This window comes from Gleimia sp. 6138-11-ORH1 (assembly GCF_024814355.1).
Lineage (GTDB): Bacteria > Actinomycetota > Actinomycetes > Actinomycetales > Actinomycetaceae > Gleimia.
On the sequence record NZ_JANUXV010000001.1, the window covers coordinates 115343 to 576715 of the forward strand.

Annotated in this window: 393 protein-coding genes, 8 tRNA genes, 1 other RNA gene and 3 pseudogenes (2 of these 405 only partly in view); 277 read left to right on the plus strand and 128 right to left on the minus strand. The window is 48.2% G+C overall.

The window, feature by feature from the left end; all coding sequences use genetic code 11:
• The 3 genes from NXS08_RS00440 to NXS08_RS00450 form a co-directional block, all read left to right on the plus strand.
• Positions 1 to 644 carry the 3' portion of a thymidine phosphorylase gene (locus NXS08_RS00440; RefSeq protein WP_259137320.1) on the plus strand. The gene continues 655 nt to the left of window position 1, outside the view, so only the last 644 of its 1299 coding nucleotides appear in the window; the start codon falls outside the window, past its left edge; its stop codon occupies positions 642 to 644.
• A gap of 33 nt (positions 645 to 677) precedes the next feature.
• Complete coding sequence (gene deoC, locus NXS08_RS00445; RefSeq protein WP_396232228.1) at positions 678 to 1325, plus strand: deoxyribose-phosphate aldolase; 648 nt, start codon at positions 678 to 680, stop codon at positions 1323 to 1325.
• Positions 1326 to 1400: 75 nt separating this feature from the next.
• Entirely contained in the window at positions 1401 to 2045 is a 645-nt protein-coding gene (locus tag NXS08_RS00450; RefSeq protein WP_259136096.1) for a deoxynucleoside kinase, read from the plus strand.
• A gap of 89 nt (positions 2046 to 2134) precedes the next feature.
• On the opposite strand, the gene NXS08_RS00455 is transcribed toward NXS08_RS00450, so the two are convergent.
• From NXS08_RS00455 to NXS08_RS00465, 3 genes are all read right to left on the minus strand, one after another.
• Complete coding sequence (locus NXS08_RS00455; protein ID WP_259136099.1) at positions 2135 to 3820, minus strand: phospho-sugar mutase; 1686 nt, start codon at positions 3818 to 3820, stop codon at positions 2135 to 2137.
• Positions 3821 to 3879: 59 nt separating this feature from the next.
• Positions 3880 to 4698, minus strand: a complete 819-nt coding sequence (locus NXS08_RS00460) for a purine-nucleoside phosphorylase (protein WP_259136101.1) — start codon at positions 4696 to 4698, stop codon at positions 3880 to 3882.
• A gap of 72 nt (positions 4699 to 4770) precedes the next feature.
• Positions 4771 to 5403 (minus strand): O-methyltransferase, encoded by a 633-nt coding sequence (locus NXS08_RS00465; protein ID WP_259136103.1) that lies wholly within the window; start codon positions 5401 to 5403, stop codon positions 4771 to 4773.
• A gap of 92 nt (positions 5404 to 5495) precedes the next feature.
• On the opposite strand from NXS08_RS00465, the gene NXS08_RS00470 reads away from it, so the two are divergent.
• The 3 genes from NXS08_RS00470 to NXS08_RS00480 are packed head-to-tail and all read left to right on the plus strand — an operon-like array spanning position 5496 to position 7140.
• On the plus strand, positions 5496 to 6131 hold the full coding sequence (locus NXS08_RS00470) for a twin-arginine translocase TatA/TatE family subunit (RefSeq protein WP_259136105.1): 636 nt from the start codon (positions 5496 to 5498) through the stop codon (positions 6129 to 6131).
• 3 nt (positions 6132 to 6134) lie between these two features.
• Positions 6135 to 6566 (plus strand): YbjN domain-containing protein, encoded by a 432-nt coding sequence (locus tag NXS08_RS00475; RefSeq protein ID WP_259136107.1) that lies wholly within the window; start codon positions 6135 to 6137, stop codon positions 6564 to 6566.
• A 13-nt stretch (positions 6567 to 6579) separates the two neighbouring features.
• Entirely contained in the window at positions 6580 to 7140 is a 561-nt protein-coding gene (locus NXS08_RS00480; protein ID WP_259136108.1) for a YbjN domain-containing protein, read from the plus strand.
• Positions 7141 to 7253: 113 nt separating this feature from the next.
• Here the strand turns inward: NXS08_RS00480 and NXS08_RS00485 are convergent, their stop codons facing one another.
• On the minus strand, positions 7254 to 8372 hold the full coding sequence (locus NXS08_RS00485) for an Mrp/NBP35 family ATP-binding protein (RefSeq protein ID WP_259136110.1): 1119 nt from the start codon (positions 8370 to 8372) through the stop codon (positions 7254 to 7256).
• 99 nt (positions 8373 to 8471) lie between these two features.
• On the opposite strand from NXS08_RS00485, the gene NXS08_RS00490 reads away from it, so the two are divergent.
• A complete protein-coding gene (locus NXS08_RS00490) occupies positions 8472 to 10460 on the plus strand; it encodes an acyltransferase family protein (protein WP_259136112.1) in 1989 nt (662 codons plus the stop codon).
• Between the two features lie 12 nt (positions 10461 to 10472).
• Here the strand turns inward: NXS08_RS00490 and NXS08_RS00495 are convergent, their stop codons facing one another.
• Together NXS08_RS00495 and NXS08_RS00500 are read right to left on the minus strand one after the other, a co-directional pair.
• Positions 10473 to 11024 carry a DUF1003 domain-containing protein gene (locus NXS08_RS00495; RefSeq protein ID WP_259136114.1) on the minus strand — a complete coding sequence of 184 codons (552 nt, stop codon included), beginning with the start codon at positions 11022 to 11024 and terminating at the stop codon, positions 10473 to 10475.
• Positions 11017 to 12318 carry a magnesium transporter MgtE N-terminal domain-containing protein gene (locus tag NXS08_RS00500; protein ID WP_259136123.1) on the minus strand — a complete coding sequence of 434 codons (1302 nt, stop codon included), beginning with the start codon at positions 12316 to 12318 and terminating at the stop codon, positions 11017 to 11019. The genes NXS08_RS00495 and NXS08_RS00500 overlap by 8 nt, the downstream gene beginning before the upstream one ends.
• Positions 12319 to 12441: 123 nt before the next feature.
• Here NXS08_RS00500 and NXS08_RS00505 point away from each other — a divergent pair, with 123 nt between their 5' ends.
• Complete coding sequence (locus tag NXS08_RS00505) at positions 12442 to 13179, plus strand: general stress protein (RefSeq protein ID WP_259136126.1); 738 nt, start codon at positions 12442 to 12444, stop codon at positions 13177 to 13179.
• A gap of 145 nt (positions 13180 to 13324) precedes the next feature.
• Here NXS08_RS00505 and NXS08_RS00510 read toward each other — a convergent pair whose 3' ends face one another.
• Positions 13325 to 14824 (minus strand): aminopeptidase P family protein, encoded by a 1500-nt coding sequence (locus NXS08_RS00510; RefSeq protein WP_259136128.1) that lies wholly within the window; start codon positions 14822 to 14824, stop codon positions 13325 to 13327.
• A 60-nt stretch (positions 14825 to 14884) separates the two neighbouring features.
• On the opposite strand from NXS08_RS00510, the gene NXS08_RS00515 reads away from it, so the two are divergent.
• Both NXS08_RS00515 and NXS08_RS00520 read left to right on the plus strand, forming a co-directional pair.
• Positions 14885 to 15739, plus strand: a complete 855-nt coding sequence (locus tag NXS08_RS00515; RefSeq protein WP_259136130.1) for a PHP domain-containing protein — start codon at positions 14885 to 14887, stop codon at positions 15737 to 15739.
• A complete protein-coding gene (locus tag NXS08_RS00520; RefSeq protein WP_259136132.1) occupies positions 15736 to 16380 on the plus strand; it encodes a MarC family protein in 645 nt (214 codons plus the stop codon). The genes NXS08_RS00515 and NXS08_RS00520 overlap by 4 nt, the downstream gene beginning before the upstream one ends.
• 205 nt (positions 16381 to 16585) lie before the next feature.
• Here the strand turns inward: NXS08_RS00520 and NXS08_RS00525 are convergent, their stop codons facing one another.
• Both NXS08_RS00525 and NXS08_RS00530 read right to left on the minus strand, forming a co-directional pair.
• Positions 16586 to 18199, minus strand: a complete 1614-nt coding sequence (locus NXS08_RS00525) for a DEAD/DEAH box helicase (protein WP_259136133.1) — start codon at positions 18197 to 18199, stop codon at positions 16586 to 16588.
• Positions 18200 to 18331: 132 nt separating this feature from the next.
• Positions 18332 to 18556: a DUF3107 domain-containing protein gene (locus NXS08_RS00530; RefSeq protein WP_259136135.1), complete on the minus strand. Its 225-nt coding sequence runs from the start codon at positions 18554 to 18556 to the stop codon at positions 18332 to 18334.
• A gap of 219 nt (positions 18557 to 18775) precedes the next feature.
• Here NXS08_RS00530 and NXS08_RS00535 point away from each other — a divergent pair, with 219 nt between their 5' ends.
• Positions 18776 to 22123, plus strand: coding sequence for a PD-(D/E)XK nuclease family protein (locus NXS08_RS00535; RefSeq protein ID WP_259136137.1), 3348 nt, complete (start codon positions 18776 to 18778; stop codon positions 22121 to 22123).
• Entirely contained in the window at positions 22120 to 25647 is a 3528-nt protein-coding gene (locus NXS08_RS00540) for an ATP-dependent DNA helicase (protein ID WP_259136139.1), read from the plus strand. Before NXS08_RS00535 ends, NXS08_RS00540 begins: the two co-directional genes overlap by 4 nt.
• Before the next feature lie 80 nt (positions 25648 to 25727).
• On the opposite strand, the gene NXS08_RS00545 is transcribed toward NXS08_RS00540, so the two are convergent.
• Positions 25728 to 26849, minus strand: coding sequence for a phosphotransferase (locus NXS08_RS00545; protein ID WP_259136141.1), 1122 nt, complete (start codon positions 26847 to 26849; stop codon positions 25728 to 25730).
• 212 nt (positions 26850 to 27061) lie between these two features.
• On the opposite strand from NXS08_RS00545, the gene NXS08_RS00550 reads away from it, so the two are divergent.
• The 12 genes from NXS08_RS00550 (at position 27062) to smpB (ending at position 36314) form a co-directional block, all read left to right on the plus strand.
• Entirely contained in the window at positions 27062 to 28225 is a 1164-nt protein-coding gene (locus NXS08_RS00550; RefSeq protein ID WP_259136150.1) for a CpaF family protein, read from the plus strand.
• A gap of 5 nt (positions 28226 to 28230) precedes the next feature.
• Positions 28231 to 29088 carry a type II secretion system F family protein gene (locus NXS08_RS00555; RefSeq protein WP_259136151.1) on the plus strand — a complete coding sequence of 286 codons (858 nt, stop codon included), beginning with the start codon at positions 28231 to 28233 and terminating at the stop codon, positions 29086 to 29088.
• A gap of 2 nt (positions 29089 to 29090) precedes the next feature.
• A complete protein-coding gene (locus tag NXS08_RS00560) occupies positions 29091 to 29981 on the plus strand; it encodes a type II secretion system F family protein (RefSeq protein WP_259136152.1) in 891 nt (296 codons plus the stop codon).
• Between the two features lie 43 nt (positions 29982 to 30024).
• Positions 30025 to 30231, plus strand: a complete 207-nt coding sequence (locus tag NXS08_RS00565; RefSeq protein ID WP_259136153.1) for a hypothetical protein — start codon at positions 30025 to 30027, stop codon at positions 30229 to 30231.
• 29 nt (positions 30232 to 30260) lie between these two features.
• Positions 30261 to 30647, plus strand: a complete 387-nt coding sequence (locus NXS08_RS00570; protein WP_259136154.1) for a TadE/TadG family type IV pilus assembly protein — start codon at positions 30261 to 30263, stop codon at positions 30645 to 30647.
• A 71-nt stretch (positions 30648 to 30718) separates the two neighbouring features.
• The gene (locus tag NXS08_RS00575) at positions 30719 to 31117 is read left to right on the plus strand and encodes a hypothetical protein (RefSeq protein WP_259136155.1); all 399 of its coding nucleotides are present in this window, start codon (positions 30719 to 30721) and stop codon (positions 31115 to 31117) included.
• Positions 31110 to 31571 carry a Tad domain-containing protein gene (locus NXS08_RS00580; protein ID WP_259136157.1) on the plus strand — a complete coding sequence of 154 codons (462 nt, stop codon included), beginning with the start codon at positions 31110 to 31112 and terminating at the stop codon, positions 31569 to 31571. Before NXS08_RS00575 ends, NXS08_RS00580 begins: the two co-directional genes overlap by 8 nt.
• On the plus strand, positions 31568 to 32689 hold the full coding sequence (prfB, locus tag NXS08_RS00585; RefSeq protein ID WP_259136159.1) for a peptide chain release factor 2: 1122 nt from the start codon (positions 31568 to 31570) through the stop codon (positions 32687 to 32689). Before NXS08_RS00580 ends, prfB begins: the two co-directional genes overlap by 4 nt.
• A gap of 34 nt (positions 32690 to 32723) precedes the next feature.
• Complete coding sequence (gene ftsE / locus NXS08_RS00590) at positions 32724 to 33413, plus strand: cell division ATP-binding protein FtsE (protein WP_259136161.1); 690 nt, start codon at positions 32724 to 32726, stop codon at positions 33411 to 33413.
• Positions 33414 to 33417: 4 nt separating this feature from the next.
• Positions 33418 to 34332, plus strand: a complete 915-nt coding sequence (gene ftsX, locus NXS08_RS00595; RefSeq protein WP_259136163.1) for a permease-like cell division protein FtsX — start codon at positions 33418 to 33420, stop codon at positions 34330 to 34332.
• Positions 34333 to 34353: 21 nt separating this feature from the next.
• On the plus strand, positions 34354 to 35772 hold the full coding sequence (locus NXS08_RS00600; protein WP_259136165.1) for a M23 family metallopeptidase: 1419 nt from the start codon (positions 34354 to 34356) through the stop codon (positions 35770 to 35772).
• 17 nt (positions 35773 to 35789) lie between these two features.
• Positions 35790 to 36314 (plus strand): SsrA-binding protein SmpB, encoded by a 525-nt coding sequence (smpB, locus tag NXS08_RS00605; protein ID WP_259136167.1) that lies wholly within the window; start codon positions 35790 to 35792, stop codon positions 36312 to 36314.
• Positions 36315 to 36422: 108 nt separating this feature from the next.
• On the opposite strand, the gene NXS08_RS00610 is transcribed toward smpB, so the two are convergent.
• From NXS08_RS00610 to NXS08_RS00620, 3 genes are all read right to left on the minus strand, one after another.
• The gene (locus NXS08_RS00610; protein ID WP_259136170.1) at positions 36423 to 37748 is read right to left on the minus strand and encodes a HAMP domain-containing sensor histidine kinase; all 1326 of its coding nucleotides are present in this window, start codon (positions 37746 to 37748) and stop codon (positions 36423 to 36425) included.
• A 3-nt stretch (positions 37749 to 37751) separates the two neighbouring features.
• Entirely contained in the window at positions 37752 to 38432 is a 681-nt protein-coding gene (locus NXS08_RS00615; protein WP_259136172.1) for a response regulator transcription factor, read from the minus strand.
• Positions 38433 to 38543: 111 nt separating this feature from the next.
• Positions 38544 to 39569: an adenylate/guanylate cyclase domain-containing protein gene (locus tag NXS08_RS00620; protein ID WP_259136174.1), complete on the minus strand. Its 1026-nt coding sequence runs from the start codon at positions 39567 to 39569 to the stop codon at positions 38544 to 38546.
• A gap of 149 nt (positions 39570 to 39718) precedes the next feature.
• Here NXS08_RS00620 and ssrA point away from each other — a divergent pair.
• Positions 39719 to 40087: a transfer-messenger RNA gene (ssrA, locus tag NXS08_RS00625) on the plus strand.
• A gap of 7 nt (positions 40088 to 40094) precedes the next feature.
• On the opposite strand, the gene NXS08_RS00630 is transcribed toward ssrA, so the two are convergent.
• From NXS08_RS00630 to NXS08_RS00675, 13 genes and pseudogenes are all read right to left on the minus strand, one after another.
• On the minus strand, positions 40095 to 40508 hold the full coding sequence (locus tag NXS08_RS00630; protein WP_259136176.1) for a hypothetical protein: 414 nt from the start codon (positions 40506 to 40508) through the stop codon (positions 40095 to 40097).
• Between the two features lie 150 nt (positions 40509 to 40658).
• Positions 40659 to 40733, minus strand: a pseudogene (locus NXS08_RS07360) (hypothetical protein); the annotation flags it as partial.
• A gap of 198 nt (positions 40734 to 40931) precedes the next feature.
• Complete coding sequence (locus NXS08_RS07365; protein WP_396232238.1) at positions 40932 to 41087, minus strand: recombinase family protein; 156 nt, start codon at positions 41085 to 41087, stop codon at positions 40932 to 40934.
• Positions 41088 to 41272: 185 nt separating this feature from the next.
• Positions 41273 to 41509, minus strand: coding sequence for a recombinase family protein (locus tag NXS08_RS07370; RefSeq protein ID WP_396232229.1), 237 nt, complete (start codon positions 41507 to 41509; stop codon positions 41273 to 41275).
• Between the two features lie 327 nt (positions 41510 to 41836).
• Positions 41837 to 42535, minus strand: coding sequence for a hypothetical protein (locus NXS08_RS00640; protein WP_259136178.1), 699 nt, complete (start codon positions 42533 to 42535; stop codon positions 41837 to 41839).
• 4 nt (positions 42536 to 42539) lie between these two features.
• Positions 42540 to 43091, minus strand: a pseudogene (locus NXS08_RS07375) (recombinase family protein).
• Between the two features lie 868 nt (positions 43092 to 43959).
• Positions 43960 to 44232, minus strand: a complete 273-nt coding sequence (locus NXS08_RS00645) for a hypothetical protein (RefSeq protein WP_259136179.1) — start codon at positions 44230 to 44232, stop codon at positions 43960 to 43962.
• 76 nt (positions 44233 to 44308) lie between these two features.
• Positions 44309 to 44656, minus strand: coding sequence for a hypothetical protein (locus tag NXS08_RS00650; protein WP_259136180.1), 348 nt, complete (start codon positions 44654 to 44656; stop codon positions 44309 to 44311).
• A 128-nt stretch (positions 44657 to 44784) separates the two neighbouring features.
• On the minus strand, positions 44785 to 45009 hold the full coding sequence (locus tag NXS08_RS00655; protein ID WP_259136181.1) for a helix-turn-helix domain-containing protein: 225 nt from the start codon (positions 45007 to 45009) through the stop codon (positions 44785 to 44787).
• Between the two features lie 105 nt (positions 45010 to 45114).
• A complete protein-coding gene (locus tag NXS08_RS00660; RefSeq protein ID WP_259136182.1) occupies positions 45115 to 48102 on the minus strand; it encodes a type I restriction endonuclease subunit R in 2988 nt (995 codons plus the stop codon).
• The gene (locus NXS08_RS00665; RefSeq protein WP_259136183.1) at positions 48102 to 49418 is read right to left on the minus strand and encodes a restriction endonuclease subunit S; all 1317 of its coding nucleotides are present in this window, start codon (positions 49416 to 49418) and stop codon (positions 48102 to 48104) included. The genes NXS08_RS00660 and NXS08_RS00665 overlap by 1 nt, the downstream gene beginning before the upstream one ends.
• Complete coding sequence (locus NXS08_RS00670) at positions 49418 to 51469, minus strand: class I SAM-dependent DNA methyltransferase (protein WP_259136184.1); 2052 nt, start codon at positions 51467 to 51469, stop codon at positions 49418 to 49420. The genes NXS08_RS00665 and NXS08_RS00670 overlap by 1 nt, the downstream gene beginning before the upstream one ends.
• 455 nt (positions 51470 to 51924) lie before the next feature.
• Positions 51925 to 53002: pseudogene (locus tag NXS08_RS00675) on the minus strand (IS1249 family transposase).
• Positions 53003 to 54420: 1418 nt separating this feature from the next.
• On the opposite strand from NXS08_RS00675, the gene NXS08_RS00680 reads away from it, so the two are divergent.
• From NXS08_RS00680 to galE, 15 genes are all read left to right on the plus strand, one after another.
• A complete protein-coding gene (locus NXS08_RS00680) occupies positions 54421 to 57258 on the plus strand; it encodes a TrlF family AAA-like ATPase (protein WP_259136185.1) in 2838 nt (945 codons plus the stop codon).
• Positions 57259 to 58435: 1177 nt separating this feature from the next.
• Positions 58436 to 59428, plus strand: coding sequence for a radical SAM/SPASM domain-containing protein (locus NXS08_RS00685; protein ID WP_259136186.1), 993 nt, complete (start codon positions 58436 to 58438; stop codon positions 59426 to 59428).
• A gap of 126 nt (positions 59429 to 59554) precedes the next feature.
• On the plus strand, positions 59555 to 59956 hold the full coding sequence (locus NXS08_RS07380) for a radical SAM protein (RefSeq protein ID WP_396232230.1): 402 nt from the start codon (positions 59555 to 59557) through the stop codon (positions 59954 to 59956).
• 29 nt (positions 59957 to 59985) lie between these two features.
• Positions 59986 to 60579: an SPASM domain-containing protein gene (locus NXS08_RS00690; RefSeq protein WP_259136187.1), complete on the plus strand. Its 594-nt coding sequence runs from the start codon at positions 59986 to 59988 to the stop codon at positions 60577 to 60579.
• A 450-nt stretch (positions 60580 to 61029) separates the two neighbouring features.
• On the plus strand, positions 61030 to 61227 hold the full coding sequence (locus NXS08_RS00695; RefSeq protein ID WP_259136189.1) for a hypothetical protein: 198 nt from the start codon (positions 61030 to 61032) through the stop codon (positions 61225 to 61227).
• A 75-nt stretch (positions 61228 to 61302) separates the two neighbouring features.
• Entirely contained in the window at positions 61303 to 62232 is a 930-nt protein-coding gene (locus NXS08_RS00700; protein ID WP_259136191.1) for an ABC transporter ATP-binding protein, read from the plus strand.
• Between the two features lie 74 nt (positions 62233 to 62306).
• On the plus strand, positions 62307 to 62972 hold the full coding sequence (locus NXS08_RS00705; RefSeq protein ID WP_259136192.1) for a hypothetical protein: 666 nt from the start codon (positions 62307 to 62309) through the stop codon (positions 62970 to 62972).
• Positions 62969 to 63724, plus strand: coding sequence for an ABC transporter permease (locus NXS08_RS00710; RefSeq protein WP_259136193.1), 756 nt, complete (start codon positions 62969 to 62971; stop codon positions 63722 to 63724). Before NXS08_RS00705 ends, NXS08_RS00710 begins: the two co-directional genes overlap by 4 nt.
• A gap of 2343 nt (positions 63725 to 66067) precedes the next feature.
• Positions 66068 to 66838: a DUF6414 family protein gene (locus NXS08_RS00715; protein WP_259136194.1), complete on the plus strand. Its 771-nt coding sequence runs from the start codon at positions 66068 to 66070 to the stop codon at positions 66836 to 66838.
• Positions 66828 to 68000: an AAA family ATPase gene (locus tag NXS08_RS00720; RefSeq protein ID WP_259136195.1), complete on the plus strand. Its 1173-nt coding sequence runs from the start codon at positions 66828 to 66830 to the stop codon at positions 67998 to 68000. Before NXS08_RS00715 ends, NXS08_RS00720 begins: the two co-directional genes overlap by 11 nt.
• A complete protein-coding gene (locus NXS08_RS00725; RefSeq protein WP_259136197.1) occupies positions 67997 to 69808 on the plus strand; it encodes an ATP-dependent endonuclease in 1812 nt (603 codons plus the stop codon). Before NXS08_RS00720 ends, NXS08_RS00725 begins: the two co-directional genes overlap by 4 nt.
• Positions 69809 to 69813: 5 nt before the next feature.
• Positions 69814 to 71529, plus strand: coding sequence for a UvrD-helicase domain-containing protein (locus NXS08_RS00730; RefSeq protein ID WP_259136199.1), 1716 nt, complete (start codon positions 69814 to 69816; stop codon positions 71527 to 71529).
• Positions 71530 to 72269: 740 nt separating this feature from the next.
• Positions 72270 to 73385 (plus strand): 5-(carboxyamino)imidazole ribonucleotide synthase, encoded by a 1116-nt coding sequence (locus NXS08_RS00735; protein WP_259136200.1) that lies wholly within the window; start codon positions 72270 to 72272, stop codon positions 73383 to 73385.
• Between the two features lie 63 nt (positions 73386 to 73448).
• Entirely contained in the window at positions 73449 to 73952 is a 504-nt protein-coding gene (gene purE, locus NXS08_RS00740) for a 5-(carboxyamino)imidazole ribonucleotide mutase (protein WP_259136201.1), read from the plus strand.
• Between the two features lie 71 nt (positions 73953 to 74023).
• Entirely contained in the window at positions 74024 to 75010 is a 987-nt protein-coding gene (galE, locus tag NXS08_RS00745; RefSeq protein WP_259136202.1) for a UDP-glucose 4-epimerase GalE, read from the plus strand.
• A 74-nt stretch (positions 75011 to 75084) separates the two neighbouring features.
• On the opposite strand, the gene NXS08_RS00750 is transcribed toward galE, so the two are convergent.
• Genes NXS08_RS00750 through NXS08_RS00765 form a run of 4 tightly spaced genes read right to left on the minus strand, consistent with a single transcriptional unit; the run spans position 75085 to position 79163 of the window.
• Positions 75085 to 76713: an LCP family protein gene (locus NXS08_RS00750; protein ID WP_259136204.1), complete on the minus strand. Its 1629-nt coding sequence runs from the start codon at positions 76711 to 76713 to the stop codon at positions 75085 to 75087.
• A 60-nt stretch (positions 76714 to 76773) separates the two neighbouring features.
• Positions 76774 to 78054: an LCP family protein gene (locus NXS08_RS00755; RefSeq protein ID WP_259136206.1), complete on the minus strand. Its 1281-nt coding sequence runs from the start codon at positions 78052 to 78054 to the stop codon at positions 76774 to 76776.
• A 12-nt stretch (positions 78055 to 78066) separates the two neighbouring features.
• Entirely contained in the window at positions 78067 to 78456 is a 390-nt protein-coding gene (locus NXS08_RS00760) for a DUF2304 domain-containing protein (protein ID WP_259136207.1), read from the minus strand.
• A gap of 5 nt (positions 78457 to 78461) precedes the next feature.
• The gene (locus NXS08_RS00765) at positions 78462 to 79163 is read right to left on the minus strand and encodes a glycosyltransferase family 2 protein (RefSeq protein ID WP_259136208.1); all 702 of its coding nucleotides are present in this window, start codon (positions 79161 to 79163) and stop codon (positions 78462 to 78464) included.
• 156 nt (positions 79164 to 79319) lie between these two features.
• On the opposite strand from NXS08_RS00765, the gene NXS08_RS00770 reads away from it, so the two are divergent.
• The 4 genes from NXS08_RS00770 to NXS08_RS00785 all read left to right on the plus strand — a co-directional run bounded on the left by NXS08_RS00770 (position 79320) and on the right by NXS08_RS00785 (position 83427).
• Positions 79320 to 79922, plus strand: a complete 603-nt coding sequence (locus NXS08_RS00770) for an N-acetyltransferase (protein ID WP_259136210.1) — start codon at positions 79320 to 79322, stop codon at positions 79920 to 79922.
• Positions 79922 to 81025, plus strand: a complete 1104-nt coding sequence (locus NXS08_RS00775) for a DegT/DnrJ/EryC1/StrS aminotransferase family protein (RefSeq protein WP_259136213.1) — start codon at positions 79922 to 79924, stop codon at positions 81023 to 81025. The genes NXS08_RS00770 and NXS08_RS00775 overlap by 1 nt, the downstream gene beginning before the upstream one ends.
• Positions 81025 to 82011, plus strand: a complete 987-nt coding sequence (locus NXS08_RS00780; protein WP_259136214.1) for a Gfo/Idh/MocA family protein — start codon at positions 81025 to 81027, stop codon at positions 82009 to 82011. Before NXS08_RS00775 ends, NXS08_RS00780 begins: the two co-directional genes overlap by 1 nt.
• A 129-nt stretch (positions 82012 to 82140) precedes the next feature.
• A complete protein-coding gene (locus NXS08_RS00785; RefSeq protein WP_259136215.1) occupies positions 82141 to 83427 on the plus strand; it encodes a lipopolysaccharide biosynthesis protein in 1287 nt (428 codons plus the stop codon).
• A 31-nt stretch (positions 83428 to 83458) separates the two neighbouring features.
• On the opposite strand, the gene NXS08_RS00790 is transcribed toward NXS08_RS00785, so the two are convergent.
• Together NXS08_RS00790 and NXS08_RS00795 are read right to left on the minus strand one after the other, a co-directional pair.
• On the minus strand, positions 83459 to 84487 hold the full coding sequence (locus NXS08_RS00790) for a glycosyltransferase (RefSeq protein WP_259136216.1): 1029 nt from the start codon (positions 84485 to 84487) through the stop codon (positions 83459 to 83461).
• Between the two features lie 9 nt (positions 84488 to 84496).
• Entirely contained in the window at positions 84497 to 86104 is a 1608-nt protein-coding gene (locus NXS08_RS00795) for an asparagine synthase-related protein (RefSeq protein WP_259136217.1), read from the minus strand.
• 118 nt (positions 86105 to 86222) lie between these two features.
• On the opposite strand from NXS08_RS00795, the gene NXS08_RS00800 reads away from it, so the two are divergent.
• Positions 86223 to 88262: a DUF6541 family protein gene (locus NXS08_RS00800; RefSeq protein WP_259136218.1), complete on the plus strand. Its 2040-nt coding sequence runs from the start codon at positions 86223 to 86225 to the stop codon at positions 88260 to 88262.
• Between the two features lie 9 nt (positions 88263 to 88271).
• On the opposite strand, the gene NXS08_RS00805 is transcribed toward NXS08_RS00800, so the two are convergent.
• Both NXS08_RS00805 and NXS08_RS00810 read right to left on the minus strand, forming a co-directional pair.
• Entirely contained in the window at positions 88272 to 89534 is a 1263-nt protein-coding gene (locus NXS08_RS00805) for a glycosyltransferase (protein ID WP_259136219.1), read from the minus strand.
• Complete coding sequence (locus tag NXS08_RS00810) at positions 89531 to 90622, minus strand: glycosyl transferase family 1 (RefSeq protein ID WP_259136221.1); 1092 nt, start codon at positions 90620 to 90622, stop codon at positions 89531 to 89533. The genes NXS08_RS00805 and NXS08_RS00810 overlap by 4 nt, the downstream gene beginning before the upstream one ends.
• 105 nt (positions 90623 to 90727) lie before the next feature.
• On the opposite strand from NXS08_RS00810, the gene NXS08_RS00815 reads away from it, so the two are divergent.
• Together NXS08_RS00815 and NXS08_RS00820 are read left to right on the plus strand one after the other, a co-directional pair.
• The gene (locus NXS08_RS00815; RefSeq protein ID WP_259136222.1) at positions 90728 to 93082 is read left to right on the plus strand and encodes a D-glucuronyl C5-epimerase family protein; all 2355 of its coding nucleotides are present in this window, start codon (positions 90728 to 90730) and stop codon (positions 93080 to 93082) included.
• A gap of 4 nt (positions 93083 to 93086) precedes the next feature.
• Positions 93087 to 94295: a glycosyltransferase gene (locus tag NXS08_RS00820; RefSeq protein ID WP_259136223.1), complete on the plus strand. Its 1209-nt coding sequence runs from the start codon at positions 93087 to 93089 to the stop codon at positions 94293 to 94295.
• A gap of 62 nt (positions 94296 to 94357) precedes the next feature.
• Here the strand turns inward: NXS08_RS00820 and wecB are convergent, their stop codons facing one another.
• Complete coding sequence (gene wecB / locus NXS08_RS00825; RefSeq protein WP_259136224.1) at positions 94358 to 95425, minus strand: non-hydrolyzing UDP-N-acetylglucosamine 2-epimerase; 1068 nt, start codon at positions 95423 to 95425, stop codon at positions 94358 to 94360.
• A gap of 10 nt (positions 95426 to 95435) precedes the next feature.
• Positions 95436 to 96509, minus strand: a complete 1074-nt coding sequence (locus tag NXS08_RS00830; protein ID WP_259136225.1) for an acyltransferase — start codon at positions 96507 to 96509, stop codon at positions 95436 to 95438.
• Between the two features lie 399 nt (positions 96510 to 96908).
• Between NXS08_RS00830 and NXS08_RS00835 the strand changes: the two genes are divergently transcribed.
• From NXS08_RS00835 to NXS08_RS00885, 11 genes are all read left to right on the plus strand, one after another.
• Positions 96909 to 98207 (plus strand): nucleotide sugar dehydrogenase, encoded by a 1299-nt coding sequence (locus NXS08_RS00835; RefSeq protein ID WP_259136226.1) that lies wholly within the window; start codon positions 96909 to 96911, stop codon positions 98205 to 98207.
• A gap of 37 nt (positions 98208 to 98244) precedes the next feature.
• Positions 98245 to 100248, plus strand: coding sequence for a DUF6541 family protein (locus NXS08_RS00840; RefSeq protein WP_259136228.1), 2004 nt, complete (start codon positions 98245 to 98247; stop codon positions 100246 to 100248).
• Between the two features lie 3 nt (positions 100249 to 100251).
• Positions 100252 to 102081: a glycosyltransferase gene (locus tag NXS08_RS00845; RefSeq protein WP_259136229.1), complete on the plus strand. Its 1830-nt coding sequence runs from the start codon at positions 100252 to 100254 to the stop codon at positions 102079 to 102081.
• A 39-nt stretch (positions 102082 to 102120) separates the two neighbouring features.
• Positions 102121 to 103356 carry a UDP-galactopyranose mutase gene (glf, locus tag NXS08_RS00850; RefSeq protein WP_259136230.1) on the plus strand — a complete coding sequence of 412 codons (1236 nt, stop codon included), beginning with the start codon at positions 102121 to 102123 and terminating at the stop codon, positions 103354 to 103356.
• 3 nt (positions 103357 to 103359) lie between these two features.
• Positions 103360 to 104235 (plus strand): ABC transporter permease, encoded by an 876-nt coding sequence (locus NXS08_RS00855; RefSeq protein WP_259136231.1) that lies wholly within the window; start codon positions 103360 to 103362, stop codon positions 104233 to 104235.
• A 1-nt stretch (position 104236) separates the two neighbouring features.
• Positions 104237 to 104974: an ABC transporter ATP-binding protein gene (locus NXS08_RS00860; RefSeq protein ID WP_259136233.1), complete on the plus strand. Its 738-nt coding sequence runs from the start codon at positions 104237 to 104239 to the stop codon at positions 104972 to 104974.
• A complete protein-coding gene (locus tag NXS08_RS00865) occupies positions 104967 to 106646 on the plus strand; it encodes a glycosyltransferase (protein ID WP_259136234.1) in 1680 nt (559 codons plus the stop codon). The genes NXS08_RS00860 and NXS08_RS00865 overlap by 8 nt, the downstream gene beginning before the upstream one ends.
• 21 nt (positions 106647 to 106667) lie before the next feature.
• A complete protein-coding gene (locus tag NXS08_RS00870; protein WP_259136235.1) occupies positions 106668 to 107561 on the plus strand; it encodes a glycosyltransferase family 2 protein in 894 nt (297 codons plus the stop codon).
• Positions 107562 to 107589: 28 nt separating this feature from the next.
• Positions 107590 to 108687, plus strand: coding sequence for an acyltransferase (locus NXS08_RS00875; protein ID WP_259136236.1), 1098 nt, complete (start codon positions 107590 to 107592; stop codon positions 108685 to 108687).
• An 89-nt stretch (positions 108688 to 108776) separates the two neighbouring features.
• Positions 108777 to 110399: a YfcC family protein gene (locus NXS08_RS00880; RefSeq protein ID WP_259136237.1), complete on the plus strand. Its 1623-nt coding sequence runs from the start codon at positions 108777 to 108779 to the stop codon at positions 110397 to 110399.
• Between the two features lie 118 nt (positions 110400 to 110517).
• Complete coding sequence (locus tag NXS08_RS00885) at positions 110518 to 110874, plus strand: DUF5684 domain-containing protein (protein WP_259136238.1); 357 nt, start codon at positions 110518 to 110520, stop codon at positions 110872 to 110874.
• 79 nt (positions 110875 to 110953) lie between these two features.
• Here the strand turns inward: NXS08_RS00885 and NXS08_RS00890 are convergent, their stop codons facing one another.
• Positions 110954 to 111589, minus strand: coding sequence for a hypothetical protein (locus tag NXS08_RS00890; RefSeq protein ID WP_259136239.1), 636 nt, complete (start codon positions 111587 to 111589; stop codon positions 110954 to 110956).
• 174 nt (positions 111590 to 111763) lie between these two features.
• Between NXS08_RS00890 and NXS08_RS00895 the strand changes: the two genes are divergently transcribed.
• From NXS08_RS00895 to NXS08_RS00905, 3 genes are read left to right on the plus strand one after another with little or no spacing between them, the layout of a single operon-like run.
• On the plus strand, positions 111764 to 112012 hold the full coding sequence (locus NXS08_RS00895) for a WhiB family transcriptional regulator (protein ID WP_259137327.1): 249 nt from the start codon (positions 111764 to 111766) through the stop codon (positions 112010 to 112012).
• Positions 112013 to 112053: 41 nt separating this feature from the next.
• A complete protein-coding gene (locus NXS08_RS00900) occupies positions 112054 to 115413 on the plus strand; it encodes a glycosyltransferase (RefSeq protein WP_259136241.1) in 3360 nt (1119 codons plus the stop codon).
• Complete coding sequence (locus NXS08_RS00905; RefSeq protein ID WP_259136242.1) at positions 115403 to 116884, plus strand: DUF5719 family protein; 1482 nt, start codon at positions 115403 to 115405, stop codon at positions 116882 to 116884. The genes NXS08_RS00900 and NXS08_RS00905 overlap by 11 nt, the downstream gene beginning before the upstream one ends.
• A gap of 26 nt (positions 116885 to 116910) precedes the next feature.
• Here NXS08_RS00905 and NXS08_RS00910 read toward each other — a convergent pair whose 3' ends face one another.
• On the minus strand, positions 116911 to 117342 hold the full coding sequence (locus NXS08_RS00910; RefSeq protein ID WP_259136243.1) for a metallopeptidase family protein: 432 nt from the start codon (positions 117340 to 117342) through the stop codon (positions 116911 to 116913).
• A gap of 76 nt (positions 117343 to 117418) precedes the next feature.
• On the opposite strand from NXS08_RS00910, the gene NXS08_RS00915 reads away from it, so the two are divergent.
• From NXS08_RS00915 to hpf, 6 genes are all read left to right on the plus strand, one after another.
• Entirely contained in the window at positions 117419 to 117736 is a 318-nt protein-coding gene (locus NXS08_RS00915) for a DUF3499 domain-containing protein (RefSeq protein ID WP_259136245.1), read from the plus strand.
• A 113-nt stretch (positions 117737 to 117849) separates the two neighbouring features.
• The gene (gene mtrA / locus NXS08_RS00920) at positions 117850 to 118536 is read left to right on the plus strand and encodes an MtrAB system response regulator MtrA (protein WP_259136247.1); all 687 of its coding nucleotides are present in this window, start codon (positions 117850 to 117852) and stop codon (positions 118534 to 118536) included.
• Positions 118533 to 120149 (plus strand): MtrAB system histidine kinase MtrB, encoded by a 1617-nt coding sequence (gene mtrB, locus NXS08_RS00925; protein WP_259136248.1) that lies wholly within the window; start codon positions 118533 to 118535, stop codon positions 120147 to 120149. Before mtrA ends, mtrB begins: the two co-directional genes overlap by 4 nt.
• Positions 120142 to 121797: an LpqB family beta-propeller domain-containing protein gene (locus tag NXS08_RS00930; protein WP_259136249.1), complete on the plus strand. Its 1656-nt coding sequence runs from the start codon at positions 120142 to 120144 to the stop codon at positions 121795 to 121797. Before mtrB ends, NXS08_RS00930 begins: the two co-directional genes overlap by 8 nt.
• Positions 121798 to 121860: 63 nt before the next feature.
• The gene (locus NXS08_RS00935; protein ID WP_259136250.1) at positions 121861 to 122571 is read left to right on the plus strand and encodes a ComF family protein; all 711 of its coding nucleotides are present in this window, start codon (positions 121861 to 121863) and stop codon (positions 122569 to 122571) included.
• Between the two features lie 187 nt (positions 122572 to 122758).
• Positions 122759 to 123409 (plus strand): ribosome hibernation-promoting factor, HPF/YfiA family, encoded by a 651-nt coding sequence (gene hpf / locus NXS08_RS00940; RefSeq protein ID WP_259136251.1) that lies wholly within the window; start codon positions 122759 to 122761, stop codon positions 123407 to 123409.
• 57 nt (positions 123410 to 123466) lie between these two features.
• Here hpf and secA read toward each other — a convergent pair whose 3' ends face one another.
• From secA to NXS08_RS00955, 3 genes are all read right to left on the minus strand, one after another.
• The gene (secA, locus tag NXS08_RS00945; protein WP_259136252.1) at positions 123467 to 126214 is read right to left on the minus strand and encodes a preprotein translocase subunit SecA; all 2748 of its coding nucleotides are present in this window, start codon (positions 126212 to 126214) and stop codon (positions 123467 to 123469) included.
• Positions 126215 to 126363: 149 nt separating this feature from the next.
• Complete coding sequence (locus NXS08_RS00950) at positions 126364 to 126984, minus strand: Rv3235 family protein (protein ID WP_259136253.1); 621 nt, start codon at positions 126982 to 126984, stop codon at positions 126364 to 126366.
• A complete protein-coding gene (locus NXS08_RS00955) occupies positions 126981 to 127751 on the minus strand; it encodes a LysM peptidoglycan-binding domain-containing protein (RefSeq protein ID WP_259136254.1) in 771 nt (256 codons plus the stop codon). The genes NXS08_RS00950 and NXS08_RS00955 overlap by 4 nt, the downstream gene beginning before the upstream one ends.
• A gap of 122 nt (positions 127752 to 127873) precedes the next feature.
• Between NXS08_RS00955 and NXS08_RS00960 the strand changes: the two genes are divergently transcribed.
• Positions 127874 to 128395 carry a hypothetical protein gene (locus NXS08_RS00960; RefSeq protein ID WP_259136255.1) on the plus strand — a complete coding sequence of 174 codons (522 nt, stop codon included), beginning with the start codon at positions 127874 to 127876 and terminating at the stop codon, positions 128393 to 128395.
• Here the strand turns inward: NXS08_RS00960 and NXS08_RS00965 are convergent, their stop codons facing one another.
• Positions 128396 to 128605 (minus strand): helix-turn-helix domain-containing protein, encoded by a 210-nt coding sequence (locus tag NXS08_RS00965; protein ID WP_259136256.1) that lies wholly within the window; start codon positions 128603 to 128605, stop codon positions 128396 to 128398.
• 78 nt (positions 128606 to 128683) lie between these two features.
• Here NXS08_RS00965 and NXS08_RS00970 point away from each other — a divergent pair, with 78 nt between their 5' ends.
• The 3 genes from NXS08_RS00970 to NXS08_RS00980 are packed head-to-tail and all read left to right on the plus strand — an operon-like array spanning position 128684 to position 130975.
• A complete protein-coding gene (locus tag NXS08_RS00970) occupies positions 128684 to 129334 on the plus strand; it encodes a hypothetical protein (protein WP_259136257.1) in 651 nt (216 codons plus the stop codon).
• Positions 129335 to 129336: 2 nt separating this feature from the next.
• Entirely contained in the window at positions 129337 to 130545 is a 1209-nt protein-coding gene (locus tag NXS08_RS00975) for a cellulose synthase operon protein YhjQ/BcsQ (RefSeq protein ID WP_259136258.1), read from the plus strand.
• 4 nt (positions 130546 to 130549) lie between these two features.
• Positions 130550 to 130975, plus strand: coding sequence for a DUF6912 family protein (locus NXS08_RS00980; protein ID WP_259136259.1), 426 nt, complete (start codon positions 130550 to 130552; stop codon positions 130973 to 130975).
• A 149-nt stretch (positions 130976 to 131124) separates the two neighbouring features.
• Here NXS08_RS00980 and NXS08_RS00985 read toward each other — a convergent pair whose 3' ends face one another.
• Genes NXS08_RS00985 through NXS08_RS01005 form a run of 5 tightly spaced genes read right to left on the minus strand, consistent with a single transcriptional unit; the run spans position 131125 to position 138469 of the window.
• On the minus strand, positions 131125 to 134100 hold the full coding sequence (locus tag NXS08_RS00985; RefSeq protein WP_259136260.1) for an SMC family ATPase: 2976 nt from the start codon (positions 134098 to 134100) through the stop codon (positions 131125 to 131127).
• 2 nt (positions 134101 to 134102) lie between these two features.
• Complete coding sequence (locus tag NXS08_RS00990) at positions 134103 to 135311, minus strand: exonuclease SbcCD subunit D (protein ID WP_259136261.1); 1209 nt, start codon at positions 135309 to 135311, stop codon at positions 134103 to 134105.
• Between the two features lie 55 nt (positions 135312 to 135366).
• Positions 135367 to 136416, minus strand: coding sequence for a ribosome small subunit-dependent GTPase A (rsgA, locus tag NXS08_RS00995; protein WP_259136263.1), 1050 nt, complete (start codon positions 136414 to 136416; stop codon positions 135367 to 135369).
• A complete protein-coding gene (locus NXS08_RS01000; RefSeq protein WP_259136265.1) occupies positions 136403 to 137959 on the minus strand; it encodes a 3-phosphoshikimate 1-carboxyvinyltransferase in 1557 nt (518 codons plus the stop codon). The genes rsgA and NXS08_RS01000 overlap by 14 nt, the downstream gene beginning before the upstream one ends.
• A gap of 24 nt (positions 137960 to 137983) precedes the next feature.
• Positions 137984 to 138469 (minus strand): DoxX family membrane protein, encoded by a 486-nt coding sequence (locus NXS08_RS01005; RefSeq protein ID WP_259136267.1) that lies wholly within the window; start codon positions 138467 to 138469, stop codon positions 137984 to 137986.
• 63 nt (positions 138470 to 138532) lie between these two features.
• Between NXS08_RS01005 and NXS08_RS01010 the strand changes: the two genes are divergently transcribed.
• The 3 genes from NXS08_RS01010 (at position 138533) to NXS08_RS07390 (ending at position 139619) form a co-directional block, all read left to right on the plus strand.
• Positions 138533 to 139117: a sigma-70 family RNA polymerase sigma factor gene (locus NXS08_RS01010; protein WP_259136268.1), complete on the plus strand. Its 585-nt coding sequence runs from the start codon at positions 138533 to 138535 to the stop codon at positions 139115 to 139117.
• Positions 139118 to 139375, plus strand: coding sequence for a zf-HC2 domain-containing protein (locus tag NXS08_RS07385; RefSeq protein ID WP_396232231.1), 258 nt, complete (start codon positions 139118 to 139120; stop codon positions 139373 to 139375).
• A 169-nt stretch (positions 139376 to 139544) separates the two neighbouring features.
• Entirely contained in the window at positions 139545 to 139619 is a 75-nt protein-coding gene (locus NXS08_RS07390) for a 50S ribosomal protein bL37 (RefSeq protein WP_396232239.1), read from the plus strand.
• Positions 139620 to 139727: 108 nt separating this feature from the next.
• Here the strand turns inward: NXS08_RS07390 and NXS08_RS01015 are convergent, their stop codons facing one another.
• The 3 genes from NXS08_RS01015 to NXS08_RS01025 all read right to left on the minus strand — a co-directional run bounded on the left by NXS08_RS01015 (position 139728) and on the right by NXS08_RS01025 (position 145094).
• Complete coding sequence (locus NXS08_RS01015; protein ID WP_259136269.1) at positions 139728 to 140702, minus strand: hypothetical protein; 975 nt, start codon at positions 140700 to 140702, stop codon at positions 139728 to 139730.
• Positions 140699 to 141289, minus strand: a complete 591-nt coding sequence (locus NXS08_RS01020; protein WP_259136270.1) for a GDSL-type esterase/lipase family protein — start codon at positions 141287 to 141289, stop codon at positions 140699 to 140701. The genes NXS08_RS01015 and NXS08_RS01020 overlap by 4 nt, the downstream gene beginning before the upstream one ends.
• A gap of 154 nt (positions 141290 to 141443) precedes the next feature.
• A complete protein-coding gene (locus NXS08_RS01025) occupies positions 141444 to 145094 on the minus strand; it encodes a multifunctional oxoglutarate decarboxylase/oxoglutarate dehydrogenase thiamine pyrophosphate-binding subunit/dihydrolipoyllysine-residue succinyltransferase subunit (protein WP_259136271.1) in 3651 nt (1216 codons plus the stop codon).
• A 192-nt stretch (positions 145095 to 145286) separates the two neighbouring features.
• Between NXS08_RS01025 and NXS08_RS01030 the strand changes: the two genes are divergently transcribed.
• From NXS08_RS01030 to NXS08_RS01195, 33 genes are all read left to right on the plus strand, one after another.
• Positions 145287 to 148145, plus strand: a complete 2859-nt coding sequence (locus NXS08_RS01030; protein ID WP_259136272.1) for a choice-of-anchor M domain-containing protein — start codon at positions 145287 to 145289, stop codon at positions 148143 to 148145.
• A gap of 145 nt (positions 148146 to 148290) precedes the next feature.
• Positions 148291 to 149625 (plus strand): hemolysin family protein, encoded by a 1335-nt coding sequence (locus tag NXS08_RS01035; RefSeq protein WP_259136273.1) that lies wholly within the window; start codon positions 148291 to 148293, stop codon positions 149623 to 149625.
• The gene (locus tag NXS08_RS01040) at positions 149622 to 150665 is read left to right on the plus strand and encodes a hemolysin family protein (protein WP_259136274.1); all 1044 of its coding nucleotides are present in this window, start codon (positions 149622 to 149624) and stop codon (positions 150663 to 150665) included. Before NXS08_RS01035 ends, NXS08_RS01040 begins: the two co-directional genes overlap by 4 nt.
• A 127-nt stretch (positions 150666 to 150792) precedes the next feature.
• Positions 150793 to 151671, plus strand: coding sequence for a M23 family metallopeptidase (locus tag NXS08_RS01045; RefSeq protein ID WP_259136275.1), 879 nt, complete (start codon positions 150793 to 150795; stop codon positions 151669 to 151671).
• A 1-nt stretch (position 151672) separates the two neighbouring features.
• Positions 151673 to 152440, plus strand: coding sequence for a glycerophosphodiester phosphodiesterase family protein (locus tag NXS08_RS01050; RefSeq protein WP_259136276.1), 768 nt, complete (start codon positions 151673 to 151675; stop codon positions 152438 to 152440).
• A 79-nt stretch (positions 152441 to 152519) separates the two neighbouring features.
• A tRNA-Arg gene (locus NXS08_RS01055) sits at positions 152520 to 152592 on the plus strand.
• Positions 152593 to 152657: 65 nt separating this feature from the next.
• A complete protein-coding gene (locus NXS08_RS01060; RefSeq protein ID WP_259136277.1) occupies positions 152658 to 153695 on the plus strand; it encodes an aminoacyltransferase in 1038 nt (345 codons plus the stop codon).
• A gap of 37 nt (positions 153696 to 153732) precedes the next feature.
• Complete coding sequence (locus NXS08_RS01065) at positions 153733 to 154800, plus strand: AI-2E family transporter (protein WP_259136278.1); 1068 nt, start codon at positions 153733 to 153735, stop codon at positions 154798 to 154800.
• Between the two features lie 69 nt (positions 154801 to 154869).
• Positions 154870 to 155319 carry a ribose-5-phosphate isomerase gene (locus tag NXS08_RS01070; RefSeq protein WP_259136279.1) on the plus strand — a complete coding sequence of 150 codons (450 nt, stop codon included), beginning with the start codon at positions 154870 to 154872 and terminating at the stop codon, positions 155317 to 155319.
• 33 nt (positions 155320 to 155352) lie between these two features.
• Entirely contained in the window at positions 155353 to 157032 is a 1680-nt protein-coding gene (argS, locus tag NXS08_RS01075) for an arginine--tRNA ligase (RefSeq protein WP_259136280.1), read from the plus strand.
• Between the two features lie 149 nt (positions 157033 to 157181).
• The gene (locus NXS08_RS01080; protein WP_259136281.1) at positions 157182 to 158240 is read left to right on the plus strand and encodes a hypothetical protein; all 1059 of its coding nucleotides are present in this window, start codon (positions 157182 to 157184) and stop codon (positions 158238 to 158240) included.
• A complete protein-coding gene (locus tag NXS08_RS01085) occupies positions 158227 to 159108 on the plus strand; it encodes a hypothetical protein (protein ID WP_259136282.1) in 882 nt (293 codons plus the stop codon). Before NXS08_RS01080 ends, NXS08_RS01085 begins: the two co-directional genes overlap by 14 nt.
• Positions 159109 to 159384: 276 nt before the next feature.
• Complete coding sequence (gene rho / locus NXS08_RS01090; RefSeq protein WP_259137329.1) at positions 159385 to 161184, plus strand: transcription termination factor Rho; 1800 nt, start codon at positions 159385 to 159387, stop codon at positions 161182 to 161184.
• Positions 161185 to 161305: 121 nt separating this feature from the next.
• On the plus strand, positions 161306 to 161518 hold the full coding sequence (gene rpmE, locus NXS08_RS01095; RefSeq protein WP_259136283.1) for a 50S ribosomal protein L31: 213 nt from the start codon (positions 161306 to 161308) through the stop codon (positions 161516 to 161518).
• Between the two features lie 93 nt (positions 161519 to 161611).
• Positions 161612 to 162718 (plus strand): peptide chain release factor 1, encoded by a 1107-nt coding sequence (gene prfA / locus NXS08_RS01100; RefSeq protein ID WP_259136284.1) that lies wholly within the window; start codon positions 161612 to 161614, stop codon positions 162716 to 162718.
• A gap of 14 nt (positions 162719 to 162732) precedes the next feature.
• Positions 162733 to 163587: a peptide chain release factor N(5)-glutamine methyltransferase gene (gene prmC / locus NXS08_RS01105; RefSeq protein WP_259136285.1), complete on the plus strand. Its 855-nt coding sequence runs from the start codon at positions 162733 to 162735 to the stop codon at positions 163585 to 163587.
• A 12-nt stretch (positions 163588 to 163599) separates the two neighbouring features.
• Positions 163600 to 164235 carry an L-threonylcarbamoyladenylate synthase gene (locus tag NXS08_RS01110; protein ID WP_259136286.1) on the plus strand — a complete coding sequence of 212 codons (636 nt, stop codon included), beginning with the start codon at positions 163600 to 163602 and terminating at the stop codon, positions 164233 to 164235.
• Entirely contained in the window at positions 164232 to 165347 is a 1116-nt protein-coding gene (locus tag NXS08_RS01115; RefSeq protein ID WP_259136287.1) for a glycosyltransferase family 4 protein, read from the plus strand. Before NXS08_RS01110 ends, NXS08_RS01115 begins: the two co-directional genes overlap by 4 nt.
• On the plus strand, positions 165344 to 165784 hold the full coding sequence (locus NXS08_RS01120) for a hypothetical protein (RefSeq protein WP_259136288.1): 441 nt from the start codon (positions 165344 to 165346) through the stop codon (positions 165782 to 165784). The genes NXS08_RS01115 and NXS08_RS01120 overlap by 4 nt, the downstream gene beginning before the upstream one ends.
• Positions 165785 to 165963: 179 nt before the next feature.
• Positions 165964 to 166719, plus strand: coding sequence for a F0F1 ATP synthase subunit A (gene atpB / locus NXS08_RS01125; RefSeq protein WP_259137331.1), 756 nt, complete (start codon positions 165964 to 165966; stop codon positions 166717 to 166719).
• A gap of 79 nt (positions 166720 to 166798) precedes the next feature.
• Positions 166799 to 167005: an ATP synthase F0 subunit C gene (gene atpE / locus NXS08_RS01130; protein ID WP_259136289.1), complete on the plus strand. Its 207-nt coding sequence runs from the start codon at positions 166799 to 166801 to the stop codon at positions 167003 to 167005.
• A 1-nt stretch (position 167006) separates the two neighbouring features.
• Positions 167007 to 167558 carry a F0F1 ATP synthase subunit B gene (locus tag NXS08_RS01135; RefSeq protein ID WP_259136291.1) on the plus strand — a complete coding sequence of 184 codons (552 nt, stop codon included), beginning with the start codon at positions 167007 to 167009 and terminating at the stop codon, positions 167556 to 167558.
• Positions 167558 to 168373 (plus strand): F0F1 ATP synthase subunit delta, encoded by an 816-nt coding sequence (locus tag NXS08_RS01140; RefSeq protein ID WP_259136292.1) that lies wholly within the window; start codon positions 167558 to 167560, stop codon positions 168371 to 168373. The genes NXS08_RS01135 and NXS08_RS01140 overlap by 1 nt, the downstream gene beginning before the upstream one ends.
• 45 nt (positions 168374 to 168418) lie before the next feature.
• Positions 168419 to 170047 carry a F0F1 ATP synthase subunit alpha gene (gene atpA / locus NXS08_RS01145; RefSeq protein WP_259136294.1) on the plus strand — a complete coding sequence of 543 codons (1629 nt, stop codon included), beginning with the start codon at positions 168419 to 168421 and terminating at the stop codon, positions 170045 to 170047.
• A gap of 2 nt (positions 170048 to 170049) precedes the next feature.
• Positions 170050 to 170955, plus strand: coding sequence for a F0F1 ATP synthase subunit gamma (locus NXS08_RS01150; RefSeq protein ID WP_259136295.1), 906 nt, complete (start codon positions 170050 to 170052; stop codon positions 170953 to 170955).
• Positions 170956 to 170976: 21 nt separating this feature from the next.
• Positions 170977 to 172422, plus strand: coding sequence for a F0F1 ATP synthase subunit beta (gene atpD / locus NXS08_RS01155; RefSeq protein ID WP_259136296.1), 1446 nt, complete (start codon positions 170977 to 170979; stop codon positions 172420 to 172422).
• 2 nt (positions 172423 to 172424) lie between these two features.
• Positions 172425 to 172700: a F0F1 ATP synthase subunit epsilon gene (locus tag NXS08_RS01160; RefSeq protein ID WP_259136297.1), complete on the plus strand. Its 276-nt coding sequence runs from the start codon at positions 172425 to 172427 to the stop codon at positions 172698 to 172700.
• Positions 172701 to 172728: 28 nt separating this feature from the next.
• Positions 172729 to 173139 carry a DUF2550 domain-containing protein gene (locus NXS08_RS01165; RefSeq protein ID WP_259136298.1) on the plus strand — a complete coding sequence of 137 codons (411 nt, stop codon included), beginning with the start codon at positions 172729 to 172731 and terminating at the stop codon, positions 173137 to 173139.
• A gap of 104 nt (positions 173140 to 173243) precedes the next feature.
• The gene (gene nucS / locus NXS08_RS01170; protein ID WP_259137334.1) at positions 173244 to 173942 is read left to right on the plus strand and encodes an endonuclease NucS; all 699 of its coding nucleotides are present in this window, start codon (positions 173244 to 173246) and stop codon (positions 173940 to 173942) included.
• A gap of 82 nt (positions 173943 to 174024) precedes the next feature.
• A complete protein-coding gene (locus NXS08_RS01175) occupies positions 174025 to 175224 on the plus strand; it encodes an N-acetylglucosamine-6-phosphate deacetylase (RefSeq protein WP_259136299.1) in 1200 nt (399 codons plus the stop codon).
• 521 nt (positions 175225 to 175745) lie between these two features.
• A complete protein-coding gene (locus NXS08_RS01185; protein WP_259136300.1) occupies positions 175746 to 176954 on the plus strand; it encodes a hypothetical protein in 1209 nt (402 codons plus the stop codon).
• 2 nt (positions 176955 to 176956) lie between these two features.
• Complete coding sequence (locus NXS08_RS01190; RefSeq protein WP_259136301.1) at positions 176957 to 177946, plus strand: hypothetical protein; 990 nt, start codon at positions 176957 to 176959, stop codon at positions 177944 to 177946.
• Positions 177947 to 177954: 8 nt separating this feature from the next.
• Positions 177955 to 178860, plus strand: coding sequence for a tetratricopeptide repeat protein (locus NXS08_RS01195; RefSeq protein WP_259136302.1), 906 nt, complete (start codon positions 177955 to 177957; stop codon positions 178858 to 178860).
• 100 nt (positions 178861 to 178960) lie between these two features.
• Here the strand turns inward: NXS08_RS01195 and glgB are convergent, their stop codons facing one another.
• The 5 genes from glgB to NXS08_RS01220 form a co-directional block, all read right to left on the minus strand.
• The gene (gene glgB, locus NXS08_RS01200; RefSeq protein WP_259136303.1) at positions 178961 to 181147 is read right to left on the minus strand and encodes a 1,4-alpha-glucan branching protein GlgB; all 2187 of its coding nucleotides are present in this window, start codon (positions 181145 to 181147) and stop codon (positions 178961 to 178963) included.
• A 97-nt stretch (positions 181148 to 181244) separates the two neighbouring features.
• The gene (locus NXS08_RS01205) at positions 181245 to 182648 is read right to left on the minus strand and encodes a hypothetical protein (protein ID WP_259136305.1); all 1404 of its coding nucleotides are present in this window, start codon (positions 182646 to 182648) and stop codon (positions 181245 to 181247) included.
• A 2-nt stretch (positions 182649 to 182650) separates the two neighbouring features.
• Positions 182651 to 184714 carry an alpha-1,4-glucan--maltose-1-phosphate maltosyltransferase gene (locus NXS08_RS01210; protein WP_259136306.1) on the minus strand — a complete coding sequence of 688 codons (2064 nt, stop codon included), beginning with the start codon at positions 184712 to 184714 and terminating at the stop codon, positions 182651 to 182653.
• A 477-nt stretch (positions 184715 to 185191) separates the two neighbouring features.
• Positions 185192 to 185731, minus strand: a complete 540-nt coding sequence (locus tag NXS08_RS01215) for a DUF4854 domain-containing protein (protein WP_259136307.1) — start codon at positions 185729 to 185731, stop codon at positions 185192 to 185194.
• Between the two features lie 96 nt (positions 185732 to 185827).
• Positions 185828 to 186238: a DUF4854 domain-containing protein gene (locus NXS08_RS01220; protein ID WP_259136308.1), complete on the minus strand. Its 411-nt coding sequence runs from the start codon at positions 186236 to 186238 to the stop codon at positions 185828 to 185830.
• A gap of 164 nt (positions 186239 to 186402) precedes the next feature.
• Here NXS08_RS01220 and NXS08_RS01225 point away from each other — a divergent pair, with 164 nt between their 5' ends.
• Positions 186403 to 187164, plus strand: a complete 762-nt coding sequence (locus NXS08_RS01225; protein WP_259136311.1) for a class F sortase — start codon at positions 186403 to 186405, stop codon at positions 187162 to 187164.
• Positions 187165 to 187277: 113 nt separating this feature from the next.
• Here NXS08_RS01225 and trpS read toward each other — a convergent pair whose 3' ends face one another.
• Positions 187278 to 188384: a tryptophan--tRNA ligase gene (gene trpS, locus NXS08_RS01230; RefSeq protein ID WP_259136312.1), complete on the minus strand. Its 1107-nt coding sequence runs from the start codon at positions 188382 to 188384 to the stop codon at positions 187278 to 187280.
• A gap of 134 nt (positions 188385 to 188518) precedes the next feature.
• Here trpS and NXS08_RS01235 point away from each other — a divergent pair, with 134 nt between their 5' ends.
• From NXS08_RS01235 to NXS08_RS01245, 3 genes are read left to right on the plus strand one after another with little or no spacing between them, the layout of a single operon-like run.
• Positions 188519 to 189805 (plus strand): MFS transporter, encoded by a 1287-nt coding sequence (locus tag NXS08_RS01235; RefSeq protein ID WP_259136313.1) that lies wholly within the window; start codon positions 188519 to 188521, stop codon positions 189803 to 189805.
• 54 nt (positions 189806 to 189859) lie between these two features.
• Positions 189860 to 191122, plus strand: coding sequence for an MFS transporter (locus tag NXS08_RS01240; protein ID WP_259136314.1), 1263 nt, complete (start codon positions 189860 to 189862; stop codon positions 191120 to 191122).
• Positions 191123 to 191172: 50 nt separating this feature from the next.
• Entirely contained in the window at positions 191173 to 192003 is an 831-nt protein-coding gene (locus tag NXS08_RS01245) for an ion channel (RefSeq protein WP_259136315.1), read from the plus strand.
• A gap of 57 nt (positions 192004 to 192060) precedes the next feature.
• Here NXS08_RS01245 and NXS08_RS01250 read toward each other — a convergent pair whose 3' ends face one another.
• Positions 192061 to 192891, minus strand: a complete 831-nt coding sequence (locus tag NXS08_RS01250; RefSeq protein WP_259136316.1) for a VIT family protein — start codon at positions 192889 to 192891, stop codon at positions 192061 to 192063.
• A gap of 217 nt (positions 192892 to 193108) precedes the next feature.
• On the opposite strand from NXS08_RS01250, the gene NXS08_RS01255 reads away from it, so the two are divergent.
• Together NXS08_RS01255 and NXS08_RS01260 are read left to right on the plus strand one after the other, a co-directional pair.
• Positions 193109 to 194083 carry an alpha/beta hydrolase fold domain-containing protein gene (locus NXS08_RS01255; protein ID WP_259136317.1) on the plus strand — a complete coding sequence of 325 codons (975 nt, stop codon included), beginning with the start codon at positions 193109 to 193111 and terminating at the stop codon, positions 194081 to 194083.
• A 42-nt stretch (positions 194084 to 194125) separates the two neighbouring features.
• Positions 194126 to 194608: an HXXEE domain-containing protein gene (locus NXS08_RS01260; protein ID WP_259136319.1), complete on the plus strand. Its 483-nt coding sequence runs from the start codon at positions 194126 to 194128 to the stop codon at positions 194606 to 194608.
• A gap of 12 nt (positions 194609 to 194620) precedes the next feature.
• Here the strand turns inward: NXS08_RS01260 and NXS08_RS01265 are convergent, their stop codons facing one another.
• Positions 194621 to 196072 (minus strand): hypothetical protein, encoded by a 1452-nt coding sequence (locus NXS08_RS01265; RefSeq protein ID WP_259136320.1) that lies wholly within the window; start codon positions 196070 to 196072, stop codon positions 194621 to 194623.
• Between the two features lie 152 nt (positions 196073 to 196224).
• Here NXS08_RS01265 and NXS08_RS01270 point away from each other — a divergent pair, with 152 nt between their 5' ends.
• A complete protein-coding gene (locus NXS08_RS01270; protein WP_259136322.1) occupies positions 196225 to 196392 on the plus strand; it encodes a hypothetical protein in 168 nt (55 codons plus the stop codon).
• Between the two features lie 2 nt (positions 196393 to 196394).
• Here the strand turns inward: NXS08_RS01270 and NXS08_RS01275 are convergent, their stop codons facing one another.
• Positions 196395 to 196940 carry an isoprenylcysteine carboxylmethyltransferase family protein gene (locus NXS08_RS01275; RefSeq protein ID WP_259136323.1) on the minus strand — a complete coding sequence of 182 codons (546 nt, stop codon included), beginning with the start codon at positions 196938 to 196940 and terminating at the stop codon, positions 196395 to 196397.
• 3 nt (positions 196941 to 196943) lie between these two features.
• Positions 196944 to 199253, minus strand: coding sequence for a glycogen debranching protein GlgX (gene glgX, locus NXS08_RS01280; RefSeq protein WP_259136325.1), 2310 nt, complete (start codon positions 199251 to 199253; stop codon positions 196944 to 196946).
• Positions 199254 to 199444: 191 nt separating this feature from the next.
• Between glgX and NXS08_RS01285 the strand changes: the two genes are divergently transcribed.
• From NXS08_RS01285 to NXS08_RS01320, 8 genes are all read left to right on the plus strand, one after another.
• Positions 199445 to 200233 carry an electron transfer flavoprotein subunit beta/FixA family protein gene (locus NXS08_RS01285; protein WP_259136327.1) on the plus strand — a complete coding sequence of 263 codons (789 nt, stop codon included), beginning with the start codon at positions 199445 to 199447 and terminating at the stop codon, positions 200231 to 200233.
• A 7-nt stretch (positions 200234 to 200240) separates the two neighbouring features.
• Positions 200241 to 201224, plus strand: coding sequence for an electron transfer flavoprotein subunit alpha/FixB family protein (locus tag NXS08_RS01290; RefSeq protein ID WP_259136328.1), 984 nt, complete (start codon positions 200241 to 200243; stop codon positions 201222 to 201224).
• A 34-nt stretch (positions 201225 to 201258) separates the two neighbouring features.
• Entirely contained in the window at positions 201259 to 202470 is a 1212-nt protein-coding gene (locus NXS08_RS01295; RefSeq protein WP_259136329.1) for a cysteine desulfurase family protein, read from the plus strand.
• Between the two features lie 16 nt (positions 202471 to 202486).
• The gene (mnmA, locus tag NXS08_RS01300) at positions 202487 to 203623 is read left to right on the plus strand and encodes a tRNA 2-thiouridine(34) synthase MnmA (protein ID WP_259136330.1); all 1137 of its coding nucleotides are present in this window, start codon (positions 202487 to 202489) and stop codon (positions 203621 to 203623) included.
• A gap of 71 nt (positions 203624 to 203694) precedes the next feature.
• A tRNA-Leu gene (locus tag NXS08_RS01305) sits at positions 203695 to 203776 on the plus strand.
• Positions 203777 to 203958: 182 nt separating this feature from the next.
• Positions 203959 to 205263 (plus strand): MFS transporter, encoded by a 1305-nt coding sequence (locus NXS08_RS01310; protein ID WP_259136331.1) that lies wholly within the window; start codon positions 203959 to 203961, stop codon positions 205261 to 205263.
• A 126-nt stretch (positions 205264 to 205389) separates the two neighbouring features.
• On the plus strand, positions 205390 to 206304 hold the full coding sequence (locus NXS08_RS01315; protein WP_259136332.1) for a tyrosine recombinase XerC: 915 nt from the start codon (positions 205390 to 205392) through the stop codon (positions 206302 to 206304).
• A gap of 127 nt (positions 206305 to 206431) precedes the next feature.
• On the plus strand, positions 206432 to 208003 hold the full coding sequence (locus NXS08_RS01320; protein WP_259136333.1) for a BCCT family transporter: 1572 nt from the start codon (positions 206432 to 206434) through the stop codon (positions 208001 to 208003).
• An 88-nt stretch (positions 208004 to 208091) separates the two neighbouring features.
• Here NXS08_RS01320 and NXS08_RS01325 read toward each other — a convergent pair whose 3' ends face one another.
• Complete coding sequence (locus tag NXS08_RS01325; RefSeq protein WP_259136334.1) at positions 208092 to 208643, minus strand: M23 family metallopeptidase; 552 nt, start codon at positions 208641 to 208643, stop codon at positions 208092 to 208094.
• 377 nt (positions 208644 to 209020) lie between these two features.
• Here NXS08_RS01325 and rpsB point away from each other — a divergent pair, with 377 nt between their 5' ends.
• The 12 genes from rpsB to def all read left to right on the plus strand — a co-directional run bounded on the left by rpsB (position 209021) and on the right by def (position 221170).
• Positions 209021 to 209848 carry a 30S ribosomal protein S2 gene (rpsB, locus tag NXS08_RS01330; protein WP_259136335.1) on the plus strand — a complete coding sequence of 276 codons (828 nt, stop codon included), beginning with the start codon at positions 209021 to 209023 and terminating at the stop codon, positions 209846 to 209848.
• A 27-nt stretch (positions 209849 to 209875) separates the two neighbouring features.
• Positions 209876 to 210706: a translation elongation factor Ts gene (gene tsf / locus NXS08_RS01335; protein ID WP_259136336.1), complete on the plus strand. Its 831-nt coding sequence runs from the start codon at positions 209876 to 209878 to the stop codon at positions 210704 to 210706.
• A 272-nt stretch (positions 210707 to 210978) separates the two neighbouring features.
• The gene (gene pyrH, locus NXS08_RS01340; protein WP_259136337.1) at positions 210979 to 211710 is read left to right on the plus strand and encodes a UMP kinase; all 732 of its coding nucleotides are present in this window, start codon (positions 210979 to 210981) and stop codon (positions 211708 to 211710) included.
• A gap of 72 nt (positions 211711 to 211782) precedes the next feature.
• The gene (gene frr, locus NXS08_RS01345) at positions 211783 to 212340 is read left to right on the plus strand and encodes a ribosome recycling factor (RefSeq protein WP_259136338.1); all 558 of its coding nucleotides are present in this window, start codon (positions 211783 to 211785) and stop codon (positions 212338 to 212340) included.
• 39 nt (positions 212341 to 212379) lie between these two features.
• Positions 212380 to 213249 carry a phosphatidate cytidylyltransferase gene (locus NXS08_RS01350; RefSeq protein WP_259136339.1) on the plus strand — a complete coding sequence of 290 codons (870 nt, stop codon included), beginning with the start codon at positions 212380 to 212382 and terminating at the stop codon, positions 213247 to 213249.
• Positions 213243 to 214472, plus strand: coding sequence for a 23S rRNA (adenine(2503)-C(2))-methyltransferase RlmN (gene rlmN / locus NXS08_RS01355; protein WP_259136340.1), 1230 nt, complete (start codon positions 213243 to 213245; stop codon positions 214470 to 214472). The genes NXS08_RS01350 and rlmN overlap by 7 nt, the downstream gene beginning before the upstream one ends.
• Positions 214469 to 215026: a DivIVA domain-containing protein gene (locus tag NXS08_RS01360; protein WP_259136341.1), complete on the plus strand. Its 558-nt coding sequence runs from the start codon at positions 214469 to 214471 to the stop codon at positions 215024 to 215026. Before rlmN ends, NXS08_RS01360 begins: the two co-directional genes overlap by 4 nt.
• Before the next feature lie 4 nt (positions 215027 to 215030).
• Complete coding sequence (gene dxr / locus NXS08_RS01365) at positions 215031 to 216245, plus strand: 1-deoxy-D-xylulose-5-phosphate reductoisomerase (protein ID WP_259136342.1); 1215 nt, start codon at positions 215031 to 215033, stop codon at positions 216243 to 216245.
• A gap of 48 nt (positions 216246 to 216293) precedes the next feature.
• The gene (locus tag NXS08_RS01370) at positions 216294 to 217562 is read left to right on the plus strand and encodes an RIP metalloprotease (protein WP_259136343.1); all 1269 of its coding nucleotides are present in this window, start codon (positions 216294 to 216296) and stop codon (positions 217560 to 217562) included.
• Positions 217563 to 217697: 135 nt separating this feature from the next.
• Complete coding sequence (ispG, locus tag NXS08_RS01375; protein WP_396232240.1) at positions 217698 to 218837, plus strand: flavodoxin-dependent (E)-4-hydroxy-3-methylbut-2-enyl-diphosphate synthase; 1140 nt, start codon at positions 217698 to 217700, stop codon at positions 218835 to 218837.
• 30 nt (positions 218838 to 218867) lie between these two features.
• A complete protein-coding gene (locus NXS08_RS01380) occupies positions 218868 to 220679 on the plus strand; it encodes a proline--tRNA ligase (RefSeq protein ID WP_259136345.1) in 1812 nt (603 codons plus the stop codon).
• Complete coding sequence (gene def / locus NXS08_RS01385) at positions 220676 to 221170, plus strand: peptide deformylase (protein ID WP_259136346.1); 495 nt, start codon at positions 220676 to 220678, stop codon at positions 221168 to 221170. The genes NXS08_RS01380 and def overlap by 4 nt, the downstream gene beginning before the upstream one ends.
• Positions 221171 to 221396: 226 nt before the next feature.
• Here the strand turns inward: def and NXS08_RS01390 are convergent, their stop codons facing one another.
• The 4 genes from NXS08_RS01390 to NXS08_RS01405 all read right to left on the minus strand — a co-directional run bounded on the left by NXS08_RS01390 (position 221397) and on the right by NXS08_RS01405 (position 224609).
• A complete protein-coding gene (locus NXS08_RS01390; RefSeq protein ID WP_259136347.1) occupies positions 221397 to 221771 on the minus strand; it encodes an acyl carrier protein in 375 nt (124 codons plus the stop codon).
• A gap of 20 nt (positions 221772 to 221791) precedes the next feature.
• Positions 221792 to 222292: a DUF3145 domain-containing protein gene (locus NXS08_RS01395; protein ID WP_259136349.1), complete on the minus strand. Its 501-nt coding sequence runs from the start codon at positions 222290 to 222292 to the stop codon at positions 221792 to 221794.
• A gap of 197 nt (positions 222293 to 222489) precedes the next feature.
• Entirely contained in the window at positions 222490 to 223479 is a 990-nt protein-coding gene (locus NXS08_RS01400) for a DUF5692 family protein (protein ID WP_259136350.1), read from the minus strand.
• A gap of 83 nt (positions 223480 to 223562) precedes the next feature.
• Positions 223563 to 224609 carry a hypothetical protein gene (locus NXS08_RS01405; protein ID WP_396232232.1) on the minus strand — a complete coding sequence of 349 codons (1047 nt, stop codon included), beginning with the start codon at positions 224607 to 224609 and terminating at the stop codon, positions 223563 to 223565.
• A 275-nt stretch (positions 224610 to 224884) separates the two neighbouring features.
• Here NXS08_RS01405 and NXS08_RS01410 point away from each other — a divergent pair, with 275 nt between their 5' ends.
• The 5 genes from NXS08_RS01410 to crcB all read left to right on the plus strand — a co-directional run bounded on the left by NXS08_RS01410 (position 224885) and on the right by crcB (position 230194).
• Entirely contained in the window at positions 224885 to 226225 is a 1341-nt protein-coding gene (locus NXS08_RS01410) for a DUF5692 family protein (RefSeq protein ID WP_259136351.1), read from the plus strand.
• A gap of 152 nt (positions 226226 to 226377) precedes the next feature.
• Positions 226378 to 227811 carry an aspartate ammonia-lyase gene (aspA, locus tag NXS08_RS01415; protein ID WP_259136352.1) on the plus strand — a complete coding sequence of 478 codons (1434 nt, stop codon included), beginning with the start codon at positions 226378 to 226380 and terminating at the stop codon, positions 227809 to 227811.
• A gap of 152 nt (positions 227812 to 227963) precedes the next feature.
• Entirely contained in the window at positions 227964 to 229118 is a 1155-nt protein-coding gene (locus NXS08_RS01420; RefSeq protein WP_259136355.1) for an ABC transporter permease, read from the plus strand.
• Positions 229118 to 229798 (plus strand): ABC transporter ATP-binding protein, encoded by a 681-nt coding sequence (locus NXS08_RS01425; protein ID WP_259136357.1) that lies wholly within the window; start codon positions 229118 to 229120, stop codon positions 229796 to 229798. Before NXS08_RS01420 ends, NXS08_RS01425 begins: the two co-directional genes overlap by 1 nt.
• A gap of 24 nt (positions 229799 to 229822) precedes the next feature.
• On the plus strand, positions 229823 to 230194 hold the full coding sequence (crcB, locus tag NXS08_RS01430) for a fluoride efflux transporter CrcB (RefSeq protein WP_259136359.1): 372 nt from the start codon (positions 229823 to 229825) through the stop codon (positions 230192 to 230194).
• A gap of 324 nt (positions 230195 to 230518) precedes the next feature.
• Here the strand turns inward: crcB and aceE are convergent, their stop codons facing one another.
• The gene (aceE, locus tag NXS08_RS01435; protein ID WP_396232233.1) at positions 230519 to 233236 is read right to left on the minus strand and encodes a pyruvate dehydrogenase (acetyl-transferring), homodimeric type; all 2718 of its coding nucleotides are present in this window, start codon (positions 233234 to 233236) and stop codon (positions 230519 to 230521) included.
• 240 nt (positions 233237 to 233476) lie between these two features.
• Here aceE and NXS08_RS01440 point away from each other — a divergent pair, with 240 nt between their 5' ends.
• Entirely contained in the window at positions 233477 to 233911 is a 435-nt protein-coding gene (locus NXS08_RS01440; RefSeq protein WP_259136361.1) for a DUF3052 domain-containing protein, read from the plus strand.
• A 180-nt stretch (positions 233912 to 234091) separates the two neighbouring features.
• Positions 234092 to 234168, plus strand: a tRNA-Val gene (locus NXS08_RS01445).
• 239 nt (positions 234169 to 234407) lie between these two features.
• Here the strand turns inward: NXS08_RS01445 and NXS08_RS01450 are convergent.
• From NXS08_RS01450 to proC, 8 genes are all read right to left on the minus strand, one after another.
• A complete protein-coding gene (locus tag NXS08_RS01450; RefSeq protein WP_259136363.1) occupies positions 234408 to 234638 on the minus strand; it encodes a helix-turn-helix transcriptional regulator in 231 nt (76 codons plus the stop codon).
• Positions 234639 to 234657: 19 nt separating this feature from the next.
• Positions 234658 to 235497 (minus strand): ABC transporter permease, encoded by an 840-nt coding sequence (locus NXS08_RS01455; protein WP_259136365.1) that lies wholly within the window; start codon positions 235495 to 235497, stop codon positions 234658 to 234660.
• Positions 235490 to 236341, minus strand: coding sequence for an ABC transporter ATP-binding protein (locus tag NXS08_RS01460; RefSeq protein WP_259136367.1), 852 nt, complete (start codon positions 236339 to 236341; stop codon positions 235490 to 235492). Before NXS08_RS01460 ends, NXS08_RS01455 begins: the two co-directional genes overlap by 8 nt.
• Positions 236342 to 236475: 134 nt before the next feature.
• Positions 236476 to 237798 (minus strand): dicarboxylate/amino acid:cation symporter, encoded by a 1323-nt coding sequence (locus NXS08_RS01465; protein WP_259136369.1) that lies wholly within the window; start codon positions 237796 to 237798, stop codon positions 236476 to 236478.
• A gap of 151 nt (positions 237799 to 237949) precedes the next feature.
• Positions 237950 to 239836 carry a long-chain fatty acid--CoA ligase gene (locus NXS08_RS01470; protein WP_259136377.1) on the minus strand — a complete coding sequence of 629 codons (1887 nt, stop codon included), beginning with the start codon at positions 239834 to 239836 and terminating at the stop codon, positions 237950 to 237952.
• A gap of 209 nt (positions 239837 to 240045) precedes the next feature.
• Positions 240046 to 242703: a valine--tRNA ligase gene (valS, locus tag NXS08_RS01475; RefSeq protein ID WP_259136386.1), complete on the minus strand. Its 2658-nt coding sequence runs from the start codon at positions 242701 to 242703 to the stop codon at positions 240046 to 240048.
• A 218-nt stretch (positions 242704 to 242921) separates the two neighbouring features.
• Positions 242922 to 243605: a GntR family transcriptional regulator gene (locus tag NXS08_RS01480; RefSeq protein WP_259136388.1), complete on the minus strand. Its 684-nt coding sequence runs from the start codon at positions 243603 to 243605 to the stop codon at positions 242922 to 242924.
• Entirely contained in the window at positions 243602 to 244456 is an 855-nt protein-coding gene (gene proC, locus NXS08_RS01485) for a pyrroline-5-carboxylate reductase (protein ID WP_259136390.1), read from the minus strand. The genes NXS08_RS01480 and proC overlap by 4 nt, the downstream gene beginning before the upstream one ends.
• 87 nt (positions 244457 to 244543) lie before the next feature.
• On the opposite strand from proC, the gene NXS08_RS01490 reads away from it, so the two are divergent.
• Genes NXS08_RS01490 through holA form a run of 3 tightly spaced genes read left to right on the plus strand, consistent with a single transcriptional unit; the run spans position 244544 to position 247831 of the window.
• On the plus strand, positions 244544 to 245383 hold the full coding sequence (locus tag NXS08_RS01490) for a ComEA family DNA-binding protein (RefSeq protein ID WP_259136392.1): 840 nt from the start codon (positions 244544 to 244546) through the stop codon (positions 245381 to 245383).
• Positions 245380 to 246849 (plus strand): ComEC/Rec2 family competence protein, encoded by a 1470-nt coding sequence (locus NXS08_RS01495; protein ID WP_259136394.1) that lies wholly within the window; start codon positions 245380 to 245382, stop codon positions 246847 to 246849. The genes NXS08_RS01490 and NXS08_RS01495 overlap by 4 nt, the downstream gene beginning before the upstream one ends.
• A complete protein-coding gene (holA, locus tag NXS08_RS01500; protein WP_259136396.1) occupies positions 246818 to 247831 on the plus strand; it encodes a DNA polymerase III subunit delta in 1014 nt (337 codons plus the stop codon). Before NXS08_RS01495 ends, holA begins: the two co-directional genes overlap by 32 nt.
• A 434-nt stretch (positions 247832 to 248265) precedes the next feature.
• Here holA and NXS08_RS01505 read toward each other — a convergent pair whose 3' ends face one another.
• The 4 genes from NXS08_RS01505 to rpsT form a co-directional block, all read right to left on the minus strand.
• Positions 248266 to 248937, minus strand: a complete 672-nt coding sequence (locus tag NXS08_RS01505; RefSeq protein ID WP_259136398.1) for a hypothetical protein — start codon at positions 248935 to 248937, stop codon at positions 248266 to 248268.
• Between the two features lie 2 nt (positions 248938 to 248939).
• Positions 248940 to 249824, minus strand: coding sequence for an ATP-binding cassette domain-containing protein (locus NXS08_RS01510; protein ID WP_259136401.1), 885 nt, complete (start codon positions 249822 to 249824; stop codon positions 248940 to 248942).
• A complete protein-coding gene (locus NXS08_RS01515; RefSeq protein ID WP_259137342.1) occupies positions 249821 to 250207 on the minus strand; it encodes a GntR family transcriptional regulator in 387 nt (128 codons plus the stop codon). Before NXS08_RS01515 ends, NXS08_RS01510 begins: the two co-directional genes overlap by 4 nt.
• 284 nt (positions 250208 to 250491) lie before the next feature.
• Positions 250492 to 250752, minus strand: coding sequence for a 30S ribosomal protein S20 (gene rpsT / locus NXS08_RS01520; RefSeq protein WP_259136404.1), 261 nt, complete (start codon positions 250750 to 250752; stop codon positions 250492 to 250494).
• Between the two features lie 83 nt (positions 250753 to 250835).
• On the opposite strand from rpsT, the gene NXS08_RS01525 reads away from it, so the two are divergent.
• The gene (locus NXS08_RS01525) at positions 250836 to 250961 is read left to right on the plus strand and encodes a hypothetical protein (RefSeq protein ID WP_259136406.1); all 126 of its coding nucleotides are present in this window, start codon (positions 250836 to 250838) and stop codon (positions 250959 to 250961) included.
• Between the two features lie 373 nt (positions 250962 to 251334).
• On the opposite strand, the gene NXS08_RS01530 is transcribed toward NXS08_RS01525, so the two are convergent.
• Positions 251335 to 252057 carry a hypothetical protein gene (locus NXS08_RS01530; RefSeq protein ID WP_259136409.1) on the minus strand — a complete coding sequence of 241 codons (723 nt, stop codon included), beginning with the start codon at positions 252055 to 252057 and terminating at the stop codon, positions 251335 to 251337.
• Positions 252058 to 252163: 106 nt separating this feature from the next.
• Here NXS08_RS01530 and NXS08_RS01535 point away from each other — a divergent pair, with 106 nt between their 5' ends.
• The 4 genes from NXS08_RS01535 to hemW all read left to right on the plus strand — a co-directional run bounded on the left by NXS08_RS01535 (position 252164) and on the right by hemW (position 257235).
• Positions 252164 to 253030, plus strand: coding sequence for a hypothetical protein (locus NXS08_RS01535; RefSeq protein ID WP_259136411.1), 867 nt, complete (start codon positions 252164 to 252166; stop codon positions 253028 to 253030).
• A 131-nt stretch (positions 253031 to 253161) separates the two neighbouring features.
• Positions 253162 to 255021, plus strand: a complete 1860-nt coding sequence (lepA, locus tag NXS08_RS01540; RefSeq protein ID WP_259136419.1) for a translation elongation factor 4 — start codon at positions 253162 to 253164, stop codon at positions 255019 to 255021.
• Positions 255021 to 255929 (plus strand): tRNA (guanosine(46)-N7)-methyltransferase TrmB, encoded by a 909-nt coding sequence (gene trmB, locus NXS08_RS01545; RefSeq protein ID WP_259136421.1) that lies wholly within the window; start codon positions 255021 to 255023, stop codon positions 255927 to 255929. Before lepA ends, trmB begins: the two co-directional genes overlap by 1 nt.
• 10 nt (positions 255930 to 255939) lie before the next feature.
• The gene (hemW, locus tag NXS08_RS01550; RefSeq protein ID WP_259136423.1) at positions 255940 to 257235 is read left to right on the plus strand and encodes a radical SAM family heme chaperone HemW; all 1296 of its coding nucleotides are present in this window, start codon (positions 255940 to 255942) and stop codon (positions 257233 to 257235) included.
• 64 nt (positions 257236 to 257299) lie between these two features.
• Here hemW and NXS08_RS07395 read toward each other — a convergent pair whose 3' ends face one another.
• Complete coding sequence (locus NXS08_RS07395) at positions 257300 to 257608, minus strand: IS1 family transposase (protein ID WP_396232241.1); 309 nt, start codon at positions 257606 to 257608, stop codon at positions 257300 to 257302.
• A gap of 449 nt (positions 257609 to 258057) precedes the next feature.
• Between NXS08_RS07395 and NXS08_RS01555 the strand changes: the two genes are divergently transcribed.
• From NXS08_RS01555 to NXS08_RS01570, 4 genes are all read left to right on the plus strand, one after another.
• A complete protein-coding gene (locus NXS08_RS01555) occupies positions 258058 to 258996 on the plus strand; it encodes an ABC transporter ATP-binding protein (protein WP_259136426.1) in 939 nt (312 codons plus the stop codon).
• Between the two features lie 16 nt (positions 258997 to 259012).
• A complete protein-coding gene (locus tag NXS08_RS01560) occupies positions 259013 to 259795 on the plus strand; it encodes an ABC transporter permease (protein WP_259136427.1) in 783 nt (260 codons plus the stop codon).
• A 77-nt stretch (positions 259796 to 259872) separates the two neighbouring features.
• Positions 259873 to 261006 (plus strand): histidine kinase, encoded by a 1134-nt coding sequence (locus NXS08_RS01565; protein ID WP_259137344.1) that lies wholly within the window; start codon positions 259873 to 259875, stop codon positions 261004 to 261006.
• Positions 260999 to 261613, plus strand: coding sequence for a response regulator transcription factor (locus tag NXS08_RS01570; RefSeq protein ID WP_259136429.1), 615 nt, complete (start codon positions 260999 to 261001; stop codon positions 261611 to 261613). The genes NXS08_RS01565 and NXS08_RS01570 overlap by 8 nt, the downstream gene beginning before the upstream one ends.
• A gap of 78 nt (positions 261614 to 261691) precedes the next feature.
• Here NXS08_RS01570 and NXS08_RS01575 read toward each other — a convergent pair whose 3' ends face one another.
• Both NXS08_RS01575 and NXS08_RS01580 read right to left on the minus strand, forming a co-directional pair.
• Complete coding sequence (locus tag NXS08_RS01575) at positions 261692 to 262738, minus strand: aminoacyltransferase (protein ID WP_259136431.1); 1047 nt, start codon at positions 262736 to 262738, stop codon at positions 261692 to 261694.
• A 2-nt stretch (positions 262739 to 262740) separates the two neighbouring features.
• Entirely contained in the window at positions 262741 to 263808 is a 1068-nt protein-coding gene (locus NXS08_RS01580; protein ID WP_259136433.1) for an aminoacyltransferase, read from the minus strand.
• A 214-nt stretch (positions 263809 to 264022) separates the two neighbouring features.
• On the opposite strand from NXS08_RS01580, the gene NXS08_RS01585 reads away from it, so the two are divergent.
• The 3 genes from NXS08_RS01585 to NXS08_RS01595 all read left to right on the plus strand — a co-directional run bounded on the left by NXS08_RS01585 (position 264023) and on the right by NXS08_RS01595 (position 267469).
• Entirely contained in the window at positions 264023 to 265957 is a 1935-nt protein-coding gene (locus NXS08_RS01585) for a BCCT family transporter (RefSeq protein WP_259136435.1), read from the plus strand.
• 86 nt (positions 265958 to 266043) lie between these two features.
• Positions 266044 to 266616, plus strand: coding sequence for a carbonic anhydrase (locus NXS08_RS01590; protein WP_259137346.1), 573 nt, complete (start codon positions 266044 to 266046; stop codon positions 266614 to 266616).
• A gap of 1 nt (position 266617) precedes the next feature.
• Complete coding sequence (locus NXS08_RS01595; protein ID WP_259136437.1) at positions 266618 to 267469, plus strand: arginase; 852 nt, start codon at positions 266618 to 266620, stop codon at positions 267467 to 267469.
• Between the two features lie 45 nt (positions 267470 to 267514).
• On the opposite strand, the gene NXS08_RS01600 is transcribed toward NXS08_RS01595, so the two are convergent.
• Positions 267515 to 268984, minus strand: coding sequence for a Mur ligase family protein (locus NXS08_RS01600; protein WP_259136439.1), 1470 nt, complete (start codon positions 268982 to 268984; stop codon positions 267515 to 267517).
• A gap of 109 nt (positions 268985 to 269093) precedes the next feature.
• Between NXS08_RS01600 and NXS08_RS01605 the strand changes: the two genes are divergently transcribed.
• From NXS08_RS01605 to uppS, 10 genes are all read left to right on the plus strand, one after another.
• The gene (locus NXS08_RS01605) at positions 269094 to 269963 is read left to right on the plus strand and encodes a DUF3097 domain-containing protein (RefSeq protein WP_259136441.1); all 870 of its coding nucleotides are present in this window, start codon (positions 269094 to 269096) and stop codon (positions 269961 to 269963) included.
• Between the two features lie 126 nt (positions 269964 to 270089).
• Entirely contained in the window at positions 270090 to 271091 is a 1002-nt protein-coding gene (hrcA, locus tag NXS08_RS01610; protein WP_259136443.1) for a heat-inducible transcriptional repressor HrcA, read from the plus strand.
• Between the two features lie 23 nt (positions 271092 to 271114).
• A complete protein-coding gene (locus NXS08_RS01615; protein ID WP_259136445.1) occupies positions 271115 to 272227 on the plus strand; it encodes a J domain-containing protein in 1113 nt (370 codons plus the stop codon).
• A gap of 39 nt (positions 272228 to 272266) precedes the next feature.
• Positions 272267 to 273007, plus strand: coding sequence for a 16S rRNA (uracil(1498)-N(3))-methyltransferase (locus NXS08_RS01620; protein WP_259136448.1), 741 nt, complete (start codon positions 272267 to 272269; stop codon positions 273005 to 273007).
• A 5-nt stretch (positions 273008 to 273012) separates the two neighbouring features.
• Positions 273013 to 274056, plus strand: a complete 1044-nt coding sequence (locus NXS08_RS01625; RefSeq protein WP_259136451.1) for a PhoH family protein — start codon at positions 273013 to 273015, stop codon at positions 274054 to 274056.
• Positions 274053 to 274553: an rRNA maturation RNase YbeY gene (gene ybeY, locus NXS08_RS01630; protein WP_259136465.1), complete on the plus strand. Its 501-nt coding sequence runs from the start codon at positions 274053 to 274055 to the stop codon at positions 274551 to 274553. Before NXS08_RS01625 ends, ybeY begins: the two co-directional genes overlap by 4 nt.
• 21 nt (positions 274554 to 274574) lie before the next feature.
• Positions 274575 to 275900 carry a hemolysin family protein gene (locus NXS08_RS01635; RefSeq protein ID WP_259136467.1) on the plus strand — a complete coding sequence of 442 codons (1326 nt, stop codon included), beginning with the start codon at positions 274575 to 274577 and terminating at the stop codon, positions 275898 to 275900.
• Positions 275900 to 277054: a GTPase Era gene (era, locus tag NXS08_RS01640; protein ID WP_259136469.1), complete on the plus strand. Its 1155-nt coding sequence runs from the start codon at positions 275900 to 275902 to the stop codon at positions 277052 to 277054. Before NXS08_RS01635 ends, era begins: the two co-directional genes overlap by 1 nt.
• A 27-nt stretch (positions 277055 to 277081) precedes the next feature.
• Positions 277082 to 277804 carry a DNA repair protein RecO gene (recO, locus tag NXS08_RS01645; protein ID WP_259136471.1) on the plus strand — a complete coding sequence of 241 codons (723 nt, stop codon included), beginning with the start codon at positions 277082 to 277084 and terminating at the stop codon, positions 277802 to 277804.
• A 17-nt stretch (positions 277805 to 277821) separates the two neighbouring features.
• The gene (gene uppS / locus NXS08_RS01650; protein WP_259136473.1) at positions 277822 to 278589 is read left to right on the plus strand and encodes a polyprenyl diphosphate synthase; all 768 of its coding nucleotides are present in this window, start codon (positions 277822 to 277824) and stop codon (positions 278587 to 278589) included.
• A gap of 41 nt (positions 278590 to 278630) precedes the next feature.
• On the opposite strand, the gene NXS08_RS01655 is transcribed toward uppS, so the two are convergent.
• The 5 genes from NXS08_RS01655 to NXS08_RS01675 are packed head-to-tail and all read right to left on the minus strand — an operon-like array spanning position 278631 to position 282196.
• Positions 278631 to 279158 carry a hypothetical protein gene (locus NXS08_RS01655; RefSeq protein WP_259136475.1) on the minus strand — a complete coding sequence of 176 codons (528 nt, stop codon included), beginning with the start codon at positions 279156 to 279158 and terminating at the stop codon, positions 278631 to 278633.
• Positions 279159 to 279177: 19 nt separating this feature from the next.
• Positions 279178 to 279576 carry a Fur family transcriptional regulator gene (locus tag NXS08_RS01660; RefSeq protein WP_310546845.1) on the minus strand — a complete coding sequence of 133 codons (399 nt, stop codon included), beginning with the start codon at positions 279574 to 279576 and terminating at the stop codon, positions 279178 to 279180.
• 34 nt (positions 279577 to 279610) lie between these two features.
• Entirely contained in the window at positions 279611 to 280495 is an 885-nt protein-coding gene (locus NXS08_RS01665) for a metal ABC transporter permease (protein ID WP_259136477.1), read from the minus strand.
• Complete coding sequence (locus NXS08_RS01670; protein WP_259136479.1) at positions 280488 to 281174, minus strand: metal ABC transporter ATP-binding protein; 687 nt, start codon at positions 281172 to 281174, stop codon at positions 280488 to 280490. The genes NXS08_RS01665 and NXS08_RS01670 overlap by 8 nt, the downstream gene beginning before the upstream one ends.
• On the minus strand, positions 281165 to 282196 hold the full coding sequence (locus NXS08_RS01675) for a metal ABC transporter substrate-binding protein (RefSeq protein WP_259136481.1): 1032 nt from the start codon (positions 282194 to 282196) through the stop codon (positions 281165 to 281167). The genes NXS08_RS01670 and NXS08_RS01675 overlap by 10 nt, the downstream gene beginning before the upstream one ends.
• 194 nt (positions 282197 to 282390) lie before the next feature.
• Here NXS08_RS01675 and NXS08_RS01680 point away from each other — a divergent pair, with 194 nt between their 5' ends.
• From NXS08_RS01680 to NXS08_RS01700, 5 genes are all read left to right on the plus strand, one after another.
• On the plus strand, positions 282391 to 283782 hold the full coding sequence (locus NXS08_RS01680) for a glycine--tRNA ligase (RefSeq protein ID WP_259136483.1): 1392 nt from the start codon (positions 282391 to 282393) through the stop codon (positions 283780 to 283782).
• 37 nt (positions 283783 to 283819) lie between these two features.
• Positions 283820 to 285043 carry a tRNA dihydrouridine synthase DusB gene (gene dusB, locus NXS08_RS01685; protein ID WP_259137349.1) on the plus strand — a complete coding sequence of 408 codons (1224 nt, stop codon included), beginning with the start codon at positions 283820 to 283822 and terminating at the stop codon, positions 285041 to 285043.
• A 3-nt stretch (positions 285044 to 285046) separates the two neighbouring features.
• Positions 285047 to 285868: a type I 3-dehydroquinate dehydratase gene (locus NXS08_RS01690; RefSeq protein WP_259136485.1), complete on the plus strand. Its 822-nt coding sequence runs from the start codon at positions 285047 to 285049 to the stop codon at positions 285866 to 285868.
• A gap of 267 nt (positions 285869 to 286135) precedes the next feature.
• Positions 286136 to 286564: a hypothetical protein gene (locus NXS08_RS01695; protein ID WP_259136489.1), complete on the plus strand. Its 429-nt coding sequence runs from the start codon at positions 286136 to 286138 to the stop codon at positions 286562 to 286564.
• Between the two features lie 111 nt (positions 286565 to 286675).
• Positions 286676 to 287077 carry a DUF4854 domain-containing protein gene (locus NXS08_RS01700; RefSeq protein WP_259136491.1) on the plus strand — a complete coding sequence of 134 codons (402 nt, stop codon included), beginning with the start codon at positions 286676 to 286678 and terminating at the stop codon, positions 287075 to 287077.
• Positions 287078 to 287187: 110 nt separating this feature from the next.
• Here the strand turns inward: NXS08_RS01700 and NXS08_RS01705 are convergent, their stop codons facing one another.
• Positions 287188 to 288474 (minus strand): hypothetical protein, encoded by a 1287-nt coding sequence (locus tag NXS08_RS01705; RefSeq protein ID WP_259136493.1) that lies wholly within the window; start codon positions 288472 to 288474, stop codon positions 287188 to 287190.
• A 93-nt stretch (positions 288475 to 288567) separates the two neighbouring features.
• Here NXS08_RS01705 and NXS08_RS01710 point away from each other — a divergent pair, with 93 nt between their 5' ends.
• On the plus strand, positions 288568 to 289896 hold the full coding sequence (locus tag NXS08_RS01710) for a deoxyguanosinetriphosphate triphosphohydrolase (protein WP_259136497.1): 1329 nt from the start codon (positions 288568 to 288570) through the stop codon (positions 289894 to 289896).
• A gap of 40 nt (positions 289897 to 289936) precedes the next feature.
• On the plus strand, positions 289937 to 291955 hold the full coding sequence (dnaG, locus tag NXS08_RS01715; RefSeq protein ID WP_259136500.1) for a DNA primase: 2019 nt from the start codon (positions 289937 to 289939) through the stop codon (positions 291953 to 291955).
• A 67-nt stretch (positions 291956 to 292022) separates the two neighbouring features.
• On the opposite strand, the gene NXS08_RS01720 is transcribed toward dnaG, so the two are convergent.
• Together NXS08_RS01720 and NXS08_RS01725 are read right to left on the minus strand one after the other, a co-directional pair.
• Entirely contained in the window at positions 292023 to 293876 is a 1854-nt protein-coding gene (locus NXS08_RS01720; RefSeq protein ID WP_259136503.1) for a TIGR03773 family transporter-associated surface protein, read from the minus strand.
• Between the two features lie 286 nt (positions 293877 to 294162).
• A tRNA-Ile gene (locus tag NXS08_RS01725) sits at positions 294163 to 294236 on the minus strand.
• 143 nt (positions 294237 to 294379) lie between these two features.
• Here NXS08_RS01725 and NXS08_RS01730 point away from each other — a divergent pair.
• Both NXS08_RS01730 and NXS08_RS01735 read left to right on the plus strand, forming a co-directional pair.
• The gene (locus NXS08_RS01730) at positions 294380 to 294847 is read left to right on the plus strand and encodes a hypothetical protein (protein WP_259136505.1); all 468 of its coding nucleotides are present in this window, start codon (positions 294380 to 294382) and stop codon (positions 294845 to 294847) included.
• Between the two features lie 241 nt (positions 294848 to 295088).
• Positions 295089 to 295163, plus strand: a tRNA-Asn gene (locus tag NXS08_RS01735).
• A gap of 66 nt (positions 295164 to 295229) precedes the next feature.
• Here the strand turns inward: NXS08_RS01735 and NXS08_RS01740 are convergent.
• Entirely contained in the window at positions 295230 to 296240 is a 1011-nt protein-coding gene (locus NXS08_RS01740; protein WP_259136508.1) for a hypothetical protein, read from the minus strand.
• A 128-nt stretch (positions 296241 to 296368) separates the two neighbouring features.
• Here NXS08_RS01740 and rimP point away from each other — a divergent pair, with 128 nt between their 5' ends.
• The 25 genes from rimP (at position 296369) to miaA (ending at position 323544) form a co-directional block, all read left to right on the plus strand.
• On the plus strand, positions 296369 to 296866 hold the full coding sequence (gene rimP, locus NXS08_RS01745) for a ribosome maturation factor RimP (protein WP_259136510.1): 498 nt from the start codon (positions 296369 to 296371) through the stop codon (positions 296864 to 296866).
• A gap of 14 nt (positions 296867 to 296880) precedes the next feature.
• Complete coding sequence (gene nusA / locus NXS08_RS01750) at positions 296881 to 297924, plus strand: transcription termination factor NusA (protein WP_259136512.1); 1044 nt, start codon at positions 296881 to 296883, stop codon at positions 297922 to 297924.
• A gap of 82 nt (positions 297925 to 298006) precedes the next feature.
• Positions 298007 to 298315 (plus strand): YlxR family protein, encoded by a 309-nt coding sequence (locus NXS08_RS01755; protein WP_259136514.1) that lies wholly within the window; start codon positions 298007 to 298009, stop codon positions 298313 to 298315.
• Between the two features lie 108 nt (positions 298316 to 298423).
• Complete coding sequence (gene infB, locus NXS08_RS01760; protein WP_259136516.1) at positions 298424 to 301342, plus strand: translation initiation factor IF-2; 2919 nt, start codon at positions 298424 to 298426, stop codon at positions 301340 to 301342.
• 260 nt (positions 301343 to 301602) lie between these two features.
• Positions 301603 to 302067 carry a 30S ribosome-binding factor RbfA gene (gene rbfA, locus NXS08_RS01765; RefSeq protein ID WP_259136518.1) on the plus strand — a complete coding sequence of 155 codons (465 nt, stop codon included), beginning with the start codon at positions 301603 to 301605 and terminating at the stop codon, positions 302065 to 302067.
• Positions 302064 to 303122: a tRNA pseudouridine(55) synthase TruB gene (truB, locus tag NXS08_RS01770; RefSeq protein WP_259136520.1), complete on the plus strand. Its 1059-nt coding sequence runs from the start codon at positions 302064 to 302066 to the stop codon at positions 303120 to 303122. The genes rbfA and truB overlap by 4 nt, the downstream gene beginning before the upstream one ends.
• 79 nt (positions 303123 to 303201) lie before the next feature.
• Positions 303202 to 303570 carry a hypothetical protein gene (locus NXS08_RS01775; protein WP_259136522.1) on the plus strand — a complete coding sequence of 123 codons (369 nt, stop codon included), beginning with the start codon at positions 303202 to 303204 and terminating at the stop codon, positions 303568 to 303570.
• Positions 303570 to 304553, plus strand: a complete 984-nt coding sequence (locus NXS08_RS01780) for a bifunctional riboflavin kinase/FAD synthetase (RefSeq protein WP_259136524.1) — start codon at positions 303570 to 303572, stop codon at positions 304551 to 304553. The genes NXS08_RS01775 and NXS08_RS01780 overlap by 1 nt, the downstream gene beginning before the upstream one ends.
• 220 nt (positions 304554 to 304773) lie before the next feature.
• Positions 304774 to 305043, plus strand: coding sequence for a 30S ribosomal protein S15 (rpsO, locus tag NXS08_RS01785; RefSeq protein ID WP_259136526.1), 270 nt, complete (start codon positions 304774 to 304776; stop codon positions 305041 to 305043).
• 183 nt (positions 305044 to 305226) lie between these two features.
• Positions 305227 to 307596, plus strand: coding sequence for a polyribonucleotide nucleotidyltransferase (locus NXS08_RS01790; RefSeq protein WP_259137350.1), 2370 nt, complete (start codon positions 305227 to 305229; stop codon positions 307594 to 307596).
• 250 nt (positions 307597 to 307846) lie between these two features.
• Positions 307847 to 308671, plus strand: a complete 825-nt coding sequence (locus NXS08_RS01795; RefSeq protein ID WP_259136528.1) for a hypothetical protein — start codon at positions 307847 to 307849, stop codon at positions 308669 to 308671.
• 169 nt (positions 308672 to 308840) lie between these two features.
• Positions 308841 to 310166: a pitrilysin family protein gene (locus NXS08_RS01800; protein WP_259137351.1), complete on the plus strand. Its 1326-nt coding sequence runs from the start codon at positions 308841 to 308843 to the stop codon at positions 310164 to 310166.
• Positions 310163 to 310729, plus strand: coding sequence for a GNAT family N-acetyltransferase (locus NXS08_RS01805; RefSeq protein WP_259136530.1), 567 nt, complete (start codon positions 310163 to 310165; stop codon positions 310727 to 310729). Before NXS08_RS01800 ends, NXS08_RS01805 begins: the two co-directional genes overlap by 4 nt.
• A 48-nt stretch (positions 310730 to 310777) precedes the next feature.
• Positions 310778 to 312478, plus strand: a complete 1701-nt coding sequence (locus NXS08_RS01810) for a ribonuclease J (RefSeq protein ID WP_259136532.1) — start codon at positions 310778 to 310780, stop codon at positions 312476 to 312478.
• Between the two features lie 24 nt (positions 312479 to 312502).
• Positions 312503 to 313429: a PfkB family carbohydrate kinase gene (locus NXS08_RS01815; protein ID WP_259136534.1), complete on the plus strand. Its 927-nt coding sequence runs from the start codon at positions 312503 to 312505 to the stop codon at positions 313427 to 313429.
• Positions 313430 to 313498: 69 nt separating this feature from the next.
• Positions 313499 to 316144, plus strand: a complete 2646-nt coding sequence (locus tag NXS08_RS01820; RefSeq protein ID WP_259136536.1) for a DNA translocase FtsK — start codon at positions 313499 to 313501, stop codon at positions 316142 to 316144.
• A gap of 47 nt (positions 316145 to 316191) precedes the next feature.
• Positions 316192 to 316809 carry a CDP-diacylglycerol--glycerol-3-phosphate 3-phosphatidyltransferase gene (pgsA, locus tag NXS08_RS01825; RefSeq protein WP_259136538.1) on the plus strand — a complete coding sequence of 206 codons (618 nt, stop codon included), beginning with the start codon at positions 316192 to 316194 and terminating at the stop codon, positions 316807 to 316809.
• A 173-nt stretch (positions 316810 to 316982) separates the two neighbouring features.
• Positions 316983 to 317312 carry a helix-turn-helix domain-containing protein gene (locus tag NXS08_RS01830; RefSeq protein WP_259136540.1) on the plus strand — a complete coding sequence of 110 codons (330 nt, stop codon included), beginning with the start codon at positions 316983 to 316985 and terminating at the stop codon, positions 317310 to 317312.
• Positions 317313 to 317328: 16 nt separating this feature from the next.
• Positions 317329 to 317559: a DUF3046 domain-containing protein gene (locus NXS08_RS01835; RefSeq protein ID WP_259136542.1), complete on the plus strand. Its 231-nt coding sequence runs from the start codon at positions 317329 to 317331 to the stop codon at positions 317557 to 317559.
• Between the two features lie 6 nt (positions 317560 to 317565).
• Complete coding sequence (locus NXS08_RS01840) at positions 317566 to 318639, plus strand: diacylglycerol kinase family protein (RefSeq protein ID WP_259136544.1); 1074 nt, start codon at positions 317566 to 317568, stop codon at positions 318637 to 318639.
• 211 nt (positions 318640 to 318850) lie between these two features.
• A complete protein-coding gene (gene recA / locus NXS08_RS01845; protein WP_259136546.1) occupies positions 318851 to 319954 on the plus strand; it encodes a recombinase RecA in 1104 nt (367 codons plus the stop codon).
• Positions 319954 to 320544, plus strand: coding sequence for a regulatory protein RecX (locus tag NXS08_RS01850; RefSeq protein ID WP_259136549.1), 591 nt, complete (start codon positions 319954 to 319956; stop codon positions 320542 to 320544). Before recA ends, NXS08_RS01850 begins: the two co-directional genes overlap by 1 nt.
• Positions 320531 to 321022 carry a CinA family protein gene (locus NXS08_RS01855; protein WP_259136552.1) on the plus strand — a complete coding sequence of 164 codons (492 nt, stop codon included), beginning with the start codon at positions 320531 to 320533 and terminating at the stop codon, positions 321020 to 321022. The genes NXS08_RS01850 and NXS08_RS01855 overlap by 14 nt, the downstream gene beginning before the upstream one ends.
• Before the next feature lie 27 nt (positions 321023 to 321049).
• Complete coding sequence (gene miaB, locus NXS08_RS01860; protein WP_259136554.1) at positions 321050 to 322564, plus strand: tRNA (N6-isopentenyl adenosine(37)-C2)-methylthiotransferase MiaB; 1515 nt, start codon at positions 321050 to 321052, stop codon at positions 322562 to 322564.
• A 56-nt stretch (positions 322565 to 322620) separates the two neighbouring features.
• On the plus strand, positions 322621 to 323544 hold the full coding sequence (miaA, locus tag NXS08_RS01865; RefSeq protein ID WP_259136557.1) for a tRNA (adenosine(37)-N6)-dimethylallyltransferase MiaA: 924 nt from the start codon (positions 322621 to 322623) through the stop codon (positions 323542 to 323544).
• Here miaA and NXS08_RS01870 read toward each other — a convergent pair.
• Complete coding sequence (locus tag NXS08_RS01870; RefSeq protein WP_259136559.1) at positions 323522 to 324145, minus strand: class I SAM-dependent methyltransferase; 624 nt, start codon at positions 324143 to 324145, stop codon at positions 323522 to 323524. The genes miaA and NXS08_RS01870 overlap by 23 nt on opposite strands.
• Positions 324146 to 324539: 394 nt before the next feature.
• Between NXS08_RS01870 and hflX the strand changes: the two genes are divergently transcribed.
• Together hflX and NXS08_RS01880 are read left to right on the plus strand one after the other, a co-directional pair.
• Positions 324540 to 326051, plus strand: a complete 1512-nt coding sequence (hflX, locus tag NXS08_RS01875; RefSeq protein WP_396232242.1) for a GTPase HflX — start codon at positions 324540 to 324542, stop codon at positions 326049 to 326051.
• A complete protein-coding gene (locus tag NXS08_RS01880; protein WP_259136561.1) occupies positions 326044 to 328020 on the plus strand; it encodes an ATP-dependent DNA helicase in 1977 nt (658 codons plus the stop codon). Before hflX ends, NXS08_RS01880 begins: the two co-directional genes overlap by 8 nt.
• 158 nt (positions 328021 to 328178) lie before the next feature.
• On the opposite strand, the gene NXS08_RS01885 is transcribed toward NXS08_RS01880, so the two are convergent.
• Both NXS08_RS01885 and lexA read right to left on the minus strand, forming a co-directional pair.
• Positions 328179 to 329171, minus strand: a complete 993-nt coding sequence (locus NXS08_RS01885) for an L-lactate dehydrogenase (protein WP_259136563.1) — start codon at positions 329169 to 329171, stop codon at positions 328179 to 328181.
• Between the two features lie 92 nt (positions 329172 to 329263).
• The gene (gene lexA / locus NXS08_RS01890; RefSeq protein WP_259136565.1) at positions 329264 to 329992 is read right to left on the minus strand and encodes a transcriptional repressor LexA; all 729 of its coding nucleotides are present in this window, start codon (positions 329990 to 329992) and stop codon (positions 329264 to 329266) included.
• A gap of 202 nt (positions 329993 to 330194) precedes the next feature.
• Between lexA and NXS08_RS01895 the strand changes: the two genes are divergently transcribed.
• Both NXS08_RS01895 and nrdR read left to right on the plus strand, forming a co-directional pair.
• Positions 330195 to 330707: a LysM peptidoglycan-binding domain-containing protein gene (locus NXS08_RS01895; protein ID WP_259136567.1), complete on the plus strand. Its 513-nt coding sequence runs from the start codon at positions 330195 to 330197 to the stop codon at positions 330705 to 330707.
• Between the two features lie 88 nt (positions 330708 to 330795).
• Positions 330796 to 331260: a transcriptional regulator NrdR gene (gene nrdR / locus NXS08_RS01900; RefSeq protein WP_259136569.1), complete on the plus strand. Its 465-nt coding sequence runs from the start codon at positions 330796 to 330798 to the stop codon at positions 331258 to 331260.
• Positions 331261 to 331329: 69 nt separating this feature from the next.
• Here nrdR and NXS08_RS01905 read toward each other — a convergent pair whose 3' ends face one another.
• Positions 331330 to 333348, minus strand: a complete 2019-nt coding sequence (locus NXS08_RS01905; protein ID WP_259136571.1) for an AMP-binding protein — start codon at positions 333346 to 333348, stop codon at positions 331330 to 331332.
• A 79-nt stretch (positions 333349 to 333427) separates the two neighbouring features.
• Complete coding sequence (locus tag NXS08_RS01910; RefSeq protein ID WP_259136574.1) at positions 333428 to 335644, minus strand: AAA family ATPase; 2217 nt, start codon at positions 335642 to 335644, stop codon at positions 333428 to 333430.
• 241 nt (positions 335645 to 335885) lie between these two features.
• Here NXS08_RS01910 and NXS08_RS01915 point away from each other — a divergent pair, with 241 nt between their 5' ends.
• Positions 335886 to 336797, plus strand: a complete 912-nt coding sequence (locus NXS08_RS01915; protein ID WP_259136577.1) for a PAC2 family protein — start codon at positions 335886 to 335888, stop codon at positions 336795 to 336797.
• On the opposite strand, the gene NXS08_RS01920 is transcribed toward NXS08_RS01915, so the two are convergent.
• Positions 336794 to 337618 carry a spermidine synthase gene (locus NXS08_RS01920; protein WP_259136579.1) on the minus strand — a complete coding sequence of 275 codons (825 nt, stop codon included), beginning with the start codon at positions 337616 to 337618 and terminating at the stop codon, positions 336794 to 336796. The genes NXS08_RS01915 and NXS08_RS01920 overlap by 4 nt on opposite strands.
• A 39-nt stretch (positions 337619 to 337657) precedes the next feature.
• Here NXS08_RS01920 and dinB point away from each other — a divergent pair, with 39 nt between their 5' ends.
• On the plus strand, positions 337658 to 338872 hold the full coding sequence (gene dinB, locus NXS08_RS01925; RefSeq protein WP_259136589.1) for a DNA polymerase IV: 1215 nt from the start codon (positions 337658 to 337660) through the stop codon (positions 338870 to 338872).
• A 122-nt stretch (positions 338873 to 338994) separates the two neighbouring features.
• Positions 338995 to 339300 (plus strand): DUF3040 domain-containing protein, encoded by a 306-nt coding sequence (locus tag NXS08_RS01930; RefSeq protein WP_259136592.1) that lies wholly within the window; start codon positions 338995 to 338997, stop codon positions 339298 to 339300.
• 171 nt (positions 339301 to 339471) lie between these two features.
• On the opposite strand, the gene NXS08_RS01935 is transcribed toward NXS08_RS01930, so the two are convergent.
• The gene (locus NXS08_RS01935; protein ID WP_259136594.1) at positions 339472 to 340716 is read right to left on the minus strand and encodes a glucose-1-phosphate adenylyltransferase; all 1245 of its coding nucleotides are present in this window, start codon (positions 340714 to 340716) and stop codon (positions 339472 to 339474) included.
• Between the two features lie 108 nt (positions 340717 to 340824).
• Here NXS08_RS01935 and glgA point away from each other — a divergent pair, with 108 nt between their 5' ends.
• The 7 genes from glgA (at position 340825) to NXS08_RS01970 (ending at position 349387) form a co-directional block, all read left to right on the plus strand.
• Positions 340825 to 342048, plus strand: coding sequence for a glycogen synthase (gene glgA, locus NXS08_RS01940; protein WP_259136597.1), 1224 nt, complete (start codon positions 340825 to 340827; stop codon positions 342046 to 342048).
• Positions 342049 to 342057: 9 nt separating this feature from the next.
• The gene (locus NXS08_RS01945; protein ID WP_259136599.1) at positions 342058 to 342858 is read left to right on the plus strand and encodes an ABC transporter ATP-binding protein; all 801 of its coding nucleotides are present in this window, start codon (positions 342058 to 342060) and stop codon (positions 342856 to 342858) included.
• Between the two features lie 42 nt (positions 342859 to 342900).
• Positions 342901 to 343335 carry an NfeD family protein gene (locus tag NXS08_RS01950; RefSeq protein WP_259136601.1) on the plus strand — a complete coding sequence of 145 codons (435 nt, stop codon included), beginning with the start codon at positions 342901 to 342903 and terminating at the stop codon, positions 343333 to 343335.
• 29 nt (positions 343336 to 343364) lie between these two features.
• Positions 343365 to 344246, plus strand: coding sequence for an SPFH domain-containing protein (locus tag NXS08_RS01955; protein WP_310546858.1), 882 nt, complete (start codon positions 343365 to 343367; stop codon positions 344244 to 344246).
• 68 nt (positions 344247 to 344314) lie between these two features.
• Entirely contained in the window at positions 344315 to 345652 is a 1338-nt protein-coding gene (locus NXS08_RS01960) for a glutamine synthetase family protein (RefSeq protein ID WP_259136604.1), read from the plus strand.
• 24 nt (positions 345653 to 345676) lie between these two features.
• A complete protein-coding gene (locus NXS08_RS01965; RefSeq protein WP_259136606.1) occupies positions 345677 to 348637 on the plus strand; it encodes a bifunctional [glutamine synthetase] adenylyltransferase/[glutamine synthetase]-adenylyl-L-tyrosine phosphorylase in 2961 nt (986 codons plus the stop codon).
• Between the two features lie 9 nt (positions 348638 to 348646).
• Positions 348647 to 349387: a histidine phosphatase family protein gene (locus NXS08_RS01970; RefSeq protein ID WP_259136608.1), complete on the plus strand. Its 741-nt coding sequence runs from the start codon at positions 348647 to 348649 to the stop codon at positions 349385 to 349387.
• Between the two features lie 153 nt (positions 349388 to 349540).
• Here the strand turns inward: NXS08_RS01970 and NXS08_RS01975 are convergent, their stop codons facing one another.
• The 5 genes from NXS08_RS01975 to NXS08_RS01995 all read right to left on the minus strand — a co-directional run bounded on the left by NXS08_RS01975 (position 349541) and on the right by NXS08_RS01995 (position 354423).
• Positions 349541 to 350326, minus strand: a complete 786-nt coding sequence (locus tag NXS08_RS01975; protein WP_259136611.1) for an amino acid ABC transporter ATP-binding protein — start codon at positions 350324 to 350326, stop codon at positions 349541 to 349543.
• Positions 350323 to 351273, minus strand: a complete 951-nt coding sequence (locus tag NXS08_RS01980; RefSeq protein WP_259136613.1) for an amino acid ABC transporter permease — start codon at positions 351271 to 351273, stop codon at positions 350323 to 350325. Before NXS08_RS01980 ends, NXS08_RS01975 begins: the two co-directional genes overlap by 4 nt.
• Positions 351274 to 351325: 52 nt before the next feature.
• Entirely contained in the window at positions 351326 to 352258 is a 933-nt protein-coding gene (locus NXS08_RS01985) for an ABC transporter substrate-binding protein (RefSeq protein WP_396232243.1), read from the minus strand.
• A gap of 147 nt (positions 352259 to 352405) precedes the next feature.
• Positions 352406 to 353131, minus strand: a complete 726-nt coding sequence (locus NXS08_RS01990; RefSeq protein ID WP_259136618.1) for a DUF4191 domain-containing protein — start codon at positions 353129 to 353131, stop codon at positions 352406 to 352408.
• Positions 353132 to 353145: 14 nt separating this feature from the next.
• Positions 353146 to 354423, minus strand: coding sequence for an MFS transporter (locus tag NXS08_RS01995; protein WP_259136620.1), 1278 nt, complete (start codon positions 354421 to 354423; stop codon positions 353146 to 353148).
• 148 nt (positions 354424 to 354571) lie between these two features.
• On the opposite strand from NXS08_RS01995, the gene NXS08_RS02000 reads away from it, so the two are divergent.
• A complete protein-coding gene (locus tag NXS08_RS02000; RefSeq protein WP_259136623.1) occupies positions 354572 to 355894 on the plus strand; it encodes a protein kinase domain-containing protein in 1323 nt (440 codons plus the stop codon).
• 196 nt (positions 355895 to 356090) lie between these two features.
• Here the strand turns inward: NXS08_RS02000 and sucB are convergent, their stop codons facing one another.
• The 5 genes from sucB to NXS08_RS02025 form a co-directional block, all read right to left on the minus strand.
• A complete protein-coding gene (gene sucB / locus NXS08_RS02005; RefSeq protein ID WP_259136625.1) occupies positions 356091 to 357779 on the minus strand; it encodes a 2-oxoglutarate dehydrogenase, E2 component, dihydrolipoamide succinyltransferase in 1689 nt (562 codons plus the stop codon).
• Positions 357780 to 357815: 36 nt separating this feature from the next.
• The gene (lpdA, locus tag NXS08_RS02010; protein ID WP_259136627.1) at positions 357816 to 359192 is read right to left on the minus strand and encodes a dihydrolipoyl dehydrogenase; all 1377 of its coding nucleotides are present in this window, start codon (positions 359190 to 359192) and stop codon (positions 357816 to 357818) included.
• A 289-nt stretch (positions 359193 to 359481) separates the two neighbouring features.
• The gene (locus NXS08_RS02015) at positions 359482 to 360948 is read right to left on the minus strand and encodes a leucyl aminopeptidase (protein ID WP_259136629.1); all 1467 of its coding nucleotides are present in this window, start codon (positions 360946 to 360948) and stop codon (positions 359482 to 359484) included.
• 132 nt (positions 360949 to 361080) lie between these two features.
• Positions 361081 to 361542: a tRNA (cytidine(34)-2'-O)-methyltransferase gene (locus NXS08_RS02020; protein ID WP_259136653.1), complete on the minus strand. Its 462-nt coding sequence runs from the start codon at positions 361540 to 361542 to the stop codon at positions 361081 to 361083.
• A 16-nt stretch (positions 361543 to 361558) separates the two neighbouring features.
• Positions 361559 to 362098, minus strand: a complete 540-nt coding sequence (locus NXS08_RS02025; protein ID WP_259136655.1) for a YbhB/YbcL family Raf kinase inhibitor-like protein — start codon at positions 362096 to 362098, stop codon at positions 361559 to 361561.
• Between the two features lie 207 nt (positions 362099 to 362305).
• Here NXS08_RS02025 and NXS08_RS02030 point away from each other — a divergent pair, with 207 nt between their 5' ends.
• The 6 genes from NXS08_RS02030 (at position 362306) to NXS08_RS02055 (ending at position 372044) form a co-directional block, all read left to right on the plus strand.
• Entirely contained in the window at positions 362306 to 362833 is a 528-nt protein-coding gene (locus NXS08_RS02030; RefSeq protein ID WP_259136658.1) for a hypothetical protein, read from the plus strand.
• A complete protein-coding gene (locus tag NXS08_RS02035) occupies positions 362833 to 364578 on the plus strand; it encodes a hypothetical protein (protein WP_259136660.1) in 1746 nt (581 codons plus the stop codon). Before NXS08_RS02030 ends, NXS08_RS02035 begins: the two co-directional genes overlap by 1 nt.
• Positions 364579 to 364659: 81 nt before the next feature.
• Entirely contained in the window at positions 364660 to 365295 is a 636-nt protein-coding gene (locus NXS08_RS02040) for a thymidine kinase (protein WP_259136662.1), read from the plus strand.
• A gap of 25 nt (positions 365296 to 365320) precedes the next feature.
• Positions 365321 to 368437, plus strand: coding sequence for a DEAD/DEAH box helicase (locus tag NXS08_RS02045; protein ID WP_259136664.1), 3117 nt, complete (start codon positions 365321 to 365323; stop codon positions 368435 to 368437).
• 38 nt (positions 368438 to 368475) lie between these two features.
• Complete coding sequence (locus NXS08_RS02050; RefSeq protein WP_259136666.1) at positions 368476 to 371541, plus strand: error-prone DNA polymerase; 3066 nt, start codon at positions 368476 to 368478, stop codon at positions 371539 to 371541.
• A gap of 11 nt (positions 371542 to 371552) precedes the next feature.
• The gene (locus NXS08_RS02055; RefSeq protein WP_259136668.1) at positions 371553 to 372044 is read left to right on the plus strand and encodes a CYTH domain-containing protein; all 492 of its coding nucleotides are present in this window, start codon (positions 371553 to 371555) and stop codon (positions 372042 to 372044) included.
• Positions 372045 to 372062: 18 nt separating this feature from the next.
• Here the strand turns inward: NXS08_RS02055 and NXS08_RS02060 are convergent, their stop codons facing one another.
• Entirely contained in the window at positions 372063 to 372713 is a 651-nt protein-coding gene (locus NXS08_RS02060; protein ID WP_259136670.1) for an HAD hydrolase-like protein, read from the minus strand.
• A 95-nt stretch (positions 372714 to 372808) separates the two neighbouring features.
• On the opposite strand from NXS08_RS02060, the gene NXS08_RS02065 reads away from it, so the two are divergent.
• Both NXS08_RS02065 and NXS08_RS02070 read left to right on the plus strand, forming a co-directional pair.
• Positions 372809 to 373288 (plus strand): MarR family winged helix-turn-helix transcriptional regulator, encoded by a 480-nt coding sequence (locus NXS08_RS02065; RefSeq protein WP_259136672.1) that lies wholly within the window; start codon positions 372809 to 372811, stop codon positions 373286 to 373288.
• A gap of 76 nt (positions 373289 to 373364) precedes the next feature.
• Positions 373365 to 373452 (plus strand) — tRNA-Leu (locus NXS08_RS02070).
• A 107-nt stretch (positions 373453 to 373559) separates the two neighbouring features.
• On the opposite strand, the gene NXS08_RS02075 is transcribed toward NXS08_RS02070, so the two are convergent.
• On the minus strand, positions 373560 to 374354 hold the full coding sequence (locus NXS08_RS02075) for a hypothetical protein (protein WP_259136675.1): 795 nt from the start codon (positions 374352 to 374354) through the stop codon (positions 373560 to 373562).
• Between the two features lie 72 nt (positions 374355 to 374426).
• Between NXS08_RS02075 and NXS08_RS02080 the strand changes: the two genes are divergently transcribed.
• From NXS08_RS02080 to NXS08_RS02095, 4 genes are all read left to right on the plus strand, one after another.
• Entirely contained in the window at positions 374427 to 375104 is a 678-nt protein-coding gene (locus tag NXS08_RS02080) for a DsbA family protein (protein ID WP_259136677.1), read from the plus strand.
• Positions 375105 to 375126: 22 nt separating this feature from the next.
• Entirely contained in the window at positions 375127 to 375609 is a 483-nt protein-coding gene (locus tag NXS08_RS02085) for a nucleoside triphosphate pyrophosphohydrolase family protein (RefSeq protein ID WP_259136679.1), read from the plus strand.
• Between the two features lie 68 nt (positions 375610 to 375677).
• Positions 375678 to 377603 (plus strand): M3 family metallopeptidase, encoded by a 1926-nt coding sequence (locus tag NXS08_RS02090; RefSeq protein WP_259136681.1) that lies wholly within the window; start codon positions 375678 to 375680, stop codon positions 377601 to 377603.
• A 64-nt stretch (positions 377604 to 377667) separates the two neighbouring features.
• Positions 377668 to 378105: a hypothetical protein gene (locus tag NXS08_RS02095; protein WP_259136684.1), complete on the plus strand. Its 438-nt coding sequence runs from the start codon at positions 377668 to 377670 to the stop codon at positions 378103 to 378105.
• Between the two features lie 26 nt (positions 378106 to 378131).
• Here NXS08_RS02095 and NXS08_RS02100 read toward each other — a convergent pair whose 3' ends face one another.
• Positions 378132 to 379070 (minus strand): aldo/keto reductase, encoded by a 939-nt coding sequence (locus tag NXS08_RS02100; RefSeq protein ID WP_259136686.1) that lies wholly within the window; start codon positions 379068 to 379070, stop codon positions 378132 to 378134.
• Positions 379071 to 379115: 45 nt separating this feature from the next.
• On the opposite strand from NXS08_RS02100, the gene NXS08_RS02105 reads away from it, so the two are divergent.
• Together NXS08_RS02105 and NXS08_RS02110 are read left to right on the plus strand one after the other, a co-directional pair.
• Positions 379116 to 379970: an undecaprenyl-diphosphate phosphatase gene (locus NXS08_RS02105; RefSeq protein ID WP_259136688.1), complete on the plus strand. Its 855-nt coding sequence runs from the start codon at positions 379116 to 379118 to the stop codon at positions 379968 to 379970.
• A 36-nt stretch (positions 379971 to 380006) separates the two neighbouring features.
• The gene (locus tag NXS08_RS02110) at positions 380007 to 380681 is read left to right on the plus strand and encodes an HAD family phosphatase (RefSeq protein WP_259136690.1); all 675 of its coding nucleotides are present in this window, start codon (positions 380007 to 380009) and stop codon (positions 380679 to 380681) included.
• 43 nt (positions 380682 to 380724) lie between these two features.
• On the opposite strand, the gene NXS08_RS02115 is transcribed toward NXS08_RS02110, so the two are convergent.
• The gene (locus NXS08_RS02115) at positions 380725 to 381570 is read right to left on the minus strand and encodes a PD-(D/E)XK nuclease family protein (RefSeq protein ID WP_259136692.1); all 846 of its coding nucleotides are present in this window, start codon (positions 381568 to 381570) and stop codon (positions 380725 to 380727) included.
• A gap of 14 nt (positions 381571 to 381584) precedes the next feature.
• On the opposite strand from NXS08_RS02115, the gene NXS08_RS02120 reads away from it, so the two are divergent.
• From NXS08_RS02120 to NXS08_RS02145, 6 genes are all read left to right on the plus strand, one after another.
• Positions 381585 to 382625 carry a tRNA (adenine-N1)-methyltransferase gene (locus NXS08_RS02120; RefSeq protein ID WP_259137355.1) on the plus strand — a complete coding sequence of 347 codons (1041 nt, stop codon included), beginning with the start codon at positions 381585 to 381587 and terminating at the stop codon, positions 382623 to 382625.
• A gap of 10 nt (positions 382626 to 382635) precedes the next feature.
• Positions 382636 to 383706 (plus strand): FKBP-type peptidyl-prolyl cis-trans isomerase, encoded by a 1071-nt coding sequence (locus NXS08_RS02125; protein WP_259136694.1) that lies wholly within the window; start codon positions 382636 to 382638, stop codon positions 383704 to 383706.
• Positions 383707 to 383891: 185 nt separating this feature from the next.
• The gene (locus tag NXS08_RS02130; RefSeq protein WP_259136696.1) at positions 383892 to 384758 is read left to right on the plus strand and encodes an indole-3-glycerol-phosphate synthase; all 867 of its coding nucleotides are present in this window, start codon (positions 383892 to 383894) and stop codon (positions 384756 to 384758) included.
• A 16-nt stretch (positions 384759 to 384774) separates the two neighbouring features.
• Entirely contained in the window at positions 384775 to 385653 is an 879-nt protein-coding gene (gene lgt / locus NXS08_RS02135; protein ID WP_259136698.1) for a prolipoprotein diacylglyceryl transferase, read from the plus strand.
• A gap of 4 nt (positions 385654 to 385657) precedes the next feature.
• Positions 385658 to 387109 (plus strand): pyruvate kinase, encoded by a 1452-nt coding sequence (pyk, locus tag NXS08_RS02140; RefSeq protein ID WP_259136701.1) that lies wholly within the window; start codon positions 385658 to 385660, stop codon positions 387107 to 387109.
• A gap of 393 nt (positions 387110 to 387502) precedes the next feature.
• A complete protein-coding gene (locus NXS08_RS02145) occupies positions 387503 to 387706 on the plus strand; it encodes a hypothetical protein (RefSeq protein ID WP_259136705.1) in 204 nt (67 codons plus the stop codon).
• A 61-nt stretch (positions 387707 to 387767) separates the two neighbouring features.
• On the opposite strand, the gene NXS08_RS02150 is transcribed toward NXS08_RS02145, so the two are convergent.
• Entirely contained in the window at positions 387768 to 389465 is a 1698-nt protein-coding gene (locus tag NXS08_RS02150; protein WP_310546865.1) for a fumarate hydratase, read from the minus strand.
• 446 nt (positions 389466 to 389911) lie between these two features.
• On the opposite strand from NXS08_RS02150, the gene NXS08_RS02155 reads away from it, so the two are divergent.
• Positions 389912 to 391723, plus strand: coding sequence for an HSP90 family protein (locus NXS08_RS02155; RefSeq protein ID WP_259136707.1), 1812 nt, complete (start codon positions 389912 to 389914; stop codon positions 391721 to 391723).
• 2 nt (positions 391724 to 391725) lie between these two features.
• A complete protein-coding gene (locus tag NXS08_RS02160; RefSeq protein ID WP_259136709.1) occupies positions 391726 to 394383 on the plus strand; it encodes a lipopolysaccharide assembly protein LapB in 2658 nt (885 codons plus the stop codon).
• Positions 394384 to 394443: 60 nt separating this feature from the next.
• On the opposite strand, the gene NXS08_RS02165 is transcribed toward NXS08_RS02160, so the two are convergent.
• Positions 394444 to 394517: transfer RNA gene (locus NXS08_RS02165), tRNA-Leu, on the minus strand.
• A 105-nt stretch (positions 394518 to 394622) separates the two neighbouring features.
• Between NXS08_RS02165 and NXS08_RS02170 the strand changes: the two genes are divergently transcribed.
• Complete coding sequence (locus NXS08_RS02170; protein ID WP_259136710.1) at positions 394623 to 395219, plus strand: ANTAR domain-containing response regulator; 597 nt, start codon at positions 394623 to 394625, stop codon at positions 395217 to 395219.
• Positions 395220 to 395439: 220 nt separating this feature from the next.
• Here the strand turns inward: NXS08_RS02170 and NXS08_RS02175 are convergent, their stop codons facing one another.
• Positions 395440 to 395844 carry a PaaI family thioesterase gene (locus NXS08_RS02175; protein WP_259136713.1) on the minus strand — a complete coding sequence of 135 codons (405 nt, stop codon included), beginning with the start codon at positions 395842 to 395844 and terminating at the stop codon, positions 395440 to 395442.
• 45 nt (positions 395845 to 395889) lie between these two features.
• Between NXS08_RS02175 and polA the strand changes: the two genes are divergently transcribed.
• From polA to coaE, 3 genes are all read left to right on the plus strand, one after another.
• A complete protein-coding gene (polA, locus tag NXS08_RS02180) occupies positions 395890 to 398535 on the plus strand; it encodes a DNA polymerase I (protein WP_259136715.1) in 2646 nt (881 codons plus the stop codon).
• Positions 398536 to 398763: 228 nt separating this feature from the next.
• Positions 398764 to 400215, plus strand: a complete 1452-nt coding sequence (gene rpsA / locus NXS08_RS02185) for a 30S ribosomal protein S1 (protein ID WP_259136718.1) — start codon at positions 398764 to 398766, stop codon at positions 400213 to 400215.
• A gap of 135 nt (positions 400216 to 400350) precedes the next feature.
• Positions 400351 to 400983, plus strand: a complete 633-nt coding sequence (gene coaE, locus NXS08_RS02190) for a dephospho-CoA kinase (protein ID WP_259136720.1) — start codon at positions 400351 to 400353, stop codon at positions 400981 to 400983.
• Here the strand turns inward: coaE and NXS08_RS02195 are convergent.
• The 3 genes from NXS08_RS02195 to NXS08_RS02205 are packed head-to-tail and all read right to left on the minus strand — an operon-like array spanning position 400913 to position 405084.
• Positions 400913 to 402451, minus strand: coding sequence for a M81 family metallopeptidase (locus tag NXS08_RS02195; protein WP_259136722.1), 1539 nt, complete (start codon positions 402449 to 402451; stop codon positions 400913 to 400915). The genes coaE and NXS08_RS02195 overlap by 71 nt on opposite strands.
• A gap of 28 nt (positions 402452 to 402479) precedes the next feature.
• A complete protein-coding gene (locus tag NXS08_RS02200; RefSeq protein ID WP_259136724.1) occupies positions 402480 to 403859 on the minus strand; it encodes an alpha-L-fucosidase in 1380 nt (459 codons plus the stop codon).
• A 34-nt stretch (positions 403860 to 403893) separates the two neighbouring features.
• Positions 403894 to 405084 carry an ROK family protein gene (locus tag NXS08_RS02205; protein ID WP_259136727.1) on the minus strand — a complete coding sequence of 397 codons (1191 nt, stop codon included), beginning with the start codon at positions 405082 to 405084 and terminating at the stop codon, positions 403894 to 403896.
• Positions 405085 to 405270: 186 nt separating this feature from the next.
• Here NXS08_RS02205 and NXS08_RS02210 point away from each other — a divergent pair, with 186 nt between their 5' ends.
• The 12 genes from NXS08_RS02210 (at position 405271) to uvrA (ending at position 423498) form a co-directional block, all read left to right on the plus strand.
• Positions 405271 to 407082 carry a peptide ABC transporter substrate-binding protein gene (locus NXS08_RS02210; RefSeq protein ID WP_259136729.1) on the plus strand — a complete coding sequence of 604 codons (1812 nt, stop codon included), beginning with the start codon at positions 405271 to 405273 and terminating at the stop codon, positions 407080 to 407082.
• A 97-nt stretch (positions 407083 to 407179) separates the two neighbouring features.
• Positions 407180 to 408136, plus strand: coding sequence for an ABC transporter permease (locus tag NXS08_RS02215; protein WP_259136732.1), 957 nt, complete (start codon positions 407180 to 407182; stop codon positions 408134 to 408136).
• Positions 408136 to 409014 carry an ABC transporter permease gene (locus tag NXS08_RS02220; RefSeq protein WP_259136734.1) on the plus strand — a complete coding sequence of 293 codons (879 nt, stop codon included), beginning with the start codon at positions 408136 to 408138 and terminating at the stop codon, positions 409012 to 409014. Before NXS08_RS02215 ends, NXS08_RS02220 begins: the two co-directional genes overlap by 1 nt.
• 6 nt (positions 409015 to 409020) lie before the next feature.
• Positions 409021 to 411039, plus strand: a complete 2019-nt coding sequence (locus NXS08_RS02225; RefSeq protein ID WP_259136737.1) for an ABC transporter ATP-binding protein — start codon at positions 409021 to 409023, stop codon at positions 411037 to 411039.
• 13 nt (positions 411040 to 411052) lie between these two features.
• Positions 411053 to 411766 carry a copper homeostasis protein CutC gene (locus tag NXS08_RS02230; protein ID WP_259136739.1) on the plus strand — a complete coding sequence of 238 codons (714 nt, stop codon included), beginning with the start codon at positions 411053 to 411055 and terminating at the stop codon, positions 411764 to 411766.
• Between the two features lie 18 nt (positions 411767 to 411784).
• Positions 411785 to 413860, plus strand: a complete 2076-nt coding sequence (uvrB, locus tag NXS08_RS02235; RefSeq protein WP_259136740.1) for an excinuclease ABC subunit UvrB — start codon at positions 411785 to 411787, stop codon at positions 413858 to 413860.
• Between the two features lie 109 nt (positions 413861 to 413969).
• Positions 413970 to 414965 (plus strand): TerC/Alx family metal homeostasis membrane protein, encoded by a 996-nt coding sequence (locus NXS08_RS02240; protein WP_259136742.1) that lies wholly within the window; start codon positions 413970 to 413972, stop codon positions 414963 to 414965.
• 76 nt (positions 414966 to 415041) lie between these two features.
• Positions 415042 to 417405, plus strand: a complete 2364-nt coding sequence (locus NXS08_RS02245; RefSeq protein ID WP_259136743.1) for a cation-translocating P-type ATPase — start codon at positions 415042 to 415044, stop codon at positions 417403 to 417405.
• A gap of 8 nt (positions 417406 to 417413) precedes the next feature.
• On the plus strand, positions 417414 to 418481 hold the full coding sequence (locus tag NXS08_RS02250) for a sialidase family protein (protein WP_259136745.1): 1068 nt from the start codon (positions 417414 to 417416) through the stop codon (positions 418479 to 418481).
• 131 nt (positions 418482 to 418612) lie between these two features.
• The gene (locus NXS08_RS02255; protein WP_259136747.1) at positions 418613 to 419608 is read left to right on the plus strand and encodes a hypothetical protein; all 996 of its coding nucleotides are present in this window, start codon (positions 418613 to 418615) and stop codon (positions 419606 to 419608) included.
• Positions 419609 to 419772: 164 nt separating this feature from the next.
• Positions 419773 to 420594 (plus strand): alpha/beta fold hydrolase, encoded by an 822-nt coding sequence (locus tag NXS08_RS02260; protein WP_259136749.1) that lies wholly within the window; start codon positions 419773 to 419775, stop codon positions 420592 to 420594.
• Between the two features lie 69 nt (positions 420595 to 420663).
• Complete coding sequence (uvrA, locus tag NXS08_RS02265) at positions 420664 to 423498, plus strand: excinuclease ABC subunit UvrA (protein ID WP_259136751.1); 2835 nt, start codon at positions 420664 to 420666, stop codon at positions 423496 to 423498.
• Between the two features lie 57 nt (positions 423499 to 423555).
• On the opposite strand, the gene NXS08_RS02270 is transcribed toward uvrA, so the two are convergent.
• The 3 genes from NXS08_RS02270 to glnA all read right to left on the minus strand — a co-directional run bounded on the left by NXS08_RS02270 (position 423556) and on the right by glnA (position 427639).
• Positions 423556 to 424230: an SDR family oxidoreductase gene (locus tag NXS08_RS02270; protein WP_259136754.1), complete on the minus strand. Its 675-nt coding sequence runs from the start codon at positions 424228 to 424230 to the stop codon at positions 423556 to 423558.
• Positions 424231 to 424242: 12 nt separating this feature from the next.
• Complete coding sequence (locus NXS08_RS02275; RefSeq protein WP_259136756.1) at positions 424243 to 426075, minus strand: long-chain fatty acid--CoA ligase; 1833 nt, start codon at positions 426073 to 426075, stop codon at positions 424243 to 424245.
• Positions 426076 to 426211: 136 nt separating this feature from the next.
• Complete coding sequence (gene glnA, locus NXS08_RS02280; protein ID WP_259136758.1) at positions 426212 to 427639, minus strand: type I glutamate--ammonia ligase; 1428 nt, start codon at positions 427637 to 427639, stop codon at positions 426212 to 426214.
• 122 nt (positions 427640 to 427761) lie between these two features.
• On the opposite strand from glnA, the gene uvrC reads away from it, so the two are divergent.
• From uvrC to secG, 8 genes are all read left to right on the plus strand, one after another.
• The gene (gene uvrC, locus NXS08_RS02285) at positions 427762 to 429777 is read left to right on the plus strand and encodes an excinuclease ABC subunit UvrC (protein WP_259136760.1); all 2016 of its coding nucleotides are present in this window, start codon (positions 427762 to 427764) and stop codon (positions 429775 to 429777) included.
• Positions 429778 to 429813: 36 nt separating this feature from the next.
• Positions 429814 to 430767 (plus strand): RNase adapter RapZ, encoded by a 954-nt coding sequence (gene rapZ, locus NXS08_RS02290; RefSeq protein ID WP_259136762.1) that lies wholly within the window; start codon positions 429814 to 429816, stop codon positions 430765 to 430767.
• Complete coding sequence (gene yvcK, locus NXS08_RS02295) at positions 430767 to 431780, plus strand: uridine diphosphate-N-acetylglucosamine-binding protein YvcK (protein WP_259136764.1); 1014 nt, start codon at positions 430767 to 430769, stop codon at positions 431778 to 431780. Before rapZ ends, yvcK begins: the two co-directional genes overlap by 1 nt.
• Before the next feature lie 85 nt (positions 431781 to 431865).
• The gene (gene whiA / locus NXS08_RS02300; protein WP_259136766.1) at positions 431866 to 432849 is read left to right on the plus strand and encodes a DNA-binding protein WhiA; all 984 of its coding nucleotides are present in this window, start codon (positions 431866 to 431868) and stop codon (positions 432847 to 432849) included.
• A 229-nt stretch (positions 432850 to 433078) separates the two neighbouring features.
• Positions 433079 to 434083: a type I glyceraldehyde-3-phosphate dehydrogenase gene (gap, locus tag NXS08_RS02305; protein WP_259136768.1), complete on the plus strand. Its 1005-nt coding sequence runs from the start codon at positions 433079 to 433081 to the stop codon at positions 434081 to 434083.
• A 120-nt stretch (positions 434084 to 434203) separates the two neighbouring features.
• Entirely contained in the window at positions 434204 to 435394 is a 1191-nt protein-coding gene (locus tag NXS08_RS02310; protein WP_310546918.1) for a phosphoglycerate kinase, read from the plus strand.
• Between the two features lie 2 nt (positions 435395 to 435396).
• The gene (tpiA, locus tag NXS08_RS02315) at positions 435397 to 436173 is read left to right on the plus strand and encodes a triose-phosphate isomerase (protein WP_259136773.1); all 777 of its coding nucleotides are present in this window, start codon (positions 435397 to 435399) and stop codon (positions 436171 to 436173) included.
• Between the two features lie 161 nt (positions 436174 to 436334).
• A complete protein-coding gene (gene secG, locus NXS08_RS02320; RefSeq protein ID WP_259136775.1) occupies positions 436335 to 436580 on the plus strand; it encodes a preprotein translocase subunit SecG in 246 nt (81 codons plus the stop codon).
• A gap of 330 nt (positions 436581 to 436910) precedes the next feature.
• Here secG and pgl read toward each other — a convergent pair whose 3' ends face one another.
• The 3 genes from pgl to zwf are packed head-to-tail and all read right to left on the minus strand — an operon-like array spanning position 436911 to position 440139.
• Positions 436911 to 437693, minus strand: a complete 783-nt coding sequence (pgl, locus tag NXS08_RS02325; RefSeq protein WP_259136778.1) for a 6-phosphogluconolactonase — start codon at positions 437691 to 437693, stop codon at positions 436911 to 436913.
• Positions 437684 to 438589, minus strand: coding sequence for a glucose-6-phosphate dehydrogenase assembly protein OpcA (locus NXS08_RS02330; RefSeq protein ID WP_259136780.1), 906 nt, complete (start codon positions 438587 to 438589; stop codon positions 437684 to 437686). The genes pgl and NXS08_RS02330 overlap by 10 nt, the downstream gene beginning before the upstream one ends.
• Positions 438586 to 440139, minus strand: a complete 1554-nt coding sequence (gene zwf, locus NXS08_RS02335) for a glucose-6-phosphate dehydrogenase (protein WP_259136782.1) — start codon at positions 440137 to 440139, stop codon at positions 438586 to 438588. The genes NXS08_RS02330 and zwf overlap by 4 nt, the downstream gene beginning before the upstream one ends.
• Positions 440140 to 440294: 155 nt before the next feature.
• Here zwf and NXS08_RS02340 point away from each other — a divergent pair, with 155 nt between their 5' ends.
• A complete protein-coding gene (locus NXS08_RS02340) occupies positions 440295 to 442115 on the plus strand; it encodes a DUF853 domain-containing protein (RefSeq protein WP_259136784.1) in 1821 nt (606 codons plus the stop codon).
• Positions 442116 to 442239: 124 nt separating this feature from the next.
• Here NXS08_RS02340 and tkt read toward each other — a convergent pair whose 3' ends face one another.
• Complete coding sequence (gene tkt / locus NXS08_RS02345; protein ID WP_259136787.1) at positions 442240 to 444333, minus strand: transketolase; 2094 nt, start codon at positions 444331 to 444333, stop codon at positions 442240 to 442242.
• A 43-nt stretch (positions 444334 to 444376) separates the two neighbouring features.
• Here tkt and NXS08_RS02350 point away from each other — a divergent pair, with 43 nt between their 5' ends.
• The 7 genes from NXS08_RS02350 to NXS08_RS02380 all read left to right on the plus strand — a co-directional run bounded on the left by NXS08_RS02350 (position 444377) and on the right by NXS08_RS02380 (position 451633).
• The gene (locus NXS08_RS02350; protein ID WP_259136790.1) at positions 444377 to 445330 is read left to right on the plus strand and encodes a tyrosine recombinase; all 954 of its coding nucleotides are present in this window, start codon (positions 444377 to 444379) and stop codon (positions 445328 to 445330) included.
• Positions 445327 to 446199: a ParA family protein gene (locus tag NXS08_RS02355; RefSeq protein WP_259136792.1), complete on the plus strand. Its 873-nt coding sequence runs from the start codon at positions 445327 to 445329 to the stop codon at positions 446197 to 446199. The genes NXS08_RS02350 and NXS08_RS02355 overlap by 4 nt, the downstream gene beginning before the upstream one ends.
• Positions 446186 to 446944 carry a ScpA family protein gene (locus tag NXS08_RS02360; RefSeq protein WP_259136795.1) on the plus strand — a complete coding sequence of 253 codons (759 nt, stop codon included), beginning with the start codon at positions 446186 to 446188 and terminating at the stop codon, positions 446942 to 446944. The genes NXS08_RS02355 and NXS08_RS02360 overlap by 14 nt, the downstream gene beginning before the upstream one ends.
• Before the next feature lie 111 nt (positions 446945 to 447055).
• Positions 447056 to 447625 carry an SMC-Scp complex subunit ScpB gene (scpB, locus tag NXS08_RS02365; protein ID WP_259136798.1) on the plus strand — a complete coding sequence of 190 codons (570 nt, stop codon included), beginning with the start codon at positions 447056 to 447058 and terminating at the stop codon, positions 447623 to 447625.
• Positions 447626 to 447636: 11 nt separating this feature from the next.
• Complete coding sequence (locus tag NXS08_RS02370) at positions 447637 to 448383, plus strand: pseudouridine synthase (RefSeq protein ID WP_259136800.1); 747 nt, start codon at positions 447637 to 447639, stop codon at positions 448381 to 448383.
• 60 nt (positions 448384 to 448443) lie between these two features.
• Positions 448444 to 450627 carry a bifunctional cytidylate kinase/GTPase Der gene (gene der / locus NXS08_RS02375; protein ID WP_259136802.1) on the plus strand — a complete coding sequence of 728 codons (2184 nt, stop codon included), beginning with the start codon at positions 448444 to 448446 and terminating at the stop codon, positions 450625 to 450627.
• A gap of 106 nt (positions 450628 to 450733) precedes the next feature.
• Positions 450734 to 451633, plus strand: coding sequence for a rhodanese-related sulfurtransferase (locus tag NXS08_RS02380; RefSeq protein WP_259136804.1), 900 nt, complete (start codon positions 450734 to 450736; stop codon positions 451631 to 451633).
• Positions 451634 to 451750: 117 nt separating this feature from the next.
• Here NXS08_RS02380 and rarD read toward each other — a convergent pair whose 3' ends face one another.
• Both rarD and NXS08_RS02390 read right to left on the minus strand, forming a co-directional pair.
• A complete protein-coding gene (gene rarD, locus NXS08_RS02385; protein WP_259136806.1) occupies positions 451751 to 452713 on the minus strand; it encodes an EamA family transporter RarD in 963 nt (320 codons plus the stop codon).
• 69 nt (positions 452714 to 452782) lie between these two features.
• Positions 452783 to 452856: transfer RNA gene (locus NXS08_RS02390), tRNA-Pro, on the minus strand.
• 89 nt (positions 452857 to 452945) lie between these two features.
• On the opposite strand from NXS08_RS02390, the gene NXS08_RS02395 reads away from it, so the two are divergent.
• The 8 genes from NXS08_RS02395 to NXS08_RS02430 all read left to right on the plus strand — a co-directional run.
• Positions 452946 to 454100, plus strand: coding sequence for a methyltransferase domain-containing protein (locus NXS08_RS02395; RefSeq protein WP_259136808.1), 1155 nt, complete (start codon positions 452946 to 452948; stop codon positions 454098 to 454100).
• 113 nt (positions 454101 to 454213) lie between these two features.
• Positions 454214 to 455482 carry a cation:proton antiporter gene (locus tag NXS08_RS02400; RefSeq protein WP_259136811.1) on the plus strand — a complete coding sequence of 423 codons (1269 nt, stop codon included), beginning with the start codon at positions 454214 to 454216 and terminating at the stop codon, positions 455480 to 455482.
• A 66-nt stretch (positions 455483 to 455548) separates the two neighbouring features.
• Positions 455549 to 458161, plus strand: a complete 2613-nt coding sequence (gene pepN, locus NXS08_RS02405; protein ID WP_259136814.1) for an aminopeptidase N — start codon at positions 455549 to 455551, stop codon at positions 458159 to 458161.
• Entirely contained in the window at positions 458158 to 459075 is a 918-nt protein-coding gene (locus NXS08_RS02410) for a DUF881 domain-containing protein (protein ID WP_259136819.1), read from the plus strand. The genes pepN and NXS08_RS02410 overlap by 4 nt, the downstream gene beginning before the upstream one ends.
• Positions 459072 to 459404, plus strand: coding sequence for a small basic family protein (locus tag NXS08_RS02415; protein ID WP_259136822.1), 333 nt, complete (start codon positions 459072 to 459074; stop codon positions 459402 to 459404). The genes NXS08_RS02410 and NXS08_RS02415 overlap by 4 nt, the downstream gene beginning before the upstream one ends.
• Positions 459405 to 460145 (plus strand): DUF881 domain-containing protein, encoded by a 741-nt coding sequence (locus tag NXS08_RS02420; RefSeq protein ID WP_259136824.1) that lies wholly within the window; start codon positions 459405 to 459407, stop codon positions 460143 to 460145.
• A gap of 68 nt (positions 460146 to 460213) precedes the next feature.
• Positions 460214 to 460651: an FHA domain-containing protein gene (locus NXS08_RS02425; protein WP_259136826.1), complete on the plus strand. Its 438-nt coding sequence runs from the start codon at positions 460214 to 460216 to the stop codon at positions 460649 to 460651.
• A 74-nt stretch (positions 460652 to 460725) separates the two neighbouring features.
• Positions 460726 to 461373: the 5' portion of a MerR family transcriptional regulator gene (locus NXS08_RS02430; RefSeq protein ID WP_259136828.1), read on the plus strand. The gene runs 117 nt beyond the window's last position; 648 of the gene's 765 nt are visible here — the first part of the coding sequence; its start codon is at positions 460726 to 460728; its stop codon lies off the right edge, out of view.

Here is a 461373-nt window from a genome sequence, read left to right on the forward strand (position 1 = left end):
CTCGGGAACTTGCCGAAGCCATGGTGAATATCGGAGCAGACCATAAACTACCCACAGTAGCCGTCCTTACAGATATGTCCACTCCACTGGGACTCACTGTTGGAAACGCCCTGGAAGTGCGCGAATCAGTGGAAGTTCTAGCCGGTGGCGGCCCCGCCGACGTAGTTGAATTAACTGTGACCCTGGCACGGGAAATGCTGGCTGCTTCAGGTAAAAAAGATGTAGACGTCGAAGCTGCCCTAAAAGACGGTCGAGCTATGGACCGGTGGAACCAGATGATCCGCGCCCAGGGCGGAGACCCAACTGCGCCGCTGCCAGTAGCAGAGCACACCCATCAAGTATTAGCCGAAGCAGACGGTTACTTAACTGAGTTGGATGCGCTTTCCGTGGGGGTAGCCTCTTGGCGCTTAGGGGCAGGACGTGCTTCTAAAGACGAAAAAGTCCAGGCAGAAGCGGGGATTGAACTACACGCGAAAATCGGTGACCCAGTGCGTAAAGGACAGCCACTAATGACTTTACATACGCAAACACCAGCTCGTTTTGAACGTGCCTTAGAATCCCTCGCAGGCGGATATGCGATTGGAACACAAGCTCCGCGCCCACGCGAATCAGTGGTATTAGATCGAATTGCCAATAACCTGTAAGCTGAAAACAAAACTCAATCTCAAGGAGAAATTGTGAATAAAAACGAAGTAGCTAAACTAATCGACCACACTATTTTGAAGCCAGAAACCACTGCAGCTGATGTGGAACGAATCATCACTGAAGCCGCTGAACTGGGTACCTTCTCAGTTTGCGTCAGCCCAAATCAGCTTCCCGTTCAAGTGCCGGAACACGTTGCGGTAGCAACTGTTTGCGGGTTCCCCTCCGGCGCCCACCACAAGGAAGTTAAAGCTGCTGAAGCCGCTCAATCAGTTGCTTTGGGAGCTGACGAAGTGGATATGGTCGTAAACCTGAAACTGGTTAAAGAAGGCAAATGGGATGAAGTTGAAGCAGACATTAAGGCTGTGCGCGACGCTATCCCCGGTGCCCTGCTAAAGGTGATTATCGAATCAGCAGCCCTCACTGACGAAGAGATTGTTGCCTGCTGTGAAGCATCGGAACGAGCCGGAGCAGACTTTGTGAAAACTTCTACCGGTTTCCACCCTGCTGGAGGTGCTTCCGTACACGCAGTTGCACTTATGCGCGCCACTGTGCAAGACCGGTTGGGTGTGAAAGCCTCCGGGGGGATCCGCACCGCTGCTGATGCGCTGGCAATGATTGAAGCTGGCGCAAACCGGTTAGGTTTATCTGCTTCCGCAGCTATCTTAGCGGAAATGAATTAAGCAGAGATTCTCGAGGGCGGTCTGTCGAATGAAGATTTGGCAGACCGCCCTTTAGAATGAGACTGAGGAGGACAGATGATAGTAGTCGGTGGAATGATTGGCGCAGGAAAAACTACTATTTCCACGCTTTTAGCAAAGGAACTGGGATACGACGTAATCTGCGAAAAAGTAGATGAATCTATAGTGCTACCACTGTTTTACACTTCTACAGAAGAAGAACGAATCAAACACCGCTACCCATTTTTACTCCAACTAGAGTTCTTAAACGCAAGGTTTTCTTCCATTAAAGAGGGGCTACGTAACCACGGGCGCCGCACTGTAATGGACCGTAGTATCTATGAAGACTGGTATTTTGCACACGTAAACCACCAGCTGGGTGGAATCAGTGATCTGGAAATGAAAATCTATTCAGACCTGCTAAACAACATGATGCAAGAAATCGCAGAAATCCCCTCAAAAGCCCCGGATTTATTCATTTACCTACATGCAGATTTTGAGATTATTTTAGAAAGAATCGCGCAACGGGGTAGAGAATTTGAACAGGGAAAAGAACTCACTGCCTATTACCGGCGTCTGTGGGAAGGCTATGACGACTGGGTAATCAACTGCTACGACGAATCGGAAGTATTAGAAATAAACATCGGTGAAGTTGATTTATTAAATGACTTAACTGCGCGGAAAGAAATTCTCACTAAAATCCGCAGTTACCTTAAAGCCTAAACAGGTAACAAAAACGGTAGACACTGGAGACAGATAATAAAGTGGGTGGTGGGTAGCTTTTACTACCCACCACCCACTTAGTAGTCTACTCAGATCCCTAAAGCGGCTGCCATATCAGCTTTCATTAGTTCTAAACGAGCTGCCGCAGCTGCGCGAACTTCACTCATATCGGCGCCCTCGGAAACAGGAATGACTGTCTCTAAGTAGCATTTCAACTTCGGTTCAGTACCAGAAGGACGAGCAATCACTCGGTCACCCGCCGCCGTGCGGAAAACCAACCCATCGGTAGGTGGCAACTCAGCCGACCCCTCAGCCAAATCAACTACGGAAGCCAAAGGTTCCCCAGCTAAGCTAGTTAAACTACCGGAGCGAAGATTTGCCATTCCCTGCTGAATCAACCCAAGATCTGCTACCCGAATCGAAAGTGGGGCAGTAGCGTATAAGCCGTGGCGACGAGCCAAATCATCTAAAGCAGCCTGTAGTGAAGAACCCGCTGCTTTTCGCTGCGCAGCTAAAGCAGCTAGGCGCAGGCAGGCAGAAATGCCATCTTTGTCGCGAACTGACTGCGGATCAACGCAGTAACCCAAAGCCTCTTCATAACCAAAAACTAAACCATCAACGCGGGAAATCCACTTAAAACCAGTTAAAGTAGCGCGGTAAGAAACCCCGTGGTGAGCAGCAATCTGCTCTAACAGTTGGGAAGAAACGATAGAGTTAGCTAAAACAGCTGACTTATCACCCGCATACAAAGCGGCAGTTTGTTCACCCAGTAAGGAACCAACTTCATCGCCGGTGAGCTGGCGCCAGCCGGTTGCAGAATTTGGATCTTTAATCGCAGCTGAACAACGGTCAGCGTCAGGATCGTTAGCTAGAATAATGTCCGCATCAACTTTAGAAGCAAGGGCGTAGGAAAGATCTAAAGCCCCTGGTTCTTCAGGGTTAGGGAAAGCCACAGTTGGGAAATCAGGGTCGGGATCATGCTGTTCAGTCACCACGTGTACCTCATTAAACCCAGCTAGGTTTAAGGCGCGGACGCAAGTTTCCCCGCCCACTCCGTGCATGGAAGTTAGTACAATCCGCAGATCTTTTGGCTCATCAGAAACTAAAGAAGTAACCCGCTGGAGGTAAGCATCAACAATTTCATCACCTAAAACAGTCCAACCTGATTCGGCGCGAGCCACTGCAGAAGCAGAAGTAACTGCCTTAATCTCAGCGAAAATTTCCTTATCTGCGGGAGAGACAATCTGCGCGCCCTGACCGGCATCAGTAACTGCCCGTCCCCCTAAATAAACTTTATAACCATTGTCCCGTGGAGGGTTGTGCGAGGCCGTCACCACAACCGCAGCGTCAGCTTCCAAATGACGTAGCGCAAAAGCTGTTACAGGGGTAGGAAGCTCACGGTTAAACAAGGAAGCGCGGCCACCGGCAGCTACCGCGATTGCGGCAGTGTCCAAAGCAAACTGCTTCGACCCATAACGTGCGTCGTGGCCCACAACTAAATGGAAATCAGCCCCAACTGTCTTTTTCAGGTAAGCAACTAAACCAGCGGCAGCGCGAATCACTACGGCGCGGTTCATCCGATTTGGGCCGGCACCTAACTCGCCGCGCAACCCGGCAGTGCCAAAAGTAAGCATTCCACTAAAACGATTTTCTAAATCAGCTGCAGCAGCTTCATCGCCGGTTTTAGCAGCAGCTAACAGCTTAGTTAGCTCAGCTTGAGTGACGGCATCAGGATCGTCTTTAATCCACTCTTCAACTAGTTGGTAATCTACCATTACATTTTCCTTCCAAAACAAGTAAAGGACCTTCCCATAAAGGAAAGTCCTTCACGAAACTATAGTTTAATAACAATTTCTGCCAACAGTTTAGAAATCCGGGGTGCCGCGTTTTGTCCGGCTTCAAGTACTTCCTCGTGTGACAGTGCGGTAGCAGAAATACCCGCAGCTAAATTCGTCATTAAAGAAATCCCTAAAATTTCCATACCCGCTTCTCGCGCCGCAATCGCCTCTAGCGTAGTGGACATTCCCACAAGGTCTGCGCCCAGAATCTTCGCCATTTTAACTTCTGCGGGAGTCTCATAGTGAGGGCCCCGGAACTGCGCGTAAACGCCCTCCGGCAAAGTGGGATCAACTGAGCGAGCTAAGTCCCGTAAACGAGCAGAATATAGGTCGGTTAAATCAACGAAAGTAGCCCCTTCTAAAGGAGAAGCTGCAGTTAGGTTAATGTGATCGCTAATCAGCACTGGTTGTCCCGGTGCCCACAGCGGATTCAACCCGCCACAACCGTTCGTAAGGACAACAGTTTTTACTCCGCAAGCAGCAGCGGTACGCATTCCATGAGCGACTGCGCGAACGCCCTTGCCCTCATAGAAGTGAGTGCGAGATCCCAACACCAGCGCAACTTTTTCATTGGGAAGTTTAATCGAACGAATCGTAGCCCCATGTCCGGCAACTGCCGGAGCGTGGAACCCAGGGATTTCCCCGGCGGGAATCTCAGAGACGACTTCACCGATTAGCTCAGCTGCGCCGCCCCATCCGGAACCCAACACTAAAGCAATGTCGTGGCGTTCAATCCCCGAACGCTCCCGAATCACAGCAGCCGCTTCAGCTGCTAAAACAAAAGGATCTAAATCTAACTTCTGGTCTTGGTTCATAGGTAAATATTCTACTCTCTTTATACGCCAATAATGATCATTTTGGCTTTGCAAATGTTACAAAAGTAAGGCTTAGCGTCGCACCGCCACCAGTAAACCGTCCCCAACGGGGAGGATTGAAGTCATAAAAGAATCTGATTCAGCAAGTTCTTTACCCAGCTGACGCATCAACACGGTTTCAGTTTCGCGGCGAGCCGGATCAGCTACCGTATCATTCCAAAGTGCGTGCGCAATCGCCAGAATCCCACCCCGGCGGAGCATTCGGGTAGCTTCTTTCACATAGGCCTGATAGTAGGCAACATCAGCGTCGATGAAAACTAAATCGTAAGCGCGGGTAGCCATACGGGGAAGCACATCAAGTGCCAAACTGGTAATAATGCGAGTGCGCGGAGGGCGCATTCCTGCCGCCGCAAAAGCAGTTTTCGCAATCCGGTGATTCTCAATATCTTTATCAATAGTAGTTAAAACCGCGTCAGCACTCATCCCCGAAAGTAGCCACAACCCGGAAACTCCTGTGCCGGTGCCAATCTCTGCAACAGCTTTAGCCCCGCAAGAAGCAACTAACATTCTTAGGGTAGCTCCCACCCCAGGAGAGATAGCGCTAACAGCCAAATCGCGAGCATGTTGCCGGGCAGTTTCTAGAACCTCTCCTTCTGGGACAAAATCTTCACAGTAGGACCAGCTAAGGGTTTTATCATTGCTCATTAGTTAAGGTCTTTCATAGAGTTTTGAGATTTTCTTCCAGTTTATCCTCTTCCGCATTTAAATGTGTCAGGGGTGGCACGTACAATGTAAGTATGTCATTTCCAATTTCCGGCCCTGAGTTCCTGGTATTGCTACTGGTTTTAACCATCATCATCGGACCGTCCCGCTTACCCGATGTGGCGCGTTCAATTACCAAATGGATCAAAGCAGCCAGGATGCAGCTAGCTAAACTCAAAGCAGAGCTTAATGAAAACAGTGAACTGGGATTATCCGACATAGACCTATCTGCACTTGACCCACGCAAATACGATCCGCGGAGGTTAGTGAAAGAAGCAGTCCAAGAGGAAATGGATGAGTGGAAAGACCTCCTTTCTCCCTTTGGAACGACCAAAGCAAATAGTGAAAATGCTGATTCCAGTGGCGCTGAAACGATGCGTGACTCTATCATTGGAGTAGCTGAAGAAGCTGCCCACAAAGCAGTGGAAGAAGCCTCTGCGCAAGCCGTTGCGGAAGCTTTAGAAGCAGCCGGTATCGTAGCTCCTGCAGAAAAGGAAACTGAAGGGAAAGTCGGTAGAACATTAAGTTCTAAAGGACGAGGAAAGAAAAACGAAATGCCGAGGTACGGTGGAATCTACCGGATTCAGCCAGTAGTTCGACCAGCAGCAGGGCCCTCTCGGAGGGCGCTGAGTAAACGTCTTAAGCACAACAAACCCAAAGGAAGGAACTAAGTTATGGCTGATGAAAAAGACTTAGTGCGTCCCTTAAGCAAGGAACGTCTAAAGCAGCTATTTGATGATAACGGTTTCAAATATTATCAAGATAATGATGGAGATCTGGGAGGATTCTGGGATTTTAATACTTTCCATTTCATTCTGGTGGGTGAAAATCAAGAGCTACTCCATGTGATGAGCCGTTGGCGTCGAGTAGTCAGCATGAAAGACCTCGATATTATTCGACATACAATCAAGTCTTTTAACGCCGATAAAATCTTTCCAACCTGCTTCTACCGTATTTCTGACGAAGGTCTTATCACCGTACACACTCAGCTAACCTACGACTGGGAACACGGAGTAAGTGATTCTCAGCTAAAACTACAGTTACAGTGTGCCGTTTCTACCAGCCGTCAGTTCTTTGAAGAACTCGAAGCCGCTCTAGACGCGTGAGGAGAAAATAAAAATGGGTATATTTTCAAAACTATTTAGTTCCGAAGGTGAAGAACAAGAACCTCAAACAAACGCCGGGGATCGTTTCCAACCAGTTCCCCCCACTGTAGGCGGCGAACTTACTCCTCTAACCATTGAACGAATCGCTAAGTACATGGACGATGAGGAATTCAAATACGGATTGATTGACGCAAATCCTGAAGAGGGCACTCGCGCAAAAATCGAATCCGGCTGGGAAGGAATTCCTTTCCTCTTCAACCTAAATGGTGAAGAGGGCGAAATCCTAACAGTATTTTCACAAAGCCCCGTGAATATTCCTTTAGATCATGAAGATCTCTTAGATGCTTTTATAGAAAACTGGCATCGGGAACACTACTTTCCAAAAGTTTATACTCGCAAAGTAGAAGCAGATACCGCCCTGCGCGTCTGCTGCGAACATTCGATTGACTTTGAAGACGGCTGCACCGATAAGCAACTCGCCCTACAAATCCACTGCGGGATTGCCACTTCACTTGAAGCCATCAAAGGGGCCTACGAAGAACTTGGAATTTCCCTAGAAGAAGACGAAAACTAAAGTTAAAAATAACTAAAGTTTCAACAAACTAAACCTAAGTGGGGGGAGTATCGTAACGATACTCCCCCCACTTGTAGGTGAAAGCAAAACCGCTGTCACTTAGCCACTTAAGGCTACTTCGGGGTAACTCCCAGTTGGCGTCCTGCTAAACCACGGGAACGTTTCGCCAGCTCCGCAGCCAAAGCGTTAATTACCTTAGACGCATCAGAATCCTGTAAAGCAACGGGCAGACCGTTATCACCGCCCTCGCGCAATTGCATATCCAAAGGAACTTGAGCTAGCAGGGGAACTTTATAGCCAAGCTGCTCAGAAAGACGAGAAGCAACCAATTCGCCGCCACCTTCGCCGAATAAATGCAGTGAAGAACCATCCGGTTGGGGCAAATAAGACATATTCTCAACCACCCCAATCACCTGCTGACGAGTCTGTCCCGAAATCGAACCGGCCCGCTCAGCAACTTCTGCTGCCGCTAACTGCGGGGTAGTAACCACCAGAATCTCAGCAGAAGGAAGTAACTGCGGAATCGAAATCGCCACATCGCCAGTGCCCGGAGGAAGATCCAAAAGCAAGACGTCCAAATCTCCCCAAAAAACATCGGCTAAAAACTGTTGAATCGCCCGATGCAACATAGGGCCACGCCAAACCACAGCCTGCCCCTCAGGAACAAACATCCCGATCGACATAACTTTCACGCCGTGCGCTACCGGAGGAATAATCATCCCATCCAAAACAGTTGGCTCATGTTCTACCCCCATCATGCGAGGGATAGAGAAACCATAGATATCCGCATCAACTACGCCAACTTTCAAACCCTGCTTAGCTAAAGCACAAGCTAAGTTAGCTGTCATCGAGGACTTACCAACTCCGCCCTTACCAGAAGTCACCGCAATCACCCGAGTTAAAGAACCCGGCTTAGCAAAAGGAATTTCTTTTTCGGCCACCCCGCCATTTAACTTTTCACGCAGAGCTTTCTTCTGCTCATCATTCATCGCCCCCATAATGATAGAAACTTGTTCCACTCCATCGACTTGAAGCAGAGCCTGTTCCACCGCGGATTTGATATGATTTTTGAGCGGACAGCCAGCAGTGGTTAAAAGAATTTCAACCTCTACCGTAGTATTTTTAATTTCAACTTTCGCGACCATATTAAGGTCTGTAATCGGGCGATGTATCTCTGGATCTTCAACAGTAGCCAGAGCAGCCCAAACATTTTCTTCGGTGATGATACTCATACCTACTATCCTAGACCGTAATGCTAAGTTTGCGCTCGTTCACAGGTACTCTAGAAAGTAGAGTGTTGCTAATAACCTACGAAACTAAAGGAAGACACAGTGGCTAATCCACCGTCGCCGAGTAGTTCTCCCACGCACTTCACTGCTATCCCTAAACCAGTAGCAAATCCAGCGTCTGAAACTACCCAGATCGAGACAACTGCAGAAACTAAACCCGCCACAATCCGACCAATCCGCGGATTGGATGGTTTACGGGCTCTCGCGGCACTAGCAGTCTTGGCATACCACCTTTTCCCAGGATGGTCCGGAGGCGGATTCCTGGGCGTAGACGTATTCTTCGTACTCTCCGGTTTCCTCATCACCTCTTTGCTGCTTTCAGAGCAGACTCGACGCGGAAAAATTAGCTTAAAACGTTTTTGGGTGCGCCGCGTCAGGCGACTTTTCCCCGCAGCTTTCCTAATGGCTATCGTTACGATTATTGTCGCGGGAATAATCAACATGGATCTGCTGGCCAGAATCGTCCCCCAGTTCTTTGGCGTCGTCACCTTCTCATACAACTGGGTGGAAATCTACCAGGGAGCTTCCTACTTCGATAACGCCAACCCACACCTGTGGACAAACGTCTGGTCCCTGGCAGTAGAACAGCAGTTTTATCTCATCTGGCCCCTAATCACCATCTTGATTCTCAGGCTCAACCGCCGATACCAATGGGGAATTCCCTTCCTTTTAGCAGTTATCTCTGCCGGTCTGATGGCTTTTTATATTAACGGAGCCAGCGACTTCACCCGCGCCTACCAGGGAACTGATTCCCACGCCTTTGGCTTAATGCTCGGAGCATCCTTCGCTTTCATCGCCAAAACCCCGCTTTTAGATAAAGCCCCAGCCGTCCCTTCGCAACGCTGGGTCAGAGGCTCTTTGGCTTGGCTGGGACTGGTTATCATGGTGCTCAGCTTCTATTACATTCCAGACAACCAAGCCTGGGTATACCCACTGGGCACCCTAATTTCAGTATTTGCCACCCTCCTGGTAATCCAAGGTTTCCTCCCGGAAATCGACGGAGCAAGCGGCCCGGGACAACTTTTAGCCAACTTGCTATCAATCGCTCCATTACGCTGGCTGGGTGAACGCTCTTACGGAATCTACCTCTGGCACTGGCCGATTTGGGTGATTGCCGTAAACCAGTTCCCCCGTTTTAACGCGTACTTAGTTGGGGCAGCAGTGCTTTTCCTTTCTATCCTCGTCGCTGCTTTGTCATATACGTGGGTGGAAGAACCAATGCGCCGCCAAGGAATCGCAGCGACCATTCGTAGCTGGCTAGGCGATCCAGCAGCCCTGATAACTCCAAATAATCAGACGCTAGCTGACAACCGCCCCTTTAGCTTAGGTAAAGCTCTGGCACCGGCCCTGGTAATGATTGTGGTGGCCGGAGCTGTGATTGGTTTCTTACTATCTGCTCCAGATAAAACCTCCGCACAAAAAGTTGTTGAAGCCGGTCAGCAAAATAAGCAAAGTTCAAAACCATTCACGCTTTTAAGACCTGATGCTAAACCACCGCTTTATATCCCTCTGCCGCAGTGGCAAGCCCTTGAACCAATCGAAATCATCGGGGAAAATATCTACGTTTTAGGTGATTCCGTAACAGTGGCTTCCACCCCCGCCCTTGAAGCCGGTTTCCCAGGGATCATTGTCGATGCGGCAGTTTCACGGCATATGTATCAAGCATCTGAAATTCTGTACCAAACCCAGGCACAGGGGCGCTTAAAACCATACGTTGTAGTTGCTTTAGCAACTAACTCTGAAGCAACTGAAGAACAGTTAGAAACTATCTTGCAACAGATCGGCAGAGAAAGACGGTTGATTTTAGTTAATGGCTTCGGGCCGGATCGGATCAGCTGGATCGCAAATTCAAATCGGGCGATTGAAGATTTCGCAGCTAAAAATCCCAGTCGCGTGCGCGTAGCCGATTGGGCACAAGCCATCAGTGAACACACTGACTATTTAGCAACAGATTTCATTCACCCCAGCCCAGCCGGGGGAGAGATCTTCACAAAGGTTGTGCGTGAAGCAATGGAGTCATTTAATAAGTAGCGCGCAGCTGCTTTAACGATGGTTACTTTCAGTTTCTTCGTCGGTCGCTTCCTTAGCAGCTTGCAGCTCTTCCATTAAAGAACGCAATTCAGTTCTAAGTTCGGAGCGCACAAAGTCACGGGTAGCTACTTCAGAAAGGGATAAACGCAAGCTGGCAATTTCTCTGAGCAAATATTCAGTATCGGAAAGATTACGCTCAGCCCGTTTGCGGTCTTGCTCGGCAGTCACACGGTCACGGTCATCTTGCCGGTTTTGCGCTAATAGGATCAGAGGCGCCGCATAAGAAGCTTGTAAAGAGAGCATTAGGGTCAGCACTGTAAACCCTAACTCTGCTTTGTCGAACTGCATTGAGGCAGGCGCATACGTATTCCAAAGCAGCCAAAAAGCCACAAAGAGGGAAAGGTAAATCAGAAATTGGGGGGTGCCGGAAAAACGAGCAATCTTCTCAGCGACAATCCCCACGGCTTCAGATTCTAAATTAATCCGCGGAATCCACTTGCGTCGATGTTCTTTCGGAGTATCAATCCGCTCGCGGTTCTTCGGAGCCTCTGTACGCTCAGACATCGTAGCGTTCCTCCATTTCCGCGTCAGTTACTTCGTCAGCTTGATCGCGCCAGTCATCAGGCAGCAGGTGGTCCAAAACGTCGTCCACAGAAACTGCTCCCAAAAGGCAAGAATCCTCATTAATTACCGGCAGGGCAGTTAAGTTATAGGTTGCCAGTAAACGGGTTACTGTGGCGATAGACATTTCTGGGGTTACTTCTTCAACGTCAGTATCCACGATTGACCCAAGTAGCGTTTGGGGTGGTTCTCGCAAAGCACGTTGGGTGTGGACAACCCCAATAAGTCGCCCTGTGGGCGTCTGGTGCGGAGGGCGGACAATGAAAGTCATTGCTGCCAGGGCCGGGGGAATGTCTTCTCTACGTACTGAAGCTAAGAGTTGGGCAACTGTATCATCAGGGCCGAGGATAACTGGTTCAGTAGTCATCAACCCACCGGCAGAGTAGTCTTCGTAACTCATCAGGCGACGCACGTCAGCTGCTTCGTCTTTTTCCATTAGGCTAAGCAGCTGGTCGGCGGTTTCTGGTTGCATTTCACCGATTAGGTCAGCTGCGTCATCTGGCTGCATAAGTTCTAGAATGTCGGCAGCGCGATTACTATCTAAGGATTCAAGGATAGAGACAGAGTGGGTTTCACCGAGTTCTTCCAATACGTCTGCTAAACGTTCATCAGCTAACTGGCGGGCTACTTCTAACCGGCGGTCATCGGTTAGGTTGTGTAGGTAATCTGCTAAGTCTGCCGGTTTCATTTCTTCGGTGTTAGCAATTAGGGAAGTAGCATCTTGGGTGCCTAATTGTACGGAGATATTGGAAACGTCAGAGATTTTTACTTTAAGTGTTTCCCCGGCGCGTCTGAACCCCAGAGCATTCCGGCGTTCTCTTTCTACAAATAGTCCGCTGACTTTCCATTCATTGGAGTTCATTTTTTCTATTTCAACGTCGCGGATATAGACGTTTCCACTGCCGTCGCGCATAGTTACCAAACGGTCTAACAGTTGGGTTACTAAGAGAGTTTCTACCGCTCTTTGTTTGAAGCGCCGCATATTTAGCACGCCGGTGGTAATAATTGCCCCGACTTTAACAGAGGTGATCCGTGAAAATGGTACGAAAATTAGGTGGCGGGAACTAACTTCAACCACTAACCCAACTACTTGTGGTCGCCCGCTGGTTCCGATAATTGCTACTACGTCGTAGGCTCGGCCGACGCGGTCGCCCACCGGGTCGAATACGTCGGTACCGGCAATACGCCCAACGAAAGCGCGGGTTGGGCTGGTTGCAGAAGTTTTCTTTCCATTCATCACTATTTAAGAGTAACGCTTTGGGAGGAAATTTTAACAGCCAAAAATAATATTTTTATGCTGATAGCATGAAACCTATTAGTTAAGTGGGCAAAATAGAGGTTTTTCTGAAAGCATAGGAATATGAATTGGGATATTGACACTTTCGCAAAACAAAGCACCAATAGCTTAGAAGTTGTGGGCACAGAAGTTGCGGTGTTTCGCTCAGCTAAACAAGCGCAGCTGGCGATTCGTAAAGCATCAGAGGCAGGTGCTGACTTGCGGGGGCTAAGAGTAATTGGCTCAGACTTGCAATCGGTACTTTTCATTGAAGGAAAGGTAACCACTTTTAAGCATTTGCTTTCAGGGATGATGTCTGGACTTTGGATTAGTCTCTTTTTTGCTTTTGGTTACACGCTTTTATCGACGCAAGTCAATACGTTAGTGATTAGTCTTATTTTGGCTGCGGGGCTTTTCGGCGGTTTAACTCGCGGTGCGATTGGAATCGTCACGGGAAGAGCAGCCCACCAGTTTATTACCCAAAAAGGTCTGGTAGCTGCGCGGTATGCCATCACAGCAGAGCGGAATATAGACTACTTTAAACAGGTTTTCACTTCTGTACCTGGTAATCTGCTACGTCCAGAAACGATTAGTCAAGGAAGTTCCTTTGCAACTAATCAGATGGGGGCTCCCACTGTTCAAGGCAGAGAGCCAAGCCCAGCAGATTCAGAGAATGAGGTGGCGAAAGAAACTTCCGTTAAACCAACGCCAGTGCATTTGGCTCCGCCTCAGTACGGGGTGCGGCTTCCAGCGTCTGAGGAACTTCCTCAAGCTGAATCGGGGCAGACCAACCCGCCCTCGCCCACTGATGAAGCACACTAAGCCGGTGACGAAACGAAATAAGCTCGCGAAGAATTAAAGTAGCCGGCCAGGAAGCGAACTATGTGGGAGCTAAAGCGCTAACTTAAAAATAATGCGTTATCAACCAAAAGTCAGGCTGATAACGCATTATTTTTATAATTCTTGTCTAGCTGTTTTGCACCCGGGCCATCCAAGTTTCCACGTCGGCGATGGTACGGGGAATATCTTCTGAAATGCGGGTTACAGAGCCATCGGCATTGACGATAATGTCATCTTCAATACGAACTCCGATCCCGCGGAATTCTTCTGGAACTGCCAGGTCATCGGCGCGGAAATATAGGCCGGGTTCAATGGTGAAACACATTCCTGGTTCTAAAACGGCATCAAGATACATTTCCCGGCGTGCCTGCGCACAGTCATGCACGTCCAACCCTAAATGGTGGCTGGTTCCGTGTGGCATCCAACGACGGTGCTGCTGTCCGGTAGGTTGCAAAGATTCTTCTTTAGAAACGGGCAAAATACCCCATTTTTCCAGGTTCGTTGCAATCACTTCCATGGCGGCTTCATGCACTTCGCGGAACCGGCAGCCAGGACGATTAGCGGCAACGAGGGCGGCTTCACAAGCGTCCAATACAGCCTGATAGATTTTTGCCTGCACCTCAGTGAACTTCCCATTCACAGGCAGCGTTCGGGTAATGTCCGCGGTGTAAAGGGAATCAACTTCTACACCGGCATCAACCAAAATTAAATCACCGGCATTAACTGGACCATTGTTGTTAATCCAGTGCAGAGTATTAGCGTGATTCCCAGAAGCAGCGATAGTGTCATAACCTAAGCCGTTGCCTTCTTCACGGGCGCGAGCGCCAAAAGCGCCCTCAACAACTCGTTCACCGCGCCAGTGGTTAATGGCCCGCGGAAGCTCTTTAATGATTTGGTCGAAACCAGCGTGAGTGGCTTTAACTGCCAGTTCCATTTGTTTCACTTCAAAAGCGTCTTTACAAAGGCGAATTTCTGAAAAATGCTCCAACAGAGCATCATCTTCAGCTACTGGACGGCTGATTTTGGCGTCCTCGCGAATCTGATCGACAAGGGAAGTGATGGCAGGATCGGCCTCGCGAATCACCCGCAGCGGAGTGTTATCTGCAGCAAGACGAGCCGGCAAAGTATCAATGTGAGCGCATTTAAGGCCCGTAAATACTTCCATTTCTGCCAAAGAAAGACGCGCCCCCACCCAGAACTCGCCGTAACGAGCATCTGCGTAAAACTCTTCAGAATCGCGCGGAGCCCGCGGTTTGAAGAAGAAAACTGCCTCATGTGAGCCATCTGCTAAAGGATCAAAAACTAAAACTGCGTCCGGTTCCAGTTCAGCTCCTAAACCAGTGAGGTGAGCAAAAGCAGAATGAGCTCTGAAACGATAGTCGCAGTCATTGTTACGCACTTTCAGCGGGCCAGCTGGAACTACCAGGCGTTCTCCGGCAAACGGTTTAACTGCCTGCAAATGCCGCGCCGGAAGATAATCCGCCACCTCTTGCCGAGCGGGGCCAGCGGGACGCTCCCCCCAGTTAGTGCCGATAAAACTCTTAAAAGCACTTGAATCGGGGCGATGAGAACGATTTGTTCCCCGATTTTCTAAAGCTTGGTCTTTTTCAATATTCTTATCTGTCATAGTTATATTGTGCTATTTTTTAACGCAAAAGCACATTCGAAGCCACAAGGTGAACAGAAAATGCTAAAAATTGATCTGCATACTCACTCGAATCATTCTGACGGGACTGATACACCCACAGAATTAATGCACCAAGCTCAAAAAGCTGGTTTAGATATTATTGCCCTCACCGATCATGACGTGACTAGCGGTTGGGAAGAAGCTGCGCAGGCAGTTCCCCTCACTCAGGTTGGATTAGTCCGCGGAACAGAGATTTCTTGCGCGTGGCATGGGATAACTGTCCACCTGCTAAGTTACTTGCAAAATCCTGAAAATGTGGCGCTAAAACAAGCCCACGAACATACCATTAGATCTCGGCAAGGCAGAGCCAAAGAGATGGTTACTCGGCTGGGAGAAGATTACCCGCTTACCTGGGAAGATGTTTTACAGCAAGCACCGAAAACGAAGCTGGATGGTCCGATTGGGCGCCCTCATATTGCGGACGCTTTGGTTGCAAAAGGGTGTTTTCCTACTCGCTCTGACTGTTTTGAAACTGTGCTACACCCGCGCAGCCGCTATTATGTGAAGCACTGGTCGCTGGATCCGATTGAAGCAGTGGAATTGGTCAGAGCAGCCGGAGGGGTTCCGGTGATTGCGCACCCACGGGCCAGAATGCGGCAAAAACTACTGCCCACTAAAGTAATTTTGGAAATGGCAAAACATGGGTTAGCAGGTCTGGAAGTCCACCACCGAGATAACTCTCACGCAGATCGGGAGTTCTTAATCGAGATAGCAGATGCGTATCAACTACTGATTACCGGATCTTCCGATTACCATGGAACAGGGAAATCTAATCGGTTAGGGGAAAATTTAACCAAACCGTCCGTTTTTGAAGAAATCGCCCAACAGGGTGAGTTAGAGGTACTGCTTCCATGAGTGCGTGGTTTGACATCGCAACATTCTTATCATTATTTACGATCCTGTTTGTGATTATGGATCCGCCGGGAAATATCCCAGTATTCTTAGCATTAACAAATAAAGCCGGGGCGGAAGCTCAGAAGAAAGCTGCTTTACACGCCACCTTGACTTCGTTTTTTGTGATTGTTTCTTTCGCGATCTTTGGACACTACATTTTGGGGCTGCTGCAAATTTCAGTTGAGGCTCTTCGCCTCTCTGGCGGTGTTTTGCTGTTCTTAGTGGCAATGGAACTTTTAACTGGCAAAGACCAGCAGGAACCTGATGCTACTGGTGATTATTCAGTGAACGTTGCTTTAGTGCCTTTGGGAACTCCTCTTTTGGCGGGGCCTGGCACTATTGTTGCTGTGATGGTGGCTGTTTCTAACGCTTCAGGGAACTTTGCTGCTACCAGTGCCGTGGCTTTGGCAGTAATTGTGATGCATATTGTTTTGTGGATTTCGCTTTATTTCGCGGTGGGATTATCTGGAATTCTTGGCGAGGGCGGAACCCTTCTGCTCACCCGGATTGCCGGGTTGCTTTTGGCAGCTATCGCCACCCAGATGATTGCATCTTCAATCTTCGACTTTATCGCAGCTAATAAGCACGTGATAATGGGTTAAGCTAACTTGAATATTGGGGGTCTGCACACTGAGTGCAGACCCCCAATAGTTTTCACGGCAAGTAACCTATGCAAGAAACCCCTGTAAGTAACCTGTGTAAGGAACCTGTTTAAGGAACCTGCTTAAGAAAGCTGTGTAAGGAACCTGTTTAAGGAACCTGTGTATGGAATAGTTAAGTCTGGGTTTAATGCAGTGCCTTTAAAAGTTACTGTTCGTCACGAGTCCGGCGGACTCTGCGACGAGGGCGCTTTGTATTTGCGTTAGTTTCTGCTGAACGTCCAGAACGGGCAGAACCTGATCGGGCGGAACTAGACCGGCCGGAACCGGACCGTCCAGAACCAGATCGGCCAGAACCGGAACGTCCAGAACCAGATCGTCCCGCAGCTCGGTTGGAACCAGATCGGCCCGCTGACCGGCGTCCCTTCCCAGATACGTCCTCGTAAACCTCAGCATCTAAACCTGCCCGAGTGCGGCGTGCCCGTGGCAAACGTCCGGTAACCTCTTGCGGAATATCCAAGTCAGAATAAAGATGCGCAGAAGTATGGTAGGTCTCCAACGGCTGCGGAACACCCAAATTAAGAGCCTTAGAAATCAGCCCCCAACGCGGCACATCATCCCAATCAACAAAGGTAACTGCAGTACCAGAAGCCCCAGCACGCCCCGTGCGCCCAATCCGATGCAAATAAATCTTTTCATCTTCTGGACACTGGTAGTTAATCACATGAGTCACGTCATCAACATCAATCCCACGAGCCGCAATATCCGTTGCCACCAAAACATCGACCTTACCACTGCGGAAAGCTCGCATGGCCTGCTCACGCGCGCCCTGCCCCAAATCACCATGTAAAGAAGCCACGGCAAAACCACGTGCCGTCAAATCCTCAGCCAAATTAGAAGTAGTCCGCTTAGTGCGCGTGAAAATAACTGCCAAACCGCGCTCGCGGGCTTGTAAAATACGAGCCACTACTTCAATCTTATTAAGCGCATGGCAACGATAAATCACCTGCTTAACAGTTTTCACAGTTGCGGAAGAATCATCAGCTTCTTGAGCGCGAATATGCGTAGGTTGCTTCATATAACGCCGCGCTAAAGCAACTACTTCACCCGGCATAGTGGCAGAAAAAAGCATAGTCTGGCGAGTTTGAGGAACCCGAGAAAGCAAAACCTCAACATCGGGTAAGAAACCCAGATCCAGCATTTCATCAGCTTCATCTAAAACAACTGCATTCACACCGTGCAACTGTAAGATCTTGCGCTTCAGCAGGTCGATTAAACGCCCCGGGGTGCCCACCACAACTTCAGCGCCTTTTTCTAAAGCGGAAATCTGTGGTTCAAAGGCAGCACCACCATAAATCTCTACAATCCGAGTTGAAAGCTGCTTAGCTGCCACTCGTAAATCAGCAGCTACCTGCTTACAAAGCTCTCTAGTTGGAACAATAATCAAAGCCTGCGGATGCCCCGGATAAGGGATCTCTGTAGCGTAAGCAGCCGTATCCGGACCGGCAACTTTCATTAGCACCGGCAGACCAAACCCAAGAGTTTTCCCAGTCCCGGTTTTGGCTTGTCCAATAATGTCTCGTCCAGCTAAAGCTACTGGCAAAGTTAAGGCTTGAATGGGGAAGGGGTGGGTAATACCCTGCTTAGTCAGGGCTTCACAAATTGCGTCACTCACCCCAAAATCTGCGAAAGTCTTAGCTTTCAGATCCGTGGTGGAAAGTTTTTCTTCAATATCTGGAGTCGCGTCATTTTGCGAAGTGGAGTACTCAACACCCGCTAAATTAACCACTGCGGCTGAATAATGTTTGGCTGAATCTGCCATTTCTTCTCTTTTCCTTTTGTCTATCAACCTAATTTTAGTTGATTTTCTGGAGTTTTCTAAAGTAAAACTCGAAAAGAAAGCGAGTCCATAGCAGATAGTGACAAAACTCTACCTTAAAAGCAGGGAAAATAGTTACCCGACAGTGAAACCAACCGGGCGTGGTTTTTCTTCAGTCACCAGCACATAACCCAGCGCAGCAGCCGGAATAATAACTACATTCCCGCTAGTTTCTTGCAGACGCACCGGAGTTTTCTCACTGAGTGCTGTCTCAACTAAAGAATGCAGTTCTTCTACATTTAAGTCTAAATCTAAACGCAATTCCCGAGTGCAACCTGCTACACCAATAGTTACCACCATGATTTCTCCTTAAACGTAAAATGAAATACAACTTCCCTTAAGTGTAGGTGATTTAAAAGAAAAGTTGTTAAGTAAAAAATAATGTCAGCTCTCTGTGTTTTACTAAAGACAGCTTAAAATAAGGTTAGTAACAGTCAAAAACCCAGATCAGGTAACCTGAGATGGCTAAAACATAAAGTTACAAGTCCAAACATTTCTAAACTGATTTCGAGGGATCACATGGAATACCGCTTAAACTTTCACGCAGGAAAGTTAGCACTGCCCGCCCTCGATAAATTGCAAACTGAAATTTGCGGAACTATCCTAGCCCCGGAAAATCTGTATCCTCTAAAACCGCACCATGCGCTACTTTACGGCCGCCCCGGATCCGGGCGCACTACCATCGCGATTTCGATTGCGCGGGAACTCTTTAACGCCACCGGAAAAGAAATTATTTTCCTAGTCCCTGACCGGCTCAGAGCTGACCGGCTGCAAAGCACAGTTGAAGCCGCCTTGCCTACCTTGGTGCGCCCTGTCAGAACCCCCACTGCGTTAGCGTACCGGTATCTAAATAGCTGGTACGTAGAACGCGTGGAACCACTAATGCCACCCCAGCTTTTAACCGGCGCTAGAGAAGATAAAGAACTGGCTGAACTGATAGAAAAAACGCCGTTAGCCTGGCCAGCAGAAATTCCGCAAGCACTGCGTGAATCCAGTATTTTTAGAATGGAGATTAGAAATCTATTCGAACGAGCCAGAGAAATGGGAGTGTCAGGGAAAGAATTAATTTCCCTAGGGCGCCGCTATCAAGTCCCCATTTGGGAAAGCAGCGGAGAGCTATTAACGCACTGGGAAAAACTTCCATTTAACACACCCACCGCGGCAGAACCAGCCTACCTATCGGCGGCACGGCTACAAGAAGAAGCCGCAAAAATAGTGAAAGACTGGGAAGAAACAAAAGAAAAAGCCAAAGTAGAGGCGCTCTTCACGCCACCTTACGCTGTGATTGTCGATGATTTACAAGATTGCACCCTGGCTACCTTACGGTTCCTCCAAGCTCTAGCCGCTAAAGGAACGCGGATAATTGCGACGGCTAACCCAGATATTGCGGTAGCTACCTACCGCGGGGGAGAACCGCACTTAGATGGTCGTCTAAAAGAAGCACTGCAACCGCAGGTATTCCATTTGGGACCCGCTTACCGAGGAAATCAACGTAATACGCAACTAGTTGATTTACTGGCAGAAAAACTCACTGTCTCTGGAGGGGTAGAACGTAGAAAATACGGGGCAATAGATCCAAATGAAGATTATAGTCGCCTAAAAACCGCGGCGTTTAGCTCTACACATCAAGAAAATGCCGCCATCATTAAAACTATTAACCACCACTATTTAAGGCACGAAACTCCGCTAACAGATATTGCGGTGATTGTACGAAACTCAGCTGACGTTGAACGCATCCGACAAGCACTGGTCAGAGCCGGATTAGCAGTTTCTGTGAACTCGCGGGCAATTGCCTATGCGCAAGAACCCCTCACGGCGATGCTACTACGTTTACTAAGTAGCGAAAACACCGCAGAAAAAACTATAGAAACTCCAACTGGAGAAGAACTGCAAGTAGACCAGGAACTGCAACTGATTGAAGAGCTGGTTCGCTCTCCGCTGGTGCAGTTCGACCCTCTAAAGCTCCAACGAGTAACTGACCTGGTGGGACAGTTAGCGCAAAGGGAATTGAACCTAAAGGAATTATTCGCTTTAATCACTGAGCTAACTAGCACTAATTCTCCGGTAACTAGCACTAACTCTGCGGTAACCAGCACTAACTCTGCGCTCGCGGCAACTAACTCTGCGCTCACTGCAATTAACTCGCCGGATAAGTCAATCGAGTTTAAACGCGTTAAAGAAGCCCTCTTAGATTCTGATTATGAACAAATCCGCAACCTAGTAGCCAAAGTAAATACCCTAGTTGCCTTAGGACGCAGTCTACGCGACGCGGAACCAACTATTGCCGTGTGGAAACTTTGGGAAGCAACTGAGCTGGAAGAAAAACTGGCAAAAATTGCGCTTTCAAACTCTCCGGAAGCAACTACCGCTGATGACAGATTAGACGCGGTAATCTCACTTTCGCGCACAGCCGATGTATGGCAACAACGAAATATTGGACAAAGTGCCCAAAGATTCGCAGACGAGTTTTTGTCGCAAAAACTACCTTCAGATAACCTCGCTGCCATTGCGCAAAGACCAGCTGGGGTGGAAATTCTTACGGTAATGCAAGCTGCAGGTAAACAGTGGCCGGTGGTAATCGTTGCCGGAGTGCAGGCAGACAAATGGCCCAATCTTGCCATACGTAATCGGCTTACCCGTGCCGGAGAAGTCACCTACCGAGTCAATCATCCTGAACTTACCGCTTTAAAACCAGCTGAACTTAACTGGCAGTTAAGAATCCAATCACGCATAGATGAACTACGCACTTTCATCTGCGCTATCTCGAGGACGCAAAAAGACCTTTACGTGTATGCCGTCAGCAATGAAGATGAAGTACCCTCAGTATTTTATGAAATGGTGACAGACTTTATTAACGAAGCAAAACCGGAAAAAACTCCCCTGCCACCCACCTCAGTAGCTGACATTCCAGAAGCAGATCTGCGCTCTTTAGTCGCAAAACTACGGAGACTATCTGCAACCCTGCCCCTTAAAACCGAAAACGACAGTGAAGAACACACTCAGCTAACCCTAGTGGCAGAACGCCTTTTAGCCTTTTTAGCCCAGCAGGGAATCCGGGTAGCTAACCCACTGAACTGGACGGGAATCGAATTGGAAAAAATCGAAAATCAGCAGATTTTTCCAACAGGTAAACCTGTCCTATCGCCCTCCGCAATTGAAAGCCTGCTGAAATGCCCAGCGCAATGGTTCCTATCTAGGCACGGTGGGACAAGTAAAACTAAAGGAGCTGCCAGTTTAGGAAACCTGGTCCACGCCATCGCAGAAAAATACCCGCAGGGCAGTGCCGAAGAACTCTTAACTGAGTTAGAAAATATCTGGGATGACGCAGAATACAACCGCGGGACAGAACTGGGCAGACGCGCTTTTGAAGACACAAAGGAAAAAATAGTTAAACTAGCCGGATATTTTGACACACTGGGATCAGTCAAAGTAGAAGTTGAAAAACCAGTGAAAGTTGATGTTGGCCCAGCCATAATCGTTGGTTTCATTGACCGTTTAGAACACTTACCTGACGGAGTAATCATTTCAGATATTAAAACCGGTCTGGTACCTTCGGCTAGACAAATGGATAAACATAAGCAGTTAGCTTTCTACCAGTATGCGCTAATGAAAAGCGGAGCAAATGTTATCGGCGCACGCCTGATCGCCCTGAAAGAAAAACAACCAAATAGATACGTGCAAACTAGGATCATGGGGGAAACGGACGCCGCAACGGAACTTTTAGAAAATACCGAAGCTGATTTAGCAGAAGCTGTGAAGCGTGCTAAAGGCCCCTTCTATGAACCGATTGCCGGCCCCCACTGTGACTACTGCGAAGTAAAAGCTTCCTGCCCCCTGCTGGATGAAGGATTGAGGACAATCGAATGAGCCCAGAAAAAACCCCAGCAATAACCGCGAAACTACTGGCAGAATCTAGCGAACCACGCGGCACTAAAATCAATTACCCTACAGCAGAACAAACCCAAGTAATTGAAGGAAAACCCGTACCAACTCTGGTTATAGCCGGAGCTGGCTCAGGGAAAACAGAAACGATGTCCCAAAGAGTCCTCTATTTGATTACCAAATATGGGATTAAACCCGAAAGAATCCTGGGACTTACCTTTACCCGCAAAGCTGCCGGAGAATTTTCCTCACGCTTACGTAAACGAATCGGCTTTTTAGGTCAAAGTGGGCTATTAGCAGAAGCAGCTAACGACCCTTGGTTTGCAGCTTCAGTAAATGTCTCCACCTACGACTCATTCGCAGGAAATATAGTAAAAGAATACGGGGTACTTTTAGGGCTTGACCCCAATATCAGACTGATTACCGCGGCAGCTAGCTGGCAACTGATTGATAATATCCTCATCACATATCAAAAAAAGCTACCCAAAAACCAAGTTGAAGAAATCCGTAAAGCAACTTTAGCTTTAGCGAATGAACTTACCAGCCACGGAGTTACAACTAAAGAGCTTCAAGAATTCATTCAAGAAACCACTACCTATTTGCTTAACGTACCCCTAGCTCCACGTAAGCGCACTCTCCCGAAAACAGTTATTTCAGCGGCAGAAAAATTAGCTGAAATGGAACTACTCCTGCCGGTGATTGAAAAATTTAACCAGTACAAAGAAGCGGAACAGCTATTAGACTTCGCCGATCAAATGGCCTTAGCTTTAAAACTGGTACGCGAATACCCTCATGTGGTGGACAGTATCCGCGCAGAGTACGACGCAGTTTTACTAGACGAGTTCCAAGACACTTCAGTTGCACAAATGGAACTACTCTCTCGTCTCTTTAAAGACTTATCTGTCACCGCCGTAGGCGACCCAAACCAAGCAATCTACGGTTGGCGCGGCGCCTCCGCCGCCTCCCTAGACTTGTTTTTACCCATGTTCGCTGAAAAGACTACCGGAGAAACCCTTTTCCTCTCTACAGCATGGCGTAACCAACCAAAAATTCTTGAAGCCGCTAACCTAATAGCCGCACCACTGGCCGAAAAAACCTATCCCGGAGTAGACGTACTCACTTTACAACCAGCACCACAGCAAAAACCAAGAAGTGGGGAAGTAACATACCTATACCCACACACCAATCTTGAAGAATATGATTTCGTGGCCCAGCAGGTGAAAAACTGGAAACTTACCTACACCGACCAAAAAACTGGTAAGAACCTTGAAACCTACGCGATTTTAGTGCGCACCAGAGCACATTTTCTCCCCCTAATTGAAGCATTAGAACGCTATGGTTTAGAAGCTGCCGTAGTCGGTTTAGGCGGGTTAGTCACCCAACCGGCAGTTACCGACCTACGAGCAATTCTCACTGCCTGCGTAAATCCCTTAGATGGCCCTGCCGTAATGCGACTGATTACTAACCTGGACTTACCAGCCAGAGACCTAAAACTCCTGTATGCGTGGGCGCGCCACCGCGCTAAAGAACGCAGTCAAGACAGCTCAGACCGCAGTGAGTTTTTATTAGACGCAGTTGATATTCCCCCGCAGGTGGGGTGGAGTAATGACACAGGAGAAGGATTTTCACAGCGTTCACACCAGCAAATAAACCTACTGCGGATGCGTTTAGAAACTATCCGAGCCACTTTGGACCAACAAATCCCCTACGTGATTGCAAAAGCTATCCGCGTCTTTGACTTAGATATTGAAGTTGCCGCAGACCCTTACGTGAACTTAGCAAATAATGCGTTAGACGCATTCTTAGAAGTAGCTAATGACTACGCAAGCCAAACAGAATATGCGCGCTTAGACGGTTTTCTTGACTGGATTAACACCACAATAGAAGCTGAACAAGGCTTAAAAGCCCCCGCGGTGGAAGTAGACCCAAGCGTCATCCAAATCATGACTGTCCACCAGGCGAAAGGCTTAGAGTGGGATCGCGTTGCTGTAGTGGGGCTTACCGAAGGTTCCTTCCCCTCCTACACCGGAGCCCACTATATTCGCACCGACGGGAAAGCAAGTTTAGGGCCGGAATTTACTTTTGAAAACCGCCCGCAAAAAGAGTGGGTAGGCAACTATTCGCAACTACCGCACCCACTGCGTTTAGACTATAAATTCCCCACAGGCGAACCTATCTTGCCCGCTTTTATTGAACTTAACGGAGATGACAGTGAATCTCTAGAAGAAGAGTTAGAAGCCTACTTTATGCGCTTAGCTTCCTACCAAGAAAAAGAAGAACGCCGCCTAGCCTACGTGGCATTCACCCGCCCCAAAAAAGAACTGCTCCTCTCAGGAGCGTGGTACACCTGGGGAAAGAAAAGTATTCAAAAACCCTCCCGTTACCTCAGAGAAATCATTAACAGCGGCATAGCAAAACCCGCAGAGGAAACTCCCTTAGTTGAAGCCATTGAAATCCTAAAAACTCAAATGCAGAATTTACCAGACGCCCTCGGGGAAGAAAAACTGCCAACAATTGGCTTAGAAAATGAAAAAATAGTATGGGACGAACCCTGCTTGGAAATTGACGACTTTAACTTTATCAATCAAGAAGTACAGTTCCCCCGTCGCCCAGGAAACTCACGCACCTTAGTAAACGAAAGTGCGAAACGGGTAAATCAACTAATCCTCACCCAAAGCGAAAACCCGGTAGAAACAGCTCCCGAACTGGAATATGACCAGGCAAACCAAGCACAAAGCGAATTAGTCCACTCAGTGCAGCGCGCTTTCGCACAATACCAACGCCAACTGGCCAACCAAGTTATTGAAGTGACGGTAAATAAACTCTCGGCAACTTCAGCAGCGACACTTCTATTAGATCCCAAAGCATACGCCCTGCAACTAAGGCGCCCCCTCCCGCAAGCTCCCAGCCAAGCCGCCCTAATGGGAACGATTTTCCACAAATGGGCGCAAACCTGGTGTCAAAAAGCAGCCGAAGAACCAATGCTATTTGAACCAACGCAAGCCGAAAGTGCCCAAACAAGCAATGAAACAGAAATCAGTATTCTGCTTGAAAGCCTCACTGAAAAACAAAGAAAACAGCTAGAAGTATTTCAAAAACGAGCAAAAGAGATCTTCACCCCAGAACTTCCCACCGTAGTGGGACTGGAAGTGCCATTCTCATTCCAACAAAAAGACGTAACTATCCGCGGACAGATAGACGTGCTGACACAAACTGAGGGGAAGTGGAAAGTCATTGACTGGAAAACTGGGCACCCAGTTACCCCAGAAAAAAGTCGGCAAAATATCGCACAATTGTCCGGCTACTTAGGACAGTTAATGCTCTACCGCAAAGCTATTGCCCAACAAAAACAAGTCCCAGAAAGTGAAGTCAAGGCAGAACTAATCTTCTTAGGCGGAAGCGATACATACTCTGCGAAACAAAGGCGAGTAAGTTTGGAAATGCTACAGGAAATACTTCCCGAAGTTGATATAGAAACTTTACTTGCGGGCCTTTCACAGAACCAATAGGAAATTTCCACCGCAAAAGTAAAACCGGTATAGGCAGCTTAGAGGCGTAGCTACTGGATTAGCTTGAACCCTACTTAGGCTTAACGGGAGCTATCTGCTTCAGTTTCAGGGGCAGACCATTCTTCTTGGACTACTAACGGAGTTAAAACTACTGTTTCTGCTTCCGATTTTGCCGGATCAAGGAAAGCAGTATCCGCCTGATTTTGGCTGGCAGTCACAGCAGCAGCTACTTCAAGTAAGCTAACTTCATTTCTTTCAACTTCCGCGTGCTCAGGCAAAAGCGGTTCGTTACCAATCCGATCTGCTAACGTTTGAATCAGTGTCTTAGCATCAGCGATCACTTCACTGTCGTGATTGCGGATTCCTTGCAAAAGCCAACGTAATAAGTTGAACTCTGCATATAAGTATCCGCGGGTTACCAAATGAAGATCTACATGATCTTTACGTGCCTTCAGATAAGCAGCTAAGAACCTATCGATTAGGTCCTCATCTTCACCGGCCAGTAGGTTAGCTAAATCTTCAGCGGGATCTCCCAAACAAGCCGCAGAAAAATCTCGCATGGTAGTTACCGCACCTTTGACAGCTAAAAATGAATCAATATCCACGTTTCCGTGAATCGGAGTGGGAGTGAAGTTAAATAACGTGTCATCATCTAAAGCAGTTTCCCAGCGCCGGTAAAGGTTTGCTGGTAGCGGCCAAGCGCGGGAAGCCTCAATCAGCTGTGCGCGTAACAGTTCACGGCAATCTGCAGCAGAGTGGATGGGCAGGCCAGTACGTTCCATGATTTCAGCGGGTAATCTATGCAACGCAGCTAAAGTATTCCCGATTGAATGAGATAAAGTCGGGTAGTTATAAAGATCGTCAAACTCAAGCGGGGTGCCGGGAGCTTCAGCGTAGATGAAAAGAGGTAAGGTTTCATTTACCCGCGAGTGTGCCACTGGAACTGCGACGCTAAAGGGGATAAAACCTTTTTCGTGGGCGCGTTTAAGGAAACGTAATAGGGTAGTTTCAGCTTCTAGTTTGGCTCCTTCAGCTTCATTTAAAGGCGCAACGATTTCCCAGCGGTCACCGTTTGCGTCTACTACACCCTGTCGTATACTTACCCCGTCGTTGCTGCTGATTTCAGTTAAGCCAACAACGTTGAAGTTTGGAAATACAGCGGTGGCGTGAGCTACTAAAGTTAAAGGAGATAGGGCGTTCATAACTTCTACCCTAAAGCAGTTTGCAAATTGACGGGGGACGGCACGCACTTAATCTTCTAAAATAGGGAATTTTCACGAATTGCTCCCCCTGGATTTTCAGTATTCATTCAGAATACTTTTATTAAAAAGTTATCCACAGGTATGTCAAACAGCTGTATTCACATATGTAAATAAGCTATGTTAAGCCTTATCAGCTTTCAACGGAGGGGGATATGGCAACAGCTGATGGAGTAAGACGGAATCGTTGGGTGCGAGCAAAAGTTGCTGAGATGGGGATAGACCCGATCTTAGAAAACGCTAAGTTGAAGCAACTGGTAAACCAATCTTTTATTGAATATCCGCTGGAAGATGCTGAGCAGCAAAGACTGCAGGTGACGCAGCTTCTGGCAGAAATTGGCGGGTACGGGGAACTGCAGTTTTTCTTGAATGATCCGGCGGTAGAAGAGATTTACATTAACTCTCCAGCCAAGATTTTTATTGCAAAGAATGGCAAATCTGAGCTAACAAATCTGATTATGACTGCTGAGGAAGTAAAGGATTTGGTAGAAAGAATGCTCTATCATTCTGGAAGGCGTTTAGATTTGTCGGTTCCTTTCGTAGACGCAACACTGCCCGGAGGAGAGCGTTTACACGTGGTTATTCCACCGGTAGCGGGTAAAGAATGGTCTTTGAATATCCGCAAACATTTGAAGATTAATCACCGGTTAGCAGATTTGGTGCGGTTGCAAATGCTTCCCGAGGACGCTGCGCAAATGTTACAAAATGCTATGCACGCCGGTAAAACAGTGTTGGTTTCAGGAGCAACCCAATCAGGTAAGACTACTTTTTTAAGAGCTTTAGCGCATGAAATCCCCGCTAAAGAAAGAGTTTTAACCTGTGAGGAAGTTTTTGAGTTAAATCTTAGTAATCATGATTGTGTAGCGCTGCAAACTCGTAACGCAAATATCGAAGGAGTCGGGGCAGTAACTTTAAGGGACCTGGTTAGAGAATGTATGCGGATGCGTCCAGAGAGAATAATCGTTGGTGAGGTTCGCGGGGCAGAGTCTTTAGATATGCTCTTGGCATTAAACGCAGGAGTTCCCGGAATGTCTACGATTCACGCAAATAGTGCGACTGAGGCGCTGCGTAAACTCACCATGCTGCCTTTATTGGCAAGCGAAAACGTTTCTTTACAGTTCGTAGTCCCAACTGTAGCAACTTGTGTGGACCTGGTTGTTCACTTGAAGAAGGAAGCCAATGGGTTCAGATACGTGCAGGAGATAAGTCAGGTTAGTGGGAGATTTGAAAACGGTAATGTTGAGCTGATCCCCCTGTGGCGTTGGGAAGCAGGGGCGCTTTGCTCTACCGGTTTAGTCTACGAAAGCCAGGTGGGGTAGGCAGAATGGAACTATTCGTGGGGGTATTACTTGCCCTGGGAGTTTTGTTGGTTTACGCAACGGTGGTTGAGATCCGTTTATTTGAGTACCTGCCTTTTAGAAACTGGGGAAGTAGGCTCAGAAATTATTTGCTTAAAGCAGGTTTAGATCACCGGCAGCGGATTTTGTTTTTAATCGTAGTAGTTGGTTTGCCCGCCTTTGTTTTACTAATTAGCTATGGCCTGACCCGAGTTTGGCCCGTAGCTATAGCCATGATGGCCGCAGTGGTTCCCCTACCGTGGGGGTGGTTGCGAATGCGTTTGGAAAAACGCCGGCAACGATTTGCTAATGCCTGGCCTGATATTACGGATTCACTTTTAACTGCGGTGCGCGCGGGAGTTTCCCTACCTGAAGCAGTGGTGCAGTTGGCAGTGGTTGGTCCGGAAACAACCCGGCCTTTCTTCCAAAAGTTTGCAACTGATTATCGAACTTCCGGCAGATTCGATGAGGCTCTTTACGAACTGCAGCGGAGTTTATATGATCCCACTGCTGATCGGGTGATTGAAGTTATTCGTTTAAGCAGAGAAGTAGGCGGTAATGAAATGGGTAATATCCTGCGCGATCTTTCCATGATGATGCGTGAAAATCTGCGCATTAGTGGAGAAATCCAAGCCAGACAATCTTGGATTGTGAATGCTGCGCGTTTAGCTGTGGCTGCGCCGTGGATAGTGCTGCTATTGATTTCTACCCGTACTGACGCGGGGCAAGCCTACAGTAGTGCGACTGGGATGATGGTGCTGGCCTGCGGTGGGATTGCCTGCACTTTTGCCTACTGGCTGATGCAGCGGCTGGGGCGGATTAATCTGGATCACGACAGGAGATAAAAATGGATTTTTCTGCTCTGCCAGTAATCTCTGGGACGCTTTTAGGGGTGGGGATTTATTTTTGTTACGGTGCGATTGTGAATCGCCCTAGTCGGTTAGAACAACGCGTCCTTCCCTATGTTCAACCAAAAAATTTGCAATCGCAGTGGCAACCGTTTTCTTCTCAGCATATTTTTAGTTGGATTAGTCCTCTTTGGAATGCGATAGGTTCTACTACGAAATCAGTTGAAAAGCGTTTAGCTATTGTGGGGGCGGGTATGGATATTTTTGGTTTCCGTCTTTTACAAACGTTAGTTTCCGTATTGGCAACTTTAGGGGTGGGGATTAGTTTAATCGGACTTTCCACGGTGCGAAGTATTACGTTCATTCAGTGGCTTTTACTCACTTCGTTAAGTTTTATCTTAGCCACCGTCATTTGGGATAAGTTATTGACTTATAAGGTTGAGGTTTTTGCTAAACGGCTTTCCTATCAGGTGGCTGACGCTGCTGAGCTACTGGCTTTAGCTATTTCTGCAGGAGAATCAATCCCCGGGGCACTTAATCGGGTTTGTTCCATCAGCGGCCCGCAAATGAAAGCTCAGTTAGAGATTGCTTTGGAACAGATTTCACAAGGAGTGCCCGTGTCGAAAGCATTACGTAACTTAAGCGGAATAACCCCCAGCCCGCAGCTACAGCGTCTGCTGGAGACGCTTATTTCTGGTAATGAAAGGGGCGCAGCCCTATCGGTGATCTTGAGAGATCAGGCGAAGGATTTACGGGAAGAAGCTATGCGTTCTTTATTGGAAGCCGGTGGGAGGAATGAAATCGCCATGCTAATTCCAGTGGTGTTTTTAATCCTTCCCGTTACCGTGGTTTTTGCCCTTTATCCAGGGCTGATTGCTTTACGTTTTTAGGTTTGGAAACCCTGTAGTTTGGATTCAATGAAAGGAAAATAAAATGAAAATCCAACACTCACTTCCCGAATTTCATCTGCCGCGGGAACTAACTCACCCAAGTTCTAAAAATATTGAAGCAGGAGACGTTCCTGGCTGGGTGTTAGTGACTTTGATGACGGCTGGTTTGGTGACTGTCGTTTGGGCTTTAGCTGACCAGGCGTTACGAAACTGGTTCGCAGAAGCTATTTCATCAGTTGTATCTCCGTAAAAGGGAAGCGGATTCTTACTTCTTTAGAAATGAGGGAGAGGATGGAGTCTGCGGAAGAATCAGGGTCTGAAGTTGTCTCGCACGCATTAGTTCAGGTGTTGGTACTGATTTTAGTGTCCGCGCTTTTACAACTCGGTTTTGTTCTTTATACCCGTAATGTGGCAGTTGATGCGGCGTCTGAGGGGGCTCGCTACTACTCTTTACAAGGGGCTAGTTTAGAGCGTACCTATGCGCGGATTGAAGCGCTTTTATCCGGTGGTTTAGGAACTGGCGAGCGGCAGATCCTGATTACGGAGCGGAAAGTTGCTGACCGGGTGCAGGTAGTTGTGCAGGTTTCAACAGATCTGCCGATTTTAGGTCCCTGGGGTGTGCCGCGTGCTTTAACTGTTGAGGCGTCTGTGTGGAGGCTTCCGTGAGGCGCTGGAAAAACCAGTTTATTCAAAAAGTTTTTGTAAGAGCGGCTGACAGGTCGGAATCTGGTGAAGTTGTGGTCGAGTTTATTATGTTGGCTACGGTTGTTTTAGTGCCATTAGCCTATTTGATTTTAACTTTGGCTTCCTTGCAGGCAGCTGTTTTCGCTTCTGAAGCCAGTGCACGCGATGCCGCTTATATTTTGAGTCATGATTTAACTGCCGAAAACTTAGCGATCGAACAGTTAGACGCAAATTTTTCCTCTTATTTGAGAGAAGAACAGGGGACTGGGAAACTTTCGTACCGGTGCGATCCTATGCCGTGTGCGGTGGGGAGTTTACTTTTGGTGCGGGTGGAAACAGCGGTGCCTTTACCTCTTATTCCCGGGGATTTTGCTCAGACGTTGGGTGCCGAGCTGCCGGTTGTCGCCGAATATGCTTTCCCAGTTGAAGGGTTGGTAATCCGCCATGAGTAGGCATTATTCGCAGCACGAGGACGGGCGGATTAGTGTTTTAGTTATCGGTTTAACTTTCTTAGTTATGGCGATACTTACTGTAGCTATGGTGATTACCAGTGTTCACACGCAGCGTAGACAGTTGTATGCCTGTGCCGATACTGTAGCGTTGAGTGCTGCTCAAGAAGTTAAAGGAACGGATTTTTATACAACCGGCGAATTGCACACGCTAAGTGAAGATGTGAAAAAGGTGGTGCAACAGCGTTTTGATTTTTTGGTGACTAACGTTTGCGCGGTGGGGGAGAGCCCGCTGGTTACGGCAGTGAGTGTGGATGAGTCTGAGTTGGAAGTGGTGCTTGAGACGGTGCCGAGCTTACCAATTGTCTCTAGATACATGAGTTTCCTCACCGAACCGATGAAAATCCGCGTTGCATCTATAGTTTCAGTGACAAAATCCCGTAGTGTGGAAGAGTGAGTATTGATTTTTCAGTTGAGATTGAGACCCTTCGAGGTACGTTAGCAAATATTGTAGCCGTTACCCGCCCAGATGAATTGCGGGAACGGATTGCAAAGTTGTCTGAAAAAGCTGCTGCTCCCGATCTTTGGGATGATCCAGATGCGGCGCAGGCAGTGACCTCAGAGCTTTCCCATACTCAGGCAGAGTTGGGGCGTATCGAGAAAATGGCTTCCCGGATTGACGATCTGGAAGTCATGGTGGAAATGGCTGAAGAAGAACAAGACGATAAAGAACTCTTATTAGAAGAAGCGACTGAGGATTTAACGAGTATCCGCAAAGCGTTGGCAGATCTTGAAATTAAGACTCTTCTTTCCGGTGAGTATGATGAGCGTTCTGCAGTAATCACCATTCGTGCTGGTGCAGGCGGGGTTGATGCAGCTGATTTCACGGAAATGCTTTTGCGAATGTATTTACGCTGGGCAGAACGACGTGGCTATCCTACTAAAGTTATGGACACAGCTTACGCAGAAGAAGCTGGTTTGAAGTCAGCAACTTTTGAAGTGAACGCTCCTTACGCGTATGGCACTTTATCAGTTGAAGCAGGAACTCACCGTTTAGTGCGAATTAGTCCATTTGATAATCAAGGACGCAGACATACTTCTTTTGCGGCAGTTGAAGTGATCCCTTTGATTGAAACTACTGACCACATTGAAATTCCTGAATCTGAATTGAAGATCGACGTATTCCGGTCTTCTGGGCCAGGGGGGCAGTCAGTGAATACTACTGACTCCGCTGTGCGTATGACGCACATTCCCACAGGGATCGTTGTTTCGATGCAGAACGAAAAATCGCAGATTCAAAACCGTGCCGCAGCATTACGAGTTTTGCAATCCCGCTTGTTGCAGCTGCGTCATGAGGAAGAACAGGCTGCGAAGAAAGCTCTAGCTGGGGACGTTAAAGCCTCTTGGGGTGACCAAATGCGTTCATACGTTTTACAGCCCTATCAGATGGTGAAAGATCTGCGGACCGGGCAGGAAAACGGTAACACTGGAGCCGTATTTGACGGTGATATTGATGATTTTATTAACGCCGGAATTCGTTGGCGTAAAGACCAAAGCCAGGACACAGAAAAATAGCTTTCGGGTAGGCAGAAAAGTTTGAGGAACTAAGATGATTCGATTTGATGAGGTTACTAAGTCATACGACAGTGCTTTAGCACCCGCATTAGACCGTGTTTCAGTAGAAATTTTGCCGGGCGAGTTCGTTTTCTTAGTAGGTAAATCAGGCTCTGGTAAATCAACTTTTTTGCAACTAGCAATTCGTGAGCAAAAGCCGACCTCGGGTGACGTTTGGGTGCTGGGGAAGAATGTTGGTAAGCTTTCTAGCTGGAAGATTCCGCTGTTGCGGCGACAGATGGGAATGGTTTTCCAAGACTTTAAAGTGTTAGAAAATAAAACCGTTTACGAAAATGTTGCTTTCGCAATGGAAGTATTAGGTTGTAAACGGCATCAGATTGAAACGCAGGTGCCCGAAACTCTAGAACTGGTGGGCTTATCTGGTAAAGAAGACCGGCGCCGCGGAGAGCTTTCTGGTGGTGAAGAACAGCGAGTAGCAATTGCCAGGGCAATGGTTAATCGCCCGCAGTTACTTTTAGCTGACGAACCTACGGGTAACTTAGATCCTAAAACTTCTGAAGGGATTATGGCTCTTTTGAAGCATATCAATAACACTGGCACTACAGTTGTGATGGCCACCCACGATGTGGGGGTAGTAAATGAGTCTCGTAAACGAGTGATTCGTCTGGAAAATGGGCGGATCGTCAGCGACGAGCGTGACGGTGAATACGGGACGCAGGAGTAAACAGATGCGCGGACGTTTTATTCTTTCAGAAGTAGGTAAAGGGCTTTCTCGTAATATTGCGATGTTTGCTTCTATCGTGCTGGTAACATTCGTTTCCTTATTCTTCACGGGGATTTTTAGCCTGGGGAAAATGCAAGTCGAAGCGATGAAGTCCCAGTGGTATGACAAAATCGAAGTTTCTATCTACATGTGTGCCGCAGATGATACTGCTCCGTCATGTGCTGGTACCGAAGCAACTGCGGAACAGATTGAAGCGGTTAAACAAAAACTTGAATCTGCTGAGCTGGCGCCGTTTGTTAAAGAATCTTATATGGAATCAAAAGAAGAAGCGTTTGAGAATTTTCAACGTCTCTACGCTAATTCGCCCTTAGCGCAGTTTTCTAATCCCGATTGGCTTCAGATTTCTTTCAGAGTGAAACTGGTTGATCCTAATCAATATCGCTTATTAGAAGAAGAATTTGCTGGAGCACCCGGGGTAGCTCAAGTGCAGGATCAACGGCAGATTGTTGAGCCCCTTCTGAAAGTGATTGACGGAGCTATGCTATTTTCCGGGGTTCTGGCAGTGGTTATGGGGGTAGCCGCACTGCTGCTGATGACTACAACAATTCGTCTTTCTGCTCAAGCGCGTGAACGGGAAACTACTATCATGCGTTATGTGGGTGCCTCTAGTATCACTATCTTGTTACCGTTTATGATTGAAGGAGCAATTGCTGCACTTAGCGGAGGGCTACTGGCAGTTGGGGCACTTTGGTTGAGTTTACGTTATATTCACGATACTTATGTAACGGATTCCTTTACCTGGTCCTACCTGGTGGGTGCTTCAGAAATGTGGATTGTAGCTCCAATCATGTTACTTATCGCTATAACGATTGCTGCGTTAGCTTCTTTGGCTACCTTAGCGAAGTTTACGCGCGCTTAAAATTTAAGGAGGGGATAATATATGCGTAAGACAACACGAAAAATGAACTGGCTTCGAGCAACTGCTGTAGTGAGTATGGTGGCTGTGCTGTTTTCTTCATATACGCTCCCATCTATGTCCGACGATCGTGAAGATCTGGTAAGAAAAGCTCAGGAAGCGCAGAAGAAACGTGACGAGTTAGAAATCCTCATCGCGCCTTTAGATAAGGACCTGCAAGATCGTATTCGCCGAATTCAAGCGATTCAAGAGCAGCTTCCTGAAGCACAAAGAGTAGCTAATCAGGCTACTGCAACTGCTGAAGCGGCGCAGCGTGAACTACAAATTGTCACCGACCAACTAAACGTTGCAAATGCAGAGCTTAAAGATCTGGGAGACGCTATTTCAGATCTGGGTGGGCAAAGTAGCCGTAACGACAGAGCCCTAGCGATGATGGCAAGAGAAATGTACCGTTCAGGGGACAGTTCGTCACCTCTGCTACTAGCTCTATCAGCTGAATCTACGGCAGATATTTCTCAGCGTGCCACCACCGCTCAGTCGATGGCAAGAGTACAATCTCGGGCGTTAGAAAATGCGCGGGGAGAGTTAGCTGTTACTAAAAATAGGGAAGCGCGGCAGAAAGCTCTTCGAGATAGAATCTCGGGGTTGCAAGCTCGCGCCGAAGCTGCCTCCATTCAAGCAGAAGCCAGTGCGGCAGAAGCAAATGCTAAAGTTGCTGAGTTAAATACCCTCAAAGCCGAAGAAAGTAGCGCAACTGCTGCACTGCAGGGACGGATCGGCGATTTAGAGAAACAAAAACAAGACCAAGAGAGCTTAAGAGCTACTTTTAATAGTGAAATTGCGAAAATCGACGAAGAAAACCGTCGCCGGGCAGCGGAAGAAGCCCGCCGTCAAAGAGAAGCTGCTGCCAGAGCAGAAGCGGAACGAGTAGCACGCGAACGCAAAGCAGCAGAAGAACGCCAACGCAACCAGCCCGGTCCCGGGCCAGCACCGACCCCAACCCCAGTGCCAACTCCACCCCCAGCACCTTCTGTTGGAAACGGTGGCTACGGGTATCCACTCCCACAAAGGTATCCAGTTACTTCCGGATTCGGGCCACGCTATATCCCAGGTTTAGCTGCTTCAGCCTACTACCATTACGGGATTGACTTGGGAGCACCCTGTGGCACCCCAGCTTTAGCAACTGCTCCTGGAACAGTTACTACAGCAAACTGGCATTACCTGGCCGGTAACTGGGTGATCATTAACTATGGGATCGTGAATGGAAACTCGATTCAAGTTATTTACATGCACTTCACAAAGCATAATGTACGTGCTGGACAAAGAGTGAACCGCGGTGACGTAGTTGGTTTCGTAGGCACAACCGGTAACTCCACAGGATGCCACCTACACTATGAGGTACACGTCAACGGACAACCCGTAAACCCAGTTCCCTACATGTAGTAAGGGAAGGAACTAAAATGGTTAATCCGGAAAAACCAAAAAAACTAACTGCTGCGCAAAAAGCTAAAGCAGCGGCTGACGCTAAGAAAATAATTGCCCGCAATAAGCGCGCAACCCACGATTATTTCATTGAGGAACGCTACGAAGCAGGACTGGTGCTAACAGGTACGGAAGTTAAAGCGCTACGTGCTGGCCGAGCCTCATTAATGGAAGCATGGGTTGAAATTGAAAATGGAGAAGCCTGGCTTCGACAGGCAAATATTCCAGAATATGCGCAGGGAACTTGGACTAATCACGCGCCGACTCGTAAACGTAAACTGCTACTGCATAAGTCAGAAATAGCTAAGCTATGGCACCGAGTCCAAGCTAAAGGATACACAATTGTTCCTTTAGAACTTTATTTCTTTGAAGGTAAAGCCAAAGTACTACTTGGCCTGGCCCGTGGTAAACAAGAATACGATAAAAGACACGCCTTGAAAGAAAGACAAGATAATCTAGAAGCTCGGCGTGAAATGCATAGGTTCGCAAAAGGGCGTCGATAAGCAAAATGTTTAGAGGGGGTAGGGAATCCTACCCCCTCTAAACATGAGGATCAGCAAAAGCCAGGTTTAACTGCCAATTAGAGAAATTAAATTACTCACCAGGTGGTTTTAGAATCGGCGCCGTCGGCGGCTGACAGCCACAACCGCCCCTTGGGGAACCACTGAATCAAGCTGCATACCTGCAGGCATCGCAGCTAAACTAATCGTAAACTCAGCAGGTTTTCTTCCGGTAAGTTCAAGGCGAGCCCCAATTGCAGTAGCTAAATCTTTCGCTAAAGCAAGTCCAAAACCGGAAGATCCCTGTCCAGAAACACCTTTTTCAAAAATACGATTTACTAAATCAGAGGGGATTCCGGCGCCCTCGTCAATCACTACGATAGTAACTGACCGAGAGGAAGCACCTTTACGACAACTCACCGTTGTAGTACCCGCCCCGTGCTGAAGCGAGTTCTCAATCAAAGTTGCCAATATCTGCGTTAAAATCGAACGATCCGCAAGCACCGGCTGAGCAGCCTCATCAACAAAACGCAACGTGCGGTTACGCTTAGCGAAACTCTCTTCCCACTCCTCACGCTGCTGATTGAAAACTTCCAAAATATGGAAGGCTTCTGGATTAACACCTTGCCCGCTGGAAGTATTCAAAAGATCTTGAATCACCTGCGTGAGTCTCTCAACCTGCTCTAAACAGATACGCGCCTCATCTTGCACCGTTGGATCAGTAGCAACCAGCTCGATCTCTTCAAGCCGCATAGAAAGCGCAGTTAGCGGGGTACGCAGCTGATGGGAAGCATTCGCAGCGAACTGGCGTTCAGCCACTAACCTCCCAGCCATCCGCTCACCGGCACGCACCAATTCTTCCTGGACCAAATCAATCTCTTCAATTCCACAAGCCTGAACTGACGCACGAACCTGTCCCGCACCGATTTGTTCAGCTTGGGCAGCCAAATAAATTAGCGGGGCAGAAAGTTTCCGCGAACCACGTAAAGCAAGCCAAACACCAACCAGTAAGGAAAGCAGAATTGCAAAAGACAAGAAAAGAACATAAGTAGCAACGCGGATAACGCTTTTCCAACCGGAAGCCTTAGCAACCACCACAGTACCTGAAGCACCAACATTAACTGAGCGGAGGCTGATACCCTGAACGTCCTCGCCAACAGAAATTACTTGATTACCGGGGACACGTACCTGAAGGTGTTCAACCGCGAAATTTAGATGATCATTTTTTGCCCATGAACGCACGTAACTGGCAGTGACCGGTTCATTGGCAACTAGCCGGCGGTCAATCGTGTTACTTATAGTAGCCGTGTAATTATCTAATGCTAACTGTTCAGAACGCCATACAAGTATCCCCCCGAGAATAGTCGAGGGGATACCCAGAAAGAGAACGCTGATAGTTACCGCAGTAATGATCAGTTTAATGAGTCTTTGGCGCAAGAATTAGTGCCGTTCTTTTTCAAAACGGAAACCCATTCCACGTACTGTTGTAATGTAGTGGGGGTCAGCAGCGTCGTCACCCAGCTTCCGGCGTAACCAAGAAACGTGCATATCCAGGGTTTTAGTGGAACCGGTTGGGTCAGAACCCCAAACTTCTCTCATTAACAGGTCACGCTCAACTACATTTCCAGCTTCGCGAATGAGGACTCGTAAAAGATCGAATTCTTTGGCAGTTAGTTGCAGCTCACGATCTTTCACAAAAGCACGGTGCGCTGAAATAGAAACGCGCACGTCCTGGGCTATTAAATCTTCTTCAGTTTCTTCATTGCCAATGCGACGAAGTAAAGCACGGACGCGGGCAAGTAGCTCAGCTAAACGGAATGGCTTAGTTACGTAGTCATCTGCACCCGTATCTAGGCCAACAACCATATCAATCTCATCCGCGCGAGCAGTGAGAATCAGGATAGGGATGGTTCGACCAAGTTTTCGCACGTGGCGGGCAACATCCAAGCCGTCCATGTCTGGAAGCCCTAAATCTAGGATTAGTAGGTCAGCGGCTTCGATTTCGTTCAAGGCGCTCCTGCCAGTGCCATGTGAGCGCACATCATATCCTTCGCGGGTAAGGGCACGAGCCAAAGGCTCAGCAATCGCTGGATCGTCTTCAACTAAAATTACTGTTGTCATAGTTTCAGAATACTAGAAAAACCGAAACTTTACCTCTTATTTACTTTGTAAAATTTATATTTTAAGTTTGAAAAGAAAAAATTTCAAGAATATTTACGGAAATAATCAAAATTAATTGACGACTACTCGGAAAGGCATTACCTTTCCAACCCCACGCAGATCAGCCTCACGGGCAGGCTCAGCAAAGAAAGAGTCTCCGCCCTCGCCATTGATAATCCGCTGAGCAGTATCCGCGTCAGTTAGAATCTGCCCAACCGGAGAAACATCTGTTAAACGAGAAGCTAAATTAACCGGCGGCCCAAAAACGTCCCCAGAACGAGAAAAAACAGAACCCTCAACGATTGATGCGCGCACTGGAAGCAGATTCTTATCTGAAGTTAGACGCTTCATCAAGGAAGAAACTACCTGAAGCCCAGTGGGAAGATCATCAGCAATATAGAAAACCGCATCTCCAATCATCTTGACAACACGGCCACCCGACGCGGGAATAGTCTCTCTGCAGATAGTTTCAAAACGGTTAATCAAATCGATTAAATCTCTGCCAGTTAAGTTAGAAGAACTGGAAGTATAAGAAACCATATCGACGAACCCGAAAGTACGAACTAGTGGGAAAGTGCCTGACTGTTTTCCCTGCCCGCGATGCGAAACCTCCTGATCAACACGGGTTAAAAGAGACTCCAACTGACGTTTCCACGTGTATGCCATATGGTTTTCCAAAAAAGGAAGAAACTCGCGGAAACGATCTAACGCAGTAATCCGCGCAGTGGTGTCATCTAAATGGAACCTGCGGGAAAGATCATCAACCAAGGCTTCCATCTGCCATAAAGCTAAACGGTCCGCGATATGCGAACCAGCCCGCGCAAAAGAAAGAGCAGTATTTAAATCAATCTGACCAGACTCAACTAACTCATTCCACGCCTGATAGGCGCGCAAATCAGCTTCGGTGAAAATCAATTCAGTTTCCGGAGCTGGCGAAAACCCCATAGCAATCCAATAAGAATTCACCCGTTCAATGGTAGTGCCTGAACGCGAAGCTAAATCAGAGAGAGTAAGCGTCGGATCGCCGTCAATTAAAATCTGACGGTATGAATCTAAAGTAGAGCTGGTGTTGAGATTTGATGAGTTAATGTGAGTCACAATACTAATTTAGAGGCTTGCGGGCATAAAATCCAAACAAAAAGTAATCCGAGTCATATTTGTATAGGATTTACTGGTTGAGAATCAAGGAAAGAAACCGGTAAAATTAAACAACTGCTAGATAATAGCAAAATAGTGAAAACTAAATAGGGGATGATCGGTTTCGACAGCGATTTACGATCGTGGAGAAGCGTGCCGAGGATGTCTACTGAACTCGTTAACCAGGTATTCAAAAAATTAGGTGCCGAACAGAATCGCACCGACTTCGCTCTTGCTGCCTAATTGCGCAAGACAGTCCGTCAGACCAAGTGATGCTCTTAGCTTGGACCCTGGCGCAACCTTAAGAGCCACTGGATTTTTAGTTCGTTAGTGACTACGAATCGACATTTTAGCTAACTGAGCCTACTGACATTGGGTCTGCGCATAGTCAGAGGCTGAGAAATAAGTTGCAGACTGCGCACGGAGAAGCCCTCGGGGTTGATTGTTGGACGCGGGTTCGATTCCCGCCATCTCCACTAACGTCCCTCATGTCGAACCCGTTAAGGGTGAGGCGTGAGGGACATTTTCTTTGCTCACCAACATTCGCTCCCATGTCATTTGGTCGCAGTTTTCGTAAAACCATGAAACGACCGTCAGCGTGCCGTCTCCCACGTAGATCTTGTTCACGAAATATTCCAGCAACATCGCACGAGTATCTGTATCATCAAGCTTCGCCTCGGCATACCGTTGGAAGAACGCTCCGATAGAGCCTTCATCTTCCATCAAGGTATTCTTTACATGCTCGGTCTGGATCTGCGCATCAAGCTCGTTCTTACGTTGCTCCAAGTCGTTCATCGCCTGCGCCGTAGCGGTCGAAAATATGCCCTGGGCGTTTGCCTTAACAAAAATACCGTTCTGCCGTTCCACATCCTTCCGTTCAAGCTCCAGCGCCTCTATCACAGCTTCGTTGCGCCCGTGTGCTGCTTTTTACTCAGCGGCCAGATCTACAGCCAACGAAGCCAATGACTCAGGGTTTTCGAGGAAAATATCAATAACACTTTCGACTGTGTTTTCAAGTGCGTCCTTACGCACCGGCTTGAGTGTACACTTCTTACGACGCTGATTCAGACAGTAATAATACCTGTATTTCCGGGCTGTCTTAGACGTTCCAGAAACACCCTCCAGGCGTCCTCCACATAACTAGCAGTAACCGACGCCCGTCACTCAGTATTGAGGAAGGTGAGATCCCATAGCATTAAGCTCAGCCTTGGTCTTGGCACCGCGATACCTGTTCTTAGCGAGTTTTTTCTGTGCCAGATCCCAGTCTGTGTTACTGACCAACTGTGGCATACCACCAGGGATAACGTGCTTGACATACGAGCACTATCCGAAATATGCTCGATTCTCGAGAATCTTTGCGATCGTTTTAGTAGTGAAATTCTTAGCCTGTGCGGTGCACACGCCGGCATTGTTTAAGCTATTAGCGATGCGTTGCGAACTCTTCCCGCCGATGTGATCGGCGAAAATACTATCAACGATGGGATCTGTGACGTTATCGCGCTGATAACGCTTCTAAATCTGTCACCAAATCATGCGCCGTGGATGGGATCTGTGACGTTATCGCGCTGATAACGCTTCTCACCGTCAATAATATACCCGGAGATTTTCCGGCCGTTCGACAGCGCGTGCTCAGCGTAATAGTTCTGCCCGTGCTTAATGTTCACCTACAGTTGTAACGAATAATATTCAGCGAAAGCATCCGTGAAACCCTCAAGTAATATAGACTCCGGCTCAATTCCTTCGACGTACTCTAACCGGGCGCCAGCATTACGAATAGCAGCCTTAATCTTGAGTAGATCCCCGCGATTATGCCCAAGTTTGTCATTCTTCCATGTGATGACGTATTCCGGTTGCAGTGTCGGTAACTCTTGGAGCATGAGATTGAGCTTAGGGCGATTCATATTGGCGCCAGACTTGGCAGGCTAGGGATAATCTTTGATAATCGTTATTCCACGTGCCTGTGCCCACCTCTGAGCCATCTCACGTTGTTGGTCGATAGAGGCTTCGTTTTGCGAGCTGGACGAATAACTAAGGTATGCAACGGCGGTGGTGTTGTCATTAAAAGCAGCCGTCTTCTTGTGCATATCTCTCCCTTACGCCGGTAGTGTATATCTACTTCAATTATCCCTAATAAACCTAAGAAGCGACAATCATAAAATGCCAAGCATACACCGTAGTTACTCCACAGTAGGCTCAGGTCATTCTTACTATGGTTGTCGGCTACCTGGCTACATCAGGCTTGTGATTACAGTGACGGTAGCGCCGATGACGATGCCTGCTACCGTTGCAATTAGTGTCCACCTGACAAGATTCGTATTGATAGACGCTGATTCCTTGTTCTCCTTGTGTTGACGCTCCAATTCAGTCTGCGTCTGCATGAGGACTGCAGACATTGCCTCCAACGTCTCCAGTTGCCGCTGTGCGCGTTTCTCGTTCACGCGTGATGATTCAGCAATGCTTTCAAGTAAACCCTTGTAATCAGGCATCCTGAGTGAATCTACATCAAGATTTGGCATGTACCTCGCGAATACTGGCGGTTCATACGTCGGGTTTAGCAGGTCAGTAGATGGAAGGTTGGGCTTCGGTATAGCATTCTTGAATATGTCGGCAACACCCGCATTCAAAGACACACTCCCCAACTGCTCGGCCACTGGTATCATCTTCTTGATGATGCCCGATAGATCAACACTATGACCAACCGTTTTCCGCAGTGCTTCCAAAGAAGGGGTCAACTGCTCAGAGATGAGCTTAGTTTCGACCATCGCCTCCTCATATCGAGGGTGTGACTCGTCCTCGTAGGCTTCTTGCAACTCCTTGAGTGTCATGTGTCGGATGCCGTCTTCTGCATCCTCAGCGTTATCGGTTACATTCGGATCCAATTTTTCGTTAGCGTCATCAATATTTGCAGTTTCCTCGTTATTGTGCATACCCTCACCGTCTTAACGCTTTATAGATCGTTTGTCTGCTTACGTTGAACGCCCGCGCGGCCTCCGAAACTGTCTGCCCACCATCCACGGCTGCACGAATGGCAGTCACCTGCTCACTAGATAGCTTCGGCTTCGGGCCGGCAACACGCCCCTGAGTGCGTGTATGAGCGACACCTTCCTTGGTTCGCTCAATAAGTAGATCACGCTCCCATTGTACAAGACCAGACAAGATCGTTACCATCCGTTGACCGTCTTTATTACATGTGTCGAGTTCGGGGGTAAGGATGAGGACTGGCACGTCTCTTTCCGCCAGCTCAGAGACTGTCTTCAGCGTATCCAGCGTGGTGCGTCCGAGTCAGTCAAGTCGAGTGACCACCAAAACGTCACCTTCACGCATGTACTCCAGTGCGTTGTCCAGACCGGGTCTTGACGACTTCGTGCCGCTGATAGTGTCATAGAAGATTTTCTCGTAGCCCTCCGTCTTCAGTGATGCTTCCTGTGTTTCCAACGACGCACCTTGGCTTTTCGTTGAAACGCTAGTATATCCGACCTCCATCTCTAATTACTGTCCCGCCCTTGAGGATCACTCTCGGCAGGCTCGATATCAGGGATGCGGTCACCGTACGGCTGTAGTTCTCCATCAACTGCCAATCAGGAATGTAACCGTCCTCGTGATACTGATTGATTGGATCTATGACGGGAACGCTGTTTTCATCGCTCAGAGCTAGGAGAGCGAAGCCGAAGATCGTACGGATATACCATTAAGCTCCCTCCTGAAAGGGAAGTACTTAAAGCGTGATTCAAACTGGATCATGCAGGTTAATAAGAGGCGAGCACGAGTTGAGACCTCGTCGTTGTTGAACTGAAGCGCTGTGACGTTTTGAGACGTGTAAAAAGGCTCATCTTGAAGGAAAGTTGAGCCAAAACTACCGCCGAAGCTACCGTCAATGTTCTGCTGGTTACGGAGCTAAGTCTTCGACTAGCTCTACTTTTCCCATCACGCCATTGTTTTCCGCGGACCGTCCAGCAAAGTTAACATCGGGGTATATGTAGACAGGACAGAAAAGTCCAGCTTATTGCCCATGTCTATCGTGCATAGATTTTTCAGCAAGAAGAATTGCCAATTGATTGACTCAACGTCGCTCTGCACCCCACTGTTTACAGTCGTAACTGGCTTATGATGAAGACTTCGGGTGTAATCTTCCATGAACTACCAATCTGGGATATATCCGTCAGGAATGTAGGTATTTTCTGGATTAATAATCGGATCACCGTTACCGGCTCGTTGGGCAGGTAACTTGACTATCGTGTCCTTCAAGGAGCGACCCACTTCCTGCTGAATGAGTACTTCGGTCGTTCGAGGCTGAAGATGGTTGACAAAAACAGGCCAATTTCAGGCGTGAGCCACTTGGCGTATCCAAGTGTCATATTTGGGGATGCTGTAAAATCTCGATCCATGTAGTTGACATAGCCAACCGAGCCTTGAACATCGCATATAACACTGCACAGTTTCCCTTGCTGACAGTGTCCTCGTCATACTTGCAATGCTGCATGACGCCGTTATTATCTTTCTTAGCTCCCGCATAGAAAATGTCAGGATTTTCTTCGAGATTCATCTGAAGTGCTTTTCCACCTTCGAGGCTCTCAAAGAGATCCTCGATCTTGAATTCGAACCAGTCTGAAACATCCTGCTTCATTACGCATCCTCATCTGTGTCGTAGTGATCCGCCTCTACAACGCGGCCTTCCTTCACGAGATAGGCGAGATAGTTGTTCAGCGTTGTTTGGAAGTTATCAGCCGTGAGCTTCGAAAATCTGTCTCCATGTAAACCTCTACGAGCCACTCGTCCTCGTGCGTGACTTCCTGCGTGGCCGACATACCAGTCTCTACAGTCTTGTTGCGGAATAGCTTCAGCCACTTCTCTTCAACAGTCTTCCACTTGCGGGCATTGTTGGCGGCGTCCAGGTGAAACTTTGCGAAGCTGTCAATATGGAGCGACGCAGGAGATTCAAGATGTGCGCCGCCACGATATTTCGCAAGGATTTCCTCAGCCTTGGATTCAAGCCTGACTTTGCTGAGGTACTGGGTGGAATACTCACTGGCTGTAATCCTCTCCTTCAATAATGTCCATATTGCTCTCCCAATGTTTGTCGCTCAGGTCGCGTTCCTTGGCGCGACGGATGGCAACACGAGCCAGATGGTTTTCATAATGTAGCCCGACAAGTCAGCCGAAACCTGGTTCTCGCGGGTCATAGCAGCCAGGTCAAACATGCGCTCACGCTCAGCACTAGTAAGGCGCGCAGTGCGACTGCGATGTCTTCGTGCTTGCTATTAGGGGCAGCGCGACGTACCTTCTCGATGTTGCTGAGGTAGGGGGCGGTCACGCATATCATACCAGCGAACTGTCTCATGGTGTATTCGTGATGCTTGCGGCGTTCTGTAATGAATTCTCCGAACTCTAAGTTGTCGCTCATCGCTCCTCCTGTCGTGTTAGCAAACGCGCTAACACGCGAATGGCTTGGGGTTCAAGTAGGCCCACCCGACGACGTGTCGAGCGGGCCTACGAGTGAGGTCGGCTATCAGCCTTCGTGATTGAGGCGTGCGTGAATCAACGGTAGGAGAACCCGGTCTACATCGGCCTTGAACTGTGGATCCGACAGGTACTTGATGGCGAACTCTTGGTTTTGGTTCATACGGTCGAGCACGATGTCTTGGATGCGTTCGGAGTAGACAATGGAGAACATGTCGAACGAGTTGTGGGCGCGGGACTTGACTTCGACGTCTTCGACCATGTCTTCGGTGAGCTGCTCGATGACCTTATCCATGTGAGTGAACTCGGTACCCCAACGGTCGTTGAGCTTCGAGAGGATGCTGGACAGCGTCTCCTTCTCATCTCCGCTCGAGCCTGCAGTATCAGGGTTATTTGACAGCTGTCCTTGCTCATCGGCAAGGACAATGGAGCCTTCATAGACTTGCTGGAGCCGGTAATACTGCAATGCGACCTCGTCGTCGAGATGAGGCGCGGGGTCGCCCTCGATGTAGAGCTTGCGTACCAGCAGCTTGGCGTAAGCGGCGAAGCGGTGGAGGCGCTCATCATGGTAGCGGATGATATGGGTCAGGAAATCATAATTGCGGTTGAACTTGTTCATCCTCGCCCGCACCTTCAGCTTGTCCTCATTCTCAAGTTCATTGAAGCGCGCGACAGCTGGGTCAAGGTAGGCGTTGAGACGGCTGAAGTCGAGGTTCGTTTGCTTCTTCGACTCGGTGAAGAAGACCTTGGTAAAGCCCTCGATCTCCTTGTCCGTCCACAAATGGCAAGAAGCGAGGTCGTGGTAGAGGTCGTAGACGATGTTCGGGTCGGTCTCCTCAGTGATACCGGTGGAAATGTAATAGTCCTGGAACGATTTCTGGATCTCCTCAGCGGTGTTAACGAAGTCGAGTACGAACGTGTCGGTCTTGCCCGGATGCATGCGGTTGATCCGCGACAAGGTCTGCACCGCTTTGATCCCGTGGAGTTTCTTGTCCACATACATGGTGTGCAGCAGTGGCTGGTCGAAGCCCGTCTGATATTTCTCGGCCACGAGCAGTAGATGGTACTCGCCAGTGGCGAACTTCTCTGGCAACTCCGCTTCGGGGATCTGGTTGAGCTGTTCCTCGGTGTATTTCGCGCCCTGGTCTTCGACCGTTCCTGAGAATGCCACGAGCACGCCAAGGTCTGCGTAGCCCATATGTGTGATGTAGTCGCGGAAGGCGAAGTAATAGCGCACGGCATGCAGGCGTGAACCGGTCACCAGCATGGCTTTGGCGTCACCGCCAATTTTGTGAGCGACGTTGGCGCGGAAATGCTCAATGATGATCTCGGCCTTCTGCCGCAGATTGTATGGATGCAGACTCAGGTATTTGCCGAGCGCCTTGTTGGCTTGCTTAGTGGAGTACTCAGGATCGTCCGTCGTAGTTTTCCCGACCCGGTAATAGGTCTGGTACGTGGTGTAGTTCTTGAGCACGTCAAGGATGAAGCCTTCTTCGATTGCTTGACGCATTGAATACACGTGGAACGGAACTGGGGTGGCATCGGGCACCGCGGTGCCGAAGATTTCGAGCGTTTTCTGCTTCGGGGTTGCGGTAAACGCGAAGAACGACAAGTTGGGTTGGCGGCCCTGTGTACGTAGGTCCTCGGCGATCTGTTCATCGATCTCTAGCTGTTCGGCCTCCACTTGGGCCTCGGCAGTCGCGTAGCGTTCAAGTAAGTCTTCCTCGGACTCCTTTCCCGCCGTGGCTGTATCCGCGAGCACCTGCTTGAGTTTCTCCGACGCCTCACCCGTCTGAGAGGAATGCGCCTCGTCCACGATTACCGCGAACCGCTTACCAGTAGTAGCGACCTTGCTGACATCAACAAACGGGAACTTCTGCAGGGTGGAGATGATGATCTTCACTCCATTAGCCAGCGCGTCCGTGAGTTGGCGGGCGTTCTTGTCGACCTTGACCACCACGCCAGCTGTGTGGTCCATCGCGTAAATCGTGTCCTGCAACTGCTTGTCCAGCACGCGCCGGTCGGTGATCACGATGATCGAATCAAACACTGCACGCTGCTGGTCATCGTGCAGATTCGATAGGTGGTGGGCCAGCCAGGCGATCGTGTTCGATTTACCTGAGCCAGCCGAGTGCTGCACCAGATAGTTCCTCCCCGCACCATGGTTCTTCGCGTCGGTCACGAGGGCTCGCACGGCATCGAGCTGGTGGTAGCGCGGGAAGATCAATTTATCTTTACGCCGGTCGCTCTCGTGCGGAATGAATTGGACAAAGCGATGCAGAATATCCAGCAGGGAGTCTTTCGCCAGTACCTCTTCCCACAAGTAGGATGTCTTGTACTTATCTGGCAGGGGAGGGTTGCCAGCACCATTACCAAAGCCACGGTTAAACGGGAGAAACACCGTGTCCATCCCTGCGAGCTTGGTGGTCATCCACGCCTCGTCAGTATCGACCGCAAAGTGCACCACTGCACGGCGGTTCAACTTAAAGAGTACCTCGCTGGCTGGGCGGGACCGCTTGTACTGGTCAATCGCGTCACGGTAGGTCTGTCCGGTGAGTTGGTTCTTCAACTCCAAGGTCACCACCGGGATACCGTTGACGAAAAGTACGGTGTCGACAGAGTTGTTGTTCTTTGTCGAGTAGCGCAGCTGACGCACCACCGTCATCCGGTTCGCCCAATACTTCTCTGCTAACACCTCATTCAAATCCGAACCAGGCGCAAAGAACACCAGCTTGAACCTAGTACCCAGGTCTTCCACTCCACGACGCAGAACCTCGACAACGCCGCGCCGGTCAAGTTCGCGGGCCACCCGCTTGCAGAAATTCTCGCCAGCCTTCTCCCCGTGGATGCGCTTTAAGCGTTTCCACTGCTGAGGCTGCGTGTCCCGCACGAAGTCGAGCAAATCCTGCGGATATAAACCCAAGCCCCGGTCATAGCCATCAGGGCTTCGCGACTCGTACAAGTCAAGCTCCGAGGGGCCAACATGAGTCAGCGCGTACTCAATTTCATCTTCAAACCTGCGCTCAGACGTGTCCATCACGCTACCTCTCCCACACGAATCTTGCCTGTCACCGTATCATTAATAACCTGCTTGCGATACTTACTCAACAACTCAATTTGCCGTTTGATACCCGCGATAGCCGAATCGATCGCAACAGTCTTTCGATCAAGAAAAACTGCGATTTTCCGCTGTTCATGTTTGGATGGCATGAAAAGAGGAATAGTTCGTAATGCAGAGACCTTGAAATCCCATTGATCTGTCCGGATGCCAAATGAATTCATACCGAAGAACGGTATGAATGCGTCCGATCTAATCATCCAGTTAAAGAACTCAGGAACCTCGGTTGATAAGTCGAATACGTAATATGCAGGGCTGACAATACCATCATAGAAAGATACGCCATATGACCCTTGCCACGCTTTCATTTTATTCATGACAAATTGCCCTTTGGATACCACTAGATATCCGCTCAAGTCTTCTGGAAGTCGGTTATGGTTATCTGCTGAACCTTCAGCCTCACGATCAACAACTCCTTGGTTCCTCTCTACCGAAAGAACTCTCAAGTCAGGACGATTCTTACTTGATTTACGGCGAAGGAGAGCTTTCAGAGGAATCACTCGCCACGCTTTCGGGACCTCTCCGATCCACTCGACACCGCTATCACGCATTGGTGTATTAGGATGTAGACCACGCGTCACTGTGCGCGCAATCAACTGACGCCGGTACCGCTCCAGCAACTCCGCCTCGCGTTCAAGCTTCGACACCAGCCCATCAATTTCAGCGGTTTTGGCATCGAGATACGTGACAATCTGCTTCTGCTCGTTAACCGAGGGAAGCGGAATTGGGGTTGATCGGAATGCAGAAACGTCAAGATTCTGAATGCCGGTGGTTTGGCTCAGTATCTTCCACGAATGACCCCTGTAATAGCTAGCAGCGAGAACAAACTTGAGATAGTCACTTAACACTAGCTGGTTAGTTCGGAGACGCATAGCAAAATTAGTGAAAGCAGGACCTTCATTTCCTTCATACTGTACGCAACGGCCTACAGGATGCTTTTCCCCGCCACCCGACTTCTCCACCAGCAAGTCGCCGTCACGTAAAACAAAGCGTGAGGCTGAGGCATATGTGTAAGAACGGATCGTTCGCAAGCTTCCTCCAAGAAGCTTCAAATGCTGCCAATCGAAGTCAGCGATCCGTGCGCAATATCGATCCGCTTCAGAGATGCCAGCATCCTCGCCCCAGTTTCCAGCAAGAATTTCATCCAATACGTTCCGCAGTCTTAGCCTGTTCCATTCTGCAGGAGATTCAGCAAACCACTGTAGAAAAGCGGTTCCTTTACTCGAACGATCCATCACTTCACCTGCTCGCTAAAGAGTTTGGCGATGTCAGCTTGGATGCTGGCTGAGAGCGCCTGAATTTCGGCGAGGCTCTCTACGGGGTCGCCGAGTTCTTCGTATTTGTAGAAGTAGCGGGTGAAGGGGATTTCGTAGCCGACTTTGGTTTTATCGCTGTCGATCCAGGCGTCGGGAGCGTAGGGGATAACTTCGCGCTGGAAGTATGCTTCGATGTCTTCACGGAACGGGATCTGCTCAGTGTCGCGTAGATCCGTGTCTGGTTCTGGGTTACCTTTCGCATCTACGCAGATGTCCGCGTCAGGGTTCTTTGTGCCGAGTTCGGCGACGATCTTGCGCAGGGCTGCGATGCCGATCTTTTCGCCGCGGGCTTTAATGCCTTCGCGGAGGACGTCTGTGAACTCGTCCCGGTTGAGGTACACGTGCTCAGCATCGAACGCCTCGAGGGTGGCAATGACCGCGTCCTGCACTCGCTTGCCCGCCTCGATTTCTTCTGTGCGCGCGGGTTCGGTTCGTTTCCTCGAGGTGGCAAGATCCGCGAATGGCTTGGCCTGTTTGAGTGCTTCGATCTCGTCTGGGGTGGTTTGGAAGCTCAACCGTAGCGGGCGTTCCACGACAACTTCGTGGTAACCAAAGTCTTTGGTGTCGAAGATCTTCGACACTTCGGTTTCCTGGAACGCGCCGTAGATGCGAGTGATGTCGGCGATGTTGTCTTCGGTGAGTTCCTTGCGCTTTTCACCCAGGGGTTTACGCATCCGCTGGAAATACTGGGTGGCGTCGATCAGTTGCACCTTGTTCTTGCGGCGGCGCTCCTTCTTGTTCGACAGCACCCAGATGTAGGTGAGAATGCCGGTGTTGTAGAACATCTGATCCGGTAGTGCGATGATCGCTTCGAGCCAGTCGTTCTCAAGGATCCAGCGGCGGATCTCTGATTCACCCTGACCGGCTCCACCTGTGAAGAGGGGTGAACCGTTGAACACGATCCCGATCCGCGTGCCAGGAGCATTCACGAGATCCTTGGGGTCGTAGGGCTTCATCTTCGAGATCATGTGTTGCAAGAAGAGGAACGAGCCATCCGATACACGTGGCGTTCCCGCGCCGAAACGCCCCTGGGAGCTCTTGCATTGAGCCTCGTCAAGAATCGGGTCGGAGTACTTCTTCCAATTCACGCCGAAGGGCGGGTTGCACAGCATGTAGTCAAACCGCATCCCTACCGTTTGGTCGTTGGTCAGGGAGTTACCCTGATAGATGCGCTCTTGGCGTTCGCCCTTGATCATGATGTCTGACTTAGCCACCGCATAGGTTTGCGGGTTGAGTTCCTGGCCGTAAACCTCGAGGCGGGCTGTGCGATTCAGGTCATCGACGTGCTGGGCAGCGATCGAAAGCATCCCACCGGTGCCAACCCCCGGGTCATACAGCGAGGCCATTGCTCCGTCTGCGCAGAGCCGGTTGATGTCTTCTTCTGGGTTGAACAAGAGGTTGACCATCAGGCTGATGACTTCACGCGGGGTGAAGTGTTCACCCGCTGTCTCGTTCGAAAGTTCAGAGAACCGGCGAATGAGTTCTTCAAATATGTAGCCCATCTGGTCATTGCTGACCACGTCAGGGTGAAGATTGACCTTTGCGGACGTGAACTCAGCGAGTACCTGGTAAAGCAAGCCTGCTTTGTCGAGGCGCTCAATCACGTTATAGAAGTTGTAGGCCTCCATTACCTCGCGCGCTGCCGGAGCGAAAGCCTGCACATAGCATGACAGGTTTTGTTCCAGATTGTCTGGATCGTTAAGCAAGGTTTTGAGGGTGAAGTTTGAAGTGTTCCAAAAGGGGTAGCCCGTGGCCTTCGCGTACTGCAGTTCTTTAACCTTGGATGGCACTGAGGTGTCCTTGATATCCAAGACAGCTTGCTTCGTGTCAACCAGCACTGAGTCTAAACGGGTAATCACCGTGAAGGGAAGCACCACGTCACCGTACTCGTGTTCCTTGTAGTCGCCGCGCAACAGCTCTGCGATGTTCCAGATCAAGGAGACGTGGCTGGTTAGTTTCTCAGTGCTCACTCGGATCTATCCCTTCATTCATTAACCGTTCGTAGCGTTTAAGCGAAATCAGTACCGCGATGGGGTTGCCGTAACGTATGACGTTGGCAGGCTCATCCTTCTCAATCGCTTCCTTGATCAGACGCGAAGCCTAACCATGCGAAAGATCACCGATGTTGGTATGACGCATCGGAACCTTGCGCTTGTTCGATGCCATGGGTCTCCCTATTGTCCATACGGGCCGTCCCAAGTCTACCATACAAGCTGAGCGATGGAGGCAAGACCACGCAGAATTTACATGTAAATCACCTATTGAATCTTCATGTATCTTCTAATTTAGATGTGTTCCGTTGCTCTACTATCAAGTAAGAATTCTAGTGGGGCGTGTTGAGCACAGACCCCCCCCCCCTTCTCGTGACTGGACAACGCAAGCCCAAATCAGCGGGTTGTAGGACAAATTGTGTTGTTGGGGTGGTTTAGTCCCAGTCTTGTCGGTAGGGTTGTGTGTGGTGTAGTTCGTGCCATGCGATAGCATCTCCCCATTGTGGGATAACCGCGTTTAGTTCATTATCTACTGTGGCTTTCCAATAAGCGTTTTCTATGTCTTTATCTCGTGGCATAACTTTCAAGATCTCCGCTGGAGGTAAGGGAAACTGGGTGTGCGTGTAGCACCACCAGAAAATAGCTTTAATACGCCTACTTAAACTCATTCCCCGATGGTCTCTAAGCATCTGCCGTAAAGGCGCGTTAGTGCCTCCTTCAATCTTGTTTGTAGTAGCTGGCATAAGCTCATCCCACTGCGGGTCAAGATACGTAAACAACAACTGGTTCCTAATAAGAGAGTTAATGCTTCTACACGCTTTCACAGTTTTAGCGTGAGAATACAACCACGAACGCTCATGATAGGTAACCTCCTGTAGGAAGTCATGCCATTTGGTTTGCCACTGCTGATAATCTCTAAGGCCACTGGGTTGCACTATCAAGGGTTTTCACGTGTAACAGGCGCTTACCCAGTTGGTATAGCTCCCAGTTAGGCTCGAGTTTAGGACGCGTTGTAGTCGCTGTTTTAATCTGCGTAAACACGTGGAAGACACACCGTTGTATCTTCGTGTCGGGCCAGGTGGTTTTACAGGCTTTCATAAACCCGCTCCCACCATCACAAACCACTAAATCCGGTGGAGCAATCCGGCTTAACGAGGCTTTCCACGCTCTAGAGTTCTCACTTCTAGCAACATACCAGCCAAGAACATGCCGGTCACTGCGAGCAATCAAAAAAACTGCTTCACGGCCTAAGTGTATGCCATCAACATACACAACCGGGTGCACTTCATCCACGATTGGTGGAAGCGGCCAAATATCCCAAAACTGCTGCGTATCTCTTCTGAAAGATCGCCCTTGTCCTGGCATATCTACTTGTCGAGTATGGGATAAAAGCCAGTTGAGGAAGAGAATCAGTTGTTTAGCTTCGTTGTTAATGGGATTCAAATTAGTTATCGAGCAGGTTTTGCATCGCCAGCGTTGGCGCCCAGCTTTAGTCTTCCAGTGACGAATCATCTAATTATTACAGATAGGGCATTTAGGAATATTCATACCCCCAGAATGAATCCCACAAACTAAAAACCCGACGCACCCCAGGAATACCAGGGAAAAGTCGGGTCCCGCAGCAACAACACCTGTCCTATAACCCGGAGTTTTGTGCTCTGCAATTACGCAAGGTCTTATCGGTGACCCCAAGAAACTCGGCGGTTTGCGCGGACGTCATAAGCGGTTGATCAGTAAATGGTGCGACATATTGGGCAGGTAACTGTTGAATATCAATGTTGTGGATAATCATAAAAACCCTTCGGGAATCGGAATTTACTCCGCGTCCCTAGGGGGAGCTGAAATCCCTAGACCTATAAGCTCCCAAAAAACGACTCATTCAGCGCTACCTTCTCGCGCACGATTTCGCGATAAGGTTTACTGTATCATGAAACTTCCAACTTTGTAACAAATGCGACCGCATGTCCCGACTTTGACAACTCGGGACAGGACAAGGAAGGACGTCTTTTGCATAAAAAAGAGCCGAAAAGCCCGCTCTCAAGATTGCACAGAGAGAAGGGAGGGCGTGGCGATCGTGAACTTTAGGCTTTCTGCTGCGGTTTCAAACTATCGCAGTCTGCCAAATGTATCTGTGCCACTAAAATCCCTGGTAAATGCCATTTCTTTCCAAATGGCACAGCTCTTTTGCCTAAATTAGAATATATACTTAAATCCTGGAATTGAAATACCGTATAGATATAAAAATCATCTGTGCCACCCAAGGTAATTCGAGTTTTCTGCACAGTGGCAACAAAAAGTATGGCACAGATGCATCTGTGTCATCTATGCCAAATAAATTTTGCATCGGCTCGCCCAAAGCCATGCCGCCCCGCCCTCTGTGCTCTCGGGACAGTGGAGTATGCAGCGACTCAGTGTGAACTCACTTAAGCCGCCAAGCAATAACTCAAAATCAGCAAGTTACCGTCACTGCGAAGTTCAATACATATACCACGAAGCCCACCAAGTAGTGGTTAGCATTAATATGTTGTAACGCTGATCACTTTTTAAGCTCAGAAGGGAAATCCTTAAACTTTTCAGCGTACTTCGCTGACTCGCAGTTTTACGCGACGAATTGTAGAACTCCCAAGCCCCGCTACGGCAAAACTACGCCAAAAATAGCACAGGCCAGCTTCATGTTAGACGATAAGCCCCAGCCTGTCTTCGCCTTGGTAGTCTCCTGCTCGGGTTAGTATAGTAGGTGTAGAGAGGGGCTTAGGCTTTAAAGTAGCGTAGAAACAAACCCGTCAGTCGTTTAAACTGATAGCATTTCCGTATTCTCATTTAAACGACAGAAGGGTAAAATAAATTGGAAAGTACTTGTTTCTTTGGTTTTGTACTCTCCTATGCGATACCTGTCAGGACAACGAGAGACTTAATGCGGAAGATGTAACATGAACGGTGAAGTGAGTACGCGTAGTTTGGAATTAGCCGATAAGGGAGGTCATTTCTATCGAGCCGACTTCCAAGTGCATACGCCTCGCGATAGTGCGTGGGATGGAGAGCGCCCGGAGAATCGCGACCAGTGGGCTGCTGAATTTGTAGCTAAGGCACGAGAGAAAGGGCTGAACGCCGTCGCAATCTCCGATCATCATGACTTTGCTTATTTTCCGTACATCAAGAAGGCAGCGGCTTGCGAGAAGCTACCGGATGGTAGGGATGTTCCAGATGCGGACCGGTTGGTCGTATTTCCGGCACTAGAACTCTCACTCAGTGTCCCGTGCCAGGCAATCATGATCTTGGATGCTAACTTCCCTGAAGATCGACTCGATGACGTACTCAAGGCGATGCATTTCGATCCCATTGATAGCACTATCAAGGAACTCCCGAATACCGCGGTGTTGCCTGATTCTGGGGACATTAATCTATTACATGAGAAGCTCGACAAGTACGACTGGCTCAAGGGGCGGTACATCATTCTTCCCAACGTCTCGCCTAAAGGTCATAAGACGCTTCTACGTACATCGTTCCAAGAGAAGTACCGCACAATGATTCCGGTTGGTGGCTATCTCGATGGGTCTATTTCCAAGCTCGAAAGTGCAAAAAATGCCGGCGCGAAACGGATTCTTGAAGGGCAAGACAAGAACTGGGGTTCGAAGCGTTTGGCATTATTCCAGACATCAGACGCGCGCAGGTCTGATTTTTCGACGCTCGGTGAACATACAACTTGGGTTAAATGGGCCAATCCTACAGCCGAGGCTATTCGCCAGGCGTGTTTGGCACAGGAGTCTCGGATTTCCCAAACGTCACCGGCAATACCAAATGTATGGGTCTCTCGCGTTTTTGTGTCGGATAGTAAGTTTATGGGGAAAATCGATATTGCGCTTAACCCACAGTACACTGCACTGATCGGAGGGCGTGGGACGGGTAAGTCGACGGTGTTGGACTATCTTCGGTGGGCTCTGTGCGACCATCCTGCACACGTAGCAGAAGACGACGAGGTTGTGGATCCGCTCACCCGCCAGCGGAAGATTGTAGAAGCAACACTCAAGCCGTGTGACGCCTATGTGGAGGTGCACTGTGTAAAAAACGGGATTGCGCACGTCGTTCGTCGCCATGCAACTAACGGTACAATTGAGCTTAAGGTCGGAGATAGTGAGTTCGAGAAGGTCAGCGAGACTACGATTCATAGTTTACTACCGATCCAGGCGTACAGTCAGAAGCAGTTGAGCAGTGTAGCAATCCGTGTTGACGAACTCCTTGAATTCGTCACCGCACCTATCAAGCCCCAATTAGAAGCGATTGATCGTGAGTGGCAAGAGGCTGCTGGTCGGCTTCGTGAGAACTACGCAACGCTTCAACGGCACCGAAATTTGTCTTCCGAAATCGAACGTGGCGATTTTCGTAGCAAGTCGTTATCCGGGCAGTTACAGGTCCTGCGTAACAGTCTTGAAGGAATCTCCGAAGATGATCGGAAGATTCTCGATAGTAAGGCTGGACATGACAACTTGAAGTCAGGGCAATTGGCCTGGCTCCAGCATGTCGAGTCTGCCCGTGTTGGTCTTGAAAACCTACTCAAGTCGCTCGACTCGTCGTTCGAGCAGATTTCGATGCCACCATTCGTGCCAAAGACGCTATCTGATGAGGCCGATGTGCTGTTAGCATCGACGCTCGCTGCTCTAATCAAGCTTCGTTCGGAAATCCAACAGCTAGTAACTGACTTTAGTGCCCTCACAGCAGACGGCGGTGCGATAGATATTCCCTCTAGAAGATTAGCAGAGAAGATCTGTAAGTATGAGGAAAGCTATCGAGAGGTGAAAGAACGATCGTCTGCACACCAAGCCAAGTTGGCCGAACTAGCTAATTTGGAGGAACAGCAACGCGATACTCGTGAGCTTTTGGAAAAGCAACGAGCTGAACGTGACTCCCTTGGAAAACCACACGAGAAGCACTTGGAGTTACGCGGTAAGCTAACAGCTACACAAATGAAACGGACGAAGGCTTTGCAGACAGAGTGCAAGGCTCTCGCCTCATCTTCGGACGGCACGATTCGTGCTACCCTATCAATCAAGCGCGGATTCAAAGCGATTCAGTCTAAGTTCAAGGATTTATTAACCGGATCGAGTCTCCGATCGAGCAAGATAGAAGGCTTCTTCGAGAAGCTTGTAGAGGAGCCGAATCCGGAAGTGGCCTGGGAACGTGTGTTGGAGGAGCTTGAGTCGCTGGCCTTGCTCGGGCAGGATGCTGACATTACTACGGAGCATACAAGCAAACTGAGTGATCTTGGTTTGACGAAAGCCGATCAAAAGCGAATCCAATCGAAGCTCACGCCTGATGAGTGGCTTGATTTATCGCTGACCAAGTTGTCTGCCTTCCCTGAGTTTGAATATCGGGCTAAGGAAGGTGAGTATATTCCGTTCGACTCTGCATCAGCTGGGCAGCAGGCCTCGGCTCTGCTCAGTACCCTACTTTCGCAGGGAACAACACCGCTAATTATTGATCAGCCTGAGGACGATCTTGACAGTGAAACGGTCTTGCAGATTGTGTCCAAGATTTGGAGCTCCAAGAGCAGGCGCCAACTGATATTTTCCAGTCATAACGCGAATTTGGTTGTGAATGGCGATGCCGATCTTGTTCTGGTCTGTGCCTATTTGAATGCAGGTGATCAGTCAGCTGGTCATATCAAAGAGCAAGGGGCTATCGATATGACTGCGGTGCGGGATGCGATCACGTCTGTAATGGAAGGTGGTGAGCGTGCGTTTCGCTTACGTAAGGAGAAATACGGTTTTTGAAGTTTATTGCCTTCGGCTGATCTGGCTTTGTGTATGCCAGTGGGTAGTCCAAAGCCACTAAGCTTTACTGGCCACTTAGGCATTCTAATCGCAGGTCATTCCTCTGAGGATCGTTTGGGTGTGGGCGTTCGGCTTTGAATCCGCTGGTGCCTATAGAGTCTCGGATTGGTATTGTATTTCGGTCCGCTCAAATCGTTCGGTTATCGGAAATGCTAAAGGTTTAGTTGACCTATATAGTTTTTTATATTGGCCGGCCAGACCAGGTAGGGCAGAAATTTAGGGTAAAGCCCAAGATAGTTCTAACAATTGGGTGCGCACCCTCTAAAGGCAATGCGCATCATTGTGTCCAAACGGTTGTTATTGTCGCTCCGTGCTATAGTTCCGGGTCGCTGTTGCTGAAGTTTACCAAAAGATGTTGCTGAAAATCATGAGATTACACAGGCACTTTGGATCCTACTAAAAGTAAATGATCCCTAATCGGCAAGAGTTCGACGCGTGCGCCCTGGGCTCCACCATTAAGACGCTCATTTTGATACGAAAATTTGGGTGAGGGATAAACCCCTTGAGGATCGTGTTTTCATTGGAAATACGCGGCCTTCAAGGGGGCTTCTTATTCTGTGGGCACTGTGTAGGTAGTTGTAGTTAATGGTTGGCAGGTCGCAAAAACTGTGATCAGGGGAGTTTTTTATCCGGGCTGACGTTATCCGCTAAAAAGTATGGGTAAGCGCTAAGTTGTTCTTTTTTGTGGCTTAAAAGTATTTTCGGTTCTTTTAAAGTTGTCCTTGATGTTACTAATGTTCGAAGTACATTTTGGATTTAGATTAAACTTTGAGGGGGCTAGCTTAAAGATTTAAGTGAAATGATTTTATGCCTCTTTTTCCTGGATTGAGATGGTGTAAAAATGTTCGATGAGTACAACTTGATATAACTTAGTGCAAGTTAAACTTAATGCGTTAATTGGGAGTGTAACGGGGCACTGTCGTTGTCTTCGGACGTGATAATGGCATACAATTCCCAAACGCAATCTGCATGGCTAAGGTAGCTGCTTTCTGGATTGAATATTCCGGTATCTAGATCGTTTTTCTCTGAAATTTTGAGGATAATCAGGGATGGTAGTACGAACTATGATGATGTCTGCGACAGAGGATCAATCGAAAAGTTAGTTGAGTGGGGAGTGTTGACTGAAGAACCGGCGTGTTTCACAAATGAACATTTACGAATTCCAAGAACAACTGTAGAACGAATGTCCGTAGAGCTAACTGCCAACTGCAATCTCAGATACCTTCACTGCTACGGAAATTTCTTACCTACAAGAACACAGGAACTTGATTTTGCTCGGCTACAAGAAACAATTTACAGTGCGAGGGAACTTGAAATTTGTCAAATAGATCTTACAGGCGGGGAGCCATTAATTTATTCGCACATTAATGAGATAATTGAATTAATTAGGAACGAAAAATTCATATATAGCATATTCACTAATCTTACGCATTTGCCTGAGAGTACATTTGATGTGCTTAGGTCGTATAAGCCTTCCGCTATTATTACTAGTCTAGAGTCCAGAGATTCAAGTATTCATGACAATTTCAGGAAAGGTCATCGAGCTTACGACAAGACAGTATCTAGCATCAAAAGATTGATTAAAGCGGGAATCAACGTGAAGGTTAACCTAGTCATCGGAGCTCATAACGTTCTCACATTCTCGGAAACCGTTTCATGGCTGTCGGATTTAGGCGTGCGGGAGATAGTGGTCGATACGTTACGAGTTGAAGGACGTGCGACGAAGAATCTTATGGCGCCGGATAAAATGATTCGAGAAATATTTAGGAGGCTTCCGAAACAGAAATCATGGCTAACTAGTCAGACCTACCCATGCGGAATTGCTTCTGAGATGGTTTACATCAGTTCAGCAGGGAAAATATTACTTTGTCCAAGTCTCAATCGTCCGCAATTTGAATTAGGGGATATCGCTCAGGGAGATTTTAATCTTGCTGATGCTGTTATGGACTTACCAATTCGCTTTTCAAGGTTTCATAAGAGCACTTGTCGCCCCCATTGTGCAATGTTTGACCGGTGCACGGGTGGTTGCCCCGCAAATTCATTTTTACAAGGACGCGATCCCTCGGGTCCGGATCTAGATGTATGTTCAAGGTACTTTGATCATGTATGAAGAACGTTTATTAGCACTTAATGAAAGAATTAGGGCGACTTCAGTTTCGCATCCAATTTTATCTCAAAGGGTGCAACCCTATCTTGATGCGCTTCATGTTGGAAAGCAGAGACTTGAAACCCAATTATGCATAGGTGGAACTTGACAAAATCATGTAACCTAACTTGCACATATTGTGCAGTGGGCGCTCGATTTGGTTCTACCATGCCGAATCAGAATGCTGTTAATAAACAGGTTCTGAAAAGGGATCTTGATCTCAACCCTATGTATGTGAGCCTCTTGGGCGGGGAGCCTACACTTACAGTTGAGCTTCCAGAGATTGTAGACACTTTATCTGAGGCAGGAATCTCTGTCGATATTACGACCAACAGGGCGAGAGTTAGTGATAGGCCAATTAAGTCACTAAGTAATGTGCGCCAATCTGACCTAAGCATAATGATTAGTTTAGATTTTTTGATAAGGACGTCAACGAATCTCGACGGTGAAAAGGTTCATTTTCAACTGCAACGCGAGCTGCGAAAAGATTAGCGGAGGCGGAAATACCTTTTAGCATTGGTATGACGATTTCTAAATCAAATCTTCATCATGTACTTGCAACATACATGTTTGCTGAAGAAATTGGCGCCAGCTTGTTTTGTTCTTGGTTTGTTATGCCGTCTGGAAGTGCAAGCAAGTGTGAGGCGACATTGCCTGATTCAATTTATATAGAGCAGGTACATAAGATTCTTGACCTTGCTGAGGAGAATTTTCTACCAGTTGGACGTATGGATTTAAGTTATGCGACTGTAAGAATTTTGAGTTCAAATCCGCAACTAGGAAAAATTGAAGGGTCTTCTGCCTTAGCAGAGGTAGCTTCAAAAGTCTCTTGTGAAGGGTGCCGCTATCGCACCTTGATTGATGAAAACGGCGATGTATTTCCATGCAACTTTCTCCAGTATGATGCATTTCGGATGGGCAATCTACTCTCAGATAATTGGGTAGACATATGGTACTCACGCCCGGCGCGGTTTAAAGCTTCGCTAACTCGAAGTAACAAGCCCAAGTATAAAGACTGCGAGGCTCAATTCTGCGACACAGGATGCTTTGGTGTTTCGTTTGCAAATTATCTTGAAACGGGTAAGTTGTTGCCGATGTGTGAGGTTTTGCAATGATATCCTTCATCAAAAATGATAGACCGAAGATGGATATAACTTGGGATATTAGACGAGCTCCTCTTTGCGATCTCGTTTCACTTATTAACCAGTCTTTTCGAATAGGTTTTATAAGATGTGCCGTCCACCTCAAGCCTGTTCCGTCCGTAGCAGAGGTAGAGAATCTTCTGAATGTAAAGTATTGGCATAATAAGAAGCCATCTGTGATTATCAAAAGTCAAGACGCATCCCCATGATTCCACGCAATAGAGGCGCATGAGAAAATATTATTTCTCACTGACATGCCTCCGGCCTTAGACATGAACTGTCAACTCGGAATTTTCTGAGTGAGCAATCTAGGTATAGGACGGCAAACAATGCACTCGAGGCCCAAATATCGAAAGCAGATGTTTCAGTAAATTTGTTTACTTTGCTCGACGAGTTTTCAGACGAATTTCAGAAAGGAGGTGAATGATGTTCACTCTACCAACGCGAGAATCGGACACGGTTCTAGATGATCTTATTGCGGAGACAATTGGGCTTCTCGATGCTGTTGCAGATGCCGAAGAGAACCCATTTGAAATTGAGAAGATCGATCTTGATCAATCGAAGCTGAAGGTCTTTAAAGGTACTTGTCACTGCAGCTTGAGTAGTCCAGGAACTACATAATCCTTATGTTTGATTGGAAGTGTTGGTGCCCCAAGCAAACATATAATTAGTCATATGCATATGAATGGAGTGGCTGTGAAGCCGATTATTAGGATAAAAAATCTTAGGAAAGAATTCGGGACTAGGGTTGCGCTTAAGATTGAAGATCTTACGATCATGCCTCATGAAACTGTTGCAATTATTGGTCCGAACGGCGCTGGGAAAACTACCTTTTTACGAATTGTCAGCAGTCTTTGGGTGCCGACGTTGGCAGAAACGCTTTGTGTAGCAGGAATAGATTTGTTGGAGAGCCACAGTAAGAAAGAGATGAAGCGATGGCGCTCTAAAATCGGTTTTGCTAGCAATAGTAATCAGCTCTTTGGAATGTTGACAGTACAAGAAAACCTGGAGTATGTTGCTCGGCTGTATTCTATTCCGAGGAAGCTCAGGAGTGACAGGATAAATGAGGTGCTTTCGCTTTGCGGAATTACCAATCGTGCCGATGATCAGGTTTGGAAGTTATCCACTGGTCTGAAGCAACGAGTGAACATCGCACGAGCGCTTATTACCCGTCCGCAAATTCTTTTTTTGGATGAGCCGACGACGGGGTTGGACCCTTTGGCTGCTGCAGACCTTTATGATGTGGTTCGGGGTCTTTCATATAACGGTACTAGCGTTATTATATGCACGCATTTGATGAGCGAAGTCGATGATTTATGTGATCGTGCCTTGTTTATGTCGCACGGTGAGTTAGTTGCCAATGGTTCTCCTGGCGAGCTTCGGAAAATGGCAGGTGACACGGTATATTCGCTCACTATATCGAGTGAAGAAATAGAGCGCGTGCGCTTAAGAGCGAAACAGATTCCAGGATGTCGATTGATCATACGGCAATCAAATCCAGTCACTGCGGATGTTTTGATTTACGGGGTTAAGGATCCAAGTGATATCGCAGACTTTGGAAATGCTTATTCGGCACGTAAACCGCTCCTTAGTGATACGTTCTTTCTTCTTGGTGGCAACGGATGATGAATGTACTAACTCATGCGAAATATAGTGCTGTTATAAATTCTAGATTGCCTAATATCTGGACTAAGCTCTTAGTGATAACGCCAATTATGGAAGTGTTGCCTTTGCTTCTCCTTGGGGCTACCTACCTAAATGCGGAGAGTCAGCGTCCGTATATTTACACAAATATGATCTGGTCTTTCTTTGCTGCGGTAGTCATTCAATGTCTTGTCTCGATCCAAGGTATTTCATCTGGTGGGCGATTGGATACGTTCCTTCAGTCAGAAGGAAATCTTATTTCGTGGTTACTCGGTTATGCTTTGGGTGTCTGTGGATTTTACCTAGTGTCTTCGCTGATTTCTACAGCCATATTGGGGATGTTCTTAGGTTTCCCAATAGTGGTAGGCAGGATGCTATTATTTGCTGTACTTTCTGTTCCGGTTACTCTTGGAATAGTTTGTTTTGTTTACGGTTTTGAGATTAGGTTTAATCGAACGTTTCATTTTATAAATCTCATACTTGATATTTTGCAGATTTTATCTTGTGTTCTTTGGCCGCTGGTAGCACTGAACGGACTTATTAAGATGGGATCATTGTTGTCACCATTTACGTACCTCAATGAATTTGTTCGTACGAATAGCTTTGAAGCTCTAGCGGTGTGTTTATTCGTCAGTGCATTGTTCGTGATGATTGGAATGGCTTGGGTAACGAGATCGACGACGAGATACCGGGAACGAGGAAAGATTGGAGGTGAACGATGAATACTGCGGTAGCATTTAAGTATCTGAAGACGCTTCGGAGAAATCCAATTGATACGTTCTCTATGGCGGTACGCCCGTTATTTTCCGTTACGCTTTTCGCTATATTCGCGTCGACGTATATTGAAGGTGATACCGGTGTTACTTTCATGGTGTTATCGGTTGCTCTGGTAAATATTATTATCAACTCTGTGCAAGGTTCTTGCTATGAAGCGCGTGATGATACTAGTGATTCAAGATCCGATATCATCATTCTTGCTCCGGGTGGATTTCATGGTTTTTCTGCTGCACAAGCAATTGTCCAGACTGCGTTTGCATCGGTTCAAAGTCTTGTCGTTTTGCTTGTTTCGGCACCGCTCTTAGAAATTCACTACAGTGGTTTTGCATTGAAGATCGTACTTACTGGGGTAGTGCTCCTCATTGTTACTAGCTATCTTTTGTCGTTGTTTCTAGTGAAAATTTCGATTTTGTATGATAATTTTCTAGCGGTTTCCTTCACGATTGTCGTGCTGGTTACGCTTGGCGGTGCGTTTTACCCGGTGGATGCTCTTCCTGACTGGGTGCGCACAATAGCTCTGCTAAATCCACTGACATATCTCATTGATTTGTGCAGAACACCGTTCATCGGTGGGCAGCCTTTAGTGAATTATTCTACGAGTGTGCTTGTCTGTGTAGGTTTCATTCTTCTGCTGGTTGCTGTGAATTTTGTGGTGAGGAGCCGCAGGTTCGATTTATCTAATAGGAGTCGTTTTTAGATTTCGAAGCAACGTTTCTATTGTTCGATTACCGGCTTACGGAATTTTGATCCTTGTATGAGTGAAATATGTTCTGCAGGGTTAAAGGTTTGTTATTGGGTGCCGTTACCTCTGGTTTGAAAAGACACATAGAGTATGTATGTACTGTTGATCCAAAGCATCGGGAACGGTTCGTGCGGCGATTCAATTTGGATGAGGACGAGGTATCTTCTTCAACGGGGTTCAGGGTTTCAGAGCAGATTTGCATGTCATGGAGATACATGGCGAGAAAGACATGAATTGTCCTGCAATATTAGGTGACGAGGTGGCAGGGCATTGTAGAAGACTTCAGAATCCTTCGGTACGTGTCTGGCTTCCTGGTGAAGGACATTACGCCTCGACTCCGGAAGACGTTGAGATGATTTTCAGTTCAACTCGAGACTTTCTAACTCGTGTGATGTTGCAGTTGCCGTATCAGAACGGATTCTGTTGTTGTTCAAGAATTAGTTTGGAGAGCTTCAATCATACGATGCTGTTATCAAGCGGTTCTTGACATACAGCTAGTATGAGGTCAAATCAGTGCAACATGCGGTTCCTATTTCTTAGATGACAGACTGTAATCGTGTGGTTTTATAACAGTAACGAAGTAATAGCTCCCACCTCGCAGTTCGGTGTACTCCCTTGGGTCTTGTAACCAAAGTTGAGTACAGGCAACATGAGGGGAAATGTCGAACTCTCGATTTCGAGCGTAGGTTCACACTTCCCCCGCTCTGTCCTCCGTTGATCAGCGCCGCTTCGAGGCCTTCATACTCGATGGGCAGGCGCTGTAGTGGAAGTATGAGGCGGTGACGATATCTTCGCGTTCGAGGAAGATCTTGTCCACGAAATACTCGAAGATCTGGTAGCAGGTGTGTCAATGGTTGCTTCTGCAATGCACCTGTAGAACACACCAATCGAAATCTCGTCCTCGAACAAGGTTTCCTTTATGTGTGTGGTTTGGATGGTAGTGTCAATGTCTCGCTTGTGTTTCTCTAGCGTGCGCATAGTCTCGTCGGATGTTGGGTGACAGCTGGAATGAGTAGTACACGGAGAATACGTCTGTCATCCTCTCCGTGAGCACAGAGCCGGGGCAGGGGAATGCCTTTTCGATGTGGTGAATCCGGCCGGTAGCTCTGATGGAATGCTTAGCAAACATTAGCTGAGTACACTCTCATGAGAGGCTATCGTTTTTCCACACGGTGACTTATTCGGGCTTGGTATTCGGCAACTTCATAGCGGCACCTGATATCCAGAGCGCTCAGTGTTCTCGTCAGTCTGTGCTGACAGTCTACACAGGGCAGTGAGTGTCGCATCTCCACTGACCAGTGACATCTCGGTTAGTCAGGTTGTGTCAGCTCTTGAGATGGTTTCAACGAGGTCGTTCCTAGATCTAAAAAACAGTGCAGTCGACCCGAGGGTACGTCTCGTGCTGGACGTGCAGGCATGGGTCGTTACATGACCACGAGACGCGGTTATGTATAGGTGCGCCGAACCTATACTCACTCGGTTCGCCCCCTTGTGATGTGGCTACGGTGCAGGGGAATGCCATCAGAGGAGGCATTGTCTGTTTCTCAAGTAGCTTGCCATTTTGCGACTTCCCTGTGCTCCCAAGAGATCGCTGGCGGGGGATGAAGGAAAGGAGTGTAAGAGGAAAAGACTCAGTTGTTAGTTACGCTCTCTCTTTCGGTCGGTATAATAGATAGCTCTGCGATCGTGATCGCGCTCCGCTTCGCCCCCTTCCTCACGCACTTGTTGTTGCGTGCCTCGGGGGTCTTAATACGCCTGCTCTATTTCGTTCCACAGGCTTACCCGGAGCAGCCCCAGGTCTTGTTACTACGCAGTACCCGTGAATCGATCCAGACTATCGTCTGTGCCATCGGCATCTTCGGTTTGGGTTAAACCAGAATCGCCTTTACCACATTCTTATTTTTGGGAGGTATAGTGAAAAATTTGAACGCATTAGAATAAAAATCCGGAGGTTTTATCATCGGAATTATTGTCTAGGATAATTCGAATTAACTGCATTTAACTAGCGGCGATGGAGGAGCGTCCATTCATTGCCAATTTGCGCTACAAAAAGTAATTTGACAACTTGGAGTTAATCAAGCAAAGTGGGTGCCTTCGATGCCGGTTGAGCTTTGGAATTTAATTATCCCTGGTGCTGGAGCATTTTCGGTGAGTTGTCATGAATTTGAATCAATCTTATGGAAAAATTGTGTTTTAATGTAACTTATTTAATTTCAGGCGATTACACGTGGTTACTAGTGTTAAAGAATAGGTGAAGATGTAAGGTGTTCATCTTCGCAGATTTGGAGAGGGACACAGATGAATGCTGCAACCAATGACCAAGGGAATCTGTCTCTCATAAAGATTGTCTATTTTGATGAGGAGTCGGCTTCGGACTTGCTGGATATCGTAGCGGGAGGTAAAGAGGCATCTTTGAGAGAGTCGTCCAAGGAACGGGTAAATGAGGTAGCGGCTGATGCAGATGCAAGGGCTGCCACAAAGTTCAACTGGCTACCATTTTTTGGAGGCTCGGTAGAGGCTGGCGCTGCTGCAAGTGTATCGGCGGTCGGGCGTAGCATCCTAAATAAAACCCTATCGAACACTATTCTTACCGACTACCTTAGAAAGTGTTGTGATCTGAATGGTATTGAGAAGTTAACAGGGCTGACGGTAACTGCGCCCCTTGACTCGGCAGCATTCATGAAGATGTTTACGCCGTACCTCGCGATCCTCAAAATCAATGAGTTACCCCTCAATCTGGCTGAGTTAGATAGTGCGTTAATGTCGGCGAAAGGGTACTACGAACTTATCGGGCAGGATAAAAACGGCAAAAAACGAATCCTAAGATTTAATATTCAAGCTTTTAGAAACAACTATGGACTTGTTGATCTCGGACGTATGCATCTTGTATTCCATGGAATACGCGTAGGTAAGGGTTCAGAGTCTAGCCTTACAATGGAGGCTGAGATGAAACCCAATACCGCTTCAAGAGTCACCGCTTTGGAAGTGGTCGACGGTATCCCGACGGAAGAAAGCACATTTCTGGACGTATATGACATCGTTTTAGCAGGGGTTGAATATGGAGAGTGATACGAAGGTTAGCATCTACTTCGGACCTCATTCTTGGTTTGAGAAACAACTTGGGAAAGAAAAACGACATTATCTTCTTGACACAGTCAACGACTATGACGAAGCCAAACGTCGTATCAGACACACCATCGAAGGGCAAGAGAGTACTGAGATTATGACGCCAACGCCACGGTCAGACTGCCTTATTGTGATGTCCAGTGACTATGCGAGTCTCCAGGAGCATGCCATCACTAACTTTATCGGTCTTATTAGGCAAATAAATCCAAAACATCTGATTCTTAACAACCCGCCTAAGATGATTTACGCTCAATTAGTTAGAGCGCATAACCCGGCGGTTGAGTTCTATACTTACCCAGCCGTTACGCGTGATACCTTAATCAAATTCCGCGACGGTTTTTCGCAGCATCTCGTGGGTCAGCAGAAGGTTCGAGAACAGATGCTGGCTGCTCTGTACCCACTTACTAAAGAAGGGCGCACGCGACCGATCGTTCTCATGTTCTATGGCCCATCAGGTGTCGGCAAAACCGAGACCGCTAAGTTCATCAATGGACTTCTTGGTGGAGAATTACTTCGTAAGCAGTTCTCGATGTTTCATAGCGATAAATTCGCATCTTACGTCTTTGGAGGCACACATTCTGAGAGCTCATTCGCGCGAGATTTGCTTGATCGTTCCTCAGGAGTGATCTTAATTGACGAATTTGATAAGGCCAACCTAGTCTTTCATAGAGCATTCTATGAGATCTTTGATCAGGGTATCTTCGAAGATAAGAACTATCGAGTTAAGATTGGTCCAACGCTGATTATCTGTACGTCAAACTATGGCTCGGAAGACGAGATACGTTTAGCACTTGGAGACGCGTTATACTCGCGTTTCGATGCACTCATCCGATTTGAGCCCCTTTCTCCTGACGAGATCAGGCAAGTTATAAATCGAATGGTTGACAATCATGTAGACAATCTCTCTGCCGATGAACAGGCAATTCTTGAAAGAGACGAGATTAAGTCAAAGTTTGATGCGCACACGGGAAGGTATGGTAATGTCCGAGAGCTTGGAAAACTTGTAGAAGAGGTAATTTCGGTATACTTGGTCCGTGCAATGCTGACCGAGGTAACTACCTGCAACAACCCTGTGCTCCTGAAAAATGAGGAGAGTGCTAAATGAGAGTCAGACAGCTCGAGATCGATAACTTCCGTGGAATTACTAAAGGACGCATAGTATTCCAGCCGCACACCCTGTTGGTTGGCGGGAACAACATCGGGAAGTCCACAGTGTGTGAGGCACTCGAACTGGTCTTGGGACCAGAGCGACTTCGTCGGTATCCCATCATCAATGAGCATGACTTCTCTCATGGCACCTATCTTGGTAGTGAGGATAAACCGTGTGAGATTCGAATCCGTGTCGTTCTGAATGATCTTTCAGATGAACAACAACGTAGGTTCTTCCAGCACCTTCGGCGTTGGAACGATGAGAAGCTCTCATTCGTTGATGAAAAAGCTGACAGTCTCCAAAATGCTGATGACAAAAGAGTCGTCTGGGCACTACCTGTCATCTTTATCGGACGCTACGACCAAGATGAAGACGATTTTATCGGAGGTACTTTCTTTGAGCATCCCTTGCGAGAATCTGACGACCTAGGTGAAGAGATGCGTTCAACGTTGGGATCTGGGCTCACTGTATTTAGCCGTGCACACAAGCGGCTCTGTGGATTCATTTTCCTTCGAGATTTGCGAACTGGGACCCGTGCACTCAGCCTGCATCGTGGTTCGTTGCTTGATACCATTCTCCGCCTAGGGGGGGAGGGCACTGCTGACATGTGGCGTGAGACGCTTGAGGCGCTGCAAGGTCTTGATCCTGCTATCGGAGAGATTGAACAACTTAGGGTCATCCGCGAGAAAATGCGAGAGCGCCTTGGAAAATTCGTCCATCTAGCTCGAGGTGAGGAATCTATGTCTTTCTTCGCCTCGGATCTAACGCGTGAGAACCTACGCGAGGTTGTACAGCTTTTTATCGCGACGAAACCGAGTAACTATGCGGTTCCGTTCACCAAGCAAGGGGCCGGCTCAATCAATCTTTTAGTGTTCACATTACTTACAATAATAGCGGACCGTAAGGAAGGGCAATCTGTTATTTTCGTGATGGAAGAACCGGAGATTGCGCTTCCTCCGCACATTCAACGGCGCATAACGAAATATGTGCTTCAACGGATGGGGCAGTCGATCGTCACCTCCCACTCCCCATATGTCATCGAGCAGTTCTACCCAGAAAATGTAGTTATCCTCGCGCGTGACGGGAATACTTTCTCTGGCAAACCTATCGATACCAAGATAGTCAAGGCGAAGACCTACCGCACGCAGCGCCGTCAGTTTGCTGAGGCAATCTTGAGTCGTGCTGTCTTTGTACTTGAAGGGCAAACGGAGATGGTAGCCGTACAGGCAGTGTCATCGGCGCTTGAACGGTTCCGCGATGATTACTCACACGTCGACCTCGCTGGAGTCACTCTTTTCAACGCGGGTAACGACAGAGAAGTGTCAAAGTATGCGCCGATTTTCAAGGCTCTTGGAAAAAAGGTCTATGGCATGCGTGACAAGTTTAATGCCCCTGAAAAAGGGGGCGCTTTGGTGGAAGAAAAGTCGTTCGAGGAGCTCTGGGTATCGCCGGAGAAGGGTATTGAGAAGATCCTGGTGAATCAGGTTCCGGTTCATGTGTTACGGAGCTTTCTGGAGGAAGTCGTTCAGCGTGATGACTATCCAAACAACTACAAATATGAAGCTGGTAAGGTTTCCGATGATGAGTTGGCTGATTTGGCGTTGGAAGTATTGAAGGCTCGTAAAGGCGATGCATACGGCTTTGGATATACCGGAATACTCATTGATCAGTGTCAGAGCGAGGATGAGCTACCCGCCTTTATTAGAGACGCACTCCTGTCTATCAATGAGCAACTCAATGATGAGATCGAACTCGAGGAATGAACTCTGTGGAAATACAGCTTTCCGAGACTGCTCAGCAAGCCCTGGCGCAGGATTGCCCCGTGTTGGTGATTGGTGGTCCAGGCTCGGGCAAGACGACATTGTCGCTCCTGAAAGCTCAAGCGATGCTCCCCGCCTTGCAATCTGGTCAAGAGATTCTCTTCCTGAGTTTCTCGCGGGCTGCCGTACGACAGGTCGAGATTCGTTGTCTTGATATCTTAGACTCCAAGGAACGCGAGCAGATTGCCGTCTGTACTTACCATGCATTTGCAATGGACATCCTGCTAGCCCACGGCCGCCTTCTCACTGGACGTCCTCCGAACATTATTTATCCAGTAGAAGAGAAGCTCGCAAAGGCGGCTTTCGATGGCGACTGGAGCACCGAAGTGAGACGCCTCGCATGTGATGAAAGTCGCTACGTGTTCAGTCAATTCGCGACCGCCGCTGCTCAGCTCGTTGTTGGTAGTGAGTCGATTGCGTCTCTGCTCGCTGACAAGTACCCTGTGATCATCCTGGATGAATTTCAGGACACCGACGATTCGCAGTGGAAACTGGTCAAAGCGATGTCTTTACGATCGAAGACAGTGTTCATGGCTGATCCAGATCAGCGGATCTTCGATTATGATGAGCGTGTGGATCCACGGCGCCTAGATCATCTACGTGCGCACCTTAGGCCCGCAGAATTCGACCTTAGCACTGAGAACCATCGAAGCCCTGGTACCGGAATCTTGCAGTTCGCTAATGCGGTGTTGCAGAACCATCCTCTCCCGAAAATTAAGGAAGTCAACACTATACTTTACCAGCGAAAAGCATTTGACAGCACCGTCTACAAAAGTGTTCTCAGGACACTTAATTCGCTCCGCAAAGCGGGCATCGCCGATCCGTCCGTCGTTGTACTTGCAAGAACGAACGAGCTGGTTGGGAAGATTTCTGCGATTCTCGGGAGCGAGCACAAGATCAATGGTCGAGTAATCAGTCCCATAGAACACGATGTGCTTTGGGATGCCGACTTAAGTGCATCGGCTGCCTTGGTAGTAGCCTCAGTTTTGGAATGGTCGAACTACTCGAAGGAGGTTGCACTAGGTCAGACTTTCGACCGCATCGGGGACTACTTCGATGTCAAGAACGCCATAAAATCAACCAAGACGACTCGACAAAAGAGCGAGCATTACCGAAGGGCTGCTGATTGTGCTCGCAAAGGTAAAAAGCAATGGTTGAAGAGCGCCAAATATCTTGCTGCCTTGTACGACAGCGGGTTGGCACTTAGTGGAGATCCTACTCAGGATTGGCTTAACGCACGTGATTTACTCAATGTAGGGAAAGACTTGTCGGATCTATATGCAAAAGCTATGTTTATCCGATTGTTCCGCGCCACCGATGAAATCGGAAGTCGGCTTTCCCGCGTATGGGATCTTCACGGTAGTTACAAGGATGCCATCAACCACGTACGTCGTGCGCTTGAAGTAAGCAAACTTCAATCTGACCAACGTGTCCCTCACGGCTGTGTCCTTATGACCATACACAAGGCTAAGGGCAAGGAATTTGACGGTGTCGTATTGGTTGAAGGGGAGTATAAGGGGGCCTTCTTTCGTAATACCGATACTAAGACACAGTGCGAAGCTACTCGGCGACTACTACGAGTCGGTATAACCCGTGCGCGTTACCAGGTTACGATTGTTCGTCCGAAAGATGCTCCCGCGCTTTTTTCTCAAACAAGTATGTAGGTTTTGGATGATTTGTGGTTTCCTTAGAGAAAGTCATGCCTTGTAGACTCTCCCATAAGAGGAGATAGGTTTAGCGGTGGATATCCCGATCCTCAAAGTGCTGATGTTGGCCGGTTCTTTGACGTATAGGTATATTATCAGCCGGACTGTAATGGTTAGCTTCTAGAGCCGCAATCTAACTGAACTTGAGAGTGTTAGGATCGCAAAATACTCATGCGTTAAGAGTGTGTAGGAAGCTGAGCGCATCAACCAAAAATTCGATATCTGGGTAGAAGGATAGCGCGTTAAGTTGACCTTGCTATTAACTCTCGAGGCTTACTCACAATGGCTTTTTCTTTAGAATTGTTTTTTAGAGTTCTAGAGTTTCTGGAGTAGCTGTAAACTGTGAAACACGTGTATGCCCTAAGAGTAAGTGGGTAGCAAAAAGAGTTCGACACGTCCCCCTTGGGCTCCACCAATACTGCAGATCCGTTCGGATCGGCAAGTGAGTTGAAAGTCAGGTTACTTTCATAGAAGCCGTACAGCTTCGACGCAGGTTAGTTCCGAGGTGGATCGTTAAACGATCCCTCTTAGCCTATCAATCGCGGTATTTCCGTGATCTCGGAGCTGAGCTTTAATCGCGCTATAACTGACTATCAGCAAACTCGACGTCGTCTACGGCCAGGCAGTGTTGAATACACTAAGTTTCACCAGTTGATAAGTGCGGACTTAATGAAACCTCGCCAGTTAGAATATGGGGTATGAGCCCAGTTGTAGCAGTAATCGGTGGGGGACAGTTAGCGCGTATGATGGCTCCACCTGCCACCAACCTCAATATCACTCTCAGAGCTTTAGTGGAAAGCCCGCAGGCGGCAGCCGCGCAAGTAATCCCCACTTCAACTATTGGTACTCCCAGTGACCTGCCGATCATAGAACAGCTTGTTTCAGGGGCGGATGTCCTTACTTTTGAACACGAGCATATCCCCGCTGAAGTACTTGCCCGCTTAGAAAAAATTCTTCCCATTCACCCGCGTCCGGCCGCGTTGATTTATGCGCAAGATAAACTTTTAATGCGGCAAAAACTCACTGAGATTGGCATTAAAGTGCCCCGCTGGCAAAAAGCAGTTTCCTTGGCCGAGGTCGAAAAATTCGCCCTCGAAATTGGGACGCCGTTTATCGCGAAAACCCCGCGGGGAGGCTACGACGGCAAAGGTGTGAAAGTAGTCCACCACGCAACAGAACTAACTGACTGGTTACAGTTAGGGCCGGTGCTTTTAGAAGAAAAAATTCCTTTCACACGGGAACTTTCCCAACTAGTTGCTCGTTCATCTACCGGAGAGTTCAAGGCCTGGCCCTTGGTAGAGAGCATTCAACAGAACGGGGTGTGCTGGCAGGTAATTGCCCCAGCCCCACGCACAACCCCAGAAGTGGCAGAAAAAGCAAGCCAAATGGCGCTAAAGATTGCCACAGAATTAAACGTAACCGGAGTATTAGCCGTAGAACTATTTGAAACAACAGGCGGTGAACTTTACGTTAATGAACTGGCTATGCGTCCACATAACTCCGGGCACTGGACTCAGGACGGTTCCGCCACCAGTCAATTTGAACAGCATTTGCGCGCCGTCCTCGGGCTTCCTTTAGGAGAAACAGATATGCTTCCCGGCGTGTGGGTAATGCAAAACCTACTGGGCAGTAACTACCCGCAAGCCGCTGCTGCCAGCGGGGAAGTAATGCACGAAATCCCCCAAGCCAGAATCCACCTTTACGGGAAAGAAGTCCGCCCAGGCCGCAAGCTCGGTCACGTAAACGTCCCCGCAGACGAAGTATCTCAAGCACAAAAACTAGCTAATCGCGCAATCGAAATTCTCCACGGATAAACCGCGAAAACCGAACGTAACAGACTACAGGCAACCACGATTCTAATCACCCAGGAGGAAATAATGGCAAAAGTAGGCATAGTAATGGGCTCTGACTCAGACTGGCCAGTAATGCAAGCAGCCGGCGCAGCCCTAACGGAATTTGGAATCGAATACGAAGTAGGGGTAGTCTCTGCCCACCGTATGCCCGAAGAAATGATCGAATACGGAAAAACTGCTCACCAAAAAGGTATCTCGGTAATTATCGCCGGAGCCGGGGGTGCAGCCCACCTACCCGGAATGCTCGCCGCAGTTACCCCCCTACCTGTCATTGGGGTTCCCGTTCCCCTCAAATACTTAGACGGAATGGACTCACTACTATCTATCGTGCAAATGCCAGCCGGTGTTCCAGTTGCCACCGTCTCTATTGGCGGAGCCCGCAACGCGGGACTACTCGCCGCCCGCATCCTGAGTACAGGAACCGATGAAAAAGCACAGCAACTGCAGGAAAAAATCCTTGAATTCCAAGCTAACCTGAAACAGCTTGCCTATGAAAAAGGAAAGGCGCTGAAAGAGAGAACCTTTTAGATTATAGTTTTCTAATCTAAAAACATAGCCTTTTATGTGAATGAGCAATCTAAATGAGGTAGGCTAAAGCCATGAACATTATGGTAATTGGTGGCGCCGGATATATCGGCGCCCATGTTGTAAGACTACTGCAAGAACGCGGCGATAAAGTACTGGTTGTAGATGACCTTTCTTACGGTACGGCAGAGCGCATTGGTAACTCAGAACTACTGGTATGTGACGTTGCAGCTACGGAAAACATTACGCCTTTGGCAGAAGCAATGAAAACCCACGAAATTAACGCGGTGATTCACTTCGCCGCCCGTAAACAAGTGGGTGAATCAGTTGCTAAACCAGCCTGGTACTGGCAGCAAAACGTAGGCGGATTAGCCAACGTGATGCTGGCAATGGAAGAAGCCGGCGTAAAACAAATGATCTTCTCATCTTCGGCTGCAGTTTACGGAATGCCCACGGTTGAGGTAGTTAGTGAAGACATTGAAAAGCAACCAATTAACCCCTATGGCGCTACTAAGCTAATCGGTGAATGGATGATGGCTGACTGCGAACGCGCTTGGGGACTACGTTGGGTAGGGCTGCGTTACTTCAACGTAGCTGGATCCGGCTGGGACGACCTGGGCGATCCTGCAACTCTAAACCTAATCCCGATGATCTTTGACCGCCTGGCTAAAGGTGAAAACCCAAAGATTTTTGGTACCGACTATCCAACTCCAGACGGAACTTGTATCCGCGACTACATTCACGTATACGACTTGGCTGTTGCCCACGTTGCCGCCTTGGATAAACTGGCTTCCGGTGAAGAAATGCGTTACCACCAGTACAACGTAGGAACTGGAAAAGGTACTTCTGTTAAGGAAATCGTTGACGCAGTTCGAGTTTCAACTGGGATTGATTTCGTGGCAGATGAAGAAGCTCGCCGCGCCGGTGACCCGCCACAGTTAATCGGTGATGCTGCTCGTATCCAAGAAGATTTGGGGTGGGAAGCAAAGTACGGTGTGAAAGAAATTGTTGATTCCGCTTGGAGTGCTTGGCAAGCTGGCCCGCGCCGGATTGAACGTTGAACGCTTAGTCTGAGGGCTTTTAGCTAGTAAGGTGGTGGGCAGGAACCTTAGTTCCTGCCCACCACCTTATACTTTTAAGGAGCTTGTACGAAGTCTTCTTTTGTCAGCGTCCCAGAAGCAACTTTACGGAAAAACTCATCAACCTTTTGCGGATCGAGTAAAACCGAACTACCGGCATACGTCTGGTAGTCTATATTCGCAATTGGCGGAGTCCCCGTGAAACCAGACTTATGGGCATCTTGGAAGTATTTCGCCAAGTAAGCGATTTCCCAGGACTTAGTCTCAGGATCGGTGGTAAGTGAGGAAGCGCCGGCGCTGACAATCCGTTTGATGCGTGTTGGGGAAGTGTAGGTTTCGCGTGAGAAAATCTTTTGGCTCACTGCGCTAACTACTTCTCTTTGACGCTTAGCACGCCCAATATCGCCCTCGGGATCTGCATACCGCATCCGGGCAAATGCCAACGCAGTTTTTCCATCAACCTTATGGCACCCAGCTTCCCAATTGAGCTGGGAAAATTCGTCAGCAACATCGTAGTCTAAGCACAGTTCCACGCCTTCAACCGCATCAACGGTATTCATCACGCCATCCATGCCAACTTCCACATAGTGATCAACTGTGATTCCCGTTAGCTCTTCAACTGTTTGCACTAACAGTGCTGGGCCGCCGTATGCGTAGGCTGAGTTAATTTTCCCTTCGCCCTGTCCGGGGATTTTGACGAAGGAATCACGCGGAATGGAAATTAAAGAGACTTGCCCATTATCCGCCCGATGTAACAGCATAATAGTATCTGTTCGTTTTCCCTCAGTATCATCCTTAAAATCAACGTTGTCACGCGAATCAGAGCCAGCGATCAAATAGGTGGTGCCGGCTGTGTTGGGGGCACCTGAGAGAGCCTGAGTGTGCTTTAAACTGTCATCTGCAAGAGACCATAAAGAATACACCCATAATCCGGCAATAAGGGATAGGACAACTGGCAAAACTAGAAGCGAAATCAAAGTTATCTTAAGCGGTGAAAAAGACTGTTTTCTGCGTGGTTTTGCAGTTGGTTGAGAGGTGGGAGCGCCGGGGGTGGGCGGGCGCATAGTTCCCGCCCGTCTACCGCTGCCCGCTTGACCGGGGGCGGGGCGAAGCCCAGCAGAATGGGGGCGTGGTGAGGACGTAGCCGGGGCGTTCCCAGAGGGGGTGATAGAGCGCCGTGGCGGGATCACCGGGGGGTGAGTGGGGCTACTCGGGGGTTGCGAAGCTACGTTTCCGCCGACTTGTTCCCGCAGTCGAGCAGTTCGCGCGGCTGCTTGGCGGGCTGAGAGTTCTTCTCTGCTGATTTCTGGCTGCGGAGAGTGGGACGAGCGCCGGTTTTCAGGTGTGGTTGCGCGTTGAGCGTGCGACTGGGGGGATTGTGGCCGGTGCTGTCCCTGCATACGGCTTTGGGATTGTGCGCGTCTTTGAGCCTGTGCGCGACTTTGGGGAGCAAATGAAGGTGGGGGAGTTTCCCGAGGGCGCTGCGTAGATGCTCCAGCGGAATCTGCTGTTACAGGTGGTTTACGCCTGCCGGTAGAACTACTATGGCTAGGAGATTTTCCGGACGAAGTGTGACCGGACGCGGGATTAGGTCTGCCAACAGAGCTAGGCCGACCCGTGCCACTGGGTTTACGTGGATTTTGCGGAGGAATGGCAGGTGGAAAAGATGGTGGTAAATCGGTCATAGTCGCTCCTGCCTATTAGAAGAAAATCCATTTAAATTTTATGTAATTCCCCGTATTAGTTCACTCATTGGGATCTTGGAAGTTCTCAAGATCATTCTCATTATTAGGAGAGGTTTCCTTAGATCCAGTTTTTGCCTGGGGATCTTCAACGATTGTGACTTTCCCATTCAGATCGCGAATTTCAGTTCCGACGGGGAAAGGCTTATCAAGTTTAATAGATTCCCAGAAATCTGGAGCTAACTCAGAGGGTATCACACGGTTCGGGTCATGAGGGGCTTCTCCCCACGGCATGGTGGCAAACTGAATACCTGAGTTCGGAATCGAATTGAGAGAGTAGGCTAACCCAGTGGCGTTACTTAAAGAAGCTAACTGTGGGGAGGCTTTTACTGCTTGAATACCTTCTTTAACGAAGCTGTATAGCTTTGGAAAATCAGTAATAATATTCTTTTGCTTAGCGGTGTGCAGAATACGGCCCACTAACTCCTGTTGGCGTCCCATTCTACCAATATCCCCAGTAGGGTCATCAGGGAGCGAACGGGTCCGAGCGTACGCCAAAGCATCAAAACCGTTTAGCTTGTGGCAGCCAGCTTTAATATCCAAAGCAGAGAGGGGATCGTAAAGATCCTTATCAAAGCACATATCTACCCCGCCTAAAGCGTCGATGATAGATTGGAAGCCATTGAAATCAATGATGACAAACTCATCAATTTCAATTCCTGTCAGCTCTTCCATAGTATTTTTCACGCAGGCAATACCGGGAGCTAAATTCTTTGGATCACCTGAAGAACCCGTCCCTAAAGCCCAGTTGAATTGCGCGTAAAAAGGGGCAGAATAGGTGCCGTCAATTAAACGACACGCTGGTATAGTCACTAAAGTATCTCGGGGAATCGAAACCATTTGTAGGCGGGTTCGGTCTGCCGAAATATGCATTAAGAAGTTAGTGTCGTTAAGCAAACCCTCATCTTCACCAAAATTTCGGTTTCCCTCACCATGGCGAGAGTCAATGCCTAAAACCATGATATTAACTGCCCGGCCATCATAGTTATCTACCGGTGGTTTTTGGTCAGAATCCGGAGAAAAATCAGCGATGCTGAGGCTGCTATTTGAAATTGACTTATATAGGTCGATGAAAATAAAAGCAGTTGCACTGGTCCCGAATAGAAAGAGCGCTAAAGCAGATAATTTAATAATCTGTGCTTTTAACGTAGGAAGTTTTTTAATCGCAGCATGGCGAATTTTATCGCTTTGCACATGAGCGAAGTTTCGCTTACCAATCCGCGGTACACCGCGTTTACGGTAGCGCTGCAACCATGTAGGAAGATCGTCGAAGTTACGTTGCATGATGGGAATCTTCTAGTCTTCTTTAGACAGCTCTTGTTTCGACTTATGGGTCACACCATTTAAGGCGATATTACGAGCCAGCTTAGTAAGTTTTCGTTCAGTTGCCGAATCACGACGATAAGACGTAGCTAAAGTTGAAAAGAAAGCAATCGTCAAACCGTAAAGCAACAGGTCAGCTCCACGCCCAATCCCAACAAACTGCGCCACTTGAGTTACGAACCCGGGATTTAAAGCAGAGAAAACGGCGATAAAAATGAAAAGTAGCATTGCCAGTCGTCTAAACGCCAGGTGGGAAGCAGACTGAACAGGTTTCAAAATCGCGTATGCTAAAGCAACCAAAGAAACCACAAGTAGGGCTTTAATAAGCCATTGAGAACCGGTTAATAAAACAAGCGTCATCATAATCTCTATTTCATAATCAGTTCGGTAAGAATATTTACACCATTAAGCAAAGACTGACCCTTGGCACGTGAATAAGCGGTGTAGACAATGTGCACGGGAATTTCTTTCCACTTTGCACCACTTTTTAAGAGTTGATCAACTAATTCAGAGGCGTGAGCCATTCTGTTTTGAGTGATCTCAATATTTTGCGCCACATCTTTGCGTAGCAGGCGTAAACCATTATGGGCGTCAGTAAGTACCTGCCCCGTACGAATCCGCGTAATATAGGCAACTGTCTGCAATACCAGGCGTTTAAGGGTGCCAGTTTCTGCTTTTCCGTTTAAGAAGCGTGATCCCAGGACGAACCCTAAATCTTCAGCTTCAGCAGTACGGAGCATTTCTAAGGCGTCCTCGACCCGGTGCTGACCATCCGAATCGAAAGTAATCAGATACTTGCCATCTGTTTTCTTTAAAACGAAATCAATCCCGGTTTGTAAAGCCGCGCCCTGCCCCAAATTAATCGGGTGAGTTGCCAGCCAAGCGCCGGCGGCAAGGGCTTTCTCGCCAGAGTTATCCTCAGAGCCATCATCAACACAGATTACGTTAGGGAAGGTGCGGCGTACCTCAGTGAGCACGTCAAAAATCACTTCCCCCTCGTTATAAAGCGGGATTACTAGCCAGGTTTTCTTTAAAATACCAGTTAGGTCAGAATGTGCACTGCTGTCCATATAATCTATTTTCGCTGAAAAGTCCTATTTTTGGATAGCGGAAAGGTGCTAGTGTTTTGTTTGAGGTTTAAATCACGCAGTCGCGTCATCTTAAACAGACCGGTCTACAAGGCGTAAACTTAAGTTATCTAGTTTGAGCAAAGCAAAGGAGTGCGAATGCCTCGTATCGTAGATAGTGCCGAAGTCTCACCGCAAGCACAGGTGGGATCCGGTAGCTCCATTTGGCATCTGGCACAAGTACGTGAAGACGCAGTAATCGGTGAAAACTGTATCGTTGGACGCGGTGCCTATATTGGTACCGGTGTGAAAATGGGCGATAACTGCAAAGTACAAAACTACGCTCTGGTCTATGAGCCAGCAGTTTTAGAAGACGGCGTATTTATCGGCCCCGCGGTAGTTTTAACTAACGATCATTACCCGCGTGCAATCAACGCTGACGGGACATTGAAATCTGCTCACGATTGGCAGCCAGTGGGGGTAACTATCCGTAAAGGGGCCGCCATTGGCGCACGCGCTACCTGTGTGGCACCAGTAACCATCGGCGCATGGGCAACCGTAGCTGCCGGAGCTGTAGTTGTAAAAAACGTTCCAGATTTTGCGCTGGTCGCCGGAGTTCCAGCCCGCCAAATCGGTTGGGTAGGGCATTCTGGTGTGAAACTTGAAAAGGTCGCCGGTACCGAAAACCGCTATGCGTGCCCAGTCAGTGGTCGCATTTATGAAGAAATCAGTGAAACTGAACTTAGAGAGGTAGAAAACTAATGACTCGCGAATTCATCCCCGCCGCTAAACCTATTATCGGCGAAGAAGAAGTTGAAGCAGTCTCTGCCGTATTGCGCTCTGGAATGGTAGCGCAAGGACCACAGGTAAAGGCTTTCGAAGAAGAGTTTACAGCGCAGCTGGCTCCACAAACCCACTCCATCGCAGTAAACTCAGGAACCTCCGCACTGCACATCGGTATGTTAGCAGCAGGTATTGGAGCTGGCGATGAAGTTATCGTCCCATCCTTTACTTTCGCAGCTACCGGAAACTCAGTCGGTCTTTCTGGTGCCACCCCAGTTTTTGCTGACATTGAACTGGACCACTTCTGCTTAGACCCTAAATCCGTAGAAGCTGCCATTACCGATAAGACCAAAGCAATCATGCCAGTGCACCTCTACGGACATCCAGCTAACATGACTGCCCTACAGGAAATCGCAGACCGCCACGGACTAATGTTATTCGAGGACGCCGCCCAGGCTCACGGAGCCTCCCTAAATGGCAAAATGGTAGGTACTTTCGGTACTTTCGCAGCATTTTCTTTCTATCCAACTAAGAATATGACCGCTGGTGAAGGTGGCATGATCACCACCGGTGACGCAACGGTAGCACGTAACTGTCAGCTATACCGTAACCAGGGGATGGAAATCCGCTACCAGAATGAAGTAATCGGCTTGAACAACCGTATGACCGATATTCACGCGGCGATTGGTCGCGTCCAGCTCACCAAGGTAGGAGGCTGGACTGAAGCTCGCCAAGCAAACGCAAAGTTCTTAGATGAAAACCTTGAAGGCGTAATTATTCCTCCAGTAGCCGACGGAGCAACCCACGTCTACCACCAGTACACTATCCGCGTGGTGGACACTGACCGCGATCGTTTCATGCAGGCACTGCAGGAAGAATGGCAGGTAGGCTCCGGCGTTTACTACCCAATTCCTAACCACCGCCTACCATCTTTGGCGCATTTCGCTCCCGGTTTGGATCTGCCAGTAACCGAGGTCGCTGCCCAGCAGGTAGTTTCCCTCCCCGTGCACCCATCTTTGTCTCAGGCAGATTTGGAACGCGTGGTAGAAGCTGTTAATGCTTGTGCTAAGGCAGGTGCCTAATGACTGATTTACGAGTAGGTGTCCTGGGAATTGGTTCAATGGGCCGTCACCACGTGCGCAATGTGCGTGAAACTGATGGTCTGGATCTAGTGGCGGTAGCCGATCCTGGCGGCGATAAGTTTGGTGTGGCAGGGGACTTAGAAGTTCTCCCCGACGTGGAATCACTAATCTCTGCTGGAATCGACGCTGCAGTTGTTGCAGTACCCACTATCTACCACGTGGAAGCTGCTTTGAAACTAGCTGAAGCTGGCGTACACACCCTGGTAGAAAAACCACTGGCAGCTACTTTGGAACAGGGTACTGCGATGGTTGAAGCATTCGAAAATGCCGGTGTAATCGGTGCAGTGGGTTACGTTGAACGTTGTAATCCTGCACTATTGGAAATGCGCCGCCTGATTTCAGAAGGTTTCTTAGGTGACATTTACCAGGTAGTGACTCGCCGGCAGTCCCCGTTCCCAGCGCGTATCTCTGACGTGGGTGTGGTTAAGGACTTAGCCACCCACGACGTGGATTTAGCAGCTTGGGTTGCTGGCTCTGAATACGAGACTATCTTCGCGCAGACCGCTTTTAGATCCGGACGCGAATATGAAGATATGGTTACTGCCTCAGGTCGTTTCAAAAATGGCGTGCTGGTTAGCCACCTGGTTAATTGGCTGACGCCATTTAAAGAACGCATGACTGTGGTTACGGGCGAACGTGGTGCGCTGGTAGCTGACACTGCGATGAGTGACCTGACTTTCTACGCAAATGGTACTTTCCCGATTGAATGGGACCAGATCGCTGCTTTCCGTGGCGTTTCCGAAGGGGAGGTTAAGCGCTTTGCTCTGCAAAAGCGCGAACCGCTGCGGGTGGAACACGAACATTTCCGAGACGCTATTTTGGGCGTGGGAGCTGCACACGTTTCTATGCGCGAGGGCTTGCAAACCATGCACGTGATTGAAGGCATGTTGGAATCTGCTAAGACGGGTCAGGCTGTTACATTCTGATTTTTTCTCAGCATAAAATTTCCCGAGGGCGCCGGTAGAACGAAAAGTTCTGCCGGCGCTTTCAAATCGGTTTACTGCTTTTGCAGGGTTTGTTGGGCGAATAACCTAAAAAACAGTAAACTAGAAAACGTGAAGATAGCAGACTTAAAGGCAAAAATACACGCCCTAAACCAATCCTCTCCTTTTTTGAAACACATCCTTACCCTGGTGTCAGGAACAGCTGGAGCACAGGTAGTTGTTTTCTTCATGATGATGATCATCACCCGCCTGTTCACTAAAGAAACTTTAGGAGAACTGGGGTTATATAACTCAATAGTCGCTGCGGTAGTTCTGATTGCCGCAGGACGTTATGATCTGGCGGTAATGTTAGAAAAAGATGAAGCTGACGCAAAACAAGTTTTTAAACTTGGATTTAGCTTAGTCATTGGATTTTCCCTTACAGCCACTGCTGTTGCCTGGCTTTTACAAGATACAGCCAGAGAATATTATTCAGAAGCGGTAGCCACCTGGATCCCCCTGGTTGGAGTAACCGTATTCTTCCTAGCGGGAGCCACACTTTTACAGTTTTGGTACAACCGCAAAAGCGACTATAAGACTATCGCGATAAACCGCGTCCAACAACAAATTGGCGCAAATGGGGGACAGGTTCTCTCTGGCCTCGCCGGACAAACCGGGCTTTTTGGCCTCTGGGTAGGACAAACCCTTGGACAAGCCTTCGCATTTTTTAACCTGGGAATCAGAGCAAAAGACCTGCGGACAATCGACACTTCCAATGCTGCTAGTCTACTGAGCTTTGCGAAAAAACACTGGAGAATGCCGATCCTTAACGGCCCGAATGCTTTTATAGATGCGTTAAGAAACCTGGGTATCCCTATCTTGATTGGAGCGGTATCGTTAGGATCCTTAGGCGAATATAAGGTGGCAGAAGCAGTAGTGATGATCCCCGTAGGACTTTTTACAGGGGCAATCAGCCAAGTTTTCTTCCAAAAGCTTTCAATGGTTCCTCGCGGGGAAATGGTCCGTGAAATATCTCGGGCAATTAAAGGTGCGTTCCTCATAGGAATCATCCCATTCGCCGGCCTATATCTTATAGCTCCTTGGCTAATCCCAATCCTATTTGGCGTCCAGTTCACCCAATCAGGGTACTTTGTGCAAGCACTCATACCGTGGCTGTTTATGACGCTGATGACTTCACCGATTTCAAATATGTTCGTAGTCACCGATTCTCAAAGCTGGCTTTTAGGATTCGCCATTATTTACACTACAGTTCCACTTACCTGGCTTTATTTTTCACCGCTGCCGCTTTTACCCACCGTTTATATCCTGGGAGCAATTATGGCAGTTTGCCTGATTGGAATGCTTCTTTTAGCTCTCTTAGCAGCCCGCAAATACGACCGCCGAAAGAAAACCGCCTAAATAGGAGAAATTTTTGCTTGATCGCAAAGCCTTAGACTATTTCGCGGTAGATTTCCTCTAACCTTGCTACCACATTAGCTGGATGATGGTTTTCATACACCCAGTCGCGCCTTGCCTGCATGGCTGCGGGTGAATCAACTTCAGCGAGCTGGCTGATAATCCACTTAGCGATGGCTTTAGGATCTCTCGGAAGCGTAGCAGGAAGTGGGCTGACGTGTTCAAGTAAAGTTGGTTGAGCAGCGCCCTCGGGAAAATTGCTGTCAGAGGCTGCAACAGTAGCTGCTGGAACTGCCTCAACTGACTGACTGCAAAGCAGCCGCCGCCCCAGCGCCAACGTCTGATAATCCGTCATCGATAACGCCGCAAACTGTAACTGACCCACCACCAAATCTGCAGAAGCTAAGAAACGCGCGAACTCAGGTAAGGGCATAAGCGGGTGAAGTACCACGCCTAACTCAGCTGCTCGAAAAGCCTGGTCACCCCAATCTAACCCGTGAACTTCCACCCCTGCATCAACGAGTTCCTGCGCTAAAGGAAGCAGAACATCTAATCCCTTAGTGTCATCCCAACGGGAAGAAAAAACTACTCGCCCAGAAACAACCGGAGTATCTATCGGTATAAAAAATTCCAACGGAAGCGGATTAGGTACCCAAACTGCATCGGGGCGCACCTTTTGCACCCAAGGCAACAAATCCGGGGTAGCGCAAAGTACTTTATCTGCGCGTCGCAAAGACTTAGAAATAACCTGCTTTAACCCCGGCTTTTGCCAGTCTTTGCGTATGTCTGAACCGTGTAAATGCAGCACAAAAGGCAGCTTGCCCCAGCCATAATAACCATTGGCAGCGTAATGCAAGTGGATTAAATCAGCCCCGCGTCGCTTCCTTAACCAATGAAATAAATCCTGTAACCGCGAGGAAATAACCCGAAGCGGATGCCCTTTCCCCGCAGGAATTCTCTGCAAAGACCAGGCTTTGCCCTCGTGCTGAGCCTGCGCAACTAAGGTTGAGGGGACATTCGCTATTTCATTAACATGGACTACTTTAGTGGCAGCAGAATACATTATTTCCCTTTAGTATGGTGGCATCACGTGGGAACCAGGTACCCACTGGTCGGTAAGGAATAAATCGGCATAAACTCCGAAAAGGGTTGCTCCGCCGGCAAGTTTCAACGCCAACTTCGCTTTGGGGATTTCTCCTGCCAGCGCGTGGAAACCCATCGGGTGGTTAAGCTGGGTGCGCACACTTAGCGTGTGATTAGCCAGGTTTAGCAGATGAGTTTTCTCGAGGGCGGTCTTAACAACCCGTACTGCACCAGAGGGAAGACTTTGTACTGCCCCTTTGAAATAATCTAACTCCACTTTGCTGATCCGAGAATAAAGCTCATTAGCGTAGCGCACGTATTCTACCCGCACGCTCTCATGGAACTGTTGGGGAGCATTAATCCACACGTCCCATACGCTTCGTTCATACATGGGGAGCGCCCAATCAAACCCAAAATACTCGTAAGCGCGCACCGAGTTAGAAATATACTTGGACTGGCGTTCACTAATATTGAGCGCCACAATCGTTTCTAAACGGTTTTCAGGAGCTTTCCCGGTCCAAAAATCACGCAGTAGGTGGCTAAGTTTATAAACCGTGTAGAAAGATGCGGCTTCCTTTGGTTTACCTTGCAAAATGCCGTGGTGGTCGATAAAAACTTTGACCGCATCGCGTTTAGTGAAATGAAGTTCAGGTTCTGCACACCACTCATCGTGCTCATTTCCAACAATTGTGTGCCCGGGTAAAACAATTGCCCCTGCTTCTACCTGCGGATGGTTTTGTAACTGCGTGAGCGCATACCAGTCTTGAATATGCGGCAGAGCTTGCCCCGTCCAAGTAGCTTTGAGGAAATCCTCTGCTTCTTGCCATTTTTCTTTCATTTCAGTGGGCTTAAGTTCAACTAAAATCCACTCAAATCCAAGTCCTTTAGCTACAGATTCAGAAATATGTGCTTCTGGTGAGCCGGGCTGGCCGTAGGTGAAACATAGTACGTTAGGGGCATTGAGTTCTTTAAGAATGGCTAATAGTAAACGCGAATCTGCACCCCCAGAAAGAGGAATAAGAAGCTGCCGCCCTTTTGCCTGAGCAAGGGTAAATTGGAAGGCTTTTTTTAATTCCGCGTAGAAAAGCTCTAAGAATTCCTCGGTTGAAAGAGCTTCGATTTTTGCCAGCTCAGTGCCGGGTTTAGCGCGGATTGTACTAATCAGAGGAACACGTTTTGGAGCCTTACCCACTCGCAATCTAACCATCGCTCCGAAAGGTACTGAATGAACTCCCTTCAATAAGGTGTCGGTTCCTAATACGTAACCAAAATGTCTGAACTCGGCAGCTGCTTCTGGATACAGAGTCAGTTCACGGTGGTGGGCAATGAGCGCGTTCACATCTGAAACAATGTCGTAACCATTTTCTGTTTCCAGATAAAGCAGTGGAATAGAACGCGCCTGGTCACAGAGTAAAAGCGCTTTATCCTCTTGTAAAATGACTGCGCCCCAGTTACCTTGTTGTGCGCTTGCCCACTGGATAGGATCATCTGTATCAATCTGATTTGGAAGCTGTCCGCTGATAGTCCCATGCCAATAGATCCTCCCTAACTGGTGTTCAAGAATAATCCAATTAGTTGAGTCTAATACCTGAATCATGGGAGCTCCGATCGTTCTGTCAGGATATGCGTATAATAAGTTTAGCTAAGAACACTCAGATCAAGGATAAACCAATATTAAAATATAGTTTATTCAGATGTATTAGGACGATTTAAGTATGGTTGGAATTTGGTTCATTTTAGGAGTTAGTTTAGCTTCTCTCCTAGTAATTTATCTTCCCTCTCTTTTAATGCTTAGATCGCTTGGGGCAAAAGGTTATTTGCTTTTTGGATTAGCTCCAGCTTGGTCAGCCGGTGTATCTACTGCAGCTTCGTTGATTTTTGCAAAGTTCGAAATTAGTTGGAACTTAACGAACTTTATGCTTTTCAATTTATTATCTTTATTTCTTTGTTTGCTCATTGGACGGATCATTTTTGGCGCCCGATTTGAAAAAACACAAGAAGGCACTGAGGATATACCTGTTCCCCAAGGAAAATTGGGGTTAATCGCTACACTTATCCTGCTGCTATTAGGAACCATCTTTTACTGGTTACCAACAATTTGGGGAATAGATTTAAACTACCCTGCGCAGCAAAATGACTCTACATTCCATCTATCTGCCGTTATGACCATTTTGCAAACTGGAGATGCTTCACCTTTAACCGCTTTTTCCAGCCTCTATGGTCTTTCTGACGTCAATGTTACATACCCTGCAGTTTGGCATCAGCTTGCGGCCCTTTTTGCTACTGAACAAACCGTTGTCCAAGTGGCGAAAGCTCTACAGTTTACGGTGGCATTCTTGTGGTTAGCAAATATTAGTATTTTAACTACAGTCGCACTACCACGTCTTTGGGGAGCAGGGCTTTTAGGAATTGCGGTAGCACAGATTATTCCAGTTTTCCCAGTTTACTATCACGTTAATATACCGCTTTGGCCAAATGCTTGGGGAATTGCCTTATTGCCTGGTGTGGTATCTGCGTTGCTAACAGCATTTAGAAATTACAAGTACTACCCGCGTGGACAATACCGAGTAAAACGAGATCTGACTATGCAGATTTCTGTTGTTTTCCTAGGTATTTTAGGAATTACAGCTGCTTACCCTCCGGCTGCTTTTTCACTAATGGTGATCCTATCAGGAGGTATGCTTGTTGGAATATCTCGGGTTTTACTTTCAAGCCTGAAAATACGGACTAAGATCGCGGTTCTGTTTATTGGCGGCATCTTTGGGGGATTGTTCTCATATTACGTGTCCTATAATGAATCGATTAACTGGTTATTTAATCGCAGACCTGAGATTGACTGGAATAATTTAGGTTTTAAAGCATGGGCTGTTTTCTCACTATTCCCAGCTGGCGGAGGGACCATAACCTATAAGATTATTGTCACGTTAGCGGGACTATTAAGCGTCTTAGGGGTAGTCCTAAGCTGGAGAAATCTCTATACTCGTTGGGTTAGCATTTCTTGGATTATCAGCTTAATCCTGGTAGTAGGAACTTTAGTGCCACTACCATTAATTACTAATCTAACTGCAATCTGGTATTACGGTTCTTATCGTTTGATGCCAGTCATGGCTATACTTTCGATTATTACGATGACTATTGGGGTTAATGCCTTACTTCGTAAAACGCTAAAAATCATACAAAAATTCTCCAGTGGAAAAATAGATTCTAAAGTCTATAAGACAGCTATTGTTAGCGTTGCAATCAGCTTGGTAATTGCTAACGGGGTAATCAGTTGGGGAATCAGGTCAGCAAAAGCAGTTGAGTTATATAAGCCCACCTTGGGACAAACTGTATTTATGGCTGATAGTGAAGAACTGAAAATGATTTTCAGGGCTAAGGAAGTGCTTACAGAAGATAAATTACTGCTTGGTGAAGCATCAACGGGCGCAACTCTTATCTACATTGTGAGCGGTCATCCGGTAGTTTATAAACAAGTAACCTTCGGATCAGTCGATAATGCTGATCCAGATGCAGGATACTTGGCAGCTAACTTCAAACACTATAAGACAGATCCACATATTTGCGAGTTAGTAACTAAGTACAATATTGGATATTTCTATGCTGACCGTTCTCAGACTTTCAACCACAAACAACAAAAAGATCGAGCTTCGGGACTTTTTGGCGTAGTTTTAGATCCGCAAGATTTCATATTACTCGATGATGGGGGCACCGCAGAGTTATATAAGTTCGTTGGATGCGAGCTAAAGAAACCTTAAAATAAAAACCTAATCTTTAAGAAGATGGGTAATAGTAGTATTCATATCGGAGTATTGTTTCTCCGCATTAGCGTACTCATCCCAAGTTTCTTTAGCGCGAGCACTTAATTTCTCATACTCGGTAATTCCACCTGCAATAATTTGTGCTATTTCATTTGCGATATCTTTACCGGAACATTCAACTGGTAGAGTCCGTCCATTTACTTCGTGGTGGACGATTTCTGCAGTTCCTCCCGCGCGGGTAGCTACAACAGGAATACCGTTTGCTAAAGCTTCCATAATCGTCACAGGAACCCCTTCACCTGATGAAGAGTTAATAAAAATATGCATATTTTCAGCATTTAAAAAGTCTTGCACTTCTTGATTACTCAGATGTCCAGTTAGTCTAATTCGACTACTGAGTTTCTTTGCCGCAATATAATTTTGCATGGCTTTAAAACGGGACTCTTGAAACTCTCCAATATGTGTCCAGGTAATTAGATAACCTTGCTTTTCAAGTTCTTCAACGGCATCTGCAATCAAATGAACCCGCTTATAACCGGCCATATGAGAGATACTAATTAAGTTAGTAGGTTGGGTGAACTGGGGTGACTGCCGGTTGGATTTAGGAACACCTAAACGCTTAACTTTTACCTTACTTGCATATTGCGGAAACCGATCCGTCAAAAAACGCGCTGCGTAGTTAGAAATTGGAAAGACAAAATCGACTTTTGAAAGAAGGAAATCACGTCCAGGAATGTATCCATTCGGAGTATCGTCTTCGTCCACATCATACGCATGGGCGCGTGAAATAAGTTTAACTTTAGTGGCAGACAATAAATCATCTTTAAGCAGGTTAGCTACTACAACCCCCGTGTAGAACCAGTACGAGTAGATTACTACGGAATCGTACTGTTTTAAATCGGTTTCAATTAATTGCGATCTTAATCTTTTGTATATGTCGATTGCATTAGAGAAAAACCGTAAATCCATTGCAAGATATTTGAAGGTGCGCTTGCGAGAACTTTTCAAGTAGCCAGCTTTGGGGTTCAAAATAGATGGTAAATGCCTTAATAAAACAAGCCATTTATTGGATAGTTTTGCGGGCGCTGGAAGTAAAGAAGAAGCATGAGCTGGAATCTTACGAGTTTTTTGGGCGCCAGCTTCTAAACGCATAGGAATGAAAAAAATTTGATCTGCACTTTCTTGAATGAAAGGAAGTTCTTGTTCAAAGAATTCCTCTCCAACTTCATAAGGGAAAGCATCTGTTAATACGATTAAAGCAGTTTTCATGAGTCTTTTCCGTCTGTTAGAACTTGAGCTACTTGCAGCGCCCTTGCCATCCAAGTATTGTTTCGGCGCGTTTCAATTATTTTATTTTCCATCTGCGGAATCCATTGAAGGTCTTGTAAACTTTCTAAGATATTTCGTATCTCTTCTACACTGTAATCAACAGTCCAGCCACAGGAATTAGCTACTACAAAATTACCAGCCAAAGTGTTAGAAGAAGCTAAAACTGGACGTAAATTGCCCAGATAATCAAAAAGCTTAATCGGCACTGCAAATTCTCTATATTCGTCAGGTTCCATTACAAGAGAACAAACATTAGCCGCGCGGAATAGGGGCAAAAGGCCCTCACCTGATTCATGTACTACTTTGATATTTTCATCTAACACGTCCTTATAATCAGCCTGATTAGCTTCCCACATACTCTGTGAAGTGCAGATAGTTAGCTCTGCATCGGGAATAGATTTAATCGCTTCAAGAAGTTTGTGAATCTTGTAATGCGAACCCAGTCCACCAATGTAAAGCAAAGAAAGTTTATGGGTGGGCAGAGGAGAATCATTTTCTGGACATCCCGGTGGTAAAGCCAAGAATTTCTTTGGATCTACCAGGGGAACGAACTTACCCATCTCTAAAGACGGTAGAAAGACTTTTTTCAAAGTTTTGTTGTATTTACGCAGGTCATAACGGTAAAGCTGGCGCATGAAGAAAGCTAAAGGCTGTTTTACCAGCTCCAAGTAACTGTCGAAAGCCCAGTAGATGTCACGGTAGAAAACGCCTCCGTTTATTCCATGTTTTTGACAGAAACGGAAAAAAGAAAAGTCTAAAAATAAGTGCGGAGGCAAATGCTTAGGTTCGGTTAAAGCAGTGGGAATAGTAGCGGATTCCGAATAGAGGAAAGCAAATTTCTCACCTTGACGAATTAGCTCTTTAACTTTCTTAATCTTTTGGCGACGCTCTGAGGCATAGCCGGATACAAGGAAAACTTCAAAACCCGCATCTTGGAAAGCCTGATACATTTTAACCGGACGAATCCCCGACCCAGAGGTTGCTTGAAAGTTCAACGGATAGGGGACGTGGTAGATCATTTTAGGCATTGTGAAGCGCCTTTCTCATCTGGAAATCAGACTGTTAAAATAGTTGTCGGACAAATTTAGAGCTACCAAAAGCCTACTATATTTCTACTAATCTCAGGGAAAAGAATGAAATCGAATAAGTTTGCATTTTCCTCAACACTAATTACCGCAACCTTAGCCAGTGCATTACTAATGCCGAAGCCCATTTATGCAACTGATTTTGATAATTATTTAACTATCGAAGAAGAACTACGTGCGACGATTGTCAGTGAAACACCAGCTGACGCAGATTTCTTTAAACTAACCCCTGAAGAAGAAGCTATTTATGCTCCGCAAGAAGAATCTTCTGAAACTCCTCAACCAGGTGAATCAGCGCCCTCGGAAAATGAAATAAACCCCGAAAAAGAACCTGCTACTGAAACAGAACCTGGCGAAGGAACTGAACCTGCTCCTGAAACAGAACCTGGTGAAGGAACTGAACCAGAAACGCCAGAACAAGCAGAAGATAAAAACGCGCAGAGTAATAAACCCACGGAAGAAACTGGCAAAAGTGGTTTCTTCAACCATGAACCCGCCGCTGAAATCAAAGAAATCAAAGTAACGGCACCCTTTTATGCGGACGCAAATAGCTACACACTGCCGGGAATTAACGGGGTACAGTGGATAGTGAACGGGAAACTCTCTAATCCTGGAACCCACCGGATTAGTACTGAAAAACAACGCAAACGCCTCATTATTTCCGCCTGGACAGCAGATCCGAAGCAATTTCGTTTAGTTGGGACAACTTCTTGGGTGCTGCAATCGGAGACCTTTGCCCCAACTATCCCCAACCCACAAAACCAATACAAATGGGAACTAAGACAACAGATTGGACACGGGTGGAGCGGACGCATCTTTTCCGCCGGAAATTTCGATAGCAAAGGTGGAGCCGATCTTTTCCGCATCAGTCCACAAGGACAACTTATTTTATATCCGACTCTGTCAATGGGGCGTTTTTCAACTCCCATAAAATACGGGTACGGCTGGAACCAGATGACGAAACTTGTGGCAGGGGCAGACTTTAATGGCGATAATACTCCAGATATCCTAGCCGTTGATCAAGCAGGACGCCTCTACCTTTACCCGGGAAATGGTGCGGGGAGTTTCAAATCCGCGCGAATTTCTTTCGGATACGGATGGAACACTTTTAATCACCTAGTTTTACTTCCCAAAACAGAGAAGTTCGGGCCGCGCCTGGTGGGTACCCATAAGAGCGGACAAATGTTTGTTTATGAAGGAAACGGCCAAGGTGGATTCAAAGGAGGACGCACAGCTTTAGGGTTTGGGTGGAATCAAGTAACCTCGATTAACTGCGGAGAAGATTGGAACCACGATGGGTTACAAGACTTGATCGTTACTAATCGCGCAGGCAAACTGTTGGTATATCATGGTAACGCGCAGGGCACTTGGGGCAGTGGCACTCAAGTAGGGCAAGGTTGGAACAGCATGGGGACTATTTTGTCCCTTTTCGACGAAAATCAAAATGTGCTTTGGTCAGTAGATAAAAATTATCGGCTTTGGCATTACAAGAATAAGCAGCTGGGTCATGTCGCTAAAACAGTAGACCAGGCTTGGGGATTCAATACTTCTATATACCAGACGCGACCTGACGCTAACTACCCGTACAGTCACAAAGGTGGGTGGGTAAAAACTGCTTGGCAAGTCGATAGCAAAAACGTCCCGATTGTGAAGGTACCGGGGTTAATGAATGGGCGGAGGATATATCATCCGGTTGCCTATTCACGTTTTGCTTTGGACGCAGTTGAAAACTATTTTGCTAATGAACCATCAGCATTGCGTAACCGTGAGTTAGCGCGAGCTGAAGCTGCTGCTCAAGCGCTGGTAGATGGGGCAATATTAGATGAAGATACGCTTTGGTTCCCTTATAGTTTCCCTTACCGGGCAATGGGGCATGCAGAAAACACTATGCAAGTTCCGTGGTTTTCATCTATGTCTCAAGGGTTTGCGTTGGCAACCTTTGTGCGGCTTTCCCAAGCTACGGGGGATATTAAGTGGAGGCAGTATGCAGATATGACTTTTGCCAGTTATTTTGCGCATTCAGATGAAAAATATTGGATTAGCTTAGTGGACGATTCTGGTGATCTTTGGTTAGAAGAATACCCGGGACCACCGATTCCATCTAAGGTCTTGAACGGGCATCTCTTCAGCGCTGAAAGTCTGCAGTACTACTGGCTGGATACACAAAATACTCACGCGGAAGCTTTTATAGATGGGGCAGTTACAGCGACGGTAAATGAGTTTAATAACTATCGTACGCCGGGGCGAGCTTCCTTATATTGTGCTTCGATTTTCTGTTGGCGGATTGGTAAGAGCCCGGCAGACTATCATAGGATAGTAGCAAAGCAGATTAAGGATTTTGGTATATCTTTAAACCAACCATCCTTACTAGAATTAGCTAATCTGCTGTACAAAGATAGGTGAGTATATGGGAGAGAAAAACGGGTTCTTCCAGGTTGTTTCACGCATCCATCTGCCAGAGGCTTCTGCAGCATCTTTTCGTTTAGATGCGGTGGAAAAAGCTTTGGCAGCGGCAGGACAAGAGTTTCGAGTACTGACTGCAAAGCTCCCGCAGGGGATGGAAGTAAAAGACTCTGCGCCGATTCGTCGAGTTCCAGTAATCCGCGATAAGGACGGTTACATTAAGGGTTATATTCCTTATATGTCATTTGATATTCCGGCGTTTTTCTCTGTTTTAATGGGGAAGAAACCGCAGGTGGTTTTAGTTGAGCCTCCGCCAACTACTGGTTTTATGATGCGACTAGCTTGTGGGATACGCAAAATCCCTTATGTTTGGTATGGGGCGGATGTTTGGTCAGATGCCGCAGAATCAACAGGAGCCCCTAAAATTGTGGTTGATGTGGTGCGGTTTATGGAAAAAACTGCTGTGCGTGGGGCAGCTGCTTGTATCGCAGTTTCCGAGGGCGTAGCTGAACGCCTTAATGAGTTTGGGGCTAAAACTGTAGAAGTTATCCCTAACGGGGCGGATACGGAGATTTTTAACCTCCAGGTAGAACCTTTTTCTAAAGCTGAGTTAGCTAAACTGGGGGTCACTGAACCGTATGCGATTTACGCAGGGACAGCTTCTCAATGGCAGGGTGCCGAGATTTTTGCTAAGGCTTTTAGTAACTATTGGAAAGAAACTCAAAAGAATCAGCTGGTGTTTATTGGACGCGGTGATTCAATGCCGAAAATTAGAGAAATTGCTGATGATTTAGCGGTTTATGCAAAACGTAACGGGTGTGCTTATCAGCCGATTCTTGTTTTGGACTCATTCCCTCCAGCTGAAGCTGCGAAGTGGCAAAGAGGAGCGCAGGTAGCGTTAGTTTCTATTCAACCTGACATCGGCTACGATTTTGCATACCCAACTAAGGTATTAACTGCCTTAGGTTGTGGTACCGCGGTTCTTTATGCGGGGGTTGGTCCGGCAATAGCGGATATTGAGAAAGCTCAGCTTGGTTACACCTGTAAGTTTGCGACTGAGCCCATTGTAGAAGTCATGCGGACTGCGTTTAGTGCTCCTGCTGATGCTGAGGCAAGTCAGCGCAGAGCTGATTGGGTTTTGTCACATAGGTCGATGAAAGAAACCGGTAGAAAAGTAGCCGCCTTACTGATGCGGGTAGCTACCTCTAAATAAGTGAAATAGTTTGTGTGGGGCAGTTCCAAGGAACTGCCCCACACAAACTATTAAGAAACAATTTAACGAGTGTTCGCAATCAGTTCTGCGACTACTCGGTCGGCTGCCTTGCCATCTCCATAGGGAGCGTAATCGGTAGCAGGAGGCATCGGACGCTGCGCAGCTTCCACCAACTGTGTTCCGGCGTTTACCAGCACATTCCAACCACATTCAACAGTTTCTACCCATTCAGTTTGTGGGCGTACCGTGGTACAGGGAACGCGCAGTAAGAATGCTTCTTTTTGCAACCCACCTGAATCGGTAATAATCCCGCGAGCGCTCATCGCAGACGCTAATAGATCTGGATAAGCTAAAGGCGCGTGGAGGTGAAGATTACCGCGGGCGATTTCAATCCCATGTTCAGCTGCTTTAGCCACTAAACGTGGGTGAGCTAAGATAACTACCGGATGATCAACTGCACCTAGTGAGTCAAGGACAGCTTCGAGTTGTTCTTTTGTATCGGTATTTGCTGGACGGTGAATGGTTGCCAGTGAATATGAGCCAGCTGCAAAACCAAACTCTTCCATGATGGGGCTTTTTGCGTCTGCCAGTTTAGCTTTAGTTTCCATAAGCACGTCGGTCATCACGTCTCCGACTACTACAGTGCGGGGAGCTAATCCTTCATTTTCTAAATGTTTTGCAGCTACCTCAGTGGGAGCTAACAGTAAGTCTGCGCAATGATCGGTGACTATACGATTAATTTCTTCAGGCATTTCGCGGTTGAATGAGCGTAAGCCGGCTTCGAGGTGAGCAATCGGGAAGTGAAGTTTAACAGCTGAAAGAGCTGCCGCCGTTGTGGAGTTAGTATCACCGTAAACTAATACCCAGTCAGGTTGGTGTTTGAGGATGATTTCATCCATAGCAGCTAGCATAGCGCCAGTTTGGACTCCGTGAGAGCCTGAACCTACTCCCAGGTGTTCATCGGGAGCGGGAATATTAAGGTCAGCGAAGAATGCATCCGAAAGCATTGGGTCATAGTGCTGACCGGTATGAACGATGATATGTTCAACATTTGCACGAGCACAGGCATGTGCAATGGGAGCTAATTTTACGAATTGGGGGCGTGCGCCCACTACAGACATGATTTTCATAGGCACTATTTTAGCTAGTTTTCCCAAATTTTTTATCACCCCAAGCCCGGATGCGTTTTTCGCATGGACGTTCTACCCCATAGTGGAGGGCGGCAGCAAGTACGAATGAGACTGCAAAAAGGGTGAAGAAAATTAGAAGTGAGTTTGTCCGCCCCCACCATCCTAGGTAGGCGTAGAGGACGGTCGCGTGAACTAGATAGAAAGCGTAGGATATTTCTCCGGCGATCACCATCGGTTTAGTCCTAAGGAAACTATGGCGTCCGGACAGATCAGAACAGGCTAACATCCAGATTAGAATTGCGTAAATTATGGGAAGAATGAAAGGGTAGAAAGGCTGCAACATAGTGGCGAATTGCGGATACCAGCCGCGAACGGTTAAAAGATAGTAGCCAACGGCTAAGCCAATCACAATAAAGTAGGTGGGCCAAGCAGGAATGTTGAGCCGATAGTCTTGTTTAACAAGCTGGGCGACTATCATTCCTAGGAAGAACTCCCAAAAACGGTTTACTACAGGTGGGGTTACGTTTGCGTAGCGCACACTTATGAATCCAACTAAAAGAACTATGAGAATGAAAAGAACTAACTTTGTTCGTTGGAATGAAGAAGTATAGCGGTTCACAAAAGGGTGAGAAAAATAGAAGGAGGCTTCGTTAGAAAGAGTCCAGGAGGCGGGGTTGCCTGCGAATATGACTTGAGAGTTCATGGAAAGCCCATGGACTAGGAAAATAGAGGCCAAAATCGGGAGTAAAACAATCTCCTTTTCCCACCAGTTTCCTGGAGTTGGACCGTTCCAAGGATAGAAAATTGGTAGAGCTATAAGCAGCGCCACCAGGTGTGCTGGCCAAATCCGGGCTACTCGGCGCATCCAAAACTGTCTGCGGGTTACTTGCGGGCTAGCAGACCAGGTGAGGACAAAGCCAGATAAGACGAAGAAGAAAGCTACTCCGGTGTATCCTATGGCTCCTAGTTTTGACCCAGGAAATCTTCCTACAATGTCGTAGTGGTAGATGAAAACTCCGAAAGCTGCCCACCAGCGGATACCGGTAAGAGAATCAAGACGAATTCGTTTAGGGGTGTTTGTCACTTTTACCTCCACCAGGGGGATTACAATCCTTTAGCTTTCTTAAGTCCAGAACTAGTATAACTGGGAGCTGTAAAATTACGGCTTTCTGTAAGAAATACGTTTTGTAACTGTACTTTGCAGGTGGGAAAGTTCGAATACGCAGAAATCAACGTCCACATCACCTTGGTCAATAGTAAGGGACAGATAAAAATGGTAACTAACGGGAAAAACCATTTTAGCCTGAGGTCTTTATCCAAAAACTACTTGTGCGTAAATCCTGCTTGCATCCTGCTGATTATGAGTAAATCATTAGAAAATAGGTGGCTAGCTAAAAGATATTTAGCTTTAGGATTAAAATGAGATAGAGTAAATTTTCATATACCCTCCTATGCTGAGTAAACGAGTTGAAAAGAGGAAAGCATGCGTATTGCAGTAGTTGCTATGGGGAAGATCGGTCTGCCTTTGGCAGTACAGTTCGCAGATTCCGGACACGAAGTTATCGGTGTTGATGTTAATCCCGAAACAGTACGTCTTATCAATGAGGCAACAGAACCTTTCCCCGGAGAAGCCCAACTGCAAGAAAAACTCTCCGCCCTCGTTCCAGCTGGGAAACTAAAAGCCACCACCGACTATGCAGAAGCAATCCCCGGTGCTGATGCGGTAGTCCTAGTAGTACCGCTTTTTGTCAACGACGAAACCTGGGAACCAGACTTCGCTTGGATGGACGCAGCCACTAAGTCTTTAGCAGCTCACCTCACCCCCGGAACCTTAGTTTCCTACGAAACCACGTTGCCAGTGGGAACCACTCGCGGACGCTGGAAGCCAATGCTAGAAGAAATCTCCGGCTTAGAAGAAGGTAAGGACTTCCACCTGGTGTTCTCCCCAGAACGAGTCCTCACCGGCCGTGTATTCGCTGACCTACGTCGCTACCCGAAACTAGTTGGCGGACTTACCCCAGAGGGAACGAAACGCGCCATCGAGTTTTATGAAGCCGTCCTGCAATTCGATGAACGCCCCGACCTGCCAGTGGCCAACGGAGTTTGGGACATGGGCTCAGCAGAAGCAGCAGAAATGGCGAAACTTGCTGAAACCACCTACCGCGACGTAAACATCGGTTTAGCTAACCAATTCGCAGTTTACGCTGACAAAGTAGGGATTGACGTACAACGCGTAATCGACGCCTGTAACTCTCAGCCATACTCGCATATTCACCGCCCCGGCATTGCCGTGGGAGGACACTGCATCCCCGTCTACCCTCGCCTCTACCTGTCTACCGACCCAGAAGCGTCCGTAGTGCGCACCGCCCGTACTTTCAACGCTTCCATGCCAGACTACGTTGTCACCCGCGTAGAAAACGTACTCGGTAACCTAAAGGGAGTAAAAGTCGCCGTCCTGGGGGCTTCTTACCGTGGTGGAGTTAAAGAAACTGCTTTCTCTGGCGTATTTGCAACTGTCGATGCGCTACGCGCTCGCGGAGCTGAAGTGTTCGTACATGATCCCATGTATTCCGCTGAAGAACTAGCAAAGTTCGGGTGGGAAGCCTACCAGTTAGGAACTGCAGTGGACGCGGCTATCGTACAGGCAGACCACGCTGAATACCGTACTCTTACCCCAGCTGACCTTCCTGGTGTAAAGGTGCTATTTGATGGTAGACGAGCAACTGATCCGGCTCTTTGGGTAGGGACCCCACGTTTAGTTATTGGCGACGCCACTAACTAAAAAGCGTTCTGTTTCAGATAGTTTCTAAGGAATCCTCATGAACAGCCCCGCAACTTGGTTTTCTACCATCTCAGCTGCCCTATTGTTAGTTACTGCATTATGGCTACCAGGCTGGGGGGTGCTGTTCGCGGCGGGAACCCATCGGAAAGATCGTCTACTCTTAGCTCCGCTATTTTCAGCTGCTTTAGTGGGAGTAGCTGCAATAATCGCTCCATTTGTGGGGTTGAGTTGGGGTTGGTTACCCCTGGGGTTACTTGTTGCAGTAGTCTTGCCGGTGGGTTTCCTCTTTCGCTGGCGAGGGCGGAGAGAAACAACCTCTTCCACATATGAAGCTACCACTAATAAAGGTATTTTTTACGGCGCTCTGTTAGCTATCCCGGCCAGTAGTTGGATTTTCTTTCAAGGCATCGGGGCATTAAGCCACCCACCACAAACCTGGGACGCAGTTTTCCACCTCAATGCACTTCGGTGGATATACGATTCTGGGAATGCTTCTTCTTTAAATCTTTCATCTTTGAGCAGTGGTTTAACCGCACAGGAAGCTACCCAGGGCGGATTTTATCCAGCTGGTTTTCACGCTATGACGTATTTAGGTTGGGTAACTGATCCAGTCGTTACCACTAACCTTTTTGTGCTTTTAGTTACCGCCGTTATTTGGCCACTAGGAATGGGGCTTTTAGCGCGCACAATCGTCCCGGAAAAACCATTTATCCACACAGCAACGATGGTTTTAGCGGTGGCTTACACAGCCTTTCCAGAACGCCCATCCTCTTATGGGACGCTGTGGCCCAATGTTTATGCCTATGCTTTAGTACCCCTAATGCTGGTATTTTTAGTCCGTTGGTTCGGTAGAACTAAAGAGCCAGCTATGCAGCTGCGCACCACAGTAGCGTTAATTATTGCCGCCTTGGGAATAGGAACTGCCCATCCCACCGGGGTACTGGTTGCCCTCATTGCCACTTTAGTTCTCTTAATAGATTTAATTATTCGCCTAATCACTCGAAACTACGAGCTAAAATACCGAAAACTTGCTTTCCTAAGTTTAATCGTGGCAGCTTTAGTCATAGTCGCCTATTACGCAGCTAAACATCCTATTTGGCAAACAGTCACCGCTTGGAAACGTGCACCAATTGGGAGTTTCAAGCGAGAATCATTTGGCGCAGTTTTTGACTCTCAGCTTTCTTGGATGGGGTACGGGGATAGCTACCCCGATTGGGTTTTAGGGACACTAACCCTAATCGGAGCACTAGTGGCACTCTACTATGCCCGCTACCGTTGGGCATTATTCACCTGGGGAATCTACTGCTACCTATTCGTTGCCTCAGCAGTAATAAACATTCCCGGATACGTGCTAGTTGCACCATGGTATTCTGACGCCGTCCGCCTAGGAGCGATGGTGCCCCTCTTAGGTGCCTTTATCGCTGCGCTGGGCTTAAACTTCCTGATAGAAAAAGCTGAGAAACTGTTAGGGAATCTATTTTCAGCTCACTCACCAAATACGGCTAAATACGGCAAAGCCGTTCAAGCAATCGCCCTCGTATTTGTTTTTGTGGGCACCAACTGGCTCGGCTATTACGGTGGGGTAGGCGCCCTCCAAATGAACTACAAGTATCAGCCAGCGTCCATTCTGGGCGCATTAGTAAGTGAAGAAGAAGTAGCCTTTATCCGCACCCTCCCACAAATTGTGGAACCCGGGGCCGCCATCGCCACTGACCCGCGCACCGGCGGCTCTCTAATCTACGCTTACACAGGCTTGCCTGTAGTACACCGCCACCTGGATGGAAACGGAAATAAAGACCAATATTTAATTGCTAAAGGCTTAGGATCCCGATCAACAGATTGGCGAGTATGCGACGTTATCAACCAAAAAAATATTCGCTACTTCTACACCGATGACGTGATCTACTGGCCAACGAATGAAGTCCGCGAATACTACGTTGGTTTTGAAGAAGCGAGAAAGAACCCCACCGGAATGGAACTTATTGCCGAAAAAGGCAAAGTTCGCCTGTATAAGATTACTGACTGCTCTAAAGGAAACTAACCAATGGCAACGGAAGAAGTAAAGGCAACAGAAGATAAAATCGTCGCCGTAGTAGTTGCCTGGAACCGCGCAGAACTACTCCAGGAAACCCTGGACGGACTGGCCGCACAAACTCGCGCGTTAGACGCAGTAGTCGTAATCGATAACGCCTCCACCGATCACTCACCGCAAGTAGCTAGCGAACATAAAGTAACCAGCGAGGTTCTGCGGATGCCAGAAAACCTAGGCGGCGCCGGTGGGTTCGCAGCGGGAATCGCTCGGGCCGTAGTTACCCACGAAGCAGACTACGTGTGGATTATGGACGACGACACAGTCCCCACCGCAACCGCTTTAGAAAAACTCGTAGAAGCAAAAGACACCTACCCGGGAGCACCCAGCGTATTAGCATCCAAAGCAGTGTGGGTGGACGGTAGAGAACACCCCATGAACCGCCCTCGTAAACGCCCACTACTAAGTCGAAAACTAACTCAACAAGCTGAAGAAATCGGATGTATTCCCATCCGCACCGCTTCCTTTGTTTCTATTTTGCTAGACGCTCGCGTCATCTTAGTAGAAGGGCTTCCGAAAGCCGCTTATTTCCTATGGAATGACGATTTTGAATACACTTCAAGGCTCCTTCGTAACCGCGTGGGCCTATACGTTCCTGCTTCAGTAGTAGTCCACAAAACAAAGGTTTTTGGGGATTCCTCAGCAGAGCCCGGCCCACGGTTTTTCAACGAAACCCGCAACAAAACTTGGATGTACCTGCGCTCTAAAGGATTAAACCCACTGGAAAAAACCCTCTACGGAGGAAAAACCCTGCTAAGGTGGGGACAAACTATCGCTAGTTCTAAAGAACCTCTAGCTTTAATCGAGTACGCTTGGCGGGGGATTAAAGCCGGATTTACCAAACCAGCTAAAAATCAAACAATCTTAGCTAACACTGCGGTTAATTGGGATGTGCACCTACTGGAAACCCCGGTAAACCGAGGTATTTCCCCTCTTGAAAGTGAAAAATTCGCGGTGCTGATGAGCGTTTATGCAAGTGATAATCCGCAGCATTTTGTCCGTGCTTTAGCTTCCGTGACCTGCGAGCAGATGCTTAAACCAAACCAAGTTGTCTTAGTTCAAGATGGGCCAGTTCCCCTCGAACTAGCAAAACAGATTGCTAACGCAAGTGAAATAGCGGGCCAACCGGTTGAAATAGTGGAACTGCCACAAAACGTAGGGTTAGCTGAAGCCTTAGATCAGGGGCTTGCCTACTGCAAGCATGAGCTGGTAGCCCGCGCTGACTCGGACGATATTTCTTTGCCCGAACGTTTCAAAACACAAATTCCGCTGATGCGCGACCACGACCTTTTAGGCGCAGCCATCGCTGAGTTTGAGACTGACGAAACGCAGTGGGGAATGATTCGCCGTCAGCCTGAAACGTCTTCAGAGATTGCTGAAGTTGCGCGATTAAGATCGCCATTTAATCACCCGACCGTAGTTTTCCGCCAGTCAGCAGTTGATATTGCCGGTGGGTATGAGCCCTGTGAAAGATTAGAAGACTACTGGCTCTTTGCCCGCATGATAGCCGGGGGAGCGCGCTGTGCTAATCTGCCCACCCCATTAGTTGCCTACCGGGTAGGGGCCGGAGCTTATAAACGTCGCGGCGGAATAGAACTATTCGTAGCGGAAATAGATCTACAAAGACGCTTAAAAGAGATGGGATTCACCACTAACTTGCAGTATTTGCGCAACCTGGGAATGCGGTCACTGTACCGCCTGGTGCCCACTGGAGTACGCAAAGAACTCTACCGCTTGGTTGGACGCAAGCGCTGGTTTAACCCGAAAAAAGCTGAAACCAACTAGAATAGAAAAGACTCAATAAAGACTTATCAGGAGGATCCCATGAAGTACGACGTAATCGTAGTGGGTAGTGGGCTGTTTGGACTTACGATTGCCCGCCAATGCGCCGAAGAAAAAGGTTTACGTGTAGCCATGTTAGAGCGCCGTTCCCACTTGGGAGGAAACGCCTACTCTTTCTTTGAAGAAGAAACTGGGATTGAAGTACACCGCTACGGCGCACATCTTTTTCACACTTCTAACGAACGTGTCTGGGAATATGTAAACCGCTTCACCTCTTTCACTAACTACGTTCACCGGGTGATGACCACCGTTAATGGGGAAGTTTTTCCTATGCCCGTGAACCTGGGAACAATTAACCAGTTCTTCCGCGCTGCTTATTCCCCTGAAGAAGCTAAAGCCTTGGTTAAAGAACAGGCTGCGGAAGTTGCCGATGCGGAAATCACTGACTTTGAGTCAAAGGGGATTTCGCTAGTGGGACGCCCCCTCTTTGAAGCTTTCTTTAAAGGCTACACTGCGAAACAGTGGCAAACCGATCCGAAGACGCTACCAGCTTCAATCATTTCCCGCCTGCCGGTACGGTTTAACTACGATACCCGCTACTTTAACGATAAGTATGAGGGGCTTCCAACAGACGGATACGCAGCTTGGCTTGAGAAAATGGCTGATCATCCGCTGATTGACGTTTATTTAGAGACTGACTTTTTTGATTCCTCTCACGAGCTATCTAAAGAAAAAGTAGTTGGCAAAGTGCCGGTGATTTACACTGGGCCGGTGGATCGTTACTTTGACTATGCAGCCGGGGAACTTACTTGGCGCACCCTCGATTTTGAAGAAGAAGTAGTTCCCGTGGGGGACTATCAGGGGACTTCCGTGATGAACTATGGGGATGAAAACGTGCCCTACACTCGTATTCACGAGTTCCGCCACTTCCATCCAGAACGCGATTACCCGCAGGATAAGACAGTGATTGTCAGAGAATACTCGCGGTTCGCCACAGCTGAAGATGAACCTTACTATCCGGTGAACTCCACTGCGGACAGAGAAGCAGTGCTGAAATACCGTGAGCTGGCAGATGCTGAAACAGATGTCTATTTCGGAGGGCGCCTGGGAACCTACCAGTATCTGGATATGCATATGGCGATTGCCTCGGCTTTATCTATGTGGGACAACCAGCTTTCCCAACGATTCGCTGCGGTTAAGCAAGACGCTCCGCTAGAAGACGTTAGCGGTATGAACGCTGTTGCGAAAGATGCGGAAGCTACTGCCTCCAAGGAGTAATCTTTGAGTTTAGAAACCCAAAAATTCGTAAGACCAGGACGTTCAAAAGGGCTGTTGGAAGTATTTCAAAAACAGTATCTTTTGTCCCTTTTGGTTCATAAGGAACTGCGCGTACGCTACCGCGGTTCCGTTTTAGGAATGCTCTGGTCATACGCGAAACCGGCAGTACAGTTCCTAGTTTTCTACTTTGCGATTGGCATGTTCATGGGAATGAATCGCAATATTGAAAACTATGTGATCTATATGTTTGCCGGGGTAGTGGCGATTAACTACTTTACGGAAATATTCAATAATGACACCCGCTCTGTAGTGTGGAATACCCCGTTAGTGAAGAAAATATATTTGCCGCGTGAACTATTCCCGGTCGCTTCCGCTTGGGTGGCTTTCATACACTTCATTCCCCAATTGGTGATCCTAGCTGGGGGTGCCCTATTAGCCGGCTGGCGCCCCGGGCTGGTAGAACTAGCAGTTTTCATTTACGCATTTATGGTAATCACTATTTTCTCTTTAGGATTGGGATTATTAGCCGGAGCTTTGAATGTGTTTTTCCGCGACGCAGAGAACTTTGTGGAACTAATGCTAATGGTGGCTACCTGGTCTTCACCGGTACTTTATAAGTGGTCGATGGTGCAAAACGCGTTGGGAGACGGTTGGCTTTGGTACCTGTACCAGCTTAATCCGCTTACCGTAGTAGTAGAACTTTTCCACTTTGTTTTCTGGGCGCCCACATTACCGGAAGGCTCTAAAGAAATCACCCAAATCATGCCCCCCGATATGTGGATGTGGGCGGGGATTGCCGGAGCCAATGCGGTGCTTATGCTTTTAATTGGCGAATTGACTTTCCGTAAACTTGACCCTCGTTTCGCACAGGAGCTGTGAGATGGTAAATAAAGCTTCTGTAATTAAGGTAGAAAACGTAACCAAAGAGTTCACGCTGAGACGTACTCATACGTTGAAAGAAACTCTGGTGTGGACTTTAACTGGCCGCCGCCACCAGATTTCCGAACAGTTCCGTGCTTTGGATAACGTTTCTTTTGATGTAAACGAGTCAGATACAGTTGCCCTCTTAGGACATAACGGGTCTGGAAAATCCACGATGTTGAAGCTCATCTCTGGGGTAATGAGAGAAAACAGCGGTTACATTGGGGTGCGCGGGCAGGTTGCCGGTCTGATTGAAGTGGGGGCCGGTTTTCACCCTGATTTAACCGGGCGGGAAAATATTTTCCTAAACGGCGCCATTTTAGGTATGTCGAAAGAGCAGATTGAAAACGCTTACGACGATATTGTGAAGTTTTCAGAGATTGAAAAGTTCATTGAAACTGAAGTGAAGTTCTATTCGTCAGGGATGTTCTTGCGTTTAGCTTTCTCAGTAGCCGTACATACCGACCCGGATATTTTCTTAGTTGATGAAATCTTGGCAGTGGGGGATGAACCTTTCCAAAAGAAATGTTTAACTAGGATTCACCAGTTAAAAGACCAAGGAAAATCATTAGTTATCGTCAGCCACGACCTGGATATGGTAGCGCAGTTATGTGACCGTGGGATTGTGTTAGAAAAAGGCAAACTGATAGCAGACACCGACGCACAAAGTGCAGTTAAGAGGATGCGCCATGGCTAGGCAGGCACAGCTCAGCGCAGAAAAAACTGGGCAAGAAACCTATCAGAATTTCTTAGAAGAAACTGTCGCCCATATGCAGGCAGTTATCCCCGGGTACCGGTTCCAACTGCAACTAACTGAAACTGGGTTGCAGATTCTTTCCCGCTTGGACAAAAACTGGTTGGTCGCAGTAATCCGCCCGCTCTTACTGGCAAAACCTGCGGTAGAGGTGTTCCTTTCCCAGCAGGGCCAAGAACCCATGATTACGCTGGCAGAAGATCCCAAAGAATTGCGTGATATCTTTTCCGGGGATACTTACGTGGGTACGGTACTTGCTTATCCCCAAACCGGAGGGCGCCAAAAAATCAGCCGAGTGGTAGTTGCCCTGCCAACTTTAGAATTAATTGATGTCCCAGCAGATTTTGAGATCCGCTTAAATAACTCTAAGTTTGAAGCATTAGTTGCTAAAGCCTACACGCAGCTGTACCACAAAGTACCTTTCTTACTGGACATTTACCGGCAAAAACGTAACAGTAATGGTCGGGGACGTCCTGCGAAGATCTTCCCACCGATGTACGCAAATTCCCGCCAAGAACCTGAACTTGACTCGCAGGTAATGTGGATTGCTATGCACTGGGCTGAATCTGGAGGAGCTGAATCGTGGGCTTGGGAACAGGCACGTTTAGCGAAAGCCGCTGGGTTTAAACTGGTTTTCACTTTTGACCGGGCTGCTCCACAACGGCAACTGCAACTAGCTTCAGAGCTTTCTGAAGATATTTATTTAATAGGGCAAGGGGTGCTCAAAGCTGACTGGACCAGTGTACTTTTAGGGATTATGGAAACCCACCGTCCCGCCCACCTGCATATTCACCATTCTAATTTTGTGTACACGCAGCTACCGGTGCTGAAAGCGCTTTATCCTCAACTACGGGTAGAGGACACTACGCATATTGCTGAATATCGCGGCGGCGGGTTTGTAGGTTCTTCTATTGGAACTACCCAGTGGATAGACTTACACCACGTTATTAGCCCCCAACTGGTGGAGCTTTATGCGGATCAGCAGGTGCCAGCGCAGAAAGTGCACTATCATCCGCTGACTCACCTAACTTCCGATCAAAGAGAGTTAGCGCCGATCCAGCCACTTACTCATAAACCAATTACCCTGGGTTTTTTGGGTAGGCTTTCTGCCCAAAAACGTCCGGTTTTATTTATTGCGCTGGCGGCCATTTTGCACCGGCGTTACCCGGGTAAGTTCAGGTTTATTATGCAAGGGTCGGGGGAGTTAGAAAATATAGTTGTTTCTCAACTGAAACGCTGGAAACTCATGGAAGTGATTGAAAGGCGCCCGTGGGGTTCGATTGAGGACTTTTTAACTGAAATCGATATTCTACTAATTACTTCTGAAAATGAAGGACTTACCCTCACCAGTATTGAAGCTGATGCGGCGGGGGTGCCAGTAGTTTCTACTAACGTTGGTTCCCAATACAGCGTAGTTTCTGCAGAATTATTGCTCCCGCGCGAACCCATTGGATTCATTAAAGGCGCTATCGCGCTATTAAAGAAATTAGCTGATGACCCGCAGTTTTATCAGCGTGTGAGCGCCGGACAAAGACAACTGACTCAAATTTTACGAAGTCAAGTTTCTGCGTCAGAATTTTACCGCCAACATTACCAGGCACTGCTTACTAAGTAGTCCCGAAAGGAAGATGAACTAATGAAAGTAGCAGCTGTAGTAGTTACCTTTAATCGCCGTGACCTGCTGGAAAAAACCCTGGCGGGAATAGAGGGTTTAACTCGCCCGGTAGATAAACTTTTCATCATTGATAATGCTTCAACAGATGACACGGTTGAGTTTTTAACTTCCCGTCAATACGCTACTGAACATCGGGTGATCCGCACTAAAGTTAATACCGGCGGAGCAGGCGGATTCACTTTAGGAATCGAAGAAGCCTATAAGGAAGGCTACGACGCTTTTTGGTTGATGGATGACGATACCGTACCGCAACCTGAGTCGCTGGCAGAACTGTTAAAAGGAATGGAATCGTACCGCGAAGTTCGTGGCGCATATCCATCTTTTGCCTGTTCGTCGGTTCTGTGGACGGATGGGAATCTATGTGAAATGAATACTCCCGCTCCGGTTTGGGACTGGGCGCGTTCATTGGCCGCTGGCTATGACTGGGTGGATGTAAAATCTTGTTCGTTTGTTTCTTGTTTAGTTACCCGCGAAGCAGTGGCCGCCCAGGGGTTACCTTACCGGGAGTACTTCATTTGGTATGACGATGCAGAGTACACGACCCGCCTGTCTAAACTTCGTTCGGGCATTTACGTACCGGCTTCTAAAGTGGATCACCTGCTGGCACAAAATCGGGGCGTGAACTATGGGGATGTAAATGAGCAGAATATTTGGAAATTTGAATATGGGGTTAGAAACCAAGTCTCTGCCGCATGGTCATTACGTCGCCCAACTTTGCTGGCAGAAATGAGCGAAAATATGCTGAAGCAAATGTGGGGAAAGAAAATTCCACTTTCGTTGAAACTGCGTTTACTTAAAGCGGGGGCGAAAGGACTATTCTTCCAGCCACGTAAACGAATGGTTGCCGACAAGTAACTGAAACAGATAGGCAACTGTTTAGGAAATGGTTAATCCACCGCAAAAGACAATTCGTTCCGTCCAATATTTACGTGCTTTTGCTGCTTTGGCAGTGGTGTACTATCACATTGCGATATTGGATTTTGGAAAAGCCCTGGGACTATCAGAAACCGGAGACTGGGGAGTTGATGTTTTCTTCGTCATCTCTGGTTTCATTATGGGAACTATCGTGGTGCAGGATTCAAGTGCTTTCCTGACTCGCCGGATTATGCGAATTGTTCCGCTCTATTGGGTAGCTACTTTAGGATGGGCTGGATTAGCGTTACTTTTCCCGGCGCAAACTAAATCAACGGTAGTTGATTTACCCGGAATCCTAAAGTCGCTATTTTTCATACCCTATGAGCTTCCTTTGCGCATTGGTCCGATTCTGGGGTTAGGGTGGACACTTAACTATGAAATGTTCTTTTACCTGCTGATTGCTTTTAGCCTGTGGGTGTTCAAGGATGCGAAAAAATCTCTGCTGATCGCCAGTGGCCTGTTAGTAGCTTTAGTTGTAAGTGGAGTGTTTTATTCCTCTGCGTTCTTTCCACTGACTTTTTATCAAGCTCCGATCCTATTAGAGTTTGTGGCCGGTATTTGGTTAGCTTTTGCCTATCGACACTTCGGTGAAGCGGGGCAGGAGAGTCAGTCTGGAAAACTAGCGCGGGTGATTTTTGGGGGAGTAGCTTTAGTAGCTGCTTTCATTTGGCTGACTCAGCAGAGTTTATTTGCCACTGACGGTTTTTTCAGTCAGCGCGCCGTTTTCTACGGCATACCCGCTTTCCTCATGGTGTTGGGAGCTTTAGCGGTGGAACCGGTTTTGAAACCGGGCTGGTTCGATACGCTTTGTTTGGAACTGGGGGCGGGAAGCTACGCAATTTACCTGTTCCACGCGTTCACTGTGGGTCTTTTGGGGCCAAGTTTTTTTGGAACGAAAAGTCTAGCTGAAAACTATGGTTTAAGTTTGCTAATAATGATTGCCACGATGGTTTTCACAGCTTTCCTGGGGATAGCCATTAACAAATGGGTAGATACCCCGCTGCAACGTAAACTAAAACAGTTCATTTATCGCCCGGGAAAATTAAGTTCTTTCCATAACAAATAACGAGGGCGTCGTTTCACTTCTTGGTAGATCCGGTTACGTCTTTACCAATCGCTGTTGAAGAAAATTTCTTAATCGAAAGTAGTCAATTTATGGGGCAAAAATCTAAGTGGCAAAATGAGGTGCAGATCCAGGATAGTTCTGCAAAGACTGGTCTTAATGAAACTCTGCCTAAGAAAGCCGCTAAGGGCAGAAGTTTCGCTTTACCCTCTGCTTTTACCATCCTATTCTTTCTTTTAGTTTTAGCTGCTATTGCGACCTGGTTGATTCCAGCTGGAAGTTACGCGAAACTATCCTATGCCTCGCAGACAGAGGTTTTTAAAGTCCTTGCTCCTGATAAAACAGAGACTACGCTCCCGGCAACCCAAGCCTCTTTAGATGAACTAAATGTCCAAATCGACATTGAGAATTTTACTTCCGGAACTTTGGCTCGACCGGTTTCGATTCCCGGTAGTTATGAGACGCTAGAGTCCACGCCTGCAAGTTTCTTAGATGTATTCAACGCAATGGTTTCTGGCACTATAGAAGCCGCGGACATCATGATTTTCATTATGATTCTTTCCGGCTTAATTGGGGTAGTCCAAGTAGCCGGAGCGTTTGAATCAGGCTTACGTGCTTTAACTCAACGCACGAAAGGGCGAGAATTTACGCTGATTGCTACTGTTTCTATCTTGATGCAAATCGCGGGCACTACCTTAGGATTTGAAGAAGAAGCACTTGCTTTCTACCCGATTTTAGTTCCTATCTTTATTGCTTTGGGGTATGACGCGATAGTGGCTATGGCAGCTATTTTTCTTTCAGGTGCGATGGGAACCGCCTTTTCAACTATCAATCCTTTTTCAGCAATTATTGCTTCCAATGCTGCCGGAATTTCTTTTACTGAGGGAATCTGGTGGCGTTTAGGAGGCTGGGTAGTGGCTTGCTGTGTGTTAGTCCCGTATATCTACCTCTATGCTCGCAAAGTAAAAGCAGACCCTACCAGTTCATACGCCTATGCGAACCGAAGAGAGTTTTTAGAGCACTGGAAGGTGGAATTGGGGGAATTGGTTCCCGCAAAGTTCACCTGGCGTCAGAAGCTGATTTTAATGCTCTTTGCTGCGGGCTTTCCAATCATGATGTGGGGCGTCACTAACTGGGGCTGGTGGTTTTCCGAAATGGCGGTTTCATTCCTGGTGATTACTGTGCTTTCCATTGCCGTAGCGGTGATAGGTAACCCTGAATTGAGTGAAAAAGATGCTGTTGAGGGATTCCTCAAAGCAGCTGCGGAAATGGTTGGGGTTGCCATGATTATTGGATTGGCTCGGGCAGTGAACTTAATTCTGGTAAAAGGACAGGTTTCAGATACTATTCTTCGTTGGGCAACTGAAGTTGTTTCACAAATGAATGGCCCGGCTTTCATCATGGCGATGATGTTAATGTTCTGTGTTTTGGGATTTTTCGTTCCGTCTTCTTCCGGGTTAGCAGTATTAGCTATGCCGATTTTGGCGCCGCTTGCGGATGCGGCAGGAATCCCTCGGTTTATTGTTGTTTCAGCTTATCAGTGGGGACAGTACACAACTTTGTTAATCGCTCCTACGGGTTTGGTGATGGTGACTTTGCAGATGATGCGGATGCAGTATAGTCAGTGGTTCAAATTTGTTTGGCCGATGGTGATATTCCTCTTTACGTTTGGGAATCTACTTTTGATAGTTCAAGTACTTTTATATGCGTGGTAAAGAAGTTCTCAAGAAAATGGGATATTAATTACAATCTGTATTTGGCAAAGCAAACAATTTTCGTATCTGGGAAAATTAATATCGTAACTTACAGAACTTCTACCAGTAAGGAAAAATAATGGAAGCTCAAGAACTGGTCACCCAAGGAACAAATACCTATGCTGGTTCCGGCGGGGCAATGTTCATCCTGATTGCCATCGGTCTATACATGATGTTCAAAAAAGAAGGCATCACCCCTTGGTACGGAATCATCCCAATCTTCAATATTTTCAGAGTAGCTAAAATGGCTACCGGCGAAACCATCCTGGCAGTGCTGACTATTTTCTTATTCCCATTCCTATGGGTATATGTATCCTACCGCTTAGCAAAAGGGTACGGACACGGAATTGGCTTTGCAATCCTAACTTACTTCTTCTTCCCAGTAATGGCACTGGTGTACGGATTTAGCGACAAACGCTTCAACCCAAACGCCTAAATTAGAGTTAAATAAATAGTGGCTGGTTAGCCCCACAAGCGGGGAATAACCAGCCACTTAACTTATAAATACCAGGCGTCTAACCCAGTTCCTGCTGACGAATTTTAGGAATATCTTCACCCGGTTCAATCCAAACTACCCGCCGGCCCGTTTCCCAAGCCTTCCAAATCAGTTCAACATAGTTAGCTTCCCCAGCTTCCAAAAACAAAGGCTCGGTAGTATCAGAGTGCTCAAAAGAAACAGAAGGCACAAACTTAATCGGCGGATAAATGAATCCATCAGGCTGAGCGTTAATCTCTGCAATAGCATCACTTCCCGCAGAAAAAGGTTCACCCAACCAACCTAAAGCAAGGGGAGACATTTCTTGTAAAAGAACTGGAAGCCCCACTTGGTCAGCGGAAACCTTTGTAGCGACCTCGTGATTATTGGTTACAAATAAGTCGGCGCTATCAACCTCAAGTGGGGAAAAGCTAACTTCAACCCCCGCTAAAGCAGCACCTAAAGACCAAAAGAGAGTGCGCCAAGACGGCGGTAAATCCAAAACTAACAGCCCTTGAGAGTCCTCACCCAACTCTTCGCACAGGTAATTGCAGGTTTTAGCTAGCCAACGGTATATATTTGGGCCAGTAAACTCAATCCGACCATCTTTGGCATACCAAACCAATAGTGAAGTAGGAGTTTTAGATAAAACAGCTAGTTGAGGAATATCCGACATTTTAAGACTTTCAGCTGGTTGTAGCAAAGAAAAAACACACTGCCACAAAAATAAGAAAAGGTCAATACCATATTCGGCTTGACTTAGGAGGATTACACGCGTGTAATTCTATAAGGAAATATTTTTTTAGATAGAAGGGACACGCTCGTGTGGAATATTCTAGGTGACGGGCCTTTGGTCATCGATACCTTCAAAGCCGCACTCGGCGACGGTCCTTTAGCGTGGCAGGCAAACGCTCTATGTGCGCAGACTGATCCAGAAGCCTTCTTTCCCGAAAAAGGTGGTTCTACTCGGGAAGCAAAAGCCGTCTGCCAAGCCTGTGAAGTACGGCAGGAATGTTTAGAATACGCTATGTTAAACGACGAACGCTTCGGTATCTGGGGTGGCTTATCTGAACGTGAACGTCGTCGATTAAAACGCTAAGGCTAAGCCTAATGCAAGGAGATAAACCATAAAGGGGTCTCATGACTGAGCCAACTGTAGCCGCCCTCGTAGTCACACGAGGGCTTACTCCGTATTTACACCGAACTGTTGCAGCGCTACTTTCCCAATCGCGGAAACCGGACACAATTGTCGTGGTAAATACCTCTACCACGGCCTTAAAACCGATTAAAGGCCTGGAGATCCTCAACGCTCCACAACTAACTAACTTCAATGCTGCAGTCAGTAAAGCCCTGGAAACCTACCCAGTTTTAGACAGCTGCGACTGGTTCTGGTTCCTACACGACGATTCAGCTCCTGACCAACAGTGCTTAGAACAACTTTTAACTGCGACTAAAGCTGGGCTAACCACCGCCGTGGTCGGGCCAAAACAAGTTGCCTGGTCCAGTGCAGACCGAATCTTAGAAGTCGGGATTGAAACTACCCGTTCAGCCCGCCGGCTCAGCGTAGAATCCTACGATGAGATCGACCAAGGGCAGTACGATAATATCTCTGACGTGCTGGCAGTCGGATCAGCTGGAATGCTGGTGGACGCCCAAATCTGGCGCGAAAGTGGCGGATTTGACCCGCAGCTGACTCCCTTTGGGGAAGGGTTAGAATTCTGCCGCCGGATTCGCCTGGGTGGACACCGGGTAGTGGTAGTCCCCGAAGCAAAAATAGCTCATGCGCGAGTTTCCTACCGCGGTTTAAGAACCGGAACAGAAGTCGATTTAGATCGCTCATTTAAAGAACGTCGCTTTGCGCAGCTCTACAATGGTTTAATCCTGCGTAACCTTCCATTTTTAATCGCCAGTTTAGTTCTATTACCACTTTGGACACTGCTGCGCGCCGGAGCACGTCTACTCCAAAAACGCCCCCAGTTAGCATTTGCTGAAATAGCTGCAGTTTGGAAACTTTACGCATCTTTACCGGCATTAAGAAACGCGCGGCAACGTAACCGCAATTTCGCGAAAGTTCCAGTATCCGTTTTGAAAACCTTGGAAACTAGCCACTTCCAAATCAACCGGCGCCAACGGATTGAAAATCGAAAAGAACGCGAATACTTCTCTAAAACCCAACTTGAACCAATTGCCGCGAACTTATTAAAACGTCACCAGATCCGCACCTATAGCGGTTTTGGAATAGGTTTCGCATTGACTTTCTTAGTGACTTGGTTTGCAACCCGCGAATTAACTGACGGGATTAGCGGTGCTGCTTGGGTGAACCTACCAGAAAGCTATGGCACACTTTTTTGGCAGGCTTGGTCGGGCTGGAGTTTAGGCGGTTTAGGGTATCCACCTCCGGTTGATTCTCTACTTCCGGTACTCACCGTTCTAACGGCACCTTTAGCTCTTTTGGGAGTTAGCCCCGCAACCCAGTTTGAATGGTTCTACCGTTTGGTACCTGCCTTGGCCTGGATCTCTATGTACTGGGGAACGCGAGTTATTACTCACCGGGTTGCCTGGCGTTTTGCTTTGGCGCTTCTTTGGGTAATTAGCCCAGTTTTCCTCCTTTCTTGGTCAAGTGGGCGGATGGGAACTCTACTGGTTGCAGCGTTCCTCCCCTTATTTTTACGCGGTTGGATGCATTCAGTTGGCCAGGTAGTTCCGTTACGGATTCGCGGAGCTTTTGCTGAAGAAATTGTCTTAGCGGAAAGCGAAAAAGACTATCCGTACACGGCTTTAGCTAGTTTTGCCGCCCTCGTTTTAGTGGGCGCGGCTCCGTGGCTGCTACTGCTTTTGCTTCCTTTCTTAGTGGTGACTACCATTTTTATGCGAGGCCGCCGAGCGGGACAGGTTTTACTAGCCATCCCAGCATTTGCTTTTTCTCTACCAGTGTGGATTCACGTATTTAGCGGCACCGGGTCAGCTCGTTGGCAGCTGCTTTTTGCAGACACCGGAAGATCCTTGGCCCATAGTCAGCCTAGTTCATGGGAAATTGCTTTGGGCTTACCTCAAGCCAAAGAATCATTTGGTAATCCAGCTTTTCCCTGGGTGCCGGAGTTCATTAACTCAGCTGCAACATTCATTTGGTTTATTCCCGGGGCAGTTCTGCTTCTGGGAGCGGTGATTGCATTATTTAATCTACAAAGATGGACTTTCCGCACTCGGCTAGCCTTTTTGGCGGGTATTTTCGCAGTTGGCGCGGCAATCGTAGCTTCCAGAATCGTCAATTCCGAGGGCGGTGCATTAATCTTCGGTTGGGCAGGAACCGGAATTTTAGTGGCCCTAATCGCTTGGATGCTGGCGGCAACCGGGGCGATTCCTAACTTAGTTTTAGTGGAACCTTTGCATTCATATCTTTCCCGCAGGAGGAGAGAAAAAGCTGTTAAACGGCGTGAAGCAGCCGAGCAGAAACAAAAACAAACGGAAGTTTCTTTTATCGACGCTAAGGTTTCCTTAGAGAAACTCTCAGAAGCGGAAGTTAGTGCTACGGCAACTATTAAAGCTGTAACTAGGGAAGTAGATCTTAACGCTACCACCCGGGGGGAACGCTCTGCATTCCGTTTCCAAATCGGTGTTTTAGCGCTTGTTTACGCGGTTGCTTTAGTTCCCTTCGTCGTATGGTTACCTTACGAATCTGAAAACGATTTGCAGGTAGCGGCGGCGCCACAGTATTTAACTCCGGCTACAACGGTGGAGGCGCAGCAGGGGGAGCGTTCAGCGCGATTTATGAAACTGTCTGTTTCAGATGAGGTAGTCCACGTGGAGATTTGGCGTGGTGATGGTCGTCAGCTGGCAGACTCATCTCCTTGGCAGCGGCTGGAAAACGCGCGTTTGGTGATGGAAAAACGCAGTGATAATCGTTTTAATGTCACTGAAAATGGCAGCGCTGCAAATGCTGATTTAGCTCAGTTAGTGACCAAGTTACTGACTACCCCGGATACGGTTGAACTCAGTCAGCTTGGGCAGCTGGGCGTAGATGAAATAGCTTTAGAAAATAGCTCATCATTAGCCAGGGAACGGGCACTGATGTCTTTAGATCGGGTTGCTGGATTAACTCGCGCCGGAGAATCCGGGGCAGGTACTTTGTGGCGAGTACGTCCACAGGAAGTTGAACCTGCTCGCGCTTTCATTAAAGACGCGCAAGGTAGGATCACCCCGATTGCTGATCCCACGTTAGCTGCCGTGGCTTTACCAGCTCCGGCAGATGAGAATACTATTTTAGTTTTGGCTGAACCGAAAGATGCCGGTTGGGTAGCTAGCTTTAATGGAAATACTATCGAAGCTACAGAAAATGGTTGGCAACAAGCATTCAAACTACCTAAGGAAGCTGGTCAGGTGAGAATAACTTGGTATGCAGACTGGTTACCGGTGTGGTGGTTTAGTGCAGTAACCGCTTTGATTGGATTACTGGTCGGAGCAATTCCGGTAGCGGGAAGGAGACAATCAAATGTCTACTGAACAAACGCCCTCAACAGAGGTAGATCCGAAACTGGCTAAACTAATTTCTACCGGAAAAGTCCTGGGGACTTTCACTACCCTTGGGGTTACAAGCATTGCTTTGCTGGGGGCATTGACGGTTACCGCTTCAGCGGATCTTTGGCTGCGGGCAGACAGTAGCTATGCGCGCACAGATAAATCCACTTTAGAAGTTGTAAATCAGGTGAGTTTACCAGAGCATAGTTATTTGCTTGGCTGTATCCCTTTCTTTCCTGATGCGAAAGGAGCTCCCACCGGAACTGCAGTAACAAATATCTACACTGCAGAAGGCACTGCGGTTACCTCTGTTAAACCAGCAGTAGCTGGTAAGGCACCGCTGGTAAAGGACGCTTTTTCTGGGGAGAAAGATATTCCTGGTGTTGATCCGCTGGTAGTGGGGGTTTCAACTCAAGACGTAAGTTCTTTTACCGGTAGTTCTTTTGTAGTTTCTGCTTCTAAGACTTTAAAGGGGATTACTAGCAGCGCCTGTCAGGTTGCCCATAACCATCACTGGTTTGTTGCCGGTAGCACTGAAGTGGGTGAAGCTACGTTTTTAACTATTTTGAATCCGTCTGCAAACCCAACTCAGGTATCTTTACAAGCCTGGAGCAGTACCGCAAAGATCGCGCAAACACCGACTCTGACGGTAGCGGGCAATCAAATGCAGACAGTGAATTTAGCAACCTACTTTCCAACTGAAAGCCGTTTGGGTTTGCACGTAACTGTTAATGGCCCCGGAGCAGTTGTGGCTTTACATTCTTCCGGTGACTTAGGATTGGCCACTCGCGGTATAGAAACGGTTAGAGGCGTGGATACTCCCGCGGTTGAGAACATTTTTACCGGGGTAGAAGCTGACGCTAAGAATACGCGAATCCGGATTTTGAATCCGGGGTTAGATCCGGCAACTGCAACTATTGAAATTGCTGATCCGACGGGCAGTAAAGTTCTGGCCGGTGCAGAGAATATCGAGATAGCAGGAGCAGCTGTATTTGAGTTAGATTTGGGTGGGCTGGGCAAAGGCCCTAAAACTATTGTTTTACGTTCTAACCAACCTTTAGTGGCAAATGTTTTTGCTGATTATGAGGGCGAAGATAAGGAAGATGCGCAGGTCTTAGCTGATCGAGGTATCTGGTCGAAAGCTACGAAGATACAGCATCTGAAATCTAAAGTTCCTCCGCTGCAAACTGGAGAAAAGACCCGTAAACTCAGCATTTTCAATCCGGCTACAACGGCTGTAAAACTTGAAATCAATGGAAAAGAATCGCAAATTCCAGCTAAGTCACAGTTAGTTTTTGAAGTTGAAGGTTCTACGGTAGAAATAAAATCTCCCGAGCCAGTTTACGCGTCACTGCTAATTAGGCGCGCAGAAGGTAAAACCAATTTAGTTACCCATTTAGATTTGGAAGACCCTCGCGTTGCCCTCCCACCGTTTTATATTCAACTGGGCAATTAGTTAAGCAATCACTCTGTCAGCACAGATTACGGCTGTCCGTGCAGTTCAGCTGGGGAAATGCCGGTTAGTTCTGAGAGGTTTTCTATCAGAAGTGTCCGGATTAGTGCGTGAAGTGGGGCACCGATTTCTCTGAAAGTGGCTCTTCCCGCGCGGGCGTGGATAGGAAGTCGATAGAAAATGATTCGCGCTTTTAATCCAACAGTTTTCGCGGGGGGAAAGTTTCGCGCTAAGCAGACTCGGTGATTTTCCCACGGAGCCGGTGCCGAGGGCGGAACATCTTCTAAAGCAATTTCGATTTCTGAAATTTGTGGAAATCGTTGTTGGATTTCTTGAAAATTCCAGGCAACAATTTGTGCGAAAGATTCTTTCCAGGAAGCACGCGCAGGAATTCCCGGTAAAAAAAGGGGAGAACGCTGTGAACGCCCATGCCGGTTGCGTCTTCTAATTTTTCCTTGCATACCATAAGTTTAACTGGTGGAAATGAGTTTATCGGTTTCAGTAGCTAATCTGCGCAGAGAAAACTAGACTGAATATATGAAAGCTGTGCGAGATTGCGAATTAACCGGTTGTACTAATCCTGCAGTGGCAACATTAACCTATAACTATCGTGAATCTACTGCGGTAATTGGGCCACTTCCGGCTCACAAGCAGCCGTATACTACCGAACTGTGTCAGCAGCATGCCTTGAAGTTTAACGTACCACAGGGGTGGACGGTGATTCGTTTAGAGTATTCTTCAGAGCCTCCCGCGCCGTCACAAGAGGATCTTGATACGTTAGCGAAATCAATTTTGGAAACAGCTCGGCGAGTCCGCATTGAAATCCCACACGATCCGCGGATTACTGACCGGTAGGGCTTTTGGATTAGATAGTTAATCTGTGAAGAATGCGGCTTAAACTCTTTAATTTAGAAAGACACAGGAAAAACATTCGCCAAAAGTAACGAATTCGTGACAAAATCATAACTATGACAGCAAAAGTACTAGTCGTCGATGATGATACTGCGTTAGCAGAAATGATTGGCATTGTCTTAGAGACTGAGGGATACAGTGTAGTTTACTGCCATGCCGGAGACAAAGCGATCGACACCTTCGTGGAACATCAACCTGATTTAGTTTTACTTGATGTAATGCTACCTGGTTTAGATGGTATCGAGATCTGTTCATTGATCCGTCAAAAATCAAATGTGCCTATCGTTATGCTGACTGCACGTTCAGATACTGCAGATGTAGTTGCCGGATTAGAAGCAGGGGCAGACGATTATGTTCCTAAACCATTTAAACCAAAGGAACTGATAGCGCGGGTGAAAGCTCGTTTACGTGGACGGACCGAAGACCCCTTGGACGAACACGTTCGTTTAGGTGACTTGGTGATAGATGTCGCTGGACATCAGGTAATGCGCGGAAACGAGTCGATTTTACTTACTCCTTTAGAATTCGATCTACTGGTTACTTTAGGAAAGTCTCCTTGGAAAGTATTTTCTCGGGAAGAACTTTTGGAAACTGTTTGGGGATACCGCCACGCGGCTGATACTCGTTTAGTAAATGTGCACGTGCAACGGTTGCGTGCCAAGATTGAAAGAGATCCGGAACATCCGGAAATAGTGATTACCGTGCGAGGCGTTGGCTATCGGGCAGGAGCTGTAGTTTCTTGAAAAACACTGCGGAGACTGAACCGCCTCAGGATGCAAAAGGAAAGGGGTTTTCTAAAGTAGTTACCCTACTTAAGGAATCGCTTTCTGTGCGCATTTCAGTAGGTATGGCAGTTACCGTTATTAGTGTTCTGGTGCTACTAGTTGTTGGGGTTACCTGGCAGGTACAGAACTCGATTTTCGAACAGCGTCGCCAGCAGATCCTTGAAGATGCTTCAGTAACAATTAATCAGGTGCAAACCGCCTTTTCGCAATCTACCGCATCAACTACAGATCAGGTACAGAATTTAGCTAACCAACTAATTTCTTCGTTAAGAGCTACTAAAACTGGTTCCGGGGTAGTCACCACGATGCTTTTGCGATCTCCGAACGCCCCCACCACTTTTGCGATTAACGAATTAATTGACCGTGACCTGGTTGAAGTTATTTCTCCAGAACTTCGCGAAAATATGGCAAGAGGTAATGGCCAGTTCTATCAATCGATTGCCATTAAAGATGCAAAAGGAAAAGAACGCCCCGGGATTATTGTGGGAGCTACGGTGGTTCTCCCCTTAGCGGGACAGTATGAGTTATATACCGTATATTCTTTAGCTGACGAACAAGACACTATTTTGTTAATGACTCAAAGTCTATTATTTGGAGCTATTCCCGTCGCCGCGTTCTTAGGCATTGGTATCTTGTGGGTGCTTTACAATATGCTTCGCCCGGTGCGAGTAACGGCAGAAGCAGCCCAACAGTTAGCAAGGGGAGATCTGTCAGTTAGAGTTGAGCCACATGGCGAAGATGAAATGGCCCAACTGGGTAAGTCTTTCAATATCATGGCAGAGTCCCTGGCCAAACAGATTGCGGAATATGATGAACTCGCTAAACTGCAGCAGCGTTTTGTTTCCGACGTGTCACACGAGTTACGTACTCCGCTAACTACAATCCGAATCGCTGAAGAAATCATTTACGATGAGCGAGAGGCAATGAGTGCTCCCGCAGCTCGCTCCGCCGAATTACTGCATAGTCAGGTAGATCGTTTTGAAAAAATGCTGGCTGACCTATTAGAAATTTCCCGGCATGACTCCCATACCGCTCAGCTTGATGCTGAGGTGAGTGATATGAAAGAGCTGGTCCGTAAAGTAGTTGAAGCTGACCGGCCTTTAGCAACCCGATTGGGAGTTGAAATTGTTATTGATGCCCCTCAATCACGCTACACCGCTTATATGGACCGGCGACGTATGGAAAGGGTTTTACGAAACTTCTTAGTGAATGCGATTGAACATGCGGAAGGAAAACCGGTAGTAATTCAAATTGCTTCAAATGATAAGGCAACAAGCGTAAGAGTCCGCGATTTTGGGGTAGGGATGAGTGCTGACACGTCCGCGCGAGTATTCGATAGGTTTTTCCGCGCCGATCCGGCACGTACACGTACCACCGGGGGAACTGGGCTGGGTCTTTCTATCGCAGCTGAAGACGTGGCATTACACCGCGGGAAGATCGAGGCAGCAGGAAAGTTAGCTGAGGGAAGCGTTTTTATGGTGACTTTACCGCGCACAGCTAACATGCAAGTGGAAGCAGCAGTTCTGCCACTGTGGAAAGATGAAGAGCCTCCGGGAGAAACAAATGGGTAAGAAACTTACAACGATACTTACACTGGGGTTAGTCTGTTCTTTATCTGCCTGCCAGAACCTTCCCACCAGCGGTCCGGTCACCGCATTTGAATTACAAGAAAACGACGCAAACTCACTGGTGCTAAAAGGTTTCGGGCCAGTTAAAGACGCGGAAGCTGACACGATTGTTAGAGACTTCCTCCGTGCTACGGCAGCCGGTTGGTCAGATGATTTCCAAGTTGCCCGTTCTTACCTAACTCAAGAAGCCCGCCGCTCATGGAAACCAGCCACTTCCGTGTATGTTTATTCCGACGATTATCCGCCGGTTATTTCTTATGATGGTGAGTCTAAAATTACGGCGGCAACCCGCGTTGAAGCATCTGTTTCTAAAGATGGACTTTATCAGATAGAAAAAACTAACTCAGTGTATAAATCTGAGTTTGTGTTAGAACGTGACGGGCAAAACCAGTGGCGGATTGCTTCACTACCTGATGGCGCAGTTATTTCCGAGTCTTCATTCCGGGCGGCTTTTCAACGTAGTGCCGTGTTTTTCCCTGCCACCGATCGCAGAACTTTAGTTGCCGACTATCGTTGGTTTCCGCGTCGCAGGTTAGCTTCGTATTTGATGCAGGCGATTTTAGCGGGCCCATCTGAATCGGTAGCTCCGGCAGTAATCAACGCGGCTCCCGAGGGCGCAGTCCTCCCTTTACAAAATGTTGAGGTACGTGATTCTGTAGCTGAGGTTGAGGTAGAGGGGTATGGTTTGGGAACTGAAAGTTCTCAGTTACTTTTCAAATGGCAGGTGAACGCCACTTTACTGCAGGTTTCTAATGTTTCAGATGTGCGGATTCGGATAAATGGTGTATTGATTTCCGACCAGCCGGTTCCCACCGGCCCGGCTTGGGCTTTAGATACGTTGATTAGTTTGTCTAAAGAGGGGATTATTCGAGATCGGGACGGAAAACGTGAAGTAGTTTTAAGTACTACTGATTTGGGAGATGAGCCGGTTTCCTATCCAACTAGGGGGCCTTTAGAGGATTCGGCAGTAGCCTATATTCAAGGTGGTTCTAAGATCCTGGTAGTGGGTAAGAACACGCAGCCAAAGGAGATTTACGAGGGCGAAAAAATAAGTTCACTTTCAATCGACCGCGCTAACTGGGTGTGGACTGTTTCTAAAGGTAAAATCATCGTGGTACGAGCTGGGGCTGAGCCGATTCTTTTTGATTCTCCTTTCGGCGCTGAAGAAGAAATTACCGCGGTGCGGGTTTCCCCTGACGGAGCGCGGCTACTGGTTATTCGCGGAGGGCAAAATCCCACGGTGGGGGTTTTGCCAATTCGAAGAAACGTGGACGCCCGCCCTAGTGGAATTGGGAATGTGGAACTGCTCCCAACTGGTGATGCGCGCACTTTGGATGCCACTTGGGCAGGAAATGAAACGGTAGCGGTACTACAAGCTGAGGCAGAGAGTCGTTATGTTTTGATTTCTCAGCTGGGGGCAAATAGTGAGCGGGTGCGAGCACCTGAAAGAGTCCAGCGGATTAGTGGTGGGGCTTCGTCGCAGTTCCTGTTACTGGAAACCGAGGACGGCAAATACTATACGCGCACCGGTTCACTGTGGAATGCGCTTGCAACTACTTCGGATATTCGTTTCCGAGCTTTTCCACACTAAGTTCCCCGCCAACTTTATCCACAGCCCCTAAAATGCAGCTTAGGTTTGTGTCAGACTCTTTTTATGCGGTTGAAGCAAATTCTGGTTGAGCTGACTAACCTATTTTTCCCCACTCAATGCGTAGCTTGCGCAGAGTGGGGGAGAGAGCTTTGTATTAACTGTTTTACTGATTCGGTTGCGGAGCTGCGACAGATCCGGTTTTTCGCTGCCTCTGGAATAGCTTTTCCAGGAGTTTCATTAGGAGATTACGTTGGAAAGTTGAGAGAAATAATTATTGCGGCAAAACACGATCAGATTTTGGATTTTGATGATTGGCTTACTTGCGTTGGGGAATTGCTGGGTCTTACTCTAAGTTCCCTTTTAGATCCGGAGCTTAAACAACTGCGGGTGGTTCCGATTCCTTCGGGAAGAAAACGGGTGAGAGAAGGAATGTTGGTAACTCCTGTGATAGCTGCGGGGGTGGCCGCTGGATTAGATGGTGCCGGAATAACTGCTGCGGTGGGAGCAGACTTAGGGTTAGTTGAGAATTTCTTTAGTTTTTCTTCTGGTTCTAAGGGGACGCAGCAGGGGTTAGGGGCAGCTGGGCGGGTTAGAAGCAAGCGCGGGAAAATGCGAGCTGGAGAAGCTGTGCGAGGGCGGAAAATAGTTTTAGTTGACGATGTGATTACCACTGGAGCTACTATGAGAGAGGGGGTGCGAGCGCTTGAATCTGTTGGAGGTGAAGTGGTGGGAGTGGTTTGTTTAGCAGATTTACAACGCACCTCATTATCGTGATGTCTGCCACGAAAGTTTGCTATTATTGACATATCTTCCACAGAGAAGTGGAAGCATATAGGGAAATGAGGTGATTGCCTTAAGCTCAACCTGGGACAGATGAGTTACCAGGTGTTATCTCAATCATCGGGGCAAGTCCCCACTATAGTCCGGGGTGGATAACCCCATTAGAATCATGGAGGAAACCATGGACATCATTGTTGTTGGTCGTAATGCCGAAATTCACCCAAACTTCCGTGCATATGTTGAAGAAAAAGTGGCGAAGGTGACGCAGTATTATCCACGTGCGCAGCGGATTGATGTAGAGCTTACTCATGAGCGTAATCCTCGGCAAGCTGAAACTGCAGAACGTATTGAACTGACAGTTTTCGGTAAAGGACCGATTATTCGTGCAGAAGCATCCAGTTCCGATCGGCACGCAGCTGTAGATATTGCGGTAGGTAAACTCTTTGAACGTTTACGGCGCGCACGTGACCGTGCAAAAGACCATCGTCGTCGGTACAACCGCCCAATCGCCGTTGATTTGGGAGGGATTGTTCCTGATGAAGTAGAAGTTGAAGAAACGCCAACACAAGATGAATCTGTACGCTCAGCTGCAGACTTAAAGCCAGGAGAAGTACTTGAGGATCAAATCGGCGATTCCCCAGTAATTGTCCGCCAGAAGCTACACGAAGCAGAACCGATGACTGTGGATCAGGCACTCTACCAGATGGAGCTGGTTGGCCACCCATTCTTCCTCTTCGTAGACGCTGAAACTGGACAACCCTGCGTAGTTTACCACCGGGCAGGCTGGACTTACGGGGTAATCCGCTTGAATACAGTAGTTGCCGCTGAATAAGAAATAATTTAAATGTGGGGGGATAGTTAAACTATCCCCCCACATCATTTGTAATGATTACTTACGCTTTCTACGTTCTCTGCGGTTCTTACGTGGCTCTGAGGTAGTTTTCGCCGGGCCAGAGGTAGTCATCTTCCCCAGCTGTTGTTGTCCGGTGTTACCCATGACATTTTCAGTATCAACCGCTGCCAGACTACGCTTTTGCTCAGTTTTCGCAGTTTCCACCATAGAATCCATCTGCTTTTTCAGTTCTTCTTGCTGCTGCTGATAAGCCAGCTCAAACTGGCGGGCATAGGCAAATGCTTGAGCAACAGATTCTTCGCGGATTCTTTCCATCATAGAGGTGAACATCTGCGAGCCTTCTTCAGCGTATTCAACCAGTGGGTCTCTTTGCCCCATAGCGCGCAGGCCGATACCTTCCTTGAGATAGTCCATCTCATAGAGGTGTTCTCGCCACATACGGTCAACGGCTGCTAGAACCACTCGACGTTCTAAAGTCCGCATAGGATCCTCTCCCAATTGCGAAAGCGCAAGGGGATTTTCATTTAAACGCTCAGCTAAGCGATCGTATTCAGCTTTAATATCTTCAGTGTATTCGAAAATAAAGTCAGCAGTCGTAACTTTACTTTCACCACCAGCTGCTTCAACGATTTCTTCAGGTTTAATAGTGGCCGGATAAATCTCCCGAAGGGTGGAGGTAAGTTCAGAGAAATCTAGCTGGTTAGTTTCTGGCTGGTAACTACCGTTTACAACGTTACTAATCAGAATTTCCATGAAACGCTTCATCTGCTGTTCCAGATCTTCACCATTTAATACCCGATTACGTTCGTTATAAATGGTTTCGCGTTGCCCAGTCATCACGTCATCGTATTTTAGAACGTTTTTACGGATCTCGAAGTTACGTCCTTCGACCTGACTTTGGGCAGAGGCAATCGAGCGAGACACTAGCTTAGATTCCAAAGGAGTGTCCTCTGGGTAAGATCCGGAAGCCATAATCCGCTGCGCTAAACCGGCGTTGAATAGACGCATTAAATCGTCTTGCATTGAAAGGTAGAAACGCGATTCACCCGGATCTCCTTGACGTCCGGAACGCCCGCGTAGCTGGTTATCGATACGACGTGATTCGTGCCGTTCCGTCCCCAGAACGTAAAGTCCTCCCAGTTCGAGAACTTCATCGTGCTCAGCAGCTACCGCATTACGGGCACGCTCTAAAGCTAAGGGCCATTCTGCTTCGTACGCTTCAGAATCTTCCTTCGGGTCTAAGCCCTGAGATGCCATATCTGAGACTGCAATATGTTCTGGGTTTCCCCCCAGCATAATGTCAGTACCACGTCCAGCCATATTTGTGGCAACTGTGACAGCACCTTTACGTCCTGCCATAGCAACTACAGCTGCTTCACGTTTGTGCTGTTTGGCGTTTAGGACCTCATGGGGAACGCCGCGTTCTTTCAAAAGCCGAGAAACTAATTCGGACTTTTCTACAGAAGTAGTTCCCACTAACACCGGCTGTCCCTTACGGTGACGCTCCACAATATCATCGATAACAGCCCGCATTTTTCCTTCAAAAGTAGGATAAATTAAGTCTGGTTGATCGATTCGGATCATTGGGCGGTTAGTCGGAATGGGAATAACTCCGATTTTGTAGGTGGAAACGAATTCTGCAGCTTCAGTTTCCGCAGTACCTGTCATTCCCGCGCGGGAGCCTTCTGGGTAGAGGCGGAAGTAGTTCTGCAAAGTAATCGTTGCAAGCGTCTGATTCTCTGCTTGAATCTCTACATTTTCTTTAGCTTCGATGGCTTGGTGCATACCTTCGTTGTAGCGTCGGCCAGGTAGAACACGGCCGGTGTGCTCATCAACGATGAGTACTTCTCCGTCAGTGACAATGTAGTCCCGATCTTTTTTGAATAATTCCTTTGCCTTTAGAGCATTGTTAAGGAATCCAATTAAAGGAGTGTAAGCAGCGTCGTAGAGGTTATCAATCCCCAGCTGATCTTCAATAAATTCGATACCGGGTTCTAAAATCCCGACGGTGCGTTTCTTTTCGTCTACCTCATAGTCTTCCCCGGCTTTGAGGCGCAGGACTAACTGAGAAAAAGTTGAGTACCAGGAGTTTACATCTCCGGTAGCTGGTCCGGAAATGATTAGCGGGGTACGGGCTTCGTCAATCAAAATAGAGTCAACTTCGTCGACAATCACGTAGTTGTGTCCGCGCTGTACTTTTTCTTCTGGAACCTGCGCCATATTGTCACGTAGATAGTCGAAACCGAATTCGTTATTTGTTCCATAGGTGATGTCACAGTTGTACTGTTTGCGTCGTTCAGTAGGAGTTTGCCCAGCCAGGATACAGCCACAGGATAAGCCGAGCCAACGGTAAAGGCGTCCCATAATGTCTGACTGGTAGGAAGCAAGGTAATCGTTCACAGTCACTACGTGTACGCCCTTGCCAGTTAAAGCTCGTAGATAAGACGGTAGGGTAGCGACCAGTGTCTTACCTTCACCAGTTTTCATTTCCGCAATATTTCCCTGGTGTAAAGCAGCTCCACCGATTAGCTGCACTCGGAAATGGCGCATTCCTAATACTCGATCAGCGGCTTCACGGACAGTTGCGAATGCTTCAACTAAGATATCGTCAAGTGTTTCGCCCTCAGCTAAACGTTCTTTAAACTCAGCAGTTTTTGCGCGTAGTTCCTCATCAGTGAACTGTTTAAAATCTTCTTCTAAAGCTTCGATTTGGTCAGCAAGTTGCTCTAGCTTTTTTAAGGCGCGACCTTCACCAATGCGAAGGATTTTGTCGAAAATAGACACGATACTCCAAATTTTCTAACTTAGTTTCAGCCGAATACGCTCAGGGGAAACCATTTTTGTAAATTTATAATTCTTATTTATTGTAGTTCTTTTCTTGAAAAACTGGGAGATGAAGACTCTTTCTCCCTACTGAAGGTAAGCTGTGTCACTTAGAGTATTTCGATAGCGGTTATAATCCACTGGTTACGCCGCACCTCCAGGCGAATACAAACAATTACGGTTTTGTGGGTAGTGGATACAGAGTGAGTAGTTTCAACTACAGTATTTGAAACCACGCAGACGCGGGAACTAAGCACTTTCGGAGGTAGGCTCCGAGGTGGCTCTCCTTCTAAACGACGATTAAGTGCCACGCGACGCTCTAAGGCAGAATAAATTTCACTAGCTACCCAGCGTTGCAGTTGCTGCGCTGGGCGTTTACCTAAAAGAACTTCAACCAGTGCCGCAGCAGCTGCTTTTGACCATAGTTTTGGGTCAGGCAGGTGGGTTACAGTAGGGGAGTTGGGGTTAGGAAAAAGATTATGTACCTTAGTTTCTTTAGTTGTGCAGTGGGAAAAATCCCAGGAAATATCTAAAGCTCCCCAGAGACTTTGTTTCTTAGATGGAAGTGGTAATGGTTTACCTGGGAAACGTTTAGTTTTCCCATTTACAGAGGTCTTTGCTGGGGGATTTGTTGCCTCTGCTACCGGGTGGGGATTTGCCGCGAAAGTAGCTGAGGGAGAAGATGCCTTTGGAGCGGAAATGCTATGGGTGGCTTTAACAACGGCGCTCATGGGAGTTTCCTTTCAAGTTGCTTGGATGATAAAGGTGGCAAGATGAGGGATTGCCCCGGGTAAATAAGATTCGGATTATCCCCAATGGCAGGTCGATTAGCATTCCAAATGGCCTGCCAATATTCATTGATTAGAGAAACATCATCAGTGTGTAAATGCCTGGCGGCAATAGACCAAAGACAGTCTCCAGAAGTAACTTCCCAAGTGGCAGATTCATCGGTAACAGGGGAAGTAAGTTCACTCAGGGAAGCAGATGAGACAGAAGTAGGGATAGTTATTCCAACGTGAGATTCGGTTCCATGATTTCCCCAACGAAGGTCATCCGTGGTGGGGGAGGCAGCTTGAGCTACTGAACCTAAAGTAGATAGCAGGAGAGAAGATGCTAAAGCGCGGTGCAAATTCTTTTTAGCAGCAGGTGAAAGTAGCTTAAAGAAAAGGAACTTTTGGAAATTAACCTCATACCCGCAGTGAAGCAAAATCAGCGTTAAAGAAACGGCCAGATGAGAAAGGGTGAGCCACAGGCTGTAAAACGATAGAAATACCAGAATTATTAGGAACGGAAGTAGCAGTAACGGAGAGTTAGCAGGCACTGTGGCTGAAATGGAAAGAGAACTAAGGGCGGGGAACAAATCTTCTAATAAAACCAGGCAAAGCACAGTGACGCAAGTCAGCAAAAGTGAACTAATCAGCGAACGAAAAGATAACAGTAGGTGTTGCGAATCAAAAACGACACCTTCCGTTATAGACCGAGCAGTTTTCTTCCACATGATATTAAATCCTATCAGTTCGTATCAGTTCTTAATGAATGATTAAACTATAAGATGGGAATAAAGATAAGTCAAGCGAATTTATGCTTGGAATTTTACAAATAATCAGGTTCAATCAAACTATGGATCTAAAATTTCTGATCGACCAGCTAGAAGCGGAACTTATCGCACAAACCAGGCAGCTACAGCTCAACGAAGCAGCTGAAATGGCTGAAGGTGAGACTGCGCAAATCACCCTAATAGAACGCTTAAACACCGCCCTCGGAAATGAAATCAGCTTCTACCAGCCAAACGGGCAAATGCAAGCAGCCCAACTCACCCAGGTTGGAAAAGACTGGATCCTGGTAAGAAAAGGCATTGAAGAAGAACTAATTAACCTAAAAAACTGCCATCAAATTGGCGGTCTTAAAGACGCTCATCTAACGATGAGAGAGATCCAAAAACGATCTCAAATCAACCAAATTCTCAGGTTACTAGGAAGAAAAAGAGCACGAGTTTTAGTGACTTTAGTAAACGGCAACTTTCAAACCGGATACCTGGTATCTGTCTTTGCCGACCACTTTGAGATTATCAATCAAGAAAACCGCCAACGGCTTTCCATCGCCAGTGCCGGAGTATTCTCAATCAAAGTTATCAGCGAATAACTAAAGCTGCCCTGCTTCGATCCGCGCCTTAGTAGCCTCATATTGACGTTCAATATAGGCTTCAAACTCGGAAATCTCCACCCGCCAAGCCTGTTTGCCGCCAATCTGAATTGCCGGCAATTCGCCAGAAGAAACTAAAGCACGCGCAGCAGACATACTTATATTAAGAATCTCTGAAATATCAGTAAGTGTGTAAAAGCGAGGTTCCATACAGCTATTATGCACTACATTTCAGTTCTTGTCAGTTATCCACAATTTTTCAAAATACCCCACGTAAATGAAAATGCAGTGCATTATATTATTATGAATCTTCTTTCAAAAATGCGACTAAACCCTAACCTCGCGCAAAAACAAAGAATCCTCACCGACCCAAAATTCCTAACCGGTGTCCTGTTAATCATTATCTCTATCACCCTCACCACCGTGCTCATCGCTAAAGCTAAAGGAAACACCACCTACTACGAACTAACTGAGGACATTGCAGCTGGACAGAAAATTAACCCCGCCAAACTACGCGCGGTCTCTGCCCGCATCGAATCAGACGCCTACTTCCAAATAAACGAACTACCCGCCAGCCCAATCGCTATCCGCTCCCTTTCTAAAGGCGAACTACTTCCGAAAGAAGCCATCAGTAGTGAAAACAACACGCACCGCCGGCAGGTAGTTATCAAAGTAAGCCCCGCGATTCCTTCCAGCGTGAAAGTGGGAACTTCGGTAGAAATATGGGCAGTTCCCCAAAAACAGCTTCACGAAAATACCACCAAAGAAGCGAAAATCCTCTCCACTGAAGCCTTAGTTATCGCCCTCCCCGAAGAACAGAATCGTCTGCTTGCTGAACGCACCCAAGCGGTAGAAATCTCAGTACCCGAAACCCAAATAGCTGAGATTTTAGAAGCAACTAACAGTGATGCCCAGCTAGTGATTGTGCCGAAAGGGTAAACATGCAAATCGAAAACGTGGTCGTCTGGCTAAAACAACCCTATGAAACTGAAGTAGTCAAAGAGCTGAATAAACACCAAACTAAATTTCATGTAATCAAACGGTGCGCTGACATAGCCGACGCCCGTTCTTCCCTCCAGGCAGGATTAAGCAGAATCCTCATCGCCGACACAGATGCACCCGGCATTGACGCAGTCTTTATAGACGAAATGAACGCCAGAGGAATCTTCACCCTGCTGCTTGTCCCTAACGTGCTAAGTACCCCCAGTCTCGGAGAATCAGCTCGTTGCGAATACGGTGAAGCCAAAGACGTGATCCAAACCCTCACCCTGGGAGTTAAACAACATATCTTTGGTCTGCCCACAGAAATCCCTGAAATAGAAGTTACCTTAGAAAACGATTACTGCGGAAAAGTAATCGCTTTCTGGGGAACCCCCGGAGCGCCGGGACGCTCCACCCTGGCCCTAAATTTCGCCTACCAACTTAGCAAAACCGCGCAACCAGTAACCTTAATAGACACTGATTTACAAGCCCCCTCCCTCTTGCAAATGACCGGGGAGGAACCGGGCGGGCCAGGTATTGCCGCTGCTTTAGGATTAAGAAATAAAGGCCAGTTAGAAAAACAATCCCTAAGCGAAATAACCTATGAATTAAACCCCCATCTGCACCTATTAGCCGGATTAAACCGAGCCGACAAATGGAGACAAATCAGTTCCGAAGGACTAACTGACCTACTGCAAATAGCCAGACAACAATCGCATTTAGTTCTAGATCTGGGAGCTGGCTTAGGAGAAGCCGATCCCTCCCAATTGACTTTTGTTCCCTCTAGAGAAGATATTAACCAAACCCTTTTAAGCACCGCAGACATCGTAATCGCAGTAGCCAAAGCTGATGCGATTGGACTAACCCGCTTAGGGCACGTGTTAGATGACGCGCAAGAAAACAACATTCAAATCGATCTGCTTTTAATAAACCGAGCAGAAAGCACCCGTAAAAATAGGCAAATGCGACATGGACTTAATCGAGTCCTAAATACCATTGCCCCAGACATACCTTATATCGTGATTGAAGAATCCCCACAGGTTGCCGACGCGCTCCTTGAAGCCAAACCCGTGGGCGAAAAATACCCGGAAGCAAAAATCACTGAAGCCTTAGAAATAGCTCTAAAGCATCTACAAGATACGAAGTTAGCCACCTCCATGGCAGAATAAAACTATGCGAGTTTTTATTCCAGCTACCTTAGTAGACTTAACAGCCAAGCAGCTTCCTCTAACTGAAGCCGTGCTCCCTCAGATAACCGAAACTGGGCCAGACGCAGCGGAAATAGCGGATTATGAAGCTACTGAAGACGCTTCACTCCTATCCTTAAACCGGATCCGAGAAACCCCCACAGCCCCGCCTCGCCGAGTAGTAGTGGCAGTGGAAGTTAAACATCTTGACGAGATACAAAACGGGATTACCTGGGATAAAGTAGCTGCATTTTTAGTCGATGGTTCCGAAGCCACTCCCTGGGTTACTGCAGCTTGCACCGCAACCACTCAAGAAGCAGCTGATGAAGCCGTAGCTGAACTACTTGAATGTGCTTTAGAATGGTACGCTCCCGAAGAATTAGAGTTACTTCGCAAACTAGCTGTTAGCTGAAGCTACTAAACAACTCGGCAGTTCAGCGGGGAAAGTAAACTACTGAAATGAAAACTAACTACAGATTCACAGTTTCGCTTTATACGCGTACCTTAACTGTACAAGCACAGTTTAGCTTTATACGCGTGCCTTAACTGTAGAAGCGCAGTTTAACTGTAGATACGCAGTTTAGAACCCCCCGCAGGATCTGGGAGAACCTCAATCCCATCACTAATCCGCCGGCGCAGCTCTTCCACGTGAGAAACTATCCCCACAGTTCTACCGGCATGATTAATCTGCTTAATACCTTCTAAAACCTTATCCAAAGTTTCAGGGTCTAAAGTGCCGAAACCTTCGTCAATCAGCATAGACTTGAAATCTATACCCCCCGCTTCAGCAGAAACAACTTCCGCTAAACCTAAAGCTAAAGCTAAAGAAACATAGAAAGTTTCCCCACCGGAAAGAGTTTTACTAGGGCGCTCCATATCCGTTTCATAATCATAAACACTAATTCCCAAACCACCATGTTGTGCTAAAGAATTAGCGTCCTCATCAACGCGGATAAGCTTAAACCGGCCATTAGAGAACTTACTGATAAACGGATTAGCTGCGGCAATAACGGCTTCAAACCGTTCGATCAGCACCCACGTGGAAAGAGGAATAGCCACCCCTTTTTCAGTTTTAGCTCCAGCAGCTAACTCTGCTAAACGCCGCAAATAACCGGTGGTAGCTTCCTGCTTTTCAATCAAACTAAGCTGCGCTTTTAACTCACGGAAGTTTTGCTGCTGAGTAGCAAGCTGATTAACGGCATGAATCGCCTGCTCTCGCACTATCTCTAAACCTGTACTTAACTTACTTAAAAGACTCTTGAGAGCAGCTTCAGCAGGCAGATTACCGATGAGAGATTGCTTTGAAGCAAGCTTCAAATAGGTAGCTTCAATCTGTTTAAAACGAGCCTCATACTCTGCCACAGATTGCATCGCTTTTTCATAGTCAGGCACCGCTTTAGCTGCCGCAAAGGCTTCCGCAGCTACAGAAAAACTACTTTCTGCCAGCTTTACTTCAGCTTCAAGCTCAGTTTCTTCAACGACTTGAAACTGCGAACTCAGCTGATGAACGCAAAGGACTAGCTCTCTTTGGAGTTCTTGCGCCGCTTCTAACTCACTTACCCGGGCAGTTAAATCTGCAACCACAGTGTCAGTGGTTTCCACAGTGGAAGATAACTGCGCACGTAAACTGGCAATCTCAGCTTTTAAACTACAAAGCTGCTCTTGAACTTCCTCTCTACGCCCCCGCGCAGCAGCAAGTTCATTTTCTAGATGAGCTAACTCGGCTTTCGCAGCCTGCAACTGGACTTCAAGCTCAGTAGCTTTTTGCACATTAGCTTCCAGTTCACGTAAATCCGCTTGATAATCAGCCTGCAAACTCTCTAAAGTCCCCGTTGGAGCATTAGCTAACTGGTTAAGCTCAACAATTTGGGCGGTAATTTCCTTTTGCTGCTGCTTCTTAAGATCTAAATCTACCTTTGCTTGATTACGCACCCGCATACAGTTAGCTAAATCTGTTGCAGATACCTCGGTAAACTCTTTTTCCCGTTCAGCCAGCGCAGGGTGCTCCTCACTGCCACAAACTAAACAAGGAACACCAGGAGCGAGCTCTTGGGCTAACTGAGAGGCTGCGTCGGATTCCCAGTTACGTAAAGCTATTTCATAATCGCGTTCTGCCTGGAAATAAAGCCGATTCAGCCTGCCAATCTCTTCAGCGCACTGAACTAACTCACTTCTTTTTTGATCAGCTTTGCGACTACTTTCTAAACGGCGTTCTACCTCAAGCAGTTCCTTTTCAATAGTTTGTTTAGTGGCTGCACTTTCTTTCAAACTTGCAACAGTTTCAGCAAACCGTTTTAAAGGTTCATCTGCTGCTGCCAACTTAGTTTCATGCGTCGTTATCAAGGCATCCAACTCAGTACATTTACTAACCTGCGCCTCTAACTGAGTTTCTTTTTCTAATAGGTTTCGGTGTTGATTAAGTTGCCGAGTCTTTTCCTTCAGCTGCTGGGACAGCTCAGCTTCCTTAGCTTCAGAATCTATAAGTAGTCGCTTAAGATCGACTTCTTTTACATCCAAAGCTAAGTTGAAGCGGGTCGAAACCTCAGAGAATAACTGTGATAATTTAGCCTGTGACTCTTCCACCCGAGTTAAAACTGCTACCACCGGGTTAGCTTCCTTAGCTAACTGAAGCTGGTGACGCAAAACTTCCATTTGCTGACTTTGCTTTTCTAAAGTCACCTTCTCAGCAGAGATTTCCGCGAACTCATCCAGCACCTGCTGATACAGACTAACTTCTTTAAGAAGTAACTTAACTTCAGCCACAGCAGTTTCAAAATGCTCTTTTTCAGCTTTGAAAGAAGCCGCCTTGGCTTCCAAAGAATCTAACCGGCTTTGGGAAGCAGGCAAAAGCTCAGATAAAGCCAGCTCAGAGGTATCTGCAACTAAAATCCTACTGGTGAGAAAAGAAGCTTTAGTTACAAGCAATTCATAATCAGCCTTAGCCTGCTTAGCTTTATCTTTCAAACACTCAGTAAAACGGTCAAACTCTTGAGTTCTGAAAATCTGCTGCAAAAGCTGCTTACGACTATCTGGGGTGGCCCGCACAAACTGTGCAAACTTCCCCTGCGGTAACACAACTGTCTGTAAAAACTGCTGGGATTCAATCCCTAAAAGCTGGGGGATAAGCGCATTAACTTCCGCAGGTTTTGCTCCCAGTGGCTCGCGTCCCACAATTTGATCATCAACTAAGCTAACTTTTTCTAAAACAGCAGTGCCAGCAGTTGCATTTTTATTCCCTGGCTTACGATACCGAGGCGTGCGCCGCACCAAATAGGCACCCGAAGGCACTTCAAACAAAAGCTCCGCGTAACTGGCCGTATCTTTAGACGCAAAATTTGAACGTAAACGCTGCGCAGAAGAAGTCTCTTTAAGCGGGCTTTCCCCATAGAGAGCAAAAAGAATCGCATCAATAATAGAGGATTTACCCGAACCGGTAGCACCGCGCAACAAAAATAAGCCAGAGGCTTCAAAATCAGCAAACCGAATCCGATACTCTTTTGCAAACGGCCCTAAAGCTGCAAAATTTAGCTCAATCAATCTCATAATGCACCTTCTTCAATCCGAAGTTGCTCCCAAATTTCGTTAATCGTTGCCTGTTCAACAGCAGTTAGTTCTCTGGCTAACGCCTGGGTGAAAAAATGCTGAGAAACCTCAGCCGGCCCCAGGCTAGTATGCGAAACAGTAGTTTGAGACTTAAAACTTCCGGTAGCCACATACCGAATCTGCATTACATTAGGCAGTAACTGTTTGACTTTTGCATAGAGATTCTCCGGACGAACCGGATCAGTAATCTCAACCGAGTAAAACACAGGTTCCGCAGAAGAACTCTTTGCAGCTAACTCTTCAACCTGCGCTAAAGTACCTTGGAAAGAAATTAGCTTATACGGTTGCGGCACAGGAATCTCACTAATTTCAACTTGCTGCTTAGATCCACGCGCAGAAACTTCCAACCGCGTAACCGACTTTTTATCAGCGCCCTCGGAAAAAGAAAACGGAAGCGGAGAACCCGCATAACGCACGCAGTAATCACTTTCTGCATCTGCCGGAAACAGTGTCTGAGGGCGGTGCAAATGCCCACAGGCCACATACTTAATCTTCCTTGAAAGATCCCGGAAAGTCTCCACCGCGATACTTTGCACCCCCCCAACAGAAATATCGCGTTCAGATTCCGAAGTAAGTGAACCAGCCACAAAAGGATGAGCCACCACAAGGCCAATCCCCGCGCGAGAAGCAATATCAGTAAAAATCCGCTGCGCAGCCGCCGAATTAACCGCCTGATGAGAACGACCCACCGGCTCCCCAGAAACCTCATCAGTAAAATAAGCACGCGCCAAATCAGGTTCCAAATAGGGAATTGGATAAATATTCACAGTACCGTCTCCACCAGCATCAGCCGGATCACGTAAAACAACCGGCGTCCCCACCTGCGCATACTGCGAAAACACCGTTACCTTATCCGTGTACAGACTTTTCCCATACCCCAGGCGTGCCGCCGAATCGTGATTACCCGGAATCAGAATAACCTGGGTTAAAGCAGCTAACTGCGCTAACGTATCATCCATTAACGCTAACGCCGAAACCGGAGCAATCGATCGATCAAAAATATCCCCGGCAATCACCACCGCAGCAGGAGCCTCTTTACGCACCAAATCAACGAAAAAACGCAAAAACTCAGCCTGGTACTTCTCTAAAGAAACTCCGTGCAGCACCCGCCCCAAATGCCAATCAGCAGTGTGTAAAATCTTCATACCCATACTCTAAAACCTACCGGTGACAAGAAAATAAAACTAAACCCAAGAACGCTTAAGAAAACACTTCCCAAGGTTTTTCCTGCGCAGACTTTAAACTCACCAACAAACGACGCACCGACTGCAAACGCAGCTGCCTAAAAGCTCTCTCAGCCTCAGAACCAGACTTAACCCACAGATCCAGACCACACTCAGGAGCATCCTCCAAATGAGTACAACCACGCGGACAATCTTCAATCGCCGCAGACAACTCTGGCAAAGCAGCTACCACCGTATCCGGCTCCACATGGGCCAACCCAAAGCCGCGCACCCCCGGCGTATCAATAATCCACCCCCCGGCAGGTAAAGGAAGCGCCAACATATTAGTAGACGTATGCCGCCCCCGCCCAGTCACCTGATTAACATCCCCGGTAAGACGTTCAGCCTCAGGTAAAATCGCATTAATCAAAGTAGACTTACCCACCCCAGAATGGCCAATCAGCACTGAAGTTTGCCCGTTAATTAGCTCCAAAAGATCACGGTAACCCAACTCATGAGGATCCCCCGGAAGATTAGAAGAAATCACCGTAGTCACGCCCAGTGCCTCACACAGTTCAATCACATTATCCGGATCACCTAAATCAGCTTTAGTTAAACACACAATCGGACGCATCTTCGCATCATAGGCAGCCACCAAACACCGGTCAATAAAACCCGGGCGCACCGGCGGATTAGTCATCGCAGTAACAATCACCAAGTTATCGGCATTTGCCACCATGGTTTTTTCTCGCCCCACCGTATCAGCGTCCTCACCACTGCGGGCCAAAACTGTTTCTCTAGGTTCAACCATGACAATCCGCGCCAACGTATCCTTACGCCCTGACAAATCACCATTTAAGCGCACGCGATCACCTACCACAATCGCGCCGCGACCCAGCTCTCGGGACTTAACCGCCATTAGCTTCGTATCCTCAAGCAACACATGGTAACGTCCTCGATCAACAGAGAAAACGAACCCCACCGGACAGTGAGAATAATCAGGACGAATCTTTGTCCGGGGACGAGAACCTTTCCCAGGACGCACTTTAACGCGCATATCGTCAGTACCAATGTCACGTCGGCTCAAGGGAGCCTCCTTTATCTGCCTCAGGTGAAGTAGGGGATGATCCTAGAATAAATCCCTCCCACAGGTGAGGGAAATTCGGAAGAGTTTTTGCAGTTGTCGCCACGTTTTCAACTAAAACTGGATATTTTAATCCCATTAAAGTAGCAAACATAGCCATGCGGTGATCCTGATAGGTTTTCAAAACAACCGGCTTATCCCAACTAGAAATACGCTCAACCGGAGGAATCACCCGCAAGCAAGCTGCTTTCACCTGGCAGCCTATTCCCAATTTGTTTAGCTCATTGGCTAAGGCTTGCAACCGGTCAGTTTCATGACCACGCAAATGCCCCACCCCAGTGAAAGTAGTTGGGTGCGGTAACTGCGTAGCTAAAGCAACAGCCACAGGAAGCAACTCCCCAAAATCACTTAAATCAATAGTTTCCTCACCCACGGCAGTACCAGTAGAACCAGGAGAAACCAAAAGAGTAGTGGCGGATAATGCTGACTTAGATTTTTGAGCAATCAACCCAAAATAAGGCAAAATCTCTAAAAATGCGTCACCTGGCTGGTAAGAAACAGCCGGCCAATTCGCGATTGTCACCGGCCGTTTCGTAAAAGCGCTGGCAGCGATGAAAACCATTGCCGTAGTGGTATCCACTTCAATAGCCCGCATCAACTGAGCAGGGCACGGCAAGCCAGTGCGCACAGACGCCACCAAAGTTCTTTGCGCTCGCGGCTGCGGGGAGGAACTATTTGCAGTTTCTAAAACGGCGTTAATCCCGTAGGCATTAAGTTCCGCAATAGTCATTTCGATATGCGGGATCGAGGGCGGATATACAGAGGTAATCGTTAGATCGTGACCAGGGGGATAAATGAACGGCAAGCCCAGTAAAAGAGCTGAAAAGAACTGTGAGGAAGCCTGAGCATCTACGGTCAGCTTAGTTGGAAAACTAGTGATTGGACCGCAAATCGTAAACGGAAAGGTAGCTTCACCATGAAAGTCTATTTTTGCTCCCAGTTCGGAAAGCACCTGCAGTAGTGGCTTAAGGGGGCGCTGGTTGGCCTGGGGGTCTGCTGTGAAAGTAATCGGAATTTGAAATCCGGCGGCTATCATCGGAAGAAAACGCATCACAGTTCCTGCTAAACCGCAGTCGATAGTCACAGTTTCTTCCAAAGAATCTGGCTTTATCGGAGTGACTTCAACCAGCCCATCAGAAAGCTCAGTAAACTTTGCTCCCAGTTTCTCTAAACCGGCTTTCATTAAAAGCGTATCGCGGGCCCACAGCAGATTAGTTAGCTGGCTGGGGGTGGCACTTAGTGCCGCCAGCAGTAAAGCGCGGTTAGTTTGTGATTTAGAACCGGGAATACTAAGGGCTGGGGCAGTGGTTGAAAAAAGCAAAGATCGGTCAGTTAATTGTTGTGAATCGTCACTTGCCTGTGCGGTTAAGCGCGGGGCTGGCCAGAAAAAATCCGAAGCTGTTTCAGGCGGAAAAATGGATGTAGATTCAGCGGGAACTGGTGAAGTTTCCGCAGTTCCCGCTGAAAAAGAAAGAGATTTTGTCATTTGGAAGTTTCTAAAACGCTTCCTTTAGACGGTAGGGGTTTCTTTGAGCTGGTTTAAGGTTTGGCGCTGTTGTTTCCAATTCGATAAACGCCAAGATGCCGAGGGCGCCCCTTTACGATCAAAAGCAGCAAAAACTAAGCCACCAAAAACAGCTCCGTACCGTTCTAATCCGCGTCGGTACTGGTTTCGTTCAGTCTTATCAGCAGCAGTCCAAACTGGGTTTTGGACAACTGCAATCGGAATAGCTGTGCAAGCTAAAAGCGTGGCGCAAGTGCGTGGAGCTTTCCCTAAGACTAAACCAGCCGCAGCGGTAACTGTTGCTACTCCAGCTAAGCGAGAAAGCTGGGTGGCCTGTTCTTTACTTACTTCGGGAAGTGTCGAACCCTTAACAGATTTTAAGGTTCGCTGGAGTTTTTGCCCGTGAGATTGGGGATTTTGGATGGCGTCGATGCCATCTACAAGGAAAGGTAACGCCAGGAGCGTGCGTGCGGTAAAACGTAGTAAACTCATGCTTTTATTTTAGCGTGCTTAAAGCAGTTGCGTGAGAGGAAAAATCGCGTAGGCTAAATATTGATGAATCTGGAAGATAGACAGTTACGCGAACGTTTTGAAACGGAAGCGCTCCCGCTGATTGAACAACTCTATGCAGCGGCTTATCGACTTACCAAGAATACAGTTGATGCGCAGGATCTTTTACAAGACACCTATATGAAAGCATTTAGTTCCTTTCATACTTTCGCTGAAGGAACAAACTTAAAAGCCTGGATGTATCGGATTTTACAAAATGCTTTCATTAACCAGTACCGGCGTAAACAACGGCGTCCTTTAGAAGTAGATACAGAAAATACTACCGACTGGGAAATGTATCAGGCCGCTTCGCACGATCCCACGGGATTGCGTTCTGCGGAAGCTGAGGCATTTAGTTCTTTAACAGATGAGGTAGTGGTCAAAGCATTAGAAGAGTTACCCGTTTCTTACCGAGAAGCAGTGATTTTAGCTGATGTTGAAGGGTTTTCTTACCGGGAGATTGCGCAGATAATGGGGACACCTACCGGCACGGTCATGTCGCGGATTCATCGTGGCAGAGCTCTCCTGCGGACTCGCTTAGCAACCTATGCGCGCACCCAGGGAATACAAGTTGTGAAAGAGGAAGTATAAATGGGATACCTGTCTACGTGTACAACTTGTGAAGAGTTGGAAGAATTACTTTTCTTACTTGCGGATGGCGAACTGGATGCACAAACCCAAGAGCGGCTGCAAGTCCACCTTAGTGAGTGCGCTCATTGTAAAACGCTTTTCGATGTGGAGGTGCATTTGCGGGCTTTGTTAAAAGACTGTTACCGCAAAGAAGTCCCTGCTGATTTAGAAGCTCAGATTAGAAACCAGATCCGGACAGTGGAAGTTAAACGAGACTAAAATTTAGCTTAAACTTTATTTTGCTTTTGTGAGTTAGGAAAGAACTTGCGGTTTCTTTTTGCTGCCGATTGTCATTGCCGGGTGAATATGTGAAAATAGGAGAGTTGTCTGCAGTTTTCGAACTGTAGTTACTGAATCTTGAATAATAAAGTATTTACAGGAGCCAGATATGAGCAAGCGAGGCCGTAAGCGTCGTGCCCGTCGTAAGAATGGTGCAAACCACGGTAAGCGTCCAAACGCATAAGTGGTTGACAGTCCAATCGGATTGTAAGACAAAAAGCTAAATCAAGTCTGGGAGTTTCTAAAAGAAACTCCCAGACTTTTACGTTTAAGCTTAACTGCGTGAAAAGGCTTAAGATAATCGATCGTAAGTGCGAAAAGCCTCTAATGCTTCACCCACCTGGGCTACGTGGCAAGCATTGAAAATCCGCTGTAGTAGCTGCTGTGATTTAAAGGGGAAACCGGGAGGAACCGGGTGAGGTACCTGGGTTGAACCATTCATGAAGTTAAAGATATTCTCTACCGCAGTGTAGTCTGGTATCTCATAATTGGGTTGGAAAATCTCTAACTCTGCTTTAAGTACTATGGATTCATTCAAAGCGTCCTCGTAAAACGCGGTACTGGGCTGCACCTGCGCATAACAAGCTAAAGCATCCGGTGTGCCACTTCGCAGTAAAGCAGCCACATAATAGGCATAACTTAACTGTTCTGCAGTTAAAGAGACTTCAAAAAGGTCAGCCAGAAGCTCCATCTGTAACTTAACGGGAGCATCACTTTGCCAAGCAAAAATAGCCCGCAAAGCAGCCGTGTCAGCATCTCCGGGCGCTAAAAGATTCGCCTGCTCAACAAGGTTAAAAGCGTAAACTAAAGGATCTTTCAGATGAGGGAACTTTCCCAGCGCACATTGATTCGCTAACCATAGTCTTCCGCGCACCGCAATGTCAGGAATTCTGACAAAAGGTATCTCTGCGCAGATACTGGTGTGCTGGGAAATTAGTAACCTAGCTGCCAGATTCTCACAGTAAAGCGGGATTGCCTTTAGCTTACTTAGATCACCGGTCTGATCTAATTCTGTGAAGAATTCATTTATCACTGGGAATTCCACAGCGATACTTTCTAAAGCTAAAGTACATTGGTCGAAGCAAGCTTCGGGATCTGTTTCCAAAAGTTCAGTGGCAGTATCAAAAGGTTCATCCCAACGCTGATCTTCTGCCTTAGTTTGCCAAATAAACAGGTCTTGAAAAGTCTTTGCCGCGGTGATTTCTTGTATCCAGTAGGGAAGTTCAACTGCAAAGTACGCGGTTAGATCTGGAAGCTGGGAGCTCATTCTAACGCTTCTAACCCAATCCACTGATACCAGCCACAGTGCAGGATAATCCACGCCATTAATCCATAACCGGTTTGAGAGGGCATTTGCTGCGGGGAAAGACTGAGATCATCATGCCATTGACTGTGATTGATTAAGGGCTGGAAAGTATTGATGTAGGTAATCGTGCGGCGTTCACATACTTCAGAACCGGCTTTGGAAAGCTCTTGCAGATGGCGCATGTCGAAAGCACGCAAAGGTGGCGGGCCAATAACCAGGGGTTTAATTTCTTTTTGCAGGGCAGTATCTAGGATATTTGCAAGATTTAAACGGGTTCGCGCCGCAGAAATACCTGCTTCTAAATCGGCTTTCCCCAGTTGCACAATTAGATAGTTTTCAGTTTCTACACTGAACCTACGGAAACATTCTTGCTCCCAGCGGGCACTTAACGCGGTGGTAGTTTCTGCGGGAACCGCAAGTGGGAAAACCTGCATATCTGCGGGTTGTTTGGTGCGGGCTAAAACTCGGCCCAGCCAACCCATTCCCCGAGCATCTCCCATCCCGGAGATAAGTTCGTCTCCAACTACACAAATCCGTTTCGCTGGCATTTTTCCTCCTTAGACTCTTTTGCCAGTTTACGTCTTTTGGATAAAAAATCTGGTTCGCCGAGCTAAAGAAAGAGAATCTTTATTAGGGCGAACCAGATTAGGGGCAGAAGTAATGGCTTTACTAGCAGGTTAGGTTACTCTTTACAGGTTTAACCTAGCGGCTAAATGCTTCTAACCGAAGCTGTTCAGCCTGGTACTTATGTAATGCCATTGTCCCTGCCGAAGGTGAAGCTGCTGCCGGTCTGGAAACAACTTTTACGGGACGTCCCAGTTCTGGGAATAGGTTGAGAGCTAAGAACGGGTAGGCTCCTTGGTTCTTTGGCTCGTCTTGTACCCAGAACAATTCGGCTTGCGGGTAGTTGGCAAGTTCGTTTAATAGGGCCTCGGTAGGAAGCGGGTAGTATTGTTCCAGTCTAATAATGGCGGTTGCAGTATCTGCTAGGCGCTGCCTTTCTTTAACTAACTCATAGTAGAGGCGGCCCGAGCAGAGAATTACACGATCAACCGCTGCAGGCTGGTTCTTAATATGCGCATCTACTTCTGGGATAACCGGTTGGAATCCTCCGCTGGTGAAGTCAGCTATTGCGGAAACTGCTTCTGGAAGTCTTAGTAACTGTTTCGGAGTGAAGACAATTAGTGGTTTCCGAGGGCGCTTGTAGGCTTGGGTGCGTAGCATATGGAAGTGGTTAGCGGGGGTTGAAGGTTGTACTACCCACATATTTTCTTCCGCGCAAAGCCCTAGGTACCTTTCGATTCGGGCGGAGGAATGGTCTGGTCCCTGCCCTTCGTAGCCGTGGGGGAGCAGGAGCGTCACTGAAGAACGCTGCGCCCATTTTTGTTCGGCTGAGGAGATGAATTCATCTAGGACAGTTTGAGCGCCGTTAGCGAAATCGCCAAACTGTGCTTCCCACAGAACCAGGGCTTCGGGGCGTTCCACAGAGTACCCGTATTCAAAAGCAAGGGGGGCGTATTCCGATAGGGAGGAGTCGTAGATTTCAAATGGGGGCTGTCCTTCAACTAGGAAGTTAAGTGGAGTCCATTCGGAACCGTTTGTGTAGTCGTGTAAGGTAGCGTGGCGCTGTACGAAAGTGGCGCGGCGGGCATCTTGGCCAGACATGCGCACGGGAGTTCCTTCCATCAGCAGTGAGCCAAAGGCTAGAAGTTCGCCAAAGCCCCAGTCGATATTTCCCTGGCGGGTCATTTGCTGGCGTTTTTCAAATAGTTGCACCATCTTTGGGTGGGGGGTGAAGCCAGCTGGAATATTGACGTGTGCGTCACCGATTCTTTCGATCATTTCGGTGGTGATAGCTGATTGCCAACCGATGACCAGTCCCTGTCCTAAACGTTGGGATTCGGGTTGTTCTAATCCGGCTACAGTTTGCTCAGATTCGGGGGCGTGCCCGTTATTTTGGCGAGTTTCAGAGAGGATCTGATTCAGCAGGTCATTATATTCTTCGAGGGCGGCGGCTGCGTCCTCGGCAGTAATATCTCCACGTCCAATTAGGTCTGCGGTGTAGGCATCTCTGGTGGTGGGGGTGCGGCCGATTAAGTCGTACATGACTGGTTGAGTCATCGATGGGTCGTCGCCCTCGTTATGCCCGCGTCTGCGGTAACAAACCAGGTCGATAATGACGTCTTTGTGGAAGGCTTGGCGGAACTCTAAAGCAAGTTTGCCAACTCGGACAACCATTTCTGGATCATCGGCGTTTACGTGGAAAATGGGTACTTGCAGGCCTTTTGCTAAGTCGGTGCAGTAGCGGGTGGATCTCCCGGAGGTGGGGCTGGTGGTAAAGCCAATTTGGTTATTGACAATTACGTGTAGGGTTCCCCCGTTGCGGTAGGCCTTGAGTTGGCTCATATTTAAGGTTTCGTAGACAACGCCTTGGCCGATAAAAGCAGCGTCACCGTGAATGAGAATGGGGAGCACTGGATAGTCTGGTTCGTTTAGTTTGTCGTGCTTTGCCCGCACGATGCCCTGTAGGACTCCATCAACTGCTTCTAGGTGGGAGGGGTTGGCAGCTAAGGAAACTTTCGTGGCGTACCCGTCTGTGGCAGAGAAGATTCCTTCTGTCCCAAGATGGTATTTCACGTCTCCTGATCCTTGGACGGTGCGCGGATCGTGGTTTCCTTCAAATTCGGAGAAGATTTGGGCATAGGATTTGCCGGCAATATTCGCTAGGACGTTTAGTCTGCCTCGGTGGGCCATCCCAATGGCTACTTCAGCAATGTTAGAGTGTGCCGCTACCCAAACGATTCTATCTAAGAGAGGGATGAGGGATTCCCCGCCTTCTAAGCTGAAGCGTTTTTGTCCAATGTACTTGGTTTGTAAAAAGTGCTCGAAGGCTTCAGCTTTATTCAGCATAGTCATAGTATGCCGTTGAGTTTCTAAGGTGGGTTTCATCCAGGGGCGTTCAAGTTTATCTTGCATCCAGTGGCGTTGTGCCGGGTCTTGGATGTGCATGTACTCTACGCCGACGGTGCGGGTGTAGCTTTCGCGGAGCTGCTGGAGGATTTCCCGCAAAGTCATGGTTTTTCGCCCTCTGAAACCGTTTACGTCGAAGGTGCGGTTTAAGTCCCAGACGGTAAGCCCGTAGTGGGATATGTCTAGGTCTGGGTGGCGGCGAATCTTGTAGGCCAGGGGGTCGGTGTCAGCTGCCAGGTGTCCGCGGGAACGGTAGGCGTGGATAAGCTGCATGATCCGCCCGGAATTTGCTTCGCCGATCCGCTGGAGGTCTTGCTGCCAGCCGTAGGGGGAGTAGGGTACTTTCATGGAGTCAAAGACTCGTTCATAGAAGTTTTCTTGTCCGGTTAGTTTTCTTACGACGGTGCGTAAGAGTTCGCCGGAGCCGGCTCCTTGGATGACGCGGTGATCGTAGGTGGAGGTAAGCGTCATGATTTTACCGATGGCCATTTCAGCTAGGCGCTCAGGTGAAGCTCCTGCCCATTCTGCTGGGTACTCTGTGGCGCCCACGCCGATGATTAGTCCCTGACCCTGCATTAGGCGAGGAACTGAATGGGTTGTTCCGATTGTGCCGGGGTTGGTGAGGGTGACAGTTCCTCCGGTGAAGTCGGATGCAGCTAGTTTTCCGGTGCGTGCCTTTACTACCAGTTCATCGTAGGCGCGCACGAATTGGCTGAAGTTAAGGGTGTCTGCGTCTTTTAGGACAGGAACTAAGAGGGTGCGGGTGCCGTCTGCTTTAGGTACATCAATAGCTAAGCCGAAACCTACGTGGGCTAAGTGCTGTATTGCGGGTTTCCCATTTTCGTCAAGCGTGTAGCGGACATTTAGGGAGGGTGCTTCGGTGAGTGCTTCAACCAGGGCGTATCCAATTAGGTGGGTGAATGAGACTTTGCCGCCGTGGGAGAGTGCCAGGTAGGAGTTGATGAGTTCGCGGTTTTCGATCAGGAGTTTCGCAGAAAGTTGTCTCACACTGGTTGCGGTGGGAACTTCTAAAGAGGACTCCATATTTTTGGCAACTGTGCGGGCGATGCCTTTGAGGGCTTCGGTGGAGTCTGCGCTACTTAGGGCGCGGGGATTGAGTTGTTGTCCGGTTTGGCGCGCGTAGGGGGAGGTGGCTTCAGCAATGGCTGAGCGAGGGCGGGGAGGAAGGTCAGAGCGGGTTACGTCGATAATGTTAGCTGCGCTGTTTGCCTCGCTGTTTTCATCTTGGATAGGAGCGTAGGGGTAGTCGTGTGCCGGGGAGACGACTTCTTTGGGTTTTGGAAGGTGAGGAGCTACGTAGGTGGAGGGGGGAGTTGGAGGGGGAGGGGTGGTTCCGAAGGGAGAGAGGTTTGGCTCTTCCATGGGGGCTCCTTTGCGCGTGATGATACGTCCCAGGGGGATTCTTTGTAATTAGTTTAGTTTGTTTATTTCTTTTTCGTGGGGTTATTTAGCGATGTGATACAGATAAAAATGTTTTTGGAGATTTTTATTTGACGAGGGCGCCACCCTTAACGATAATGAGAATGATAATCATTAAGTTGTGGGGATGAAGAAATGCGAAAACTATCGAAAACTCTTTCAACACTAACTGCAGTAGGAGCCCTTACCCTAACCTCAATCGCTGCCCACGCAGCGCAAACTCCAGAACCCCCAACCTATTCAGAGAACCACAAATACGTTTACTCAAGAACTCACGTAGATGCCCCTAAAGTCTACTGGGATCCAGTAAATCAACGTTTCCAACTACTTACTAACTACGCAACGCGAAATAGCGCCGGGGAAATAGACGAACACACAATCCCTATCGACTACGCCCTTAACTGGGTAGGAAAAGGCTGGCGCGGACGAACCCCAGCCCACATCTTCCAAGTCCCCAACCACCCCAGCTTGGCACACCTGGGAACTGCGGGCACAATCCTCTACGCCTCCCCACAAATCGCCGGATCCTACAACACTCCGATTTGGGCAGGCCTGGGCGCCGACTCACAAATCCCCACCGAACAATTCAGAGACGGAGAATTCTCCCTCAACCTAATTGGAATCGACGGACCAGGTAAAGTTGAATACTTCATTACCGGGCCATCAGGGGAACTAGTACGTCGCCTATTTTCCTCACATGACACCAAGTACCGGGAAACTCTCTTACAGCCAGCCCAGCACACCCACAACTTCACGACCTTCTCTAAACCAGGCACCTACCGGATCTACTTCCAAGCCTTCGCCCGCGACAAAGTAGGCAATCCAATTGTCTCCCCACCTCAGGTACACGAGTGGAGAGTAGGCGGAAATGACCCGCGCCTAAAAACTCACTTGAAGGATTTTAGAAAAGCATTCCAAAGTGCACCGGTTTCAAATCATCGAAACAGCACCCCAAGTTTCCAAATGCTCCCCAAAACACCTGAGCGTTACGAAAATCCCGGAGACCAGTACTACACTGACTTCAAATTCACTACCGGAAACCCGGCAGATTCAGGCACCTTAGTAGTAACTATTGACGGGTTTGAACTAATCCAACTCCCCGTAGAAAACGGAATCGCTACCGGCTCAGAAATGCTCGGCGATGAAACTGCTAACTATCAAGCCATCTTTATCCCGGCGGGGAGCGCTCCAACTGGACGTTGGGTGAGTGAACAGTTCAGCTATCAACGGACCCAACCAGGAGTAGAACAAACTCAAGAAACCAGTGAAATTGCGCCAGAAAACGCGCTAAACCCAGCTCCCGTATATCCACTACAAGCCACAGAACTAAATGATCTTCAAGTGGATATGGAAATTACCCCAGTAGCTGACCAACCCGGAAAATACCTGGTAAAAATCGCCGGAAGAGACCCGAAATTTAAAGGACACGTCAGAGGCGGATTCAAAGAAAAACCCAAGCAATTCCATTTCGACTGTTTCTTAGATGCCGATTTAGTTGCCGGATCCTACCAGCGAGTACATGATTTTTCCTACTGCCAAAAAGACTTCCACCTGTCTTTAAATATCAGTCCATTCCCCTCCATTAACGCGAAGGGAACTACCTACACGCAACAGGTAGACCTCACACAGGGAACCACCGCAACTTTCAGCTTAGAAAAACAAAGCTACACTAAGGACTTCCCCTCATTTGACCCTCCGAAAAAAGAGGAAGTACCGGGCGACCCCTTAGACAAGGAACCACCCCAGCAACCCCAGCCCCCCAAAGAGCAACCTCAGGTGCCCTCTCCAGGAAATCCTGAACTAAAACCTCCCATCGATAAAGGAGGCAAAGCAGGTAGCGAAATTGGGAAACCAAAAACTCCAGAAAAAGGAAAAGGTGCAGGAGACTCAGCCAACCCTAAGGAAGCCGAACTCACCCTCACCAAAGGACACCTAGATATCAGCGCAAAACAAAACGCAAAAGAGCTGGGCATAATTATTAAAGACGACACTTTAGAACACGCTTCACAAACACGAATTCCCCGCGAACCAGAAACCATAACCCTATCGGTACCGCGGGCAGCCAAACAAACCCGAACCACTGAACAAGGTGAAGCACGCTTTGACTTCCTAGGAAAAATTGGAGAAACCTTCTACCTTTTACCTGAAGTACAAGACAACCAACTTCTCTGGCCCGGATTTTCAACTGAAGAAATTGACTACCAGAACTACCCAGAGGGACTAGACTTTGTAATCACCCCGCTGGATACCCCCGCAGAAGGTAAAGCGGTTGGCTTCAGCGTGGACCCATTTGCTGACGCAGACCAAAGCGTAACAACTTTCTTCGACACAACCAAACCTGGAAAATACCGGCTACAAACCACCGAACCAACCCATCGACACCTAAACTGGCTCTTTACCAAAGCAGGTACCTATGAACTGGCAGTACAGCTTTACAGCGGTACTCGCCCGCTTGGAAAACCCTCCCACCTGAAATTTCACGTCGATACAGTGCAAAAACAAATAGACAAATCTGAAAAAGATCACTCTAAACTCGGAAAAGAACCCCTCAAATCGCCCTCGGAAATGGACGCACCCAATCGAGAAAAGCCTCAGCTGCCCATAGATACCAACTTAGGGCAAGCACCCACAGTCAATGGTGCCCCTCCGGCAATTACCAATAATGCCCCCCAAAACATTATTAGCCAAAGCCAACTACCAAACGCGGCCCAACCAATAGTGGGAAGAAACCAGGCAAACACGCCTAACGCCACAACCCAAAAACAGCCAACCCCACAGCCGCAACCAGCTGAACTAAACTCTGCCAGCGAGAGTGCTTCAGCACAAGAAACCCAGGGAATTACACCGGCAAAGGATCCTTATGCCGCTAACCCCACCACCTTAAATGCGCGTGATTGGGCGGCTATTGGAATCAGCCTCAGCGGTGTACTCCTCTTACTGGCGGGCCTGATTTTAATCTATCTCAAATCAGCTAAACCCAAAATCAAACCCTAAACGTGAGCGAAATCTAACGCTCCAAAGTGCGAAAGTACGTAAAAATTCGCTAGGCTAACATTTATGAACAATTCTGAGCCGTCTCGAAGTACCGGGCGACCCCAAACGCAAAGCAGGCATACTCTAACTATCCAGGAGGTGTACCGTGCTCTATGATCTTCTAATGATTGCAGTGGGGATCTTCCTAACTTTAGGAACCGCTCTTTTCGTAGCTGCAGAGTTCTCATACGTAGCGTTAGATTCTGCTTCCCTCGAAGCACGCGTCGCCGCCGGAGATAACCGCGCAAAGCAGATTCTCTCTGCCGTGAAAAACCTCTCCACCCAACTATCGGGCGCTCAGGTGGGTATCACCCTCACTACCATCCTACTGGGCTACACCACCCAGGTAACGCTTACCGATATGTTTGGGCGCCTCTTGGGCTGGACCGGTCTTAGCACCTTTTTAGCAACCACGCTGGCGGTAATCATCGCGATTATCATCATTAACGGTGTTTCAATGCTTTTTGGAGAGCTAATTCCTAAGAACCTGGCCCTGGCAGCTCCGGTCAAAACCGCTGGTTTAGTCACTCCCTTACAAGCAGCTTTCACTAATCTCTTTTTGCCGCTGATTAAAATCCTCAACGGCACTGCAAACCGGATTTTGCGGGCCATGGGAATCGAACCAATGGAAGAACTATCTTCCGCCCGATCCGCTTCAGAGCTGGCTGCACTGGTACGGCACTCTGCTGAAGAGGGGACTTTAGATACCTCAACAGCAACACTTTTAACTAAATCTATTGCCATCGCTGAACTTACCGCTTCAGACGTAATGACTCACCGAGGGCGGATGGAATACCTTAAAGAATCAGCCACCGCCGCTGAAGTAGTTGCCTTAGCGAAGAAAACTGGACACTCACGGTTCCCCATCGTGGGCGATGATTCTGACGATATTTTAGGATTCGTTTCCCTCAGACGCGCAATCTCTGTGCCGTTTGCCAAACGGGCAGAAGTATCTGTCCTCTCTTCCTCACTGATTTCCCCGCCCCCTCGGGTGCCAGAAACCCTGGCTTTAGCACCCCTTTTAGTGGAGTTAAGAGATCAGGGCCTCCAAATTGCCGTGGTGGTTGACGAATACGGGGGAACTTCTGGAATCGTTACCTTAGAGGACGTAGTTGAAGAAATCGTCGGTGAAGTTGCTGACGAACACGATCTGCGTCGTTACGGGATTCGCCGCACTAAAGACGGAGCTTGGAAAGTGCCGGGAACTTTACGTCCCGACGAACTATTAGAACGCACTGGAATCCGCGTCCCTGATGAAGGACAGTACGACACTTTAGCTGGACTAATGATGTATCAGCTTAAACGCGTTCCTGAACTGGGAGATACCATTCAAATTGGTGAAGCCGAAATGGAAATCACTCGCATGGAAGGGCGCCGAGTCGAAGAGATCAGTGTTAAAGAAGAAATCTTTGACGAAAGTGCTGAGCAGGAGCAATCATGAGTGCAACCACCGGAATTATTATCACTATCTTACTGCTGCTCATTAACGCATTTTTCGTAGCTGGCGAATTCGCAGTAACTTCCTCCCGCCGCGCGCAGATTGAACCTTTAGCAGAAAACGGAGTCCGCGGCGCAGATAAAGCCCTTTGGGCAATCGAACACGTATCTTTAATGCTCTCAATTTGTCAGCTGGGAATCACAGTAGCCTCCACCTCTTTGGGGGCAGTAGCTGAGCCGGCAATTGCCCACTTAGTGGAAGAACCACTTCTGGCATTAAATCTTCCAGCCGGGTCAGCCCACGTAGTAGGCTTTACAGTTGCACTGGCGATTGTGCTTTACCTACATATCGTTTTTGGAGAAATGGTTCCAAAAAACCTCTCTGTATCTATGCCTGATAAAGCGTTGCTCTGGTTGGCACCTCCCTTAGTGGCAATCGGTAGAGTCCTTAAACCAGTTATTCTCTTTATGGACTGGATTGCTAACTGGTTCGTGCGCGGATTCGGATTTGAACCTAAATCAGAAGTTGCTTCTGCTTTCACAGTGGAAGAAGTAGCAAGTATCGTGGAACTTTCCACTGCGCAAGGAACTTTACATGACGATCTGGGATTGCTTTCAGGAACTTTAGAATTCTCAGAAGAATCTGTAGCCGATACGATGGTGCCCACGGCTCAGCTTGTGTCGTTGGCTCATGACGTTAGCCCCGCAGAAGTTGAACGAGAAGTCGCCCGTACAGGTTTTTCCCGCTACCCAGTTATTTCTGAAACTGGAGCTTTACAAGGGTACCTGCATATTAAAGACGTGCTTTATGCCACGGGGGCAGAAAGAGAAATGCCGATTCCCGCCTGGCGGATCCGTGACCTACCTCCGGTAAATGGTGAGGATGAAGTTGAAGAAGCCCTGCGTGAAATGCAGCGGTTGGGAACCCACTTAGCTGAAGTTTACAAGGACGGTGAAAGTGTGGGCGTTCTCTTTTTAGAAGATATCTTGGAAGAACTGGTTGGGGAAGTACACGACACGCTACAGCGTGATCAACTTCTGTGAATGGGTGAGACTATCCACAACTGCTGTCTCGGGGTAGAAAAGCGAAGCAAATCGATATAAATTTGTTATACGGCGAAGCTAACTGAGCTGTCACCCTAAAAGACTAAACTATAGGATTCAGATACACGTGAGTGAAGCAAAAAACGTAAAATCTCCATTTCCTACGCGGCGAGAACTGCGAGCTAAGGCAGAAGAAGATTTACGTACTAGCCAGCTAGCGGCAGTGCAAAAACGTCCCGTTGAACGGAAGCGTGGAGTTGGTTCATTTCTGATAAGAGGTGGTCTGCTAAGCGCCCTGTTGATGGCTACAGTAGTAGTCCCAGTAAGTGGCTACGTGGGCCCACAATCAACTATCACTATTCCCGCTAAAGCCGTGATTTCCACCGGCTCAATGCGTTCTTGGGCAGACTTCAACCCGATAGCAGCTTCAGATACCGCTGATTTTAAACGAGTTTCCTCAGCTGCCAGCAGAGTTAGAGTCCGCACTCCTTTAGAAATTCGTTCCTGTGCTGATAAACCGGTGACAGCTAACGGGGATCGGCCAGTAGAAAAAATTGCCACCGTGAATTGGCCAGTTTATAAAGACTCTATTATTGTTGCGTCCGCCTACGGTCCGCGATTCATGCCTGGGATTGGCGGTTATAACGTCCACACCGGCATTGATTTAGCAGGCCCCGTGGGAACCCCAATCTACGCGGTAGCTGATGGGGAAGTAATCGAATCTGCCAATAACTCGATGGGCTACGGCTACCTGGTAGTGATTGAACATACCGACACGGACGGCACCATCTATCGCAGCGCCTACGCGCATATGTATCCGGACCAAGTGCTGGTGAAAAAAGGCGATAAGGTTAAAGCTGGGCAACATATTGCGGGGGTAGGCTCAAATGGTTGGTCAACCGGCCCGCACCTGCATTTTGAAATCCGCGACACTAAAGGTGGCTTTACCGATCCTTTCGTTTGGTTAGAAAAACACGCCGCCACTCAACCCGGGGAAGGCTGTTAGCATGTACCAGCTTGGCCCAAATCAAACACCTATTGTCATTGCCCACCGCGGTGGTGCGCTGGTAGCCCCAGAAAACTCTTGGGAATCCCTGCAATACTGTTATGAAAATGATTTTAACTACGTAGAAACTGACGCGCACCTCAGCGCTGACGGAGAAGTAATTTTAGTTCACGATCCGGTATTAGATCGCGTCTCAAACGGGACAGGTTTAGTTGCTAACCATACTTGGGATGAACTAAGTCGTCTTCGGATTAAGGACTCGGAAACATCTTTCGTCCGCTTAGCAGACGCGTTAGAAACCTACCCAGATTTGGCTTTCAACATCGACGCTAAAGAGGATGAAGTTTCCTTAGCAATGGTTGATGTAATCCTTGCAGCCAAAGCAACCGAGCGGGTTTGCTTAGCCTCATTCAGCACGGCACGCCTATGGGATATTCGCAGCTACGCTCCCGAAATTGCCACCAGCTTAGGGCAAACTGAAGCGGCTTTACTGTGGACCGGGGCGAACCTCACGATTCCAGCAAGGAAACTTCGTATTCCGGGGCCAGCAGAATCAGTGGTGGCTGCCCAAGTGCCACTTAAAATGGGACCATTGAAAGTTATTGACCGTAGATTCGTTGCCTATGCTCACCAGCAGGGAATCGCAGTTCACGTCTGGACACTGAACACGGAAGCAGAAATTTTACAGGCACTTCAAGCAGGAGCGGATGGAATTGTCACCGATGATCCACAGCTGGCTACTCAGGTGATTGCTAAGTTCACCGAATAAGGTGAGCTAAACCCCTTTTGTTTGGTTCTGTGTTTACAAGCTGATGGTGTTAAACTGAAGTAGCTGTATAACAGTACCGGCCCCGATAGCTCAGTGGATAGAGCGTTTGCCTCCGGAGCAAAAGGTCGCAGGTTCGAATCCTGTTCGGGGTACGAAAATCAGCGTTGGTCGTTTTATATGATCAACGCGATTTTATTACTATTCAGGAGTGGTAGTTATGCCGATATTTGACGAAAAAGCTGCCAATGCAGCAGAAATTCTTGCTGAGATAGATCTTTTCGTTGCAAATAGTCCACATGGAATGCTGATGCAATCTCCCGCATGGGCGAAAGTAAAAGCCAACTGGAACGCCGATTACATCTACCTTCGAGATGAAGCAGGAAAAATTTCTGCAGTGCTCTCTATCATTTCCATCAAACAAGCAGATGGAACGGTTTTCATGTACGCCCCACGCGGCCCAGTCTGCGATTTACGCGATACTGAAACAGTCCAAGAACTGTTAGCTCAAGCAGCTGAAGTAGCGCAGCAAAGGGGCGGCTTCCTCCTAAGAATCGACCCTGAGGTAGCCTACGAAGAAAATTTAGTTAATACCTACCGAAATCTGGGATATGTAGTGCGCAGTCGGGAAATCGAAGATCCCAAGGCATTTTCAAACCCCCGTTGTAATATGGTTTTGGACCTTAACGGAAAAACTCACGCTGACTTTTTAGCAAACCTCAATAAGAAAGTCCGTTACCGGATTAGGCGCACCTACACCGATGGTTTAACAACTAATATCTACGGGCCAGAATCAGAAAATTTTGTCGCCTACTTAGACCAGTTTTATGCGCTAATTGTCGAAATGGCAGCTCGTCAAGGTATTTCTCACCGCCCTAAAGCCTACTTCGAGGCTCTTTTTGCGGCGTTCCCATCGACTCGGCTTATCCTTACGCTAGACCCCGCTGGAGAGCCAATCTCAGCAGCAATTCTTACTTGTTATAATCGGAAAGCATTCTACATTTACGCGGGAACTTCTACTCGAATGAGAGAGCTTTCCCCCTCTTTGCAAACCAATAATGAGGGGATCAAATATGCGATTGAAAATGGCTACTTAGAGTATGATATGGGAGGCGTGTTCTCTACCGATCCGGCAAATGGACTTTACCAGTTTAAACGTCAGCTTTGTGGTGAAACTGGATTAAGAGAACTCATCGGCGAAATCGACGTAGTTTATAATCAAGCAGATTATGACAAATACATTTCCAAACAGGGATAAAACGGATCACCCATCCGTTATTGAAAGGTAAAGATAGATGACTGAAAAAGTCAGAAAATCGGGAAATAACCCGTTACTAAACCTTACGCTAACCGTAATTTTAGTAGTTTTGATCGGGTATTTGCTGCAAATCGGTCAAGCTTTTATCCTTCCAGTGTTAGCTGCTTTCATTTTCGTAATTATTTTTAACGAATTGGATAAAGCACTTACCCGCATCCCCTATGTTGGTAAACTTCCCTCACTAATGCGGAAAACAATCATTTACATTGGCTTCCTTGCATTATTAGCAGCTCTCATCTCTCTCTTTACCGTGACGATCCAAGAACTAATCGTCAATTCGAACGTGTACCAAGAAAACCTAATCCAACTTTTCAACCAGCTTACTGACACATTCGGAGAAGAGTATATTCCAGATTGGAACCAACTCAGTGCCAGAATCTCCAACTCCTTCAGACTCCAGACCTGGTTACTGTGGATTGCCGGTCAGGTAAGCGCTGCCTCAGGTACGATCTTCCTGGTAATTGTCTACATTGCTTTCCTCTTAGGAGAACGCGTAACTTTCGCAGCAAAATTTGCAGCTGCTTTCCCCAACCCTGAAAAAGCTGCTCGCGTAAAGGAAATCCTCGAAGCCGTAAACACTAAAGTTGGACAATACCTGGGCGCAAAAACTTTCATTAACGTTATCCTCGCCCTAGTTTCCTACGTGATTATGCTGGGCTTCGGCTTAGACTACGCAGCCTTTTGGGCGCTGCTAATCGGCCTACTAAACTACATCCCCTACATTGGTTCAGCATTCGGTGTGCTCTTTCCGGTAGCCTTATCCATCGTTCAATTCGTCTCCTGGCCATGGACTATCGCTCTGGCTATCGCCCTCTTACTTGCCCAAATCATCATGGGGAACTTTGTAGAACCAAAACTCATCGGACGCACCGTAAATCAATCCGCTTTTGTAGTCCTACTTGCCCTGTCCTTCTGGGTAACTCTCTGGGGTCTTCCCGGCGCCATCTTAGCCGTTCCAATGACCTCAATCATAGGAATTATCCTGTCAGAATTTAAAGCCACTCGACCACTGGCAGTATTCATGTCCGAAGACGTGGAAGACTAACCATACCCATACTTTAAGAAAACCCAAATAAACTATCTGAAACCAAAATAACTTCAAGAAAGGCAAGCCATGGAGGTCCACATCGCCGCCGATCACGCCGGATTTGAACTGCGTGAACACCTCATCAAACACCTCACCGAAAAAGGGTATAAGGTGATTGACCACGGAGCAACTGAATACGACGCCTTAGACGCCTACCCAACCATGTGCATTCCCTGCGCCGAAGCGGTAGCAAAAGACACTCACGCCCTGGGAATCGTTATCGGTGGCTCAGGTAACGGAGAACAGATCGCAGCTAATAAAGTAAACGGTGTGCGCGCCGCCCTCGCCTGGTCTGAAGCCACCGCCGCCTTAGCCCGCGAACACAATAACGCCAACGTAATCGCAGTGGGCGCACGCCAACACAGCCTAGCAGAAGCCACCCGCTTCATCGAAGTATTCCTAGAGACACCCTTCTCTAACGACCCCCGCCACATCGAACGCATTAACATGCTAAGCGACTACGAAACTAAGCGTTAAGTCTAAAACTGCAAACTAAAGTAAGCGAAGAAGATGACCCCACAAGATTTAGAACAACTAATCCACACCGTATTAGTCCAGGCAGCCCAAGCCCAAGAGATCGCACTAGCAGCAGCAGATATTCCCACTGAAATCGTGGTCGAACGCCCTCGGAATAAAGAACACGGAGACTGGGCAACCAATATCGCCATGCGCCTGGCCAAACCAGCTGGAACTAACCCACGGGCTTTAGCTGAAGTTATCTCTCAACGTTTAAAAGCAGAAACCGGGATTAAAGCCGTTGAAGTTGCCGGCCCAGGATTTATCAACATCACCTTGGACGCAGCTTCAGCCGGAGAACTGGCTCGCACCATCCTCACCGCGGGAAGTGAATACGGAAAAAACCAATCCCAGGCAGGCAAACACGTCAATTTGGAATTCGTTTCTGCCAACCCTACCGGCCCCATCCACTTAGGCGGCGCACGCTGGGCAGCTGTTGGGGACACCCTAGCGCGCCTACTGGAAGCCTCAGGTGCCAAAGTCACCCGCGAATACTACTTCAATGACCACGGGGCGCAGATCGATCGGTTTGCTCGCTCCCTCTACGCCCGCGCCAAAGGAGAAGATGCTCCCGAGGACGGCTACGGTGGCCAATACATTGAGGACATCGCCAGCCAAGTAATCGCCGATGCTAAAGCTGCCAAAGAAGCAGACCCACTCACTTTGCCAGAAGCAGAAGCAACTGAAGTATTCCGCGCTCGCGGAGTGGAACTTATGTTTGCAGAGATTAAACGTAAGTTAGCTCAGTTCCAAGTAGAGTTTGACGTTTACTTCCACGAAGACCACCTGCACAACAACGGGGCAGTAGCAGAAGCGATTAACCGGTTGCGTGAACGCGGAGTAATTTACGAAGCCGAGGGCGCTACCTGGCTGCGTTCCACCGAATTTGGTGACGATAAAGACCGAGTAATTATCAAATCTGATGGGGACGCAGCTTATTTTGCGGGGGACATTGCCTACTACCTGAATAAACGTGAACGCGGAGCTGACCAGGTGGTAATTATGCTGGGCGCTGACCACCACGGCTATATTGGCCGCATGTACGCTATGTGTGCGGCTTTTGGCGACCAGCCAGGTGATAACTTAGAGCTACTTATTGGGCAGTTAGTTAATCTAATGAAGGACGGCCAGCCACTGCGGATGTCAAAACGAGCCGGCACTATCGTTACTTTAGATGACCTGGTTGAAGCAGTTGGGGTGGATGCTGCCCGCTATGCACTGGTGCGCTCATCTATCGATCAGGGGATTGATATTGACCTGGATCTTTTAACTTCGCACAGTAACGATAATCCCGTTTACTACGTCCAGTACGCGCATGCGCGCACCTGTAACGTAAGCCGGAATGCCGCTGAACACGGGGTAGTGAAAGAAGCTGGGTTTACACCCGCTGCTTTAGATCACCCTGCGGATACGCAGCTTTTGGGTGCTTTAGCACAATTCCCTGCGATGGTGGCACAAGCTGCGCAGCTACGCGAACCTCACCGCGTGGCACGCTATTTAGAAAACCTGGCTGCTGCCTATCACACTTGGTACGCGCAGTGCCGAGTGACCCCGCGGGCAAATGAGGAAGTTGAAGCTGGCCACGTGGCTCGCCTGTGGCTGAATGACGCGGTGAAGCAGGTTTTGGCTAATGGCCTACAAATGCTGGGAGTTACTGCACCTGAGCGTATGTAAGTGGTGTAACTGGCGTTTTGTTTGCAACGCTTAAAGGTGGGTGGTTATAAACTATTTATAATCACCCACCTTTAGTTAAAAACCAGTAGATGTCTTCAACACAGGCGAAGTTCGTCTTTGGAAAACTAAATCCTAAATAAGGAAGCGTCTTGAAATTTTCCACGCAAATACAAGCTCAAATTGAGGCTCGCCACCAAGCAGGTGATTTCAATCTATTAGACGGAAATCAGCTGGTAGCGTCTTTAGATGTGTGGGCCACACGTCTATATGAAGAGTTTTGGGACGGGTACGGTTTAGCTGGTGGGGAACTTTTCTTTGATGCGGAACTATGCCCGGCAGATCGTGTCCTCGAAGCAATTGAGCAAAAGCAGATCGGTTTAAGTTTAGGCTTAGAAACACAGCTTAAACAGTTCGTTAATCGCAGTGGTTCCGGCGGTAAGTACTTACTTGACCTAAATTATCCACAGTTATTTGATTTAATTTTCCGCAGTGAACGCTTCACGCAGGAAAATACTAAGGTACATATTTTTTCTTACGAGTATTTTATTTCGTTATGGAAAGAAGGCGCTTTTGCTGCCCATTTCAATGATCCTGATTCAATAAAACCTGAGGGACACTGGAAGTTAAAAACAGTAGTTTCTTCCTGGGCAAATAATCCGCAGTGGTATGAGTTTAAAGCTTTTTTGAAGCTGGGGCGGGTATGCGCAGGCAGGTTAGAACTACCCATTTATGAGAGTGCGGATGGACAGAGTTCTTTAACTTTAGTTGTTGAAAGCTGGGGTAAATATCTGCCGGTAGAAAGTTATCATAGGCAAGCTGGTTTATTTCGTGATCTTTTAAAACTGGCGAAACTGGGTTTAACTAATTTTGATTTAATGTTTATTTTTGAAATGGGCGGGATCAGACAGTTAGAAGTAAATGCCTTAATCGACCACACTGAAGCGGTGCGAGATCTGGCGGATCAGTTAAGAAAGTTCATGGCGAATAAAGACACGCGAAAAGCTGGGGTGAAAACTCCGCAGATCGGGTTTTTAGGAATCCCTGGGTGGGAAAGTGCGCCCTATGGTTTTGTTACTTCTGACGGAGTTGAGGTTGGCAGATTGGAGTCAGATTACCCGCTGTATATCGTAGCGGGTGAGCAGTTAGAAGAAACAGATTATGCGACTAGCTTCGCGGAACTATTACGGGGTGTCGATGATGTTGATTAAGAATGATTTAGTTAAGGTGACTTTATTTGGGGCGCTTTCTTTTGCATCGTTAAGTGGTGAAAAGTTAAGCGTGTCATTGAACCTGCCCAGTAGTTTCGAGTTGCGTGCAGTAGCGGGGGATAGTGAAATCCAAGTACGCGAGTTTGATGGAGATTTTCTGGCAAAATCAGGTGTGCAGATTATTCATCGGGCTGCCTACCGGGTTTTAGATTATTTGGGCGCACCGCACGTGGGGTTAGTTATTTCCGGGGAATCAAAGTGGGTATTACCCTATGGTGCAACCTATGATTCTGTGCTGGCAGTTGCGGGAACTTTACTGGCGGCGGGGTTGGCTCCGGCGAATATTTTGACGGAAGAGGAATTAATCGAATTGGCAGTGCAGTCAGGAGCCAATGCGGAGCTTGCGGTTGTGCTGGTTCGAGGAGCTGCGGCGCTGGTGTGGACGAAAGAAGCTGAACGCGGAGTACGCTACCTGCCTTTAGCTTTGGAAAAACGGCCGGCTACGCTGTTAGTTTCAAAGAATTTTTATGCGTTGGGTAGAAATGGGATTGAGTTTAGAGCATTGAATTTTGGTTTACTTACTGCGTATATGTCTGATTTAAGTACGGCTTTTACAACTGAGATGCTTGCTAAAGCTACGGCAATGAGTGCTTCTGAGAATCATGCTTATGCGCCGGTTGCGAAACTGGTTGCCTATTTGCAAGAACTTGGCATACCGGCTTTGGCAAGTGCTGGTGGGGAAGCGGTGTTAGTTTTCGCTTCTTTGGATAGGGAATTAGTTGAGCAGGCTGAGGCAGCGGCTTGGCGGGTTGCTCCGGTTTCTTTTATGCCCGAGGGCGCTCAAATTGAAGCATCACTGCTGGCCTGAGGTTATTTAGAGAGACTACTTTCACTTTCAAAAAGTACGGGAGAGCATTTAAGTGTGTTACACTGAAGAGTAACTCCATTTGAGTTATCTTCTAGCAAATGCTAGTTCTCAAACCGTTCCAAGTGCATTACTGGTTAAATCTACAGTTTGTAAGCCCGAACGGATTTGCCTGCTGTGAAGCAGAGCATGATTTAGAAACCTCTAGCCTTACTTGGGCTACATCAGTTAGGAAAACTGTTGAGCGAAAACGCAAATAAGAAGCGCCCCCTGTCAGCTATGCGTCTGCCTGAACTGCGAGAATTAGCAGTTGAACTGGGGATTGATCCAGCTAAGATGCGCCGCCCGGAATTGCAAGCAGCTATTCGCGATGCGCGGAGCGGAAAACCAACTTCTCAAAATACCCAGCCTGTGGCTGAAGTTACCTCACCAGAAGTTGAGGTAGCTCCTCCAGCTAATACGGAGGAAGAAACTGGCCGCAAACAGGAAGGCTTTAGTCGTCGCCGTCGCGATAAGCGTGAAACACGCGGCGCTAAAACAGCTATTGTAGAACTTGATCTGCCCACCCCAGCTGTAGATCTCACCGTAGATCTGGGATTGGCCGCCCCTAAAGCGGAAACTAATGTAGATACTGAAATACCACGTAAGCGGCGTCGCCGGGCAGTTTCTGCCCCAACCGCATCCCCAGAAACTATTGTGATTGATGTTAAAGAAGAACTGGGTCTGGTAGAGAACACGGCGGCTGACGAAACTGAAAAAGTACCGGCCAGTGTTGATGAGATTCAACTTCCTTCAGCTGAAACTGAAGAGTATGAAGAAAATAATGAGCGTTCCAGTCGGCGTCGTTCACGTGAAGATCGCGATAATAGTCGGCGTCGGCGCGGACGTGACCGCAATAAGCGTCGGGAAAAAACCGATGCGAATGATGCAGAAACCCCCGTTTCTGAAGATAACCTGGTGCAAATCGCAGGTATTTTAGATGTGCAAGAAAACCACGCATTTGTACGCACCTCAGGATATTTAGCGGGTCCAAACGACGTTTACGTTACTTTGGGAAATGTCCGTCGTTGGGGACTGCGTCCCGGTGACGCGGTAGTTGGTGCGGTTCGTCAGCCACAAGAAGGTGAACGGCAACGCCAGAAGTACAATGCTTTAGTTCGTTTAGATTCAGTAAATGGGCTAACTCCTGAACAAGCTGCGGTACGTCGTGAGTTCAACAAGCTAACCCCACTTTACCCAGTGGAACAGCTACGTTTAGAGACTACTCCAAAAGCTATCACTCCACGGGTGATCGATTTGGTATCCCCCATCGGGAAGGGGCAGCGTGGTCTGATTGTTGCTCCGCCTAAAGCTGGTAAAACTATTGTGATGCAGCAGATCGCTAACGCGATTGCGCAAAATAATCCAGAAGTTCACCTGATGGTCGTGTTGGTAGACGAACGTCCTGAAGAAGTTACCGATATGCAACGCACCGTTAAAGGTGAAGTGATCGCTTCGACATTCGATCGTCCAGCTGCAGATCACACGACGGTTGCGGAACTGGCTATTGAACGTGCTAAGCGTCTGGTGGAACTGGGTAAAGATGTAGTAGTGCTCTTAGACTCAATCACTCGTTTAGGACGCGCCTACAACTTAGCTGCCCCAGCTTCCGGTCGGATTCTGTCCGGTGGGGTAGATGCTTCAGCACTTTACCCACCTAAGAAGTTCTTTGGTGCAGCCCGTAACATTGAAGAAGGCGGCTCTTTAACTATTATTGCTTCGGCTTTGGTTGAAACCGGTTCGAAAATGGATGAGGTTATTTTCGAAGAGTTCAAAGGAACTGGCAATATGGAGCTACGTTTGTCACGTCAGCTTGCAGATCGCCGTATTTTCCCAGCTGTGGATGTTAATAGTTCCGGTACTCGACGTGAAGAAGCCCTGTTCAAGAAAGAAGAACTGGCAATCATGTGGAAGCTGCGCCGCGTCCTCGGAAACTTGGAACAGCAGCAGGCATTAGAACTGGTTTTGGACAAGTTAAAAGAAACCCAATCGAATGCTGAATTCCTCATGAGTGTTGCCAAGACCACGCCGAAAGATTAAGCCACCTTTGAAAAAGGACTGGAAGATTTCCATATAGTATGGAAAAATTATGGATTGGTTCCGGTTCACCACCGCGGAGCGCGTGTGGACCCGGCATCCTCGAATCCCTTAAGGAGAAACCATGAAAAAGGGTATCCACCCTGAATACACCGATACGAAGATTACCTGCACCTGCGGTAACTCTTTCGACACCCGCACTTCCATGAGTGTAGAAGAACTGCGCGTTGACGTTTGCTCTAACTGCCATCCTTTCTACACCGGTAAGCAGAAGATCATGGACACCGGTGGTCGCGTGGCTCGCTTCGAAGCTCGTTACGGCAAGCGCCAGAAGTAGCTTTACACAACGGCGTCGCTTACCCTCAGATGAGGTTTGGCGACGCCGTTTTGTATTCTTTTATCCCCCTTAAAAATTGTTGAAGGAAATCTCGTGAGCTCATACGCCACTCAGCTACAAGCAGTAGCCCCCCTACTTGAAGAATACGCTCAGGTTGAAGCTGCTTTGGCAGACCCAGAAGTACTGGCAGATCTTGGGCAGCAAAGAAAACTTGGAAAGCGATTTTCTGAACTTTCCGTCATAAAAAAAGCAGCAGATTCTCTGGTGGCCGCGATTGAGGATGTGGCTGCAGCAAAGGAAATGGCTGCTGAAGACGCTAGTTTTGCTTCGGAAATTCCCGCTTTAGAAGAAGCCTTAGAAGCAGCCCACGCTCGTTTAGTGAAAATTTTAATTCCTCGTGACCCGGCTGATGCCGATAACGTCATCTTGGAAATTAAAGCTGGTGAAGGTGGGGAAGAATCTGCTTTATTCGCTGCTGAACTGGCTCGCATGTACACTCGATACGCTGAAACTAAAGGCTGGCGAGTTAAAGAACTTTCCTCTACCTACACTGGATTGGGTGGGGTTAAGGAAGTTTCTCTTTCGATTGCTTCGAAAACAGATGTTGCCGCCGAGGACGGTGTGTGGGCGCACCTAAAGTTTGAAGGTGGAGTTCACCGAGTGCAGCGAGTTCCCGTCACGGAATCCCAAGGGCGAATCCACACCTCTGCAGTGGGTGTCCTGGTTACTCCTGAAGTGGAAGATGATACTGACGAACTGGTTATTGAACCTAATGATCTGCGGATTGACGTTTTCCGTTCTTCAGGGCCAGGCGGGCAGTCAGTTAATACCACTGACTCGGCTGTGCGTATCACTCACTTACCTACCGGCGTAGTTGTTTCGATGCAGAACGAAAAATCCCAGCTACAAAATAAAGAAGCTGCTTTGCGCGTGCTCCGTTCCCGGTTAATCCAAATGGAACGTGAAAAGAAAGAAGCTGAAGCTTCCGCTATGCGCGCTTCACAGGTGCGCACAGTGGACCGTTCTGAACGAATCCGCACCTATAATTTCCCCGAAAACCGGATTGCCGACCACCGGACAGGGTATAAGGCTTACAATCTTTCAACTGTGCTTGAAGGAGAACTGGAACCGGTGATTCAGTCTGCGATCGTCCTTGATGAACAGCGACGGATGGAAGCGGCTGGACAAGGAAACCAGTAGTCCAAACGGTTTTAATGGAATCAACGCAGACTCAACAACTGTTTTTAACCGCAGTGCAAAGATTACGTGCTGCGGGGATTGAAAGTGCCCAAAAGGATGCTACTGAACTATTCCAAGTAGTTATACAAGCCCCCCGTTACCTTTGGAAAGAAACGGTTAGTGAAACTGAAAGAAAACAACTTGAAGAATTAGTTAGCCGCCGCGAAACCCGTGAACCACTTTTTTATATTCTGCAAAAAATGTGGTTCTACGGTTTGGAACTTAACGCCCGTCCCGGGGTATTTTGTGTCCGTCCGGAAACAGAAATGCTTGTGGAAACAGCTTTGCAGTGGGTGAGAGATAAAGGGATTGAATTTGGCAAGGCCCTTGACCTATGTACCGGAAGTGGAGCTATTGCACTGGCGTTAGACAGTCAGCTACCCAACTGGGAGGTCACTGGAGTTGAGGTATCCCCAGACGCCCTCGAAATTGCTAAAGAAAACCGCGAGAAACTAGGTTTAAAAACCGCTTTAGTGGCTGCAGACGCACTTGTGCTTCGCTCGGAATGGGAAAACAGTTTTCACCTGGTTGTATCCAACCCCCCTTATGTGCCGGTGCGGAAACTACCTGGAGAAACCGAGTACGAACCAAGTTTAGCTTTCTGGGGTGGGGGAGAAAACGGCATGGAAATCCCGCAGCAGATCATTGCAAATGCCTACCGGTATTTGCAACCTGGCGGCTTGGTGATTATGGAACACGATGATACGCAGGGAGAAGCCACTCGGGAAGCAGCCAGCAAAGCAGGGTTTAGTGATATTTCAACCCAGCTTGACTTAAATGGGATCGACAGATTTTTAATCGCCCAAAAGCCGGTGGCTAACAAATCGTGAGAGAATGAATCTATGGAAATTATTGACTGTAAATCGGCGAAAACCACGGCTCTTAGTCAAACTCAACTAGAGGCTGTGGTAACCGCAATAAATACGAATCAGCCAATTGTTTTTCCAACTGACACCGTATATGGAATCGCTGGTAATCCGGGAAGTAAAGAAGCAATTGAAACCCTCTTAGCAGCAAAGGGGAGAGGACGGCAAAAACCACCCCCGATTCTGCTTGCAAATGCCCAGCAGGTTACGAAAATCGCCAAAGACGTTCCCGCAGCAGCCTACCGGCTGATGGAAGCGTTTTGGCCCGGAGCTCTCACTTTGATTCTTAAATCCGGTGAAGAAGTAAAATACGATCTAGGAGATATGCCAGACACGGTGGCCGTGCGTATGCCCGATAACCCAATCGCCCTGCAAATCTTAGCGAAGACTGGCCCACTGGCAGTGACTTCAGCTAATCTTACCGGTGCCCCGGCAGCTACTGACTGTCCGCAAGCGGTGACCTATTTTGCTGATAAGGTTGCTGTTTATGTCGATGGTGGGGCTACCGAGGGAAATCTACCTTCTACCATTGTTTCTTGTGTTGATGAAGTGAAAATATTAAGAAGAGGAAAAATAACGGACACTGAAATCTTTGAGGTGCTGCACGCATGAGACTATATATTTTAGTATTTGCAGTAGCTGCCTTAATTACTTTTATTCTCACTGCAGTGGTTCGACAGATTGCCCTTGCTAAAGGGATTTGCGCACCGGTTAGAGATAGGGATGTCCACACTACGCCGATCCCGCGTTTAGGTGGGATTGCGATGTCACTCGGTTTTACGCTGGCGATTTTAATCGCCATGAAAATACCTTACTTTTCGCCTGTTTTTGAAAAAGGGCAAATCTGGGGAGTTGTAATCGGAGTAATTGGTATCACCGTTTTGGGGGCGGTAGATGATATCTACGAACTGGACTGGATTGCGAAAATAGCCGGGCAAATTATTGTTGCAATGCTAATGGTATATTTCGGAGTGCAATTTATTTCCTTCCCTATTTTCGGGATAACTATCGGTTCTTCCACTATGTCTATGGTGGTGACGGTACTGATAATCGTCTCTTTGATGAATGCCGTGAACTTTGTAGATGGCTTAGACGGGTTAGCCGCTGGGGTAGTAGGGATAGGGGCATTAGCTTTCTTTGGATACAGCTATCTATTGACGGTAATTTCTGAAGCTCTTACTTTTGCCTCTACCGCTTCACTAATTAGCGCTGCCTTAGTAGGAATCTGCTTTGGTTTTATCCCTTATAACTTTCATCCGGCATCAATCTTTATGGGAGATGCGGGAGCTATGTCACTGGGAGTTTTAGTTGCCAGTGCGGGGATTATCGTGACTGGGCAAATTGATCCCAATATTCTTAATGCCCCCCAGTTATATTCCGCAATTATTCCTATTCTTTTGCCAATCTTGGTGGTGCTACTTCCCATTATTGATATGCTGGCAGCCATTATCCGTCGCGTTTCCAAAGGGGCTTCTCCATTTGCCGCAGATAAACAGCATATTCATCATCAACTGTTGAAACTGGGACATTCTCACAGTGCGGTGGCGCTGCTGATGTATCTGTGGACATTTTTAGTGACCGCCCCCGTTGTAGCTATTCTTATTTTCCCGTCCCACTACGTGCTGATTGCCACGGTGATTAGTTGGATAATCGGAATTTTCCTGACCCGGAAAACTCCTAGAATGATAGATAAGCTGACAGAAGAAAGGATGAAGCAGGAATGAGTTCTTTAAAGTTGCTGGCAGCAGTTGAAAGACTAAAAAAGATTCTCCCTCTTGCCGCTGTCCTGATTGGCGCTCTCAGCATGTTAATAACTTGGGGGTTAGAAAAGTCAGTTTTGACTGCTTTAATCGCAACGGGAATCGGGATTGTTCTGGCACTGTTAAGTGGGTGGACATTAACGCTGGTAGCTCGGAACTCTAGTTTGCAGTTACTGGCCGTGGGGGCAGATTACCTAATTAAGATAGTTATCTTGATTTCTAGCGTGCTGATTGTCCAAAATGTCAGTGGATTAGACCGGCGTGTAATGGGCTTAATTCTGGTTGCTAACATCTTGGTGCAGGCAGCTTTACAAGTGCGGATTCTAATGCAGGTGAAGGGCCCCGTAGTGGAACCAAATCTCCGTGTTCACGATGTGAATAAGGAAACTGACTCGCAATAACTTTTCTGATAGTATGGTTCAGTTACTAAACTAAGTTTTTTTGGATAACAACGCAGGTTTACAAAATAGTAACCGTTACCAGGTAGTAGCTAATTAAAACCAAACCCAGGGGGTGTATTCTGTTCACCGCAACAGTTTCAACGGTGTTGGCAAAAGTAGCCGGTCTTGGCATTTTGCCGATGATTCCAGGTATGGATGACTTCTTCCCAGCACCTTTTGCCTTTGAGGGCACCATATTTGAAATGAACCGTCTGGTTTTAGTACGTTTAATTGCCGCTACGATGCTCATTTTACTTTTCAGTATCGGTGCCAGCCGCGCAAAGCTAATCCCTTCCAAAGGACAGATTATCTTAGAATCGATGATTCTATTTGTGCGGGATAATATCGCGATCGATACATTGGGAGATAAAGAAGGGCGTCGCTATGCGCCTGTTTTAACCATTATTTTCCTGGGCGTATTCTTCATGAACATTACCGGCGTAATCCCGGGACTGAATATCGCGGCTTCTTCTGTTATCGCAGTACCTTTAGTTTTTGCGATTTTCAGCTACGTCACCTTCATTGTGGCCGGCATTAAAAAGTTTGGTTTCTTCGGCTATTTCAAGTCCCAGCTTTTCCCCAGCGGGGTTCCCGCTTGGCTTTACGTCTTGCTCACGCCTATTGAACTGCTATCAATCTTTATTATTCGCCCGATAACCTTAACCGTCCGTCTGCTTGCTAACATGATTGCCGGACACCTGATTCTTGCCCTGAGTTTCTTTGGAACGAATTACCTTTTCTTTGAAGCTGCTGGAGCATTGAAACTAGTAGGCGTAGTCACTTTTTCCGCCGGAATAGTTTTCACCCTTTTTGAGATTTTCGTAGCAGCACTACAAGCCTACATTTTCGCGATTCTCTCAGCCGTTTATATTAAGCTTTCTATCGAATCCCACTGATAGAGAAATCTTCTGCGCAAAGCAGAAACTCCACACCTACTTCAGAAAATCTGAAGCTTGACAGTAAAGGAAGAAGAACATGACTGGTTCTATCGCAGTAATTGGTTACGGCCTTGCAACCCTCGGCCCCGGCATTGGGATTGGCCTTTTGGTTGCTAAGACTCAGGAAGCAACTGCACGTCAGCCAGAAGTAGCTCCAACTCTTACTAAGAATATGCTAATCGGTGCGGGCTTTATTGAAGCACTGGGTCTAGTTGGATTCGTCGCTGGTCTACTCTTTAGCTAACATGTACTTTCCGCTAATTGCAGAACAAGCAGGTAAAGCGTCTTATCCGGTTTTATTCCCCCCGCTTTACGACATAGTTTGGCAGGCACTAGTGCTCCTTCTTATCGGAGGGGTTCTCTACCGTTATGCACTTCCAAAGTTCACTGCCATTCTCGACGAACGCGAAAAACAGATTGCTGAAGGATTAGCAGCTGCTGACCGAGCGAAAGATTCAGAGGCATTAGCAAAGCGCCGGGCAGAAGAAGCCCTGCAGGCTGCTCATGCTGAAGCAGGTAAGATTCGTTCTTCTGCTACCGAGGACGGTAAGAAGATCGTTGCTAAAGCCCGCCGCGACGCTGAAGCTGACGCTGCCCGCATTTTAGAAAATGCGCGACGTCAGATTTTAGCTGAACGTCAAGCAGCTGAAATCTCACTAAAATCTGAAATCGGTTTATTAGCAACGGAACTAGCAGAAAAGATCGTTGGCGAACATCTTAAAGATACCCAGCTAACCGCTCGGGTGGTAGATCGTTTCCTTGACGACCTTGAAGTAGTCCCAGTACAGGAGTCATGATGCGTGCAGCGAGTGAGAAAACTCTAAAAGCCGCTACGGCAGTTCTTAACCAGCAAATGTTGGGAACTGATGCAGATATGATGACCGTGGCTGAAAACCTCTTCGGACTATCTGACCTTACTCGGGATACAGCTGCCGTAAGAAATGCGTTGACTGATCCGGGAAGAAGTAGCGCAGATAAGCGAAACCTCACTCGCTCTCTGCTTGATTCAAAAGTTGCTGCACAAACCCTCCCGATTGTCGAAGAACTGGCTAGCGGTACCTGGTCACACCCCATGGACCTAGTCGAAGCACTCGAGACATTGGGAACTGAAGCAGTCTTCACCGCGGCAGAAAAAGAAGCTAAATTAGCTGAAGTAGAAGAACAACTCTTTAGAGTAAATACCTTCTTAGCGGAGCAACGTGACCTACGTATCGGTCTGTCAGATCTTGGGGTAGGTGGCCCGCATGAGAGAGCACATTTTGCAGCTCGTTTCTTTGCAGACCACCTCAACCAATACTCTTCCCGCTTAGTAAGGCGCGCCGTAAGACTGTCCATTCACGGACGTCTACTGTCCCGTCTACGTCACCTAAGTGAAATGGCTTCACAACGCCGTAATCAAGTCCCAGCAGTGGTAACTGTCGCTCAACCTTTACAAGAGCAGCAACGCCAACGACTGGTGGCTAATCTAGAAAAACGCCTGAATCAAAAGGTCCTTCTTCATGAAGTAATCGACCCTGAGATTCTAGGTGGGATTCATATCCTCGTCGGTAACCAAGCGATTAACGCTACAGTAAGTTCCAACTTGGAGCAGGCAAAGCGTGCGCTTGCCTAATAAAACGTATCCATACAGTAAAAAGAAACGGTAAGGAAAAGCTCAATGGCTGAACTTTCTATCCGGCCCGAAGAAATCCGGGCAGCGCTGGACAGCTTCGTAGAATCATACACGCCGTCCGACACTGCAGCGGAAGAAATTGGTCACGTCACCCAGGCAGCCGACGGTATCGCACACGTCGAAGGTCTTCCGGGCGTAATGGCGAACGAACTTCTACGCTTTGAAGATGGCACTTTAGGGCTGGCCTCAAACCTTGACATCCGAGACATCGGTGTGATTATCCTTGGCGACTTCACCAATATTGAAGAAGGCCAAGAAGTACGCCGCACCGGCGATGTTCTTTCAGTGCCAGTAGGTGACGGCTACCTCGGGCGCGTCGTAGACCCACTGGGTAACCCCATCGATGGTTTAGGGGAGATCAAAGATCTTGAAGGCGTCCGCGCCCTGGAACTCCAAGCCCCCGGCGTTATGGCACGTAAATCCGTGCACGAACCACTCCAAACTGGTCTAAAAGCTATCGACTCGATGATTCCCATCGGGCGTGGTCAGCGTCAGCTGATTATCGGTGACCGTCAAACCGGTAAGACCCAGATCGCCCTCGATGCCATTATGAACCAGCGTGAAAACTGGCTCTCCGGCGACCCCAGCAAGCAAGTGCGCTGCATCTACGTTGCCATCGGCCAAAAGGGCTCCACAATCGCTTCCGTAAAAGGCGCTTTGGAAGCAGCCGGCGCAATGGAATACACCACCATCGTTGCCTCCCCAGCTTCCGACCCAGCTGGATACAAGTTCCTGGCACCTTACACCGGCTCCGCAATTGGGCAGCACTGGATGTATAACGGCAAGCACGTTCTGATTGTCTTTGACGATCTTTCCAAGCAGGCTGAAGCATACCGCGCTGTTTCGCTGCTTCTGCGTCGCCCACCGGGCCGTGAAGCCTACCCTGGTGACGTATTCTACCTACACTCCCGCTTGCTTGAACGCTGCGCGAAACTTTCCGATGAACTCGGCGGCGGGTCAATGACCGGCCTGCCGATTATTGAAACTAAGGCAAATGACGTTTCCGCCTACATTCCGACTAACGTAATTTCGATTACTGACGGTCAGATCTTCCTACAGTCCGACCTCTTCAACGCAAACCAGCGGCCCGCTGTTGACGTGGGTATTTCCGTATCCCGCGTGGGTGGGGCAGCCCAGGTAAAGGCAATGAAGAAGGTATCGGGTACTCTAAAGATTACTTTGGCACAGTACCGCGCCATGGCTGCTTTCGCCATGTTTGCCTCTGACCTTGATGAAGCAACTAAGAAACAGCTAACCCGTGGTGAACGCCTGATGGCACTGTTAAAGCAGTCCCAGGCGAATCCATATTCAGTAGCGGAACAGGTTGTTTCCATCTGGGCTGGTACCAACGGTTACCTAGATGATCTGGAAGTTAATGACGTAGCTCGTTTTGAACGGGGACTATTGGATTACCTGGCTTCTAACACCGATGTGCTGGCAACTATTGAAGCTACCGGAAACTTAGAGAAAGAAACTGAAGAGGCAATGCGCACCGGCATTACTACCTACCTCAACTCTTTCTTAAAGTCTGAAGGATATGTTAAGTCAGACGAGTCTCGTGAAGTAGCAGCTGAACTTACTAAAGAACAGATCGTTCGCGGTAAGAAGGCCTGATAATGGGCGGTAAACAGCGAATCTACAAACAGCGGATCCGCTCCACGCAAACTCTGAAAAAAGTTTTCCGCGCGATGGAGCTGATCGCAGCTTCACGTATCGGTAAAGCACGTGACAAAGCTACTTCAGGGGCGCCATATGAAAAGGCGCTTACCCAAGCGGTGGCTGCAGTGGCGCTTCACGGTGACTTGGAACATCCGCTCACCAGTGAACGCACTGACACGAACCGAGTAGCAGTTCTGACGGTGACTTCAGACCGCGGTATGGCCGGAGCCTATTCCTCAACTATCTTGCGTGAAACAGAACGCTTGATGAACCGCTTAACTGACGCAGGTAAAGAACCAGTGTTATTTACCGCCGGACGTCGCGGAGCTTCTCATTTCCGTTTCCGTAACCGCGAGATCTATCGCGCCTGGGAAGGGGAATCGGACGCCCCAACTGAAGATACCATTATAGAAATCGCTGCTAGTTTGCTGGAGCTTTTCTTAGAAGAAGACCCGCAGAAAGCAGTTGGTGAAGTCTACATCGTCTTCACACGATTTAAGAATATGGTTTCCCAAGTTCCAGAGGTACGGCAAATGCTCCCACTGACCGTGGTAGATAGTGCGGATACTGAAGAAACCGACGACGAAGCAGAACTATTTCCTGAATATGAGTTTGAACCAAACGAGGGAACTGTTCTGGACGCCCTATTGCCTCTTTATGTCGAGAATCGAATTCGCAATGCGCTGCTCCAAGCAGCTGCTTCCGAATTAGCTTCACGTCAGCAGGCAATGCACACCGCAACCGAAAATGCGGAAGATTTGATTACTAACTACACTCGCTTGGCGAACTCGGCCCGCCAAGCAGAAATCACGCAAGAAATTAGCGAGATTGTATCGGGTGCCGACGCTTTGGCAAATGGCTGAGGCAGGGAACAAGGATTGAAAATGAGCGAAAACACGCAAACTACTCCCGGCGTGGGCCGGATTGCCCGCGTAATCGGTCCGGTGGTGGACATCGAGTTCCCGCCAGACCAAATGCCAGCAATGTACAACGCTTTACAAGTTGATCTAACTGGTTTAGGTGAAGGTGCAGTTACCACTACCATGACTTTGGAAGTGGCACAGTTCCTTGGTGATAACCTCATCCGCGCAATTGCGTTGAAGCCTACCGACGGTTTGGTCCGGGGAGCAAAAGTACGTGACACTGGTGCGCCCATCTCAGTTCCAGTAGGTGACGTAACTAAGGGGCACGTATTCAACGTAACCGGTGAATGTCTGAACCTTAAAGACGGCGAAAAACTGGAAATTAACGAGCGTTGGCCAATCCACCGTCAGCCACCTAACTTCGACCAGCTTGAGTCAAAGACTAAGATGTTCGAAACTGGCATTAAAGTAATCGACCTGCTTACCCCGTATGTACTGGGTGGAAAGATTGGTCTATTCGGTGGTGCTGGTGTTGGTAAGACCGTTTTGATTCAGGAAATGATCCAGCGTGTGGCCCAAGACCACGGTGGTGTGTCCGTATTCGCCGGTGTTGGGGAACGTACCCGTGAGGGGAACGACCTGATTGTTGAAATGGAAGAGGCAGGAGTTTTCGATAAGACTGCTCTGGTCTTTGGTCAGATGGATGAACCACCAGGCACCCGTCTGCGTATTGCCCTTACCGGCCTGACTATGGCGGAATATTTCCGCGATGTGCAAAACCAAGACGTGCTTTTGTTCATCGACAACATCTTCCGTTTCACGCAGGCAGGTTCTGAAGTTTCCACGCTGCTGGGACGTATGCCATCTGCAGTGGGTTACCAGCCGAACTTGGCAGATGAAATGGGACAGCTCCAGGAACGAATCACTTCTGCGGGGGGACACTCCATTACTTCTTTGCAGGCAATTTACGTTCCTGCGGATGACTACACTGACCCGGCCCCGGCAACTACCTTCGCCCACTTGGATGCAACTACGGAACTTTCCCGTGAAATTGCTTCCCGTGGTCTGTATCCAGCGGTAGATCCGCTGGCATCCACTTCCCGTATCTTGGACCCAACCTACGTAGGGGAAGAGCATTACGCGGTGGCAACTAGAGTTAAGTCCATTCTGCAAAAGAATAAGGAACTGCAAGATATTATCGCTATTTTGGGTGTGGACGAGCTTTCTGAAGAAGATAAGATTACTGTTTCCCGTGCTCGCCGGATTGAACAGTTCTTGTCTCAAAACACCTACATGGCTGAAAAGTTCACCGGGGTAGCAGGTTCTACAGTTCCGTTGGAAGAAACTATTGAAGCTTTCAAGCGCATTACCGAGGGCGAATACGACCATATTCCAGAACAGGCGTTCTTCAATATTGGTGGTATTGAGGACCTTGAACGTGCGTACCACGCATTGCAGAAGGCTTAAAGATGACTGCAGAACAGTTACTTAAAGTTGAGATAGTAACCCGTAAGGAAATCCTTTGGAGTGGTGAAGCCACTCACCTGATGTTGCCATCAGTGGAGGGCGACTTTGGGGTGCTGCCCAAACGTGAGCCTATTATTGCTGTCCTCCGTGAAGGTATTATTCGCGTAGACTCGGTGGCTGAAGGTCGTTTAGAATTCGATGTAACCGGTGGTTTCGTTTCAGTCGATTCTGACTACGTCACGGTTGTTGCTGAAGCTGGCGCGGTAAGAAATAACTGAGCTGAAGAGGAAAGAGGAGGGATTAAGCATGGATTTTATGATCACCGTGTTTAGCGTCCTGCTTTTCTTGGTTTTAGTTGTTGCCGTTGTGGGGCTCTATCTGGTATTGCGGATCCGTCACATTGGGAACATTGTGGGGACATTTGAGTGCTGGATTCGGGATAAACAAACCGACACTTGGACTTCTGGGATGGCGCGTTTTAAAGAAGATGAGCTGCAGTGGTTTCGTCTGGTTGGGTTTCGTCCCACTCCTCAGATTCGCTTACCAAGGCGGGGAATGGTTATTTCGGTTCCGCAGAACTTCGGGAACTCTCCTTATGTGGAGATTGTGATTGAAGCTAACGGACAGAAAATCTATTGCACTATGGCAACCCAGTGGTATAACGGTCTGGTTTCTTGGGTGGAATCAGAAGCACCTCAGCCGCGTAAACTGTTCTAACGATTACCTTATATTAAGAAAGAAAACTCGGGATATATCCCGAGTTTTCTTTTATCTTTAGGGGGAACTTAAACCCTGGTTAGTAACGTGTTAAGGTGGAATACGTGCGTATTGTGATTGCGAAGTGTTCAGTAGATTATTCTGGTCGTTTAGATGCTCATCTTCCCGAAGCCAAGCGGGTGCTGATGTTAAAGGGTGACGGCTCTGTTTTAGTGCATTCAGATGGGGGATCTTATAAACCGCTTAACTGGATGAGCGCGCCTTGTAACTTGCAAATTAGTGAGCCTTCCGCAGAAGAAAGTGCTGAAGGAATCAGCCAAATTTGGACGGTGCAAGCAAAGAAAACGAATGATTGTTTAGTTATCCGCCTAAGCGAAATTTATCTAGAACATAACGAAGAACTCGGGATTGATCCGGGGCTGATTAAAGACGGTGTTGAGTCTCACCTTCAAGAGCTTTTAGCTGAACAGGTAACTTCTGTTTTAGGGGCCAGTTGGACATTGATCCGCCGTGAGTATCCTACCGCCATTGGGCCGGTGGATTTGTTAGTTAGAGATCAAGATGGCAAACCGGTCGCGATTGAAGTGAAGCGTCGCGGGGGAATTGATGGGGTAGAGCAGCTTACCCGTTATTTGGAACTATTGGGGCGTGACCCGCTGCTTGACGGATTGCGGGGAATTTTTGCGGCGCAGGAAATTTCTAAACAAGCGCGTACTTTAGCTGAGGATAGAGGGATTAGCTGTTTAGTTTTAGATTACGATGCTATGCGTGGAATGGATGACGCTGAGTTTCGTCTTTTCTGACCCTCTTGGAATGGATTGAGAATCATTTTAACTACCCAAAAGTCACGTGACAGAGAGTATATAAAAGAGGAAAATGGAAGCTATGGAGACTAAAAAAATTTTACGAGGCCGTTTAGTAACGGATACAGAAGTTATTGCAGATGGCGCGTTGGTATTTACTGATCGGATTCTAAAAAGTGGGGTTGCCACTGAGATTCTTACAGATAGTGAACTGGCTTCTGCAGAATCGGTTTCTGGTTTTATCCTGCCTGGACTGGTTGATGTTCACTGCCACGGGGGAGGTGGGGAGTCTTTCCCAAATGCGGAAACTGCTGAGCAGGCTATGACTGCGGTTTTGGCGCATCGGAAGCAGGGGACTACGAGCCTAGTTGCCTCGGCGGTGACGGCTGCTCCGGAGGTTCTTAAAGCCCGCGCTGAAGTGCTTACTGACCTGTGTGAAAAAGGGGAGTTAGCAGGTATTCACTTTGAGGGGCCATTTGTTTCGCACGCTCGATGCGGGGCACAAGACCCTACTTATATTATTGATCCGGATCCAAAACTTACTGAAGAGCTACTTGAAATTTGTAAGGGTTACTGTACTACGATGACAGTTGCTCCTGAGAAAGATTTGGCTTACGGGGTGGGTTCGGTTGCTGAAGTTCTGATCGAGGGCGGTGCTTTGCCTTCTTGGGGACACACTGACGCTGGTCCTGACCATGTGCGGGCTGCTTTAGAATATTCACGTGAAAAATTAGCGCAGACTGCGCCTCGTTCTCCTAAAGCTACGGTAACTCACTTATTCAATGGAATGCGTCCGATTCACCACCGCGATCCCGGGCCAGTGCCTGAGTTTATTTCGGATGCTGCCAGAGACGGGGCTATTTTAGAAGTTATTGCTGATGGAGTTCACTTAGATCCTAAGATTATCCGTTCAGTTTATGAAACTATCGGTCGGGATGCTCTAGTCTTTGTTACTGACGCGATGGCTGCTGCCGGTATGCCGGATGGTAGTTACCAGTTGGGCCCTCAGGGCGTGACGGTGAAAGATGGGGTAGCTCGCTTGACTGGGGGAGAATCTATTGCCGGAGGGACCTCTAGATTAATCGATCAGATTCGCCTATTAGTAACTGGTGGTTTGGTGTCTTTAGTAGATGCAGTTTACATGTCTACTGAGCAGGGAGCTAAGATTATCGGGGACGAACGAATTGGTAACTTACGGGCTAATTCTCATGCAGATGTGCTGGTTATCTCTGATGATTTCCAAGTTGAGCGGGTTTATCGCCGCGGACTGGAAATCGTTTAGGAACGTTTAACTATAGATATATCGTGCGTAGATCTTCAAAACGACGTTACAGTAGTCCTCATCGCCCTCTTGAGATGGGGCGTTTAGCGTCGATGCCACGGGCGGTGCAGCGGCGCGGTGAGACTTTTCATGTTCAGTATGTTAGTACTGGAACGAAAACTTATGTGTGTCCTGCTTGCCCAGCGCCGATTCGACCGGGAACGTCGCATGTGGTGGCCTGGCGGATTGAGGGGGCTTTTGGGACTGATCTGGGAGTGGAGAGTCGGAGGCACTGGCATACAGACTGTTGGGAAAGAGATCTGGGGCGAAACCAGAGCTATTAGTAAAGTTTTAGCTGGTTTTAGCTAATGGTTTTACTTCTGCGTTTTGCTGTGCACACAACTGTTTTGAAAGACTGCGGATGTTTTGAAATGTCCGCAGTCTTTCTGTGAGATTACTGTTAATTTATGTCTTAACCTGGCACGGAAACGAATTTACGCATAGGCTAGACTTGAATATTAGTATTTTTAGGAGTCTCTACCTTGAAAAGCTTACTTTCTCGTAACTTACTACCCTCGGTGATTTTGATTTGTCTGGGGTTGCTGGTCAGCTTAGTTAGCATTGCGACTTTGACTTTTGCGCGCCCACAGAGCCAGATCAATGCCACCATGGATACCCCAACCACACCCTATATTATGACTCGCGAGGGCGTTTTTGAACTTAGCGGAGGCGAGCCGATGACGATTACGGCAACCGCTAAGCCAGATCAGATGATTACTCTGGTGGTTGGTCGTAGTAAAGATATTCACGCATGGTTAGATGAATCTCCATATACGGAAGTTTCCGGACTGCAGTCTTGGGAGCGTTTACACGCTGAGAAATTTACCGGTAAAGTTTCTGAAACTGAACAGCCTGATCCGGTTAAAAGCGATATGTGGCTTGAGGTTATTCAGGGTGAAGGCAAAGTAGAGTACACGCCTAAGCCGGCAACTAAGGGAATGGCAATTCTTGCCACTGTTGATGGTAAAGAAGCTGCTCCGAAGCTTCAGCTGGCTTGGACTATGCCCGCTTCATTGATTTGGCGAGTTACTGCTTTAATTTTAGGTTTAGTGCTGACTTTAGCTGGGCTAACTCTACTGTGGTTATTCCGCCAAAATAAAATAGGCTCTGAAAAGATTGTTCCAGAGATTCTTCAAGGTAGCCTGGCTGGGGAGATTACTGGCAGCGGCGCCTCCCTTGCAAGTGAGGATCTTGCAGATTCCACTGAGACTGATGGCAATACTGATGAGGATACTGCTTCTGAAGTTACGGAAGAAGAGCTTGCAGCGGAGTCTGAACCATTTACTGAACCGGAACCATTTACGCAATCAGGTCCTACTGTAGAACCTGAACTAACTGTTGTAGAAGCAGAGAGTGAAGCTGACTTAGTAGCAGAACCTGAGCTTGAACCAGAACCTGAGCTGAAAACTGATGCAGCGGCTGAAGTTACAGTACCTGAAGAACCTAAAGAATCTACTGTTGTTGAAGTACAGAAGCCAGAAGAACCTGTTGCGAAGGTAAGGCAGGCAGATATTTTGGAAACTGTGGTTGGCAAACGGTCAATCCGGTTCCCTTCTCGGCAGGCAATTAAAGAAGCGCGTCTACGCGGTGAAGCAATTATCGAAGTTGATGGAAGAGCCTTCCAAACCGGTTTAATCCCCGTGGTTAAAAAGGTAAATGAGGTTGCTGAAGCAGAGTTAGAAGCGGAGTAAACATGAAGAGAAGACAGTTCCTGGGATTATTCACCTTAACTGCAGCTGCCGGTCTACTGGCTGGTTGTGCGGACGAGGCTCCCCGCGTTGATAAGGTTCTTCCGCCAGCAGAAGAGGAAATTCCTAATCTGGACGCAGATCAGGTACGTTCAGTTTTAAATGAACTGACTAAGGTACTAACTAAAGCTGATGAAGCAAAGAATGCGGATCTTTTAGTTGAACGGGTTAAGGATCCTGCTTTAACTATGCGACGCGGTTACTACACGTTGGCTCAGAAAACGGATGCTAAAGTTCCAACTTTATTTATGGATCAGTCCACGGTGACTGTCACTAAGTCAGAAGAATGGCCGCGGGCGATTGTTCTGGGAACTGAGATTGTAGAGGGGGAACTGCCTTCTGTATTGCTGATTACTCAGGCAGATGCACGTTCACCTTATATGTTAGAAAGCTGGGCACGCCTTTTCCCATCTTCTAAACTGCAGACGATTAAGGTTTCAGAAGGATCTCCGATTGTTAAAGTCGATTCTGCTGAGTACGTTGAAACACCTTTGAAAGCAATGCAAACTTGGGGTTCGCGTTTGAATAATGCGGAACTAGACCCGCAACGCTATGCGCTGGACGATTTCACTAAGTTCTATTTAGATGAAAAGCAAAGTCTAAACGAGCAGGTAGTTAAAGTTGGTACAGTAACCTATCGCAATGTTTTAGTAGAGGATAGGATTACTGCCGTTAAGCTGGCAGATGGTTCTGCACTGGTCTTTGGCTGGTTCAATCAAGACCAGATTTATACGCGCACCGCAGAAAAAGGCGCTTTGAAAGTACAGGGAGTACACGCGGCGTTATTAGAAGGCGACGATGATGAAGTGAAGCTTAATGAGCCTGTAACAGCTTACTATACGGTTGCAGTTGCCATGGTTCTTCCCGTAGTTGGTTCGAAAGAGCCAATAAAGGTGATTGCTGCTGAACGTGTGCTTCGGGAAGTGAAACGCTGAGGTAACTAATGACTGACAATACGCAAATGCCCGCTGATACGCGAGGAGCAGTTTCTTTAGAAGGTTTTAATACTGCAAATACAACCTCAGCTGCGCACGCGAATGGCGGGGAAAATAATGCAGGTGCGGGAGTAGAGCTTCACGGGCCGATTATTAGAGAAATTGGTGCTGCTGATCTTACTGATTTAGTGGCTATTTCGGATAAACTTCCAGTGCTGGTGTATATCTACCAAGTGGGAGTTGCTCCCTGTGTGGAGCTAGAGCCTATTTTAGTTTCCTTAGTGGAAGAGCTGGCTGGAAAAGTTGTTTTAGCGAAGCTAGATATTGCTGCTCACCCACAGATAGCCCAGGCCTTGCAGGTGCAGAATGTGCCGGCAGTTACTGCGATTTTAAATGGCCGTCCACTACCGTTGTTTGCTGGGCTGCAGCCGCGTGAGAATGTGGTGGCAGTCTTTAATGAAGTATTAAATATCGCTAACCAATCTGGTTTAACCGGGCGGATGGTTGATATGAGCGCGGAGGAAGCTGAAGCGCAAAATCCTCTTTATGCTCCGGCGCGGGCTGCTGAAGACGCTGGAAATTTGGAACTGGCTTTACAAGAGTGGGAGTTAGTTTTAAAGAAGCAGCCTAAAGATCAGGTGGCGAAAGAAGCGTTAGCGCGTCTTAACCTGGTTTCACGTTTAAAAGACGATGCGAATACGGGGCCTTTGGCTGAAGTTGATTCCCTCTTTGCTTCCGGTGAAGTAGAAGCCGCGTTTGAGAAGTTACTTTCTTTGATTGCAGAAAATAAGTATTCTGCTCCTGAGGTTGCCGAATCTGCGCGGGTACGTATTTTGGAAATGTTCACGCTTTTAGGCAATAGTGACCCGTTAGTGCGGGCTGCCCGAGGGCGTTTAGCTACGGTTTTATTCTAAAACTTACGGCTGCTATTTTTCTGCGAAGTTTAATAGAGACATATTGTAGTGGTGGGGAGTTATCTATTTGATAACTCCCCACCACTTTTATGATTATTGATTATTTGACGGGTCTTAACCAGACTGCCCCCAGTGGAGGGACTCTCAGTTCAACTGAATGAGAGCGCCCATTCCAGGCAATTTCTTCTGCCTGTAATTGCCCGATATTGACAACTCCGGAACCACCGAATTCTTCCGCATCGGTGTTGAGTACTTCTTCCCAGTTTCCTCCAAAAGGTAGTCCAACGCGATAGCCTTCATGAGGGTTACCGGCAAAGTTAGCGACGCAGACAATCACATTAGATTCACTGGTGTCTGTTACCTGATTGTTTTTACGAATATAGGAAATTAGATTGTGCTCTGAATCAGAACCATCGATCCACTCGTAACCGGTGTAGTTGTCATCCCAGAAAGCCGGGTTAGAGGTGTAGAGGTGGTTTAGGCGGGCAACCAGTTCAAACACGCCTCGGTGAGCGTTGTCATCTAAATGCCACCAGTGGAGTGAATCAGCTTCATTCCACTCGGCTTCTTGGGCGAACTCCTGTCCCATGAAAAGTAATTGCTTACCTGGGTGAGACCACTGGTAGGCTAAGAGCGAACGCAGTCCCGCCAGGCGACGCCATTTATCTCCCGGCATTTTATTGAGCAAAGAGCCTTTACCGTGAACAACTTCATCGTGAGAGAGCGGGAGCACGTAGTTTTCAGAGAAAGCGTAGACTAGGCTGAAAGTTAATTCCCCGTGATGCCAAGAACGATTTACGGGATCTTCTTGCAGATAGCGGAGCGTATCATTCATCCAACCCATATTCCACTTCATTCCGAATCCTAAACCACCTTGTGAAGTGGGGGCGGTGACTCCCGGCCAGGCGGTAGATTCTTCAGCAATCATAATGATTCCCGGGTGTACCCGGTAAGCTGTGGCATTGGCTTCTTGGAGGAAATCAATGGCGTCAAGGTGTTCGCGTCCACCGTATTGATTTGCCCGCCACTGTCCATCTTTTCTGGAGTAGTCTAGGTAAAGCATAGAAGCTACGGCATCAACGCGGAGTCCGTCGATATGGAATTCTTCTAACCAGTAGAGGGCATTCGCAACTAGGAAGTTGCGTACTTCGCGCCGACCAAAGTTAAATACTAAGGTGCCCCAGTCGGGATGTTCTCCGCGCAGCGGGTCAGGATCTTCATACAGTGCAGTTCCATCAAATTTGGCAAGTGCCCAAGCATCTTTAGGGAAGTGTGCCGGTACCCAGTCCATGATTACCCCGATGCCTGCTTGGTGGAGGCGATCGATTAGGTAACGTAAATCGTCAGGGGTTCCAAAACGAGATGAAGGCGCGTAGTAAGAAGTCACCTGGTATCCCCAAGAACCGCCGAAGGGGTGCTCTGCTACTGGCATGAATTCAACGTGTGTGAAGCCCATGTACTGTAGGTAGGGGATCAGATCGTCGGCAAGTTGCCGGTATCCGAGTCCTTGTTTCCAAGATCCTACGTGCAATTCGTAGATTGACATGGGCGTATTGTGTGGGTCTTTTTGGGCGCGGGATTGCATCCACTCTGTATCTTCCCACTGGTGGAATTGCGCGGTTACTACTGAAGCAGTAGCTGGCGGAATTTCGGTGGCGCGCGCCATGGGGTCAGCTTTTTGGAACCAGTTTCCATCGGGGCCACAGATTTCAAACTTGTAGCGGGCCCCTACCTGGACTTCAGGAATGAAAAGTTCCCAAACACCAGAAGCACCTAAAGAACGCATAGCTGCAGAGCTACCATCCCAGTAGTTGAAGTCACCGACTACTCTGACTGCTTTTGCGTTCGGCGCCCAAACTGCGAAAGAAACTCCAGAAACTTCACCCAGTTCCCCTTGGTAATGGCGGACGCGAGCACCTAAAACTCTCCAGAGGGATTCGTGGCGCCCTTCTTGAATCAGATAGGTGTCTACCTCTCCGAGGGTGGGAATGAAACGATATGGGTCGTCTACATCAGCTGTCTGGTCACCGTAGGTAACGCGGATCCGGTAATCGGGGATTTCGATGAGGGGGAGAACAGCTTTCCAAATACCTGCCTGCTCATGGGTAGCTGGGTAAACCCCATTCTTAGTAACGATTTGGACGGCATCAGCAAGGTGTCGCACAGTTCGAATGGTGACAGCATTGTCTGAAAGGTGGGCTCCCAGAACAGAATGCGGATCGTGGTAGGTGGCTTTCGCAACAGCTTCAAGCACTTGCGGGTCGACGGTTACTTCGTTGTATGTCATGTCCAGATTCTTCCCTGAATAGTTAGGTATTAAAAAATACTTTGTGTTGAAATTTTAGCCTTTTTTGGGCGTAGTTGGGTAATCTTCGATGAAGCGCTTAAGAGATTTCTCCAAAGCGTTTCAAAGATTGCTGCGGAATCCACTGCCAGTTAGGACGAAAAGCCGTTTCATACCGGTATTCATAGCAGGCTTTTTCAAACTCTAAAACGGTTAGTAGCTGTTTTTCGAAGTCAGAGATACCGTGGGGAAAATATCCAGCTAGAAAAGCCTCTCTGGTAGTTTCTTCCCACTTTCGAGCTTTTGAGCTTAAACCATATTTAACGGCAGCAGCATAAGAAAAAGAACGGAGCATTCCGGCGCAATCTCTTAAAGCCAGATCGGCCTTATGTCTGGACTCTAACGGGCGGAGTGGTTCGCCCTCGAAATCCACAAATTTCCAGGGGAATTTATCGTTTGCAGGGGTGTGGAGTACTTGGCCTAAGTGGAAATCTCCGTGGATTAGCTGAGTGGGCAGAAGTGAAATGGGGTTTGCAATAGGTTCTTTCGGGGCAGTTATCGACTGCGCGGAAGGGCTTTTCAGCTGCGCGGAAGCGAATTCCAGTTGCGCGGAAGAATCTATTGCAGAGGATAAAGAAGCCTCTTTTGAAGTAAAGAGTTTTTCGCATAGCTTTGCTAAAGGCGCAGCCAGGGTTGTCAGAAATTCTGAATCTTGGGGTAGTTTAGCTTGCGTATATTGATATTCAGCTTGGATTCGATCAATAAGGTGGGTTAGGAAAAGGGGAGTGGTCTGTGTAAACGCAGCTGCTAAATCAACGTGGAGTTGCAAAGTTGCTGCCCCTAAAGATGCTGCTAAGCAGGAAGCAGCAGTATCTTCTGTAAAGAGCTTCCAAGCATCTTTTGCTTCGCTGAGGAACTCACTTAGAACGCTTAGCGTATAAGAAACTCCAGCAATTTCCACTACTGCGCTTCCATAAAAGCGTGGTATCACCTGGCTACCTGATTTGCTTAGGGCAGCCCCAACTTTTACTTCCGGATGTTCACCGGGAAATAATACTCGAATGAACTTTAATAGCAGCGGTTTAGAGAACTCTTTACTATAGAGCACTAAAGAAGTGTTAGATTGTTCTGCTCCTAGGGGCTTTACCGTTAAATCTTCAGGGGCAGTTAGTCCAGAAAGAGTTAAGAGAGCCTTAGCAAAAAGCGGGTGGGCAGAGGCTTCTACTACCGGGAGAGGGTTTCCTATTTCCGGGGCAGAGGCTTCTACTACCGAGAGAGGGCTTCCCATTTCCGGGGTAGAGGCGTCTACCGCCGGAGCTGAGCTATCTTGCGCCAGCACTGGAACAGGTAATATCGCAGTGCCGGCGCTTAAAAACAGCAGCCAGATTCCATCTGCTCCTAGCTTTTGCGCGTGGACTAAATCTAGACTCGCATTTTTGGGACACCAACGCTGCTTTTGGATCCAGGGCAGTAAAGTACGCCAGCTGAAACTAACTTCTGTCATTCTTACTGGTCGCGCGAGACAGCCAGCACGTGAGCAGTGCGAATTTGTGGGCAAAGTTCCACGAAATTACGTTCTCCCCACTGGTATTCTCTACCGTCTAACTGGTCTACTACCGTCAAAAGTGGCCCAGAGGAAGTATGCTGACCAGTTTCGCCAAGTTTACCGAAGTCTAAGTAGACTTCTCCTTGCACCGTATTTTGAGGATCTAGATTGACCACTACAATCACCGTGTCTGCCACACCGGTGGGCGAGTGTTTAGCAGGTACGTGCTTAGAGAAACAGATGAGGCGATCATCTGAAGTGGGGTGAATAGTTAGGTTATGCAGTTGCTGCAGTGCGGGATGTTCCTTACGCGCTTGATTCAGCAAAGTGAGAAGGTTAGCGATTCCATAGTCACCAACTTTCTTCCAATTCCGAGGGCGGTACTCATACTTTTCGTTATTATTTTGCTCTTCATAACCGGGACGAGGTTCTTTTTCAACAAACTCATATCCCGAATAGATCCCCCAGGTAGGAACCGCAGTGGCTGCTAAGACAGCCCGTAAAGCAAACATAGCGGTTCCTCCGGCGGTCATCTGCGGAGTAAGAATATCGTGAGTGGTTGGCCAGAATGCGGGGCGCATCAGGTGGGAAGTTTCCTGCGAGACTTCTTGGAAATACTCTTCTAACTGTTCCTTAGTGGTGCGCCAGGTGAAATAGGTGTAGGACTGATGGAATCCGATTGCCCCTAAAGTACGCATCATAGCTGGCTTGGTGAAGGCCTCCGCTAAGAAAATTACTTCCGGGTGAGTGGAACGAACTTCGGTAAGTAAACGCTGCCAGAAATTCAGTGGTTTAGTATGCGGATTATCTACTCTAAATAAAGTCACTCCGTGTTTAATCCAAGTGTAGACGACGTTGCGGATCGCCAGGTAGATTCCCTCTGGATCATTATCGAAGTTAAGCGGATAAATATCCTGGTATTTTTTCGGAGGATTCTCAGCATAGGCGATAGTGCCATCAGCTCGGGTGGTGAACCACTCAGGGTGTTCACTAACCCAGGGGTGATCGGGAGAACACTGCAATGCCAGGTCTAAGGCAACTTCCATTCCCTGCGCTTTTGCTTCTTTGACAAAGTTATCGAAGTCAGCAAAAGTTCCTAAATCAGGGTGAATAGCGTCATGGCCACCTGAGTGGGAACCGATTCCATAAGGGGAGCCAGGGTCATTTGGGCCTGCAGTTAGCGTATTATTTTTTCCTTTTCGGTGCGTAGTGCCAATCGGGTGGATTGGGGTTAGGTAAATGACATCAAAACCCATGCCAGCAATACGGGGAAGTTCTTTAGCTGCTTCAGCTAACGTACCTGAGATCCAATTTCCAGCATTATCTTGGAATGCTCCGTAAGAGCGAGGGAAGATTTCATACCAAGACCCGAAGAGGGCAAGTTTACGATCGACTTGCAACGGATATGAACGAGTTGATTGGCATAAGTCCCGCAGCGGGAATGCTTTGAAAATACGACGAACCTTTGTTGATAATCCGCCAGATAAGCGTCTTTGCGCGGTGGCAGTTTGGTCACGCAAATAGGTGATGGCTTCAGAAATAACTTCTTTTGCGGTGGAATCTAAGGCAAGTTCTTTTAAGGCTCGTGAAAACAGGCGGGCGCCTTCTTCCAACATGAGCTCTACGTCAGTTTCGGCAGCGATTTTTACAGAAGCGTCGTGCGCCCAAGTGGCAAAAGGATCAGCCCAGGTGTCGATATGGAAACTCCAATTTCCCGGGTAAGTGGGCAGAACCCAGGCTTCGTAACGGTCCAAACCGGGGGCTGTGTCATGCATACGGACTCTTTGATGTTCCACTCCGTGAGGATCAACTAAGACAGCTTCTGCAGCTAAAGCATCATGTCCTTCACGAAAAACTGTGGCTCGGATCGGGAAAGCTTCATTCTCAGTGGCTTTTGCCGCCCACAAACCGCCCTCGATAACCGGGAAAATTTCGATTGCGGGAATCCGAGTAATCTGTGCTTGGGCGGGAACTAAATTTTTAGGAACAGTTTTCCGGATCGTGACCCGACGCTTAGTAGCCATAATACTCCTTTGGTAAAACTGAGACTTTATGAAACCGCGGTAAAGTGAACGCAAAAAGCCTGGGTTCATAAAGTATTTAGGAACTCTTTTCCCAGTGTACCGGGGAAACTAACCAGAAAGTTCCGCTTTAGGATTTAAGAATCAAACTAAAAGGTATTTTCGCAAATAACTGTGCCATCTTCGTATTAGTAACGGAAGGTGACTTTCGGGCTGAGATGCGAATTTGGCGGAAAGTTTTTGGATGAATCGTTTTCTAAACACGCTCTCAAATAGCGTATTAGGTGCTTGAACTTCCCTTTTTAAGGCTGAAGCAGAAAGCCCTATGCGTGGCAGAAGCCCTACCCGTGGCAAAAGTTCTGCCCAGTGCAGAAGCCCTACCCAGCGCAGAAGCCCTATGCGTGGCAAAAGTTCTGCCCAGCTATCTTAGAAACCTCAGTTCCTAAGATAGCTGGGCAGAAGCTATGAATAATGTTCTAACTAGAAAGTTCGTTCCCAGATAAGGTTGCCATCTTTATCTAGGTAACGGAAAGCTACTTTTGGATCTACAATCCCAGCTCTTTCCATTTCCTGTTTCCCAAGTTTACTTGCTTCCTCAAGTTGTTGAGCCGCTAGTTTATCTAAGCTCTCAGCAAATAGTTTTGCATCTGGAACGTCTTTGAGGACGTATTCGTAGACCAGCGTGCTTGGAGCTTCAGCCTTGCCGCGCACGCTAATCAGATGATCTCCATCAGCCCCTAAGGAAGATAAATCTGTGGAGTTGATTTGGTCAACCATTTTCTGAAGGAAAGGGTGAATCTCAGTAGCAGGATCCTTAACTTCCTTATTACTTTCAGAAGATGAATCCTTATCAGTAGCTTTGGTAGAGTCAGAGCTTGCAGTTCCACCCTTAGCTTCAGAGAGAGATTTAACCTCTTGAGAATCTCCGTTTGAAGTGGTGGAAGCACCTCCACAAGCGGAAAGTGAAACAGTTAAACCTAACGCTACCGCAAAAAGAGGGAGTTTTTTAAATGCACGCATTTTAAGTCCTTAATATCAAGTTGTTTACAAAATAGTGGGTAACAACAGAAAGGTGAATAGAGTTTAGTCTGTGGATAGGTAGGTCTAAATCTTAGCTTAGAAGGTGTGTTCCCAAACTACCTTACCGGTATGGTCCAGGTAACGGTATTTAATTTTAGGATCTTCAATGCCTTCATTTTCAAAAGACTTCTTAATATCGGTAGCTACATCAGTGAGGGAAGTAATCCCGTAACGTTCAAGGTGAGCTTTAGCTTCCTCAATATCAACTGACTCCTTATAAAAGTATTCGTAGACCAGGGTATTTGGTGCTTCAGCACGAACTTTAAAGTCAGAAAGTTCTTCACGACCGGGTAAATCTTCGAGTTTAACATTAGCAGAAGCATATTCAACTCCAGCTTCGAGCCTTGGGTCGATTCCAGGAGTATTACCCGCGCAGGCAGAAAGAGAAAGACCAATAGCCACTGCAGCCACACCAGTTAATACTTGACGAACTAACTTGTTAAACATTACATTTCTCCTCAAGATTATTTTGACTTTTACACCTAAAGTCTATCGTTAGCTTAAACTTTTGCAAGGAAAATGAGAGATTTTAAGAAAAAATGAGATAGTTAAGACATGGAATAAGCATAGAAGTAAGGGCCCTTGAGAAATCAGAAAAGTTGGAAGTTTACATGAAAGAAAATAAACCCCCCGTAGAAGCTGAAACTAAAGTTACGCTCACCAATAAAAAAATCCTACTTATACTAGGAATACTTGCTACGGTAGTTGCATTAGTTTGGGGTGGAAGCATTTTATTCCTAAAACGGCAGAATATTTCTTTGCGATTTCCTCCGGCAGAAGCATTCGATCCAGCAGCTTATGCGCGTTTGCACCCAACCAAAGACGATCCTAACTCTGTTACTGCACGAGCAAAATCTCTCGGTTGCAATCTTTCCCCAAAACCACTGGGCACTCCGGTGAGCTTTGAGGTAGACCGCGGTGAGTTAAAACTACCTATGCTGTCTTTAGGCTTAGACGAAACTGGTTCAGCTCCGGCAGCTCCACCACTTTCCCAAACCCACACCATCGGCTGGTACAATCAGGGCCCACAAATCGGTGCTTCTCAGGGCAAAGCCGTGCTAACTGGACACACCTATTCAGATACGGTGGGGATTGGAAATCAACTTTTAGAAGGAATAGTTAAACCCGGCGATATCATTAAGATTACCGATGAAGAAGGCGCTAACGCCTGCTATCGTTACCGCGACCAAGTGCGGATTGAGGTAGCTACCTATAATCCAGATTCTGATTTAGTTTATGACAATGCAGGTAAACCACAGATCGCAATAGTTGTTTGCGATAACTTTTCTGCCGCGACAAACGAATGGCTGGTACGGGAAGTTTTTTACGGGGATTTACTTACCAAAACAAACCTAGAAACTTTCGACAAATAAAAGTTATTCTTAAAATCCGTTGGCAGTAGCCAAACGGGGCAGTTATCACTTACGATAACTGCCCCAGATTTATTTTCCCGAGGGCGCTACGCAACGCCCTCGGAAAGAAAAACCTAATAGTAAGTCATCTGCATAGCTGCCAAAACATCCTGCAAAGTCTCTTCAGCTACCTCGTTAGCACGCTCATTACCGCGACGCAGCACGGAAACTAAGTAATCGTGGTTGGCTTCTAACTCTGCGCGGCGCGCCCGAATCGGAGCTAACATATCGTTAATCGCTTCAGTGACAACCGCTTTCAAAACGCCGCCACCACCGTCACCGATCCGCTCAGCAATGTCTTGTGGAGCTTCACCATTAGCTAAAGAAGCTAAAGTAAGCAGGTTAGAAACTTCAGGGCGATTAACCGGATCAAAAGTAATTACCCGATCCGCGTCCGTCTTAGCTTTCTTAATGCGAGCAGCAGTTTCATCAGCGCTCATCCGCAGTTCAATCGTGTTACCGCGGGACTTGGACATTTTTTGCCCGTCTAACCCTAACACCAGCATCGCTTCAGAAAGCAGCGCTTCGGGACGCTTAAAAACAGGATGCTTAGGATCAACCCGGCCGTATCGTTTATCGAAACGGTTCGCAATTAAACGAGCTTGTTCTAAGTGAGGAAGCTGGTCTTGGCCAACCGGCACCACGTTAGCGCGACAAAAAAGAATATCAGCAGCTTGATGCACCGGATAGGTGAGCATCAAACCAGACATTGCCCGCCCATCAGTTGCTTCTAACTCAGATTTAACGGTGGGGTTTCGGTGCAGTTCCGCTTCAGTTACCAAAGAAAGGAACGGGAGCATCAACTGGTTTAATGCCGGCACCGCCGAATGATTAAAAATAACTGCTTTTTCCGGGTCTAAACCAGCCGCAATGTAATCTGCTAAAAGAGAGAAAACTCGTTCCTTTAACGGGCCCACTCCATCGCGGTCAGTAATCACCTGGTAGTCGGCAATCAGCTGCCAGGTTTCCACCCCACGCTGTTGTAAGAGAACCCGGTTACGAATCGTCCCGAAATAGTGCCCTAAGTGTAGGTGCCCAGTGGGGCGATCCCCAGTTAGTACCCGAAATCGCGTGGGATCTTCATCAATGGCTTTATCAATTTCCGCAGAACGCTGTAAGGCGCGTGCTAAAGACGCTGAGTCAGTACTGCGTTCCATCTTTTCTGCATCAGAAATACTCATGAATAATAGTCTAGCGTTTAGGGAAAAATCTGAGTAGTTGAAGAAAACGTAAAAGAAGTGAGAGATTGAGCAAACTCAAGCAAAATTAGCTACATATCATAGAGACCAGGCAAATAACACGTTAAGCTAGCAACATGGAAAAGAAGTACCCTAATGACACCTCCCAGCAAACCGGAGGAGAACACTGGAAGCGTAACATCAGCTTATTTCTAAGCGGACAATCCATCTCCATGTTCGGTTCTATGCTGGTCCAATTCGCGCTCATGTGGTACCTCACCTTAGAAACTAAGTCAGCTACTATCGTTGCCCTTTACGCTATCTTCGCGTTTGGCCCCCAGGGACTAATCACCCTCTTTGGAGGAACCCTGGCAGACCGGCTAAACCGAAAACTCTTAATCGTAATCCCCGACGCAGTAATCGCAATCGCCACTTTAATCCTGGCAATGCTAATCGCAAACGGATACACCGACCTGTGGATTATCTTCACCGTGGTGACTATTCGCTCAATCGCCGCGGGAATCCAACAACCCGCAGTAACCTCACTTATTCCCGCCCTGGTTCCCCCCGGGCAGCTGCTACGCATAAATGGCATCCACACTTCTTTACAAAGCCTAATTGGCGTAGTAGCCCCCGCCGCAGGGGGAGTAATCTACGGTCTGGGCGGAGTAGAAAAAATGCTTTACGTAGACGTAATCACCGCGATAATCGGAATCGGAATGCTATTTTTCGTTTCCATTCCAAAGCACATTAAACGTCGCAACCAAGCAGACTTCTACACTGAACTCATCGGCGGAATCCGCTACACCGCTACACATCGCTTCGGACGCTGGCTCTTAACTGTCTACTCAGTAATGTTCATCCTCGCAGTTTCTCCCAGCTTCTTAGTCCCCCTATTCATCGCCCAAAAATTCGACGCTGGAGTGTGGGAACTAACCATCATCGAAACCCTCCTACACGTGGGGATTATCGTCGGTGGACTGGCCGTAGCTACTGTGCTGGCGCGGCGCTCGCGGATTAAACTACTTCTTTTAGGGGCTACCGCCGTAAGCATTCTAACTATGGTGATGTCCTTTAGCCCCCACGTTTGGTTTAGCTTCACCGTAATGTTCCTGGTAGGCTGCTTTGTACCCCTATTTGCCGGGCCGTCCATCACAGAATTACAAGAGCGGATTGACCCTATCTACATGGGGCGGGTAATGAGTCAAGTGTCGATCGTTTTCATTCTCTCAATGCCACTGGGAATGGTAGTTTTCGGCCCACTCTCGGAATACTTCGGGGTAGGGAACATTATTCTAGCTGCTGGAGTCGCGTCATTTAGTTTTATCGTTTACGCGTTTGGATTCTCTGCTACCGGTAAAGCATCGTTACGCGGTGAACATCGCACCTGGCATAAAGTGGCAACTAAACCCGTAGAAGAATAGAAAACCTGACTGGCTAAACCACTGATCTGGAACTATCTAACGACCTAGGAAAAAATGACTGTAAACGAAACTAAAACCACGCATCATCCGCAGTGGAAACGCCATATCGCCCTATTTTTAAGCGGACAAGCTATCTCCTTATTTGGCTCTTCCGTAGTTCAGTTCGCAGTCATGTGGTACTTAACGTTAGAAACAAAATCTGTTTCAGTAGTAGCCTTATACTCGATTTTTGCTTTCCTCCCGCAGGGTTTAATCACCCTCTTTGGGGGAACTTTAGCAGACCGCGTAAATCGGAAACTCCTCATCATCATTCCTGATATTCTCATCGCCGTAGCGACCTTAATCCTGGCTCTGCTAATGGCTAACGGGGTTAAAGACCTATGGATTATCTACCTGGTGGTAACTGTTCGTTCCATCGGTTCCGGATTCCAATCCCCCGCAGTCAGCGCTTTGATTCCCACTATCGTGCCAGAAACAGAACTGCTAAGAATCAATGGGGTAAATGGAACTTTCCAAAGCCTCATGGGTTTAGCTGCTCCGGCAATGGGAGCTTTAATCTATGGGCTGGGTGGGATTGAAAAAACCCTTTACGTAGACGTAATCACAGCCATAATCGGAGTTTCCTTACTCTACATGATTCCACTGCAGGCAAAACCACCCGTAAGAGAACAATCAGGATTCCTAACCGAACTATTAGAGGGACTACAGTACACTGCAAAACAGCCGGTAATCCGCTGGCTGATGACAGTTTACCTGGTGGTGGTGCTTTTAATTATTGCTCCCAGTATTCTAACTCCGCTCTTAGCAGCCCAAAGATTTGATGCGGGTGTGTGGCACCTATCTTTGATTGAACTCAGCTTTAACCTGGGCATGTTAGCTGGCGGAATTACTATCGCCACCGTGTTAGCCAAATACTCGGCAATGCGGATGACCCTCTACACAACCATTTTCTTTGGGGTATCCTCAATCGCGATTGCTTTTAGCCCTAACGTTTGGGTGATTATCACTTTGATGTTAGTAATCGGTTTCTTTGTGCCTATCTTTAGCGCTCCCGCTACAACGGAACTGCAAACCCAAACCGACCCGCAGTACATGGGACGAGTCATGAGCCAGGTATCCATCATCTTCACCTTAGGTATGCCCCTTGGGATGGTTGTTTTAGGACCTATCTCAGAGTACTTCGGGGTAGCGGCAGTTATGTCTGGAGCTGGCGTCCTCACGATCGTTTTCATTCTATTAGCTTTCTTTACAACTAAAACCGGTAGAGGAATGTTGATGAAAAAAGCAACGCCCTCGGTAATAGCTTCTCCGCAGTAACCGCGGCGGGGAAGCGAAAGTAAACCGAAATACTAACTAGGAAATAAAACATGTTGGCTGAGGAAAAACAAGCGGAAAATAACAATCCTTTCGGAGAAAAACTAGCCAAATGGGAAAGAATTACCCAATGGCCCTTAGCAATCGCCGCTCTGATCGTGCTGGCTCTATACGGGTACCAAGTGCTTTACAAACTACGCGGAAGTGCTTTAGAAAATGTTGAGTGGCTTTTGGTAAGTGTTTGGTTTATTTTCGTTGTCGATTACCTGGTGCGCTTGAAATTAGCAGAAAATAAATGGGGTTGGATACGCTCAAACCTTTTAGATTTAGCTTCTGTAGCCCTCCCATTTTTACGCCCCCTGCGTCTACTCAGACTGGTTACCTTAATTTCAGTGCTTCAACGCACTTCCGGCGAGGCCCTGCGTAACCGGATTATTTCTAATACCGTGGGGACTACACTTTTATTCGTAATCGTATCCTCACTCGCAATCTTAGATGTAGAACGCGACTATCCGGACGCTTCAATCACCACCTACCCGGATGCGCTTTGGTGGTCACTTGTCACCATCACCACCGTAGGATACGGAGATTACACTCCGGTTAGCCCCACTGGACGTTTCATCACCCTGGGGCTGATGCTGGGAGGAATCACCCTGATCGGTGTGATTACCGCATCTTTAGCTTCTTGGATTACAGACCGGGCAGCAGCGGATAATATTGCCGTTGAAGAAGAAACTACAGAAAAAATCGAAACCCTCCAAAGTGGAATCAACACTTTGCAAACTACGATTAGCTCCCTCCAAAAAGAGATAGTTGCCTTAGAAACAACAATGACGCAGATACGCGAAGAAATGAAAGAGCTACGAAAGAAAGACGAAAACTAGCCCCACAGGCAAAAGCGGTTACAGCAGGTAAACTAAACTCACCTAAGCTACGTAAACTTAAACGGCCACGCCGAAAAGATTACCTACCAAATAGGTAAGCCCCATAGCGAAAGCTCCGCCGGCAACTAAGCGAATAGTTGCTTTCAGACGATTAGCTTTACCCAACCAAGCAGAAATATAACCAGTTAAAGCTAAAGCCATAATAACTGCTCCGAATGTCGCTGGAATCCGCACAGTCGCGGGCATTAACAGCATGGTAAGGAACGGGAGTAAAGCCCCAATCACAAAGGCCACAAAACTTGAAAACGCTGCCGCCCAAGGGGAAGTGAGATCCTCAGGGTCAATCCCATGCGCAACCGTTAAATGCGCCCGCACAGGATCTTTAGCCGATAGTTCTTTAGCCACCTGAACTGCGGTAGCCTGACTTAATCCCTCAGCTTCCCAAAGCTGTGCTAACCGGCTTTCTTCTTTTAAAGGGTCAGCATTTAAAGCCAGAGTCTGCGATTTAACCAACTGCCGTTCAGTATCAAGCTGAGTAGACACAGACACGTATTCACCCACCGACATTGATAGAGAAGCAGCCACAATCCCCGCCGCCCCAGCTAACGCAATCGCAGCTGTATTAGTCGGATCCACGGCAGCTACCCCCACCACTAAACCTGAGATGGAGACAATCCCATCATTGGCCCCTAAAACTGCGGCACGCAACCAATTTAGGCGAGCAGAAATAGAAGAACCAGTTTCTGCGGGAACCCTTGTCTGCACCTCATCTAAAGGCGTTTTACGGGCACACCCCAGCGGTTGCGAGTTCACCCCAGCAGGGGGCTTTACAGTTGGCCCAACCAGGGGTTCAACTGCGGGAAAAAATACGCTCTGAGTAACTACCATACTTCCACTTTAAAGCGTATTTCCGGGCTTTTCTAGCAAGGAAAGCATACCCTTACGATGGTTTGGCTAACCAAAACAAGTAGAAAAAATTGGGGGTTTTCAGGCGCCCTCGGGAAAGAAAAATTCCCGAAAATAGGGTTGAATAACCGAAAACCACCCCGAAACTTAGGTTAAAGCGCGTTAAACTTGAAAAGACAACCCCACCAAGGGAGGAAAAATGAAGAAAACCCTGCTAACTGTAGCCCTGGGAGTATCCGCCTACGGAACCTACGGGAAACTCAAATACGGTCAGTCCGCCACCAGTTTCCTGCTGGAAAAGAGCTTCCGCGCCTCTGGGTATAAGGATCGGATGCGTGCGGAAGACCCCGAAAAATTCGGTGACAGTTTCACGCAGGCTCCCGACCTGGATACTTTCCCCGCGCGACTTTTGCGAGTTAGTAAGCACCGCGAATACCAGGTGGAGGGAATGCAGGTATTTTCTTGGCTGGAAGAAAACTCCGGGAAAGTAATTCTCTATTTGCATGGTGGGGGTTATGTACACCGCGCTTCACGTTTGCATTATTTGATGATTAACCGGATTGGGAAATTAACTAACAGTAAAATCGTGTTCCCCACCTATGGGCTGGGGCCGCGTAACTCGCTATTTACGGAACTGCCGAAGATTTTAGTGCTTTACCAGCAGCTTGTCAGTGAACGAGGCGCGCAAAATGTGGTGGTGATGGGAGACTCGGCGGGAGGGGGATTGGCTGTTTCCTTACTGCAGGCGCTGCGGACAGAACAGTTGGCGATGCCCGGGCAAGCTATTTTACTTTCCCCCTTTGTTAATGCGGCGATGGACCATTTCCAAACCCCGTACTATGATGCGGTGGAGCCGATGATTTCGATTGCTGCGCTGATTCGCGCCGGGCGCTGTTGGGTGGGGGAGTACCATGATTTAACTGACCCGCTGATTAGTCCGGTTAATCTGCCGGTAGAAGGTGTCTGCGGGTTCCCGAAGATAACCAGTTTTGTGGGCACCCATGAGGTGTTTTTCCCGGATATTCGCGATTTTCACGGGTTGCTTTCGCGCGGTGGGGTGGACAATCAGCTGATTGTGGGGGAGCGGATGATTCACGCTTACCCGGTTTTTCCAACTCCCGAAGGGCGGGCGGCGCAACTGCAGATTGCGAAGCTGATTAACGCGGGGGATTAAACCCGGACAGTTGGGAGCTGGGTTAAGAAGGGGGCGAGTTTAGTGTGGGCGCTGGCAGTTTTTGCGGGTTTATTTATCTGGCACGAGGTCGATGAGTACCGGGTTTTAGTGCCTTGGCTGAGGGCTAATCAGCAGCGGCTTCCCGCGCGAGTTGCGCGAATGCGGATGAGTGAACGGCAGTTCGGGCTGATAGCTTTTGAACAACTGCTGTTAGTTTTTCTTATCGGTGGGTTAGCGCCGCAACTTTGGTTGAAGGCTATGGTGGTTGCCTATTTGATACACCTGTTTTTGCACTGCGCGCAAATGTTGTATTCCTGGGTGAAGGGTTATTTTTTGCCTTTATATTCGGTGGTTTTCCAAGTGCCTTTAATAGTTGTTTTGCTGTGGTTCATGCCACCTCACCTGCTGGCGGAGCCGGCAGATGGAGTTAGTTTAGGGGCAGCTAGTTTTGTTCTGGTGCTGGTAATGTTTGGAAACCTGGCGGTAATGAACCTGGTAGCGCGAAAACTAATTCCTGAAGTTTGATGTGGGGCTTCGTTAGGGGCGTTTTTGGAAGGGGCGCCCAGGGGGTATTGAGGCGAAATGTGGTTTGAGTTTCCGCCTATTTTTAAAAGCTGTGGCTTTCTCTTCTTCTTCTTCTTCTTGGGCCACTGCAATGGAGTTTTCGATCATACCCCACAAATCTTGGAGTATCTTGTGTACTTTTTTCTTCACCTCATCTTGGAGAAGCTTTTTCGAAAGCCACCAGCTAAGTAAGTATTCGCAGAGCAATAAAATAAAATGTAATAACGTGAATAGGGTAAATGCTATCCAATCCATTTCAAGTTCTGAAAATAAGAAAAAGTAAGCCGGCAAATAGAGAGGGTATAGTAGGAAAAACGCTTTGAAAATCGACCAGGGAAGATGCTTTCCAGATAGGATCTTCGCTAACGTTTTGAAAGAAGAATCTATTAATCCAGTAAAGAGAACTAAACTTAGTGCATAGCGGAAGACGCCAAACATCAAATAGAATTTGAACACAGGCCCTCTAAAAGCTGGATCTAGAAAACACCAAGTGAGTAGAAAATTTAGTATTGCCACTAATACGAATACCGGAATGTTGAAAATGAGGTTGTAAAGAAACGCGGATTGAACAGGAGATTTCTTCTTTAGTCTTTCCAAAAAATCACCTGTTTTAGAAGGTGAAAAAATAGCATCTAGATTTTCTATTAAACCTAATGTGCCGTTTAAAGAAACTTGATGGGATTTTAAAGTCGTAAAGCTCTTATATTCTGAGTTTTCTATTATCGAGTAATGTGAAAATACGAGAGCGATAACAATGTATAACATTACAGCGATAAAGATCCCTACCCAGTCCCTATGGATTGGTGCAGCGGCAGGAAAAAACCACATATGAAAGACTGTCAAAAGAAGATATACTTCAAAAAATAAAACGCTGGAGCGTATAATAATTCCTAGATAGTCATGTATGCCCGCGCCAAGCTTAGCGAGGTCTTTCAGTTTATTTTTGATTTCCGGTTTCTGTATATCTTTTAGTAGTCGCTTTAAGTCTTCCTCAGAAGGGGAAGAACCCGCAGGTATTTCTTTGGGAAGGTAAGTCTTGCCTCTAAATATTTCAGCAATATTTAGCTGTAACTTTTTAAGAGTTTCTGTGCTTTTTTCCCTTAGATTTTTTAGGTAGTCTAATCCCACAAGAATAGCTAGAAACACAAGGAACAATTCCGCTAAGGTAAAGAAAGTTTCTAAATTAAGATAATTAGACCTGAAAAAATCTCTATTGTTAATAAGCGTAAGAGTGTCGATTGGTTTAGCAACAGGGAACATAGAAATGAAATTGTATTGGAGTGTTCCCAAAAACCAAAGTGATGGAGCGATAATAAGTGTGCCGATCAAAAACCCAATAAATCTCTCCCAAACATCCTTGCGATGTGTTTTAGAATCAACATCTGCAGGTTTCGCTGGTGAATCAGCTTGCTTATCAGGGATCATAATACATCCAATGTTAAATGCTTAGAAAATAAAACTGATAACAAACTAAGAATAATCCCGTCAACTTTATCAGGCAAGCACCCAATAACACTGGGTTACATAACTTAAAAAGCTCCCCTAACCCACACTTTACGAGTGGTTTAGTTGGTAATATGACCTTAAAGCAGATGAAGGCAAAGGACACGGTGAAGATGAGCAATCAGAGGAAACCGAAGCGTTACGGGTTATTGCATTTTGCTTTTGACGCATTCTTAACTTTCATCACCAGCGGGTTTTGGCTAATCTGGATCTTCGTCCGCGAAATGCGCCGCGAAAAATAAGATTAACCGTCACAACTATACGCGTACAGCCAATCCCGCTTAGGAAACCACGGCCAGCAACGATTCACCCGATGAGTGTACTCAACATAAGTGCTCCCAAACTTTGCAAGTAACCACTTTTCCTCAGTGTGCTTTAACAAAACCGTTAAGAAACCCCAATATAAAAACGGCAGCCACCAAACCCAAAAATTCGCTAACCCCAGTAAAATCCCACAGTTAACTAACAGTACCCCCGCATAAAGCGGGTGACGCACCCAAGCGTAAAAACCGCTGGTCATTAAAACCCCAGCGCGAATCTGCTGCACCATCTTCCCCCAAAAGACCGTGCCCGCCCAAAAGAAAACCCCAACTAACAGCAGTAGTAAAGCCAAAAAACGCAGGGCATAAACCCACCCCAAAGTGCTGAACTGACCACCCGCGAAAAAACCGCAACCCCAAAAAACAGTGGCTAAACCAGTGGGAAGAAAAGAACCAGCCACAAAAACCGGGCCAACTCCAAAAACCGAACCAACTCCAAAAACAGGCAGAGAAGAATCCTGAGCAGACAAAACCTATCCAACCGTGAAATAAATCTGCATCGACTGGGGTTCAACCTGAGTAGCCGCCGCAGGCGGGACAACCTCACACCCAGATAAATCATTGAAATCTGGGGAAACCCCACCCTGGACAGGAGTTTGCCAAGACGAATCGAAAACTAAACGCCAATGCTTCCCCCTCCCCGCAGGTAAAACAACATTTTGCGGATTCAAAGTTGCGTTGAAAACCACCAGCAAATCTGCGTCACCATGAGGAAGCCCAGAACGAACCATCTGTAGCACGCGATTTTCTGAACTATTCCAATCCCCGGTAGTCATCGTCTTCCCACACGCATTAAACCACGCTAAATCAGGAAGCACATCCCCCGGAGCAACCTGCCCATCACAGAAATAAACCGGGCGCATCACCTGGTGAATCCGACGCAAATGAATCAAGTAACGCACTGACTCAAATAACTGAACCTGCTTCTTTTGCCAATCCCAATTCACCCAAGAAATCTCAGAATCTTGACAGTAAGCGTTATTATTTCCCTGCTGGCTGCGCGCAAACTCATCACCCGCATTCAACATCGGCGTCCCCGCCGAAATCATCATCGTGGCAAATAAATTCCGCATAGACCTAAAACGCGCAAACCGAACCGCGTCAATAAGCCCCTCATCCACATTCTCATCAATCGGCCCATCCAAAGGATAGCCTTCCATCCCGTGATTCCAAGAACGATTCTCAGAAGAACCATCGCGGTTATTTTCAAGATTAGCGTGATTAGCCTTATGGTCATAAGAAGTTAAATCCGCCATGGTGAAACCATCATGCGCAGTCACAAAGTTCACTGAAGAACGCGTCCGGCGCCAATGCCCCAGAGTCTCCCCAAAGAAATCTACTGACCCTGAAATACGAGTCGCTAAATCATTAGGCCCCTGCGCCTGATAGCCGCGCTCTAAATTCGCAAAATCAGCCAGCCAAAAAGAACGTAGCGTATCCCGGTAACGGTCATTCCATTCAGACCAAGGAAGTGGGAAGTTACCAGTCTGCCAGCCACCAGGGCCAATATCCCACGGTTCCGCAATAAGTTTTTGTAACTTAATCACCGGATCAGCAGCCACAGCCATTAAAAAAGGGTGCTTAGAAGTAAACCCAGTGTCAAAACGCGCTAAAGTAGTGGCCAAGTCGAAACGGAACCCATCCACCCCAACTTCCTCACTCCAATACCGCAAGGAATCTAACGTCATCTGCACTACACGCGCTTCATCAAAATTAACAGTATTACCACAGCCAGTATCGTTAATCATCTGCACCGGATAAGACTTAGTGTGCCGGTAATAAATAAACTGCCCAAAACCACGCCAAGAAAGTGAAGGCCCATACAAACCGCCCTCGGCAGTATGGTTATACACCACATCCAAAATCACTTCGATCCCATTTTGATGCAGGATAGAAACCATACCCCTAACCTCATCAATAATCGCCTGCGAACCAGCCGCTTGGGCTGCCTTAGTCGCATAAGACGCTTCAGGAGCAAAATAGGAAAGCGTGTTATAACCCCAGTAGTTAGATAAACCCTTCTTTGTTAAAAACGGTTCATCCCACTTAGCGTGAATCGGCAGAAGCTCAACCGCAGTCACACCCAATTTCTTAAAATGAGCTATCGTAGCCGGATGTGCTAACCCCGCGTAAGTACCCCGCAACTCTTCGGGCACACCCGGAAGATTCTTCGTAAACCCCTTAACGTGCAGTTCATAAATCACCGTTTCATTCCAAGCCCGACGAATCGGCTCTTTCACCGGAAACTCATTGTTAATCACCACTGAACGCGCCTGATAAGGAGCTGAATCGACAGTGGACATAACCGGCGGGAACTGAGTAGGTTCCTCAGTTAGCGGATCAGTCTCATGCGCATACAAAGCCCGATGATGCTGAGGAACATTAGCTAAACCACGCCCATACGGGTCCAAAAGAAGTTTAAACGGGTTATAAATGATCCCCCGCTGCGGATCCCACTGTCCGCTCACCCGATAGCCGTAACAAGTTCCCACACCCGCACCTTTTAAGAACGCGCTCCAAGTTCCCCCGTCATGTAAGTTCATCTGATAGCGTGTCTCAGACGCATCCGGATCAGCAGAAGAAAAAACACACAGCTCAACGGCAGAAGCATAAGGAGCCACCACGCAAAACTCCACCCCATTAGCGATAGTGCGCGCCCCAAAGAAAGTTGCCCCCGAAAGAGCCGCTGGAAGCGTCTGAGAAGAAAGCTCCCAAACGACCGGCTCACCTGCAACTGGTGCGCCGTTAAGAGAAGCTGAGCTATCAAGAGATGAAGAGTTCATAGTGGTTTATTAAGGAATATAGTTAGCGAAAAGTACCGGGCAGACTAAAAAGAAAATAGCGTCTTTATCGACTATAAGACAATTGTCTTGAGAATAGTCCATTGAAAATAATACTTACTTTGCCTATGAGGTGGCAAACACTACTTAAACCAACGACCCATTTCCCCTCATCTTTAGCTACTGTTATAGGTATGAGGATTGTAGTTTGTTTCAAACATGTACCGGACGTAGTCTCACAACGCCGGATCGAGGACGGCCGCCTAGTGCGCGGCGAAGATGACACCCTAAACGAACTGGACGAAAACGCGATTGAAGCCGCCGTCCAAACCATAGAAGACCTTGGTGGGGAAGTAATCGCCCTCACCATGGGTCCCGAGGACGCCGAAGACTCCGCCCTCTTAGCCCTCCAAAAAGGCGCGGACCGAGCAATCGTCATCTCTGACGACCGGTTAGGCGGCTCCGACGCCCTCGCCACCGCCACCGTACTGGCCGCCGCCATTAAACAACTACACGCCGAAACCCCGGTAGATCTGGTAATCACCGGCATGGCCAGCTTAGACGGGATGACTTCAATGCTCCCCGCCACCCTAGCCACCACCTTAAACCTCCCATACGTTGGGTTAGCCTCAGAACTGCAAGTCACCGAAACCACCGCCACCATTAAACGCAGTGCCGACGGTTTCACCGACGAACTACAGGTCACCCTCCCCGCGGTTATCTCAGTAACCGACCAGGTAAACGACCCCCGTTACCCCAACTTCAAAGCCATGAAAGCCGCGCGCTCAAAACCACTCGACAGCTGGACCTTAGACGACCTAACCGAACTCAATCCAGAAACCGCGCAACTGGGGGCAGACAGCGCCGGCACCCAACTAATCTCTGCAGACGAAGAACCAGAACGCACTGCCGGCACCATCATCCAAGACAGTGGAGACGCCGGCGTCCAGTTGGCAAACTACCTAGCCGACCTGCTGAAGTGAGGAACCAATGTTAAACGCTCCTATCCTAGTAATCACCGACCACACTGGTTCCGAAACCGAAGGTTTCAAACTCACCGGCCCCTCCGCGCAACTACTCACCCTAGCGCGCAGCCTCACCACGGCAGAGATCCACGCGCTGGCACTCAACCCCGCGCCAGACCTAACCGCCCTCGGAAAATACGGAGTCACCCAAGTTTACTCACCCGAGTTTGCCGGACTATCCCCCCGAGTCGCATCCGTCGTAGCCGACTGCGCTTTAGCAGTTCTCACTGCTTCCTCAGCCCCCTACGCAGCTATCCTCAATGTTTCCAATTACCGAGGGCGGGAAGTAGCCGGAATCTTAGCTGCCAAACTCGGCTCCGGCGCAGCCGTAGACGTAACCGCCTGCCAAATAGTAGACGGATCCATTGAAGCATCAAAAACCATCCTAGCTGGCACCTGGTCATCAACTTTCAAAGTTACCCGCGGCACCCCCATCATCTCCCTCCGCGCCTCCGCCGTAGAAGCCCTCCCCGCTGAAAACCCCACCAGCCCCGCAGTAACCACAATCCCCGTAGAGTTCTCACCCGCTTCTAAAACAGTTAAAGTAATCGCTTCAACCGAACAGGGCGGAGACGGACGAATCTCCCTCACCGAAGCCCCCGTCGTGGTAGTCGGCGGACGCGGCACAGACGGAGACTTCACCCTGGTAGAAGAACTCGCCGACACCCTCGGAGCCGGCGTAGGCGCTACCCGCGTAGCCTGCGACGAAGGTTGGATTGACCGCACCGCCCAAGTAGGACAAACCGGAGTGACAATCGCCCCGCGCATCTACATTGGGCTGGGAGTATCCGGCGCAATCCACCACACCTGCGGAATCCAAGCCTCCCAAAAAATCGTGGCAATCTGTGACGACCCAGACGCCCCCATCTTTGAACTAACCGATTTTGGAATAGTAGGGGACATTAACGAAGTCATCCCCCAAGCCCTGGAAATCCTCAAAAACCGCTAACCCCAGACTGCTTTTCCGCTGAAAAACAGGCAAAATGACTGAAGTTTACTTAGACCACGCCGCCACCACGCCACTTCGCCTTGTAGCTGAAGAAGCGTGGCTAAAAGCCGTTTCCCAACTGCGCGAACACCCCGGAAACCCCGCCGCCTTACATAAAGGCGCTCGCGGAGCAAAGCGACTTTTAGAAGACGCACGCGAAAGTATCGCCCACCACCTGGGGGCGGACCGGGCGGAAGTAATCTTCACCTCTGGGGCTACCGAAGCAAACGCTTTAGCAATCGTGGGTGGCTATCGTGGAATGCGAAAATTCGGTTACCAAACTGTGCAAGTTTGCCCCACCGACCACCCCTCGTCTTGGAATCAAGCCACTAGCATCGAACGTGAAGGGGGCACTTTCCAAGCTCTGCAAGTAGACGCTAATGGAGTAATCGACCCCGCATCAATAAGCGCAGCCGCCGGGGTAGTTTCCTTTTCTTTAGTCTGCTCAGAAACCGGTACGCTACAACCGATTAGGGAAATAGTTGCTGCCACCCGGCAGGTGGGAATAGAAAATAAAGCTAACCGCAGCGCCCTCGTCCATACGGATGCCTGCCAAGCCCTGCACACGCTGCCAGTAGATTTACACGGAACTGACCTGGATTTAATCACCCTATCTGCCCATAAAATCGGTGGCCCAGTAGGAATCGGCGCATTAGTGATTAAACGCGGCACTCCGCTCCAAACTGACCGTCCCGGCGGCGACCAAGAAATGAAACACCGCTCGGGAACTGTAGATGTTGCCGGTGCCTGCGCTTTCGCAGCTGCTTTAGAAGCCGCCTGCGCTGAACGCGAAGAACTGCGCAAACGCTGCGAAACTATCCAAAACCACCTGTGGGCAGGGATTGAAAAACTTAAAACCACAGGGGAAATCCCCACTAATGTGGCAAAAACAATCCAAAGTGAAACTGTCCCCACTATCGCGCATCTGAGTCTGCCCACCGCCCACCCGGAAGCGGTCTTACTTGGCTTAGACCAAGCCGGCGTGTGGGCTTCAGCCGGATCAGCCTGCCACGCGGGAGTTACCCGCCCCAGCCGAGTGCTAATGGAAATGGGGCGCAGTGAAACTGAAGCGCTGGGGGTGCTTAGACTTTCTTTTGGACCCAGCTCTACAGTTAATGATGTTGAGAGATTCCTTAAAGCCTTACCTTTGGCGTTGAAGCAAGCCACCGCACTGGATAAACTGGACGCTCGGAAGAAAAATAAGTAACAAATAAAGGCATTTAATGAAAGTATTAGCCGCCCTCTCCGGAGGAGTCGACTCGGCAGTAGCCGCCGCCCGCGCTGTAGAAGCCGGACATGACGTAACCGCAGTGCATATGGCATTATCTTCAAGCCCGCAATCTTGCCGCGTCGGAGCTCGCGGCTGCTGTTCTTTAGAAGACTCAGTAGACGCCGCCAGAGCCGCAGAAATTCTGGGAATTCCCTACTACGTGTGGGATTTGGCAGATGAGTTTGAAGAAACAGTTATTGACGATTTCGTAGCTCAATACCAGCAAGGGCGCACCCCGAATCCCTGTGTCCGCTGTAACGAGTTCGTGAAATTCCGTGAACTGGCAGAGCGGGCCAAAGCCCTGGGGTTTGACGCAGTTTGTACCGGACACTATGCCCGCGTTGAAGATGGGCCAAATGGGAAGCAGCTTTTGCGAGCCCGCGACCTGCTTAAAGACCAATCCTACGTTTTAGCGGTAATGGGAGAAGCAGAACTTTCCCGCGTGATTTTGCCACTGGGTGATGTCACTTCTAAAACGGAAGTGCGTGAAGAAGCCCAAAGGCGGGGGCTGGGAGTATCCGACAAACCAGATTCTTACGACATTTGCTTCATTCCGGACGGGGACACGCAGGGGTTCTTGCGTAGCCGCCTGGGAGAAAATACTGGAAATATCGTCGATACTGAAGGAAACGTTTTAGGTACCCACCGCGGATACTACGAATACACCGTGGGGCAGCGAAAAGGGTTGGGGATTGAACGCCCCGCCGAGGACGGAAAACCACGTTACGTGTTAGAAACGCGCCCTGCCACTAATGAAGTAGTGGTTGGAGCTGCAACGCTACTTTCTATTAACACCGTGCAAGCGAAAGAACTCACTTGGCTGGCAAATGATGATAGTGGGGAAGTAGTTACCACAGAGGCTAAAGAAATTGGCACAGATGACGATGACTGCCTATACGCGCAAATGCGCGCCCATGGGCGCCCGATTCCAGTGGTGGGAGTTACTGTGCATCAAGGTGAAGCTACTTTAGAAGTCACTTTAGGGGAAATGGTCCGCGGGATTGCTGCCGGACAGTCTTTAGTGCTTTACCGGGGGAATCGAGTTCTGGCCCACGCTGTAATTGACGCCACACGCAAAAATGGGGTTTAAGAGCCTTTTTCAGTTTTTCTTTTGGGAATAGAACCGCTACACTTGATGAGTACCTGAGTTTATCAGGAGCTGCGTGAGTGGCGGAATTGGTAGACGCGCTGGATTTAGGTTCCAGTACCTTCGGGTGTAGGGGTTCAAGTCCCCTCTCGCGTACGCAGTAAAAAGACCTTGCTTCGGCAAGGTCTTTTTTGTTGTCGAAAAAATTGAAACTGCACATTTGTTCAGCTGGGGAAGAGATATTTTTTGATTTCCGCAAAAGGCGTTACACTATAAGGCGGTATTCACATCAAATGGTGTAGCAAATCAGCACAGACACCGGTAACAAAGGAGTTTCCATGGGCTTTTTTAAGCGTAATGGCTTCCACAGCCGCGAACAAGTCGCCGCATTCCTAACTGTAGTCTTTTCCGGACAGATAATTTACTCTGCCTTCGAATCATTCAAAATCCCTTTCTATCAACGTCTGGTTGAATACTACGGCCTGACTGACACCCAGTTCGGCCTGCTATTTACCATGCTGGGAATCGCCGTATTCTTCTACATTCCAGCAGGCTGGGTAAATAACCGCTTCAACACCCGCACCATCTTGATGGCCGGGCTGGCCTACCGTTGTGTTACCGCCCTCATCATGATCGGCTTAAAACCAGCTTTCCCCATCATGTTGGCAATCACCTTCACCTGGGGGATCCTAGATGCCATTTTCTGGCCAGCAGTGGTTAAAGGGGTAGTTCTCTTTTCCTCGAAAGAAAACAAAGGCTTCGGCCTGGGAACCCTCACTGCCTTCCGCGCCGGTGGGGAAGCCACTCTAAACGGTATCCTGATCGGAATTATGTCCATCTTCCACGGTTCCATGCTGGTATTCAAAACAGGGATGATGGTTTACGCACTGCTAACTATCCCCATGATTTTCCTCATCAACCGCTACGTCCCCGCTGACCCACAGGAAGACGGCAACGTTTCAGCAGATGCAGAAGTAGTTGAAACTAGCAATAAAGAAGCCCTCGAAGGACTAATCCAAACCCTTAAAATTCCACGCGTTTGGTTAGCTGGCTTTGCAGGCATGACCGTTTACTGGGTTTACACCACCTTGGTTTACACCACTCCATTTTTCGTGCGCGTCTATGGCATGGACTCTGAAGTAGCCGCCCTATACGCCACTGTAAACGCGATTATTCTTGGCCTGGGCGGAGGGCTTATGGGCGGGATTATCGCCGATAAAGTCTTTAAATCCTCCGCCAGAACCCTAGCTGTCACCCTAAGTATTTCCGCGGGATTCCTGCTACTGCTAACTTTAGTAACCAAACAAGGTGGCAACACCTATGTGGCCCTGGGCATCATCTCAGCTTTCGTAGTCTTTATTATGATGGCAAAAGGTATCCAACAAGCCCCAGTCGCAGAACTCAACCTACCTAACAACATTATGGGTTCAGCCATGTCCGTGAACTCATTCATGGCATTTGCCTGTATTCTCTGGGCAACTACTTTAAACGGAATGATTCTTGACGCATACGCAGCTGACCAGGCAACCGGGTTCAAAGTAATCTTCGTGCTCATGGCAGTAGTTGCTCTGATCGGCGCTGTCCTCTCAGCTTGGCTAGTTTTCCTAAACCGTCGTCACCAGGCAAAACAGTTAGCCTTATAAAACGCTGCGTTCAATAACTAAAACACGCATAAATAACTTACGTTAAAACTGTAGGTGAACTGGGTTGGTAAACTTAAACCACGCAGTTCACCTACAGACAATTCCCCTAATAAAATGGAGGCGCAGATGGAACTACACGCATCAAATAGCGCCCTCGTAACTGAATTTGCCAACTGGTTAGAGCACGGCAGGGGGTTTTCTGCCCACACTATCCGCGCCTACGAAAATGATATTAACGCGGCCTTGGAGTTCACTTTCGGGAGCTCCTCATTTGATCCCACAGAGTTTAATGCCGCTACTTTAAGAGCATTTCTTTCAGCCCGAGTCCGCAAAGGTGACGCGCGCGCCTCAGTTGCTCGCTACGCTGCCAGCCTGCGCCTGTTCGGGAAATGGCTATTGAAAAATAGGCTCATCGAAACTGACCCAACTTTAAAATTACGCACCGCGAAAGTTGATAACCACCTGCCGCAAATACTTTCAGTTGAGCAGGTCAATAAACTTTTTAGCCACCTAATCGAAACTGCCCAAAATGGGGAAGCGGTGGCAATCCGCGATTGGGTGACCTGTGAACTGCTGTACTCATGCGGAATCCGCGTTGCCGAGTTAGTAGGAATGAATCTAACCAGCGTTGATGGTTCTGCCCGTAGCCTGCGTGTGTTGGGAAAAGGTAATAAAGAACGAGTGGTGCCCTATGGGATGCCCGCCCACGAGGCTCTGCGCGCATGGCTGCAGCGGGGGCGCGCGCAGCTGGCTAATGAACGCAGCGGGCAGGCTCTTTTTCTAGGAGAAAAAGGTGGGCGAGTAGACCAGCGGGTGATTCGCGACCGGTTGGAACGCGCCTGCCGGCAAGCGGGCGTGCCAGTCCTCACTCCTCACGGCTTACGTCACTGCGCTGCCACTCATATGCTCGAGGGCGGAGCGGATCTACGCACTGTGCAAGATATGCTCGGCCACGCTTCACTGGCCACCACCCAGCGCTACACCCATGTTGATGCAGTCCGTTTAAGTCAGATTATGCGCCAAGCGCATCCGCGTGCCTGAAGAGGACGGGAGAAACGGAGCGGAAATCAGTGGCGTGAAATGGCTCCGAAAGTGGTTAAGAAATTCAAACTAATCTAATAACGGGTAAACTAACTTGAGTAAATAGTTGCCGGCTGAAGGTAATCCAGTGAAGAAACCAGATGTGAAGAATCTGCACGCCACCGCAAGAACACTTAATTTAAAAGTTTTCCTGGGGGCTTCTAGCAGTATTATTCTGATAGCTTCTATCGCCATCTTCTACCCAAAGCAAGTCCACGTGGTCTTAGGAAATGCGGTGAGTTGGATCAGCCGCTGGCTGGGATCTTTCTACATAGGTTTAGCGGGCGCTATTTTTGTTTTCGTGCTGGTGCTGGCATTTTCCCGGTTTGGGAATGTGCGTTTAGGCGGAGTTGATGCGAAACCAGAGTTCTCTACTTTTGCTTGGGGATCAATGCTATTTGCTGCTGGAATCGGTACCGATATCATGTTTTTCGCAGTTGCTGAACCGCTTTACCACTATTTGCAACCCCCGCAGGGGATTGCGCGCACCAGTGAAGCCGCCCGTGAAGCGATCACTTGGACACTTTTCCACTATGGGGTTATCGGTTGGGGAATGTATGCGCTAATGGGAATCGCCTTGGCATATTTTGCTTATAACCGGAACCGTCCTTTGGCGGTGCGTTCTGCTTTAGCTCCGCTTTTGAAAAACCGCTCTGCCGGTTTAGCTGGTGACTTAGTTGATATTGCGGCAATTTTAGGAACTGTTTTTGGGGTGGCAGCCACTTTAGGGATTGGGGTGGTGCAGCTTAATGTGGGGCTGCAGGTACTTTTTGGAAATGAGATTGGTCTACCTACTCAGATTGCGCTGATTTTATTGGCAATCATCATGGTGATTATTTCTGCCACCACCGGGGTAGAAAAAGGGATTCGATTCCTGTCACAACTTAACATTTGGTTGGCGCTGCTCTTAGCTGCCTGGGTGTTTATTACTGGTGAAACTGACTGGCTGATTCGCAGCATAACGTTAAATATCGGGGATTTTCTGTCTTCTTTCCCCGGGAGAGTGTTAAATACATTCGCCTACGATAATCTCACTGAATGGGTGAGTAGTTGGACCTTGTTCTTTTGGGCTTGGTGGATTGCTTGGGCATCTTTTGTAGGTTTATTTTTGGCGCGTATTTCTAAGGGACGTTCCCTGCGGGAGTTTATTTTTGGAACTATGTTCATTCCGTTTGCCTACGTACTGATGTGGATTTCTATTTTCGGTAACTCAGCTATTTCGCGGGTAAATGAAGGTGATAATAGTTTCGCTGAAGCAGTTTTGGAAGCTCCGGAGCTGGGTTTTTATCAGCTTTTGGGGAATGTGCCGTTAGCTCCAGTAGTGATTGGTTTAGCAACTTTTGTGGGGTTGCTTTTCTATGTGACTTCAGCTGATTCAGGTGCTTTGGTAATGGCTAATCTTTCTTCTAATCTGCCAGATACCTCTGCTGATGCGCACGCTTTAGTGAAGATTTGGTGGGCAGCAGTTACTGGTTTACTAACTGTGGCGATGCTGTTAGTTGATGGTATTCCCGCGTTGCAAGACGCGACGATTATTATGGGCTTGCCTTTTAGTTTTGTTTTGATCGCGGTGATGGTTGGCTTATATCGGGCGCTTAACGCAGAGTATCCGGCTCCTCCGATTTATCCAGCTCAGCCGGTGGAAGCCCCTGAGGAATAATATTTCTTTTCTTAACCGAATTTTTCCTTAACTGGCTTTGCTTTCCACCAATCTGGTTAATAAGTGGCTTTCGCATGTCGTGATGGTTTTAGCTCGCCGTATGATCAGGTGGATCCTGCCAGGGAAGTAGCCGCGGGGTTCCCACCAGAAATTGCAGCGGATTTAAGTACTTTCCACCCGGTTTACGTACTCCCCAGTGGAGACAATCGTTTTCATGCCCAGCTACCAAAGTACCTATCGGGTCCCCAGCTTTTACCTGTTGCCCTTTAGATACCTGCACCTTAAGTGGCTCAAATGAAGTGCGTAAACCATTAGGCAGCTGGATTGACACTAAATCACGGTCATTTAATTTTCCCGCATAGATAACTGTCCCACTGGTGGGCGCTGTAATCACTGAGCCAACTGCAGGACATAAATCAACTCCGCGGTGACCACTCAGCCAGTTAAATTCCGGCGGGTCATATTCTCTCCCGATCCGCAGGGGAAGAGCAGTGGGTGGGCGCCACTGTTCCAGTTCAGAAAACTTGGAAGGCGCAGAAGCCGGTAGGTGAAGCCAGTTGGCTGTAAAAAATGCTGCCGTCACGGGAAAGAATCCCAATAAAAGGGCGAGGGCGGTGGAAATAGCTTTATTTATTCGCATAGCACTAGATTTAATAAACTTTTGGGTAAAAGCCACAGAGAGCTTTTTAGAAAGTGGAAAACTAAGCGAGTTTTTTGCCTGTGTATAAAGTCATATTTTGCGGGGTGGGAAAAACTCCTCTCCCCCTGCCAAAACCGCGGAAAATCCGCTATTCTGGGAAAGGCGCTTTCTAAAGCGACTATCGCGCGTCTGGACTGGCAATATCTGCCAGAAAGTGCAGCGTAGTCTTTCGCTAAGAAAATCTGAGCGAAAGTGCTGAACTTTAGACGCTAGGGGCCAACTCAAACCCGAGTTGGTTAAGTAACTAAACTGAGAAGCAAACTGCTTCTCCTGAAAAAGAGCACCTGCTTTAAGGTGTTTGAAAGGAACAAAAGTCCATGGCACTTGTAACCATGCGTCAGCTCCTCGAAAGTGGCGTACACTTTGGTCACCAGACCCGTACTTGGAACCCAAAGATGAAACGCTTCATCCTGACCGAACGTAACAACATCTACATCATTGACTTGCAGCAGACCGTTGCAGACATTGATCGCGCTTACGAATTCGTGAAGGAAATTGTTGCACACGGTGGCAACATCCTGTTTGTCGGCACTAAGAAGCAGGCACAGGGCGCGATTGAAGAACAGGCTCAGCGAGTTGGTATGCCATACGTAAACCACCGCTGGTTGGGTGGTATGCTCACCAACTTCAACACCGTATTCAAGCGTATCCAGCGTATGAAGGAACTGGAACAGATTGACTTTGACGACGTAGCATCTTCTGGTCGTACCAAGAAAGAACTGCTCATGATGCGTCGTGAACAGGAAAAACTGGTTCGTTCTTTGGGCGGTATCCGCGATATGCAGAAGGTACCTTCCGCACTGTGGATCGTTGATACTAAGAAAGAACACCTAGCAATTGCTGAAGCTAAGAAACTGAACATTCCAGTTATCGCTATTTTGGACACCAACTGTGATCCAGATGAAGTAGATTACGGAATTCCAGGTAACGATGACGCAATCCGTTCCGTAGGTATCCTAACTCGCGTAATCTCTGACGCTGTGGCAGCTGGTCTGGTAGCACGCTCCGAAAAGCGCAACCGCGCCGGAGAAGCTCCTGAAGTAGAGCCAATGGCTGAATGGGAACGCGATCTGCTGGCAACTGAAGAAGCTCCAGTAGAAGAAGCTGCACAGCCAGAAGCTGCTGCAGAAACCAAAGAAGCCTGAGTTTTCAACCTGTAGATAAGGATAAAAATGGCTAACTACACTGCAGCCGACGTTAAGGCTCTGCGCGACCAAACTGGCGCAGGCATGATGGACGTTAAGAAAGCATTAGAAGAAGCAAACGGCGATAAAGAGAAGGCACTAGAAATTATTCGCCTTTCCGGCCTGAAGTCTTTGGCAAAGCGTGAAGACCGCGTAGCATCCGCAGGTCTAATCGTAGGTAAAGTTATCGACGACAAAGTAGGTATCATTGTCGAAGTAAACTCCGAAACTGACTTCGTTGCAAAGAACGAAAAGTTCATTGCTTTCGCAAACACCATTTTGGATGCAGCGGTTGAAACCGGTGCAGCTGACCTGGCAACCCTACTGGAAGCACCAGTTGAAGACAAGAAGGTTTCTGACCTGGTTGACAACATGGGCGCAGTAATCGGCGAAAAGATCGAAATCCGTAACGTAGTGCGCGTAGAAGGCGACCACGTTGCCCTTTACCTGCACCAGACTTCCGCTGACCTCCCAGCACAGGTAGGCGTTTTGGTAGCTGGTAATGAAAAACTAGCTAGCCTGGGACGCGACGTAGCAATGCACATTGCAGCGTTCTCCCCAGACTTCGTAGACAGCGACAACGTACCTGCTGACGTTGTTGAAAAGGAACGCGAAACTCTGACCAAGCTCACCTTGTCTGAAGGTAAGCCAGAACACATCGTTCCAAAGATTGTTGAAGGCCGTCTGGCAGCATTCTTCCAAGAAAACTGCTTGATTGAACAGGACTTCGCTAAAGATCTTTCCAAGAAGGTCAAAGAAGCACTGGCTGAAGCTGACGCCTCAGTTAAATCTTTCGCTCGCGTTCAGGTTGGCGCCTGAAAATAAGTGAGTAAATAGCCCCACCTCCCATTCGGAGGTGGGGCTATTTTTACACCAAAACAAAGCTACCCACAAAACTTAGGTTCAATGAACCGAAACTCTAATAAACCTTTACATAAGCCCAAAATGACTTAATCTATCGCCACAGACAGCGAACGAAACAAAACCTCTCTTAGACAGGTATTATAGAAACGGTAGTTAAAGCAGAAACGCCATTTGCTCTGCGCAACCACCACCTTAGTACTTAACTAACAAAATACGTTGGAGTAAACATGACCGTAGAATCAGCAAAGCCGCGTCGCGTCCTTCTCAAACTCTCAGGTGAAGTATTTGGGGGCGGATCCATAGGTCTTGATCCAAACGTAGTTCGTTCCGTAGCCGCCCAGATCGCCAAAGCAGTAAATCAAGGCGTACAGGTAGCCGTAGTAGTTGGAGGCGGAAACTTTTTCAGAGGGGCCACCCTATCCCAAAATGGTTTAGACCGCTCCCGCGCAGACTATATGGGAATGCTCGGAACCGTAATGAACGCCCTCGCCCTGCAAGACTTCTTGGAACAAGAAGGGGTAACCACCCGCGTGCAAACCGCAATCACCATGGGACAAGTAGCCGAACCCTACATTCCCCTCAGAGCAATTCGCCACCTTGAAAAAGGTCGCGTAGTAGTATTCGGCGCAGGCGCTGGCTTACCATATTTCTCTACTGACACTGTCTCTGCACAACGCGCTTTAGAAACCCGCTGCGATGAACTCCTGGTAGCAAAAAATGGTGTAGATGGGATTTACACAGACGATCCTCGGAAAAATCCAGATGCGAAACGCATTGACTTCGTTACCTATGCGGACGCTTTAGCCCAGGGATTAAAAGTCGTTGATGCCGCCGCTTTCTCACTTTGCCAAGACAACAGTCTAAATATGCGCGTATTTGGAATGAACGAACCAGGAGCCGTCACCGCCGCATTACTGGGCGAAAAAATCGGTACTTTAGTTTCTACTCAAGCACAGTAGTATTTACTCAAGCACAGTAAAAAGTCAAAGCAGAAAAACTTAAATAACTAAACTTAACCTAAGGAGAAAAACATGATCGCAGAAGCGTTACTACTAGCTGAAGAAGGTATGGAAAAAGCACTGGCAGCTACCAAACGCGAATTCGTAAACATTCGCACCGGACGCGCCAACCCAGAAGTTTTCAATAGCCTTTTAGTAGATTACTACGGTGCCCCCACTCCACTGCAACAGCTGGCTTCAGTCCAGGTTCCAGAAGCACGTATGGTACTGGTAAGCCCCTATGATCGTTCCGCCATGGCAACTATCATTACCGCAATTAGAGAATCAGACCTGGGGGTTAATCCCACCGATGATGGCAACGTAATCCGCTGTACCCTCCCAGCATTAACAGAAGAACGCCGTAAAGAATACGTGAAACTAGCTAAAGCTAAAGCTGAAGAAGGTCGCGTTTCAGTACGCAACGTTCGCCGTAAAGCGAAAGAAGAACTGGATCGGATTAAGAAAGACGGCGAAGCTGGCGAAGACGAAGTAGAACGCGCAGAAAAAGAGCTGGAAACACTCACCAAAGGTTTTGTCACCAAGATTGATGCAGAACTAGAAGCTAAGGAAAAGGATCTGCTAACCGTTTAAGCAGAACCCCCATTCTCAACTCAGTTAAGGCGTATTAACTTGGACTTGCAAAGCATCTACCGTCCCGGACCCACCGAAAACTACGTTCCTTTACCCGCCTCAGGTAAAGCTGGGCGAAATCTTCCCGCCGCTATCTCAGTGGGAATGATCCTCTCCGTAGTGACTTTCGGAGCGCTCTGGCTCTCACAAATCGCTTTTTTAGGGCTGATGTGTGTACTTGCCATAGTGGCTCTTTGGGAACTGGCCGGTGCTTTTGCGCGTAAAGGATACGAAGTAATTCTTCCTCCCGCCTGGGTGGGAAGTATCGGAATGATTATTTGCGCTTGGACACTCGGGTTAGAAGCCGTTTTAGTGGCGCTTTGCCTAGCCATTATGGCAGCAGCTATTTGGCGAATCATAGATGGAACCGGTGACGGCGCCATGATGGATATTATGGTGACAACTTTCTCCTTAGTTTACGTTGCCCTCCTAGCCTCATTCGTGGTGTTTATCCTGGCTTCCCCCCACGCCGTACCAGCTGTAATCCTCTTCATTGCTCTGGCAGTAGCTAATGATCTGGGAGGCTGGGCAGCTGGAATTACCTTTGGTAAACACCCGATGGCGCCAAAAATCTCACCGAAAAAATCCTGGGAAGGTTTCGCTGGTTCTCTCTTAGCATCTATTGCTGTGGGAATCGCCGGAATGACCTACCTGGGAGCAACCTGGTGGTGGGGAATCATTCTTGCGATTTTGACTACTATTGCAGCTACTACCGGCGACTTAGTGGAATCTTTGATTAAACGTGACGTAGGCTTAAAAGATATGTCGAATCTGCTACCTGGACACGGTGGAATCATGGACCGTATGGATTCACTGTTAATGGTAGCCCCAGTTCTCTATCTTGTATTGCGAGTTGCCCTTCCATGGTGAAAGTTCCAGTTACCTTAGGCCGCCCCAGCTCAAATGAGCGGCGCGGCAGGCAGGTAATGCCTACCGACCAAGTTCCTGAAGGGGCAACTACACCGGATGCGAAACCTGTCTTACAGTTCACCGCTAAACGACGGGGGAAAGCCCCTGCACATTTAGCTGACCTGGACTTAGCCGGACGTAAACAAGTATTAAAAGAAGCGGGATTACCAGCTTTTAGAGCCGACCAGCTTTCACGCCACTATTTTGGAAATTATGAAGCCGACCCCGCGGCCATGTCAGACCTACCAAAGACAATGGTGAACCAAGTCCGCGACTTCCTAATGCCACAGTTGGTCAGTGAAGTTAGAACCTTAGAAGCTGACGGCGGAGCAACTTTAAAACACCTGTGGGAACTCTTTGACGGTTCACGCGTAGAATCTGTGCTAATGCGCTACCCGCAGCGAACCACCCTGTGTATCTCCTCCCAGGCCGGTTGCGGAATGGCCTGCCCATTTTGTGCCACTGGACAGATGGGACTTACCCGCAACCTCTCTACAGCTGAGATTGTCGAACAAGTTCGTCTAGCTGCGAAAGCCTGTGCAGAAGGCGCTCTTTTAGGTGGCCCAACCCGTCTAACAAATATTGTTTTTATGGGAATGGGTGAACCATTAGCAAACTACAAAGCTATTGTAGAAACCCTCAACCGGTTGATTTCAGATCCTCCGGAAGGCTTTGGAATGTCGGCGCGAAACATCACCGTTTCCACCGTTGGATTAGTACCAGCCATAGATAAACTCGCTAAATTAGGGCACCCAGTCACCCTGGCGATTTCCCTCCACGCCCCAGACGATGAGCTAAGAGACGAGCTGATTCCAATCAACTCACGTTGGAAAGTAGGAGAACTTTTAGACGCCGCTCGAAGATACTTCGTTGCTACCGGCCGACGGGTTTCTATCGAATACGCGCTAATTAAAGATATGAACGACCACCCTTGGCGGGCACAGCTTTTAGCAGATGAACTAAATCACCGCGGACATGGATGGGCACACGTTAATCCGATTCCACTTAATCCCACTCCCGGGTCAATTTGGACTGCTTCTACCAAAAAAGCGCAGCAAGAGTTCGTAGAAATCCTTAGGAAAAATGGAATTTCTACTACAATTCGTGATACACGTGGATCAGATATTGATGGGGCATGCGGCCAGCTTGCCACCACAGTTGCAAAGGAAGAGGAAACAAAATGAAGGGCAAGTTCCCCCGCGTAAAGTTTTTCAAAAAAGGCTATGACACTGCGGCAGTAGATGAATTTTTCGATTTCGCTGAACAAGCCTACACCGGTGGACTTCCAGCTTCAGAGTTCTCAGCCGAACAGGTACGCCGCGCCATGTTCAAACTGGTCAGAGGCGGATACGACCCTTACACCGTAGACGCCGCTCTAGACCGGATGGAAGGTGGCTTCATTCAACGCGACCGCGCCAACCATATTGCAGTAAACGGTGAAGCAGCCTGGCTAGCCCAGGTAGCCGATCGAGCTACCACCTTATACCCGCGTCTTTCCCGCCCCGAAGGGGAACGCTTTGCCCACCCAGAACCAGGACAACCCGGTTACTCAGCCGAAGCAGTAGACGAGTTTCTTACACGCTTAGCAGATTTCTTCGACCAAAACACTCCTTTGACAGTGAGAGAAATCCGCGCCCTCACCTTCCCTCCAGCGAAAGAACAAAAAGCCTATGTGGAGGGCGCAGTGGACGCATATTTAGCGCGCGTAATTGAAATCTTGCTATCTGTAGAAGGATAGGTAAATGACCAAGCGAAAGCTGGTACTTTTAGGATCCACCGGATCTATCGGCACACAGTGTTTAGAAATTGTCGATAAATATCCAGAGCGGCTCGAAGTCTACGGTTTAGCTGCCGGTGGAAATAATCTGGACCTACTAGTAAAACAAGCGGTGCGCTACCGCCCTCGAGAAATTGCTGTTTACCAAGGCGACAAAGCGGAAATCTCCGCTGCTTTGAAAGCAAACGGGGTAACTGCCCACCTAAATGTTGGCCCGCAAGCAATGGTAGAAATCGCCGGGTGCTTAGACGCAGACGGAATTGTCCTCAACGGGATTAACGGGGGAGTCGGGTTAGAACCCACCCTGGCAGCCCTTAAATCAGGCGCTACTTTGGCACTTGCCAATAAAGAATCCCTGGTAGTGGGGGCGCCACTGGTCCGCCAAGCGTGCACTCGCCCCGGACAGATTATTCCAGTGGACTCAGAACACTCAGCCATAGCCCAATGCCTGCTGTCCGGAAAACACAAAAAGGGGCTAACTGTCCCCGAAGTAGATGGAACCAGTGAAGTAGCCCATTTGATTCTCACCGCCTCAGGTGGGCCTTTCCGCGGCAAAACTCGCGCGGACTTAGCGAAAGTTGATGCGAAAGCCGCCCTGCAGCACCCGACTTGGAATATGGGGCCGGTAGTTACTGTAAACTCATCCACCCTAATGAACAAAGGGTTAGAGCTGATCGAAGCCCACGTACTGTTCGACATTGCCCCCAGTGACATTAAAGCAGTAGTCCACCCGCAGTCGATAGTGCACTCAATGGTAACTTTCAAAGACGGGGCAACTATCGTCCAAGCCTCGCCCCCCAGTATGCATCTACCCATCGCCCTATCCTTATCTTGGCCACAGCGCTGGGACGATATTGAACCCGCCTGCCAGTGGGATACTCCCACCAGCTGGGATTTTGAACCAGTCGATAACCTAACTTTCCCAGCTTTGGATTTAGCACGCTACTGTATCGAACAGTCCCACACCCACCCGGCAGTAATGAATGCAGCAAACGAAGTCGCAGTAGACGCATTCTTAAAAGAAAAACTCCCATACTTGGCGATTTTGGATACCGTCACAGAAATCGTCAGCCAGCATGAGGGGATTAATGAACCCACTTTAGAAGAAACCCTCCAGGTACAACAGTGGGCAGTAGCATTAGCAACTGAAGTAGTCAGCCGTAAAGTAATCGCATTTTAAACTGCTTATAACAGTTGGCTAAGGGACTTTGCTGAGGAAGGAACACACGTGTACATACTAGGGATTTTGTTAATGGTACTGGGCATAGTCATTTCCGTTGCCATTCACGAACTGGGACACCTACTACCAGCAAAAAAATTCGGCGTTTACGTACCTGAATATATGGTGGGATTTGGCCCGAAACTTTGGTCGATTAAAAAAGGCGACACCGAATACGGGATTAAAGCCATTCTCTTAGGCGGATATGTGCGCTTAGTGGGGATGTTCCCCCCAGCTAAACCTGGAACGAAGCTGGTAAATCGCAAAGGTCAGCAGACTTTGGCAGAGGCTGCCCGCCAAGATTCGCAGGCAGAGATTCCTCCTGGGAAAGAAGCTCAAGCTTTCTATCGCTTGAAAACCTGGCAGAAATTAGTAGTTATGTTCGGTGGCCCGTTTACTAATCTTGTGCTGGCTATCGGAGGGCTTTCAGTGGTTATCATGGGGATTGGTTTGCCCCAGCCCGTCCCCACTGTCCGACAGACATTTACATGCCTGGGGACTACAGAAACAACTTGTTCAGCAGAAAATCCAGTTTCCCCCGCCAGTGTTGCCGGATTACAACCGGGCGATAAAATCATTTCCTTAGATGGTAAGCCGGTTGAGAAGTTTTCAGATATTGGGGCGATCCTTGCACCTTTGCGGGGGCAGGGGGACGCTCCGCAGATAGAGATTCGTTTCTTACGGGATGGAAAAGAACAGCTTGCCCAGATTACCCCGGTCCTTTATCAAGGCGCTTATCGGCTGGGAATTTCTGGCAGTATCGAAAGAGTCCAGGGGTCTTTTCCTGATGTTTTAACGCATACTTATAATGCTTCTAAGCAAACTTTAGGGATTTTGTTTGCTCTGCCGCAGAAGGTTTGGCAAACTGCGGAAAGTTTAGTTACTGGGAAAGAGCGTCAGGCTGATTCAGTGATTTCCATTGTGGGAATAACTCGTTTAGCGGGCGAGGTTACTGCAGTTACTCCACAGTCGAACTCGGGCTGGACAGTTTCTGCTTGGGATCGTTTCGCAGCGTTACTGAGCTTATGGTCCTCACTTAACTTGGCATTATTTATTTTCAATATGATTCCGCTGCCTCCTTTAGACGGTGGGCATATTGCGGGAGCGCTTTACGAGGGCGGTCGCCGTCAGCTTTACCGTTTGATGGGGCGCCCTGATCCGGGACCTGCGGATACGGCTCGGTTAGTGCCTCTAGCACAGGTAATGGTAATGCTTTTGGTGGGTATGTCATTTGTTTTAATCTTGGCTGATATCGTTAATCCGATTAGTTTGCGCTAGCTTTTCTTAAGCTCTGAGGCTTTTCGGGTGGATTACTTGATGTAATGAACTTTATGTTGAGTAATTTGCCTTAGAGTTAGGCGTTTTCTGCAATGCTTTGCGATAATGGAAAGCGTGAGTGAAATTTCTTTAGGTATGCCTCGGCTGAAGCCAGCCGAAGAGTTTACGGGCTTTCCCCGTCGTCAGACTCGGTTAATTCATGTAGGTAGCGTCCCTGTGGGGGGAGGTTCTCCCATTTCGGTGCAGTCTATGACTACGACTAAGACTACTGATATTGGCGGGACTTTACAGCAGATTGCTGAACTAACTGCTGCTGGTTGCGATATTGTGCGCGTGGCTTGCCCGTCCGCAGATGATGCGGCTGCGCTACCTATTATTGCGCGTAAATCTACTATCCCTGTGATTGCGGATATTCATTTTCAACCTAAGTATGTTTTTGCAGCGATTGAAGGCGGGTGCGCGGCTGTCCGTGTTAATCCTGGTAATATCCGCAAATTTGATGACCAGATTAAGGATATTACTAAGGCAGCGCGCGATCACGGGACATCTTTACGGATCGGGGTAAATGCGGGGTCTTTAGATCCGCGTTTGCTCAGTAAATACGGGAAGGCAACTCCAGAGGCTTTAGCTGAGTCAGCTATGTGGGAAGCGTCTTTATTTGAAGAACATGATTTCCACGATTTTAAGATTTCGGTGAAGCATCACGATCCGGTGACGATGATCCGCGCCTATGAAATTTTAGCTGATTCGGGGGATTGGCCCCTACACTTGGGAGTTACTGAAGCTGGCCCGCAATTCCAAGGCACGATTAAGTCAGCAACCGCTTTTGGCGCGTTGTTGCGCCAGGGAATTGGCGATACGATCCGAGTTTCTCTTTCGGCTCCGCCTGTGGAGGAAGTTAAGGTTGGGATTGAAATCCTGCAGTCTTTGGGCCTGCGTGAACGTACTTTAGAAATTGTTTCCTGCCCGTCTTGTGGGCGCGCCCAAGTTGATGTTTATACTCTAGCGGAACAAGTTTCCGAAGGGTTGAAGGATCTGAAGGTTCCTTTACGAGTAGCGGTCATGGGCTGCGTTGTGAACGGCCCTGGTGAAGCTCGTGAAGCAGACCTGGGGGTGGCCTCAGGTAATGGTAAGGGACAGATTTTCATTAAAGGTAAGACGGTGGCAACTGTTCCTGAAGATCAGATCGTGGAAACTTTGATTCTGCACGCGAATCGTTTAGCTGAAGAGATGGGCTTGGAATCAGGCTCTGGAGAAATTGATATTGTTGGCTGAGTTAGCCTAGTTAGGGTAAGAGGTTTAGATATGTTGAAGCATATGTCCAGCTACTTCGTGCGTACTTTGCGCGAAGATCCAGCTGACGCGGAAGTTACTAGCCATAAGTTACTGGTTCGCGCTGGTTACATTCGCCGTACTGCACCTGGTATTTATACTTGGTTGCCACTGGGCTTGCAGGTGTTGAAACGGATCGAAAAGGTTGTCCGCGAAGAAATGGACGCTTTCGGAGCTCAGGAAGTGCATTTCCCCGCATTACTTCCCGCAGAACCCTACCAGCGGACAAACCGCTGGGAAGAATACGGTCCTACTTTATTTAAGTTAAAAGACCGTAAAGCAGGGGATTACCTGCTGGCACCTACGCATGAGGAAATGTTCACTCTGTTAGTGAAGGATATGTATTCTTCCTACAAGGACTTACCTTTAAGCATTTACCAGATCCAAACTAAGTATCGTGATGAGGCCCGCCCTCGGGCTGGGTTGATCCGCGGACGCGAGTTTGTCATGAAAGATTCTTATTCTTTCGATATTGACGATGCCGGGTTGAATGTTTCTTATGAAAAACACCGCCAAGCCTACCAGCGTATTTTTGACCGCCTGGGCTTAGAATACGTAATCTGTTCGGCAGTATCTGGCGCTATGGGAGGATCTCGTTCGGAAGAATTCCTGCACCCTTGCGCTATTGGTGAAGATACTTTCGTTCGCTCAGCCGGTGGATACACTGCCAACGCGGAAGCGGTAACTACCGTGGCGCCTCAGCCGGTAGATGCTTCTGGTGTTCCTGCTTTTTCTGTGCAGGACACGCCGGGAATGAAAACTATCGCTGACTTGGTTGCTTTCTCAAATGAGCATTTTCCTAAAGCAGAAGGGGAATGGACACCCGCTAACATGCTTAAGAGCGTGGTAGTAGCTTTAGATTACCCAGATGGAAAGCGTGAAGTAGTTGTAGTGGCACTTCCAGGGGATCGTGAAGTAGATATGAAGCGCCTGGAAGCAGCTTTTGCACCTGCAGAAGTTGAAATGGCTACTGCGGAAGATTTCGCGAACCACCCTGAACTGGTGCCTGGTTTCTTAGGTCCACAGGCTTGTGGTCCGAATCATCCGGCTCGTGAGGTGACTGAAGATGGTCAGATCAGCGGTTCAGTGCGTCTGCTTGTAGATCCTCGTGTGGTCGAGGGCACTACTTGGATTGCCGGTGGTAACGAAGTGGATAAGCACGTTTACAACCTGGTGATGGGACGCGATTTCACTGCTGATGGCACTATTGAGGCTGCTGAGATTCGCGAGGGCGATCCTGCTCCAGACGGGTCTGGCCCGCTGGAACTGGCCCGCGGCATTGAAATTGGACATATTTTCCAGTTAGGTAAGAAGTACGCTGAAGCATTAGAACTGAAAGTTCTGGACCAAAACGGTAAGACCCAGGTAGTTACGATGGGATCTTACGGGATTGGCGTTTCTCGTGTGATGGCAGCTTTAGCTGAGTCTTATAACGATGAAAAAGGTTTAGCTTGGCCAATGGTTGTAGCTCCTTTCCAACTGCAAGTTTTAGCTACTGGTAAAGGTGAAGCGCTTTTCGCAGCTGCTGAGGAATTAGCGCAGGCTGTTTCGGCTGCTGGTTTTGATGTGCTTTACGACGACCGTCCAAAGGTTTCTGCGGGAGTTAAGTTTGCTGACGCGGAACTTTTGGGAATGCCGTTCGTGCTGGTAGTGGGCCGTGGTTTAGCTGACGGCGTGGTGGAATTACGTGATCGCCGCGCGGGTACTTCAGTAGAGTTACCGGTGGGTGAAGCTGCTGAAAAGATTATTAATATTTTGGAAGAGAATCGGGAGTCGAACCGATGACTTATCGGGAAATTCGAGTAATCGGTGATCCTGTTTTGCGTACACCCTGCGAATGGATTACTGACATTGATGACAAGGTTAAGAACCTAGTTGAAGATTTGTTAGAAAACGTCGATATGGAGGGGCGTGCCGGTTTGGCAGCTAACCAAATTGGGGTTGGTCTGCGAGCTTTTTCTTGGAATATTGATGGCGACATTGGTTACGTTCTAAATCCAAAATTGGTAGAAGCATCTATGGATGAAGAATACCAAGATGGTGACGAGGGGTGTCTATCTGTTCCAGGCCTGTGGTTCCCCACTAAACGTGCGTGGTATGCGCGGGTTGAGGGGATTAACTTAGATGGTAAGCCTATTGTGGTTGAGGGCGAAGAGCTGATGGCTCGTTGTCTACAACACGAATGCGATCACTTAGAAGGAATGCTCTATTTGGATCGTTTGGATCGGGCGATGCGTCGTAAAGCGATGAAGGAAGTTCGCGAAAAGATCGGCTGATTTTTCTACCTTTGATGAAGCTAGTGCTTTTTGTATAAGAATATGTGCGGGAATAATCCCGCACATATTCTTATTTTTATGCTTTCCTGGGAGAGTTTTGACGGGGAAAGAGCCGGGTGATAATCAGTCGGATGTGGATTTGTCACTTTCCGCCCTCGAAAAATACTGCGTAACCTTATGCCGAAATACTATTTGCCTTACTCTGCTGATTCCTCAGGTGAGGGCTTTAACTGAGCGCAAGTTCAACTAAATCAGCTAGAGTTTTAGCTTTTTCTACTTCAGTGTCTTTAAGTTTAATCTTTAGATCTTCTTCAATCCGTGAGATAACCGCGTAGCGCGCGATAGGGAACAGGTCAAAGTCTGCTTCTAACTCTAGCTGAGGATGATAATCTTCAGCCGGAAAGTCTGATACATCCAACATAGCTGCAACTATCACTTCCCAAACTTTTTCTCTTTGTGAAGTATTTTCAGCGTCCCTAGAGGAATCTACTCCGGTTTTTCCCGTTCCGTTGAATACATCTGCATCGAGAGAGGTCGTAGCGTCTGTTTCTTCTGAGAACGGGAAACTATCTCCCAGAAGATCTGCAAATGAGTTAGACATATTTACTCTTTATAGTTTCGTTAGCTAACTTGGTGGAGCCAGCGCACGGCAACACCGTCACCGGCTTTTCGGAAAGTTTCCAGTTCATCATCCCATGGTTGTCCCATAGCTAGGGATAGAGCTTCTTTTATCTCAGCTAAGCTGGTGGAACTTTCCATAGCGTTGCGAACTTGGTCTTCTAATATCACGAGGTTGCCGCACACATCCATGGGGGCATGGAAGATTCCAAGGTCGGGAGTGTGACACCAGCGGGCACCGTTAGAACCTCTCACCGGTTCTTCGGTTATTTCATAGCGCATATGGTCCCAGCCACGCAGAGCAGAAGCGAGTTTCGCGCCGGTTCCTACCGGACCTACCCAGGCGTATTCGGTGCGGAAAGTACCGTTCAGGGCGGGTTGTTTTACCCACTCTAAGTGAATTTCACATTCGATGACTTTACTGAGAACCCATTCGATATGAGGGCAGAGTGCAGGGGGAGTAGAGTGCACAAAAAGTACACCGCGCGTGTATGTTCCGGTCATAATAGCTCCCATCTGTTGAGGACCGTCTTCCCCTACGACCTTTTCAGTGGGCTAACCGCGTGCGATGTACTTCTATTATGCCCAATAATTTTCTTCAGCACTAGCTTAACGTTAAGTATTCAATATCTGGGTAAGCGAAAGGGGTGGTTCTTTAGTGAAACTAGAGAACCACCCCTTATTGATTTATTCCCTCTAAGTTAGTTTTGCTTTAACCGTGCAGCAATTTCTGCTTTCACTTCATCTGAAGCGGTGCGCTCTACCAATTCTTTAGCAGCTGGCAGGTCAGCGTAAAGTTCTTGAGTAAGAGGGTTACGCTTCGTCACCCAAATGCGGTGAATGTGGTAGATGAATAAAGCTACGTTACAAGCCAGGGAAGCAGCAGCCAAAACGAACATGGCGGCAGCTGAGTGGCTGGGGCGGTGCGCGAAGATAGAATCGTGCATAAATGCTGGGAAAGTTAAGACTACTGCTGACCAGTAGGTGAGCGTGTAAGCGCGGTATTGGATCCAAGCACCTTTGCCGAAAGGTAATAGAGCAGGAATAGTACATGCCAGCAGGAGAGCTACCCCTGAGTACCAGGCTCTATCTGAAAGACAGTTATAAACGTAGGAAAGATTCCAAAGGTCATAGGCGATAATCCACCAGACAGTTAAGTCTGTCCAGATAATAGCTTTGCTCTTATCATTTGCAACGTAGATACCTACCCAGCCGCCAATCATGATTAGGTTGAGGATTCCCGCTGCTGCGTTCATTAAGTTCCATGGCCCACCAAAAGTCCATAAACCATTTACCGGGTCAGCCCCGTGGATCCAGTAGCATTGAATATCTCTAATGACTGCTTCTAAAATGTTCACGGCCAGTAGCAGAGCCGGTAACGCAAGATAAGTTTTAGACTTTTGTAGTTTCGGGAAATACTGTAATGCAACTAAAGAAAGCGCTCCAGCTAAGGCAGAGTACTGTTTTACAATCGCAAACCAACCGGCAGAGTGAGTGCCAGCTGTTGAATAGGGCCACCAGAAAATCGTTAGTAACACGGGGATAACGATGAAAGTGGTCAGGGCGAACCATTTGGATCGTTGGGCAAGCCAAGCTGCAAAAGCCAAGGCGGCAATCACAACGATTAGCATGGCATAATCCCACCATTCACCTACTTCAAAGAAGAAAAGCGTAGGGTAGTCAACATCCATGGGAAACTCCTAGCGTAATGAGTAAGTTTGCCGCGCTTAAATAGCGATATTAACATTTAAGCGCGGCAAAAACTGATATGTGATTAGTTTTCTTTACCCCAGTTATCCAGGTAGGTGCGTTCCATCTTTTGGCGGATCTGTTCGTTCCAATCGAATTCAGGTTCGCTCCAGCCGGTGAAGTAATCGGCATCTACGGTGTCTGCCCAGGGGGAATCCGGGCCGGTTGGTGGCCAATTTGGGTTATCGGTAACAGGTGGACGAATTTCAGCAACGGCTGGGCATTGCCGTCCGTAACGCATCCACTGAGTGTAGGTATCTTCAAATAGTGGGGTGCCGTCCCAGCGTCCGGCGGGGGTCTTAGACCAGAAGCGACCACCTAAGATACCGCGCATAATCTTTCCGTGCCACTGTTCTTTCTTCCTGAACTCGGCGACTCGCTTAACGTAAAGATTCTGTAGGTGGGCCATACAACCACCGATTAATTCGATGTTAATCCAGTTGATTGCAGCTGCGGCTTTGGTATCGGGGTCGAAACCAATTCTCCAGTGGTTAATTAAGCGGCAGCGGTTACCTTTGAGAGGAACGATGTAGAAACACCAGGCAGCTGCGTAGTGAGTCATGAAGGGGAAACGGAAAGCGTAAGATCCGGGAGCAGCTGGTGGGTTCTTAGTATCAACCCACTGTACTAAGTACTTACCGGGAACTACGTCTGCCCATTCCATAGTCATGCCATGGAAATCGAAAGCGGCTACGTCACCGGGCAGAAGGGAATCAGGTTGTTGGAATTCTTCTTGAATTTCATAGGAGTTGAAGAAAGGTAGCCGAGCGAAAGTACGTTCTAAGAACTCTGAAGAGAAAGAACCGGACTTGTCTGCGCCGATTTGCTTGAAGATACGGTAAACCGCATAAGCGGGTGCATCAATATCAATAGCGTAGGTGGAAGAACGTCCATTCTTATAGTTCGCGTCAATAATATCGTCTGCTGGGTAACGCCATTCGCGCTCTGCTTTAGTAGCTTTTCCGCTCAGCTGAGAGAATCCAATCATTCCGGCAAGTCCGGCGGCTCCAATGGCGCCCGCAACTTTAGCAATGGTCTTTGGATTTACGTTTATAATGATTTGTTTCGTCATTGTACAACTCACTTATTTTGTAAATAAATAACTTTAAAACTTAAAGATATTGGGGCTTTCGTGTAACTTAGCCTCGATATAACCCTAACAGGTGATTTGTGCATTTAGCATGGAAAATTTCTCACGAAACAAAAGTAAGACAAAATAAAAGTGAAAAAAATAAAACAATTAGGTCTTTATGTCTAGATGAAAGCAGTTCCAGCTGACTACGATTAAAATCAATAAGCCAAACGCTTAAAATAAATAAGTTCAATGACGAATCGAAGGTACTCACCATGGAATCGCTCTTTCTTTGGGAGCTTGGTAGCCCCCGCCTCTATCTAATTTGGATAGCAGTATTTATCGCCCAAATCGCCATCGCAGAAATTAACCGCCGCTGGAACTGGACGATTTTTGCCCTCTGGACTTTCGGCGGACTAGCGATGATGCCATATGCCGCTCTCCACGGAACCCCCATGGTAGGTTGGTTCCCCTTCGGAAAATACGTCATCATGGTAGCAACTGCCACCATGACAGGCGCGCTTTTAGTCTACGGAAAACGCAACCCCGTAAAAGCACACCGTTACGCAATCTGGCTAGGAGTCGCCCTCTGGATCGGCCTGGCAGTAAACATCATGGAAGCAAATATCCGCGATATCACTATCTTCCTTGAAGCAGACACCTACTACGCCTGCGGTGCAGACCCCCAGTGTCTACAAAGCATCAACGATTCACGCCAAGGAATCGACATGATTAACGGACTTCCCGAAACTCGCGGCGTAACCGAACCACTCCACTCACCACAGTGGTACCAAGCCGTAGCCGACAACTTCAAAGCAAACCACGTCGGAATCGACCCAGCCACAGGCTTTCGCACCATCGGAGGATACTGGAATATCCTCTCAGCAATCGCCGGAGTCCTAAACATCATCACCATCACCGGACTGGGTAAAATCGCGATCACCTCACCAGGAAAACAAAAAGTACGTGGCTTAATCTGGACAGACATGGTCTGGCCCTGGGTGATCGCCTACGACCTATGGAACCACGCTTTCTTATACAACGCTTTAGCAGACTACACCTGGTACTGCACACTAGCTCTCCTCTTAGCCTGCACAATTCCCGCATTCAGCTGGGCAAAAGGACAGTGGATCTGGTTCCGCTGCTTCACCCTCATGTTCTGGATCGCAGCAAATAACCTACTGCCTGAACTATTAGTCCCCCCAGCACATATGAATAACTTCGCCACCATGAACCCAGTCGCAAACATCGTTTGCGCCGCGGCAGCTTTAATCTTCAACGTAGGATTATTCATCTACTGGCTCTACAAGATCATCGTTACAAAACGTAATCCAATTACCAACAACCTCTATTTCGAACTAAAAGAATTCCGCACCATCGTCAACGAACACTTCGACGATAAAGACAAGTACTTCCAAACTGACATGATCCCAGAAACTCCAGCAGAACTTGGATTCAACCCCGAATCCCCAGTTCCACCCAAAGACGGATACGTGGGATGGATGCCTTGGTGGAAGAGCGATAAACGCTACCCGAAACTGCGCACACCACTGAGCGCAGACCCCGGGCTAGTCGCCAAAGGAATTAGCAGCGACGAAAAATGGGCCGTCAAATAATAACTAAATAAATCCCGAGGGCGGAGGAAACCGTAAAGGCAGGTTCTCCGCCCTCGGAAAATTAATCCGGAATATGCCGGCGCAAGCAAGTAGAAATAGGTAGGCTAGAAGAGTAAATAAAACCCATCCGAAAACAAAGAGGTACGGCAAAGATGACTCGTGTGGAAGAAGACCTATTGGGGGCTCGCGAAGTTCCCGCTGAAGCCTACTGGGGAGTACATACTCTACGGGCAAAAGAGAACTTCAATATCTCAGGAATCTCCATTAGCCACTTCCCAACTTTTGTCCGCTCTATGGTGCAGGTTAAAAAAGCTTCCGCCCTGGCAAATGCTCGCCTTCACGTGATGGCCGAGGACGTAGCCCACGCAATTGTGAAAGCCTGCGACAAAATCCTAGAAGAGGGCGTGTGTTTAGACCAGTTCCCGGTAGACGTATTCCAAGGCGGCGCCGGAACTTCCGTAAATATGAACACTAACGAAGTAGTTGCCAACCTGGCATTAGAACTTCTGGGCTATGAAAAAGGCCGCTACGACATCATCAACCCCAACGATGATGTGAACAAATCACAATCAACCAATGACGCTTACCCCACCGGATTCAGAATCGCCGTTTACCAAGAACTGCACGATCTCAATCAACAAATCGAATTCCTAGCCGAAGCCTTTGAACGCAAAGCAGAAGAATTTAAGCACATAATCAAAATGGGGCGTACCCAGCTGCAAGACGCAGTACCCATGAGCCTAGGTGAAGAATTCCGTGCTTTCGCAGTTACCCTGCGCGAAGATATGGCTATCATTAACACCGTTTCAGAGTTACTTTTGGAAGTAAACTTGGGCGCCACCGCCATTGGAACAGGATTAAACACGCCAGAGGGATATTCATCCGTAGTTGTTTCCGCCCTCGCTGAAGTAACTGGGCTGCCAGTACGCCCCGCTCATAACCTGATCGAAGCTACCTCAGACACCGGCGCATACGTGATAGTCCACGGAGCATTAAAACGCTTAGCAATTAAACTCAGCAAAATCTGTAACGACTTGCGACTACTTTCTTCTGGGCCGCGCGCCGGACTGGGAGAAATCCGCCTCCCTTCCCAGCAAGCTGGTTCTTCAATCATGCCAGCCAAAGTAAATCCTGTAATCCCTGAAGTCGTCAACCAAGTTTGTTTCAAAGTGATGGGAAATGACGTAACTCTAACCATGGCAGCTGAAGCTGGGCAACTCCAACTAAACGTGATGGAACCAGTAATTGCCCAGTGTCTCTTTGAATCAATGACACTTTTAGAAAATGCAGCACATACCCTGGGGAAGAACTCAGTTCCGGGGATTACCGCGAATGAAGAAGTATGTCGCGCGCAGGTACTGGGCTCAGTGGGGATCATTACCTACTTCAATGAGATCATTGGACACCACCACGGCGACATAATCGGTAAAGAAGCAGTAGCAACCGGAGCCAATGTAGCCGATTTGATTGTAGAACACGGTCTTTTAACTAAAGAAGAGGTCGATGAAATACTCCACCTAGAAAACCTGGTTGCCCCTAAGTATGCCGGACGGATTTGGGCGCCGGGAGAAAAAGGACTTCCCTAACCCTTAAGCTAGTTGGCTCCTTGTAGAAAATACTCTGCAAGGAGCCAAAACAGTATGAGAGAACTTTAACTAAACAAAGCGAATTACATTTTGCGAATGCGATGAGCGTACAGGTAAGTCATACTTAAAATAACTGAACTCCTGGAGGAAAAGTGTTCCTAGCTTTACGCGAGATCCGCCATAGCGCGTCTCGATTCATTCTTATTACTACCGTTATTTTCTTAGTAAGTTACTTAGTTTACTTCCTAACTGGACTGGCCTACGGGCTGGCATCTTCTTACACAGAAGCTATCCGTAACTGGCAAGCTCACTCATTGATCGTGAGTAAAACCTCTAACTACAACCTGGTGGGTTCGCGTATCACCAACGCACAGGTAGAAGCAGTTACAAATGAAGTTAGCGACGCGCTTCCGGTGCTGGTGACAACCGTAGTGGTTACTTTGCCTAATCCCAGTACAGATACTACGGATAGTGAAGCAACTGCTGAAAAGAAAGACACCCGCAAAAACGCTTTCGTATTCGGAATCGACTTTGACACTAAACTAGCTCCTCCTTTAGTAGAAGGTGAACTACCTGCTAACAAATTTGAGATGGTAGCGGATATAGACTTCAAAAAGCGCGGCTTAAAAATCGGTGACGTGCTGGAACTACCCAATCCTCAAGATAATGCTGAAGTCGCAGCCAGTTGGAAGATCACTGGTTTTACTAAAGCTAAGTTCACCGCCACCCCAACTTTCTTCATTCCAGCTACTGAGTTTAAAGAAGAACTTCTGTTCATTGAAAACCCGCAGACTGCCCAAGCAGATCTATTTGCCGCTAACGCGCTGATAGTCTTTGCAGAACCAGATGCGAAGTTAGCGAGTGTCTTAACTGAAGCGGAACTGGAAAGAGTCACCCCCGATGAATTTATCGACAATCTTCCCGGATATCGCGCGCAGATCCTAACTTTTGGGATGATGATTGGCTCACTCATTGGCATCACCGCCCTGGTCTTATCAATCTTCATTTACGTGCTGACTGTACAAAAACGCCAGATTTTCGGAATCATGAAAGCACAGGGGATTTCCACTGCCTATATTATTCGCGGGGGAGCGATACAAACTTTCACGCTTTCTGTAGTTGGCGTGAGCTTAGGCTTCGGCGCCGTGATCTTAACTTCTTTACTTATTGGCAATAACATTCCGTTCAAGATAGAACCAACTTTATATGCGGCAGTAACCGCTGGCTTTATCTTCTTCACCGTACTAGGTGGGTTAATCCCTACCCGGATGATTAGTCGCATTGATCCGATTGAGGCAATTAACTGATGATTAAACTTAAAGACGTTTCCAAAACATTTAAGCAGGGCGCAGAAGAAATCCACGCCTTAAAAAACACGAACTTTACTGCTGAAAAAGGTGAGTTCATTGCCGTGATTGGCCCTTCTGGATCTGGGAAATCCACTTTCCTTACCATCATCGGAGGATTGCAGTCCGCATCTACCGGTGAAGTTACCTTAGCCGGAGAACGGGTAGATAACATTAATCCCCGCCAACGCTCAAAAATTCGTTTTGAAAAACTTGGGTTCATTTTGCAGGCATCTTCACTGGTCCCCTTTTTGAAAGTGGAAGAACAGCTTTTGCTACATGCTAAAGCGGCTGGGAAAAAAGCAGACCTGAAACGACGTGCTCACCTGCTTGCAGAGCTGGGAGTTGAGCAGCTTGCGAAGAAATATCCCGCTGACCTTTCTGGTGGGGAAAGACAGCGAGTGGCAATTGCGACTGCTTTAATGCATGAGCCAGAAGTGATCCTAGCAGATGAACCTACTGCCGCTTTGGATACTGAACGGGCTTTAGAAACCTGCCGGTTACTGCGGGATCTAACTCATGAATATAATCGCACTACCATTATGGTTACCCACGATAGGCGTCTATTACAGTACTGTGACAGAGTCTATGAGATTCGTGACGGAGTCTTAGAAGAAAAACCTGAGTTGGCTGGGAAATAACCGGGAAAGAGTTAGACTAGAGGCATGTTCATTAATGCTTTAGCAGTTGGATGTGGTGGCTTTATCGGTGCAGTAATGCGCTATCTACTTTCCGTAGCATTTCCTTATAAAGGCGGATTTCCCTGGACAACTTTTAGTGTGAATATGCTGGGAACTTTCCTGCTAGCTTTCTTAGTGGAGATTTTCGCACATAAAGTAGGCGTATCTGAGTCCACCAGTTTGCTTCTTAGAGTGGGTTTATGCGGAGGTTTCACCACTTTTTCTACCTTTAGCGTGGAAACTTTACTGCTGGTGGAACAGGGTCAGTGGAGTACGGCACTGATATACGTACTTGCGTCTTGCCTGGTGGGGTTGGTTTTCGCTGTGGTGGGCACTTACGCGGGGCAGCTGGTTTAACTATAGTTTGAGATTCCCCTGCATGGAGTTTGATTCCATGCAGGGGAATATTTTATGCGCTCCAGCTGGGAGACATTTTATTTCGAGGGCGGGCGATAAGCCACGGTTATTGAGCCGGGCGTTAAAGAGCAAAACGTACGCGGTGAGCGTGGGGTGCGCGGTGAGCATGGGGTGCGGTGGGTTATAAGACAGCTATAGAGGATAAAGAAGTGGTGGGGAGCGCCCTCGGAAATATCGAAGGAAACTCCCCACCACTGGCAGAATATGAACCTATTTGGTTTGTCTAAACCCTACTGGCCGACTGGCCGGTAAGGTAACTAGGGGCTACTGCGCGGCGTTTACGTTATGTAAATCGTATTTTGCAATTGCCTGGGCAACTACGGAACGATCAACCTGGCCGGCGTCAGCAAGAGCCTGCAAGGCGCGAACGACTACAGATTCAGCGTCAATCTTGTAGTGGCGGCGGGCAGCTGGGCGAGTGTCAGAGAAGCCGAAGCCGTCTGCTCCCAGGGTGTAGTAAGCACCTGGCACCCAGTTGCGGATCTGGTCTTGCAACAGGTTATCCCAGTCAGAAGTTGCAATGGTAGGTCCGGCAATGCCAGCTAGCTTTTGGGTTACGTAAGCAACTTGCGGCTGAGCATCTGGGTTTAGGTAGTTGTGCTTATCTGCAGCTAAACCGTCGCGACGCAGTTCATTCCAAGAAGTCACAGAGAAGGTTGCTGCGTCTACGCCCCAGTCATCTGCCAGCAGCTGGCGGGCTTTACGAATCCAAGGTACTCCCACGCCGGAAGCTAGTAGCTTCACAGTTGGGCGATCGCCACTGATGTGATCCAGCTGGTAGATACCCTTTACTACGCCTTCTACATCCAGGTTTTCTGGCTCGGCAGGCTGCTGGTAGGGTTCGTTGTAAACGGTAATGTAGTACATTACGTCACGGTCACGACCCTTTTCATTTGGACCATACATGCGTTCTAAACCGTCGCGGATAATATGACCGATTTCGTATGCGTATGCAGGATCGTAGGAAACTACTGCAGCGTTAGTGCCAGAAATCAGGTGAGAGTGACCGTCCATGTGCTGGAGGCCTTCACCGGCAAGGGTGGTGCGTCCCGCGGTAGCGCCGATGATGAAGCCACGTGCTAACTGGTCACCGGCAGCCCAGAACTGGTCGGCGGTGCGCTGGAATCCGAACATTGAGTACAGAATGTAGAACGGAATCATCGGTTCATTATGGGTTGCGTAAGATGTACCCGCTACCTGCATAACTGCGGCAGATCCAGCTTCATTAATCCCAGTGTGCAGGATTTGCCCGGCCTGAGCTTCCTTATATGAAAGCATCATGTCAGCATCAACGGCAGTGTAGTTCTGGCCGTGAGTGTTGAAGATCTTTGCAGATGGGAAGATTGCGTCCAAACCGAAAGTACGAGCTTCGTCAGGAATGATTGGTACCAGACGTTTGCCGATATTCTTATCTTTTAGCAGGTCTTTAAAGAGACGGACCAGTGCCATGGTGGTGGCAACTTCTTGCTGACCGGAGCCCTTCGACGCAGCTAGGAATGGTTTTTCAGCGGGCAGTGGAAGTGCAGGGTCGTCTTGGTGACGTGAGGGGAGGAAACCACCCAGGTCATGACGGCGGTTAATCATGTACTGCAATGCTGGGTCAGACGCATCTGGACGGTAGTAAGGAGGCATGTATGGGTTTGCCTCAAGTTCTTCGTCTGAGATTGGGATGCGCAGCAGGTCACGCAGTGCCTTCAGGTCATCAATGGTTAGTTTCTTCATCTGGTGGGTGGCGTTACGCCCCACGAAGGATTTACCGAGTGAGTAGCCCTTAATGGTGTGAGCCAAGATAACGGTAGGCTGTCCGGTATGTTCCATGGCGGACTTGTAGGCGGCGAATACCTTGCGGTAGTCGTGGCCACCACGCTTTAGTGCCCAAATCTGGTCGTCTGTCCAGTTTTCTACGAGTTTCGCCACGCGAGGGTCACGTCCGAAGAAATGTTCGCGCACGTAGGCACCGTCATTTGCTTTGAACGTCTGGTAGTCGCCGTCCAGGGTTTCCATCATCACGTTCATTAGGGCGTGTTCTTCGTCAGCTTCTAGAAGCTGGTCCCAGCCGCGGCCCCAAAGCACCTTGATTACGTTCCAACCGGCACCGCGGAAGAAGGCTTCAAGTTCCTGAATGATCTTTCCGTTACCGCGCACTGGGCCGTCCAGACGCTGGAGGTTACAGTTCACCACGAAAGTTAGGTTATCCAGTCCCTGCTGGGCAGCTAACTGGAGCATACCGCGGGATTCTGGTTCGTCCATTTCGCCGTCACCGAGGAACGCCCAGGTGTGCTGTTGAGAGGTGTCTTTAATTCCTCGCATGTGTAGGTAGCGGTCGAACCAGGCTTGGTAGATCGCTTCAGCTGGGCCAAGGCCCATGGAAACAGTGGGGTATTCCCAGAAGTCCGGCATTTGCCGTGGGTGTGGGTAAGAGGGGATACCGTGTTCGGTGGAAACCTGTTGGCGGAAGCCATCCATCTGGGCTTCGCTGAGGCGTCCTTCGAGGAAAGCGCGAGCGTAGATACCTGGGGACGCGTGACCTTGGAAGAAGATGTGGTCGCCGCCGCCGGGGTGGTCTTTTCCACGGAAGAAGTGGTTGAAACCTACTTCGTATAGGGTGGAGGAGGAAGCGTAAGAGGAAATGTGTCCGCCTACTTTAACGCCGGGGCGCTGGGCGCGGGTTACCTGTACGGCTGCGTTCCAGCGAATCCAGCGACGGTAGACGCGTTCAAGCTTTTCGTCACCGGGGAAAGCTGGTTCTTCGTCGGCTGGGATGGTGTTAATGTATGGGGTGGTTAGTTCCAGTGGGATCTGCACGTCTTTGCGGCGTGCTTGGTCAAGCATGTGGAGCAGAATGTAACGTGCGCGTGGTCCCCCCTTTTCATTGATTAGGGCTTCAAGCGAGTCGATCCATTCACTGGTTTCGCTTGGGTCATTGTCAGGAACCTGGCTGAGGATGCCGTTGATTAACGGGCGGATTTCGTGTTCGCTCACGATTTCCTTCTTTCTCTGAAAGCGACGAAGTACGTCGCACAGCTATGTGCATACCCTTCTATTTTCCACTATTTTTAACGCGTTGCCTACTGGAACGGGACAGAAGTCCCCATCTTGTTAATAAGTACACACCTGCTTGTAAGCAGCTCTATTTGTGCTTGGAAACGCCGGGTTTGTTTCCGTGGCTGTTTGTGATGTTTTTAAGCTATAAATTTACGGAATTATTTGTAGAATGTATTTGTGAATGATATTTCTTTGTCTGCTGAAGCAGACGCTAAACCTTCCCACAATTTGGGGTTTAAAGCTGGGCAGATTGTCCAGGAATTTTATTGGGACACTGACGTCGACGCGCAACTGCGTGACGACATTATGGACGCTACTGGTGAAGACATTGTTGACGGCGAGTTTTCAGACGTTGTCGATGGGGTGTTGATTTGGTGGCGAGCTGATGATGCTGAGGAAGAAGACTTGGCAGATGTTTTATTGGACGCGATAGCTAACTTAGACGATGGGGGAGACGTTTGGGTGCTCACTCCAAAGATGGGTAGCTATGGGCATGTGCGTCCGGCTGATATTCAAGATGCAGCTAAGGTGGCGGGGTTGAAACCAACTTCGGCATCTAAGGTTGCTCCGGATTGGGCGGGAATGCGTTTGGTCGCGTCTGGTCGTAAGTGATTTATTGGCTTCATGAACCGCTGGTTTTCGTTGAGAATCAGCGGTTTTTCTTTTCCCAAGGGCGCTGCCTGTCTGTAATGTGTGCCACTAAATGCCTTTTTTCTAGAATCTGATTTTGCACTTTAGAAGTCGGTATGTATAGTTATATATGTGCTTGTGAGAGCGCAAATAAATGAATACGGGCCTATAGCTCAGTTGGCTAGAGCAACTGGTTTACACCCAGTAGGTCGGGGGTTCGAGTCCCTCTGGGCCCACCAAAAATAATCCTGAAGCAAATGCTTCAGGATTTTTTGTTGCCTCAGGGGAGTTTAAACGCAGGGAGCTACAGCATAGGGGTGAAATACGGCTTATAGGACAGGTGGTGTTGCTAAAGTCCTTAATCAGTAGCAACAGGTGAACCACAGGTGCATATAGTCGGGGCGCGTAGAGTTTTGGTTAGAAAACTCTACGCGCCCCGAAAAAGTTTTATGCGCTCTTAAAATGTCTTAAACGCAGCTTAAGAGAGGGGAGAGAATTTATCGAGGCTGAAAATCGCCTCCACAGGCACGTCAAAAAACTTTGCTAGTTTCAACGCTAAGATTAGCGACGGGAGATACTCCCCGCGTTCTAAATAACCAATCGTCTGATAGTGGACGCCCAAAGCGTCGGCAAGTTCTTTGCGACTTACCTTCCGATCCGCGCGTAACACGGCGATTCGATTATAAACAGGTTCTTTTACTTCACTCATAAATACTGCTTTATTTCCGTTACATTCCTAACTGGGAATCAACTTTATGACGGCGACTAACCAAAACTGAGGTGGTCTCTTTCTTAAAGGTACGCCAGATTGCGAAAGATGCTACCGTGAAGCCTAGAATAGTCCATGCTACTAAAAGAAGCAACGCTAGCCATTCATAGCCTAAACTATCCCCAAAGAATGTGCGGGCACCAGTATCTAAGAAAATGCTCCGAGTTAAGTATGCCGCCCAATAGCCTGGGGTAATATAAGCCACCCACATAAGCCAACCAGGAAGTAACGTAATCGGAAACACCACGCCGGAAAGCGAAAAGATCCCTATCATTGCTGCATAAACAATTAAAGTTGCATAAGTGTTTCGCGTAAGGGTTCCAAATAGGAATGCGATCGGTGTGTTAGCAGAAATTGCGATGAGTAAAATCAGCAGGGTAAGCAGGTACTGGGTGAAACTGAAACTAAAATCTGGGGGGAGGAATGCTGCTCCTACGAATAAAGAGACGATTTGGAAGATTGTGACGGCACTAAGGGAAACTATTTTCCCTATCATCCAAGCTGGAATCCCGAAGGGGAGAAATTTAACTCGTAAAAGCGTTCCATTAAGGTGCTCAATATACATCTCTTGGGGGAGCTGAATGCAGGCAAAACTTGCGTAGCCGCCAATCAAAGAAGCCGCTAAAACAGAACCAAGGGAAAACTCTGAGAAACTATTTCCCGATCTGCTGCTGTACCAAAATATTCCCAGATAAAGGATGGGGGTGAATAGTAGAGAAAGCAGGCCACCTACCTTAAATTGTGGGCGTAGGTCTGCTTTTACCTGGATTAAAGTAGCTTTAAGAATTTCTTTAATCATCTTTTTCACCTTTGCTCATCAGATCTAAATAAGCTGTTTCTAAAGTGGGGCGCGTGATAGTTAATTCACTGATTTGTGTAAGTGGAAGCTGCGCTACGAATTTTTCCACTTCATTAGTGGCATGTACCTGCGTATTCCCAGCGGAATCTTTCCAAGAAATCTGCGCCAAAGGGGTGTGTTTAGTGCGTAGGTGGGAGGGAGTGTCATCAGCTAAGATTTGTTTCGAGTTCAAAATCATTATCCGAGACGCGACTTTTTCAGCTTCATCCAGGTCATGGGTAGTGAATAAAACAGTGGCTCCATTTAAGGTCGCCTGATCTATAAGCTGATGGATATTGTGGCGGGCCTCCACATCTAAACCAGTAGATGGCTCGTCTAAGATAAGTAGTTTTGGATTGCCTAAAGTAGCGGTAGCAAAATCGATACGCCGACGTAAGCCACCAGAGAGTTTCGCTAGGGGCTGGTTAATATGCTCACTGGCATCTACTTCTGCTAATGCTTCCGCAACAGTTTTTGGTTTTTTACCCGCCGCCTGGTACAGAGAACGTGCCCATTCAAGATGATCTTTTACCGGCCATTTCGGGTGGTCGCGCCAATGCTGTTGGACAATGCCAATCTCCATCCAAAACTTTGCGTCCTGGTAGCGGGGTGTTTTCCCGAGGACGCTCACTGAACCATTTTGCGGATTGAGCTGTCCTAAAATAATGTCAAGGAGGGTTGTTTTGCCAACCCCATTAGGGCCCAGCAGGGCGACCACTTCGTTTTCGGCGATTTCAAAATTTAGGTTTTCTAAAATGGATCGTTTTCCGTATGAGAAGTGTAAATCAGAAACACTGATTACCATTTCTGCTCCTTTTCGTAATGTCCCTAATAGAAAATGTAATAGGTCTACTATATTTTGTCAATCGTCTACAACAATTCAACGTAAAAGCGGAGCTAGTTCGCTCACGCAAACTAGCTCCGCTCAAATACCCAAAACTACTTTTCTAAGACCTGCCGATCCAAAATCTTCTCCCGTGCCGAAACAATCACCGGAACCACTAACTGACCGGTCACATTCAACGCGGTTCGCCCCATATCCAGGATCGGGTCAATCGCCAGCAGCAAACCAACGCCCTCGAGAGGCAAACCCAAAGTAGAAAGCGTCAAAGTGAGCATCACAGTCGCCCCAGTTAAACCGGCAGTAGCTGCCGAACCCACAACTGCCACGAAAACGATTAAGAAATACTCCAATGGCCCCAGCTCAATCCCAAAGAACTGAGCCACAAAAATAGCTGCAATCGCCGGATAAATCGCCGCGCAACCATCCATCTTAGTAGTTGCTCCTAAAGAAGTTGCGAAAGAACCATAAGCTGACGGTACCCCCAAATTCTCGGACGCAACATGTTGAGTTACCGGCAACGTACCTAAAGAAGAACGCGAAACGAAACCTAGCTGAATCGCCGGCCAAGCACCCCGATAGAAATCAACTGGGGAAATGCCATGCAGTTTCAGTAAAACCGGGTATACAATCGCGCCCACAATCAGTAAACCAACGTAAATGGCTACCACGAACCAGCCTAAAGTGCTGATTTTTGCCCAACCATAATGAGACACCGCATATCCGATTAGACCAGCTGTACCAATCGGAGCTAAACGAATCACACCCCAAAGAATTTTCTGCAATACTTTTAGAGCCGACTCGGCAAAAGCCACAAAAGGTTGCGCCGCATCCTTAGCTTTAAGCACTGCTAAACCAGTAGCAATCCCAATAAACAATACCTGTAGCGCATTAAACTTTAACCGAGTATTAACCGTATCGCCATTTAATGATGAACTAACTTCCAACCCCAGGAAGTTAGAAGGCACAATACTTCTAATAAAGTCAGTCCACCCACCCACGCGGCTGGGCTGCGCTAACTGGTCAGCCGAAACCGAAGAATGTAAACCAGGCTGGAAAACAATCCCTAAGAAAATCCCGATAGTAACCGAAATTAACGCCGTAATTGCAAACCACAAAAGCGTTTTCCAAGCTAAAGCTGCTGCGTTAGTAACCCCGCGTAAGTTATTAATTGAAACAACCATCGCAAAGAAAATCAATGGAGGAACCAGCGCGATTAAAAGGCTCACAAAGCTAGAGCCCACCCAGTGCAAGGTTCCCTCAAGCCACGGTAGGGCGTCGCTACCGTCCCCGAAATGGATTGCAGCAAACCCCAGCAGAATTCCCACCGCTAAACCTAAGAAAATCTGCACGGTAAATGAAGGCATCCGCAACCACCTGCGCGTGGGGCTAACACCGGTTTCAACCATTGTCGTAGTCATGCTAAACCTAGCTTTCCAATCGTAATAAATCAGTTCTCAAGTAGATAAACAACTGCTATAAAAAATATATTCCAAAAATCTAAAATTAGGTTAAAAATGTGATTAAAAATTTGGGCTTGTTAAGCATTCTTAACAAGCCCAAATAAACTAACTACCTGTTCTCATCGGGAATTGGCCCGCCATAAATCTTATCGATTTCAGTAGCAAAAGCCTCATGTACCGCCCGACGCTTAACCTTCATAGAAGGAGTTAAGAACCCATTAGCCTCAGTAAAATCAGTATCCAAAATAGTAATTTTACGAATCGACTCTGCCCGAGACACAGATTCATTAGCGCGCTCCACTGCCCGATGCAAAGCCTGCAGCACCTCAGAGTGCTGCGCAGCTTCCGAAACCGTCATCGGCGGTAAACCGTGATTAGCTAACCAGCCGGGAAGCATCTCAGAATCTAAGGTAAGCAAAGCGGCGATAAACGGACGCTGATCGCCAACTACCACCACTTGAGAAACCAGCGGATGTGCCCGCAAAGGATCTTCCAAAGCCGCGGGCGCCACATTCTTACCACCCGCAGTCACAATCAGTTCCTTAGCTCGGCCAGTAATCCGCAGATAACCATCCCGATCCAAATAACCAATATCTCCAGTCTTAAACCACCCCTGCGTAAAACACTCATCAGTTTCCGCAGGCATATTGTGGTAACCGCGGAACACCGTAGGGCCCTTAACTAAAATCTCACCCTCATCAGAAATCCGCACACCCACCGTGGAAATCGGAGGCCCCACCGTACCAATCTTAGAAACACGTGGAGTATTCACCGACAGAGGACCCACAGTTTCAGTTAAACCATAGCCTTCTAAAACGATAATCCCTAAGCCGCGGTAAAAATGTCCCAGCCGCTCACCTAAAGGACCGCCCCCGGAAACCACGTACTTACAGTTCCCACCTAAAAGATCCTTCAACTTTCGGTAGACTAAAATATCCGCTAAACGATGCTGTGCTCGTAAAGTCTTAGACGGGCCCTCAGCAGTATCCAAAGCCTTTGAATAAGCAATCGCAGTAGCAACTGCCCAGCGGAAAGTCTTTAACTTCATCCCCGAAGAAGCCGCCTGCTCAGCAGAGTTATAGATCTTTTCTAAAACGCGGGGGACACCCAGCAAATAAGAGGGTCTAAAAGACTCTAAATCAGTTAAAAGGTTTTTAATATTAGGCGTATGCGCCAAAATTCCCTGGCCGGTAAGTTGGAAAACTTCCAAAAAACGCGCGTAAACGTGAGCCAAAGGAAGGAATAAAAGCAACCGAGAACGCTTATGGTTGGCTACTTCACCCATCCAAGAGTGCCCGTTATGCGCTAAAACCGTGAAATTACCGTGGGAAAGTTCCACTCCCTTAGGAAGCCCAGTAGTACCGGAAGTATAAACAATCGTCGCTAAATCTGCGATAGTCATTGCCTCAATCCGAGCCTCAACCTCAGAAAGAGGAACGTCCTGCGCAGCCGCAGTGATCTTCAACAACGCAGAGTTATCTAAAGAAAGAACCTTTAAACTACCAGAAGAAGAAGTGCGCGCTGCCTGAACTAACTGCGCTAAAATCATCGTTTCAACTACGATTAGCTTAACCTGCGCATCTTGCAAAATATGCGCCACCTGATCAACTGAAGAAGTCTCATAAATCGGGACCACCACTAAACCAGCTGACCAAGCTGCCACATCTAACAAAGTCCACTCGTAGCGAGTATGCGACATAATCGCAATCGCGTCACCGCGTTCTAAGCCCATGCCAATCAAGCCACGAGCTACAGTATTTACTTCCTCTAAAAACTCTACGCCGCTTATATTGCGCCAATTCGCCCCCATCTGGGTTTTCCGCGCAATAATCGGTGCTTTCGGAGAACGTTGGATACGCCGGCGAATCATCCAAGGAATCGTCATATGCATCTCGGTTTTTTCCAACACCGGACCGTGCCATTCCAGCACCTCAGTAGTTGTCTTTGGCTGGTCTTCCTCAGCAGCACTTGCCTGAGCTAGCGTATCTTCCAACATAAAATCCTACTTTTCCCAACTAACGGGCGTTTAGCAAATATCCTCTAGCCTTACACACCTAGCGGCATCTAGTTATATACCCTAACGGTATCTAGTCTTACACACTTAACGGCGTCTAGCTTGGTAGTTGCTGGAACGCCCTCGAAAAATTTCCCGAGGGCGACCAACGAACTCTCAAACATGGCTCTAAACCGGGAGAATAACTAAACTTACTTTTGTTTTGCGGGAGCCTCTCCCAAAGAATACTCACGAATCGTCACTTCCTCAGAAGCAGAAGTTAAGATAGAAAACTCTCCGTGAATATGAGTAACTCGCGCTAAATCATCCTTAGAAGCCTCCAACAAGCTCACCAAAGCAGCTGGAGCTTCCAAAACTACCTGCAAATATGGAGTACGCGGAGACACCTTAGCTTCAGACTTAACTCGGCGCAACCGCACCAATGCCTTAGAAGCCGCCTCTAAAATCGCTGGATTACCCGCAGCTGACTGTAAAGAATCAGCAGTTGGCCAAGCAGCCTCATGTACAGAACCCGGACGGTACCAAGACCAAACTTCCTCAGTAGCAAATGGCAAGAACGGCGCAAATAAACGCACCATAGTATCTACCACTAACGCTAAAGCTGAACGAGCTGACAGTGACTGTCCCACGCTCCACAAACCATCGCGGTTATAGGCACGTTCCTTAACAAGCTCCAAATAGTCATCACAGAAAGTCCAGAAGAAAGTCTCAGAAACTTCCAACGCGCGCGTGTAATCAAAGACCTCAAAAGCACTCGTTGCAGCTTCAACTACCTTAACCAGCTCGCCAATAACCGAACGATCCAAAGCCTCAGTTACATTTACCGGGTTAAGATCCAAATCAGCTTCCGCCCCCATAGTAAGTGCGAACTTAGAAGCATTCAGTACCTTAATAGCCAAGCGGCGGCCAATCTTCATCTGCGACTCATCGAAAGCCGTGTCAGTCCCCAAACGAGCAGAAGCAGCCCAGTAACGCACCGCATCAGAACCATGCTTTTCCAACAGGCCCATCGGAGTAACCACATTACCCTTAGACTTAGACATCTTCTTACGATCAGGATCCAAAATCCACCCGGACAACAAAGCATGCTTCCAAGGCAAAGCATCAAACTCTAGGTGAGCGCGCACCACCGTAGAGAACAGCCAAGTGCGGATAATATCGTGCCCCTGCGGGCGCACATCCATAGGGTAAACATTCTTGAAAAGCTTTTCGTCCGATAGCCAGCCGCCCGCAATCTGGGGAGTGAGCGAAGAAGTCGCCCAAGTATCCATAATATCAACTTCAGCTGCGAAACCACCAGGCTGATCACGCTGATCTGCAGAAAAACCCGGAGGAACATCAATCGTCGGATCAACCGGCAGCTGCTCTTCAGCTGGAGTGAGAACCCGATCGTAGTTAATCGAGCCGTCAGCTTCAATCGCATACCAAAGGGGGAGTGGCACCCCGAAGAAACGCTGGCGGGAAATCAACCAGTCAGAGTTAAGCCCCTTAACCCAGTTATCGTAACGAACCGCCATATAATCAGGATGGAAATTAAGTTCTTCACCCCGAGAAACCAATTCTTCACTCAGATTCTTAACCGCACCTGGGCGAGTAAAATCTTTACCCCCATTGCGGATATACCACTGGCGGGAAGTAACAATTTCCAAAGGCTTATCGCCCTTTTCGAAGAAGTTAGTCATACGCTGCGTCGGAGTAGGATCTCCCAACATTTCCCCGCTGGCAGCTAAATGCTCCACGATATGCTTACGCGCTGTGAAAGTCGTTGCCCCCGCGCAAGCCGCGTAAAGATCGCGCCCAGCTGGAGCAGTAATCCACTCGGGAATTTCAGCTTCCAAACGACCATCTTTAGCTAAAATCGAACGCAGCGGAAGCTGCAACTCACGCCACCACTGTACGTCAGTTAAATCACCGAAAGTACAGCACATGGCAATCCCAGCGCCCTTATCCATTTCCGCAGCCGGGTGAGCCAAAACAGGAACCTCAACACCAAAAGCCGGAGAAGTAACCGTAGTTCCAAACAGGTGCTTATAACGCGCATCGTCTGGGTGAGCAATCAAAGCAACACAAGCCGGTAAAAGCTCCGGACGGGTAGTTTCAATCACCACATCACTGCCATCAGCAGCATGGAAAGCCAACTTATGATAGAAACCAGGGTACTCACGAGCTTCAAGCTCAGCTTGGGCAACCGCAGTTTGGAAAGTGACATCCCAAAGACCCGGAGCCGCCGCCTGGTAAGCTTCCCCCCGCGCTAAATTACGTAAGAAAGCAGCCTGCGCCACCCGCTGTGCCTTAGTACCAATCGTCTGATACTGCGTATTCCAATCCACTGACAGGCCCAGACGACGCCAGAGCTCCTCGAAGCCTTTTTCATCTTCCTCAGTTAGCTGCTGGCACAGTTCAATAAAGTTCTTCCGCGAAATCGGCTTCTGATCCTTATTCTTAATCGAGGTCGCAGAACCTTGGTGCGGAGGAACAAAATCAGGATCATACGGCAACGAAGGATCGCAGCGAACCCCAAAATAGTTCTGTACACGACGTTCCGTAGGCAGACCATTATCGTCCCAACCCATCGGGTAAAAAACATTCATACCGCGCATACGCTTATAACGAGCAATCGTATCCGTATGCGTATAAGAAAAAACGTGCCCCACATGCAAAGAACCAGAAACAGTTGGAGGAGGAGTGTCGATAGAGAACACTTCAGAACGAGTCGTCTGAGGGTTAAACGCATAGACATCAGAACCTGCCCAATTATCAGTCCATTTAGTTTCTAAACCATCAGCGCTAACCCGTTCAGGGACAGTGGGCGCGGGGAGGCGAGTTAAATCGCTTGCGTGAGAGGTCATCGAGTCCTCGTTTTCCTAACTATTACAGTGTCTCTTCCGCCCTCGAGAAAAACACCCAAAGGGGAAATGCCAGTAAAAACTATACAGAATGAATTTACCTGGATAATGCCAAGTTTCCCAACTAAATTTTAAGAAAAACAGCTGGGCGTGAAAGAAGCCACTTTTTTAGCCAGCTCTGTTTCCCAAAAAACAAGTACCGACTCTAATCTTGGCACAAATCAAAGACTCTTTTGCGCAGTTGCCTGCGCAGTGAGCTGTTTAACTACACGCATATTATGAGCGCGACAATAAGCCTCAATCTTATGACTAGGAGCCTTCGCCTTAACCAACTTAAGTATCTCAGTATGCTCAGTAACTGAACGAACACACCAATCCAAAGTATAACCATGATTAGCTAAACGCTGAATCGAATGCTGATTCCACTCCTGCTGTAAGTGTTTCAATAGCCGCGGATTCTCGCATTTAGAAGCCAACAACTGATGGAACTGCGCATTTAAAACCGAAAAAGCATCCGGAGAAAACTCATGCCGCACCACAGCGCGCATTTTCTCATTCAACGCCTCCGCCTCAGCAATCTCAGCATCATCAAGCAATGCAGCAGAAACACCCGTCACATAGGACTCAATCACCGCTAAAGTCTCTAACGAATCTAAAAGATCCCGTTCAGAAACCGGAGTGACAACCGCCCCCACATTACGCTTAAAATTAACCAGCCCCTCAGCTTCCAACCGGCGGATTGCCTCCCTTACCGGCACCGCTGAAACATCGTACTTGCGAGCCAACCGATCTAAAACAAGCCGCTCCTTAGAAGCCAAAACCCCAGTTAAAATATCGTCCCTAAGCTGAAGATAAACATACTCAGCCTTAGAAACATCCGGATTCTGGGAAGGGACAACACTCATCTTCTTGCTCCTAACTTTTCATCTTGGGCAATACAGGCAGCCACCGCATCCGCTATCGCCGTACCAGCCCCACCAGCACGCAACGCCAAAAGACCAGCAATAGTTGTACCCCCCGGAGAACAAACCTGATCAATAAGATTATTAGGGGTAGCCGATTGCGAAGCCAACCCATCTAAAACTAAACTTGCGCTCCCACTAAAAGCCTGAGCCACAATCTGCGTTGCCACCGCTTTAGAAAGCCCATGTTTAACCCCCGCCATGGCAAAAGCATCAATCATCTCAAAAATCCACGCCGGAGAACTACCCGCTAAAGCCGTGAAAACAGGCATAAACGATTCAGCAATCTCAACACACTCACCAAAAGTACCAGCAAACTCAGTGGCTAACTCAACATGCTCAGCTGTAGCATAAGTTCCCGCACAAAGCGCCGTCATAGACAATCCCAGCGACGCATTCACATTCGGCATAAACCGAATCACAGGAACCTGCGCGCCCGCCGCAACTTCTAAATCCGCTAAAGAAATCCCCGCTGCCAGGGAAATAACTAAAGGACGTTCAGCTTGCAAAATATCTGAAAGCTCTTGCAAAACCTCTAAAACAACCGGAGGTTTAACCCCCAGCACAATCACGTCACACTGAGAAGCTAAAACCCGATTATCCGCTACATAACCAGCTTCTAAAACGGCAGCTAACTGCGGAGCCCGCTGACCACTCTTATCAGTGAACAAACAGTTCGTTGAGGTTAAGAAACCAGATTTAAACCCTCCCATAGCAATCGCAGATACCATATTACCTGCCCCAATAAAGCCGTACATATCTAGTCTTACCTTAACTTTCAACTCGTCAGTCACTGTGCACAAGCGCTTCCCAAAAGAAGTTGTCCACAGCAAAAAATCCCCACCGAAGTATCGAAATCTCTTACTTCGCATAATAACAAGATGAAACCACAAAGCACGCAAAAACAACCCAGCAGATTCCAAAAAAGAATCAAACAACTACACCAAAAAAGCCAACACCTAAAAGCACAAATCTCCCCCGGAGCAGCCATCGGACTAATCCTCATGCTCAGCTTAGTGACAATCGTCTCCCTCTGGAACCTCAGCAAAAAAGAACCCAATCAAAACAACCTCCAAAACACCCCTACCATCCAAAGCCCCCACACAACAAACACCTCAGACACGATAGAAAACCCCAGCTCCACCGCCCTCGGGAAAACCAAAACCCACCCAAAACCAGAAAATGAAACCAGCCCAGAAAATGAAACCAGCCCAGAAAACGACCCCAACCCAGAAAACAACCCCACGAAAAATCAAAACCAAACAATCACCATCTACATAACCGGAGAAGTAAAAACACCCGGACTCTACGAACTAACAACCCCCGCCCGCGTAAACGATGCAGTAAAAGCCGCCCAAGGACTAAACCCCACCGCAGATAAAAACAACATCAACCTAGCCACCCACCTAAACGACGGCGACCACATCCACATCCCCACACAAAACAAAAACCAGCCAACCGGAAACTACCAAATCAGCAACCAAAACAACCCAGCAAAAAACGAAACCAAATCACCCAACCCAAGAAACCAACGCTGCCTCGACATCCGCACAGCCAGCGCCAAAGAACTCCAAGAACTAAACGGAATCGGCACCAAAACCGCCGAAAACATCATCCGCTACCGCAACGAAACAGGACTAAACCACCCCGAAGACCTACTAAACATAAAAGGAATCGGCATGAAAACCTACCAAAAAATCAAAGACCAACTCTGCCCATGAAAAACCACCGCGCCCTGGAACTATCCCTAACTATCCCCACCCTAAGTGCCTGGATAGCCTGCCTACTAGCGCTAAACGGAACCTCCCCAACCTACCTAATCAGCACAATCCTCCTACTCACCACCGCACTCATCTACTACACCAACCAGCACTACCAAACCACCCCCAAACACGCAAAAACACCAGCAGAAACAAAGAAACTACTACTGGCAACCACCGCCGCAATCCTCCTAATCACCACCTTCAACGCCCACCTACACCACCAGCACTACCAAAACTCAACCCTAATCGAAACCTGCCTCAACCAATGCCAAATCGAAATCATCGCCCAACGCGCCCCCAACAAAACCACCAAAGGCTACCAACTCCCAGCCCGCCTAAACCAAGACCAAAAACAACAACTAACCCTAACCGGTAAAGAACTCGGAAAAATCAAAACCAACGACAAAGTCCTAGTAAAAGGACAACTCAAAAAAGACGGCCAACCACCCAACCAAGGAACCTTCAAAGTAAAAGAACACCACATTCTCAAAACCAGCTTCGCCCACCAAGTCGCCGACCACCTCCAAACCCACCTGGACAACACCCAAAGCAGCGCCCTAATCCGCGCCATGACCATAGGCGACCTCTCCGGCTTAGAACAAACAACCCGCACACAAATCCGCCACGCCGGAGCCGCCCACCTCATCGCCATCTCCGGACTACACCTAGCGATCCTAATGGCAACCACCCAAGCCCTCATCCCCGGAAAACCCCGCAGGAAAACAAAACTAACCCTACTGGGACTAGCAATCGTAATCATTAGCGTCGGCTGGCAGCCCTCCGTCCTCAGAGCCACAACAATGCTCGGACTAACCAGCCTCGGAGCCCAGCTAAAACGCCACACCCAAGGAATAAACTCCCTCGCAATCGTCATCTTAATCTGGCTCACCTACGACCCCTGGCTAGCATACTCAACCGGATTCCTCCTCTCAGCACTGGCAACGCTCGCGGTACTAGGAGTAACCATAACCGGACAAAAAATAGAACACTTTGAAAACGAAACAACCATCAGAAAATATTGGCTACTACTTAGACCCATAATCCTGGTACCAATCTATGCACAACTGGTAACCAGCGCAGTTACCGTAAGTCAAATGGGAAGCTACGCAACCTACGGTATTTTCGTGAACATCTTATTAACGCCGTTAGTTCCCCTAATAACAGGCGGAGGAATCTTCATTCTCCTAACCAGCTTAATCTCACCAACGCTTGCTACCTGGCTAGGGCAAATCGTGAAAGTATTTGCCCAACTTGAGCTGGATTTGATAAGTTTCACAGCGCAACTTCCCGGCGCCCATTTAGAAGGCGAATCTGCCTGGTGGGCACTGATCGGACAGTACACGTTAGTCGGGTTCAGTTTAATATGTCACCGCGGTATGAGAAGCTATCTATATGGCAGTAAAACCCAGGTTCGCAAAAAATAAAAACAGTGATGCCACGCTCCTAAACTGGCGTAAGATAATCCCCGCCCCAGTGATAGTAATAAAAGCTGAAGAACCACTGTTTGCTGACCGGGCAGTGGCATTGCTCCGCAAACAACTTCTAGCCAAAGACCCCGGCACCGAAGTTACCCTCTTAGAAGCAGCTACTTACGAACCCGGACAACTTGGGGTAGCAGTCTCACCCTCCCTCTTTTCAGAAAGCCGTTTCGTCTACATTCCACAGGTAGAACAAGCCTCCACCGCAATGGTGGCTGACATTTTAAACTATCAAAAAAATACTGAGCCAGAAGTAACCCTAGTCTTACGTCATAACGGAGGAAATGGAGCACGTAAACTCCTGACCGACCTCCAGGCTGCACAAATCCCGTTTTATATAGCTCCGAAACTAAATAATGACTCAGAACGTATAAAATGCGTCCTCGACGAAGTGCGTGCCGCAGGAGGACGGATTGATAACGACGCAGCAGCTCTGCTGGTAGCTGCGCTACGTTCAGAACTACCCGAAATCCTGGCCGTAGCTAATCAACTTGTAGGCGACTATCCAGGTGAAATAATCACCAGTGAGATCATCGAAGAATATCAAGCGGGGAAAAAAGAAGTAGACGGATACGAAGTAGTTCAAGCTGCTATTGACGGAGACTTAGCTAAAGCTCTAACAGATTTGCGGCACGCCCTCGCCTGTGGAATCACCGGCCCAGCACTTACGGGAGCCATGGCTTTTAAGCTAAGACAACTAGCGAAAGTCTCAACCATTCCCAGACGCCCCGCCGCAGACATGGGAATGCCCCGTTTCATTATCGATAAAACCCGCGCTTCGCTGCGCACCTGGACAGAAGCCGCTTTAAGAGAAGCAATCAAGGCTTGTGCCACCGCAGATGCGGAAGTCAAAGGTGAATCACGCGACCCAGTTTACGCCCTAGAAAAACTAATGATTACCGTAGCTACCCGAGCGCGGAACCTGTAGTTAGCCGAGCGCGGAACCTGTAGTTCCCCGAAAACGGGGAGTTGCATATTCCAGCGATTTGAATACCCGGATTTACGAACCTGTAGTTAGCCGAAAAACGGGGCGGTGCATGACCTGCAAAAGTTAAGCACACAACGTTTCCTTAACCTAAAAGCTACGAAAGGTGGACTTTTTACTGCGATACCAGCTAAAAGCACAGTTTTAGATGCGTTTAGGAAGTGCGGGAAAATCCTTTTAGGGAATCTGTTAAATCCAAAGAATATGTCCCCTGGTTTTAGGGGAGTGCGGGAAAATCCTTTCAGGACTCTATCTTCTCGCCCTTATATCCGGTATGCCTCAGAGCTTATATTGAACTTGGGTGTGGAAAACATTTTATTTCCCACATCCAAGTTAATCAGCTAACAGCCAGAACCTTTTGGAATAAGCTGGAACTTTTAAGCTCTGCGAACTACCGGAGCGTTAAGTGATAGCAAGCCAGATAACAGAAGGAATCCTAACGGGAAAGCAAATAGTAGCGTTTTGTAATCAAAAACGTAGCCTATTTTGTTGAAGACTAGAATCATAACTAAACACGCAACTATAGCTGCTAAGAGTAGCGAATAGATAATAATCAGGAAGATTAGCTGGGAGTTTGAAGTACTCTTTAGGTAGATAGCTGAGAAAGTGTAGGCAGCTTGGTCTGCGATAAAGAAAGCAGCTAAAACGGTGATAATAGTTTCTACATTCCAGTTGTACCCCTGAGTCTGTGAAAATCGTTCCGCCGCAAAGATTACAAACCAAGTTAAGATATAAAAGCCAATGAACAATAAACCGGTTAAACGTACCGATAGTTTATTAGTTCTTTCAGTAGCACCGCTAAGAATAGCTATCCTAGGGATCATCAAATAATGCGCCGTGTGGATTGCCAGAACTGAAATAAACCCGGTTAAACTCCAGCTAAACGTTAAATCTGAGGCCTCAGAATCATTTATGCCAAGGTAGTTTAATATGCCCTTAACGATTGACTGGATAAAGATAATAGATATAGGAATCACCAGGAATTTACTGGTTATAGACACTCCAGCTTTAGTGAGCTGCCAGATGGAAGGTTGAGATTTCGAGTGCATGATTATTCCTTTGCCAATTGAGCTACGAATGCGTCTTGAAAAGATAGCGGCTGTGAAGCCAGAGTAGAAAAGTCCGTCAGCAGAGGGAAGCCGGTGGGAGGAATCTCGACAATAATTTCTTTAAAGCTACCCAAAGTGCGAGAGAAGCTAATCTTCAGGTGAGGATATTCTTTTTGGAACTTTTCAATATCTGCAGTGCTGCCTTGGATCGATCGATACTTTGCTTTTAAAGCTTCGGTGGAATCCGCGAAAATTAGCTTACCTTTGTTAATAATGCGAACTTCATTGCAAAGAGTTTCGAGTTCTCCAACCATATGAGAGGAAATCACGAAACTTCTTGGTGTTTTAGCTTCATCTAGTCCCCGAGCGTTCAAATCGATAATTTTCTCGTAAAGGCGGTAACGAGTGGGCACATCTAGATTTGCTTGGATCTCATCTAATAGGGTGAACCGAGCTTCAGAAGCCAACGCAAAAATAGCAAGTAGTAGATTTCCTTCACCAGTAGAGAGCTTTTTAAAGGTTCGTCTTGGTTTCAGATTTATTTCGAAGTGATCTATTAGCTGCTGGTAGAGTTCTTCGTTCCAAGTTTTACGCAGGCTCAGGTAAGCCAATATATCTTGAATTGCGTATTCAGCGTATTCTTTGGCGCTTCCGACATAAAATACTTCGCTATGGAGATTCTCTAAGTTAGCGAGTTGTCCGTTCAACTCTATTTCACCACTGTGATCGCTAATTAAACCAGCCAATATCCGCAGTAAGGTAGTTTTTCCAGCCCCATTCGGGCCTAGTAATGCGGTGATGGAGTTAGCCGCAAAGGAAGTGGAAATATCCTCTAGGGTAGGGGTAGAGTTTCCTCGATACGTAAAGCTCAGATGTTTGGTTTTCATAGCTTTTTATCTCTCTTAGTAGCTAAATATTGCGTAACGTAGGTTAGGATTTCAGTTTCACTAAGCCCTAAGTCTGTCGCAGTTTTTAAGGCGGGTTTTAAGGTTGTTTCAAAGTATGTGTCTTTGTATTTTGTAACGATTTGCTCTTTAGCGGTTGCAGTTACGAACATCCCAATACCGCGTCGTTTTTCAATTAGGCCCTCATCAAGTAAAAGGGAAAAGGCTTTTCCAGCGGTAGCAGGGTTTATACGGAAAGCTGTTGCATAGGCCGTAGTGGACATCAACTGTTCACCGGGTTGTAAAGTTTCCGAAAGGATTTTTTGACGAATGTCCTCAGCGATCTGTTGGTAGATAGGCGCGGAATCGTCGAAGTGCAATATGATCACCCCCCTAAGTGGTTAGTTACATAACTAATTAACCACTTAGGTGGTTGAGTTGTCAAGAGGTCGGGTAGTAAGTGCGCCGGGCCATTTTTGGGGAATACGAGTCTAAAAGGGGATTTAGACTCGTATTTCATGTAAAAAGAGGGGGATATAGAAGAAAATACGAGTCAGAACCGTAGTTTAGACTCGTATTTCGTAAAAATAGACGTGCGTCTATGTCTAGATAAAGTTAGGCACCCACAAACCGGAGCTTGTAGGTGCCTAACTTAAGTTAAGAGAAGAAATCACATCTTCGCGATCTGTACAGCCAGCTTGGACTGACGGTTGCCAGCCTGGTTGCGGTGGATCACACCCTTGGAGGCAGCCTTGTCCAGCTTCTTGCCAGCTAGACGTAGAGCTGCTTCAGCAGCTTCACGATCGCCAGCAGCGATAGCTTCACGTACGCGACGGATGTAGGTCTTTAGTTCAGACTTAACAGCCTTGTTGCGCAGGCGACGCTTTTCGTTGGTCTTGATGCGCTTCATCTGGGACTTGATATTTGCCACAGTATTTACTCTCTTTTTGTTAGATTAACAGGGTCGGTGAGGGCTTGTTGGGTCTAGACAACTCAGTGGGGGACACTCGAGATATGGCAAACGACCCAACGTGGTCCCAAGCCCGACCAGGCTTGAATCCACTTGCAATCTTAGCAGGAAACCGTGGAAAAACAACGAAAAACCCACAGTTACTAAAGGTGAACCCGCTCACCGTATAAAAAAGTTACGGGTAGAGGGGAATAGGGGGGGAAGTGGATACTGGGCGTGGACAAGAATGTTCTCGCAGAGCCTGGATTAGGTAGCGAGGGCGGGGTATGGACGCGAAATCCGGGTAGGGCGTCGGGGGCTTGTATGGTGAGTGGTTGCGAGGACGCGGTGGCGGACGTGAAATCCGGGTAGGGCAACGCGGTATGCCCCTTGTCGAAGGTTGCGAGGGCGGGGCGGTGGACGTGAAATCCGGGCAGGGCGTCGGGAGCTTGTATGGTGAGTGGTTGCGAGGGCGGGGCGGTGGACGCGAAATCCAAGCTACCTGCGGGGCTACTTTAGTTTGCGAGGTAGTAAGGACGCGGCAGTCGGCGCTGAAAGCCCGGTTTAACCACCGAAGATTAAGAGGAAAATCGACAGTAGGGTTACGAAAATCATCACCGGCATGGACAAAAATGCGCCTATGAAGAAAACAAGCGTAGGACGCAGATCGTGTTCCAACCAGCTTCCTTGGTAGGCTCCCCCAGCTAATTCACGTAATGCCCGTTGGCTTGCTTCCACTCGAGGCATGAATTTTGCAGATCGTGTATTGAACTCGGCTCGGACAGAAGCGATTGACTCTCCTTGCTGCTGAGCGAATATCTTGAAATCTGCCGAAGTGTCATCTTTAGAGCCGGAAGAAATAATCACCTGCGTTCCCCCAGCAGCGATTATCTTCGCATTTTCAGCACTAATGCGCCGTAAAAGATCTTTCCGACGCCAAGCAAAACCAAGTACGAAAACTAAAGCTAAAATACCTAGCGCTAGAGAGATCTTCCACCAGGCAGAATCAAAACGCCAGATTCCCAGTGCACTGAGGGATAAAACTGAAACAGTCGCCAGAAAACCGAGTTTAATTAAGAGCGCTCCGGGAGTGTTAATGATTAGTTTTAAAAATTGCCCGGTGGTGTCTACTACAGAGGCTTTTGCTTCAGTAACTTTCTTTTCAGCAGCTAAGGGGTCAAATGACTTACCCGCTGTTTCAGCAAACTTTCGGCCAAAATCTTCCTCCGAAAAGTCGTCGAAATGAATGTGCGTTTCGCGGTTGAACTGCTCATCTGAAAATTTCATGGGGCCTCCTAAGGGCAACTCCGCTGGCAAATAAACTAAACTGTTAATACTACTTTATCTGTCAGAAAGTACCATTGCGCGGTGAAACTATTTTCAGGAGGAATCAATGGAACAGCAAGATTTTATTGGAATGCCCGCGTTGAGATCAGCTCTGAAAATCATTTACACTCCGGGAATAAACTTGAAAACTCCGATTGGGCTGCGCAATGACCCGCAGGCAGCGCTTATTTTGGAAAATGGCCGTGAGCTGGACCAGCAGTTTACGCAGGCCAGTGAGTATTTGGATCCGTTTGATCGGCGTGATTATTTGGCTTGGTTGGAAACGGCTGATGGTGTGGCGTTTTCGCAGTGGAAACAGCGGGCGTTTGCGTTGGCGGCTGCCTTGCAAACTTTAGAGACAGGTTGGGAACAGGATGAGGCCACGCAAAGCGTTACGCGGGTTCCTGAGGAAGTGCAAAATGCGGTGGATCGAGCTTGGGCGTGGGATCATAATCGCCATTGGTTTTTGGTGTTTTGCATTATTTTGGTGACGGCTGCTTTTATGACTTCCGGGCCGGATATGAGTGCTTCGACTTTGAATTTGGTGCAGGGGCTTTTGGGGTTAGCTGCCGGTATATTGATGGGGTATGCGGTGAGTTTTTGGCCGCGGTGGCAGTTGCGTAAGCTGGCCAGAAAACATGGGATTGTGTTGGAAGCTGAGCAGGTGAGTGAAAAACCGCAGCCGGTTGCGGTGCCTCTGTGGGATATTCCCGAGGGCGCTACGGAGCTTTCTTCTGCGCGTATCCTCAACTTTGCTAATTGGGTGATGTTAGCTCAACCGGGTAAAACGCATTTTCTTGATTTAACTCCGGGGCGTATTAACACTAAGGTTACATCTGAGCGTCACCGGAAGATTGTGGAAACAGCCCAGGGGTGGATTGATAAAGAGGCGCAGAAGAAAGCGCGGTTGGCGCGGTTGAAATCGGCGGATTAGGTTGCAAGCTGTATAAAAAATGGACGTAACTTGAGTTTTAGTTGGGGTTTAATTAGCTCTTGTGCTCTGAACGTGCGAAAATTGGCGTGAATGTCTAAAATCGCCTTGAAAAAGATGAAGGGTAGGTTCCCGTGTCGCCAGTTGTGAGTGACGCTCAGGCTAAGTTTATTCAGCCGGCAGCTACTGATCCAGCGTTGATTCGTAACTTCTGTATCATCGCCCACATTGACCACGGCAAGTCCACCTTGGCTGACCGGATGCTTCAAAAAACTGGTGTTGTGGCGCAGCGTGATATGCGTGACCAGTATCTTGACCGGATGGATATTGAACGTGAACGCGGGATTACGATTAAATCTCAAGCTGTTCGTATGCCCTGGGAGTTAGACGGCACCGGGTATGCGCTTAATATGATTGATACGCCCGGGCACGTGGATTTCACTTATGAGGTTTCTCGTTCCTTAGCTGCTTGTGAGGGTGCTGTTCTTTTAGTTGATGCTGCCCAGGGGATTGAAGCGCAGACTTTGGCTAATCTTTATTTGGCGATGAGTAATGACCTGGAGATTATTCCGGTTCTTAATAAGATTGATTTGCCTTCTGCACAGCCAGAGAAGTATGCGGCCGAGATCGCTAACTTGATTGGGTGCAAAGAAGAAGAGATTCTGAAAGTTTCTGGAAAAACTGGCGAGGGCGTCGAAGAACTACTTGACGAGATTGTACGTCGGATTCCTGCTCCTAAGGGGGAAAAGGATAAGCCGGCGCGTGCTCTTATTTTTGATTCGGTTTACGATATTTACCGCGGTGTGGTCACTTACGTGCGGGTAGTTGATGGAACGTTGAATCCGCGTGAGCGCATTAAAATGATGTCTACTGCCGCTGCGCATGAAGTGCTTGAAATTGGGGTTATTTCTCCGGAGCCAAAAGCAACTAAGGGACTTTCAGTTGGTGAAGTAGGTTATCTTATTACGGGTGTGAAAGACGTTCGCCAATCTAAGGTTGGTGACACGGTTACTACCGCTATCCGCGGAGCTGAAACGCCTTTGGCGGGTTATGAAGAACCTAAGCCAATGGTTTATTCGGGTCTTTACCCGATTGATGGTTCTGATTTCCCGAACCTGCGTGAAGCCCTAGAAAAACTTCAGCTTAATGACGCGGCTTTAACTTTTGAACCGGAATCATCAGCCGCCCTCGGTTTTGGATTCCGCTGTGGTTTCTTAGGACTTTTGCACTTAGAGATTGTGCGTGAAAGATTAGAACGTGAGTTTAATCTTTCCTTAATCGCTACTGCGCCAAACGTAATCTACCGGGTTATTGCTGAGGATCGTAGTGAAATAATCGTCACTAACCCTTCGGAGTATCCGACTGGAAAAGTTACTGAAGTGCGTGAACCGGTAGTTAAGTCTACTATCCTTACTCCGAAAGAGTTCGTGGGGCCGGTGATGGAACTTTGCCAGGCCCGCCGCGGCATCATGGGGGGAATGGATTATATTTCTGAAGACCGTGTTGAATTGCATTACACGCTACCGTTGGCAGAGATCGTCTTTGACTTCTTTGATGCTCTGAAGTCCCGTACCCGTGGGTATGCTTCTTTAGATTACGAACCTGCTGGGGAAGAAGCCGCTGATTTGGTGCGCGTGGACATTCTTTTAAATGGGGAACAGGTGGACGCGTTCTCTGCGATTGTGCATAAGGATGCTGCTTACGCTTACGGGGTGAAGCTCACTAAGAAACTTAAAGAGTTAATTCCCCGCCAGCAGTTCGAGGTTCCGGTTCAAGCTGCGGTTGGTTCTCGCGTGATTGCGCGCGAAACCATTAAGGCACTGCGTAAAGATATGCTGGCAAAGTGTTACGGCGGTGACATTACCCGTAAACGTAAGCTGCTGGAAAAACAAAAAGAAGGTAAGAAACGCATGAAGTCGATTGGCCGTGTCGATGTGCCACAAGAAGCCTTCATTGCAGCTTTAACGTCTGAAGCACCTCAGGGTAAAAACTAATGATTGAAGAGACTTTTAGGGTAGCTAAGGAAACTGGTTTAGTTTCTGAAAATACTGCGGCGGTAGAAAAATCGCAGCCAATCGAAGATTCGGTTACGCCAGAGGCTCAGCAAATCGAAAAGGCTGCGCCGGCGCCCTCGGGAAAAGAAAAAACTCCTTTCATTGCCCGCGTAAAATCCTTCACCCGGCGGGGGAGGGAACTTAACCCGGGAATCCAGCGTACCTGGGATGCCTACGCCGGCCAGTACGTGATCGACGTACCTCGTGCCGAAGGATACACTACGGTTGCTGACGGATTCCGCCTGGATTTGGAAGCAACTTTCGGACGCGTCGCTCCATTAGTTGTAGAAATCGGTCCTGGCAACGGCGAACAGATTGTGGCTTATGCGAAAGCACACCCAGAAATGGACTTCCTAGCGTTCGAAGTCTACCGCCAGGGGATTGGAAAAACGATTGCTCGAGCGGTCGCTGCGGGGGTTACTAACCTGCGTTTGGTGGAAGCCGATGCAGCGCAGGCGCTGCCGATTATGCTCGCTGATGGTTGCGCCAGTGAAGTGTGGGTATTCTTCCCTGACCCGTGGCGCAAAGCCCGCCATCATAAGCGTCGGCTGGTAAGCCCCGCTTTCGCTTTGGAAGTGGCGCGACTACTGAAAGATGACGGAGTTTGGCGGATGGCAACTGACTGGCAAAACTACGCTTGGCAGATGCGTGATGTGTTGGAAGGTTGCGACCAATTCTTGAATCCCTACCTGGGGGAACGGCCTGATCCAGAAGAACCAGAACCAACCCGCGGCGGCTATGCCCCTCGTTTTGAAGGACGTGTGAAGACACACTTTGAAAACCGCGGAGACCGCCAAGGACGCGAATCCTACGATATTGTAGGTATTCGTCGCCCTCGAGAAAACTAGGAAACTGCCGGTGGCACCCACTTTGCCAGACGGCGTTGCTTGGCCGGCAGACGGAATACTTGACCCTGCGAAAGTGGGGCGCACTTCCCGTAATCTCTCGCTTTACATACACGTCCCGTTTTGTACGGTGCGCTGCGGATACTGCGATTTCAACACCTATACTGTGGGGTTTGGTCCCGGAGCTTCACCCGAATCCTACCACCAGAGTGTCTTTCGCGAAATTGACTTAGCTGCCGCAGTTTTAGCGCCTTACCAGCATCAGCCGGTGCAGTCGATTTTCGTAGGTGGGGGCACTCCAACGCTGCTGGCTTCGAAACACTTGGGGCAGATTGTTGAGTATGCGGCGCAGCGGTTTGAACTGGCTGATAACTGTGAAATTACCACAGAAGCCAATCCGGATTCAGTTGATCAAAAGGCTTTAGAAACCTTGGCAGCAGCCGGTTTTACCCGGATTTCTTTCGGCATGCAGTCTGCCGTGCCTCATGTTCTGCGGACCTTGGATCGTACCCATGACCCGAAGCGGATTAATCGTGTGGTGAAGTGGGCGAAGCAGGCTGGGTTAGCTACCTCTTTGGATTTGATTTATGGGACTCCCGGTGAATCATTGGCGGATTGGGAAGTTTCTTTGACGGCGGCGCTGGCTGCGGAAACTAGCCACATTTCGACGTATGCGCTGGTGATTGAAGAAGGCACGAAAATGTGGAAAGACGTGCAAAGGGGGAAGCTACCACTTCCGGACCCAGACGATGAAGCTGCGAAATACGAGTTGGCAGATACCTTGCTTACGAAAGCGGGTTTTGCCTGGTACGAGATTTCCAACTGGGCGCGCCTAGTACCGGGCGAACAGGCGGGGACCACGGCGCTGCAGCATGCGTCGGTGCACAACTTGGCATATTGGCGAGATGACGACTGGTGGGGGATTGGCCCGGGGGCGCATTCGCATTTGGGAAATCTGCGCTGGTGGAATCGCAAGCATCCGCGAGCGTGGGCGCAGGCTTTAACTGGCAACGGCGTTGATGGCTTTGACGGCAGTCACAAAGGGGGTGGTTTGGCTTCGCCGGCACAAGCAGGGGAAGAATTATTACCTGCAGACCGGGCTTTGGAACGCTTCTTACTGCAGATTCGCACAGCGGATGGTTTGGCAGTTTCTGAAGTTGATCCACAATTGCGAGGACGTATTCCCGCGCTTATCGGTCAGGATTTGCTGTCTATGGAGGGAAATCCTAATCAGGGTGAAGCTGTTATCACATTAACTTTAGCGGGGCGTTTACTGGCTGACTACGTCACCCGCGAACTCACTGTTTAACGGTGTGGTTTTGACCTAAAAAATAGAACATTTTATGTAGAACGCAAACGATTCACCTTGGTTGCTATGCTGATTGTGCATAGTTCTTATTTCCTATCAGTTTCTGGGGTTTTCGTCTGAAGGTTCGTCCCTGTCTTGGTATTTCTGCGTATGTGACTTTACCGAGGATGAAGTCAAGGAATGCGGAGATGTCGCGTGTTTGAGTATCGTAATGCCATCGGGAACTGATCTTACATTCGCGGCATAACCAGCGTTGTTTGCCGTTAGGGGAGTACCCGCTGCGGAGCATGGGAGAAGAACAAACTGGGCATGTTTTCGGGTGGTTTGGTATGCCTCTAAAATGACGTAATTTGTGTTCAAGGTTTTCGTTGATTTATCAAGGAAAACCGTATTTTCATCAACCGTTCCTGTCCTATAAGCCCAGTTTCTCTTTAGAATCCAATAAAGACGGAGGATTACCTATGAAACCATCTGAGATTATTTGGTTACTATTAGGAACCCAACTTTTCTACTCGTTGCAATCGCGGTGGGGGCTGCGGCTTAGTTTCACAGTGGGTATTGGCGGTTAGGTTACCTTGCCATTTGCGATCCATTTGGCCTGTATTTTCCCTGCATTGAAACCTTAAAAAGAGTCTCTGTTATCGGAAAAATGCTACTAGCTAAACCCGGTTTCCTCCCCGCTAGCTGGTCAAAAGTTTAGTTTTTAGGGGACTGAAGATTTTTGTCTATAGCCCGAATTATTTTCAACAATGACAAATGTCATGCCTGAAAATAGGTGAAAGCATACTTCAAGAAAAGCTTCTACAGGTACAAACTTTAAGTATGAACACAAACACTAACGAAACCCCAGCTGCTCTAAAAGTAACTGGAATAACTAAACGATTTGGCGCGGTAACCGCGGTAGATAACGTGGATTTAGAAATCCGCCAAGGTGAGATTGTGGCCTTACTGGGGCCCAATGGAGCCGGAAAAACTACTTTGTTGGATATAGCGCTGGGACTGCAACTACCAAACCAAGGAAATGCGCGACTGTACGGCATGAAACCAATTTCTGCTATCCGTCGTTCGCTGGTAGGGGTAATGCAACAAACCGGTGGTATTTTGGAAGATTACCGAGTGGACACTTTCCTTAAAACAGTAGCTGCCACCCACCTTAATCCACTTAGTTTGGATGAAGTTTTAGAAATCACTAACCTAAGCAAATTTCGTAAACAAAGGATCGTTAAACTCTCAGGCGGGGAAAAACAGCGTATCCGGTTTGCCACAGCCTTGCTGGGGAATCCAAAACTGCTGGTATTAGATGAGCCTACGGCAGGAATGGACGCGGTAGCTCGTAGAGAATACTGGGAACTAATGCGCCAGTTCGCTGAAACAGGTAAGACCATTATTTTCGCAACCCATTACCTGGCAGAAGCAGAAGCCTTTGCGCAGCGAACCGTAATCATGAAATCAGGCAAAATCATTGTTGATGACGTTACGGACCAGATCCGTCGTACTCACGAGCAGCAGGTTCTTTCGATTACCCTACCTGAAACTGAGCTTGAAAAAGTGTTGTCTTATCTTAAGAGCCATTTCTTAAAGCAGATTACTTCAGTCGCAGTTGAGAGACAGCGCCTTACTGCGGTAGGTAAAGATCTTGACTCAGTAGCCCGCTACTTGTTGAGTATTGAGGGCGCTCACGGTTTGGAACTTACCTCGAATAGTTTAGAAGACGTTTATACGAATTTAGTTGGCCCGCAAAATGACGGTGAAAACGATTAGAAGTAAAGGAAGAATAATGGACACTTTAACTGAACTTAAGGGAATGCCCGCTTCTAATGGATTCAAGGGGTTTCTCTATATTTCTTTGATTGCTTTCATGCGCATTGCCGGGCACCCACTTAACTTGGCTTTCTCTATTGGGCTTCCCATAGTCATGTATTTGATTTTCGGAGTTGGTAAAGACTACAGCAGTATCGAACTGCCTCACGGGAATGTTTCCGCGCAGATTATGCTGAATATGGCCTTTTATGGGGTGGTTATAGGAGCTTCAACCGTTTCAGTAGGTACTACTTTAGAACGTGCTAATGGGGTTTCTCGGCTTTATTCCACTACGCCCCTGTCATCATTTGCTTTTATTCTTAGTCGGATGGTGGCTTCATTAGGAGTAGTAACTATCGCGATTGTGGCAACTTTTTCTGTAGGAGCATTGACTGAAGCTAGGTTGGATGCTCATCTATGGCCTTTAACTGGGTTGCTGCTGGTTCTTTCTACAGTTTTAGCTTCATTGCTGGGCTTGAGCTTTGGTTTCATTTTCCGCTCTGACGCAGCCTATGGGGGAGTTTCCGGGGTGACGGTTATTTCTGCTTTTCTTGCAGGAATTTTCCTTCCTTTGGAGCAAATGTCGAGTTTCTTCCAAGATTTAGCTCCTTACTCGCCTTTTTACGGTGCAATAATGTTGGTTAGCGCACCTTTATACGGAGAGGCGGTTAAGTGGTCTTGGGTATTTAACGTAGTTGTTTGGTGTGTGATCTTTGCAAGCATTTCGGTTCTGGCACGGCGTTACGATACGGGGCGCTGAAAACGAGGGCGTTTGTGAATCTAGCAATAAATAAAAACCCGTTGGGCGTAAACTAGAAAAGGTGAGAAAGGCAAGTGATGGCGAAAAAATGGCAGCTACAGGCAGATCCTGAAAAAACTTGGTTGGTGCTTGGGCACAGCGCGCCCTTCCTTGTCTTTTTGTCCTTCCCCGTTTACGCCGCCTATTCGGTGGGAGCATTCACCACGCGAGGTTTGCAGATCCTGGGCAGCACCGCAGTTTTTGCGATTACTTACCTGCTGACTTCCATTGCAGTTCCAATTGCACCTGAGGAAAGAAAACTCACCGCGCGCTTCATCTTTTGGCATTCATTGTTATTCATAGTGGCCTTACTCTATTTCCTGCTTGCGTACTTTGGTGGCGGAAGCGGCATGGTATTTTACATTTCCTACCTATCGGCCCTATGGATCCTGCAGGCCCCTAAATATCTGGTGTCGGTAGGGGGAATTCTAAGTATAGTTATCGCTGCTGCGCTTTCATTCTTTGTACCAGGAGAGTACCGCTTTGGGGTAGTTGTCATTGCTCTGGCGAACTTAAGCTTTTGGATGACACGGCGAAACATAGAGGAAGAAAAAATCAGTTTAGAAACCGCTGCACGTGACGTTTTATTCGCCCAAGAAAGAGAACGTAACCGCATTAGTTCAGATCTACACGACACTTTAGGGCAAACTCTCACCGCTTTGGGATTAAAAGCAGAACTAAGCCAAAAAATGCTTGAAGCGGGGCGCACTGACTTAGTACAAAAAGAGCTTGCCGAACTGCAAGTTTTAACAAGGGAGGTACTGGGCGACGTACGTTCAGTTGTTTCAGCTAACCGTTTCTTGGATTTAGTTGAAGAAATCAAAGCAGCTGAAAAGCTCTGCCGCAGTGTAGGCACGTGTTTTGAACTTAACGATCAAAGTGCTTCTCTCACAGTTGAACAGCGCACTATCTGCGCCTATGTGCTGCGCGAATCGGTAACTAACGCGTTACGTCACGGCGAACCAACTTTGATTAAAGTAGAGATTACACCCACCCACCTGTGGATTAGTAATGACATAACGGTTATAAAACCCACTAAAGGGATGGGACTAGGGTTAGAATCACTGCGTCAACGCATTGGAAAACTTGGGGTTTTAGAAACCCGTAAGGAACACGGGCAGTGGCATTTGACAGTTACTTTCACAAACGAAATGGCAGTGCAAAATGATTAAGGTGATTCTAGTTGATGACCAGGCGATGGTTAGAGAAGCTCTGGCAGCACTATTGGAACTAAGTGGCTCCGTGAAGGTTATCGCTCAGGCAAAAAATGGGGTAGAGGCGTTGGAAATCATAGGGAAACTGGCGCCCAGCGAGGCTGAGGTTTTGCTAACTGACATTGAAATGCCCCAGATGGATGGGCTTACTCTGGCGGAAAATGTACGCCGTTCCTACCCGCACCTGAAAGTTTGCATCGTTACCACCTTTGGACGCGCCGGCTACGTACAGCGAGCCTTAAGCGCGGGGGCTAAAGGATTTTTAGTTAAGGACGCACCTTCGAAAGACTTAGTTTCCGCCCTCGAACAAATCCAAAAAGGAATCCGGGTAGTCGATCCCGCCCTGGCATTGGACGCCCTGTCCCTGCCCGCCAGCCCCCTGACAGAACGGGAAAAAGACATCCTGCTGGCATTTGAAAAGTTGGGAACAGTTTCCGAGGTCGCCGCCGAACTATTCCTTTCCGCCGGAACTGTCCGCAACCACGTCTCTAATATCATTGCGAAAACCCACGCTAAGAATAGAGCAGAAGCCACCCGCATCGCTCGCGAAAATGGGTGGCTTTAAGCTACAGAAATAGCGTGGCTTTAAGCTACAGAAATAGTTTGAGAAGCTGCGGCTGCACCCCCATTGACGGGGATCTGCTCAGTCTTTTGGCAGGAAGTCTTGGTATTTGGCTTCGTCAAAGACAACGTCTAAGCTACCAATGTAATGCACCCCGGCATTATCTCCACAAATCTTTCGCTTGAACTTATACATGCCACATTCGTCAGGATTTAAAGCATCCACGCCACCCATGTCATATTCAGCCAGACCTAACTCTAAAGCGTATTTGATAGCTTCAAAGTTCATTTGAATATTCGGGTAGAGGTTGCGTTTTTCGTTAGAAGAAGCCGCTGCAAAGTAAGCCATTTTCCGGTTGTAAATGACCAGAACCGCAGCAGAAAGAGCAGTGCCTTCTTCATCACGAGAAATCACTAAACGTGACTGAGGGTATAGTTCCAGCATCCGGCGATAGTAGGGTTTGGGTCGGAATACGAAGTCTTGCCGGGAACCGGTAACGTTCATCAGCTCATAGAATTCATCGTAAGAAGACTCGAAGTCCGGGTCGGTGAAACCGTAGAAAGTAGTTTGAATTCCACTGCGATAGGATTTGGAAAGCTCATTTCTGAACCGAGCTGAATGGGCAGTTACCGCAGTTTCGTCTTTGCCCACCAGGTCTAATACCACCGCGTACATCATTTGTGTGAAGTGGTAGATATTTTCTATTTCCCGTGAACGGAACTTGTATCCTAAAGCCCGGTAGGATTCAACCAGCTGGTCATCGATCTGGTGCGCCGGTTCAATCCGCAACAAGAACGGGTTTCTTAGTTCAATAGCGGGTTTTGCTTCAGCTAAAAGAGCTTGTACGGTGTCTACCTCAGCAAAATCGGCTACCGGTCCGCGCGGCACGTACATGAAAGAGGTTTCACCACCATCATTAGAAATGGAGAGGATTGTCATCGCAGCGGTGATTTCCCCGGTTTCGGACTGGAGGTAAACCAGGTCAGCGTTCCAGTTATTTTTAAGCTCAGCCCAGTGAATAGACTGCATATAGTTACCGTATTCGCTGGTGGCAACAAACTCTTCATAGGCAGCTAGCTGCGCTTTAATTTCGGCCGTGTCGGCAAAGGGGGTGCTCAGCACAGGCATGGTTAGAAGTCCTTAACTAAAGTTACTTTATCGGTTTCGCGAATATCTTCAGGCAGGAAAGCCCGGTAGCGGGATTCTTCAAAGACCAGGTCCAAAGCGCCGATCCATTGCACCATTCCCTCTTTACCGCACAGGTCGCGCTTAAACTTAAACAGAGGGCAACCCTCATTATGCATTTTTACGCTTCCCATATCGTAGTGGGTCATCCCATCTGCGATCGCATCTTTAATGGCTTCCCAGTTAGTTTGGGTAGCGGGATAAAGATTGCGTTTTTCGGTGGTTGAACCGGCGTAAACGTAGTGAGATTTATTGTTGTAGTTCACCAGCAGACAGCCAGAGAGGGGAGTGCCTTCTTCATCGGAAGTAATGATGATTTTTCCTCCGGGGAAGGCACGCACCATACGATCGAAGTATTCGATGGGGCGGGTGATGGCTCCCTTTCGGTCGAGGGAGGTTTTAACCAGCTGGTGGAAAGTTTCTAAAGCCCACTGGTAGTCTGCATCATTTGCGCTGTAAATCTTTGAAGAGATACCGCTCTTATAGGATTTGCGGATTTTTCCGCGGAAACGGGAACTGAAATCAGCAAAGACTTCATCTTCAGTTTTTCCGTTAATCCAACGGATCATGGTGTAAACACCATTTGAGAAAGGTTTGTAATCGTCTTCTTCAGAAGAACGGAATTGGAATCCAAGGGCGCGGTATTTTTCTACCAGTTCTTGATCAAAGGGGTGTTCGGGTTCAAGGCGCAGCAGGTAGGGGTTGCGTGCTTTAATCGCAGGTTTTGCTTCTTCCAGCAGGCGCATTACTAAATCAACATCGGAAAAATCGCAGACAGGGCCGCGTGAATACATGAGGGAGTATTCATCGTTAGCGACGGAAAGTAGAGTCAGGGCGGCGCAGATTTTCCCAGTTTCGTCACGTAAATAAACGTAGTCTGCGTGCCAGTTATTTTTTACTTTTTGCCAGTGGATGGACTGTAGCATATGCCCGTGTGGGGAAGTGGCGATGAAATTTTCGTATTCTTCCAGTTCAGCTGCCGCATTAGGGGCGTCGGTATTGATGATTGGCATTTATGCACCTTTCTTAGTCAGTTTCAAGAATACCGAGTTTCTTTTTAGCTCGCTTGGTGTTGCCTGCGTGTCTACAGACTCAGAAGCCGGTTTTACCTATCAAAGTTAATTACTTTGTCAGCTGACTTAAATGTGAGATGAGTCTTTTAATGCGGAGTTAATCAAGTAGACTTGCTATGTTTGAATTGACCATATTCCCGACTGTTAGGTATTTATGTCGTTAAAAGATAAGAGTTCTAAAAAACCTGATTTTATTGTTTCAAGCAAGGGCACTGCCTATCGGGCAGTTGATATTCTTAAAGACCTTGATGAATATCCTCATAATATTCACCCAGCTTTAGTACCTGGTGTATCTATCGATGACCAGAAGATCCGCTATGGAGTTGATAAGCCTCTTTTAGCAATGGTTGCGCTACTAATCATTGGGTTCATCACCTGGGGTGTAGTTGCTCCAGAGTCGGTATTAACTGTTTCTTCCACCGCTTTGAATTGGACGATGGAGAACTTAGGGTGGGTTTTCAACACCCTGGCTATGTTCCTTCCCATTTTCCTTTTGGTGATTGGCTTTTCCCGATTCGGAAAGATTCCTTTGGGCTTAGATGATGAAGAAGCACAGTATTCGACTTTGTCTTGGGCAGCTATGCTTTTTGGCGCTGGAATTGGGATTGGCATTATCTTCTTTGGTGCGTTAGAACCTCTCAGCTTCTATCTGTCGCCTCGTCCGGGCACTTATGAAGCAGCTACCGGTCCGGCCATAAAAGCGGCTTTGGCGCAATCAGCATTACACTGGGGGCCAACTGCCTGGGCATTTTACGGAATCGTTGGTTTAGCGATTGGCTACGTATCTTTCAGAAAAGGCCGTGTGCCTTTGATGTCATCCATTCTCACTCCAATTTTCGGAGGTGACTCCAGCAGCTTCTGGGCGCGCATGGTTGATGGAATGGCTATTATCGCTACTTTATTTGGTACCGCTGCTTCACTGGGAATCGGCGCTATGCAGATTACTTCCGGAGTGAAATTAGTATCCGGTTGGTCAGATTTAGGAAATGATTTCGCGATTGGCATTATCGTTATCTTAACTATTGGGACGATTATTTCTGCCGTCTCAGGGGTTGGAAAAGGGATTCGCCGTCTTTCCAACATTAACTTGGCATTAGCTGTTGCTTTAGCGTTATTCTTCTTCTTCGCCGGCCCAACTATTTTCATCATCACCATCCTTCCTGGTGTGATTGCGGAATACGCGAACCAGCTTCCTTCAATGGTGGGAGCAACCATGGTGGACTCGGCAGAAACCAAGGCTTTCCTGTCCGGTTGGACTACTTTCTACTGGGCATGGTGGGTTTCTTGGGCACCATTCGTGGGGATTTTTACCGCGAAAATTTCCCGAGGGCGAACCATTCGTCAGTTCGTTATGGGAGTGCTGTTTATCCCATCATCGATCATTATTATCGCTTTCACCTTCCTAGGTGGTACCGCTATTTTCAAGCAGCGTGAATACGGACTATTAGCTCCCGGAAATGACCTTAACGCACTGCCGCCTTCTGAAGAGGTTTTCTTCAAAGTGCTCGATTACCTGCCAGGATCTTGGATAATCGCTCCGGTAGTGATGGTTATGCTAGCAGTCTTTTTCATTACCTCTTCAGACTCTGCTTCCTTGGTGAACTCGCAGCTTTCCCAAAGAGGAAATCCAGAACCTAAACGCTGGATTACCGGTTTTTGGGCGGTTTTGATGGCTGGAATTGCCGTGGTAATTCTGCTGATGGGTGGGAAAACAGCCCTGTCAGGTTTGCAAAACCTGGTGACTATTTCTGCTCTACCTTTCAGTATCATTATCGTCTTAATGTGTTTCTCATTGGTGAAAGAACTTCGTAATGACCCGATGATGATTCGCGCTCACTATGAGCAGACGGCAATCTCTAATGCAGTTCGCTATGGGATTGAAGAACACGGAGATAACTTCGAACTTGCTATTGAACCAGTCGATCCTGAATCGGATCGCGGAGTTGGTAACGATTTCGATTCCACTTCCGAAGAATATACCGAGTGGTATCTGCGTACTGACGAGGACGGTAATCCGGTGGAATACGATTATGAGCAGGGTGCTTATATCGATCCTAAAACGGGTGAACCTGAAGCAAAAGATGAATAATCAATAAATTTCGGTTGGTTCCTTAGCCTCTCAAGGTAAGATGGGAACCAACCGAAATTTTTTTTGGAAGGGAACCTTTGAGTCAGATGGAACGTTTCTTAAACCGTAACCGAGCAGCAGTAAAAGCCAAAGAAGTATCCATTGACTTTTCAGCTTATAAACGGCAACAACTTTCCGAAGCGGGGCAAGCTCCACAACTGGTTTTAGTTTCCTGCTCTGACTCAAGAGTTATCCCTGAAGTTATTTTCAACTGTGAAATGGGGGACATCCTGGTTTCCCGTGGAGTCGGAAATACGGTTGGGCAATCACAGTACGCTACCATTTACTACGGAGTTTTTGATTTAGGAATTCGCACTATTGCAGTGCTGGGACACTCTGGGTGCGGTGCAGTCAGCGCCGCCTTAAAAGGAAATCAAGATCCCCATCTAGCGATTGCTGTAGAAGCAATCACCAGAGGAATTGACCCAAACCTAACTCAGCTTCCACAGACAAAAGAGGCAGTTGCTCAAGCAGCTAAAGAAAACGTACTATCTCAGGTTAAATGGTTAAACAAACAAGAGAATTTAGCTGCCCTGGTAGCCACCGGGCAGTTAAGTATTCACGGGTTGTATTACGATCAGGAAACCGGGCTAGTAGAAGAACTTTTTAATAGGAACTAACATGTTGCAGATCATCGGTTGTAATAATCATTTAGGTGAGCAAGCTCCCGGTATTGCAAGGAATCTAACTAGACTCTTTGAACTTAACCCGGCCCTTGAGCTAATTGTGGTTCCAGAAGAACAAAGAGAACCTAAGCGTAACGACCCGCGCCTGCGGAATCTAGAATCAGTTATCGCTACTTCTGAAACCCTGGCAGAAGTAGCCCAAACCCAGCTGGAAGCTGAACGCACTCCGATTAATATCCTCGGAGATCACGCAGCTTCAATGGGAACTGTAGCCGCTTCATCTACGCAAGTAGAAACTTTAGGAGTGATCTGGATTGACGCTCACGCTGATTTGAACGTGGAAACCACCACGCCCTCGGGAAATATACACGGAATGCCGGTAGCTGCATTACTGGGGCTCATGGAAACTCCGGAGTTGAATAACCTGCATTTTGAAGGCCCAAAATTAAAGCCTGAAAATATGGTTTACATCGGCTTACGTGACGTGGACCCAGGGGAGAAAGTTCTTTTAGAACAGCACAACATCATGCACTTTTACTGGGATGAAGTAGTCGCAAACGGTTTAGAAACCTGCCTGGAAAAGATTGTGGAACGCTTCCAAACCGTAGACAAAGTACACGTTTCCTTAGACTTAGATTCCATGGACCCCCAGCTTATCCCCGGAGTAAGTGTTCCAGTTAAAGGAGGACTAACTCCAGCACAAACCCACCAGATTTTGCGAACCCTAATTGAGCAAACTCCAGTTTGTGCGGTAGATATCGTCGAATATAACCCTCAGTTAGATAAAGACGATATTACCGCCCAATACGTGTTAGATACGTTAGAACTCTTAAAAGCATACTTCTAACCGGGAGCCACTTTAAGCTGAAAACTACGCTGCTTTAGGATAAGGCTAAGCCAATCCTAAAGCAGTTTTAGTTATCTCCACATCCGACGGATAAACCACTGCTTTCCCGTCGATCTTATGAGTAGTTTCATCCCCTTTACCAGCGAATAAAATCACCGTCTTCCCATCCACTAATGACAGGGCGTGCCGATAGGCAGCAACCCGATCATCAACTAAAGAAACGGGGGTTTCTTTAACGAAAGCAGCAATATCAGCTGAAATTTGCGGAACCGGCTCTGCGTTAGGATCTTCCATCGTTAAAATAATCTGATCCGCATGCGCATCAGCAACCTCAGCCAGATCTTGCCGGCGGTTATAAGCCTTATGTCCGGGACAACCAAAGATAATAATCTTCTTAAAACCCGGATACGACTGTTCACAAGATTGAAATAAACGCTCATAAGAAAGCCGATTATGCGCGTAATCCACAATCGTGACCAGATTAGGATCTGCGCCTACGAAAACTTCCATCCGCCCCGGCACTCGAATAGCCGCTAACGCCTGCCGGATAGTTTCAAAAGAAATCCCATAGTGACGGGCAACCGCAATCGCAGCTAACGCATTTTCTACGTTAAACAACCCAGAAATGCCCAGTTTAATAGGTTCGCCATTAACTGCAAATGCTACCGTATGACCATCAGTAGTGATGTTTTCAGCATAGAAATCCGCCTGCGGATCTTGAGTAGAAAAAGTGCTGAAAGGAATGCCCGCAGGAATTGCTTCTAAGACTTCGGAAAGCTCAGCAGAATCTAAGTTAATCACCAGGTGTTTAGCCTGGTTGAATAACTGCAGTTTCGAGTGGAAATAATCAGTAAAATCAGGGTGTTCAATAGCGGAAATATGGTCGGCGTCAATATTTAAGAAAACTCCCACATCGAAAGTAACCTCACCGACGCGATGATACTTCAACCCCTGGCTGGAAACCTCCATCGTCACATAGGGCAAACCACTTTGCGCCGCATTGGCAAAATGAGTGTGCAGTTCCAACGCTTCGGGAGTAGTTAAAGCAGATTCTTCATCTACTACTCCGTCATAAGTGTTAATGGAAGAAATAATTCCACTTACTTTCTGCTCAGCAGCTAACGAAGTATCTAAAATCTTCTGTAAGAAAACAGCGGTAGTTGATTTCCCCTTAGTGCCGGTAATCCCAGTTAAATTAAAGCTACGGTAAGCATGCTGATAGAAATTAGCTGCCAAAAGAGGCATAGCAACGCGAATATCGCTCACCTGAAAACAGGGAATATCAACTGGATAAACTTCTTCACTAACATAAGCCAAAGCACCCTTTTGAATAGCTTCTTCCAAGTAAGCCACATTAAACTTAGCGCCTTTACAAAAGAAAAGAGCCCCCGGCTGAACTGCCTTCGAGTTATAGGTTAGCTGAGTAAAATTTGCCTGCAGCTCAAACGCCGCGCGATTACATAAAAGTGAACCTAGTAGCTGGCGCACTTGGGAAACATTTAGTGAAAAACTCATAGCCTAATGTTACTACTGTCCTTAACTATCCTGCGTCAATCCGCTAAGAGAGTATCCGAAACGGTTATCCTAGGGGAAGCAAAGACGAACACAAAACAAAGGAAACACATTGATTGACCGTTACGGCCCGGACATTTTGAAACAGGATCCGCACCGAGAAGGAACTTTTGCCCACCGCCCTCGCAGCCAAAAAATCCCCGCAGAACCAGGACTGGTAGTTGAAGAACCCACCAGCGGATTCGTAGGAGCCGTAATCCGAGTGGAAAAAGCCGCCGGAATGTACCTAGTAGAGTTAGAAGACCGCCGCGGAAACCGGCGTTCATTCCCCCTGGGGCCCGGCTTTTGGGTAGACGGAAAACCCGTGGAACTAACTATCTATCAGGCGCCTAAAACTCCAGTTGGCAGGCAACGTACCGCTTCAGGATCGCGTGCAGTAACTGACATGAAAGCAAAAGTAGCGAAACTGTCCCGCATCTTCGTAGAAGGAACCCACGACGCTGAACTGGTAGAAAAAATCTGGGGTGACGATTTAAGAATCGAAGGAGTCCTGGTCGAATATCTCCAGGGCATAGATCACCTTGAAGAAATCCTCGCCAGATTTGCTCCCACTCCCACAGTTCGCGTTGGTGTGCTGGTAGACCACCTGGTGCCCGGCTCGAAAGAATCGCGGATTGCCGCGCAGGTAATGGGGCGCTGGCCCGAGGCCGTTAAAGTAGTGGGGCACCCATTTGTAGACATCTGGCAAGCAGTTAAACCCCACCGAGTGGGATTAACTGCTTGGCCCCACATTCCTAAAGGAAAAGACATTAAAGTAGGTACCTTGCAGGCTTTGGGCCTACCGGCAAATACGAAAGAAGATATTGGGCTGGGGTGGAAAGCAATCCTAAGCAGAGTTCGTAACTACCGAGATTTAGAACCAGAACTCTTAGGCAAAGTAGAGGAACTAATTGATTTCGTAACTGAACCACAGACGCACTAAAGATCAGTAGCATAAGCGGTGTGAAAACAGCCACCAGTTGCAGTGGATAACCCCTTGGAGTTAGCAGTCGCCCCTGCAGAGTGCTAGATTTGAAAAGGAACTACACATACGGGAAAGAGAGGGAAAATGAGCACTGCAGACCGTCGCTTAGACGTGCTACGCGCCATCGTTTCCGACTACGTATGTAACCGCGAACCAGTCGGTTCAAAAATGCTGGTAGAACGCTACGATTTAGGAGTCAGCCCAGCGACGATCCGCAATGACATGGCAGTCCTAGAAGAAGAAGGACTCATCTACCAGCCCCACACTTCCGCCGGTAGAGTACCCACCTTAGCGGGCTACCGCGTCTTTGTAGATAAACTTGCACAAATCAAACCCCTCTCAGCTCCAGAACGCAGAGCAATCGAGAGTTTCCTAGCAGACGCCCTCAGCGTTGACGACGTGATTGAACGCACCGTCCGTCTGATGGCGCAACTAACTAGACAAGTCGCAATCATTCAATACCCGCACTGCACGCAAACAAAAGTCCTCTGCCTAGAAATAGTGGAACTAGGGGACCAGCGACTAATGATCGTCCTCATCACCGACAACACCAATGTCGAAAGACGCACCCTCAACGCAATAACCGCAAACAGTGCTGAACTGGCCCAATTTAAACACGTGCTAAACCAGCTATGCATTGGAAAAGAACTGGCCCAAGTCCAAGAAATCCTGGGACAACACCTGCATACCTGGCCCTATGACTTCCAAAAACAAATCGCTCAAACCATTTTAGAACTAACGAAAGTAGAAGCAGAACAGCGACTAGTAATCGCCGGAACGGCGAACCTAGTCCGTGCCGAAACTGACTTCCAACACAGCATAGTACCGGTCCTAGACGCCCTCGAAGAACAAGTTGCCCTGCTTAGACTCATCTCCGGAGTGCAAACTGACCAAGTCAGAGTCTCAATCGGAAAAGAAAATCACCACGACGGACTGATAGAAACCGCGATTGTCGCCGGAAAATACGGGACAGAAACCACCTCCGCTCACCTCGCGGTAGTCGGGCCCGTACGCATGGACTATACCGCCGCCATGAGTACCGTGCAAAGCCTTTCTAACTACCTATCGCATTACCTAAAGAAATAAAAATAGAAAAGAAGAAGAAAACAGTGAACGAAGATTACTACGAAATCCTGGGTGTATCTAAAGACGCAAGCGCAGAGGAAATTAAAAAAGCCTACCGGAAGCTCTCTCGAAAACTACACCCAGATATCGCAGGTAAAGAAACTGAAGAAGAATTTAAAAAAGTAACCGTCGCCTACGACACCCTCTCTAACCCAGAAAAACGACGCGCCTACGATAGGGGAGGCATGCCGGGAATGGGAGGCATGGGCGGATTCGATTTCGGAGATATCTTTGAAACCTTCTTCTCTGCCGCGGGGATGGGGCCAATGGGAGGACCTACTCCCCGAGGCCGACGCGGCAAGGATATGCTCACCGCGATTGAACTAACCTTGGCAGAAATAACTTTCGGTACCCAAAAACAAGTTGAACTAAATACTCACGTAAAATGTGACACCTGCATGGGATCATGCTGCGCCCCAGGAACAACCGCAAAAACCTGTAGCAACTGCCAAGGCAGCGGAACCGTGCGGATGCAACAGCGCACCATTCTGGGCTCAGTAATGACTACCGCCGCTTGCCAAACCTGTGAAGGACACGGCACCGTCATCACCAACCCCTGCCCAGAATGTAACGGGCAGGGACGCCAAAGAGCAAAACGAACCATCACCGTTGACGTACCTGCCGGTGTAGAACACGGCACCCGAATCCGCCTGAGCGGACAGTCTGAAGCAGGGCCAGGCGGAGGAGCAGCTGGTGACCTCTACGTAGAAATCCACGAAAAGAAAGACCCAATCTTTACCAGGGTCGGGGCTGACCTAATCGCCACCGTAAGTATTCCATTTACCGCCGCCATCTTAGGCACCCAAATTGAGTTAGAAACGCTAGATGGAAAACGCACAATCGACGTACCCGCAGGAAGCCAACCATTCGATGAAATTGTGTTAGAAAACCTGGGAGTCACGCGCCTACACCGCAACACCCGCGGCCACTTGCGAATCAAACTTAATATCGAAACTCCCCGGAAACTAACCGAAGAAGAAAAGAACCTGATCAGACAATTTGCTACCCTCCGCGGAGAAGACCGCGTAGAAGCAAAACCAGTACAGGACGGCTCAGGATTCTTTGCCTCCTTAAAAGAAAAGTTCGCGAACTTTTAAACCACCGCCAACCGCCTCAACTTTTCAAAGGGAACTTAGATGACCGCGCCAGTTTACTTCCATGAGCCACTAGATGCTGCGCAAATTGGAGAACTTTTCACCTTCACCGGAGCAGAAGCCCACCACGCAACCGTGATGCGCGTCCAAACCGGAGAAGAAATCCACCTGGTAGATGGAAAAGGGACTCGTCTTAAAGGAGAAGTAGTTAGCAGCGCAGAAAAAAGCGTCACCTTAAAAGTACTTAACCTAGTTATTGAACCAGTAGCAAAGCCACAACTTACCCTGGTCCAGGCACTTGCCAAAGGAGGGCGCGATGAACAGGCCATTGAAAGTGCCACAGAAGTTGGAGTTGATGCAGTAATAGCCTGGCAATCCCAACGCGCAATCGTCAAATGGGAAGGCAAAAAACAAGTTAAACAACTTGAAAAATGGTTAAACCTGTTAAAAAGCGCCAGCAAACAAGCTCGCCGTAGCCGGATTCCCAGCGTTGCCTACGCCGGAGGAACCAAAGAACTGCTTACTAAACTTGGAGAAACCAAACTGCTGGTATTACACGAAAGCGGTGAAAAAAGTTTAGAAGAAATCGAAACCGCCTGGTTTGAAACTGAAAAGATTGCCTTAATCGTTGGTCCCGAAGGAGGCCTTACCGAAGCAGAGCTAACTGCTTTCGCCCAGGCCGGCGCCCAAATAGTGCGAATCGGTAACACTGTTATGCGTTCATCCACAGCTGGAACCGTGGCTATTGCCCTCGTGAATTACCGCAGCGGACGGTACAATTAGAGTTAATGAGTATCGAACAAACACCTGAAGTTGAATTAGAATACGACCGGTCAGTTACTACTACCGTTACTATTCCACAAAACCTTGACCCCGTAACGGTTTTAGGTGCCTCCGACCAAGTTCTGGCGAGCCTAGAAAAAGGCTTTCCCGGAGTCAGCGTCCACGCCCTCGGAAATGAAATCACTATCAGCGGAAGCGCTGCCAACGTAGCAACTGTAGCTGACCTGGTAAAAGAACTCATTTCCCTAGCTCGTTCAGGACAGTACCTGAACTCAGATACAGTTGAACACGCAATTGGGCTACTGGCGCAAACTGGCACCGCCCCCGCATTAACTGAATCAATCCTAAACGTCCGCGGCAGAGTAATTAGAGCAAAAACTGCCGGACAGCAACGCTACGTGGAAATGATTGCCGAAAATACCATCGTTTTCGGGATCGGGCCAGCTGGAACAGGCAAAACCTACCTGGCTATGGCAATGGCAGTAAACGCCTTATTAACCGGGCAAGTCAGGCGAATAATCCTCACCCGCCCAGCAGTGGAAGCCGGCGAATCCCTGGGATTTCTACCCGGCACCTTAACTGAGAAAATCGACCCATATTTACGCCCCCTTTACGACGCGCTCAATGACATGGTGGATGCAGAAGCCCTCCCACGTCTATTAGCCGCAGGGACAATTGAAGTAGCTCCCTTAGCGTATATGCGTGGGCGCACCTTAAACGACGCTTTCATTATCTTAGATGAAGCCCAAAACACCACCCAAGCGCAGATGAAAATGTTTCTTACGCGACTGGGTTTTCGTTCCAAAGTTGTAGTCACCGGGGACTCCTCTCAAATCGACCTACCGGGGAACACGAAATCTGGCTTACAAACGGCCTACGATATCCTCCAAGGAATCGACGGAATCGAATTCTGCGCGCTTTCTTCTGCTGACGTGGTACGGCACCGGCTAGTGGGGGATATTATCGACGCTTACCAACGCTGGGATGAACAGCATCCCCAACCTGAATACAGAGCCTCAGGTAGAGGCAGCTACCGGAGGAAAACATGAGCATTGAAGTAGTTAATGAAACAGCAGAAACCCTTAACTTAGATGAGTTCCGAGCGGTAGCTGAATACGTCCTAGGACAAATGCACGTTTCTGCCGAAGCTGAACTGGCAATCATGTTCATTGACCCCGAGCCAATGGAAGAACTGCACTTAAAGTGGATGGATCTACCCGGGCCAACTGACGTAATGAGCTTTCCCATGGACGAACTGCGCCCCGGACAGCCTGGAAGAGTAACCCCACCGGGAACCTTAGGTGACATTGTTATCTGCCCCCAAGTTGCTGCCAACCAAGCACTCCAAGCAGGACACGCTGCCGTAGAAGAAATGCTGCTTCTTACCGTACACGGGATCCTACATTTGCTTGGCTACGACCACTTAGAAGCCGAAGAAGAAAAAGTAATGTTTGCGCTTCAGCGGAAGCTGCTACTCACCTTCTTAGCGCAACGCCCCGGCAAAGTCACTATTGACCCTCCTTTAACAGGCAAACTTACCGATTAAACGAAAGCAGTAAATAATTTTATGGAAAGCACACCCCTTGGGTTTTTAATCGTACTTTCACTTATCGCCATGGTTGTCGCCGGTATTTCGGTTGCAGCGGAAAGTGCTCTACAAAGGCTCTCTCACGCTGCGGTAGATGACCTGGTTGAAGCTTCACTACCACGAGCAAAACGTCTGGAAATCTTAATTGATGATCGCAAACGCACCATCGTAACCACCCGTTCTTGGCGTTTAATCTTCCAAACCCTTTTCACCATCGCCACCACCTTAATCGTTGCCTCATTCTTCACCGCCTGGTGGGCGATTTTAGGCATTGCCATCATCATTAACTGGCTCCTAGTCGCAGTATTTATTGCTTTTATTCCCAACCGGATTTCTTTACGCAACCCAGAAGCTGTGGCCCTTTGGCTCACCCCCCTTTTAGAAACTTACTTAGCCGGCTCTAAAATGTGGGATCCCCTGGTACGGATTTTTGCAAGATTCCTTCCCGCCAGTGAACAAACCGTTGCAGAAGCACGCGCTGAAATGGTTGAAGAAATGCGAGAAGTTGTTGATGAAGTGGGAGAAACCACCGGTTTTGAAGAAGAAGATCGGGTTATGTTACGTTCCGTCTTTGAACTGGGACATACCCTGGTACGTGAAGTAATGGTGCCGCGTACAGAAATGGTAACCATGGGGGCAGAAGCATCCTTAGATGAAGCACTCGACCTTTTCGTAACTTCTGGCTACTCCCGTATTCCAGTGATTGAAGACGATATCGACGATATTGTAGGCATCATCTACTTTAAAGACGTAGTCTCGCGATTACGACGCCGCCCTGAGGATAGGCAGATTCCAGTTAGAAATGCCTGTCGTGAACCTAAGTTCGTACCAGAAATGGTGCTAGCTGATGACCAGCTCCGCCAAATGCAAGCCGACCGAGTCCACCTGGTACTGGTGGTAGATGAATACGGTGGCGTAGCTGGCTTAATCACCATTGAAGATTTACTTGAAGAAATCGTTGGTGAACTCACTGACGAACACGATCGTAACGTAATGGAACCAGAGGAAATCAGCCCCGGAGTGTGGCGGGTCCCCGCCCGCTTCTCACTATGGGAACTGGGAGAACTTTTAGGGATTGAACTAAGAGACGAAGACGTGGATTCCGTGGGGGGACTTTTAGGTAAAGTCCTTGGAAAAGTGCCGCTTCCAGGTGATCACGGGGAGACTGAAGAAATTGAAATCACCGCTGATGAAACTATTGGACGCCGCCAACTGGGAACTGTTGTGGCAAAGCTCCGCACCCCCAAAACTGAACCTGAATCGACAGAAGAATCTAAAAACAGGTTAGAAAGTGAAACAAACTAATGCATTTTCCCTCCGATGATGAACTAATGGCGGGCCCAAACGCGCTGGAAGATCTGGGATTAGAATTTGACGACACCGCCATTGAAGCCTATGAAATTAGCGGAACTCTACCCGTAAAAGAAACCGACGAAGCCGAAGAAGAAACCGCTGAAGCTGAAGAAGAAACCGCTGAAGCCGAAGAAGAAACCACTGAAGCTGTAGAAGAAACCACTGAAACCGAACAAGACGGATTAGTTAAACTTGACTATACCGCAGATTTCAAAGCTGGGTTTGTTGCCATTGTAGGCCGACCAAATGTAGGTAAATCAACACTTACCAACGCTTTAGTAGGCTCAAAAATTGCGATTACCTCAATGCGACCAGAAACTACCCGACACAACGTGCGCGGGGTAGTACACGGAGAGGACTTCCAGCTGGTCATCGTCGATACACCCGGATACCACCGCCCTCGAACACTCCTGGGGCGACGCTTAAACGAAATGGTCAGAGAATCACTGGCAGAAGTTGATGTGGTTGTCTTTTGCCTACCCAGCGACCAAAAAGTTGGCCCCGGGGATGAATTTATAGCCCGCCAGTTACGCGGGCTGCGCACTCCGGTAATTGCGGTAGCTACCAAAGCTGACAAAGTAAAACCAGAACGAATGCTCGAACACCTCCAAGATATTGACAAACTGGGAGAATTTGTTGAAATCGTGCCGGTATCCGCACACAAAAATCAGCAGATCGATACGCTCATTAAAGTTCTGGCGGAGCGAATGCCTAAATCACCACCGCTTTATCCACGGGATATTTATTCCGATGAGCCACGGGACGTAATGATTGCGGAACTAATCAGAGAAGCTGCTCTAGAGGGCGTGCGCGACGAACTGCCGCACTCCTTAGCTGTACAGGTTGAAGAAGTTGTTGAACGGAAACCAAAACCTGGGCAAAAGCATCCTCCCATGCTGAATATCCACGTTAATCTTTTCGTAGAACGTGACTCCCAAAAAGCCATCATTATCGGTAAAGGTGGGTCGCGTCTAAAACAAGTAGGTACTAAAGCGCGATTGGCAATTGAAGAACTGCTTAAACGTAGGGTTTACCTGGATCTCCACGTGCGCACCGCTAAAGATTGGCAGTCAGATCCTAAAATGCTCGGTAGGTTAGGTTTCTAACCGGAGATTTAACTTAAGGCAACTGGAGTGAAAACATACCGGGATGAAGCGATCGTTCTGCGCACACAAAAACTGGGGGAAGCAGATCGGATTATTACTTTACTTACGCACCATCACGGTTTGAAAAGAGTAGTTGCTAAAGGAATCCGGCGGACTTCATCTAAATTTGGGGCACGCTTAGAACCTTTCACCGTGGTGGACGCGCAAATTCATTTAGGGAGAAGTTTAGATGTTCTCACCCAAGTTGCGGCGATTCGCTTATACGGGATGGAGATCGCCCAGGACTACGACAAGTATACGCGTGCTTGTGTGATGGTAGAAGCGGCAGAGCGCTTAAGTGAAGATGATGCCAGCCCACAAATGTATTTGCTGCTTTTAGGGGCACTTCACGCTTTAGGGAAGGCCCGCTATCCGGCAGATTTAGTGATGAACTCTTTTCTGCTTCGGGCAATGGCTTTATCTGGCTGGGCACCCTCATTTTGGGATTGTGCGCTTTGTGATACTACTGGCCCACACACTCACTTTAACGTACAGTCAGGTGGGGCAGTGTGTAGTCAGTGCCGTCCAGCTGGTTCAACTGCTCCGGCTGCGCAAACTATGCTGTTACTTGGTGACTTACTTTCTGGTGACTGGGAAAGTGCAGTTAGTAGTGAAGATTTTACGCGGAGAGAAGCCGGTTCGATAGTGGCTGCCTGGGTGCAGTGGAATTTAGAGCGGAGGATTATTTCTTATTCCTCCTTACAGCGTTGATAGGGTAGATTTTAACTATGACTGGATTGATTCTTCCCCCGGGAGCCGGAGAGCTGAAAGCTCCGCAAATCAGCGGAGTTCCCAAACACGTCGCAATTATTATGGACGGGAATGGGCGGTGGGCGAATGAACGTGGCCTGCCGCGCACAGAAGGGCACCGCCAGGGGGAAATCGCATTAATGGATACGATTGCCGGAGCGGTTGAAATTGGGGTAAAAGAACTAACAGTTTACGCTTTTTCTACAGAGAACTGGAAGCGTTCTCCTGCTGAAGTGAAGTTCCTAATGGGATATTCGCGTGATGTGATCCGTCGGCGGGCTGCGCAGCTGCATAGTTGGGGAGTGCGTATAAACTGGTGGGGGCGGCGTCCTCGGCTTTGGAAATCTGTGATTACCGAGTTAGAAAAAGCGCATCAGCTTACCCGGGAAAATACTCGGTTAGATTTTAATATGGCTGTTAATTACGGGGGGCGCGCTGAAATCACGGATGCAGTGAATCAGATTACTCGTGAGGTGGCTGCGGGCAGTTTACAAGCCGGTCATATTACCGAGGGCGTTTTTGGGAAACGTCTTTATGGTAAGGGAACTGATGTAGACCTGTTAATCCGTACCGGTGGGGAACAGCGGATTTCTAATTTTCTGCTTTGGCAGTGTGCTTACGCTGAGTTTATGTTTAATCCGGTTGCCTGGCCGGAGTATCGGCGGGAAACTCTATGGGACGATATTTTAGCTTTCACCGGGCGCGAACGCCGTTTCGGGACTGCGCAGGATAAGGTAACTGGTTAAGAACAGTTTAGTGGACTGCGGTACTTGGGAGCTGAAGTAGTTTAGTTTTCAATCTGCGTTGCGTGTATTTTGGCTGCTTTATACCGGCGAATGGTGAATAGAACTGTGATGACTAGTACCGCTAAAGTAGCTAAGATTGCCCAGGTTTTCCCAAGGATAGCGGCTTCACCAGTTTTTATAATCGATAGGGTTACTGTCGCGTAAAGAAATGCCCAGGCAAGGTATCCGGGGATTGCAGTTAGGGTGTAGAGGAGCCAATTTAATTTAACAACTCCGGCTCCGGCGTGAATGATAGTTTGAATCCCGATGGTAAGAAATGACAGGGGGATAACAATGAGTCCCCAGCGATCAACCATATCAACCCCGTGTTGGACGGAAGCTCCTTCTAACCAACGGTGGGTACGTTGTATAAATAGGTTTTTAGAATTAGTTGAACCGATAATAACACCGGTGGTGACTAACCGGGCTAACCAGTAGGTTCCTTGGGAACGAAAGAAAACCACGCCGGTGAGGAAGGCAACTAAAATAGGGAAAGGGCCTTCAGAGATAAACTGGGGAACGCCGTGCATTAAACTACTCAATCAGCTTTTATTTCGAACAATCTGCGCATAAGCCAAAGACTTCGATGGAATGCTCTAGGTTAGTGAAACCGTATTCTTGACCTACTGTGTGAACCCAGTTTTCAACGATTTTTGCTTCAATTTCTTCAGAGCGTAAGCATTGGCGACAGACCAGATGGTGATGATGTTTTCCCTGTTCGCAGCGTCGGTAGAGGGCTTCTCCGTCGGGGCTCATCAGTACATCGACTTCATTTTCTTCAGCCAGGGCGCGGAGGTTGCGGTAAACCGTTGCTAAGCCAATTTTAGCGTTAGTTTGCAAAAGTTCTTCGTGAATGCGTTGCGCAGATCTGAAATCGGCGCGGCCTTCTAAAATTTCAATTACTGCTTGCCGCTGTTTGGTGACGCGTTTTTGTGTTTCAGCCATCATACCCCAACTTTCATAAGACATTTCTTATCATAGCCTAAATTCGTTTAAAGAGTGTTCTAAGTAGGTGCGCTCCGCCGTAGAGGAAAATTGTAAAGACCACAATGGTAGCTCCAGGGGAAACGTCAAAGAAATATGTGAAAACCAAGCCAGTTACAGCTACTGTTGCGCCAATAAACATCGCTAAAGAAAGAGTCCTTTTAAATGAGGTAGTAACCACCTGCGCAGTAGCAACCGGAACAATCATCAGAGCAGAGATTAGTAAAGAACCAACTACTCGCATGGAGATGGCCACTGTGAAAGCCGCTAAAACTGCGATTAAAAGATTAAGCGAACGAACTGGAAGGCCCGAGGCTTTGGCAAATTCTTCATCATTACAAACTGCATAAAGAGCAGGGGAAAGCCCTAAACCGATAGTAAGAATAATGGTTGCTAAGCCCACCGTAGTCCACACATCGAACTTTGAAACAGATGCCAGCGAACCAAATAAGTACGAGTTAAGCTGGGAAGAAGTTCCTCCGGCGAATCCGATTAGCAAAACGCCTCCGGCAATCCCGCCATAGAACAAAATAGCTAATGCCACATCGGATTCAGTTTTGCCGCTAAGTCGGATTATTTCCAGGACAACTGCTCCGATTAAAGAAACTATGAGGGCACCGGGGATTGCTAAAGTCTCCGGAGTGGTTAGGTTTAAGAAAGTGCCTGTTAGCCACCCTAAAGCAACACCGGTTAAGGCTACGTGTCCGATTCCATCACCTAGCATAGCCAGTTTACGTTGCACCAGGTAGGTTCCAATTACTGGGGCGCATACCCCAACTAAAGCGGCCACTAAGAGACTGCGTTGCATTAGTGGACTGCTTAGCATAGTGGTCAGGGCATCAAAAAGTGTAGCTGGTGAGCTGGGGAAAAGATCTTTAATCATCAAGTTCACCTGGTTTCCACTGGGTTTTATCAGCTATGATTTGGCCATCTTTAATGCGGATCACTCTATCTAGAACTTTTTCGAGGGCGCCCAGTTCATGTAAAACCATGATGACAGTTTTTCCTTGGGCTTTAAGATTGCCAACTAGCTGCGCCAGGTTTTGGGCGCTTTTTAGGTCGATTCCTGAAAGGGGCTCGTCCATGAGGAGAAGTTCGGGGGAACGCATGAGAGAACGGGCGATTAAGACTCTTTGTTGCTGTCCGCCAGAGAGTTGATTAAACGGTGAGTGAAGCCGATGTTCCATTTCAACTTCAGCTAGTTTGGAGTTGGCTATTTCTTTTACTTTGCGCGGGAAAAATAATCTACCTGCGGTTAAGGCACCGGAGCAGACGACCTCTAAGACGGTGGATTGGACACCTGGCTGGATGGCAATTCGTTGAGGTACGTAGCTGAGGGTTTCCCAGTCCCAGTTTGGTTTAGTTTTTCCAAAAACAGTTACCTCTCCGGTAGAGGGAATGATGTTTAGGATCGCTTTAAGGAGGGTTGATTTTCCGGATCCGTTTGCGCCTGTAATAGCAACGATCTGCCCGGCCGGAACCGAAAAAGTCATTCCGTGGATAACTTCATGGTTGCCGTACCGGACAGAAAGATGTTTGACGCTTAAGGCGTTTACTGGCAATTTTGTCCCTTTTTCAGTGTTTCCAGATTTTTGCGCATCAGTTGCAGATAGTCAGTTGTCGGGTCGTTTTGGGTAGCGATGGGATCTAAAACAGCAATTTCGATTCCCAGGTCGTTGGCCAGGGCTTCGATTACCCGCGCGGATACATTTACTTCAAGGTAAATCGTTTTTACCCCGTTTTCTTTAATGACGCGTTTTACTTCTTCTACTCGTGCGACTGAGGGAGTTACCTCTGGGTCCAGCCCGGAAACCCCAACTTGGGTAAGTCCGGTTTCATTTGCCAGGTAGCCGAATGCTTCGTGAGAAACTACAAAGGTTTTAATTTCACATTTGTGGAAGTCGGTATGAATTTCTTCGGCCAGCTGATTGAGGTCAGCTTCAAGTCTTTTTGCGTTTTCTTGATATTGGGTGGCATTGGCCGGGTCAATTTTCACTAAAAACGCGGTTAGTTCATGGGTGGCTTTAACCATTTGATGCGGGTCGAGCCAAAAATGTGGATCTAGAGAGGTTTTTGCATCAGTATGCTTATGGTCGTGATCATGTCCGTGGTCATGGTCGTGAGCGTGACCTTCGATTAGATTAAGAGCTGTGGAGATATCTAAAATTCGTGGGTTTTGTGACTGTGCAGCTGCGTCATCAACTGCGTTTTGGAAACCGCTTAAATAAATGACGGCGTCAGCTTGATCTAATTCAGCAACTGTTTTGGGTGATAGTTCCAGGCTGTGTGCGTCCACTCCTGGGCCGGTAAGTGAGGATGCCGCTAGTTTTTCTCCAACGATGCGTTCTACCAGGTATTGAAGTGGGTAAATTGAAGTTTTTACTTTCAATGCTTGCAGTGGATCGCGGTTTGGGATAGGTTCTGCGTGGGCAACGGTATGTGTAGTTGCTTTGTCATGAGAGTGCTCTCCCGAGTGCGAATCCTGTTGGTTAGGAGAATTCGTTGCGCACCCTGCAAGTGCTAAGGCAGAGGTAGCTAAGCAGGTAATTAGGGTTGCTTTTAGAGAAACTTTTTTCGTATTCATAATGACAATCATTGTCGATAAGTGTAGGTAGTGCAAGCCGAAATAACAAAATACTACAGAACGTACTATAAATCGCAAAATAGGCTACTTACTTACAGAGAGTAGTCCCAGGAACTGAGAAAACACCTGGTAAACTTGAACAGAAATCCACATCAGCCAGATGTGGCCGGATACCTTATAGAAGGAGCATAAACATGGCAGGTGCGCCATCACGCCTCGACGCAGTTATTAATTTGGCTAAACGTCGAGGTTTTGTCTACCCCTGTGGAGAAATCTATGGTGGAACTCGTTCAGCCTGGGACTACGGGCCGTTAGGCGTTGAACTGAAAGAGAACATTAAGAAAGCCTGGTGGTCTCGGGTAGTTCGCCAACGCGAAGACGTTGTTGGTTTGGACTCTTCAGTAATTTTGCCTCGCCAGGTATGGGAAGCATCCGGTCACGTTACAGCCTTTACTGACCCACTTACGGAATGTTTATCCTGCCATAAGCGCCTGCGTCAAGATAACTTGGTAGAAGAATACGCAGAAAAGAAGGGTGTTTCCGAAACGGAAGTATCCATGGAAGCAATTGCCTGCCCTAACTGTGGTACCCGTGGACAATGGACTGAACCACGTGCATTCTCAGGACTATTAAAAACCTTCCTGGGTCCTGTAGATGATGAATCTGGATTGCATTACATGCGTCCAGAAACTGCGCAGGGTATCTTCGTGAATTACGCTAACGTGATGACTTCGGCTCGGAAAAAACCACCCTTTGGTATTGGGCAGATTGGTAAATCTTTCCGTAACGAAATTACTCCAGGTAACTTCATCTTCCGCACCCGCGAATTTGAACAGATGGAATTAGAGTTTTTCGTAGCCCCAGGGACTGACGAAGAATGGCATCAATACTGGATTGATGAACGTTTGGCTTGGTACACCGATTTAGGGATCGATCCAAAGAACTTACGTCTGTACGAACACCCGCAAGAAAAACTCTCCCACTACTCTAAGCGCACTGTAGATATTGAATACACCTTCGGTTTCCAAGGCTCTGAATGGGGAGAACTTGAGGGAATCGCTAACCGCACAGATTACGATTTAAGTACTCACGCGGAAATTTCCGGGGCAAAATTAGACTATTTTGATCAGGAAAAGAACGAGCGGTGGACCCCTTACGTGATTGAACCCTCTGCTGGTTTAACCCGTTCTCTCATGGCTTTCCTAATCGAAGCCTACACCGAAGATGAGGCTCCTAACGCTAAGGGTGGAGTGGATAAGCGTGTAGTTTTGAAACTAGACCCTCGTTTAGCTCCAGTTAAGGTAGCGGTATTCCCACTTTCTAAGAAGGAAGAACTCACTGGCCCAGCCAAAGAACTGGCAGCGCAGCTGCGTAAACGTTGGAATGTGGAATATGATGATGCGGGTGCAGTGGGTCGCCGCTACCGTCGTCAAGACGAAATTGGTACCCCATATTGTATTACCTACGACTTTGATTCCAATGAAGATGGAGCGGTTACGATTCGTGACCGTGACACCATGGAACAGGTGCGCATTAAGCTAGATGAGGTAGAAGATTACCTACTTAAGCGCCTTCCACTAGCTTAATTGCGCTTTTATGAGTCAAGGAAAAATCTTGCAAAATATGGAAACTAAAACCACCGGAACCCTTCAGATTGGTCCTCTCAAACTGTGGGCTCCGGTGGTTTTAGCACCTATGGCGGGGGTAACTGACGTGCCCTTTCGGCGCCTTTGTCGTCAGTTCGGAGAAAGCGGTTTAAGCGGGCAGCTTTCTGACTCACTACCTGCCGCTCAGGGGGGAGTAGACGCTCCGGCTGGCCTTTACGTGTGTGAAATGATCACTGCCCGCGCCCTGGTGGAACGTAATGAAAAAACTTTCCACATGGCGCAACCTGACCCCGCTGACAGAGTGCGTTCTTTACAGCTTTACGGGACTGACCCGGTGAACCTGTATAAGGCTACCCATATTCTTTTAGAAGAGGATCTGGTAGATCATATTGATTTGAACTTTGGTTGCCCAGTGCCGAAAGTAACTAAAAAAGGTGGGGGAGCGGCGCTGCCTTGGAAACTAGATTTATTTACTGAGATTGTCACTGCGGTGGTAAGGGCAGTGAAGGAAACTGAAAAGCCTGTGCCGGTGACAATTAAAATGCGCGTGGGGATTGACGATAAGCATTTAACTTATCGAGATGCGGGGCAGATTGCGCAAGATGCAGGTGTTTGCGCAGTTGCTTTACATGGGCGTACTCAAACGCAGCATTATTCTGGGCATGCTGACTGGGATACGATTGCCCAGTTGAAGCAGGATTTGAAGATTCCGGTGCTTGGAAATGGGGATATTTGGGGAGCACAGGATGCGCTAGACATGATGGCTTATACCGGGTGTGATGCGGTGGTAGTTGGGCGCGGAGCGCAGGGACGCCCCTGGCTATTTTATGATTTGGTAGCTTCCTTAACTACGGGGGCTTTAACTGAATTGGCACCAAATCTGGGGCAGGTTACAAAGATCATAATCGAACACGCACTGTTAATGATTGCTAATTCCCGCAGTGAAGCTGAGGCAATGCGTAATCTGCGTAAGCATATTGGCTGGTATTTAAAGGGCTTTAGTTTGGGTGGGCAGATGAGAGCCGCTCTTTCTAGAGTGGAGACTTTAGCGCAGTTAGAAGAACTTTTGTCTGGTTTAGATCCAGAGGTGGAGTATCCGCCGGCAGCACGTGGTAAGCGGGGTAGGGCCGGTGGGCAGAAGAAACCGCACCTACCGTATGGTTGGTTGGAATCTCGTTACGTAAATCAGGAACAGCGGGAAATGGTAGCTGCTAATGAGTGTGATGGAGACGGAGGATAAACGGTGGAAACAGTAATCCTAGGTGGTGCGCAAGCCGCTTTTCCCGTAGCCAAGCCGGTGGAGATAGGAGCCGGAGCTGCGAAAGTGATCTGCTCGGTAAGTGGGGCAGACGCGGCGCAGTTGGTTGCTCAGCTGCAACAGATTGACTTCACGCAGGTTGATTTAGTTGAGTGGCGAGTTGATTCTTTAGCTTCCTTTGCAGATGCCATTATTAGTGGTGTTTCTAGAGTGGTTCGCAGGGAATCACCGGTTCCGATTTTGGCAACTTTTCGCACAACTACCGAGGGCGGTACCGGCGACTTCGCAGAATACTACCGAGTATTAGCCACCCTAATCTCTTGTGGGGTGGACGCGATTGATATTGAATATACGCATGGGCAAGCCAAAGAGATAATCGAAAAAGCAGTGGTAAATGGGGTTGTGCCGGTTCTTTCAAAACACGATCAGTATGCTACGGGGAAAGTAGAAACGATCCTTGCAGAACTGCAGGAAATGCAACGTTTTGTGGGGGAAACCGTATTAAAAACACGTTTAGAGTTAGGGAATGATGATCCCAGTTTTGTAGGCGCTGGGGTCATAAAATATGTTTCTTATGCAACGGCACCGATGGATGCGTTAAAACTGATGTTGGCTTCGCGGCATTTTGTAGAAACGATGCAAAAACTACCTATGATTACTTTAAGTATGGGTAAAGCTGGGCAGGTAACTCGAGTATTTCCAGCGACCAGTGGGAGCGCCGCAACTTTTGCCAGTGTAAATGATAGTTTCACCGCTGTAGGTCAGTTAGATCACAAGATATATCAGTATTTACCTGCTGGTTTATAACAGTTCGCTTACGAAAACTTTGATTTTCCCTGAGAGGCATTCAAATGGTTAATAAACCTGGTAGTCTATTCTAGTCAAAGTAATTGTCTTGATGATAGTTCAGTTGAAGAGACTTATCTTCGTCTTTGAAAATAGAGAGGAAGGTTAGTTCTCTGACTGAGCAGCAACGAAGCGCTGGGAAGAAAACCAGCGTTTTTTCGTAGGTGCTGTAGCGCCTATAGGATTAGCTAGCAGAAGATCACTGATAGCTTTTGTCGAGAGAAATTTATGAGTTTATTTAAGAGATCAAGTAAAGCATTAGCTACCACTGCGGTAGGTATGGCGCTGCTTCTATCTGCTTGCGGAGAAGCTGGGACCATGGAAGATCACGTGCGTGATCTAAACGATAGAATTCAATACCAGTTGAATGTTTTCCCTGATGCGAAGCAGGTAATCGATGAGGCGGCAGCTTCTGCGATAGATGAAGATTCTATTTTGGTTGAAGTGAAGTTAGCGAATAACCCAGCAATGGAAAGTTTCGTAAAAGATTTCATTAATAATCAAGGTGAAGATTTAATTGAACAGGCCAACACAGAAGTGCAGAGCACCATTGGTAAGTCTCAGATTGAATCGTTAGATGTACGCCTTAAAGTGGTTAAGCACAACGGTGAGGTTATTTTTGATAAAACTACCGTTGAAGTAAAGGCTGATAAGTAGTCTAAAGTTATTTGAAAATATATCCATACATATTTATTTTGTATATATCCAGGATCATTTTCAGTATAATTTTCTATGTAATTTACATTTTTAGATAGATAGGTAATCGTAATGGCAAAGATCCGTCAGATTTTCGCAGTCGCAACTGTTGGTCTTGCGTTAGTACTTTCTGGCTGCGGAAGCTCTAACCCACTTGAAGATCTTGTTTCTGATTTCAACAAAGAGATTGAAAAAAGCATTTCTAATGTTCCTAACATTAGTGATTTCATAAAAGATTTGAAAGGTAAGGCAGAGGGCACCGATACTCTGGTTGTTGAAATTACCTTAACTGACAACCCAATTTTTGAAACTGGTGGAGATGCGATGTACACCACCATGGGTGATAATTTCGCTAAGCAATTTATTCCTGTTGCGAAAACAGAAATGAAGAAGAAGGGGATCGAAAACGGTAAGGTACGGGTTATTCTGAAAAAGAATGACGATTCCGAAGCCTACAATAAGGTCCACGAGTAAAAACTCTTAAACTTAGAGTGTTTGCGCCCTCTGGTAAACCAGAGGGCGCAAACACTTCTTTCAATAACACTCTAAGAAAGCCGCATTAGTCTAGCTAAGACAAACGCTCATTAAGAGACGAACCAAGCGCAGGTTCCCGGAGAAATCTCCGTCGCTTCCTTCCCAGCATGAGTAACCTGCAAATCCTCTCCCGCAAAGAGAACCCGCGCAACCGGGGAATCCTCTTGCCTGGTCGAATCAGAACGCAGTAACAACTCGTGCTCACCGGGTACATAAACTGGCTCACTACCGGTATTAAGTACGCTCATAATCGGTCCCGCCGACAAGACTAAACAGTCACGGGTAGCCCAGGGAAGATTGGTGACCACCCCAAAAGCAGAGGTAGCTAAATGATGCTGACCGCGCATACGTAAAATCATCGTCGTATGCGCTACCCGAGCTTTATCCAGTTCAGTTTGTGGAGGAAACGGACGTATATTAGCGCCCTCGAAAGTGAAATGCCCCCCGCTAAAACCAAACGGAAGATAAATTGCCCCCGGCAATGCCGCCACCTGGAGGCGCATACTAGCTCGACGGGCTTCATCAGCCCCATCCTCCCAAGAACCAGGGAAGAAATTCACCGTCGCTAAAGAATGATGCAACCGCAAAAGGGCAGGACGCCAAGTGCAAACACTACCAGCCTTATCGTGAATCGAAATCTTCTCACGCACCGCTGCTTCAATCTCAGCCGCATTAAAACGCACTTTTTGTAAACCATCATCACAAAGATGATGCACCCAAGTTTCCTCCACATAACGCTGGTATGAGCCGGCTTGAGAAATAGAAGAAGACGCACCTAAAATATGATCTTCCGAATACTCAGTCAATTCCACTAACAACTGCCGAGAAAGAGAAGTGAACTCAGTTTCCAAAGAACCGTAGTGGGAAGAAATATCCTCAATCCGCCCTAAATCAATCCCATCAGCCCCGCAATTCAACGCAATCCGAGCCCGGCGCACCACCGTGGCAAAATCCTTCTCAAACCCATAAAAATGCGAAGAATTAGCCTCACCTGCAGCACTGTTATCAGGATTCGCACCACAAACCCGCACCATCACTTTCAACCCCACCCGGTGCGCCGCAGCAATCAAATTACGCAAAGGCTCAGAATCAGTGTCAATATCAAGATTCGCAGGGCGGAATAAAAGCGCCGTAAACCCCATACGCGCAATAAAAAATACGCAGTCCTCAAGCAGCTTAGCCCCAGTGACATCAATAATCCCAGCAACTTCATTTACAACCGCTTCCCGCCACCACGGAACTTTACCGCTATAGCGGCGTTGCAACAATTCAGTCCGCACATAGCCTGGCTCGAACTGACGGTAAGTACGTGAAGAAGTCTGCGAAAAATCACTCATACTCCTATTGTGGACTAATTTTTCCTCCGGATTGGAAGAATCACTGTGGAACGCCGTTTAAGTCTTAAGAAAAACCTAGCTAAAATAGATTTCATGAGTGAAACAAGCTACCCATATTCGCAAACAGATAGAGCCAGATACATCAGCGGATTAACTGAATCCTCAGCTCGCAGCGCTTTTGAAAAAGACCGCGCACGAATCTTTCACTCAGCAGCCTTTCGCCGTTTAGGAGCCAAAACACAAGTCCTCGGCCCCATCAGCGACGACTTCATCCGCACTCGGCTCACCCACTCATTAGAAGTAGCCCAAATCGGCAGAGCCTTAGCGAAGAACCTGGGAGCAGACCCAGACTTAGTCGATGCCGCCTGCCTTTCCCACGACCTGGGACACCCTCCCTTTGGGCACAACGGGGAAAGAGCCCTAGACGCACTGGCCCAAGACTGCGGCGGATTTGAAGGAAACGCGCAAACCTTCCGCCTGGTCACAAACCTTGAACCAAAAGTAACTGACCCGCAGGGACTCCCCGCTGGACTCAACCTAACCCGCGCCACACTTGACGCAATCTGCAAATACCCATGGATTAAAGGCACAGGACCCGACCTAGAGAAATCTAAAACCAAATACTCCGTTTACGCTGAGGACGCCGCAGTATTTCACTGGATGCGCAAAGACTCCTTAGTGCCCCTCCCGAACGGAGCCCGCTGTATCGAAGCACAAATCATGGACCTGGCTGACGACATAGCCTATTCGGTACATGATATTGAAGACGCAGTTGCCATGGGGAAATTCAAACCAGAACTGCTGGCAGATGAACAGCAGTTTGCAAAAATCGTGGCTGATACAACCCAGTGGTACGGGGATGCAGTTACCACCGACCAGCTGGACGCCGCCCGGCAAAGACTCTTGAACAGCGGATTTTGGCTAAGCGAATACAACGCCAGCTACAGCGCTCGAGCCCAGCTAAAGGACCTCACCTCAGAACTAATCGGCAGGTTCCTCACCTCCACCGAAACCGCTACCCGCGCCCAAACAAAACCAGTTGCTGAAGCAGACCTACTTTCCCTTGTACCAGCGACCATTGGCAACGCCGGTTTAGGACGCTACGCGTGCGATCTGATTGTACCGGCCGAAATCCGCGCAGAAATTCAGCTTCTTAAAGGAATCGCTGTACACTACGTGATGGCACCTCGGGAAGTAGAACCTCTATACCTGCAGCAACGTACCCTTTTAGCCGACTTAGTAGATGTCCTCATCCAAAACCAAGGGCGTGATTTAGAAGAACCTTTCGCCATGCAGTGGAAAGCAGATACCTCTGATAAGAATCGCTTACGTGCGGTGATTGACCAAGTAGCGTCTTTAACTGATATTTCGGCAGCCCGTTGGCATGCCCGTCTTTGTGGACTATTTTCTGAAACCTACTGAACCGGCAGAGATTAAGCTAAGCTAAAACGGAGGTGAGCAGATGGCAGGATTAATAGTAAAAGCTGATATCGAAAAAGTTAAAGATAGAGCTGATTTAGAAGAAATCGTTAGCAACTACGTGACGCTTCGCCCTGCCGGAATCAACACTTTCAAAGGGCTTTGCCCATTCCACGACGAAAATACTCCTTCCTTCAACGTCAATACCGCTCGCGGGTTTTGGCATTGTTTCGGATGCGGAGAAGGCGGCGACGCGATCAGTTTTTTACAGAAAATTGATCATCTTTCTTTTACTGATGCCGTGGAGCATTTAGCGCAAAAATATGGGATTACTTTGCGGTATGAAGATGGGAAACGTCCCGCTGATGACTACGGTAAACGTCAGCGACTTTTGGATATGCACCGCGTTACCGAACAGTTTTACCGCGAGCAGTTAGATTCTCCGCAAGCCCAGCCCGGGCGGGAGTTTTTACTTGAAAGAGGGTTTTCTAAAGAAGCTTGCGCCCATTTTGGGGTGGGTTTTGCTCCTGGGGGTTGGAATACTTTAGCGAATTTTTTGCGTGCCCAGGGGTTTACAGAGCAGGAGTTAGTAGTGGGCGGACTGGCTTCTGCGGGTAGTCGCGGGCTTTACGATCGTTTCCGAGGGCGCCTTGTCTGGCCAATTCGGGATTTAACTGGGGCCACGATTGGTTTTGGGGCCCGGCGAATTCTTCCGGATGATCAGGGGCCGAAATATCTTAATACTCCCGAAACGCCTATCTATCATAAGTCTAAAGTGCTGTACGGATTAGATTTAGCTAAGCGGGCGATTGCCACTAAACGGCAGGTGGTGGTAGTTGAGGGTTATACGGATGTGATGGCAGCTCATTTGGCGGGGATTGACACGGCGGTAGCTTCCTGTGGTACTGCTTTTGGAAGTGAGCATGTGAAGATTATCCGCCGGCTTTTAGGAGATATGGCAGATCCGTCAGTTGGTTTACAACTGGCTTCTGGACAGTCCCGTGGTGGGGAAGTGATTTTTACTTTCGATGGTGATGCGGCGGGACAAAAAGCTGCTTTGAAGGCCTATGGGGAGGATCAGAATTTTGCGTTGCAAACTTTCGTTGCTGTTGAAAAACGGGGGATGGATCCTTGTGATCTGAGGATTGCTGAGGGAGATGAAGCCGTAGTGCGGTTGATTAAGTCTCGGATTCCTCTTTTTGAGTTTGTTTTGCAAACAACTTTAGCGGCAGTTGATTTATCTACTGCGGAAGGAAGAGTTATTGGTTTGCGTGCGGCCGCTCCAGTAGTTGCTTCGATTAGAGATAGAGCCTTACAGAAAGAGTATGTGCGTTTACTTTCCGGCTGGCTGGGGATAGATGCTGCTGATATTAACCAAGAGGTTAGGCGCGCGTTGCGCAGTAAACAGTTTTCTGCCCCGGGGGTGGAACGGGGAGAGCCACAAAATAAGGTTGAGAAACAGGCGGACGAGCCAGCTGGGAGTTTAGTAGCTTCACCTGCAGAGCAAGTGCTTTCTTATGGGGATACGCGGACTCCGCGTTTTAAGTTGGAGTCTCAAGCCTTAGCTGCGGTTTTGCAGCGTCCTTATGATTGTTTGGGCACTGGGTTTGATGAGCTTGAGCTGGGTGTGTTTACTTCCTCTGCATTTCAAGCAGTCCACCAGCTTTTGCAAGCCAGTGGGGGACTAGGGCGCTATGAAAAGCACCTGCACGCTGCAGAGGATGTATTTGGGGAATCCGATATGGCTATCCAAAAGTCCACTGAGGGGTGGAATCGGGAGCTTTTTGAGCGTGCTGGTGAACCTGTACGACGGGTGTTGCAGGCACTTTTGGTAGTTCAGTTACCGCAAGATGATCGAACTAAGTTAGCTACTTATGCGCGTTCAGTAACGCTTAGTTTAGTTCAAGCTGCTTTAGAAAAAAGCATTGTGGAGCTTCGGTTTGAGATTGGGCGGTTGGAAGCTTCCGGGGAGCAGACGGCACAGCATTTTCAGAAGCTACTTGCTTTAGAAGAACGTCGTCGAGCTTTGGAAGCAGAAGCGATCGGACATAATCGGTATTAGGGATTCTAATTTATTTGGTGGCGAGAAGTATTTCTCGCCACCAAATAATTTAGTTGATCGCTTTAGTTTAATCGAGGTTGCGTGGGCGCATTCGCAGTGCAAAACCAAAGACACCTAATCCCAGTCCTAAAACCAGTAAGGGAAGGGTGAGGAAGTTTGTGCCTGTAGCGGCTAGGTTTGCTAAACCGGCAGCTTTTAGGTCTGCTTCAGTGGGGGTGCAGGGATTTCCTTGCGCGTCTTTCCAAACTCGTTTTGCCCCGGCTTTGGTAACTTCAGAGCCAATGTCGAAATGTCCATCACGGGCGCCATTACCTGCGCCGACTTGGAAGAAGAGGATATCGGTGCCAGATACCTGGGTACCGTCTTTTAAGGTGGCAGTTTGGGTGATTCCCACGCGGTAGATTCCTGGAGCTGAAAATACCCAGTTAGGGTGTACGTGAGTGTTCTTAGGGATGGTGACAGAACCAGAGCCAGTATTGCCGTTTGCTGAGAACCATTTTTGTCCGATTAGAGTGCCAAAGTTACCTGAGGTAAAGACTTCCATTGCTCCGGGGCCGGAAAATGATGAGAGGGTCCAGGTGACTTCGCCGGTGGTTTCATTCATGACGGTATCGCTCATCGTGTTTGCCCCCACCCAAGGAACATTCTTTTGCTGGGTAGATCCAATCATCCAGACCTTAGAACCAGCTGGGATGGTGCCTACAGCTTGGGGGAGATTAGCTACTCCGGCTTCGCCAATGGTGAAGCTAATTTCATTGAAGTTGTACCATTTTGAGGGAGATTGACGGTCATCTTTGACTTTGGGAACAATAGTTAAATTGCCTTCGCCACCTTCAAATGAAGCAAAGCAGGTGGGGGTTCCTAAGATGTTTTTAACGGCGCCTGAAACGGTTCCGGTAATCCCTGAAGCTCCGGGGGTTCCTGAGCCGGTGATTGCTTGATTTGGTTGGTTTAGCTTCGTTTGAGAAGCTGATTTTTGGGTTTTTTCAGAGCCTTTAAGATTGGATTCCGGTTTAGCTTGTTCCGGGGTTTTTTCTGGGGTTTTTTCAGTTTCTCCGGATGGTTTCTCAGTTTCTTTTGGAGAATCGGCTTCTTTTGGAGATTCGGCCGGGGGTGTTTGTTCCGGGTCAGCCTTTTTGGGATCCTGTGGGTTTAGGGGATCTCCAGGTGGGGCTGGAGGAGTTTTATCACCGGAGTTATCGGGATTTTCTTCTGCTTCAGGGGTAGCGAAAGGATCTGAGGTATCTGCAACTGCGGCAGATCCAACTAAGAATGTGAAAACTTTCGGGGTGGAAACGGCGCGGATTTCAGTTTCAGGCAATGGGGTGGTTTGTAAGCTAGCTGGGTTGTTAGTTTCAACTGCTTCAACTAAGAGTTTGTATTTTCCCGGAGTATCGAAAGCAATATGTGCCAGGTCGTCTCCATAAGTGTTTACGGGAAGGATGGCGTCTTTGGTGACTTCAGCTTGGTTGGTGTTTAGAACTGTTGCAAAGGCTTGGTCAGTTTGTCCTTTACCGAAGTAGATTTTGCCGGGGCCGCCGATTCTTTTGATGCGTAGTCCGGTGTTCGCAAAGCGAGTGTCCGCATTATCGCCAGCTTTGGCGATGAAATCATCTGAGAAGAGGGGGTGAAAGTAGGTTGCTTTATTGATGCCAGTAAAATTGGCGGTTTTGTCTGATAGTGCAGTGTCTGGGAAGGTGAAGGCAACGGTTTCTGGCTCAGCTGTGCCTTCTTCATTGTGGGAGAGTAGATTTAGTCCACTGGCGGTGTAAGTAAGTTGGAAGATAGGAGCGTCTTCTATGGCGATTTGGGTGACTTCTTCAGCCAGGGCGCTAGGTGCTAGGGAACTAGCTAAGACAATGGAAATGGCACTTGCAACGGTAACTTTAGTGCCAACTTTGCGAACTTTAGCAAGGAACATTGCAGCAACTTTCTTATTGTTAATGATAACTATTATCAATAGTAGGAGTTGTGTGGAAAATATGCAAAGAAAACCTCGCAGGCGAAATGTGAAACGCTACATAGGAAGAAAATTAGGAAGAAAATATCGCACTTCGACCAATGATAGAGCCAACGCCGAAAAATTAACGCAGCACCAATAATCTTGAAAACAACAAACGGGCTAGAGAAAAACCCAAAAAATAACGTGGCACCAAATAATCTTGAAAAGAATAAAGTGCCACGAGCTGAATATGAAAATACTAAAGTGCCCCGAGCAGGACTTGAACCCGCGACCGATGGATTATGAGTCCACTGCTCTAACCTACTGAGCTATCGGGGCGAAACTTCCGAAAAGTTTCACGCTTCTTAGTATGACAACTATTAAAATGCTTTTCAACTATGCTTAGAACTGTGAGTTTATTACGAAAAATTTTTTTAAAACAAAGTTCACAGGCAACTAAAACAACCTATTCACCCAGCGAATTGGCAGAACTTAAATTAAGTTCTAAAGAACTATCGCGGCCAGTAGCCCAAAGTGAAGCTGGTGAACGCTACCATATTGCCGACAGGGGACTATTAAAAATATTCGCCGGGGAAGTAGAGCAGCTTTGTGACTGGTTTGAAGTGCAACAAGCAATCTGGGTAGCTGAATCAAAACGACTGTTAATCCGCTGGGTAGATCCCGCGCGCCCAGCACTTCGAGTGAATCTGACAGAACCCGACCAAACTGACTTTATGCGCCTTTTTGATGAAAAAGTTACCCTAACTATCGTTCTATCGATGCGACGGCAAGCATCTAACGGAACAAATATAATGGGCGCAGTACGCAGAAGACCTGACGGAGAATTATTTTCTGTAATCGTAGTGGATGGCCCCTTAGAAGAAACCGGGGAGCAACTGGCACGAGAACTAGAAAAAACCTTACGGGACGCAGTCGGCTTAGATGAGTAAGACCTCCAGGCAAAAACAGGATCGCCTTTAAATAAAAGTAGGATGATCTCTAACAAAGGTGCAGACTTGCTTTCGCTGAAGCTACAGGTTCAATATAAAGTGGTGAGGGTCACTTGGAGGGTTTTAGGATACGAAACTAACTTTTCACCAAAAATCCCCAAAAATGCGCATAAAGATTGATAGTAACGTTAAATTTGGAATCAGGTACTAAACCCTGCTAAAGTATTATCTGTTGAAGCAATCCCGCGTAGCTCAATGGCAGAGCGTCCGACTGTTAATCGGCAGGTTGCTGGTTCGAGTCCAGCCGTGGGAGCCAACAAAAGCCCGCCTCACTGAGGCGGGCTTTTTAATACCCTAATCCCATTCAGTAGCCCCCAGGAAGCTAACTTGCGGGATTAGCTTTTACAATCCCCGGAAGCGGACTAACCACCGGAAAATCACTAGTCGCAATCATCTCAATCAAAACTGCGTACGTAAACGAACTTTCCAACAAATTCCCAGAAATAGATTTCCCAACCCTGGGATTTTCCGCCACAGCCAAAGCAGTACTAAGCAGCAGCTGCTCATAAGCACGCTGCAAAGACTCAGCCGGAGCTAAATCAGCTGCATTAAACTCAAAAGCCCCCAAACAAGAATCAATACGTTTATCAGCAGCCTTAGCCTCCAAAGCAACCGACACAGCACGATCAAGCTGAATCGTTAGCTGTCGCACCCGCGGATACCAAACCTTAGCTTCAGCAGCCGGAAGCGTTGCCACAATCTCAGGAAAAACCTGCACCGCACAATCCCAATCGCGAACAGCTGAAGCAAGTTTAGTGGCGCCCTCGGAAAAGAAATCAGAAGTATGCGAAAAAAACTCATTCGCTGCCAACTGAATCCGCAACTTCTCCCAACTACCACTAGCTTGCGCAAGCCGCACCCCAGTATGAATCCGCACTAACGCAACCGATGCAACTAAACGCCGATCAGATTCAGAAGCTAAGTTCGGTAAAGAATGCAAAGCAGTAAAACCATTAGTCACAAACTCTCGCGCCAAGTCAGGCGCCGCCGCAGAAAAAGCCGGCAAATCAGCTCCCGGCGGAAGCGGCGCCCCCTCTGGAACGCCCTCGGGCCACGGATTCCACACCCCACCCAAGGCGTCCTGGCGAGCTGCTGAACCCGCCACAAACTGCGCCAGCACCGGCTTACAAGCAGCACAGTCAGAAACCTTCTCAGCTGCCGCCACAAAACGAATCTCAGCAGAAACTAACTCTTGAAACTGGACCTCATCCGCAGAAATCTCCGGAAGAATCGGGTGACCATAATCCCAATGCACCGAACAAGCTGATAAAGAAAAAGCCACTGCCAAGGCTCCCACCAAAGGAAGAAAACCATTGGACAAACGTCTAAACATAGGAATATCACCACTAAATTGCTTGTGAGAATATGAAAACTAACGAAGATTAGGCATAATAGAAAACCTAGTCATCAATAACTATCATTCCATGACTACAAGCAAAATAGCGATATTGAGGAGCACATGTGAGTAATACTGAACTGGAAAAAACTATCGCTGACATTGTGCTAGCTATTTTACCCAGCAAATACCACCTAGAAGACGTCACAGTAAAAACAGGCAACGAAACAACTGTACGAATCACCGTAGACATCGAAGCTGGAACCGACCTGCTAACTTCAGATGAACTGCAAGAAATCTCCTGGAAAATCTCTGAAGCTCTTGACCAAGCAGACCCCGTAGACGGCGCCTACAACCTAGAAATTTCCTCCCCCGGAGCCGAACGGCGCCTACACACCATCCGCCACTATCAGCGGAGCGTTGGACAACTCATAGAAATCACCTTAAAAGACAAAACGAAAATTTCCGGTTACCTACGGACAGTAGAAGGAACTACTTTAACCGTACAAAAGAAAGTTTCCCCCGCTAAACCTGGAATGAAAGCTCCAGAAGGTGAAATAATTACTTTAGAACACGAAAATATCTCAAAAGCTCGCGTGCGCGTCGAGTTTGGAAACCTCTAAATCAAGGAGTCACAGTGGAAATCGATCTAGCCGCCATCCGCGAGGTAGAAAGCACCCTCGAAATTGACGGAGTAACCCTAGTAAAAGCTATTGAAGATGCGCTCCTCAAGGTTTACCACAAGATGCCAGGATCCATCCGCGAAGCCCGTATCGAAATCGATCGAAAGACCGGTAAAGTTGCGGTAATGGCCACCGAATTTGACGATGACGACAACCCAATCGGCGAATTCGACGATACCCCCAAAGAATTTGGGCGTATTGCAACTGCAACCGCCCGTTCCATCATCAGCCAGCGCATCCGCGAAGCAGATGACTCCAAAGTACTTGGAGAATTCCGCAATAAAACTGGAACAATTGTAGTCGGCACGGTTGAAGCCCACTCCAACCCACACCTGACCCTACTGCGCGTAGGTGAATACGAAGCTGTCCTACCGGAAGCAGAAAAAGTACCGGGGGAAACATATGAGCACGGTAAAGTAATCCGCGCCTACGTGGTCGATGTGACTCGCGGCGAAAGGGGCGCCCGGATTACGGTTTCACGCTCCCACCCAAACTTTGTTGAAGCCCTATTTGCGCGGGAAGTTCCCGAAATTGCCGATGGCCTGGTAGAAATCAAGTCCGTTGCCCGTGAAGCCGGACACCGCACCAAGATCGCAGTAGCTGCGCTGGAACCAGGAGTAAATGCCAAGGGATCCTGCATTGGTCCAATGGGGCGACGGGTACGCAACGTTATGGCAGAACTGCAGGGAGAGAAAATCGACATTGTTGATTACTCCAGTGACCCGGCCCGTTACATTGCTAACTCACTTTCCCCAGCCCGCGTATCATCTGTGACGATTGACTCTTTAACAGAGAAGAAAGCTACGGTGATTGTCCCCGATTTCCAGTTCTCATTGGCAATCGGACGCGAGGGGCAAAATGCTCGCTTAGCTGCCCGTCTTTGCGGTTTCCACATTGACATTCACTCAGATACCGAGGCCGGTTATGGCGTGATGCCATCAGATGTATCCCGCCCAGACGTGAGCAACGCTTCACAAAATGAGGACGAAGTTTACTGATTGAAGCGGTAAAATATAACCTTGAGGGGTTTTTAGCCTAGTTAAATTTAAATGGGTGATAACCGAATCAGAAAGGTACTTCATGGCACATCCAATCATGCGCCAATGCGTGGGATGTAAAGAAGTAACCGATCGGAGAAATCTGGTGCGTTGCGTTTACGTAGCGGAAACTGAAACGGTTGAAGTAGATTCTTCTCAAACTGCTCCCGGGCGTGGTGCCTGGGTGCATGCTAAGTCGAAATGTGTGCAAAGAGCAATCCGAAACCGCGGTTTTGTGCGCACACTGAAACTCACGGAACTTGGCAAAACGTTTGATAACTCAGCTGATGCATGGCAAAAGTTAGTTACTGACGTTCTCCAATGTACACGGTGTACATTGCAGCAGAGTTAATGGAAGCGGGTTGGAAGCTGATGGGCACCCGATGAGTACCCAGCGATGAGCTGCCAGCAAAAATAACGGTCCCTCCTGAATGAGGGAAGGACCTCAGACAGGAGAAAAGTGGCAAAGTTGCGTGTTCACGAGCTTGCAAAAGAGCTCGGCATCACGAGTAAAGATTTGCTCGCGTTTTTAAAAGAAAATGGCGAATTCGTTAAATCGGCGTCATCTACTATCGAAGCCCCGGTTATCCGGATGGTACGCGAGAAAATAGAAGTTAAGGTAGCTGATAAACCAGCGCCAAAAACAACTAAAACGAAGGCTAAAGCAGCTGAAAAAGACGCGTCTAAAGAAAGCGCATCTAAAAAAACTGCTTCAACTTCAGAAGAATCCGTTACAAGTGCGGAAAAAACTGAGGGAGAAAAAGAAAAGCCCGCAGTAAAGAAGAAAGCAGCAGAAACCGCTAAGGCAACGGCTAAACCAAAACCAGGTGCTAAGGCTAAACCAGCCTCAAAAGTAGCGGCTTTAGAAAAAGAAGCTGAAAAAGCGGTGGCAGAAAAGCCAGCTGAAGAGGAAACTCCAGCTGCTAAAGAAAGCACTAAAACAGCTACTCCAAAACCAGCTGCCGAAACTTCCCGTCCGGCTGCGCCGCGCCCAGCTGCGCCCAGCGCCCCTCGACCTGGGAATAATCCTTACGCGCCTAGCCAAGGAATGCCTCGCCCCGGCGGAACCGGTGGTCCTCGTCCAGGGCCGCGTCCGGGACCTCGACCAGGTAATAATCCTTACGCGCCTAGCCAAGGAATGCCTCGCCCCGGCGGAACCGGAGAAGAAAAGCCTCGCGGCGGACGTCCCGGACAGGGACGTGGTGGAGCTAATGCAGCCGGTGGTGGCCGCGGTCGCGGTCCTCGCCCCGGAGGCGCTCCAGCTGATAAGACTCGCGCTCCTCGTTCAGGAACCGCAAGTGATAAGCCAGAAGCAACCACAAATGAACGTCGTTCACCAAACCGTGGTGCGCGTCCCGGCGCAGGCGGATTTGGTGGGGGAGCACCTGCCAATGCAGGTCCCGCAACGAGCGGTCCAGGCCCACGTGGTGGGCGCGGTAGTGGCCGTGGCGTAACCCAGGGTGCTTTTGGACGCGGCAGTGGCGGCGGTAAGAAAGCACGTAAGAATAAGAAGAATAAGCGGCAAGAATTCGAACAGCAAAATGCACCTGTTATCGGCGGGGTACAGATCCCACGCGGAAATGGTGCAACTGTGCGTATTCGCCAAGGTGCTTCTTTAGCTGACTTTGCTGAACGCATCGAGGTTAATCCAGCATCGTTGATTACCGTACTTTTCCACCTGGGAGAAATGGCCACAGCCACCCAGTCTTTGGATGAAGACACCTTCGCGCTACTGGGTGAAGAACTGGGATACGACGTACAAATTGTCTCCCCAGAAGACGAGGATCGTGAACTGCTAGAATCCTTCGACATCGACCTCGAAGCCGAAGAACTTGGAGATGTAGACCACCTACAGGTACGCCCTCCAGTAGTTACCGTAATGGGTCACGTAGACCACGGTAAAACTAAGTTGCTGGACGCGATTCGCTCCACCGACGTAGTCGATACCGAACACGGGGGAATCACCCAGCACATCGGTGCCTACCAGGTGCGCGTACCTCACGATGGGGTAGACCGTTTGATTACTTTCATCGACACCCCTGGGCACGAAGCCTTCACTGCTATGCGTGCCCGTGGTGCGAAAGTCACTGACATCGCTATTTTGGTGGTGGCTGCAGATGACGGCGTCATGCCTCAGACCGTGGAAGCAATCAACCACGCCCAAGCTGCTGACGTGCCAATCGTAGTAGCAGTAAACAAGGTTGATAAGCCAGAATCAAACCCCGGCAAGATCCGGGCACAACTAACCGAATACGGTCTGGTAGCTGAAGAATACGGCGGCGACACCATGTTCGTTGACGTGTCCGCAAAACAACGCCAGGGGATCGGCGATCTGCTGGAATCTGTTCTGCTGACTGCTGACGCGGAACTCGACCTGACGGCGAACCCGAAGGCTGAAGCTCGGGGCGTGGCAATTGAAGCTAATCTTGACCGAGGCCGTGGCTCTATGGCAACTATGCTGGTTCAGCGCGGTACTTTGCGAGTCGGAGATTCGATTGTGGCAGGCGCATCTTACGGTCGCGTTCGCGCTATGTTCGATGAATGGGGCGAAAACGTAAGTGAAGCTGGACCTTCCCGTCCGGTGCAGGTACTGGGGCTTACTTCAGTGCCTCGTGCAGGTGACTCCTTCCTCGTGGCATCTGATGACCGTACTGCTCGTCAGATTGCTGATAAACGAGCTACTGCGGAACGCCAAGCACAGCTGGCACGCCGCCGTAAGCGCGTTTCCTTGGAAGACTTCGATAAGGTGCTTAAAGAAGGTAAGGTTGATACCCTCAACCTCATTCTTAAGGGCGATGTTTCCGGGGCAGTGGAAGCTCTGGAAGACTCCTTGTTGAAGATCGATGTGGGTGAAGAAGTACAGCTGCGGATTATTCACCGCGGCGTGGGTGCAATCACTCAAAACGACGTTAACCTGGCTACTGTCGATAATGCAGTTATTATCGGCTTCAACGTGCGGCCTACCGAGCAGATTGCTCGTTTCGCTGACGAAGAAGGCGTAGAAGTTAAGTACTACACGGTTATCTACTCTGCGATTGAAGAAGTTGAAGCAGCTATGAAGGGCATGCTGAAACCAATCTACGAAGAGGTACAGCTGGGTACTGCAGAAATCCGTCAGGTTTTCCGCTCTGGCAAGTTCGGCAACATTGCAGGTTGTATCATTCGCTCCGGCACGATTAAGCGTGGCACTAATGCTCGTTTGATTCGCGAGGGCGTTGTGTTACAGGAAAACTTGGAAATCAAGTCTTTGCGTCGTGAAAAGGACGATGTTACCGAAGTTCGTGAAGGCTACGAATGTGGTATGACCCTTGGTTGGAAGGATATCGCCGAAGGCGACATCATCGAGACTTGGGAACTACGTGAGAAGGCTCGCGACTAAGCGGCTTTGATGTAACGAGTGGGCACCTGGCTACCTTGGTAACCAGGTGCCCACTCATTTCGGTTCGTAAAGTACCTTCAAATCTGATTTACGAGTCAGAACCTTGGTTCTGACTCGACTTTCACGCAAAACGCAGGTGTTTTTCACGTAAATACGAGTCTGAATCGCCCTTTCGACTCGACTTTCGCGAATAAGTATGAAAACAAGGTATTTTAGTAGGTAGATAGTTTACGGCCGTTAAGGCGAAGGAAGGAAATAATATGGCAGACCAAAATCGGCAAAGAAAAGTTGCTGACCGGATCCAAAAAACAGTGGCTCAGCTTTTAGAAGGCCGGATCAAAGATCCCCGCTTAGGTTTTGTCACCATCACAGATGTGAACGTGACTGGAGACTTACAGCATGCAACTATCTTCTACACGGTTTACGGTAAAGCCTCTGACGCAGAACGCAGTGCCAAGGCACTCAACTCAGCTAAGGGGATGATTCGTTCTGAAATTGGAAAAGCATTAGGAATACGCCTAACTCCGTCAATCGAATTTGTAGCTGACGCTCTACCACAATCTGCAGCTCGTTTAGAAGACGCTTTAGCTCGCGCTCAAGCTACAGATCAAAAAGTTGCCGCATTAGCTGAAAAAGCACAGTACGCAGGAGATGCTGATCCATATAAGCATGAAGTATCGGTAGAAACTTCAGAAGAAACTTCAGCAGAAACTGAGACTGAGTGACTAAAAAAGAAACACCACAGGTAATAGAAACTGAAGGTGCGGCAACAGCACGCCCTCGTAAACAGCATGCTGCGCACCGACAGCTAGATGTACCACGAGCACAGGAAACCGCTGCAGATGGACTATTGATAATCGATAAACCAGCAGGGGTGACTAGCCACGATGTAGTTTCCTGCACCCGTCGTTTAGCTGCCACCCGGAAAGTAGGCCACGCGGGCACTCTAGACCCGATGGCCACCGGAATGCTGATAGTGGGAGTAGGGAAAGCCACCCGCCTGCTGCACTACATAACCGGAGCAGATAAAGGCTACTTCGCAAGAATCAGCCTGGGCATATCTACTGATACAGATGATGCAGACGGGGAAATCATAGCCATCAACTCTATTCCCTCGGCACGAGAAACTACTTTAACTGGAGAAATCGACGCGCAATTAGGGTACTTTAGGGGCGATATTATGCAGCGCCCCACCACTGTATCGGCAATCAAAGTTGGCGGAAAACGAGCCCACGCTCTCCATCGCGCCGGAGAAAGCGTTGAATTGGCAGCCAGGCCTGTGACTGTCTCAGTTTTTGAACGTCTCAGTGAAGTAGAGTTCACTCGTATTGAAACTGAAGGGGAGACAATCACCGTAGCTGAATTTGACGTGCGAGTGGAATGTTCGTCAGGAACCTACGTGCGAGCCTTGGCTCGGGATCTAGGTGCTGCCTTAGGCTTAGGCGGTTGCTTGACGGAGCTACGCCGCTTTCGGATTGGAAACTGGAAACCTCAGCAAATGCAGACGATTGAAGAGCTGGGTAAGCAGGTTACCGAATCTGGTAAAGTGCAAGTTTTACCATTAACTGAAGCCTGCCTAAACGCCTACGATAGCTTGGAACTAACTGAAGCTGAAGCCATTTCCCTCTGTAATGGAAATACCACTCAGTTAAAGGTGACTAATCAGAAAACTGAGATTGTGGCAGCGCTTTATCAAGGACAGGTACGTGCCCTAATCCAAAAACAGGACAGTGGTTTCAAACCGCTGGTTGTTTTTGAAACGCAGATGCCGAAAACGTAAAAGAACGCTTAGATTGGCACAAGCAAATACTTAGAGGCAAAATAGTTAAGGACTTTATCCGGTAACGGAAGGAAAAATCATGAGTGAAGCTCGCCTTAACCTGGGATTAAGAGATGTTAATGCGCCCGGGAAGAAACCTGGAAGTGGCTGTGGCTGTGGACGACACGCAAAAGTGGCAACTGAAGAAACCAGTGTCACCGGGGCATCTCTACCTACCGTAGGAGAACACGGTGGATGCGGCTGTGGCAAGAAACGGCAGCAGGCGGAAGCTTCTCAGCTAGCTGATAACACGCGAGCCAAAGCAGCGGCAGAGGCTCTCCAGATTGCTCAGCAACTAGGAGTTGATTTGGCTGAAATCGCCATAAAAAGTGGGGTTATTGAACAGGGCTTAGCCGATGGATTAAACGTTGTCCAAAATCCGGCGCGAGCAACAGATCTGGACGACTAATGCAGATTTGGCGTGGTCTGGGTGAGATTCCCGAGCACCTTCCCACAGTTGTAACGATTGGGAATTTCGACGGAGTACATAAAGGACATCAAGAAGTAATTTCTCGTTGTGTGGCTTTAGCGACGCGCTTAGAAGCAACCTCTGTGGCGATTACTTTCGACCCGCACCCACTTTTGGTACACCGGCCAGATGCAGATTTTCGGCTAATTACGCCCTTAGAACAGCGTTTAGACACGCTTGCGGAAACAGATTTAGATGCTACAGCGGTATTAGCCTACGTGGAATCCCTTTACACGCTTACCGCGGAAGAATTCATTACTCAGGTGCTGCTGGAAAAGTTCCACATTCGCGGGATAGTAGTTGGCGAGGACGCTCGATTCGGCGCAAATAATAGTGGGAATGTAAATACGCTAGAGGCCTTTGGAAAAAAATACGGTTTCGCTGTTGAAGTAGTTAAAGATAAAGTGGGGCAGACTGGGCGACGCTTGTCTTCCAGTTGGGCGCGTGAGCTTTTGAGTCTGGGGAATGTGTCTGCGGCCGCGGAAGTATTAGGGCACCCACATTTTATTGAAGGGATCGTGCAGCACGGTTTTAAACGGGGCAGAGAACTTGGTTTTCCCACAGCTAACTTAGATGAAACTAGTGCTGGTATTATCCCCGCCGATGGTGTTTATGCTGGTTGGGTTAGGCTTGCTGAAACTTCTGATGAACGTTTGCCAGCGGCAATCTCTGTGGGGACTAACCCGCAGTTTTCTGGAAAGACACGCACCATTGAGGCTCATGTTTTAGGTAGAGCTGATTTAGATCTTTATGGGCAGGCTGTTGTGGTTGAGTTCATCGACCGTTTACGGGGGATGAAGAAGTTTGATTCTTTAGAAGGTCTTTTAGAACAAATGGATAATGATTTGCTTGCAGCAGCAAATATATTAGGAGTTGAGCCAGCCACGCGGGTAGAACCAACTGCAGTTACCGCAGGCTTGTGAAATAAGTTCCTTGTAAAAGCACTCTTATTTCAGTTGGGTAAACAAAATAGAAATTTTAGGTGGTAGATCTCACCTGAAAATAATGGTTGGTTTAGCGCCCTCGGGAAAAAAGCGACTTTTCCCATGTTAAACTAGAAGTTGCCGTATATCGGCCACGGAAATGTGAAGCCCAAGAGAACCAGCCTTGGCGCTCCGTGCAACGAGTAGAAGGAGATCCGTAATGGCTCTTGCAAAAGAAGTTAAAGAACAGATCATTAAAGAGTACGCAACTCACGAGGGCGACACCGGGTCCCCAGAAGTGCAGATCGCACTGCTCACTCAGCGCATTAAGGACTTGACTGAGCACTTCAAGATGCACAAGCACGACCACCACTCACGTCGTGGTTTGATGCTGCTGGTAGGTCGTCGTCGCCGTCTGCTGGGTTACCTAGCTGACATTGACATCGAACGTTACCGTTCCTTGATTGCTCGCTTGGGCTTGCGTCGATAATCTTTTAGAGTGGCTCGGCTCCATTATCGGAGTCGAGCCACTTCTACGTATAACCGAAAAAACCGACACAGGAGGCGCTTCCCGCGGTCCTCGGTAGTGGCTTACGGAGTGAGAAGAATATCCGTGAGTCTCAATCGAAGGCCGGTGCGCCCAGTGTCCCTCACAGAAATGGAGACCTCCCATATGATGGAAGGCGATGACATCACCGCAGCAGAGACCGTTATTGATAACGGTAAATTCGGAAAGCGTGTGATTCGCTTTGAAACCGGACGCTTGGCTCGCCAAGCAGCAGGTTCCGCAATGGCATACCTAGATGACGAAACCGCCATCTTATCTGCCACCACCGTTGGTAAACACCCGAAGGATCAATTCGATTTCTTCCCACTCACCGTAGACGTTGAAGAACGTCAGTACGCAGCTGGTAAGATCCCAGGTTCTTTCTTCCGCCGTGAAGGCCGTCCCACCACAGAAGCTGTGTTGGCTTGCCGTCTCATGGACCGTCCACTGCGCCCCGCATTCGTAAAGGGGCTACGTAACGAAGTTCAGGTTGTTGGCACCATCATGGCGATCCACCCAGATGACGCATACGATGTGCTGGCAATCAACGCTGCCTCCATGTCCACCCAAATCGCCGGCCTGCCATTTTCTGGCCCCATCGGCGGTACTCGTCTGGCACTAATCGACGGACAGTGGGTTGCTTTCCCACGCTACTCGGAAATGGAACGCTCCACTTTCAACATTGTAGTAGCCGGTCGCGTAGTAGGCGACGACGTGGCAATCATGATGGTTGAAGCTGGTGGCGGCGACGATATGGTAGATCTGATGGCTGCCGGTGGCACTGTTCCTACCGAGGACGTAGTTGCAGACGGTTTGGAAGCTGCTAAACCAATCATTCGTCAGCTTTGTGAAGCACAGCTGGAAGTAGCTAAGCACGCTGCTAAAGAAACCGCTGATTTCCCACTTTACTTCGACTACACTGACGAACAGTACGCCGCAGTTGAAAAGGCAGTGACCGCTGACCTATCTGAAGCGATTACGATTGCTGCGAAACTTCCTCGTGAGGACCGCATCGACGAAATTCAAACTGCGATGCTTGAAACCCTGGCTGAAGAATTCCCAGAGCAAGAAAAAGATCTTAAAGCAGCTTTCCGCTCTATTGAAAAGTCTCTGATCCGTAACCGGGTTCTACGTGACGGTGTACGTATCGATGGACGTAAGCCCACCGATATTCGTTCCCTTTCCGCAGAAGTTGAAGTACTTCCACGCGTACACGGTTCCGCATTATTCCAACGCGGCGAAACCCAGATTCTGGGTGTAACCACTTTGAACATGCTCAAGATGGAACAGCAGCTGGACAACCTTTCACCAGTAACTGCAAAACGTTACATGCACCAGTACAACTTCCCACCATTTTCCACCGGTGAAACCGGTCGCGTGGGAACTCCGAAACGCCGCGAAATCGGACACGGCGCTTTAGCAGAACGAGCACTGGTACCGGTTATTCCAGCACGCGAAGATTTCCCTTACGCGATCCGTCAGGTATCTGAAGCACTGGGGTCAAACGGTTCTACCTCTATGGGTTCAGTCTGTGCTTCCACCCTTTCTCTGCTTCAGGCAGGTGTGCCATTGCGCGCCCCAGTTGCAGGTATCGCAATGGGGCTCATGACCGGTGAAGTTGATGGCGTAGAAAAGTCCGTTACCCTAACTGACATTTTGGGTATCGAGGACGGTTTCGGCGACATGGACTTTAAGGTAGCTGGTACTCGCGAATACATTACCGCACTGCAGTTAGACACTAAGCTAGACGGAATTGATTCAGAAGTACTCGCTGGCGCCTTAGCACAGGCTCGGGACGCACGTTTTGCGATCCTGGACTTGATTAACCAAGCTATTTCTGAACCTGATGAAATGTCGAAGCATGCTCCGCGTATCATCACCGTACAGATTCCGGTAGAAAAGATCGGTGAAGTCATTGGACCTAAGGGTAAGATGATCAACCAGATTCAAGAAGATACCGGCGCAGACCTAACTATTGAAGATGACGGCACCGTTTACATTGGCGCTGACAACGGAGAAGCAGCTGAAGCTGCCCGCACTATGGTTAATGCAATCGCTAACCCACAGCTACCTGAGGTAGGTGAACGCTACGTAGGTACCGTTGTAAAGACCACTAACTTCGGAGCTTTCATCTCATTAACTCCCGGAAAAGACGGTTTATTGCACATCAGCCAGGTACGTCGCCTGGTAGGTGGCAAACGCATTGAATCTGTTGAAGATATCCTGGGTGTAGGTCAGCAGGTTGAAGTTGAAATCGGTGAAATCGATGCTCGTGGCAAACTCAGCCTAAATGCAGTTCTTACCGAAGAACAGTTAGCTGCTGAAGCTGCTGCCGCTGAAGAAAATGGTTCTAACGGAGATAGCGAAGACGGCGAAGCTCGTACACGCCGCCCTCGCCGCGACCGGAATGGACGCGACCGTGGTGAACGTTTTGACCGTTCCCGCCGCCAGCGTACTCGTTCTCGCCGCACCGCTGAAGAAGAAACTGGCGAGTAATCAATAGCAGTCAGCATTGCTTTGAAAACTAAATAATTGGTTGTGGGCGGAACCGGCTGGTTCCGCCCACAACCAATTAAGTGACCTAAAGTGAAACTATTGCTTGGTATAGAAAACAAAATTAACTGCTTTGATCTTAACGCTAGCGTGCTTTTTAGGGGCAGTGGCAAGTGGCCTGCTTTTAACTGTAGCTATTAGAGAATTTACTTTTACTAAAGCTACGGCAAAATCTACACGTAAGGAATAAAAATTGAAAAAAGCGATCATAACCAGTTTGCTGTTAGCTCTGTCCTTTTCAATCGGAGGATGCTATTCTAACAGCGCAGAAGAGCCTGATTTATACGCTGAATACGCCGTTAAAAATGGAGAGATCGTTTTAGGGCAGGGGCTGGAAAACGACGGTAGCGTCCATGGAGACGATAAAATTATATGGAATAAAATTAATCGTATAATCCCCAAACAGTATCTGCAGATGGTTAGCAAATATAAAGTGGAAACCGATGGGTTAGACGGTGTTTTAGCGTCAGTGAATTTGAACGAAGATAATAAAACTTGGACGATTTCCATCGACCTTGACGACACCTTAGATGAAAATAAAGAATTTAAAGGTACAAGTACGTTGACAGTGATTCATGAAATGGCGCATATTGTTGCTCTGAACAATAGCCAAACCATTGAAACCACTGGTAACGCGGAACTATACGCCGTAGATGAAGGCACTTTACGAAAAGATGCTTACCTGAGCGTGTTTTATGACAAGTTTTGGAAAAATCAACCGGTAGAGACAATGCAAGACGGCGCAGTAATGCCTAATCAGATTGATAAGAAAAAAGGGCTCTATAACGAAAATCCAGATGCCTTTATTACTGAATATGCTGCGTCAGATCCGGTAGAAGACTTTGCTGAATCCTTTGCCTATTTCGTGATTTTAGAAAAACCGACAGATAATCGCCTGCAATCACAAAAACTATCGTTTTTCTACGACTACCCCGAATTTGTGCAAATCCGAAACGACGTTAGAGCAAAGATCGATCTTCATAAAGTCATCAAAGACAGCAAAGCTGAGAGGCAATAAGCTATCAACAGCCATTCATAATGCAAGATTCACAATCGAATATTTACAAACAGCTGGAACTGTCCAGGCTGAAGTATAGAAACCGGTTTGAAAGTAGCACTACCGGCTTATTCCTATCCTGCGGGCAAGATAGGCTATTTTGATTAAAACAAAGTAAACTTACTTAGTGATGAATACAGTTGAACTTCCTTTAGTAGACAGCACCGACCCGTTGGCAACTTTGGTTTTAGCCGAGGGCGATTCCACCATAAAACGCTCCATTCTCCCCGGAGGAGTACGGGTACTTTCCCACGAAATTCCCGCTCAGCGTTCAGTTTCCATGTCAGTTTGGTGTCCGGTAGGATCTCGCGACGAACACACTGAATCAGCAGGTTCAACCCACTTTTTAGAACACCTTCTGTTTAAGGGCACGCAAACGCGATCCTCCCAAGAGATTGCTAATGCATTCGATGAAGTAGGCGGAGAATCAAACGCAGGAACTACCAAAGAATACACCTATTATTGGGCGCGGATTCTTAAAGAAGACTTACCCATGGCAGTTTCTGTCCTAGCTGATATGGTTTCCGCTTCAGTGTTGGATCCAGTTGAATTCGAAAGAGAACGCGGAGTAATCCTAGACGAATTAGCCATGGGGGCAGATGACCCAACTGACGTGGTACACGAGGCTTTCGCGAAAGCTATTTTCGGAGAACACGCCTTAGGGCGTCCCATCGGAGGCGATAATCAGACGATTAATGCAGCGCAAAGAGATCACGTGTACGACTACTACCGGCAGCAATACCGTTCAGACACCCTAGTCTTCGTAGCTGCCGGAGCAGTAAAACACGAGCAATTATGTGAGCTGGTGTTGCAGGCTTTAGAACACACTGGATGGGATTTAAGCGCCGGACAAGCGCCCTCGATTCCCCGGATCAATGCCGGTGAAACTGAACTACCCAACTATGGGGAGCGTCAGATCGAAACAGTGAAAGCAACTGAACAAGCCCACTTAGTACTGGGCTGCCCCGGGATTAACGCAACCGATTCACGCCGCCCGGCGATGAGCGTGTTACTGGCAGTGCTGGGCGGGTCAATGTCCTCCCGCCTATTCCAAGAAATCCGTGAAAAACGGGGGCTTGCCTACACTACTTACGCTTTTGACTCGGCTTACACAGATGCCGGCTATTTCGGCATGTATGCCGGGTGTGCTCCGAAGCATTTACCAGAAGTTGAAGCTCTCATGCGAGCTGAGTTGGAAGATTTAGCTACGGCTGGCCCAAGTGAAACCGAGTTAAAACGTGTTAAAGGGCAGCTTCGCGGAGGAATCGCTTTGGGGATGGAAGATTCAGCCGCCCGAATGTCCCGGCTGGGACGGTCTGAAATTGTCCAAGGTCGTTTCATGCCGTTAGACCTGATGCTGGGGCGGATTTTAGAAACTACCGCCACGGACGTGTCTGTCTTAGCACAAGAACTGCTACAGCAGCCTTGGTGCAAGTCGGTGGTGAAACCCCAATGAGTGGAAATCCTTTACAGCTACAAGCAGATCGTTCTGTGCGCCCGGCAGTAGTTTCAGATGCTCCTTTTATAGCCCGGATGCAGGCAGAGGGACTGGTGGCTTCTTTAGAAGCAACTTTGGAAGCTAAACTTGACCCAAATCTAGTAGCCTCTTTAAAACAACCTCAGGTTGAACAGACTTGGCGGCAAACTCTAAGTGCCCCCACACAAGCTGATGTGGTGGTGCTGACAGCAGTCGAAGGTGCCGCCGTGTGCGGATTTGCGCTGGGAGTTTTGGCTCCGGCAGATAAAGAACATGCAGAACTTTCTAAAGTTGGAGTAGAAATCGCGGCTTTAGAAGTATCCAGTGAACATTTGCGCACTGGACATGGTTCGCGTTTACTCGCCGCCGTTAATGATTCTTTCAAAGGGCGGGCCCATCATCTAAATACTTGGATTTGTCAGGCAGATGACGCGCGGATTAGTTTCTTCCAAAGTGCCGGATTCGCTCCCAGTGGCTTACAACGTAAGCTAGCGGTGGGGGAGCAGACAGTGATTCAGCACTTATGGTGGGCGTTGTCATAACCTTTAGTTCAGTTACCCAAAATGATTTGGACGTGGCACAATTGAACTATGATGCCAAATGTTTCGGAATTACCTGCTCCACCCGTTCTGTCCGCTGATACTCTCCGTGTAACCCCTTTGGGTGGTTTAGGTGATATTGGCCGTAACATGACGGTTTTTGAAGTTAATGGGCAGCTGCTGATTGTAGACTGTGGAGTTTTATTTCCTCAGGAAAAACACCCGGGTGTAGATCTGATTTTGCCTGATTTTACGGTGATTGAAGACCGCTTAGACGATGTAGTGGCGTTGATTTTAACGCATGGGCATGAGGACCACATTGGTGGGGTTCCCTACCTGTTAAAGCTTAGGAATGATATTCCCATCTATTCTTGTGAACTGACGATCGCATTCTTAGAACCTAAGTTAGATGAACATCGGATTGAAAATACGAACCTGAACGTAGTTGCTGAAGGAGACCGCATTAAGCTAGGTAACTTTGACTGCGAGTTCGTTTCAGTTACCCACTCAATTCCTGACGCCATGGCAGTTTTTATTCGCACTGCAGCAGGAAATGCTCTAATCACCGGTGACTTTAAGATGGATCAGCTGCCTTTAGATGGGCGTTTAACGGATTTACGTTCTTTCGCTCGCTTCGGGGAAGAAGGGGTGGATCTGTTCCTGGTTGATTCCACTAACGCGGAAGTACCTGGGTTCGTCACTGCTGAAAGAGAAATCGGCCCTGTCTTAGATAGTGTTTTCCAACAGGCTAAGGGCCAGATCGTGGTAGCTTCTTTTGCTTCGCACGTTCACCGCGTTCAGCAGGTTTTTGATGCGGCGCTTTTAACTGGGCGGAAAGTGGCTTTGATTGGCCGTTCGATGGAGCGGAATATGCGGATCGCGCACGACTTGGGGTATTTAGATATTCCCGAGGACGTGATTGTTTCGTCTAAAGAGATTATGAACTTACCTGCTGAGCAAAGAGTTTTTATGGCAACTGGTTCACAGGGGGAACCAATGGCAGCCCTGGGACGCATTGCCGCAGGGGAGCACCGGTTTGTAACGATTGATGAAAACGATACAGTAATTTTTGCGTCCTCTTTAATCCCCGGCAATGAGCATTCTGTGTACCGAGTAATCAATGGGCTTACCGCCCTTGGGGCGAAAGTAGTTCACCAAGCTAATGCTAAAGTCCACGTTTCTGGGCACGCTTCTGCGGGGGAACTCATTTACTGCTATAACATTTTGCAACCAGCTAACGTGATCCCAATCCACGGGGAAGTGCGGCATTTGGTGGCTAATGGGAAGCTGGCAGAACTTACCGGCGTACCTGCGCGGAATGTTATTTTGGCTCTTGATGGAGTTAGTGTTGATCTTTACGATGGTGAAGCAACGATTGTAGGGGCAAATCCCTGCGATTACATTTACGTGGATGGGAAATCAGTTGGCGATTTATCCGAGGACGAATTGGCAAGCCGCCGCGTGTTAGCTTCGGAAGGATTCATTAACCTTTATGCCGTAGTAGATTTTGAAAATCGTCAGATTGTTTCTGGGCCAACCATTAAAGCGACCGGCATGGCAGAGGACGACACGGTTTTTGCCGATGTCTACCCGGCGGTTGAAAAAGCCCTTCAAGAGTCTTTAACAGTTGAACACCCTAACGAGTACCGCAGTCAGCAGGCTATGCGCAGAGCGATTGGTAACTGGGTGGCACGGAAACTGCGGCGTCGGCCTATGATTGTTCCTTTGGTCGTTGCCAGTACCGATGTGTAAATCTCGATATAGAAACGTAAGATAATGGGCCGTTTTATTTCTACTCAGCCGGTGGTTTTGAATCTCCCTACCTTAATTGACCGGTTACCTAAACAGGGGGAAATGCTACAAGCTCGCTCTGTATTGTCTTACCCTGGGGGCGGATTTATCGGAATGGCGGCAGCTGCTGAACTTGGGGTGGATACGGCAATGCTTTCAGTGTTGGGAACAGGCCCGAATTCATATGTTGCCCGCCGTGAAATCTTATCCCGTGGGATTGAGATTCTCACCTCTGAAATGATCGGCGATATTGGAATGTCTTTTTCCCTAGTCGAAGCAGATGGTAATACCACTGTGATTTTAGCTCCGGGGGTTGAGGAAGAACCGATTATCGACGAGTACCGTCAGTGTGAATTACACAGCGGGGATGTAGTTTTAGTGCACGGCGCCTGTCTAACTAATCCGAATACGGCTGCAGATTACATTAGGTGGGTTAGTGAAATCCCTTCTGATGTAGTGGTAGTTTTAGCTCCTTCACCGATTGTTAATGAGGTGGATGAAGCCTATTGGGTGCCTCTTTTAGGACGAGCTGATTACCTGACGATGAACTCTCGGGAACATAAGTTACTTCGCGAGATTATCTCTTACGTTTCTCACGGTAAAGAACTGAGTGACTTTTTGAAGCCAGAAGCCTATGTGATTGTACGTAAAGGTGAAGAAGGTTGCTATTACTGGCGTAATGATAATCCTGATGAGATTGTGCAGATTGAAGCTTTTCATACCGTTGCGGTAGATACTTCGGGGGTGGGGGATACTCACGTTTCGGTTATGTGTGGGGTAATCGCCCAAGACGGTTCGTTAGATTACGCTTTGCGAGCTGCTAACGCAGCCGGAGCGTGTATGGTGGCTCATGCTCATTCATTCCCACCGCCGGATCAGGATGATATGTTAAATAAACTTCTAAAAATCTAACCTGGTCCGGTCGAAAAAGCGGCGCGTTGCCAGCTAAAATAAAGGTTTTAGCGGTATCCTATGGATATTATGGCTAAATCTTCATCTGCGAAAAACTCTCCAAAGAGTAGTAAGAAATCTAAAGCAAATAATGCTTCTTCAACTGAAGAACATTCACCTTTGATGCGTATTTTCCTTGCCATCGGAAAGGGAATCAAAGCCGTTTGGAATGGGATTTTACATTTGGATGATCAGCTTAAACGCGATGGTTTAGCCATATTTTTCCTTGCTTTAGCCATAGTTGTCGCCCTGCGAGAATGGTTTGGGATTTCCGGCACTGCCGGAGAATACATACACTTACTTTCGGCTGGCGCCGTGGGAGTATTTTCAGTAGTGGTGCCACTGGGATTTGTCGCTTTGGCGGTAACACTTTTCCAAGCCCGTACCACTAACGCAATCCCGCATCGGATAGCCGGCGCCCTGGGGATTTTGATTGCCCTTACCTCTTTAGCTCACGTGAGTGTGGGAAACCCACTTTTGGCTGAAACCGAAAAGCTTATGTCCGGCGGAGGAATTCTGGGTTGGGTACTGGGATCTCCGTTAGAGACATTACTTTCTGCAGTAGGTGCTACTGTTGTCCTGGTACTTTTGTTGGCGTACTCCATTTTGGTACTTACTCGCACGCCACTTTCAGAAATTCCTAAGCGAATCGCTGATTTAAGTGAACGCTACCTACCTGGCAGTGGGCGGGCAACAGAAAAGAACGCAATAGAACGCGGGGGACAGTTAGATAGCTACGAGGGGGATACCCCTTATCAGCAGGCTGTTTACACTGACCGAGACTATTTTGCTGAAGCTGATGCAGACGACCTCGATAACTTTGCTGCAACTAGTGTATTGCCAACGCGAGGGAAATCTGCTGCTGAGACTGCCGGCGAGTCCAGAAGCAGAAATCAGCGGGCGCAAGCAGCTTATGTTGATGAGCACGCCCCAACTGAAGCGGTGCCGGCACTGAGCTTACCGGAGCCGTTAGCTGAGCCTGAGTTGGGGGCTGAGCCAGAGTCGGCGGTTGCAGCTGACTTGGGGGCTGAGCCTGGACTGACAGTTGAGTCAATGGCATATGCGACCAGTATTCCGGGTGGCCCTGAAGAAGAAACCCGCGTTTATGAACTTCCCACTGAGGACTTACTGTTACGCGGCGCTCCCCATAAGACTCGTTCAGCGGCCAATGATCGCGTGGTGGAAGCCCTCCAAAACGTGCTGCAGGAGTTTAATGTTGATGCTCAGGTAATTGGTTTTACACGCGGACCAACAGTTACTCGGTATGAGATCCAACTTGGCGCTGGCGTGAAAGTGGAGCGGATCACCCAGCTTTCCAATAACATTGCTTACGCAGTTGCCTCCGCAGATGTGCGGATTATTTCTCCGATTCCGGGAAAGTCTGCCATTGGCGTGGAAATTCCGAATGCTGACAGGGAAACGGTGGCATTAGGTGATGTGCTTCGTTCCGGCCCGGCAGTTTCTAATCCGCACCCGCTTTTGGTGGGCGTTGGAAAAGATGTCGAGGGCGGTTATGTCGTAACTAATATTGCCAAGACCCCGCACCTTTTGGTGGCTGGGGCAACTGGTTCAGGTAAGTCTTCTTTTGTGAACTCGATGATTACTTCGGTGATGATGCGAGCTACCCCCATGCAAGTTCGGATGATTTTGATTGATCCTAAGCGAGTGGAACTCACTATCTATGAGGGGATTCCGCACCTAATCACGCCGATTATTACCAACCCGAAGAAAGCTGCGGAAGCGCTGGAATGGGTGGTTAAGGAAATGGATCACCGCTATGACGATCTGGCAGCTTTTGGCTATAAACATATTGATGATTTTAACGCCGCGGTAATTTCTGGTGACTTGGTGGCCCCTCCTGGTTCGCAAAGAGTTTTAGCTCCCTACCCGTATCTGCTGGTGGTAGTAGACGAACTCGCAGACTTAATGATGGTGGCTCCAAGAGACGTGGAAGCATCGATTCAGCGTATCACTCAGCTGGCGCGAGCAGCGGGGATTCACCTGGTATTAGCTACTCAGCGTCCTTCGGTAGACGTGGTAACTGGTTTGATTAAGTCTAATGTGCCTTCTCGTTTAGCTTTCGCAACCTCCTCTTTAGCTGATTCTCGGGTTATTTTGGATCAGCCGGGTGCGGAAAAACTAATTGGACAAGGTGACGCCCTCTACCTACCTTCGGGAGCTGGAAAAGCCCAGCGCGTGCAGGGAGCTTGGGTAACTGAATCTGAAATCCATCAGATTGTAGAACACGTTAAAGCGCAGATGAATCCTGTCTACCGAGAGGACGTGAATGCGCCGGCCAGTTCGGCGGCCGCGGTAGCTGAAGATATCGGTAAAGATTTGGATGATTTGTTAGAAGCAGCAGAGCAGATTATTTCTACCCAAATGGGCTCTACTTCAATGCTGCAACGCAAACTGCGGATTGGTTTTGCTAAAGCAGGGCGTTTAATGGACATTTTGGAGTCTCGCTCTGTAGTGGGGCCATCGGAAGGTTCAAAACCACGTCAAGTTTTGGCTCGTCCTGAGGATCTTCCGCAAGTACTTGCTATGCTGCGCGGGGAAATTGAAGACTTTAATGCCCCAGAAGCTGCTTCTGCCGGGTATGATGGAGGAAACTACGCTGATTCATGGGAAGATGGGGAAAGCGAAGATGCTTGGGAACTAACTGGTAGGCAGTAAGCTACTAGCTTTTAGATCTCCAGGTAGAGGTGAAAGGTAACGTTGAGATGCAGAGCATTAAAGAGATGGATAACAATGTTTCTAAGCGTAAAGCTCATGAAGTTATCTTAAATGTACCCAACATATTAACTATCATTCGTTTAGTGTTGATTCCGTTTTTGATTTATTTTCTTTTACAAACGGGTACCCGCTCTATGTGGATTGCGTTCGGAATTTTCGCTGCCGCGTCAATGACTGATTATATTGATGGGGAAGTGGCTCGCCGTTGGGGGCTGATTACCGATTTTGGGAAGATTTGGGATCCTATTGCAGATAAGGCTCTGACTCTTGGGGCTTTTGCGACCTTATCCTATATGGGATTGTTACCGTGGTGGTTTACCGTGATTGTGGCTGCTCGCGAGTTTTATATTACTTGGTTGCGTAAACGCCTTTTAGCTAGAGGGGTTGTAGTTTCTGCTAACTTTAGTGGTAAAGCAAAGACAATGTTACAAATGATGTTAATTGCTTTCCTAATTGTCCCCTGGGGTTCTTTTGTAGATATTACCGGGGTTATTTACCCGATCGTTTATTGGACTATGGTTATTGCAACTTTGGCTCTGACGCTTTATTCCGGATGGAGCTATCTGAAGCCAATTTTGGACAAGGGCGTTCCAAAAGTTAGCTAGATTTCTGGATTAGCTCCACTTATTTTCCTGCTTAGCGGTGAGAAACGGGAAGCGTAAAATTAGGGTTTTGCGCATTAGGGAGATTTCCCGAGGTGTATCCGCTAACTAAAATGTGGCGGGTTCGATAGTGGATAAATAGGACTTTACCTGCATTTTGCGATAGCGTTATAAGTATGAAGACACAGAATACCTTATCCCTCTCTACCAGAGAGCATATCGGAGAAGTGCTCCGCCTGATTCGGCGTAACCAAGGAAGCACTTTACGTGAGGTATCTGCAAAAGCCCAAGTGTCGCTGGGATACCTTTCTGAAATCGAGCGGGGACAAAAAGAAGCATCCTCAGAAATGCTTTTGGCGATTTGTAACGCTCTGGAAGTTCCGCAGTCATTTATTTTTCGTGAAGTTTCTGAGCGGCTAGCGAAGGTTGAGCATGTCAGAGCGGCCGGTAAGCATCCGCAGTATGCGAAAGCTCTGCGCAAAGACGAAATCATGCTACGTAGCTGAGCTTTAAGGACTATCGGTGACTATCTCAGAGTTCTGGAACAGTTTGGAAAGCGTTTTTGGGTCTTGCTACGGCAGATCCTTGGTAGGCGATCTTTATCTGCCTAAACTGGGAGGTACCGCAGAACAGGCCCTAAAACAGGGAGTTGCTCCGGATCTGATTTGGGCAGAACTGATAAAAGAAACCGAAATGGGAGAAGAGTTTCTCTGGGCACATCGGCAACCAGCTAACAAAGTAAGACCTAAGTAAAACTCTATGGAACCCTATTTGCTTAAGCCTACCGAGGTTGAATTAGTCCGTTTCATTTACAATCCTGTTTCGGGTAGGCGTGACAATACTTTCAAAGCAGACACTTATATAGCTGGACTTAAACGGCTTTTTCCTAATGCGGAACTTACCGCAGTAGCAACTGAAGCCGTGGGACATGCAACGGAACTTGCTGAGAACTTCGTAAGTTTGGTAAAAATAACTGAAAAATCTGCTAACGCTGTGCTGGTAGTCTCTGGGGGAGATGGAACCGTCTCAGAAACTGCTAATGGGATAATTGGCTCTGAGATTCCGTTACTTGTCCTGCCCGGAGGGACGGGGAATGACTTTACTCGTAGCCTATACCAAAAAGTTCCTGGTGAGAACGATCGGCGGACTGTCGATAGAGTTATCAAAGAGTTTGCACAGAGTCGAGCGAGGGGCTTTAGAGTTTTTTCGATTGACGCGCTGAAGATAGAAAGCCCCTCTGTTGAATCAGTTACTAAAGATAAATATTCTGATTTTACGCGATACAGTCTTAACGTACTTTCAGCGGGCTTTGATTCTGTAATCGGTACTACGGCGCAGCGAATCCACCAGCGTTTTCCCTGGGTGGGGGCAATGAGTTATATTTTTGCTACAGTTCGCCACCTGGTGCATATTCCTCGATTTGAGATGGATTTAAAAGCAGACCTAAAAGAAGGCGATAACTTTGACTTCTCAGGCTTATATTCAATCTGTGTGATGTCGAATGCTCGTTTTTATGGCGGTGGCTTTCAAGCCAATCCGCGGGGTTCTTTAACTGACGGGAAGATAGATGTACTTTTAGCGAAGGAATTAAACCAGCTTGAAGTGCTTAAACTAATCGGTAAATTCCGAGCGGGAGAAGAAATTCCCAAACAGTACGCGGAGTCTTTTCAAAGTGGCACCTTAAACTTAAAGGCTTGGGATAATAGTGAACTGGTATTTAATGTTGATGGGGAAGTTTTTACGGCGCAGCAGATAAAAGTCTCTGTCTGCCCGCAAGTTTTACAGGTAGTTGTCCCGATTTTAGATGGGGGACACCCGGCTTTTGAAAAGTAGTGGCGGGCGTGTCTATTCGCTTCGAACATCTGTTCGTAGTAAAGTTGTGCACAGAGCTTAATACCGGGCATTTTTCCACAGGCTATTAAGTTTAAAGATTATGTCAGTGGTCAGGCATAGCATTATTAACGTACCCGGAGAGGGAAGCAACGTTATTTAACGACCAGCCCTATAAACTGAGCGGAGAGCTCACTAATCCAAGGAGAAATTCATGGCGGTAACTGCAGAACGTAATAAGTCACTTGAACTGGCACTTTCCCAAATCGATAAACAGTTCGGTAAAGGCTCTGTCATGCGTTTAGGAGATGACAATCGTCCAGCGGTGCAGGTGATTCCCACCGGTTCGCTCGCTTTAGACGTTGCCCTTGGAGTTGGTGGTTTTCCTCGCGGACGTATTATTGAAGTTTACGGACCTGAATCATCAGGTAAAACTACGGTTGCCCTACACGCAGTTGCCTCAGCGCAACGGCAGGGAGGTAACGCGGCTTTTATCGACGCGGAACACGCTTTAGATCCCGAGTACGCTAAAAAACTGGGAGTGAACACTGATGAATTACTGGTGTCTCAACCAGATACAGGCGAACAAGCATTAGAAATCGCAGATATGCTAATTCGCTCTGGGGGGATTGACATTATCGTGATTGACTCAGTGGCTGCGTTGGTACCTAAAGCGGAAATTGAAGGTGACATGGGAGACTCCCACGTTGGTTTACAAGCTCGATTAATGTCACAGGCTCTTCGTAAACTCACCGGCGCCCTTTCCGCTACGGGAACTACCGCGATTTTCATTAACCAGTTGCGTGAAAAAATTGGGGTATTCTTTGGGAACCCAGAAACCACCACCGGTGGTAAAGCACTTAAATTCTACGCTTCAGTACGTTTAGACGTACGTCGAATTGAAACACTTAAAGAGGGTACAAATCCAGTCGGAAACCGTACCAGAGTTAAAGTTGTCAAGAATAAGATGGCTCCTCCGTTTAAGCAAGCAGAGTTTGACATTCTTTACGGAGTGGGAATCTCGCGGGAAGGTTCCATCATTGACATGGGGGTAGAAACCGGCATCGTCAGAAAATCCGGTTCCTGGTTCACCTACGGCAGTGACCAGCTGGGACAAGGGAAAGAAAATGTCCGTAAGTTCCTTAAAGACAATCCCGAGTTAGCTAATGAAATTGAACATAAGATTTTAGTAGCCATGGGGATTCGTACAGAAGAAAGTGAAGTTCCGGCTGTCTCTACTCCAGAAGAAAAGCCTGCTAAAGCATCAGCTAAAGGGCGTAAAAAAGTAGTTGATCCTGCTGAAGACGCTGGTTTCTAGTGGTAGATTACTCTGATCCAGAGACTGCTTTTAAACCGCGCCGCCCAGTAAATCCGGCGGCGCGGGCCCAGAAACTTGCCGATCGAAAAAAATGGGCAGCAAGTTTAACTGGAGTAGAAGCTGAACAAAAAGCAAAAGAGGCTGCACTAAGACTATTAGACCGTTGTGACCAATCGGTAGCTCAGTGCCGGATGAAACTCTTAGAAAAAGGTTATCCGCCTCAAGCAGTAGAAGTAGCTATCGAAAGGCTAATCGAAATAGGCCTTTTAGATGATTTACGCTTTGGAAAAATGCTGGCCCGCACCCGCCATCAAGAACGCGGACTAGTGGGAGCCGCCCTGAAACTAGAACTACAACGTAAAAAAATTCCGGCAGAGACTATCTTGCAGATTATGGACGAATTCACCGAATACAGTCCAGTTTCTGCAGCCGAGAAATTAGTTGAGAAAAAACTTCGTAGCATGACTCATCTTAATAAAGATGTAAAGTTTCGCAGACTAATGGGAATGTTAGCGCGTAAAGGTTATGGTGGAAGTGTAGCAACTGAAGTAATCGGCAAAGCTTTGGAGAAAGAAAATGTGGACACCTAAGCTTGAAACAACAGCTGCACAGGTAGTTACCTATCTAAATAAGCTTCCCGAAACAATCGCCACCGCCGAATCATTAACGGGAGGATTGTTAAGCGGAGTCTTAACTTCCGTTCCAGGAGCTTCAGGATGTTTCCAAGGCGGAGTTACCAGCTATGCAACCTCTATAAAAGCTAAGATCCTGGGGGTAGAACCGGAGCTTTTAGAGACTAAAGGCGCTGTAGACCCAGAAGTTGCTAAGCAAATGGCGCAGAATGTGAGAGAGCTTTTCTGCACTGACTGGGCGATTTCCACTACCGGCGTTGCCGGACCAGAACCTCAAGACGGAAAAGAAGTGGGGACAGTTTACATTGCCGTTGCAAATGAAAACCAAACCTATGTTAAAGCCTGCTCTTTCACTGGAAGCCGCGCGGAAATTCGATATGCTACAGTTGCTGCCGCTTTAGAATACTTCCAAAATATAGTCGCAGATGACATCTGAAAAAATAGGAACTACAATCATTAGACGATGACTACTACAATTGAAAATCCCCGCACCTACCTGGTACGCACCCTTGGCTGCCAGATGAATGTTCACGATTCAGAGCGCATGGCCGGTCTGTTAGCAGCTGACGGCTACGTGCCAGTCGAACAAGTTCCAGAAAAAGCCCAGCGTGCCACCGAAGCTGGAGACGGGGGAGCTGACGTAGTCGTCATTAACACCTGCTCAGTTAGAGAAAATGCGGCAAACCGCTTATTCGGTAACCTGGGGCAACTGGCATCAGTGAAAAAACAACGCCCCGAAATGCAAATCGCGGTAGGGGGCTGCCTGGCTCAACAAATGCGCGCCGATATTGTGAAAAAAGCCCCCTGGGTTGACGTAGTTTTCGGTACTCATAATATCGATGTGCTTCCAGTATTACTTAAACGCGCCCGCCATAACCGCGACGCAGCAGTAGAAATTGAAGAATCTCTAAAAGTATTTCCCTCAACTTTACCCAAAAAAGCTGAATCCTCATACGCAGCTTGGGTATCAATCTCAGTAGGCTGTAACAATACCTGTACCTTCTGTATCGTCCCCCATCTGCGGGGGAAAGAAAGAGACCGCCGCCCCGGTGAAATCTTAGCTGAAATTGAAGCAGTCGTTTCTGAAGGGGCAGTGGAAGTAACTCTCCTAGGTCAAAATGTGAACTCCTACGGAGTAAGTTTTGGCGAACGCGATGCCTTTGCAAAACTTCTTAGAGCAGCCGGCAATATCCCCGGATTAGAACGACTTCGGTTTACCAGTCCCCACCCCGCGGCATTCTCTGACGACGTGATTCTAGCTATGGCAGAAACCCCCACAGTTATGCCCAGCCTACATATGCCACTACAGTCAGGATCTGACCGGATTTTGCGCCTAATGCGCCGCTCTTACCGGCGGGCAAAGTTTGAAGGTATTTTAGAGCGCGTCCGCGAACTAATTCCTAATGCTGCCATCACCACCGACATTATTGTGGGCTTCCCCGGCGAAACTGAAGAAGACTTACAACAAACCCTCGAAGTAGTTGAAAAAGCACGTTTCGCCTCCGCCTACACCTTCCTCTACTCCCCACGGCCAGGTACCCCGGCAGCTGATATGGAAGACCAAGTGCCAGCAGATGTTGCTTCTGAACGCTACAAGCGTCTCTTAGCATTACAAGAACGCATTTCCTACGAAGAGATGCAAAAACTCACAGGCACTACCGTGGAAGTGCTGATCGGCGAATCAGAAGGACGTAAAGACCACAACACTCAGCGTATCTCAGGACGCGCCGCCGACAACCGCCTAGTACACGTGGGACTTCCCACCGGATTTACCTACGGAAGAGACATTCGCCCCGGCGACATTGTCACCGCTGTAGTAACCCACGCCGCCCCACACCACCTGGTAGCTGATTCCGGTATTACCGGAGGACTTTTCACCCACCGCAAAACCCGCGCAGGAGACATCTGGGAAGAAAAACAAGCCTGTCCAGTTCCAGATAATAAAGTAACCTTAGGTATCCCAATCATTCGCCGCTAACCGCGTAAAACCTTAACCGAATGAAACTTAACTGGAAAAAACGGTAAGGTTATCTTGTGATAAAAGCGATTATTGGACCCACCGCCTCAGGGAAAACCTCATTAGCGATTGAGCTTGCCGATACTGCCGGCGGAGAAATCATTAACATGGATGCCTACGCCATGTACAGGGGAATGGATATAGGGACGGCTAAACCCACCTTAGAAGAACAGGCTCGGGTTGCACACCATTTAATTGATATTCTCGAGATTCACGATAACGCCACCGTCGCACAGTACCAGCAGTATGCGCGTAACTGCGTTAAGCTCATTGAAGCTAAAGGCAAACCAGTTTTTGCAGTGGGAGGCTCAGGCCTTTACGTCCGCGCCCTCTGTGACCAGATTACCTTCCCCGGCACCGACCCACAGGTAAGGGCAAGACTAGAAGCAGAATGCACTAAAGTAGGCGCCTTGGAAATGTACCGAAGACTACAATCCGTAGATCCCCTAGCTGCCAGCAATCTGCACTGGAACAACAGTCGAAGAGTTATCCGCGCATTAGAAGTTATCGAGCTTACCGGCCAACCCTATTCGGCTACCATGCCCTCATATGAAACCTATCAACCAACCCTCTTCATAGGTTTACGCAGAGAAGACACTGACATAGATACGCGTATTGAAAAGCGCACAAAAGCCATGTTTGCCGCTGGCTTCATCGAAGAAGTTAGAAAACTCAAAGCAGCCGGTTTAGAACAAACCCGCACCGCCTCTAAAGCCACCGGCTACGCGGAAGTTCTTCGTCTTTTACGCGGAGAAATAAATGAAACTGAAGCAATTGAGGCAGTAGCCTTAGCTACCCGCCAGTTAGTTAGACGCCAGATGAAATGGTTCCGCAAAGACCCCCGCATAAACTGGATTGACGCAACCGGGAAAAGTGAAGCAGAAATCTACACAGCCGCCACCGAAATCAGCGAAAAAGCTACCGGTGGGTTACCCGAATAATCCGAAACCCTTTTTTAGAATGTTCTTTAGTAGCTACAAAACCCTGCTCATTCAACCAAGCAGTTAAAGAATCAGCCCCTAAATTCTTTGCAACCACCAACCAAGCCTCCCCAGTAGGAGCCAAACGAGCTAACCAAGTTAAGAGAATCTCTTGAGTCTGGGCTTTCCCAACCCGGATCGGGGGATTTGACCAGATTAAATCAAAGAAAAGCTCCTCCGCCTCAACTTTCGCCAGTGCCTCGGGAGCTTTCAAAGCAACTAAACTGTTATAACCATTTGCCTGGCAATTAAGCTTAGTTAGTTCAAGGGCACGTTCATTGACATCTACCGCCCAAACTTCAGCAGAGGGACTATGCTTCGCTAAAACGGTGGAAATTACCCCCCAACCACAACCCAAATCTAAAAAACGTCCCGTCTGTGGTGGGGTTGGAACTTCAGACAAAAGTACTTTAGTACCCGGATCCAAACGGGTCGCCGAGAAAACCTGATCGGCTACGTACATCTGCAAATCAAAGCCTCGAACAGAAAACTCAAGTTTCTTCAGCTCCGCTTCAGTGGCAGCAACTGTATCAGAAAAATAATGGGAGGAAGTTTTACTCATTGAAAGGGACCTTCCTAACGGAGGAACTTACTTAACTGGAAAATGCTTAAGCAGGGGAGAAGTCAGATTAGTGGACGTTTTTACTTACCCTCTTACCCTAAAACATCTGTTCGAAGATAACAATCAGCAAAGCTAAGAAAGCCGACTTATAATAGAGAAATACAGTAAAACTATCTTCAGGAAGTATGCCTTGACCGAAAAGCAATCAAAAAGCCCCGTAACTAACGCCGATTTAGACCAAGCTAAAACGGTGGTTGATCGCGTTTTAGAACGCCAAAAACGCAAGGCAACGCTGCTTACCATTGATGAAGCAAGTTCAGAAGAAAACTCAGCAGCGGCGGCGCCCTCGGAAACAAAAACCGAAACCGCCCCCAGCTATGCCAGCAGTAAACGAATCAACTTCGCCCTGTCCCGCGCTGAGGCTGCCCAAGCCACCTCACTGCAATCAACTCGCGGACAAGCTGAACACAGCGCCGGAGCCTTAGAACGCGAAGCCCGCGCCGCCACCCGCCGCGTCGCCTCACTCTCCACCGAACTTGAAGACGTTTCCGAAGTAGAATATCGACAAATCCGACTGGAAAAAGTTGTCTTAGCCGGCATCTACCTCACTGATTTCGAAGAAGCCAAAAACTCCCTCTACGAACTGGCCGCCCTGGCAGAAACCGCCGGATCGGAAGTCCTCGACGGACTCTTACAACGACGCGACAACCCAGACCCAGCCACCTACCTGGGGTCAGGGAAAGCCAAAGAACTAGCCGAAATTGTCAAAGAAACCGGGGCGGACACAGTCATTATTGACGGCGAACTTGCCCCCTCACAGCGACGCGCCTTAGAAGACACCGTAAAAGTTAAAGTCGTGGACCGCACCGCACTAATCTTAGATATTTTCGCCCAGCACGCCCAATCCAGAGAAGGTAAAGCCCAAGTTGAACTTGCCCAACTAGAATATCTTTTGCCACGCCTGCGCGGGTGGGGGGAATCAATGTCCCGCCAAGCCGGAGGGCGAGTAGCAGGCGGTGAAGGAATCGGTTCACGCGGACCCGGGGAAACTAAAATCGAACTTGACCGCCGCAGAATCCGCAACCGAATGGCGAAACTGCGTAAAGAAATCGCCGCGATGAAACCAGCGCGGGAAACTCAACGGCAATCTCGACGCAGCGGACAAATCCCCTCAGTAGCCATCGCCGGTTACACTAACGCTGGCAAATCAACCTTACTTAATCAACTCACAGGCGCAGACGTGATGGTTCAAGATGCTCTCTTTGCAACCCTAGATCCCACCGTGCGTCAAGCCAAAACAGAAGACGGCCGGATCTACACCCTCACTGACACGGTCGGATTCGTCAGAAACCTCCCCACCCAGTTAGTAGAAGCCTTCCGCTCCACCTTGGAAGAAGTCGGAGAAGCTGATCTGATCGTACACGTTGTAGATGCCGCCCACCCAGATCCGATGGGGCAGATTAAAGCGGTACACGCAGTTTTTGAAACTATCGAGGGCGCGCTGGATATCCCTGAGATTATTGCCTTAAATAAAGCAGATCTTGCTTCTGAAGCAGATTTGGCAGTGCTACGCTCACTTCTTCCAAACTCGGTAGCAGTATCAGCCTACACCGGGGAAGGAATTGAAGAACTTCAAGCCTTAATCGCGGAAATGCTGCCGCGCCCAGCAAGGCGCGTTGATGTGGTTATTCCCTATACTCACGGCGAATTAGTGCATCGGTTCCACAATGATGGTGAAATTGAGCTGGAAGAATATCTCCCTGAGGGAACTCATTTGGTTGGGTTAGTAAATCAAGCACTGGCATTTGAGTTAGAAAATGTAGCTTCTTCTATGACCGTAGAAAATGTAGCTTCCCCCATGACCGCAGAAAATCCGGCCACAACTGATTCTGCTACTGATGAGTGAAGTTGAAACTACCGCGGGTGGGGAAACTAATCCGCACCTGAAAAAACCAGCTACGGCAGAGATTAAGCTGTTGGGTGAAGTAGTTGCATCATTTGGTGGATCCGCTCGACGTGGGCAAGAACAGATGGTGCAAACGGTTAGCGAAACTTTCGCAACAAATGATTTTTCGATGATTCAAGCCGGAACTGGAACAGGAAAATCCTTAGGATATTTGGTTCCTTTGATGAATCGGGTTTCCCACACTGACGAAAGAATTCTTGTCTCTACCGCCACCTTAGCGTTGCAGCGACAGATCCTGGAAAAAGATGTTCCGTTAGTTAATGCAAAGTTGGAAAAACCGGTGCAGGTTGCTGCTTTGAAAGGCTGGAATAACTATCTTTGCCTGCATCGAGTCCAAGGCGGTTATGCTGAGGAGTATTCGCTATTTGGTGCTGATTGGATTGGTGGGGAGTCAGAGGGAAAACCCACTTCGCACACTGGTAAAGAAATTGTGCGAGTCAGGCAGTGGGCAGCTGAAACTGATACGGGAGATCGTGATGACTTAGTTCCCGGGGTGTCAGAGCAGGTTTGGCGACAGGTGAGCGTGGTTTCTAATGAGTGTTTGGGCACTACCTGTCCGCTACGGGAAGAGTGTTTTGCGGTGCAGGCACGCGAAAAAGCAGCTCAGGCGAATGTGGTGATTACGAATCATACTATTTTAGGGATTCACGCAACTTCAGAAAATAAGATTTGTGGGGATTTTTCGGGGCTGGTAGTTGATGAGGCCCATGATTTAGTGCGGATTGTTCATTCTCAAGCAACTATCCAACTGTATGCGGGGGCAGTTGTTACGCGTTTGCGTTGGGTGGGGCGGCTTTTAGGTTTAGATATTGTTCCTTTAGAAAAGAGTCTGCGTGGTTTGGAACAGTTGCTAGAAGCATATCCGGAAGGTTTGTTGCGTCACCGCGGTGAGGATTTGCAAGCCGCAGTGCGTTTAGTAGACGTGGAGTTGCGTAGTCTTTCTCAGGCAGTGAGTGGGGCTAATGCTGAGCAGGCAGAGAAGAAACTTGCGTACGGTGCTTTGAATGGTATTTTGGAGTTTCTTACCATTTGGGATCGGCCGGTGGAAACGACGATTACTTGGATAACTCGGCGAGATGATGAGCCGGCAGTGCTTAACTGTGTTCCGTTAGACGTGTCCGGGCCGATTGCTTTTAATTTATTTGCTGAGCGGGCGGTGGTACTGACTTCAGCTACCTTGCAGTTGGGTGGCTCATTCGGTCCAGTTGCTTCCGAGGTCGGTGCTTATTTGGTAACAGATAAACCAAAAACGGTTGATGTGGGTACGCCTTTTGCCCCTGAAAAACAGGGTATTCTCTATGTGCCAAAGCATCTGGAGGCGCCATTAAGGTCAGGTTTAAGTGAAGCCCAACTGGCTGAATTGGCGCGGCTTTGTGTCGCAAGTGGCGGGGGAATGCTGGGACTGTTTTCGTCATATCGAGCGGTACAGCAAGCTGCGGAATACTTACGTGAAAAATTAGCTTTTGAGGTATTGGTCCAAGGTGATGACCAGCTTTCTAATTTGCTACGTGATTTTCGCAGTTCTGCTTCCTCATGTTTGCTGGGGACAATGTCTTTGTGGCAGGGGATTGATATTAAGGGGCAGAATTGTCGATTAGTTGTGATGGATCGTATTCCGTTTCCGGTTCCTTCTGATCCGGTGGTTCAAGCGCGTACAGATGAGGCTGCGCGGAAGGGTTTAAACCCGTTCCAGGTTGTTTCGCTTAATCATGCGGCGTTGTTGATGGCACAGGGGGCGGGGCGGCTTTTACGTTCTGTAGATGATCGGGGGATGGTGGCGATTTTAGATTCGCGGTTGGCTACCCGCCCTTATGGAGCGTATATTAAGCGGTCACTTCCAGCTTTTTGGCCGACGTTTGATCCGCAGGTGGCGGTAGCTGCTTTAGAGCGGCTGCGCATAAGTAGCTAGTTTGCGCAGCAGGTAATTTAGTTTGTGGCGCTGGGAAGTTGGCCTTTTAGGTTAGGTAGTTAGCTTGTGGCGCCGGGGATTTTATTTGTTTATGGAGCGGATAATAAAACGGCACTTTTAAGCCGGTAGGGCTTAAAAGTGCCGTTTTTTGCTTAAGGTTAGAGGCCCAGGGAACGAGCTACTTCACGTAGGCGTTCTGCTGAAGCGGTTAATCCGTCGCGTTCTTTAAGAGTTAAGGGTGGTTCTAATACGCGTCCGGCCCCATTGCGATCTACCAGGGTAGGAGCTGCCATTACTACGTCAGAAATGCCGTTCCAGTCTTCTAATAGAGAGCAGATGGAAAGTACGCGGTTTTCGTCGCGTAAGATAGCACCGGCAATTGAAGAGGCAGAAAGACCGATGGCTTTGTCGGTGGCTCCCTTACCTTCAATAATTTTGTAGGCGGAATTAACTACTTCTTCAGCGATTTGATCGCGAAGTTCTGCGTCAAATAGTTTACCGTCTACAGTTAAACCCCAGTGGCGGATTGGCACGTTACCGATAACTGCAGATGACCAAAGTGCTACTTCGGAATCTCCGTGTTCACCAGCGATGTAGGCGTGAATGTTTTGGGTAGCTACGCCGGTGTGCTTTGAAACTAGGTAGCGTAGGCGGGAAGTGTCCAGTACAGTTCCGGAGCCAAAGACTTGGTTGCGAGGCATACCGGAGATTTTTAAGGCAGCGTAGGTGACGATATCTACTGGGTTAGTGATGTACATTTGGAAGGCTTCAGGAGCTACCTCACAGATTTGTGGGGTAATTTTGCGCATCAAGTTCACAGTGGATTCCGCCAGGTCAAGACGGGATTGTCCGGGTTCTTGTTTAGCTCCTGCGGTGATGATAACCAGGTCAGCGCCTTTGATGATTTCAATATCATCTGAGCCTTCGATAGATCCACAGGGAGTGAACTGAATACCGTGGGCGATGTCAAGTGCTTCAGCAGAGGCTTTTGAGCCATTAATGTCGTAGAGAACAATGTCTCGAGCGTCGCCTCGCATAGCGCAAGCGTAGGCGGTGGCGGTGCCTACTGCGCCGGCGCCAATAATCGCAATTTTAGAAGGGCGCCCGGAGGAATTTGCCGGGTAGAGAGTTTGTGTTTGCGGGTTAGTCATGATTGAGACTTTCTTTTGGGTAACTAAATTAAAGATTCGTAATCTATTTTAGCGAAAAAACGGTTTTATTTTCCCCGACAGTTCCGGGCGGTTTATAGGGAACGGATCACTGTAACTACTTTTCCTAAAATTGTAGCTTGGTTTCCTAAAATTGGCTGATAGTTTTCGTTGCAAGGAAGTAGCCAGATGTTGCCATCTTTTTTTGAAAGTACTTTAACGGTGGCTTCACCATCTAGCATGGCAGCTACTATTTCCCCTTCTGAGGCAGTGTTTTGCTGTCTAACTACAACATAGTCACCATCGCAAATAGCAGCTTCTACCATGGAGTCTCCGGAAACTTCCAGAACAAATAGTTCACCTTTACCGGTGAAACGCTGGGGGAGGGTGAAGACATCATCAACTGATTGTTCTGCGGTGATCGGAGTTCCCGCGGCGATTCTACCTACCAGGGGCACATCGGTAGTGGGGTTGTCAGAAATGGTGGAGATGGGAATGTAGCAGGTGGTTTCTGTCGCGGGATTTTCTGTCACGGGATTTTCGGCTGGAACTTCGGTTTCGGTTGGGGAAGAGATAGCTTCAATCAGTTCCAGGGCGCGTGGTAGGCCAGGGGCGCGGCGGATATATCCTTTTTCTTCCAGGATGTCTAAGTGGTGCTTAACAGTGGAAGAAGAAGAAAGTCCGGTTGCTTCTGCGATTTCTCTTACCGAGGGCGGGTATCCGTGAGTTTCGATCGAGGCGCGAAGTACTTCTAAGATGGCGCCTTGACGCTTAGTGAGTGCGGGGCGTTGATCCGCAGCTGAGGCTCTCAGAGGCTGAGTCATGGCGTCTTCCTTAAAGCTAGATAGGTAGGAATTTTGCTTAAGCCAAAAATTGTGTCAGTGCAAGGTTCTTTAATGGCTATGTAATCAGTTTAGGTGAAAAATAACGAAATTAAAACATATGTTCGATAAAGTCTTGCATTCGATTCGCAAATGCGATATCGTACATATGTTCGACGAACAAGTGTTCGATAAGGAGTATGAAATGAGCGCATTAACTATTACCCCAGTCCCTGAAGCTGGATCTGTGATCAAACCGCGCAAAAATCGGCGGGGAATTTCTGCTTCACGGGGGCACTTGTACGTGGTACCAGAAGTTCACATTCCAACACCTCAACGTGAGCTTCATAAAGTGGTTTCCGCACCTTTGGAACGTTCCCCCAAGGTTATCCAAAGGGCGGAAACCAAAACGTCTGCTTTTAGCGTGAATGATCTCCAGCTTGCTCCTGGGAAAAAGATCACTGGAAAAGAAATCTTTATTCTTTTAACTGCAGTTATTTTCGGGATTATGGTTCTCTTAACAGTCTTTACTCCAGCGCAGGCAGAACAATTGACAACGGCGTATGTGACGACAGGAGACTCACTGTGGTCGATTGCTGCAACGCGTACTCCAGCTGGAGGAGACGTGGCAGAGACGGTATATCAAATCCAGCTATTAAATGATTTAAATGGAGAAACCTTACAGGTGGGGCAGAAGCTGATAGTTCCAGTAAAATAAACAGTTTTCCCAAAGGGAAAGAGTTTTATGGCAGTCTACCTTGTAGTACTATCAGATTAGTTCTGGAAGTAGATTAAAGGATAGTAAAGTGCACTGCCCATTTTGTCAGCATGATGATTCCCGCGTGGTCGATACCCGCTTATCTGATGACGGGTTATCAATTAGGCGACGGCGCGAATGCGTCAAGTGTAAAAGACGTTTCACAACGATAGAAACCAGTAGTTTCTCAGTTGAAAAACGCTCTGGAGTAGTAGAACCTTTTTCAAAGGACAAAGTTATCGCCGGCGTCCGTAAAGCCTGCCAAGGAAGACCAGTTGATGAACATTCTCTTGCTCTTTTAGCTCAACGCGTTGAAGAGCAGTTAAGAACAGCCGGGAGCTCAATCGTTTCAACCGATGAAGTAGGTAAAGCAATCCAACCGTTTTTGCGTGAACTTGATGAAGTAGCTTACCTACGGTTCGCATCAGTTTACTCAGGGTTTCAATCTTTAGAAGACTTTGAAAATGCAATTGCCAGCTTACGTGCAGATCGACAGGAACGTGAACGGGGTTAAACCTTAACCCCGAAGCGGTAAGCTACGCGGCCTTTAGCTGCCCCCAGGTAAAATCTGGGGGCAACTAAATTATTTGTCGTCAGCAATTGGGGAAGCATTCTCTGAAAGGTTAGCTTTGAGATCTTCCGAAGCGATAGCTTCTTTCGCATCTTCCGCAGGGTTAGTCGCTTTAGATTCCGCTACTTCAGGGGTCGGTGAAGTCGAATCAGCAGCGGTATCGTCATCATCAGTTTTGTTAAAGAAAGGTAACTCTTTAATCATTTCTTGAGCTTGCGCAGTTCTTTCACTCACCTGTTCGGTTAATTCTCGAATCTGATCTTTAGCTACTTCAGATCCAACCCGTAGGTGTTCAATTGCAGTTTCCGAAGCAACCCTAACCTGCTCAAGTAAACCTTCTGAGGTTTCCGATATGCCGATTATGGCCTCACGAACGCGGCGGCGCATCACCTTACCAATTTGTGACTTGGGAAGTTCAGGCAAAATAAAAATCTGCCGCGGTAAAGCATAGTGTGAAATCGACTTTTCTGCCCAAGCGCGCACGTCCTCAAGAGTAACTGAAACACCCGGCTCTAAAATCAACGCTGCTACCACATCTTCTCCGCGTACGGATTCAGGTAAACCAACTACCGCCACGTCACAAACTCCGGGCATGGTCCGAACTGCTTCTTCAACCTGACTCGGATAGACATTAAAACCGCCGGTAATAATCAGTTCTTTACGACGGTCAGCCATCACCACAAATCCGTCTTTAACCTGCACTAAATCGCCAGTACGTAACCAGCCAGCGTGGAAAGCATTCGCAGTTTCTTCTGGATTATCCCAGTAGCCGCTAAAAACCTGCGGTCCTTTAACTAATAGTTCACCCACTTCACCAAAGACCACGTCCTCGTCCAAATTGTCAGGATTAGCAATCCGAATATCTGTTGAGGGGAAGGGGACACCTAAAGCTCCGGGCCGACGCAAGGGAGATAACGGGCTACCAAGAATCACCGGAGCGGCTTCAGTCATCCCGTATCCTTCGATCAGCAATCCTGAAGTAGCTTCTTCCCAAGCTGCCGCAATCTGTGCTGACAGAGGCATCGCTCCAGACAGGGCGTAGCGGATAGTACTAAGGTCATCTTCTGGTGTACAAGATTTCAAGATCCGATCAAACATAGGAGCTACCCCGGGGAAGAAAGTACAGGGAATTCTCCGCTGTGCTTGCAAAATCATTTCCACTTCAAACTTAGGGAAAAGCACTAAAGTGGCACCAAGTTTAAAACCGGCAGTAAGTGCCGTGGTCATCCCAAAAGCATGGAATAGAGGAAGAACTGTGTAGAAAGTCTCTGCTCCCTCGTGTAACTGAGGAACCCAAGCAACTGATTGATTGACATTCGCATTTAAACTGCTATGAGTGAGCATTACCGCCTTGGGAATACCAGTTGTGCCGCCGGTATGGAGAAAAAGAGCCACATCGTCAGCTTCAGCAGGACACTGTCCTTTCCACGGCCCAGACGCTTTCACACATGAATCCCATGAACGCACCCACTTAGGGTGAGGAGCCCGCATTTGCGCCCGCTTTTCACGTGCCGGAGGAATCGGCAAGCTAAGTAAAAAACGGGAAGAAAAAGGAAGAGCTTTAGTTAAATCAACTGCGAAAACAACTTCTGCCCCAACCACTTCAGTGTCAATCGATTCCAGGGATTTTTCCCAAACAATCAGCGCTTTAGCTCCAGCTCGCTTTAACTCTTCAGAAAGTTCAGCTTTAGGGGAAAGGGGATTAGTCTCTACTGCGATAGCCCCAATATGCATAATCGCATAGAGAGCCACCACATGCTGAGTACAGTTCGGCAGCGTGATTCCCACTCGATCACCTGCCCTTACCCCCGCTTGATAAAGGACACGGGCAGCTTGCTTGATCTGCCGCGCCAACTGCGCGTAAGTAGTTTGCTTTCCCAGAAAATCTAGGGCAACTCTCTGGGGGTAGCGATCAGCTACTTCGAAGAAAATTGTTGGCAGAGGACGAGTTTCTTCCTCAACGATATAAGGAACTCCCGGAGCATAAGAGTCACGTAACTGTTGGGTAAGGGAAGTAACTGGAACTGACACTACATTGGCTTTCTAAACGGCGAAACTACAAATTTTATTTTAACTTACCAACTGGATAATCGGCTGCAGACAGATTGTTTTAAAGTTCCAGCGCAGCAGGCACTGGTCGGCTACTTACCACATGTAAACGCTGCGTAGGGCGGGTCATAGCTACGTAAATATCCCCGGGATTTTGGGCAATTAACTCCTCAGGTTCAACAACAATTACGTAATCAAATTCCAAACCCTTCGACTGCAGGGCACTCATCAGGCTAACGCGAGAATCTAAAGAAGAATCTAAGTTCAGCTCAGTATGCCAGTTGGACACTTTATCGCTGGGAACTAAGATCGCTAAGCGTCCCTTTCCTTCACCAACTGTCTGATCAAGTCGTTTAACTTCCGCAGCGATTATCTGTGGCAGGCTAGTTGCCAGGTCGGTAGTTATCGAAAGCTCATAGGAATCAGCAATATCACGGGCAGCGATTACTGGAAAAGCCGCTGGGTAGCCAAGCTCATCCATAAGGGCGTTTGCTCGATTTAACACTGACGCAGGAGTACGGTAAGAGACTTTTAAAACTTCTTCACCAGTTAAAGCTCGCGCAGCCGGTCCTAAAATTTCTTTCCAGGTACGCGGACGGGATTGGGTAGAGCGTTGGTCTAAATCACCAGTAACAGTGAAAGACCGTGCGGGGCAGCGGCGTAGCAGAATATGCCAGGCCAGGGGGTTAAGTTCCTGGGCTTCATCGACAATAATATGCCCGTAAGTCCATTGCCGGTCTTGGGCAGCACGAGTAGCGATAGTTTTCACTTCAGTTTCAGCTGCGGCTCTTTCAGCTAGTAGCCGCGCATCTACTATTCCTCCGCCAAGTTCAAGCGCGGCAATAGCTTCACCTGCGCGCGCAAGTTCTTCCTCATAGGCATGCGCTTTTTCTGCCGCACTTCCAGAACGTTTCGGAAGCTTCCCCAGGAGTTCTTCTAACTCGTCCAAAATTGGCACATCAGATTCCGTAAGCGGATTTCCCCGAGGGCGCCACAATAGCTTTCGTTCTGCAGCAGAAAGCATCGGAGCGCACTGCGCTAAAAATTCTGGGTTAGCGTAGAGTTTTTCAAGAACTTGGATTCCAGACATAGGTAACCAGGCTAGGTTAATAGCTTTTTGTGCGGGGAGGGAACCGCGAATATAGTCGTGATACCACTCGAGATTAGTCCCCATATTCTGGTTTTGCTCATGCATTTGTGCAGCTAGTTTCCCCATTAGTTCCAACGCAAAACCTTCCCAGGCTTCATTATGAGGAAGCCCACTGCGGCGGGCGTTAGCTCGGGCAGCGTAAACGTCTTTAGCAAATAGAGTCACTTGATATGAGGCGATTGACAAACTGGTGTCAGCCGGGACTCTTTCGAATGAACGTGCCGCATTGGCGCAGATTTGGATCCAGTCTAACCGGCCTTTAATTTCACGGACGGTTTCACTATCCCTACCGTGTGCTTTAATCCCCGGTAAGAGGGTAGCCATTGTCCGAGATACTACTCCCGTTTCCCCTAAAGAGGGGAGGACCTTGTCAATGTAGCTTAAGAAAGTGGGGGACGGTCCAATGATTAAGACCCCAGACTTTTCTAGTCGGGCCCTTTCTGCATAGAGTAAGAAAGCCGCTCGGTGCAGGGCAACTGCAGTTTTACCTGTTCCGGGACCACCTTGGATTACTAACAGTCCATCGGCGGTACGTCGAATAATTTCATCTTGTTCTGCTTGAATAGTGGCGACAATATCGCTCATATGCCCGTCGCGAGCTTTAGTAAGTGCTTCCATCAAGGCACCTTCGCCTTGAAAGACGAGTTTATTTTCTGAAACGTGGGCAGTATCTAAAACTTCATCTTCAATCCCGATGACTTTTTGTAAACGGGTTTGGATATGGCGGCGCCTCGCAACTCCTTGCGGGTTAGCGCCGGTAGCTTGATAGAATGGACGCGCTGCCGGAGCCCGCCAGTCAATTAGCATTTGACTACCTACTTCAGAGCGTAAACCGATCCGGCCAATGTAGTGGATCCGCTCATCGGTCATATCTAAGCGCCCAAAGACCAGCCGATCACCAACATTTTCTAAGCGGGTAGCGCCATCTCCCCAGTGGGCGGCGAAAGCGTCTCTTTCAGTTAAAGCCTGGGGACTATTTCGCCATTTAAATGCTTCAGCACTGCGTTGATTTTCTCGGTAGCGGCGACGTAATTTATTAAGGATTTGGTAGGCTGAATCAACAAATGCCTGTTCCACGGCAATTTCAGCCTCAAGACTTCCTGCACCCGTACCGTTAATTTCGTTCAACAACGTGCCTTTCTGTGGGTGGCAACTAAAGTTACAAACAGCCTTTACAAATATATAAAAGCCAAGAAACTATTATGCCTAAATGACAGTTCACTCGCTAGTTTTAATCGAATCGTGGACGCAGCCCAACCTGGTGTTTACCCAAATTTAGTTAGGAACAAGTATCGGTGAGCAGCAGGTAAAAAGGGACAAGGGATAGCATCATTGCTAAGCTGGAGATAAAGTATCGAAAGGAGTGATTATGCTGTACGAAATCGAAAATCAGCTACCCGAAAAAGCACCCCTTTTGATCGTATATTTTACCGGCGTTACCGACGCAGGCTTAGCTGGCAGAATCGCCATAGAACAACTCTATGCAGCCTTACCATCAAAAACTTTAGTCCGCTTTAACCTAGACGAGTTGATTAACTACCGTCACGCGGAACCGGGAATCTATGTGGAAAACTGGATGGTTGCAAAAATGGAAGAGATCGAATTAACCTTAGATCTGCTCCACGACGATGACGGCACCCCAATTCTACTGCTCACCGGACAAGAACCCCATTTACGGTGGGAAGCATTCTCAAAGGCAATAGCCGATTTAGCAACTCAAATGGGAGTGGAATTAGCTATCTCATTCAAAGGAATTCCTTTACCGCTCCCGCATACCCGTCAGCCGGTAGTCCACCTATACACTTCAAATGAAGAAGTAGCTAAATCTCAGCCTAAATGGGAGCAGGGGCTTTACTTTCCTTCCTCAGCTTCCCACTACCTGCTCTACCGGCTACAACAAGCTGGCTTTGAAATTATCCACTTCGTTTCTTCTGTTCCCATCTATCTGCGAGATGAACCTTTCCACCCAGCTGCCTTAGCTTTACTTACCAATATTTCACAGCTCCTAAATATTAAACTTCCGATCGGCAACTTAGCTGAAGAAGGTAAGGTAGAAAACTATAACGTGCCAGAGTTAATTGCCCAGGCACCTAACTTTACAAATCTGGTGGAAACTTTTGAAACCCACCACGATGAGCAAATTGTTCCAGCCCTATTGGAAACCCCCAAGTATCCGATTGATTTAGCAGAGTTCGGTCTTAATGAACACGAAATCGATAGCGATGCTTTAGTTGATTCAATCGAACAGTACCTGCGCAGAACTGACGAAGCAGATAGCTAAACTCCTGCCCAACGCCTCACTTTAGGGGTGGGTAAAAGTCTCACAGGAAAAGCCAATTTTCTTAGGTAACGGTCGGTTTCCAACCAGTTTTCAGCAACCTTATTGGCGTCCTCGTCAGCAACAAAATTCCGACCAGCTAAAACCACATTGCCGCAACGCCCTCCGGCTAGTGTCTTCCCATCAGCAAATAAATAAACATCCCTAAAATGGGTTAAAGCAGCCCGAGCTTCTTCCCGCACATCAACCCCATCTCCATGCCGGCAGTTTACAAGTAAAACTCCGCCTCCTCCTAAAGCAGCGGCAGCCTGTTCATAAAAATTAGCTGACCTTAACGGCTCCGGAGTGCGCGCATCGGCAAAAACGTCTCTGACAATCACCTGGAACTTACCGGGACGCACTCCGGCTAAAGTCACTGAAGCATCCTGCTGGCGAAGTTTCAAAGCCGGAGCTTTCGGAAGTGGGAAAAGCTCACGCACCAGATGCAAAAGTTCTCCATTTAAATCCACTGCAACCTGCCGTGAACCGGGACGCAGAGTTTCCCACGCTAACGGTAAACTACAAGCTGCCGCTCCCAAATGCAAAGCCCGTAAAGGCGCAGGAAGAGGGAAAAACGCATTCACCACGCAACTCATATACTGCATATACTCAAACTCCAGCTCTGCCGGATCTAATAAGTTCAGCGCAGAAGACTCTAAACCGTCCAGAAAAACCGTAACCCGCTGCTGGTCGACGCGCAGGCGAAATTCCACGTCTTCAACCATTTGAGTGAACCCATCCGTTAAAGTAGGGGAAGAGACAGTAGTTTTTCTAGTTCGTTTCACAGCCATAGTTTTGACCATACCGAAGAACTGAGGCAGAGTATGTCTAACGCACCGCGCGCCCAACAAATCCCCCGCAACTGGGGAGATGACGACACAAACTGCCACATCCTCCACGTAGATATGGATTCTTTCTACGCACAAGTGGAAATGCTGGAACACCCGCAGTATAAAAACAAACCAATTATCGTAGGGCACAGCCAACCCCGGTCTGTAGTTACCGCCGCCACCTATGATCTGCGGAAACTTGGGATTCGCGCAGGAATGCCCGTCAGCCAAGCGACACGGATAGCTCCCCACGCGATAGTCACTGCTTCCCCCCGCGGAGTCTATCAACAATACTCCCAACAGGTAATGGAAGTACTCTCTACTATCACCCCAGTAGTTGAACAAATCAGTATTGACGAAGCCTTTTTAGATATTTCCGGGGCGCGCCTGCGACTGGGAAATGCTTTAAATATTGCTGCTCTAATCCGCAGTGAGATTAGAAAAAAGGTGGGGCTACCCGCCTCAGTGGGGATTGCCGAAAATAAATCAGTTGCCAAAATTGCGTCTGCTCACGCTAAACCAGATGGAGTTTTACTGATTCCCGCCAACTCTACTGCAGAGTTTTTACGTTTACTTCCGGTGGGCGCCATCTGGGGCGTAGGTAAACAAACTCAACGAGCCTTAGAAAAATATGGGATTGAAACTGTCGCCCAACTAGCTGATTTACCGATTAGACAACTCGAAAGAATCGTCGGTAAAGCTGCTGCCTATAGTTTGCATCGGTTAGCCAATGGCATTGACACCCGTAAAGTAGGTACTCCGGCGGGAGAGAAATCAATCTCGACTGAAAATACTTTCGCAACTGATTTAACTGACCCGAAGCTACTTCATAAACTGATTATCGAGTACGCGCATGACTGTGCAAAACGCCTCCGCCAAGGAGGTTGGGTATGTTGGACGGTAAGCATTAAAGTGAGGGCAGCTGATTTCACGACGGTGACTCGCTCGCGGACTTTGCGTCGTCCTACTGATTTGGGGACTGAAGTTGCTGAGGCAGCGCAGGATTTACTTAATGTTTTGGGGATTCCTCGCGGTGGGGTGCGTTTACTGGGGGTGAAAGTGGAGTCGCTTCAAGCTGCCGCGGCTGGGGTAGCTACTTTTTTGGATGAGGAGAATCTTAATCTGGAAAAAACTGAGCGGAGTATGGATAAAGTTCATGAAAAGTTTGGCAAAGATGCGCTACGCCCGGCGAGTTTGTTAGGAGATTAGAAATCTTTGCTTTCTTAACAGTTGTACAATTGCGCATTTTCTAAGCGGATTGCTTAAACTGGATTTATCAACTACTTTACTGGGGTGTGAGGTAGAAATGGGAAGTTGGAAGAAGACTGAAGATGAGCTTATCTGAACAAGAGCGGCAGATACTGGAACAGATGGAAAAAGAGTTCCGCCAAGAAGATCCTGCGTTGGTAGCTACTTTAGGGCTTTCTAAAGATTCCGCTGAAACTTCACAGCCGGGGCGTTTATCGCCGCGAAATTTGGCTGTGGGAGCAACCTTAGCTGTGCTAGGTTTAATTTTGCCGATTATCGGGATTACTTTAGGGGGCAAATGGTATCCGCTCGGCTTTGGCGTAACCGGTTTCGCCCTGATGGTTTACGGGGTTTTGTTAGCTTTGCGTCCCGTAGGCAAGGGCAAATAGCTGGTTAAAAATATTTCCGAGGGCGCTTAACTTCTGTAAATAGTTAGTTAAGCGCCTTTTGTGCCGGCGGGATTACTGTCGGATTTTATTAAAGTTGGTGGGGTGAAACAAAGTTTCACCCCACCAACTTATGATTTGCTTAAGCGGATTTTAACTATTGGCTAAGCTAAGTTAAAGTCCTCGGTGAACGGTTACCCCCTTGGGGACAACGGTGATACCTGATTCTGTCACTGTGAATCCGCGGGCCCGGTCCAGATCGTGATCAATACCGATTGTGGCGCCTTCTTCAACAATCACGTTCTTATCTAAGATGGCGCGTTTAACTACCGCGGAGCGGCCAATCCGGCAGCTATCCATAATCACAGATCCCTCAACTCGCGACCAGGAGTGGACGTGAACTAAAGGTGAAATTACAGAAGAAGATACTTCACCTCCGGAAATAATTACGCCGGGGGAAACTAACGAGTCGGTGGCGACTCCCATACGGGTGCCTGGATCACCGTAAACGAACTTGGCTGGAGGCAGGTATCCGGGAATGTTCGTTAAAGTTGGCCACTCTTGGTTGTAAAGGTTGAATACTGGGTGGATAGAGATGAGATCCATATGTGCTTCGTAGTAGGCATCTAAAGTTCCCACATCCCGCCAGTAGTCGCGGTCACGTTCAGTTGAACCAGGGACTTTATTGTGAATGAAGTCGTAGATACCACAACCACCATTTTCCACGAACCAAGGAACAATATCGCCGCCCATGTCGTGGCGGGAGTCTTCGCGGGAAGCATCCAGTTCAAGGGCTTCAATTAAAGCATCAGTGGTGAACACGTAGTTACCCATCGAAGCAAGGAAGGAACCCGGATCATCTGGTAAACCTTCAGCATGTTCTGGTTTTTCTTGGAATTCTTTAATCTGCCCTTCTTCGGCTTTGATAACTCCGAAAGAAGAAGAAAGGTAGAGTGGCTGGCGGATACCGGCAACTGTGCAGGGGAGACCTGATTCAATATGGTGTTCCACCATCTTAGAAAAGTCCATCCGGTAAATGTTATCGGCACCGATAATCAGGATGTAGTCTGGGCGTTCATCATCAACGATATTCAGTGACTGGTAGATTGCGTCGGCAGAACCGAGGTACCAGTGGGGGCCGCGACGTTGCTGTGCGGGCACTGGAGCAATATAGTCACCTAACATAGTTGACATACGCCAGGCTTTAGTAATATGTCGGTCAAGTGAATGTGACATATATTGGGTGAGAACCACAACTTTGGTATAGCCGGAATTAACAATATTCGACAGAGCGAAATCAATTAGGCGGAAATGACCACCGAAAGGAACAGCCGGCTTTGCCCGATCCTTGGTGAGTGGCATTAGGCGCTTTCCCTCGCCGCCTGCGAGGACAATCGCCAGTACTCTTGGTTGTCTCATGTATTTAGGATAACTTGTTGCAAGTCTTAGCGGGGGCGGATTGAACAAGGTAACTTTAGATATGTAGAGAATTAATTCCTCAACATAATTTCTAACAGGAGAGCCAAAATGCGCGTCGATTTGTTAACCAGAGAATACCCTCCTTTTATCTATGGCGGGGCCGGAGTACATGTCAATGAACTGGCGCGTGTACTACGCCCTTTAATCGATGTGCGTGTACATGCTTTTGACGGCCCGCGCCTACCCGGCACTCCCGGAGCCGACCCGGGAGTGACAGGTTACAGTGAATTAGCTGGACTAGAAGGAACTAATCCGGCATTAAAAACCTTCGGAGTAGATTTACAAATCGCACAGGGAGTGGCAGGCGCAGACCTGGTACACTCACACACCTGGTATGCAAATTTTGCCGGACACCTGGCCCATTTGTTACATGACGTACCCCACGTTATTTCAGCTCATTCACTGGAACCACTGCGCCCTTGGAAAGCCGAGCAACTGGGCGGCGGCTACCGGCTTTCTTCCTTCGCAGAAAAAACTGCTTACGAGGGCGCTGCCGGCATCATCGCGGTTTCTAACGGAATGCGTGACGATATTCTGCGCTGCTACCCGGCAGTAGACCCCGAAAAAGTACACGTGGTACATAACGGAATTGACCTGTCGGACTGGGCTCGTCCAGAAACAGAAACTGCCCAAGCAGCAGCTCAAGCAACCTTAGGGCGGTTAGGGATTCTTCCCGATGTTCCAACCGTAGTTTTCGTAGGGCGGATTACCCGACAAAAAGGACTTCCACATCTTCTGCGCGCACTGCGACAAATCCCTGCTGATGCCCAGATTGTGCTCTGCGCCGGAGCCCCGGATACTCCAGAGATTATGGCTGAAGTTGAAGCACTGGTGGCGCAGCTGCAGGCAGAACGCCCCCTGGTACATTTAATCACCGAAATGCTTCCCCGAGAGGAACTGGTTGCCGTACTGGCAGCTGCCACCGTATTTGTGACGCCCTCGGTCTATGAACCACTTGGAATAGTCAATTTAGAAGCCATGGCAGTGAACCTGCCGGTAGTTGGAACAGCCACCGGAGGAATTCCAGATGTGATTGTAGACGGAGAAACTGGCTACCTGGTACCTATTGAACAGTTAAATGACGGAACCGGAACCCCGGTTAATCCTGAAAAATTCCAAGCAGATTTAGCTGAACGGATTACCGCGTTACTGGAAAATCCAAAGTTAGCGAAACAAATGGGAGCAGCTGGACGTAAACGGGTGGAAGACCACTTCGCCTGGACCGCGATCGCGGAGCGAACCCTAGAGGTGTACCGCCACGTTTTACGGTAAAATATTCCTATGAACAACGTCGTAGACTTCCGTAATGTCAGTGTCCGCCGCGGCGGAAAATACATTCTAAAAAATGTCGATTGGACAATTGAACCGGGACAAAATTGGGTAATTCTGGGAGCCAATGGAGCGGGTAAAACTACTTTAGTGAACCTCTTAACCGGAAGAGTATTTCCCTGTTATGAGCCAGAAAACCCTGGGGAAGCAAAAGTCTTAGACTACCAGTTAGGTAAAGTTGATGTAACCGACCTTCGTACCGTAGTGGGGATTGCCTCATCACATGAGAATCATCTTTTCGATACCTACGATACGGTTCTGAACATCGTTGTTGCCGCTCTTTATGGAAAGACTATCCGCGGTCGGGAAGCATACGACCAGGTAGATATTGAAAGAGCTAAAGATTTATTGAAAATCCTAGCTATCGATCACTTAACTGACCGTATTTTTGCCTCTCTTTCCCAAGGTGAAGCCCAACGGGTACTGATTGCCCGTGCGCTGGTAGCTGACCCAGAGATCCTGGTATTAGATGAACCCACCGCCGGCTTAGATATGGGGGCGCGGGAACTTTTACTACTGGCACTTGAAGAAATCGCGAAAGATCGTCACGCTCCCGCGTTAGTGCTAGTCACTCACCACGTAGAAGAAATCCCGGTTGGTTTCACCCACGCGATTCTTCTGAAGGAAGCACAGGTACAGGAAGCCGGACCGATTGCCGGAGTATTAACTAATGAGAAAGTTTCCGCAACTTTCGATCTTCCCCTGGAAGTAGAACTTCGCAATGGGCGTTGGTCAGCGCGCGCCCAACACTGACAGTTGGATTCAGTTTCAGCAGTTTTGGAAGGAAAGAGTTAAATGTCATTTCTTTGGTGGTTCTTAATTGCCCTACTCTTAGCAGTTTTAGAAGTTATTTCAGTAGATCTTTTCTTCTTGACTTTAGCTATTGCCGCAACAGCTGCGGGAGTAGGTAGCTACTTTGGGTTAGATCTGTGGTGGCAAATTGGGATTTTCGCAGTTGTTTCTGTGGTGTTACTGCTAACGCTTCGTCCTTGGGCGCGGAAACTACTGGAAAAATCAGTGCCGGATACGAAACTTAACTTTCAAGCCCTATTAGGACAGGCAGTTCAGGTTGAAGCTGCTGTCAATGACACTGACGGGCGAGTCCGCTTAGCCGGAGACACTTGGACTGCGGTAACTAAAGACTCGCGCGTGTTAGAAGTTGGAGAAACTGCTTACGTAGTGGAAATCAAAGGTGCCACCGTAGTAGTTTCAGAACATAAACCGTTGTAAGAATAATCAATAGATAAAGGAGGCGAGATATGGACGATTTTAGTTTAGGGCCAATTGTGGCGCTGGTCGCTTTGATTTTCATTGTCACCACTGTGATTCGCGCAATTCGCGTGGTTCCCCAGTCACGTGCACTGGTAATTGAACGTTTAGGTAAATTCCACTCAGAAATGTTTGCGGGCATTCACCTGCTGATCCCATTCTTTGACCGGGTAGCTTCTCAGGTGGACTTGCGTGAACAGGTGACATCCTTCCCTCCGCAGCCAGTAATTACAGCTGACAACGTAGTGGTATCTATCGACTCGGTGATTTACCACCAGGTTATGGATCCCAAGGCAGCTACCTACCAGATTGCCAACTACATTCAAGCTATCGAACAGCTCACGGTTTCTACTTTGCGTAACGTGATTGGTTCTATGGACTTAGAACAAACCCTGACTTCTCGCGACCAGATTAAAGATCAGCTTCGCGGAGTTTTGGATGAAGCCACAGGACAGTGGGGGATTCGCGTTAATCGCGTAGAAATCAAAGCAATCGATCCACCACCATCAATCCAACAGGCGATGGAACAGCAGCTGCGAGCTGAACGCGATAAGCGTGCAGCGATTTTGAACGCTGAAGGTATCCGCCAGTCTGAGATTCTCCGCGCCGAAGGTGAAAAGCAGTCTAAGATTTTGCGTGCTGAAGGTGAAGCTCAAGCGAAGGTTTTGGAAGCTGAGGGTGAATCCCGTGCTATCGCACAGGTTTTCGAAGCCATCCACCAAGGCGACCCAGATTCAAAACTGTTGGCATACAAGTATTTGGAAATGCTACCTGAACTTTCCAAGGGCGAAGGATCTAAGGTATGGGTAGTTCCAACCGAACTAACTGCCGCATTGAAGTCTATTTCTGATGGCTTCAACCCAAATAACTAACTAAAATTTCTCAGGTCGGCTCCGTAACTCGGGAGCCGACCTGAAGAATATGTTTCAAAGTAGGACACATGGACGCGCAAAAAGAACACGTACTTAACCAGGTCGCTCAAAAGGGAATACGTTTGATCCGCCTGTGGTTTACGGACGTTTCCGGGACTCTCAAAGCAGTTGCCATTGATCCGGGTGAACTCGAAGATGCCTTCAATGAAGGTATCGGTTTTGACGGTTCCGCCATTCAGGGGATGACCCGCGTCTATGAATCGGATATGCTTTTATTCCCCGACCCATCGACTTTCACCATTTTGCCTGCTCGCAGTGCCGACGATGAACCAGTCGCCCGCCTATTTTGCAACGTTCACACCCCGGATGGGCAACCAGCCCAGTCAGATCCGCGCGGCGTGCTATTACGCACCCTTGAAAAAGCTAAGGCTTTGGGATTCACCGTCATGGTTCACCCTGAAGTTGAGTTCTACCTATTAAAGAACGTTAAGGACCTGAATCAGCTGGAACCAGTTGATAAAGGCGGTTACTTTGACCACGTGGCACGCGGTTCTTCTAACGATTTTCGCCGTAAAGCGGTGCGCGCACTGGAAGAAATGGGCATTGACGTGGAATTCTCTCATCATGAGGGCGGCCCAGGACAGAATGAAATAGATTTACGGGCCACAGATGCGCTTACTTCCGCTGACAATATTATGACACTGCGTACCGTGGTGGAAGAGATTGCACTACAAGAAAACCAGGTGGCAACCTTTATGCCTAAGCCGTTTAAAGATCATCCCGGCTCTGGCATGCACACCCACATTTCTTTATTCGAGGGCGACAAAAACGCTTTTTATGACCCGTCGAATCAATATGAACTGTCCATCATTGGACGCCGCTTCATGGCGGGAGTTTTAGCTCATTCAAGGGAAATCTCGGCAATAGTCGCCCAACACGTTAATTCATATAAACGCCTCTGGGGCGGAGGGGAAGCCCCCTCATTCATTTGCTGGGGACATAATAATCGCTCTGCTTTGATTCGTGTTCCCCTGCACAAACCCGGTAAAGGACGCTCTACCCGGATCGAGTTTAGGGCCATAGATTCTGCCACAAACCCGTACCTTGCCCTGGCCGTGATCATTGCAGCTGGTTTAGCGGGGATTGAAGGAAAATATGAGCTTCCCGAAGAAGCTGAAGATGATATGTGGAGTCTTTCAGACTTAGAGCGGCGGGCATTAGGAGTCGCTCAACTGCCTCACTCACTCTCTGAAGCAATCAGCGCCATGGCCGATTCTGAGTTAGTTGCCCAAACTTTAGGTGAAGAAACTTTTGATTTCGTAATCCGCGAAAAATACTCCGAGTGGCGTGAATACCGCGCCCAAGTTACTCACTGGGAACTGGAACGTTTCCTGAGTAACTCCTAAATCCCGTTAGCCAGGTAGCAAAAGATGCTAACTTTGGAAAACGCTGGAGCTTTACGACAAATGCTACGCAGCGCCGGAGTGACGAATGTTAATACAGCACAGGCGTATTTAGAAGCCTTAGAAAAACTACAGGTGCTGCCAGCGGATTTACAGTTACTACTTGCTGATTTAGCGCAGGCAGCCAGCCCGGAAACCGCCCTACTTACCGCGCTTAAAATTGCCGAAACTCAGCCTGAGCTTCTAAAAAACGTCTTAGGTAATGAAGAACAACGACAATTTTTCATTCGGATTTGCGGTAGCTCTGATATGTTCGCTGACTACCTAGTCAGCCACGCCGCAGTCTTAGAAGCTCAGCTTCCCAGCCAATTCGCAGAGCATTTAGACTCTTTACCAAGTTGGTTAGAGACATTAGCAGTCCAGCAGGGCTTAGATCTTACTTCTGTTGATGGCTTGCGTTCTGCCTACTGGCAGAGTTTACTTTGTATCGCCGGCATGGATCTTGCGGGAACTGAAGTTGCGACGATTAGCCAATTACTTTCACAGTTGGTAGATGCCACTTTAGTCAAGGCGTTAGACAGCGCCCTCGGGAAAATTAGCTGCCCGGGAATGCGCTTTGCCGTGATCGCCATGGGGAAAACTGGTGCGCAGGAACTTAACTATATTTCCGACGTGGACTTACTGTATGTTTACGAACCCGCTGCGCAAATGTCCGAAGCCGAGGGGCTGCAATATGCCAGCCAAGTGGCGGCGCAAATCGGTATGTTGGTTTCTGGCCCCGGTAGTTTACCTCCGCTGTGGCCAATTGACCTGGGATTGCGTCCCGAAGGAAAAGACGGGGCGATCGCACGAACCTTGGATAGCTACCGAGCCTACTATGCGAAGTGGGCGCAGAACTGGGAGTTTCAGGCGCTACTGAAAGCTCGCGCAGTGGCAGGAGATCCCCGGTTGGGACAGGCATTTATAGAGCTGGTAAACCCGCTTGTGTGGGGCGTGGCTGGGAAGCCACAGTTTGTTGCTGACGTGCGGCAGATGCGCCAAACAGTGGAAGCGAATATTCCCCGTAAGGATATGGAACGCCAACTTAAACTGGGGCGCGGCGGGTTGCGTGACATCGAGTTTTCAGTGCAGCTACTGCAACTGGTGCATGGGCGCACCGATGAGAGTCTGCGAGTAGCCGGCACCTTCGCGGCGATCGCTGCGCTGGCAGCCGGAGGATACGTGGGGCGTGAAGCTGCGCAGGGATTAAGTGAATGTTACCGATTCTTGCGGCTTTTAGAACATCGGGCGCAGCTGCTGAAAATGCGACGCACACACTTGGTGCCCACCCAGCCGGCAGTTTTGAATCGGTTGGCTCGGTCACTGCGAACCCACTATCCGCAGCTGAGCGATGGGCAGAGTTTAGAAGCGTACTGGCAGGAAATTAAACAGCGGGTAAGAGCGCTACATGAAGCGATCTTTTACCGGCCGCTGGTGGAAACTATTGCGCAGGTAAGCTCAGAACTGCAACTGATGAGTGAGTCTTCGGTGCTGGACCGGTTGGCAGCTTTTGGGTATCGGGATCCGCAGGGTACTTTGCAGCATGCGCGCGCATTAACAGTGGGGACTACCCGTACGGCGATGATTCAGCGGCAGATTATGCCGGCCATGTTTGCGTGGCTGGCTGATGGCGCGGATCCTGACCAAGGAATGCTGAACTTCCGGAAGCTGAGTGAAGAAATTGGCGCCTCGCACTGGTACTTAGGGCTGTTGCGGGACTCTACCGGGGCAGCCCAGCGACTGTGTCGGATTCTGCCGACCTCCACCTATGCAACCCATGCGCTGATGAAACTTCCAGAAGCAGTTAAGTGGTTGGATGATGACCGCCAGTTGCAGCCGCTTCCCCGTCAGCAAGTATGGTCCCAGGCCAGGGCTATTTTAGACCGGTACGAGTATTCTGTTGCAGCGGTGGAGCGTTTACGCGCTTTTCGCGATAGAGAGTTAACGCGGGCGGCTTTAGCTGACCTAGTATTGGGCATTTCCCAAGGGCGGTGTGCTTTAACTATCACGGCAATTACGGACGCTGCCATCAGCGGCGCAATTGAGGTGGCGCGGCGGAGCCTGGGAATTACGGATACGTTTGTTTATGCAGTGGCAATGGGACGTTTTGGTGGGGGAGAGCTTACCTACGGTTCTGATGCGGATGTAATCTGCTTCCACAGTGGGGAACTTAGTGAGGCAGAAGCAATTGTTAAAAAGACGGTGAGCTTACTTAATAGCGTGAGTGAGTCGGGGGCTTTGAACTTGGATTTGGATTTGCGTCCCGAAGGTAAGAACGGCTCTCTTTCTAAAACCTTGGAAGGCTACCGGGAGTACTGGCAGAAGTGGGCGGCTCCGTGGGAAAGGCATGCTTTAGTTAGAGCCAGAGTAATTCCCTCATTGAACGGGGGTGCTGAGGAGACTGAAAATCGTGTTAAGGTATCGGCTGAGACTAGGTTTCAGGCTACGGTTACTGAGTTTGTATATGGGAACGGTTTATCGGCAGAAGAACTGAAACAGATTCGGCTTTTGAAAGCGCGGATGGAAACTGAGCGGATTCCGCGTGGCGTTGCTTCTACCCAGCATTTAAAGCTGGGACCAGGTGGTTTAACTGATGTGGAGTGGTTGGTGCAGGTAAAACAGTTGCAGTTAGGCTTCGAGCATCTGCAACTACGGACTCCTAATACTTTGGAGGCTTTAGAGCAGTTAGTTAAGCTGGGGGAGGTAGCTGAAAAGGATGCGCAACTGCTTCGCACTGCCTGGCTAGGGGCTTCGCATTTACGGGCGGCTAACGTGCTGGCTACGGACCGGGTACGCGCGCGCGATTTGCTTCCTCGGCAGGTTGAAACGGCGCGAATGGTGGCGTTGGTTCTAGGTCATAGCCCAGATGAGTGGCAGCTGGTTAACGATCAGCTTCTAAAGAGCGCTCGGCAAGCACGTAAGGTATTTGAGAACTATTTCTATGTCTAAGGAGCAGTAATGCAGATCGTATTAGTAAGACACGGGCAGACTTCATCGAATATTTCTCGGGCTTTGGATACAGCTTTCCCGGGGGCTCCGCTGGATGAAACGGGTTTGGCGCAAGCAGACGCTTTAGGTGAGAACTTTTTACGCCTGGTAGGTGCGGCTCCAGAAGTCCTGTACGTTTCGCCGCTTACCCGTGCCTTGCAAACTGCCGCTGCGATTACAGCTCAGTTTGGGATTGAGGCAATCGAAATGCCTGGCATCAGAGAAATCGATGCGGGGGATTTGGAAATGTCCACTGCGGAAGCTGACATTTACACCTACTTACATACTTTGCACGCTTGGATTCGTGGAAATCGGGATGTGCAGATGCCCGGCGGGGAAGATGGGCACACTGTATTTAAACGTTTTAGTGAAAGTATTGGTAGTGCGCTAAATGCAGCTTTAGAAGCCGGTCAAGAAACGGTGGTTTTTGTTTGCCACGGGGCGCTTTGCCGTTTTATCGCTTCGAGTTTAAGCTCTCAGATTACTGCTGAACTGGTAGCTTCTTTCCCCATGAATAACGCCTCAACAACGGTTTTGAAACTACTGGTTGCTACAGAAGCGTTGCATCCAATCGAACCAGCTAAATGGTTTAACTTTGACTGGGAAGCCCTCAGTTGGTCAGACCAGCCTGTTAGCAGCTACCCGGAATCAGAAATGTCGTTAGATCCGATTCCTTCAAAACTACGCTCAGCACAAGAACCGCTGGGTTAGCAGGTGCTAAATTCGCACGCGAAAGCGCCTTCGTATGCGAATCGAGCCTTCGTGCCCTCTTATTTCGCACGCGAAAGCGCTTTCGTATGCGAATCGAGCCTTCGTGCCATCTTATTTCGCACGGGAAACGGCTTTCGCGTGCGAAATGGGGGACTAGCCGTGCGAAACCTGACCAAAGAATTCCTGCGCTCGCGGATGAATCGGATTATCAATCACCTCAGCCGCACTTCCCTGCGCAACTACCACGCCGCCATCCATGAAAACCACGTGATCAGAAACCTGCCGGGCAAACTCGACCTCGTGAGTAACTACCAGCATCGTCATACCAGAAGCAGCCAAATCCTTCATAACCGCCAGCACTTCACCAACTAACTCCGGATCCAAAGCAGAAGTCGGCTCGTCAAAAAGCATCAGCTCGGGTTCCATCGCCAACGCCCGGGCAATTGCCACGCGCTGCTGCTGACCGCCAGAAAGCTGCGATGGAAAATAATCCGCCCGATCCGCTAAACCAACTTTCTCAAGTAGTCTTAGCGCCTGCTCACGTACTTGCTCAGCAGGACGCTTCAACACTCTAAGGGGTGCTTCCATGACATTTTCCAAAGCCGTCAAATGTGGGAACAGATTGAACTTTTGGAAAACCATCCCAATCCTAGCTCGCTGCGCCGCCTGCTGCTTAGCCGAGAGCTCGTATAAGACCGGCTTCCCACCGCGGATTTTTTCTTGCATACCTAAAAGCTCGCCGTTGAAATAGACGCGCCCAGCGGAAACTGTTTCTAACCCGTTTACCAAACGTAACAGAGTAGATTTACCTGAGCCAGAGGGCCCTAAAAGTACACATACTTCTCCGTGTTTGACCGTTAGATCGACACCGCGTAAGACATGGAGGTCATCGAATAGTTTGTGGACTCCCTTAAACTCAACAATGGGATTTAGGCTCATGGGGTCACCTCAATAAATGGATCTTCTTTAGTTGTGTGGGCATCTAAAATTGCTTGCTGGCGTTTAGAAATACCTTTTCGTTTAGCTTTAGAACGCTTATTTTCTTCCCCGAATCCGCGTCCGTAGTAGCGTTCTAAGTAGGATTGTCCAACCATCAACACCGAAGTGATGAAAAGGTACCAAATTGCGGCATCCAGCAGTAGCGGAACTGGGTCAAAGAGTGCTTGGCCCTTATCTTTGGCTGCCCAGGTGAGTTCTAAAGTGATAGGGATAGCAGAAACTAAAGAAGTGGTTTTTAACATCGAAATAGTTTCATTTCCCAAGGGCGGAATGATAACGCGCATTGTTTGGGGAAGAATGATTCTTCGTAAAATTAACGAGCGGTGCATTCCCAAAGCAGTTGCAGCTTCCCACTGACCCTTATCGACTGAGTTAAGTCCAGCGCGAATAATCTCAGCTAGGTAGGCGCCCTCGTTTAATCCTAATCCGACAAGTGCCATTAGCATGGGGGTGAAGTAGTCAAGGGTGCTGAACTGGGCGAAGTAGATTTCTGTAAAAGGCAGTCCCAAAGAAATCTGTGGGTATAGGGTGGGCAGTAGCGACCAGAAGATTAGCTGAGTGTAGACGGGGGTGCCCCGAAAGAACCAGATGAAGAACCAAGCAACTGAGCGTAGGATTGGGTTCGGAGACTGGTACATTACTGCCATGAATAGCGCTAAGACCGTGCCGATTAGCATTGAGCCGACGGTGAGAATGAGCGTGTAGGCAACACCGAGCATAATGGTGCGTGAAAAGAGCCAAGCCCAGACTACTTCCCAGTGGAAGTTCGGATTAGTAGCTAACGACTGGAGGGTAGCGGCAACTAAAATCGCGACCAGGGTAGCGGAAAGCCACCGGGTGGGTTTGGGAAGCGGTTTAAGGTGGATTAGTTGTATTGGTTCCATCATCTGATTCTGTCTGTGGGTGCCTGCCCAGTTTTAGCTGGGAGTCCAGTTTAGTTTATTTTCCAGGGTTTAGATCGGCTTTGTTAAGCGCGGCTTCTCCGGCTCCGTAGTTGTCCAGAATCTGCTTTAGGTAGCCTTTGTCCATCAGGTATTGCATGGCTTTTTGGATTACTTCAGACAGGGCTTGGTTGTCTTTGGCGATTACAATGCCTTGTGGTTCTGCTTCAATCACTTCACCAACTTGTTCAATTTTTCCGTTGGTTTGGGTGATGGCATAAGCGGTAACTGTGGAGTCTGAGAGGACTGCATCGTATTGTCCGCCGACGAGTTTTGTGATGGCATCGGTGTTGAGATCGTGGGTCATGATTTTGACGGATTCTTTCCCGGCTGTTTCACATTCGGTTGATTTCGCTTGCATATATTCTTGCTGGTAGGTGCCCGAGAGAATACCAACCGTTTTGCCGCATACGTCAGCTGGATCGAAATTGCCTGGGTTTCCTTTTGGTACTGCGTAGGATGAGCCTACTTGCACGTAGGAAATCATGTTTACTTGTTCTAAGCGTTCAGGGGTGATGGTGAATGATGAAGCTCCGATATTGAATTTTGAGTCGAGGGCGGGAATGATGGTGGCGAATTCTGCGTGTTGGGTTTGGCCTTCTTTAAGTCCCATGACTTTTGCGAGGGCTTTGGTGATGTCTATGTCGTAGCCGATGGGGGTTTGTCCGTCTGCAGCGCGGAATTCAGCTGGCGCATAATCTGTGGAAGCGCCGTTTAATAGAATTCCTTTTTCTTTTAGTTCAGCTGGGACTAAGGCGGCAATTTCTGGGACCGTTTCAATTTGGTTGATATCGAAGGTAGCCGAGGGCGTTGTTTTATCGTTTGTGTCCGTTGTGTTGGGGGTTCCAACCTGGGGGTCTGCGCAGGCGGATAGGCTTAGGGATGCAAGGGCCAGGAAGGTAATAAATGTAGCGGTTTTCTTCATGATTATTCTTTCTGTAGATTTAGTGTCCTAATAATCATGCGCCCATATGAATAAATATGCAACCTTATGAATGAATATCGGTTGTGGTGTTGGTTACTTAATAAAAAAGTTGCCGCCTCAGCTGAGGCGGCAACTAAAAAAGAGTAAAATGCTTTAACGTCCTCTAAATGCGCGACGGCTTACCTTAGCCCGAGCTTTCGCCGGATCTACCGAATGGGGAAGCCCACCTTGCAATTTCACGTTAGAAAGAGCCTGTAAACGATTAACTACCAGCGGAACCTCATCTCTGCGGAGGGACTTAGGAAGCTTTCGCAAGGTCTTTTCTACTTTTTCTAAAGGTACTTGGCCTTCATCGTGACCAACATAGATAGTATGAACCGGAACGTTAGAAACTACCCGCTGAATTTGCTTGCGTTCACGTTCTACCAGTTCACGAACTCGCGATTTTGGTCCCTCAGCTAATAAAACAACTCCGGGACGACCAAACATGCGCCAAACTAAATCTTGCTGACGGTTAGCCGCGATAGGTTGTTTTTCAACAGTCCAACCACTGCGGATCTGCGAAATAACCCCGTAGACGGCACCGGTGTGTCCATCGATCTGACGGTAGAGAGCTTTTTTAACTAGCCAACCCAAGATCACTGTGGGGGTGAGGAATAGGAAAGTTAAAGAGAAGAATAGGTTCAGAATCCAATGCGCCCCTAAGAAATAGTTTAGAGTCGCGACGGAACCAACTACTGCCACAGTTGCTAGTAAAAGCCACCAGGGGAGCTGGGGGAAGCTACGCTTCGTAATCTTGTAGGCATCTAACAAGTTGTGATACCAACGACGCTTAGCCGGCGCAGTGGCCGCTGTCTGAGAAACTTCACTTTTAGCCATATTATTTATTCTTCTTATCGTTTTTTAAGCGCTAGGAATAATCCTACTCCTGCAATAATGATACCTGTTAATGACGCAGTCACAAACGCAATAGAATCACCATGAGACTGAGCTATGATCCCAACTAATGCAGCTCCGAAAGAAACACCGATAGTTACCGATGACTGCATCGCAGTCATCGCAATTGAAACACCATTTGCCGGAGCTAAATCTTCGGTAATCGAAAAGGCGGTTACCATTCCAGGGCCAATAAAAAGTCCGATTAAGAAGAGAGATAGTGCGGTGGTAGTGATTCCTCCGACGTAAGCGGTGAGTAATACCATCACAGACGTGCCCAAACCGGAAATCAGCAGGCGCTTAGGAAGGGAAAGACTTTCGGGAATTACTACCGTAAAGATTGCCATTATGGCTGAACCAATCCCCATAGCTGAGTAGATTAAACCGGCTGACCCACCGATCCCCAGTAGATTAGCACGGGCAGTAAGAGCCGATTGGATCCCACCGAATAACATACCGATGGCGATCATAGCGATAATGGTTGGCACGATTAAAGCCAGTACCGGAAGTAGTTTCACACCGGGTTCTTGATTAGTTTTTTCTCTTTCTTTAGCAGATTCAGTACCCACAGCATGCGGAACTGGAGAAAATGCGAAGATCATTCCCACGGTGGCAGTGAGGATAAAGGCGATCAAAAGGGGCGCTACCGGTGCAAAAAGGGAAGCCACAATGCCGACCACCGCGGGGCCGAGGACGAAAACTAACTCGTCTGCCATAGATTCATAGGAAAGTGCGGCGGAAAGTTCATGCGGCATGCGGGTAGAGGAAACCCACCTAGAACGGGTGAAAGAACCAATCGGCAAAGAGGAAAAACCTGTGATTACCGCAAAAAGTAGGATAAGGGGGAGTGGCTGTAAAAATTGTACGGATAAATATAGCCCCAGGAGTGCCAATGCGTTTACTGGAGTTAAATATTGCAGTGGTAGCTGTTGGCCGCGCCGATCTGCCCATTTTCCAATCAGTGGTCCGGCAATGGCGGCACTTAATGCGGTTACGCCGGTGGCAAGCCCACCGGTGGCAACTGAACCAGTGGTAGCGGAAACTGCGGTGAGAACGCCCAGCGGAAGCATTGCGAAAGGGGCGCGGGCTGCGAAAGCAACCAGTAGAGTTTTCCACCCAGCTATCTGGGGGAGGACTTTATAATGATTTAATTTATTTAAATGAGTCATCGTTAAGACTTCACTAGACTGCCCATCAGGGTCCGCGTTGCGGAGCAAACAGGCTGCGTCGTGCATGACACGAAGCTAATCAAGTTTAGCTGGTTTTTTACTAAAGGGAAAGTTTTAGCAAACTTGTAGGCGCAGGTCAGGGATATTTTCAGAGGTTATCCACAGGAGTGGAGGATTAGTAGCCAAAACATTACAGATTTGTTTTTCTGAGAATATGAACTTTGCAGATTATCAGGTGATTCGTCCTTTAGCGCAGACTACTCATGGGCCGCTCCTTTTGGTTACTAATCCCAATGGCCTGCTTCAAGTGATGCGTTTTATTAGCCGTGGTGAATATGCTGATAATGCTGCGCGGATTTCCAAGTTGTCGGAAATTAGTTTTGAGCATTGTGCGAATCTGCAAGAGATTTTCATGGAAGAAAACCGAGTTGCAATTATTACGGATTATGTTCAGGGACAGTCATTGGCTGAACTGATGCTTATTCCTGGAGCGATTAAACCTAAGTTCGCTACTTTTATTGTGAAGCGGATTGCAGAAGCCTTGAGTGAACTGCATTCGTGGGACCTTTTCCACGGGGATTTAACGCCTAGCAATATTGTGATTACTGCGCAGGGCAAAGTGAAATTAATCGACTTTGCGACTGTGGTGGGAGGGACAGCGGGATATACAATGCCTGGGAGTAAGCCGAGTGCATCGGCTGATTTATTTGCTTTAGAGCAGATTTGTAAAGAACTGGGAGTACCTGCACCAGCGTCCACTAAAGCAGAAAAGGATCCAAGTTTATCTGAGGAGGAAAATGGTTTTGCGCTTGAAGATGCGGTAAATCTAAGCCCGGCAGCACTATGGCGCGCAGAGTTGGCAAGACCGGTTACGCTGGCAGTTTCACCAACGAAATCTTCCCGAGGGCGCCACGCACAGGTTAAAAGCTTTTCGCAGCGTTTCTCATTTGGAGCTTTTAGTAGGCGAGTTTTATTGGGAATCAGTCTTTTACTAATTGGTGTGGTTAGTTTTACTTACTGGGTGGCTGGGAATGCGACTGAAAATCAGGCGGTAAAGGAGTTTTCTCCAACGCAGGTAGGTAGCGTTGCGCAGCAGAATCTAAATTTACAGACTTCTGATCAGGCTACTGGAAGGGAACAGGTAGAGCAGGTAACTTGTATGCAGATTTCTGACGCGGAATCGATTATTCGCTCGCTTTTAAAACAGCGTAATACTGCGTTGATGGAATTGGACGTGCAGAAATTAGAATCTGTTTATGTCCCAGAGAGTTCGGCTTATTTGGAAGATCAGGCGCTATTTTCCAGATTGAAAGAAAGGGGGATGGTGGTAAATGGAGTGCGTTCGGAAATTAGGAACTTGCAGGTGGTGGATTGTGCGGATTTAGTTCGCGTACAGTTTGAGCATCGATTGTTGGAATATGAGTTGTGTACTCGGGATAAGTGCGTGATGGAGACTGCCGGTAAGCCGCGGGTAGAGGAACTTTATCTGCAGGGGCCTCGCTGGCGGATTGTGAAGATTGCAGTACTCTTTGAATAATTGCTTGGCTTTAGTTAAGAAAGTGTTTTACGAGTTGAGAATCTGTTTTATGAGTTGAGAATCTGTTTTATGAGTTGAGAATCTGTTTTATGAGTTAAGAATCTGTTTTATGAGTTAAGAAATTTTAGGAAGTCTCGGTGCATTTGCACCGAGACTTCCTAAAATATGTGGTTATTTTGAAGTTAAACCTGTGGGTTTAGAGGCCCAGTTCACCTTCAAATTCGCCGGCTTCTAGGCGCTTCTTAACGGTCATCAGGTAACGAGCTGCGTCCGCTCCGTCGATTAGCTGGTGATCGTAAGACAGTGCTAGATAAACCATGGAACGAATACCGATAGTTTCGTTTCCTTCAGCATCCTTAACTACCATAGGACGCTTCACAATAGAGCCAACACCCAAAATAGCAACCTCAGGGGTATTCAATACCGGAGTATCGAAGAGAGCCCCTCCGGAGCCGGTGTTAGTGATTGTGAAAGTGGATCCGGTTAGTTCAGAGACATCGGCTTTGCCATCGCGGGTGCGCTTTGCTAAGTCGTTAATGGATTTTGCCAGACCGCCCAAGGTGAGGTCTCCGGCTCCCTTAATTACTGGAACGAAAAGACCCTTTGGAGTATCTACTGCGATACCGATATTTTCATAATCGTAGTAGGTTACTTCGTTACCGTTAATGGTAGCGTTAATCTTCGGGTGCATCTTCAGAGCTTCAGTTGCTGCCTTTACAAAGAAAGGTAGGAAGGTAAGGTTAGTGCCTTCACGTTCAATGAAGCTAGCCTTAGCGCGGGCGCGTAATGAAGCTACCTTAGTTACATCTACTTCAACTACAGTGGTTAGCTGAGCTGAGGTCTGTAGAGAAGTCATCATGCGCTTAGCAATCGTCTGACGCAGACGGCTCATCTTCTCAGTCTTGCCACGTAAGGTGGTATCAACTTCGATAACCGGACCGCTACTTGCTGCTGGAGCAGGGGTAGCTGCCGGGGCAGCGGAAGCAAGTTTAGCTGCTGCTTCGAGAACATCTTCTTTCCGAATTCGTCCGCCGATTCCGGTTCCGGTGAGGGTATTTAGATCGATGCCCTTTTCTTTCGCAAGTTTACGTACCAGTGGAGTTACGTAAACGCCTGCAGCTGGGGGAGGAACTGAAGCAGCTGCAGGTGCAGGAGTAGAAGCTGCTACCGGAGCTGGAGCTGCGGGAGCTACTGGGGCTGGTGCCGGAGCTGGAGCTGCAGGCGCTACTGGAGCTGCAGGGGCTACTGGGGTTGGGGCTGGAGCAGGTGCTGCCGGAGCGGCTGCAGGGGCTGGGGCAGAAGCAACTGCAGAAGAAGAAATGATAGCCAGAACCTGACCTACGGAAGCAGTTTCATCTTCCTGAACGCGGATTTCAGTTAAGAATCCGGCTGCGGGAGCAGGAACTTCAGAATCAACCTTATCGGTAGAAACTTCCAATAGAGGCTCATCTTCAGCAACTTCGTCACCTACTGCTTTCAGCCAAGAAGTAACAACTCCCTCAGTGACAGATTCACCTAATGCAGGGAGGACTACTTCAACGCCCTCGGAAGCAACTGGAGTTGCCGCGGCTGGTTCTACTGCCGGAACAGGCGCAGCAGCAGCGGGAGCTTCAGCTACAGGAGCAGCTGCTGGCTGTCCACCTTCAGAAGCATCACCGATTAAACAAAGCCGTCCCCCTACAGCAACAGTTTCATCTTCACCAGCGTAGATTTCTAAAATCACGCCAGATACAGGGGAAGGAACTTCAGAATCAACTTTGTCAGTAGAAACTTCAACGATCGCTTCGTCAGCTTCAACTACATCACCCACCTGCTTTAACCAAGTGGTGACAACGCCTTCGGTTACAGATTCACCGAGCGCAGGCATTTCTAATACGTGTGCCATTTAAAATGTCTCCTTTAAATTTTGAGGGGGTGTTTATTAGTCGTGTGCGTGAAGCGGTTTGCCAGCTAATGCCAGAGCTGCTTCACCAATAGATTCATTTTGAGTGGGGTGAGCGTGGATCAAAGCCGCTAAATCAGCTTCATATGCTTCCCAGTTAACAATTAACTGTCCTTCACCAACTTGTTCACCCATCCGGGCACCAATCGCGTGGAAACCTACAATCGGCCCATCAATAACAGAAACTAGCTTCACAAAACCAGTTGTATCAAGGATCTGTGACTTACCGTTACCAGCCAGGTTAAACTCAACCGACTTAACCTTATCGGCACCATACTTTTCCTTCGCCTGCTTTTCAGTAAGCCCTACCGAAGCAATTTCAGGTTCACAGAAAGTTACCTTTGGAATCCCAGTTTCATCAACAGGAACCGGCTGCAAGCCAGCGATTTCTTCAGCAACAAAAAGTCCCTGAGCAAAACCACGGTGAGCCAACTGCAATCCGGGAACAATATCTCCCACTGCGTAAATGTTACCGACTCCGGTGTGGAGGCGTTCATTTACCAACACAAAACCGCGATCCATAGGGATGCCAACTTCTTCGTATCCCATATTGGCAGTTTGTGGACCACGCCCAATAGCAACTAGCAAAACGTCAGCATCGTAGGTTTTGCCATCAGAAGTGGTCACGTGCACGCCATTATCATCTTGGGTAACTGACTGGAACATCGTCTTAGTTTTGAAATTAATCTTGCGCTTACGGAAAGCACGTTCCAAGTTCTTTGAAATAGCTTCATCCTCATTAGGAACCAGATTAGGAAGCCCTTCGATGATAGTTACGTCAGTGCCGAAAGAGTTCCAAACCGAAGCGAATTCAACCCCAATCACGCCGCCGCCAAGGATAATCGCAGAAGAAGGAACCCATTCCATTTGCAGAGCTTGATCAGAGGTAATTACTCGACCTTCAATAGTAAGCCCTGGAATCGTCTTTGAATAAGAACCAGAAGCTAAAACAATATGCTTACCACGGTAAGCGCGCCCGTCAACAGTGACAGTATCAGGTGCAGTTAGACGTCCCCAACCTTGAATGAAATCGATCTTACGGCTCTTAACTAAGCCCTGTAAGCCCTTATAAAGTTTATTGATAACCCCATCGCGGTATTCAGCTACACGGTGCATATCAATTCCGTGGAATTCTGAGTTAATCCCAAAGAAAGCAGAATGCTTAACTGTTTCGGTAACTTCAGCTGCGTGCAAGTAAGCCTTCGTGGGAATACAGCCACGGTGCAAACAAGTGCCCCCCAGCTTATCACCCTCGATCAAGGCTACTTTTAAGCCCAGCTGTGCACCGCGTAAGGCTGCAGCGTAGCCACCGGAACCGGCACCAAGAATGACAATGTCGTAAAGTTCTTCACTCACGTGATACTCCTCTGTGCAAAATAATTCGACCGACAATGGTCGCACTTAATCCTATTCTCTCACTTTTTAACTAAATTTGTCTGCGACAAACCTAAAAAATAACGTGAGAAAATAGCCAAAATGATGAGACAGATAGTTGCAAGGAAAGTTCTTGCAACGCCCTCGGAAAAATATCGGGAAAATATCGGAAAAATAGTTAGAAAAATATCGGAAAAATATCAGAAAATTATCGGAGAAATAATCGGAAAAATAAGTGGCGCACGAAAACCCGTGCGCCACTTAAAGAAACCTAAACTAAAGTTTCCAACCATTCAACTAAAGTTAAAACACCCATTCCGGTAGCACCCGAAGCATTCGCACCCCAGGCAGACCCATCATTATAGGCAGGCCCGGCAATATCAACATGCGCCCAAGGCTTATCGGCAACGAACTCTTGAAGGAAAATCCCCGCGGTGAGCATCCCGCCCCAACGAATTCCCGAGTTCTTCAAATCCGCCACCGGACTGCGTAAAGTTTCGCGCAAGTAGGAAGGCAGGGGAGCGGGCCACATCGCTTCCCCAACCTCATTAGCTGAAGCAACTAGCACATCACGAACTTCCTCAGTTCCCATCACGCCAGCAGTACGAACTCCTAAACCAACCATCTGTGCGCCAGTTAAAGTAGCTACATCAACAATCGCATCAGTATCAGTTTCGGCAGCTAAAGCCAAAGCATCCGCCATCACTAAACGACCTTCAGCATCAGTATTAGTAGTTTCCACACTTAAACCATTACGCATCAGCAAAACGTCAGAAGGACGCTGCGCAGTAGATGAAGGTAAGTTCTCAGCCAGCGCCAAATAAGTAGAAACTCCAACAGAAAGCCCCAACTTAGCAGCTGCTAAAGTGGCTGCCAAAACAGTTGCTGCGCCAGCCATGTCGCATTTCATCGTCTCCATCGAATCGGAAGGCTTCAAAGAAAGACCACCAGAATCAAAAGTGATTCCCTTACCAACAAACGAAATCTGGTTTTCCGCATTTTCAGGAGTGTAGGAAAGTTTCACCAAATAAGGTTTATGGGTGGAGCCTTGTCCCACAGCCACAATCCCCCCACAGTTTTCGGCTACCAGGCGGTCAAAATCCCAAACTTCCGCCGTAATCCCCAGTTTTTCAGCTTCTTCTTTAGCATAGTTAGCGAAAGTTTCTGGGTATAGGTCATTAGGTGCGCGGTTTACTAAATCCATCACCTGAATCATTGATTCAGCTAAAACACTGATTCTTAGCTGGGCTAAATCTTCATCTAAATCTGCAGGAGCTAAAATAACCAGTTCAGCAAGTGAATTAACTTCACTGTTTCCGTACTTTTTGAACTCGTAGTTACCTAAAATCGCACCGACTCCGGCGGCAACTACTTCATCAAAAGTTTGATAGTTCCCAGCTAAAACAACTTTCTTAGCTTTTGCGCCACGCACCCCAATGGCAGCGTAGTGGCGATGCCGGCCAGTGCCAGCTAATTCAAGTCCGTCATCAAAACTGGTGCTTCTGCGTTTTGCCATTTCAGACAGTTCAGTGCCGATTAAAGCGATCTGCCGGGCGGCGCTACCACAGGAAGGAAGTAGCGTGCGGGTTCCTGCGGAAGTCTCAACCTTTAGGTCACTAGCAGCTTGTGCAATAGCAGTATCATTTACGCCGAAAATTCCAGCTTCGCTAACATAAGCAATTAGCAGGTCGGCAGTAACTTGGGTGGGGTTATCGTAAATAAAAGAAATATTAGTCATGCTTTTAGTGTAGCGAAACCGGTTAAAATATGCGGAAACGCCTCCACCATAAGCACACTTAGAACTGCAATTATTAACCTAAAGTAGTTGATAACTTTGATTTAGGAGGGCTAAATGCGGTTGGAAATAGCCTTAAACTCCGCCGGGGTAGCCTAACTGCTTCCACGCTTCATAAATCACGATTGAAGCAGAGTTAGTTAGGTTTAGTGAACGGCGTTCAGGAAGCATCGGGATCCGCACTTTTTGTGTTAAACGAGGGTGTTCTAAAACCCAGGCAGGTAAGCCAGTGCTTTCTTTTCCAAAGAGTAAACCATCTCCATCGGCGTATGTAACGTCAGAGTAAAAGTCAGTGGCACTTCCGGTAAAAGCATAAATATTCCCAGGAACAGCTGCAAAAGCGGACTCTAAATTTGGGTGCGTCTGCACATGAGCTAAATCATGATAGTCCAAGCCTGCGCGACGCAGTTTCGAGTCTTCCATGTCGAAACCGAAAGGCTCAACCAGGTGGAGCATACTTCCCGTGCAGGCGGATAAGCGAATAGCTGCACCGGAGTTTCCAGCAATTTCAGGTTCAAAATAAATAATATGTAGCACGTTGAATAGTTTAGCTTTATTTCCCTAATTCTTGGTAAGTGAGCGTGAGGGAAGCCCGCGCAATCGTGTGAAAGAGGGCGTGGAAAGAAGCCGTAGTAATCGTTGTGTCATCCGGTAAATCCAAACTGTCTACATTCAGCGCATGAACAGTGAAAACGTAGCGGTGGGGGCGGTCTCCTGCGGGGGGAGCTGCCCCAAAGTAACTGGCTTCTCCTGTGTCATTGGGCAGGTGGAAAGCCGGTCCGTCTAGTTCTAAATCAGAAATTCCCGCGTTTTCAGCCAGTTCTGTTTGGGAGGCGGGTAGATCCAGGATTCCCCAGTGCCAGTAGCCGGCTGGGGTAGGTGCATCTGGGTCAAAGCAGGTGACAAAGAAAGATTCAGTTTCAGCTGGGAAACCACTCCAGCTAAGTTGTGGTGAGATGGAGCCTCCGGCGGCTGTTTGTGGGAAAGGGAGAGACTGTCCGTTGCTGCCCGCAGTGGAAGTGAGAGTGAAACTGGGGACAGGTGGGAGTGCCTCATCTGGGTGGGGGGCAAGGGGGCGCTTAGAGAGATCCATTTTTTCTTCCTTCCTTAGCTTGTGTTCAGTTTAGCTGAAAGGGGGTGCGAATATTGTCAAACGAAAATAACTAGCTTTTAGTTTCCGAGGGCGATGGGGGAACTAATAGGTGTAGAAATAAGGAAAAATATTGTGTCACCAGAAAATGCTATTTTTGGAACAGGTGTTCGATTAAGATATTTCTTGGGGGAGAAATGAGTTACCAAAATGAGAGCATTTTCAACGCAGGAAGTAATAAGTGACCTGGCCACAGAAAGGAAAGAAGAACGTTTAGCTAAAGCTAGGCTGCAGTTAATTAAAGCTGAAAATAGTTTAGGAGTAGTTACCGCAGAGGCTGTAAATGGTAAAGTCTGGCACTTGGATAAGCATAGTGAAAACCAGAATCGACTTTTAATTACAACATTAAGTTCCCTGCAGGAAACCTCACCGTGGATAGGCATAGTGGGGGTGCGTGACTTAGGTTGGGTGGCGGCGGTAGAAGCAGGAATTAATTTAGAGAAACTACTGCTGGTAACTCCGCCCCTGACACAGGTTGCAGATATTCTAGCTGAGTTAGTGGATGGATTCGATATTACAGTTTGTGGGCAAATATTCCTTAACCGAGCAGAAAAAACTCGCTTAGCTGCTAAAGTGCGCAAACGGCGAAATATTCTATTAACTTTAGAACCCTGGGGTGGAATTTCCCGGCAATGGAACCTGCCAGCTGGCCGATACCAGGTAGAAAGGGCCAGCTAATGTCAGTGATATTAGTAATGGTTCCCCAGTGGGAAACCTGCTCTTTAGTTTTAGACGTACCCCCCGGTGCAGTAGCAGTAACTGCTGAAAAAGGGCAGGTAAAGGCAGCTACTTTAGCAGCTCAAAAAATGGGGATTAGGGTTGGAATGAAACTTAACTATGCGCGGTATCTTTATAAAGACCTGCTAGTAATGCCCCTAGATGAAAACCGGCTACAACGAAGTTTCGCAGTTGTGATGACAGCTTTAGAAGAAGTAACCCCTTTTGCACAAATAATGCGTCCTGGTTTAGCTTGTATTCCCTATGCGCAAAATGAATCTAAGAAACTAAAGTTAGCGGAATTTCTAAATCAGTTGGTTGATGCAGTGGCACTGACAACTTCTGTTGAAGCCTATGTAGCCTACGGTGAAAGCTACTTAGATGCATGGAGAAAACTAAATAATTATTTGCCCGGTAGACAAAAATGCAACTCGGTAAATGAACTTCCCCTCAGCTCACTAATTGATTTCTTCCCAGAAGAAAACAACAGAGTAAAAGAAATGCTATTAGAGCTAAACGAAATGGGGATAGAAACTATCGCTGAAATACAGGCGCTTGGCTGGGGAAAAATACAAGCCCGCTTTGGACTTGCCGCACACACCTTAAAACAGCTAGTAGCTGCGGATGAAGTTAAAACAATTATTCTAAAAAAAGAGCTTATTCCCCGGGTAGAACTGGAGTTTACTAAACCTATACAAGACCCACTGCTAATTGTGGGGCAATCTTTAGAAAAAGCACAGCAGCTGGTAACGGATCTGCAAGAAAAACAAGTTAGTGCACAAGGAATCACAATCGCAGCAACACTGCAGATACCCCTACAAATAGCTGACGAAATAGGAAGGAAGTATTTAGAAACCCAAATAGTACAGGTAGACAGAAACTGGGCACTTTTTACTTTTCCAACGGCAACTGAGATAACTGCTCGATTGCAATGGCAACTTCAAGTTTGGCTGCAACACTACCAGGCTCAAGCCGCTTTACAACTAGATAAAACTACTTATGAAACTTTTTGGGACACTGAAATCTATAAAGAAAGTTTCGGCATAAAACAACTAACTATTACGGCCACTGAACTGATCCCCATCGGAGAAACCCTGCAAAAACTCTGGGGGAATAAAACCGCTAACGACTTAAGAGCCATACGAACAGCTGAGAAACTGCAACATATTTTAGGAGCAGAACAAACTCAACAAATAAAAATAACCGCAGGCTGGGATCCAATAAGTAAAGTCACCACCCATGCCTGGGGACAAAAGCCACCCCAACCAGCTTGGGAAACGTGGAAACCTGCTGAAAAACTAGCTTCCTACCCAAATTCACAAAGTTCGCGAAGCTGGTACGGCAGATTTACCCTACCAGCCCCCAGTACAGTTTTTACTCCTCCTTTGAAGGCACAGTTATTAACTGCTTCATTAACTTCTGTAGAAATCACTTCTACCGGTTTATTAGCAGCTCCCCCCACATACTTAGCTTTAGAAGCAAAAACACATGAATATTTACTAAAACAACTACCAATTCCTAAAGAAACTGCAATTATTAGTGTCATTGGACCTTGGATACAGCTGGGGAAATGGTGGGAAACAAACCAAAAAACAGGAAAAATCTGGCTTAAAATAACTCTGCAAACCACCCCGGAACTGGCAGAAAACTTACAGCTTTTAATGGTTTACACCCAACGAAACTGGTGGTTAGCAGGAATCTGGTAAAGCCTAATCGAAATGCGAATAAATTAAGTTAGAATCTTATGAGAGAAAAAGTAAAAAACAGCAAGGTAAATAGAGGAAACTGTGGCTAAACTTTACTTCCGATACGGAGCAATGAACTCAGGAAAATCCACGGCCCTACTACAAGCTGCCTACAACTATGAAGAACGAGGCCAGCGGATTGTTCTAGCTAAACCAGCTATCGACGTAAAAGGCGATTCTAAAATCGTTTCACGTTTAGGAGTCACCCGCGAAGTACATATGCTAATCAGCGCACAAGACGATTTTCGCGCCAAGTTCCAAAAAGTAGCTGCCGGCTATGACGAAAACGCCCTTATGAACGACGTAGAAATTCTACCAGTTGCCGCCATATTAGTAGATGAAGCCCAATTCTTCACCCCCCAGCAAATAGACGATATGCTTCGCATTGCCGTTTTAGATAACGTCCCCGTTTTAGCCTATGGAATTCGCACAGATTTCCAAACCGTGGCTTTCCCCGGAGCCCGGCGCCTACTAGAGATCGCCCATACCTTAGAAGAACTAAAAACTATTTGCCGTTGCGGCCGCAAAGCCATTTTTAATGGGCGCACATTAGACGGAGAATTTATCTTCGACGGTGACCAAGTCGCTATCGACGGAGTAGCCGTAGGATATGAATCCCTCTGCGGAGCATGCTACTTAAGTGAAGCTAACGGCAAATTAGCGGAACAAACTCACTGAATCCTTGTAAAACGGAAGAAACCTGTTGAAACCTCTAACTGCGTTAGAAAAAACTATCGCTACCTTAACCGAAGAAGCTGGGATCCGCTTAGCCGGACCAGCTACTTTTAGCATGGGAAGAGTCCTTGCAGATAGTGGGGCAGTTACTTTTTGGCAGTTCAACAGTGAAAAAACAGAAATCATTGCCAAAGTAAAAGGCGGAGGCCTAACCTACACCTGCTGGATTAGCCAACCAGGTAAACAGCCAAGAGACTTAGACCTGCGGTGCGCCTGCTCCATCGGTAGCTACTGCAAACACGTACTGGCAGCACTATGGAAAATAAGTGAAGAAAAAAGCCAGCAACAACTTACCTGGCGCGATACCTTAGATAATTTCTTAGCAAAACCAATTACCGGACAGCCCCTGGCATTAGTTATCGAAACTACCATCCACCCGCCGGAAATCACAGTGCGGCGAAAAAATGCAGCTGATAAATGGGTAGCTACCCGAGCTAGCTGGACAGATTTAACTTCCACAAAATGGAAGTCAGTAACTGAAGATCTCCGGATCGACCACCTAAAAATGGTGCGAAAAATCTGGAATACTGCACAGCGTTCACTAAGTTGGGTAAATAACCGAAGCATATCTTTAACTAACTTAGAACACCGAGCATGGAAACTACTCCAAGAAGCCGAAAAACTTGGCATCGAATTATTCTTAGACGACACCGACCACCCATTAGAAATAGCAACTGAAGAAATCGACTTAAGGTTTGACGCACACACCTTAAAAAATGGGGATCTGGAACTAATTGTGGTTGGACAATACGCCGGGCAAATCATTCCCTACCCGCAAGTTTTAGATACCCACCCCGCCCTCGTTAAATTTAAAAACCGAATCCTAATTCCCGTAGCTGAAGAAAGCAACCAACTGGTTGAAGCAGCCAAACAACAACGCAGAATCGTAATCCCCCAAGCAGACCACAAAGAATACGAAGCACACTACCTTCCCTACCTATCCCACCTACTGGTGGCAGACCAAACTCTGCATGGACCGTATATAACTGCAGAAGTTGAATTAGCTGACTACCAACTTAAAATAGACTGGCAAGTAAGATACGAAAACGAAACCCAAACGCTTAAACTTGCCTGGTTCCAAGCTAAAACTACTCGCCCAGCAGATCAGGAAATCTTTCAACAAGTTCGCCAACTAATCCTTGAAAATGCCACGGACCTAACCGAAATAGACCCAGAAAGGCAAACAAACTACCTGGGAATCGAAAAATTCACACAGTTACAAAAACTGGTAGAAGCCACCCAAAGCCAAACCCAGTGGCTTACTTGGAATCTCAGCGCAGCTGTAGCCCAAATGCAGATAAGTCAAACTCCGGCAGTTATTCGCCTACAAAATGTAGAAACGCTCGACAGAGAAAAGCCCGACTGGTTCAACCTAGAAGTTGTAATTGAAGTAGGGGATCAGCTGGTATCGATTGAGGAAGTCTTTAAAGCCCTGGCCAACCAAAGAACCTGGGTAAAAACCGAATCCGGTATCTGGGTGGAACTAGATTTAACTCAAATAGAAAACCTTAGAGCACTCTTAGAAGGAATCAGCGGTAGTAATTGGGAAGGGCAGATTCTCCAAGTCCCAAAGGTGCGTTTGGGAATGCTCACTAGCTTAGAACATTACGAAGTTGATATTAGTGGAATCGAAAAATGGATTACACAAGTTGCAGAGCTGGTCGCTGAAACTCCAGAAAGAACCCTCCCTAAACCAAAAAATGCGGCGCTGCGCCCCTACCAAATCGCCGGAAGCGCCTGGCTGGACAGAGTCACTAGCCGAGGTTTTGGCGCGATCCTTGCAGATGACATGGGGCTGGGGAAAACCCTGCAAATACTCACCGTATTAGAAGCTAAACGGCGTGCAAAAGAACTAAAAAATGGGGTAGTGGTAGTCGCTCCTACCTCAGTTCTACAAGTCTGGGCAGACGAAGCTAAACGCTTTTACCCCCAGCTACAAGTCACTATCGTTAGACACAGTAAAAAGAAACGCTCCCAAACTATAGCGGAACTACTCAAAGAAAACGATGTGCTGATCACCTCATGGAATCTACTGCAAATCGATGCGAAAGAATATCAGCAGGTACAGTTAGACGGGGTAGTATTCGACGAAGCACAAGCCATTAAGAACCCACGTACCAGCCAGCATAAAGCAGCAAAAGACCTGCAAACACAATGGAAAATTGCGTCCACCGGAACTCCAATTGAAAATAGTCTCAGCGACTTATGGGCAATCATGCGGGTTATAAACCCCGGATTACTGCCAGGTTTTACCGAGTTTAATCTTCAATACGGAAAACGCGTAGAAAACTACGCGGACCCAGAAATATCCAAACGACTCCAAGCACTCATACAACCATTTATGAAACGGAGGACTAAAACACTCGTAGCTCCGCAACTTCCAGCAAAAATAGAACAAATAATCTCTGTCCAGTTAGAAGCCAAACATCGTAGACTATACGAGCGGTACTTAAATCAACACCGTAAAGAACTACTCGCCGTAGCAGAAGACGGAGCTACCGCAGGATTCAAAGTGATTACTGGGCTAAATCAGCTGCGCCAGCTGGCCCTGGACCCAGCCTTAGTTGAAAAAGACGCGCATTGGCCAGAATCGGCAAAAACTAAAGCCCTGCTTGAGCTACTTCTACCACTAATCGCAGAAGGTAAAAAATCTTTAGTATTCTCGCAGTACACCGCATATCTGCAGCGCGTGAAAGACAGTTTAACAACCGTTGGAATAGAGTACACCTATCTTGACGGGAGTACACAGAACCGCCAACAGGTTATTGAAAACTTTAGGAAATCCGCAGTCCCCGTATTTTTAATTTCATTAAAAGCCGGAGGAACTGGATTAACCCTTACCGAAGCTGAAAATGTTTTTATACTTGACCCCTGGTGGAATCCGGCAACCGAAAATCAAGCGATCGACCGAGCACACCGCATTGGACAAAATAAAACAGTTAATGTTTACCGCCTATGTGCCGAGGGAACTATTGAAGAAAAAGTAATGGCACTGCAAGAACATAAACGCATAGTTGCAGAAGCAATTGTTGGAGAAAAAGTAGAAGCCCTTAAAATAGCAGACCTACAAGCAATACTAAGCTAAACCTACTATATCGAACAGATGTTCGATATAGTAGGAGGGTGTCACAATACGCAGAACTACACGCCCATAGCTGCTACAGCTTTCTCTACGGCGCCGACCACCCAGAAACCCTAGTTAAACAAGCCAAAGAACTGGGGCTAACCGGAATAGCAATTTTGGACTACCACGGAATGTACGGCGCAGTAAAAACTGCAGTTGCAGCCAAAACACACGAAATAAAAAGCATCTACGGAACAGAAATACTGGTAAAAGACCCAGACCTAGGCTTAGTCCACCTACCTGTACTGGCAAATAACGTAAAAGGCTACCACCAACTTTGCAAACTAATCTCAGATACCCAACTTGCCAACACCAGCCGTCAAGACACTATTCTCAGCTGGGAAGAAATCGCCACCCACTTTCAAGATAACTGGACTATCCTCACCGGAACTACCAAAGGCCCCCTTCGGAAAGCCCTCAACAAAACAGGAATAACAGGAGGAAAACAACTCCTACAAAAACTAACTGGCTTATTCGGAAACGCCCTCGCCATTGAAAGCAACCTACAAACCCCCGAAGAACAAGAACTTACCAGCCACCAGCTAGCCACTTTAGCGAAACAACTACAACTTCCCCTAATAGCTACAGGCGCTGTCAAAGCCGCCCACATTAACTCACTTCCACGCGCAAACGTACTCAACGCCATCCACCTAAAAGGAACTTTAGAACAAACCGAACCATACTTAGAAGCCTTCCCCGCAATACTACGAAGCGCAAGCGAAATGGAAAAAATCCATAAATACTATCCCCAAGCCACAGAAAACGCCGCAGAACTAGCCGAAAAACTCGCTTTCAACCTAAACCTAATCGCCCCGCAACTACCCAAAGGAATCATCCCTCCAAACGAAACCGAAGAAAGTTGGCTCCGCAAATGCACCTATCAAGGCGCCTATAAAAGATACGGCACCCCAAATGAAAACCCCAAAGCCTGGGAAACTATCGAATCCGAATTACAGATAATTACCCAGCTGGGATTTTGCGGATATTTCCTCATCGTTAAAGAAATCGTTGATTTTTGCCTGGCCAATGACATTCTCTGTCAAGGAAGAGGCTCCGCAGCAAACTCGGCAGTTTGCTACAGTCTGGGAATAACCGCAGTAGATGCAGTCAAACATCAACTCATGTTCGCGCGTTTCCTTTCCCCAGACCGCGATGGGCCACCCGATATAGATATCGACATAGAAGCCGAACGCCGTGAAGAAGTAATCCAACACGTTTACGAAAAATACGGACGACACAATGCCGCCCAAGTAGCTAACGTGATTACCTATAGAACTCGTTACGCCATTAGTGACGTGGCAAAAACCTTTGGATACAGTGAAGCAATTGCCCGCAGTTGGAGTAAACAACTCACCCCCATCCCCATAGACCCCAGAGTGGAAAAAATCGCAAAACAACTACGAAAATTTCCGCGCCACCTGGGAGTGCACACCGGCGGAATGGTACTTACCCGCCAACCCGTCTCAGAAATCTGCCCCCTGCAATGGGCAAGCAAAACTGGGCGCACCATCCTCCAATGGGATAAAGAAGACTGTGCCGAGGTCGGATTAGTAAAGTTCGATCTTTTAGGACTAGGTATGCTAACCGCCCTAAAACGTATGTTCACCGCCCTCGAAAAAATGGGACACAGGGGAACAGACGGAAAGAAACTAAACCTATATAACCTCCCCGCTGAAGACCCCGCCGTTTACGACCTGCTTTGCGCGGCAGATACCGTAGGAGTCTTTCAAGTAGAATCGCGCGCCCAAATGAACACCCTCCCACGTCTAAAACCCCGCTGCTTTTACGACCTGGTAGTAGAAGTCGCTCTGATCCGCCCCGGGCCGATTCAAGGAAACGCAGTAAATCCCTACCTGCGCCGCAGATTAGGTAAAGAACCCATTACATACATACACCCCAGCTTAGAACCCATTTTGCAACGCACCTTGGGAGTCCCCATCTTCCAAGAACAGCTAATGCAAATCGCCGTAGAGACAGCCGGCTTTACCACCGCCGAAGCAGACCAGCTACGTAAAGCAATCAGCGCAAAAGACTCCAGCGAAAAACTCGCAAAACTAAAACCTAAACTTTTTGCAGGGATAGCAGCCAAAGGAATCTCTAAAGAAAACGCCGAAACAATCTTCAACTATTTCAAAGGCTACGCCCAATTTGGCTTCCCCGAATCACACGCTTTTTCATTCGCCTACATTGTCTATGCGTCTGCCTGGATGAAAGTACACCACCGCGCAGAATTCTACGCGGCACTAATAGCCTCTCAACCCATGGGATTTTATTCCGTTGCCAGCTTGATCGCAGACGCTCGCCGGCACAACGTAAAAGTACACGCAGTAGACGTAAACTCTTCGCAGTGGCTCACTAAAGCAGAAAATGAAGAAGTTTACCTGGGGTTACACCTGCTAAAAGGACTGGGAAAAAATACGGCTCAGCGTATTGTCAAAGCCCGTGAAAAAGCCCCTTTTACTTCTTTAACAGAAGTAGCTTGGCGCTGCCAACTAAACGAAACACACCTGCGCCTTTTAGGGCTTGCCGGAGCATTCAATAGTTTGGGAATAAACCGGCGCGATGTTCTCTGGCAAGCTCGTTTCCTAACACAAAACGAAAAACAACCGACTCTCCCTGGACTAGAATTTTCGCCCGTCACACTACCAGAAATGACTAAACCCCAAGAAATACAAGCAGACTACCAACTGGCACAAGGAAGCGCCCAACTCCACCCCTTTGAACTACTTAGAACAGACCTCACTAACCGCGGAATTATGAGTTGTGCAGCAGGAAAACAAGCAGCCGATAAACAGAGGATAAAAGTAGCTGGCCTGGTTACTCACCGGCAGCGCCCCGCCACCGCTAAAGGGGTAGTATTCCTAGCTTTAGAAGATGAAACTGGAATCATAAATGTACGCTGCTCAATAGGATTATGGAAACGATACCGACTAACTGCATTAAACACGAACGCGTTGATTATTCGCGGAGTAGCAGACACCGCTGACAATGCATTTTTGCTAGTAGCAGATAAGATTGAAAAATGTGAAGTGAATGTGCAAACACAGTCACGTGATTTTCGATAGGAAACCTGACGATGGCAGTTGAAATAGAACGTAAATTTTTAGTCGTAGCAGACGGGTGGAAAACCCTAGTTGAAAGCAGCGACCACTACGGGCAAGGCTACCTGGCTACGGCAGAAAACTGTTTAGTGCGCGTCAGAGTAGGAAATACCCAAGCATGGCTCACCCTAAAAGGACGCGATCAACATGATCCGAATATGCCCGGAGAAATCTTAAAACGAGTGGAATATGAATACCCAATTCCCAAAGCAGACGGCCAGCAAATGCTTGCAGAAATGTCCTACGCTTCTTTAGAAAAAACCCGCCATTACCTAAAAACCTCTGAACACGTTTGGACAGTAGATGTATTCTTAGGTGCCCTTACCGGACTGGTCCTTTTAGAAATCGAAGGTGACAATGTAGAAACCCTAACTGCCGCTGATTTACCGGCTTGGGTAGGAAAAGAAGTCACCCACGATCCACAGTATGCGAACGCAAATTTAGCATTGAAACAAGCAACTGCTTAACTAAGTTTCACAAAAGGATTATTTGCCTAAGACAAAACTAAAAATATCAGCCGGAGTACGGGCAATATAGGTAGCTTCCGCAAACTCGGATAGATCCGAACCAGCCCAACTGACCCCAATCGTATAAATACCGTTCGCCTTACCGGCCTCGATATCGTAAATACGATCGCCAATCATGTAAGCGCAATCAAACTTAGTTCCCTGAGAACGGAAAAACTCTAAAACTTCCTGCACCAAATCTGCTTTAGCATGATTCACCCCATCGTCTTTTGCCCCGCAGACGTAGGAAAAATACTTACTTAACCCAAGTTCTTCAACGATTGGCAACGCTAAACGCTCCAGTTTAGAAGTAGCAATAGCCAGGGGCACACCCGCTTTTTGGAAATTTTCTAAAAGCTCCTTAATTCCAGGAAAAAGCGGTACGTCAAACATATGTTTCGCATAGTGTTCTCGGTAGGTAGCGATAGCTACCGCAACTTCATCTGCAGAAAACCCAGCGTAATCTCTAAAAGAAACCGCCAGGGGAGGACCCACCCACCGGGGAAGCTGAGCTGGAAGCTGCGCAGACCTGCCCAGTTTAACCAAAGTATAGTTAATTGATTCCATGATTAATGGAGCAGAATCAGTAATAGTTCCGTCCATGTCAAAGATTACGATTGGATTAGTCAAAATCAGACATCTTTCCTAGATTTTATGTGTATAGCTAGTTAATAGCATATCCTAGTACTAATATCTCATTAACCTAGCTATGGAGTTAACGACTTATGCTACATGAAGATAATACAGCGTTGTTTCGTGACACAGCTTGGACAGTTTTCACAGAAGTGACAATGCGCCTAGCTTTTTTACGAAATACGAAAATAAAAAACCGCTTGAATTTAGCACCTGCTGAATACGAAGCACTATTTGTGCTATACGTTGCTGAAAACGGTAGTTTACGGATGGGAACGCTGGCAGATAGCCTCTGCTTCTCACCCTCGCGTTTATCCTATGTGATTACAGGATTAATTGAACGTGGGCTGGTAGAAAAATCGATTTCCAAACGGGACGGGCGAGGCTACGTAGCCACCATTACCGCTGCCGGACGTAAACTTTGGGAAGAAGCCAATCAAATGGAGCGTGACCTTTTCAATGAGTACTTCTTTAATGTACTTTCAAAAGGCGATCAGGAACGTTTCGCTGCTATGTTAGCTCCTTTCAAAACAGAGCTACCCACATTGCGTGAGGTACACCACCGCTACTAGCCCTAACCTGATTAGGTGCATAGTTTCTAATCGTGGTAAAGTTTAAACGACGTCTGAATTAATCAGATGATCCACTGCGCGGGTGGCGGAATAGGTAGACGCGCCAGCTTGAGGTGCTGGTTCCCAACTTAACGGGAGTAGGGGTTCAAGTCCCCTTTCGCGCACAAAAGGACCTTGTTAAACAAGGTCCTTTTTATTTTATGTTTTAAGCACTCACAGCAAGATAGCTATCTGGGCAACCCCAGTAATCGCAACGCTCGCAGCAAGGCGCTTACAGGTCTCTAATCCAAAAAATTAGCTTCTCTAAACTCTCTGGATTGCGGACAGACGCATCCGATGGGGGAGCCACCACCACAAACTTACCTTCCGAAGGAAGCCGTTTAAGAGGGCCAAACCCCACCAGTGTATAACCACCCACCTGCGGCGGGTCGTAGTGGCCGCGTAAAGAGCGTACACTGCGCGCCCCATGGAAAACTCGGTCTTGAAGTAAAAGCTGAATCATCAGCTGAGAAGCCTTATCTTCAACATCAGCACGTAAAAGTCGCAGATCGGATTTCCAATTTTTTGCCACCAACTTAGGTTGGGGAGAAAACGCCAACACCTGCACCGGTTTACGAATCCACCAACTGTCATCATCCATAGTTAAACCTAAAACTGCACTTTGAGCGATCCAACCCCGCGCCATAAAATCGCGGTACGCCTGCTTATACTGACGCCGATACCAAGACGGAGCCCAAATGGATACCCCAATTCCTAAACAAAGTGAAAGAACTGACGCAAAAGCTAAGAAACGAAAAAGGAACGTGTACAGCCAGCCTTTCCCAGAGGCACTAAACCAAAAATAGGGAAGCTGACTCCATTCAGTTACCCCCTGCCCGTTTAACACCAGGACGTTCAGAAAACCGGCAACTAAAGCAGTTCCTAAAAGAAGCCACCCCAAATGCTGCATATCATTACGAATCAGTACCTTTTGACGAAACGCCTGATAGTCAGAAAGCTCAGTGGTCAACGCAGCCAACTTAGCCTGATCCAAAACATCGTCAGATTTCTTAGGATTAACACTCATAAAACCACTTTAACAGTCTTATAATCCGAAGTGTGGTCGCCGTCATCTGCTTCGTTAAGTAGAATAATCCCTATGCATATTGATATTTGGTCCGATGTTGCCTGCCCCTGGTGCTACCTGGCAGTACGCCACCTGCGACAAGCATTAAGCGCATTTGCTGAAAAAGACAAAGTAACTGTACGGTTACACGCCTACTTCCTGCAACCAGAACTAACCGGAGTAGATGAGCGAAGCGAAGCACAGTATCTAGCACAAACAAAAGGCATGACGATTCCCGAAGTAAACGCCGCCTTAGAGGCAGTTTCTGCCCTGGGCGCAAAAGAAGGAATTCGTTTCGACTGGGAGAACGTAAAAGTCGCTTCCACCACTAACGCGCATCGCCTAATCTGCCTAGCCAGAGAAATAGATGTAGAAAACGATACAACCACCGGACCAGATACCCTGGAACTAAAAGTACACGAAGCCTTAGGCAGAGCACGCTTTGAATACGGAATGAACCTGGCCAACCCAGAATCACTACTTGCCTTAGCAAGTGACTTCCAGATTGATACTGAACGGGTATTTGCCGCCCTCGAAAGCCAAACCTATGCCAACGAAGTATTCTCAGACTTCCAAATCGGCGTGCAAATGGGAGTAAATGCGGTTCCCGTGTTCATTTTCGACAATGCTTACCTGGTTGAGGGCGCCCAGCCCACCGCAGCTTTCCAAAATATTCTACAAACAGCTTGGAACCATTCACACAGCGAATAACCGGTGAAAGAAAAGAGCCCTGATGAGTGAAAAACTAACCCACAATAGTTACGACCCCACCCGCCCAAACCAATTAGTGCGCCAATTCCACGAAGTCTACAACCTCCCGGTACTAATGGGTGAAACCCCCACCTGCGACCGCGAGCGAATCCACATGCGGATGGGCCTAATCAGTGAAGAATTCGCAGAGCTCACCGGCGCACTCTACGGGCAAACAGCACGAAAAATCATTGAAAAAGCCAACCAAGAAGCCAAAGCGGCAGATGACCAGACGCGTGACACAGTTGAGGTTGCAGACGCGCTCGCCGATTTAGTCTACGTGATTTACGGAATGGCTTTAGAATGCGGTATCGACCTGGATGCAGTACTTGCCGAAGTGCAGGCATCTAACCTGTCGAAGCTAGGTGAGGACGGAAAACCAATCTACCGAGAAGACGGGAAAGTCCTCAAAGGCCCCGGATTCTTCCCCCCGAATGTAGCTAAAGTACTCGGCTTAGAGGACTAAACTAAACCGACTTAGCTAACCGCACTCAAATATACTTAAAGAAACTGATCTGACAGGTGAGGAAAATAATGAGTAAAATCGAAACCCGGCTCGCAAAATTCAGCGAACTAACCCCAGCAAGTTGTGAAGCCCAGTTTGACGCAGCTGCACAAACCTACTTAGCTGCCTTAAAGAACTTAGAAACTGTCCCCGCCACAGTTAAAGATTTCCTCGAACCCTTAGACCAGATTTCCGCGGCCTTTTCAGAAGCCATTGCCGTACCATTTCACATGACCAGCATTGGAGCCGGGGTAGACTACGAACCCCTCTTAGCGGTTCTTTCCAATAAATACACTGAGCTGGAAGCCCAGCTACGCACAAACCGCGCCTTATTTGAAAAATTCGTGGAACTAGAAAAACAAGAACTAGACGAAGAATCAGCTACCTTAGTTGCCACTGAACTACTGCAGTTTAGGTTAGGAGGGATTGACCTTTCACCCGAAAAACAAGCTGAACTGACTGCTTTAGATCTTAAGATCGCCGATTTAGCGACCCAATATCAGCAAAAAGTTTCTAAACAGTTAGCCACAGAGTTCGTGATCAACGGTAAAACCTACGCTCCAAACAACTTCACCCTACAGGCAGCCTTAGAAGAAATTACTGACCCGTCAGAACGCAGGCAACTACTGGAACTTTCACTAGCCCGTGGATTCGGAGCAGACCCAGCAACAGATACCCGCCAGCTGGTATTAGACATAGTTGCGGCGCGTTATCAGCGCGCTAAGCTCCTGGGCTTTAACACTCACGCAGAAGCAGTCCTGGCAACTGAAACTGCTCCCTCGGTTGCAGCAGCGCAGCAGCTTCTCTCACAGGTTGGGGTAGCCGCCCTCGAAAAACTTGCTGTAGAAGCAGAATCCTATGCGAAAATGGCGAAAGCCGACGGAGTTGAAAACTTCAGCACCGCGGACTGGAGCTACTATGAAACTAAAACAAAAGAAGCATCCTTAGGGCTCTCAAATGAAGCACTCAAACCCTACCTGGAACTTTGGAAGGTGCTGGAGGACGGTGTTTTCTACGCCGCTAATCGCCTCTTTGGTTTAACCGCCACACTACGCCCAGAGCTAAAGGGTTGGCATCCCACCTGCCGAGTCTATGAGATCAATGAAGAAACCGGCAAGAGCCTGGGCCTGTTCATTATCGACCCCTATGCGCGCCCCGGAAAGAACGGGGGAGCTTGGATGAACTCGCTACTCCAAGGGCACAGCGCAACCGACCATGAGTCGATTATCATTAACTGCTGTAACTACACGCCCGTAGCAGAAGGGGAAAAGAAGTATCTCACCTGGGATGAAGTTGAAACTCTGTTCCACGAATTTGGGCACGCCCTGCACGGTTTCCTTTCCAAAACCAAGTACTCATTAACGGCAGGAACCAATGTTCCCCGCGACTTCGTGGAACTTCCCTCCCAGTTAAATGAAATGTGGGCATACCATCCTCAAGTGATTGCAAACTTTGCACGCCACGCAGAAACTGGGGAAGTTATCCCCGCTGAAATGCTGGAGCAACTGCAGAAATCAAAGACTTTTGGGCAAGCCTATGTAACTGTCGAATTCTGTGCCTCTGCGCTATTAGATCAACTGTGGCACACTGCTGATCCTGCGCAAATCACTTCAGTTGAAGAATTTGAAGCTGAAGCGTTAAAGCGTAGTGGGGTATATTCTGAACTGGTTCCTCCGCGTTACCGTTCCACCTACTTCCCCCACGCATTTACGGTGGGGTATGACGCTGGCTACTACTCTTATATGTGGGCTGAAACGCTGGTTGCTGAATGTGAAGCCTGGTTCCGCAACGAAGTGGCGCAGAACGAGGACGGCGGCTTCAACCGTGCGGCTGGAAAGCGTTTAGAAGCAGAAATCCTTTCCAAAGGTTATTCCCGAAAGCCAAATGATTCCTTTATTGCTTTAATCGGTCATGAAGCGCGTGCTGAAACTATCTTGACCAGGCGTGGACTGTAAGCTCAGTCGAACTGGAATCTTAATTTTTATAGGTTTTCTTCACGTTTTCCGATAGAGTAATGTTATGGGAACAAAACCGCAAGAAGCTTTAAACCGTTTGATTGCTGCGCTCGAAGCACATGCGCAGGCAGCTCGTATGGCTAACCTTTCCGGAGCTGGCGATACGAATGTGTTAGAAACAGTGGAAGAGCGTTTGCGTGATGCGTTCTTCACCTACGACGACGTGCTTTTTAACCACTATGGGGTTGATTTGCCGTTCGAAATGTTAGGTGAACGTGACGATGACTTCTATGATTACGATGAGTTAGAAGAAGACTTTACGGAAGATTTCGCTGACGAGTATGACGACGAAGCTGACGACTATACTGACGAAGCTGATGACTTCATCGACGATTACGATGACTATGACGATTACGACGATGATACAGACGAGTTAGAAAATAGTCTTTATCTGGATGACTTTCAGGTAGACAGCTATCGAAGCGCGCAGGGTAAGTTTTAACTAAACTAACACCCTCCGTTAAGTGCTTAAACGGAGATCTGATCTAAGGCTTCTAAAATCTGCGGGGGAACGGTAAGTTCAACACCAGAGAGGATTTGCTGTGCCTGTAACTCAGTGCGCGGCCCTACTAAAATAGAAGATACTGCCGGCTGGGATAAGGCCCACTGCAAGGCAACATCCCAAGGGGCATAGTCTAAACCTTTCGCAGCAGTCATCACACCTTCAACCACTGCGTTTGCTTCCCGCCCTAGGTAAGGGGTGACAAACCCAGCTAAAGTGCTGGAAGCTCCGCGAGAATCTGGGGGAGTGCCATGGCGATATTTTCCAGTTAAAACCCCACGAGCCAAACCAGACCAGCCGATAAAGCCTATCCCGTTAGCTTCTAAAGCGGGTAGAAGCTGCGTTTCCACCTCACGATTTAGGAGGGAGTATTCAGCGCTGACAGTTGCCAAGGGGAGGGAAAGCTGCTGGCTTAACTGCCAGGCAGAAGCCGTATCCCAAACCGGGAAGTTCGCTAATCCAAAGTATCTGACTCGGCCAGATTTAACGGCTATCTCAATAGCTGCTAAGGATTCTGCCAACGGCGTATGCGGATCTGGGCGGGACAGAAGTAGGATATCTAAGTAATCGGTTTTTAGAGCTTTAAGAGAAGCATCTAAAGAGTTCAAAATCGCATTCCGATTATTAGCGGCTCTTAAACGCCCCTCATTTTGAAAGAAACCGCCTTTAGAAATCAAAATAGTTTCACTTCGGGGGAAATCGTGGGTAAGTAACTCGCCGATAGTTGCTTCGGCTTGTCCTTCTCCGTAGGTGGGGGAAGTATCGATTAGATTTCCTCCTGAATCGGCGAAAGCCTTCCAAATTGCGCGAGCTTCTTCGGGGCGAGTGTCCCGCCCCCAGGTGAGGGTTCCTAAGCCGATTGTGGAAATCGCTAAACCAGTGGATCCAAGAAAACGTTGTTGCACGTTTATAATCGTATCTGGAATATGTTCTAAAGTAGGGTATTTACGATGAACTGGCTTGAAGCAATTTTTTTAGGGCTCGTGCAGGGGCTCACCGAGTTTTTACCAATTTCCTCTTCCGCGCATCTGCGCATTAGCGGGGAATTACTGGGAATGAAAGATCCCGGAGCGGCTTTTACTGCCATCACCCAGATTGGGACGGAAGCTGCGGTGCTGATTTATTTTTGGAAAGATATTACGCGGATTATTAAGAAGTGGTTTCTGGCATTGCCGGGAGTTCCGGTAGCTTCCCGCGTGGCGCAAAGTGATTCCGATGTGCGTTTGGGTTGGATGATTATTGTGGGGTCTATTCCCATCGCTGTGCTGGGGCTCTTATTGGAAGAATGGATTGATTCACAGTTTAGAAATCTGTGGATCACGGTGGTGATGTTAGCGTTCTTTGCTTTACTTTTAGGCTACGTGGATAAGTATGCTCCGCAGCAAAATACTTTAGACAAGATGAGTTGGTCTGACGCGGTTCTATATGGTTTTGCCCAGGCTATGGCACTAATCCCGGGGGTTTCGCGCTCTGGGGGAACAATCACGATGGGGCGTTTTTTGAGTTATTCTCGGGAAGAAGCTGCCCGATACTCATTTCTTTTAGCTATGCCTGCGGTTTTTGCTTCGGGTTTTTATAAGCTTTCGAAAGTTTTAAGTGGGGCAGAGTCATTGGATTTAGTTCCCACGGTGATTGCCACGGTGGTGGCTTTCGTAGTTGGTTACGCGGTGATAGTTTGGTTCCTTAAACTGGTTTCTACTAAGTCTTACGCAGTTTTTGTTTACTATCGTTTAGCCTTAGCCGGGGTGCTGGCTTTGTTCTTAATCACCGGTTTGATCGATGCAGTGCCGGTTTCTGCCTACTAGTAGGCTGGTTGTCAGTTCGTTTAGAAAGAAGATTTCATGCAGCTTCCTAAGGCCATGCTTTTTGACATGGATGGTACTTTAATCGATTCCGAGCTTTATTGGCAGACGGCTGAGGTACGTTTGTTTGCTTCTTTAGGGCAGCGGTGGCTTCCGGAGCATTCGGATCAGTTAGCGGGGAATTCTCTTACTGATTCGATTGAGATTATGCGGCGGGCAACTGGCGTTGAGTTAGATACGGAACAGACGGTTAGCTACTTAGTGGATTCAGTTCATTCTCAGGTTGTCGAGGGCGGTGTGCCTTGGCTTCCTGGTGCGTTGGAGACGCTTACTTTAGCTAAGGAACTGGGGATTAAGACGGCGTTAGTGACTTCGTCTTATCGTAAGTTTACTCAGGCGGTGATTGACCGGTCGCCTGCGGATATTTTTGATATTTCCATTTGTGGGGATGAAGTGGAGTTTGCTAAGCCTGATCCTTTCCCCTATTTGGAGGCGGCGCGTCTTTTGGGGGTGGATCCTTTAGAGTGTATGGCTTTTGAGGATTCAGTTTCGGGTACTCAAGCTGCGTTAGCTTCGGGGGCTTTAACTGTGGTTACTCCGGGGGTTAATCCGCCGCCTTTTGATGCGCGCGCGATCTACCTGTCTGACCTTACGGTTATTAACCATGATTGGTTACAAAATAGTTGGTTGCGGGCGGGACGGAGTCGTTCTTAACTAGACTCCGTTCCTAACCAGGCGCGTGGTTTCTGAGCTGAACCTATTGGGGACGTTTACTGATGGTGAGCAGCTCTTTAACTTTACTAGCTTCAATTTCAGGCGGCTCTTTTCCAAACACAGGGCAGTGTTCCTTTACCCCACACCAGTTACAAAGCGGTTGTTTACGGGGGTAAAAGTTACCGGTTTGGCAGGCATTTTCGATTTGGTTCCACAGTTGTTCCAGGTAGTGTTCGAATGCCTCAATCTGGGTTGGTTGCGGGTCGAATGTGAGAATTTTTCCGTCAGTAAGAAAGACCAGTTGGGTGCGAGCTGGAATACCATGACCAGCTCTTTGCATTAAAAGTGAGTAAAACCGCATTTGGTGCAGTTTATCTTCTAAATATTGGGGGCGTGGGGATTTTCCGGTTTTGTAGTCTACGATTCGGATTGCGCCACTGGGAGCTTTATCTATCCGATCGATAAATCCGCGCAGAGCAATACCTGAGGCTGTTTCCGCATCGACTAAAAGTTCTCTAGCGTAGGGTTCCAGCCGCTGTGGGTTTTCAATCTTAAAGTAGCTTTCAACCAGTTTTTCTACTTCACTAAACCATTGTGTTTGCAAGGTTTCGTCAGTGAAAAGAGTTTCGATTTGCGGGTCATTTTCAAGTAGTTTTTGATAGCTGGGGTTAATCATTTCTCGCGCAGCTTGGACTTGTCTTTGATTGGGTGGCAGGTTGAAAATTTCTTCAAGGACAGAGTGAACAAGGGTGCCGCGGGCAGTTACTAAAGAAGGCGGTTCTTTAAATCCGTCAATGTAGATGAGCCTAAATTTTAGTTGGCACTGTTTCCAAGTTGAGGTGGAAGTCGCAGAAAGTGCTTTGCGTCGGGTAGCGTATGAATCACTCATGATTGATAGACTACATGGTGATGAACGAAGACATTAAATATCCACAGTTAGAAAAAATTGGTGCGCCGTTTGGGCAGGCAACTCGGCGGGGGCCTTTACGGGTAGGTGACCGCGTGCAGATTACTGATCCAAAGGGCCGGTTACACACGGTTACTTTGGTGCCGGGCGGAATGTTTCAGTGTTCGCGCGGAACGATTCGTCACGATGAAATCATAGGTAAACCAGAGGCAATCACTTTTGTTGATGGCGATAAAGAGTTTCACATTGTAAGACCTCTTCTACATGATTACGTGATGAGTATGCCGCGGGGGGCAGCTATCGTCTATCCAAAAGACGCGGCGCAGATTATTACCTACGGTGATATTTTCCCCGGCGCACGGGTTTTAGAAGCCGGCGTAGGTTCTGGGGCGCTTTCCATGTCACTGCTTAACGCGGTGGGGGTAGAGGGCTCTTTACATTCGATTGAACGACGTGAAGAATTCGCGACGATTGCGCAGGGCAACGTGGATCTTTGGTTCGGAGGTCGCCACCCGGCATGGCAGGTGTCCGTTGGTGATTTTAATGACGTGGCAAATAGCTTAGAACCAGAATCAATCGATCGAGTGGTTTTGGATATGCTGGCTCCCTGGGAATGTATTGAGGCGGCTGAACGGGTATTGGCTCCGGGAGGCCTGTTACTTTGCTATGTGGCGACGGTGACTCAGTTATCGCGTTTAAACGAGGATTTGGTGGCGTCGCTCAGATTTTCTAAACCGCAGGCATGGGAGTCTTTTATGCGCGGTTGGCATTTAGATGGTTTAGCGGTGCGTCCGGATCATCGGATGGTGGCGCATACCGGGTTCTTAATTACTTCTCGGAAGGTGGCGCGGGAATCATTCCCGCAAACTCGTCAAGGGCGTCCTGCGAAAGCTGCTGAAGGGTTGGCGGGGCAGTGGAATGACGAGGACGGTTGGGAAGCAAATCAGAAGCTTAATCCAGTTGTCTCAGAACGGAAGATACGTCGTTCAGTGCGGGAAGTCACCACTAAAGCCGCTACGTGGTTAGAGGGCGAATAAGGAGAGGCAGATGGCTGAGACTGAGGCTAACGATTCGATGAAAGCTGGTTCAAAAACGGATCGCGTTGCGATAAATATACCTTCACGCGCTCAGCGTCGGAACCGTTGGTGGCGAAGGATTCTCCGCTGGTGGCGTGAGGCACTGGCTTTTGTAGTGATTATTTCGGTAATCGCAACTGCCGTGATTTTGATTAACAAACGTGAAAATTCAGAGGCTGATAAACTCATTCGCTGGACTGATATTGTGCAAGTTTCTGGACAGCCAGGAAGAATCCCGACCTTAGTTTTACAGCGTCCCGTGTCTGTAACTTCGCCGAAATCAATCGTACTTTCTGAAGGAACCGGAAGAGAGATTCAAAGTGAACAACCACTAATCATTTCGGTTACTTCTTTTTCCGGACAGACAGGGGAACTTTTATCTGCAAGTGGTCGTTCTGTTTTACATATTGGGGAAGCTACAGAAGAATTTTTTGATCAGGATCTGCTTGCTGGCGTTTTAAATCAAAACGAGGGGGCACGGATTCTTTTTGTTCGTCCTGTTTTAGTTGAGGGGAAACAGACGACTGAGATTAATGTAGTGGATATTCTTTATTCAGCGGCGCATGGGAAACCTGGCGAGAATCCGCAGGGGCCTTTGAATGTGACCTTTAACGATTTAGGGCCGATTGTGACTCACGCTGAGCAAGCACCGCCAGATGAGGTCGTTATTCAACAGTTAATTGTGGGCGACGGAGCGCAGGTTTTAGAAAACGATGCGGTCTTAGCTCAGTTCACCGCTGTTGGTTGGGAGGACTCAGTGGTTCGCGCATCTACGTGGAATACTGGGATTCCTCAATCAATTGATTTAAAAACTGCTTTCCCCGGGTTACAAACCGCTTTACTTGATCAGAGAGTTGGTAGTCGAATTGCGGTGACGATTCCCGCTGAGCAGGCTACCGGGGAAACTACTTTAATGATGGTGATTGACATTATCGGGACGGGGCCAGCGCAAGAGGCGCCGGTTCCATTTGAGAAATCTGATGCAAATACGCCGGTGACAGAGAAGAAATCTGAGAGTGTACCGGAATCTGAAAAGAAGTAGCTTATACGGGAAATAGTGATTTTTAAAAATCAGCTCAGATAGTGGTTATTTTCAATAAAAACATGAGAATGGGTGACTTCTTGTTTAAGGATTCTATATAATTATTTTGCTTTTAGTGGTCTTAATCTCTACTGGTAAACAAAGCTACTCAAGCAAAATAGTGCATTTGTAGAAAGGAGGTAAACGTGGGGATCTTGGAGAAAATTGTTGCTTCCGTAAAATCCGAAGTAAATGGCCGTGAACAGCATATTTCTTTAGAAGAAATCCGGAAAATGGCGAATCAAGCGCCCGCTCCACGTTTAGCTTCTTACGCGATAATGCAACGCCCCGGAGCACTTTGTATCATTGGGGAAATAAAGCGTAGTACCCCACTGTGTGAAAGTTTTAGAGATAATCCGCAGATCGGACAGATCGCAGCTGACTATGAAGCTGGCGGAGCTGCTTTAATCTCTTGCGTCACAGAGAAACAGTATTTTGGGGGGAAATTAGAAGATTTACGGACTGTCCGTAAGTTTTCTAACCTGCCTATTTTACAAACTGATTTTATTATCAGCCCCTATCAAATTCTTGAATCCCGCGCCTACGGCGCAGATATGCTTTTGCTGCGTACCGGCCTATTAACTGATGAGCAACTAAAGAACTTTATTGACCGTACCGAGTCATTAGGTATGAGTGCGTTAGTAGAAGTGGAAAGTCGGTTAGAAGTACTTAAAGCAGTGGAAGCTGGAGCAAAACTAATTTCAGTTAATGCCCGGTCATTAAAAACTCAAGAACTTGACTGTGCAAAGGTCGGAGAAATCTTTGACATTGTTCCAGAGGAAGTAGTCGCCATTGCAGCTGCTGGCGTACACGGGCCCAAAGAAGTTTTTGAATACGCCAAAATGGGCGCTGACGCGGTGATGGTTGGAGAAACTCTACTACGCAGTGACGACATTATCCGCCGACTTCAGGAACTGGTTGCTGCGGGACATCACCCCAGTTTATTAACCGATCGGAAACAAAGAGTAAAAATGCACGTGCTGCGTACCCAGCACGAGTTCTACCGAAATTAGGGTTAAACTGGTAAGTATGACACTTAGTATGGCACTTGAACTATTTGCTTATAACCTGCCTTTTTCTATTCCCTCTCCACCGCAAGGAGTTTGGTATTTAGGACCAATCCCACTGCGCGCCTACGGAATTATTATTGCCACCGGAATGCTCTTAGCTGTCTATTGGACTCGCCGGCGGTATGAAAAGCGTGGGGGAGACCCAGAAGTTGTCTACGATGTAGCCCTATTCGCGATTGTTTTTGGAGTAATTGGGGCCCGTCTTTACCATGTCACCACCAACTGGCAACCTTATTTTGGAGAAAACGGTTCCCTGCTTGAGATTCTTTACGTGTGGCACGGTGGTTTAGCGATTATGGGCGGTGTTTTAGCTGGTAGTGCAGCGGGAATGCTAGTCCTACGCTATAAGGGGCTAAAATTTGGTCCTTTCGCAGATGCGGTTGCGCCGACCATCTTATTTGCGCAGGCATTAGGGCGTTTAGGCAACTGGTTTAATCAAGAACTATTTGGACAACCCACCACCCTTCCGTGGGGATTGGAAATCGACAACGCGCACCTGCCAGCAGGCTATGCGCCGGGAACTCTTTTCCACCCTACGTTCCTCTATGAAATAATTTGGAACTTGGCTATGGTGGGACTCATCTTATACTTAGATAAGAAACATGTTTTCAAGGGGGGACAGGTTATGTTCCTCTACATCATGGGATATACGTTTGGACGATTCTGGATTGAAATGATTAGAATTGAACCAGCAAATTATATTCTTGGCGTACGTGTGAACGTATGGGCAGCAGCGCTATTCTTTATGATTGGTGCGGTAGGATTTTATTTAGCAGGAAAACGTGGGGCTTCCACATCTGTGCAGTCCCAGACTAGAGAAGAAGAAAACGTAGAGTAAGGTTATGCGTAGAGCAAAAATTGTATGTACGATCGGTCCGGCTACTGAAAGCCCTGAGCAAATCGAAGCCTTAGTAGAAGCCGGCATGGATGTTGCTCGGATTAACCGTTCTCACGGTTCAGTTGAAGCACATGAGGAAGTAGTACGGCGTGTACGTAAAGCCTCCCGTGCCTCTGGCCGAGCGATTGCAATTCTGGTAGACCTCCAGGGACCAAAGATTCGTCTTGAACGTTTCGAGAACGGCCCACATATGCTGGAAGTAGATGATGAATTTACCATCACAACCCGCGACGTCCCCGGCACTAAAGAACTGGTTGGAACCACCTTTAAAGGGCTACCCGGAGACTGCCGTCCCGGCGATCGTCTTTTAATTGACGATGGTAACGTTCAGGTGCGCGTGGTTGAAGTTACCGACACGGATGTGAAAACACGAGTTGAAGTTCCTGGCATGGTCTCTGACAACAAGGGGATTAACCTCCCAGGTGTGGCAGTATCAGTTCCAGCACTTTCGGAAAAAGACAAAGAAGATCTTCGTTGGGGCTTGAAAGTAGGAGCAGACTTTATCGCCCTCTCCTTCGTCCGTAACGCTAAGGACATTGAAGATGTTCACGCGATTATGGATGAGGTAGGAATTCGCCGTCCCGTTATCGCGAAGATCGAAAAACCACAGGCAGTGGACAACCTCTTAGAAATCGTTGAAGCTTTTGACGCGATCATGGTTGCCCGTGGCGACCTGGGCGTGGAAATGCCCCTTGAAACCGTACCACTGGTGCAAAAGCGAGCTATCGAATTAGCCCGTAGGCAGTCGAAACCAGTTATTGTGGCCACACAGGTAATGGACTCAATGATTAAGAACCCACGTCCTACTCGCGCGGAAGCCTCTGACTGTGCAAACGCTATTTTAGACGGGGCAGACGCGGTAATGCTATCTGGTGAAACTTCCGTGGGTGCCTACCCAATTGAAGCGGTACACACAATGGCGCGGATTATTGAAAACGTCGAGGAAAATGGTGGCGAGCGGATCGCGGCACTCGGTGCATTCAATATGGGGCGAGGCTCCGTAATTACCATGGCGGCAGCACGTATTGGGGAAAGCCTGGACGCTAAATACCTGGTCACCTTTACACAATCCGGATCATCTGCAAGACAGATGTCCCGCCTACGTAGTCCGATCCCACTACTGGCATTCACCCCGTTGGAATCTACCCGTAATCAGTTGGCCCTATCCTGGGGGATCCAAACCTATCGGGTGCCAGAAGTAAAGCATACTGACGATATGGTTTGGCAAGTCGATCAGGTTTGTCAGTTGTCTCAGATCGCTGAGGTAGGTGACGATATCGTCATCGTGGCAGGTATGCCACCGGGCACAGTTGGCTCTACTAACTCCCTGCGTATCCATACGATTGGTGATGAAGTTGATTACAACATCGGGGGAGTACCCGACGCAGGTTTTTAACCTAACTTAAGAGTTAGCGTGCCCAGTAGCTGATCTTGCTACTGGGCACGCTTTACGATTCAGCGAATGTTACTTCTAACACTTAGCGAGTGTTTCTTTTGCGGGAGGTTTTATTCTGTGTAATCATTGAGTGTTCACCTGAACTGTAAAAATAGGGATGTGCCTAAAACTCAGTACAGCGGCGAAAGCTGCGGATGATTAAAGCCTACGCATCAGATGCGCCCCAGCTAATTCGCGTGAACCGTTGAGGAATACCCTTGAAAAATGCCTCTCCCTACCACCCTAAAAGTCGTAGTGAAGCATGGTATTAACTCAAAAAGAGGACGACGTTAAAGTTTACCTGCGCGAACGACGTGCACAGCTTAACGTCAGGAGGAAAGAAGGAAAAGAAAAATGATGAAATACTCGATTTACGATACACAAACGAATCGTCACGCCCTTAACCTATTGGAAAATACTCTAGTTGAGGCAGTCCGCCCTTGGTTTAAGGGAATTAATGACGCAAATGTGACGGCAGCTATTGACGCGTTAGCTAATCCGGAAATGCGTGGGGAAGCCGCGCAGTACCTGGGGATTACCTTAGTGCCCTGTGCTTAATCGACTAAAAATTACTTTGGGGGGTGTAGGCTAAACTACACCCCCAAAAAACAGTTACATACTATAAGCCAGGTCGCTTACCAATCGTTAAAGTAACCTGCTGCGTACCGGCAAAGAAGTCATTACCCTTATCATCAACAACAATGAAAGCAGGGAAGTCTTCAACCTCAATCTTCCAAATAGCTTCCATACCCAGCTCAGGGTATTCCAACAACTCTACTTTCTTAATGCAGTCCTGTGCCAGGCGAGCTGCCGGCCCACCAATAGAACCAAGGTAGAAACCGCCGTACTTCTTACAAGCATCAGTCACCAGCTGAGAACGATTGCCCTTTGCCAGCATAATCATCGAACCACCAGCTGCTTGGAACTGATCAACGTAACTGTCCATACGTCCAGCGGTAGTAGGTCCAAAGGAGCCAGACGGCATACCCTCAGGGGTTTTTGCCGGACCAGCATAGTAAACTGGGTGATCCTTTAAGTACTGTGGCATTTCACCGCCACTATCAAGTAGTTCTTTAATCTTCGCATGCGCAATATCGCGAGCAACCACAATCGAACCGGTTAAGGAAACACGGGTCTTAATAGGGTGCTTAGAAAGCTCAGCTAGAATCTCCGGCATGGGTCGGTTAAGGTCAATCTTCACTGCCGCACCCTTACCGGTGGAAGAAACCCCGCAGGCTTCACCATCTAAATCAGCGTCGGTAATCTCTGGGAGGAATCGGCCCGGATCCTTATCTAATGCCTCCAGGAAAACGCCCTCGGGAGTGATCTTTGCCCGCGCCTGACGGTCAGCAGAGCAAGAGACAGCCAAGGCAACAGGCAGGGAAGCACCGTGGCGAGGCAACCGAATCACACGCACATCGTGGCAGAAGTATTTGCCGCCAAACTGCGCGCCAATCCCCAGCTGGCGAGTTAGCTTAAGAATCTCATTTTCTAACTCAACATCGCGGAAACCGTGACCAGCGATAGTGCCTTCAGTTGGAAGCTCATCTAAATACTTCGCTGACGCGTACTTAGCTGCCTTTAGACACATTTCAGCAGAGGTTCCCCCCACAACGAAAGCCAAGTGGTAAGGAGGACAAGCAGCAGTACCCAAAGAACGAATCTTTTCTTCCACGAACTGCATCATCCGAGTGGGATTAAGCAGCGCTTTAGTCTCTTGGTAAAGGAAAGACTTATTAGCAGAGCCACCGCCTTTAGCCATGAACAAGAAAGAGTACTCCAACTCATGTCCAGGTTTAGTATCTGCCGCAATCTCAATCTGTGCCGGAAGATTATTGCCGGTGTTGCGCTCATCCCACATGGTGATCGGCGCGTTCTGAGAGTAGCGTAAATTCAATGAAGTGTAGGCATCATATACACCGCGGGAGATTGCCTTTTCATCCTGGCTTTCAGATAAAACGTGCTGGCCGCGCTTAGCTGAAACAATCGCAGTACCGGTATCTTGACACATGGGGAGCACTCCACCGGAAGAAATAACGGCGTTCTTAAGCAGGTCTAAGGCAACGAACTTATCGTTGTTAGAAGCCTCGGGATCGTCAAGAATGTTGCGTAACTGCTGCAAATGCGCAGTACGGAGGAAGTGGGAAATATCGTGAATAGCAGTTTCAGTAAGAAGCCGCAACGCTTCAGGAGCAACTTTTAAGAACTTACGACCATCTGGGCCGTCCACAACTTCTACACCTTCTTTGGTGAGTAAACGATATTCGGTAGGGTCCTGCTTTAGCGGGAACATATCTTCGTAGAGAAACTCGGCCACTTTGGCTCCTTTTCAGTAATTTTCCACTATGCCCTCAGGATAATCCGTCTGCTTTGCAAATCGGTTTGCTTTAGTCCTAGAGCCCAGGTTTTATGCGAAATTATGAGGGTTTTTCACAGTAAAATGGCGGGGCGCAGCGGGGGGATTTATCCAGAACTGAAGATTAATAGGTTACGGCGGAGTTTCTTAAATCGAAAAAGGTAAGAAAACCGGTTGCAAGCCGAAGCCTTCCTCGGTAGGGGAGAGATGAAAAAATCGGCTCCCGCTTACCCTTGTGTAAACATCTACATTGTGGGGGTAGCTCAGCGGTTGTAAATGCGTTAAAGAATAAACCTAGCTAAACTAAAAACAGTTGAAATGAGGAAACTAATATAGCTTCATTGCCTCAGCGAGGGCTTTGAAATAGGTTAGTTTAGCTCACCTTCCCGAACGACAAAGGTTGTTAAGTGTCAAATCGTTTTCAAGTTAATCTCACCGGCTTAGTTGAAGTGCTCTCACGTAACCTCTATTCAGGGCCGAAAGTCTTTGTAAGAGAGCTACTCCAAAATGGGTTTGACGCAATCACAGCAAGGCAAAAGCTTGACCCGAATTGCGCCGCGCAAATTAGTTTCCGCAGTTATGGCGATAAGAAACTGGTGGTTTCCGACACGGGGATTGGTTTAACTTTAGAACAGGCGAAAGACCTGCTTGCCTCAATTGGGGCCACTTCTAAGCGCGATGAGTTAGGGTTGGCGCGGACAGAGTTTATCGGTCAGTTTGGGATTGGGTTGCTTTCTTGTTTCATGGTGACTCAGACGATTGTGGTTTATTCGCAGAATGCGGAAACTGTTGGGGCGCCGATTATCTGTTGGAAGGGTTATGGTGACGGCACTTGGGACGTTTCTGTTGTTTCTGAAGCGGAAGTGCCCGCAGAATTTAATGGCCCGGGTACTACCATTATTTTAGAAGCGACCGGCGCCGAGCCGCTTTTTAATAAAACAGCGTTGGTTAATTTAGTTTTGGAATACGGGGCTCATTTACCTGTTTCGATTACGGTTGCTGATGAGATCAGCAGTGAACAGTTAGGAGCTGCAGCTTTTCCTTGGGAACTTGAGTTAATCGAGCAGGAAAAATGGTGTTCTGCTAACTTTGGTTTCCACCCGTTTGCGAAAATTCCCCTGCAGTTGGGTAGTTCCCAAACGGTGGGCATGGCCTTTGTCCTTCCCGAGGGCGCTCACCCAGGCCAGTCTTTAAAACATCATGTCTATGTGCAAAATATGCTGGTGTCTAAAACGGTTACTAACCTGGTGCCAGATTGGGCGTATTTTGTGCGGGTTGTAGTAGATTCCAAATTTTTGAAGCCAACTGCTTCCAGAGAGAGCTTATTTGATGATGAGCTGTTAGAGGAAGTGAAAGAAAGCATTGGGGAAACGGTACGGGGTTGGTTAGTTAATCTTTCTAATCAAGATATGGAAAAGTTCGTTAAATTTATGCGAGCTCATATTGTGGGGATGAAAGCACTTTCTGTACACGATCAGCAAACCAGGGAGATGCTGAAATCTTCGATTCCCTATGAAACTACTTTAGGTTTTTTCACGTTAGAAGAGATTATTAACCGCACTAACGCGATTATTTATACACAGACTAAAGATGATTTCCGCGCAATCGAAGCGGTTGCCGCTGCCCAGGAGATTCTGGTGATAAATGGTGGCTACGCTTTTGATGAGCAAGTCTTTGCGCAGCTAAAATTAGACTATCCGCAAGTTGAGGTACGGGAAGTAAAAGTATCCGAAATTTTAGCGGCTTTAGAGTCACTTCCTGTGACGGAAGAAATTAATTTCATTACTTTCTTAGAGTATGCTTCGCAGGCTTTAGCTTCACAAAAAGTGGATGTGGTGATTCGTAATTTCTTACCGGCTAGCTTACCGATGGTTTATTTACCGCAACCGGGTGGAGCAGGTCGAGAGATTGAAAAGAAAGCGCAAGCCCAAGCTACCGGCGCTTTTGCCGGGTTAATTGGGCATATAGCTGCGGCTGCGCCGGCTGAGTCTCGTTCTCAGGTTGTATTTAATGGGCAGTCAAGTGTAGTTAATCAACTGGCTAACCTAGCTGATCCCCAGACCATAGAATTGGCAGTGAGAGGTTTCTTTGTCCAGGCGATTCTAAACGGACACCATCCAATGACACCGGAAGTTAAACAGTGGTCTACACAAGTTTTCGCGGAATTAATATCGCGGCAACTTACAGCTAATCGTAAAAGTGATGAAGAGAGGAACTGACAATGACTTCACGGGAAGAGCTCCATCAACTGATGGATGAAGCTGCGAATACTCCTCCGGGGAAAACTCATAACGACCTGTGGGCTAAAGCGGCAGAACTAGCTGAGGCTGGAGGGTTCGAAGAAGAAGCAGTGATTAGCTATGTTCATCTGGTAAATGGCTATGCTACTGGGGGGCAGGCTACTAAAGTAATTGCGCCTTTTATATGGTGTGACCAGAAAATTAAGGAACGTCCGGATTTATTTGGGGGCGAAATTGGGTTCTCTCACGCATGGCATTACAAGTATGTGATTGGGGCAGTGCGTGCAGTTCCTTCCGTGCCGGTGGAGCAATGCGAGAGCCTCCTTGAAGAAATGCGTAAGCACTATACGCAACTGGGGGACGGACTTCGCGCCTACTACATTCGTAAGTTCCTTTTTGCCCGCGACTGGGGGACTAAAGCTGAAGCAGAGGAAGCTTTCAATCAGTGGCGTACAGCTAATGATTCAGAATTATCTGATTGTCCTAGCTGCGACCCCAGTTATGAGGTTGCCTATTACAGTCGGCAGGGTAACTGGGCTAAAGCCGTAGAAATAGGGGAAGCTGCCCTGGCACGCCAAAATGAGAATACCTGCGATTCTCAACCTGAAGCGCTCCTTACCGAGATGATGGAGCCTTGGTCCCGGGTGGGTAATGATACTTCAGCGTGGAGTGCACACACGCGCGCCTATCGGCGTTACCAAGAGGGCGCACGCTATTTGGAAGATATACCTGCGCACCTGCACTTCCTATTTTTATCGGGGATGGCGGGACGGCCTCAGCGTTTAGAAAGAGGCTTGCGGATCCTTTTACGTCACCTTCCTTGGTGGCCAGAAGCTAATACCCCAATCGTGCTTCTCAACCTGGCTGTTGAGGGCGCTTTACTATTTAGCACTCTCTTAGATAATCCTTCGCAGAAACTGAACCTAACCTTACCTGGTGAAGATTTGGTGTGGTACCCCTGCGAAACTCTACACAATCCAACCGTACAAGAAGCGTATGACTGGATGCGTAAACTAGCTTTAGGAATAGCAAGCCAGTTTGATGAGCGTCCCGGGTTGAAGTTTAAACGGTATGTGGAAGCGATTGAACGTCGTTTAGAACCTACCTTATTAGAAATAAAAGCCCCCGAAGTAGATGTCTTAGATGTTTCAGGACTATATACTCCAGATGAATCTAACTATCAGGTAAAAGCCGAAAAACCGGCAGAAACTGTTGAAGGGCAGTCTTTTGCAGTGCCTAATCGGGAAGAAAGTGTAGAAACGAAGTCCATCGAATACACTCCGATTACGCTAGATACCAGTTGGCAAAACCTTTCGATTAGCCAACTATTCCAAGCGGTAGTAACCGGCTTTGGGACATTTAGCTCCGCTTATACGTATTTGTATCATCGTTTATTCGACCCCGCGGCTGAACTTCCTTCACATCAAGAATTAACTATTTTTGCTACCAACGAAGAAGAAGCCGCCACTATCAGCGAGTTTTGGGATACGATTGTTGAAAACCGCTATACGCCGTGGAAATTCCCAGGTGAGTTCTGTGCAATCCCCGACCCGCAAAGTCCTGAGGTAAAGGTAATTCCCCATTTGGTGGAAGCCAGTAAAGCAATTAAAGCACATGATTTTTCAGTGGCAGTTGCAGCAGCTAAAGCAGCTATGCAGGTTCCGGATATTTCCGATGCGCTGGGAATCCGCCTCTATGGGCTAGATACCCTTGGATTTGCCTATGCTTCTTTAGATAAATATGAGGAAGCGATCCAAGCCTACCGGCAGGCCCTTAACCTATACGCCGCATTAGGGGTTGCTTCACAACAAGCTCTAATGGGTTGGAAGCTCTCATACGTACTCATCAGTGCTCGCCGCAACGATGAGGCAATTGAAGTATTGCAAAGTTCCGTTGATGTGGGAGCTAACATTCTCCCAGCTGAACTTGAAGCAAGATTAAGAACCGAGTTGGCTGAGCAATACACGAAGGCCAAGCTCTTACACAGTGCCCTAAGAGAATTACTTAAGGCTTACCAGCTTCACACCAACGCAGATGAGAAGTTTGAAGTAGCGAAGAAAATAGTGGATACGGCAGTTAATGAGGGCGAATTCCAGATTGCTACTGAATACCAGTTTAAGATTTTAGAGGATCGAAAAACTCGGGTGGTGTATCCCCTAAATCACCAAACTAAACTGTCCCATCGAGATTACGCCGCGGAAATATTCAATGCGGCCCGTCGTTTAGTTGAACGTCCGGGAATAATCAGTGAATCTGAAGCTGCACAGGCCCGTGAACTACTGGAAACTGGTATAAAAATCTTTGCCCAGTTGAGTGAACTGGAAGGCAGTGACCCAGAACGGGATGTTGCCGAGCTCATTATTGAATACCACCGCGTTATTGGTGCGTGTTATTCGACTTCAGAAACCGAACAAAAATTGCAGCAGGCTTTGGATATTATGAAAGACCATCAGGTAATGCATGCTGTGGGAATGGGGCTTTTAGCGCTTAGTCTAATCGCGGAAAAAGCGGGGGACTATGAGAAGGCGAACGAAACTCTAAATGAGCTACTTTCTTTAGAGGGTAAGCATAGAGAGATTGAAGCAAATATTTTTGGGTATGCACACTATCTAAAAGAGATACTAAACTCGGATAATTAAGTTTTACGCTCACATCAGTGGAAGAAAACCGCTGATGTGAGCGAAAAACGGGTAAAAAAGTACCCCGGGTGAGACTCGAACTCACAACGAGCCGGGTTTGAGCCGACTGCCTCTGCCAATTGGGCTACCGGGGCAAGTGATTTATTCTATGAACCGATTGAGTTCCTAAAACGAATCACTAAGTAATAGAATATAGATAAGTTTATCGGAAATCAAAATTAGATCTAGGAAGATTACGAATGGGAAAGACTGAGAACAAATCCCGTCGGGTTCTGGTCGCAGAAGATGAAGGTCTGATCCGTTTAGATATCGTTGATATCCTCAAAACCGCTGGGTTTGAAGTAATCGCGGAATGCGACAATGGTGAAGACGCGGTAGAAAAAGCGCTTGAGCTGGAACCTGACTTATGTATTTTAGACGTGAAAATGCCTAAAATGGACGGAATAACTGCAGCAGAAAAGATTCTGAAAGAACTCTCATGTGCAGTTGTGATGCTTACCGCATTTTCGCAACGTGAATTGGTAGAACGCGTTCGCGACGCGGGTGCCATGGGATACGTGGTTAAACCATTCTCAGAAGCTGACTTGCTTCCCGCCGTAGAAATCGCCTTAAGTCGCCATAATGAAATCCTGGCGATGGAAAACGAAATCGCGGATCTTAACGAACGTTTCGAAGCTCGCAAGATAGTTGACCGTGCAAAAGGTCTGCTGATGGAACGGATGAAGATGAGTGAACATGAAGCCTTTAGGTGGATTCAGAAAACCTCTATGGACCGTCGGCTTTCAATGCGGGAAGTAGCTGAGGCTGTAATCGCACAGGTGGCACAAACAGACTAAACCGGGGGCAAAGCCGAAGTAACGCCTAATCAGGCGTAGCATAGGACGCTCACCGGACAATCAGGCGCTGCATAATCTGCTCCTTGCATAACGTAAAACTGCATAATCTGCTGCTGCGCAGTAGAAAAAACCCGCCTGAAACATGTCACTGTGATTTAGAAAGTAACGTTAAATATGGTGTGGGGGACTGAAAACAGTCCCCCACACCATATGCTTTAAGCTATACCAGTTGATTGCCTAACATAGCGGTAGAGATTAGCTTTCCGTCCTCGGAAAAAATCTGCACCTGATGTACGCAGCGCGTCCGCCCCAATTTAACTGCCACCGCCACCGCAGTAACCGCAGCGCCGGAACCAGGACGCAAATGAGAAATCGACAAATCCGTACCCACCGGCGTGCGTTCCTGCCCATCCGCATCCCGTAATTGCTGCGCATAAGCTAGGGAAGCTAAAGACCCTGCAGTTTCCGCCAAAGCCGCTGCCCCGCCCCCGTGTAAAAACCCAGCTGGCTGCAGATTCCCAGCCACCGGCATTTCTAACACAGTTTTCTGCGCTGACACTTCAACAATACGCATTCCCATCCGTGACATGAGAGAATCAGGAGAGAAAGAAAAAATATCACTCATGGCACTATCGTGACACGAATATGACCCTGGCGCCAAGGAAAGAATATGAGCGAAGCAAAACTATTAATTATCGACGGACACTCCATGGCTTTTCGCGCCTTTTTTGCGCTTCCAGTAGAAAACTTCACCACCTCCACCGGGCAGGCAACTAACGCGATCTACGGCTTTGTCACCATGATGCTACGCCTGATTGAAGAACACCAGCCCACCCACCTGGCAGTAGCTTTCGATACTTCCAACGGCTCATTCCGCAACGAAGAATACAGCGAATACAAAGCCGGACGCGCAGAAACCCCCCAGGAATTTAAAGGCCAAGTTGGGCTAATCAAACAAGTCTTGGAAAATATGGGAATCACCTGGCTTACCGCCGACGGGTATGAAGCAGACGATATTTTAGCCACTTTAGCTACCTTAGGAGAAGCTAAAGACATGGATGTTCTACTGGCATCGGGCGACCGAGATTCCTTCCAACTTATCAGCGATAAAGTTAAAGTCATTTACCCGGGACGAACCCCGGCCGATCTGAAACTGATGGATGCTGCCGCAGTTGAAGCTCGCTACGGTGTCCCCCCACAGTGGTACCCACATATTGCCGCTCTAACCGGTGAAAAAGCAGATAACCTCCCCGGTGTCCCCGGAGTTGGTGAAAAAACCGCTGCCCAGTGGGTACAGCAATACGGTGGTTTAGAAGGGGTAATCGCCAACGCCGACAAAATCAAAGGAAAACGCGGGGAAGCCCTACGAGAAGCGATCCCCGCAGTGGAACGTAACCGGCGACTAAACCAGTTACTCACCGATGTGAAACTACCCGTCAGCGTTGAAGAACTCCAGCGCACGGCAATAAATCGTAGCGGCTTAAACGAATTATTCGACGTTTTAGAGTTCAATCGCCTGAGGCAAAGAGTATTTGCCTTAGATGGTGAAACAGGGGAAGAAAACTCTGATTCGCGCTTACCTGAAGTTGAAATAACAACGCAGACCGATCTAAAGCAGCTGGCCAGCTGGGTGGAAAAAATCCCCGCAGGGGAGCCACTTGTTTTAGCAACTGAAGTGCTTAACCGTGAAGTAGAAGCCATTTGTCTTTACTATGCCACTGCAAAAGCCGGTTTTGCTTTTGCCTGTGAACCAAGAGATTTAGATGCGGTGCAAACGAAACACCTGGAGGGGTGTCTCGCATCCCACCCAATCATCACTCATGATGCTAAAGGACTGCGGCACGCGTTCAAAAACTCTGGGTTAAATCTTCCCGCTCCAGCAGATGACGTGGAGTTAGCCGCCTATCTTTTAGGGCCAGACCAAAGAGATTATTCCCTCCGCACTTTAGCGGAAAAATATTTGGGAATCTTTTTAGCACCGCAAGAAGAACAGCTGACTCTTTTACGTGATTACGTGTCCTTAACACAATCAGCGCAGGTGATTGCCCGGTTAGCAGTGGAGTTCAAACGCCGGTTGCAACGAGACGAACTGTGGGACCTCTACCGGAATCTGGAACTTCCTGTCCAAAGTGATCTTTACGAGTTGGAAGATACCGGCATTGCTATGTCGATGGAGGTGCTCAATCAGCTGCTTAGTGAACTTACTGAGCAAGTGGAAAGAGCTGAAGAAGCTGCTTATAACGCGATTGGTCATAAGGTAAATCTTTCTTCTCCAATGCAGTTACAGACGGTGCTTTTTGAAGAGTTGCAGATGCCTAAAACTAAACGCACGAAACGCGGCTACACTACTAACGCAGAGGCTTTAGCTGACTTATATGCGAAAACTCAGCATCCTTTCTTAAAGTATCTTTTGGAACACCGCGATAAGATTAAACTTCGCCAGATTGTTGAAGGGCTTATTAACGCAGTTCGCGAGGACGGGCGGATTCACACTACTTTCCAGCAGACTGTGGCTGCTACCGGACGGCTTTCATCGACGGAACCGAATCTGCAGAATATTCCTGCGCGGACTGCTGAAGGAATGCGGATTAGAGCTGCTTTTGTGCCCGGCCAGGGGTATGATCAGCTGATGACTGTGGACTATTCGCAGATTGAAATGCGGTTGATGGCCCATATGTCTGGGGATCAGGGTTTGATTGATGCGTTTAATTCCGGGGAAGATTTGCACCGCACCACAGCTGCTATGGTTTTCGGGGTTCCTGAAGCTGAAGTTACTCCGGCTTTGCGTTCGCAGATTAAGGCGACTTCCTATGGGTTAGCTTATGGGCTTTCTTCTTATGGTTTGTCTCAGCAGTTGGGGATTCCGGTGCCGGAGGCGGCGAAGTTGAAAGCCGATTACCTGCAGCGTTTTGGCGGGGTGGCTCACTTTTTAGAAAAGACAGTTGAGGATGCTCGAGGGCGGGGTTATACCTCCACTATGATGGGGCGGCGCCGCTATTTGCCGGACTTAAATGCAGCTAATCAAAATCTTCGCGCGATGGCGCAAAGAGCAGCATTGAATGCACCTATCCAAGGAACGGCAGCTGACATTATTAAGCTGGCGATGCATCAGGTAATGCAGAAATTTAAAGAAGCTAAATTAGCTTCCCGGGTGCTTTTGCAAGTTCATGACGAATTAGTCTTAGAAGTAGTGGACTCTGAAATCGCAGAAGTTACTAAGATTGTGACTGAGCTGATGGGGAGTGTAGTGCAGTTAAGCGTGCCATTAGATGTTTCGGTTGGGGTGGGAAGCTCCTGGCAGGATGCGGCCCATTAAGACGGGCTGAAATGGCAAGTGGGAAGGGAAAATTCTTTCGAGGCTTTGATACAAACGGTAAATGAGAGGTATCTCTCTTAAATAGTTGAGGTGGATAGTTAAAACTGCTATTTAATCTGCAAACTGCCTGATAGTATTGAATTTGGTGTGCTTTAGAAGTTTTTATTTGTAAAACACACTGTAGAAAATTGTCCATATACTAGTTTAAAAAACGGGGAACATATTTTTATGACCACCTCTAAGCCCCAGATCGAGCAGATTGCCGTTAATGACATTGGCTCGCGCGAAGACCTGATCGCAGCTATCGACGAAACCTTCAAGTACTTCAAAGAAGGCGACATTGTCGAAGGTACTGTTGTGAAGGTAGACCACGATGAAGTATTAGTTGATATCGGTTACAAGACCGAAGGTACTATTCTTTCACGGGAACTATCCATCAAACACGATATTGCTCCAGAAGATATCGTTAAAGTTGGCGATAAGATTGAAGCTCTTGTCCTCCAGCTGGAAGACAAAGACGGAATGCGTCTGCTGTTGTCCAAGAAGCGCGCTCAGTACGAACGCGCATGGGGCACCATTGAAAAGGTTAAGGAAGAAGACGGTATTGTTACCGGTACCGTAATCGAAGTTGTTAAGGGCGGTTTGATCCTTGACATCGGATTACGTGGCTTCCTCCCAGCATCCTTGGTTGAAATGCGTCGCGTTCGTGACCTGGCTCCATACATTGGCCGCGAACTTGAAGCAAAGATTATTGAACTGGATAAGAACCGTAACAACGTTGTTCTATCCCGTCGTTCCTTCCTGGAACAAACTCAGTCCGAAGTACGCACCAACTTCCTGCACACTCTGCAGAAGGGACAGGTACGTACCGGCGTTGTTTCCTCCATTGTTAACTTTGGTGCATTCGTTGACCTGGGCGGCGTAGACGGCCTGGTACACGTATCCGAACTTTCCTGGAAGCACATTGACCACCCAGCAGAAGTTGTTGAAGTTGGCGACGAAGTAACCGTTGAGGTACTTGAAGTAGACATGAGCCGCGAACGCGTCTCCCTGTCTTTGAAGGCCACCATGGAAGACCCATGGCAAGCATTCGCTCGCACCCACGCATTGGGACAGGTAGTACCAGGCAAGGTCACCAAGCTGGTTCCATTCGGCGCATTTGTTCGCGTTGAAGATGGCATCGAAGGTTTGGTTCACATTTCTGAACTGGCACAGCGTCACATTGAAGCTCCAGAACAGGTTGTGAAGGTAGGCGACGGAGCATTCGTTAAGATCATCGACATTGATCTGGAACGTCGTCGTATTTCCCTCTCCTTGAAGCAGGCTAACGAGGGTGTAGACCCAACTTCTGAAGACTTCGATCCATCCCTCTACGGTATGGCTGCAGAGTACGACGAAAATGGTAACTACAAGTACCCTGAAGGCTTCGACCCAGAAACCCAGGAATGGATGGAAGGCTACGAAGCACAGCGTGAAGCATGGGAAGCAGAATACGCTGCAGCTCAGGAACGCTGGGAAGCTCACAAGGCACAGGTTGCTAAAGCACTGGTAGAAGATGTTGAAGAAACTCCAGCTCCAGTTGAAGAAGAAGCATCCTACGAAACTCCAGTTGAAAATGAAGGCACTTTAGCTTCTGATGAAGCACTGGCTGCACTTCGCGACAAGCTAACTGGAAACTGAGCTTATAAAAGCTAAATAAAATATGCGGGTGGATTTTCCACCCGCATATTTTTATGCCGGAAAAATCATATATACTACTTCCTGCTTTGCCCCTTATAATGGAATCGAAATCAACCTACTGAAAGGCAAATACAAATGCAAGACAAAGCACCCGCAGATAAAGTTTGGGTTGGTTTAACCGGTGGGATTGGCGCAGGTAAAAGCACAGTGAGCCAAATGCTGGCCAAAGCTGGGGCACATATCGTTGACGCAGACGTTTTAGCTAGATACGTGGCAACCCACCAGCCCGTATTAGAAGAACTGGCCGAACACTTCGGACCTAAAATCCTTACGGACACCACGCCACCTTTACTTATGCGCTCAACCCTTGCTGATATCGTTTTTCATGACGATGAAAAACTTGAGGAACTAAACCAGATTATGCACCCTAAAATCGCAGAAGCTGCTTTAGAAGAGTTGAATAAAGTACCTGCAGGTGAAGTTGGGGTTTACGATGCCGCTATCTTAGTAGATGAAGGTCGGCCCAGTTATTTAGACCTGGTGGTGGTAGTAGTTGCCGATGAGCTGACGCGAATCGAACGCCTGGTTAATGACCGGCAGATGACTATTGCGGACGCAAAAGCGCGCGTTGCTAACCAGATCACTGATGAGCAACGCGCCCTCCACGCAGACTACGTGATTGATAACTCCGGTTCTCTTAGTGAGCTGAAGCAGCAGGTGCAACAGTTATGGGAAGCAATTCAACAGCATCCAAAACTGCGCGATTAGTATCGAAAGGTACCATCGGACGGTCTATCATCGTATGTCCTAAACGCAGGAGATCCTGATCAACCCCACCTGGAGTTAAAGCCATCTTCCAATCGCGATGCAGATTATACAGATCTGGTTCTAAGTAACCGATTTTTACAACGATAAGATCGGCTGTCTGCGGATCTAAACCTAAGGTAGTGAACTTCTCTAAGTCACCAAACTGGTTTCTTTTTTCAGTTACTACCACGTCTAAACCGGTTTCCACCAGCTCTTCATGTACTGGGCGAAATACTCTTAATACTGCTGAAGTGCCGCCTAAACTATCTTCTGCAAGCTGAGTAACTTTCGCCGGGAAAGAAACTGGACCGGGCCAACGTGGATCGATCTTTCCGCCCACGGTAAAGTTGGCAATTTGCCCCACCCCAACTTCTTCAGCAAGTTCAATTGCTTGGCGATCGTGGAGAGAAACGCAGATGGTGTGTAACTTTCCAGACATGGTGGGTTCCCATTGTAAGAGATGGTGGAGCGCATAGGTGACGTCATTTGCTCCACCGGCACCCGGATTATCCCCAGAGTCAGAGATGAAAGTGGGTCGTTGGGCGGTTTCTGCCCAGCATAGACAATTTTCCATCGTATCGACGGGGGCAACGAACTCGAACTCATCGCGCGCTTCCCAAATTTCCTGAGCCCAACCAAGGGCTAACTGACTTAACTGGTCTGCCGGTAAATCTCCGGTGATTACTACAGCAGCTTTACAGCGCGGTTGATCCGCCCAGGCAAAACCAATCCAAAACGCAGCATCTAAAACGCCTGGGAGTGACTCTAAATAGGGGATACGCGCGTAGAGGCGCTTAGCAGGTTCAATCCGAGTTGAGGTTTTTTCTCCCGGCAAAAGAATCGGGATATGAACTAAACTTTTGGCGGGTTTCCCCTGATTGCTCAACAGTCGCATGGCCAGGTTGTACATTGCGCGCCGACGTGATTCTAAAGCATCCTCATGCGGAGCCATTCGATACGTGGTGAGCAGATCACAGGCGTGAAATAAGGTTTCCGACATATTCCCGTGTAGGTCTGTGGATAAAGACACCAGTACGTCAGGGCCGATTACTTCCCGCAGTGCAGTGATTAAATCGCCCTCGGCATCTAGTAACCCAGTTACGCTCATTGCGCCGTGCACATCAAAGAAAAGCCCATCTAGAGCAGCTGCGCGGTGTAGTTTGGAAACTTCGCTTACTATTTCTGCTTTCCACGCGTCGTATACAGGACGGTCGATTACTCCGCCGGGCAGTGCGCGCGCGTGGAATACTGGTAGCCAGTCGATGGCTTGGCTCCAGGTTTCTTCAATCCAAGAGTAGCGTTGTAACATGGCTTCTTTGCGTAGCACAGTGAAGTCGTGCTCGTAAGAAAGCTGGGGAGTGAAGGTGGAAGATTCAATATGAATTCCACAGATAGCTACCCGAGGGCGCCAAATTTTCGGCAATTCCATTTTTTACTCCTTTGTATTTGCCGGTAGTTTAAGCCTGATGATTTGGAAGGTGAAGAATGATTGGAAGGTTTGAATTTGCTGGTGGCAGTTTCACTTCTTGTCCCGGGGTAATGGGAATAGGGTAAGTATTCCCCTCCCAATACCAGTAGCCGGTAGTTTCAGGGAAATCTAAGGGAACTAGAAAGTGGGAGGCAGTCCGGTCACGAATTACCACTGCCAGTCCCGCTGCCGGATGAGTTGCCGGCAGAAGCAGGTAACGTTCGTCAGTGGGAGAGGGGATGCAGGCAGGCTCCGCTAAATGTCGGATCCAGGGGCGGGAACCATAGATGAACTTTCCATAGCGTTCCATCCACTTTCCTAAACCGCGGATGAGCGTTGCTTGGCGGGGTTCTAAACTGCCGTCGGCATTGGGGCCAACATTGAGTAAGAGGTTTCCACCTTTGGAAACTACATCCGTAAAGTAAAGCAGCAGGCCTTTTAAGGTGAGGAAATCAGTATCAGCTTCATGATGATTAACGCCGAAGGATTTCCCTAATCCGCGGGTTGCTTCCCAGGGTTTTTCGATAATATTTGCCACGTGCGTGTACTCGCGAGTGAGGTAACCGTGGTAGGGAATGCCCCACCTATCATTAACAATTCCCTCTGGAGTTTTTGTAAAAAATGTCTTTAATAACTGCGAGAGACTGTACTTTGTGTTGCTTTTACCGGCGTCTGGCCAATCTATGTCATTCCACAGTAGTTCCGGTTTGAAACGGTCGATTAGCTCAGTTAGTTGAGCGGCAGCGTACCGCGCAAAAGCAGGGTCATTGCGACGGTAGGTGAAGATTTCACGATCAGATTGGATGGGAGGAAAATCTGCGCAGTGCCAGTCTAAGGCCCCTGAAAAATAGATCCCAACTTTAACGCCGGCTTCGCGGGTGAGTTTTGTGATTAGGTCAATAACGTCTAATTTGGCGCCGCGTTTAGCACTGTTGAAATCTGTTGTTTGAGTATCCCAAAGACAGAAACCATCGTGGTGTTTAGCTGTGGGGACCAGGTACTTTGCTCCGGCTGCAACTAATAGTTTCACAGTTTCTGTGAGTTTATCTGCCTGTGGGGTGAATCGGTCTGCGAAATCCTCATATGAGGTACCCACTCCGAAGGATGCTTCATGGAACTTTCGACAAGGGGAGTTTTCGATGCGATAAGTATTTGCGTACCACTCGGCGTATTGGTGGTAGGTGTAGGCATCTTCAAGGGGGATAGTTTCTCCCTGGGGTTGATATGCCCAAGCGGGAATGGAATAGAGTCCGTAGTGAATAAAAAAGCCCAACTTTGCATCTAAAAACCACTGTGGTGTCTGTGTCTTTGGGTAGCTGGTTTGGGGTATTAGATCGGGTGGGCCAATGCGGGTTTCAAAATTAACCATGATGTCTCACTTAGCGGGTAGGGAAGAGAACTAACTAATTTGTGGTGATTAAAGGGGTGTTTTGGTGGGGGAGGCTATTTCCCGGAACTGGTAGTAGCTGATTGCGGATAGCTTTATCTAAACCAATTAGCGCTGAGTACTGCCGGTGGGTGGAAAGTTCTACTTCAAGTTCTTCCGAAATCATCGAAAGGCAGGCGCTATAGAGGGCGGCGCGTACCGCGGCTTTGAATAAGCCTACTTCTGAAAGTGATCCCCCCAGAATAACTGCCTGCGGATTGAGGAAATTCACTAGGGGAGCCAGGGCTTCTCCCAGGCGGGTTCCGGCGTTGCGGATTGCTGAGGTTACCTGTGGGTCAGCCAGTTCTGCGGTTTGGACCAGTGCTTGCATATTTGGGAGAGAAACCCCTTGGGATGCTAGGAATCTGCGGATGGAGTAACCGGAGGCAATAGTTTCTAAGCAACCGACTCTGCCGCAGGCGCAGGTGAGATTGGTGGAGGGGAAAGAGAAGGTGTGGGTGATGTCTCCGCCCAGTCCGTTTCCGCCGGTGTAGGGCTTACCGTCGATTACGTAACTTGCACCGATACCTGATCCGGTTTTCACGTAGATGAAGTTTTGGTAGTTCTTTTCAGTTGCACCTACTTCGCCAAGTGCGGCGGCGCGGGCGTCATTGTCAATGTAGGCGGGGCAGTTCAGTTCTTTTGAGAGCATTTCTGCTACGGGGGCGTTATTCCAGTTGGGCATTCGTGCTGGAGAGATGATTGATTGGGTTTGCGGATTAACCGGCCCGGGGAGGGCGAGGGCGCAGGCGGTAAATTTCTTAACATTTAGGTTGGAGCTGTTAAGCATTGCTTCCCAGGTGGTAGCAATTTGGGAAAGAACTGTTTCGGGGCCATCACTTATTTCTAGGGGAATTTCTTTCGTACTAACAATATGCCCTGCCCAGTCGGTAATTGCCAGTAAAGCGTGTTTGGAACCAAGTTCACCGAGGGCGATAACGGCCCTTGGTTCAACTACTTTGAACTGAGCTGCGCGGCGCCCTCCGGTGGAGGCGGAGGTGCCCACAACGGTGATTAAGTTTTCTTCTAAAAGGGCGCGGGTGAGGTTTGAGGCGGTCGAGGCTGAAATGTCAAGGATCCGCTTAATCTCGGCGCGTGAAGTGGCTTCGCCAGTTTGGATTAGCCGATAGGCGGCTTGGAGTAGCTCAGGTTTTACGGCAGGGGACACTTGCTTAATTCCTTGTAATTGTGAGGTATAAAATTCATAAGTTATTGCAACTTATTGTAATAAGTTTAGCGTATTTTCTAAAAAGTTATCGAAAGTTATCACAAAATTGTAAAAATCCTGCTAGTCTCAAATTATCGGAAACTTGGCAGCCGATTTAAAATGCCGAATTTGAAAGGAGTTTCAAGGATGAAACGAATCAACTACGTGCGCCAAATGCTGGTTGTAGTCGCAGCTGGCGCACTCGCCACAGGCTTAGCCGCCTGCGGTGGCTCTTCTACTCCCCAAGGAGCGGCGAAACCCGATGCCGACTCTACCCAGGCTAACGGTTCTGCTTCAATTAGTGTTGCTATGAAGACACCAACCTGGATTCTGCCAATTTCTGTACCTGGTAAAACACAAGGCGAGAATGGTATTTTCCGTTCCATGCAGTGGCCCGCCTTATTCGACTTTACCCTTGAAGGAAACGCCAAGTACAATCTTGACGCAGAACGCTCAATGGCAAACGTGCCAGAGCTAAGCGAAGACGGAAAAACCTACACCATCACCCTCAAAGATCTCAAATGGTCAGATGGCACGGCCCTAACCACCCGCGACCTGGAATTTTGGTTCAACCTAATTAAGTACAACAAAGACGAATGGGCATCCTACCGGAAAGGAAACTTCCCAGATAACGTAGCCTCATTTGAAGTTGTAGACGAAAAAGTCATTAAACTAACCACTACTGAAGTTTACGCACCCGGTTTCTACATGGGGAACCAGCTAGCAGCGCTAACTCCAATGCCACACCACGTGTGGGCAAAAACAGCTGACGACGGTCAAATCACCGACGATGACCGTACCGAAGCCGGAGCCAAAGCCATTTTCCAATACCTGAAGAAAGCCTCTGAAGATCCAGCCTCCTATGGAACTAATCCCCTGTGGCAAACCGTATCCGGCCCCTGGAAACTAGCTGCATACACTCCATCAGGTGAAGTAAAACTAATGGCAAATGACGGTTACCTGGGAAGCGATAAAGCTAAAGTAAAGGAAGTCGTCTTTAAACCTTTCACCTCTGACGACTCAGAGTTCAACACGCTACGTTCCGGAGGGATCGACTACGGCTATATTCCAGCCGGTTCCATCTCAGAAAAAGGCTACATTGAATCACAGGGCTACAAAGTTTCTCCCTGGTACGGCTGGTCCATCACCTACATGCCCATGAACTTTGCTAACCCCAAAACCGGTCCCATCTTCAAACAAAAATATATCCGCCAAGCCCTCCAACAGCTTATCGATCAAGAAAGTATCTCTAAGGTAATCTGGCAAGAAATGGCTGCGCCCACCTGTGGTCCGGTTCCACAAAAACCGGGGAAAGCAGGATCGTTAGATGGATGTGCCTACGGCTTCAACCCTGAAAAAGCAAAAGAACTCTTAGAATCACACGGTTGGAAAGTAAACCCAGATGGGGTTACTACTTGTGAACGTCCCGGCACCGGAGCAAACGAATGTGGCGAAGGAATCAAAGCCGGAACTGAACTACGCTTTGTGATGATTTCACAGTCAGGCTTCACCGCAACTTCAAAGATGATGGCAGAACTCAAATCACAGTTCTCCAAGCTGGGCATCGTCCTCGAAATCCAAGAAGTACCTGACTCCGTAGCAGTTTCCCAAAAGTGTAAACCGGACACCGAATGTAACTGGGACCTTTCCTTCTTCGGCTCCCAAGCATCCTGGTACTACCCAGTTTACGCCTCCGGACAGCGTCTATTCGCTACCGATGCACCCGTGAACCTAGGTTCCTACTCAGATGCTAAAGCGGATGAACTAATCCAAAAGACACTCGTCTCAGCAGACGAATCTGCCATGCAAGAATACAACGACTACCTGGCAGAAGACCTCCCGGTACTGTGGATGCCGAACCCAGTGGCACAGGTATCAGCCTATAAAGCAGATATCAGTGGCATCGATCCACAAGAGCCAACCTTGGGTATGTACCCACAAGATTGGTCAAGAAAGTAATTATCTTATCGCACCACTTAAGGTGGGGTGGCAAAAGACCTGATAGGGAAACCCCCTAGAACTTTTGCCACCCCACCACCAGAAAGGCTAACTCCAAATGTGGCGTTACATTCTGAAACGATTAGGACAGGCAATCATCGTCATGTTCCTAGTCACCTTCCTAACCTTCCTCATCCTCCACCTACTACCCGGAGGCGCCGCGCGTTCCGCTCTTGGCAAAGAAGCCACCGAAGCGCAGATAATCGCCTACAACGCGCAAATGGGCTACGACCAGCCCTTCATCATCCAATACGGAATGTACCTGGGACGGCTATTCCAAGGGGACCTGGGCTTCTCATTCCAACAAAACCAGCCGATCGCTGACCTAATCGCCCAGCGCCTGCCCAAAACAATCGTTCTCAGCCTCCTCTCAACGGTTTTAGCAGTAGTTATCGCCGTCCCCTTAGGCGCCTTACAGGCAGTACGCCGCAACAAACCCGCCGACTACCTCATCACCGGAGTAGCCCTATTAGCATACGCAACCCCACTCTTTTTCCTGGGAATGCTGTTAATCGTACTCTTTTCACAAGTCTGGCCGATCCTCCCACCACAAGCCCCCCAAGGCTTCACAGTTGCGGAAATCTTCTCACAGTGGCAAGGCCTCATCCTCCCAGTGATAACCCTGGCGATTGTTGCTCTAGCAGCATTCACCCGTTACGTACGCTCCACAATGGTAGATAACCTAAACGAAAACTACATTCGTACCGCCCAGGCAAAAGGCCTTTCACCTGCTCGAGTAACCTTAAAACACGCCCTCGGGAACTCACTATTTCCAGTAATCACCCTACTGGGAATGTACGTGCCACACCTCTTTTCCGGGGCGCTGGTGGTGGAATCCCTCTTCAACTACCCGGGAATGGGACTAATGTTCTGGCAAGCAACCCAAACCCGCGATTTCCCAGTCCTACTGGCAGTAACCCTAATCGTCTCTTTCGCCACGGTAATCGGAGCTTTACTAGCAGACATAGCCTACGCCATGGTCGATCCTCGCGTAAGACTATCTGGAGGCAAATAATGGCATCACAAAAAACTAAAAAACGCCACGTCGGAATGGGAAGACAGGGCGTAGCCGTATTCTTTGAAAACAAACTCGCTGTCTTTGGACTCTCCCTAGTTATCTTCCTAGTCCTCTTTTCCTTCCTAGGCCCCCTCATCTACCCTTCGGAACAAGTCCACACTAACCTCTCCCAAGTACATATCGCCCCCGGAGAACAAGGGTTCATCCTGGGAACAGATGGAGTTGGATACGACCAACTGGGACGGCTTATGCTCGGCGGACAAACCTCACTTATCGTTGGACTTTCAGCCGGACTATTAGCAACGGCCTTTGGAACCATCTGGGGCGCCACCGCAGGGTTCATAGGCGGATGGGTGGACGCAGTAATGATGCGTATCGTCGATTCGCTCATGTCAATCCCCGCGCTCTTCCTCTTCATGCTAATCGCCACCATCGTTACCCCCACCATCCCCATGCTGGTACTGGTTATCTCAGCCTTCGCCTGGCTCAACCCCGCCCGTATGGTTAGAGGTGACTCCATCGCCCTACGCTCCCGCGAATTCGTAACCGCCATGCGCGGAATGGGCGGTAAACCACTGCGCGCCGTCCGCACCCACATCGTCAGAAACTCAATCGGCACTGTCATAGTAAACGCCACCTTCCAAGTAGCTGACGCCGTACTCTACGTAGCCTACCTCTCCTTCCTGGGACTGGGGGTACCACCACCGGCCGCTAACTGGGGTGGCATGCTATCCACCGGATTAAGCGAAATCTACTCCGGACGCTGGTGGCTAATTTACCCCCCAGGTATCGCCATTATCCTGTTGGTACTAGCATTCAACTTCGTAGGCGACGGACTACGCGACGCATTCGAAGTAAGACTGCGAAAGAGGTAAGGAAACATGACAACTCAACCCTTGCTATCAATCCAAGACCTCCACGTGACAATCCCACGGCGAAAAGGCCAGGTAACTCCACTCAACGGCGTAAACCTAGACGTTTACGCAGGACAAACGCTGGGAATCGTGGGTGAATCAGGTTCCGGGAAAACCATGACCGCTTTAGCAGTGATGGGGCTCTTACCCGGTAACGGATATGTTGCCAGCGGAGACATCCTCTTTGACGGCATCAACCTCACCCAAGAAAAACCAGAAACAGTACGCAAACTTCGCGGCACCCAAATGGGAATGATCTTCCAAGACCCGATGACCTCACTCAATCCCACCATGAGCATCGGGAAACAAATCGGAGAATCCCTACGCGTCCATAAAAAATACTCCCGTAAAGATGCCCGCGACGCCGCCATAGAAATCATGCGCAGAGTGGGGATGCCCCGCGCCGAAAAAATCGTTGACGACTATCCGCACCAGCTTTCAGGTGGAATGCGCCAACGCGCAATGATTGCCATGGCCCTAGTCTGCCACCCGAAACTACTGATCGCCGATGAACCAACTACCGCCTTAGACGTAACCACCCAAATGCAGATCCTGGATCTTCTCGATGAATTAAAAGAAGAATTCGGGTCAGCAGTCATCCTAGTTACCCATGACCTGGCGGTGGTATCCGGACGGGCAGATACCGTGGCAGTTATGTACGCTGGGCAGGTGATGGAACAGGCGCCCTCGGAAGAATTCTTCGCCTCCCCAGACCACCAGTACACGCGCGCCCTGCTAGCGGCCCTGCCAGAACGCGCCACCCACTCAAAAGAACGCCTCTATTCAATCCCCGGAATACCCCCAGCTCTTACTGAACCGATTAAAGGCTGTCCTTTTGCCCCGCGCTGCACTTTTGCAACCGAGCAATGCCACCGAGAAACTCCCAGCCTTTTAGGAGAAACTCATAAAGTTGCCTGTTTCCACCCCGGCGGGGAAAAACTCAAAGTTGAAACATTCGCAGACACCCAGATCGCCCTCACCGAGCAACCCATTATTTTGCAAGTCGAGGGCGTCTGCAAAGACTTTGAAGCCAGAGCCGGAAGTCTAATCCGTAAGAAAATCGGCACCGTCTCAGCAGTTAAAGACGTATCCTTTAACGTGCGCAGAGGTGAAACCTTCGGGCTGGTCGGAGAATCAGGCTGCGGAAAATCAACCCTGGGACGCGTAATAGCAGGCTTAGATGAAGCAACCAACGGAAAAATAATCATCAACGGAAAAGACCTTTCCAGCCTCACCGGAAGTGATCGCATCAAGTTTCACCGCACAGTGCAGATGATGTTCCAAGACTCTGCTGCCGCAATGGATCCCAGAATGCGAGTTGATGAAATCATCTCAGAACCAATGGCGATCCAAAAAACCGCGAAACGCAAAGAAAGGATGGAACGCACTGAAGAACTGGTAGAAAAGATAGGCTTACCGGAAAACTCACTGGAACGCTACCCGCATGAATTCTCCGGAGGACAGCTCCAAAGAATCGGACTGGCCCGCTCACTTGCTCTCAACCCAGACGTGATAGTCTGCGACGAGCCGGTCTCTGCACTGGACGTCTCAGTACAGGCCCAGGTTTTAAACCAAATGCGCGAACTACAAACCCAGTACGGACTTTCTTACCTCTTCATCAGTCACGACCTGGCAGTAGTCCGCTACATGTCTGACCGGATTGGGGTAATGTACCTGGGAACCCTAGTAGAACTGGGAGACGCAGACGATATTACCGAAAACCCCCTCCACCCCTATACCAGGGGACTCATCGACGCAGTACCGCGCATCGACGAACCAGTTCTAAATCGTGAAAAGTTCAAGATAACCGGTGAACTACCCTCTGCCATCGATCCACCAAGTGGATGTCGCTTCCGCACCAGATGTCCTTTCGCTCAGGAAATCTGCGCAACCGAAGTACCAAACCTTGAAGAAAAGGGGACCGTGGGAAGAAACGGGCAAGCCCACCAGGTAGCCTGCCATTTCCCATTACTTCCCCAAAACTAAAATGAGGCGCAAAATGACCACAATTGAAGTCTGCGTAGAAGACTTAGCCGCCGTGGCAGCTGCCTACCAAGCCGGTGCAGATCGCGTTGAACTCTGCACTCGGCTTGAGGTAGGCGGACTCACCCCACCAGATGAGTTAATCCATGCAACCATCGACCTAATCTCAGGATTACCCACCCCCTTCGGGTTAAGAATCCTGGTACGGGAAGAATACGCTAGTTTTCAACACACCCCCCAGCAGCAAGCAGCATTAATCGCGGAAGTGATTCGCCTGCGACAAAAATACGCATACACTAAAGTCCCCGTCGGGTTCGTTGTAGGCGCCCTCGACGAAACAGGGGAAATCCCCACGGAGTTTCTCACCCAAATGGTGAAAGCAGCCCAGGGGTGGCCACTGGTATTTCATCGGGGGATCGACAGCTGCCCAAACCGTGCTAAAGCCCTAAAAACCCTCAGCGAAAACGGGTTCGACGCAGTACTCACCGCCGGGGGACACCCAACCCTTGCCAACTATCAGCAACTAAAAGAAGATATTAAACAAACCAAAGGTAAACTCACCATCATTATCTCTGGGGGAATCCGCGCACACAATGCCACGGAAATCATGCAAATCACCGGCGCTGAAGAAATCCACTTTAAAGCTCCCTATGCGACAGGTGAACCCGGCACAGACCCGCAGCTGGTAACCGCAATCGTAAAGGCAATTCGGAATGCGTCCCAAACTTAAACTCAGTATGCTGAAAAGGTGAGTGAATTGTTAAGCCGGCGGCAAGCCCCCTTTGAAGTAATTTCCGAATACACGCCCTCAGGTGACCAACCTAAGGCAATCAAAGAACTAACCGAACGGATCAACGCAGGGGAACGGGACATAACCCTTCTGGGCGCAACCGGCACTGGGAAGTCAGCAACCGCAGCTTGGTTAATCGAACAGGTGCAGCGTCCCACGCTAATCATGGCACACAATAAAACTCTTGCTGCCCAGTTAGCGGCCGAACTAAGAAGCCTACTGCCCAATAACGCAGTCGAATATTTCGTATCCTACTACGACTACTATCAGCCGGAAGCCTACGTCCCCCAAACCGACACTTTCATTGAAAAAGACTCCTCAATCAACGAAGAAGTTGAACGGTTACGTCACTCAGCCACAAACTCGCTTTTAACGCGTAGAGACACAGTTGTCGTCTCTTCAGTATCGTGCATCTACGGGTTAGGTACCCCCGAAGAATACGTAGACCGCATGGTGGAAATTGAAGTCGGGTTAGAACTTGACCGCGAGCGTTTCCTACGGCAACTGGTAGCCATGCAATATACCCGCAACGATGTGGCATTTACCAGGGGAACTTTCCGCGTGCGCGGCGACACCGTGGAAATTATTCCAGTCTACGAAGAACTGGCGATTCGGATTGAATTCTTTGGTGATGAAGTTGATTCGCTGGCAGTCCTGCACCCGCTTACCGGCGATTTAATTCGCGAGGTCGATTATACTTATCTTTTCCCGGCCTCCCACTATGTGGCTGGGGAAGAACGAATGAAAAAAGCGATCGCTTCAATCCAAGCTGAATTAGATGAAAGAGTTGCCTGGTTTGAAGCCCGTAATAAACTACTTGAAGCGCAGCGTTTGCGGATGCGCACCACCTATGATTTAGAAATGCTCCGCGAAATTGGTTCCTGTGCGGGGATTGAAAACTATTCGCGTCATATTGACGACCGTGCAGCGGGCACCGCACCGCATACGCTGTTGGATTATTTCCCTGATGACTTCCTGCTCATAATCGACGAATCTCACGTTACCGTTCCCCAGATTGGTGCCATGTATGAAGGGGATATGTCACGGAAACGCACCTTAGTTGATCACGGGTTCAGGCTACCTTCGGCGATGGATAATCGCCCGCTAAAGTTTGCTGAGTTTTTAGAAAGAGTGGGGCAGACTGTCTACCTATCGGCAACTCCTGGAAAGTACGAATTGGAACGGTCCAGTGGGGTAGTGGAACAGATTATTCGCCCAACTGGACTGGTTGATCCGCTCATTAGAGTTAAACCAACAGAACACCAAATCGACGACCTATTAGCAGAAATCAGAATGAGGGTTTCCCAAAATGAGCGTGTCCTGGTAACCACACTTACCAAACGAATGGCCGAGGATTTAACAACCTACTTTGCGGAACGAGGTATCCGAGTTGAATACCTCCACTCTGATGTGGATACGTTACGACGGGTTGAGTTACTTAGGGAACTACGATTAGGAAAATTTGATGTGTTAGTCGGGATTAACCTCTTAAGAGAGGGCCTGGACTTACCGGAAGTTTCCTTAGTGGCGATTCTAGATGCGGATAAAGAAGGATTCTTGCGCTCAACGACCTCGCTGATTCAAACGATTGGCCGCGCCGCCAGAAATGTCTCCGGTGAAGTCCACATGTATGCTGATCGCGTCACTGATTCAATGGCAGTGGCAATCGCCGAAACTGAACGGCGCCGAGAAATGCAGATTGCCTACAACCAGGCCCACGGGATTGACCCGCAACCACTTAGAAAGAAGATTCAAGATGTTACTGACCTCTTAGCCCGAGAGGACATTGATACTCAGGAACTGCTTCAAGGCGGCTACCGGAAAACACCCGCAAAATCGGGTGAAACAGGTAAAAAACAGCGTGAAAAAGGTGGTAACCTGCCGGCAGCAGAAGCTGAACTGATTGATTTAATTGAAGAATTGACAGTGCAAATGCACCTTGCAGCTGAAGATCTGCAGTTCGAACTGGCAGCCAGGTTTAGAGATGAACTAAAGGAGCTGAAGCAAGAACTAAGGCAAATGCGCTCAGCTTAACAGCTTGGCTTAATGAACCTAACTTATAACTGCGGTAAAGTTAGAAAGTAGCTTAAAAAATAAAACTCAGGTTTGCTTCGATTGCAAGCCCTTAGACACGGAGAAGATTTTGGACGTACACTTGGCCGGTTGGCTCTTACTTTTCGGCCTGGTAATCACCATGATTACCGTTGATATCGTAGGACATGTGCGCACCCCGCACGCCCCAACTTTAAAGGAAGCCGCTTCTTGGACCGCTGGATACGTCACTTTAGCAGTGTCTTTCGGCTTTTTAGTCTGGTACTTTTGGAACCTTGATTATGCAACTCAGTATTGGGCGGGTTGGATTACCGAATGGTCACTGTCTTTAGACAATCTCTTTGTCTTTGTGATTATTATTGCGGCTTTTAGAGTTCCCCGTGAATACCAGCAAAAAGTACTTCTTTCCGGGATCATCATTGCCCTGGTGCTGCGCTTCTTCTTCATTCTAATCGGCGCACAACTAATCAACCAATTCTCGTTTATTTTCTACATTTTTGGCCTGTGGTTAATCTGGACAGCTTACACGCAAGTAAGAGAAGCCACTTCAGGACATAGCGTAAGTGACGAAGAATTCGTAGAGCCTCTCTTTGTTCGCTTAACTCGTAAGGTATTCCCCGTAACTGACGGTTTCCTCTCAGATAAGTTGCTTCACCGTCACGGCGCGAAAACTTACCTTACCCCCATGCTATTGGTAATCATCGCAGTTGGGTCAGCTGACCTCATGTTCGCTTTTGACTCGATTCCAGCTATCTTCGGTTTAACTTCCGAACCATACTTAGTTTTCGCTGCCAACGCATTTGCTCTGCTTGGTCTGCGCCAACTTTACTTCCTAATCGATGGGCTTTTAGAACGCCTGGTATATCTGCACTGGGGATTGGCTGCCATCCTTGGTTTCATTGGCGTGAAACTCATTCTCCACGCTATGCATGAAAACAATGTTTCGTTTATCAATAACGGGGAACCTTTTAACGTTCCAGAAATCGGAATTCCGGCTTCACTGCTATTTATCGTCAGCACATTATTAGTTACCGTAGCCGCCTCCATCTGGAAGTCCCGTTCAGACGCAGCAAAGTCTGCAGCTTAACTTAAAATACATTTCGAGGGCGCCAGCAACCTGTCTGGTCGCCCTCGAAACTATGAATCCAAAGAATCGAATTTGAATGTCTAATCTCACCACAGCACAACTGACTGGTTTAACGCACAGCGAAATCGAAACTGCACTGGCTAACGGCGCCCAAACGAACTATGTGCGGCGCACTTCCTCGCGCCCGTTATCGACCATTATCCGCGCCAACATTTTCACCCTCTTTAATGCAATTCTCACCACCGCGATGATTGTGGTTATCCTGATTGGCTCGTGGCAAGACGCCGTCTTTGCGATCGTCATGATCTCTAACGCGGTAATCGGAATTATTTCTGAAACTAAAGCTAAACGCACGCTTGACTCGCTGGCCATTTTGGAAGCCCCCCGAGCAAAGGTAATCCGTGACGGTAATGAGGAAGAAATCAGCTCAGATGAGATTCTTTTAAATGAACTGGTAGTGCTCCGCCAAGGCTCACAGGTACCCGCAGACGGAATCACTATCTCATCGCAGGCTTTAAAAATTGATGAATCGATGCTCACCGGCGAATCTGTTGCGGTACGTAAAAGCTCTGACGACCAGGTGCTTTCTGGAACCGTAGTAGTCGCCGGGGAAGGTATTATTCGCACCACCGCCATTGGCAAAGATGCGTACGCGCAGCAGCTCACTGAAGAAGCTAAGAAATTCAAAAAAGCTCACTCAGAAATCGTTGCGGGAATCAATGTCATTTTGAAAGTAATCTCTTGGGCGATTGTTCCTATAGTTGCTCTGCTAGTTTGGTCACAGTTAAATAATGGGGAAAGTGACTGGCGTGGCGCCCTCATTCTCGCAATCGCCGGTGTAGTGGGAATGATTCCCCAAGGGCTGGTTCTGCTCACCTCACTTAACTTCGCTCTGGCAGCGGCTGGGTTAGCCCGCCAAAAAGTACTGATTCAAGAACTTAACGCGGTGGAGGTACTGGCTCGGGTAGACCGTCTGTGCGTTGATAAAACCGGTACTTTAACTTCTGGGGCTATCACCGGAAGAGAGATTATTGAACTCACCTGCGAAGCTGAAGCCCAGGCGTATCAGGCTCTTTCAGCTTTGGTGGGAGACGCTGCTAATGAAACTGCGGTTGCCACCTTAAAACTATTAGAAAGTAGTCCGCTCACCGACGGTGAACTGATTCCTTTTGACTCCACCCGGAAGTGGTCTGCTTTCACCCAAGCAGAGCAAACTTGGTATTTCGGAGCTCCTGAAATTGTGGCGGCCACAGCCAGCAACAGTGAGGAAGTACTGCGACAAGTTAATGAACTGGCACAAACCGGTGCTCGCGTTCTGTGCTTGGCAAAAGCAACTGAGGGACAGTTGGATATTGATAATCCGGTATTCCTCACGGGACTAAAAGCTATCCTTTTGGTGGTTCTTGAAGAAGAAATTCGCCCAGATGCTGCCGATACTATGGCTTACTTCCTCAGACAAAAAGTGCAGATTAAAGTTATCTCCGGCGATAACCCCACTACCGTAGGTGCGATTGCCAAAAGAGTAGGGGTTAAGGTTGAGGGCGACATTAAAGTCATGGACGCGCGGGAGCTTGCCCCTGAAATCCTCACCGGTGACATGAGTAAACTGGCTGAAATAATGGCCGAATATGATGTGTTTGGGCGGGTTACTCCAGAGGTTAAACGAGCCATGGTACACGCTCTCCAACACCATAAGCATACGGTGGCGATGACCGGTGACGGGGTTAATGACGTTTTAGCGTTAAAGGACGCCGACCTGGGGATTGCGATGGGTTCCGGCGCGCAGGCTACCAAAGCAGTTGCGAAAGTAGTTTTAGTTGACGGTAAGTTCGCGAAGCTACCCGCAGTGGTGGCTGAGGGCCGCAGAATTATCGCAAATATGGAAAGAGTCTCTTCACTATTCCTAACTAAAACTACCTATTCAGCGCTTTTAGCTATTATCGTTTCCGTGATGGCTTGGAAGTACCCATTCCTGCCACGCCACCTCACTATTATCGGCAGTTTAACGATTGGGATTCCCTCATTCTTCTTAGCGATGGAACCTAACTTCCGGATTTACCGTCCGGGCTTCTTGGAAAGAACCCTCTGGCTGGCCATCCCCTCTGGGGTTACCTTAGCTTTAGCCGGTCTGGTTGGCTATCGTCTATTTGAAGCTAACCCGGAAATGGCATCTTCAGTGGCAGCCCTGACAGTAGTTGCCGGGGGACTCTATATGCTTTCAGTAATGTCACGTCCCCTCACAGTGTGGCGTGCATTTTTGCTGCTGGCAATGGCGACGATGGGCGTGCTGATTTTGCTAGTTCCCGCCCTCCGGGTATTTTTCGCTCTACAGTGGCCAAGTTTGCTGGGCTGGGGCTTCGTATTAGGAGGATTCCTAACGATCGCTCTGATTCTTGAAGGGGTGGCCTACAACTATCGGCGCAGATTCGGAAAATACTAGGCAGTAAAATGCAGCTTTTAGATTCGCAAGAGGTTGTTACCGTCACGCAAATGCGGCGGTTGCTTCCCAACGCCCTCGAAACCAGAGTCCCAGCGCTAACTGCTTTCGCAGATGGAAATCTGCTGGTCGCCTTTGACACCCGTCTGGCTCCCACCGATTCTGATTGGGAAGCAGTTGGGGGAGCGATGGCTGCTGACCTGCCAAATCCAAACTCGCTGGGTCTAGTGCGCGGCAGCGTCAAAGGAAACGAATTGGTCTTTTCCGCACCAAAAATTTGGAAGCAGGGGAGCACGCAGCCGAAAACAGGTTTTTCCGATCCCTGTATTCTTTCTGCTGGCAATCGGGTGGTGGTTGTCTACGCTAAGAGTACTGACGTGGGTTTTGCCGGTTCACGCGGTTACCGCGGGCAGGAGGCTCGAAACACTTTATTCATTGAAGTTGCGGTTTCTGATGATCGCGGTGAAACCTGGTCTTATGCGGATACCAGTGCAACTGTCTACGGTGATTATGCGGGTGTTTTTGCCACTTCTGGACATGGAGTAGTTATTTCCTACGAGTTTGGAGATACCTGGGTTGTTCCGCTGGTGGCGCGCCGGTTTGATGGCAGTACTACCCATTTGACGATGCGGAGCGCAGACCGCGGTTTAAGTTGGGTGGTGGGTGAGCCAACTGGTGCCGATATGGATGAAACTGCCTATGGGCTGTTAGACGGCAAACTGGTTCTTAGTGCGCGCCGGACTTCTGCTTTTAAATCAGGTGAGTTGGGGCGTTACACAGCAGTTTCCGAGGACGGTGGTTTAACCTGGTCTGTTCCGCAGTGGGATGATTCCTTACCAGCCGCCGCCTGTAATGCTAGCTTGCTTAGCGTTGATAGGGGATTATTGTTTGCCTATAGTGGAGCGGGGAGAAAAGGCGGTTTTTTGGCGTTAAAGTCGAAACTATCTGCCCCGTGGGAAGAAATCGGGTGTTTCACTACCGGTCCGTGCGGATATGTTGAAACTGCCTGGGTAGCTGGAAAATTACTGGTTCTCTACGAGGTTCCTACGGGGATCCGAGCAAGTTTATTGGCTTTGTAAATTTTCACAATATTTTCTTTGTACTTTCTTTACAAAGCCGGGTGCACTAAGATGTTTAGTGAATCAGACCGGCTACATAAAATCTAAATTTGTTTATGCTTAGTCGTTGATATTAAGGAAAAGAGAAGTATATGACGACTCCAGAAAATACTCCGCAACCAGCTGAAGGTCAGCCAACTCCACCAAATGTGCCCAGTCAGCCAGAAGTAGCTCCAACTTGGGATGGCGCTGCGCCAGCTAGCTTTGAACCATTTGCAGCACCGATGCAGGCTACTCCTGAAACTCCGCAGATGCCAGCTAATGCTATGCCGGGAGAATACCCTCAGGGACAAGTCCCACCAGTAGCACCGCAAGCGCCAGCCTATGGGCAGCCAGTCCCACAGCCAGGTGCTCCAATACCAGCATTGGGAATGCCTCAAGGTGCTCCCCAACCAGCTGGTCCTTCCTTTTCAGAACAGATGAACGCTGCAGTTAATTCCGAAAAGTTAGCTCCCTACAGGAATATTTTCACTAACCTGTGGAAGGGTGATACCGGCGCATCTATTGATGAGGGCGATCGTAATTCGAAACTATGGATTCCAGCTCTGTCAGTAGTAACTGTTTTCAGCGCCTTTGTTTACACATTCTTTATTAGCCGTATGGCCGGACAGGTAGGGTCCTTCCTTTTCGGCGGATATCCTCGCCTAAATGACCGTTTCTCCAGCTACCTTGGGTTGCCCGCCGATAAGTTCTTTGCCCTACTTTTCGGGATGATCATCATGTTCGGGATCGGTTTAGCGCTGCGTGCAGTGGCCCTTACAGTAGCAGCCAAGTTACGGCAAAAGACCTATAGCTTCACTCGAGCTGCGAATCTGCTGGCAGTGGCCTATCTTCCATCCTTGATGATGATCAGCTTAGTTTTCGTATTCGCTCTAATGCCAGGTACTTTGATGATTCGCATTGCCAGCCTAATGCTCTTTGTCCTCTTCCTACCAATGTTGTTGATGAGCGAACTGATTATCTACGTTGGTTTCAACCGGCAAAATGGATTCGCAAAATCCGTTCTAGTTCCTCACGTAATGCTCACCGGAGCATCGATGGTTCTGCTGCTGGTTATCATGACTATCCTCAGGTCGATTGTTGACTGATCACTAACCAAAATAAATCGCAGGTGCAAAGCACCTGCGATTTTTAATTGGATAAGAATAAAAATCAGCTAAACCCCGATTTATCCGGTGAAAATAATGACTTCGGTTCGGTAACATTAAGTAACTGCGAGGAAATTTAGTAACTGTGAGGAAAGAGAAGACACATGAACCGATTAAATCTAAATGTCTTTGGTAAAGCATCTGAAGAAGTAGTTCCCTTAGTTCTCATCCACGCATTGGGCACCGATAGTTCCTCATTCAAACAGGTAATCGCCGCGCTTAACTACCCGTGGACGATTACGGTAGATCTGCCTGGTCACGGTAAATCTGCACCCCTTTCAACCTTAAAACCTTCCTCTCCTGAAGTAGTTTTCACCGCGATTTTAGAAAACCTAGAAGCAATTGGCGTGCAGCAGTTCCACCTAGCCGGAATATCAATTGGGGGAATGCTCAGCTGGTACGGGCTGACGCATTATCCGGCGCAGGTGCTTTCGGCCACGGTGCTCTGCGCCGGTCCAGCAAATCTACCAGCCACCCAGTGGGAAGAAAGAGCCAGGAAAGTACGTGCAAGCGGAGTAGCACATTTAGTTGAACCAACTATGGAACGATGGTTCACCCCGGAAATGTTCCGCAACCGCCCTCGGGAAATTGAATGGATTAAAGAAACCTATCGTAACTGTAACCCAGAAGGCTACGCACAGTGCTGTGAAGTCCTTGCCAACTTGGACCTACGCGAAAAGGAACTACCAGCGGGACGCAACTTCACTTTGGCAGCGGCTGAACACGACGGAGGTTTCCCCCCTGAAACAGGGCAGAGCGTATTCCAATCCATCTGTGACAGACACCAAAGTCCACAAGTCGAAAGTGGCGTTGCCACCGCCAGTGGGAAGCTTCACTTCCAGGTGATTAAAGGAGCTGCCCATCAAGCTGCCGTGGAGCAACCCCAGCAGGTAGCTGAAATCATTAAACTAGCTTTAGGGAACTAAGCGAACGGGGCAACACTCACCGGGAATCGAACATTTGTACGACATGCGGTGGTTAGGTAAACTTAAGCTGTGCAAGAAAAACTAATCGTCCGCGGAGCCCGCGCCCATAATCTAAAAAGTGTAGACCTAGATTTACCTCGGGAAGCAATGATTGTTTTCACCGGACTATCTGGTTCGGGAAAATCCTCTTTAGCTTTCGACACGATTTTTGCCGAAGGGCAACGTCGCTACGTGGAATCACTATCTTCCTATGCCCGCCAGTTCCTGGGACAAATGGATAAACCAGAAGTCGATTTCATTGAAGGGCTTTCCCCAGCAGTCTCAATCGACCAAAAATCCACTTCGCGTAACCCCCGTTCAACAGTGGGGACAATTACCGAAATCTACGATTACCTGCGTTTACTGTACGCTCGCACTGGTATTGCACACTGTCCTAAATGTGACGAACAGATTACTGCGCAAACTCCACAGCAAATCGTTGATTCAGTTAGTACCCTGCCGGCGGGCACCCGCTTTCAAGTGCGTGCCCCGATGGTCAGAGGGCGAAAAGGTGAGTACGCGGACTTATTTGCTGACCTGCGGGCCGAAGGATACGCCCGCGTCGTAGTCGATGGGGAAGAACACCGGTTAGAGTCGGTGCCGGTGTTAGAAAAGAAACTGAAACACTCAATCGATGTAGTAGTCGATCGCCTAGTGGTTAAAGATAATATACGTCAACGGCTCACTGATTCGGTTGAAACAGCTCTTAAACTAACTGACGGGCTAGTGGTAATTGAACTGGTTGATCTTGAGCCAACTGACCCGCATAAGTTCCGGCGCTATTCTGAAAAACGAGCTTGCCCTAACGATCATCCGCTCACTTTAGAAGAAATTGAACCACGCACATTTTCATTCAATGCTCCCTACGGGGCTTGCCCCACGTGTTCTGGATTAGGGACACGTTTAGAAGTCGATCCTGATCTGGTTATTCCAGATGAGGGACTTACCCTAAAAGAAGGGGCGATTAGCCCCTGGCCACCGCACAATAAGTATCACCGGCAGATTCTAGAAGCCCTGGGTAAAGAACTTGGCTTTGACATGGATACTCCGTGGCGAGATTTCTCAGACGAACTGAAACAGACACTGTTATTCGGCAAAGACTATAAAGTGCAGGTGCAGTACCGCAACCGCTTTGGCCGCGAACGTAGCTATACCGGCGGATTTGAAGGTGCCGTACTTTGGGTTGAACGCAAACGGAAGGAAACTGAGTCCGAAAGTCAGCTGGAAAAGCTCACTTCCTACATGCGCGAAACCGCCTGTCCAAGCTGTAAGGGAGCTCGTTTAAAACCAGAAGTACTGGCAGTTAAAATCAACGGGCTTTCTATCTCCAGCTTAACTGAGCTATCAGTGGTGGATGCTCGCGATTTTCTCCAAGAAGTTGAACTAACTGCCCGGACTAAACAGATTGCAGCGCCAATCCTAACAGAGATTTTAGCGCGCCTAAACTTCCTCATCGACGTGGGGTTAAACTATTTAACCCTTTCCCGTTCAGCGGGAACTCTCTCTGGTGGCGAAGCGCAGCGTATTCGCCTGGCAACCCAAATCGGATCAGGTTTAGTAGGCGTACTTTACGTACTGGATGAACCCTCTATTGGTTTACATCAGCGAGATAATGATCGGCTGATTGAAACTTTAGAAAAACTCCGCGACCTGGGAAATACGCTGATTGTGGTTGAACACGATGAAGATACGATTGCCCACGCAGACTGGATTGTAGACATTGGGCCCGGCGCTGGGGAACACGGGGGACAAATTGTTCACTCCGGTACTTTGTCGCAGTTAAAACGCAATCATGACTCACTTACCGGCGACTATCTTTCAGGGCGTAAGCGAATTGAAGTTCCGAAAGAACGCCGGCAAGTAAACCCCGAATCGGCGATTGTAGTCCATGGAGCAAAAGAAAATAACCTGCAGAATGTAACCGTTTCTTTTCCCCGCGGAGTATTCACCGCGGTTACCGGTGTGTCTGGTTCAGGTAAATCAACTTTGGTAAATGGGATTCTCTATCAATCCCTGGCTAAGCGTCTGAACCGAGCACAGTTAGTGCCTGGCCGGCATAAGTCAGTTTCTGGAATAGAGGAACTTGATAAGGTAGTTCACGTTGATCAATCCCCAATTGGGCGCACTCCTCGCTCTAACCCAGCCACTTATACGGGCGTGTGGGATATTGTGCGAAACCTATTTGCTGGTACCCCCGAAGCAATGGTCCGAGGTTACACAGCAGGACGGTTTTCCTTCAACGTAAAAGGTGGGCGCTGTGAACCATGTAAAGGCGACGGAACCATCAAGATTGAAATGAACTTCCTCCCGGACGTCTACGTCACCTGCGAAGTCTGTCAAGGAAAACGTTATAACCGAGAGACTCTAGAAGTCACCTATAAGGGCAAAAATATTGCCGATATTTTAGAGATGCCCATTGCTGATGCAGCTGAGTTTTTCGCGCAAATCCCACGTATTTCCCGATATTTACAGACTCTGGTAGAAGTCGGTTTAGGATACGTAAGGCTGGGGCAGTCCGCCACCACTCTTTCCGGTGGGGAAGCGCAGCGAGTGAAACTGGCAGCTGAACTACAACGCAGAACCCGAGGGCGGTCTGTTTACGTCCTCGATGAGCCAACCACCGGTTTACATTCAGAAGATATTAGAAAGCTACTTTTGGTCTTGCAAAGCCTGGTCGATAAAGGCAATACGGTGATCGTGATTGAACACAACTTAGATGTGATTAAATCAGCTGACTGGATTATCGATATGGGACCCGAAGGTGGCGCCGGCGGTGGCCAGGTGATTGCGGAAGGAACTCCGGAAAAAGTAGCTACGATTGGGAAGTCACATACGGGACGGTATCTGCGCAGACTACTGAAATAAAATACTGTGGTGGAGCATAAGCCTAGTGCTTTAACTCCACCACAGTAATTTTATCGGTTAAATAAGTGGCGCAATCGATAATGAGCCAATGAAAGCTTCCGCAGAAGCATCTAAAACCGCTCTTACCGCTTTAGCAACAGAACTAGGTTGCAGATGTTCACCCGGATCATAGGGACGATCCATGGAGGCTTGTATTGCCACCTGCATTTGCGTGTCTACCCGGCCAGGGTGAATCGAAGAGACCCTCACCTTACCGCGTTCTTCTTCTCTTAAAGAATCTGCAAACGCACGTAAAGCAAACTTAGAAGCAGCGTATGCCGCCCACCCGGGACTAGCTTTTAGACCAGCCCCAGAGTTAATGAAAATTACCTGCCCTTTTGCCTTACGAAGCACCGGTAAAAGCTGTCTGGTTAAATCAGCTGTGGAAATAACGTTCAGGGCAAACATCTGCTCCCAGTCAGTATGCGAGGTTTCTAAAACGGACTTAACAAAAGCAATTCCCGCGTTATGGATTAAACCATCCAACTCAGAAATCTGCGCGCAGGCATTTTCTAAGGCTGATTCATCTGTAAGATCAACGATAAAAGGTTCTGCAGACGGAAGTGAAGCGACCAACTCCGTAACTTTTTCGGGATCTCTACCACCTACAAGAAGATGAGTATCTTCCGCAAGCTCAGAACAGATCGCCCGCCCAATTCCACCAGTTGCGCCAGTAACTAAAACTTTCCGCATGGAAACTCCTGATTACTTCACTGAAATAGAGTTATCTGAACCGTCATACAGGGAAGCAATTTCCACTGCGAAGTCAGTAGATACTTTTGCGCGTTTTAATTTCATAGAGGGAGTTAAATAACCATTCTCAACTGTGAATTCGGCATCGATAAATCTAAAACGCCGGATTGATTCAGCTTTAGATACAGTTTTATTAACTCGTTTAATGGCAGCTAAGATGGACTCAATCACCTTCGGATGAGCTTTAGAACGCGCCGGATCCATCGGAGGCAAACCGTGGTTCTTCAACCAGGTAGGGAGCATTTCCGCATCTAAAGTAACAATCGCACTAATGTAGGGCTGTTGGTCGCCAACTACAACCACGTGGGAGATCAGCGGATGAGTTACCAGGCTTTCTTCTAAAGCTACTGGAGCAACATTCTTTCCTCCGGCAGTGACGATCAGATCTTTCGCACGTCCAGTAATGTAAAGCCGGTCTTTCTTATCGATCTTCGCAATATCACCGGTTCTGAACCAGCCGTCCTCGAAAGCCTCTGCAGTGGCCTGTGGATTATTGTAGTAGCCGGCGAAAACTGCCGCGCCCTGTACCAGCACTTCACCTTCGCTAGAAAGTTTAATCCGGTTACCGGGTATTAGGTTACCGACCGAACCCATTTTCTCTTTCCCTAAACGGGTGATTGAAAGTGGGCCGGTAGTTTCAGATAGGCCGTAGCCTTCTAAAAGATCTAATCCTAAACCGCGGAAGAAATGCCCCAGGGTCGGGGAAAGCGGTGCCCCACCAGAGACGATATAACGCATTTTAGGCCCTAAAGCGGCTTTAATCTTATGAAGAACCAGGCGGTTGGCTAACTTTAAACGCCGTTTCTGTCTAAAGGATGGTCCTCTGCGGGTATCAAGTGCCCGCGAATAAGAGATCGCAGCATTAGCTGCCCAGCGGAATAGTTTACGTTTGATTCCCTTACCTGCTTTAGCTTCAGAGGCGTTGTAAATCTTTTCCAAAACTCGCGGTACTAAAAGCAGGATACTCGGTTGGAAAGTCTTCAGGTCGCCCAGCAGATTCTTAGTGTTAGAAACATTGGCGAATACGCCGTTGCCAGCCAAGATCAGGAACTGTACGAAGCGGGCCAGCACATGGGCCAGGGGAAGGAAAAGTAGAAAACGGGTTTCGTTTGAAAGGCAGATATTTGGCACTGCTTCTTGCGCACCATAGATAGTTTCCACGAAGTTCCGGTGGGTGAGCGTAACTCCCTTTGGAAGTCCAGTGGTTCCCGAGGTATAGATGATGGTAGCGACATCGTCGATATCGACCTTGGCTTGGGCTGCTTTAAGTTTTTCATCTGAGACCTGCAGGCCCCGAGACTGCAGTAGTCGAATAGCGCCGTTATCAAAAGAAAGGATTTCTTTTACGGAGGGGCCAGCCGAGGCTTTGACAAGTTCTAAACGAGTATTGTTATCGGTGATAACCAAAGAAGGGAGAGCGTCGTTGGTAATCCATTCGATTTGTAAACTGGAATCCGACTCATAGATGGGAGCCACAATAATCCCCAGGGAGAGGGCAGCCAGGTCTAGAACTGTCCACTCAGTGCAAGTTGCTGCCATGATGGAGATGCGGTCGCCTTTGGAAAGTCCCATTTGTAACAGGCCTCTGGCAACGTCATCAACTTCGATCTGCAAATCTTTAGCGCTGATTTCCCGCCAGCTTCCCACAGATGTACGGCGTTCCAAAACCGGGGCATTTGGTGTGCGCTCAGCGCGGTCAGATAAGAAAGTGTAGAGGGTTTCATGCGGTTTAGCTTCTTGCTTAAGTGGAATTTCCCAAATCTTTTCTTTCTTAAACAGTCCCACCAGTGGCACCTTTCTATGCGGTATATTTGCAGTTACTTCTAGTTTAGCTACTTAAAATCTTTAATCAACGGATTGGGTTAATAATGAGACTCGTGTCCTTGCTATTAAGCAAAAGAACCCATTTAACCGATGAGGTTTAGATATTGTAGTAGAGCTCAAACTCATAAGGATGAACCAAAGCCCGCATCGGAGCGATTTCTTGGGTTTCCTTATAGTCAATCCAAGTGTGAATTAAATCCTCTGTGAAAACATTCCCCTCAAGTAAAAACTCGTGGTCCTCGCGCAGAGCTTCTAAGGCTGCTTCCAAAGAGGTTGGCAATTTTTCAATATCTTCATATTCAGCCGGAGGAAGCTCGTAAAGATCCTTATCGATGGGAGCCGGCGGCTCTATCCGATTACGAATCCCATCAATCCCAGCCATCAGACAGGCAGCAAAAGCCAGGTAAGGATTTGCTGTTGGATCCGGCACGCGATATTCAACCCGCTTAGCAGCTGCAGAGGTGCCGGTGACCGGAATTCTGATGCAGGCAGACCGATTCCGCGCAGAATAAACCAGATTGATGGGTGCTTCAAAACCGGGAACTAAACGACGATAAGAGTTAATCGAAGGGTTGGTGAAGGCCAGTAATGCCGGGGCGTGGTGAAGTAATCCCCCCACAAACCAGCGCGCTGTATCGGAAAGCCCCCCGTAGCCATTAGGATCGTGGAATAACGGTTTGCCATCTTTCCAAAGGGAGAGGTGGCAGTGCATTCCCGAACCGTTGTCCTTTGCAAGCGGTTTGGGCATAAAGGTTGCCGTGTAACCACTTTGCAGGGCGCAGTTACGGACAATATATTTGAACTTCAACATATCATCGGCGGCGCAGGTTAGTGTATCGAAGCGATAGTTAATCTCTTGCTGACCACCCGAAGCACATTCATGGTGATGACGCTCTACCCGCAAACCGGCCTCGGCCAGGACAGTCGCCGTGTAGTCACGGAAATCTACCTGCCCATCTAAGGGAGCTACCGGGAAGTAGCCGCCCTTTTGAGCAACCGTATGTCCAACGTTTTGGAAACTATCATCGGAGGCTCGTCCGGAGTTCCAGTAACCTTCCTCGGAATCAATTTCAAATACTGTGTGGTGTGGAAGCGACTGATAACGTACCTCTTTAAAAGTGAAGAACTCTGCCTCAGCCCCAACGTAGCAGGTGTCGGCAATTCCGGTGGACCGCAGATAGTTTTCCGCCTTTTGGGCAACCTGGCGAGGATCGCGCTCAAAGGGGGCGTCTGTGAAGGGATCCACAATCGAAAAATTCATGTTCAACGTGGGAATCGGGCGGAAAGGGTCAAGATAGGCTGAACCGATATCAGCCACCAGTTTCATATCAGATTCGTGGATTTGGGTGAATCCCTTGATTGAGGAGCCATCGAACATAATTCCGTTGTCTAAAACTGCTTCAAGCTCACTGGCTGGCACCGTAATATGCTGTTGCACACCGGGAAGATCGCAAAATCGAACGTCTAGTTGTTCGATCTTATGTTCATTTACATAAGCCAAGAGACTTTCGCGGGTACTAAACATTCGGTACCGTCCTCAAAATAAGTTGTATCTAGTTACGTAGATAACCTTAGCATTTGCCTTAAACAATCGGCAGGCAGTTTTATATTCTGATTTAACAGTCCGGCTTGTTTACAATGGAAACTATGGCAGATCCTCTTACCTACCGACCCAAAACCAGCGATATTCCGGTAAGTCCGGGGGTATATCGTTTCTCTGATGCCACGGGCAGGGTCATTTATGTGGGTAAAGCAAAGAACCTGCGAAACCGTTTAACCAGCTATTTTCAAGATCCTGCGAACCTGCATCCGCGCACTCAGCAAATGGTTTTTAGTGCCACTAATGTGCAGTGGACGGTAGTTAATTCTGAGGTGGAGGCACTCACTTTAGAATATAACTGGATTAAAGAGTTTGATCCGCGTTTTAACGTGATGATGAAAGATGATCACTCTTACCCGTACCTTGCGGTGACAGTGAATGAGCAGATTCCGCGGATGACAATTATGCGGGGCAATCGCAATAAGAAGGTTCGTTATTTTGGTCCTTATGCGCAAGTTTGGGCGTTAAGAGATACAGCCGATCAACTTCAGAAAGTGTTTCAAGTTCGTACCTGTTCTGATGGAGTTTTACGCCGCGCTCAGTCTCAGGGGCGGCCCTGTTTACTGGGTTATATTGAAAAGTGTTCGGCTCCTTGTACCGGTAAAATTAGTGAGGCTGACTATCAGCAAAGAGTTACTCAGCTGTGTCAATTTATGGCAGGTAAAGTAGGGCCATATTTGGCGAATCTGCGTTCTGAAATGAAAGCTGCTGCCAGCGAGCTTGAGTTTGAAAAAGCTGCGCGGTTACGGGATAACTTGCAGGCTTTAGAAGTAGTTTTGGAACGTAATGCGATTGTTTTTAACGATGGAACTGACGCGGATGTATTCGGGTTAGTTTCCGATGAGTTAGAAAGTGGCATTTATCTTTTCCACGTGCGCGGCGGAAGAATCCGCGGTGTGCGCGGCTGGGTACTTCACAATCAGTATGGGGCCAGTGATGCAGAGAATCTGCAGGCAGTTTTGCAACAGGCTTTTGCCGAGGCCGTTGGAGTTAAAGAAACGCAGAAACGCCAAGCGGTTTCGGTTGATGATTTAGAACATCTTCCCACTAATGCGGTTCCACCAGAGATCCTGGTACCGGTGCTCCCCACGGAAGTTGCTGTCTTAGAAGAATGGCTAAGTGAAAAACGGGGTGCAAAAGTACGGATTAAAGTACCCGTCCGTGGAGAGAAAAAGGCGCTGCAAGAAACTGTCCAAAAGAATGCGGCGGAAACTCTGCGCCAACATCGGCTTAGAAGAATCAATGATTTAACCCAACGTTCGGTCGCTTTAGAAGAGTTGGCTGACTACTTGGAATTGTCCCATGCCCCGCTGCGGATTGAATGTTTCGATATTTCTCATCTGCAAGGTACTCATCAAGTGGGCTCCCTAGTAGTTTTTGAAGATGGCGCGCCCCGGAAGAAGGACTACCGGAGTTTCACTATTCAAGCACCTTCCGGAGAGTCTCTTGACGATACCGCGGCTATGCGGCAGGTTTTAACCCGCCGGTTCAAACGCCTTCTTGCTGAAGAAAATGGGGTTGCTGGATATGACGAAGAGGGGATTAAGCTGGAGTCTGGGCCGATCGATGAGACAACCGGGCGTCCTCGGCGGTTTTCCTACCGCCCCGATCTGGTGGTAGTTGATGGTGGTTTACCGCAGGTGAACGCGGCAGCTGAAACTCTCACTGAGTTAGGGATTGATATTCCGGTAATTGGTTTAGCTAAACGGTTGGAAGAAGTGTGGATTCCTCAGGAGGAGTATCCCGTGATTTTTCCGCGCACTTGCGCAGGACTTTATCTGCTGCAGCATCTGCGGGATGAATCCCACCGTTTTGCGATTACCGCGCACCGGAAGAAACGCTCTAAATCCATGTTGATATCTGTTTTAGATGAGATTCCTGGTTTAGGTGCCGCTAAGCAAAAAGCCCTGCTTGCAAAATTCGGTGCAGTTAAGCATATTAAGGTTGCGAAGGTAAGTGATTTACAGGAGGTTGCGGGAATCGGACCACTGCTTGCCCAGGCAATTTACGACTACTTTCATCCCGCAGAGGCTTCAGTTGATCCCGATGAATCCGTTGAATAAGATTCAGATTATTAAAAAACCTGGCAAACTAGATATATGAATAATCTTGAAGCCAGCGACTCTACTCATCCGCACGCAGTTCCGACGGATATTTCAGTTTTAGACGAGGCAACATCTTTACCGCAAAACCTGGGTACTGAGATGTTAATTATTACTGGAATGTCCGGTGCCGGACGTACCCGCGCTTCTATGGCGTTGGAAGACCTTGATTGGTATGTGGTGGATAATCTTCCCCCGGTGCTGCTGCCAGTTTTGGCGGGTATGATGACTCCGGATGGGGGAGGGGTACACCGTTTAGCTGCGGTGGTAGATGTTCGTTCAGGTGGATTCTTCCGCGATTTTGAATCTATTTTGGCGAAACTAGCTGCAGAAAATATTTCGCATCGCCTGATTTTCTTAGAAGCTGATGAGGCTGAGTTGGTTAAACGCTATGAGTCTAATCGGCGTCCGCACCCACTGCAAGAAGATGGGCGGATCTTAGATGGGATTGCGAAAGAGAAGGAACTGCTGGCCCCGTTGCGGGCTTTGGCAGATGAGATTGTGGACACTACGAAGATGAGTGTGCATGATTTGACTCGCCATATGCGGGATGTAGTTGCCGGTGATTCTCATCAGACTTTGAACCTAACGGTGATGTCTTTTGGTTTTAAGTACGGTTTACCGTTGGATGCGGACCATGTTTTAGATGTGCGTTTCTTAAAGAATCCCTACTGGGTGAGTGAACTTAGGCATTTGACTGGGCGCGATGAGCCGGTGGCTAAGTATGTTTTGGAACAGCCTGGGGCAAGGGAATTTGCTGAGAATTATGCGGATTTGTTGGCTCCAATGCTGGCGGGATATTTATCTGAGTTGAAGCCTTTTGTAACCATCGCGGTGGGGTGTACGGGCGGTAAGCACCGTTCTGTGGCAAATGCAGAGTTGATTGCCGCTAAGCTGCGGGAAAAGGGTTTTCCAGTGCGGGTAATTCACCGAGATTTAGGGCGTGAATAATGAGTATGCTGCTAGATAAGGAAGGTTGGCCGTTAAGAGGAGAAGCGGGAACAAAAGTGGTTGCCTTTGGAGGTGGTCATGGTTTGTCTGCGACGCTTCGCGCTTTAAAGCATATTACTCATCAGCTTACTGCAGTGGTTACCGTTGCTGACGACGGTGGTTCTTCGGGAAGATTGAGAAGTGAGATGGAAGTGCTACCGCCTGGTGATTTGCGGATGGCTTTAGCTTCCTTATGTGATGATTCTGAGTGGGGACTTACTTGGCGTGATGTGATGCAACATCGGTTTAAGACCGAGGGAGAGTTGGATAATCACGCATTGGGTAATCTGCTGATTGTGGCGATTTGGCAGTTACTCGGTGACGAGCTGCAGGGCTTGGATTGGGTTGGGAAACTCTTGAAAGCTCATGGGCGAGTTTTGCCGATGGCTTCCGTTCCGTTGGAGATTGAAGCGGATATGATTCTTCCCGAGGACGGTTCGCAAAGGACTTACCGGGGGCAGGTAAATGTGGCTAAGGCTCCAGGAAGGGTAGCTGATATTCGGATTATTCCCAGTAATCCGCCGGTTTCAGCTGAGGTTAAGCAGGCGATTGCGGAGGCAGAGTGGATTGTTTTAGGACCGGGGTCTTGGTACACGTCTGTTTTGCCGCACCTATTAGTTAAAGAGCTGCACGATGCGCTGGTGAGTACTCCTGCTAGGCGTGCGTTGATTTTGAATTTGACTGAGCAGGCGGGGGAAACGGATTCGTTGTCGGCTGCTGACCACGTGCGTTTGCTGGGGAAGTATGCTCCCAGTTTTGCTTTAGATGTGGTGATTGCGGATCCTTCTATGGTTGAAGATATTGATGATTTAGAAGCTGCCGCGAGGGAGTTGGGGGCGCGACTTTTGTTGCGTCAGGTGTGTATTGGGTCGCGTTCGGGTTTACACGATCCGTTGCGTTTAGCCGCGGCTTTAAGAGATGCTTTCGAGGGCGTGTTGGGGGAGGTTAATGCGCCGGAGAATTGGTTGGCATAATTCACTTTTAGGTACTTTAAGAGACTATCCTAACTGTTTCCAGGTAAAGTTTTTACGGTATTAGAATCTGCTTGAAAGGTTTACGATGGCGCTTACTGCTGGTTTGAAAAAGGAACTGGTGCAGCATCCGGTGACCACGGCTTCGCAAATGAATGCGGAGATCGCTACTTTACTGCGTTTTGCTGGAGGGCTACACGAGGTCAATGGTCACGTGGTAATCGAGGCCGAGTTAGATTCTAAGGCGGCAGCTACCCGTTTGCGCGCATTTTTAGCGAAACTTTATAACGCCTCCACCTCTGTGGTAGTGGTTTCTGGGGGCGCTTTAAAAAAGGGCGACCGCTATGTGGTGCGGGTAGTTGAAAGAGCTGAGCAGTTAGCTCGTTTAACGGGATTGGTTGATCACCGAAATCAAGCTATTCGCGGTTTGCCACCAGAGATTGTTTCCGGCGGAGAAGCTGAAGCGATCGCTGCTTGGCGGGGCGCTTTTTTAGCGCGAGGCTCTCTGTTAGAACCCGGCAGGTCTTCTTCGATGGAATTGACTGCGCCGGGGCCTGAAGCTGCGCTGGCGCTGGTGGGAGTAGCCCGTCGGATGGGGGCTACGGCGCGGGTAAGAGAAGTGCGGAATTCTCATCGGGTGGTGGTTAAGGATGCCGATGGTATTTCGGTTCTTTTAGATAAGCTGGGCGCGAAGGAAACTTTTGAGATTTGGAATTCTCGACGGCAGCGGCGTGAACTGCGCGGAAATATAAATCGGTTAGCTAACTTTGATGACGCAAATTTACGGCGGTCTGCACGTGCCGCTGTGGCAGCGGGAGCCAGAGTACAGCGGGCTTTTGAAATCTTAGGTGATGACATTCCGGCGCACCTGTATGAGGCTGGGCAGTTGCGTTTACAGTATAAAGAGGCTTCGTTGGAAGAACTTGGGAAGCTCTCTGATCCCCAATTAACTAAAGATGCAGTGGCAGGGCGGATCCGTCGCCTACTGGCGCTGGCTGATAAGGTGGCTTCTGAGCAGGGGATTGCTGATACTGAAGCGGCGATCACCATGGAAATGCTTGACGAATCCTAGTTTTTTCTGCCTTGAGTTTCTTAAAAACTCAAGGCAGATTGCTTTATAACTCTTTACTTAGTTTGTAAGAACGTTTTAATTAGGTCATCAGACCCTGATAAAAATCAGAAAACAGTGTAAATTAGAAGGTGCTGGAACCGCAGCCAATCTGCGGACTAAATTGGGCAGTTCCGCCCTCTTTAGATAACTCAAAGACGAAAAATGCTATGTAGCATTACAGGAGGACATTGTGACCATCCGCGTCGGTATTAACGGCTTTGGCCGTATTGGCCGTAACTTCTTCCGCGCAGTTCTCGAACAGGGCGCAGACGTTGAAATTGTAGCTGTAAACGACTTGACTGATAACGAAACCCTAGCTCACCTACTGAAGTGGGACTCCATCTTGGGTAAGTTGGATCTTGACGTAACCTACGACGAAGAATCCATCACCGTTGGTGGAAAGCGCATTGCTGCTTTGGCAGAACGCGATCCTGCAAACATCAAGTGGGGCGAACTGGGTGCTGATATCGTAATCGAATCCACCGGTTTCTTCACCGATGCTACCAAGGCAAAGGCACACATTGACGGTGGAGCAAAGAAGGTTATCATCTCTGCTCCTGCAAAGAACGAAGATGCAACTTTCGTTGTTGGTGTAAACCACACCGATTACGATGCTGAAAAGCACACCATCATCTCTAACGCTTCTTGCACCACCAACTGCCTCGCTCCAATGGCTAAGGTACTTGATGACGCATTCGGCATCGAACACGGCTTGATGACCACCATTCACGCTTACACCGGTGACCAGCGTCTCCACGACGCACCTCACTCTGACCTGCGTCGCGCCCGCGCTGCAGCTCTGAACATCGTTCCTACCACCACTGGTGCAGCAAAGGCAGTTTCTCTGGTTCTGCCACAGCTGAAGGGCAAGCTGGATGGATACGCACTACGCGTACCAACCCCAACCGGTTCTGTAACCGACCTAACCTTCACCGCTAAGAGCGAAGTTTCCGTTGAATCCGTAAACGCAGCGATGAAGGCAGCAGCTGAAGGCCCACTCAAGGGCGTTCTAGGATACTCCGACGGTTACCTGGTATCCACCGATATCACCACCGACCCACTGTCTTCCATCTTCGATGCACCTCTAACCAAGGTAATCGGCAACCAGGTTAAGGTTGTTTCTTGGTACGACAACGAATGGGGCTACTCCAACCGTCTGGTAGACCTCACCGTTTACGTAGGCGAGCGTCTCTAATCTAAAACGCATCTAAGAGCGTATAAATGACGCCCGCGCATGCTCCGGCGTGCGCGGGCGTCATTGCTTAACCAAGCAAACTAGACAGCTACAACAAAGACTCTAAGGAGAGAATCTATGTTGCGTACAATTGAAACCCTGGGCGACCTTAAAGGTAAGCGCGTCCTGGTACGTTCCGACTTCAACGTTCCATTAAAAGATGGGGTAATCACCGACGACGGACGTATCCGCGCCGCCCTCCCCACCTTGAATCAACTGCGTGAAGCCGGAGCGAAAGTAATCGTCATGGCACACCTGGGCCGCCCTAAAGGTGAAGTAAACCCAGCCTTCTCCCTCGCCCCAGTAGCAAAACGACTGGGCGAACTAATTGACGCTCCCGTCGCCCTGGCAGCAGACACCACCGGCGCTTCCGCGCAGGAACTAGCTGCTAACCTTAAAGAAGGTGAAGTACTACTATTAGAAAACGTTCGCTTTGACGCACGTGAAACTTCCAAAGTAGACGCAGAACGTGAAGCAATGGCAGCTGAACTAGCAGAACTTGCAGACGCCTACGTTTCCGACGGTTTCGGAGTAGTCCACCGCAAGCAGGCTTCAGTATACGATATTGCGAAGAAACTACCTTCCGCATCTGGACAGCTAGTTCTCAAAGAAATCGAATCCCTACGTAAAGCAACCGACAACCCAGAACGCCCCTACACAGTAGTCCTGGGCGGAGCAAAAGTTGCCGATAAGCTGGGCGTAATCGCTAACTTGCTGAACAAAGCTGACATTCTGGTAATTGGTGGCGGAATGGCCTACACCTTCCTCAAAGCCAAGGGATACGAAGTAGGCACCTCTTTACTGGATCTTGACAATGTGGAAACCGTTGCCGGTTATATTGCCGAAGCCGAAGCAAAGGGCGTAGAACTGGTACTCCCAGTTGATATCGTAGTTGCCCCTGAATTCGATAAAGACGCCACCCCAACTGTAGTTGCTGCAGACGCCATCCCAGCTGACCAAATGGGCCTCGACATCGGTCCTAAATCACAGGCACTTTACGCTGCGAAAATTGCAGCCTCAAAGACCGTGGCTTGGAACGGCCCCATGGGCGTATTTGAATTTGAAAACTTCGCTAACGGCACCAAAGCAGTGGCTTTAGCCATGTCAGAAGGCGAAGGATTCTCAGTCGTAGGTGGCGGCGACTCAGCTGCCGCGGTACGCCTACTGGGCTTCGACGAAGCAACTTTCTCTCACATTTCCACCGGTGGTGGAGCTTCCCTCGAACTACTTGAAGGAAAGACTCTACCAGGCATTGCAGTATTGGAGGACTGAAAATGACCCGTATTCCCCTAATGGCAGGTAACTGGAAAATGAACCTGGACCACTTGGAAGCAATCCATTTGGTACAGGGCCTGCACATGGCACTAACCGACGCAAACTTCGACTACAGCAAGACTGAAGTTGTCGTCATCCCCCCATTTACCGATATTCGTTCCGTACAAACCGTTGTTGAAGGTGACGAAATGGGCATCAAATACGGTGCACAGGACGTCTCTGTACACGCATCCGGTGCATACACCGGTGAAGTATCCGCAAATATGCTGAAGAAACTCGGCGTATCTTACATTGTGGTGGGACACTCAGAACGCCGCGAATACCACGGCGAATGCGACCAGAAGGTAAACCAAAAAGCCCGCGTTGCATTAGAAAATGGCATGACCCCGATTATCTGCTGCGGTGAAGGCCTTGAAGTACGTAAAGCTGGCGAACACGTCCCACACGTACTGGCACAGATCGACGGTGCGCTGGCAGGATTCTCAGCTGAAGAAGTTGCGAAATCAGTTATCGCCTACGAACCAATCTGGGCAATCGGAACTGGTGAAGTAGCCACCCCAGAAGACGCACAGGAAGTTTGCGCAGCTATCCGCGTACGCATTAGCGAACTATACGACGAGGAAACTGCTGCAGCAACCCGCATTCTCTACGGTGGCTCTGTGAAGTCCTCCAACGTAGCTGACATCATGGCAAAAGCAGATGTAGACGGCGCATTGGTAGGCGGAGCATCACTAGAAGCAGGCGAATTCTCAAAGATTGCACGCTTTGATGCCTAATCGGCTAACTTAAGTTTGGGTGGGAAGAAACTATTTCTTCCCACCCAAACTATTTCTAAGGCAGCAGCGGCAATCAACTAGGCATTTGCTGTTAAATTAGATAAACTTGATAAGTTGATAAGAAATTTGTCTTAAGTTGCAAACTCGAAAGGGAAAACCGCATGAACGCCTTCCTCTACTTTCTATACGTCCTGCTGGTAATCTCTAGCCTTTTTTTAATCCTCACTGTACTAATGCACAAAGGTAAAGGCGGCGGCGTATCCGATATGTTCGGTGGCGGACTTTCTCAGACAGCCGGTTCTTCTGGCGTAGCTGAACGCAACCTAAACCGGATCACCTTGGCAACCCTCACCGTCTGGATCACCGTAATCGTTGCGATCGGTATTCTCAGCAAATTCGCACTCTGAAAATGCCACAATCGGCCCAGGTCGAATACTTCTGCGCGCGTGACCACGTCACGCGCGTTAGTTATAGTGTTGAAGCACTTTTAGACGCACCACCAAGCAGGCCCTGCGCCACATGCCAACAACCGGCTTACCGCAGCAGACCCACCAAATCCCCCCACACGCAGACACAAACAGGGGAGGGGCCAGGAAACTCTAGAGTTGAAAACCCAGAAACGGCAAAGCAAGCTTTTTCGAAATCACACCACCAAGAGCTTCAGCTTCGGCGTAGCCAAGCTGAAGCTGAAGAGCTTTTAAACACCGCCCTCGAAAAGTTAAGAAAAGAAAACTAAACTAACCCAGGGGATTAACGCGCACTGCCGCCGCTGCGTCACACCACCAAATTGTGCCCACCTGATTCATTGCTGAAGCAGGAACTTCTCGATAATCAGCCCCATGTATTGCATGGGCTAAAGCCAGTGCTTTATCACTTCCAGTCACGACAAACCAAGAAACCTGCGTGCGCCGCAGTAACTCCAAAGTCATCGTCACCCTAATGGCAGGTGGCTTCGGAGAATCCAACTCGGCAGTAACTAAGCCAGCCGCCTGCAAGGACTCATGTGAGGGAAACAAAGAGGCAAAATGCCCATCGGGGCCCATTCCCAGTAATGCGAAATCAAGCCGTACTGTCTGCGCTTTCTTAGAAAGCGCATCTAAACTACCTTGCGCAGGAGAGAAAACTTCTTTAAGTTCCTGCTCGTAGGCGCGCGCCGCAGCCACCGGGTCTGCACAGGTGTCGGGGGGTAAAACATCATGCAAAGTAAAAATCGGGTACTGATCCGTCAAATATTTACGCACCAAAGTAGAAGTGCGCTCAGCGGAAGTTATAGGCACATGCCGTTCATCAACTAACCAAATGTGAATCGGCACCCAGTTATCAATTACTTCTGGGTGAGCTTCCAAAAATTGGCTTACCATCGGGAACAATTTAGTAGCAATCGAGCCACCAGAGACTCCCAGCTGAATCCGCGAACGCTGCTTCGAAAGTTCGGTAATTTTTCGGATAAAGGCCTGCGCTACCTTCGCATAAAGTTCATTAACATTGGAAAAGACTTTCACATCTGAGGTTAAAGACATAACGCAAGTACCTCTTTATATAGGATGTCCTCGTCAAGTAAGCGTAGATCCTCCATCAGGGAATCGTGATCTTGTCTCCGCGGAAGATTAACCATAGTCTTAGCTAAACCAGGGCGCTGCAAAACAGCGACAGCTGAATCATCAGCACGCGAAAGTTCATAGACCTGCCCCTTAGAAATTAGGGCCACCGATTCTAAGGTTTTCACATCTTTAGGGATAAACTCTGCCTCCACAGCGAGCTTCAGCTGAATCCATTTGGCCAGCAAATAGGGCGCCGGATGGGTTGGATTACCGACAATTTTCACCTTATCAAAGTGGGATACTTGGGCTTCATCAACTAAAGCAGCTAAAAGACCACGCCACATAGTTACTGCTGCCCAAGCCAGATCGGTATCACCTGGAGCATAGTTGCGAGCTAATTGCCGAATGAACTCGAACGGGGTTTCAAGCCGCCGAGAGTTGGTAATTCGCCGGGAAGCCAGTCTACCCAGCGGGTGTTCAGCTGGCGCTGCCGGAGCCGTAAAGGGCCAGAAACAAACTACCGGGGTATCGGCGATCAAAAGTGGAATCACTAAAGAGTCAAGACTTTCTGGCGCACACCCACCCGGGTTAAGGACGATCACGTCAGAAGCACCCATTTCGGTGCCGTAATGAAGTGAAGCATTCAATCCGTGGCAAAGGGCCTGCGGTGAATTGACAACAATAATCACCCGGCAAGGATGTTCCACTGAAGCAGCCGAACACAGCTTAATAGCCGGGGCAACCTCAGTTTCTGCGGCAACTACCGTAATCAGATTAAGTACCCGCCCAGAAGCAGGAATCGCGGCTTCTTCAGTAAGCTGAGCCAAGCGTTTAAAGATTGCTGCAGACGTGGTGTCAGTTAATGTTTCAATCATGGATTTCTCCAACTTCTGCCGTCTTTTGCAAGGATTTCATGTGCTTCTTTGGGACCCCAAGTGCCGGGACGATAGGGAACCGGAGTGACCTCTTCAGCCCAGTACTTGAAGATAGGATCCATAATTGCCCACGAAAGTTCCACTTCAGTTTGCCCTGGAAACAGTGGCGAATTCCCGGCTAATGCGTCCAGCAAAAGCCGTTCATAAGCCAGGGGAGAATCCTCTGTAAAAGCATGACCATACCCAAAGTCCATTGAAACATCGCGCACTTGCATTCCATTACCAGGGATCTTTGAACCAAACCTTAAGGTGATTCCTTCATCAGGTTGAACTCGAATCACTAAAGCATTATTTCCCAGCTCTTGGGTAGCTGCTTTATCGAAGGGAATATGTGCTGCACGCTTAAATACCACGGCAATTTCAGTTACGCGTTTACCTAAGCGTTTACCCGTACGTAGATAGAAGGGGACTCCCGCCCAGCGTCTAGTATCAACGTAGAGTTTAACTGCTGCGAAAGTATCGGTCCGAGAAGAAGCGGGAATATTATCCTCTTCTAAGTAGCCTTTAACCTGCTGTCCGCCCTGCCATCCGGCAGTGTATCTGCCAATTACCGTGTTACTGGCCAGGTCCTCTGGTAGGCGCACTGCGGAAAGAACTTTTTCTTTTTCCACGCGCAGGTCATGTTCGCTAAAAGTCACGGGTTCTTCCATAGCTGTTAAGGCTAAAAGCTGTAGTAAATGATTTTGCATCACATCTTTAGCAGCACCAATCCCGTCGTAGTAGCCAGCGCGAGTACCGATCCCAATATCTTCAGCCATGGTAATTTGTACGTGGTCTACGTAGCGCGAGTTCCAAAGTGGCTCAAACATAATGTTAGAAAAACGCATTGCCAAAATATTTTGTACAGTTTCCTTACCCAGGTAGTGGTCGATGCGGAAAGTATCTTTTTCAGCAAATACTTCATGAAGGATCGCTGCCAGTTCTTTTGCTGAATCAAGATCATCTCCGAAAGGTTTTTCAATAATCACCCGGCGGAAACTCTCAGGATTCTTAGTGTTTAACCCAGATTGTGCCAGTTGAGAAACAACCTTTGGGAAGGATGCTGGGGGAATGGATAGATAGAACGCATGGTTACCACCGGTACCACGGGTTTCGTCAAGTTCAGTGACGGTTTCAGCAAGGCGAGTAAAAGCGGCCTCGTCATCGAAAGTACCCGAAACGAAACGTAATCCAGCCCGGAACTGTTCCCAAGTATGCTCATCCCACGGAGTGCGAGCATAGGACTTAATCGAGTCTTGAATATAGTTAGCGAAATCTTCATCTGACCAGTCACGACGAGCGAACCCAGTTAAAGCAAAAGCTGGATGAAGTAAACCGCGGTTAGCTAAATCGTAGAGCGCGGGAACCAGTTTCTTTCGCGCTAAATCGCCAGTGATCCCGAAAATTACCAGATCACAAGGTGGTGCAATCAACGGCAACCGCCGGTCCCGCGTATCATGTAGGCTGGCTTTTTGCCTGACATTAGCCGGTGAGAGCCGAGGAAGATTCATAATTAGCAGACCTCATTTTAGTTATCTGCCCGGGTAAATTTACCTGAGCTAAACACATTCCAAGTTCTATTTTACGGGCGTGAAGAAAATCTGCCCAACGAAAACTAGGCGGAGGATATATCAATTTCTTTGGATTGACAGATAAACTTAACACTATGAGTAAAGATTCCCACGGCTGGGCCGTATCCAAAAAGACTTTGGAAGCCATTACTACTTCCTACCCGCAAGAGAATTCACTTTCGCTTGGTGTTGCGATTGATTCGGAAAATACTTATCCGGAAGCAAAAGTCAGTATTCCATTAAACATTCTTAACCGGCATGGGTTGATTGCCGGGGCTACGGGAACTGGTAAAACCCGTACTTTACAGCTTTTAGCGGAAAAGCTTTCGGCGGCGGGAGTTCCTGCCTTAGTAACCGATGTGAAGGGTGATTTAACGGGAATTGGGGCGCCTGGGCAAGCATCTGAAAAGCTTTTGGCTCGTTCTGAAAAAATCGGTCAAATCTGGGAGGGCAAAGGCTTCCCGATTGAGTTACTTGCTTTAGGGGAATTAGCTGAGGCTGAAAATGCCACGCATGTGCCTGTTCGCGCTACGCTTTCTGACATTGGCCCGCTTTTATTGGCGAAAATTTTAGGTTTAAACACTACTCAAGAACAGGCTTTGCAGCTTATTTTTAGTTGGGCTGATCAGCAGGGGCTGGCATTAATTGATTTGCAGGATCTTAAGTCTGTCACTCAGTATCTTACGGAAGATGGTAAGAGTGAACTTAAGAAAATTGGGGGAGTTTCCTCAGCTACTGCAGGAGTGATTCTTCGCGCGGCAACGGTATTACAAAGCCAGGGTGGAGATGATTTCTTTGGCACTCCAGCTTTCGATACGGCTGATCTTTTTAGGGTTAATCCCGATGGTAGTGCGGTAGTGTCAATTCTGGCGATTGATGGGATTTTGCGTCAGCCTGCGATTATTTCTTCACTAATCATGTGGATGTTGGCGGATTTGTTTGAGACTTTGCCTGAAGCTGGGGATTTAGATAAGCCGAAGTTGGTTTTTTTCTTTGACGAAGCGCATTTGCTGTTTAAAAATGCGACTCCTGCGTTCTTAGATCAGGTTGTGCAAACAGTGAAGTTGATTCGTTCTAAGGGGGTGGGGATTTTCTTCATTACTCAGTCTCCGCAGGATATTCCCGCTGAGGTGTTAGGGCAGTTAGGGTCGCGGATTGTACACGGTTTGCGTGCTTTTACTCCTAATGATGTGGCTGACTTGAAAAAGACGGTTTCGTCTTTCCCGATTACGGATTTGCTTTTAGATGAGGTGCTTACCACTTTGGGTACGGGGGAAGCGGCAATTACTGTTTTGAGTGAGAAGGGTGCGCCGTTACCGGTGGCGCCGACTCGCTTATTTGCTCCCCAGGCGATTATGGGGCCGCTTCCCGAGGGCGGTGCTTCAACTGTTATTGCCGGGTCAACGTTATTTGCGAAGTACCGTGATGAAATTGATCCTTACTCTGCTTTTGAAAAGCTAACTGCTTTATCTGCTGATCCTCAAGCGGCAGCTGCTGGTGGAGTGCCTAATGCTGGTGGAGTGCCTAATGCTGCTGGTGTACCTAATGCTACTGGTGTACCGGGTTCGACACCTGCGGGGGACTATGGTTATGCGCCGGCAGGTAATGGTTACCCTGGGGGAGGCGGTTACTCAACGGGTAGTGGTTACCCCGGTGGCAGTGGTTATCCGGGCGGAACTGGTTATCCCGGCGGAACTGGTTATCCCGGTGGAACTGGCGCAGATCCTTCATGGGAGGAGCTGGGTTTCCCTGCTGAGAAACCAAAGTCGAAACGCCAGCCAAAACCCGAACCTAGTTTCGGTGAGGAAATAATTGAAGCGGGGCAAGGTATGCTTCGCTCCGCGCTACGCTCTTTCGGTACGCAGCTGGGACGGGAGTTTTCCCGCACAATATTCGGAACTCGTAAACGCCGGTAGAAACCAAATACGCCTACCCTGTGCAAAACAGTGGTTTTTACGTTCGGGCGTACCACTTTAAGTGAACAAATAGTTTGGGGCGGAGACTTAATCAGTCTCCGCCCCAAACTACCGTGAAAGGCAATTAGTTAGCTAAAACTTCACGAGCTACCTTCAAAAGGTTCTCAGTAGTGATTCCAAAATGAGCGAAAAGTTCTTCCGCATTGCCAACTCCACCGAAAGATTCAATTGAAACAGCCTTACCTTCTGAGCCTAAATACTTCAGCCAAGGCATTGCTAAACCAGCTTCAATCGAAACGCGTTTGGTTACATTCGCAGGCAGGACTGCTTCCTTATACTCCGCGTCCTGCGCGTCGAACCATTCCATACAGGGCATAGAAACAACGCGGACTGCAACGCCCTCGGAAGTAAGTACCCGGGCGGCTTCCAACGCACACTGAACTTCGGAACCAGAACCCATCAAAATCAGATCTGGAGTGCCTGCGCAGTCCTGTAACACATATGCGCCGCGAGCCAAACCAGAAGCCGGAGCCAACTCACCTGGCTTAACCACCTCGCCACCGGCGACGCGTTCTGGATTAGGCAGATTCTGACGGGTGAGAACCAAAGCCACTGGGCTGCGCTGCAGAAGTGTTTGCTTCCAAGCCTCCACAGTTTCAGCTGCGTCTGCTGGACGCACTAAAGCGAGATTAGGAATCGCACGGTAAGCGGTTAAATGTTCTACCGGCTGGTGGGTAGGCCCATCTTCACCCACCCCAATCGAATCATGCGTCCACACGTAGGTTACTGGCAGATTCATTAAGGCTGCTAAACGAACTGAACCGCGCATGTAGTCTGAGAAAACGAAGAAAGTACCGCCGTAAACTCGGGTGAATCCCTCTAAGGCGATCCCATTCATGACCGCTCCCATAGCGTGCTCACGGACGCCGTAGTGGAGGTTTCGCCCATAGGGGGAAGCTGCGAAGAGCTTTGAAGCCCGCGCTGCGGGAAGGAATGACTTTTCGCCTTTCAAAAGCGTATTGTTAGAACCAGCCAAGTCGGCAGAACCGCCCCACAGTTCAGGTAGAACTGGGGCGAGGGCATTAAGGACTTCCCCTGAAGCAGCACGAGTTGCGATTGCCTTACCAGCAGGGAAAACTGGGAGTGCTGACTCCCAATTAACTGGCATTTCTTTTGAATGTAGCCGGTTGAAAAGTTCCGCTCGCTCACCTGCAGAAGCTAACCAGCTAGCGAATTTTTCATTCCAGTGGGCGCGTAGTTCCTGAGCGCGGGCGGCAACATTTTCTTGTGCATGGGTAACTGCTTCAGTATCAACTTGGAAGAGCCCCTCAGTTGGAGCGCCCAAAGCTTCTTTTAAGCCGGTGAGTGCTTCATTTCCTAAAGCTGAACCGTGGATTCCACCGGTATTTTGTTTACCGGGAGTGGGCCAACCAATAATCGTGCGTAAGGCGATAATCGATGGGCGGTTAGTTTCAGATTTAGCTGCGTGTAGGGCGGCGTCTAATGAATGTACATCTTCGTGGTAGGTTCCGTCATCTTGTAACCAATTGACCCGCTGAGTGTGCCAACCTTGCGCTGCGAAACGACCCAGCACATCTTCAGAGAAAGTAATATTTGTATCATCTTCGATAGAAATATGGTTATCATCCCAGATGACAATCAGATTACCCAGCTCTTGTGCTCCGGCAAGTGAGCAGGCTTCAGCGGTAATTCCTTCTTGCATACAACCATCACCGGCAATTACATACACGTGATGGTCGAAAGGGGATTCACCAGTTGGCGCTTGTGGATCGAACATTCCTCTTTGACGGCGTGCGGCCATAGCCATGCCAACTGCCGACGCAATTCCTGAACCTAACGGGCCGGTAGTGATTTCCACGAAATCAGTATGTCCGTATTCAGGGTGTCCGGGAGTGAGGGAACCAAAAGTGCGGAATTTCTTTAAATCGTCAAGTTTCAGACCTGCACCGGCCAAATACTGTGACACGTACTGGGTGATTGAAGAGTGTCCGGCAGAAAGAACAAAACGATCCCGGCCAATCCAATTTGGGTCAGTGGGATCGATTTTTAAATGTCGTTGGAAAAGCAAGTAGGCTGCTGGAGCAAGGGAAATCGCCGCTCCTGGGTGTCCAGAACCCGCATTTTCTACTGCGTCAGCAGCCAGTATTTTCGCGGTTGTTACCGCGCGTGAATCTAAATCAGTCCAAGCTAAAATCATGTTTGTTAAACCCCTTAAATAAAAAACCCTTACACTTCATATTATGGCGAAGAATTGGGCAAAAAACACCTCTGCGCAGATTTTAGAGGACTTTTTAGACTATCTTACGGTAGAAAAAGGGGCTTCCCCGCATACTGTGGCGGGGTATCAACGAGATTTAGAACGTTTCCTCACCCTGATGAATCTAACTACCACCCCTTTAAGTGAAGTTACTACTGATTTAATCAATCAGTTTTTAACCTTGCTTTCTACCGGTACTGAAGCGCAGCGACCTTTAGCTCCCAGTTCTATTGCCCGTTCTCGAGCAGCCATCCGCGCCCTATTTCGATATGCGATTGAGAATAACTACTTAGTTGCCGATCCTACGGAGGATGCGGATCAGAAGAAACAGGGGCTTAGTTTACCTAAAGCCATTCCTTTGGAAGAAGTAGGCGCGATGCTTGCTGCTGCGGGGCAGCGTCCCGCCCCGATTGGTTTAAGAGATACCGCCTTAATTGAACTACTATATGGAACGGGCGCGCGTATTTCAGAAGTAATTGCCCTTAGCCCTGACGATCTCTTTTTAGAGGGAGATTATCCGCATGTGCGACTTTTTGGCAAAGGTCGGAAAGAACGTTTAGTTCCCCTCGGTTCCTACGCTGTGAGGTCTTTACAAACATATTTAACAAACGGTCGATTAGAACTGTTAGCCCGCGCCAAACGTAACTACGGTGAACACCCCTTATTTTTGAATAAAAGGGGCGCGCCTTTAAGTAGGCAAAGCGCATGGGAAATTATTGTGAAAACAGCGGTTGAAGCCAAGTGCCAAGCAGAAGTATCTCCGCACACTTTACGGCATTCATTTGCAACCCACTTACTTGAAGGGGGCGCTTCAATTCGTGATGTGCAGGAGCTTTTGGGACATGCTTCGGTGACAACCACGCAAATTTATACGCGCGTTTCTATGAATACTCTGCGTGAAGTCCATGCTGCGTCACATCCTCGTGCTAACCTATGAGGGTGAGTGATGTACAGTTAGACTTAATTCCATTGCCAAATGGCAATGATGAAGAGATTGATTTCCCTGTTCCCGCGCCACTAGATTCTCACGGACCGGCGCGAATCATTGCCATGTGTAATCAAAAAGGTGGAGTTGGCAAAACAACTACGACGATTAACTTAGCTGCTTCACTTGCTGAATATGGTCGTCGGGTTCTGATTGTCGATTTTGACCCGCAGGGAGCAGCTTCTGCTGGTTTAGGAGTAGCTTCCCAGGATTTAGATATCACGATTTATAATCTTTTACTGTCTGCAAAGACAAACGTTAAAGATGCGATTGTGGAAACACAGGTGCCGAACCTGGATATCATTCCCGCTAACATTGATCTTTCAGCTGCTGAAGTGCAGCTGGTAAATGAGGTGGCCCGCGAACAAGCATTAACGCGCGTGCTGCGCCCAGTATTAGATGAGTACGATGTAATTTTCATTGACTGTCAGCCGTCCTTAGGGTTACTCACCGTAAACGCTTTAACAGCAGCCCACGGGGTGATGATCCCGCTGGAAGCTGAATATTTTGCGCTGCGTGGCGTGGCTCTGCTGGTAGATACCATTGATATGGTGGCTGATAGGCTTAATCCTCGTTTGAAGATCGACGGTATTTTAGCCACGATGGTAGATACTCGTACGCTCCATTCACGTGAGGTTTTAGAACGACTCCATCAGGCATTCGGCGATAAAGTTTATCGGACTCAGATCCGGCGCACAGTTAAATTCCCCGATGCTTCGGTAGCGACTGAGCCGATTACCACCTATGCACCAACTCACGCTGGAGCTGAAGCCTACCGACAACTAGCGCGTGAAGTGATTGCCCGCGGTGACGCAGCTTAAGCAAGAAAAATCGCCGGAAACTTCCCAAACGGATTTTTCAGTTAGTTTAACTAACTTTTCGGGCCCTTTCGACCTGCTACTTGGGTTGATTTCTAAGCGAGAGCTGGAAATAACCGAGGTTTCTTTAGCCCAGGTAACTGACGAATTCATCGCATATATGCGAGTTCAGCCAGATCTTTCAAAAGCAACTGAGTTTCTGGTGGTAGCAGCTACTTTATTAGACCTCAAAGCCCGTTCTTTACTTCCCACCACTGAGTCTGATGACGAAAGTGACTTTGAATATTTAGAAGCCAGGGACCTACTTTTTTCCAGGCTTTTACAATATCGCGCGTTTAAGGAAGTTGCCGGCGTATTTGCCGGACTTTGGAAAATACATTCCCAGGCTTATCCCAGAGAGGTTCCTCTTCCACCGGATTTACAAAAACTGCTCCCTGAGTTAGTTTGGACCACTACCAGCAGTCAGCTTGCGCAGTTAGCGGCGCAGGCACTGACTCGAGAACCTCCGCGGGTAACGATTTCTCACCTGCATGATGTTTTAGTGCCAGTGGGGCCACAAAGAGAACTTTTAGCGCAGCGTTTAAGAGAATTGAAAGCGTGTACTTTCAAGGAATTATGCGCTGACACAGAGGATATCAATATGATAGTTTCGCGTTTTTTGGCCCTTTTGGAACTGTTTCGGGAAGGACAGATTTCCTTTGCGCAGGAAGCTCCGTTAGCCCCGCTTAACGTAGTGTGGATCGGATAAGATTTTCCGAGGGCGGGCTAGCAATCTCACAGTTTAATCTGCCCGCCGCAGCATACAAAGAGAACTAACTGACGTATCATTAAATGGTAACGATATTGGCGGGAGGTCAACATGAGCACTCAGTTTTCAAGTCAAGAAATACCCATTGCTGAGCAAAAAAAGATAGTTGAAGCAATCTTAATAGTTGCAGAAACTCCAGTAACTGTTCCCTACCTGGCGGAAATTATCCAAACTGATACAGTTACGGTTGAAAAACATTTAAATGAGTTAGCCGAAGAGTTTAACCAACGCGGTTTCATTTTAAAACCTGCCGGAACAGGTTGGCGATTTTACAGTAACCCTAAATATGCCGAGTATGTGAAACAGTTCGTGGTGGGCAGTGAGAATCAAAAACTTTCCCAAGCAGCGTTGGAAACACTCGCAATCATTGCTTACCGCCAACCCATTTCTAAAGGGAAAATATCCAGTATTCGCGGGGTGAATGTAGATTCAGTGGTCCGCAACCTGGCTGCCCGTAGGTTAATCGATGAAGTTGGCTACTCCAGTACGGGCGCCACTTTATGGGGGACAACGGAAGTATTTTTAGAAAAAATGGGTTTAAGTAACCTAACTGAACTGGCACCTTTAGCCCCATTCCTACCCGCTGCTGAAGAACTTGAAGAACTAGCTGAAGAAATATAAAAGAGGTAAAAATGCGTAACGATCCACATATTGTTGATGGTGTCCGGCTACAGAAAGTCATCTCCCAAGCTGGGATTGCCAGCCGCCGCCATGCTGAGGTGCTGATCACCTCAGGAAGAGTAAAGGTAGATGGGGTAGTAGTCCGCCAACTGGGGATTCGCGTTGATCCCAGCGTACAAACGATTCACGTTGATAACAACCAAATCCTGTTGGAATCTAAGTCGCTTACCATCGCTTTGAATAAACCCCGCGGGGTAGTTTCCACGATGGAAGATCCTGAGGGACGGCCCTGCCTGGCAGAGTACGTTGAACAGTATAATCAGCGACTTTTCCACGTGGGTCGTTTAGACACTGATACCTCTGGACTTATCCTGCTTACTAATGATGGTGAACTCAGCCACCGCCTAATGCACCCTTCCTACGAAGTACCAAAAACCTATGTGGCAACTGTGCACGGCGATGTACCACGTGGATTAGGGCGAAAACTGGCTCGAGGAATGACTTTAGAAGATGGTCCAGTGAAGGTTCAGGACTTCCGTATTACCGACCACTATGGAGAAATGAGTATCGTACAGCTCACCCTACATGAGGGACGTAACCGCATTGTAAGACGTATTCTTGACTCGGTTGGTTTCCCCGTGATTGAACTGGTACGCACCCAGTTCGGCCCCGTTCAGATTGGGCGTTTACATTCAGGTGTTACCCGCCGGATTGAAGGCCCAGTATTACAAGAGCTTTACCGTTCAGTTGGCCTCTAGGCTCACGCACTGCGTTCCAAAAACGCTTCCTTATGTAAGAAACCAAGTATTAGGATAATCATGAGTTACGTTGAAAAACTGCCCCAGTTAAAAGCACTGGTAGCTGAACACGGTCTATCAGTTGCCATTGATGGGCCTTCAGGTTCTGGTAAATCAACCCTTGCCCGCCAGCTAGCAAGCGACCTCGAAATCGGCTATTTAGATACCGGAGCCATGTACCGTGCGCTTACCTGGTACTGTTTGAAAAACGATCTGCCAGTAGATGACCACGATGCGGCCGCCGGAGCAGCTGACTCATTCCCACTTCTAATGGGCAATGATCCCACAGATACCCGTGTCTTTGTGGGGGCCACTGATGTGACAGAAGCAATCCGCTCTAAAGAAATTTCTGAGAACGTATCAGCAATAGCCACCAACTTGGCAGTGCGTGAGACAATGCGCCGTTTGCAAAGAGAAATCATTGAAAAAGCAGTCAAATCAGGCTCAGGGATGGTGGCCGAAGGGCGGGATATTACCACTATTGTTGCCCCGGACGCAGACCTGCGGATTCTTGTCACTGCTTCCGAAGAAGCACGGTTAGCTCGCCGCGCCGCACAACAGACCGGGGAAATCACGGAAGCAGCCCTGGCCGATACTAAAAAACAAGTGCTGGAAAGGGATGCTAAAGATTCCACCGTAGTGAATTTCACCTCCGCCGCCAGCGGGGTAGTGGAAGTAGATACCTCTAGCCAAACGGTAACGGAAACTATGGAGGTTATCTACCAGCTGGTAGCCCAGACACTGGCTGCTAAAGAAACCGCAGCCCAAGCAGCAGACGCACGGACACGCACCATGCGGAATGCTCTTGCAGAATACGATTTAACCGCTGAAGATGAAGCTCTCCTATCAGGCGATTACAGTGAACTGGGTGAAACCGAACCGGAAACTGCACTTCCCGTCCTAGCTATCGTGGGGCGCCCAAACGTTGGTAAATCAACTTTAGTTAATCGCATTTTGGAGCGGAGGGCGGCAGTAGTACAGGATACCCCGGGAGTTACTCGCGACCGCGTTTCCTATCCGGCTCACTGGGCAGGACGAGATTTCACTTTAGTAGATACCGGCGGTTGGGAAACTGATGTAAAAGGCTTAGATAAGTCGGTAGCTGATCAGGCTGAACTGGCAATTGAAATGGCCGACGCAGTTATTTTCGTAATAGACGCCACCGTGGGGGCAACTAAAACCGACGAACAGTTGGTTCGCGTGCTGAGACGTTCTAAAAAACCAATCCTGTTAGTAGCGAATAAAGTAGACTCTATCAACCAAGAAGCTGACGCAGCCTACCTATGGGGATTAGGTTTAGGTGAACCCATCCCAGTTTCCGCTCTGCATGGACGTGGAGCAGGTGACCTGTTAGATCGGGCAATGGAAATACTTCCCCTAGAGTCAGCCGTTGCCGAGCCACTACCAAAAGATGGTCCCCGCCGAATCGCATTAATTGGGCGACCAAATGTTGGCAAATCCTCCCTACTTAATAAGTTAGCTGGTTCTGAACGCGTAGTTGTAAATGACCTTGCGGGGACCACCAGAGACCCAGTTGATGAGCTAATTGAGATTGAGGGACGTCCTTGGTGGTTTGTTGATACCGCTGGTGTGCGCCGGAAAATGCACCGTACCAGTGGCGCCGACTACTATGCTTCCATTCGGACTCAAGCAGCGCTTGAAAAAGCTGAATTAGCGTTAGTTCTCTTAGATGCTTCAGAAAAAATGACCGAACAGGATGTGCGCGTGATTCAGCAGGCAATTGACGCTGGCCGCGCGGTGGTAATCGTTAATAATAAATGGGATTTAGTTGATGAGGACCGCCAAGCACAGCTGCGAGCCGAACATGAACGGGAACTAAAGCAGATCCAATGGGCCCCGCGAATTAACCTCTCCGCTAAAACCGGTTGGCACACTAACCGGCTTGTCCGCGCGATTGATGAAGCCTTAAATGGTTGGCAGACTCGTATCTCTACCGGACGCCTAAACTCATTCCTAGGGGAATTAGTCGCAGCGAAACCACACCCGGTACGCGGAGGTAAACAACCTCGGATTCTTTTCGCTACCCAAGCGTCCACTAAACCACCTCGGTTCGTAATCTTCACTACCGGCTTCTTAGATCCCGCCTATAGAAGATACATTGAACGTAGATTACGTGAAGAGTTTGGATTCCAAGGAACGCCGATTCAAATTTCCGTACGTGTCCGTGAAAAGAGACGTAAATAGGCGTTTCCATAATCCCCTTGGGAGGCTGTCGCCAAAGGCCATCCAAAAGGGATAGACTGTTTTACGTAATATAAGAAAAAGACGATTATTTAATGAGGAGAGCTAAATGGCTATTCCTAAAGTGTTACTTTACTACGCATTTGCGCCAATCCCAGATCCTGAAGCCATTCGGCTCTGGCAGCGTGACCTCTGTGAAAGCCTTGGATTGCGCGGGCGTATCCTAGTTTCAAAGCATGGTCTAAACGGTACCGTAGGTGGAGATTTAGAAGCAGTTAAAATCTACCGACGCAAAACCCGTGAATATCCAGCCTTCCGTGATATTGACTTTAAATGGAGTGAAGGCACCGGCTTAGATGAAAATGGGTACAGTCTGGATTTCCCTCGTCTTTCAGTGAAAGTCAGAGATGAGATTGTTTCCTTCGGAGCTCCAGATGACGTATCCGTAGATGCCAATGGGGTAGTTAATGGGGGAGTACACCTCAAACCTGCTGACCTGCATAAACTTCTCGAAGAAAAAGGTGACGAAGTAGTTTTCTTCGACGGACGTAATGCTTGGGAAGCTCGCATCGGCCGCTTTAAGAATGCGATTATTCCAGATGTGACTACCTCCCATGATTTCATTCGGGAAATAGAATCAGGTAAATACGATGACATTAAAGATAAGCCAGTGGTAACCTACTGCACCGGAGGAATCCGCTGTGAGTTACTCTCCGCCATGATGAAGAAGCGGGGCTTTAACGAAATCTATCAGATGGATGGCGGGATTGTTCGCTACGGCGAAACCTACGGCAACGATGGGTACTGGGAAGGCTCACTGGCGATTTTCGATGGACGTGAAGTAATGGACTTTGCGCCAGGCGCAAAAGTCCTCTCAACCTGCGACTCCTGCGGCAAGCCTACTTCCAGATTGGCAAACTGCACAGACTTAGCCTGCCGGAAACGGCTCCTCTGCTGTGAAGAATGCGAAACAGTTAGCTGCGAAGAGCACGCGAAAGTCGGAGTATAAACCCACTATAGAAAAGCTGCCCAGTCCATTTAAAAGACTGGGCAGCTTTCCATTTAAGACTTAAAAACACACCCATTTCAAAGTTAAAACAGGCAATAGCATTCAATAAAGCTAGATTTAAACAGAAATCGAGTTAAGCTCGGCTTTAACAGTACGTTTAGCGGCGCGGCGTCTTCTCCAAGGACGAACTGGGCTAATCCCGTGGCGTCGTTTAGCAATCACAGCGAACACCGCGTCTAACGCCATGATGGCAACAGCCAGCCAGATCCCCATATAAGTCGGGAATTGCTCTGGAGCGATTCTTTCACCCAACATTAACGCGGCGATCGTAACTAAAACAGGTTCAATATAAGAAAGTAACCCAAAAATCACGTACGGTAAAAGTTTCGCCGCCAAAACATAGGTAATTAGACCAACAATCGAAAGAGCCCCCAACAAAAGCAGTAGGGAAGTAGTTCTCAACGAAGAAATTGCGTGGATTAAACCGCCCTCGGCAAACGCATAGTAGGCAGCAAAGGGAAGCGCAAAAACTAACTCCCAAGTCAGCGCCCCCACCCCATCAGTCTTAGTAAGCCGACGTACCACGAAGTAGGCAGGATACCCAACAGCGATTAACACCACAACCCAACCCACAACTCCGGTACGAATAAACTCATAAGTTACAGCTGTGGACGCAACCACGGTGGATACCCACGCCAAAAAAGTCATCTGCTCATTGAAAAGAAAACGCCCAACTAACACCATCACTAAAGGCAACAGAAAATACCCCAGCGAAACTTCTAAAGTGTACCCATTTTGCGGAGCCCAGCCAAAAAGCCACATTTGGGCACCCAGCATGGGACCGGTGAATAAATAGACAAGTAAGATACGCGGATTATTCTTAATCCGCCGATACTCGTCAGTGAACCAATAAAAACGCTTCACAATCAACATGGCAATGAGGATCCCCGGGATTGTTAAAAGCAGCCGCCAACCCCAAATCTGCAAACCTGAAAGCGGATCTAAAGCCGCGGCAACAAAAGTGAAAATAGCGAAAGTGAGTGAAGAAAGTAATGAAATTACTACACCGCGTTGGTTCATTAAGTATCCCTTTTTGGACGAAAAGAAAAGCCAGACTTTAAGAAAATCTGACTAAACTTGTTTATTTTGTCGGACTGACAGGATTTGAACCTGCGACCCCTTGACCCCCAGTCAAGTGCGCTACCAAACTGCGCCACAGCCCGTAACCTTATGCCGTAACATTATGTTCGACAACTGTTTCAGTTTAACTTACTCATTGGGAATTTGCCAATCTGATTGCTACTATCCTTTTATGAGTTCACTCGCCGTTTCGACCACGAACTGTAGCTATTTTCAACGCAACCTGTGCCAGTCCTGCCCCCAAATAGACGTTGACTACGCTACACAAATCACTGAAAAAACCACTAGCGTGCGTGAACTACTCCGCAAGATTCCCGCTGAAGCATGGCTTCCCACCCAGCAGTCGGCTCAGTTGAAGTTCAGAAATAAAGCAAAAATGGTTGTTTCCGGAACCGCAGCCAAACCTCTACTGGGGATCTTAGATCGTGAAAAACAAGGACAGGACTTAAGTGAATGTCCCCTATATAGTGACCGGATGCGGAAACTATTTATCACATTGAAAAAGTGGATAACCACTTTAGGAATCAGCCCCTATAACGTAGACACTAAAAGCGGTGAACTAAAATACCTGCTCATCACAGAATCTCCAGCTGGAAAATTTATGCTTCGCTGGGTACTACGCTCTCACCGGCACGTGAAAAAACTGCAGCGTTTCATTCACCAGATGCGTAAAGACGAGCCAAACCTTGAGTTAGTCAGTGTGAATATCCTGCCAACCCACGTGGCCTTAACCGAAGGTGAAGAAGAAATCATTCTTTTCGGCAAATATCTGGAAATCCCCTTAGGAGATGTGCAGATTCAGCTTCAACCCCGCTCTTTCTTCCAAACGAATAGTCAAATTGCGCTCGCCATGTACAGCCAAGCCCAACGTTGGGTAAAGGCTATAAAACCTACGCAGGTACTCGATCTATTTTGCGGCGTAGGGGGGTTTGCCTTATTTATGGGACAGGTCTGCCAGCAGGTAGTTGGCGTAGAAATTTCAAAACCCGCAGTTACCGCAGCGAAACTTGCCGCTCAAAAATCAAAGCTAACGCACGTAAAGTTCATCGCCGGTGACGCCACCCAAACCAGCAACTGGGAATCGCAGGCTTCCCTAAACGCTGAACTAATCTTAGTAAATCCGCCCCGCAGAGGGATCGGAGCAGAACTTTGTGAATGGTTAGAATCCTCAACTGCCAAACACCTGATATATTCAAGCTGTAACCCGCTCAGCTTAGCTAAAGACTTAGAACAACTACCGTCATTTAAAGCCATTCGAGCAAGAGTATTCGATATGTTCCCCGGCACTAACCACGCCGAAGTAATGGTTTTATTAACACGCTGCTAGTAAACAGCATCCACCCTAGTTTTGTGAAAAACGTTAAGATAAGTAGTGCTTTGTCAGGATTACTCGCTATAGTAAACTTCTGAAATATTCCATACTTAAGAGAGTTTAGTTAAATGCATGATTTTGGTTCATTATTCGTAATCTCTTTGATTGCCGTAATAGCCCCGATCTTGGCACATATGATCCCAAAACGTTTCATTCCCGAAACCGTCCTCTTAGTAGTTTTCGGTATGCTTGCCGGCCCCTATGTACTGGGATTGATCGAACTAACAGACTCAATTAAGTTACTTACTGAACTTGGTTTAGCTTTTCTCTTTCTATTAGCCGGCTACGAAATCGACGTTAGTGAAATGCGTGGAAAGCGTGGATTATCCGCCCTCGGAGGCTGGGTAGCGACCTTTCTCATTGCGCTTGTATCAATCCACCTGGTCGCAGGTTTAACTGGTTATATTGAAAGCGTCGCCGTAGCAATCGCCTTTTCAGCAACCGCCCTGGGAACTCTCATCCCGATTCTCAAAGAACGTGGCCTAATGAAAAGCAATGTCGGCTTAGACGTACTTGCCCACGGCACCTTCGGTGAACTCGGCCCAATTATTGCCATGGCACTACTTCTTTCAGTCAGATCCGCCTGGGATACCGTCCTAATCCTCACCCTATTCCTAGGGGTGTCAGTGGCCCTCGCAATAGTTCCATTAAAGGCACGCGACGCCGGTTTGCGATTAGTTAAACTAATCCATCTAAAAGCTGAAACCACCGCACAAACTACCGTTCGTTTAACTGTCACCCTCATGGTTGGTCTTGTCCTCTTAGCCTACACATTCGACCTAGATGTTGTTCTGGGAGCGTTCGCTGCCGGATTCATTATCCGCACTGTCCTGCCCACAGGACGGGAAGAATTAGAGCATAAACTTGACGGACTGGCCTACGGGTTTTTAATTCCACTATTTTTCATCACCTCAGGAGCTTCAATTAACGTCACCACCGTACTGGAGCTACCTTGGCTTCTAGCAGCCGTAGTTTTCGGACTGCTCGTTGTCCGCGCCATCCCAGTGTTCATCTCAACCTACTTCACAGTAGAGGCATCTGCATACACAACCAGAGATCGACTCACGATTGCATTCTACGCCACCACCTCACTGCCCATCATCGTCGCCGTTACCCACGTTGCCTCAGAAGCCGGGGCAATGGGGCCGCGGGCCGCATCAATCCTGGTGGCAGGTGGCGCCCTATCAGTACTTATCATGCCACTTTTGGCATCACTCTCATACAGTGCCGCAGAAGCGCTCCCAATCAATAAATCACTTGATAAATTCCGTACTTTCCGCAGTTCCCGCCCCATCCAAAACACATCATCTGCGGTCAGAAGAATGGGGAAGCGGTAAAGGCAAATCGAACGCACTGCGTTAGGGCAGAACAACACTTAGAAATAATCGATTAGAATAGTCTGTATGCAGACAATTACCCGCGTTGAAGCATTAGCACGTGCCAATGCCATCACCCTCGATACTATTTCAGTTGCCCTCGACCTAAGTAAAAGTGAAGACAAAGAGCAACTCACCTTTCCCTCATTTACAACCTTAAAATTTAGCAGCCAAGTTTCCGAAACTTTCATTGATCTGGTGGCCGCGGAAGTCGCCGGGGTAAAAGTAAATGGAAAACCTGCTGATTATAGCTATAACGGAAGTCGGGTAGAGTTAAAAAATCTTCCAATCAATCAACCGATTGAAGTTGAAATCCTGGCAAGTTGCAGCTATTCAACCACAGGTGAAGGACTACATCGTTACTTCGATGCAGAAGATAATAAAACCTATCTTTATACTCATTTTGAGCCAACCGATGCAAGGCGTGTCTTTGCCTGCTTCGATCAACCCGGGATGAAAGCCCGCTGGCAATTCACCGTAACGGCACCAGCTGAATGGGTAGTAGTCCACAACACTAAAGAAACCACCCGCGAACTGCTCGAAAATAATCAAGCACTGATTTCCTTCCTTCCCACCCTCCCGCTTTCTTCCTACATAGTCGCTGTCGTAGCGGGTCCTTACGCAAAATTTACCGATGGGACATGGCAAGCAAGCGCAGCAGATACCCCTGCTGTAGAAATCGAATTAGGGCTTTACTGCCGCCAAAGTCTGGCTCCCTACTTCGATGTAGCTGACGTATTCAAACAAACCCGCGCAGGCTTTGATTTCTTCCACGCCAATTACGGGCTAACTTATCCTTGGGGAAAATACGATCAGGTGTACGTTCCCGAATACAACATCGGAGCAATGGAAAACCCCGGGTGTGTCACTTTCAACGAACAGTTCATTAGTCGCGGAACGCCCTCGGAAGCACATAAGCAAAAACGTGCCAACGTGATCTTCCACGAAATGTGCCATATGTGGTTCGGAGATCTTGTAACCCCAGCTTGGTGGGACGACCTGTGGTTAAAAGAATCTTTCGCCGATAACCAAGGTTCTTTTGGACTGGCAGCTAATACCGAGTATCAAGGAGAATGGGCAGCTTTTGCAGCTGGAAGAAAAGAATGGGCTTATTTGCAGGACCAGCTTCCCACCACCCACCCAATTGCCGCCGAAATTCCAGATGTAGAAGCAGCTATCCAAAACTTTGATGGAATAACCTACGCCAAAGGCGCTTCAGTTCTTAAACAGTTAGTTGCCTATTTGGGGGAAGAAATTTTCTTTGCCGGCGCAAGAAAATACTTTAAACGACACGCCTTTGGCTCTGCCTCAATGCAGGATTTGCTAAACGCCTTAACTGAAGCTGCCAACGAAGCCGGAGTGAATGACCGCGACTTAGAAACCTGGCAGCAGGCTTGGATAAATACGGCCAGCCCCTCACGCCTAAAATTACAGCGCTTAGCAAATAATCAGGGACTTAGGCTAACTCAAAGTTGTACCGAGGCCACCACCGGGAAGAAAATCCTCCGCCCTCATGCTCTGCAGCTAGGATTTTACGATGGAGATGGAAAGCTACTTGCAAAAACTAAAGTAGAACTTACGGGCGAATCTATTGACGTAGATTATCCGATAGCTGCTTCACAGGTAGCCTTTGTCCTTCCTAACGATGATGACCTAACCTACGCGATTATTGATTTAGATGACGATGCTTTAGATTACTGCCAAAATAATCTCTCAAAGCTACCTACATCACTTACGCGAGCCGTTGTTTGGTCAGCGCTTTGGGCAGCAGTCCGAGCCTGTAAACTTTCAGCGCAAGATTATTTAATGACAGTAGCTAAACACCTTCGGGCAGAAACTGAGTTTGCCGTTGTTAAGAGTATTTTTGATCAGGTACAGCAGACGATACGTTTCTATCTGCCCGCCCCGCTACGCGATGATTTTGGGGTTGCTTTAATCGACGATCTGATTACCACTGCACTGGAAATAGAAGATAAAGCCTTACAACAAGAATGGGTTAATAATCTTTCTAAACTTGTTGCTTACCTGGGTCGGTGCAGTCAGCTCCAGGCCGATTTCTTAATGCGGGTGATCGGTGCACGCGATTTTAGTTTTGACATTGGACCAACTTTAAAGTGGCAGGCGATTGTTTCGGCAACTGCCCATAGTCTGATCACATTGGAAGAGTTAGACGCATACTACCGGGCGGATCCTTCAGGAGAAGCAAGCTTAGCAACCTTAAAATCTAAAGCAGCTATCCCGCAGCGGAACAGCAGATTAGAGGCGTGGGATCAGATAATTAATGGCGAACTAACTAATACCCAGCTAACTGCCATTTTAGAAGGACTACAAATTTCTGGAACGAAACCTGGTGTGGTTGGATTTGCCGGAGAGTTCTTTGGCTCTGTCTTAGATTACTGGCAGCAGCACTCTTTCGTAATGGGAACCAGATTTGTTACCGGCGCCTACCCATTAGCCGTAGATGCCACCAATAAAGAAAATACCGACGCTTTATTATATATCGCGCGCAATTTCTTAGAATCATTCGTCGATGCTCCGCACGCTCTTACTCGACTGATGATTGAAAATGAGTATCAGCTAAAACTAGCCGTGCAGATTCAAAGACACTGGTTAGCATTAAACGATGAGAATAATAGATGAAAGATTCTGAAGAAGTAGCCGATCAACCTGTAGCTACCGTAGTAGAGTCGGTAGCTACAGGTGATTTGCCTGCTTCTCAAGATGGTGATTTGCCCGCTTCTCAAGATTCAGTGCCATATCCTTTTAGGTCGACAGCCCAAGACTCGATGAGTTTACTTTCGGCTTTACTTTATGATCCTTTGAATTACGGGTATTCTGATGTTTCTAAAGAGGAACGCGTTACCAGTAGCTATGAGAAAACGCTGATTTTTGTACTTGCGGTAATTATTGCCGCGGTAAGTACTTTGGGAATCAGATTTTTAGTTGCTTCTCGAGCTGAAAAAGAGGCTACCCATCAGCAACTTTTAACCCAGGTGCGCAATATGCATAGCAGGGGAGAAGCTACTTTAGGGCAGGTAAAGGCAATAGAAAGTGAGATTGAAAGCTTAACTTCCCTTGAAAAAGTTACTTCAGAAGTTCCCCCAGCTTTCCTGGCTGCTTCCCACACTGTTGCATTACGCGGGCCAGGGATTAAAATAATCCTCGCTAATGGGGAAACTGATCTTTATGATAGTGATGTTCAAGATCAGGATCTTCGTCTGCTGCTTAACGAGCTTTGGCGTTCTAAAGCTGAGGCAATTGCTATCAATGGAATTCGGATTGGTCCCCATACGCCGGTACGTACTGCCGGATCGTCAGTCTTAGTGAACTTTCAACCGGTTGCATCCCCCTATGAAATAACTGCGATTGGTTCCAGTGGGGAGCTTACTAAAGGGGTTACTACCGGGATTACCGGAGCTTATTTTAGTGACCTGTATGAGGATTTTGGGATTACGCTGCAGGTTATTTCCCAAGATGATTTGCTGTTACCTGCCACGCGGATTACTAAAACTAACTTACAATTAATTGAAGTAGTGAAAGAGGAAGATCGATGATTGCAATTTTTGGACTCATTTTAGGGATTTTCCTGGGAATTTGGTTTGATCCGGTTATCCCATTGGCAATTCAACCTTACCTGCCGGTGGCAGTAGTTGCTGCTATTGATGCACTTTTTGGGGCTGGACGGGCGTACTTAGAAGATCGCTTCAATGAGAGAGTTTTTATTGTCTCTTTTAGCTGGAATGTGATTGTGGCGGCGCTATTAGTATTCTTAGGTGTCCAGCTGGGAGTAGGTTCCGCGATGACCACCGCGGTTGTCGTAGTGTTAGGGATCCGTATCTTCTCAAATACTGCGGCGATTCGTCGTTCAATTTTGGGAGCCTAAATGAATCAGTCTGATAAATCTACCTTGCAGAAATTAAAGCCTTTTTTAACTTTCAGGTTTAGTGCAGTTCAGTTAATCATTGCCCTGATGCTTTTTATTCTAGGTTGGGCAATGGTTACTCAGATTAAATTGCAACGCTCGGATCCTTTCGATGGTTTACCGGAGGCGCAATTGGTGACAATTCTTGACGATCTTTCTGCAAATGAGCTTGCTTTGCGTGAGGAAAAAGCCCGTTTGGAAGTTGAGTTAGCTAATTTAAAGAATGAGTACTCTAAAGCAGAGGCAGCGGAAAAAGCGATTGCTAGAGAACGGGAGTTGGCAGAGATTTCCGCTGGGGTGGTTCCGGTGGAAGGCCCGGGATTGATCATGACTATTGTTGATCCTGATAATCAGGCTCGGGTCCAAAATTTCGTGATGGTTTTGGGGGAGTTGCGCAATGCGGGGGCTGAGGGAGTTTCACTTAATGGGATTAGGGTGAATGCCTCTACCTATATTGAGAAGGGTGATCGGGGCATCTTAGTTAATGGAATTCCTATTTCCAGTCCCTATGTGTTTAGCATTATTGGTGATGCTGATACGATTCAGCCGGCCTTAGAAATTGCGCGCGGTGCAGGGCAGCAGTTTCGGGCGCGCGGGGCGACAGTTTCTTACCTTAGAGTTGATTCTTTGCAGATTCTTGAAGTAGCCTTGGTTCCTACTTTAAAATATGGGAAGATTGTTGAATCAGAACCACGTAGCTAAAATATCTTTTAAGGCTTAAACTATTACTTAAAGGTTAATCTTTCAAATACTGAGGTGAGGAGAGCAATATGAGCGAAACCAATTTACCGGATCCTTCAGAAACTAGCATTTTTGGCGCTTTGGGAACGGGGATTGAAGCTGATGACACTTTTGTTACTCCGGCACTATCTGCCCACGATCGCGCTGCGGTAGAGGCTCTGCCAGCAGGATCGGCTCTGTTAATCGTCCAGCGCGGCCCAAATTCAGGTGCCAGGTTCCTTTTAGATGAAGATCAAATCGTTGCTGGTCGCAGCCCACAGGCAGATATCTTTTTAGATGACGTAACTGTTTCGCGTAAACACTGCGAATTCAAAGTGCATGAAAATGGTTTCTTAGTTAGAGACCTGGGGTCTTTAAATGGCACCTACGTCAATCGGGAACGATCTGAAGTTACCGTCCTACAAGCCGGTGACGAAGTACAGATTGGCAAGTACAGATTGACTTACCATCCTTCACCTGCGCAGTAAGTCAACTTGCTGGGCAGTGAAAGCCTTAATCTGTTATTTAAAACCCTAAGTATTTAATGCGAATCTTTTAATATATGTCTGCAAATAGAACTTCCTCTTCCAAAAAACCAGTCGTTAATGAACCTCTAACGACTTCCTGGCCCCACGATTTCTCTCAAGAACCTGAGTTTAACATTGGTTATGTTTTAACTGAGGTGAAAAAAGAATTTCCGGCGCTTTCAACTTCTAAGTTACGTTTTCTAGAAGACTCGGGTTTACTGTCTCCACACCGGTCAGAAACCGGGTACCGGAAATACTCTTTAGCTAATATTGAGCGGATTCGTTATATTCTCACGTTGCAGCGCGATAAATTCCTCCCACTTAAACTTATTCACGAGAAACTCCAGGGACTTGATGCGGGAGTTGATGTGGCTGAGATTCTTCCGCGTACGCGGGTAGTGGCAGCTGGTGGGGTAGTGTCTGCACCAAAGAATGATTATGTGACAGTTAGAGAGCTTTGCGATCTGACTGGGGCAACCAAAAACCAGGTGGAAGAATTAACTCAGATTGGTTTAATTTCTCCAGATACTGCGGGTTACTTTCCGGCATTAAGTGTGCGGGTAGTTAATATCTGTCTGCAGTTGCAGCAGCTTGGCATTCCGGCTCGCAATGTGCGTACGGTGAAAACGGCGGCAGCAAGACACGCTGACTTAATTGACCAGGTTGTTTCTTATACTCGAGGG

Excerpts from the sequence above, each read along its gene's own strand:
- NXS08_RS00735 (WP_259136200.1), top strand. The coding sequence starts at position 72,270 with ATGAGCCCAGTTGTAGCAGTAATCGGTGGGGGACAGTTAGCGCGTATG.
- NXS08_RS02210 (WP_259136729.1), top strand. The coding sequence starts at position 405,271 with ATGAAACGAATCAACTACGTGCGCCAAATGCTGGTTGTAGTCGCAGCT.
- NXS08_RS01195 (WP_259136302.1), top strand. The coding sequence starts at position 177,955 with ATGACTGACAATACGCAAATGCCCGCTGATACGCGAGGAGCAGTTTCT.
- NXS08_RS00930 (WP_259136249.1), top strand. The coding sequence starts at position 120,142 with ATGGGTAAGAAACTTACAACGATACTTACACTGGGGTTAGTCTGTTCT.
- miaB (WP_259136554.1), top strand. The coding sequence starts at position 321,050 with ATGACTACTACAATTGAAAATCCCCGCACCTACCTGGTACGCACCCTT.
- argS (WP_259136280.1), top strand. The coding sequence starts at position 155,353 with ATGACCCCACAAGATTTAGAACAACTAATCCACACCGTATTAGTCCAG.
- NXS08_RS01000 (WP_259136265.1), bottom strand. The coding sequence starts at position 137,959 with ATGACAAAATCTCTTTCTTTTTCAGCGGGAACTGCGGAAACTTCACCA.
- glgA (WP_259136597.1), top strand. The coding sequence starts at position 340,825 with ATGCGCGTCGATTTGTTAACCAGAGAATACCCTCCTTTTATCTATGGC.
- mnmA (WP_259136330.1), top strand. The coding sequence starts at position 202,487 with ATGAAAGTATTAGCCGCCCTCTCCGGAGGAGTCGACTCGGCAGTAGCC.
- NXS08_RS00750 (WP_259136204.1), bottom strand. The coding sequence starts at position 76,713 with ATGACCGATTTACCACCATCTTTTCCACCTGCCATTCCTCCGCAAAAT.
- zwf (WP_259136782.1), bottom strand. The coding sequence starts at position 440,139 with ATGAATCTTCCTCGGCTCTCACCGGCTAATGTCAGGCAAAAAGCCAGC.
- NXS08_RS02105 (WP_259136688.1), top strand. The coding sequence starts at position 379,116 with ATGAACTGGCTTGAAGCAATTTTTTTAGGGCTCGTGCAGGGGCTCACC.
- NXS08_RS01955 (WP_310546858.1), top strand. The coding sequence starts at position 343,365 with ATGGACGATTTTAGTTTAGGGCCAATTGTGGCGCTGGTCGCTTTGATT.
- NXS08_RS01255 (WP_259136317.1), top strand. The coding sequence starts at position 193,109 with ATGAAGAAAACCCTGCTAACTGTAGCCCTGGGAGTATCCGCCTACGGA.
- sucB (WP_259136625.1), bottom strand. The coding sequence starts at position 357,779 with ATGGCACACGTATTAGAAATGCCTGCGCTCGGTGAATCTGTAACCGAA.
- dxr (WP_259136342.1), top strand. The coding sequence starts at position 215,031 with ATGACCAAGCGAAAGCTGGTACTTTTAGGATCCACCGGATCTATCGGC.
- NXS08_RS01245 (WP_259136315.1), top strand. The coding sequence starts at position 191,173 with ATGTTGGCTGAGGAAAAACAAGCGGAAAATAACAATCCTTTCGGAGAA.
- NXS08_RS01600 (WP_259136439.1), bottom strand. The coding sequence starts at position 268,984 with ATGAGTTTTTCACTAAATGTTTCCCAAGTGCGCCAGCTACTAGGTTCA.
- pyrH (WP_259136337.1), top strand. The coding sequence starts at position 210,979 with ATGACCGTAGAATCAGCAAAGCCGCGTCGCGTCCTTCTCAAACTCTCA.
- rbfA (WP_259136518.1), top strand. The coding sequence starts at position 301,603 with ATGGCAGACCAAAATCGGCAAAGAAAAGTTGCTGACCGGATCCAAAAA.
- NXS08_RS02255 (WP_259136747.1), top strand. The coding sequence starts at position 418,613 with ATGACGACTCCAGAAAATACTCCGCAACCAGCTGAAGGTCAGCCAACT.
- tsf (WP_259136336.1), top strand. The coding sequence starts at position 209,876 with ATGGCTAACTACACTGCAGCCGACGTTAAGGCTCTGCGCGACCAAACT.
- NXS08_RS01700 (WP_259136491.1), top strand. The coding sequence starts at position 286,676 with ATGGCAAAGATCCGTCAGATTTTCGCAGTCGCAACTGTTGGTCTTGCG.
- NXS08_RS01580 (WP_259136433.1), bottom strand. The coding sequence starts at position 263,808 with ATGCCAATCATCAATACCGACGCCCCTAATGCGGCAGCTGAACTGGAA.
- tkt (WP_259136787.1), bottom strand. The coding sequence starts at position 444,333 with ATGATTTTAGCTTGGACTGATTTAGATTCACGCGCGGTAACAACCGCG.
- NXS08_RS00655 (WP_259136181.1), bottom strand. The coding sequence starts at position 45,009 with ATGAGCGACAACTTAGAGTTCGGAGAATTCATTACAGAACGCCGCAAG.
- NXS08_RS00515 (WP_259136130.1), top strand. The coding sequence starts at position 14,885 with ATGCTAAAAATTGATCTGCATACTCACTCGAATCATTCTGACGGGACT.
- NXS08_RS02350 (WP_259136790.1), top strand. The coding sequence starts at position 444,377 with ATGGCGAAGAATTGGGCAAAAAACACCTCTGCGCAGATTTTAGAGGAC.
- NXS08_RS01510 (WP_259136401.1), bottom strand. The coding sequence starts at position 249,824 with ATGAAAACCAAACATCTGAGCTTTACGTATCGAGGAAACTCTACCCCT.
- NXS08_RS00495 (WP_259136114.1), bottom strand. The coding sequence starts at position 11,024 with ATGTCTGAGCGTACAGAGGCTCCGAAGAACCGCGAGCGGATTGATACT.
- NXS08_RS02200 (WP_259136724.1), bottom strand. The coding sequence starts at position 403,859 with ATGGTTAATTTTGAAACCCGCATTGGCCCACCCGATCTAATACCCCAA.
- NXS08_RS00450 (WP_259136096.1), top strand. The coding sequence starts at position 1,401 with ATGATAGTAGTCGGTGGAATGATTGGCGCAGGAAAAACTACTATTTCC.
- NXS08_RS00860 (WP_259136233.1), top strand. The coding sequence starts at position 104,237 with ATGGTAAATAAAGCTTCTGTAATTAAGGTAGAAAACGTAACCAAAGAG.
- NXS08_RS02035 (WP_259136660.1), top strand. The coding sequence starts at position 362,833 with ATGTCAGTGATATTAGTAATGGTTCCCCAGTGGGAAACCTGCTCTTTA.
- ispG (WP_396232240.1), top strand. The coding sequence starts at position 217,698 with ATGCCTCGGCTGAAGCCAGCCGAAGAGTTTACGGGCTTTCCCCGTCGT.
- NXS08_RS02270 (WP_259136754.1), bottom strand. The coding sequence starts at position 424,230 with ATGCGGAAAGTTTTAGTTACTGGCGCAACTGGTGGAATTGGGCGGGCG.
- NXS08_RS00560 (WP_259136152.1), top strand. The coding sequence starts at position 29,091 with ATGGATTTTTCTGCTCTGCCAGTAATCTCTGGGACGCTTTTAGGGGTG.
- NXS08_RS01315 (WP_259136332.1), top strand. The coding sequence starts at position 205,390 with ATGGAACTACACGCATCAAATAGCGCCCTCGTAACTGAATTTGCCAAC.
- NXS08_RS01710 (WP_259136497.1), top strand. The coding sequence starts at position 288,568 with ATGAGTGAAACAAGCTACCCATATTCGCAAACAGATAGAGCCAGATAC.
- NXS08_RS02160 (WP_259136709.1), top strand. The coding sequence starts at position 391,726 with ATGACTTCACGGGAAGAGCTCCATCAACTGATGGATGAAGCTGCGAAT.
- NXS08_RS01030 (WP_259136272.1), top strand. The coding sequence starts at position 145,287 with ATGCGAAAACTATCGAAAACTCTTTCAACACTAACTGCAGTAGGAGCC.
- NXS08_RS00465 (WP_259136103.1), bottom strand. The coding sequence starts at position 5,403 with ATGAGCAATGATAAAACCCTTAGCTGGTCCTACTGTGAAGATTTTGTC.
- rapZ (WP_259136762.1), top strand. The coding sequence starts at position 429,814 with ATGAATAATCTTGAAGCCAGCGACTCTACTCATCCGCACGCAGTTCCG.
- NXS08_RS01980 (WP_259136613.1), bottom strand. The coding sequence starts at position 351,273 with ATGATGGAACCAATACAACTAATCCACCTTAAACCGCTTCCCAAACCC.
- rpsB (WP_259136335.1), top strand. The coding sequence starts at position 209,021 with ATGGCACTTGTAACCATGCGTCAGCTCCTCGAAAGTGGCGTACACTTT.
- NXS08_RS00820 (WP_259136223.1), top strand. The coding sequence starts at position 93,087 with ATGGGAGAGAAAAACGGGTTCTTCCAGGTTGTTTCACGCATCCATCTG.
- NXS08_RS01680 (WP_259136483.1), top strand. The coding sequence starts at position 282,391 with ATGGCAGGTGCGCCATCACGCCTCGACGCAGTTATTAATTTGGCTAAA.
- NXS08_RS00510 (WP_259136128.1), bottom strand. The coding sequence starts at position 14,824 with ATGACAGATAAGAATATTGAAAAAGACCAAGCTTTAGAAAATCGGGGA.
- NXS08_RS02410 (WP_259136819.1), top strand. The coding sequence starts at position 458,158 with ATGAAAGATTCTGAAGAAGTAGCCGATCAACCTGTAGCTACCGTAGTA.
- NXS08_RS01970 (WP_259136608.1), top strand. The coding sequence starts at position 348,647 with ATGCAGATCGTATTAGTAAGACACGGGCAGACTTCATCGAATATTTCT.
- NXS08_RS00460 (WP_259136101.1), bottom strand. The coding sequence starts at position 4,698 with ATGAACCAAGACCAGAAGTTAGATTTAGATCCTTTTGTTTTAGCAGCT.
- NXS08_RS02420 (WP_259136824.1), top strand. The coding sequence starts at position 459,405 with ATGAATCAGTCTGATAAATCTACCTTGCAGAAATTAAAGCCTTTTTTA.
- NXS08_RS01310 (WP_259136331.1), top strand. The coding sequence starts at position 203,959 with ATGGGCTTTTTTAAGCGTAATGGCTTCCACAGCCGCGAACAAGTCGCC.
- NXS08_RS01490 (WP_259136392.1), top strand. The coding sequence starts at position 244,544 with ATGAAACCACAAAGCACGCAAAAACAACCCAGCAGATTCCAAAAAAGA.
- pyk (WP_259136701.1), top strand. The coding sequence starts at position 385,658 with ATGCGTAGAGCAAAAATTGTATGTACGATCGGTCCGGCTACTGAAAGC.
- NXS08_RS02025 (WP_259136655.1), bottom strand. The coding sequence starts at position 362,098 with ATGGATCTCTCTAAGCGCCCCCTTGCCCCCCACCCAGATGAGGCACTC.
- NXS08_RS07380 (WP_396232230.1), top strand. The coding sequence starts at position 59,555 with ATGCATAGGTGGAACTTGACAAAATCATGTAACCTAACTTGCACATAT.
- NXS08_RS00910 (WP_259136243.1), bottom strand. The coding sequence starts at position 117,342 with ATGCAAGGAAAAATTAGAAGACGCAACCGGCATGGGCGTTCACAGCGT.
- NXS08_RS00475 (WP_259136107.1), top strand. The coding sequence starts at position 6,135 with ATGGCTGATGAAAAAGACTTAGTGCGTCCCTTAAGCAAGGAACGTCTA.
- trpS (WP_259136312.1), bottom strand. The coding sequence starts at position 188,384 with ATGAGTATTTCTGATGCAGAAAAGATGGAACGCAGTACTGACTCAGCG.
- dnaG (WP_259136500.1), top strand. The coding sequence starts at position 289,937 with ATGGCAGGATTAATAGTAAAAGCTGATATCGAAAAAGTTAAAGATAGA.
- NXS08_RS01220 (WP_259136308.1), bottom strand. The coding sequence starts at position 186,238 with ATGTTTAACAAGTTAGTTCGTCAAGTATTAACTGGTGTGGCTGCAGTG.
- NXS08_RS02170 (WP_259136710.1), top strand. The coding sequence starts at position 394,623 with ATGGGAAAGACTGAGAACAAATCCCGTCGGGTTCTGGTCGCAGAAGAT.
- NXS08_RS02220 (WP_259136734.1), top strand. The coding sequence starts at position 408,136 with ATGGCATCACAAAAAACTAAAAAACGCCACGTCGGAATGGGAAGACAG.
- NXS08_RS01380 (WP_259136345.1), top strand. The coding sequence starts at position 218,868 with ATGTTGAAGCATATGTCCAGCTACTTCGTGCGTACTTTGCGCGAAGAT.
- NXS08_RS00990 (WP_259136261.1), bottom strand. The coding sequence starts at position 135,311 with ATGAAGATTTTACACACTGCTGATTGGCATTTGGGGCGGGTGCTGCAC.
- holA (WP_259136396.1), top strand. The coding sequence starts at position 246,818 with ATGGCAGTAAAACCCAGGTTCGCAAAAAATAAAAACAGTGATGCCACG.
- NXS08_RS02330 (WP_259136780.1), bottom strand. The coding sequence starts at position 438,589 with ATGATTGAAACATTAACTGACACCACGTCTGCAGCAATCTTTAAACGC.
- atpB (WP_259137331.1), top strand. The coding sequence starts at position 165,964 with ATGATTCCAGGTATGGATGACTTCTTCCCAGCACCTTTTGCCTTTGAG.
- pgl (WP_259136778.1), bottom strand. The coding sequence starts at position 437,693 with ATGTCTTTAACCTCAGATGTGAAAGTCTTTTCCAATGTTAATGAACTT.
- NXS08_RS02425 (WP_259136826.1), top strand. The coding sequence starts at position 460,214 with ATGAGCGAAACCAATTTACCGGATCCTTCAGAAACTAGCATTTTTGGC.
- NXS08_RS01060 (WP_259136277.1), top strand. The coding sequence starts at position 152,658 with ATGCCGATATTTGACGAAAAAGCTGCCAATGCAGCAGAAATTCTTGCT.
- NXS08_RS02415 (WP_259136822.1), top strand. The coding sequence starts at position 459,072 with ATGATTGCAATTTTTGGACTCATTTTAGGGATTTTCCTGGGAATTTGG.
- NXS08_RS00710 (WP_259136193.1), top strand. The coding sequence starts at position 62,969 with ATGAATACTGCGGTAGCATTTAAGTATCTGAAGACGCTTCGGAGAAAT.
- pgsA (WP_259136538.1), top strand. The coding sequence starts at position 316,192 with ATGCAGAGCATTAAAGAGATGGATAACAATGTTTCTAAGCGTAAAGCT.
- NXS08_RS01560 (WP_259136427.1), top strand. The coding sequence starts at position 259,013 with ATGGACACTTTAACTGAACTTAAGGGAATGCCCGCTTCTAATGGATTC.
- NXS08_RS01705 (WP_259136493.1), bottom strand. The coding sequence starts at position 288,474 with ATGAGTGATTTTTCGCAGACTTCTTCACGTACTTACCGTCAGTTCGAG.
- NXS08_RS01460 (WP_259136367.1), bottom strand. The coding sequence starts at position 236,341 with ATGGTAATCAGTGTTTCTGATTTACACTTCTCATACGGAAAACGATCC.
- NXS08_RS02110 (WP_259136690.1), top strand. The coding sequence starts at position 380,007 with ATGCAGCTTCCTAAGGCCATGCTTTTTGACATGGATGGTACTTTAATC.
- NXS08_RS07385 (WP_396232231.1), top strand. The coding sequence starts at position 139,118 with ATGGGATACCTGTCTACGTGTACAACTTGTGAAGAGTTGGAAGAATTA.
- NXS08_RS01625 (WP_259136451.1), top strand. The coding sequence starts at position 273,013 with ATGAGTATCGAACAAACACCTGAAGTTGAATTAGAATACGACCGGTCA.
- NXS08_RS00600 (WP_259136165.1), top strand. The coding sequence starts at position 34,354 with ATGCGTAAGACAACACGAAAAATGAACTGGCTTCGAGCAACTGCTGTA.
- NXS08_RS00880 (WP_259136237.1), top strand. The coding sequence starts at position 108,777 with ATGGGGCAAAAATCTAAGTGGCAAAATGAGGTGCAGATCCAGGATAGT.
- frr (WP_259136338.1), top strand. The coding sequence starts at position 211,783 with ATGATCGCAGAAGCGTTACTACTAGCTGAAGAAGGTATGGAAAAAGCA.
- NXS08_RS00550 (WP_259136150.1), top strand. The coding sequence starts at position 27,062 with ATGGCAACAGCTGATGGAGTAAGACGGAATCGTTGGGTGCGAGCAAAA.
- rho (WP_259137329.1), top strand. The coding sequence starts at position 159,385 with ATGCGTCTGCCTGAACTGCGAGAATTAGCAGTTGAACTGGGGATTGAT.
- NXS08_RS00840 (WP_259136228.1), top strand. The coding sequence starts at position 98,245 with ATGAACAGCCCCGCAACTTGGTTTTCTACCATCTCAGCTGCCCTATTG.
- NXS08_RS00755 (WP_259136206.1), bottom strand. The coding sequence starts at position 78,054 with ATGCAACGTAACTTCGACGATCTTCCTACATGGTTGCAGCGCTACCGT.
- NXS08_RS01535 (WP_259136411.1), top strand. The coding sequence starts at position 252,164 with ATGGAACAGCAAGATTTTATTGGAATGCCCGCGTTGAGATCAGCTCTG.
- NXS08_RS01995 (WP_259136620.1), bottom strand. The coding sequence starts at position 354,423 with ATGCACGACGCAGCCTGTTTGCTCCGCAACGCGGACCCTGATGGGCAG.
- NXS08_RS01005 (WP_259136267.1), bottom strand. The coding sequence starts at position 138,469 with ATGAGTTTACTACGTTTTACCGCACGCACGCTCCTGGCGTTACCTTTC.
- NXS08_RS01595 (WP_259136437.1), top strand. The coding sequence starts at position 266,618 with ATGTTGCAGATCATCGGTTGTAATAATCATTTAGGTGAGCAAGCTCCC.
- NXS08_RS00885 (WP_259136238.1), top strand. The coding sequence starts at position 110,518 with ATGGAAGCTCAAGAACTGGTCACCCAAGGAACAAATACCTATGCTGGT.
- rpsA (WP_259136718.1), top strand. The coding sequence starts at position 398,764 with ATGACCACCTCTAAGCCCCAGATCGAGCAGATTGCCGTTAATGACATT.
- NXS08_RS01565 (WP_259137344.1), top strand. The coding sequence starts at position 259,873 with ATGGCGAAAAAATGGCAGCTACAGGCAGATCCTGAAAAAACTTGGTTG.
- NXS08_RS01790 (WP_259137350.1), top strand. The coding sequence starts at position 305,227 with ATGATGGAAGGCGATGACATCACCGCAGCAGAGACCGTTATTGATAAC.
- NXS08_RS01360 (WP_259136341.1), top strand. The coding sequence starts at position 214,469 with ATGAAGGGCAAGTTCCCCCGCGTAAAGTTTTTCAAAAAAGGCTATGAC.
- NXS08_RS00505 (WP_259136126.1), top strand. The coding sequence starts at position 12,442 with ATGAATTGGGATATTGACACTTTCGCAAAACAAAGCACCAATAGCTTA.
- NXS08_RS01810 (WP_259136532.1), top strand. The coding sequence starts at position 310,778 with ATGATGCCAAATGTTTCGGAATTACCTGCTCCACCCGTTCTGTCCGCT.
- NXS08_RS00760 (WP_259136207.1), bottom strand. The coding sequence starts at position 78,456 with ATGATGACGCTTGTTTTATTAACCGGTTCTCAATGGCTTATTAAAGCC.
- NXS08_RS01880 (WP_259136561.1), top strand. The coding sequence starts at position 326,044 with ATGAGTGAAGTTGAAACTACCGCGGGTGGGGAAACTAATCCGCACCTG.
- galE (WP_259136202.1), top strand. The coding sequence starts at position 74,024 with ATGAACATTATGGTAATTGGTGGCGCCGGATATATCGGCGCCCATGTT.
- recA (WP_259136546.1), top strand. The coding sequence starts at position 318,851 with ATGGCGGTAACTGCAGAACGTAATAAGTCACTTGAACTGGCACTTTCC.
- NXS08_RS02250 (WP_259136745.1), top strand. The coding sequence starts at position 417,414 with ATGCAGCTTTTAGATTCGCAAGAGGTTGTTACCGTCACGCAAATGCGG.
- NXS08_RS01065 (WP_259136278.1), top strand. The coding sequence starts at position 153,733 with ATGACTGAAAAAGTCAGAAAATCGGGAAATAACCCGTTACTAAACCTT.
- NXS08_RS00535 (WP_259136137.1), top strand. The coding sequence starts at position 18,776 with ATGGAATACCGCTTAAACTTTCACGCAGGAAAGTTAGCACTGCCCGCC.
- NXS08_RS00725 (WP_259136197.1), top strand. The coding sequence starts at position 67,997 with ATGAGAGTCAGACAGCTCGAGATCGATAACTTCCGTGGAATTACTAAA.
- NXS08_RS01115 (WP_259136287.1), top strand. The coding sequence starts at position 164,232 with ATGAGACTATATATTTTAGTATTTGCAGTAGCTGCCTTAATTACTTTT.
- NXS08_RS02080 (WP_259136677.1), top strand. The coding sequence starts at position 374,427 with ATGCATATTGATATTTGGTCCGATGTTGCCTGCCCCTGGTGCTACCTG.
- NXS08_RS01830 (WP_259136540.1), top strand. The coding sequence starts at position 316,983 with ATGAAGACACAGAATACCTTATCCCTCTCTACCAGAGAGCATATCGGA.
- NXS08_RS00960 (WP_259136255.1), top strand. The coding sequence starts at position 127,874 with ATGGATCTAAAATTTCTGATCGACCAGCTAGAAGCGGAACTTATCGCA.
- NXS08_RS01450 (WP_259136363.1), bottom strand. The coding sequence starts at position 234,638 with ATGAGTGAAGTAAAAGAACCTGTTTATAATCGAATCGCCGTGTTACGC.
- glf (WP_259136230.1), top strand. The coding sequence starts at position 102,121 with ATGAAGTACGACGTAATCGTAGTGGGTAGTGGGCTGTTTGGACTTACG.
- rpsO (WP_259136526.1), top strand. The coding sequence starts at position 304,774 with ATGGCTCTTGCAAAAGAAGTTAAAGAACAGATCATTAAAGAGTACGCA.
- NXS08_RS00645 (WP_259136179.1), bottom strand. The coding sequence starts at position 44,232 with ATGAAGCAGGATGTTTCAGACTGGTTCGAATTCAAGATCGAGGATCTC.
- NXS08_RS01265 (WP_259136320.1), bottom strand. The coding sequence starts at position 196,072 with ATGATCCCTGATAAGCAAGCTGATTCACCAGCGAAACCTGCAGATGTT.
- NXS08_RS00555 (WP_259136151.1), top strand. The coding sequence starts at position 28,231 with ATGGAACTATTCGTGGGGGTATTACTTGCCCTGGGAGTTTTGTTGGTT.
- NXS08_RS01660 (WP_310546845.1), bottom strand. The coding sequence starts at position 279,576 with ATGATGGCTGAAACACAAAAACGCGTCACCAAACAGCGGCAAGCAGTA.
- dinB (WP_259136589.1), top strand. The coding sequence starts at position 337,658 with ATGTCTAACGCACCGCGCGCCCAACAAATCCCCCGCAACTGGGGAGAT.
- NXS08_RS01210 (WP_259136306.1), bottom strand. The coding sequence starts at position 184,714 with ATGGCTACTAAGCGTCGGGTCACGATCCGGAAAACTGTTCCTAAAAAT.
- era (WP_259136469.1), top strand. The coding sequence starts at position 275,900 with ATGCATTTTCCCTCCGATGATGAACTAATGGCGGGCCCAAACGCGCTG.
- NXS08_RS01870 (WP_259136559.1), bottom strand. The coding sequence starts at position 324,145 with ATGAGTAAAACTTCCTCCCATTATTTTTCTGATACAGTTGCTGCCACT.
- NXS08_RS00615 (WP_259136172.1), bottom strand. The coding sequence starts at position 38,432 with ATGACAACAGTAATTTTAGTTGAAGACGATCCAGCGATTGCTGAGCCT.
- NXS08_RS00815 (WP_259136222.1), top strand. The coding sequence starts at position 90,728 with ATGAAATCGAATAAGTTTGCATTTTCCTCAACACTAATTACCGCAACC.
- NXS08_RS01805 (WP_259136530.1), top strand. The coding sequence starts at position 310,163 with ATGAGTGGAAATCCTTTACAGCTACAAGCAGATCGTTCTGTGCGCCCG.
- NXS08_RS00980 (WP_259136259.1), top strand. The coding sequence starts at position 130,550 with ATGCGAGTTTTTATTCCAGCTACCTTAGTAGACTTAACAGCCAAGCAG.
- NXS08_RS01015 (WP_259136269.1), bottom strand. The coding sequence starts at position 140,702 with ATGAGCTCCCAGCTTCCAGATCTAACCGCGTACTTTGCAGTTGAACTT.
- NXS08_RS01740 (WP_259136508.1), bottom strand. The coding sequence starts at position 296,240 with ATGTTTAGACGTTTGTCCAATGGTTTTCTTCCTTTGGTGGGAGCCTTG.
- NXS08_RS01205 (WP_259136305.1), bottom strand. The coding sequence starts at position 182,648 with ATGACAGAAGTTAGTTTCAGCTGGCGTACTTTACTGCCCTGGATCCAA.
- lexA (WP_259136565.1), bottom strand. The coding sequence starts at position 329,992 with ATGACTCAGCCTCTGAGAGCCTCAGCTGCGGATCAACGCCCCGCACTC.
- NXS08_RS01175 (WP_259136299.1), top strand. The coding sequence starts at position 174,025 with ATGGAGACTAAAAAAATTTTACGAGGCCGTTTAGTAACGGATACAGAA.
- uvrC (WP_259136760.1), top strand. The coding sequence starts at position 427,762 with ATGGCAGATCCTCTTACCTACCGACCCAAAACCAGCGATATTCCGGTA.
- NXS08_RS01935 (WP_259136594.1), bottom strand. The coding sequence starts at position 340,716 with ATGAGACAACCAAGAGTACTGGCGATTGTCCTCGCAGGCGGCGAGGGA.
- NXS08_RS02245 (WP_259136743.1), top strand. The coding sequence starts at position 415,042 with ATGTCTAATCTCACCACAGCACAACTGACTGGTTTAACGCACAGCGAA.
- NXS08_RS01135 (WP_259136291.1), top strand. The coding sequence starts at position 167,007 with ATGTACTTTCCGCTAATTGCAGAACAAGCAGGTAAAGCGTCTTATCCG.
- dusB (WP_259137349.1), top strand. The coding sequence starts at position 283,820 with ATGGAAACTAAAACCACCGGAACCCTTCAGATTGGTCCTCTCAAACTG.
- NXS08_RS01495 (WP_259136394.1), top strand. The coding sequence starts at position 245,380 with ATGAAAAACCACCGCGCCCTGGAACTATCCCTAACTATCCCCACCCTA.
- NXS08_RS01240 (WP_259136314.1), top strand. The coding sequence starts at position 189,860 with ATGACTGTAAACGAAACTAAAACCACGCATCATCCGCAGTGGAAACGC.
- NXS08_RS00540 (WP_259136139.1), top strand. The coding sequence starts at position 22,120 with ATGAGCCCAGAAAAAACCCCAGCAATAACCGCGAAACTACTGGCAGAA.
- prmC (WP_259136285.1), top strand. The coding sequence starts at position 162,733 with ATGGAATCAACGCAGACTCAACAACTGTTTTTAACCGCAGTGCAAAGA.
- NXS08_RS01855 (WP_259136552.1), top strand. The coding sequence starts at position 320,531 with ATGTGGACACCTAAGCTTGAAACAACAGCTGCACAGGTAGTTACCTAT.
- NXS08_RS01165 (WP_259136298.1), top strand. The coding sequence starts at position 172,729 with ATGGATTTTATGATCACCGTGTTTAGCGTCCTGCTTTTCTTGGTTTTA.
- NXS08_RS00715 (WP_259136194.1), top strand. The coding sequence starts at position 66,068 with ATGAATGCTGCAACCAATGACCAAGGGAATCTGTCTCTCATAAAGATT.
- NXS08_RS00890 (WP_259136239.1), bottom strand. The coding sequence starts at position 111,589 with ATGTCGGATATTCCTCAACTAGCTGTTTTATCTAAAACTCCTACTTCA.
- NXS08_RS00845 (WP_259136229.1), top strand. The coding sequence starts at position 100,252 with ATGGCAACGGAAGAAGTAAAGGCAACAGAAGATAAAATCGTCGCCGTA.
- NXS08_RS02000 (WP_259136623.1), top strand. The coding sequence starts at position 354,572 with ATGAACTTTGCAGATTATCAGGTGATTCGTCCTTTAGCGCAGACTACT.
- NXS08_RS00835 (WP_259136226.1), top strand. The coding sequence starts at position 96,909 with ATGCGTATTGCAGTAGTTGCTATGGGGAAGATCGGTCTGCCTTTGGCA.
- wecB (WP_259136224.1), bottom strand. The coding sequence starts at position 95,425 with ATGAAAATCATGTCTGTAGTGGGCGCACGCCCCCAATTCGTAAAATTA.
- NXS08_RS00950 (WP_259136253.1), bottom strand. The coding sequence starts at position 126,984 with ATGAGCGCCGTTGTTAAAGCCACCCATAGCATTTCCGCTCCAAAGGCA.
- def (WP_259136346.1), top strand. The coding sequence starts at position 220,676 with ATGACTTATCGGGAAATTCGAGTAATCGGTGATCCTGTTTTGCGTACA.
- NXS08_RS00865 (WP_259136234.1), top strand. The coding sequence starts at position 104,967 with ATGGCTAGGCAGGCACAGCTCAGCGCAGAAAAAACTGGGCAAGAAACC.
- NXS08_RS00520 (WP_259136132.1), top strand. The coding sequence starts at position 15,736 with ATGAGTGCGTGGTTTGACATCGCAACATTCTTATCATTATTTACGATC.
- NXS08_RS01150 (WP_259136295.1), top strand. The coding sequence starts at position 170,050 with ATGGGCGGTAAACAGCGAATCTACAAACAGCGGATCCGCTCCACGCAA.
- NXS08_RS07370 (WP_396232229.1), bottom strand. The coding sequence starts at position 41,509 with ATGAATCGCCCTAAGCTCAATCTCATGCTCCAAGAGTTACCGACACTG.
- NXS08_RS01470 (WP_259136377.1), bottom strand. The coding sequence starts at position 239,836 with ATGTTGGAAGATACGCTAGCTCAGGCAAGTGCTGCTGAGGAAGACCAG.
- NXS08_RS02215 (WP_259136732.1), top strand. The coding sequence starts at position 407,180 with ATGTGGCGTTACATTCTGAAACGATTAGGACAGGCAATCATCGTCATG.
- hpf (WP_259136251.1), top strand. The coding sequence starts at position 122,759 with ATGGACATCATTGTTGTTGGTCGTAATGCCGAAATTCACCCAAACTTC.
- NXS08_RS02015 (WP_259136629.1), bottom strand. The coding sequence starts at position 360,948 with ATGACTAATATTTCTTTTATTTACGATAACCCCACCCAAGTTACTGCC.
- NXS08_RS02395 (WP_259136808.1), top strand. The coding sequence starts at position 452,946 with ATGAGTTCACTCGCCGTTTCGACCACGAACTGTAGCTATTTTCAACGC.
- NXS08_RS01960 (WP_259136604.1), top strand. The coding sequence starts at position 344,315 with ATGGACGCGCAAAAAGAACACGTACTTAACCAGGTCGCTCAAAAGGGA.
- ftsE (WP_259136161.1), top strand. The coding sequence starts at position 32,724 with ATGATTCGATTTGATGAGGTTACTAAGTCATACGACAGTGCTTTAGCA.
- NXS08_RS01270 (WP_259136322.1), top strand. The coding sequence starts at position 196,225 with ATGACCTTAAAGCAGATGAAGGCAAAGGACACGGTGAAGATGAGCAAT.
- NXS08_RS01815 (WP_259136534.1), top strand. The coding sequence starts at position 312,503 with ATGGGCCGTTTTATTTCTACTCAGCCGGTGGTTTTGAATCTCCCTACC.
- NXS08_RS01225 (WP_259136311.1), top strand. The coding sequence starts at position 186,403 with ATGAAAGAAAATAAACCCCCCGTAGAAGCTGAAACTAAAGTTACGCTC.
- NXS08_RS01250 (WP_259136316.1), bottom strand. The coding sequence starts at position 192,891 with ATGGTAGTTACTCAGAGCGTATTTTTTCCCGCAGTTGAACCCCTGGTT.
- pepN (WP_259136814.1), top strand. The coding sequence starts at position 455,549 with ATGCAGACAATTACCCGCGTTGAAGCATTAGCACGTGCCAATGCCATC.
- NXS08_RS00720 (WP_259136195.1), top strand. The coding sequence starts at position 66,828 with ATGGAGAGTGATACGAAGGTTAGCATCTACTTCGGACCTCATTCTTGG.
- NXS08_RS01755 (WP_259136514.1), top strand. The coding sequence starts at position 298,007 with ATGGCACATCCAATCATGCGCCAATGCGTGGGATGTAAAGAAGTAACC.
- ybeY (WP_259136465.1), top strand. The coding sequence starts at position 274,053 with ATGAGCATTGAAGTAGTTAATGAAACAGCAGAAACCCTTAACTTAGAT.
- NXS08_RS00770 (WP_259136210.1), top strand. The coding sequence starts at position 79,320 with ATGCCTCGTATCGTAGATAGTGCCGAAGTCTCACCGCAAGCACAGGTG.
- der (WP_259136802.1), top strand. The coding sequence starts at position 448,444 with ATGAGTTACGTTGAAAAACTGCCCCAGTTAAAAGCACTGGTAGCTGAA.
- rarD (WP_259136806.1), bottom strand. The coding sequence starts at position 452,713 with ATGAACCAACGCGGTGTAGTAATTTCATTACTTTCTTCACTCACTTTC.
- NXS08_RS00570 (WP_259136154.1), top strand. The coding sequence starts at position 30,261 with ATGAGGGAGAGGATGGAGTCTGCGGAAGAATCAGGGTCTGAAGTTGTC.
- NXS08_RS02065 (WP_259136672.1), top strand. The coding sequence starts at position 372,809 with ATGCTACATGAAGATAATACAGCGTTGTTTCGTGACACAGCTTGGACA.
- rpmE (WP_259136283.1), top strand. The coding sequence starts at position 161,306 with ATGAAAAAGGGTATCCACCCTGAATACACCGATACGAAGATTACCTGC.
- NXS08_RS02225 (WP_259136737.1), top strand. The coding sequence starts at position 409,021 with ATGACAACTCAACCCTTGCTATCAATCCAAGACCTCCACGTGACAATC.
- NXS08_RS01020 (WP_259136270.1), bottom strand. The coding sequence starts at position 141,289 with ATGCCAGCGAAACGGATTTGTGTAGTTGGAGACGAACTTATCTCCGGG.
- NXS08_RS02085 (WP_259136679.1), top strand. The coding sequence starts at position 375,127 with ATGAGTGAAAAACTAACCCACAATAGTTACGACCCCACCCGCCCAAAC.
- NXS08_RS01085 (WP_259136282.1), top strand. The coding sequence starts at position 158,227 with ATGATGTTGATTAAGAATGATTTAGTTAAGGTGACTTTATTTGGGGCG.
- NXS08_RS01325 (WP_259136334.1), bottom strand. The coding sequence starts at position 208,643 with ATGCGAATAAATAAAGCTATTTCCACCGCCCTCGCCCTTTTATTGGGA.
- NXS08_RS01025 (WP_259136271.1), bottom strand. The coding sequence starts at position 145,094 with ATGGAAGAGCCAAACCTCTCTCCCTTCGGAACCACCCCTCCCCCTCCA.
- NXS08_RS01575 (WP_259136431.1), bottom strand. The coding sequence starts at position 262,738 with ATGCCTGTGCTGAGCACCCCCTTTGCCGACACGGCCGAAATTAAAGCG.
- NXS08_RS02125 (WP_259136694.1), top strand. The coding sequence starts at position 382,636 with ATGGCTGAGACTGAGGCTAACGATTCGATGAAAGCTGGTTCAAAAACG.
- NXS08_RS00455 (WP_259136099.1), bottom strand. The coding sequence starts at position 3,820 with ATGGTAGATTACCAACTAGTTGAAGAGTGGATTAAAGACGATCCTGAT.
- NXS08_RS01285 (WP_259136327.1), top strand. The coding sequence starts at position 199,445 with ATGAGGATTGTAGTTTGTTTCAAACATGTACCGGACGTAGTCTCACAA.
- NXS08_RS02370 (WP_259136800.1), top strand. The coding sequence starts at position 447,637 with ATGCGTAACGATCCACATATTGTTGATGGTGTCCGGCTACAGAAAGTC.
- glgX (WP_259136325.1), bottom strand. The coding sequence starts at position 199,253 with ATGAACTCTTCATCTCTTGATAGCTCAGCTTCTCTTAACGGCGCACCA.
- NXS08_RS02175 (WP_259136713.1), bottom strand. The coding sequence starts at position 395,844 with ATGAGTGATATTTTTTCTTTCTCTCCTGATTCTCTCATGTCACGGATG.
- NXS08_RS00665 (WP_259136183.1), bottom strand. The coding sequence starts at position 49,418 with ATGGATCGTTCGAGTAAAGGAACCGCTTTTCTACAGTGGTTTGCTGAA.
- rlmN (WP_259136340.1), top strand. The coding sequence starts at position 213,243 with ATGGTGAAAGTTCCAGTTACCTTAGGCCGCCCCAGCTCAAATGAGCGG.
- NXS08_RS00690 (WP_259136187.1), top strand. The coding sequence starts at position 59,986 with ATGACGATTTCTAAATCAAATCTTCATCATGTACTTGCAACATACATG.
- NXS08_RS01975 (WP_259136611.1), bottom strand. The coding sequence starts at position 350,326 with ATGAGCCTAAATCCCATTGTTGAGTTTAAGGGAGTCCACAAACTATTC.
- NXS08_RS00875 (WP_259136236.1), top strand. The coding sequence starts at position 107,590 with ATGGTTAATCCACCGCAAAAGACAATTCGTTCCGTCCAATATTTACGT.
- NXS08_RS01410 (WP_259136351.1), top strand. The coding sequence starts at position 224,885 with ATGGAATCGCTCTTTCTTTGGGAGCTTGGTAGCCCCCGCCTCTATCTA.
- NXS08_RS02120 (WP_259137355.1), top strand. The coding sequence starts at position 381,585 with ATGGTGATGAACGAAGACATTAAATATCCACAGTTAGAAAAAATTGGT.
- tpiA (WP_259136773.1), top strand. The coding sequence starts at position 435,397 with ATGACCCGTATTCCCCTAATGGCAGGTAACTGGAAAATGAACCTGGAC.
- coaE (WP_259136720.1), top strand. The coding sequence starts at position 400,351 with ATGCAAGACAAAGCACCCGCAGATAAAGTTTGGGTTGGTTTAACCGGT.
- NXS08_RS00695 (WP_259136189.1), top strand. The coding sequence starts at position 61,030 with ATGATGTTCACTCTACCAACGCGAGAATCGGACACGGTTCTAGATGAT.
- secG (WP_259136775.1), top strand. The coding sequence starts at position 436,335 with ATGAACGCCTTCCTCTACTTTCTATACGTCCTGCTGGTAATCTCTAGC.
- mtrA (WP_259136247.1), top strand. The coding sequence starts at position 117,850 with ATGACAGCAAAAGTACTAGTCGTCGATGATGATACTGCGTTAGCAGAA.
- NXS08_RS00795 (WP_259136217.1), bottom strand. The coding sequence starts at position 86,104 with ATGATTCAGGTATTAGACTCAACTAATTGGATTATTCTTGAACACCAG.
- NXS08_RS01675 (WP_259136481.1), bottom strand. The coding sequence starts at position 282,196 with ATGAATACGAAAAAAGTTTCTCTAAAAGCAACCCTAATTACCTGCTTA.
- NXS08_RS02380 (WP_259136804.1), top strand. The coding sequence starts at position 450,734 with ATGGCTATTCCTAAAGTGTTACTTTACTACGCATTTGCGCCAATCCCA.
- NXS08_RS01160 (WP_259136297.1), top strand. The coding sequence starts at position 172,425 with ATGACTGCAGAACAGTTACTTAAAGTTGAGATAGTAACCCGTAAGGAA.
- NXS08_RS01190 (WP_259136301.1), top strand. The coding sequence starts at position 176,957 with ATGAAGAGAAGACAGTTCCTGGGATTATTCACCTTAACTGCAGCTGCC.
- NXS08_RS01780 (WP_259136524.1), top strand. The coding sequence starts at position 303,570 with ATGCAGATTTGGCGTGGTCTGGGTGAGATTCCCGAGCACCTTCCCACA.
- NXS08_RS01040 (WP_259136274.1), top strand. The coding sequence starts at position 149,622 with ATGAGTGCAACCACCGGAATTATTATCACTATCTTACTGCTGCTCATT.
- NXS08_RS00900 (WP_259136241.1), top strand. The coding sequence starts at position 112,054 with ATGACTGAGCCAACTGTAGCCGCCCTCGTAGTCACACGAGGGCTTACT.
- crcB (WP_259136359.1), top strand. The coding sequence starts at position 229,823 with ATGTTCATTAATGCTTTAGCAGTTGGATGTGGTGGCTTTATCGGTGCA.
- NXS08_RS00905 (WP_259136242.1), top strand. The coding sequence starts at position 115,403 with ATGTCTACTGAACAAACGCCCTCAACAGAGGTAGATCCGAAACTGGCT.
- NXS08_RS01525 (WP_259136406.1), top strand. The coding sequence starts at position 250,836 with ATGGCAAACGACCCAACGTGGTCCCAAGCCCGACCAGGCTTGAATCCA.
- NXS08_RS02075 (WP_259136675.1), bottom strand. The coding sequence starts at position 374,354 with ATGAGTGTTAATCCTAAGAAATCTGACGATGTTTTGGATCAGGCTAAG.
- NXS08_RS01405 (WP_396232232.1), bottom strand. The coding sequence starts at position 224,609 with ATGACGAAACAAATCATTATAAACGTAAATCCAAAGACCATTGCTAAA.
- atpE (WP_259136289.1), top strand. The coding sequence starts at position 166,799 with ATGACTGGTTCTATCGCAGTAATTGGTTACGGCCTTGCAACCCTCGGC.
- lgt (WP_259136698.1), top strand. The coding sequence starts at position 384,775 with ATGACACTTAGTATGGCACTTGAACTATTTGCTTATAACCTGCCTTTT.
- ftsX (WP_259136163.1), top strand. The coding sequence starts at position 33,418 with ATGCGCGGACGTTTTATTCTTTCAGAAGTAGGTAAAGGGCTTTCTCGT.
- NXS08_RS01120 (WP_259136288.1), top strand. The coding sequence starts at position 165,344 with ATGAGTTCTTTAAAGTTGCTGGCAGCAGTTGAAAGACTAAAAAAGATT.
- NXS08_RS00765 (WP_259136208.1), bottom strand. The coding sequence starts at position 79,163 with ATGGACAGCAGTGCACATTCTGACCTAACTGGTATTTTAAAGAAAACC.
- NXS08_RS01395 (WP_259136349.1), bottom strand. The coding sequence starts at position 222,292 with ATGACCGGAACATACACGCGCGGTGTACTTTTTGTGCACTCTACTCCC.
- NXS08_RS01885 (WP_259136563.1), bottom strand. The coding sequence starts at position 329,171 with ATGACTAACCCGCAAACACAAACTCTCTACCCGGCAAATTCCTCCGGG.
- NXS08_RS01655 (WP_259136475.1), bottom strand. The coding sequence starts at position 279,158 with ATGCACGGCGTTCCCCAGTTTATCTCTGAAGGCCCTTTCCCTATTTTA.
- valS (WP_259136386.1), bottom strand. The coding sequence starts at position 242,703 with ATGACCTCTCACGCAAGCGATTTAACTCGCCTCCCCGCGCCCACTGTC.
- NXS08_RS01665 (WP_259136477.1), bottom strand. The coding sequence starts at position 280,495 with ATGATTAAAGATCTTTTCCCCAGCTCACCAGCTACACTTTTTGATGCC.
- NXS08_RS00545 (WP_259136141.1), bottom strand. The coding sequence starts at position 26,849 with ATGAACGCCCTATCTCCTTTAACTTTAGTAGCTCACGCCACCGCTGTA.
- NXS08_RS00500 (WP_259136123.1), bottom strand. The coding sequence starts at position 12,318 with ATGAATGGAAAGAAAACTTCTGCAACCAGCCCAACCCGCGCTTTCGTT.
- NXS08_RS02095 (WP_259136684.1), top strand. The coding sequence starts at position 377,668 with ATGGGAACAAAACCGCAAGAAGCTTTAAACCGTTTGATTGCTGCGCTC.
- NXS08_RS00955 (WP_259136254.1), bottom strand. The coding sequence starts at position 127,751 with ATGTGGAAGAAAACTGCTCGGTCTATAACGGAAGGTGTCGTTTTTGAT.
- NXS08_RS00965 (WP_259136256.1), bottom strand. The coding sequence starts at position 128,605 with ATGGAACCTCGCTTTTACACACTTACTGATATTTCAGAGATTCTTAAT.
- NXS08_RS01390 (WP_259136347.1), bottom strand. The coding sequence starts at position 221,771 with ATGTCTAACTCATTTGCAGATCTTCTGGGAGATAGTTTCCCGTTCTCA.
- NXS08_RS01050 (WP_259136276.1), top strand. The coding sequence starts at position 151,673 with ATGTACCAGCTTGGCCCAAATCAAACACCTATTGTCATTGCCCACCGC.
- whiA (WP_259136766.1), top strand. The coding sequence starts at position 431,866 with ATGGCGCTTACTGCTGGTTTGAAAAAGGAACTGGTGCAGCATCCGGTG.
- NXS08_RS01455 (WP_259136365.1), bottom strand. The coding sequence starts at position 235,497 with ATGATTAAAGAAATTCTTAAAGCTACTTTAATCCAGGTAAAAGCAGAC.
- NXS08_RS00680 (WP_259136185.1), top strand. The coding sequence starts at position 54,421 with ATGAACGGTGAAGTGAGTACGCGTAGTTTGGAATTAGCCGATAAGGGA.
- glgB (WP_259136303.1), bottom strand. The coding sequence starts at position 181,147 with ATGACATACAACGAAGTAACCGTCGACCCGCAAGTGCTTGAAGCTGTT.
- NXS08_RS01840 (WP_259136544.1), top strand. The coding sequence starts at position 317,566 with ATGGAACCCTATTTGCTTAAGCCTACCGAGGTTGAATTAGTCCGTTTC.
- NXS08_RS01295 (WP_259136329.1), top strand. The coding sequence starts at position 201,259 with ATGACTGAAGTTTACTTAGACCACGCCGCCACCACGCCACTTCGCCTT.
- NXS08_RS02230 (WP_259136739.1), top strand. The coding sequence starts at position 411,053 with ATGACCACAATTGAAGTCTGCGTAGAAGACTTAGCCGCCGTGGCAGCT.
- NXS08_RS01945 (WP_259136599.1), top strand. The coding sequence starts at position 342,058 with ATGAACAACGTCGTAGACTTCCGTAATGTCAGTGTCCGCCGCGGCGGA.
- NXS08_RS01590 (WP_259137346.1), top strand. The coding sequence starts at position 266,044 with ATGGAACGTTTCTTAAACCGTAACCGAGCAGCAGTAAAAGCCAAAGAA.
- NXS08_RS01965 (WP_259136606.1), top strand. The coding sequence starts at position 345,677 with ATGCTAACTTTGGAAAACGCTGGAGCTTTACGACAAATGCTACGCAGC.
- polA (WP_259136715.1), top strand. The coding sequence starts at position 395,890 with ATGAGCGAAGCAAAACTATTAATTATCGACGGACACTCCATGGCTTTT.
- NXS08_RS02030 (WP_259136658.1), top strand. The coding sequence starts at position 362,306 with ATGAGAGCATTTTCAACGCAGGAAGTAATAAGTGACCTGGCCACAGAA.
- NXS08_RS02195 (WP_259136722.1), bottom strand. The coding sequence starts at position 402,451 with ATGGAATTGCCGAAAATTTGGCGCCCTCGGGTAGCTATCTGTGGAATT.
- NXS08_RS01820 (WP_259136536.1), top strand. The coding sequence starts at position 313,499 with ATGGCTAAATCTTCATCTGCGAAAAACTCTCCAAAGAGTAGTAAGAAA.
- NXS08_RS00800 (WP_259136218.1), top strand. The coding sequence starts at position 86,223 with ATGGTTGGAATTTGGTTCATTTTAGGAGTTAGTTTAGCTTCTCTCCTA.
- NXS08_RS02340 (WP_259136784.1), top strand. The coding sequence starts at position 440,295 with ATGAGTAAAGATTCCCACGGCTGGGCCGTATCCAAAAAGACTTTGGAA.
- NXS08_RS02145 (WP_259136705.1), top strand. The coding sequence starts at position 387,503 with ATGATGAAATACTCGATTTACGATACACAAACGAATCGTCACGCCCTT.
- NXS08_RS01480 (WP_259136388.1), bottom strand. The coding sequence starts at position 243,605 with ATGAGTGTTGTCCCTTCCCAGAATCCGGATGTTTCTAAGGCTGAGTAT.
- NXS08_RS01555 (WP_259136426.1), top strand. The coding sequence starts at position 258,058 with ATGAACACAAACACTAACGAAACCCCAGCTGCTCTAAAAGTAACTGGA.
- smpB (WP_259136167.1), top strand. The coding sequence starts at position 35,790 with ATGGTTAATCCGGAAAAACCAAAAAAACTAACTGCTGCGCAAAAAGCT.
- NXS08_RS00805 (WP_259136219.1), bottom strand. The coding sequence starts at position 89,534 with ATGAAAACTGCTTTAATCGTATTAACAGATGCTTTCCCTTATGAAGTT.
- NXS08_RS01800 (WP_259137351.1), top strand. The coding sequence starts at position 308,841 with ATGAATACAGTTGAACTTCCTTTAGTAGACAGCACCGACCCGTTGGCA.
- NXS08_RS01570 (WP_259136429.1), top strand. The coding sequence starts at position 260,999 with ATGATTAAGGTGATTCTAGTTGATGACCAGGCGATGGTTAGAGAAGCT.
- NXS08_RS00810 (WP_259136221.1), bottom strand. The coding sequence starts at position 90,622 with ATGCCTAAAATGATCTACCACGTCCCCTATCCGTTGAACTTTCAAGCA.
- NXS08_RS02090 (WP_259136681.1), top strand. The coding sequence starts at position 375,678 with ATGAGTAAAATCGAAACCCGGCTCGCAAAATTCAGCGAACTAACCCCA.
- NXS08_RS01930 (WP_259136592.1), top strand. The coding sequence starts at position 338,995 with ATGAGCTTATCTGAACAAGAGCGGCAGATACTGGAACAGATGGAAAAA.
- NXS08_RS01695 (WP_259136489.1), top strand. The coding sequence starts at position 286,136 with ATGAGTTTATTTAAGAGATCAAGTAAAGCATTAGCTACCACTGCGGTA.
- NXS08_RS00530 (WP_259136135.1), bottom strand. The coding sequence starts at position 18,556 with ATGGTGGTAACTATTGGTGTAGCAGGTTGCACTCGGGAATTGCGTTTA.
- NXS08_RS01720 (WP_259136503.1), bottom strand. The coding sequence starts at position 293,876 with ATGTTCCTTGCTAAAGTTCGCAAAGTTGGCACTAAAGTTACCGTTGCA.
- NXS08_RS02115 (WP_259136692.1), bottom strand. The coding sequence starts at position 381,570 with ATGAGTGATTCATACGCTACCCGACGCAAAGCACTTTCTGCGACTTCC.
- uppS (WP_259136473.1), top strand. The coding sequence starts at position 277,822 with ATGACTGGATTGATTCTTCCCCCGGGAGCCGGAGAGCTGAAAGCTCCG.
- NXS08_RS01010 (WP_259136268.1), top strand. The coding sequence starts at position 138,533 with ATGAATCTGGAAGATAGACAGTTACGCGAACGTTTTGAAACGGAAGCG.
- NXS08_RS00915 (WP_259136245.1), top strand. The coding sequence starts at position 117,419 with ATGAAAGCTGTGCGAGATTGCGAATTAACCGGTTGTACTAATCCTGCA.
- NXS08_RS01110 (WP_259136286.1), top strand. The coding sequence starts at position 163,600 with ATGGAAATTATTGACTGTAAATCGGCGAAAACCACGGCTCTTAGTCAA.
- NXS08_RS00780 (WP_259136214.1), top strand. The coding sequence starts at position 81,025 with ATGACTGATTTACGAGTAGGTGTCCTGGGAATTGGTTCAATGGGCCGT.
- NXS08_RS00775 (WP_259136213.1), top strand. The coding sequence starts at position 79,922 with ATGACTCGCGAATTCATCCCCGCCGCTAAACCTATTATCGGCGAAGAA.
- NXS08_RS01425 (WP_259136357.1), top strand. The coding sequence starts at position 229,118 with ATGATTAAACTTAAAGACGTTTCCAAAACATTTAAGCAGGGCGCAGAA.
- NXS08_RS01290 (WP_259136328.1), top strand. The coding sequence starts at position 200,241 with ATGTTAAACGCTCCTATCCTAGTAATCACCGACCACACTGGTTCCGAA.
- NXS08_RS00640 (WP_259136178.1), bottom strand. The coding sequence starts at position 42,535 with ATGCACAATAACGAGGAAACTGCAAATATTGATGACGCTAACGAAAAA.
- NXS08_RS01505 (WP_259136398.1), bottom strand. The coding sequence starts at position 248,937 with ATGCACTCGAAATCTCAACCTTCCATCTGGCAGCTCACTAAAGCTGGA.
- NXS08_RS00565 (WP_259136153.1), top strand. The coding sequence starts at position 30,025 with ATGAAAATCCAACACTCACTTCCCGAATTTCATCTGCCGCGGGAACTA.
- NXS08_RS00660 (WP_259136182.1), bottom strand. The coding sequence starts at position 48,102 with ATGGACACGTCTGAGCGCAGGTTTGAAGATGAAATTGAGTACGCGCTG.
- glnA (WP_259136758.1), bottom strand. The coding sequence starts at position 427,639 with ATGTTTAGTACCCGCGAAAGTCTCTTGGCTTATGTAAATGAACATAAG.
- scpB (WP_259136798.1), top strand. The coding sequence starts at position 447,056 with ATGAGCACTCAGTTTTCAAGTCAAGAAATACCCATTGCTGAGCAAAAA.
- NXS08_RS00790 (WP_259136216.1), bottom strand. The coding sequence starts at position 84,487 with ATGTATTCTGCTGCCACTAAAGTAGTCCATGTTAATGAAATAGCGAAT.
- NXS08_RS02055 (WP_259136668.1), top strand. The coding sequence starts at position 371,553 with ATGGCAGTTGAAATAGAACGTAAATTTTTAGTCGTAGCAGACGGGTGG.
- NXS08_RS00470 (WP_259136105.1), top strand. The coding sequence starts at position 5,496 with ATGTCATTTCCAATTTCCGGCCCTGAGTTCCTGGTATTGCTACTGGTT.
- NXS08_RS02355 (WP_259136792.1), top strand. The coding sequence starts at position 445,327 with ATGAGGGTGAGTGATGTACAGTTAGACTTAATTCCATTGCCAAATGGC.
- hrcA (WP_259136443.1), top strand. The coding sequence starts at position 270,090 with ATGAGCACTGCAGACCGTCGCTTAGACGTGCTACGCGCCATCGTTTCC.
- NXS08_RS00480 (WP_259136108.1), top strand. The coding sequence starts at position 6,580 with ATGGGTATATTTTCAAAACTATTTAGTTCCGAAGGTGAAGAACAAGAA.
- NXS08_RS02260 (WP_259136749.1), top strand. The coding sequence starts at position 419,773 with ATGAACCGATTAAATCTAAATGTCTTTGGTAAAGCATCTGAAGAAGTA.
- NXS08_RS01215 (WP_259136307.1), bottom strand. The coding sequence starts at position 185,731 with ATGCGTGCATTTAAAAAACTCCCTCTTTTTGCGGTAGCGTTAGGTTTA.
- NXS08_RS01950 (WP_259136601.1), top strand. The coding sequence starts at position 342,901 with ATGTCATTTCTTTGGTGGTTCTTAATTGCCCTACTCTTAGCAGTTTTA.
- atpD (WP_259136296.1), top strand. The coding sequence starts at position 170,977 with ATGAGCGAAAACACGCAAACTACTCCCGGCGTGGGCCGGATTGCCCGC.
- NXS08_RS01585 (WP_259136435.1), top strand. The coding sequence starts at position 264,023 with ATGTCGTTAAAAGATAAGAGTTCTAAAAAACCTGATTTTATTGTTTCA.
- NXS08_RS01070 (WP_259136279.1), top strand. The coding sequence starts at position 154,870 with ATGGAGGTCCACATCGCCGCCGATCACGCCGGATTTGAACTGCGTGAA.
- NXS08_RS01620 (WP_259136448.1), top strand. The coding sequence starts at position 272,267 with ATGACCGCGCCAGTTTACTTCCATGAGCCACTAGATGCTGCGCAAATT.
- NXS08_RS01635 (WP_259136467.1), top strand. The coding sequence starts at position 274,575 with ATGGAAAGCACACCCCTTGGGTTTTTAATCGTACTTTCACTTATCGCC.
- NXS08_RS01915 (WP_259136577.1), top strand. The coding sequence starts at position 335,886 with ATGCTGTACGAAATCGAAAATCAGCTACCCGAAAAAGCACCCCTTTTG.
- NXS08_RS01140 (WP_259136292.1), top strand. The coding sequence starts at position 167,558 with ATGCGTGCAGCGAGTGAGAAAACTCTAAAAGCCGCTACGGCAGTTCTT.
- aspA (WP_259136352.1), top strand. The coding sequence starts at position 226,378 with ATGACTCGTGTGGAAGAAGACCTATTGGGGGCTCGCGAAGTTCCCGCT.
- NXS08_RS01895 (WP_259136567.1), top strand. The coding sequence starts at position 330,195 with ATGAGCGCATTAACTATTACCCCAGTCCCTGAAGCTGGATCTGTGATC.
- NXS08_RS00485 (WP_259136110.1), bottom strand. The coding sequence starts at position 8,372 with ATGAGTATCATCACCGAAGAAAATGTTTGGGCTGCTCTGGCTACTGTT.
- trmB (WP_259136421.1), top strand. The coding sequence starts at position 255,021 with ATGATTGAAGAGACTTTTAGGGTAGCTAAGGAAACTGGTTTAGTTTCT.
- NXS08_RS01530 (WP_259136409.1), bottom strand. The coding sequence starts at position 252,057 with ATGAAATTTTCAGATGAGCAGTTCAACCGCGAAACGCACATTCATTTC.
- NXS08_RS01465 (WP_259136369.1), bottom strand. The coding sequence starts at position 237,798 with ATGACTACGACAATGGTTGAAACCGGTGTTAGCCCCACGCGCAGGTGG.
- NXS08_RS00935 (WP_259136250.1), top strand. The coding sequence starts at position 121,861 with ATGCGGTTGAAGCAAATTCTGGTTGAGCTGACTAACCTATTTTTCCCC.
- NXS08_RS00870 (WP_259136235.1), top strand. The coding sequence starts at position 106,668 with ATGAAAGTAGCAGCTGTAGTAGTTACCTTTAATCGCCGTGACCTGCTG.
- NXS08_RS01775 (WP_259136522.1), top strand. The coding sequence starts at position 303,202 with ATGAGTGAAGCTCGCCTTAACCTGGGATTAAGAGATGTTAATGCGCCC.
- NXS08_RS01400 (WP_259136350.1), bottom strand. The coding sequence starts at position 223,479 with ATGGATGTTGACTACCCTACGCTTTTCTTCTTTGAAGTAGGTGAATGG.
- purE (WP_259136201.1), top strand. The coding sequence starts at position 73,449 with ATGGCAAAAGTAGGCATAGTAATGGGCTCTGACTCAGACTGGCCAGTA.
- NXS08_RS00525 (WP_259136133.1), bottom strand. The coding sequence starts at position 18,199 with ATGGCAGATTCAGCCAAACATTATTCAGCCGCAGTGGTTAATTTAGCG.
- NXS08_RS01990 (WP_259136618.1), bottom strand. The coding sequence starts at position 353,131 with ATGGCTAAAAGTGAAGTTTCTCAGACAGCGGCCACTGCGCCGGCTAAG.
- NXS08_RS02400 (WP_259136811.1), top strand. The coding sequence starts at position 454,214 with ATGCATGATTTTGGTTCATTATTCGTAATCTCTTTGATTGCCGTAATA.
- NXS08_RS00580 (WP_259136157.1), top strand. The coding sequence starts at position 31,110 with ATGAGTAGGCATTATTCGCAGCACGAGGACGGGCGGATTAGTGTTTTA.
- yvcK (WP_259136764.1), top strand. The coding sequence starts at position 430,767 with ATGAGTATGCTGCTAGATAAGGAAGGTTGGCCGTTAAGAGGAGAAGCG.
- NXS08_RS00975 (WP_259136258.1), top strand. The coding sequence starts at position 129,337 with ATGCAAATCGAAAACGTGGTCGTCTGGCTAAAACAACCCTATGAAACT.
- atpA (WP_259136294.1), top strand. The coding sequence starts at position 168,419 with ATGGCTGAACTTTCTATCCGGCCCGAAGAAATCCGGGCAGCGCTGGAC.
- NXS08_RS01235 (WP_259136313.1), top strand. The coding sequence starts at position 188,519 with ATGGAAAAGAAGTACCCTAATGACACCTCCCAGCAAACCGGAGGAGAA.